Source organism: Streptomyces flaveolus (assembly GCF_014648815.1).
GTDB classification, from domain to species: Bacteria; Actinomycetota; Actinomycetes; order Streptomycetales; family Streptomycetaceae; genus Streptomyces; species Streptomyces flaveolus.
Window position 1 is genome coordinate 223,212 of record NZ_BMRV01000004.1, and the last position, 362,810, is coordinate 586,021.

Consider the following 362,810-nt stretch of genomic DNA (forward strand, 5'->3'; position numbering starts at 1 on the left):
TCGCCTCGGAGATCTCCTTGAAGCGCTCCTCCGCCTTGGCGTTGCCCTTGTTGGCGTCCGGGTGGAACTCGCGGGCGAGCTTCCGGTACGCCTTCTTGATCTCGGCCTCGGTGGCGTCCTTGGGGACGCCGAGGACCTTGTAGTAGTCCTTCTCGATGAAGTCCTTGGTGCTCATCCCCGACGTCCCTCCTCTCCTGCGTACGCGTACGTCGTGACGTCAGCCCTCCTCCGGGCCACCGTTCTCCTTGTCGTCGGCCGCCTCGGCCGGCTCCTCGGCCTTGACGGTCTGCGCACCCGGCTGCGGCTCGGCCACCGCCACCCGCGCGGGGCGGATGGTGCGCTCGCCGATCCGGTACCCCGGCTGCAGAATCGCCACGCAGGTCGTCTCGGTGACGTCCGGCGCGTACGAGTGCATCAGGGCCTCGTGGATCGTCGGGTCGAAGGGCTCGCCCTCCTTGCCGAACTGCTGGAGGCCCATCTTGGCCACGGTGGTCTCCAGCGACTCCGCGACGGACTTGAATCCGCCGACGAGTTCGCCGTGCTCCCGGGCGCGGCCGACGTCGTCGAGCACGGGCAGCAGCTCGGACAGGAGGTTCGCGATGGCGACCTCCTTGACCGCGACGCGGTCCCGCTCGACCCGACGGCGGTAGTTCTGGTACTCGGCCTGGAGGCGCTGGAGGTCCGCCGTGCGCTCGCCGAGCGCCGTGCGTGCCTGATCCAGCTGGGCCACCAGGCCCGCGTTCTCACTCGCGTCCCCGGCCGGGGCCGCCTCCTCCTCGGAGGCGGCCTTCGGTTCGGCGGCGTCAGGCGTGGCGCCAGAGGGGACGTCGGGCTTCTCGTCGAAGCCCGGGGTCTCCTCGGTCACGCCGCACCGTCCTTGCGCTCGTCGTCCACGATCTCGGCGTCGACGACGTCGTCGTCGGCGCCCTTGTCACCGGCAGCGGAGCCGGCACCCGGGGCCTCGCCGCCGGCGGCCTGCGCGCCCTGGGCGTCGGCGTACATCGCCTGGCCCAGCTTCTGCGAGACGGCGGCGACCTTCTCCGTGGCGGTGCGGATCTCGGCGGAGTCCTCGCCCTTGAGCTTCTCCTTCAGCTCGGCGACGGCCTCCTCGACCTCCGTCTTGATCTCGCCCGGGACCTTGTCCTCGTTGTCCTTGAGGAACTTCTCGGTCTGGTAGACGAGCTGCTCGCCCTGGTTGCGGGACTCGGCGGCCTCGCGGCGGCGGTGGTCCTCCTCCGCGTACTGCTCGGCCTCCTGGCGCATGCGGTCGACCTCGTCCTTCGGCAGCGAGGAGCCGCCGGTGACGGTCATCTTCTGCTCCTTGCCCGTGCCCAGGTCCTTCGCGGTCACGTGCATGATGCCGTTGGCGTCGATGTCGAAGGCGACCTCGATCTGCGGGACGCCGCGGGGCGCCGGCGGCAGACCGGTCAGCTCGAACATCCCGAGCTTCTTGTTGTACGCCGCGATCTCGCGCTCGCCCTGGTAGACCTGGATCTGCACGGAGGGCTGGTTGTCCTCGGCGGTGGTGAAGATCTCCGAGCGCTTCGTCGGGATCGTCGTGTTCCGCTCGATGAGCTTCGTCATGATGCCGCCCTTGGTCTCGATGCCGAGGGACAGCGGGGTGACGTCGAGGAGCAGGACGTCCTTGACCTCGCCCTTGAGGACACCGGCCTGCAGCGCGGCGCCGATGGCGACGACCTCGTCCGGGTTGACGCCCTTGTTGGCGTCCTTGCCGCCGGTCAGCTCCTTGACGAGCTCGGCGACGGCGGGCATACGGGTGGAGCCACCGACGAGGACGACGTGGTCGATCTCGGACAGCTGGATGCCGGCGTCCTTGATGACGTTGTGGAACGGCGTCTTGCAGCGCTCCAGCAGGTCGGCGGTCAGCTGCTGGAACTGGGCGCGGGTGAGCTTCTCGTCCAGGTGCAGCGGGCCCTCGGCGGAGGCCGTGATGTAGGGCAGGTTGATCGAGGTCTCGGTGGACGAGGACAGCTCGATCTTGGCCTTCTCGGCGGCCTCGCGGAGGCGCTGGAGGGCCATCTTGTCCTTGGACAGGTCCACGCCGTGGCCGGACTGGAACTGCTTGACCAGGTAGTCGACGACGCGCTGGTCCCAGTCGTCACCACCGAGGTGGTTGTCACCGTTGGTGGCCTTCACCTCGACGACGCCGTCACCGATCTCCAGCAGCGAGACGTCGAAGGTGCCGCCACCGAGGTCGAAGACGAGGATGATCTGCTCGTCCTTGTCGAGGCCGTACGCCAGCGCGGCGGCCGTCGGCTCGTTGACGATGCGCAGCACGTTGAGGCCCGCGATCTCACCGGCCTCCTTGGTGGCCTGGCGCTCGGCGTCGTTGAAGTACGCCGGGACGGTGATGACCGCGTCGGTCACCTTCTCGCCCAGGTAGGACTCGGCGTCCCGCTTCAGCTTCTGCAGCACGAAGGCGCTGATCTGCTGCGGGTTGAAGTCCTTGCCGTCCAGGTTGATCTTCCAGTCGGTGCCCATGTGGCGCTTGACCGACCGGATGGTCCTGTCGACGTTCGTGACCGCCTGACGCTTGGCCACCTCGCCGACCAGCACCTCACCGTTCTTGGCGAAGGCGACGACGGACGGCGTGGTCCTGGCGCCCTCGGCGTTGGTGATGACGGTGGGCTCGCCGCCCTCCAGAACGCTGACGACGGAGTTAGTCGTGCCCAGGTCGATGCCGACCGCACGTGCCATGGTGATTTCCTCCAGCTGACTTGAGTGGAACAGGCTCAAGTGTGCATGACGTCCACCGCTGGGTCAACAGACGTGAGTCGAGCAGACTCAACTCTTATCCGTTCCTTACACGCAATGACGCGCTGACCTGCGCTTCTTCAGGACCGGTGGCCTGACGAACCGGGAAATTCGCTCGCCGAGGGGAGGACCGGAGGGACAGTGGCGAGGTGCGCACCCCGGTCGCGGGCCGCGAGGGCGGCACCCGGCGACTCCCGCGAACGGCGGTGTCCGGGCCCGTCCGCCGCGGCTCGTACACCCGCACCCGCAGCAGTCCCAGCACCACGGCGACCGAGGCGCCCGCCACCCACAGCGCGGCCGTCTCCCCCACCCGGCCGATGTGCACGAGCACTCCCACGAGTACCCCGCAGAAGGCGGCCGCACCGAGCAGGACGACCACGCCCTGGGGCGTGACCCCCAGCCGCCGCAGCCGGTGGGCGAGGTGGTCGGGCCCGCCGCGCAACGGGGGCCGTCCGGCCAGCCGGCGCGACAGCAGGACGAGGACGGCGTCGGCGCTCACCAGCGCGGTCAGCGCGAACAGCACCCCCGCACCCGCATCCGGCGCCTGGCCCGCCCGGGTGAACACCGCCGACCCGGCGAGCAGGAAGCCGGCGAAGAGCGACCCGGAGGCGCCGAGCGCGATCCGGGCGGGATGCCAGTTGTGCAGCAGGAACCCGGCCAAGGCGGCGGCCAGCACGCTCAGCAGCACCGCGAGCCCGTCCATCAGCTCCGCCGCCGCGCAGACACCGATGCCGAAGGCGGTCACGACCCCCACGGCACCGGCCAGTCCGTCGGCGTGGTCCAGCCCCCGGAAGGCCGTGGCGACCAGCGCGATCCAGGCCACCGCCAGCGCCCCGGCCAGCGACCCCGTCCCGTCGTACGGCACCACGCACGCCGCCGCGACGGCCGTGCCGGCCAGCAGCCACCGCCGCCGCAGCCGCCAGAGGTCGGCGGCGAGGCCCAGCGCCCCGACGGCGCAACCGGCGACGAGCAGGCGCCCCACACCCGTACCGAGCGGCACGACGCCCGCCCACTGGCAGGCGCCCGCGGCCAGCCCGGTGACGAGGACGACGGCCACGCCGCCGAGCAGGGGCACCGGTCGCGCGCGGCGCCGGTCGACCAGGGCCAGACGCAGGGCCGGGGCCCTCAGCAGCGCGGTGAGCAGGGCGGCGAGGAGAAAAGACGCGGTGGCGGCAGCGATCCCGTAGAGCACGGACATAAACTAAGCCGAATATCACGATGTGCGACGAATGTCCTGTCCAGTCCGGCGTGGCGGGGACGGGCGACGGCTCCCGAGCGGTCAGGGTTGCCTCAGCGACGCAGATCACCGCGGTCCTGACTACAGTGCGGCTGGAGATACGGGTAGTCTCAGACGGACTGCATAAGTTACCGCTTAGTAATGTCGGGGTAGGTGAAGAACCCCGCCCCACCCCTCGCAGGCCCGAGGAGCCCCCAAATGCAACTCGCCGCGATCGTCGTGTCGCTGGTTCTGATTGTGGTCGGCGTGGCCCTGTTCGCCCGCGCCATCCTGCAGATCGTCAACTACATGCGGCTCGGCCAGAGCGTGCCCGCGGGCACCCGCACCGACGCACCCGGACAGCGCACCCTCACCGTGGTCAGGGAGTTCCTCGGCCACACCCGGATGAACCGCTGGGGCGTCGTCGGCGTCGCGCACTGGTTCGTGGCGGTGGGCTTCTTCTCCCTGCTGCTGACGATCGTCAACGCCATCGGACAGCTGTTCCAGGCCGACTGGCTGCTGCCGATCATCGGTGAATGGGCGCCGTACAACGTCTTCGTCGAGTTCATCGGCACGATGACGGTGCTCGGCATCCTGGCGCTGATCGTCATCCGGCAGCTGAGCCACCCGAGGAAGCCGGGCCGCAAGTCCCGCTTCGCGGGCTCCAACTTCGGCCAGGCGTACTTCGTCGAGGCCGTCATCCTCATCGTCGGCGTCTGCATCTTCATGCTGCACGCACTCGAGGGCGCCCAGCACCACGTGGACGGCTACGATGCCTCGTTCTTCATCTCGTACCCGGTGGTGTCGTGGCTGGAGGGCCTGGACGTCTCCACGCTCCAGAACCTCACCTACTTCTTCGCGGGCCTGAAGATCGCGACCTCCTTCATCTGGATGATCACGGTCGCCCTGAAGACCGACATGGGTGTGGCCTGGCACCGCTTCCTCGCCTTCCCGAACATCTGGTTCAAGCGCGACGCCAAGGGAGGCACCGCCCTCGGTCCGCTGCTGCCGATGACCTCGGGCGGCAAGCCGATCGACTTCACCGACCCGGGCGACGACGACGTCTTCGGCGTCTCCCAGGTCGAGCAGTTCTCGTGGAAGGGCCTGCTGGACTTCTCCACCTGCACCGAGTGCGGTCGCTGCCAGTCGCAGTGCCCCGCCTGGAACACCGGCAAGCCGCTCTCCCCCAAGCTCCTGATCATGTCCCTGCGCGACCACGCGCACGCCAAGGCCCCCTACCTGCTGGCCGGCGGCGGCAAGACGATGGAGGGCGAGGAGAAGGCCTCCGAGGAGCAGCTCAAGGACGTCCCCGCGGCGGCGCTGGCGGAGGCCGAGCGCCCGCTGATCGGCACGGCCGAGGAGAACGGCGTCATCGACCCGGACGTCCTGTGGTCCTGCACCACCTGCGGCGCCTGCGTCGAGCAGTGCCCGGTCGACATCGAGCACGTCGACCACATCGTCGACATGCGCCGCTACCAGGTGATGATCGAGTCCGCGTTCCCGTCCGAGGCGGGCACGATGCTCAAGAACCTGGAGAAGAAGGGCAACCCCTGGGGTCTGGCCAAGAAGCAGCGCCTGGAGTGGACCAAGGAGGTCGACTTCGAGGTCCCGGTCGTCGGCAAGGACATCGAGGACCTCACCGAGGTCGAGTACCTGTACTGGGTCGGCTGCGCCGGCGCCCTCGAGGACCGCGCCAAGAAGACCACCAAGGCCTTCGCCGAGCTGCTGCACATGGCGGGCGTGAAGTTCGCGATCATGGGCGGCGACGAGAAGTGCACCGGTGACTCCGCCCGCCGCCTCGGCAACGAGCCCCTGTTCCAGGAGCTCGGCATGGAGAACGTCATGTCCCTCAACGCCGCCTTCGGCGAGGAGATGGACGAGGACGGCAAGGTCGTGCCCGAGTCGGCGAAGCCCAAGTCGGCCAAGAAGATCGTCGCGACCTGCCCGCACTGCCTCAACACCCTCGGCAACGAGTACCCGCAGCTCGGCGGCGACTACGAGGTCATCCACCACACCCAGCTGCTCCAGCACCTGGTGGACGAGGGCAAGCTGGTCCCGGTGACCCCGGTCGAGGGCATCATCACCTACCACGACCCGTGCTACCTGGGCCGGCACAACAAGATCTACACGCCGCCGCGCGAGATCATCGCCGCCGTCCCGGGCGTCCGCAACGAGGAGATGCACCGCCACAAGGAGCGCGGCTTCTGCTGCGGCGCCGGCGGCGCGCGCATGTGGATGGAGGAGCGGATCGGCAAGCGCATCAACAACGAGCGCGTCGACGAGGCCCTCTCCGTCAACCCGGACATCGTCTCCACCGCCTGCCCGTTCTGCCTGGTCATGCTGACCGACTCGGTCAACGGCAAGAAGAACGACGGCAAGGCCAAGGAGTCGATCCAGGTCGTCGACGTCGCCCAGCTCCTGCTGGACTCCGTCAAGACCCCGGCCGACCCGGCCGGCGAGGCCGAGCAGGAGACCGAGCCGACGCCCGAGCCGGTGAAGTAGCCCCACGGCCACGACAGACCTGCCGACGCCCCCGGATCCGCCAGGATCGGGGGCGTCGCCGTTCCCGGGCTATCGCCGCCACTCGAACACGTGCATCATGACCGGGGCGTTGTTCGGTGATGTGTGATGCGGACGGGGTGAACGGTGCACGTGCGAAGAAGCGCGCGGCGGACGGCCGGAGGCGCGGTGGCCCTCGGCTCCCTGCTGCTGCTCGTCGCCTGCGGCCACGACCCCTCGCACACCACGGGCGCCGACGGAGCCACGGCCACCGGACACGCCCCCGTCCGCGCCGCCCAGGCCCCGGCCCCGCTGCCCGTCCCGCACGGCAAGGGCAGCAGGACCCCCGACGACTTCAACGGCGACGGGCACCGCGACCTCGTCCTGAACGACCTCGTCAAGGCCGAGAGCCACGCCGACGACGCCGGCATAGGCATCGTCTACGGCTCGTCGCACGGACTCGTGCCGGGCGCCCGGCAACTGCTCTCCCCGGCCACGCACGCGGCCCGTGTGCAGGGCCAGTTGCCGGCCGTCTTCGAGGCGGAGGCCGGCTGCGACCTCGACGGCGACGGCTTCACCGACCTCGTCGTCACCACCGACCCGCCCTACGACGGCCAGGGCCGCCCCCCGGTGCCCCTCCAGCTCCTCTTCGGCTCCCCGGACGGATTCACCGGCCGCGCGGTGGTCCTGACCGTGCCCGGCCGGGCCCGGCTCGGCAACGACTGGCCGGACCGGCCGGTCTGCGGCGACTTCGACGGCGACGGCGCCGAGGACCTGGTCCTGCACGCGTCGGCCGGCCACCTCACCTATCTGCGCGGCCCCTTCACCCGCGAGGGCGTCCCGCACGCGGCCGGCGCCCCGCTCGCCTCGCCGGGCGAGGCCCCCACGGGCCCCTCCGCCGACGTGGACCGCGACGGCTACGACGACCTGGTCGTCCGCGCCTCGGCGGGCACCGGCACCGCCGCCGTCGTCCTCGGCGGCCCGGCCGGCCCCGCCCGCACCGGCGCCACCCTCCCGTCCGGCGTCGACGTGGCCCTCGGCGCCTTCGGCCGGGGCGCGTCCCTGGACGCGGCCGTGGGTGCCCCGACCGGCACGGCCCTGCGCTTTGACCTCCCCGCCGCCGCCCGCGGCACCCTGGGCGCCCCCGGCTCGGTGCTCGACGCCGCCGACTTCGACGGCGACGGCCTCAGCGAGCTGGTCACCGGCGGCACCCGGGTACGCGTCCTGCCGGGCCGCGAGACGGGCCCCACCACCCGGGGCGCGGTCACCGTGACACCCGCCGCCCGGGGCACCGCACGGGTCCTGACCGCCGGCGACTTCGACGGCGACGGCCGCGCGGACCTGGTGGTGCGGACGTACGAAGGGGACACCGAGGACTCCGTCGAGGTCCACCGCGGGGCGGCGAAGGGGCTGGTGACGCAGCGGGCCGCGGTCACGTTCTCGACGTCCCAGTTCCTGAGCCCGTAGGAGCCCGTAGGGGCCGTGCGGCGACGGCCCAGGTGACGCGGGGGGAGCCCTCGGGGCCACCTCGGGGGCCTCCCGTAGGGGATGTCACAGCTCGGCCGCAAAGGGCCCCCCGAAAGCCCGGCCCCCGCACGTCACTCTCCGGGACCAGGTACGTTCGAAGGCGTGGCTGGATTCAGGATCGGACGCGGCCGGGACAACGGCGCTCCTCACGCGCGACCGCAACACCCTCCGTACGGGCAGCAGACGCCGCAGGGACCGTCGTACGGCGCTCCCGCGGCGCCTCGGCAGCCGTACCCGCAGCAGCCGTACGGGCCCGGCGGCCCCGGCGGCGGGCAGTGGCCGCAGCCGGACGGCGGCCACGGGGAGCCGGAGTACTTCGGCGACGGCGGCCACCCGCACGGCGGACAGCCCCCGTACGACCCGTACGCGGCCAACAACCCGGGCCACACCCAGGCGTTCGCGATCGGCGAGGACCCCTACACCCAGGGCGAGACCTACCGCGCCGGCTCGGCGGCACCGCCCCCCGGACCGGTCGGCCCGCGCCTGCACTGGAAGGCCCTGCTGAAGGGCATCGTCACGGCCCCCAACCAGACCTTCCTCCAGATGCGGGACTACACGATGTGGGGCCCCGCCCTCGTCGTGACCTTCCTCTACGGTCTGCTGGCGGTCTTCGGCTTCGACGGCGCCCGCCAGGACGCCATCAACGCGACCCTGTCGAACGCGGTCCCGATCGTCCTGACCACGGCCGTCGCGATGGTGCTGAGCGCCTTCGTGCTGGGCGTCGTCACCCACACCCTGGCCCGCCAGCTCGGCGGCGACGGCGCCTGGCAGCCCACCGTCGGCCTGTCCATGCTGATCATGTCGGTCACGGACGCGCCCCGGCTGGTCGTCGCCATGTTCGCCGGCGGCGACGCGCCCTTCGTGCAGATCCTGGGCTGGGTGACATGGGTCGCGGCCGGCGCCCTGCTGACCTCGATGGTCAGCCGCTCCCATGACCTGCCCTGGCCGAAGGCGCTCGGCGCGTCCGCGATCCAGCTGGTCGCGCTGCTGTCGATCGTCAAGCTGGGCACGTTCTGACATCCGGCGCACGAAAAAGGGGCCCCCGGCGCGGGGCCCCTTTTCCGTGCGTCCGAGGCTCGGCTCAGGCGTCGAGCACCTGACCGTCCCGCCGCACGACGGGCGGCTGAACGCTCCACGGGAAGTTGATCCAGTCGTCGGTGCGCTTCCACACGTACTCGCACTGGACGAGCGAGTGGGACTTCTCATAGATCACCGCACTGCGCACCTCGGCGACCGTGTCGAGGCAGAAGTCCCGCACCAGCTTGAGCGTCTTGCCGGTGTCGGCGACGTCGTCGGTGATGAGGACCTTCTTGCGGGAGAAGTCGATGACGTTGGGCACGGGCGCGAGCATGACCGGCATCTCGAGCGTGGTGCCGACCCCGGTGTAGAACTCGACGTTCACCAGGTGGATGTTCTTGCAGTCCAGCGCGTACGCCAGCCCGCCGGCCACGAAGACCCCGCCACGGGCGATGGAGAGCACTATGTCCGGCTCGTACCCGTCGTCGGCGACCGCCTGCGCGAGCTCGCGGACGGCGACGCCGAACTGCTCGTAGGTCAGGTTCTCCCGTACTTCACTCATGCGCGCGTCCTGCTCATACCTGGGTCCGATGGAAGTTGATGAAGGACCGGGAGGCGGTCGGCCCCCGCTGCCCCTGGTACCGCGACCCGTACCGCTCGCTGCCGTACGGATGGTCGGCCGGCGAGGTGAGCCGGAACATGCAGAGCTGCCCGATCTTCATCCCGGGCCACAGCTTGATCGGCAGGGTCGCGAGATTGCTGAGCTCGAGCGTCACGTGCCCGGAGAACCCGGGGTCGATGAACCCGGCGGTCGAGTGCGTGACCAGCCCGAGCCGCCCGAGCGAACTCTTCCCCTCCAGCCGGGAGGCCAGATCGTCGGGCAGCGAGACGACCTCGTACGTGCTGGCCAGCACGAACTCGCCCGGGTGCAGGATGAACGGCTCGTCCCCCTCCGGCTCCACGAGCCGGGTCAGATCCGCCTGCTCGACGGAGGGGTCGATGTGCGGGTACCGGTGATTCTCGAACACCCGGAAGTAGCGGTCGAGGCGCACGTCGATGCTCGACGGCTGCACCATGGAGTCGTCGAAGGGATCGATACGCACCCGCCCGGAATCGATCTCGGCCCGGATGTCCTTGTCTGAGAGAAGCACGCACCGAGGATACGCAAGGCGCGCGGAGCAGCGACAACCGCCGCCGCGCCGCGCGCCCGGTACTGCTGGGGTCTCCGTGCCCGGAGGCCGGCTACCGCTTCGCCGACACCACCGGCACGGCACTCCGCAGCCGCGCACACCGCGGACATCGGACGAGCCGGCCGGGCCCGAGCCGCTCGGCCTGCTGCATCGGGAACGAGGCGGCGGTGAACACGTGCCCATCGGCACAGCGGAGGACGGTGCGATCCATCAAGTCCTTCAAGTCCCTTCCCCAAGAGCCGCGTCTGGCGAACTACCCTGACGACGAAAGCCACATTACGGGATCAAAGGAACGACCCTCCAGGCGGCACTCCGCCCTCCCGGACACCCTCGGGAACGCCCCCACGGTACGCCCCAACTCCGGCCCCCCGCAGCCGCTTCCTCCCCCTGAAACGCCCTCAGGCCCCACGGCGGAAACACCGGGGGCCGACGATGAGGTATGGTGAGCGAGCGTCCAGCACCGACTCCGGTCGGCGGCTTACGCGGGTGTAGTTTAATGGTAGAACATCAGCTTCCCAAGCTGAGAGCGCGAGTTCGATTCTCGTCACCCGCTCCATGAAGAAGCCCCTGGTCAGTGACCAGGGGCTTGCTTGTTGTCCAGACCGGTCTGGACGTCTCGCTTCGTCCTGGCCGCCTCTCGACCACGCAGCAGGCGAGGCAGCGGGGTCGGCCGATGGCCAGGGCGAAATGAGCGAAGAGGGCATACGGTCAGCCTGCGGCCGGTCCGGGCCCGTAATCCGCCTTGGATCCGCCAAGACCGTCCGCGAGGTGGGCCAGCCAGCCGCTCGGGGTGTACGGCGAGGGCGGGTCGGTCTCCATGCCCAGCTCGGCCATCGCGAGGGCGTAGTCGGACTCCTCGAGGGCCAGGGCGAGCAGTTCGTGGAGCTCGCCGGTGAGGCGGGCGACCAGTTGGGGGTTCGTGGTGGCGGTGTAGTCGCGTACGGCCGCGTCGTGGTCAGGGAAGCGGGCATGCCACTCCCAGTGGGTACGGGGCACGGCGGGGGGCGGGACCACGCCCTCCTCGATCGACCGCTTCAGATGGTCCGCGATCATGAACAGCCAGTCCTGGACCGCCGATTCGGGCAGACCGACGTCCGGCACGGGGTAGAACTCGCCGAGGCTCAGGCGCAGTCGGCCCGGTGGGTTGCGGGCGTACTCGCGGATCTGCTGTTCGGCTGTGGCCAGGGCCCAGGGCGGGTGTGCCAGGTGTGGCGCAGGTAGGCCAGAAGGGCTTCGCTCGGCCTGTCGGGCTCGTCGTCGGCCGGCATACTGGTGTACGCGCTGATCACCTGGTCCAGCTCGCCGTAGCGACGGTCGAACTCGAAGGGCTTCATGGACACGGCGCTGGACCTCTACAGGTAGATCGGGACGGTGGTGAGCACGACGAAGCCGTGCGGGCTGTTCGACTCACGCCTGAGGACGACACGCGCCGCGCGCACATCGACGGGCTCGCGCCCGGCGAGCATCATCGCCTGCAGCAGTACGCGGCCGACCGGCGTCTCACGGGAGGGCCAGGCGGCCTCGATGGTGAGGCGAGCGCGGGTGCCCTGGGCGAGCCAGCGGTGAATCCTCTGCTCGTTTCCGGTCACCACCTGCTGGGTGGCCCATTGGGCGGTTTTCCGGTCGGGATAGGTTGCGGATCTGGTCAGCAACGGTTGTCACCTCTCATCGTGGATCGAAGGACCAGATCAGCCCGACTTCCTCGTCGGACACCCAGAGGAGCCCCAAGTCCCAGGCGTACCGACTGATCGGTGAGCAGCTCGAGATCTGCTGATAGAAGTCGAGGGACGCGCCGCCTCCCCAGGTGTTCGTGAAGAACCGGGTCCCGTCGGAAAAGCGCGTGAGAATCACCCTGGCGTGCTTCTCCATTTCAGCCCGCTGTGCGGGAGAACGGGGGTCCTTGGAGACATCGAGATCGATGGTGGCCAGCAGCACGAGAAGCCGCACCACCGCGGAACGCGGAATCTCCCTGAGCCGGCCTCGCCATTCCGCCGCACCCGCCTCGTCCACGGGCGGGACGACGAAGGGGTAGGCCGGGTCGTCCTCCCTCTCCTCCTCGCCCTCGTCGGGATCGATGGTCCGCCAGGCCCGGGGATCCGCCGTCTCGCCCCGCATGACCGAGGCAACATCGTGCAGCCAATCCTCCCGCGTACGGAGACCGGCGGCGACAAAGGTGTACCGACGGTCGTACATCTCCACCGCCGACCACCAGGAGTCGGCATCCAAGGGCGTCGGCGTCCCGTTCTCATCGGGCATCGTTCCGTAGACCATCCAGACCTCGCTCATACGGGCATCGAGGTGAACACCAGGTAGGGCGGATCGAGGCTCGGATCACGCATGAGCCGCAGGGACACGCCCTTGGTGTCGTGCACCTCCGAAAGCTTGCTGCCGTCGTAGGTGACCCCCCTGCCGGTCACGGCGTCACCGGCGAGAGGGCCTTGCAACGGTACGGAGTCGGTCGTGACGGTGATGGACATGTCCGGCGGGTCTCCTGCCAGCCACCGGTCGATGTCGTCGCTGTTGTCACGCAGGCAGTATTGCGTCGAGCTCGAACTCGAGCATGGCCAGTTTGCCCGCGGCATCGCCGAACGCCTCGTGATAGGCCCCGACCGCCGCGTCCATGGCCTCCCTGTCCATGTGGGACCGGAAGGTCAGGACGACTTCCGCGACCACGAGCCCGACCGCGAGCCTGGTGAGTTCGAAGGGGTCGAGGCCCGTGGTCAGGTCCTTCACCGTCTTGTCCGCGGCCTCTTTGGCCAGGCGCGTGGTGGTTTCCGTGGTCTTCTGGCCCACGTCGGCCAAGTCGTCGAAAAGCTTCTGAATGGTGTTCGCGCTCTTGTCGAGGACCTCGATGATGGGGCGCCTGGTGGCGGGGTCCATTTTCCCGTGGGTCTTCCAGCTCCGGGCACCCTTCTTGGGTGTCACCTCGGCCCGCTGGTCACGGACTTTCCCCATGCCGTGGTTCCCCAGATCGTCTGGCAGAAGGCATTCATCGCGGCCTGCCATTCACCGTTGCCTTTGGGGTCGGTGATGTAGGAGATCGCCTCCGTGAAGTCGTCCGCCGCCTTCTTCACGCCTTTGGATGCCTCCCGCCACGCCCCGGCGATGTCGCGGAACTCCTCTTCCTTGACGCCCGGCGTGATCTCGTGGACGCGGCCGAGCCTCAGCCCTTCGTCGACCACGGGCTTCATGATGAACATGAGGAAATCCGGAACCTCCCCGAGGATCCCGGATATCGCCCACGAGTCGTGGTATTCCCCCTCCCCCCGCCACGTCAGGTCGTTCGGCGGGCCGTACTCGGGTGCCGTGGTGATCACCGCTAGAGGCTGCTTCTCCTCCGGGGGCGCGCCCTTGCCCTTGCCGGCCGCCCAGTCCGCCAGCACGTAGTTGTTCGCGGTCTGCCTGAGACCCACCGCCACACCGCCCACCGACACCACGCTCTTCGCCCACAGTTCCAGGAACTTCCCGGCGACGATGCCGTACCGATCGGCGAAGGAGTCCGCGCCCCAGCCCATTTCCGCGGACTGGCTGTATTGACCAGCGTCTCCGTCAATGTCTTCGCCTGCTTGTCGTAGTCGAACTGACCGTCCCGAACGACGAGCGAGGTGAAGTAGAGGTGCTGGGGCTGCACGTCGAAGCGCCCCACACCTTTGTTGGGCGGCGCGGTCCTGGCCTGGTCCCGCTCCCGCTGCCGCTGCTTGTCGGAGGGCAGATCAGCCATCAGGCCGCACCCCAGCCCCGCAGTACCGCCCTGTGCGCCGCCGCATAGTTGATCTCTCCGTTGACCACGACGTCGTGCAGCCACGCCTGGGTCGCCTGAAGGTCCGCTGCGGACCGGTCCCACTCGTCCAACTTGTCGATGAACACCTCGCGGGCTTCGCCCTCCCAGGTGAGGACCACCTTCTCCGCTCGCCGGTAGAGCAGGATCGCGGGCCGGCGCCGGAGCGGCAGCGTGGTGGGTCAAGCCCGGTGCTCATGAGCACAGCACGCCGCTTCCACTCGACAAGGGAAAGCGCCGAGGCGACCGAGGTCTCCGAGCCACCCCGGCGCGTGGGAGTCAGTACGCTGAGTGCAGCGGGATCGGACCCCCCACACAGTGTCCGGGAGGCGTGTCATGACTGCCGAGATGGTGGCCCCGGCGTGGATGCACCAGCAGATCACGGCCGAGGAGTACGAGGCGTGGTCCGAGGAGCAGTGCGCCGGCATCGAGATCGTGGACGGAATGGTCGTCGTGAGCCCCAGCGCCTCCAAGCGGCACCATCGGCTGGCTCGACTCCTGGCGAACGCCCTGGACGCCGCAGCCGGCCCCGACTGGAACGCCGACACGGATTTCGACGTCCGGCTCCAGGACGTCCCGCTGACCAATCGCCGCCCCGACGTCGTCGTCTACCGTGCGGACACGATCGACATCACGCCCACCCGTCCGGAGCACGTACTGCTGGTGGCCGAGGTGGTGTCGCCGGGCTCGGAGACCACCGACCGGATCGTGAAGGTGGACCAGTACGCCAAGGCCGGGATCGGCTTCTACTGGCGGATCGAGCAGGCCGTGACAGGTACACCGCTGGTGTATACGTACCTGCTCGATCCCGCGACGAGGACGTACCGCGAAGGGGACGTGTTCGCCGGCGCCCTGAAGATCACCGCCCCCTTCGCAGCGGAGATCGACCTCGGCCAGATCTGAACCGGCCGCAGGGCAGGCAGAAGGGCTGCTCAGCCTGCAGCGGTGCGCCCGGCAGACTCCTGCGGGTCATGTGCGAAAGCAACCGAGGCTCCCTCGGGGGAGCAGAGCCCGGAGGCGTGGACCCCACGCGGACACCGCCGCACCTCCGGTCGGACGGCTTCACCGTGCCGTGCCCACCGCGTGCCCTTCAGAGCGGACAGCTACGGTCAACAGGAGCACGTACCGAAGACGCGCACCATCATTGTTGAGCGCGTATCCGCAGGTCAGCGCGAGGGCGACCGCCCGAGCGCCCTCGCTTCCCAAGCTGAGAGCGCGAGTTCGATTCTCGTCACCCGCTCCAACATGAACCCCCAGGTCATCGACCCGGGGGTTCTTTGCGGTCTGGAGCAGGGGTCCCCTCACAGCAAGATTGGCATCGCAACGCTCGCAGGAGCCTCGGCCGAGAGAACCGCCACCGGGACATGCGGATCGGCCAGCCGTTCGCACCCCACGACCCGCGCCACATCGGCTATATCCGGAAGTGGCCGCCGTCAGCTTGCGGCAACTGTTGCTCCAACTGCCATCAGCACGACCATTCACGGGGATTGAGACCGCAGGCGAGGGGGAGGCGGCAGCAGCAACGGACCAGACCACAGACGCCAAGATCGGTGAGGTGGCTCGGAACGGCGGAGCGGTCGTCAAGGTTGGGTGGCGAGCTTCTCGACCCGGCGGGTGAAGACGCCGGGAAGACGTGCGCTGGGCACGACCGGGATCAGGGCCTGCTCGGCGCGGCGACGGCGTCAGTCAACGCGTTCGCCCCGACCAGACGTCGCCGACCTGTCGTGTCCGGCGCTGCGGAAGACGTCGGCCTCAGCGGACATCAGCGCGTCGGCCGGCGTCCTGGCCGTCCGCCCAGCGGATCAGGACTGGCCGCGGCGGGTGAGAGTGCTGATCACCGGAGTCAGCGACCGGCGTACCACCGTTGGCGTCCTGCTGGGGCACGCCGCCGGCGGATCCTCCGCCAGCCCCTCACCACCCGAAATACGCACCTGTCAGGCGACAGAGGCACGTCAGACGACGTCGTGGATGTTGTGCTCGGTCAGGTCGGATGCGTGCCGGGCGACAGTGCTGTAGTCGGCATCGTCGTGGAGGACGGTCAAGCCGTGGTGGGCGGCAGTGGCTGCGATGACAAGGTCTACTGCCGAGGCACTGCGGTGCTCCCCGGCCTGAGCCATACGGTGTTGCACCGCGCTGACCCAACGCCCTGCGTTCTTCGGCACCGCCGCATCGGGATAGAGATCGGAAAACATTTCCGCGATCTCGTCGTACTCGCGGCGGTTACGGGCGTTGTACAGGAACTCGGTGCGTTGCACGTAGCAGGATGCGATGGCTCCGGCATCGATCGCGTCGTACCAGGCCGATTGCAGTTTCGGCTCGCGGAGCAGCCTGACCAGGCCGGACGTGTCGAGCAGGTACATCACCGGCTGTGCTTCTCCGCCTTGTGCAGACGCTCGGCATCCTCGACGGCACCCCACTCACCGGCACGCTTGAAGTGGCGGCTGATGCGCGCCGCACGCTCCTGCTGCTCAGCGTAGAAGTTCAGGGCGAGGTTGACCGCCTCCTTCTTCGTCCGAACGCGGGCCAGAGCCATGGCGCGCTCCAGGGCGTCGTCGTCGATGTCGATCTGGGTCACGGACATACCGCACCTCCCAGGCAATGTTGGTGATGTACATAGAAGAATACGTCACCAACATAGACCGGTCCACATGTCGGCTCCCCGCGTATGCGGCCCGACCTCTGGTCGCGCCCGTGCCCACAGCGTGCCCGTAAGAGTGGACAACAACGATCGACAGCGGTGCGACCAAGCACTCACGCTTACGGTCGCCAGAAGACCTCCTTGACCAGCTCTTGCGTCGCCTTCTGGAACGCCGCGGCCATGGACATCGCGGTGTCGTCGACGTAGTTCAGCGCGGCGGTCAGGGTCTTGCTGCCGTCGGGCGTGCTGTACATCAGTGCCGCGTGGCCCGCCATGCCGCCGTTGTGGGTGATGACGGTGCCGCCGTTCTCGCCCGCGTCCTGCACGAACACGCCCAGGCCGTAGCCGGCCTTGGGATGCGGCCTGCACATCTCGGCCAGCAGTGGGGCCGGCAGGAGCTTGCCGCCCATCAGCGCGGAGATGAACGTGTGGAGGTCCTGGGTGGTGGAGATCATGTCTCCGCCGGTGGAGATCCAGGAGGGGTTCTGGCGGGTGACGTCGACCGTCTTCGGCTCGCCGGCGTCTTCGTACCGGTAATAGGCGTGGGGGTGCGGTTCGGGGATCTCCGGGTCGGTGTCCGGCACCACGGTGTCCGCCAGCCCGAGCGGTCCCAGGATCAGCCGCTGCATCTCCTCGGCGAACGAGCGGCCGGTGACCTTCTCGATCAGCAGCCTGGCCAGCACGTAGTTGGTGTTGGAGTAGCTCCAGTCCGTCCCCGGTTCGAACCGTGCCGGCTTGGACAGGGCCAGTCGTACCAGTTCTTCCGGCCGGTAGGTCCTGAACCGGTTGTCCACCCACTCCCGGCCCGCGGTCGTGGCGGCGATACCCGGCGCGAACGTCCCGTCGTCGTAGTACTCGCCGGTGAAGTTGAACACGCCGCTGGTGTGCTGCAGCAGCATCCGCACCGTGATCCTCGGGTCCAGCCCGAATCCGGGCAGGTGGTCGGCCACCGGGGCGTCCAGTCCGACCGTGCCCTCGGCCACCAGCCGCAGCACCACGGCCGCGGTGAAGGTCTTGGTGTTGCTGCCTATCCGGACGTGCCCGTTCACCGGCGGCTTCGCGGTCTCGCCCAGCTTGCGCACCCCGGCGCTGCCGCTCCACCCGCCCCGCTCGTCGTGCACGCGCATCGTCACCCCGGTGAAGCCGGACTCGACCATCTCGTCGATGGCCTTCTGCAGCTCCGGGCGGTCCCGGTCGGCAGGAGTGCTGGACATGGTGGTGTGCCCCTTCGGAATGGTTGCGGGTTTCGGCTGAGCGGACGGGATCGCCGCGGGGTGCCCCTCTTACAGGCTGCGGGCGCTGATGTCGCCGTAGGCGGTGGTCGCGTGGATGGTCAGGGCGGCGTCGGCGCCGTCGGTGTTCTTGAGCGCGTTGTGGATCCGGCCGTAGGAGGTGCCGGCGTCCAGGGAGGCGGAGACTCCGCGGGCGACGCCGACCGAGATCTCGCCGGACTCGGTGCGCAGCGTGACCGTGCCACCCATGGCCTCGGCGATGCGGAGGTCGCCCTTCTGGGTGCTGATCTGTGCGGAGCCGCCCAGACGGCCGACCGAGATGTCACCGGACTGGAGGGCGAGACGGGCGCTCGCGGTCTCGTCGAGCTTGACCGAGCCCTGAGCGCTCTCGAAGGAGACGTCACCGAGCCGTCCGACGCCCCGGAACTCTGCGAGGGACGTCTTCGCCTCGACGCGGGAGCCGGCGGGCAGCTGGACGGTCACCTCGACGGATCCGGAAGCGCCGAGGACCTCGTTCTTCGCCTCCGGGGCCTTGATCCGCAGGACGCCGTCGCCGTAGGCGACCTCGGTCCGCTCCGCCGCCGTCACGTCACGGCTCTTGGAGGCGTTCGCGGGGAGGACCTCGACCACGGTGTCGGACCGGTCGGCGGCGATGAACCGGACGCGGCTGGCGGGGACGTCGAGGACGGCGGTCACCGGGGTGGAGGTGTCGAACTTCTGCATCGTGCTCTCCTTCGACTCGTTGTTTCCAACGAGAGAAAAGCTACGTTGCCTTTCCAAACGCGACAACGAGCATGCTGCCCAATCACCTTGTCTGCGCAGGTAGATGCAGCAAATTCGTTGCAACGACTGTGACATCTAACGCAACGACCCGCTCGCGTCCGTTGCAATGGGTTGGGATTGAACGCTATCTTGCAGACCACCACGGACCACGAAGGAGACCGCGATGCCGGGAGGCCGACTCACCCAGCAGGAACGCCAGCAGATCGCGCTGGGGCTGGCCGACGGACTCGCCTACGCGGAGATCGCCCGGCGCCTTCAGCGCCCGACCTCGACGGTCACGCGCGAGGTGATGCGCAACGGCGGCCCCACCGCCTACCGCGCCGACCTCGCCCACCGCGCCACCGAACACCGCGCCCACCGCCGCAGGAAGGCCGCCTCCCGGAAACCCGGCACGCCCCCGCAGGCCCACGGACGCGACGCCGGAGCCGTACGCGAGTACGAGGAGTTGTTCACCACGGTCTTCATGCAATCGGGCCTGCCCAGGATGACGGCCCGGGTGCTGGCCGGCCTCTACACCACCGACGCCGGCAGCCTCACCGCCTCCGAACTCGCCGAGAACCTCCGGATCAGCCCGGCGTCCGTCTCCAAGGCGGTCGCGTTCCTCGAGAGCCAGGGCCTCATCCGCCGGGAACGCGACGAACGCCGCCGCGAGCGCTACGTGGTCGACGACGACGTCATGTACCAGTCCACGATGGCCAGCGCCCGCTCCATCGCTCACCTCGGCGAGGTCGCCCGGCAGGGCATCGGCGTCCTCGGACCCGACACTCCGGCCGCCGCCCGCCTGGAGAACATCGCCCGCTTCGTCGACTTCGTCTCCGAGAGCATCGCCCGCGCCGCGGACCAGGCCCGCGAGATCCTCCACACGAAATCCGGAACGGCCTCGGACAGCACTATCTGAACCGCCTTCAGGTCCGGCGTCCCGGGACAACCGGTCATCCCTTCGGTGCCGGTGACCCACCGTCACGCCGCCTTTGCGGGGCGAGGAGTAGGCTGAGGGGACCGAGGCCATTCGAGCACGCCGGTGGCGGACCGGCTCCGGCCCGGGTGACCGACGGCGGCTCATCGCCCAGAGTGGGGCCCCGCGTCCGCTTCCTACATCCGCTCTCCGGGTTGCCTGCCGCAGTCGTACCGGCAGTCTCGCGGGCCCCGAAGGCCCGGTCGCTCTCCCCTCACCCTGAGGTTCCGGCACAGCCCGAGAGACACAGCGACCAGCGGCCACCGACGTACGACGGCCGGGCACGGCGTCCCGCCCGCCCGGCGGGCCGAGAACGCCGATGGCCGTGATCGCCTCGCACCTACCTCATCAGAGAGAACTCAAGTGATGACCACCGCCCCGGCCCCACCGGCCGTCCTCCCCCCAATTCGCCTGCGCCTGTCACCCCGCGGCGGACTGCCGCGCCGGATCGACGGAGTGTGGTGGCCGCACTCACGCGACCTTCTGGCGCAGCTCCCGCAGCTGCTCGCCGCGCTGCCGACCGCGTGGGGCGACATCGCCGCCGTCACCGTGAACGCCGCCGCCTGGTCAGCGGCACCAGGGCGGATGCTCGTCGCCAACCAGGTCGTCCGCCTGCACAAGGCAGCCGCACCGCACACCCCGGACACCATCGTTCTGCTCTCCCCCGGCCACGGCCGCCGGGACCTGCTGGTCGTGCCGCCGGACACGTCGGAGGAAGCCGGCACCCCTCTCATGGCCACGGCGCTGGACGGCCCCGCGCCGGATACCGAAGGAGGAGTCTGAGGACCGTATCCGACGCGGGCGACGGACCCACAGGCCCGAGTGGGACCCACCGGGCGGGGCACCCGTGCACTTCGGGAGCTTGTGCCGTAGCGGGCACGTCCGTGTACGTGCCCGGCCCCCACACCTCCCCCACAGGGCGTCCCGTGCCATCCGCCCACCTCGGAGAGAGCTTGGCCACCATGACCACTGTCACGGTCCCCGCCCCGCGTTCCGACCACCCCGGCAGCGACTTCGCCCGGTTGTCGAAGAAGATCGCGGATGCCGGACTGCTGGGGCGCCGCCCCGGCTACTACACGCTGCGGCTCACCGCGGTGACCGCGCTCTACGCCACCGGATGGGCCGCGTTCGTCGTCGTCGGCCCCTCGTGGTGGACACTGGCGGTCGCCGCCTTCATGGCTGTCCTCTACGGGCAAGTGGCCCTGGTCGCCCATGACATGGCCCACCGACAGGTGTTCCGCCGCCGTCGCGCCAGCGAGGTGTCCGGGCGGATCGCCGCGACCTGGATCGGGATGGGTTACGGCTGGTGGCAGGACAAGCACACCCGTCACCACGCCAACCCCAACACCGAGGACCTCGACCCCGACATCGACCCCGACGTGCTCGTCTGGTCCCAGGACCAGGCCCGCGCCGCCAGGGGGCTGCCGCGCCTGCTCGGACGCCGGCAGGCGTTCCTGTTCTTCCCGCTGCTCACGCTGGAGGGCTTCAACCTGCACGTGTCGAGCGGCAGGGCGATCGCCAACCGCTCACTCAAGCACCGGACACTCGACGGCACCCTGCTGTTCGCGCACTGCGCGGTGTACCTGACCGCACTGTTCTGGGTACTGCCTCCCGGTATGGCGTTCGCCTTCCTCGCCGTCCACCAGTGCCTGTTCGGTGTCTATCTCGGTTCCGTCTTCGCGCCCAACCACAAAGGCATGCCGATCCTGTCGCCCGACAACCGCCCCGACTTTCTCCGCCGCCAGGTGCTCACCTCGCGCAACGTGGACGGCGGCCGCTTCACGGACCTGGTGCTGGGCGGACTGAACCACCAGATCGAGCACCACCTGTTCCCGAGCATGCCGAGCCCCAATCTGCGCAAGGCCCGCACCATCGTCCGGAAGTACTGCCGGGAACTGGGCGTGGACTACACGGAGACGGGGCTGATCACCTCGTACCGGCTGGTGCTCGCCAGTCTCCACCACGCCGGCGCCCCGCTGCGAAAGGCCCCCGTCCGGTCCTGACGGCCGAGTGCCGGTCAGGGAAGGCCGGAGCCGATGAGGTCGACGGCCCGGACCAGGGAACGCGCCGGACGGCGCAGGCTCAGGACGGCTCCGGTTCGCGCGGTGGCCTCCGAGGCCGCGGGGAAGACGTTCAGCCCACTGACGTCACGGAGGAAGCGGACCGCCGTGAGGTCGACCTCGACGGTGGGGCTGAGGTGATCACAGCATGGGATCCGCAGTGCTGGTGCTGGACGCGGTTGCTCCGTCGAAGACACTCCGCAGGACGAGCGGGGCGGGGGTCACGCCGGCTTCTTGTGGGTACGGCGTCGAGGGCGCAGCCGCACCGGTCCGCCGTCACGGTGCTCCGGACGCTCGACGGCACCGCTCGCGGCGGCCCGGCGGCGTGACTCCGTCTGCCGGGCAGGGAATTCCTGATCCGGCGCGACCACGCCGTCGCGACGGTAGTGGAAGGCAGTGATCCGGCCGCCGTGCAGCGAGTTGAGCCGGTGAATGAGGAACGCACCCGCCGCGACCACCGCCAGCAGCGCGATCACCGTCACGAGAATCTCCATGACCTCACGTCCTCTCCGGCCGGTCCGTCGGCGCCGCGCCGGCCGCCGAGCGACCCTGCGGAGGGATGACGGCAGTCCCGGCCTCGTGTCCCCCTTCGGACTCCCAGACCGCCACGCCGTCCCGGTCGGCCCCGGCACTCGCCGCCAGCTGCGCGGCATCAGCCATCAGGCGGCTCGCGGTCTGCGCGCGGCGGGGGTCGCCCGCGGCCGCCATCAGCCAGGCGGCCGCGGCAGGAGGCGTCCGCGGGGGAACCACCAGCAGGTTCCAGCGGCCCACGTGGTAGGAGAGCAGCAACAGCTCGTGCGGGTCCTGCTCGAAGCGGAACCAGCCCACCTTCACCACATGCCCGGTGACGGACACCTTGCGCGGGACGACCGGCCACAGCGCCGGATTCACCGTGACCCGGGTGATCCGTCCCCACAGCGGATCGAGAACCGACGCCAGGGCGGGCAGTTCGGCGGTGAGGTCGCGCGAGCGTGGCCACCAAGCGCCGTCCAGCAGGCGCGGCGCGGAGCCGACGGGAGCGAGCGACAGACGTACGGGAGGCGCGGAACATCGGCCTTCGCTTGTCGACGGGCGGGAGATGGTCGCAGTCATGACGCGCGCCCTGCCCCCGGACCGGCCGGAGCCGGCCCGGCGTATTCGATCGCCGATAACGACACAGGCGCGAATGCCCGTGCTCGAAATGTCCTCGGTCTCTTGAGCGTACTCCTCACGGCGCCCGAGCGGGCCGTACGTACGACCGCCCCTGTCTTGAGCGGCGTGCCCTCTGGGGAGATGCGAGCCCCGGAAAGTGGGAGGAGGGTGGAGTGAGGGGTTGCCGGCCGCCGAGCCGGGGCGCGGGGGCGGCAGGGACGCGTCGGGGGCTGGGGCGGCGAAGCCGCGTGCGACCCGAGCAGCCTGATTCCGCTGACTGGACTTGAGGCCATTCATGGAAACCGAAACGAAAGCCACCCTGGCCGCAGCCCTCGCGGCCGGCTACGTGCTGGGCCGCACCAAAAAGGGCAAACTCGCGATCGGGGCCGCCTCCGTACTCGCCGGCCAGGGACTACTGAGTCCCAGAGAGTTGATCATCCGCGGATTGCGCAAGGCGTCCGAGAGCCCTCAGGCCGCACAGCTGCTGACTCAGCTCCGTGGGGAGCTGGTGGATTCTGCCCGTTCCGCGCTGTCCGCGACCGCCGACCGCCGCCTGGGAGCGCTGGCCGACTCGCTTGAGCAGCGCACCAGCTCTCTGGTGAAGAAGCCCGGCGACGAGGACGAGGAGCCGTCCGAGGACTCGGAACCGGACGACCAGGAACCGGACGACCAGGAACCGGACGACCAGGAACCGGACGACCAGGAACCGGACGACCAGGAACCGGACGACCAGGAACCGGACGACCAGGAACCGGACGACCAGGAACCGGACGACCAGGAACCGGACGACCAGGAACCGGACGACCAGGAACCGGACGACCAGGAACCGGACGACCAGGAACCGGACGACCAGGAACCGGACGACCAGGAACCGGACGACCAGGAACCGGACGACCAGGAACCGGACGACGAGGAACCGGACGACGAGGAAGAAGAGGCACCGCCCCCTCGGCGCCGGGCGAAGAAGGCCCCGGCCTCCCGGCCAGCAGGAAAGAAGGCTGCCGCCGGCGAGGCATCGCCCCAGCAGCCGTAGGAGGTAGCCATGGCCAAGACGGAGGAGGAGACCACTCCAGCCGGCACCTCCGGCATGGACCGGCTCAAGGAGCAGCTGGCCGCGTTCGCCACAGCGCAGGGCCAGCGACTGGCGGACAAGGCCGGAGGCAAGATCAGCGACGTCGCGCAGGGCCTGGGCGACGTCGGCGAGGGCAACAGCACCTTGCTCGACGTCGGCAAGCGCGTCCTGGGTGAGGGGCAGTCGCCGGTCAAGGCCTTCCTCGGCGAGAAGGCGGGAAATGTGAAGGACAAGGTGGCCGGCGCCGTCAAGGGCGCCTTCGGCGGCGGTGGCAAACCGGGGAGTGTGAAGGTGACGAACATCGTCGAGGTCATCGACGTCGGCAAGCCACTGCGCACCGTTTACGACCGCTGGACCCAGCTCGAGGAGTTCAGCTCCTTCACCAAGGGCGTCCAGAGCGTCTCTCAGTCGGATGAGGTCGAAAGTGACTGGAAGGCCAAGATCGCTTTCTCCAACCGCAGTTGGAAGGCCACCGTCCGGGAGCAGATTCCCGACGAGCGCATCGTCTGGAATTCCGAAGGGGGCAAGGGCACCACGCGCGGCGCCGTCAGCTTCCACGAGCTGACCCCGGACCTCACGCGCGTCGTCGCCGTGGTCGAGTACTACCCGTCCGGCTTCTTCGAGAAGACCGCCAACATCTGGCGGGCACAGGGACGTCGCCTACGCCTCGACCTCAAGCACTTCCTGCGGCACGTCACCCTCTCCGACGACGAAGACCTCGAGGGCTGGCGCGGCGAGATCCGCGACGGTGAAGTGGTCCGTTCGCACGAGGAAGGTCTTGAGGACGACGACCAGGACGACGGGGACCAGGACGACGAGCCCGAAGAGGACGACGACCAGGACGAACGGGACAGCCGGTACGAGGACGAGGACGAGGACGAAGAGGATCAGGACGAATACGAGGAGGAGGACGAGCACGAGGAGGGGGATGAAGAGGGTCGGTAGGCGATGCTCATGAACTCTGCGAGCCGGCCGACGTCCTCGATCCGCTGTGGGGACGGACCAACCACGGTGCCGCCAACCCCCGTCACCGGACAGCTGTCCGGTGCGGCACCGTCGTCGTCAACGACCACGAGGTGAGGGTCGACTGCTTCGCCCCGGACCACGGGACCTGCTCGTGGTACCACCACGGGCCGCCGCGCCGTCGGCGGCTCGGCTGACGGCCGCCGCAAGCGCCCCATGAACGTCTCAGGGGCCGAAGCCCCTGAGGGTCCGAACCCGGCGGCCTCCCTCACGCCGACCGCTTCCGCGGCGTACGCAGAGTGACCGCGATCCCGGCCGCCGCCAGCAGGGTGCCGGCGACGGCGGTGGCGAGGGTGCCGGCGGTCCTTGCCTTCCTGCGCGCGTGACCGACGTCGTCGGCGTACGACCCCCATGCCGAATTCCCTGTCTCTGTGCGCCGGTTGCATGGTCGACTGGGGCCGACATCGCCACCGCCGGCCTCATCGGAGCCCCTCTTGTCCTTCCGCATCACTGCCCTCACCGACCCCGAGCGCACCGCGTCCGGCTATCGCCTCGCCTGGCTGGCCGGCGGGGACGGCGGGGATCCCCTCGGCTCCGCCTTCCTGCGGGTGTTCACCCGGGAGGGACAGGAGCACCTGGCCGAACTGCAGGTGAACGTGCACACGGCGGAGCGCCGCCGGGGGGTCGGGGCGCGGCTCGTCGAGGCGGCGGTGGCCGCAGCGCGGGAGGCCGGCCGGAGGGCGGTGGTGGCGCAGGCCGACGCGGGAACACCGGGCGACCACTTCCTCGCCGCACTCGGCTTCCGCAAGGTGCTGACCCTGACGTACGCCCGGCTCGCGCTGGACGCGTGGGACAGCGGCAGGGCCCGCGAGATCGACGCGATCGTCCAGCGGCCGCACCCCGGCTACCGTCTCGTCTCCTGGCGCGGCACCGTCCCCGAGGAGCTGGCCGAGACCTTCGCCGACTCGCGCCGCGCCATGGACGACATGCCCATGGACGACACCGACTACGGAGTCGTGGCCTGGGACGTCGAGCGGGTGCTGGCCGTCGCCAAGGCCGTCGCCGACCGCGGGGAGCTGCTCACCACGGTGGCGGCCGTCGACGAGTCGGACGGCTCGATCGTCGGTTTCTCCGAACTCGTCGTGCCGGGCGACGGCAAGGGCGACGGGCTGCACTACGGCACCGGCGTTCTGCCCGGGCACCGCGGCCACGGCCTCGGCCGCTGGATGAAGGCCGAGTCGATCCGTCTCGCCCGCGCGGACCACCCCGGACTCGGCGGCCTGGTCACCGACACGGCGGACAGCAACACCCCCATGCGGGGCATCAACGACGCACTGGGGTACGTCCCCACGCACCAGGCCCTGGAGTACCAGCTCGACCTGTGAGGCCGGGTTGTCCCTGAACTCCCCCGGAATTGTCCGTGATCGGTAACGGACGCATCCCGGGGCCCACTTCCCTCGTCCTGCCAGGTGGACTCGAGATGACCGAGGCGGACAACGGCGGGGAAGCGGGGCGGACATGGCGCGGCACAGTGGCGGGCGGGGTTGGTACGGCAAGGTCGCCGGGGCGGCGCTCGGGGTGACGATGCTCGCCGTCGGTGCGTCGGTGTGGACCGCGCAGGCCGACTCCGTGGGGGGTTCGTCGTCGCCGGGGGCGTCCGCGTCGGCCACGCCGGGCAGTGACGTCGAGCAGGTCGCGGTGACCATCGCGCACGCCTCGGACGCGGGGGCGCGCGGCGTCAACATCACCATCGACGACGGTCCCGACCCGGCGTGGACCCCCCAAGTGCTCGACCTTCTGCGGGAGTACGGGGTGAAGGCCACGTTCTGCGTGACGGGCACGCAGGCGCAGGCCCACCCGGACCTCGTGAAGGACGTGGTCGCGGCGGGGCACCGGCTGTGCAACCACTCGGTCTCGCACGACACCGCCATGGACAAGAAGTCCGAGGCCTACCAGTCGAAGGAGATCCTCGACGCCGAGCGCATGATCATCGAGGCGTCCGGGGGCGTACGGCCGATGTACTACCGGGCCCCGGGCGGCGCCTTCACCCCCTACAGCCGCAAGCTGGCCGCCTCCCACGGCATGCGCCCGCTGGGCTGGAACGTGGACACCAAGGACTTCGAGCGGCCCGGCACGGACGCCATCGTCGCCACCGTGGAGCGGGAGCTGCCCAACGGGCCGACGCTCCTCTTCCACGACGCGGGAGGCGACCGCTCCCAGACAGTCGAAGCCCTGCGCCGCGTCCTCCCCTGGCTCGAGGAGCAGGGCTACTCCTTCGGCTTCCCGGTCCGCTGAGCCCACGGCCGTCGGCCACACGCGGGGCACCGAGGAGACAGCGGGACCGAGCACCCTCGGGCGGCGCCACGCGGCGTCCGGGAGGGCGCGGAAAAAACGACCCGTCGGCCCGGAACCGCCACGCACCAGGCAGACTCTGAGGTGTAGTTCCGTTGACGGAGGAGGACTCGCGCATGATCACGCTCACCAAGGAAGACGGCCCGGCGGACCTGGACGGAGTGACCCATCTGTCCATCGGCGTCTCCTGGGACCCGACCGCCGGAAGCAGCGGCGGAGTGATGGGCAAGCTGCGCCGCAAGAGCGGTACCGACCTGGACCTGATCGCCGTCGCCATGCAGGGCGGGGACCCGGTGCGGCTCGCCGGGATCGACTCGCTCGACCCGATGGGGAACGGGTCGCTGCTCCACAGCGGCGACAACCAGACGGGTCACGGGGAGGGTGACGACGAGACGGTGACCGTCGAGTTCGCGCGGCTCCCGCCCGTGATCACGTCCATCGTGTTCATCGCCGCCGCCTACAAGAAGGGCAGTTCCTTCCAGAAGGCCCGCAACGTCAGCTTCAAGGTCTACGACGCGACCGGCGGCAGCACGCAGCAGGTCGCCGACATCTGGCCCAGCCTGCTCAGCCAGGACAACGGCTGCGCCGTGGCCAAGGCCGTGCGGGTCGGCGGTACGTGGAAGCTGGAAGTGATCAACGAGACGGGGAAGATCAAGCAGGGGGACGAGCACGCTCTGATGCGTTTCGCCGTCAGCAAGTAACGCCGGAGCGGCGGATCGACGGCACGGCAGCCGTTGCCCGGGGGCGGGGTCGGGGTGCGGGGGGTCGGGGTGCGGGCTTGCGGAGAGCCTTCGTGCCGATGGCCGTTTTCCGCCTCCGCCCGTCCGCCCGTTCCCCGGGGGACCGGCCGATCGGCGACCTGATACCGGCCGGGCAGGCGTGCCGCCTCAGTCTTCTTCCGCGGCGCCCGCGTCGCCGAGCAGGTCGCGCAGCAGCCGTTCGCCGGCCGGGTCGAGGCCGGTCACGAAGCTCGCCAGCACCGCGCCGCGGCGGTCGAGCACACCGGCGACAACCTCACCGGCGAGGGCGAGGGTGACGACGAGACCGTCAAGGTGAACCTCGCCGCCGTCCCCGCGGACATCGAGCGAATCGTCTTCCCGGTCTCCATCCACGACGCGGCCAATCGCCGCCAGCCGGGTCGTCAACCAGGCGGGCAACCAGGAACTCGCCCGCTACGACCTCTCCGAGGACGCCGCCACCGAGACCGCGATGGTCTTCGGCGCGCTCTACCGCCACGGCACCGGGTGGAAGTTCCGCGCCGTCGGCCAGGTCTACGCCTCCGGACTGGCCGGCATCGCCGCCGGCCTCGGCGTCAACGTCTGACGCCGGATCCCGCTCCCGGCCGGACTGCACTCGGATCGAACGGGCATGCGTAAGGGCGAGATAAAACCACCCGAGGGGCACACATGGAGATTTCAGGCATCATCAGCGCCGTCGTGATCGGCATCGTCATCGGTGTCCTCGGCCGGCTCGTCGTCCCCGGACGTCAGCGCATCGGCATCCTGTGGACCATCGCGGTCGGCATCGTGGCCGCCCTCATCGGATCGGCCCTCGCCGCCGCGTTCGGCGTCGCCGACACCAACGGCGTCGACTGGGTCGAGTGGCTCATACAGATCGCCCTCGCGGCGCTCGGTGTGGTCGCCCTCGACCGGGCCAAGGCCCGCCACTGACGGGCGCCGACCCCCTCGCGGCCGGTGTGCTCCTTGTCTCGGCAGGGGGTGGCGGCGGCGTTCGCGGCGTCTCCCCTGCCGAGACGCGCACGGGCGCGCCGGAAAGCCGTCGGCGGAGGTCACGGCGCCGCGAGGGGTGCGGCCGCAGGCGGACCCTGCTGTCGGAGCAGGGCAATATCTGTGGCCATGAGAGGAGAATTCGGCGTCACGCGCCGGGAATATTCCCCTCACGGCCGCCGGAGGCGGGATTATTCCACGCGTCCGGGCGATCACGGCGTGCTAGTGTCGATGGAAGTTGCAGTAGTGGTTGCCTGAAGGTTTTTCCGACGGGGTGATCATCGCGGCGACCGGAGCTCGCACAGGGCGGGCTCCGAGCACCGTTCCGAAGGAGATTCAAATGGCTACCGGTACCGTGAAGTGGTTCAACTCCGAAAAGGGCTTCGGCTTCATCGAGCAGGACGGCGGCGGCCCCGACGTTTTCGCCCACTACTCGAACATCGCCACCCAGGGCTTCCGCGAGCTGCAGGAAGGCCAGAAGGTGTCGTTCGACGTGGCGCAGGGCCAGAAGGGCCCGACGGCCGAGAACATCGTTCCCGCCTGACGCTCACGCACACTTCGCAGCTGGGGCCCGCACCTCAAGGGGTGCGGGCCCCAGCTCGCCGCGTTTCAGGGCGCGATTCCGAATTCGCTCGGCTCTCTCAGCACCTGAATTCCGCAATCAGCTCCATTTTCTTCATTCCCCCGATTCACCCGATTCTCTCGGTCCGCACGGCTCACCTCGCCGAAGTCGACCGAGGCCGGCTCGTTCTTGCGATTCCCTGCGCTGCTCCTACGCTGCGGGACTCCCTTGATACGTGCCGTATCAAGGAAGGTTCCGCATGAACCGCACACGTACGAACAGCCGCTTCTCCCGCACCCGCAGCGGAGCCCCGAGCTCCGGCAAGGGCGGCGGCCGGTTCTCCGAAGGCTCCGGACGGTCCGGCGGTCCGCGCCGCTCCCAGGGCTCCGGGCGCCGCCCGGCCGCTCCCCAGGGCGAGTTCGCGCTGCCGAAGACGATCACTCCGGCGCTGCCCGCCGTGGAGGCGTTCGCCGACCTGGCCATGCCGCCGGCCCTGCTGGCCGCGCTCGGCCGCGAGGGCGTGACCGAGCCGTTCCCGATCCAGGCGGCGACCCTGCCCAACTCGCTGGCCGGCCGTGACGTGCTCGGCCGCGGCCGTACCGGTTCGGGCAAGACCCTGGCCTTCGGCCTCGCCCTGCTGGCCCGTACGGCGGGACGCCGTGCCGAGCCGCGTCAGCCGCTCGCGCTCGTCCTCGTCCCCACCCGCGAGCTCGCCCAGCAGGTCACCGACGCGCTCACCCCGTACTCCCGCGCCGTGGGACTGCGGTCGGCCACCGTCGTCGGCGGCATGTCGATCGGCAAGCAGGCCGGCGCCCTGCGTGCGGGGGCCGAGGTCCTCGTCGCGACACCCGGACGTCTCAAGGACCTCATCGACCGCGGCGACTGCCGACTGGACGACGTGGAGATCACCGTCCTCGACGAGGCCGACCAGATGACCGACATGGGCTTCATGCCCCAGGTCACCGCCCTGCTCGACCAGGTACGCCCCGACGGGCAGCGGCTGCTCTTCTCGGCCACCCTCGACCGCAACGTCGACCGGCTGGTGAAGCGCTACCTGACGGACCCCGTGGTCCACTCCGTCGACCCGTCGGCCGGTGCCGTCACCACGATGGAGCACCACGTGCTGCACGTGCACGACACGGACAAGCACCGCACCACCACCGAGATCGCGGCGCGGGACGGCCGGGTCATCATGTTCCTGGACACCAAGCACGCCGTGGACCGGCTGGTGAAGCACCTGCTGAACAGCGGCGTCCGCGCGGCCGGCCTGCACGGCGGCAAGTCCCAGCCGCAGCGCACGCGGACCCTCGCCCAGTTCAAGGACGGACACGTCACGGCGCTGGTGGCGACCAACGTCGCGGCCCGCGGCATCCACGTCGACAACCTCGACCTGGTCGTCAACGTGGACCCGCCCACCGACCACAAGGACTACCTGCACCGCGGCGGCCGTACGGCCCGCGCGGGCGAGTCCGGCAGCGTCGTCACGCTGGTCACCCCCGACCAGCGGCGTGACATCAGCCGGCTGATGGCCTCGGCCGGCATCACCCCGCAGATCACCCCGGTCCGCTCGGGTGAGGCGGAGCTGACCCGCATCACCGGCGCGCAGGCGCCGTCCGGTGTCCCCGTCGTCATCGCCGCGCCGGTCGTGGAGCGTCCCCGACGTGCCGCGTCCGGGGGTGCCTCGTCCCGTGGCCGCCGTGGTCGCGGCGGCGCCGCGGGCCGCACCGCGCAGGGCGGCGGCACCGGCCAGGGGCGTTCGGGACAGGCGCGTTCCGCACAGGGCAGGTCCGTGCAGGGTGGCTCCGCCCAGGGGCGGCCCACCGGGGAGGCTCCCCGGCGCAGGCCGCGCCGGCAGTCCACCGGCGACTCGGCGGCCTAGGCCGGCGCCTCGGCGGGGCTCCACCGAGGCCCCGTCGCCCGGGGCCCCTCCGCTGGGGCCCCTCACCCGGCCGAACGGCCATCACGAACGGCAAGCTCCTCGGAGTCCCCCTCCCTTCCCCCTGTGAGGCATCATGCGCTGCGTCATCGCCCGGTACCCGTTCGACCTGACCAAGGACGGGGTGCTCAGCTCGATGAAGGGCATCACGCCCGAGCCCATCACGGGTGAGTCCGTGACCATCGGCCGACGCCGTTACCCCGTCAAGCAGGTGGGCGCGGTCATCACCCGCCAGGACCGCCGCGACTTCACCGGCGGCGAGGTCACCCGGGCCATGGCCCGGCTCGGCTTCACCTGCCACCCCGACCCCGAGGCCGCACCCGCGCCGGAGCCCGCCGCCTCACCGGTGCAGACCGCGTCGGCGCTGCTCGGCGGCACCACGCCGCTGGACGGCTGAGGCCGCGTCGGAAACGCGGGACGGACGAGGGCCCCGGCGTCAGCCGGCGGCGGCCAGACCGCTCGCCCGGCCCTCGTCGTCCCACCGGACCTCCAGGATCCGCTCGACGGCGTCCCGGTCGACCGGACCGAACACGTGCGGGAACAGGGTGCCTTCGGCCACCCCGGGCGGCGGAGCGGGGGCTGCCGCCTCCCACACGCACGGCGCGGTGAGCCGCTTCTCGTCGACGACCAGGGCGAGCAGGGGCCGCGGAGCGGTGCGGTAGAAGGCGTCGGCGACGGCGAGGGTCGTCCCCTCGTCCGGTGAGCAGTGGACGAACCCGTCCTCGACGAGGGACGCGGGCGCGTACGGCCGGCCGGGGTCGGCTTCCCAGTCGGCGAGCGGTACGACGTGATAGATCATCGTCCGATTGTCCCAGCGGCCCGCCCGCGCGCCCTCACTCCGAGGGCGTCGCCGCGGTGCTCGGACGAGCCGTCGGCCCGGCTCCGGGCGGGGCCGAGGTCGCCGGTGACGGCGGGTCGCCGGCCGACGGCGTGCTCGGAGCGGCGGAGGATGTGACGGGGACGGACGTACTGGGGACCGCCTCCCGCTCGTCCGGCCCCTGGGACGGGGCGACGGACGGCGCGGGCTCGGACGGCGACGGAGCGGGCGCGGACGGCGACCGAGTGGGCTCGGACGGCAAGGGCGAGGGGACGGCCGGGGGCGGGGCCAGCGGAACGGCCGGGGGGGCCGGCGGGCCGGTGTTCGTCCACGGGACCGGCAGCGCGAGCAGGGCGACAGCGGCCGCGCAGGTCACGGCGGCCCCGGCGGCCGCGCGCAGCAGGCGGCGCCGGGACGCCGCCCGGCGGATCGCCTCGTAGCGGCCCGGCGGCGGGCCCAGGAAGTCCGCCCCCGGGCGAAGGACGACCAGCAGCGGGTCGTGCGGGTCGTCGTACGCCGCCTCCGGGCCGTCCGGATCGTCCTCAAAGCGTGTGGTCAAGGCTTCTCCTCAGATGGACGCGGAGCAGTTCGCGGGCCGCGTGCAGGTCGGCCTTGACGGTTCCTTCCTTGCGCCCGGTGAGCACGGACACCTCCCGGATCGGCATGTCAGCGTAGTAGTGGAGAAGGATCGGTACCCGCAGTCGCTCCGGCAGGGACTGCACCAGCAGCCGTACCGAGGGGTCGGCCTGCTGGGGATGCGGGCGGACGGCGACCTCCGCGGTGACCCGGCGCACGGCCCGGCGCTCGCGCTCCAGCTTGCGCCAGTGGTCCCGGACGAGGTTGGCGGCGGTGACGTAGAGGAAGCCGCGGGGCTCGTCCACGGACGTCCAGCGGGCCCAGAGCCGGGTGAAGGCCTCCGAGGCGATCTCGTGGGCCGTCTCGTCGTCGTCGACGAGCCGGCGGCACCAGCCGGCCAGGCGGGGGTAGAGGGCGGCGAACAGCTCGGACGCCGCCCTGTCACGGGACCGTTTCAACGCTCTCCATGGTCGGGTGGGGGGCAGAGGGAAGACGCCGGTGCGGGGGCGCGCGTTCCCGTGGTCACGACGGTGCGGAAGCCGTCGGCGCGCCGGCGGCCGCCGTGGTCGTGGCGGTCAGCTCGGCGAAGGCGATGACGTTGTCCCGGTAGCCGTCGCCGTCGTGCGGGCCGCCGCACGTGATGAGCCGCAACTCCGGGCGGTCCACGTCCCCGTAGACGTCCCGGGTCGGGAACGCGGCCTTCGCCACCGTGCGCACGGACGTGACGGTGAAGACCGCGACCGTGCCGCTCTCCAGGCGCGCCTCGATCCGGTCGCCGCGGTGCAGCCGCGCGAGGTGGCGGAAGACGCCGTCCCCGTGGGTGCCGACCGTGACGTGGCCGAGGACGACCGACGGTCCCACCTGGCCCGGCGTGGGCGAATGCCGGTACCAGCCCGCACGGTCGTGGTCCGTGACGGGCGGCACCTGCACCGTGCCGTCCGGTTCCAGTCCCAGCGGCATCACCGGGGTGTCGACCCCGATGGCCGGGATGCGCAGGCCGACCGGGACCGAACGACCGAGGGGCCGCGCCGGACCGTCGTGCGCCTGCGCGGACGGCGCCGTGCGGGCGGGCGGTGCGGTCGCGGCCTCCTCGGCCCCGTGCCCGCCGCCGCAGCCCACCAGCAGCGCGGCCAGGGCGAGTCCGGCCAGGGCGCGCCCGGAGAACGGGGTCATGCCCCGGTCGCCCGGCGGCGGCGTACGACGAAGGCGACCGCGCCGCCCGCGGCGAGCAGCGTGCCGACGCCCGCGCCGACGAGCCCGTCACTGTTCCCGGAGGACTTCGGGGTCGTCACCCCGGTGTCGGGCGCGCCCTCCGGCACGGCGGAGACCTGCCCGCCGACCGGGCGGCTGCTCGGCTCGGCGGCCGGGGCCGGGGAGCTGACGGACGGGGCCGGCGCCGGGGCCTGGCTCGGCTCGGTGGTGGGGCTCGGGGTGGCGGCGGACGGCGGGCTGCTGGGGGCCGCGGTCGGGTCGTCGGCGAACGCGGGGACGGTGCTCGCCAGTACGGCGGTGCAGGCGAGTGCCAGGGCACTGAGGATGGTCCGGCGCATCGGGTCGCTCTCTCTCGTCGGTCGGTCCGCCCGCCCGCCCGTGGTCGGTGGGCGGGGACGCGTGGTCGCGTGGGTCGCGGACCGAGCAGAGAGACGAGGGAGCGGCGGAGCGGGTTGTAAAGAGATGGCAAAGGAGAGTTGGCGAAGCCACCCGTCGTCCGTGCCCGTGCCGCTTCTTACGGACCCGTGACGTGCCGGGCCCGGCACCCGGCCCCGGTGCCCTCGCGGGCCTAGCGTGGCCGTATGCGTGTACTGGTCACCGGCGGTGCCGGGTTCATCGGGTCCCACGTCGTGGAGGCGCTGCGGGCACACGGGCACGACCCCGTCGGCTACGACGTCCGCGCGGACCCCCGCGCCGACGTGCGCGACCCGGCGGCCGTCGCCCGGGCGCTGGCCGGGGTGGACGCCGTGTGCCACCAGGCGGCGATGGTCGGGCTCGGCAACGGATTCGCCGACGCGGCGGAGTACGTCTCGCGCAACGACCTCGGCACCGCCGTCCTGCTCACGGCCATGGCGGAGGCGGGCGTACGGCGGCTGGTGCTCGCCGGGTCCATGGTCGTGTACGGGGAGGGGCGGTACGCGTGCCGCCGGCACGGGGTGGTGCGGCCCGGGCCGCGGGCCGTCGCCGAGCTGGACGCGGGCCGGTTCGAGCCCGCGTGCCCGGTCTGCGGCGCGGACCTGACGCCCGGCCTGGTCGGCGAGGACGCACCGGTCGACCCGCGCAACGTGTACGCCACGACCAAGCTGGCGCAGGAGCACCTGGCCGCCGCCTGGGCCCGGACGACCGGCGCGGCGGCGGTGTCGCTGCGCTACCACAACGTGTACGGACCCCGGATGCCCCGCGACACCCCGTACGCGGGCGTCGCGTCCTTCTTCCGCTCCGCGCTCGCCCGCGGCGAGGCACCGCGCGTCTTCGAGGACGGCCGCCAGCGCCGGGACTTCGTGCACGTGCGGGACGTGGCCACGGCGAACGTCGCGGCGCTGGAGGCCGGGACACCGGCCGGGACACTCGCGGTGTACAACACGGGCAGCGGTGACCCGCACACGGTGGGCGAGATGGCGACCGTCCTGTCCGCCGCGTACGGCGGACCCGGGCCCGTCGTCACCGGTGAGTACCGCCTCGGCGACGTACGCCACATCACCGCCGACTCCTCGCGGCTGCGGGCCGAGCTGGGGTGGCGGCCGCAGGTCGGATTCGCGGAGGGGATGCGGGAGTTCGCGCGGGCGGAGCTGCGCGGGGAGTGACCCCTCGGGCCCCCCTAAGCCTCAGGCGTCCGCCATGGGCAGGACCACCTCGAAGCGGCAGCCGCCGGGGATGTTGCGGACCGTGGCCCGGCCGCGGTGCGCCTCCACGATGCCGCGGACGATGGCGAGGCCCAGGCCCGCGCCGGCCGGGGGCGTACGGGCGTGGGTGCCGCGCCAGCCGGTGTCGAACACCCGGGGCAGGTCCTCCTCGGGGATGCCGCCGCAGCCGTCGGTGACGGAGAGCACCACGCCCTCCGGCGAGGGCTCGGCGGCGACCGCGACCGTGCCGTCGGCGGGGGTGCGGCGGATGGCGTTGACCAGCAGGTTGCCGAGGACGCGGCTCATCTCCTTGCCGTCCACCTCGACCGGCACGGCCTGCACCGCCTCGCCGACCAGCCGTACCCCGTGCTCGCGTGCCAGGGGGTCCGCGCCCGCGAGGGCGTCGCCGACCAGGTCGTAGAGCGAGATCCGGGCCGGGGCGAGGGGGAGGGTGCCGGCGTGGATGCGGGAGAGTTCGAAGAGGTCGCCGACCATGTCGTTGAGGCGTTCCACCTCGGTGCGGATCTGCCGCAGGTAGCGGTCGGGGTCGGCGGCGACGCCGTCCTCCAGGGCCTCGGACATGGCGCGCAGGCCGGCCAGCGGGGTGCGCAGGTCGTGCGAGATCCAGGCGACCAGTTCGCGCCGGGAGGTCTCCAGGGCTCTTTCCCGCTCCCGGGATTCGCGGAGCCGGGCACTGGTGGCGGCCAGCTCCCGGCTGAGCGCGTCCAGTTCGGCGGTCGCGGGCACCGTGGGCGCCGCGTAGCCGCCGTCGTCGCCGAACGACCGTGCGGCGGCGGTCAGTTCGCGGCTGCGGGCGACCACCCAGCGGCCCAGCAGCAGCGCCGTGGCCAGGGAGACGACGGCCGCCATCGCCACCACGGTCGTCACGACGGACAGGTCGTGCGGGGACAGGAACATCGCCCACGCGACGGCGAGCGTCCCCGCGAGCATCGCCAGGACGGCGACCGAGGCCACCACCGCGAGCGAGGCGGTCAGCGAGCGCCGCCGGATCACCCGCAGCACGCCCGCACCCGCCAGGCCGGTGGCGGCGGCGCCGGCGAAGGCGTAGAGGGCGATCAGGAGGGTGTCGCGCATGATCAGTCCCGCTCCTGTCCGCCGGGTTCCGTGGCCCGCCCGGCCGGGTCGAAGCGGTAGCCCACGCCCCACACGGTCTGGATCAGCCGGGGCCGGGCCGGATCGTCCTCGACCTTGCCGCGCAGCCGCCGGACGTGGACGGTGACGGTGGACAGGTCGCCGAAGTCCCAGCCCCACACCTCGCGCATCAGCTCCTCCCGGGCGAACGCCCGCCCCGGGTGCCGCAGGAAGAAGGCGAGCAGATCGAACTCCCGCAGGGTGAGCGCCAGTTCGGCGTCACCCTTGGTGGCCCGGCGGGCGGTGGGGTCGACGGTCAGCCCGGCCGCGGACAGGGGCCGGACCGCGATGGCGGGCCGGGTGCGGCGCAGGACGGACTCCACGCGCAGCACCAGCTCCCGCGGGCTGAAGGGCTTGGTCACGTAGTCGTCGGCGCCGACCTCCAGGCCGAGGATGCGGTCGTCCTCGTCGCCCCGGGCGGTCAGCATGACGACCGGCACCGGCCCGCCGCCGCGCAGCCGCCGGCAGACCTCCAGGCCGTCCATGCCGGGCAGCATCAGGTCCAGCACCACGAGGTCCGGCCGGTGCGTGGCGGCCCGGGCGAGCGCCGCCGGCCCGTCCTCCGCCCGGTCGACGACGTAACCGGCGCGGTCCAGGTAACCGGCCACGACCTCGGCGACGGTGGGGTCGTCGTCGACGACCAGGACCCGGGCGGGCCCGGCCGGGTCGCCGTCGGGGCGTCCGGCCGGGACCGCCGCCGCCGAAGCGGGCTCGTGGGGCTGCTGCATGCGCCCAGCCTCGCACCGCGTTCCGCCCGGCGTCGTCCCCGAAAGCGCCCACGGCCCGCGACGTCCGCGTTTCGTAAGGAGCGGACGTCCGTTTCGTCCGGTTCGGGTTCGTAGGGTGAAAGCCGTGACCACCTCGCCCGCTGCGGATGTCGACGTCGTACTGCCCTGCCTGAACGAGGCCGGGGCCCTCCCCTGGGTCCTCGCCCGGATCCCCGACGGCTGGCGCGCGCTCGTCGTCGACAACGGCTCCACCGACGGCTCGGCGGACCTCGCCCGCGCCCTCGGCGCCACGGTCGTGACCGAGCCGCGCCGCGGTTTCGGTGCCGCCTGCCACGCCGGGCTGACCGCCGCCACCGCCGACGTCGTCTGCTTCTGCGACTGCGACGCCTCCCTCGACCCGGGCCTGCTGACGCCCTTCGTGCGCGAGATCCGCGCGGGCACGGCCGACCTGGTGCTCGGCCGCCGGCGTCCGCAGGGCCGGGGCGCGTGGCCCGCGCACGCCCGCGCGGGCAACCTCGCCCTCGCCCGGATGCTGCGCCGTCGCACGGGCCTCGGCCTGCACGACCTCGGCCCGCTGCGCGCCGCCCGCCGCGAGCGGCTGCTCGCCCTCGGCCTCACCGACCGGCGCAGCGGCTATCCCCTCCAGATGGTGGTGCGTGCCGCCGACGCGGGCTGGCGGATCACCGAGCACGACGTCCCCTACCTGCCCCGCACCGGTGCCTCGAAGGTGACGGGGACCTGGCGCGGCACCTGGCAGGCGGTACGGGACATGCGCCGGGTCCTGTCCGAGGACCCGGCACCCCCGCTCCCGCGTGAGGCGGCCCGCGGGGGGAACTCATGGTGAGCATGGCGACCACCCTCCTCGTCATCGCCAAGGAGCCGCGACCCGGCCGGGTCAAGACCCGCCTCACCCCGCCCTTCACCCCGGCCCAGGCGGCGGCACTCGCCGAAGCGGCCCTCGCCGACACCCTGCGCGCCGTGGCCGCCACGCCCGCGCGGCGCCGGGTGCTGGTGCTCGACGGCGTCCCCGGCCGCTGGCTGCCGGCCGGCTTCGAGGTCGTACCGCAGTGCGCGGGCGGACTCGACGAACGGCTCGCGGACGCCTTCGCCGGGTGCGCCGGACCGGCCCTGCTGGTCGGCATGGACACGCCGCAGGTGACGCCGGAGCTGCTCACCGTGGATTTCGCCGGCTGCGACGCGTACTTCGGTCCGGCCGAGGACGGCGGCTTCTGGGCACTGGGCCTGGCCCGCCCCGACCCCGCGCTGCTGCGGGGCGTGCCCATGTCGACGCCGGTGACGGGGGCGGTGCAGCGCGAGCGGCTCGTCTCGGCCGGGCTGCGGGTGCGCGACCTGCCGCCCCTGCGCGACGTCGACACCGCCGCCGACGCACGGGCCGTCGCCGCACTGGCTCCGCACGGCCGCTTCGCCGCCCGGCTGGCCGCGTGCCCGGCGGTGCCGGACCGGCGGGTGGGCCGATGAGCGGCTCGGCGAACGGGTCGGCGAGCCGCACGAGGAGCGGCCGTCCGGGCGCCGCCCCGGTCCCGGTCCCCTGGGCCGCCTCCGACCCCTACGCCGCCGCCCTGCGCGCCGGCCGGGGGCCGCTGTTCCTGCGCCGCACGGACGGCTGGCTGCTCCCCCTGGAGGTGGAGCGCTGGTGCGAGCGGGCCGACGCGGTCGACCGGGAGGTGCTGGACCGGTGCGAGGGCGCCGTGCTCGACGTGGGCTGCGGGCCCGGCCGGCTGGTGGCGGAGCTCTCCGCCCGCGGCCGGACCGTCCTCGGCATCGACGTCAGCGAGGCCGCCGTCGCCCGCACCGTACGGCTCGGCGGCCAGTCGCTGCGGCGCTCCGTCTTCGATCCGCTGCCCGGCGAGGGACGCTGGGGCACCGTCCTCCTCATGGACGGCAACGTCGGCATCGGCGGCGACCCCCGTGCCCTGCTCGCCCGCGTGGCCGCCCTGCTCGCGCCCGGCGGCCTGCTGATCGCCGAGACGGCCGAGGCCGACGTCGACGAACGCGCCCAGGTGCAGGTGGTCGACGTCACCGCCCCCCGCACGGCGGGCGGTTCCTTCCCGTGGGCACGGCTCGGCACGCCCGCCCTGCTCCGCCACGCGGACGGCGCCGGCTGGCGGACCGCCGCTCAGTGGACGTCGGGTGCGCGCCGGTTCGTCGCGCTGCGCAGCGGCCGCAGCGCCAGGAGCAGTGCCGAGACGCCGAACAGCGCGGCCGTGATCAGCAGCCAGCGGGCCAGGAAGCCCTCCGCCGACAGCCCGGCGACCGACCGGTAGCGCCGGTCCACCCGGCCGCTGATCAGCGGGAACCACACGAGCAGCAGCAGCCCGGAGAACGCGGCCGGAACCCGCACGTACAGGACCCACGCACGGCGTCCGGCCGCGGCCGGACCTCGGACGACGGCCTGGTCGGCCGCCGCGTACAGCGGCAGCAGCACGAGGTCGTGCAGCAGCGCCGCCCCCACGAACCACAGGGCCACGCCCAGCCAGTCGCCGGCGAGCAGTCGCACGCCCGCGTAACCGGCGAGCGCGAAGGAGCACAGCAGCAGGAGGATCTGGAACGGGCTTCCGATCCTGGGCCGCGGCCCGGTCGCGCGGTCCCTCACCCGTTTCGTCACGGCCCTCATCCCAGGTCTCCGAACGTCATCCGCGTCACCCACTTGGTGTTCAGCACGCCGGGCGCGGCGGGCACGATGATCCGCGCCGGATATCCGTGGTCCAGGCTGAGCGTCTCCCCGTTGACGGACAGCGCGAGCAGGGAGCGCGCGTCGGCCACCTGGTTGGCGCGCAGCGCACCGCTGCGGAAGGGACCGTGCCGCTGAAGGGACTCGACGAACACGTCCGGCGGGTCGTCCTCGAAGCCCACGCGCGCGGCGAGGTCCCGCAGCCGTACCCCGCGCCACCACTGGTCGGACGTCGACCAGCCCTCGACGCAGGCGATGGGCAGCGCCGCGCTGTACTGCGCCATGTCCAGCAGGTCGGCCCGGCCGAGCCGGACGGTTCCCGTGCGCCCGGTGACGACGAGCCGCCAGGCGTCCTCGCGGGTCTCCGCCGGGTCGATGCCGACGTACGCGGCCGTCTTGTTGATCTGGAACCCGTTGGGGCCGTTTCCCGGCTCGGGTCCGCCGTGCGGCGAGAGCACGGCCGTCTCCCGCAGCGGCCCGTCGAAGCTGCGGCCGGCGTTGGTGACGAACATCAGCAGCGAGCCGCCGCCGACCAGCCACAGCGCCCCGCGCCGGGAGACGGTGGGCGGATCGGGCCGCGGGGCGGCCAAGTCGTCGTCGCGCTCGTCGCGCAGCGTCCTCAGGGCGCGCAGCGCGATCGGCATCTTGAGCGCGACGTGCACGACGAACGCGGCGAAGAACACCCAGGCCCCGTAGAAGTGCAACGGGTAGAAGGAGCCGGGGAAGAGGTAGTCCAGCTGGACGTTGAGCACCCCGGTCACGAACTGGAACAGCCCGCCGCCGACCAGCAGCAGCAGCGAGATCCGCTCCAGCCCGTGGGCGAGCGAGCGCACCGGCGGCAGCGTGAACAGCCGCGGCACGACCGACCACAGCTTGGCCAGCAGGACCGGGATCAGGGTGAGGCCCAGGGTGACGTGGACACCCTGGTTGAGTCGGTACAGCCAGGCCGGGCCGGCCGGCCACGCGAAGAGGTAGAAGCCGAGGATCCCCTTGTCCGGGGTCTTGTCGTTGACCGGGTCCAGGCCGGGGTTGTAGGCGGCGTAGGAGAGCAGGCCCGTCACGAACAGCACGGAGACGCCGACGAGCAGGACGAGGCCGAGCACCGCCGTGAACCGGCGGCCTCGCAGCGGGCTGCGCCAGAAGCCCGGAGAGGACGGTAGCCGTGAGGCGAGGTCGCGCATGTCCCGACCGTAGGCCGGACCCGGCCCCGAAGACGGGCCGCGACCCATGACGAAACGCTGACGTCCGCCGTGTGCACCGTCCCGCGGCCGATCGTCCCGCCTACGGTGCCCGTGTGACCCGCCCCCGCCCCGGCCTCCGCGACCTGTACGCCGTCGTGCCCGCCGTGCTCCTCGTGGTGGCGGCCGTACTGATCGGCCGCCACCTCCAGGCCACCGACCACTCGCTGCTGGTCGGCTGGCCGCCGCTGATCGGTCGCTGGGACCCGCACGTCGGTCCCGGCACGCCCGCGGCCGTGCTGCTGGCGGTGGCGACCGTGGCGTACGGCCCGTCCGTCGCCGCCCGTCTGCCGTGGCGCGCCCTGCTCGCCGCGTCCTGGGGCACGGCGACGGCCTGGATCTGGTCCCTCGCCCTGATCGACGGCTGGCACCGGGGCATCGCGGTCCGGCTCACCACCCGCTTCGAGTACCTCCAGGTCATCGACCGCTGGAACGACGTCCCGGCGACCCTGCGCGACTTCACCCGGCACATCCTGATCGACTCCCCCGACAACTGGCCCGCCCACGTCGCCGGTCACCCTCCGGCGGCCACGCTCACCTTCGTGCTGCTCGACCGGACCGGGCTGCGGGGCGGGGGCTGGGCCGGGGTCTGGTGCATCACCGTGGGCGCCACGGCGTGCGTGGCGGTGCTGGTGGCGGTGCGGGCGCTGGCCGGCGAGCGGCTCGCCCGGCGGGCGGCGCCCTTCCTGGTCATGGCGCCGGCCGCGGTGTGGATGGGCACGTCGGCCGACGGGTACTTCGCGGCGGTCGCGGCGTGGTCCGTGGCGCTGCTGGCCCTCGCGGTCACCGGACGCTCGCTGTGGTGGGCGGCGGGTTCGGGGCTGCTGTTCGGCCTGACCTGTTATCTGTCGTACGGGCTGACGCTGTTCGCGGTGATCGGCGCGGCGGTGCTGTGGCTGGGCCGGCGCGGGGTGCGGGAGCGACCGGTGCTGTTCGTGCCGCTGCTGGCGGGGGCGGCGGTGGTGCCGGTGGCGTTCACCGTGGCCGGGTTCGACTGGTGGGAGGCGTACCGCCTGCTGGTCGAGCGGTACTACCAGGGCGCGGCCGGCATCCGCCCCTACGGCTACTGGGTGTGGGCCAACCTCGCCTGCACGGTGCTCATCACGGGCCTGGCGACGGTGGCGGGACTGCGGCGGGCCGGGGGCGTGCTCCTCGCCGGACGGCGCGGCGGGGCCGTGGCCCCCGGGGACGGCCGGGCCGCGCTTCTCGTGACCGCCGGGCTGCTCGCCCTGCTGGCCGCGGACCTGTCCGGCATGAGCAAGGCGGAGACGGAACGCATCTGGCTCCCCTTCGCCCTGTGGCTGCTGCCGGCCTGCGCCTTCCTCGGCCGCCCGCGGGTGTGGCTGGCGGCGCAGGCCGTACTGGCGCTGCTCCTCAACCATCTGCTCGCGACCGGCTGGTGAGCGGACCGCCGGGCATCCACGGGGGTGCGGACACGGGCACGGACCGGGCACACGCAGGAGGGCCCGCACCTTGCGGTGCGGGCCCTCCTGTGCGGTTCGCGCGTGTTACGCGGGAACGATGTTCTCCGCCTGCGGGCCCTTCTGGCCCTGCGTGACGTCGAAGTTGACCCGCTGGCCCTCCTGGAGCTCACGGAAGCCCTGGGTGGCGATGTTCGAGTAGTGGGCGAAGACGTCGGCGCCGCCGCCGTCCTGCGCGATGAAACCGAAGCCCTTTTCGGCGTTGAACCACTTCACGGTACCGGAAGCCATGATTTTTTCTCCTAGGCAGTGCTGGAGACCCGCACCGTGCGGGTCCTCCCATCGCTGCGATGATCACCTGCCCGGAAAACCGGTAACGCAAATGGCAACCACAACTGCAACTGATGTCGAGCCTAGCACGAAATGCCCCGGCCGCCCGGGCAACAAATCACGGCGAAAATCACTGCGGGAATGGGAATGCGGATATCTTCTCGCTTACCCGCGAATATCTGTTTCGCCGGTGTCAGATTTTCACCCGCGGCCACGGCCGCTGCTCCCGGATCGCTCGGCCGTGCGGCGCAGTTCGTCGTTGATCCGCAGCGCCTCCTCCAGGTCGTCCTCGAGCCGGACGATGCGGCAGGCGGCCTCGATCGGCGTGCCCTGGTCGACCAGCTCGCGGGCCCGGGCGGCGCGGCGCAGCTGCTGCCGCGAGTACCGGCGGTGGCCGCCTTCCGAGCGCATGGGGCTGATCAGGTCGGCCTCGCCGAGCGCGCGGAGAAATCCGGGCGTGGCGCCGATCAGGGCGGCCGCCCTGCCCATGGTGTACGCCGGGTAATGATCGTCGTCGAGCCGGTCGGCGGCCGGCGTCCGGCCTTCGGCGTCCAGCCTGCTCTCCGAGGGCATGCATACCTTCCCGCGGACCGCCGAGGACACGGCCCGCCGCGGGGAATCCGGTTCCCCCACACCTGAACTCTAGTCGCGCCGGTCGGATACCTGCTGCGGCGAACACATATCCGACCCGCGCGGACCGGACCTCGACCGTGCCGAAAGGGCGAGCGGACCTGGTCCGCTCGCCCCGTGTCGTGCTGGGAGACGTCAGGTCACGACGCCACCGGCGCCGGTCCCACCAGTTCCGTCAGGACGTCCTCCATCGTCACGAAGCCCAGGACCGTGCCCGTCTCGCCGGTGACCGCGGCCAGGTGGCTGTCCTCGGCCCGCAGGGCGGTGAGGGTGTCGTCGAGGGGGGTGTCGATGCGGACCCGGGTGACCCGGTGCAGGGCACTGCGGGGAAAGGGACGGTCGCGCTCGGCGATGCCCAGGGTGTCCTTGATGTGCAGGTAGCCGAGCACGGTGCCGCCGGGGCCGGTGACCGGGAAGCGGGAGTAGCCCGCCTCGGCGGCCAGGCGTTCCAGTTCGGCCGGGGTGACGGTGTGCGGAGCGGTGCGCATCCTGGGGGTGGGCACGAGGATCTCGCCGACCGGGCGGGTGCCCAGTTCCAGCGCGTCGCGCAGGCGCTCGCCGTCGGCCGGGGTCAGCAGCCCGGCCTCGCTGGCGTCCACGACCATGCGGGCCAGCTGGTCGTCGGTGAAGACGGCCTCGACCTCGTTCTTCGGCTCCACCCGCAGCAGCCTGAGCAGCGTGTTGGCGAAGGCGTTGATGCCGAAGACGACCGGCTTCAGGGCCCGGGTGAGGGCCACCAGCGGCGGGCCGAGGATCAGCGCGGTGGTCGCCGGGGCGGCCAGCGCGATGTTCTTCGGGATCATCTCGCCGATCAGCATGTGCAGATAGGTCGCGAGGGCCAGGGCGATGGCGAAGGCCACCGGGTGGACCAGGGCGTGCGGCATGTGGACGGCCTCGAAGACCGGCTCCATCAGGTGCGCGATGGCCGGTTCCGCGACCGCGCCGAGCACCAGGGAGGAGACCGTGATGCCGAGCTGGGCCGTCGCCATCATGGCCGACAGGTGTTCCAGGCCCCACAGGGTCATCCGGGCCCGCTTGTCGCCCGCCTTGGCACGCGGCTCGATCTGGCTGCGGCGCACGGAGATCAGGGCGAACTCGCCGCCGACGAAGAACGCGTTGGTCAGCAGCGTCAGGGCGCCGATGAGGAGCTGTACGGCGGTCATCGGGCCACCTCCGGCTCCCGGTGGGACGACCGGCCGGAGGCCACCGGCTCCGCCGGCTCCCCGCGCGACTCCGCCCGTGCGGGGGCGGTGATGCGCAGGCGGTCGGCGCGGTGGTGGTCGATGTCGAGGACGTCCAGGCGCCAGCCGTCGAGGTCGATGACGTCGCCCTCGGCGGGGATGCGCGCCAGTTGGGTGGCGACGAGGCCGGCCAGCGTCTCGTAGGGGCCGTCCGGCGCGTTCAGGCCGATCCTCGCGAGCCGGTCCAGCCGGAGCGAGCCGTCGGCCTCCCAGGCCGCGCGGCCGTCCGCCCCGGCGGGGGCGGGCAGCAGGTCGGGCACCTCGACGGGGTCGTGCTCGTCGCGCACCTCGCCGACGACCTCCTCCACGATGTCCTCGACGGTCGCCACGCCCGCCGTGCCGCCGTACTCGTCGATGACGACGGCCATGGTGCGGGCCCGGCGCATGCGCTCCAGGAGGCGGTCGGCGGGCAGGCTGTCCGGCACCAGGAGCGGCGCGGTGGCCAGCTCGGTGACCGGGGTGGCCGCGCGTCGCCCGGGCTCCAGGGCCAGCACGTCGCGGATGTGGACGGTGCCGATGACCTCGTCCAGGCTGCCCCGGTAGACCGGGAAGCGGGACAGGCCGGTGGCGTGGGTGAGGTTGGCCGCGTCCGCGGCGGTGGCGTGGGCCTCCAGGGCCTTGACGTCCACGCGCGGGGTCATGACGTTCTCCGCGCTCAGCTCGCTCAGGTGCAGGGTGCGCACGAACAGCTCGGCGGAGTCCGCCTCCAGGGCGCCCTCGGCGGCCGAGTGCTGGGCGAGGGCGACCAGTTCCTCGGGGCTGCGGGCGGAGGCCAGCTCCTCGGCCGGTTCCAGGCCGAAGCGGCGGACGAAACGGTTCGCCGTGTTGTTCAGGTGCCGGATGAAGGGGCCGAACGCGGCGGTGAAGCCGCGCTGCGGTCCGGCGACGACCTTGGCGACCGCCAGCGGGCTGGAGATCGCCCAGTTCTTGGGGACCAGCTCGCCGACGACCATCAGGACGACGGTGGAGAGGGCCACGCCGAGGACGGTCGCCACCGTGGAGGCGGCGCCGCCCAGGCCGATCGCCGTCAGCGGGCCGCGCAGCAGCACCGCGAGCGACGGCTCGGCCAGCATGCCGATGACCAGCGAGGTCACGGTGATGCCGAGCTGGGCGCCGGAGAGCTGGAGGGTCAGACCGCGGACGGCCTTCAGGGCGCCGTCGGCGCCGCGCTCGCCGGACTCGGCGGCGCGCTCCAGGTCACCGCGCTCGACGGTGGTGAGCGAGAACTCGGCCGCGACGAAGAGCGCGCAGGCCAGGGTGAGGAGGAGGGCCAGCAGGAGCAGCAGGACCTCGGTCACCGTGCCACCCCGCTTCCCTCACGCGCATACAGGGGGGCTGGCGGGCCGTCCGTGGCACGGCCGGTACTGGGGGGCTCCATTACGGAACGGGACTCCTCAACAGGGTCGGCGGGGGCCGCTGCGGGCCGCCCGGAGTTTCCTCACATGGTAAAGGACGAGCAAAAAGATCGGGAGTCCTCGGACCCCTATGCTTCTACTCGCCTGTAGAGAACGGCCTGACGGTTCCGGTTGTTCCCGCACGCATGTCTTCCCGCACCCATGTTTCCCGCACCAAAGTGAAGGAGTGAACGCCTCGATGGTGTTCAAGCGGCTGCTCGGTTCCCTCGGCGTGGGCGGGCCCACGGTGGACACGGTCCTCGACCCGGGCGCGGCCCGGCCGGGCGGTGCGCTGACGGGCCGGGTCGATCTCGTCGGCGGCACCACCGGCTTCGACGTCGAGGTCGTCGCGCTGGAGCTGGTGGCCCGGGTGGAGGCCGAGCACGCGGACGGGGAGGGCGAGGGCGTCGTGGCCTTCGGCCGGTTCACCGTCGGCGGCGGCTTCCGGCTGGCCGCCGGGGAACGGCACAGCGTGCCCTTCTCGGTGACGCTGCCCTGGGAGACCCCGGTCACCGAGCTGTACGGGCAGCCGCTGGGCGTCGTCGTCGGCGTGCGCACCGAGCTGGCGGTCGCCGGGGCCCGGGACAAGGGCGACCTGGACCCGCTGGCCGTGACGCCGCTGCCCGCGCAGGAGGCCGTCCTGGAGGCGCTCGGGCAGCTCGGCTTCGGCTTCCGCTCGGCCGACCTGGAGTACGGCCGCATCGGCGGCACCGGGCAGCAGCTGCCCTTCTACCAGGAGGTCGAGCTCACGCCGGCGCCGCAGTACGCCCACCAGGTGGGCGAGATCGAGCTGACCTTCCTGGCCGCGCCCGGCGGGCTGGAGGTGATCCTGGAGGCGGACAAGCACGGGGGGCCGCTCGGGGGCGGCCATGACGCCCTGAGCCGTTTCACTGTGCCGCACGAGGGGGTCGCGGCGCAGGACTGGGGCAGCCTCGTCGACGGCTGGATCCGCGAGCTCGTCGAGCACCGGGCGTCCTGGGGCTCCCACGCCGTGTACGGACACGCGGGCGGACACGAGTCGGGGCGCCACTCCGGCCCCGGCGCCGGCACCGCCCTCGCGGCGGGCGCGGCCGGGCTCGCGGTGGGCGTCGCCGGCGGCATGGTGGCGGCCGAGGTCGTGGACGAGATCGGGGACTTCTTCGAGGACGACGAGGAGGCGGAGGGGGAAGAGGATGCGGAGGAGGGCTGAGCAGGCCGGCAGCTTCTACATGCCTGTAGATTCAAGTCGGTGGATCACCGCCCCGTCCTGCCGTAGATTCCGACCGGGCCCGGGTCACGGGTCCGGACCGCATGCCACCTGGGGAGCGCCGTGTTCGGACTGAGCGAGCTCGCGATCATTCTCGTCGTCGTCATAGCCGTCCTCGCCGCCAGGAAGCTCCCCGAGCTGGCCCGCTCGGCGGGCAAGTCGGCGCGCATCCTCAAGGCGGAGGCCCGGGCCGCGAAGGACGAGCAGGCACCGGCGGAGGTACCGGGGACGCCGCGCGTGATCCCCGGCGAGACGGTCCGGCGCGAGGACAGCTGACGGCCCGGCGGGACAGGTCTAGGACGGGTCGTCCGGTACGGCGGACAGCAGGCTGTGCACGATCGGGCCCGCGGAGCCGCTGCCGGTGACGCCCTCCTCGACGACGGCGGCGACGGCGACGTTGCCCCGGTGGGCGACGAGCCAGCCGTTGTTGTCCTGGTCGTCGGAGACCTCGGCGGTGCCGGTCTTCGCGCCGACCTCGCCGGGCAGGTCGCCGAGGACGTGCGCGGTGCCGTCGGTGACGGTGGCGCGCAGCATCCCGCGCAACTGGGTGACGACCTCGTCGGGGAGCGGCTCGGTGCGGGTCGCGTCCTCGTTCCCCGCGGTGACGGACGGCTGGTGGAACTCGCCGGAGACCGCGGTGGCGGTCACCGACGCCATGATCAGCGGGTTGGCCTGGACCCGGCCCTGCCCGATCATCGACGCGGCCTTCTCCGTCTCGTCCTTCGGCACCGGCACGGACCCGTCGTACGTCGGAATGCCCACGTGCCACTCCTGGCCGACCCCGAAGTAGGTGCGGGCGACCTCGCCCAGCTCCCCGTCGTCGAGCTTGCCGCGCAGGCTGATGAAGGCGGTGTTGCAGGACTCGGTGAAGTCCTTGCGGAAGGTGGCGCCGGGGTGCTCGGAGGTCTCGACGTTGTGGAACTCCTTGCCCACCGTCAGGTACTTGGGGCAGTCCACGACGTCGTCGGGTTTCACGGCGCCCTTGAGCAGCAGGGCACTGCTGGTGACGATCTTCCAGGTGGAGCCGGGCGCGTAGGTGCCGGAGGCGGCGCGGTTGAAGCCGCCGGCCGGGGAGTTGGCGAGGGCCAGGATCTCTCCGTTGTCGATGCGCAGGGCGACGAGGGCGGCGTTCTTGCCGTCGGCCTCGGCGAGGGCCTCCTCGGCGGCGGACTGCCAGCCGGCGTCCAGCGTGGTGCGGACGGGCCGGTCCGCGGTCGCCGGGTCGGGTTCCTTGCCGAACCTGGCCTCGGTGCGTTCGACCTGACCGGTGGCCCGGTCGATCAGCTCGACCGCGCCGCGCGGGCCACCGCCGGACGACCCGGCGATCCGGCCCAGCAGCGGGGCCAGGGAGGGGTGGTCGGCGCCCGTGAGGGAGGTTCCGGCGCGGTCGGTGACCTCGGGCGGGGACGTCTCCTCGCGCTCCAGCCGGAACTTCTCCGTGTCGCTCAGCCGGGGGTGGACCAGGGACAGCCGCCAGTCCACCTTCCAGCCGCCGTCCTGCTGCTCGCGCAGCGGCAGCCGCGACTCGTACGTCCAGGTGCCCAGGCCGGTGATCGGCATCCTGGCGGTGAACGGGACGGCCAGGGTGCCGTCCTCGGCCTCCTCCGCCTCCGGCGCCGCCGTCAGCACGGGCTCGGCGATGTCGAGCCCGGTGGTGAAGCTCTGCAGCACCTCCTGGGCCTTGTCGGGTCTGGTGGTGCGGCCGGCCGCGCTCGGCAGACGCCCGGCGGCCCAGTCGGCGAGGAAGGCGCGCGCCTGCTTCATCGCGGCGGGGTCGGGACCGTCGTCGCCGCGGGCGAAGGGGCCGAGCCCGGCGGCGTACGAGCCGCCCGCGGCGATCGCGAGCACCACCGCCACGGCGGTGACGGCCCGCACGCCGCCCCGCGGTCGGCGGCGGCCGGGAGGGGTGAGGCGGGGAGTGTCCGGCATCAGGCTTCCTGTTCTGTGGGACGGGACCGCGGCACCGGTCAGGCGGCGGCGAAGAAGTCGAGGACCGTGTCGGTGGCGTCCAGGGCCCTGCTGGTGGCGCCGAAACCCTGGGGCGGGGTGAGGGACGAGCCCGGCCAGGTGTGGCCGGCGTCGTGGACGACGAGGAGCTGGACCGTGGCCGCGGGATCACCGCCGAGGTGCCAGACGGTGCGGTCGTAGCCGCGCTCCCGTTCGGTGACCGGGCGGCCGGCGTGTCCCGCGGCGGCGAAGGCCTCCGCGCTGTCCCGGGCCGACCTGGTCGGCACGATCGGCTCCTCGGGGTCCGGCGGCGGGGAGGGCCAGCCCGCGAGGGGGCGTACGGGGTCGTCGGCGCCGTAGACGACCATGACGGGCACGGGGCCGGTGGGTTCCACCGCGGCGGCGCCCGAGGGCAGCTGGCCGGAGACCGAGGCCGCACCCGCCACCAGGCCGGGACGCTCGGCCGCGACGCGCAGCGCCATCGAGCCGCCGTTGGAGAACCCGGCGACGTAGACCCGCTCGGGATCGGCGTGCTCGGTGCGCACCAGGTGCTCGACCAGTGCCTCGGTGAACCGCACGTCGAGGCCGGGATCCGGGCGCTGCGCGGTCTTCTGCGTGCCCGCGCCCCAGCCCTGGCCGAGGCCCTCCGGGTAGGCGACGAGCATGCCGCGCGCCCCGGCGGCCTTCTCCAGCCGGCTCTGCTCCCGCAGTCCGGCGGCGTCCGAGCCCCGGCCGTGGAAGGCGACGACCAGCGGCCTGGGGCCGTCGCCGGCCACGGCCGGCCGGTGCAGGAGGTAGCCGCGGGTACGGCCGTCCACGCGCAGCTGTTCGCGGGCGTCCGGCGCCGCGGTCGCCGCGGCGCCGGCCGGGGTCGAGCTGCTCCCCGCCGGCTTCGCGGCGGGCCGTTCGGAGTCGGTGGCGCAGCCGGCCAACGGGAGCACGAGGGCGAGGGCCAGGGCGCCGGGCCACCGGCGGGGGATCGGGACGAGGTCACGGAGGGAGCGCATGTCCCGAGGAGAGCAAGGCCCTCCGGCCCCTGTCCAAGATTCATATGGATGTCGGATCGATCAATCCCCGATATGATTACTGGTCGTGGACCTGGTGCGGCACCTGGAGTGCTTCGTGGCTGTTGCAGAAGAGTCACACTTCGGGCGTGCCGCGGCCCGGCTGGGCATGGCGCAGCCGCCGCTGTCCCAGCGCATCCAGCGGCTGGAGCGCGAGCTGGGGGTGCGGCTCTTCGAACGCACCAGCCGGCACGTGACGATCACCGAGGCGGGCACGCTGCTGCTCACCGAGGCCCGTGAGCTCCTCGCCCGCTCCGATTCCTTCCTGGCCGCCGCGCGCCGCATCCGCGACGGCGAGACCGGGCTGCTGCGCGCCGCCCTGTCCCCCGACATCTCCGGCGAGACCGTCGCCGCGCTGCTGGCGGACTTCCGGCGCCGCCACGCCGGTCTGGAGCTGCAACTGCACGAACTGTCCACCGCGCAGCAGCTCGCCGCGTTCGCCGCGCACGAGCTGGACGTCGGCATCGTCCACCACCCGTGCGACGTCGCCGGCCTCGAACTGGGACCGCTGCTGCGCCGCGACCTGGGCGTGCTGCTGCCGCGCGGCGCGGCGGAGGCCGGGCTCGTCGAGGTGCCGCTCGCCGCGCTCAGCGGGTACGAGCTGGTCCTCTTCCCGCGCGAGAGCGCGCCCGCGGTCTACGACGACCTGCTCACGGCGTGCGCCCGGGGCGGCTACACCCCCGCCGCCGTGCGGCACGGCCAGGGCGTCAGCTTCGTGCGCGGGCTGGTGCTGTCCTCCGGGGCGGTGGCCCTGGGTCCCCGTGACACCCACCTGCTCGCCGCACCCGACGGCCGGGACCCGGACCTGGTCTGGCGCCCGCTCGCCGGGGCTCCGCTGGCCTGGCGGCACTCCGTCGCCTGGCCCGAGGGGCGGGGTGACGCCGCCGTCGGCGCCTTCGCGGACGCGGCCACGCACGCGCTCCGCACGACGGCCGGCGCACGCACCGACGCCCCCTCCCGGCCACTGCACCTGCGCCCGGCGTCGGAGTTCTGGCTGTGACCACCACCAAGACGGACCGCCCGCACCTCAGCCCCGCCGGCTCCGCCGTCCCGGCCACGACCGGAGCCCGACCCCGGCGCACGCCCGCCGGCTCCGCCGCGAGCGGGGCACGGCCCCACCCGCGCACCGGCTCCGCCGTCCAGGCCGCGAGCGGGGCACGGCCCCGGCGACCGCACACCGCCGCCCGCCCCGGCACGGCGGCACCGGCCGCGTGCGTCACCAGGCACCCGCGCGGAGCCGGAGCCCGGCCCCGCCACCCGCACCCGCCCGCCGCCGCGGACGCCGCCCGCACCGACACGGGAGCCCAGGCAGCCACCGGCACCGGCCGCTCGCACGCCGCCTCCGTCGTCCCGGCCACGACCGGAGCCCGACCCCGGCGACCGCACACCGCCGCCCGCCCCGGCACGGCGGCACCGGCACCGGCCGGCACCGGGCGCCCGTGGGGAGCCGGGGTACGGTCCCGCCCGCTCGCCGTCCTCATCACGCCACCCCCTCGCCCGGCACCGGAGCACTGGCTATGACCGAGACCGTCACCGGCCGTCTGCGCGCGGCCTTCGCCGAGGCCGGGGTCACCGGCTGGCTGCACGCCGTCGACATCGACTCCGGGGCGCAGATCGACGCCGGGGCCGACCAGCCGGTGTGCACGGCCAGCGTCCACAAGCTGTGCGTCCTCGTCGCACTGCACGAGCAGGCCGCGGCCGGGCTGCTGGACCTGACCGAGCGGATCGAGTGCCCGCCGGCCGGCCGCACCCCGGGGCCCACGGGCATCGCCGCCATGCTCGACCCCGTCGCGCTGTCCCTGCGCGACGCCGCGTTCCTGATGATGTCCGTCAGCGACAACACCGCCGCCGACCTGCTCCTGCACCGGGTCGGCCTGGACGCCGTCAACCGGACCACGGCCCGGCTCGGCCTCACCCGCACGCGGGCCGTGTCGTCCTTCGGCGAGATGCTCGCCGCGATGCGGGAGGACGCGGGACCGGACGGCGCCCGGGCGCTGACCGACCCGCACGTCATCACCCGGCTGCGCTCCCTGGACCCGGCCCGCGCCAACCACAGCACTCCCCGCGACATGACCCGTCTGCTCACCGCCGTCTGGCGGGACGAGGCCTGCCCGCCCGAGTACGGCGCCGCCATGCGCCGCATCCTGGGCCTCCAGGTCTGGCCGCACCGCCTGGCCTCGGGTTTCCCCTTCGACGACGTCCACGTGGCCGGCAAGACCGGCACCCTGCCGACCCTGCGCAACGAGGTCGGCGTCGTCGAATACCCCGACGGCGGCCGCTACGCCGTGGCCGTCTTCACCCGCACCGCCCACACCGCGGCCACCCTCCCGGCGGCGGACGCGGTGATCGGCACGGCGGCCCGGATCGCGGTGGACGCGCTGCGCGCGCCGTGACGCGCCCGTGCGGTCGCCCGGCGGTCGCGCTCAGCGGTCGTTGTCCCGCCACCGTCCCCCGCTCGGGGCGGAGTCGAAGCGGGTGGCCGCCGAGGCGTTGCCGCTGAAGTCGTTGCCGGAGACCCGGCCGCCGGTCCAGGTGGCCTCGTGCGCGATCCACAGGGCGTGCGTCTGGGTGCGGGGATGCCCGTCGTCCCGGACCCGGTTGCCGTGCACGTACGGGTGGGTCACGGCAGCCGCCGCGGTGAGGCCGGCGCGCGGTGCCGGGGGGTCCGGGAGGCGGTAGACGGAACCGGGGGCCGGGGCGCCGTCGGGCCAGGCCGTCGTGGCACCGGGGCGTTCGGGGGCGAGGGTGAGTTCGGTGGCGGTGTTGCCGGCCACCACGGCGGTGACCGCGGCGCTCCCGTCGCCGACCGTCAGCTCCTTGCCGCGGTGGCCGCCCGGGAGCCAGTCGGCGCCCTCGTCGGTCAGGGACAGCGGCCCGCAGCGCACACCCGCGCCGCCCCCTTCCGTCGCCGGCGCGGCGCGGCGGCCGTTGTCGTGGATCCGGTTGCCGAAGATCGCCGGCTCGTGCAGCGGGGCGTCGACGCGGATGCCGTCCAGGGCGTTGCCGCGGATGTCGTCGGACTCCAGGACGATGTCCGTGGTCGCCTCCTGGTCACCGCCGGCGAGATTGTGCTGCCAGTAGCCGTACCGGCCGTTGTCGCTGACGCGGTTGCCGCGGAAGGCGTAGGGGCCCGGGGTGTTGCCGAGCGCGATCCCGTCGCGCAGGTTGCCGTCGATCACGCACCCGGTGACGATGCCGCCCCGGCCGCCGACGGAGGTCGTGCCCTGCGAGGACACGTCGAACCCGGCCACGTGGTTGCCGAGCATCGTGCAGGAGGTGACCTGCAGCCCGTCGGCTCCCCAGTCGGAGATGCCGTAACGGTTGTCCTCGGTGTGGCAGGCGGTGACGCGGATGCCGCGGGGCGGGGTCCAGTGGTCCTGCTGGAGCTCGAAGAAGATGCCGTTGGTGCCGTTGCCGACGGCCGTGCAGTCGGTCACCGCCAGCCGCTCGACCGGCCCCCAGCCGCCGACCCCGATCCCGAGGCCCGCGCCGCCCATCTTCTCGCCGGGGTCCTGCCGTCCGCACCGCTCGGCCAGCACGCCCTCGACGACCGTGTCCTGGAGGAAGTCGCAGCCGAAGCCGGTGGCGGCGGTGTCGTGGATGTACAGGTCGGTGAAGCGCCCGCGCAGCACGTACTGCAGGCCGAGCCCCTTGGCCAGGACGTCGTACTCCTCCGTCTCCACCCCGGACCCGTCGATCTCGAAGTGCGCGAAGGTGACGTCGGCGATGTGGTGGTCCCGCCCGGCACCGTGCTGGGCGGTGGTGAACCAGGCCAGCGGGACCGGCTGTGCCGGTGCGCCCGGGTTGGCGAGGACGAAGCAGGTCGTCCCCCGCCCGGCGCCGACGAGCGAGACACCGCTGCGCCAGCGCACGGGCCGGTCCCGGATCAGGTGGCGCCCGGCGGGCACGTGGACCGTGCGGGGCCGACCGTCGGCGGCGACGGCGTCACCGAGCGCGTCCACCAGCTTCCGCAACGCCGGCCCGTCGTCGGTGGTGCCGTCCCCCGCCAGACCGTGTTCGTGGGCGTCGACCGTCAACGGCGCAGTCATAGGCGCGCTCCTTCCGCCAGGGACGCCACTCGCTGCGGACCGGGTACCAGCCCGCCGCCGTCCTCAATCACGGGGACATACCGGGCGCTTTATCTCAATCCGGGGTACATAATCAGAACATGAGTACGGCAACGTATGAACTGCTGGCCGCTTCGGACGCACTCAACCTGACGGCGGCCTTCATCGGCGGGCTGTTCGTCGCCGGCGTGCTGATCCTGGCCGTACGGCTCGGTATGAGGGCCATGGAGCAGGAATCGCCCCGCCCCCGCGCCGACGAACAGCCCCACCTGCCACCCACCGGTCCCGTCCACGAGGAACGGGAGATCCGGGAGCCGGACGAGATCCCGCTGAGCACCGACGGGAGCCCACGGCTGATGCCGTACCAGCTCCATCACGCGGGCAGCCGACGAGGAGCGGACCAGAGCCGGCGCCGTTGGCTGCCGGGGTCCAGCGGATCGTTCGGCAGCGGCAGCCCGGGACGCATCTGACCCCCCGGCACCGCCCGTCCTCGTTCGGACGAGCACCGGCGTGCGGTGCCGTGCCGGTGCGCCTTCACTGGAAGGGACCCCGCGTGTCCTCGCGGGAGCGGGTAGGCGCGAGGTCCCTGGAGGCGACATGGCCGGTCACCGGGCACGCGGGGCGGCGGCGGTGGTGACGGTGCTGGCGGCCGCCGTGCTGGCGGGCTGCTCCGACGACGGCGGTGACGGCGGCGGCACGCCCACGGCCCCCGCGAGCGAGGCGGTCAGCCGGGCCGCGTCGGCCGCGTCCTCGCTCGCCTCCGAGGGCTCGGACGCCCTGGCCTCGGCGACGGCGGAGGCCGGGCGGTGGCTGGAGGACATCACGTCGGGCGCCGACGTCACGGGTGACGTGAAGACGGGGACGCCGAGGACCGACGCCGACGGGCGCACCACGGTCGAGGTCACCGTCCACAACACCGCGGACACGACGAAGTCCTTCGCGGTGCAGACGAACCTCACCAGCCCCGACGGCACCCTGCTCGACACGGTCGTGGTCACCGTCGACGACGTGCCCGCCGGCCGGTCCGGCCGCGCCACCGCCCGCAGCAGCCACGACCTGTCCGGGGACGTGCGCGCGGTGGTGGCCCACGCGGTGCGCTACTGAGGCGGCGCGACCGAAGGGCCGTCACCGAGCGGGATCACGCGGGCCGCGGGGAGTGGAGCGGGCCGTGCGGCGGCCGGGCGGCCGCCGGCCCGCTCTCCCGCGACATGCCGCCGCTACCTCACCAGCCACGCCGTCGTGTCCGGCCCCAGCCTGCCGTCCTCCAGGGGCACGCTGGTCAGCACCACCTCGCCCGCCGGCAGGTCGACCGGCGTCTCCGAGAGGTTCGTGACGCAGCGCCAGCCGTCCGAGCGGTCGAACTGGAGCACGCCGGGCGGTACGTCGTCCGCCCAGGTCAGGGACTCGCCGTCGAGCAGCTTGCGGCGCAGGCGCAGGGCCGTCCGGTACAGCTCCAGGGTCGAGCCGGCCACCCCGTCCTGGGCCTGGACGGAGTACTCCGCGAAGCCGGGCGGCTGCGGCAGCCAGGCCGCGCCCGCGCCGAAGCCGTACGACGGTCCGCTCGTCGTCCACGGCAGCGGCACCCGGCATCCGTCGCGACCCTTGCGAACGTGCCCGGTCTGCTCCCAGATCGGGTCCTGGAGGACCTCGGTGGGCAGGTCGGCCACCTCGGGCAGGCCGAGCTCCTCGCCCTGGTAGACGTACGCCGAGCCGGGCAGCGCCAGCATCAGCAGCGTCGCCGCGCGGGCCCGGCGCAGGCCCGCCCGCTCGTCGACCGCCGGCGCCTTGCCGCCGGACAGCAGCCAGGCGTCCGTGTCGGTGCCGGGCGGCAGGACCAGCCGGGAGGCGTGGCGGACCACGTCGTGGTTGGACAGCACCCAGGTCGCGGAGGCGCCGGCGGCGTGGGCGTCGGCCAGCGAACCGGCGATGATCTCGCGCAGCTCCGCCGCGTCCCAGCGGCCCTGGAGATACTCGAAGTTGAAGGCCTGGCCCAGCTCGTCCGGGCGGGCGTACAGCGCGCGCCGGGCGCCCGGGACCCAGGCCTCGGCCACCGCCATCCTCGGCGGACTGTAGGCGTCGAGGATCTTGCGCCAGTCGCGGTAGACCTCGTGCACGTCGTCGCGGTCGTAGAAGGGGTGGGTGCCCGGGGCGAACTCCGCGAGTGCGGCCTCGCTGCTCAGCTCGGGGGAGCCGAGGTCGCGCAGCGGCTCGGTGAGGTCCTTGACCAGCGCGTGGGCCACGTCGACGCGGAAGCCGTCGACGCCGCGGTCGCACCAGAACTTCAGCGTGGTGCGGAAGTCGGCGCGGATCTGCTCGTTCTCCCAGTTCAGGTCGGGTTGCTGGGGTGCGAAGAGGTGCAGGTACCACTGGCCGTCCGGCACCCGCTGCCAGGCGCTGCCGCCGAAGACGGACTGCCAGTCGGTGGGCGGCAGCTCGCCGTGTTCGCCGCGGCCGTCCCGGAAGACGTAGCGGTCGCGGGCGGCCGAGCCGGGGCCGGCGGCCAGGGCCTCCCGGAACCAGGCGTGGCGGTGCGAGGTGTGGTTGGGGACGAGGTCGACGATCACCTTCAGGCCGAGCCGGTGGGCCTCGGCGGCCAGGGCGTCGAAGTCGTCCAGGGTGCCCAGGCGCGGGTCGACGTCGCGGTAGTCGTCGACGTCGTAGCCGCCGTCGGCCAGTTCGGACGGGTAGAACGGGCTGAGCCACAGGGCGTCGACGCCGAGGGCGGCCAGGTGGGTCAGGCGCTGGGTGATGCCGCGCAGGTCACCGAGCCCGTCGCCGTCGGCGTCGGCGAAGCTGCGGGGGTAGATCTGGTAGATGACGGCCTGCCGCCACCAGTTGGGGTCCTTGGACGACAGGTCGGGCGTGCTGGTGGTGCTGCGTACGGTCACGCGGTCTCCTTCGCGATGCGTGCGGGCGACACGAATAGATCTGTCCACATCACCCCAAAAGTGAACACAGGGGTGACGGGACGCGCCGGTGACCGTGGCCCGTCCTAGGTGTCCTCGCCGTCCTGGCGTTCGACCGCGGTCAGGTACAGGTCCACGTACCGGGCCACGTCGACGTCCAACGCCACGTCCACCAGCGGCTGTTCGCGCGTGCCCTCGTGGATCTCGGACTCGCCGGGGCGGACGCGGCGGTCGACGAGGGTCTGGCCGCGGGCCGGGCCGGGGGCGAGGCAGACCTCGACCGGCAGGCGGTGGGTGGTCAGCCCCTCCGGGTCGACGACCGCGCAGACCGCGCCCGCGTCGCCGAGGCCGCCGCCGGGGTCGGCCTCGTCGGTGGCGGGGCCCCGGTGGGCGAGCAGTTCACCGGCGAGGCGGGTGCCGGGCTCGGTGCTCGCGCGCAGGCGGCGCACGTCGGGGCCGGGGACGATCACGCGCTGGAAGACGTCCAGCCCGTACATGGTGATCGGCACCCCGGCGGTGAGCAGGATCGCGGCCGCCTCCGGGTCGTGCCAGACGTTGAACTCGGCGACCGGCGTCGCGTTCCCGGTGGCCACCGCGCCGCCCATGAACACGATCCGCTCGATGTTGCGGGTCACCTCCGGATGGGTGCGCAGCAGCAGGGCGATGTTGGTGGCGGGCGCGGTGGGGATCAGGGTGACCGGGCGCGGGGAGGCGAGGATCTCGCGGCGCAGCAGGGTCACCGCGTCCACGTCGACGGGGGTGCGGACGGGCGCGGGCAGCGCGAGGTCGCCCATGCCGTCGTGGCCGTGCACATGGCGTGCCGTGCGCACGGCCTCGATCAGCGGGCGTTCGGCGCCCCGGGCGACGGGGATGTCGGGGGCGCCGGCCTGCTCCAGCACGGTCAGGGTGTTGCGTACGACGCCGTCCACGTCGGTGTTCCCGGCGACGCAGGTGACCGCGCGCAGATCGAGCCCAGGGTGGCGGACCGCCAGCAGCAGGGCCAGGGCGTCGTCGATACCGGTGTCGCAGTCGATGATCACGGGGACGGGCGGGTGCGGGTACTGATCGGTCGGCACGGCATGGCTCCTTGTGCTGCGCGGGGGCCGGTGCGGCGACCCTACGCGTCCACGGGGTGTGGTTGCGGTGCCGGGCGGCGAGGACGGAGCCGCGCGGGCCGGCGCGACACCCCGACGCGGGCCGAGCGAGCCTTCCGCCCGGGGCGCGGCGGACCCGCACGGGCCGGAGACACCGGGCGCGCGTCGGAACGGTGGCCGCACGCCACCAGGCACCGCTCGGCACCGCCGCGCACGGCACGACACCCGAGGGTGGGCGGACCCGGGTGGGCCGGGAGGCCTGGCGCGCGGGTCGGAGCGGTGACCCGCCGCGGGCCCGACGGCCCCCGCACGAGGCCGCGGCCCGCCGGGAAGCGCGCCCGAGGGCGAGGCCTGGCCGCGCGGGCCCGTGCGGTGGCGGGGCCTCGGCCGGGTCACTCGGACGGGTCCGTGCGTTGGTGGTGCGGGCGGGGTGGTGGTGCCGTGGGCCCTGTGACCGATCGTGAAGGGCGCCGGCCGTCCCCGGGCTCCCGGAGGCGGCGCCCCGGCCTCGCCCCCGTGCTCGTGCTCCCGGCCGCCCTGGCCATGGCCGTGACCGCCTGCTCCCCCGCCGGCCAGGACGCCCACCGGTCGGCCGGCACCGGGCCCGCGACCCCGCAGTCACCGGCCGCAGTGCCGTCGGCTTCCCTCCCGTCGGCCGCCGCTCCGCCCGCGCTCACCCGGGCACAGGCGAGCGCGGCGTTGATCACGGAGGGCGACCTGGGGGATGCGTGGGGCCCGACGCTCGGTGCCGCGACCTGGCGGGACGCCCTCCTCAAGGCCACCGCCGCGGACCCGGACTGCCGGCGGCTGCTGGACGTCCTCTACACCGAGGAGCTCTTCGGCGCATCCCCGGCTCCCCGGGCGACGGCCGCCCTGGACGACCGGGCGGGCGAGGCCCAGCTGCACTACCGGATCACCTCCCACCGCGCGGCCGACATCGACCGGACGCTGGCCTGGCTGGCGACGCTGCCGGACACGTGCGGGCACTTCACCGCCGAGGCCCCCCGCGAGGCCGCCCGGGACGTCCGGGTCACCGGCGTGACGCTGCCCGAGGCGGGCGACGCCCGGCAGGGGCTGCGGGTGACGGTGACCGGCACGACCGCCGCTGCCGGGCCCGCCGTCCTCACCGTGGACCTCGTCGCCGTACGCGTCGGCGACGACGTGATCAGCCTGACCAACGGAAGCCTGGGCGAGGCGGCCGAGGACGCCACCCGGACGGCCGTGGAGGTCGGCGCGGGACGGCTGGCCGAGATCCGCCGGCAGGGACGGGCCCAGGTGTGACCCCGGCCGTCGGCCCGCCAGGCCGTGTACGGCCCAGGGCCCGTCGTGTGGATCACGCCGCGGACGCGGGGTCTGGCACGCCGGCGCTGACAGGCTCCGTCGCTTTCCTGCGACCTGATCCAGACGACCGGCCCTAGCCGTCGAGGTCGAAGCGCTGCCGGTGGGTGAGTACGTCGCGGGCGACGTCGTGGGCGGTGCGGCCCCGGGCGAAGGCGGCGCCGCGCAGCCGGGCCAGCGCCTCGTCGGCACCGACACCCAGCTGGGCCATGATCATGCCGACGGCCTGGTAGACCTCGTCGTGGCCGCCGCCCAGCCCGCTCAGCCAGGCGTCCACCCCGCCGCCGAAGTCGTACTCCTCCCCGCGCGGCAGCGCCATCAGGGCCGTGGTCATGATCCCGGCCAGGAGCCGGGCCGTGTTCAGCTGGGGCTCGGTGAGCCCGCCGGGGGTGTCGCGGTAGAGGTCGAACGTGCCGACGCACACCGTGTCGCTGCCCAGCGGCAGCGCGTAGACGGCGTTCACACCGACAGCCGTCGCCTGCTGGGCGAAGACGGGCCAGCGGTCGGCGTCGGCGCCGGACCGCAGATCGAGGGCGAGCACCGGGGCCCCCGTCTCGGCGGCACTGACACACGGCCCGTCGCCCAGGGTGGCCTGAATCTCCGCGAGGTACGAGGCCCGGTCGCTGCTGGCGCACAGCCGCACCGGAAGCCCGTCACCACCGCGCAGCGACGCGCTCGCGCCGGTCACCGGCAGCAGTTCGACCGCGATCGCGCAGAGGCGTTCCGGCACCACGCCGGGCGGCGTGCCGCCCTCGTCGTCGGCGGGGGGTCCCCCGTCCGGGGGCCATCGGGGATCGTCGCCGGCCCGCACGCCCACCGCCTCCTTCACTCACGCGGCCGGATGCCCGACTACCCGTGGCCGACCGGAGGAAACCGGGAGGTCGGGCCCTTACAGCGGAGGCTGCGCGGGCGCCGGGCCCAGCGTGGTCGTGCCGGGCGCCGTGCGGTGCCCCAGACCGGTGCGGTAGGCGTCCAGGGCCGCCTCCACCCGCCCGGTGCGGCGCAGCAGGTCGCCCAGCAGCCGGCACAGGTCGGCCAGGTCACCGGCCGCGCCCGCCCGCTCCAGCAGGCTGAGCGCGCGCACGTAGTGCTCCTCGGCGGCCTCGGTGTCGCCGGCGTCCTCGGCGATGATGCCCAGCAGCCGGTGCGCGCCCGCCGCGTGCACGGCACCGCGCTCGGAGGACAGGTCGTCCAGCACCCCGCGCAGCAGCCCGGCGGCCTCGGCGGACTTGCCGCGCCGGTGCAGTACGTCGGCCAGCTCGACGGCGACCTGACTGCTGTAGAGGGCGGCCCGGGTGACGGACAGCATCTCCAGGGCCTGCCGCATCTCCTCCTCGGCGCGGGCGAGTTCGCCGTTCTGCGCGCAGACGTAGCCGCGCATCCAGTGGCAGTTGGCCAGCTCGGTGCGCAGTTGCAGCGTGCGGTACAGCTCGGACGCCTTGGCCAGGGAGGCGTCCGCCTCGGCGAGGCGGCCCTCGGCGAGCAGCGTGCGGGCGACGGAGCGGTGCATGCGGGCCACCAGCGCCGGGTCGCCGGCCCGGGGCGCGAGGGCGAGGGCCAGTTCGGCGGCCTGGGCGGCCCGCGCGTGCGCGCCCATGTCCATGTACGGGCCGATGACGCTGGCGTAGAGCAGCAGCAGCGCGTCGGGGTCGTGCAGGCCGCCGCGGTTCAGCTCGTCGAGCGTGGACTCCAGGAGGTAGACGGCGTACCGCAGTTCACCGGCGAGGTAGTGGGTGAGGGCCCGTCCGCGCAGGGCCGGGACCCGGGCCGGCAGCGGCGCGTCGGCATCGGTCAGGCACTCCTCGGCCCGCTCGAAGTACCGGCGGCCGGACGCCAGCTCACCGGTCTCCACCGCGCACTCCCCGAGGCCGAGCAGCGCCGCGGCCCGCTCCTCGGGCAGCTCGTACGCCTCGGCCTCGGCGAGCAGCTCGCCGTACTGCTCGGCCGCCTGCTCGGCGCCGCCGGTGGCGAGCGTGCGCCGCGCCTCGGTGAGCCGCAGCCGCAGGTCGGTGGCGAGTCGTGCCGGACGGCCGGTGACCAGCTCCTCGTAGCCGACGCCGAGCCGCTCGGCGAGGTGCCGCAGCGCCTCGTCGGAGGGGCGGACGCGGCCGGCCTCCAGGGTGGAGATGTAGGCGGGCGTGTACGCCGGTTCGGCGAGCTGCCGCTGGGTCATCCCGCGCTCGGCCCGCAGCCGCTGCACCCGGCGCCCGATGGTCACACGGTCTTCACGGTCCCCCACGTGGTCCCCCACTGCCAACTCCCCCCGGGCCTCTTGCCGTTCGGCTGCGACGGCCCTAGGTTAAATTGCGGATTAAGCATGTTTAACAGCGCGCCTGACAGCCTCCCACACCTTCCCCCAGAGGACGCCGTGCCCGACCACACACACACCGCCCTGGGGGTACCCCCCAGGCCTTTCAGGCACTGGGGGAGGTACGCCAGGGGCGTCGCCGCCGCCGTCGCGGCCGTGGCCGCTCTGGTCCTGGCCGCCAACGCGGGCCCGGCCCAGTCGGCGGAGCGCCCCCCGGGAGGTGGGGCCGGCCGGGTGGGGGAGGTCAGCGGCTCGCTCGCGTCGGCCGTCCGGCCCGACGGAGACACCGGGGCGCCACGCCCCGGCCCGCGCTGAGTCCCGGGCGGACACGGCCGGGGCGCACGGAGCCCGCGCCACCGCTCAGTCCGGCAGCGCCTCCCGCAGCGCCTCGTCCAGGCGCTGCGCCAGTTCCGCGTCGCCCGGCGGGTCGTCGGCGAAGAGAGCGCCGAGCTGGGTCGTGAAGGTCTGGGTGAAGGCGCCGTACAGCGGGGTGCGGGGGCGGTGGACCGCCTGTTGCAGGGCCGGAAGCAGGGTGTGGCGGGCGTAGGCCGGGCGGCCCGCCGCGTCACGGGGCATGGTGTCGGCGCCCTCGCCGGTGGGGGCCGCCGACGGGGCCGCGGCGGGCACCGCGCAGGTCACGGTCTCGTCCACGTACGCCGAGGTGCGGGTGGCCGCGAAACCGGCGTCCAGCAGGCAGCGTTCGCTCTCCTTGCCGGTGAGGTACCTGATCAGGTCGGCCGCCTTGCCGGACCGCTGGGACGCCGAGGTCACGGCGAGGTTCTGGCCGCCGAGCACGGCCCGGCCCGGCAGCGCGGTCACGCCGAGCCGGTCGCCGGGGAACGTCTGGGAGAGGGTCGGGTAGGCGTACGGCCACTGCCGCAGGAACGTGGTGCGCCCGGCGGCGAAGTCGCCGAGGGAGGCCGCCTCGTCGGAGTGGGCGGCGTCCGGGAGGATGTACGGCGCCTCGGTGCGGCGGCGCAGCTCGGCGATGCCCTGCGTCAGCTCCTCGACGGCGGCGACGTAGTGGCCGTCCTCGTCGGTGAGCGTGACGTCGGACGCCGCCGACGCGAAGGCCTCGACGGCGTTGACCGTGCGGCCCTCGTACGCGGCCAGCTGGGTCGTCCAGCCCTTCTCGTAGCCGGCGGGCTTGTGGTCGTTGAGGGTCTCGATCAGTTTCCGCAGCCGCTTCCAGTCCACGCCGCCGCTCAGGTCGGTGTCCTGGACGCCGGCCTGCCGCAGGTGGTCGCGCCGGTAGTAGAGCAGGCCGACGTCGCTGTTGAAGGGCACGGCGTACACCTCGCCGTCCCAGCGGGCCGTGCTCGCCACCGGGGCGATGACGTCCTGGTCGAGCAAGGACGCCGGCAGCGGGCCGATCAGACGCGCCGCGGCGAACTCCGGGACCCAGGTGACGTCGAGGTTGACCACGTCGTAGGCGGCGCTGCCGGACTGGAGGGCGCCGAGGAGCTGGCTGCGCTGCTCGTCGGCGTTGCCGGGCAGTTCGACCAGCCGGGCGCGGTAGCCGGAACCGGCCTCCTCCTGCCGGGCGTTCCAGGCGTCGATGAGCCGCTGCCGGACGCCGTTCTTGCCGGTGACGTCCCGGCCGCTGGCGACCACGATGTCGCCGGGCACGTCGGCGGCCGGCGTCGCCCCGGAACCGCCGGCGGCGTCCCCGTCACCGCCGGTGCAGGCGGTCGGCAGGAGCAGGGCCAGCGCGACGGGCAGCGCCCACCGGGCCACCAGCCGTCGTCGTGAGAGCGGTCGCGGCATCAGTCCTCCCCCGTTCCGGTGCGCGCGACCTCGTCGTGCAGGGCGGCACCGAGGTCGTCGTCGGCGTCCAGGCACCGGCCGCCGCTCGCCTCCGAGATACGCGCGTCCGGCTTGCCCGGGTCGCAGCCCCCGCCGGTGAGCGAGACCATCGCGACCGGCACCCGCACCGCGCGCGCGAGGGAGAGGACGTCGTCGAGGCGCTCGCCGGTGAGCCGGGACGCGTCCTCGTCGTCGGTGACGTAGACGATCAGGCCGGGGCGCTCGTCGTCGGCGCCGCGCCGCTCCATGTCGTCGAGGGCGGCGCGCAGCGCCCGGTACGGGTCGGCCTGGGCGTCGCGGACCTCGGCCACCCGGTCGACGGTGCGCTCGGCGTCCTTGCGGGCGTGGCGGCCGAAGGGCAGCAGGGTGTCGTACGGGTCCCCGTCCTCGCCGTGCACCGCCCACACGCCGTACTCGTCCCGTGGGCCGAGCCCGCCGAGCGACTGCTTCAGCAGGCCGGGGCCGCCGCTGGGACCCTCCCAGCGGCCGGCCATCGAACCGGAGCTGTCGAGCAGGAACAGCACCCGGCCGGGCCCGCCCGCGCCCCGGTAGCCCTCCAGGGACGCCTCCATCGCGTCCCGGCCGGCCGACTCGGTCAGCGGCGACGGCGCCCGCAGCACCCCGTCGACGTCCTCGGTGGTGTCCAGCAGGGCGCGGCTGCCGGTGGCCGCCCGGAACCCGTCCCGGGCGAACGCCTCACGCCCGCGCTCCCCGGTGAGCCAGGTGCGGAAACGGCCGGCCACGTCGTCCCGGGCCGTCTCGTCGCGGTCGGCGCCCTGCCAGCGGACGCGGACGAAGACGGGCTCCAGGCCGGGCACGTCGCCGGGGTACTGGGCCATGCGCGGGGTGCGGCGGGCGCTGTCGCAGCCGACGCCGCTCTTCATCAGGAACTCGGGGACGAGGGCGGCGGTGCGGTCGTCCACGGCGTCGTCGTCGGGCAGCGTGCACAGCAGGTCGGCGGCGGTCGGGGAGGGCGGTCCCGGCTGGGCGACGCGGCTCTCGGCGCGACGGGGGTCGCCGGTGCCGGTGCCGGTGCCGGCGTGCAGGCCGACGGTGGCGAGCAGGCCGGTGTCGGTGAACTCCGGGTCGGGACGGCGCACTTCGGCGTCGCCACGCCGGGCGAGCAGGTCGTCGATCATCCGGTTGAGCGGAGGACCTGACCGCTCGTCCAGCGACTCCGCGGCGATGTCCTGCGGGACGGCGAGCACGATCGGGGAGTACGCGAACGCCTCGTCGTCCGCTTCCAGGACGGCCACGGCGTCGGTGTCCTGGCCCTCGGCCACGCGGGCGACGTCGGCGCGGGAGCCGGGGATCCAGACGTCCGGCTGGGGGCCGACGTCACGCTGCGGGTTGGTGTCGTCGTCGCGGGGCTCCTGCCACGCGCCGGTCCGCTTGCGCAAGGCGGTGACCGTGTCGGCGGCGCCCGCGCTGTAGACGGTGATGCCGCTGCGCCGGCAGCCGTCGCCGGTGGTGTTCTCCTCCGACGTCAGGTACGCGTCCGCGGCGGCCCGGACGGTCGACTCCAGGTCGGGGTCGGTCAGCACGCGCAGCTCCAGGGGCGGGGCGCAGGAGGCCGACGGGTCGCCGGCCGTCGCGACGAGCCGGTACGAGCCGATGCCGACGACGGCGAGGAACGCCAGCAGCAGCACGCCGCTCCCCACGCGCCCCGGCCACCGCAGCCACCGTGCCGCCCTGGGCCCTCCGCCACGCGTGTCCGGCCCCCCGTCCGAGCCGTCCTCTCGCCCCGGCAAGCCGTACGCCCGCCCCGCTCCGTCCCCTCCCGCCGAGCTGCCCCTTCGCCCCGGCCGGCCGTACGCCCGCCCCGGTCCGTGCCCTCGCCCCGAGCCGTTCCCGCCCTCCCGGCCCGCTTCCGGCCGACCGCCGGTCTCCGCGTCCCCGGCCGCGTCCGCCCGGCGCCCGGCCTGCGCGACCCTGCCCGCTTCCCCGCCGCCGGACTCCGCACCCCGGTTCGCGTCCGCTCCGCCGCTGGACTTCGCCGCCCGGCCCGCTTCCGTCCCGCGCCCGGACTCCGTGCCCCGGCCCGCTTCCGTCCCGCCGCCGGACTCCGTGGCCCGGCCCGCTTCCCCGCCGCCGCCGGACTCCGTGGCCCGGCTCCCGTCCGCCCCGCCCCCGGTCTCCGCGTCCCTCCCGGACCGTGGCCGTCCGCCGGGGCCGCCGCCCTGGCCGGGCGGTCGCTCTTCTCCCGCGTCGGACAGCGGCGGGCGCTCCTCACCCTCCTGCCGTCCGCCGCGCCCGGACGAGGCCGCCCCAGCCCCGCGCCTCCCAGCGCCCCCGGGCAGCGCCCCCGCACCGCCGCCGCTGCCCGGCCCGGCACCGGACTCGTCCCGCTGCCCGGACGGCGGCGGCACCTCGGTGCCCTCGGAGTCGCGCTTCCCCGGGTGCGTCCGGCCGGGCGCGGTTCCCCGGTGCCAGGGGAACCGGCCGTGCGCCCCACCGCCGGAGGCACCCGCCGCGAGCAGGACGTCCTCCTCCGGCTCGGTGCGGCTCTGCGGTTCCCACGGATCGCCGCGTACGGTCCGGTGGCCGTCGCCGGTCATCCGGGCGCGCACCGCGTCCGCGAGACCGCGGAACCACACCTCCTCGTCGCCGTTGTCCAGCAGCGCCACGAGTTCGTCGGTGAACGGCGTCGGCGTGCGCGGATCGCCCGCATCCGTGCGGTGGTTGGCCTGCACGCTCATCAGCAGCAGCACCCGCCGCTTGTCGCGGAACGTCTCCCAGATCCAGGCGGCGTTGCCCGCGAAGCAGCAGTCGAGGACGACCACGATCCGCCGCGCCTCACTGGCCGCGAGCACCGTCAGGACGGTGGTGAACATCTCCGCGCCCGGGAAGACCGCGTGTCCGCCCGCGACCACGCTCGCGTTGCGCATCTGCAGGAACAGCTCGTCGCCCGCGCTCGGTATCGCCCCGTGCCCGGCGAAGTACAGCAGCAGGACGCCCTCGGCCTCGTCGGCGGCGGTCCGCAGCGCCCGGCCGAAGTCGACCTGGTCCGGCGAGCGGCACACCGTGATCTCCCGCTCGCGGAACACCCGGCCGCGCCGCAGCGCGTCCCGCAGCCGGTTCAGGTTGTGCCGGACGGCGGGAAGGTCGCCGGGCACCCCGTACGGCGGCTCCGTGAGGTCGTACTCGGACACCCCGACCAGCAGCGCCCGGTTCGCCTGCCCCCGCGGGTCGTAACCGGTCACCGGCCGCCTACCTGTCGTCGAGGTTCACCGGCTCGACGCGCCCCTCGGGCGGCTCGCCGTCCTCCACCTCGCTGCGGTTGGAGCGCCAGGCCTCCACGGCCCCCTTGACCTGGTCCAGCACCTCCTGGACCACCACGGCCGCGCCGCCCCCGACGAACGCCACGACGATCTCCATGCCGATGCCCATCGGGGCGCCGGTCTCGTCCGCCCGGCGCCGTTCGTCGATGCGCAGCCGGCCGGCCCGGACCAGCTCGTCGAGCGGTTTCTCCCGTTCCAGCCATTTGTGCAGGGCGCCGATGTCGCTCTCGCTCGCGGTACCGTCCAGCCGGACCCGGATACCGCGCGTCACCACTCCATCCCCCTCAGCCATAACTCACCATCATGGCACCGCTGTTGTGCACAGGGGAGGGTTCGTACGCCTCCGTCGCGATGCGCACGCGGGCGCACGCACCGGGCGAGGGCTCGCGGGAGGGGCGTCAGCCCTGGGTCTGCAACCGGCTCAGCTCCCGCTGCACATGGTCCAGCGCGCCCTCGCGCCGCCCGGGGACGCGCCCGCGCAACGCGGCGAGCGCGGCGCCCAGTTCGCGGGCCCGCGCGGCGTCGCGGATCAGGCCCCACTGGTGGTGTGCCCGGTCCACGGCCGCCTCCACCGCGGGCGTGCCCGGTTCCTGTCCGGCCCGCAGACGGGCCTCGGCCACCGCCAGCCAGGCCCGGCAGCTGCGCACCGGGTCCCCGGCGAACATCGCCAGGTCGGCCCGGACCTCCGCCCAGTGCAACGCGTCCTCGGAGGCGGGCCCGAGGGCGAGGGCGGCGGCCCGCTCGTGACGCGCGGCGAGGGCGTCGGCGTCCCCGTGCCGCCCCGACCGCACGGCGGCGGCGATGACGGCGTGCGGGTCCCCCGCCACCGGCCCGGGTGCCGCCAGCAGCAGGTCCGCGCCGCTCGCGCCGCCGTCGGCCGCGCAGCGGGCCAGCGCCTGCTGGTGCAGCTGGTCCGGCGGCGGCCGGTGCCCGCTGCGCAGGATCGTCGCGACACCGCGCATGTACGCGGGGGCCGCCACGGTCCGCCGTGAGGGCGGCGGCGCGATGCGACCGTAAACCGCGTTGTTGCGCCCCGAGTCCAGCGGGTGGGCCCGCAGCCACTCCCAGGTCTCCTGGTCGGCGTGCAGATCCAGCAGCAGCGTCGTCGCCCCGCTCGGCCGCAGCCGCAGTTCCTCGCGGATCCAGTGCCAGGGCAGGGCGGTGTAGCGGACCGTGGAGGGCGTCGTACGGGCCAGCGCCAGATGGGGCAGGCGCTCGCGCCGGTCCAGCTGGAGCTGCCCGGTGACGTACACGGTCAGCGGGCCGGGGGCCGCCGCGGCCGCCCGGAGCCGGGTCAGGACGGCCTGCGGCTCGAGCGGGTCGGCGAGTTCGACGACGTTCGCGGTGTCCGTCCCGGCCAGCACGGCGGGCGGCACGGCGGCGAGCACGGGGAGCACGGAGGCCGCGTCCACCAGGCACCCCCGGCCCACGGGCGACGCCGCGAGCAGCAGCACGGTTCCGGGCATGTCCCCTCCCCCTGTCGATCACGTACGGCAGCACGGTAACCGCTGCGGCTGCAAAGCGGGCAGTCAGCCGTTCAGCCGCCGTACCGCGAACACGGTGGTGTCGTCGACCAGCCGCGCCCGGCTGTGCCGCAGCGTGCCGTCCCGGACGAGGGCCACCAGCCGCCGCGGCGCCGCGCTGCGCGGATCGGCGGCGACGGCGCGGGCCACGTCGTCGGCGGGCCGGTAGAAGCGTCCCGCGGCGTCGCGGGCCTCGGTCACCCCGTCGGTGACCAGCAACAGCGTCTCCTCCGGGGCGAGGGCCAGCCGGTGCACCGCCACCGGCGGTCCGGGGACGAGGTCGCTCATGCCCAGCGGCAGCCCGCCGACCGCCGGCAGGCGCCGCACGCCGCCGGGGCCGACCGCCAGCGGGGGCTCGTGACCGAAGACGACCGCGTCCACCGCGTCGGGCAGCTCGGGGGAGAACCCGATCAGCACGGCGGTGGCGAAGCGGTCGCCGTCCGCACGGCCGAGGGCCGCCGTGTGCTCGCGGTGGCGCCGTATGCGGGTCTCCAGGCGATCGGCGACCGTCGCGAGGTCCGGCTCGTGGTACCCGGCCTCACGGAAGGTGCCGAGCAGCGCGGCCGCCGTCTCCACCGCGCCCAGCCCCTTGCCCTGCACGTCGCCGATGAGGACGCGGGTGCCGTGCGGGCCGGGCTGGACGTCGTAGAAGTCGCCGCCGACGCGGGCCTCGGTGTCGGCGGCGAGGTAGACGGCGGCGTGCTCCAGCCCGCCGAAGCCCTCCGGCAGCGGACGCAGCACGGTGCGGCGGGTGGTGTCGGCGATGTCCCGCATGTGCAGCATGCGCTGCTCGCCGCCGACCCGGACCGCGGCGGCGCCCACGGCGATGAACCCGCCGAGGACGACGAGGACCAGGCCGGACGTCCCGGTCCGCTCGTGGTGCTGCCAGACGTTGTCGGCGAGGGCGTAGACGACGACCGCGAGCACCGCGAGGGCAGCCGTGCCCAGCATTCCGCAGACCGCCGCCGCGATACCGGGCACGAGAACGGTCCAGGAGATGATCTGGAACGCGCCGGTGCTGACGTCGGCCGCGGCGATGCCGAAGAGCAGGACCAGCGGGAAGAACCAGGCGACGCTGCGGCCGCGCACGCTCAGCAGTTCGTGCCGGGACACGGCGTCACCGCGCCCGGCGGCCCGGACGAGGCCCTCGAGCAGCCGCCACCGGCCGCGCGCCGGCCCGCCGGAACGACCTCTCGCGCGACCCCTCACCGGCCCAGCGAAACACGTGCCCCCACGGCCCGCATCCTGACTTGCCACCCGCCCCTGCCAGGTGTGCTCTGGTAGACGGGGGCGAGGAGAGAGGAGTGCTCTCATGGCTCACGCGGTACCCACGGGCAGGAAGCCCGCCGGCGCGATCCCCCGCGGCACGACACCCGACGTCTTCGGCCCGCGGACCCATCTGGTGGCGAAGTGGGCGGTGCCCGTCGTGGCCGGGCTGATCTACGGCTACTGGGCCGCGGCCAACCGGCGCTACGGCGGTCCCGTCACCGGCTGGAACCTGCTGTTCGGCTTCATGACCGCGCTCGCCTTCGTCGTCCTGTACGCCGTGGTCCGGGCGGTGGCGGCGCGGCTGCCGCGCGAGGGACACGCGGTGCTGTGGGGCGCGTTCGCGGGCAGCGCGCTGGGCTTCCTGTACGCGCAGAGCGGGGTGGCCATGTTCACGTGCATCCTCGCGTCCCTGCTGCTGGCGGGCGCGGTGACCGCCGCGTTGTTCTACGTCTTCTACTCCCGCGAGGACGCCACGGGCCACCGCATCCCCTGAACCGCGCGGCCCCCGGTCCCCGGCAACGGTGAGTGGGCCCCGGCCACCTGGCCGGGGCCCATCCGTCTGCCCGCCACCCGCCTGCGCGGCCGCGCCGGTCCGACCGCCCCTGCCTGCCGGTCCCGCCCGCCTGCCGGACCGAAGCGCGCCGGCCTGCCCGGCCGGTCCCCGCCCGACCCGGACGCCCCGTCGCGCGTTCGGCTCGTCCGGCGGGGCCATCTGCAGGCATCCCGGTCGCCCGGACCGGTCCGCGGGACTTGCCTGGAAGGGTGCCTTCACGTCTTCGGAGCGCCCTGTCGGCCCTCCTGATCGTCCTCGCCTGCCTGCTCGCACCGTGCGGCACGCTGGCGGCCTGGGCGGCGTACGGACTGGGCGACACCGGCCGGTACGTCGCCGCCATGGCGCCGCTCGCCGCCGACCCGCACGTGCGGGACGCGGTCGCGGACACGGTGGGCGACGGGGTCATGAACGAGGTGGGCGCCGGCCCCATGCGCACGACCGTGCGCCTCTACGTGCAGGACGCGGCCCGCTCCTTCACCCGGACCGAGGCCTTCCGCACGGGCTGGGACGCCGCCAACCGGGCCGTCCACGCCGCCGTGCTGCGCGCTCTGCGCGACGAAGGGGCCGCCGGGCGCCCCGTCACCGTCGACCTGGCCCCCGTCACCGCGCGGGTCCGCAACCGGCTCGTCCGGGACAACGTGCCGATGGCGCGGCGGATCCCCGTCCGGCACACCGAGGTCACCGTGCTCCCGGCCCACGAGGTGGACCGGCTCAGGAAGGGCTACCACGTGCTCGACGTCGCCGCCTTCTGGCTGCCGCTCGCGGCCGTCGTCTTCGCCGTCGCCGGCATCGCCCTGGCCGCCTGCCGGCGGCGCGCGCTCACGGCCACCGGCCTCGGCACGGCCGTCGGCGGGGTGCTGCTCGCCCTCGCCGTCCTCGTCGGCCGCCGGCTCACCCTGGCCGAGCTGCCCGGCGCGGTGGACGGCCCCGCCGCAGGCGCCGTCTACGACGCGCTCACCGCGACCCTGCGCACGGCCTCCTGGCTGCTGGTCGGCCTCGGTCTGACGGTCGCCGCGGCCTCCTGGGTCACCGGCCGGTACGGACATCTGCTGCGCCGCCGGCCCCCCGCGGGACCCGCCGTCGAGCCGGCCCCGTCCCGCTCGACACGGGCCCGGCTCTGAGGCCCGGAGCGCGGAAATCCCCTGGTCCGGGATCCGCCCCTACGGCTACCGTCGTCGATCATGCGACGCGAGACGACGACCCTGTGGCGGCCCACGGGCCCCGAGGAGCTGGCCCTCGTCGAGGCGTCCGGCTGGACGGCCTGGCCCCCGCGCCTGCCCGAGCAGCCGATCTTCTACCCGGTCCTCGACGAGGACTACGCCGTCCGCATCGCCCGCGACTGGAACGTGCCCGCCTCCGGATCGGGGTACGTCACCCGCTTCGAGGCGGACACCGCGTTCCTCGCGCGCTACCCGGTACGGCAGGCCGGCGGCAGGACGATCCTGGAACTGTGGGTCCCGGCGGAGGAGCTGGACGAGTTCAACCGGCACATCGTGGGCCGCATCGAGGTCGTGCGGGAGTTCCACGCGGACACCGCGGGCACGGCGGACACCACGGACGCGTAGCCGGAAGGCAACTTTCCGTCCGCGCGCGCCGTCCTTGAGGAAGCATGCGGACATCGCACCCGCGAGCGGAAGGCCGGTACGTGGACACCGACACGGCGAGGGGCGCGTGGACGGACACGCACGGCGGGCCGGCGGGCCGCCGGGCCGGGCGGCGCTTGGGGGCCTGGTGTGCCGGGCTGCTGTTCGCCGGGGTCAGCGCGGTCGTCGGCTGCCGGATCGCCGGCACCGACGGCATCACGCCGGTGCCGCAACTGCTCGCCTTCCTGCCCTGGCTGCTGGTGCCGACCGCTGCCGGGCTGCTGCTCACGCTGCTCGCCCGGTGGTGGACGGGAGCGGTGTGGGGCGTGGCGCTGCTCGGACTGCTGGCCTGGTTCATCGAGCCGTACGGCAAGACCGGCGAACCGGCCGGGCCGCCCGTCGCCGAACTGCGGGTGCTGACGTCGAACGTCGAGTTCGGGCAGGGCACCGACGCGCTGATCGGCGCGGTGCGCCGCGAGAAACCCGACCTGCTGTTCGTACAGGAGTGCGAGTACACGTGTGACGCGGCCCTGCGGCGGGAGCTCGGCGCCGAGTACCCGCACCGGCAGGCCGTCGAGGGCGGCGGCTCCGAGGGGTCGGTCATCCTGAGCCGCTTCCCGCTCGCACCCGCCCCCGGGATCCCCGCCACCATGGGCATGCCCGGCGCCGTCGCCGACGTGCGCGGCCACGGCGTACGCCTCCAGCTCGCCCACCCCATGCCGCCGCTGCCGGAGCAGCTCGGCCTGTGGCGCACCGAGCTGGGCCGGCTGCGCGACGCCGCCGCCGAGGCCGAGGGGACCCCCACCGTCCTCGCCGGCGACTTCAACGCCTCCCAGGACCACGCCGCCTTCCGGCGCATCCTCGACACCGGACTGCACGACGCGGCCCGCCTGGCCGGCCAGGACCGCACACCCAGCTGGCCGTCCCGGACGACCCCGGTGTTCGGCACGCAGATCGACCACGTGCTGGTGTCGCGGGACTTCGCCGCCCACCGCGCCCGCTTCCTGGACCTGGCCGACACCGACCACCGCGCGCTGGTCGTCGACCTCACGCTGCACGCGACGGACGGCTGACCCTCGTCGTACCGGGTGCTCAGACGCCGATGTCGCGGCCGTCCGCGCGCCACACCGCCACGACCGCCGGGCGCACGATCTTGCCGGGCCCGTCGGGCCAGGTGCTGGCCGGCTGCTCCACCGAGGCGCCGTCGACCTCGCCCGGGTGCTGCACGGCGACCAGCACCCGCCGGTCCTGGACGAGCGGGCCGCAGGTCTCCGCGCCGGTCGGCACGGTCAGGAACTGCTTCAGCTCACCGCGCCGGTCGCCCTTGGTCGCGACGCCGAAGAGACCGTCGTGGGTGCCGAGCGCGTTGCCGTCGGTGGAGATCCACAGGTTGCCGTGGCCGTCGAAGGCCACGTTGTCCGGGCAGGAGATCGGGCTGACGGCGTCCTTCGGGAAGCCCGCGAAGTACGTCGCCGGGTCCTCCGGGTCACCGGCCACCAGGAACAGCGACCAGGCGAACGTGGTGGCGTCGGCCCGGTTGCGGCGCTCGGTCAGCTCCAGGACGTGGCCGTGCTTGTTGCTGTTGCGCGGGTTGGCCTCGTCGGGGCCCGCGTAGCCGGTCTTGCCGCGGTTGGAGTTGTTGGTGAGCGCGACGTACACCTTGCCGGTCTGCGGGGAGGGCTCGATGTCCTCGGGCCGGTCCATCTTCGTCGCGCCGACCTTGTCGCCCGCGAGACGGGTGAAGACGCAGACCTCCTGAGCCGTCATGCCCTCGACGTGCGAGACGGCACCGTCGGCGGTGGCGGTGACCAGCGGGATCCAGCGGCCGCTGCCGTCGAACTCACCGTCGCGCGGCAGCTTCCCGGTGCCGTCGATGTCCTCGGCGGGGGAGTCGCCCGTGAGCTTGGCGACGTACAGGGTGCCCTCGTCGAGCAGCGTGAGGTTGTGCTCGCGCGCGCTGCGGCTGCTGCCGTGCCGCATCCGCTTGCTGCCGACGAACTTGTAGAAGTAGTCGAACCGCTCGTCGTCGCCGGTGTAGACGACCGGACGCCCGTCGGAGGTCAGCCGCACGGTCGCCGCCTCGTGCTTGAAGCGGCCGAGCGCGGTGTGCTTGCGGGGCGTGGAGTGCGGGTCGTACGGGTCGAGTTCGACGACGTACCCGAAGCGGTGCACCTCGTTGGGCTCCTGGGCGACGTCGAAGCGCTTGTCGAACCGCTCCCACTTGCGCTCGGTGGCGCCGGTGCCGATGCCGTAGCGCTTGTCGGTGGCGCGGCTGCCGTTGGCGAAGTACTGGTTGAAGTTCTCCTCGCCGTGCAGCGTCGTGCCCCACGGGGTGGTGCCGCCGGAGCAGTTGTTGAGGGTGCCGAGCACCGTGCGGCCGGTGCGGTCGGCGGAGGTCTTCACCAGGTCGGACCCGGCGGCCGGGCCGGTGAGCCGGAACTCGGTGGTGGCGGTGACGCGCCGGTTGAGGTGGTGCCGCGGCACCGGGGTCAGCCTGCCGCTCCTGCGGTCCTCCTCCACGACGACGGCGGACAGCCCGTGCGCGGCCCACGCGATCTCGACCTGCTCGCGGGTCGGGTTCTCGGGGTCGTAGCCCCGGAACATGAGGATCTCGTCGGTGTACTCGTGGTTGGCGACGAGCAGCTGCCGACCGCGCTCGCCCTTCAGCGGCAGCAGCGCGAGGAAGTCGTTGTTGTACCCGAACTGCCCGGCCTGCGCCTTCGCGGTCTGCTTCTCCGGGTCGAAGGCAGGCGCACCGCGCAGAATGGGCTCGCCCCACCGGATGACGATGCCCTGCCGGTACCCCTCCGGTACGACGACGGCGTCCTCGGTGTTGGGGGCCACGGGCGCGAACCGCAGCCCGCGCGCACCCTGTGGCTTCGGCTGCTGCCCGTGTCCCGCCCCGTGGCCCGTTCCGGCCGCCGGCGCGGCCTGCGCGGAGGGCGCCCCCGCCACACCCACGGCTCCGGCGCCCGCCGCGGCGACGGTGACGACGGCCGCGGCGCGCATCATGGAACGGCGGCTGAGCGCACCCGCGATGACGTCGCCGACGTACTCGTTGGAGCTGGTGTTGGGCACCTCGTGGAAGCAGGCGTCACCACACCGGAAACGGCACGTCATGGCGGACCGGCCGCCGGGATGCGAACCGGACGGCGTTCCGATCAACGGCAGCAGCTTGCGCACTTCGTTCTCCCCTGGGATGACCTGTGATGCTCTTGGTGTCAGCGCGACCGTAGGTGTGCATTTGTGCGGGAGACGGACGCCGGGGTGAACGCGGGGTGAACCCGCGGCAGCCGGACGGGAATTGCGGGCGGCCGGATCCGGCCCTTGACGCGCCGGTGGACCGCATGCCAAACCCTGCGCAAGATCACAAGACGGGGCCGCTAACCTTACGTGTCCGTCCTGGCCAGGGATTGACGGGCATCAACTCACGCGAAGGGTTGCGCACATGGGCATTCTCACTCTCCTGCGGAACGCGTTCGGCCGGTCACGCAAAGCACGGGCCGCCCAGGCGGAGGGTGCGGCGCAGGAGACGGCGGCACCGGCCGCCGCTCCGGAGCCGAAGCTCCCGTCCCAGCCCACCGCACCCGAGGAGCCGACCGAGGCGACCGCCCAGGTCCCGGAGCCCCGCACGGAAACCGACGAACACGAACTCGTCAAGGCCGCGTTCGCCAACATCACGGTCCCCAAACCGTCCCACTCCCCGGACGCCACCCTCCCGACCCCGGAAACCGACCCCCAACCCGAGCCCGGCGCCCAGCCCGAGGCCGAGGCCAAGTTCGAGGCAGAGCCGGACCCCAAGGCCAAGCCGGAGGCCGAGCCCACCCCTGAGCCCAAGGCCGAGCCGGAAGGCAAGCCCGAGGCCAAGGCCGAGCCGGAGCCGGAGACCGAGCCCACGTCTGAGCCCAAGGCCCAGACCGAGGTGGAGGGCGAGGCCGAGACCAAGCCCGAGCTTGAGGCCGAGCCGACCCCTGAGCCCGAGGCCGAGCCGGAGGCCGAGGCCGAGCCGGAGGCCGAGGCCGAGCCGGAGGCCGAGGCCGAGCCGGAGGCCGAGGCCGAGCCGAAGCCGGAGCCTGAGCCCGAGCCCGAGGCCGAGACTGAGCCGCAGGCCGCTACCCCCGAACCGGCAGCCGCCGACGGCGAGGACGCCCCACAGGGGCCACCCGCACCCGACAACGAAACCCGCACGGGTGGTGCGGGTGGGAACACCGAGGCCGAAGGCGAAGCCGAGGCCCCCGAACCCGCGGCCGCCGACGTCGAGGACACACCCGACACCCAGGCCGAGACCGAAACCGAGGCCGAAGCCGAGACCGAGACCGAGAAGGCCCCGCAGGGCCCCGCTCCCAAACCCGCCACCCCCGCGGCGCGCCTCCGCTCCCGCGCCCCCGCCCTCACCACCGCCTACAAGGCCGCCGGCACCGCCCTGAAGAAGCACACCCTCACCGGCACCCGCGCCAAGGTCTACCTCGTCCTCGACCGCTCCGCCTCCATGCGCCCGTACTACAAGGACGGCTCCGCCCAGGCCCTCGCCGAGCAGACCCTCGCCCTCGCCGCCCACCTCGACCCCGAGCCCACCCTCCACGTCACGTTCTTCTCCACGGAGGTCGACGGCACCGGCGAGCTGACCCTCACCGACCACGAGAACAAGATCGACGAGCTGCACGGCGCCCTCGGCCGCATGGGCCGTACCAGCTACCACGCCGCCGTCGAGGCCGTCCTCGCCCAGCACGACAAGGAGGCCCCGGGCACACCCGCCCTGGTCGTCTTCCAGACCGACGGCGCCCCGGACGCCAAGACCCCGGCCACCCAGGCCCTCACGGACGCGGCCGCGAACCACCCGAACGTCCACTTCTCCTTCGTCGCCTTCGGCGACCCGGAGAACAAGGCGTTCGACTACCTCCGCAAGCTCAAGACGCCGAACACCTCCCACTTCCTCGCCGGCGAGACCCCCAAGGAGCTCACCGACAAGGAGCTGTACGAGGGCGTGCTGGCCGACTGGCGCCCGTAACCGCCACGCGCCCCACGCGCGCACCCCACGCACGCACCCCACCGCACGGATCCACCGGGGGGTGGACCGGGAGAGCACCCGTCCACCCCCCGAAACACCTGTGAGCCGATCTCCGCGGGACCAGTAGGATTTCGACCATGGCGGCCACTGGAACCGAGAAGCAGGGTGGCAAGGCGTTCTACGTCAGCACCCCCATCTACTACGTAAACGACGCTCCTCACCTGGGCCACGCCTATACGACCGTCGCAGGCGACGTGCTCACCCGCTGGCACCGCCAGCGCGGCGAGAAGGTGTGGTACCTCACCGGCACGGACGAGCACGGTCAGAAGATCATGCGCACCGCGGAGGCGAACGGCGTCAGCCCGCAGCAGTGGGCCGACAAGCTCGTCACCGAGGCGTGGGAGCCTCTCTGGGAGCACCTGGAGATCGCGAACGACGACTTCATCCGCACCACGCAGAAGCGGCACACCGACCGCGTCCAGGAGTTCGTGCAGGACCTGTACGACAAGGGCGAGATCTACAAGGGCGGCTACGAGGGCCCGTACTGCGTGGGCTGCGAGGAGTACAAGCTCCCCGGCGAGCTGCTCGACGGCGAGGGCGAGTACGCGGGCCAGAAGCTGTGCCCGATCCACAAGAAGCCGGTGGAGATCCTCAGCGAGGAGAACTACTTCTTCAAGCTGAGCGAGTACAGCGAGAAGCTGCTCGCCCACTACGAGGCCAACCCGGGCTTCATCCAGCCCGAGTCCGCGCGCAACGAGGTCGTGAACTTCGTCCGCCAGGGCCTCCAGGACCTCTCCATCTCCCGCTCGACGTTCGACTGGGGCGTGCCGGTCCCCTGGGACGACAAGCACGTCATCTACGTGTGGGTCGACGCCCTGCTGAACTACGCCACGGCGGTCGGCTACAACGAGAACCCGGAGAAGTTCGAGTCGACGTTCCCCGCCGACGTGCACCTGGTCGGCAAGGACATCCTCCGCTTCCACGCGATCATCTGGCCGGCGATGCTGATGGCGCAGGGCCTCCCCCTGCCGGGGAAGATCGCCGCGAACGGCTGGCTGATGGTCGGCGGCGAGAAGATGTCGAAGTCCAACCTGACCGGCATCAAGCCGCAGGACCTGACCTCGCACTTCGGCGTGGACGCGTACCGCTGGTACTTCCTGCGCGCGATCGCGTTCGGCCAGGACGGCTCGTTCTCCTGGGAGGACTTCTCCGCCCGCTACACCAGCGAGCTGGCCAACGACTACGGCAACCTCGCCTCCCGCGTCGCGGCCATGGTCGGCAAGTACTTCGGCGGCACGCTGCCGGGGGCGACGGCCGACGGGGAGGCCGAGAAGGCGGTCCAGGACGGCCTGGCCAAGGCCGTCGCGCTCGCCGACCGGAAGATCGGCGAGGAGCTGGACTTCCAGGGCGGCATCCTGGCCGTCTTCGACTTCGTCAAGCAGGTCAACGGCTACATCACCGAGCAGGAGCCCTGGAAGGTCGCCAAGGACGACTCGCCGGAGGGCAAGGCCCGCCTGGCGACGATCCTCTACACGGCCGCGGAGTCCCTGCGCGCGGTGGCGGTCCTCCTCAACCCGGTCATGCCGGAGACGTCCCAGAAGCTGTGGGACTCCCTCGGCGCGGAGGCCTCCCTCGGCGGCCTCGCGGACCAGAAGGTCCAGGAGGCGGCGGACTGGGGCCGACTGCCGGCCGGTTCGACGGTCACCAAGGGCGCGGTGCTCTTCCCGCGTCTTGAGGAGAAGCCGACCGCGTAACGCGTGTGCCACAAGCGAGGGGCCGGGGAGGAAAGGATCTTCTCCCCGGCCCCTCGCTCTGCGAAGATCCCGTGAAGACGGCCGTCCGGCCGTCGCCACTCACGTGGGGGGATCCATCCATGGCACTGTTCGGCAACGCGCACAGCATCGACCCGGCCCAGGCGCAGCAGGAGTACGCGCGTCTGCTCGGCCAGGGGGAGCAGGTGCACGCCGCCTACCTGCTGATCCGCGACACCATCCTGTTCACGGACCGGCGCCTGATCCTGGTCGACAAGCAGGGCATCACCGGCAAGAAGACCGAGTACCACTCCATCCCGTACCGCAGCATCACCCACTTCGCGGTGGAGACGGCCGGCACCTTCGACCTCGACGCCGAGCTGAAGATCTGGCTCTCCGGCAGCGCGGCCCCGATCCAGAAGACCTTCACCAAGGGCGTCGACATCTACGAGGTCCAGGCGATCCTGACCCAGTTCGTGGCCCGGTAACGGCACACCGCAACAGCACAGGGGCCCGGCATCGGTGCGATGCCGGGCCCCTGTGGTGCGACCGTCTACTTCGGCTGCGGCTTGCGCACCGAGAGGTGCAGTTCGCGCAGGCGGGTCTCGTCCAGCTCGGTCGGGGCACCCATCATCAGGTCCTGGGCGTTGCCGTTGAGCGGGAAGGCGATCGTCTCGCGGATGTTCGGCTCGTCCGCGAGGAGCATCACGATGCGGTCGACGCCCGGGGCGATGCCGCCGTGCGGCGGGGCGCCGAAGCGGAACGCGCGCAGCATGCCGGCGAACTTGTCCTCGACCGTCTCACGGTCGTATCCCGCGATCTCGAACGCCTTGAGCATGATCTCCGGCTCGTGGTTCCGGATCGCGCCCGAGGACAGCTCGACGCCGTTGCAGACGATGTCGTACTGCCAGCCCAGGATGTCCAGCGGGTCCTGGGTCTCCAGGGCCTCCAGGCCGCCCTGCGGCATCGAGAACGGGTTGTGCGAGAAGTCGATCGCGCCGGTCTCCTCGTCCTTCTCGTACATCGGGAAGTCGACGATCCAGCAGAAGCGGAAGACGTCCTCCTCGAAGTGACCGGCGCGCTTGGCGGCCTCGACCCGCACCGCGCCCATGATCTTCGAGACCTCGTCGAACTCGCCCGCGCCGAAGAACACCGCGTGACCGGCGGCCAGCGACAGGCGCTTGGTCAGCTCGGCAACGTTCTCCTCGGTCAGGAACTTCGCGATCGGGCCGGACAGCGTGCCGTCCTCGCCGACGCGGACCCAGGCCAGGCCCTTGGCGCCCTGCGAGACGGCGTAGTCACCCAGCTGGTCGAAGAACTTGCGCGGCTGGCCGGAGACGTCCGGCACCGCCAGGGCCCGCACGTGCTTGCCGGCGAAGGCCTTGAACTCCGAGCCCTCGAAGATGTCGGTGATGTCGACGAGCTCCAGCTTGGCCCGCAGGTCCGGCTTGTCGGAGCCGTACTTCAGCATCGCCTCGCGGAACGGGATCCGCGGGAACGGCGACGTCACGTGCCGGCCGTTGCCGAACTCCTCGAACAGCTCGGTCATGAGCTTCTCGATCGGCTGGAAGACGTCCTCCTGCTCGACGAAGCTCATCTCCACGTCGAGCTGGTAGAACTCGCCCGGCGAGCGGTCCGCGCGGGCGTCCTCGTCGCGGAAGCAGGGCGCGATCTGGAAGTAGCGGTCGAAGCCGGAGATCATCAGCAGCTGCTTGAACTGCTGCGGGGCCTGCGGCAGCGCGTAGAACTTGCCGGGGTTCAGACGGGACGGGACCACGAAGTCACGGGCGCCCTCCGGGGAGGTGGCGCTCAGGATCGGCGTCGCCATCTCGTTGAAGCCCAGCGCCGTCATCTTGTGCCGGATCGCCGAGATGACCGCCGTGCGCAGCATGATGTTGCGGTGCATGCGCTCGCGGCGCAGGTCCAGGAAGCGGTACTCCAGGCGCCGCTCCTCGTTGACCCCGTCCTCGGTGTTGATGGTGAAGGGCAGCGGCTGGGCCGCGCCGAGCAGCTCGACCTCGCCCACCTCGACCTCGACCTCACCGGTGGGCAGGTCGGGGTTGATGTTCTCGGCACCGCGGGAGACGACCTTGCCGTCGACCCGGACGGTCGATTCCTTGGTCAGCTTGTCCAGCGCCTCGTACGCCTCCGTACCCGGACGGGCGACGAGCTGGGTGATGCCGTAGTGATCGCGCAGATCGATGAAGAGGATGCCGCCCAGGTCGCGCCGATTGTGCAGCCAGCCACTCAGTCGGACGTCGGTGCCGACGTCAGAGGAGCGGAGCTCGCCGCAGGTGTGGGACCTGTACCGATGCATCGTCGTTCATCCAGTCTTCGCGGATCGGGGGCTGTGTCCCACGGATCTCACGGGGCTCACCTGGTGTGGTCTCGCGGTCCGTGTTTCACGTGAAACAACCCCAGCGTACCGGGGACTCACGGCTCGGTTCCTCACCAATACCGCGGGAACGAGCGGTGGCAGCCTCCGATCACCTCTTCTTACAGTGGGGCAATGCGCACTGGCGAGCCCCTGCCCGAGGTGGGGGAGGTCCTCACCGCCCTCGCGACCGGCCTCTGGCACTGGGACACCGCCGCCGGAGAGGTCACGGTCGACGCGGAGGCCGCCCGGCTGCTCGGACTGCCGGCCCGGGGGGCCAGGCTCACCGAGGCCCAGGTGCGGGCCCGGCTGCACCCGGTGGACTGGAACGAGGTCACCGGCGTCGTCCAGCGGGCCGTCGCCGAGAACACGCTCGCCGAGGTCCGTATCCGGATCATGGACGAGCACGGCCGCAACGTCCGGGTGGTCCGCAGCCGCTCCAAACCGTCCTTCGACTCCGCGCGCAAGGCCTACGAGCTGATCGGCACGATCCAGGAGGTCGCCGAGCCGACGCCCGGCACACCCGCGGGACGCAGCGCGGTGACCGGCGACTGGCGCCGCTCGCGGGAGGCGTTCCTGCTGGACGCGGGCCGAGCGCTGGCGGAGGCGCGCTCCACCGCGGAGGTGCTGCGGGTGGCCGCGGGCCTGGCGATGCCCGGGTTCTCACCGGACGGGCTCGCGGTGTTCGGCGTGTCGGGCGACCACCTGACGGTCATCGGTCACCACGGCCAGCCGCAGAACGACATGAACCCGTTCGTGGACATGCCGCTGGAGACCGACTACCCGGCCGCCGAGGTGGTCCGCACCGGCCGTGCCGTGTACCTCTCCTCCCCCGGGCAGTACCGCGCCCGCTACCCGATCACCTGGCCGCTCGCCGAGCGCTTCGGCCGCCAGTCCTGGGCCTTCCTGCCGCTGGTCGCGGGGGGCCGCACCATGGGCGCCTGGATGGCCGCCTTCGCCTATCCCGTCGCCTTCACGCCGGACGAGCGGTCGGTGCTGACCACCGTGGCCCGGATGCTGGCGCAGGCGCTGTCGCGGGCGGGCGCCGCCGAGACCCAGCGGGAGCTGACCGACGGACTGCAGCGCACCATGCTGCCCGCGCTGGGACCGGAGATCCCCGGCATGAACATCGCCGCTCGCTACGTCCCCACCGGCGGCGGACTCCAGGTCGGCGGCGACTGGTACGACATGATCCCGCTGCCCCGGGGCCGCTTCGCCCTGGTCATCGGCGACGTCCAGGGACACGACGTACGGGCCGCCGGGCTGATGGGCCAGCTGCGCATCGCGCTGCGCGCCTACGCGTCGGAGGGCCACCGCCCCGACGCGGTGCTCTCCCGGGCCTCCCACTTCTTCCACAGCCTGGCCGACTCCGCCGAGGACCCCGCCGACCTGCGCTTCGCGACCTGCTTCTACGCGGAGGTGGACCCGGCCACCGGCATCGTGGAGAGCGCCCGGGCCGGCCACCTGGACCCCGTGGTGCGGATGGCCGACGGCACGGCGCTGATCCTCGCCACCGAGGGCGGGCTGCCGCTCGGTGTCGACCCGGACTCGGACTACCCGACCTCCCGGCTCGCCCTGGAGCCCGGCGACACCCTGATGCTCTGCACGGACGGGCTGGTCGAGACGGGCGGCCACGACCTCCAGACCGGCTGGCACCGCCTGCGGGTCGTCCTGGAGGAGCACCAGGGCGACCTGGAGGAGCTGGCCGACGCACTCGTCCAGGCGGTGCACGGGCCGTCCTCGCACCACACCACCGGCCCCCTGGCCGACCGGCGGGAGGACGACATCGCCCTGGTGCTGCTGTGCTGGCGGGACGAGAGCTGCGGCCAGGGCATGAGCACGGTCACCCGGCCCCCCGTACGGCGCACGATGCTGACGGTCGCGCAGGCCGAGCCCGAGCGGATCGCCGTCGCCCGGCAGCATCTGCGGGACCTGCTGCACGACTGGCCCGACGAGGAGCAGCGGGACGCGGCGGTCCTGCTGCTGTCCGAGGTGCTGACGAACGTCCTCGTCCACACCGACGCCAACGCGCTGCTGGTCGCCGAGGTCAGCGGGGTTGCGGGCGAGCGGCACATCCGGGTGGAGGTCACCGACAGCGGCGACGACCTGCCGCACAAGCGGCGCCCGGGGGAGATGGCGTCCTCCGGACGCGGCCTGATGCTGATCGAACTGCTCTCGGACGCCTGGGGCGTCGCCCCGCGCGGCGAGGGCAAGAGCATCTGGTTCGAGTTCTACGAATCCCCGGACGACGGGTCCGAAGACGGATCCGAGGACGGGCCGGGCGCGGCCTTCGGACTCGTGGACGTCTCCTCGGAGGCCGAGTAGCGGCCCTGGAGCTCGTGGACGATCCCGAACGCGGCGGCGGTGAGCGGAACGGCGAGGAGCATCCCCAGGATGCCCGCCACCGACGCCCCCGCGGTGAGCGCCAGCAGCACGACCGCCGGGTGCATCTGCACGGTCCGGCTCTGGACCATCGGCTGGAGCACGTGCCCCTCCAGCACCTGCACGGCCAGCACCACCCCCAGGGCCCACAGCGCGATGACGAACCCGCGGTCGGCGAGCGCGACCAGCACGGCGACGGCCCCGGAGATGAAGGCGCCGAGATAGGGGATGTAGGCGCCGACGAAGACCAGCGCGCCGAGCCCGACCGCGCCGGGCACGCGGAGCACCAGCAGCCCCACGGTGATGCAGACGGCGTCGATCAGGGCGATGAGGGTGGTGCCCCGCATGAACCCCTCGACGGCCCCGAAGGCCCGCCGCGCCATCGCCTCGGCCATGTCGGCGCTCCGCCCGGGAACGACGGAGCGCACCGTGCCGACGGCGCGGTCGGAGTCACGCAGGAAGAAGAAGACGAGCAGCAGCGCGAGGACCGCCATGGCCAGCATCTCGCCGGCCACGCTCACCCCGGTGATCACCCCGGAGGCGGCCGTACCGCCGAACTTGCCGAGCAACTCGCGCGAGTTGGAGGCGAGGTCGTCCAGGGAGGTCCCGGCCGCCCCGAAGTGATCGGCGACGCCTTGGGCCGCGTCCTTGAGCGAGGCGATGATCTGGTCGCCGGTGTCGATCAGCGCGGCGACCACGATGTACACGGCCCCGCCGACCACGGCCACGACGGCGACGCAGGTCAGCCCCGCGGCCAGGGACCGCTGCACATGCGCCTTCACCAGCCGCCGGTGCAGCGGTCTGAGCAGGGCGGTGCCGAGCAGCGCGAGCAGCGCCGGCGTCACCGCGGTGCGGAGCTCGACGCACAGCCGGATCGCGACGTAGACGACCCCGCTGGCGAGCAGGATGACGACGCACCAGGCGGCGAAACGGCGTACCGGACCGGGAAGCAGGTGCACCGCTCCAGCCGATCACGCACCGGGCGGGCTGTCCTGTGCGGACGGCCCGCCCGGGTGAGACCACGCGGCCGTACGGCCGTCAGGCGCCGGGGCCCTCGGCGGACATGCCGTGCACCGCGGGGACGGTGCCCAGCCGGCCCTTCTGGAAGTCCTCGAAGGCCTGCATCAGCTCGTCCTTGGTGTTCATGACGAACGGACCGTAGTGGGCCATGGGCTCGCGGATCGGCTGCCCGCCCAGGAGGACGACCTCGAGGTCGGGGGTGTGCGAGTCCTGCTTCTCGTCCGCGCGGACGGTCAGCGACCCTCCGGCCCCGAACACCGCCGTCTGGCCCAGGTGGATCGGACGCCGCTCGGCACCCACCGACCCGCGCCCGGCCAGCACGTACGCGAGGCCGTTGAAGTCCTCGCGCCAGGGCAGCGTGACCTCGGCGCCCGGCGCGAGCGTGGCGTGGACCATGGTGATCGGCGTGTGCGTGATGCCGGGACCCTCGTGGCCGTCCAGCTCGCCGGCGATGACGCGCAGCAGCGCGCCGCCGTCGGGGGAGGTGAGCAGCTGGACCGAGCCGCTGCGGATGTCCTGGTAGCGGGGGGCCATCATCTTGTCCTTGGCCGGGAGGTTCACCCACAGCTGGAGGCCGTGGAAGAGACCGCCGGACATGACCAGCTGCTCCGGCGGCGCCTCGATGTGCAGCAGGCCGGAGCCGGCCGTCATCCACTGGGTGTCGCCGTTGGTGATGGTGCCGCCACCGCCGTTGGAGTCCTGGTGGTCGAAGATCCCGTCGATGTACCTCCTCGGGTACGCCCACTTTAGTTGAGCGTTGAACTTCTTGCCACCCTGAACCAGGAAAACCCGGAGGGCATTCCCTCCGGGTTCCGCCGCACCCCGGCCGGACGAACGGGTCATCCGAGCGCGCGCACGACCGCCGCGGCCATCAGCCCGGCGCCCCAGGCGACCAGCGGCAGTCCGGGCACCAGCAGCAGCACCCCCGCCCCGGCGAACCAGCCCGCGGTGCCGCGTCCGACCTTGGTGGTGCGGGCCGGATCGCGCGGGTCGTAGAGGATGTCGACGCGCTCCGCGCCCCCGCCCGCGCCGGTGCGCGCGTGGCGGCGCCCCTCGGCATCGGTGTAGACGTACCGGTGGTGCCGGGTCGTCGCGCCGAACTCGTCGACGCTGACGTCCATCCCGCCCTCCAGCCGCCCCTCGGTCACGATCCCGCGCCGCCGCAGGACGTACGCCGTGCGGCCCACCCGCAGCCCGGCACCGGCCGCCTCCAGGCCGAGCCGGCCGACGACGGGGCCCAGCAGCCAGAACCAGTAGGAGGCGGCACCCGCGCCGCGGATCACGAAGAACACCAGGACGAGCACATAGCCGGCCGCCGCGACCCCCCACAGCCGGTTCCGCGGCACCGCCCACATGCTCCGGCGGCGTAAGGACAGGGACGGGGCCGTGCTCCTGCGGATCACGTCGGCACCATAAGGGCACCCCGTCGACGGAAGGAATCACTCCGCTCGTCGGCCGCCCGCGCGGCGACCGCGTCTAGCCGTACATCCGCCGCATCGCGAAATCGACCATCTGTTCGACCGCCTTGGCGTCGAAGACCATCCGGTGCTCGCCCTCCATGTCCAGGACGAAGCCGTAGCCGGTCGGCAGCAGGTCGATCACCTCCGCGCCGGTGATCACGAAGTACTTGGACTCCTTGCCCGCGTACCGGCGCAGCTCCTTGAGCGAGGTGAACATCGGGATCACCGGCTGCTGGGTGTTGTGCAGCGCCAGGAAGCCCGGGTTGTCGCCGCGCGGGCAGTAGACCTTCGAGGTGGCGAAGATCTGCTGGAAGTCCTCGGCGGCCATCTGCCCCGTGGTGAAGGCACGCACCGCGTCCGCGAGCGAGGGCGGCGACGGCTCGGGGTACAGCGGCGGCTGCTGCCCGTACCCGCCGGACATCGGCTGCTGCGGCGGCGCGTACTGCTGCTGCTGAGGACCCGCGGTCTGGTCGTAGCCGTACATGGCGCACAGCGTAACGAGTAACGAGTCACAGATGGGCGGTGCGGGGTTGCTTCTTATTACCGACGGGTAGCATCATCGGAGCTACTAGTTGGTACGTGTTTGAGTGTGCGAGGAGCCAGTGCCTCGCCGATCTATCGACGGAGCCGTCGCCATGGGGCACTACAAGCCGAATCTCCGGGACATCGAGTTCAACCTCTTCGAGGTGCTCGGCCGTGACAAGGTTTACGGCACGGGTCCGTTCGCGGAGATGGACACGGACACCGCCAAGAGCGTCCTCGAGGAGCTGACCCGCCTCTCGGAGAACGAGCTGGCGGAGTCGTTCGCGGACGCCGACCGCAACCCGCCGGTCTTCGACCCCGAGACCAACACCGCGCCGGTCCCCGCGTCCTTCAAGAAGAGCTACCAGGCCTTCATGGACTCCGAGTACTGGCGCCTCGGCCTGCCCGAGGAGATCGGCGGCACCACCTCGCCGCGCTCGCTCATCTGGGCCTACGCGGAGCTGATCCTCGGCGCCAACCCGGCCGTGTGGATGTACTCCTCCGGCCCGGCCTTCGCCGGCATCCTCTTCGAGGAGGGCAACGAGGTCCAGAAGCACATCGCCAAGATCGCCGTCGAGAAGCAGTGGGGCTCCACCATGGTGCTCACCGAGCCGGACGCCGGCTCGGACGTCGGCGCCGGCCGCACCAAGGCCGTGCAGCAGGAGGACGGCTCCTGGCACATCGAGGGCGTGAAGCGCTTCATCACGTCCGGCGAGCACGACATGTCGGAGAACATCCTCCACTACGTCCTCGCCCGCCCCGAGGGCGCCGGCCCCGGCACCAAGGGCCTGTCCCTCTTCCTCGTGCCGAAGTACGAGTTCGACTTCGAGACCGGCGAGCTGGGCGAGCGCAACGGCGTCTACGCCACCAACGTCGAGCACAAGATGGGCCTGAAGGCCTCCAACACCTGCGAGATGACCTTCGGCGACCGCCACCCCGCCAAGGGCTGGCTGATCGGCGACAAGCACGACGGCATCCGCCAGATGTTCCGCATCATCGAGTTCGCCCGCATGATGGTCGGCACGAAGGCGATCTCCACCCTCTCCACGGGCTACCTCAACGCCCTGGAGTACGCCAAGGAGCGCGTCCAGGGTCCCGACCTGGCGAACTTCATGGACAAGACGGCCCCCAAGGTCACCATCACGCACCACCCGGACGTCCGCCGCTCCCTGATGACGCAGAAGGCGTACGCCGAGGGCATGCGCGCGCTGGTGATGTACACCGCCTCCGTCCAGGACGAGATCCAGGTCAAGGAGGCGAACGGCGAGGACGCCTCGACCGAGCACGCCCTCAACGACCTGCTCCTGCCGATCGTCAAGGGCTACGGCTCGGAGAAGGCCTACGAGCAGCTCGCCCAGTCGCTCCAGACCTTCGGCGGCTCCGGGTTCCTCCAGGAGTACCCGATCGAGCAGTACATCCGCGACGCCAAGATCGACACCCTGTACGAGGGCACCACGGCGATCCAGGGCCAGGACTACTTCTTCCGGAAGATCGTCCGCAACCAGGGCGCCGCGCTGAACTCGGTCGCCGAGGACATCAAGAAGTTCCTGGCGCTCGCCACCGGTGGCGAGGAGCTGTCCGGCGCCCGCGAGCACCTGGCCAAGGCCGCCGTCGAGCTGGAGGCCATCGTCGGGCTGATGCTCACCGACCTCGCGGCCACCGAGCAGGACGTCAAGAACATCTACAAGGTGGGCCTCAACACCACCCGCCTGCTGCTCGCCTCCGGCGACGTGATCGTCGGCTACCTGCTTCTCAAGGGCGCCGCGATCGCCGCCGAGAAGCTGCCGACCGCGTCCGCCAAGGACAAGGCCTTCTACACCGGCAAGATCGCCGCGGCGAAGTTCTTCGCCGCCAACGTCCTGCCCGGCGTCACCCTGGCCCGCAAGGTCGCCCAGGGCGTCGAGCTGGACCTGATGGAGCTGGACGAGGCCGCCTTCTAAGGCCGTTCCGGACGCCCGCAAGGTTCCTTCCGGAGCCTTTCGGGCACTCTCCACAGTCCCCACACACCCTCACGAGGGCCCGCTCCCGGCAGACGGGGAGCGGGCCCTCGCACGTCGTTAAGGTGAACCCCATGAGCGCACCCTCCCGCTTCGACCGCGGCCACACCGACGACCTGATGTCCTTCCTGGCGGCCGGCCCGACGCCGTACCACGCCGTGGCGAACGCCGCCGAACGGCTGGAGAAGGCCGGTTTCCGGCAGGTCTCGGAGACGGACGCCTGGGAGGGGACGGCCGGCGGCAAGTACGTGCTGCGCGGCGGCGCGATCGTGGCCTGGTACGTCCCCGAGGGCGCCGAGCCGCACACGCCCTTCCGCATCATCGGCGCGCACACCGACTCCCCCAACCTGCGCGTGAAGCCGCGGCCCGACAGCGGTGCGCACGGCTGGCGCCAGATCGCCGTGGAGATCTACGGCGGGCCGCTGATGAACTCCTGGCTCGACCGCGACCTGGGGCTGGCCGGCCGCCTCTCCCTGCGGGACGGCTCGACCCGGCTGGTCAACGTCGACCGCCCGCTGCTGCGCGTCCCGCAGCTCGCCATCCACATGGACCGCAACGTGTCCACGGAGGGACTCAAGCTCGACAAGCAGCGCCACCTCCAGCCCGTCTGGGGCCTCGGCGACACCGTGCGCGACGGCGACCTCATCTCCTTCCTGGAGGAGGAGGCCGGTCTGGAGCCCGGCACGGTCACCGGCTGGGACCTGATGACCCACTCCGTGGAGCCCCCCGCGTACCTGGGGCGCGACCGGGAGCTGGTGGCCGGCCCCCGCATGGACAACCTGCTGTCCGTGCACGCCGGGACCGCCGCCCTGGCCGCCGTCGCCGCCTCGGGCACCGGCCTCTCCCACATCCCCGTGTTCGCCGCCTTCGACCACGAGGAGAACGGCTCCCAGTCGGACACCGGCGCGGACGGCCCGCTGCTCGGCGGCGTGCTGGAGCGCTCGGTGTTCGCGCGCGGCGGCTCGTACGAGGACCGGGCGCGGGCCTTCGCGGGCACCGTCTGTCTGTCCTCCGACACCGGCCACGCCGTCCACCCCAACTACGCGGAACGGCACGACCCGACGCACCACCCGCGCGTCAACGGCGGCCCCATCCTGAAGGTCAACGTCAACAACCGTTACGCCACGGACGGTTCGGGCCGCGCGGTCTTCGCCGCCGCCTGCGAGAAGGCGGACGTCCCCTTCCAGACCTTCGTCTCCAACAACTCCATGCCCTGCGGCACGACGATCGGCCCGATCACCGCGGCCCGGCACGGCATCCGCACGGTCGACATCGGCGTGGCCATCCTGTCGATGCACAGCGCCCGGGAGTTGTGCGGCGCCGACGACCCGCATCTGCTGGCGAACGCGCTGGTGGCGTTCCTGGAGGGCTGAGCCCGCCGTCGCGCCCCCGGCCGGAACACCCTTGTGCCGCATGGCTGTTCCAGCCGGGGGTACCCGAACGGAACCGGGTCGACCGGAAAGCCGGACCGACCGGATCTACAGGGAGGCGACACTCATGGGCCTCGGCGGGTGCATCATCCTCATCGCCGTGGGAGCCATCCTCACGTTCGCGACCGACTGGGACATGCAGGGGGTCAACCTCGACCTGGTCGGTGTCATCTTCATGATCGTCGGCCTGATCGGTGTCGCGACGTTCAGCAGCATCGCCCGGCGCCGCCGCGTCGTGATGCCGCCGACGACCCCGGTCGTCGAGGACCGGCCCCACCACCACACACGTGACGGCTACAGCGACGGCTACGGCGCCTGAGCGCGCCGGCGGCGGGCCGCGCTCAGCCTGTCGGCCTACCGTCCGCGTCCCGGAGCGTCCGGCGGGGAAGCGGTCAGTGCATGAGATTCCTCGTGTACGACCGGCTCCTCGGCTTCGGTGACGACTACTGGATCGAGGACGACAGCGGCAACAAGGTGTACCTCGTCGACGGCAAGGCCATGCGGTTGCGGGACACCTGGGAGCTGAAGGACGCCCAGGGGCGGGTGCTCATCGACATCCACCAGAAGATGTTCGCCCTGCGCGACACCATGGTGATCGAGCGGGCCGGCGAGCCGCTGGCGACCCTGAGGCGCAAACGGCTGTCGCTGCTGCGCAACCACTACCGGGTCTCCCTGGCCGACGGCACCGAACTGGATGTCAGCGGCAAGATCCTCGACCGCGAGTTCGCCATCGAGTACGACGGTGAGCTGCTGGCCGTCGTCTCCCGACGGTGGCTGACGCTCCGGGACACCTACGGCGTGGACGTGGTCCGCGACGACGCGGACCCCGCGCTGCTGATCGCGCTGACCGTGTGCGTGATCCACCTGGCGGAGAAGGAGAGGGAGAAGGGCGACGAGGGCGAGTGATCCCCCGTCCTCCCGTCACCGGCGCGGAGTCCGCAGGCCCAGCACCCGGTCCTTGAGGGCCGGGAACTGCTCCCGGGTCCGCGCCACCTTCGCCGGGTCGAACTCCACGGTGAGGACCTCCTCGTCCGCGCCGGCCTCCGCCAGCACCTCGCCCCAGGGGTCGACCACGATCGAGTGACCGGCCTGCGGCACCCCGGCGTGCGTCCCGGCCGTTCCGCAGGCGAGGACGAACGCCTGGTTCTCCACCGCCCGCGCCCGGGCCAGCAGCGTCCAGTGGGACCGCCGGCGCTCCGGCCAGCCCGCCGGAACGACGAGGGTCTCGGCACCGGCGTCGACGAGGCCGCGGAAGAGCTCGGGGAAGCGGAGGTCGTAGCAGGTCGCGACGCCCAGGGTCGTCTCCGGCAGACGGACCGTCACCAGCTCGCTCCCCGCACCCATCAGCACGGCCTCGCCCTTGTCGAAGCCGAAGCGGTGGATCTTGCGGTAGGCGGCGGCCAGGTCGCCGGCGGGGGAGAGGACGAGGGAGGTGTTGTAGAGCTCTCCGTCGGGGCCGCGCTCGGGGACGGACCCCGCGTGCAGCCACACCCCCGCGTCGCTCGCCGCCTTGGCCATCGCCTCGTACGTCGGCCCCTGGAGCGGCTCGGCCCGCGCGCCGAACTCCTCGAAGGCGAACGCACCCGTGGTCCACAGTTCCGGCAGCACGACGAGGTCGGCGCCCGCCTGGTCCCGGACCAGCGACGCCGCGCGCAGGCGGCGCGCTTCGACGGATTCGTCCTCGTTCACGGCGATTTGGATCAAAGAGGCGCGCACACTACCACCGTCCTGGCATTCGAGCCGTCCACTCGGGCCTACGATCGTCACACGAAAGCACTGCCGGGGTGCCGCACAGCAGCGTAACTTGGGGGTCCCCCTGGTTCGAGCGCAGCCGAGAACCGGGGGAGTTCCAAGACCGCCGACCGCAGCCACCTCCCACTGGCACCGCCGCCACAACCTGCCCGTGTACCGACCGCCGAGGGGTCCCGTTCCGTGAGTCTGCATCCCACCCTCCAGCCCTACGCCGACGCCTGGACTCACTCCATCGAGGCGATATCCGAGCTGGTCCAGCCGCTTGTGGAAGCAGAGTGGAACCGTCGCACCCCCTGCCCGGGCTGGTCGGTGCGGGACATCGTCTCGCACGTCATGGGCCTGGACTCCGAGATGCTGGGCGACCCGCGCCCCATTCACACGCTCCCGCGCGACCTGTTCCACGTCACCAACGACCAGCAGCGCTACATGGAGATGCAGGTCGACGTCCGCCGTCACCACACGGCGCCCGAGATCACCTCCGAGCTCGAGTACATGATCATCCGGCGCAACCGGCAGCTGCGGAACGAGTCGCGGGACCCGGGCACGAAGGTGCGCGGTCCGATGGGTTCCGAGCTGACGCTGGAGGAGTCCATGCGCCGGCACGCGTTCGCCGTGTGGGCGCACGAGCAGGACCTGCGCACGGCCCTCGGCCGTCCCGGCAACCTCGACTCCCCCGGCGCGCTCGTCGCCCGTGACGTGCTGCTCGCGGAGCTGCCGGGCGTCGTCGCCGAGCGCGCGGACGCGCCGCGCAGCTCGGCGGTCGTCTTCGACGTCCACGGCCCCGTCGAGTTCCTGCGCACGATCCGCGTCGACATCCAGGGCCGCGGCACCCTGGAGACGGCCCCCGCCCTCGGCCCGGCCGCCGCCCTCACCCTCGACTGGGAGACGTACGTCCGCCTGGCCTGCGGCCGGGTGACACCGGAGGCGGTCGCGGACCGCATCAAGACGGAGGGCGACCCGGACCTGACGACGGCGATCCTCAGGAACTTCACGGTGACGCAGTAACGCCGGTGCTGAGGCAGCGGGGGCCTGGGGGCGGCAGCCCCCAGCACGGCCCGCACCCACGCCGGGTGCCTACACCGGCACGTGCACCGTCTCCACCCGGCTGGCCACCAACCGCTCCCGCTCCCTGCGCGCCGCCCGCTTCCGCAACCGGAGGATCTGCGTGACACCCAGCGCCTGCAGCACGAAGACCGACGAGAACGCCACGGCGTAGTCGTCCCCGGTCGCGTCCAGCAGCACCCCGATCGCGAACAGCGTGGTCATCGACGCCACGAAGCCCCCCATGTTCGTGATCCCGGACGCCGTCCCCTGCCGCTCCGGCGGATTCGCCGGCCGCGCGAAGTCGAAGCCGATCATCGACGCCGGCCCGCACGCGCCGAGCACCGTGCACAGCACGACCAGCAGCCACATCGGCGCGTGCTCGGCCGGGTAGGCCAGCGTGGTCGCCCACAGGGCCGCCGTCGCGCCCACGGTGCCGAGCGCCAGCGGCAGCCGTGCCGCGTGGTGCCGGGCGATGATCTGGCCGTAGACCAGGCCGACCGTCATGTTGGACAGCACCACGAGGGTGAGCAGCCCGCCGGCCGTGCCCCGGGACAGCCCCTGGGCCTCCACGAGGAACGGCATGCCCCACAGCAGCAGGAACACCATCGCCGGGAACTGGGTGGTGAAGTGCACCCACAGCCCCAGCCGGGTGCCCGGCTCCCGCCAGGAGGCGGCGATCTGCCGTCGTACGTACGCGGCCCCCTGGTGCGGCACCGGAGCCGGCTCGTGACCCTCGGGGTGGTCCTTCAGGAAGAGCACCAGCAGGACGAGGACGACCACGCCGGCGAGCGCGCTGCCCGCGAAGGCCGCCGTCCAGCCGATGCCGTGCAGCAGGCGGGCCAGGACCAGCGTGGAGACCAGGTTGCCCGCCATGCCGACCAGTCCGGCGAGCTGGGCGACCATCGGCCCGCGCCGGGCCGGGAACCAGCGGGTGCCGAGCCGCAGCACGCTGATGAACGTCATCGCGTCGCCGCAGCCGAGCAGCGCCCGCGACGCCAGCGCGGTGCCGTACGTCGGTGAGAAGGCGAAGCCCAGCTGCCCCACCGTGAACAGGACGACGCCGATCCCGAGCACCCGCTTCGTGCCCAGCCGGTCGACCAGCAGGCCCACGGGTATCTGCATGCCGGCGTAGACCAGCAGCTGGAGGATGGAGAAGGTGGACAGGGCGGAGGCGTTGACGTGGAAGCGGTCGGCCGCGTCGAGGCCGGCCACGCCCAGGGACGTGCGGAAGATGACGGCGACGAAGTAGACGGCGACGCCGATGCTCCAGACGGCGATCGCGCGCCGCCCTCCGGGCGGGTCACCCGGCAGGGTGTTCTTGCCCAGTGCGGCGGAACTCATCGGACATCACCCCGCGCCAGGTGCGAGAACCAGCCCACGTGCCGGTGGACCACGCCGACGGCCGCCTCCGCGTCCCCGGCACGCAGCGCGTCGAGGATCTCCTCGTGCTCGGCGAGCGTCTTGGCGATCCGGTCGGGGTGGGAGTGCATGACGGCGACGCCCATGCGCAACTGGCGGTCACGGAGCTGGTCGTAGAGACGGGAGAGGATCTCGTTGCCGCCGCTGCGGACGATCTCGGCGTGGAAGCAGCGGTCGGTGACGGAGGCGGCGGCGAGATCGCCGGCGGCGGCCTGCTCGTGCTGGCGGGCGAGCAGTTCCTCCAGTCGCTCGATGAGTCCGGGCGGGGCGGGTACGGCCTTGCGCGCCGCGTGCTCCTCGACCAGCAGCCGGGTCTCCACCACGTCCGCGATCTCCTGGGCGGAGACCGGCAGGACCAGTGCGCCCTTCTTCGGGTAGAGCCGGATGAGCCCCTCGACCTCGAGCCGGAGCAGCGCCTCCCGCACCGGGGTGCGCGAGACGCCCACGGCCTCGGCGAGTTCGCCCTCGGTGAGCAGGGTCCCGCCCTCGTAGCGGCGCTCGAGGACGGCCTGCTTGACGTGGGCGTACACGCGGTCGGCGGCGGGGGGTTGCTTCACGGCCATGGTCATGCCCACAGGATAGATACAACAGGGACGCAAGAGGGGCCCCGTCCAGCATCCGGACGCGCATCCACCCATCAGGGGGAAGCTCCCGCATCCAGCACAACCGTCCGTGCTATTCACGTGTCCCACAGGCGCGGCCCATGCTGGACCGACCACAACTGGGCCACACCACTGGGGATTTCACAACAATCGGGGTATCTCACTTGATAAACGGCATTCAGGGCATCCGTCTCCGCCGAGCCGTCGCCGTCGCCATGACCGCCGGCGCCGTGCTCGCGTCCGGAGCCCTCACCACCGCACCCGCACAGGCCGCCGCGCCCGCACAGGCCGCGTCCGCCCCCGCGCGGGCCGTCGCCGTGCCCACGATCGCCGCCAAGGGCGGCTTCGTGATGAACGACGCGACCGGCACGGCCCTCTACACCAAGGCCGCGGACACCAAGCGCTCCACCGGGTCCACGACCAAGATCATGACCGCCAAGGTCGTGCTCTCCCAGCCGAATCTGAACCTGGACGCCAAGGTCACGATCCAGATGGCGTACAGCGACTACATCGTCTCGAAGAACGCCTCGTCCGCGCGCCTGATCGTCGGCGACAAGGTGACGGTCCGGCAGCTGCTGTACGGCCTGATGCTGCCGTCCGGCTGCGATGCCGCGTACGCCCTGGCCGACAAGTTCGGCACGGGCAGGACGCGGGCGGAGCGGGTCAAGTCGTTCATCGGCAAGATGAACTCCACCGCCAAGAGCCTCGGCCTGAAGAACACGCACTTCGACTCGTTCGACGGCATCGGCAACGGCACGAACTACTCGACGCCGCGCGACCTGACGAAGCTCGCGAGCAGCGCGATGAAGAACTCCACGTTCCGCACGATCGTCAAGACCAAGAAGTACACGGCGAAGACGACGACGAAGAGCGGCGGCACCCGCACGATGGCGGCGTGGACCAACACCAACACCCTGCTGAACAGTTACAGCGGCACGATCGGCGTGAAGACCGGCTCGGGTCCGGAGGCCAAGTACTGCCTGGTCTTCGCCGCGACCCGGAACGGCAGGACCATGATCGGCACGGTCCTGGCGTCCACGTCCTCGACGCAGCGCGCCACGGACGCCACGAAGCTCATGAACTACGGCTTCGCCAAGTAGGAACGACCTCCGGACAGACCGTCACCAAGGGCCCGCCGCCACCGCGGCGGGCCCTTTTCGCTGTGCCGATGAAAATAATGGTGATAGCTTTACTAGCACCATGCTGCTGAGTCTGGACAAGACCGACACCCGTCCCCTGCACGAGCAGGTCGCCGGCGCCGTCCGGCGCGCCATCGCCGAGGGGGAGTGCGGCCCCGGTGACCGCCTGCCCTCGGCGCGCGACCTCTCCGAGGCCCTGGACGTCAACGTCAACACCGTGCTGCGCGCGCTGCGCGGCCTGCGCGACGAGGGACTGCTGGAGTTCCGCCGGGGCCGGGGCGTGACCGTGGCCCCGGAGGCGCCCCGGAACGCGGATCTCCAAATCCGGGTGCGGGAGCTGGTCGCCGAGGCGGCCCGGCTGGGCTACAGCAAGGCCGATGTCATCGACATGATCAGGGGGATGCCGTGAGGGACACGAGGGTGGCGGTCAGGACGACTGCGGTGGTCTGGACGGCCGGTGTCACGGCCGTGCTCGCCGGGCTGCCGCTCCTGGCCCGGGACCGGCTGCCCGACCGGCTGGCGACCCACTGGGACCTGGACGCAGGAGCCCCGGACGGTTCGATGCCCCTGTGGGCGGCGTCCCTCTTCCCGGCGCTGCTCTGGCTGGTGACGGCGGCGTCCGCGGCCGTCCCGCTGCTGCGGAGCGGCCCGTCGGCGGCCCGTCCGTGGGCCGCCGCGGTCCTGCTGCCCCTCGGGGTGGTCCTGGGCGGCGCGCAGGCCGCCGTCGTACGGGCCAACCTGGACCGCGCCGACTGGCACGAGGCCCGGCAGCCGACCGCGTGGCTGCTCGCGCTCCTCGCCGCGGCCCTGCTCGCGTCCGTGGCGGGCTGGCTGGCCACCACCCGGCGGACGGCGGCCCGGGGGGACGGCGACGGGCGGGAGACGGACGCCCCGACGCTGGAGATCCCCGAGGGGCGTCGGCTCGTGTGGTTCTCCCGTACGGCCAACCCCTGGCTCCAACTGCTCGCGGCGGTGACCGGCCTCGTCGCCGTGGCCGCGCTCGTCGCCGTGATCGGCGGACTGGCTGCTGCGGGGGGCCTGTGGGCGCTGTTCGCGGGCTGCGCCGCCGCGTCCCTCGCCTGCGCCCTGTGCTCCTCGGTGCAGGCGCGCGTCTCGGAACGTGGTCTGGAGGTGTCCTTCGGCCCGCTCGCCTGGCCCAGACGCCGCTGGGCGCCCAGTGACATCGACACGGCTCGCGCCGAGGCCCGTCTCCCCTCCCAGGTCGGCGGCTGGGGATACCGCCTGAGCGGTCTCGGCACCACGGTGATGCTGCGTGCCGGGGACTGCCTGGTCGTACGGCCCCGGGGCCGCCGTACGGACTTCGCGGTGAGCGTCGACGACGCCGAGCGGGGTGCCGCACTGCTCAACGCGCTGCGGGCGGGCCGGCGGTAGGGACGTCCGCCATCGGCGGGGATGGACGGAACCGCGCGCCCGGTGGCGGGACGCGCGGTTCCGTCTCTCCTGCTCCTGGTGCCCTACGCCCAGGTGAGCAGCCGCTTCGGCTGTTCCAGGACCGCCGCCACGTCGGCGAGGACCTTGGAGCCCAGCTCCCCGTCGACCAGGCGGTGGTCGAAGCTCAGCGCCAGGGTCGTCACCTGGCGCGGCTTCACCTTGCCCTTGTGCACCCACGGCTGGAGCTTGATCGCGCCGACCGCGAGGATCGCGGACTCGCCGGGGTTGAGGATCGGCGTGCCGGTGTCGACGCCGAAGACGCCGACGTTGGTGATGGTCACCGTGCCGCCCTGCATGGCGGCCGGGGACGTCCTGCCCTCCCGGGCCGTCGACACCAGCTCGCCCAGCGACTCGGCCAGCTGCGGCAGGGTCTTGGCGTGGGCGTCCTTGATGTTCGGCACGATCAGGCCGCGCGGGGTCGCGGCCGCGATGCCCAGGTTCACGTAGTGCTTGACCACGATCTCCTGCGCCGCCTCGTCCCAGGAGGCGTTGATGTCCGGGTTGCGCCTGATCGCGACCAGCAGGGCCTTGGCGATCAGCAGGAGCGGGTTCACCCGCAGGCCCGTGAACTCCTTGTCCTGCTTCAGCTCCTCGACCAGCTTCATCGTCCGTGTCACGTCGACCGTCACGAACTCGGTGACGTGCGGCGCGGTGAACGCCGAGCCGACCATCGCCGCCGCGGTCGCCTTGCGCACGCCCTTGACCGGGACACGGGTCTCGCGCGCCGTGTCGTACGACACCGCGGGCGCCGGGGCCGCGGGCGCGGGCGTGGCGGCGGGTGCCGCCTCGGGCGCCTCGGCCGGTGCGGGTGCCACCGCCGCGTGCACGTCCTCGCGCGTGATGACGCCGTCCGGACCGGAGGGCACCACGGTCGCCAGGTCGACACCGAGGTCCTTGGCCAGCTTGCGCACCGGCGGCTTGGCCAGCGGGCGCTCGCGGGTGACCGGCCCGTGGCCGTTCATCTCGGCCTGGATCGCGGCCGACGCCTCCTGGGCCGGGGCCCCGGGGCTCTTGCGCGGGCGGCGGCGGGTCGAGGAGGTGGCGACTCCGTAGCCGACGAGAACCGGCTGGCGGCCCTGCGGCTTCTCCTCCTCGGCCGGTGCCGGTGCGTCCGCCACGGGCGCCTCGGCCGGTTCCGGTGCGGCCTCCTGTGCCGGAGCGGCGGCGGCCGCGCCGTCGCCGACCGCGACCGCGATGATCGACGTGCCCACGTCGACCGTGGTGCCCTCGGGGAAGTGCAGCTCGCGGACCACGCCGTCGTACGGGATGGGCAGTTCGACCGCGGCCTTGGCCGTCTCGACCTCGCACACGATCTGTCCGTCGGTGACCGTGTCACCGGGCTGGACGTACCACTTGAGAATCTCGGCCTCGGTGAGTCCCTCGCCCACGTCGGGCATCTTGAACTCGCGGACGGAACCTTCAGTCATCGTCGTCAACGCCCTCTCCTCAGTACGCCAGCGAGCGGTCGACGGCGTCCAGCACCCGGTCCAGGTCGGGCAGGTACTCCTCTTCCAGACGGGCCGGCGGGTACGGCGCGTGGTAGCCGCCGACCCGGAGCACCGGGGCCTCCAGGTGGTAGAAGCAGCGCTCGGTGATCCGCGCCGCGATCTCCGCGCCCGAGCCCAGGAACACCGGCGCCTCGTGGACCACGACCAGGCGGCGGGTCTTCTCCACCGACGCCTGGATCGTGTCGAAGTCCAGCGGGGAGATGGACCGCAGGTCCACCACCTCCAGGGACCGCCCCTCCTCGGCCGCCGCGTCGGCGACCTCCTGGCAGAGCTTCACCATCGGGCCGTAGGCGACCAGCGTGAGGTCGGTGCCCTCCCGGACGACCCGCGCCTTGTGCAGCGGGCCCGGGATCGCCTCGGTGTCGACCTCGGCCTTGTCCCAGTAGCGCCGCTTGGGCTCGAAGTAGATCACCGGGTCGTCGCTCTGGATGGCCTGCTGCATCATCCAGTACGCGTCCCCCGCGTTCGACGGGGAGACCACCTTCAGGCCCGCCACGTGCGCGAACAGCGCCTCGGGCGACTCGGAGTGGTGTTCGACCGCGCCGATGCCGCCGCCGTAGGGGATGCGGATGACGACCGGCATCTTGACCTTGCCCAGCGAGCGGGCGTGCATCTTCGCCAGCTGCGTGACGATCTGGTCGTAGGCCGGGAACACGAAGCCGTCGAACTGGATCTCCACCACCGGGCGGTAACCGCGCAGGGCCAGGCCGATGGCGGTGCCGACGATGCCGGACTCGGCCAGCGGGGTGTCGATGACCCGGTCCTCGCCGAAGTCCTTCTGCAGCCCGTCGGTGACGCGGAAGACGCCGCCGAGCTTGCCGACGTCCTCACCCATGATCAGGACCTTGGGGTCCGAGTCCAGCGCGCGACGCAGCGATTCGTTGATCGCCTTGGCCAGTGCCATCTTTTCCGTCGCCATGTCAGACCCCCTCGGCCTCTGCGAACGACGCCTGGTAGGCGGCGAACTGGGCGCGCTCCTCGTCGACGAGCGCGTGCCCGTCCGCGTACACGTTCTCGAAGACGGCGAACCGGTCCGGGTCCGGCATGGCACGGACCACTTCGCGCACTCGTTTGCCCAACGCCTCGCTCTCCGCCTCCAGTTCCCCGAAGAATCCCTCGTCCGCGTGGTGTGCGGACTCCAGGTAGCGGCGAAGGCGCAGGATCGGGTCCTTCGCCTCCCAGGCGGCCCGCTCGTCGTCGTGCCGGTAGCGGGAGGGGTCGTCCGAGGTGGTGTGGGCGCCCATGCGGTACGTGTACGCCTCGATCAGCGCCGGGCCCTCGCCGCGCCGTGCGCGTTCCAGGGCCCACCGGGTGACCGCCAGACAGGCCAGCACGTCGTTGCCGTCGACCCGGACGCCGGGGAAGCCGAAGCCCTGGGCGCGCTGGTACAGCGGCACGCGGGTCTGCTTCTCGTTGGACTCCGAGATCGCCCACTGGTTGTTCTGGCAGAAGAAGATCACCGGGGCGTTGTAGACCGCGGCGAAGTTGAACGCCTCGCTGACGTCGCCCTGGCTGGAGGCGCCGTCGCCGAAGTAGGCGATCACGCCGGAGTCGGCGCCGTCCTTGGCGATGCCCATCGCGTAGCCCGTGGCATGCAGCGCCTGGGAGCCGATGACGATGGTGTAGAGGTGGAAGTTGTTGCTGTTGGGGTCCCAGCCGCCGTTGTTCACGCCGCGGAACATGCCGAGCAGATTGGTCGGGTCCACTCCGCGGCACCACGCGACGCCGTGCTCGCGGTAGGTGGGGAAGACGTAGTCGTCCTCGCGGGTGGCGCGGCCGGAGCCGATCTGGGCGGCCTCCTGGCCCAGCAGCGAGGCCCACAGGCCCAGCTCGCCCTGACGCTGCAGTGCGGTGGCCTCGGCGTCGAAGCGCCGGGTGAGCACCATGTCGCGGTACAGACCGCGCAGCTCGTCGGGGGTGATGTCGGCGACGTACTCGGCGTACTCCGCGTAGGCCGCCTTCCTGACGCGCTTGCCCTCGGGCGTCAGCAGCTGCACGAGCTCCGTCCCGGAGCCCTTCCCGGCAGCGGTGCGGGTGGTGCGCTTGGCGCCGGTGGTGCCGGCCTCGGTGCCGGTGGTGCCGGCTGCCTTGCTTCCGGCGCTGCGTCGCGGCTTGCGCGCGGCAGTGCTCTCCACGGTCACGTGTGCTCCTCCGTCGGTCCGGCCCCCGGGTTCGCCGGGCGCCAGTGCGGCTCACCTGTGGCCCGTCGGTCGCACAGGGTGGGTGCGGCCCGGTCGGGGACAGGCGTGACAGGTGCCCCGGCGAGCGTCCCTGCAAAAGGCACGTTACCCAGTGCTCCACATTTCTGTGAAACACCTCCTGACCTGCGTTTTTACTCGGATTTCCAAGTAAATCGGCGAAGTGGGGAAGTTTTACTGGTCACAGCCTCGCAGGGGGCCGGAACAACGGCACGTTATCCCGGCCACCCCGGGCACGGGAAGAGCTCGTGTGTTTGACTGAGCGCGTGCGCGAAGACGGAAAAATACGGGTATTTCTCCTCGACGACCACGAGGTCGTCCGTCGGGGTGTGCACGATCTGCTGGCGGGCGAGGCCGACATCGAGGTCGTCGGCGAGGCCGGCACGGCGGCCGACGCGCTCGCCCGGGTCCCCGCCACCCGTCCGGACGTGGCGGTGCTCGACGTCCGGCTCCCGGACGGCAGCGGCGTCGAGGTGTGCCGCGAGATCCGCTCCCGCGACGAGTCCGTCCGGTGCCTCATGCTCACCTCCTTCGCCGACGACGAGGCCCTCTTCGACGCGATCATGGCGGGTGCCTCCGGCTACGTCCTCAAGGACATCCGGGGCGCCGAGCTGCTGTCCGCCGTGCGGGACGTCGCCGCCGGGAAGTCGCTGCTCGACCCGGCGGCCACCGCACGGGTGCTGGAACGGCTGCGCGACGGAGGCACCGGGGGCGACGACCGGCTCGCCCGCCTGACCGACCAGGAGCGCCGCATCCTGGAGCTGATCGGCGAGGGGCTCACCAACCGGGCGATCGGCGAACGGCTGCACCTGGCCGAAAAGACGATCAAGAACTACGTGTCGAGTCTGCTGGCCAAGCTCGGTATGCAGCGGCGTTCCCAGGCGGCCGCCTTCGTGGCCCGCCTGCAGGCGGAGAACCGCTGAGGACCCTCTGATCGGGACTTACGTCCCCTCACGGCGGGGCGGGCGACCCTGGTTCCCCCTGTCCCCCGCCCGCACAGTGAGTGCATGCCCTCCGACGCTCAGCTCGCCGTCGGCCTGCTCGGCCGCACCGCCTACGGCCGGGCCGCCACCAGCGTGCGCGCCCTGCCCTGCCTCGCCTTCGCGCGGCACATCGTGACCGCCGGCCGGGTCCTGCTGCGGATGCCCGCGAGCTGCGGCTTCCACCGGGCGTGCGCCGGGAGCGTCGTCGCCTACGGCTCCGACAACCTGGGCTCCGCCGCGCCCGGGGAGAGCCCCTGGACCGTGCAGGTCGTGGGCCGGTGCGAGCCCCACGTGCCGAGCGCCGCCGAGATCGAGCGGTTCGGGCCCGCGCCGCGGCACGTGGACGGTGAACCGTTCGAGCCGGCCTATCTGCGGATCGAGCCGCGGTTCGGTTCGGTGCACATGGCGGAGGGCTCCACCGGCCCTCTGTGACGTCCGGAAACGCGACGCGCGCGTGGCCCCGGACGGGGTCGCACGCGCGCGTGGGAGTGGCTCGGGTCAGCCGGCGTCCACGGGGCCGCCCGTGGCACCGGTGACGCTGCCGTTGGTACCGCCGTCGTCCGGCGGGGTCTCGCCGCCGCCCGGAGATTCGCCGCCGCCCGGGGACTCGCCGCCGCCCGGCGTCTCACCACCGCCCGGCGTCTCACCACCGTCAGTGGGCGTGGACGGCTCGGTCTGGTCGCCGGTCGGCTCGTCCGACGCGGTCTCCGACGGCGTGTAGGACGGCGTGTAGGGCTGTTCCCAGTCCCCGCCGGTGCCGCCACCGCCGTTGTGGTTCTCGTCCGTGTCCGGGTCGGAGGTCTCCTCGGTCGCCTCGTCGCTCGGCGACTCGCTGGTCTGATCGTCCTGGGTGCTCTGCGAGATCGTGGGCGTCGGGGAGGTCTTCGTACCGCCGCCCCCGCCGCCCCCGCCGGTGTTGTTGAGGGCCAGCGCGACGCCCGCGGCCACGGCGATCACCGCGAGGACGGCCAGGATCCACAGCTTGCCCCGGCCGCTGCCCTTGTTGCCGTGCCCCTCGAAGCCGCCGTCGTCGCCACCGCCGTAGCCGCCCGGCAGGATCTGCTGGGGGATCTGCGTGGTGCCCGAGCCGTGGTCGGGGTGCGGCAGCACCGTCGTGCCCGCCATCCCGGCCGCCGGGGTGTGCCGGCCCTCGTGCATGCCGACCGGGCCGGTGTTCCAGGTGCCGGTGTGGCCGCCCTGCTCGTAGAGCATCTGCAGCCCGTACTGGATCAGGCCGCGCATCTCCTCGGCGGTCTGGAAGCGGTCGTCGGGCTCCTTGGCCAGCGAGCGCATCACCAGGCCGTCCAGCTCCGGCGGGACCGCGTCGGAGACCTCGGACGGGGGCGTCGGGATGTCCTGGACGTGCTGGTAGACCACCGACAGCGGGGTCTCGCCGGTGAACGGCGGGCGCAGCGCGAGGAGTTCGTACAGCAGGCAGCCCGTCGCGTACAGGTCGGAGCGGTGGTCGACGGCCTTGCCGAGGGCCTGCTCCGGGGAGAGGTACTGCGGGGTGCCCATGACCATGCCGGTCTGCGTCATCGTCGTGGACGCGCCGTGCAGGGCGCGGGCGATGCCGAAGTCCATCACCTTCACCGCGCCGTTGTGCGTGATGATGACGTTGGCCGGCTTGATGTCGCGGTGCACGATGCCGTGCTGGTGTGAGTAGGCGAGCGCCTCCAGGACGCCCGAGACGATGATCAGCGCCTGCTCGGGGCCGGGCGCCTCGGCGTTGAGGAGAAGGTCGCGGATGGTGCGGCCCTCGACGATCTCCATCACGATGTAGGGCACGGACTGGCCGCCGACGAAGTCCTCGCCGGAGTCGTACACGGCCACGATGGCATGGTGGTTGAGCCCCGCCACCGACTGCGCCTCACGCGTGAAGCGCGCCTTGGAGACCGGGTCCTCGGCGAGGTCGGCGCGCAGCAGCTTGACCGCCACGGTGCGGCCGAGACGGACGTCCTCGGCCGCGAACACCTCGGCCATGCCGCCCCGCCCGAGTCTGCGGGTCAGCCGGTACCGGCCGTCGCCGACCAGGCCGCCGTTGCCCCAGGTCTCCGGTGCGTCAGACATACCGCCGCCAGTAGCCTCGGGTTCGGACGGGCCCTGGGCGCGCTGCTGCTGTGCCATCAGTCCTCGCCGTCGTTTCTGCCCGCGGTGCGCGCGGTGTTGTTACGGTCTCCGTCGGCCACGCTACAGCCTCCGCGCAAGCCTCCGGTCCGAGATGGGCGCCGGGACCGGCATCGAGACGGACCGGTCATGAAACCCTGGTTCCGTACTGTCGTGCAAATTCTGTGTACCGGCCGTACGCCCGCTGTAACGCTTGCGCGACGCTTCTTTCGCGTACGGTCACGGAACGGGCACCGCGCTTGACGTGTCACTGCCCTGGGGCAGACTTGGCCGGGAATAGCACTTTGGATCAACACGCGCTCGGGCCGCTGCCGCCGGCGCCTACGGGGGAAGCAGAGACATGAGCCAGGACGCCGGACAGGGCCGGTACGCGGGGCGGGCACTCGCCGGCGGCCGCTACCAGCTGCGCGACTTGCTCGGCGAGGGCGGCATGGCCTCGGTGCACCTGGCGTACGACTCGGTGCTGGACCGCCAGGTCGCCATCAAGACGCTGCACACCGAGCTGGGCCGGGAGCAGGCCTTCCGCGAGCGTTTCCGCCGCGAGGCCCAGGCCGTGGCCAAGCTCACGCACACCAACATCGTCTCGGTCTTCGACACCGGCGAGGACACGCTGACCGACGGCGCCTCCGGCGCGGGCGTCGGCGCGCCGATGCCGTACATCGTCATGGAGTACGTCGAGGGCCGGCCGCTCGGTTCGGTGCTCGACGAGGACGTCCGCCAGTTCGGCGCGATGCCCGCCGACAAGGCCCTGAAGATCACCGCGGATGTGCTGGCGGCTCTGGAGATCAGTCACGAGATGGGCCTGGTCCACCGGGACATCAAGCCGGGCAACGTGATGATGACCAAGCGCGGCGTGGTCAAGGTGATGGACTTCGGCATCGCCCGCGCCATGCAGTCCGGTGTCACGTCGATGACGCAGACCGGCATGGTCGTCGGCACCCCGCAGTACCTCTCGCCGGAACAGGCCCTCGGCCGCGGCGTGGACGCCCGCTCCGACCTGTACTCGGTCGGCATCATGCTGTTCCAACTGGTCACCGGGCGGCTGCCGTTCGACGCGGACTCGCCGCTGGCCATCGCCTACGCGCACGTGCAGGAGGAGCCGGTGGCTCCTTCGTCGGTCAACCGCGCCCTGCCGCCGGCCGTGGACGCGCTGGTGGCCCGCGCGCTGAAGAAGAACCCCAACGAGCGCTTCCCCAGCGCCGAGGCCATGCGCGACGAGTGCCTGCGGGTGGCGGCCTCCTTCCAGGCCGCCCCGCCGAGCATCGTCCCGGGGGCGCACACGCCGAGCGGCTCGGGTGTCGGCTCCGCGGTCTTCCCGCCGGTCGACCAGACCGGCCAGGCGCCCGCGGGCCACGTCCAGACCCCGTACCAGCCGACGCCCGCGCCGCACCCGTACGGCACCCCGGCCCCGGTGACGCCGTCCCCGGCGTACGGCTATCCGCAGCAGGGCGGCTACCCGACGCCGGCCGCGTCGGCGTACGCGCCGCAGCAGGGGGCGCAGACTCCGCCGCCTTACACCATCACGCCCCAGGCCCAGGGGTCCGGTTCCTCGGGCGGCGGCAAGAGCAACAAGCCGGTGATCATAGGTTCGGCGGTCGTCGCCGTCCTGGCGGTGGGCGGCCTGGTCGCGGCGCTGCTGATGAGCGGCGGCGACGACGATCCCGAGGCCGGCGGCGGCGGGAGCAGCGCCAGCGCCTCCGCGTCGGCGACCAAGGCGGAGGGGTACCGCGGGCCGGACACGACGAAGACGATCGAGAAGGACGAGTGCACGGAGCCCGAGGAGTCGTACAACGACCCCGACAAGGTCCGGGTGCCCGACTTCACCTTCAAGTACATCGGCTCGGTCAAGGAGTGCTTCCAGGCCGCCGGCTGGACGATGAAGATCGTGCAGGTCGACGAGAACACGTACGGCGAGGGCTCGATCAGGGACCAGTTCCCCGAGGCCGGCACGGACGTCGACCCGAAGAACATGCCGGAGATCCAGCTCAAGGTGTCGACGGGCAACCCCCCGACGTCCTGACCCCGCGCGTACGGGCGAAGGGCCCGGCAGCCGATGCTGCCGGGCCCTTCGCCGTGTCCTGGACGTCTTACAGGTAGGGGCCGCCGGAGCGGGGGCCCGGGTGCGGCTCGTCGCCGTCATGGCCGGCGCCCGGCGGGAGGGCGCGGCGCATCTGCTCCAGCTGCGCCCGCGCGGCCATCTGCTGGGCGAACAGCGTGGTCTGGATCCCGTGGAACAGGCCCTCCAGCCAGCCGACCAGCTGGGCCTGGGCGATACGCAGTTCCGCGTCGGTGGGCGTCACGTCGTCCGTGAAGGGCAGGGAGAGGCGCTCCAGCTCCTCGACCAGTTCCGGGGCGAGGCCGTCCTCGAGTTCCTTCACCGAACTGGCGTGGATCTCCTTGAGCCGGGCCCGGCTCGCCTCGTCCAGGGGAGCGACGCGCACCTCCTCCAGCAGCTGCTTGATCATGCTGCCGATCCTCATGACCTTCGCAGGCTGCTCCACCTGCTCCGTCACCGGGATCTCACGGGGCTCCCCGTCCCCGTCACCGCCCCCGCTCAGTGCCATTCCGTCCTGGCCGACGACCAGGATCTGGGGATTCTCCGGCGACCTGTCGTTCCTCGGCATCTCCATACCGCCATTCTCTCGCACCGCTGTGCCGCATCCGTGTGGTGCCCCCGGGGAAGCGTGATCCACCGCGTACGGCGGAGTCCGGAATGCCGCGAAAGCGGGTAGGTGTGAGGCTTGTTCCGTCGATTTCGACGTGTCGGTCTCGGCAGCCCCGATGCCGGCGCCGCCGATGTCGGCAACCGTTGGTTTTGGCGACTGCTCACCGGGAGGGGGTCACCGACGTGACTCCATGGCTGCGGACCGTGCGCGCGACGGGGCTGGCGGGGGTGCTGGGGGTGGGCGCGCTGATGTCGCCGTGCGCGGCGGGGGTGGCACAGGGCGCCGGGTTCACGGCGTCGGAGGGCGTGGTGACGGGGGCCACGGCGACCGGGCCCGTGAAGTCGGGGCACTTCGCGTCCAGGCACTTGGTGTCCCCGTCCGCCTCGGTGCCCGCCGCGGGCCGGGCGGCGGGGTCCGGCCCGGACGGCCCGGGTGCCCCGGACCGCCCCGGTCTCACCGAGCACCTGGAACGCCCGGCCGGGCCCCGCCGCTCGGACGGACCGCGCCATCCGGACGGCCCCGGCACCCGCCCCTCGTCCGCCGCCTCCGCGACCGCCCACGCGTCCCGCCCCCCAGAGGACCGCCCGACGTCCCGCCCCGGGTCCGGCGCCGGTCATCGGTCCGCGACTCCCCCTCCCGCCTCATCGAAACCGGCCCCATCCGCCTCCGCGCCGGACGGCGAGCCCTCCCGGGCGGGCAGCAGGGCGGGCGAGGGCCGGCAGCGGCCGGGTCGGCCGGACGCGGAGAAGGCGGAGGAGAACGGTACGAAGGGCCACGCCGACCAGGAGGGTGCCGGCAGCAGGGGTCTTCCCGACCGTCTTCCCGACCGCCCCGACAGACCGGCCGCCGCCGTCCCGACCGGGGCGACCGCCCCGCCGGCCACGGCGCCCGCGCCCCGGTCCGAACCGACGTCCGCCGCCCGGACCGAGGGGGCCGCCGGACCCGTCCTGAAGGTCCTGCCGCTAGGCAGCGGACTGGTCCTCGTCGGCCTCGGGCTGGCCCTGGCCTTCGTCGGCCTCCGCCTGCGCCGGGGCGGGGCCTAGGACGGAGGGCGTACGGCTACGGCGCCGCGACCAGCAGCACCTTGCCGACGTGACCGCTCTCCTCCACGACCCGGTGCGCGGCGGCCGCGTCCCTCATCGGGAGTTCACGGTCGACGATCGGACGGACGTGGCCCCCGGCGAGCAGCGGCCAGACGTGTTCGCGCACGGCCGCCACGATGGCCGCCTTCTCCGCCGCCGGGCGGGCCCGCAGCGAGGTCGCGCTGACGGCCGCGCGCTTGGCGAGAAGCATGCCGATGTTCAGCTCGCCCTTCCGGCCGCCCTGCATGCCGATGATCGCGAGCCGCCCGTTGACGGCCAGGGCCTGGACGTTGCGGTCCAGGTACTTGGCGCCCATGTTGTCCAGGATGACGTCGGCGCCCGTGCCGCCGGTGGCCTCCTTCACCTCGGCGACGAAGTCCTGCTCCCGGTAGTTGATCAGGATGTCGGCGCCCAGCTCGGCGCAGCGCTCCAGCTTCTCCTTGGTGCCGGCCGTCACGGCGACCTTCGCACCGACGGCCTTGCCGAGCTGGATCGCCATGGTGCCGATGCCGCTGGAGCCGCCGTGCACGAGCAGCGTCTCGCCCGGACGGAGGTGGGCGACCATGAAGACGTTCGACCAGACCGTGCAGACCACCTCGGGCAGGGCCGCGGCCTGCTTGAGGTCGACGCCCTCGGGGATCGGCAGCAGCTGGCCGGCCGGTACGACGACCTTCTCGGCGTAGCCGCCGCCGGCGAGCAGCGCGCACACCTCGTCGCCGACGGACCAGCCCGACACCCCCGACCCGATCGCGGCGATGCGGCCGGAACACTCCAGGCCGGGGTAGGGGGAGGCGCCGGGCGGCGGGTCGTAGAAGCCCTGGCGTTGCATGATGTCGGCCCGGTTGACGGCGCCGGCCGTCACCTCGACCAGGACCTCGCCCTCGCCGGGCACCGGGTCCGGGACCTCTGTCCAGACCAGCGCTTCGGGGCCTCCGGGTTCGGAAATCGTGATCGCATGCATGAGGGTGACGCTACTCCTCGGTCCCCGGCCGGGCCCCTCGTCCTGCGTCCACGGTCGGACCCGCGTCCGTCTTCGGGCCCGACCGCCCGAAAAGCCCGTGCGGGACCGATGAGTTTGCGCGACGGTAAAGGTCCTCCCATGCGTAGCCCAAGAACGCGGAAGGACCACCACGTATGAGTACGCACACGTCGGGCCTGGCGATCGAGACCGCGGGCCTGGTGAAGACGTTCGGCGAGACCCGGGCCGTGGACGGGGTGGACCTCGCGGTGCCCGCCGGCACGGTGTACGGCGTCCTCGGGCCCAACGGCGCCGGCAAGACCACGACGGTGAAGATGCTCGCCACCCTGCTGCGGCCCGACGGCGGCCAGGCCCACGTCTTCGGTCACGACGTGGTGCGCGAGGCCGACGAGGTACGCGGCCGGGTGAGCCTCACCGGTCAGTACGCGTCCGTCGACGAGGACCTCACCGGCACCGAGAACCTGATCCTGCTGGGCCGCCTCCTCGGGCACGGCAAGAAGGCCGCCCGCGAGCGGGGCGACCGGCTGCTGGAGGCCTTCGGGCTGACGGACGCGGCCGCGAAGCAGGTCAAGCACTACTCCGGTGGCATGCGGCGCCGCATCGACATCGCCGCGTCCATCCTCAACACCCCCGACCTGCTCTTCCTCGACGAGCCCACGACCGGGCTCGACCCGCGCAGCCGCAACCAGGTGTGGGACATCGTCCGCGCGGTCGTCGCGCAGGGCACCACCGTGCTGCTGACCACGCAGTACCTGGACGAGGCCGACCAGCTGGCGTCACGGATCGCCGTCATCGACAAGGGCCGGGTGATCGCCGAGGGCACCAAGGGCGAACTGAAGGCGTCCGTCGGCGCCGGGTCCGTCCACGTGCGGCTGCGGGACGCCGGCCGGCGGCCCGAGGCCGAGCGGGTGCTGCGGGACCTGCTGTCCGCCGAGGTGCAGCGGGAACCCGACCCGGTGGCACTGACCGCCCGCCTCGGTGCGGCGAGCGGCGACACGGCGGCGGACCAGGCCGCGAAGGCGCTGGGCGAGCTGGCCCGGAGCGGCATCACGGTGGACACCTTCTCCCTGGGGCAGCCCAGCCTCGACGAGGTGTTCCTGGCCCTGACCGGCCACGACACCGGCCACAGCGACGATGCCGGGAACGGCGGCGACACGAAGGACGAGGTGGCGGCATGAGCACGGCCACGAGCACCCAGAGCACGGACCTCGCCCCGGTCAGCACCGAGTCGCTGGCGACCCTGCTGGTCACCAGGGAGCGCCCGCCGCGGCCCAGCTCCCTGTCGACGTCCCTGACCTTCGGCTGGCGCGCGATCCTCAAGATCAAGCACGTGCCGGAGCAGCTCTTCGACGTCACGGCCTTCCCGATCATGAACCTGTTGATGTTCACGTACCTCTTCGGCGGTGCGCTGGCGGGTTCGCCGAGTGACTACATCCAGTTCGTGCTGCCGGGCATCCTGGTGATGTCGGTCGTGATGATCACGATGTACACCGGGGTCTCGGTGAACATCGACATCGAGAAGGGCGTCTTCGACCGCTTCCGCTCGTTGCCGATCTGGCGGCCGTCGGCGATGGTCGGCTATCTGCTCGGGGACGCGCTGCGCTACACGATCGCATCGGTCGTGATGCTCGCCGTGGGCCTGCTCCTCGGCTACCGGCCGGACGGCGGCTTCGTCGGCGTGGTCGCCGGTGTCGCGCTGCTGCTGGTGTTCTCGTTCGCCTTCTCGTGGATCTGGACGATGTTCGGGCTGCTGCTGCGGACCGAGAAGTCGGTGATGAGCGTCAGCATGATGGTGATCTTCCCGCTCACCTTCCTGTCCAACGTCTTCGTCGACCCGAAGACCATGCCGGGCTGGCTCCAGGCGTTCGTCAACAACAGCCCCATCACGCATCTCGCCTCCGCGGTGCGGGAGCTGATGGCGGGTGAGTGGCCCGGCGGCGAGATCGGCTGGACGCTGGGCTGGGCGGCCCTGTTCCTGCTCGTCTTCGGGCCGGTCACCATGCGGCTGTACAACCGCAAGTAGGCGGCCCCGCGGGCCGGCACGACGTACACTGTGTTCCCGTCGGCCGGCCCGTCGCCGTCGTCAGTCGCGAGGCAGTGGACGGGTGTCCGGGGCCACCTGGGAGCCCGGCGTCGCACGGATGATGGTGATCAGTCGGTCCGTCAACTCCAGGCCGCCCACGGCCGGGTCGTCGTACCCGAGCACCCGGTGTCCGCGCAGGACGCTCACCACCAGGTCGTCCGTCTCGCGCGGGCTCTTGCCCACCTCCGCCTTTATGACGGGGCGTTCGACGAGGTCGAGCCCGCTGCCCTGACTGATCAGGTCCTCCATCACCATGCCTGCCGCGGGGCTGAGCACGGAGAGGCCGAGCAGGCGGCCCGCGGCGCTGGCACTGGTGATCACGGCGTCCGCACCGGACTGCTTGAGCAGCGGGGCGTTCTCCTCCTCCCGCACCGCGACCACGATCTTCGCGGAGCGGTTGAGCTGGCGGGCCGTCAGCGTCACCAGGACCGCCGTGTCGTCGCGCTGGGTGGCGATGATGATCTGCTTCGCCCGGTAGACCTCGGCCCGGTTCAGCACGTCGCTGCGCGTCGCGTCGCCGACCACTCCCGCGAACCCGTGGGCCGTCGCGGCGTCGATCGCCTTGCCGCTGGGATCGACCACGACGACCTGCTCCTTGCGCAGGCCCGTCGCACACACGGTCTGGATCGCCGACCGCCCCTTCGTGCCGAAGCCGACGACGACGGTGTGATCGCGCAAGGTGGACCTCCAGCGGTTCAGGCGCCACTCCTCCCGAGTGCGCTCGGTGAGGGCTTCCAGCGTGGTGCCGACCAGGATGATCAGGAACAGCACGCGCAGGGGCGTGATGACGAAGATGTTGGTCAGCCGGGCGGCGTCGCTGACCGGGGTGATGTCGCCGTACCCGGTGGTGGAGAGGGTGACGGTGGCGTAGTAGAAGGCGTCGAGGAGATCGACGGAACCGTCCGAGTTGTCGGTGTAACCGTCGTGATCGGCATAGACGATCAGCGCGGTCGCCAGGAGGACCACCAGGGCCAGGGACAGCCGCTTGCCGACCTGCCGGATCGGGTGTTCCACCAGCTTCTTCGGGAGCTTCACCCGATGGGTCACGAGGTGCTCGTCCGCCTGGCGGGCGATCGCGTCCTGGCCCGGAAGTTTCACGTGAAACACACTCCGATTCCGCCGGTTGCCCAGGGCAGGTCGAGCAACTCCGTCTCCTCTCCCGGCCGCACACCGCCGGGGGGCACGACGGCCAGGGCGTCGGCGGCCGCGATGCCGCGCAGCATCGCCGGCCCGTTGTAGTGCAGCGGCACGGCGCCCTCGCCCCGCAGGACGACGGGAACCAGCCGGGTGTCGTACGGGTGCCCGTGGACCGCGTCCCGCAGCGGCAGCGTGTACGGCTCCGGCGCCGGGCGGGCCGCGAGGGTGCGCAGCAGCGGCTCGGCGAGCGTGAGCAGCCCGGAGACGGCGGCGAGGGGATTGCCCGGCAGGCCGACGAGGTGCCGTCCCTCCGCGATGCGGGCCAGCAGCATGGGGTGGCCGGGACGCACCTTCACCCCGTCCACGAGGAGTTCGGCGCCGATGCGGCGCAGGATCGGGTGGACGTGGTCGACGGGGCCGGCGGCGGTGCCGCCGGTCGTCACGATCAGGTCGGCCTCGGACGTCGTGACGGCCCGGTGCAGGGCGTCGGCGTCGTCGCCGATCCGCCGGACCCTGCAGACCTCGGCGCCCAGGGCCCGCAGCCAGGGCGGCAGCATGGGGCCGAGCGCGTCGCGGATGAGGCCGTCGTGCGGCAGGCCCGCGGTGAGCAGTTCGTCGCCGAGCACCAGGACGTCGACGCGGGGGCGGGGAACGGTGGTCAGCGTGTCGTATCCGGCGGCCGCCGCGAGGCCCAGGACGGCCGGGGTCACCAGGGTGCCGACGGCCAGCAGCTGGTCGCCGCTGCGGCACTCCTGGCCGCGCGGCCGGATGTCCTGGCCGTGGACGACCTCGCGGGTGGGGTGCAGGCGGTCCCGTTCGTCGGTGCGGCCGTGCTCGGTGCGCAGGACCGCGGTGGTGTCCAGGGGGACGCGGGCACCGGTGGCGATGCGGACGGCCTCGCCGTCGGTGAGCGGCGCGGGCTCGGCGTGCCCGGCCAGGGCGCCCTCGTCGCGCACGGTCCAGGGGCCGGGGCCGGCGACCGCCCAGCCGTCCATCGCGGAGGTGTCGAAGGAGGGCAGGTCGGTGAGGGCGGTGAGGGGCGCGGCCAGGGTGAGCCCGAGCGCGGCGTCGAGCGGCACGGAGGCCGGGCCGGCGCCCGCGCGGGCGCCGGCCCGGCCGGCCCGCTCGGCGGCCGACCGGGCCTCGGGCCAGGGGGTCGCACGGTGCCGGGACTCCGCCGGCTGGTGCGGGGCGGCGCGGTGACCGGGGTGGGCGTCGCCGCCGGGGCGTGCTTCGTGCCCTTGGTGCGGGTCGTGGCCGGGGTGCGCGTCATCACCGTGGTTCACGCCGTGACCGGGGCGGGCGCCGGGTGCGGGCTGCGTGCCGGATCCAGGCGGCGTGCCGTGTGCGGGGGTCCGGTCGCCGGGCGGCGGGCCGGGGTTCTCCCGTACGAGCGCGAGCGCCTCCTCGACGTCGAGGTCTTCCGCCTCCTCGCCGGCCCGTGTGCCGGGGGAGGTCATCAGGCGTCCGGGCGGGTGTCGGGGGTGGCGTCGGGGGCCACGTCCGGCTTGCCCGCTGCGGGGGCGGTCCCGGTGCCGGCGGCCTCCTCCGCCCAGCGCTGGGCGAGGGCGACGGCCTTGCGCGCGGCCTCGGCGACGGCCTCGGGGCCTCCCCCGGCCCGCGCTGCGGCGTAGCCGACGAGGAAGGTGGTCAGCGGAGCCGCGGGCCGGGCCACCCCGTGGGCGGCGTCCCGGGCGAGGTCGAGCAGGACGCGGGTGTCGACGTCCAGGTCGATGCCCAGTTCGTCCTTGGCTGCGGAAATCCATTCATCCAACACGTGCCCATGCTCCCTGATGCGTGCCCTGGCGGTGGCGATGTCGTCCCAGGTGTCGCAGTCGAACGAGGCGACGGCGTCGGGGACTCGGGTGAGACGCAGACCGTCGGTCAGCCGGCGCAGCGGCAGCCCGGTGAGATCCGCCCGGTCGCCGGCGACCGCGGCGAGTCCACGGCGCAGCGCCGAGGCCCGGTACGCGGCGACGAGGGGCTGGTCGCGGCCGTCGGCGTCGGTGAGCAGCACGCCGTCGGCATCGCTCGCGGCGAGGGCCGCCGTCAGTCGCCGGACGGTCGGTGCGGCGAGGAACGGCAGGTCGGCCGAGACCACCACGACGTGTTCCGCCGTGGTGTGCCGCAGCCCGGCGGCGAGCGCGGCGAGGGGTCCGCCGCCGGGCGGTTCCTCGCGGGCCCAGGTCACCGGCCGCGCGGTGGGCCGGGGGTCGGCGACGACGACGGTGCCGCGGGCCCCGGCGCAGGCGGCGAGCACCCGGTCGAGCAGGGCACGTCCGCCCACGCGCAGGCCGGGCTTGTCCGCGCCGCCGAGCCTGCGGGCGGCCCCGCCGGCGAGCACGACGGCGTCGTACACGGCAGGGGCCGTCCCCGGCGCGGGGTCGGTGCCTGCGCCGGGCTCGCCCGGGGGTTCGTACGCGGTCACCCCCCGAGTATGCGTGCCCGTGCGATCACAGGGAACGCGGGGGAGCCCGCACGATCAGAGTGTGCGCGGGCACTTGGGTCACAGGGTGCGCAGCAGCACCGCCGGCTGTTCCACGCAGTCCGCCACGTACCGCAGGAAACCGCCCGCCGTGCCGCCGTCGCACACCCGGTGGTCGAAGGTGAGCGACAGCTGGACGACCTGACGGACCGCCAGTTCGCCCTGGTGGACCCAGGGCTTGGGGACGATGCGGCCGACGCCGAGCATGGCCGCCTCGGGGTGGTTGATGATCGGCGTGGAGCCGTCGACGCCGAACACGCCGTAGTTGTTCAGCGTGAAGGTGCCGCCGGTCAGCTCGCCGGGGGTCAGCCGGCCGGCCCGGGCCGCCTCGGTCAGCCGGGCGAACTCGGCCGTGAGGCCCTCGGCGTTGCGCGCGTGCGCGTCCCGTACGACCGGCACGACCAGGCCCCGGTCCGTCTGGGCGGCGAAGCCGAGGTGGACGTGGCCGAACCGGACGATCTCCCGGGCCTCCGTGTCGACGGTGGCGTTCAGCTCGGGGAAGCGGGCGAGCGCGGCGGTGCAGATCCGGGCCAGCAGGGCGACGAGGGAGATCTTCGGACCGCCCGCCCCGTTCATGGCGGCGCGGGCCCGCATCAGCTCCGTCGCGTCCGCGTCCACCCAGCAGGTCGCGTCCGGTATCTCGCGCCTGCTGCGGGAGAGCTTGTCGGCGACGGCGCCCCGGACGCCCTTCAGGGGAGTGCGGACCTCGGCCGGCGCCCCTCCCAGGAGGGCGGGTGCCGTCGCCTGGGGCTTGCCGGCCCGGTGCGGGACGGTGTCGGGCTCCGGGGCCGCCGGACGGCCGCCCCGCGCCGCGGCGGCACGCAGCGCGTACTCCACGTCCGCGCGCAGGATCAGCCCGTCGGGGCCGGAGCCGGTCAGCTCGCGCAGGTCCAGGTCGTTCTGCCGGGCCAGCCTGCGCACGAGGGGGGAGATCACGGGGACCGGCCCGTCCACCGGCTCGGCGGCACGGACCCGGCCGTTCGCCCCTCCGGACGCGGGGGACGCCGTGACGGCCCGGCCGTCCGCCCGTACCCGGCGGCGCCGCGCGGGCGCCTCGGAGGTGCCGTAGCCGACCAGGACGTTGCCCGACCCCTCGGCGCGCTCACCCTTGGGCTGCCGGACCGAGGGCTCCCCGGCACTCTCACCCCCGGTGCCCGAGTCGCGCCCGCTCCCGCCGGCGGCGTCCTCGCCCACCGCCACCGTCAGGAGCGGCGCCCCGACGGGCAGCTCCGCCCCCTCCTCGCCGAAGCGGGCGGTGACCACACCGCCGTACGGGCAGGGCACCTCGACCATCGCCTTGGCCGTCTCGACCTCGACGACCGGCTGGTCGACGGCGACCACGTCACCGACGTCGACCATCCAGCGCACGATCTCCGCCTCGGTGAGCCCCTCACCGAGGTCGGGGAGCTTGAACTCCAGCACCTGTGCCATCAGCTTTCGGCCTCCCACTGCAGGCGCCCCACGGCGTCCAGGATCCGGTCCACACCGGGCAGGTGGTGACGCTCCAGCATCGGCGGCGGATACGGGACGTCAAACCCGGCCACACGGAGCACCGGTGCCTCCAGATGGTGGAAGCAGCGCTCCGTGACCCGGGCCGCGATCTCCCCGCCCGGGCCTCCGAAGGAGCCCGACTCGTGGACGACGACCGCGCGTCCCGTCCGCCGCACCGAGGCGCACACCGTCTCGTCGTCGAACGGCACCAGGGAGCGCAGATCGACGACCTCGAGGTCCCAGCCCTCGGCCCGGGCCGCCTCGGCGGCCTCCATGCAGACGACCACCGACGGCCCGTACGTGATGAGCGTGGCGCTCCGGCCCGAGCGCCGCACCACCGCGCGGCCTATGGGCTCAACGGGCGCCGGCTCCTCCGGGTTCCAGGAGTCCTTCGACCAGTACAGCCGCTTGGGCTCGAGGAAGACCACCGGGTCGTCGGAGGCGATGGCCTCGCGCAGCAGTCCGTAGGCGTCGGCGACGGTCGCGGGCGTGACGACATGGAGCCCCGGAGTCGCCATGTAGTACGCCTCGGACGAGTCGCTGTGGTGCTCGACGCCGCCGATGCCGCCGCCGTAGGGGACGCGGATGGTCAGCGGCAGGGGCATCCGGCCGCGGGTGCGGTTGCGCATCTTGGCGACATGGCTGACGACCTGCTCGAACGCCGGGTAGGCGAAGGCGTCGAACTGCATCTCCACGACCGGGCGCAGCCCGTACATCGCCATGCCGACCGCGGTGCCGAGGATGCCGGCCTCGGCCAGCGGGGTGTCCGTGCAGCGGTCCTCGCCGAACTCCTCGGCGAGCCCGTCGGTGACCCGGAAGACACCGCCGAGGGTGCCCACGTCCTCACCCATGACGTGCACGGCCGGGTCGGCGGCCATCGCATCGCGCAGCGCCCGTGTGAGGGCCTGCGCCATGGTGGCCGGCTTGACGGCGACGGTGGTCATCGGTGCGTCCCTTCCGGCCCGGCCTCGGCCTCCGCCGCCAGCTCCGCCCGCAGCAGGTCCCGCTGCTCGCGCAGCTGCGGGGTGGGCTCGGCGTACACGTGCGCGAAGAGGTCCATCGGGTCGAGCTCCGCGTCCTGGTTCATGCGTGCCCGCAGGTCGGCGGCCATCGTCTCGGCGTCCTCGCGGGCGGCCGAGATGCCCTGCTCGTCGAGCAGGCCGCGCTCGGTCAGCTCCCGCTCCAGCAGCTCGATCGGGTCGTGCCGGCGCCACGTCTCGACCTCGGCGTCGCCGCGGTAGCGCGTGGCGTCGTCGGCGTTGGTGTGCGCGTCGACGCGGTACGTCACCGCCTCCACCAGCGTGGGTCCGCCGCCCGCGCGCGCACGGCGCACGGCGTCGGTGAGGACCTCGTGGACGGCGGCGGCGTCGTTGCCGTCGACCAGGCGGCCGGGCATCCCGTAGCCGACGGCCTTGTGGGCCAGCGACGGGGCCGCGGTCTGCTTGGCGAGCGGGACGGAGATCGCGAAGCCGTTGTTCTGCACGAGGAAGACGACCGGGGCCTGCCAGACGGCGGCGAAGTTCAGCGCCTCGTGGAAGTCGCCCTCGCTGGTGCCGCCGTCGCCGACCATGGCCAGCGCGACCACGTCGTCGCCCTTGAGCCGCGCGGCGTGCGCGAGGCCCACGGCGTGCGGCAGCTGGGTGGCGAGCGGGGTGGACAGGGGCGCCACCCGGTGTTCGTAGGGGTCGTAGCCGGTGTGCCAGTCACCGCGCAGCAGGGTGAGGGCCTCGACGGGGTCGACTCCGCGGGCGACGACGGCGAGCGTGTCGCGGTAGCTGGGGAAGAGCCAGTCGCGCTCCTCCAGCGCCAGCGCGGCGGCGACCTCGCAGGCCTCCTGGCCGGTGCTGGACGGGTAGACCGCGAGCCTGCCCTGCTTGGTCAGCGCGGTGGCCTGCGCGTTGTACCGCCGGCCGCTCACCAGCCGGGCGTACAGCGTGCGCAGCAGCTCGGGGTCCGTCCGCTCGGCGGCCTTCGTGCCGAGGACGCGGTACGGCTCCGCGTCCGGCAGCAGCGGCGCGGGGTCGGTGCGGGGCTGCCAGGCGGGCGGCGGTGTGGGCCGGTACGCGCCCCGCTGCTCCATGACCGTCATGACGGCACCTCCTCGTGGGAGCGGCTTCGGGCCCGGCACGGGTGTGACGGGCCTCACCTACCGATTGTTCGGTCGTCGGCACATTTTGGCTACAGGCACCCCCAGGCTGTGGACAAACGGTTCTCCACAACCTGAGATGGACGCAGTACGTCCATGGTAGGAAGGCGGGGGCACATGGCATCTGAACAAATGGCCGAACGCCCGGGAGAGGCCGGCGGCCCGGACGACGCCGGCGCCCCACCGCCCCCGCGCCCGCTGGACGCGATCGATCAGGACATCCTGCGCATGCTCCAGGCGGACGGCCGCGCCTCGATACGGTCGGTCGCCGAGCGGGTGCACGTCTCGCGGGCGAACGCCTACGCGCGGATCAACCGGCTCGTCGAGGACGGCGTCATACGCGGCTTCGGCGCCCGCGTCGACCACGAACGCGCGGGGCACGGCACCTCGGCGTACATCACGCTGAAGATCGTCCAGAACTCCTGGCGCACGGTCCGCGCACAGCTCAGGCAGCTGCCCGGCGCCTCCCACATCGCCCTGCTGGGCGGCGACTTCGACGTGCTGCTCCTGGTGCACACGCCCGACAACCGGGCCCTGCGGGAGCTGGTCCTCACCCGCCTCCAGGCCATCCCGGAGGTGCTCAGCACGCGCACGCTGCTGGTGTTCGAGACGGAGGACCTGGAACCCCAGGGCTGAACGCGGGAGCCCGGCCCGGCGCTCAGGAGGCCCCGCGCGGCGGCCGGCTCAGGGGGTCCCGCGCAGCCCCGCGAACACCAACCGCGCCACCGCGTCGACCACTTCGCGCTCGCCCGCGCCGCTCCGGCCGTCGGGACCGTCGGGGCGGTACCACTCGACGATCGAGTTGATCATGCCGAAGACCAGCCGCGTCGCGAGCCGCACCTCGACGTCCGCGCGGACGTCGCCCTCGGCCGCCGCCGCCTTGAGCAGCTCGGCGACCCGGTGGTCGAACTCGCGCCGCCGCTCCAGCGCCCAGCGCTCGGTGCCGGTGTTGCCGCGCACCCGCAGCAGCAGCGTCACGTAGGGCAGTTCGGCCATGAGCACCTCGACCATGCGCCGCACGACGTACTCCAGCCGGCCGGCGGCCGGCCCCACGCGCGCGTGCTCCTCGTCGAGGATGCCGAACAGCTCGTCCAGGGCCCGGCTCACGGCCCGGCGCAGCAGTTCCTCCTTGCCCGTGACGTGGTGGTAGATCGACGACTTGGAGATGCCGGCCGCCTTGGAGAGGTGCTCCATGGAGGTGCCGTCGTAGCCGCGCTCGATGAAGACCTGCACGGCGACGGACAGCAGTGTCTCGGGCGTGTACGTGTCGCGCTTCGCGGTGGTCATGAGGAACTGCCCTCCTGCTTGCCGGAGGCGTACGCGTGGCGGTAGAGCGCCAGGGAGGGCGCGTACCGGCCCGTGGGCGCGCACTCGTGCAGGTTGTCGAGGACCGCGCAGGCCCAGTCGCCGCCGAGGCGGCGGCTCCACTCCAGCGGACCCAGCGGGTAGTTGACGCCGAGCCGCATCGCGGTGTCGATGTCCTCCGCGGTGGCCACGCCCTTGGCGACCGCCTCGACCGCCAGGTCGATGATCCGCGCCACCGTGCGGGCGACGATCATGCCCGGGACGTCGCCGATGACGCTGACCTTCTTGCCGAGCGCCTGGAACAGTCCGGTGGCCTGGGCGAGGGTGCGCGGGGAGGTCGACTGCGCGGCGGACAGGGCGATGCGGGACGCCTTGCGGTAGTCCAGCGCGAGGTCGAAGTAGACGACGTCCCGGAACTCCACCGAGGTCTGGCCGTCGGCGAGCACGAGCTGACCGCCGCTGGGCAGGACGAGCCGCGAGCCGTTGTCCTCGCCCTCCTGGCGGACCTCGATGCCCGCCTCGCGGATCATCGCGACCAGCTCGGCGGCCGGCGCCAGATCGCCCTCGACCACGACGTACGCGGGCGGGTCGGCCGGCTCGGCGGTGTGCGGCTCGGGCCGCTCGGCGCCGTCGCGGTAGTCGTACCAGCCCTGTCCGCTCTTGCGGCCGAGGCGGCCGGACTCGACCAGGCGGCGCTGGGCGAGCGACGGGGTGAAGCGCACGTCCTGGAAGAACGCCTGCCACACGGAGTGCGTGACGGACTCGTTGACGTCCTGCCCGATGAGGTCGGTCAGCTCGAAGGCGCCCATCCTGAAGCCGCCCGACTCGCGCAGCACGGCGTCGATGGTGGCCGGGTCCGCGCCCTGGTCCTCGTGGACGGCGAAGGCCTCGGCGTAGAAGGGCCGGGCGATGCGGTTGACGAGGAAACCGGGGGTGTCCGCGCAGGCGACCGGGGTCTTGCCCCAGGCGCGGGCCGTCTCGTACGCGCGCGTGGCCGACGTGACGTCGGTGGCGAACCCGGAGACGACCTCCACCAGCGGCAGCAGCGGGGCCGGGTTGAAGAAGTGCAGTCCGACGAAGCGGCCGGGGACGCGCAGCGCGCCGCCGATGGCGGTGACGGACAGGGAGGAGGTGTTGGTGGCGAGCAGACAGTCGTCGGCGACGACGTCCTCCAGCGCGCGGAACAGCTCCTGCTTGACGTCCAGCCGCTCCACGACCGCCTCGGCGACCAGCGCGCAGCCGGCCAGCTCGGCGAGGGTCTCGGCGGGCTGCAGCCGGGCGCGGGCCGCGTCGCGGTCGGCGGCGCTGAGGCGTTCCTTCTCGACGAGCCGGTCGAGCCGGGCGCCGATCGCGTCGGCCGCGTCACGGGCGCGCCCGGGTCCGGCGTCGTACAGCCGTACGGGGTGGCCCGCGACCAGCGCCACCTGGGCGATGCCCTGGCCCATGGTGCCGGTGCCGACGACGGCCACGGGGCTGCTGAGGTCGAGTGCTGTCATGTGCGCGATCCTCCCGCACGGCGTTTTCCACAGATGCGGCGGTCCCCCTTGTCCCGACCGATCGTTCGGTTACTCTAGCCGTGTCCGCCTGTTTCTGCCCAGGTTTCCCCCGAGGTCACGACTCGACGGAGAGCTCGTGAGACGAGGAGTTGGTCCCGCATGGCCGCCGAACTCACCGCGCACCAGCTGATCGACCGGCACCGGCCGACATTGGACCAGGCGCTGGAGACGATCCGCACGCGCGCGTACTGGTCCCCGCACCCGGAGCACCCCAAGGCCTACGGGGAGAACGGCAGCCTGGACATGGCCGCGGGCAAGGCCGCCTTCGACGCGCTGCTCGGCACCCGCCTCGACCTCGGCCAGCCCGGCACCGACGGCTGGACCGGCGGCGAGGTCTCCCCGTACGGCATCGAGCTGGGCGTGGAGTACCCGCACGCGGACCTCGACGTGCTGCTGCCCGCCATGAAGGCCGGCCAGAAGGCGTGGCGGGACGCGGGCGCGGAGCTGCGCGCGACGGTCTGCCTGGAGATCCTGAAGCGGATCGCCGACCGGACGATGGAGTTCGCGCAGGCGGTCATGCACACCTCCGGACAGGCCTTCATGATGGCCTTCCAGGCGGGCGGCCCGCACGCGCAGGACCGCGGCCTGGAGGCGGTGGCCTACGCGTACGTGGAGCAGGTCCGCACCCCCGACACGGCGGAGTGGACCAAGCCGCAGGGCAAGCGCGACCCGCTGGCGCTGACCAAGCAGTTCACGCCGGTCCCACGCGGCATCGGCCTGGTCATCGGCTGCAACACCTTCCCCACGTGGAACGGCTACCCGGGCCTGTTCGCCTCCCTCGCCACCGGCAACGCGGTCCTGGTCAAGCCCCACCCGCGCGCGGTGCTGCCGCTCGCCCTCACCGTCCAGGTCGCCCGCGACGTCCTCGCCGAGGCCGGCTTCGACCCGAACCTGGTCGCGCTGGCCGCCGAGCGCCCCGGCGAGGGCATCGCCAAGACCCTGGCGACCCGCCCCGAGATCCGGATCATCGACTACACCGGCTCGACCTCCTTCGGCGACTGGCTGGAGGCCAACGCCCGCCAGGCCCAGGTCTTCACCGAGAAGGCCGGCGTCAACACGGTGGTCATCGAGTCGACCGACGACTACAAGGGCATGCTGGCCAACCTGGCGTTCTCGCTGTCCCTCTACAGCGGCCAGATGTGCACCACCCCGCAGAACCTGCTGATCCCCCGCGACGGCATCCGCACCGACCAGGGCGACAAGTCCTACGACGAGGTGACCGCCGACCTGGCCCGCGCCGTCGACGGCCTCCTCGGCGACGACGCCCGCGCGAACGCCCTGCTCGGCGCGATCGTCAATCCGGACGTCAAGGCCCGCCTGGAGGCCGCCGCCGGTCTGGGCGAGGTCGCCCTCGCCTCCCGCGAGGTGACCAACCCGGACTTCCCGGACGCGGTCGTGCGCACCCCGGTCATCGTCAAGCTGGACGGCGCCAAGCCCGACGACGAGGCCGCCTGGACCAGCGAGTGCTTCGGCCCCGTCTCCTTCGCCGTCGCCGTCGACTCCGCCGCGCACGCCATGGACCTGCTGCGCCACAGCATCCGGGAGAAGGGCGCGATGACCGTCGGCGCCTACACGACCGACCCGGAGGTCGAGCAGGCCGTGCAGGAGGTCTGCCTGGAGGAGGCGGCCCAGCTGTCCCTCAACCTCACCGGCGGGGTGTACGTCAACCAGACGGCCGCCTTCTCCGACTTCCACGGCTCGGGCGGCAACCCGGCGGCCAACGCCGCCCTGTGCGACGGCGCGTTCGTCGCGAACCGCTTCCGGGTGGTGGAGGTCCGGCGCCAGGCCTGACCTAGCGGGCCGCGGGCGACGCGCCGCCGGTGGCGCTCCAGTGGTACAGCGTCATGGCCACGCTGGTCGCGAGGTTGTAGCTGGAGACCTGAGGGCGCATCGGCAGCGCCACCAGGTGGTCGGCCCGCGCGCGCAGCTCGCCGGACAGCCCGCTGCGCTCCGAGCCGAACGCGAGCAGCGCGTCGTCGGGCAGCTTCAGCCCGCGGATGTCCTCGCCCTCCGGGTCCAGCGCGAACACGGGTCCGGGCGGGAGCTGCGCCACGTCCAGGCGCTCCACGGCGGTCGCGAAGTGCAGCCCCGCCCCGCCGCGCACCACCGTGGGGTGCCACGGGTCGAGCGGGCCTGTGGTGACCACGCCGGTCGCGCCGAACCCGGCGGCCAGCCGGATCACCGCCCCCGCGTTGCCGAGGTTGCGCGGCTGGTCGAGGACCACGACGGGGCTGGTGCGGGGCGTGTGCGCGAGCGTCCGCAGTGCGGCCTCGCGCGAGGGGCGTACGGCCAGGGCGGCCACCGCGGTCGGGTGCGGGCGCGGGACGAGGGAGGTGTACGCCGCGTGCGGCACCTCGGTCAGCAGACCGTCCAGCGCCTCCCTCACGTCCGGGGCCAGTTCGTCGGCGAGGGCGAGGACGCCCGCGCGGTCGCTGGTGACGGCCACCGGGACGCCGGCGCCGAAACGCAGCGCGTGCTTGAGGGCGTGGAAGCCGTCGAGCAGCACACACGCGTCGGCGTGCCCGCGCCAGACGGAAAGGGCGTCGGGGCGGGGCCCGGGGGCGGGGTCGGTCATGCCGTGAAGCCTACGTGCGCCTGCCCGGCGTCCTCCTGGGCGGCACGGGGCGCCGGCACCTTCCCCGGGCCGCCCCCGCGCCGCACCAGGGGGCCCCGCGCGCGTGCCGCCCACCCGCCCAGGCGGCGCAGGAACGAGGTCGGCAGGAAGACCGCGTCGGCGGCGATCATCGCCAGCGAGAAGAACGGCAGCCCGAGCACCACGGCGATCACCGCGTGCTCGGTGATCATGGCGGCCAGCAGGACGTTCTTGACCCGCCGGTTGAACAGGGTGAACGGGAAGGCGACCTGTACGGCGACCGTGCCGTACGTGATGAGCATGACCATCGTGCCGTTGGCGGCCAGCGCGTCGGACAGGCCGGGCCAGGGCGAGAAGTACTCCAGGTGGAGGGGGTAGTGGACCGCGGTGCCGTCCTGCCAGCGCGAGCCCTGGATCTTGTACCAGCCGGCGGTCGCGTAGATCAGGCAGGCCTCCGCCATGATCACCAGCAGGGCGCCGTTGTGCACGATGTCGGCGACGACGTCGAGCAGGATCCGCGGCTGGCCGCTCCTGGCCCACCGCCCCACGCTCCACCACAGGCCCTGCGCCGACCACACCGCCCACAGCAGCGCCGGGACGAACCAGTCGCCGTCGAGCCGGCCGGCCAGCGTCACCACGAGCAGCGCGAATCCGAGCACCGTCCACAGGGCGGGCCCGGTCCGGTCCACGACGCGCTCCCCCCGCGCGCGTGCCTCGCCGGCGCGCCGTGCCCTGCGCGCGTCCAGCGACCACACCGAGCCGCAGCGGGTGAGGACCAGGTAGATGCTCATCAGGTGCAGGACGTTGTCGCCGCCGTCCCCCATGAAGATGCTGCGGTTCTGCAGCGAGAGCACGCCGACCATGAAGAGCACCGAGGCGGTCCGCGTGCGCCACCCCAGCAGCAACAGCAGGCTGCTCAGCACGGACAGCGCGTAGACGGCCTCGAACCAGGCCGCTCCGTCCCACCACATCAGCGCCGTGAACGCGCCGTTGTCCGAGATGAGCTGCTCGGCGAGGTCGTGGCTCCACGGCCCGTCCGGGCCGTACAGCTCGTGGCGGTGGGGGAACTCGCGGAGCAGGAAGAGCAGCCAGGTCGCACTGAAGCCGATGCGGATCACCGCGGTCTGGTACGGGCCGAGCGCGGACCCGGTGACGCGGGCGATACCGCGCGAGACCGACAGGGCGAGGCCGTTCACGCGACGCCTCCTTCCGCCTCGTCGGCGGGCACCCGCCACCAGGGCAGCTCCCGGTACACCGGCCGGTCGGAGACCTTCTCACCGCTCCAGTCGGGCGGCGGCACATCGGTCGTGCGGGAGCGGTACTGGACGCGCTGGACGGCGCCGTCCGGTTCCGCGGCGTCGTTGCGGTCCAGCCGCAGGACCGCGACCCGGCGCAGATAGGCCTCGGACAGGGTGCCCCGCAGGCCCACCGGGCGGTTGTCGGAGTCGTGGGTGGCGACGAAGAAGTCCCAGGCCCGGCGCAGCTCGTTCTGCTGGGTGTGGCTCGGCAGCGGGTTGCCGTCGATGGCCCGGCCGTCCTCGGCGGACAGGTCGTACCAGCCGGTGGTCCGTATCCCGCCGTCCGACGTGCTCACCTCGGCGCGGACCTGGACGGAGATGTTCTGCTGGAGCGGGTTGGGCGCGAAGAGCTTCCAGTTCTGCTCGAACTCCGGGTAGATCCACTCGTCGACCACGGAGCCGTGCTGCTTGGACAGGGTGTTCGGCGGGGCGACGTGCAGGAACGTCAGTCCGATGTGGGCACAGACGGCGGCCGCGACGACGGCGAGCGCGAGCACGGCACCGACCTGGTAGCGCGGGGAGAGGGCGGCGACCCCGGTACGGGGAGGCCCGGTGCCCGCCGCACCGGCGACGGCCTGCGGCATCGGCGGCCCGTCGGGCGCGGCGGCGGGGGGCGGTCCCGCAGACGGTCCGGTACGCGTGGCGGACGGCTCGGCGGGTCGGTCCGGCTCGTCCGGCCCCCGCCGCGCGTCCGAGCCTGTGTCGTGCGCGTCCATTCCGCCCCGTTCCCCGGTCCGTCTCTCCGCCCGCCCTGCCGCGGGAGCGCCGCGTGACACCACCGGTGCGGATGGCCCACGACGCTCGAACGGGAACGGTACTCAGGACGGCCCGTCGGCACAGCCCCCGGCGGACCGGCCGCACCGTGGCCGTCACCACACCGCGCCGCGGCCGTGGACCGCGACCAGCGCGGGGATCGTCAGAGGACGTACCCCGGCTCGCCCTTCGCGTCCACGACGGGCCGGCCGGCGGCGGCCCACACCTGCATGCCGCCGTCGACGTTCACGGCGTCGACGCCCTGCTGGACCAGATACATGGTGACCTGGGCCGAGCGTCCGCCGGAGCGGCAGATCACGTGGACCCGGCCGTCCTCGGGTGCCGCCTCGGTCAGCTCGCCGTAGCGGGCGACGAACTCGCTGATGGGAATGTGCAGCGCCCCGGCGGCGTGGCCGGCCTGCCACTCGTCGTCCTCGCGGACGTCCAGCAGGAAGTCGCCGTCCTTGAGGTCCGTGACCTCGACCGTGGGCACACCAGCTCCAAAACTCATGTCCCCGACGCTACCCGACACGGCGGACCGCCCGACCGGCCGACGGCGCCCGTGGCGTCGCCGGCGCCCTCGCCCCTCGGACCCGGGTCCGGCTCAGCCGGAAGACGGCCACCGTCAGGGCGACCGGATGACGGCGCCCACACCGTGGCGGGCCGCGTCGCCCTGCCGCGGCCGCCGACGGCGACGCCGGCGGTGCTACCGACCGAGCAGCTCCGCCAGCTCGGCCTCCCGCTCGGCCACCTGGGCCGCCAGCTGCTCGGCGATCTCCTCCAGCAGGCGGTCGGGGTCGTCCGGGGCCAGGCGGAGCATGGCGCCTATCGCGCTCTCCTCCAGCTCCTTGGCGAGCACGGTGAGCATTTCCTTGCGCCGGTCGAGCCATTCGAGGCGCACGTACAGCTCCTCGCCGCGGCTGGGCCGCCGCTCGGGCGCCGGACCCGCGGCCCACTCCTCGGCCAGCGCCCGCAGCTCGGTCTCGTCGCCGCGGGCGTAGGCGGCGTTGACGCGGGTGATGAACTCCTCGCGCCGGGTCCGCTCGCCCTCCTCCTGCGCCAGGTCGGGGTGGGCCTTGCGGGCCAGCTCGCGGTAGAGCCTGCGGGCCTCCTCGCCCGGCCGGACCCGCTTCGGCGGACGTACCGCCTGGTCCGTGAGCATCGCCGTGGCCTCCGGGAACAGTCCGTCCCCGTCCATCCAGCCGTGCAGCAGCTCCTCGACCCCGGGGATCGGCATGAGCCGGGCCCGGGCCTCGTCGGCACGGCGGCGGTCCTCGGGATCGTCGCTGCGGGCGGCCCGGGCCTCCAGGATCTGCGCCTCCAGCTCCTCGAGCCGCGCGTACACCGGGCCGAGCCGCTGTTCGTGCAGCCGTGAGAAGTTCTCGACCTCCACGCGGAAGGTCTCCAGGGCGATCTCGTACTCGATGAGCGCCTGCTCGGCGGCCCGTACGGCCCGCTCCAGCCGCTCCTCGGGCCGCGGCGCACCGCCCTGCTCGGGCTCAGCTTCCGGGGTCGTCACCCGACCAGCCTAGGGCACGGACCGCCGGTGCCGTCCGGCCTGCCGCCGGGCACCCTCACACCCCCGTCTCCGCCGCGATCCGACCCGACCGCACCGCGGTGAGCAGCGCGGCGTGGTCCGCCTCGGTGCGGTCGGCGTAGGCCAGGGCGAAGGCGGCCATCGCCTCGTCCAGCTCCTCGTTCTTGCCGCAGTAGCCGGCGACCAGGCGCGGGTCGACGCTGTGCGCATGGGCGCGGGCCAGCAGGGCACCGGTCATCCGGCCGTAGTCGTCGAGCTGGTCGGCGGCCAGGGCCGCGGGGTCGACGCTGCCCTTGCGGTTGCGGAACTGCCGCACCTGGAAGGGCCGCCCTTCGACCGAGGTCCAGCCGAGCAGAATGTCGCTGACCACCTGCATGCGCTTCTGCCCGAGCACCACCCGGCGGCCCTCGTGCGCGACCTCGGGAACGTCGAATCCGGCCGTCGCCAGATGGGGCCCCAGCGCGGAGGGCCGGGCCTCCTTCACCTGGAGCACGAGCGGCTCGCCCCGGTGGTCCAGGAGCAGCACGACGTACGACCGCGTGCCCACGCTGCCCGTACCGACGACGCGGAAGGCGACGTCGTGCACCGCGTACCGGGCCAGCAGCGGCAGCCGGTCCTCGGACAGGGTCGCCAGGTAGGGCTCCAGGGAGGCCGCGACCGCCGCCGCCTCCCGGTCCGGCACCCGGCGCAGCACCGGTGGCGCGTCCACGAAGCGGCGCCCGCCGTCCTCGGTGGCCTCGGTCGACCTGGCCGCGAACCGGCCGCTGGTGTTGGCCCGCGCCTTCTCGCTCACCCGCTCCAGCGTGCCGAGCAGGTCGTGGGCGTCGGTGTGGGAGACGAGTTCCTCGTCGGCGATGGCGTTCCAGGCGTCCAGCGCGGGCAGCCGGGCCAGCAGCCGCATGGTCCGCCGGTAGGCGCCGGCCGCGTCGTGGGCGGCCGCCCGGCAGGTGTCCTCGTCGGCGCCGGCCTCCCGGCCCGCGAGCACCAGGGAGGCGGCGAGCCGCTTGAGGTCCCACTCCCAGGGGCCGTGGACCGTCTCGTCGAAGTCGTTCAGGTCGATGACCAGGCCGCCGCGGGCGTCCCCGTACAGCCCGAAGTTGGCCGCGTGCGCGTCGCCGCAGATCTGGGCGCCGATGCCCGTCATCGGCGTGCGCGCCAGGTCGTACGCCATCAGGCCCGCCGACCCGCGCAGGAAGGAGAACGGCGTGGCCGCCATCCGCCCGGTCCGTATCGGGGTGAGCCCGGGTATCCGGCCCCGGTGGGACTCCTCGACCGCGCTCACCGCGTCCGGCCGGGCCCCGTCCGGGTCGAGGGCGGCGTGCGCGGAACGCGGGACGCGCCCGCGCAGCGCCTTGCCCTCCGCCTTCGGCGACCCGCCTGCGGGCCACCGCGCGAACCCCGGCACCTCCGGCATCCGCCCCGCCCGGGCTCCCGCCTCGATGTCTTCCGTCACCCCGGCGGCAGCCACATCCGCAGCCACCTCAGTCGCCTCGGCCATCCGACCGCCCTCCCCGACTCCCGTACTCGACCCACGCACCCGCCCCGGCGCACCACGGCGAACCCGCCCCGCGCACCACGCGGCCCGTACTCCCCGCCCACCGCGCCCGCCGCCGCCCGCACTCACCGGGCACCACCGGCCGCCGTCATGAACGCGCCACGACCGTACAGCCGCCCGCACCGCCCGTACACGGCATCCGGCGTCACCTCCCCATAACGCCGGGCAGGGGGCACAACGGGAGGTCCCCGCGGCCCGCCGGCGCGGCTTACGGTTTCGGCGGTCACCACGGGAGCGCGTCCCCCGGCGCACTCAGCCTGCCCCGCGCCCGGGGGACGCGCTCCGTGTCATGCACATCCCGCCCCTCTTCCCCAGGGGCTGCCCCCCACCGAGGAGCCCGAGGAGCCCGCCATGACACCCACCACCCCCGACGATCACGGCGCCGAGCCCGGCATCAGCCGCAAGACCCTGCTCAGGGCGGCCGTCGCCGCAGGCGCCGCCGTCCCGCTGCTCGCCACCGGCGCCGTCGCCCTCGCCCGGGACTCCGCCCGCGCACCGGGCACGACCCTGGCACCGACCCCGTTCTGCGACGACGGCGACGACCCCACGCCCGACCAGATGGAGGGCCCCTACTTCAAGCCGAACTCCCCGCTGCGCACCGACCTGGTCACCCCGGGCACCGCCGGCACCCGGCTGACCGTCAGCGGCTACGTCTTCGGCCGCAACTGCGTCCCTCTGCCCGGCGTCCTGCTCGACTTCTGGCAGGCCGACACCGCGGGCGCCTACGACATGGCCGGATACACGTTCCGCGGCCACCAGTTCACCGACTCCACCGGTGCGTTCACCCTGCGCACGATCGTCCCCGGCCTCTACCCGGGCCGCACCCGGCACATCCACGTCAAGGCCCAGGCACCCGGCGAACCCGTGCTGACCACCCAGCTGTACTTCCCCGGCGAACCGCGCAACAGCACGGACACGATCTTCGATCCGGCGCTGCTCATGAACATCCGCGACGCGGGCGGCGGCAAGCAGGGCACCTTCGACTTCGTGCTGAACGTGGACGGCGACCCCGGTCCGGGCACCCCCACCGACCCGCCCACCGACCCGCCCGGCGGCACCTGGGCCCCCGGCCGCACCTACGCCGCCGGCGACCGCGTGACGTACGGCTCCGGCGCCTACCGCTGCCTGCAGGCCCACACGTCGATGACCGGCTGGGAGCCGCCCAACGTGCCCGCCCTGTGGCGCCGGGAATGACCCCACCGCCGTGAGACCTTCCTCACAGCGGCCCGTGACGGACAACGCGAAAGCCCCCCAGGTCCGAGACCTGGGGGGCTTTCGCTCTGTGCGCGAGGGGGGAGTTGAACCCCCACGCCCTTGCGGGCACTGGAACCTGAATCCAGCGCGTCTGCCTATTCCGCCACCCGCGCATTGGGTGTGTCCTCAGGCTCCGTTCCTTGCGGCCCGGCGCCTTCCGACACCCAGAACATTAGCACGCTGTACGGGCTCGATTCACATCCCTTGTTCGCCGGTGGAAGGGCCCCCCGGGCCGGGCCGGGCACTCGTACCGGCCCGAACCCGTTCACGTATCAACCTCGTACCGGTCCCGCCCGTCTCCCCAGGAGCAGGTAGGGGTCCACAGTCAGGTGCGGGACACTGGTCCACGGCCGCCTCTACGATCCTGGGCATGAGGACCTGCGGGAGCAGCTTCGAACGGCCCGGAGAGTTCGAAGAGGAGCTCCAGCGGGAACTCCGAGAGGCGTCGACACCCGTCGACGGGGCCGACAGGGGGAACCAGCCGATCGACCGGCGCGTGGATACGATCAGTAAGCAGTACCAGGTGGACAGTGCCCGGACACGCGGCACGACGAGCAGTACGCAAGGCAGCGGACAGGACGGCAGCGACGGAGGAGGTGCCCCATGGGAGTCCTGAAGAAGTTCGAGCAGCGTCTCGAAGGTCTGGTCAACGGCACCTTCGCGAAGGTGTTCAAGTCCGAGGTGCAGCCCGTGGAGATCGCGGGAGCGCTCCAGCGCGAATGCGACAACAACGCGACCATCTGGAACCGCGACCGCACCGTCGTACCCAATGACTTCATCGTCGAGCTGAGCACGCCCGACTTCGAGCGCCTCAGCCCCTACTCCGGCCAGCTCGGCGACGAGCTCGCCGGCATGGTGCGCGACTACGCCAAGCAGCAGCGCTACACCTTCATGGGACCGATCAAGGTCCACCTGGAGAAGGCGGACGACCTCGACACCGGCCTGTACCGGGTCCGCAGCCGCACGCTCGCCTCCTCCAGCAGCCAGCAGGGCGGCCCGGGCCCCTCGGGACCCGCCGCGCCCCCCGCTCCCTCCGGACGGCCCGGCGCACCGGGCGGCGGCTACGGCTACCCGCCCGCCGGCCCCGCCGGCGCCCCGCCCATGCCCGCCGCTCCGCCGCCCGGCGGACGCCCCGGCGGCTACGGCTACCCGCAGCCCGCGGGCGGCCAGCACCCCCCGGCCGCACCCGCGCCCGGCACCCGCACCCGCCACTGGATCGAGATCAACGGCACCCGCCATCAGATCTCCCGCGCGACCCTCGTCCTCGGACGCAGCACCGAGGCCGACGTGCGGATCGACGACCCCGGCGTCTCCCGCCGGCACTGCGAGATCCGGACCGGAACGCCCTCGACGATCCAGGATCTCGGGTCCACCAACGGCATCGTGGTGGACGGGCAGCACACCACCCGCGCTACGCTCCGCGACGGCTCGCGGATCGTCGTGGGCAGCACCACCGTTATCTATAGGCAAGCCGAAGGGTGATCCGGGGGCAATGTCAGAGCTGACCCTCACGGTCATGCGGCTGGGTTTTCTCGCCGTACTGTGGCTGTTCGTGATCGTGGCCGTGCAGGTCATCCGCAGCGACCTGTTCGGTACGCGGGTCACCCAGCGCGGAGCGCGGCGCGACGCCGCACGACCGCAGCAGGCCACGCGCCAGGGCCAGGCGCCTCCACCGCAGCGCCAGCAGCCGAGCGGCGGCCGGGGCCGCCGCAACGCGCCCACCAAACTCGTGGTGACGGAAGGCACCCTCACCGGCACCACCGTCGCCCTCCAGGGCCAGACCATCACGCTCGGCCGGGCACACGACTCGACGATCGTGCTGGACGACGACTACGCCTCCAGCCGCCATGCCAGGATCTACCCGGACCGCGACGGGCAGTGGATCGTCGAGGACCTGGGCTCCACCAACGGCACCTACCTGGACCGGTCCCGGCTGACGTCCCCCACACCCATCGGCCCGGGGGCGCCGATCCGCATCGGCAAGACCGTCATCGAGCTGCGGAAGTAGTGCTACACCAATGAATGAGCGCGAGCGGAGCGAGCACGCAGCGGCGGCCGGCACCCCGGGCCACGGCGCGCTCCCGACCGGAGGGTGGGCAGTGTGGCTCGACACGACCGGCTGCAGTCGGAGCCGACGGGCGAGGTGCGCATGAGTCTGTCACTGCGCTTCGCCGCCGGATCGCACAAGGGCATGATCCGGGAGGGCAACGAGGACTCCGGATACGCCGGTCCGCGCCTGCTCGCCATCGCCGACGGCATGGGCGGCCAGGCCGCCGGAGAGGTCGCCTCCTCCGAGGTGATCTCCACCATCGTCGCCCTCGACGACGACGTGCCCGGCTCCGACATCCTCACCTCCCTCGGCACCGCCGTGCAGCGCGCCAACGACCAGCTGCGGCACATGGTCGAGGAGGACCCCGCCCTCGAAGGCATGGGCACCACCCTCACCGCCCTGCTCTGGACCGGCCAGCGCCTCGGCCTCGTCCACGTCGGCGACTCCCGCGCCTACCTGCTGCGCGACGGCGTGCTCACCCAGATCACCCAGGACCACACCTGGGTGCAGCGCCTCGTCGACGAGGGACGCATCACCGAGGAGGAGGCCGGCACCCACCCCCAGCGCTCCCTGCTGATGCGCGCCCTCGGCAGCGGCGACCACGTCGAACCGGACCTGTCCATCCGCGAGGTACGGGCCGGCGACCGCTACCTCATCTGCTCGGACGGACTCTCCGGCGTCGTCTCCCACCAGACCCTCGAGGACACCCTCGCCAGCTACCAGGGCCCCCAGGAGACCGTGCAGGAGCTGATCCAGCTCGCCCTGCGCGGCGGCGGCCCCGACAACATCACCGTCATCGTCGCCGACGTCCTCGACCTCGACACCGGCGACACCCTCGCCGGCCAGCTCTCCGACACGCCCGTCGTCGTCGGCGCCGTCGCCGAGAACCAGGCCCAGTTCGGCGACAACGGCATCATGCAGACCCCGGCCGGCCGCGCCGCCGGCCTCGGCCGCCAGGGCGGCGGCCGGCACGGGGGAGGCGGCGAATTCGGCCCGCCCGGCAGCGGCGACACCACCGGCTACATCCCCGCCGGCGGCTTCGGCGACTACGGCGACGACGACTTCGTCAAACCCCGCAAGAACCACAAGTGGCTCAAACGGTCCCTCTACACCGTGCTCGCCCTCGGCGTCATCGGCGGCGGCCTCTACGGCGGCTGGCGCTGGACCCAGACCCAGTACTACGTCGGCACCAACAACGACCACGTCGCCCTCTACCGGGGCATCAGCCAGGACCTCGCCTGGGTCTCGCTCTCCAAGGTCCAGAAGGACCACCCCGAGATCGAACTCAAGTACCTGCCGCCCTACCAGCAGAAACTCGTCGAGTCGACCATCGCCGAGGGCGACCTGAACGACGCCCGGGCAAAGATCGAAGAGCTGTCGGTACAGGCCTCCGCCTGCAAGAAGCAGGCCGAACGGCGTGCCGCGGACAGCGAGAACGCGAAGACGGGCGAAGGCGAGGCCGGAGGCACCACGGGAACCACACCCGCCTCCTTCACGTCCAAGGCCACACCGACACCGACCGCGTCGGAGTCACCGAAGACGCCCGAATCGTCCCCGTCCCCGTCCACGACCGCACCCACTACCAGCCCCGGCCCCAGCCTCTCGGAGGAGGAGCAGAAGGTCGTCTCGCTGTGCGGTAAGCAGTAGGCAAGCCGTGAGAGGCCCCGTCACACGATGAGCAGTACTTCCAACTCGCCGACGCACCACACGTCCACGATCGGCTCCATCGGCGCGCCCAGCCGCCGCAACACCGAGCTGGCCCTGCTGGTGTTCGCCGTCGTCATCCCGGTCTTCGCCTACGCCAACGTGGGCCTGGCCCTCAACGACGAGGTACCCGCAGGACTGCTGAGCTACGGCCTCGGACTCGGCCTGCTGGCCGGCGTCGGCCACCTGGTCGTCCGCAAGTTCGCGCCCTACGCGGACCCCCTGCTGCTGCCGCTGGCCACCCTGCTCAACGGCCTCGGACTCGTCGCCATCTGGCGCCTGGACCAGTCCGAACTGCTCCAGGACATCAAGCAGGCCGGCACCGCCGCGCCCCGCCAGCTGATGTACACCGCGATGGGCATCGCCCTGTTCGTCGCCGTGATGATCTTCCTCAAGGACCACCGGGTCCTGCAGCGCTACACCTACATCTCCATGGTCGGCGCCCTGTTCCTGCTGCTGCTCCCGCTGGTCCCGGGCCTCGGCAAGAACATCTACGGCGCCAAGATCTGGATCCAGGTCGGCTCGTTCTCCATCCAGCCCGGTGAGTTCGCCAAGATCGTCCTGGCGATCTTCTTCGCCGGCTACCTGATGGTGAAGCGGGACGCGCTGGCCCTCGCCAGCCGCCGCTTCATGGGCCTCTACCTGCCGCGCGGCCGTGACCTCGGCCCGATCCTCGTGGTGTGGATGGTCTCGATCCTCATCCTGGTCTTCGAGACCGACCTCGGCACCTCGCTGCTCTTCTTCGGCATGTTCGTGATCATGCTGTACGTCGCCACGGAGCGGACCAGCTGGATCGTCTTCGGTCTGCTGATGTCCGCGGTCGGCGCCGTCGGCGTCGCCAGCTTCGAGCCGCACATCCAGCAGCGTGTGGACGCCTGGCTCGACCCGATGAAGGAGTACACGCTCTCCCGCGCCGGCGTCGGCGGTCACTCCGAGCAGGCCATGCAGGCCCTGTGGGCCTTCGGCTCCGGCGGCACCCTCGGCACCGGCTGGGGCCAGGGCCACTCCGAGCTGATCCGCTTCGCCGCCAACTCCGACTTCATCCTCGCCACCTTCGGCGAGGAGCTCGGCCTGGCCGGCCTCATGGCCCTGCTCCTGCTCTACGCACTCATCGTGGAGCGCGGCGTGCGCACCGCCCTCGCCGCCCGCGACCCGTTCGGCAAGCTCCTCGCCATCGGCCTGTCCGGCGCCTTCGCGCTCCAGGTGTTCGTCGTGGCGGGCGGTGTGATGGGCCTCATCCCGCTCACCGGTATGACGATGCCCTTCCTGGCCTACGGCGGATCCTCCGTCATCGCCAACTGGGCCCTCATCGGCATCCTGCTGCGGATCAGCGACACCGCCCGCAGGCCCGCCCCCGCGCCCGCCGCCAACCCCGACGCCGAGATGACCCAGGTGGTCCGACCGTGAACAAGCCCCTGCGCCGCATCGCGATCTTCTGCGGACTCCTGGTCCTCACCCTGCTCATCCGCGACAACTGGCTCCAGTACGTCCAGGCCGACGAACTGAAGAACGACGAGGCCAACCGCCGCGTCGCCATCGAGCGCTACGCCACCCCCCGCGGCGACATCATCGTCGACGGCAAAGCCATCACCGGACACGCCACCACCAAGGGCGACTTCAAGTACAAGCGCACCTACAAGGACGGCGCCATGTGGGCGCCCGTCACCGGCTACGTGTCCCAGGCCTACGGCGCCACCCAGCTCGAGAACATCGACGACGGCATCCTCACCGGCAACGACGACCGGCTGTTCTTCCGCAACACCCTCGACATGCTCACCGGCAAGAAGCGCGAGGGCGGCAACGTCGTCACCACGCTCAGCTCCGCCGCGCAGAAGGCGGCCTACGAGGGCCTGAAGAAGCAGGGCGGCAAGGGCGCCGTCGCCGCCATCGAGCCCTCCACCGGCAAGATCCTCGCCCTGGCCTCGTACCCCTCGTACGACCCCTCGACGATCGCCGGAGGCGGCGAGGCGGACGGCAAGGCCTGGAACAAGATCATCGAGAAGAACAACCCCGACAAGCCGATGCTCAACCGCGCCCTGCGCGAGGTCTACCCGCCCGGTTCGACCTTCAAGGTCGTCACCGCCGCGGCGGCACTGGAGCACGGCAAGTACACCTCGGCCGACGAGAAGACCGACTCCCCGCTGCCGTGGACCATGCCCGGCACCACCACGCCCCTGCCGAACGAGGGCGACCTCCCCTGCGAGAACGCCACCCTCCGCGAGGCACTGCGCGTCTCCTGCAACACCGTCTTCGGCAAGATCGGCTACGACCTCGGCAACGACAAGATGCTCGAGACGGCCAAGAAGTTCGGCTTCACCGAGGAGCAGTTCGTCCCCGTCCGTTCCAGCGCCTCGGTCTTCTCCGAGGACATGAACGACTCGCAGGTCGCGCTCTCCTCCATCGGCCAGTTCAACACCGCCGCCACCCCGCTGCAGATGGCCATGGTCACCTCGGCCATCGCCAACAACGGCACCCTGATGAAGCCGTACATGGTCGACGAGCTCCAGGCCCCGAACCTCGACACCATCGAGAAGACGGACCCGCAGGAGATGAGCAAGCCGCTCTCCCCGGAGAACGCCCAGATCCTGCAGTCGATGATGGAGACCGTCGTCAAGGACGGCACGGGAACCAACGCGCAGATCGACGGCGTCACCGTAGGCGGCAAGACCGGTACCGCACAGCACGGTGTCGAGAACAGCGAGAACCCGTACGCCTGGTTCATCTCGTACGCCAAGACCGACGGCGGCTCACCGGTCGCCGTGGCCGTGGTGATCGAGGACGAGAACGCCAGCCGTGACGACATCTCCGGCGGCGGCCTCGCGGCACCGATCGCGAAGAGCGTGATGGAGGCCGTCATCAACAGCAAGAAGTGACCAAGCGCTGGACGGGACGTGACTCCGCTCACGTCCCCTTCACATCGACGCACGTTGCGATACCGGTCCTGTATCGGGTACCGGGCTTGGCCAGGTCACACAGAGCGAGCCGGGTACGGTAGGCCGGACGGCAGCCTCCGACCGTACAAGCATGCCGGTCGGGACCGACGGAGAGGGCTGGTAGGTAACCATGGAAGAGCCGCGTCGCCTCGGCGGCCGGTACGAGCTGGGCCAGGTGCTCGGCCGTGGTGGCATGGCGGAGGTCTACCTCGCGCACGACACCCGGCTCGGTCGCACCGTGGCGGTGAAGACGCTCCGCGCGGACCTCGCGCGCGACCCGTCCTTCCAGGCCCGGTTCCGCCGGGAGGCCCAGTCGGCCGCCTCGCTCAACCATCCCGCGATCGTCGCGGTCTACGACACGGGCGAGGACTACATCGACAACGTGTCGATCCCGTACATCGTCATGGAGTACGTCGACGGCTCCACGCTCCGTGAGCTCCTCCACTCCGGCCGCAAGCTGCTGCCCGAGCGGACGCTGGAGATGACCATCGGCATCCTCCAGGCCCTGGAGTACTCCCACCGCGCCGGCATCGTCCACCGCGACATCAAGCCCGCCAACGTCATGCTGACGCGCAACGGGCAGGTCAAGGTCATGGACTTCGGCATCGCCCGCGCCATGGGCGACTCCGGCATGACGATGACCCAGACCTCGGCCGTCATCGGCACCGCCCAGTACCTCTCCCCGGAGCAGGCCAAGGGCGAACAGGTCGACGCGCGCTCCGACCTGTACTCCACCGGCTGCCTGCTCTACGAGCTCCTCACGGTCCGGCCGCCCTTCGTCGGCGACTCCCCGGTCGCGGTGGCCTACCAGCACGTCCGCGAAGAACCGCAGGCACCCAGCGTCTTCGACCCCGAGATCACGCCCGAGATGGACGCGATCGTCCTGAAGGCCCTGGTCAAGGACCCCGACTACCGCTACCAGTCGGCCGACGAGATGCGCGCCGACATCGAGGCCTGCCTGGACGGCCAGCCGGTCGCCGCCACCGCCGCGATGGGCGTCATGGCAGCCGGAGGCTACGGCGGCTACCCCGACGAGCAGCCGACCACCGCCCTGCGCTCGGACTCCGGCATGGGCGCGGGCGCCACGACCATGCTGCCGCCGATGAACCCCGACGACGGCGGGTACGGCTACGACGACCGCCCCGGCCGGCGCCGTCAGCAGAAGAAGTCCCACACCTCCACGATCCTCCTGGTCCTGGCCGGCATCCTCGTCCTCGTCGGCGCCATCCTGATCGGCAAGTACGCCATCGGCGGCGGCGGCGTCGGCAACGACAACGTCCCCGTACCGAACTTCGTGGGCCTCACCAAGCAGCAGGCCGGCAACCAGGCGACCAACGCCGACCTGGAACTGGCGTTCACCCAGAAGCCCTGCGAGGACCAGGCCAAGGGCCACATCTGCTCGCAGGACCAGAAGCCGGACACCGAGGTCAAGAAGAACTCCACCATCAACCTCGTCGTCTCGACCGGGGCACCCAAGGTCGAGGTCCCGGACGTCGAGGGCCAGACCTTCGACGACGCCCAGCGGGCCCTGGAGGAGAAGGGCTTCGAGGTCGAGAAGGAGACCAAGGAGTCGACGGAGACCCCGGACACGGTGCTCTCCCAGGACCCCGAGGGCGGCACCTCGCGCGAGAAGGGTTCGACCGTCACGCTCACCGTCGCCCGGGAGACCTCCCAGGTGACCGTGCCGAGTCTGCTGGGCCTGAGCCCGGCGGACGCCGAGCAGCGCCTGAAGGAGAAGGGCCTCGTCCTCGGCTCCCAGACGGAGGAGGAGTCCACCGCGCAGCCGGAGGGCACCATCTTCGAGCAGAGCTTCCAGCCGGGCACCGACGTGGACCGCGGCAGCACGGTCACGGTGAAGATCGCCAAGGCGCCGGCGGCGAAGACCAAGGTCCCGGAGGTCCGCACGAAGACCCTCGCGGAGGCCCGGCAGATCCTGCAGCAGAGCGGCTTCACGAACGTCCAGGTCACCCCCGGCTCTCCGGGTGAGGACAACGCGCTGGTCATCGGCCTCAACCCGCAGCCCGGCACCGAGGTCGACGACCCGGCCGCAACCCCGATCATGCTCCAGACCGCCGGCGGCAACAACGGCAACAACGGCGGTGGCGGCGGCGGCTTCATCGGCGGCCTCGGCAACGACGACTGACCCCACCGGAACGGAACGAACGGAGCCCCGGCCCTCTGGTGAGGGCCGGGGCTCCGTCGTCGCCCGCTGGGTGGCCGACCCGGCAAGGAGACCGGTCAGCCCAGCTCCTTCGGCGGGGTCCGCTCGCCGTCCACCTTCTCCGTGCGGACCAGCTCGCCCCACACCACGTACCGGTACCGGCTCGTGTACACCGGCGTGCAGGTCGTCAGCGTGATGTAGTGCCCCGCCTTGGTCTTCCCGGACTCCTTGGGGATTCCCCCGAGCACCTTCACGTTGTACTTCGAGGTCTCCGGGAGGATGCCGTAGACCTTGTACACGTACCAGGTGTCCTTCGTCTCGAAGACGATCGGGTCACCCTTCTCGATCTTGTCGATGTTGTGGAACTTCGCACCGTGCCCGTCGCGGTGGGCCGCCAGCGCGAAGTTGCCCTCCTTGCCCGACGTCGGGAGCTCGGACTTCACCGGATCGGTGTAGTAGCCGGCCACGCCGTCGTTGAGGATCTCCATCGACGTGCCCTTCTCCACCAGGATGTCGCCGTTCCCCATCGCCGGCACGTGCAGGAAGCCGATGCCCGCCTTGGTGTCCAGCGCCCCCGGACCCTGCGGACCGACCCTGTCCTGGGCCCAGTTGTCCCGCACCTTGTCGGCCTGCTTGTCGGCCGCGCGGTCGGCGACGACGTTCGTCCACCACAGCGAGTAGACGACGAACAGGCCGAGCACCAGGCCCGCCGTGATGAGGAGTTCGCCGAGGACACTGACGACCAGGGCGATGCCCCGCCCCGGGCCGCGACGGCGGCGTGCCGTGGACGGCGGCCGGCCGGACGCGTCGGTGTGCTCTTCGTGATCCGTGTCGGTGGTCGCTGCCACTGGTCATCTGCCCTTAATTGACGAGCGCATCCGGCTTGCCCTTGCTGCGCGGCCGTTCCTCGACCATCTTGCCCCAGACGATCATCCGGTACTTACTGGTGAACTCCGGGGTGCACGTGGTCAGCGTGATGTAGCGCCCCGGCCCCGTGAACCCCGACTGCCGGGGCACCGGATCGAGGACGCTGGTGTTGCTCGGCGGCGTCACCGGCAGGATCGACGACATCTTGTAGACGAAGTACTCGTCCTGGGTCTCCACGACGATCGGATCGCCCGGCTCCAGCTTGTTGATGTACCGGAACGGCTCACCGTGCGTGTTGCGGTGCCCGGCCAGCCCGAAGTTGCCGCTCTTCGCCTCGGGCATCGCCGTCGTGAGCGGGTCCTCCGCATAGTGCCCCACCATCCCCCGGTCCAGCACCTTCTTGCTGTTGACGCCCTCGGCGATCGGCACCACCACGTCCAGCTTCGGGATGTGCAGGATGGCGAAACCCTGCCCCGGCTCGAAGGCCCCCGGGTTCCGCTTGCCACTCGCCCAGTCGTCCTGGAGGCTGCTCGCCGCCTTGTCGGCCTGCGCGTGCGCCCGCACATTCGTCCACCACAACTGGTAGGTGACGAACAGCAGCATCAGCACACCGGTCGTGATAAAGATTTCGCCTATCGCCCGGCTCGCGATCACCGCGGGCCCCGGCTTGCGCGCCCGGGCCTGCCGACGGGCCTCCACACGCGACAGCGGGGCTTTCGGCGCCTCGGCGGACTCCTGTGCCCCCGACGGCCGTTGAGCGCCTCCATGGCGTCCGTGGCGCCGTCTGGCGGCCTTCCTGCGGGCCGCGCGGCCACCACCCGGCGGTCCGGCCGCTACGGAAGGAGAAACGTCCCCCGTACGCACCGGAGGGGGTTCCGGAACCCGCAGCGCGACCGTCTCGTCGTCGGGGACCGGCGCGTACGTCTCCTCGTACGCCCCCTCGCCCGAGACGCGCCCCTCGTACCAGCCGCCCCGGCCCGCACCGTCCCCGAACGCACCAGAACTCCCGTACGACTGCCCGTACGCGGCCTCCCGGTCACCGGCCGCGCCGGACTCACGCTCGGGGCGCAGCGCGGTCACGCCGTGGCCCTGCCCACCACCGGGGCGAGCCCCGCCGACCTCGCCACCGCGCCCTGGTCACCGCACTCCACCAGCCAGTTGGCCAGCATCCTGTGCCCGTGCTCGGTCAGCACCGACTCCGGATGGAACTGCACACCCTCGACGGGCAGTTCCCGATGCCGCAGCCCCATCACGATCCCGTCGTGCGTACGGGCCGTCACCTCCAGCTCGGCCGGCACCGTCCCCGGCTCGGCGGCCAGCGAGTGGTACCGCGTCGCCGTGAACGGCGACGGAAGGCCCGCGAACACGCCCTGGCCCCCGTGCTCCACCGGCGACGTCTTCCCGTGCAGCAACTCGGGTGCCCGGCCCACCACACCGCCGTACGCCACCTGCATCGACTGCATGCCGAGACAGACACCGAAGACCGGCACCCCGGTCGCCGCACAGTGCCGCACCATCTCGACGCACACGCCCGCCTGCTCCGGCGCACCCGGCCCCGGCGACAGCAGCACCCCGTCGAACCCGTCCTGGGCGTGCCCCGTGGACACCTCGTCGTTGCGCAGCACCTCGCACTCGGCACCCAGCTGGTACAGGTACTGGACCAGGTTGAAGACGAAGCTGTCGTAGTTGTCGACGACGAGGATGCGCGCACTCACTGGTTGTCCACCGTCACATCGTTGAAGGGAAGCAGCGGCTCGGCCCACGGGAAGACGTACTGGAACAGGACGTAGACCACGGCCACCACGAGCACCAGCGAGAGCAGCGCCCTCACCCACACGTTCCCCGGCAGATGCCGCCAGATCCAGCCGTACATGCCGTCCCTTCCGTCGCACCACGGCACCAGACTCACGCCGTACGGCACCAGACTAACGGCGCGGAGCCCCCGGGAACGGCGTCACTCGACAGGCTGGGCGTAGTGCAGGTCCACGGCGCCCGAGTAACCCGGCAGCGTCGCCGTCCCCTCGTCGTCGACCTTCCAGCCGAGCCCGTACACGTTGACGTACACCATGTAGTTCTGGATCGCCGGCGACTCGGCCAGGGCCTTCTTCAGCCGCTCCGGGTCCCCGACCGCCTGGATCTTGTACGGCGGCGAGTAGACGCGTCCCTGGAGGATCAGGGTGTTGCCCACGCACCGCACCGCGCTGGTGGAGATCAGCCGCTGGTCCATGACCTTGATGCCCTCGGCGCCGCCCTGCCACAGCGCGTTGACCACCGCCTGCAGATCCTGCTGGTGGATCACCAGGTAGTCGGGCTGCGGCTCGGGATACCCGGGAAGCTTGGCGGTGGCATCCGGCGGGGCGTCGTCCAGCGTGACCGAGATCGATTCGCCCTTCAGCTCCTGCGTGCCGGTCTTCTCCTCCAGCGCCGCGAGCTTGGCGTCCTCCGCCTTCGTACTTCCGTCGTCGCGCTCGGCGAGGCTTTCGATGTCGTCCCGCAGGGCCGCGTTGGACTCGTCCAGCTCACCGTTCTTACGGCTGCGTTCCTGGATGAGATCGGACAACTTCAGCAAAGAGGCGTCCGTGCGGATATTGGTGCCCTTGGCGGTATTGAAGCTGGTGAAGAAAATGAGACCCGCGAGAGCGAAGACGGCCGCCGTGAGCACCCGCACCGGCCGGAATCGGCGTCCGCGGGCAGGGCTGGATCCCGTCCCGGGGGAGTCGGCAGAATTGCTCAACGTACCCTTATCTCCTTAAGCGCCACGGAAGCACTACGCTAACGGACGCCCGGGGGAGCGCTCAGAGTCCCCTTGTACGCCGCCCCGAGCCCGAACCGTTCCCTGCGCGGCCACGCAGCGCATCGACAGGAGAGACCCTCGTGCCGAAGTCACGTATCCGCAAGAAGGCCGACTACACGCCGCCGCCCGCGAAGCAGGCGGCCGCCATCAAGCTGACCAACCGCGGTTGGGTCGCACCGGTCATGCTCGCCATGTTCGTCATCGGTCTCGCCTGGATCGTCGTCTTCTATGTCACCGACGGGTCGCTGCCGATCGACGCGCTGGGCAACTGGAACATCGTGGTGGGCTTCGGTTTCATCGCCGCCGGATTCGGCGTCTCCACGCAGTGGAAGTAGCTCTCCCCAGGGCTATCCACCGAGTTATCCACAGACCTTGTCCACACGGTGGGGACAAAGAAACGACGATCTGTGGATAACTCGCCGGGCATTGACGCCGGTGTGACGGAAGTACCAGCAACCGAAAACCTGTTCGCCCCCTGCCTGACCTGCGGAAACACGGTTCAGTGACAGGGGGCACACCTGTTCCCGCACGCTTTGCACAGGGTCCGCCACCGGCTGTGGACAACGAGCCGCTCAGGTGAGCTGGGCGGTTCTCAACAGGGTCAGTCCGACGACGGCCACGAGGACCAGCGCACAGGTGCCGTACTGCACGAGCGTCCGCCGTTCACGCGGGGCGTGGAGCATGGCGTAGCCGATGACGGCACCGGCGACGAGGCCGCCGATGTGGGCCTGCCAGGCGATGTCGGCCCAGGTGAAGGTGAAGACCAGGTTGATCGCCAGGAGGACGACGACCGGCCGCATGTCGGCGTTGAGGCGTCGGACCAGCGCGGCGGTGGCGCCGAAGAGGCCGAAGATCGCACCGGAGGCGCCGAGTGAGGGCTGGTTCGGTGCGGCGATCAGATAGCTGAGGGCGCTGCCGGCCAGTCCGGAGCAGAAGTAGAGGGCCAGGTAGCGGGCGCGGCCCAGAGCCCCTTCCAGCGGTCCGCCGAGCCACCAGAGGCTGAGCATGTTGAACAGGATGTGCATGTAGCTGCCGTGCAGGAACATCGCGGTCAGCAGCCGGTACCACTGGCCCTCGGCCACGCCCTCGACGGGTCCGGGGAACGAGATGTAGGCCTGGCCGAGCATCTGGAACTGGTTGGTGAAGCGGTCACCGACGGAGAGCTGGACCAGGAAGAGGGCCAGGTTGACACCGATCAGCAGCTTGGTGACGAGCCGGGGATCACCGGCGATGGTGCCGCCGGCGAGCGTGCGCGGCCGGGAGGCGGCGGGGGCGGGTCCGGTGCCGCCGCGGGCGCAGTCGGGGCAGTGGAAGCCGACGGAGGCGTTGACCATGCAGTCGGGGCAGATGGGACGTTCGCAGCGGGTGCACCGGATGCCGGTCTCGCGGTCGGGGTGGCGATAGCAGCCGGGCAGGCTGTGGGCGGGCGGGGGTGCCTGGCCGTCCGGGCCCTGCGGGCCGTTCGATGACTGGTCCATGGGATCCCCTCCCTTGTCCGTCCGTGTCCGAGAGGCACGCGGCCCCGCCCTTCCTTACGGACGAGCGGGGCATTTGGTTCCCTTGGGACGCGCCGGCGAGGGCGGCCGGGGAGCCGCGGTGATCAGCTCTGACGGGTCTCGACGACGACCGACTCGATGACCACGTCCTTGAGGGGACGGTCGGTGCGGGGGTTCGTCTCCGTGGCGGCGATGGCGTCGACGACCTTCTGGCTGGCCGGGTCGGTGACCTCGCCGAAGATCGTGTGCTTGCGGGTCAGCCACGTGGTCGGGGAGACGGTGATGAAGAACTGCGAGCCGTTGGTGCCCGGGCCGGCGTTGGCCATGGCCAGGAGGTAGGGCTTGTCGAAGGCGAGGTCGGGGTGGAACTCGTCCTCGAACTTGTAGCCGGGGCCGCCGGTGCCGTTGCCCAGCGGGTCTCCGCCCTGGATCATGAAGCCGCTGATCACCCGGTGGAAGACGGTGCCGTCGTAGAGCCTGTCCGTGGACGTCTGCCCGGTCTCGGGGTTGGTCCACTCACGCTCGCCCTGGGCGAGCTCGACGAAGTTCCGGACCGTCTTGGGGGCGTGGTTCGGCAGGAGCCGGACGTCGATGTCGCCGTGGTTGGTCTTCAGGGTGGCGTAGAGCTGCTCGGCCACGATGTGCCTTCCGTCGTCTTGTTGTGCTCCCCGATCCTCGCACGGCCCGTGGTGTACGTCGCCCGGCTGTCGGTCCGGGCCGCGGACGGGTGGGGGCGCTTGAGGGAATCCGGGTGGGTACCCATGGGTTGCGAGCGCGGCGCGCCGATCCGTGGCATTGTCGTCGACAGGCTCCTGTTGCCCTGTATTCATCCGTTATTGCCGTTGATCGTCCTTTGATCGCATCTCCGGCACCGCGTGCCCCAGGGGGCCCGGCGTCATCGCCCGTGACCCGGATGCCCGTCCGCGCATGCCTGGCTGTGTGTCGGCAGGCATGATCCGTAAAAGGGTGGAAAGTCGAATTACCGTACGCCACCGAGGAGGAGGAACCCGTGACCCGCATCGACAGCGTGCGCGCCGCGACCGGTTCGGCGAAGGACAGCGTGCTGCACGCCGCGGAAGTGGTGGCGCCCTACGCCGACACGGCCAAGGACAGGGCCGCTCACTACGCACAGGAGGCGCGCGTACGGCTGGCGCCCAAGGTTTCGCAGGCCGCGTGCCAGGCCCGGCTCCAGTACGGCGCGCATGTCGCGCCTCGGCTGGAGCAGGCCCGTACGCATGTGCCGCCGAAGATGGACCAGGCCGCTCATGAGGCCGCGGTCCGTACGCGTCTGGCCGCCCGGCAGGCGGCCGACTACTCCCGTCCGGTGATCGAGCAGGCGGTTGCCGCTGCCGGGCCCGTCAGGGACGAGGCCGCCGCCCGCGGTGCCGCGGCACTGGCCGCGCTGCGGGGTCAGGTCTCGGCCAAGGAGATCCAGAAGCTGACCCGCAGGCACGAGCGGCGGGCGAGGGCCGGGCGCATCGCCAAGGTCCTGGTGGTGGTGGGCGCCGTCGCGGGCGGTGCCTTCGCGGCCTGGAAGTGGTGGGACAAGCAGGCCAACCCGGACTGGCTGGTCGAGCCGCCCGAGGCGACGGAGGTTCCCGAGAGCGGGCGGCTGACGTCGGTGGACGGTACCGGTGGGGCGGTCCTGGACCCCGAGGTGCAGGCCAAGCAGGCCGAGGACGAGGCCGCCGACGGCGGTGACGAGCCGCGCTGACGGCTTCCGGGGCGGATCGGTACGCCACCACCTCTGTACATCGCCGCGGGGCGGGAGACATCCGGGTCTCCCGCCCCGCGGCGATGTTTCACGTGGAACGTCGGGCGTTCAGCGGCCGTAGCGGCGTTCGCGCAGGGAGTAGGAGCGCAGGGCGCGCAGGAAGTCGATCTCCCGGAAGTCCGGCCAGTAGGTCTCGCAGAAGTACATCTCGGCGTACGCGGACTGCCACAGGAGGAAGCCGGACAGCCGCTGCTCCCCGGAGGTGCGGATGATGAGGTCGGATTCGGACCGCGCCTTGGAGTACAGGTGCTTGGAGATGTGCTCCATGGTGAAGGTCTCGATGAACTCGTCGATGTCCCCGCCCTGGGCGCTGTGCTCGGTGAGGGCGGAGCGGACGGCGTCGACGATCTCCCGGCGGCCTCCGTATCCCACCGCGACGTCCACCTTGGTCCCGCCCTGTCGCCCCTGGGTGGCGGCGGTGGCGGTCTTGAGCCGGCTCGCGGACTCGGCAGGGAGGAGGTCGAGAGCTCCGACGACCTCGACGCGCCAGGGGTTGCCGGGCGCGGCCAGCCGCTCCACCACCTCGGCGATGATGTCGATCAGGGGGGTGAGCTGGTCCTCGGGCCGGTGCAGGTTGTCGTCGGAGAGCATGTAGAGGGTGACGTGCTCGATCTCGGCGGAGTCGCACCAGTGCAGGAAGTCCAGCACCTTCGCACCGCCGGCCCGGTAGCCCTCCCGCGGGTCCTCGATGCCCGATTCCTTGGCCCAGCGGCGGTTGCCGTCCAGCATGATGCCGATGTGCTGGGGGCGTGGGCGGCCCTCCAGCTCCCTGACGAGACGCTTCATGTACAGCGCATCGAGTGCGGCTCGTACCTTGGCCCGCATGCTCTGCCCCTTTCATCTCGTCGGCAGCGACCGGACGGCTCCGGCGGCGGTGTGCCGCTTGGCACCGCCCCGCAGGGGTGTGGCGCTGGTGCCCTCTGGGGTGACGATATCAAGAGCAGACAGCGCTGCTCCGGTGCCGAGCGGTGGCCTCGCGCACACCCGTTCCCACCCGGCCATGGTGGGCCGGCGATCCCTGACGTCTCGTCAACTGCCGCGCCGCCGAGCGTCGTTGGCGATCATCCCCGCGTCGCGGCCGAGCGCGGGTGTTACTGCCGGGACTGCCCGCCGGGGCGGCCATGGGCGGGAGGTCCAGTCCCTGGGGGTCGCGCTGAGCGCCGGCCGGAGAGCCGCTGCGCACGCTGGGTGACGACGACGCGAAGAACCCGCCCGGCCTGGCGTTTGCGCAGGTCGGACGGGCTCTTGGAGTGTGGAGCCTAGGGGAGTCGAACCCCTGACATCTGCCATGCAAAGACAGCGCTCTACCAACTGAGCTAAGGCCCCGGAGGAGACGTCCGGCCGGAGGATCCTCATACCGGCGGTCGCCGCAGACAAGAGTACCGGGTCGCCCCCCGTATCTCACAAATGATGGGGACTCCCGGGGAAACACCACGCTCCGTAAGATGCTCGGCGTGGTTCGCTGAAGCGAACTGCGGTTTTGGGGAAGCGATGGGGAGACGCAATGGACGCCGCACAGCAGGAAGCCACCGCGAGAGCGCGGGAACTGCAGCGGAACTGGTACGGGGAGCCGCTGGGGGCGCTCTTCCGTAGGCTCATCGACGATCTTGGTCTCAACCAGGCTCGTCTGGCGGGGGTGCTGGGGCTGTCCGCGCCGATGCTGTCGCAGCTGATGAGCGGGCAGCGGGCGAAGATCGGGAACCCCGCGGTGGTGCAGCGGGTGCAGCTGCTTCAGGACCTGGCGGGGCAGGTCGCGGACGGCAGCGTGAGCGCGGCCGAGGCCACCGAGCGCATGGACGAGATCAAGAAGTCGCAGGGGGGCTCGGTGCTCAACAACACCACGCAGACGACGAACAGTTCGGGAGCGCCCACGGTCAAGCGGGTGGTCCGTGAGATCCAGTCGCTGCTGCGTTCGGTGGCGGCCGCCGGCGACATAATCGACGCCGCGGACGCCCTCTCCCCGTCCCACCCGGAGCTGGCGGAGTTCCTGCGGGTGTACGGCGCCGGCCGTACCTCCGACGCGGTCGCGCACTACCAGTCCCACCAGAACTGACCCCCGGGGTCCGGCCGTCGACGGATTCGGCGGCCGGACCCGCGGGGAGTGGCGCGAGGGGGAGGAGCGGCACACAGCCATGGGTGAGGTCTTCGCCGGCCGGTACGAGCTGGTCGATCCGATCGGCCGTGGAGGGGTGGGTGCCGTCTGGCGTGCCTGGGACCACCGCCGTCGGCGCTATGTGGCCGCCAAGGTGCTGCAGCAGAGGGACGCCCACTCGCTGCTGCGCTTCGTGCGTGAGCAGGCGCTGCGGATCGACCATCCCCATGTGCTGGCTCCGGCCAGCTGGGCCGCCGACGACGACCAGGTCCTGTTCACCATGGACCTGGTCACGGGCGGTTCACTCGTCCACCTGGTCGGGGACTACGGCCCGCTGCCGCCGGCTTTCGTGTGCACCCTGCTGGACCAGCTCCTGGCGGGCCTGGCGGCGGTGCACGCGGAGGGTGTCGTGCACCGCGACGTCAAGCCGGCCAACGTGCTGCTCGAAGCCACCGGCACGGGGCGGCCCCGGCTCCGGCTGTCCGACTTCGGCATCGCGATGCGGCTGGGCGAGCCCCGGCTGACGGAGACCAACCTGGTGGTGGGGACGCCCGGTTATCTCGCGCCGGAGCAGATGATGGGCGCGGAACCGGACTTCGCCGCGGACCTGTTCGCCGTGGCACTGGTCGCCCTGTACCTGCTGGAGGGCGCCAAGCCGGATACCAAGGCGCTCGTGCAGTACTTCGCGGAGCACGGGACGCCGCCGGCTCCGCAGGGCATTCCCGAGCCGTTGTGGCAGGTCGTGGCCACGTTGCTGCAGCCGGACCCGGAGGCAAGGTTCCGTACGGCCACGGGGGCGCGCAAGGCGCTGGCCGCGGCGGCGGAGCTGCTGCCGGAGCCGGGTCCCGACGACGAGCTGATCGAGGTCTTCGACCACATAGGCCCACTGCCCCCGGGGTTCGGGCCCGGCGGACCGCTCAAGCGGGCCACGGGAGTGGACGACGTACCGACGGACCCGCGACAGCCCTCCGCCCCGGCGCAAGCCCCGCCGCACGCCCCGGACAGCACGCCATCACCACCGCAGCCACCCCCCTCACCCGAATCCCATCCTGCCCACGCCCCCGCCCCCGTTCGGCCGTCCGCCATGTCGGACACCGGGAGCTTTCCCCTGCCGCCCCCGCAGGTCACCGCCACGTCCGCCCCCGCGCCCGGCACGCCGCAGTCGCCCGTACACACACCGAACCCGTCCGCACAGCCGCAGGCGCCGGGATTCCCTGCCCCCCGGCACCAGACCTCGTACGCACCCCCGCACCCTTCTCAGACCCCCGCACCGCAGCCGTGGCAGCGCGCCGACGTGCCCACCGCCGCGTACACCGCGCAGGCGGCTCAGGACCCACACGTCCCGCAGGCCGCGCAGGCCCCGCAGACTCCCCCGCCCGCTCCGGCCCACCCCCAGCATCGCGCGGCTCGGCGCCGCCGTGCCGGTCCCCCGGCCCGCGTGGCGGTACCGCTGCTGCTGCTCGCCCTGGCCTGCTACGCCGTGGGCTTCTGGGCCCTGGCCCGCATCTGAGGCGCGGGCCCGCCGGGGCTCGTCAGACGGCCCGGCGTCGGGCCACCGCCGTCCACACGCCGAGCCCCGCCAGCAGGACGCTGCCGGCGCCGATCCCGCCCACGGCGAGCACCGTCATGGCGACGCCGCCGGCCCGGTCCGCTCCGTCCGCCGACGCCGCCTGCCGGTCGTGGGCCGACACCTCGAAGACGCCGTCGGGCACGGACTGCCCCGCGTACCCGGGCCCGGCCTGCGCCGTCCCCTCGAGCCGCAGGCGCAGGACCAGCGGGAAGGGGCCCTCTCCGAAGTCGTCGGCCACCTGGGCCGCGAGGTGCACCACGAGGTAGTAGTCGCCGGCGAACCGCATGCCGCTGACCCGGTCGTCGGTGGCGTAGCGGTTGGCGTACGCCACCGGTGGCGCGGGAGCGAGGGCGGCCGTGGCCCGACGGCCGGTGTACCCCTTGGCGGCGTCGACGACCTCGCCGCGCACGGGGTTGTGCAGGGCGAGGCGCAGCGCACCGGTCGCGTAGCCGGAACCGCTGTCGGTGCTGCCGAGTTCGGCGGCCGCGTACAGTTGCCGGCCCCAGTCGACGGGCACCTTGTAGAAGAGCGTCTGTCCGGGCCGGATGTCGTCGCGCCAGGCTCCCTGGCCGACGGGCGTGGCCCGGGCGAAGCCGCTGCCGCCCCGGCGGCGTTCGGGCTCGCCCGTGAGCGGACCGGGCGAGGCGGAGTTCCATGCCTCGGGTGCCTGTGTGGCGCCGGTGTGCGCAGGGCGTGATTCGGTGACGGCGGTGAGCTCCAGGCCCCAGGGGTCCGGTGGGGAGTCCTGCGGCCGGGACCGCTCGACGGTGACGTAGTAGGTGCCGGGGTCCTGGCATCGCGTCCCGCCGGGGGAGAGCGCGCGCACGCCCCAGGCCGTGACCGGGCGGGGGCTGCGGGCGGCACCGAAACTCGCGCTGTCCAAGGAGCAGGTGCCGCCGTCGGCGTCCTGTACGGACAGCCGGATGCCGTCGACGGCGGTGAGCTCGTCGCCCTCGCCGGGGACTGCGGTGGCGGAGACGTACGTGTCCGAGGCCGCGTCGAGTTCGAGGCGGTAGTGCAGCGTTCCGCTCCTCGGCAGGGAGCTGCGGTACGTCGTGCCGGGTTCGAGCAGCGGGGCGCCCGCGGTACCGCTCGCGCCCTCGACCCGCTGGGCGTTCTCGGCGAAGGCGTAACCGCCCGGCGTCCCGGCCGCCAGGGCCGTCCCGCCCGGCAGGACGGAGGTGGTGGCCAGCACCGCGGTGACGACGGCCAGACGCACCGGCCCCGGTGGGCGGCCACGTCCTGACCCGCCTCGCCACCGAGCCGTACACCACCGCACCATCAGCCGCCACCCCTCGCGCTCACCGTCGCACGGACCGTGGCCCATCCTGCCGCGCGCCCGGTGGTCTCCGCGCCCGGTCCGGACAACACAAAACCCCGACCGCGATGACGGCCGGGGTCTGCTCAGGACCGGATGTCGGTCGTACTCACGAACCCGTGGGCACGGAGTCAGTCGCCTCCGTCCACAGATCCTGCTCGGCGCGATCCGCCTGGATCTGGCGGTACACGAGGAGCCCGCCGATGGCGGCCAGTGCGACCAGGAGAAGCTTCTTCACCGCGCGACCTCGTCTTTCCTTGACGTAGGGGACCTCTGGCGCCCGACTATACACACCGGCCGATACCGATCGGTGATCTGAGTCGGCCCTCAACTGCCCGTCGGTGGAACCCAGTAGATACGGACCGAACCGTTCCGATCGGAGGGTGATCACACCTCCACGGACGGTGACTTTCGCCCAGACTTCTCCCTGATTCGAGCCTTTTCGGCCTCTTTGAGGCCAAACGGGTGGTGTTCATCTGAACATCGCGGCGCCACGGGCCCGGGTCCACCACTTCGCGGCCCACATACACATCATGAGGAAAGTACGCAAATCGCCCGACCCGAAAGTGAGGGGCCATGGCCCGGAACAAGGTCATGAAGCTGTGGACCGCCATCGTCACCGCCTTCCTCGCGCTGTGCACGGCGCTCGGATTCGTCACGACGACCGCCGCGGCGGCCGTACCGCAGACCGAGACGCACAGCAACACGGAGACCGCGCCCGCGTCGGCGGAACCGGCGGCGGCAGCACCCTGGTCCTGGTCCCGAGCAGGGGCCCTGCCCCCCACGATGAAACAGCGCATCCACGCCGAGGCCCACGGCAAGGCCCCCAGCTGCCGGCACCGTCCGCTCGCGGACACCGCGTCGGCCGTCACGACCCTGCCGGCCGCCGGCACCCAGTGCGACACCGCCGAGTCCCCGGCTCAGCAGCACACCGTCCCGCTCCAGCGCTGAGCGGCCCGGCGCACCGCGCCCCCGCCATCCGACCCTGACGTCACGGCGTATTGCGTACGCACCGCACGCGAGAAACGGCCCGGCCGCTCGACAGAGCAGCCGGGCCGTCGCCGTGCGGGCGGTCGGTTCAGAAGATCGGCGTCTGCGATTGGATGTCGGCGAGACCTTCTTCCATGGTCAGCGACGGCAGCACACGGACGCGGTTCCAGTGGGGGAGGCGAGCCTCCACCAGAAAGCGGTCGACATTCTCGGCCTTGTCGGCCTGCACCACCACGACGATCGTGTGCTCACGGTTCACGAAGGGACCGGCCACGATGTCGACGCCTGCCTTCTGGGCGAGGTTCGGCATGTCGGGAGCGGTCTTGAGCATCAGATCACGCGTTGTCGCGTTGGCGGTCGGACAGACTTCCGGATCGTGGGTCGCGAGCAGGACAAAGTGCATGTCACGGCTCCCTTTTCACTCGAGCCCCTACATTTCAGGCTAGGTCGTCCGGGAGTGACCCGCGAGTGCAGTGAAGAGGAGCCGTGAACGTCAAAGACCCCCAGTCGGTATCGACTGGGGGTCTTCTCGCTGGTGGGGCTAACAGGATTTGAACCTGTGGCCTCATCCTTATCAGGGATGCGCTCTAACCAACTGAGCTATAGCCCCGCCGCGCTCTGCGGTGTGTGTCCCGCGCGCTGACTCCTGAAGATTAGCGCACGAGGCGGGCAGTCCCAAAATCGGTTGTCGTGGGACCGCCCGCGCGGATCACTCGTCCTCGGCGAGCGTCAGCTCGACACCGCCGACGAAGCCGGCGGAGAGGTTGTAGATGAAGGCGCCGAGCGTGGCGAGAGCCGTCGCGAGGACGACGTCGATGACCGCGATGATCGTCGTGAACATCAGCACGTTGGGCAGCGACAGGAAGGACTGCAGGTCGAAGCCGTTTGACTCGTTCGAGCCGGTGGCCTCGGAGATCGTGCCGCCGACCGTCGAGAAGACGCCCATGGCGTCCATGACCATCCACAGCACCGCGGAGGCCACGATCGTGCAGATGCCGAGCGCGATGGAGAGAAGGAAGCTGACCTTCATCACCGACCACGGGTCGGCCTTGGCCACGCGCAGGCGTGCCTTGCGGACGCGGGGCGTGGTGCGCGCCCCGGTGCGCGGGCGGCGCGCGGCGGCCGCGGACGGGTTGCCGCCCTGGGTCTGGTAGGCCTGCGGCGGGTGGTACGGCCCGCCGGGCTGCTGGGGCTGCCGCTCCCCGGGCAGCGGCGAGGCCGACTGCCGGGTCTGCGGGCCTCTGGTGTCCGTCACAGTTCCCCCCTGGGATCCATGAGTGTCAGGCGCGTGCGAGCCGGTCGCGCCGTCGTCGATCTTGCGCAGCTGAGTCGTGTGCGGATCCGTCGCACGCGCGGCGGAGCCACGGCCGCCGTCCGTCTCCGTACCTCTCGGGGTACTGGCCGATCCGGCGCCCGTGGCTCCGCTCACGATGACTCTCTCCTCGTGCTACTCGGCCGAGGGCGCCTCACCCTCGTCCGTGCCGGTGGTCGCGGCACCCTCGGCGGCCTCGTCGACGACGACATCGCCGTCGACCTCCTCCGCCTCGCGTCCCGCCTCGGCGTTGCGCGCGATACCCACGACGGCATCGCGCTTGCCCAGATTGATCAGTTGGACGCCCATGGTGTCACGGCCCGTCTCCCTGACTTCGCTGACTCGCGTACGAATCACACCGCCCGAGAGTGTGATGGCGAGGATCTCGTCGTTCTCCTCGACCACCAGCGCGCCCACGAGCGTCCCGCGGTCCTCGACGATCTTGGCGGCCTTGATGCCGAGGCCGCCGCGACCCTGGACGCGGTACTCGTCGACGGAGGTCCGCTTCGCGTACCCGCCGTCGGTGGCAGTGAACACGAACGTACCGGCTCGAACAACATTCATCGAGAGCAGCTCGTCCCCGTCGCGGAAACTCATGCCCTTGACGCCCGAGGTGGCACGGCCCATGGGACGCAGAGTGTCGTCCGAAGCGGTGAACCTGATCGACTGCGCCTTCTTGCTGATCAGCAGCAGATCGTCCTCGGCCGAGACGAGCTCGGCTCCGATCAGCTCGTCGTCGGAACCGTCCGCCTGCTCGCGCAGGTTGATGGCGATCACGCCGCCCGAGCGCGGGGAGTCGTAGTCCTTCAGCGGCGTCTTCTTCACCAGGCCGGCCTTGGTGGCCAGGACCAGGTAGGGCACCGCCTCGTAGTCGCGGATCGCGCGGATCTGGGCGATCGTCTCGTCCGGCTGGAAGGCCAGCAGGTTCGCCACGTGCTGGCCGCGCGCGTCCCGGCCGGCGTCGGGCAGCTCGTACGCCTTGACCCGGTAGACACGGCCCTTGTTGGTGAAGAACAGCAGCCAGTGGTGGGTGGTGGACACGAAGAAGTGGTTGACGATGTCGTCTTCCTTGAGCTTCGTGCCGCGCACGCCCTTGCCGCCGCGCTTCTGGGCCCGGTAGTCGTCGGTCTTGGTGCGCTTGATGTAGCCGCCGCGCGTGACGGTGACGACGATGTCCTCTTCGGCGATCAGGTCCTCGATGGACATGTCGCCCTCGTAGGGGATCAGCTTGGTCTTGCGGTCGTCGCCGTACTTCTCGACGAGCGCCGCCAGCTCCGCGCTGACGATCCCGCGCTGACGGACCGGCGAGGCGAGGATCTCGTTGTACTCGTTGATCTTCGCCTGGAGTTCGTCGTGCTCCTGGACGATCTTCTGCCGCTCCAGGGCCGCCAGTCGCCGCAGCTGCATCTCGAGGATGGCGTTGGCCTGGATCTCGTCGATCTCCAGGAGGTCCATCAGGCCGCCGCGCGCGATCTCGACGGTGTCACTGCGCCGGATCAGGGCGATGACCTCGTCGATGGCGTCCAGGGCCTTGAGCAGACCGCGCAGGATGTGGGCGCGCTCCTCGGCCTTGCGCAGGCGGAACTTCGTCCGCCGGACGATGACCTCGATCTGGTGGTTCACCCAGTGCCGGATGAACGCGTCCAGGGAGAGGGTGCGCGGCACACCGTCGACCAGGGCCAGCATGTTGGCGCCGAAGTTCGACTGCAGGTCGGTGTGCTTGTACAGGTTGTTCAGGACGACCTTGGCGACCGCGTCCCGCTTGAGCACGATGACCAGGCGCTGGCCGGTGCGCGAGGACGTCTCGTCGCGGACGTCCGCGATGCCGCCGATCTTGCCGTCCTTCACCAGGTCGGCGATCTTCTGCGCGAGGTTGTCGGGGTTGGTCTGGTACGGCAGCTCCGTGACCACCAGGCACTGGCGGTTCTGGATCTCCTCGACCTCGACCACCGCGCGCATGGTGATCGAGCCGCGCCCGGTGCGGTAGGCCTCCTCGATGCCCTTGCGGCCCACCACCAGGGCGCCGGTCGGGAAGTCGGGGCCCTTGATGCGCTCGAGCAGCGCGTCCAGCAGCTCCTCGTGCGAGGCCTCGTAGTTCTCCAGGTACCACTGGGCGCCGGCCGCGACCTCGCGCAGGTTGTGCGGCGGGATGTTGGTCGCCATGCCGACCGCGATACCGGCCGAGCCGTTGATCAGCAGGTTCGGGAAGCGGGCGGGCAGGACGGTCGGCTCCTGGGAGCGGCCGTCGTAGTTGTCCGTGAAGTCGACGGTCTCCTCGTCGATGTCGCGGACCATCTCCATCGACAGCGGCGCCATCTTGCACTCGGTGTACCGCATGGCCGCCGCCGGGTCGTTGCCCGGCGAGCCGAAGTTGCCGTTGGAGTCGACGAGCGGCATCCGCATCGACCAGGGCTGGGCGAGGCGGACCAGGGCGTCGTAGATGGAGCTGTCGCCGTGGGGGTGGTAGTTGCCCATGACGTCGCCGACGACGCGGGCGCACTTGTAGAAGCCGCGCTCGGGCCGGTAGCCGCCGTCGTACATGGCGTACAGCACCCGGCGGTGGACGGGCTTGAGGCCGTCACGGACGTCGGGCAGCGCACGCGAGACGATGACGGACATCGCGTAGTCGAGGTAGGAGCGCTGCATCTCCGTCTCGAGCCCGACGGGCTCGACACGCATCGCCAGGGCGTCGCCCTCGGACGTCGTCACAGGGGTGTTCTCGTCGGTCATTGCTGGTGAAGGTCCTTCCTGGTGCGGTCAGCTGAGACCGACTCAGATGTCGAGGAAGCGGACGTCCTTGGCGTTGCGCTGGATGAACGCGCGGCGGGCCTCGACGTCCTCGCCCATCAGCACCGAGAACAGGTCGTCGGCCTGCGCGGCGTCGTCGAGCGTGACCTGGCCGAGCACGCGGTGCTCCTGGTCCATGGTCGTGATGCGCAGTTCCTCGGCGTTCATCTCACCGAGACCCTTGAAGCGCTGCACGGAGTCCTCGCGGATGCGCTTGCCGGCCTGGCGGCCCATCTCGATCAGCGCGTCGCGCTCGCGGTCCGAGTACGCGTACTCGAAGTCGTCCCGGCCCCACTTGATCTTGTAGAGCGGCGGACGCGACAGGTACACGTGCCCGGCCTCGACCAGCGGCCGCATGAAGCGGAACAGGAAGGTCAGCAGCAGGGTGTTGATGTGCTGGCCGTCGACGTCGGCGTCCGCCATCAGGATGATCTTGTGATAGCGGAGCTTCTCGATGTCGAAGTCCTCGTGCACGCCGGTGCCGAACGCGGAGATCATCGCCTGGATCTCCTGGTTCTGCAGGATCCGGTCGATGCGCGCCTTCTCCACGTTGAGGATCTTGCCTCGGATCGGGAGGATCGCCTGGTACTGCGGGTTGCGGCCGGACTTGGCCGAACCGCCGGCGGAGTCACCCTCGACGATGAAGATCTCGCACTTGGTCGGGTCGTTCGACTGGCAGTCGGACAGCTTGCCCGGCAGCGACGCCGACTCCAGCAGGCCTTTGCGGCGGGTCAGGTCACGCGCCTTGCGGGCCGCCACGCGCGCGGTGGCCGCCTGGATGCCCTTGCGGATGATGTCCGCGGCCTCGTTCGGGTTGCGGTCGAGCCAGTCGGCCAGGTGCTCGTAGACGACCTTCTGGACGAAGGTCTTCACCTCGGTGTTGCCCAGCTTCGTCTTGGTCTGGCCCTCGAACTGGGGCTCGCTCAGCTTCACCGAGATGATCGCCGTCAGACCCTCGCGGATGTCGTCACCCGTGAGGTTGTCGTCCTTCTCGCGCAGCAGCTTCTTGTCGCGCGCGTACTTGTTGATCAGCGAGGTGAGCGCCGCACGGAAGCCCTCCTCGTGCGTACCGCCCTCGTGCGTGTGGATGATGTTGGCGAAGGAGTACACGCCCTCGGTGTAGCCGCCGTTCCACTGCATCGCGACCTCGAGGGACAGGTTCTTGTCCTTGTCCTCGGCCTCGAGGTCGATCACGCTCGGGTGCACCAGCTCTCCCTTGCGGGAGTTGAGGTACTTCACGAAGTCGACGATGCCGCCCTCGTAGTGGTACGAGACGGTCTTGACCTCGTGCTTCTCGTCCTCGCCCGCCTCGTCCGCGCCGGCGGTGGCCTTCGCCGACTCGCGCTCGTCGGTGAGGTTGATCTTCAGGCCCTTGTTGAGGAAGGCCATCTCCTGGAAACGCCGGGAGAGCGTCTCGAAGGAGTAGTCGGTGCTCTCGAAGATGTCGCCGTCGGCCCAGAAGGTGACCGACGTGCCGGTCTCCTCGGTGGCCTCGTGCCGAGCGAGCGGTGCCGTGGGCACACCCAGCTTGTAGTCCTGCGTCCAGCGGTAGCCGTCGGTCTTGACCTCCACGGCGACCTTCGTGGAGAGGGCGTTGACGACGGAGACACCCACGCCGTGCAGACCACCGGAGACCGCGTAACCGCCGCCGCCGAACTTGCCGCCCGCGTGCAGCACGGTCAGCACGACCTCGACGGCGGGCTTGCCCTCGGACGGGACGATGCCCACCGGGATGCCACGGCCGTTGTCGACGACCCGGACACCGCCGTCGGCGAGGATCGTCACGTCGATGGTGTCCGCGTGACCGGCCAGCGCCTCGTCGACGGAGTTGTCCACGACCTCCTGCACCAGGTGGTGCAGGCCCCGCTCACCGGTCGAGCCGATGTACATGCCGGGTCGCTTGCGGACCGCGTCCAGACCCTCGAGGACGGTGATGGCACTGGCGTCGTACGAGGCGGGAGCTTCGCCGTCGGCGGTGCTCACCGGGTCGTTCACGCCGGTGTCGGTGGACGGGTTGTTCTCGTTGGGGTTGCCGGAATCGGCCACGAAGCGCCCTTTCTGGCACAGCACGAGCCGGGCTCGTCGGCGGGTTGCCGGAGCGGCTGCGGCATGTTGCGTTGGTAAGCCTTGATCAGCGTTGCTCAGCTTGTCCCGGACGGTCCCCACGTTCGGGGCGGGATTGTCTTCCATTCTACCGGTAGCACTGACACTGATGGGGGTTTGCCGGTGCCTGAGTTCGCATGTGCCGCCCTGAACGAGGCTCTCCCGACTCCCGATATGCGGAAGGGGTCCTCAAGAGGCTCACGACGGCACTCAGCGCTTCGAGGCGTCAACCCTTGGCTACTTGGGAGTCAGATCGGGATTCGCAACCGTGTGCGGTGGGACGCCGCACCGGGCACCGACGGTCCGCACCGACCTTCGACGCCTGTGAATGTGATGTACCTCACCAACCCGCAGGGCGGGCGGACGGGTCACCCGTAGGTGTCCCCGGGGCCCTTGCTGCCCGGCGCGCGCAAAGGACCGTAACGCCGGGCGGAACCACCCGGACCGTGCACCTTGATCACCCGCACCGAGCCGTGCCCGAGGTCCTCGTTGAGCCGGGCCACCAGCGTCGGCGCCAGCAGCCGCAGATTCGTCGCCCAGGCCGTCGAGTCGCACCGGACGACCAGCACCCGCTCGTCCTCGTCGTACCGCTCCGGCACACAGTGCTTGGCCACGTCCTCACCCACGATCTGCGGCCAGCGGCCCATCACACCGCCCACCGCGGCCGGCGTCTCCCACCCGCGCTCCGTGATCAGCCGGTTGATCGCCGAACCCAGCGCCATCGGATCACGACCGTCCGCGCGCGCACCGGAACGCAGCCCACCGCGCCGCGCCTGACGCTTCTGCTGCGCCGCGTCCCCCCGCGCGCGCGCCGCCTCCCGCGCCGCCCTCAGCGCCACCCGTGCCAGATCCACACCCGACGGCTCGGCGGCCCCGCCGCCCTTGCCCCGCTCGCCCTCGGAGTTCCCGGGGACCGGTCCGTCCGCGCTCATACGCGCTCCACCGTCCCCTCCGCCACGGAGTACCGCGCCCCCGCCAGCACGTGCGGCACGTCGTCGTCCACCGCGGCGGTCACCAGCACCTGCTCACCGGGCGCCACCAGTTCGGCCAGCCGCTCCCGGCGCCGCGCGTCCAGCTCGGCGAACACGTCGTCGAGCACCAGCACCGGCTCGTTGCCCTCGGCCCGCAACAGGTCGAACGACGCCAGCCGCAACGCCAGCGCGTACGACCACGACTCACCGTGGGAGGCGTACCCCTTGGCGGGCAGCTGGCCGAGTTTCAGCACCAGGTCGTCCCGGTGCGGGCCGACCAGCGTGACGCCCCGCTCGATCTCCTGCTTCCGGGCCTCGCCGAGCGCGGCCATCAGCTGCTCGTACAGGTCCTCGCGCGTGTGCGCCTCGCCGGGCGCCGACGGCTTGTACTCCAGCGCCACCGGTCCACCGCCGGGCGCCAGCTGCTCGTACGCCTTGTCGGCCAGCGGCTGCACTGCGGCGATCAGGTCCAGACGCTGCGCCAGCAGCTCGGCACCCACCCGGGACAGGTGCTGGTCCCAGACGTCGAGCGTGGACAGATCCATCGTGCGGCCCCCGTGCCGGCGGGCGAGCGCGGCCGACTTCAGCAGGGTGTTGCGCTGCTTGAGGACCCGGTCGTAGTCCGAGCGCACCCCGGCCATGCGCGGGGAACGGGCGGTGATCAGCTCGTCGAGGAAACGGCGCCGCTCACCGGGGTCCCCCTTGACCAGCGCGAGATCCTCGGGCGCGAACAGCACGGTCCGCACGATGCCCAGCACGTCACGCGGCCTGACCTGCGACGACCTGTTGATCCGGGCACGGTTGGCCTTGCCCGGGTTCAGCTCCAGCTCGATCAGCTGCTGCCGCTCGCCCTGCCGCACCTGCGCCCGGATCACCGCCCGGTCGGCACCCATGCGCACCAGGGGCGCGTCCGAGGAGACCCGGTGGCTGCCGAGGGTGGCCAGATAGCCGACCGCCTCGACGAGATTCGTCTTCCCCTGCCCGTTCGGGCCGACGAAGGCGGTGACGCCCGGGTCCAGCGGGACCTCGACCCGGGCGTACGAGCGGAAGTCGGCCAGCGACAGATGCGTGACGTGCATGGTCGTTCGCCGACCTCCCCAACCTTCGGGTGTTGCTTACTTCTTCTCCACCGCGTGACCGCCGAACTGGTTGCGCAGCGCGGCGATCATCTTCATCTGCGGCGAGTCGTCCTGCCGGGACGCGAACCGCGCGAACAGCGACGCCGTGATCGCCGGCAGCGGCACCGCGTTGTCGATCGCGGCCTCCACGGTCCAGCGTCCCTCACCGGAGTCCTGTGCGTAACCGCGCAGCTCGTCCAGGTGCTCGTCCTCGTCGAGCGCGTTGACGGCCAGGTCCAGCAGCCAGGAACGGATGACCGTGCCCTCCTGCCAGGACCGGAAGACCTCGCGGACGTTCTCCACGGAGTCGACCTTCTCCAGCAGCTCCCAGCCCTCGGCGTAGGCCTGCATCATCGCGTACTCGATGCCGTTGTGGACCATCTTCGCGAAGTGGCCCGCGCCCACCTTGCCGGCGTGCACGGCACCGAAGTCACCCTCCGGCTTGAGGGCGTCGAAGACCGGCTGCACCTTGGCGACGTTCTCCGCGTCGCCGCCGTACATCAGCGCGTAGCCGTTCTCCAGACCCCAGACACCGCCGGAGACACCGCAGTCCACGAAGCCGATGCCCTTGGCGGCCAGCTCCTCGGCGTGCTTCTCGTCGTCCGTCCAGCGGGAGTTCCCGCCGTCCACGACGACGTCGCCGGGCTCCAGCAGCTCCCCCAGCTGGTCGACGGTGGCCTGGGTGGGCTCACCGGCCGGGACCATCACCCAGACCACGCGGGGGGCGCTGAGCTTGCCCACAAGCTCTTCGAGGCTGTGGACATCCGCGAGATCCGGATTGCGGTCGTATCCGACGACGGTGTGGCCCGCGCGGCGGATCCGCTCGCGCATGTTGCCGCCCATCTTGCCGAGGCCGACGAGACCGAGCTCCATCAGTTGCGTTCCTTAGGTCTGCGAGGTGGCGTGGCGGCACGTCCGCACCCGGCGGATGCGTGCCGCGGCACTTTCGTACCCGCGTACGAGCCTAAACCCGCAACCCCGTGCACAGCTGTGGGCATACGCGCTCATGCGTATGCCCCCACCTGGGGCTTTGCCCTCAGCCTGTGGACAACCCGAACGGCCTCAACCGCTCAGCCGCTCAGCCGCACCGGCATGATCAGGTACTTGTAGGCCTCGTCCGCCTCGGCGTCCACCGCGGGCCTGCCGCTGAGCAGCGCCGGCTTCGTGGACGTCGTGAAGGACAGCTGGGCCACCGGCGAGTCGATCGCGCTCAGGCCGTCCAGCAGGAACGTCGGGTTGAAGGCGATCGAGATGTCGTCGCCCTCGAGCTGCGCGTCGACCCTTTCCACAGCCTGTGCGTCGTCGCTGGAGCCGGCCTCCAGGATGAGCACGCCCTGCTCGAAGCTGAGCCGCACCGGGGTGTTGCGCTCGGCGACCAGGGCCACCCGCTTGACGGCCTCCACGAAGGGGGCGGTCTCGATCACGGCGACGCTGTTGAACTCCGTCGGGAACAGCGTCTTGTACTTCGGGAGGTCGCCCTCCAGCAGACGCGTCGTCGTCCGGCGGCCCGCGCCCTCGAAACCGATCAGGCCCTCACCCGCACCCGACCCGGACAGCGCCAGGATCACCTGGTCGCCGCTGGTCAGCGCCTTGGCGGTGTCCAGGAGCGTCTTGGCGGGCACCAGCGCGACCGCGGAGGTCTCCGGGTTCTCCGGCTTCCACAGGAACTCGCGGACGGCGAACCGGTAACGGTCCGTGGAGGCCAGCGTCACCGTGTCGCCCTCGATCTCGATGCGCACACCGGTGAGGACGGGCAGCGTGTCGTCACGGCCGGCGGCGATGGCGACCTGCTGCACGGCCGCGGAGAAGACCTCGCCGGGGACGGTGCCCGTGGCGTTCGGCATCTGCGGCAGGGCCGGGTACTCCTCCACCGGCAGGGTGTGGAGGGTGAAGCGCGAGGAGCCGCAGACCACCGTCGCCCGTACACCGTCTGTGGAAATCTCCACCGGACGGTTGGGCAGGGCGCGGGAGATGTCGGCGAGCAGCCGGCCGGAGACGAGGACCGTGCCCTCCTCCTCGACCTCCGCCTCCACCGACACCCTCGCGGAGACCTCGTAGTCGAAGCTGGACAGGCTCAGCTGCCCCTCCTCGGCCTTCAGCAGCAGGCCCGCGAGGACCGGCGCCGGCGGACGGGCCGGGAGGCTGCGAGCCGCCCAGGCCACTGCCTCCGCGAGTACGTCGCGTTCCACCCGGATCTTCACTGTTGCCGCCTCCTGCTGTTGCCGGCGCTTCTCGCCCTGCTTCGCCTTCGTCGTCTGACCCGGTGTCGCCGGCCCCGTCGAGGGGCAGAACACCGGGGACCAGTCTGACGCACCGCACTGACAGTAGGTGCCCTTCGGGGTCAAGTCGCGACGAGGCGCGGTCGGGGTCGAGACAGCGAGTTGTGCACAGGCCCCGCTTCGAAACGATTCCCGCTCTCTCTCTAGTCGGGAGTAGTAGTAGGGCCTGTGGATACCGTGGATAACCCTGTTTCCGCAGGTCAGAGCAGGAATTTTGTCCACGGGGCCTGTGGGCGGAGCCGGTGGACAACCGGGCGTCTCTGTGGAGAACAGAAAGTTCTGCACACGCCGTGCACAGGGAGGGGCGACTTCTCCCCAGCGCCGTCCCCAGGTTTACCCACCTTTCCCACAGCCCAATCAGGCACCTTGGTGTGACGCCTTTCACTCGGGGCGGTGAGAAGCCGCGTCGGGTTGCCGAACAGTGGACAGCCATGTGGAGAAGCCGGTGATCGCTGGGGACAACCGGCTCCAGCCTGTGGGTTGCCGGTGGACAACTTGACGCGCGGGCTGGGGGCCTTTCCGTTGTCCACAGCCTGTGGAGATCTTTTGTCCACGGATCCACAAGGGGCTGACCTGCCCTGATCATTCCTCAACACCCCAGCCTGTGGACAGGATCGGGACAACTTCCCGGTCCCCAAGCTGTGGAGGGGAAAAAGTCGCCGAATCTGTGGAGAGAGGCCGTAACCCGGCACGTATTCGAACAGCGGAGGTCCGGGGCGGAGCCGGCGCGGGGAGCTGTCCGGCGCTTCGGAGGGCTCTCCGGGCAGCGTTTGGGGCTCCCGTGCGCGGCGTCCGAGGCTCGTCTGCGCCGGTTCCGAGGTGCACCTGGGCCGGTTCCCGAGGCTCACCTGCGCCGGCTCCGGAGCTTCCCGCATCGGGTTCGGGAGCTTCCTCGCGCGTGTTTGGGGGGTCCCCCGCGCCGGCTCCGGGGCACGGAAAAGGCGCCCCCAGGGCTCTCCAGAGGGCGCCTCCAGGACGCGTTCCGGCGCTTGCCGGCGGCCGTCAGCCGTTCTTGATGCGGTTGGTCAGCTCCGTCACCTGGTTGTAGATGGAGCGCCGCTCGGCCATCAGATTGCGGATCTTGCGGTCGGCGTGCATCACCGTGGTGTGGTCCCGGCCGCCGAACAGCGCGCCGATCTTCGGCAGCGAGAGGTCCGTCAGCTCGCGGCAGAGATACATGGCGATCTGGCGCGCCGTCACCAGGGCGCGCCCGCGGGAGGTGCCGCACAGGTCCTCGACGGTGAGGCCGAAGTAGTCGGCGGTGGCGCCCATGATGGCCGTGGACGTGATCTCGGGGGCCGAGTCCTCGCCGCCGGGGATCAGGTCCTTGAGGACGATCTCGGTCAGGCCCAGGTCGACCGGCTGCCGGTTGAGCGACGCGAACGCGGTGACCCGGATCAGCGCGCCCTCCAGCTCGCGGATGTTGCGCGAGATGCGGGAGGCGATGAACTCCAGCACCTCCGGCGGGGCGTTGAGCTGTTCCTGTACCGCCTTCTTGCGCAGGATCGCGATGCGCGTCTCCAGTTCGGGCGGCTGGACGTCGGTGGTCAGGCCCCACTCGAAACGGTTCCGCAGCCGGTCCTCGAGCGTCACCAGCTGCCTGGGCGGCCGGTCGGAGGACAGGACGATCTGCTTGTTGGCGTTGTGGAGCGTGTTGAAGGTGTGGAAGAACTCCTCCTGCGTCGACTCCTTGTCCGCCAGGAACTGGATGTCGTCGACGAGCAGGATGTCCATCTCTCGGTAGCGCTTGCGGAAGCTGTCGCCCTTGCCGTCGCGGATGGAGTTGATGAACTCGTTGGTGAACTCCTCCGAGCTCACGTACCGCACGCGCGTGCCGGGGTAGAGGCTGCGCGCGTAGTGCCCGATCGCGTGGAGCAGGTGCGTCTTGCCGAGCCCGGACTCTCCGTAGATGAAGAGGGGGTTGTACGCCTTGGCGGGTGCTTCGGCGACGGCCACGGCCGCCGCGTGGGCGAAGCGGTTGGAGGCGCCGATGACGAAGGTGTCGAAGAGGTACTTCGGGTTGAGGCGCGCGGTGGGTTCGCCGGGGCCGGTCGCCGGTGCGGGCTGCGCGGCCAGCGGGCCCGGGGCGCCGGTTGCGGGACCGGGGCCGACGGGACCGCCGCGGTGGACATGGCCGGAGCCGGGCGGCGGCTCGGGAAGGTCGCGCCGGGCGCCGCGCTGGTCGTAGTCGCCGCGGGGCTGGTCGTAGTCGGTGCGCTGGGGGTCGTACGGGGGGCGCTCCGGCGGCTGCGGGCGGCGGTCCTGGGCACGCCGGTCCTGCGGGTACGCGTCCTGGGGGTACGGCTCCTGGCCGTAGGAGTCCTGGGGGTAGGAGTCCTGCGGGTAACCGTCCTGGGAGGGCGGACCGTAGGAGTCCTGCTGCGGCGAGGCGTAGGGATCCCGCTCCGGGAAGCCGAGGCGCTGCTGCTGCCAGCCGTAGTCGTCCTGCTGGGAAGGGCGGGGCCAGGAGCCGGGCTCGGGACGCTGGTATTCCTGCGGGTAGGCCGGGCGGGCGGTGGGGAGCTGGTCGGCGCGGTGGCGGCCGTATCCCTCGTAGTCGTCGCGGTTGTGGGTTCCCTGGCCGCTCTGGCCCGCTCCGCTTCCTCCCTGGCCGGGGGACGGGAGCTCGGGCTCCTCGTAGCGCGGCTGGGGGCGGGCGGGCGGTGCCGGCGGCGCTGGGGGTTCGCCCGCGGTGTCGTCGACGGTGATCGCGATGCGGATGGGGCGGCCGCACTCCCGGCTCAGCGTCTCGCTGACGACGGGGGCGAGCCGGCCCTCGAGCACGCCCTTCGCGAACTCGTTGGGTACGGCGAGGAGGGCGGTGTCGGCGACCAGTGCCAGGGGCTGGCAGCGGCGGATCCAGTGCTCGTCCTTCGATTCGACCCCTTGCCCGCGGCCCTCTCCCAGGAGCTGCTCCAGTACGCGTGGCCACACTGCGGCAAGATCGGCAGGTACGTCAGCCACAGGGCACGCTCTCTCACGAGTCCCTCGAAGGTGTGATTCGGGGACGGGTCGGGATGAAACTCGGGTGGGGCAGGGATAAGGGAACGAATCGGAGTTCAGTCACGGTAGTCAGCGCGACGGGTAGGGTTCAAGTCGTTGTCCCCAGCCTGTGGACAAGTGTGCCTCGGTCACCTCTGGTTTGACCGAATGGCGCAGTCTCACGTACCGTAACCAGGTCGAGTTGTCGATGGCTGCTGCCGCCTGCCTCCGATGGGCACAGGTCACGTCCAAGGTGATCGAAAAAGCGGTGCACTCGGGCGTGACGAGAGCTACTCGTGGGCGCACGGTGACAGCCAGGACGGCACCCCGCCAACCCCGATTCTTTCTGGAGCCCCCGAGTGAGCAAGCGCACCTTCCAGCCGAACAACCGTCGTCGCGCCAAGACCCACGGCTTCCGGCTGCGTATGCGCACCCGTGCCGGCCGCGCGATTCTCGCGACCCGCCGCAGCAAGGGTCGCGCCCGTCTGTCCGCCTGATCCCGGTCAGGTCATGACATCGTGCTGCCCACCGAGAACCGGCTGAGGCGGCGCGAGGACTTCGCGACCGCGGTACGACGAGGCCGCCGGGCCGGCCGCCCGGCTCTCGTCGTCCACCTTCGAAGCGGTGCCACGGACCCGCACGCGCCTGGGGAGAGCGCTCCCCCGACACGTGCGGGTTTCGTCGTGAGCAAAGCCGTGGGTGGCGCGGTGGTGCGCAACAAGGTGAAGCGCAGGCTTCGCCATCTGATGCGCGACCGGGTCGACCTGTTTCCCCCCGGTAGCCTGGTAGTCGTACGAGCGCTGCCCGGTGCGGGTGACGCCGACCATGCACAGCTGGCCCAAGACCTGGACGCCGCCCTGAAGCGGCTACTGGGAGGGGGCGCGCGATGAAGTACCCGCTGCTGGCTCTGATCAAGCTCTACCAGTGGACGATCAGTCCTCTGCTCGGGCCGGTCTGCAAGTACTACCCGTCGTGCTCCCACTACGGCTACACGGCCATCGACCGGCACGGTGCCATCAAGGGAACGGCACTCACCGCCTGGCGCATCCTGCGGTGCAATCCGTGGTCGCTGGGCGGGGTGGACCATGTTCCGCCGCGCAAGCGCCCGCGGTGGCACGAAATGCTGCGTGACGCCTGGCGTGCACGCAGGGGCGGGCCCTCCGCCGCCGAACCGGCCATCGAGGGACAGACTTCTCCCACGAGTCCGTCCAGTCCTTCGAGCCCGGCCGCAGAGACCCAGTCCCATGCCCAAGGAGCATGATTAGTGGACACGATTGCCAGCCTCTTCAGCTTCATCACGACACCTGTCTCCTGGGTCATCGTCCAGTTCCACAGCGTGTACGGCGCCATTTTCGGCCCTGACACGGGATGGGCCTGGGGCCTGTCCATCGTGTCCCTGGTGATTCTGATCCGCATCTGCCTGATCCCGCTCTTCGTGAAGCAGATCAAGTCGACGCGTGCGATGCAGACGCTCCAGCCGGAGATGAAGAAGATCCAGGAGCGCTACAAGAACGACAAGCAGCGTCAGTCCGAAGAGATGATGAAGCTGTACAAGGAGACGGGCACCAACCCGCTCTCCTCGTGCCTTCCCATCCTGGCGCAGTCCCCGTTCTTCTTCGCCCTGTATCACGTGCTCAACGGCATCGCGACGGGCGACACCATCGGCGTGATCAACGAGCGCCTGCTGGAGAGCGCGCAGAAGGCCCACATCTTCGGTGCTCCGCTGGCGGCGAAGTTCACCGACGGTGCGTCGAAGGTGGAGGCTCTCGGGTCCTCCATCACCGACGTCCGCGTCGTCACCGCCATCATGATCGTCCTGATGTCGGCGTCGCAGTTCTTCACCCAGCGCCAGCTGATGACCAAGAACGTCGACACGACGGTGAAGACGCCGTTCATGCAGCAGCAGAAGATGCTGATGTACGTCTTCCCGGTCATGTTCGCCGTCTTCGGCATCAACTTCCCGGTCGGTGTCCTCGTCTACTGGCTCACCACCAACGTGTGGACCATGGGCCAGCAGATGTACGTCATCCGCAACAACCCGACCCCGGGTTCCAAGGCCCAGGCCGCCTACCTGGAGCGCCTGCACAAGCACGTCACCGAGCACGGCAAGACGCGTGGCCGCGGACAGAAGGCCATCGTGAAGGCGATCGTCGCCAAGGGCCGGGACCGCAACGAGTTCGAGCGCAAGTTCATCAACGGTCTGAACAAGGCGGGTCTGGCGGCCCAGCCCGACGGCACCGTGGTGAAGAGCGATGCACCCGTCGCCGTGCAGACCGAGGACGGTGCTCCCGTCGCGACGGGCACGCCGAAGCGTCAGCAGCCCAAGCGGCAGAGCAAGTCCCAGCGGCAGTCCACGAAGGCGGCCGGCGAGGCCGAGCCGAAGACCTCGCTCACCAAGTCCGACGAGCCGGAGGACGCCAAGCCGGGCACCCAGCCCGCCGCCAAGAAGTCCGCTCAGAAGCCCGGCGGCGGTGGCCGCAGCAAGGCCCAGTCCGGACAGCGCAAGGGCCCGCAGCGGCCCAAGTCCCCGTCGAAGAAGTAAGAAGGAGTCCATCCCGTGACGGAAGGCACCACCTCCGCCGCTGCCGAGGGTGCAGACACCCTGACTCGCCTCGAGCAGGAGGGCGAGATCGCGGCGGACTACCTGGAGGGTCTGCTCGACATCGCCGACCTGGACGGCGACATCGACATGGACGTCGAGGCCGACCGTGCCTCTGTCTCGATCATCAGCGACACGAACAGCCGTGATCTGCAGAAGCTGGTCGGCCGGGACGGTGAGGTGCTGGAGGCTCTGCAGGAGCTCACGCGCCTGGCCGTGCACCGGGAGACCGGGGACCGCAGCCGGCTGATGCTCGACATCGCGGGTTACCGGGCCAGGAAGCGCGCCGAGCTCTCCGAGCTGGGGGCGAAGGCCGCGGCAGAGGCCAAGAGCAGCGGCGAGGCCGTGCGGCTGCAGCCGATGACGCCGTTCGAGCGCAAGGTCGTGCACGACGCGGTCAAGTCCGCGGGACTGCGCAGCGAGTCCGAGGGCGAGGAGCCGCAGCGCTTCGTCGTCGTGCTTCCCGCCTGATCGGTTCCCACGTTCTCCGGCCCCGTCTGTTGCGCAGGCGGGGCCGAATTTTGTCAGCCTGATAGTTCTGGTGGTTCTGGCATCGGCGCCTGGGCGCGGATGCGGTACGGAAGGACGGTCCCCCCGTGACGGAGGCAGCGGAGCTTCCCCCTGTGCCCGAGCAGGCACGTGAGGTGTTCGGTGATCGCTACGCGGATGCGGTCCGCTATGCGGAGCTGCTCGCCGAGGCGGGAGTGCAGCGAGGCCTGATCGGTCCCCGTGAGGTCCCGCGCCTGTGGGAGCGGCACCTGCTGAACTGTGCGGTGCTCTCGGAGGTCGTGCCCGAGGGGGTGACGGTGTGCGATGTCGGCTCGGGCGCCGGGCTGCCAGGCATTCCGCTGGCGCTCGTCCGCGACGACCTCAAGATCACGCTCCTTGAGCCGCTGCTGCGGCGCACCAACTTCCTGACCGAGGTGGTGGAGCTGCTGGGCCTGGACCATGTGACCGTTGTGCGTGGCCGGGCCGAGGAGGTCATGGGCAAGGTCCCGCCGGTGCACGTGGTGACGGCCCGTGCTGTCGCGCCGCTGGACCGCCTGGCCACCTGGGGTATTCCGCTGCTGCGCCCCTACGGAGAGATGCTCGCCCTCAAGGGCGACACGGCCGAGGAGGAGCTCAAGGCCGCGGCCACGGCGCTCAGCAAGCTGGGTGCAGTGGAGACGTCGATCCTGCATGTGGGTGAAGGCGTCGTGGATCCCCAGTCCACTGTGGTGCGCGTCGAGGTCGGGGAGAGCCCCGGAGGTGTGCGCTTCGCCGCCAAGCGGGCCAAGGCGGCCCGGACCGGACGGGCACGCCGACGACGCGGATGAGCGTGCGGCGGCGCTGATCCGTCCCGACGTCCCCGTCCTGACGAGACGGCGTACTCCACACAAGCCTCCCCGCCTACGCATGCCGGAGTGTCGCGGCGGTTCGCCCTCGGGTGCTGTGCATCGTGTTTCACGTGAAACGTCGCTCACTGCTGCACGGCATCATCAGTCGCGGTCGCACCGCGGCCGAACCTCGCGACCGGAGGCCCCTCGGTTCTCTTGCTGAGGAACCGGACTCTCCCGAGGATTCGACCCTCTTGCGGGGTACGGAGTTGTCCACAGAGGTGGATTTCTCCACAGAACGTCAGGCCTCACTGGTTCACGACCCCGCAGGCATGGGAGGCTCTGTTCATTGCGAGCCTGAAGTCGAGGAGAGTGAATCCTTGCGGTCCGACGCCAACATCGCGGGACCGATGACCGATCCGGTCCCCGGTCCCCGCACCGAGTCGATGGGGGCGGATGTTTCACGTGAAACGCCGCCTCCGATGGACGACACTCCGATCGGTCGAGCTGCCCAACTGGCGGTGGAGGCTCTCGGGCGAGCCGGCGAGGGCCTGCCACGGCCCGAGCAGACCCGCGTGATCGTGGTCGCCAACCAGAAGGGCGGCGTCGGCAAGACGACGACGACCGTCAATCTCGCCGCGTCGCTGGCGCTGCACGGGGCCCGCGTTCTGGTCGTCGACCTCGACCCGCAGGGCAATGCGTCCACCGCGCTGGGGATCGACCACCACGCCGAGGTGCCGTCCATCTACGACGTGCTGGTCGAGAGCCGGCCGCTCTCCGAGGTCGTTCAGCCGGTTCCCGATGTCGAGGGCCTCTTCTGCGCGCCCGCCACCATCGACCTGGCGGGTGCGGAGATCGAGCTGGTCTCCCTGGTGGCACGGGAAAGCCGGCTGGAGCGGGCGATCCAGGCGTACGAGCAGCCGCTGGACTACATCCTCATCGACTGCCCGCCCTCCCTCGGCCTGCTGACGGTCAACGCACTCGTCGCGGGCCAGGAGGTGCTGATCCCGATCCAGTGCGAGTACTACGCGCTGGAGGGACTGGGCCAGCTGCTGCGGAACGTCGACCTGGTGCGGGGGCATCTCAACCCCACCCTGCATGTATCGACGATCCTGCTCACCATGTACGACGGCCGGACGCGGCTGGCGTCGCAGGTCGCGGACGAGGTGCGCAGCCACTTCGGAGAAGAGGTGCTGCGGACGAGCATCCCGCGCTCGGTCCGTATCTCCGAGGCCCCGAGTTATGGGCAGACCGTCCTGACCTACGATCCAGGATCGAGTGGAGCCCTCTCCTACCTGGAGGCGGCACGCGAGATCGCGCTCAGGGGTGTCGGGGTCAATTACGACCCGGCTCAGGCACACCTCGGCGCACAGAACGACCCGAACATGGTGGAGGGGATCCAGTGAGTGAGCGACGAAGGGGGTTGGGCCGTGGTCTCGGCGCACTGATTCCCGCAGCCCCGACCGAGAAGTCGGTGGCCTCGGCAGCCCTGGGGAATGCGACGTCCGCTTCCCCGTCGGCGGCGCCCGTGCTGCCCAGCGACCGGGGAGTCGCGGCGGCGAAGCTGGCCACGCTGACCTCTGTTTCACGTGAAACAGGGGAGTCGGCATCGGCGGGCATGCCCGCGCCTCCCCTGGGGGCCCACTTCGCGGAAGTGCCCCTGGACTCGATCACTCCGAACCCGCGGCAGCCCCGCAAGGTCTTCGATGAGGACGCCCTCGCCGAGCTGGTGACCTCCATCAAGGAGGTCGGTCTCCTTCAGCCGGTCGTCGTCCGGCAGACGGGTCCCGGGCGCTACGAGCTCATCATGGGTGAGCGTCGTCTCCGGGCCAGCCGCGAAGCGGGGCTGGAGGCCATCCCGGCGATCGTGCGGGCCACGGAGGACGAGCAGCTCCTCCTGGACGCTCTGCTGGAGAACCTGCACCGCGCCCAGCTGAATCCGCTGGAGGAGGCCTTCGCCTACGACCAGCTACTGAAGGACTTCAACTGCACGCACGACCAGCTGGCGGACCGCATCGGCCGGTCCCGTCCGCAGGTGTCCAACACGTTGCGTCTGCTGAAGCTGTCCCCGAAGGTGCAGAACCGCGTGGCCGCCGGAGTGCTCTCCGCCGGGCATGCTCGGGCGTTGCTCTCCGTCGAGGACTCGGAGGAGCAGGAACGGCTGGCTCACCGCATCGTGGCCGAGGGGCTCTCGGTACGGGCGGTCGAGGAGATCGTGACGCTGATGGGCTCCCGGCCGCAGAAGCCGCAGCGGGCCAAGGGGCCGCGTGCCGGTGCTCTCGTCTCTCCGGCGCTGTCCGAACTGGCGACCCGGCTGTCGGACCGCTTTGAGACGCGAGTGAAGGTCGACCTGGGGCAGAAGAAGGGGAAGATCACCGTGGAGTTCGCCTCCATGGAAGATCTGGAACGGATTCTTGGAAGCCTCGCTCCCGGCGAGGGCCCCGTCCTGCAGAAGGGCCTCGGGGCCGAGGAGGACGAGGAAACCGAGTCCTGATCTTCGGGCAGGTGGATCACTTGACGGTGCTCCGGTTGCCGAGGGGCGGGCTGTGTCCGGTGCCTACCGGAACACGGCCCGCCCTTTGCCTTTCGCCGGTGCCCACTCCCTCGCATGTGGATACGATGCGAGGGAGATGGCGCAATCACCCGGCAGCACCTCTGAGAGGCAGGCAGGGGCCATGCGAAGGATGAGCCGCACCGGACTGGTGAGCGCGGGATTGGGGCTGGGCGCGGTCGGTGGGTTCATCGGCAGCCTGCTCAGGGAACGGAGTGCTCTCACAGCCGCCCGCGACGCGACGGGCGAAGGAAGCGAGGATCAGCCTTCATGGGGCGTCGGCTCGTACCGCTCACGCTGGACAACCTTCAGGACCTTCCCCAGCGCTGTCGCTCGTGCGTCTTCTGGGAGCTGGACCCCGTCAGCGGCGAAGCCGCGGTAACAGCGGGGACGTCCGCCACGGAGAAGGAGGCCTGGATCTCCGCTGTCCTGCTGGACTGGGGGTCCTGCGGGCGGGTGGTCTACGTCGACGACGTACCGGTGGGCTTCATGCTCTACGCCCCTCCTGCCTACGTTCCGCGCTCGGCGGCGTTTCCCACCAGTCCCGTCGCTCCCGACGCGGTGCAGTTGATGACGGCCTTCGTGATGCCGGGCTATCAGGGTCAGGGGCTGGGTCGGGTGATGGTGCAGACGGTCGCCAAGGATCTGTTGCGGCGGGGCTTCAAGGCGATCGAGGCCTTCGGGGATGCCCGCTGGAAGGAGCCCGCCTGTGTGCTGCCGGCGGATCATCTGCTGGCCGTGGGCTTCAAGACGGTCCGGCCCCATCCCTACCATCCGCGGCTGAGGCTGGAGCTGCGGTCCACGCTGTCGTGGAAGGAAGACGTGGAGATGGCCCTGGACCGGCTGCTCGGAGCCGTTCAGAAGGAGCCGGTGCTGCGGCCACTGTGACCTGACGGGTCCCACCGCGGACTGCAAGACGAAGGGGCCGGCCCAGATGGGCCGGCCCCTTCGTGTTTCACGTGGAACGTCAGTCGGCGATGAAGTCCTGGAGGTCGCGGACGATCGCGGCCTTGGGCTTGGCGCCGACGATGGTCTTGGCGACCTCGCCGCCCTGGTACACGTTCAGCGTCGGGATGGACATGACGCCGTACTTGGCGGCCGTACCCGGGTTCTCGTCGATGTTCAGCTTGACGATCTCGATCTTGTCGCCGTACTCGGCGGCGATCGCCTCGAGGGACGGCGCGATCTGGCGGCACGGTCCGCACCAGGCGGCCCAGAAGTCCACCAGGACGGGCTTGTCGCTCTTGAGGACGTCCTGCTCGAAGGAGTCGTCGGTCACTTGCTTCAGGGTGCCGGCCACGGCGGGCTCCTTAACTGGTTGGTGCGCGGGGCGGATGGGGGTCAGACAGCGGTCTTCTCGGGCTCGGCCTTGTCCTCGTCGGTGAGCGCGGCGAGGAAGCGCTCGGCGTCGAGGGCGGCGGAGCAGCCTGTGCCGGCGGCGGTGATCGCCTGCCGGTAGGTGTGGTCGACCACGTCACCGGCGCCGAAGACGCCGGTCAGGTTGGTGCGGGTCGAGGGGGCCTCGACCTTCAGGTAGCCCTCCGGGTCCAGGTCGAGCTGGCCCTTGAAGAGCTCGGTGCGCGGGTCGTGACCGATGGCGATGAACAGGCCGGTCACCGCCAGGTCCGAGAGCTCGCCGGTCTTGAGGTTGCGCAGCTTCAGGCCCGACAGCTTCTGGTCACCCTGGATCTCGGCGACCTCGCTGTCCCAGACGAACGAGATCTTCGGGTCGGCGAAGGCACGCTCCTGCATCGCCTTGGAGGCGCGCAGGGTGTCGCGGCGGTGGACGATCGTCACGGACTTGGCGAACCGGGAGAGGAACGTGGCCTCCTCCATCGCGGTGTCACCGCCGCCGATCACGGCGATGTCCTGGTCCTTGAAGAAGAAGCCGTCGCAGGTCGCGCACCAGGAGACGCCACGGCCGGACAGGGCGTCCTCGTTCGGCAGACCGAGCTTGCGGTGCTGGGAGCCGGTGGTGACGATGACGGCCTTCGCCCGGTGGACGGTGCCCGCGGTGTCGGTGACGGTCTTGATCTCACCGCTGAGGTCGACGGCGACGACATCGTCCGGGACGAGCTCGGCGCCGAAACGCTCGGCCTGGGCGCGCATGTTGTCCATGAGCTCGGGGCCCATGATGCCGTCCTGGAAGCCCGGGAAGTTCTCCACCTCGGTGGTGTTCATCAGTGCACCTCCGGCGGTGACGGCGCCCTCGAACACCAGCGGCTTCAGCGACGCGCGCGCGGTGTAGAGCGCCGCCGTGTAGCCGGCGGGCCCGGAGCCGATGATGATCACGTTTCGGACGTCGCTCACGGCTTCATTCCTCGTCTCTGGACAGCGTCTTCAGGGCCGGGTGGAGCTTCTCTCGGAACTCTCACCCCACCCAACGGATCCTAAGGGGCGCGCATTCCCGCTGTGTCCGGGCACACGGCGGGCGAGCAGACCGCGCGCACTCAGGGACGCGTGTAGGAGTGCTGCAGAAGCACCGTGGCCTTGCCGACGGCGGGCTGGTCCACGCAGGCCGAATCGACGATGTAGGCGGTGACGCGACTGTCGTTGAGGGTGTCGGGCAGTACCACGAGCAGTGCTTCCTTGCCCTTGTACACGCCCTCCTCCGTGGCGAGCGCCGCGTCGTCGCGGCCGATGGCCTTCTGGACGCACTCGGGGACAACCGTCGGTTGCGTGAGGACGTGGTTCTCCGTCTCGGGCTCCGTGCCGAAGCTGTGCGGCGTCCGAGGGCCGCTCCGTGTGCCCTCCCCGTCGCCGATGAGTTCGGTGACCTGCTTCTGCAGCTTGGTCTCGGAGAAGGTGTCCACGGGTGCGGTCTGCTGCCCGTGGGCCGTGTCGTCAGGTGGGCTGCCTCCCGTGACGGACGACACGATCACGGAGCCGATCCCCAGGGCGGCCACGGCGGCCACGGCACCCATGACGGCGATCCTGCGCCGTCCGATCCGCCTGCGGTCCTTGCGGCCGGGACCCGTGGTGGAGGTCCGGGCGCGCCCGGAAGGACGGTGGGCCGCCGATGTTTCACGTGAAACGTGCGTGCCGTCGCTGCTCTCGTCCTCGTCGGCTGCCGACGCTGCCGAGGCTGCCGGGGATGCCGGCGCTGTCGCACTCAGCAGTGCTTCGGCGGCGAGGGCGGCGTCGATGCGACCCGCCACGTCATCGGGCATCCGCTGCGGTCCCGGCAACGTCCCGAGCAGTCCCTGGATCTCCTCCAGCGACGCGTAGACGTCCGCGCAGAGCTCGCAGGTCTCCAGGTGCCGTCGTACGTCCGTGGTCCGCGAGGGCGGAAGCAGGCCTTCGGCGAGGTCGGAGATCTCCGCGACGTCGGGATGCCCGGCCATGTCTGTCGTCGACGACGTCACGCTCGTCCACCTCCGCCCTTCACTGCGGCTGAATCGCTCTGGCCCGCTTCCGTCGGACCCGCCCGGCGCGGTCCCGCTGCGGGTGGGACGGATGCGCCCTGCGTCCGGTTCCGCTCGGGGTCGGGCTTCTCGCCATCACCGTTGCCGTCCGGACGCAGGTGGGTGAGCAGCGGCAGAAGTCTGGCTCTGCCACGGGCGCACCGGCTCTTGATCGTTCCGACCGGCACGTCGAGGATCCGTGCCGCCTCGGCGACGGGGTAACCCTGCATGTCGACGAGGACGAGAGCCGCCCGCTGATCGGCCGGCAGCGTTCCCAGAGCCTCGACGAGCTGGCGGTGCAGGTCGTTGCGCTCGGCGGGGGCCGATGCCGACTCGTGCGGTTCCAGCAGCTGTTCCAGGCGCTCGGCGTCGTCGACCGGAGCGGTCTTGCGGGAAGCGGCCTTGCGGGCACGGTCCAGGCAGGCGTTCACGGTGATCCTGTGCAGCCACGTCGTGACGGCCGCCTGTCCTCGGAAGGTGTGCGCGGCCCGGTAGGCGGAGACGAGCGCGTCCTGGACCGCGTCAGCGGCCTCCTCGCGGTCCCCCAGGGTGCGCAGGGCAACCGCCCAGAGCCGGTCGCGATGACGGCGGACGAGCTCACCGAAGGCGTCGGGATCACCCTCGACGTGGCGGACGAGCAACTCGTGATCGGTCAGGTCCTCACCACTCGTGCCGTCCGCCATCACACCCTCTCCTCGCGGCAGATGCCGTCAGCTGCTCACCTTGACGTCCGCCAGCCTGCCGCGCCACTCCCCGGTGTCCGCCTGTTTCGGCAGATCGGTGAGCCACACCAGCAGGTACCGGCTCCGGAGAGCCTTCTCGGGCTTGAGCTCCACCGTCGTTCCGGAGCCCTCGGCGACCTTGCCGTAGTCGTCGAACGAGGTCGGCTCCGCGGCGGCGTCCGCATCGGCGCTGCGCAGTTCGACGGACGTACTCCCGACGAAGGTGACCGTCACCTTTCCGACCTGCTGGACCTTGCCGAGGTCCACGATGACGCCGACCCCAGACTTGAGGCGGCCGAAGTCGGAACTCAGGTAGTAGTCCGTCTGCCAGTACGTGGAGGGGCTGCCGTCGTAGACGTTCTCTATCTCGGACGGCTTCTCGGACTGGTCGCCGAAGGGGTCGAAGTCCCGGGCACTGCTGATGGCGATCGGCTTGCCGGCCACCGGAATCTTCGGGCTCTTGTCGTCGCCGTCCGTCGTCTGCGTCTGGTTCTGGTCGTCGGCCTTGCCGCCCCGCTCCATGAGGGCGTCCGCCAGCTGCCAGCTGCCGAGGCCGAGGGCGGCGATCAGCAGGGCGGAGACGGTCCACTTCAGTGCCTTGCCGGTACGGCTCTGCAGCGGGGGCGGTGGCGTCGGTACCGGCTGGGTGACGCCGGGGTGCGGTGCCGGGCGGCCGTACGTGCCCTTCTGGTAGGACGTGCGCTGGTAGGCGGGCGGCGCGGTGTAGGTCGGCTCCGGGGGCCGGATGCGGGGCATCTCGCCGATCGCCTTGACCAGTTCCTCCGGCGTGGTGCACGGGGACTCGTGGCGCGAAGCGGTGGCGCCGTCGTTGACGAGCGCCCGCATGGCGAGCTCGGACAGGCCGCGGTGGACACCCGCGCGCACCTGGTCCGGCGGGATCAGACCGAGGTCCTTGGGCAGGCCCGCCATGCCGTAGGCGTCGCTCTCGTACGGCCAGCGCTGGGTGAGCGTGGCGTACAGCAGGGCGCCGATGGCCTCGGTGTCGGTGCGCTGCGGGGTGTCGGAACTGATGCCGCGCAGTGCGGCGCTGACGGCCAGTCCGCGGATCTTCCACTGGCCCGTCGACGTACGCAGCACGGCGTTGGGGTTCAGGCGCAGGTGGGCGAGGCCCTCGCGGTGTGCCGCGGCCATCGCGGAGGCGACCTGGCTCACCATCTGGTAGGCGTCGTACGCGTCGAGCGGGCCGGCGGCGAGGAGCGCGGTCAGTTCGGTTGCGTCGGGGAGCCATTCGTGGACGACGTAGACGAGGTCGTTGTCCTCGACGGCGTCGAGGACCTGGACGAAACGCGGATCGCCGAGCAGCGCGGCGGAGCGTGCGGCGGCCAGCACGGAACGGGCCCGCGTGTGGTCCGCCGGCAGGACGTGGACTCCGACGGCGCGGCGGAGTTTCTCGTCGACGGCCCGCCAGCTGCTGAAGCCGTCCAGACGGGTGACGCATTCCTCGAGGCGGTAACGTCTGGCGAGCTTGTGCCCGCTGTGCAGTTCGGGAGGCGAGGCCTTGCCGGAATCCTCGCTCGTGGGGTTTCCCTGTGCCTCGTCGCTGTCCGTGTCCCGCTCCCGGTTGTTGGCCACCCCGTCGGCCGTGGACTGGTCCGCCTGTGCGGTCAGCGGCTTCTCACCGCTGTTGTCTGCCACGTCGACGGCAGCTGTGCTCCGTTCCGCCACCGTCGTTCCTGCCTCCCCATTCGATGCACGCCGGCCGACTCCCGATGCGCGCAGCCCGACGCCGAACCCAATTGTGCCCACAGTCCGCCGCTATGCACGACACACGGGGGTGGACGATGGTTGTGCGCCTACCCCCGGTCTCAGCGTCCCAGGCGTCCGCGCACCATACCGACCAGTGAGTTGACCTCCTCGATCCGCATCCTGCGGGCGGCGACGAAGAAGACACCGAACAGGACCGCCGCGCCGGCCAGCAGGGCGGCGAGGGAGCCCACGACGCCCTGGCCGAGCGTGTGGCCGATCCCGTAGCAGGCGGCGCCGCTGAGCAGGGCGGCCGGGACGGAGGCGATGCACAGCCGGGCGTACGTCCGCAGCACCCGGGCACCGTCCAGGTCCCCGCCGAGCCGCTTGCGCAGCCTGCGCCAGGCGACGCCGACACCGATCGCGTAGGCCAGTCCGTAGGCGGCGGCCATGCCGACCACGGCCCAGCGGGCGGGCAGCAGGAAGTAACACAGGGCGGACGCCGCGGCGTTGAACGCGGCCACGATGACCGTGTTGTAGAAGGGCGTCCGGGTGTCCTCGTAGGCGTAGAAGGCGCGCAGGACGACGTACTGCACGGAGTAGGGGATGAGGCCGAGGCCGAAGGCCATCAGCATGTAGCCCATGTTGGTGGCTTCGCTGGTGCCCGACGAGCCGAACATCAGCGTGCACATCGGGATGCCGAGCGAGACGAATCCGAAGGAGATGGGCACGATGGCGACGGCCGTCGTGCGCAGGCCCTGGGAGATGTCGTCGCGGACCGCGCCACCGTCGTCCTCGGACGCCGAGCGCGAGATGCGCGGCAGCAGGGCGGCCATCAGGGAGACCGTGATGATGGCCTGCGGCAGGCCCCAGATCAGCTGGGCGTTGGCATAGGCGGCGAAGCCGGTGCCGTCGACGGGGGACGCTGTGCCCGCGGCCGTGGAGAGCTGGATGACGATCATGGCGCCCGCCTGGTTGGCGAGCACGAACAGGACCGTCCACTTGGCGAGGGTGACGGCCTTGCCGAGTCCGTGGCCCCGCCAGTCGAAGCGCAGCCGCAGCCGGAAGCCCGTCTCGCGCAGGTACGGGATCATCGCCAGGGACTGCACGACGAGGCCCAGCAGCACGCCGATGCCGAGCAGGCGCTGGCCCTCCGGCGGAATGCTGGTGACCTTCATGCCGGAGGTCTCGGCGGTCCCGTAGACCCAGATGAACATGCCCAGCGTGACGATGATGACGATGTTGTTCAGGACCGGGGTCCACATCATCGCGCCGAACCGGCCGCGGGCGTTGAGGATCTGCCCCATCACCACGTGCAGGCCCATGAAGAAGATCGAGGGCAGGAAGTAGCGGACGAAGGTGATGCCGACCTCGTTCGCGGCCGGGTTGCTGGCGACGGGGTTGGACAGGGCCCGGATCAGGAGGGGGGCGGCGAAGACGGTGATCGCGGTGAGTGCGCCGAGCGCCACCATGACCAGCGTCAGCAGGCGGTTGGCGAAGGCCTCGCCGCCGTCCTCGTCGTCCTTCATGGCCCGCACCAGCTGCGGTACGAAGACCGAGTTGAGGCCGCCGCCGACGGTCAGGATGTAGATCATGGTAGGCAGCTGGTAGGCGACCTGGAACGTGTCGCCGAGCAGGCCCACGCCGAGCGCCGAGACGATCAGCGCCGAGCGGATGAACCCGGTCAGCCGGGAGACCATCGTGCCCGCCGCCATCACGGCGCTGGACTTCAGCAGACCGCCCGCACGGCCGCCCTTCTTGGGGGCGGCGGCAGGCGCGGCGGGTTCGGCTTCCTGGACGGGCGCCTCGGCCGCTTCCGGAGTGGGAGCCGCCGCGTACTGGCCCGGCGCGGGTGCCGCGTACGGGCCGGGGCCCGGAGCGGTGCCGCCGTATTGGCCGGGGGCCGGGGTGTTCGCGTACGGGCCGGTGCCCTGGGCGCCGCGGTACTGGTCAGGTCCCGGGACCGCGCCGTACTGGCCAGGAGCGGGCGCGGGGGAGGGAACGGGCGCCTGGTCGTCGTAGGACGGGTGGCCGCCACCCTGCTGCTGGTCCCGGAACAGGTGGGCGAAGGCGTCGGGCTCGTGACGCTGCTCGCCGGCCTGCGTGACCAGGTCGTCGACGCCGACGAACTGGGTCGTGCGCGGGTCGTCGCCGTACGGCAGGTACTGGGTGGGGCCGTCCGGCTCGGGTGCCGGAGTCTGCGCCCAGACGCGCGGGTCGGGCGCGTACGGCGACTGGGACGGCGTGCCGTACAGCGGCTGCTGCGGCGGGTAAGTGCCCGGGGGCGGCGGGGGGTGCGCGGCGCGGTCGTAGAGCGCCTCGGAGACTGGGTCCTGGGCGGAGAGGTCCTGCGCCCGGTAGGGATCCTGGTCGTAGGCGTCCTGGAGGTACATGTCCGCGGGCGGCTGCGGCGGCGTCTGGCCGTGGTCGGGCACCGGACCCTCGGGGTGGCCCGAGCCGTCCACGGCCTGACCGCGGTCACCGTCGTACGGCGCGTTCATGGTTACCCCACCTCATCGTCCCGGGCCGACCGGCCACGACATCTCAACGGTCCACTCTCTCACCCGTGCCGGACGGGTCGGCGTTTTCCGCTGCGGTGTCCGGCGCCGGGTCACTCGGCTGCTCCGGGTCGCCTGCCCGGGAGCCTTCCTCGGACTCCGTGAGACGCGCCTCCGGGGCACCGGGGTTCTCCGGGGCATCGGGGTTCTCAGGACCGTCCTCGCCGCCGTCGGTTTCCTGGTCCTCGCCGGAATCGCCCTGGTCGGCCGCACGGGCGGCGGCCCGCTTGCGCTGCGTGTACATCCGAAAACCGGCGAGGACGAGGAGCAGGACACCGCCGCCGATGACCAGCATGACCGTGGCCGTGATCTCGGTGACCTTCACGTCGAACGTGACCGCCTTGCCGTACGGCCGTCCGTCCATCGTGTACAGCTGGGCGATCACCGTGGCCCGGCCGTTGGCGTTGGCGGACGTGGTGAACTTCACCGACTGGCTGTGGCCCCCGGAGACGGATACCGGCTGCTCCTGATAGGCCGCGCCGTCGATCTCCAGGCGCGTCGGGTTCGTCGAGGTGAGCCGCAGCACCAGGGGGCCGACATCCTGCACCAGGTTGTTCTGCACCGTCACGGGAATCGTGGCGCTGCGGCCGGACAGCTTCGTCTCCGACTTGTCGATCAGTCTGACCCGGCCGGTCAGCCCGTCGAGGTACGAGCGCACGCCGGCGCGGAACGATTCCGCCTCGGTGGCCCGGCCCCGCCAGGACGCGGACATCTCCCGGTTCAGGGCCCGCCCGAAGGGCGTCACCACCCGGGACGGGTCCGACAGGACGACCTTGAAGTTGTCGAGCTTGTCCTGGGTCTGCGCGATCTCCGTGAACGCCGACCGGGGCAGTTCCTTCTTGCGCAGCGCCGAGGGATACGAGGAGGCACCCGGCACCTTGGTGGTGGCGTCGGGGTCGGGCTTGGCCGCAGCGGCGTCCGTCAGCTTCTGGGACTGCGACCAGGTGCCGTCCTGGAGTGCCCTCAGCGCCTCGGCCATCGCACGGGCCTGACTGCCGGAGGGAGTGCGCTGCGGGGCGACGACGATGCTGCGCTGCTTGCCGGTCTGAAGGCCCAGCGTCAGGCTCTGGGCGAGGAACCGCTGCACCGCGAGCGTGGACGAGGACGCCTTCGCGAGGTCGCCCTCGAACGCCGTGGACAGCCGGGCGTCCGCGACGACGGCGGTGATCCCGCCGCCGATGGGACGCGCGGCCGACGGGGTGTACGACAGGCCGTTGGTCTCCTGGAGGCTGTCACTGCGGGCGATCACCTTGTCGGCGCCCGCCGAGGTGGCGACCTTGACGATCGACCGGTCGACTGCGCCCTCCACGGGCCAGGCGAAGTCCGTGTTCGGTTTCACGTGGAGGATCGGAGGGACCGTGTTGTCGACGACGTCCGTGGCTTCCTTCAGTTGGCTCAGCGAACCGGCGGTGTCCGTGCCGTTGTGGGCCAGGGAGGCCAGGTCGGGGTCGGCGAAGGGCAGGGCGACGACTTCCTTGTCGGTCACCGCGTCCTGGAGGTCGGCGAGCCACTGCTTGGCGACCTCCTGATGGGTGCCGCGTACGGTGTCGTCCCCGTTGCGGACCCGGTAGCTGCCCGTCATCGCGTCGACGGAGGCGAGCAGATCCGGGTCGACCACCCAGGTGACGTCGAGGTCCTTGCCCAGCGCGACCATCTGGTTCAGGCGGCCTCCGGGAGAGATCTCCTTGGCCAGGTCGTCGTTGAGGAAGACCGGCGTCTGCTCCTCGTTCGGCCCCGTCTCGGCGGCCATGTGGGTGGTCGAGACGAGGGGCCAGAGATACGTCGTCTTGGTCTTCGGGTCGGCCGCCTCGGGCTTCCAGGGCAGGAAGGTGCGCTGGATGCCGAGGACCTGCTCCCACGGCTCTGCCGAGGTCTGCCCGGAGAGCGAGACGGCGAATTCGTAGACGCCGTCCTCGCCGAGGTCCAGGTCGCCGACCGGGACGGAGATGTTGAAGTGCTCGGCGACGCCGGGGGCGAGCTGGGAGAACTTCGCCGTGTACTTGTCGTCGATCTCCGGAGGGACGGATCCCGACAGGTCGGTGCCGTCCTTGGCGACGGCGTCGACGGACGAGCGGGTATTGATCTCGGAGCCCACACGCAGTCCGACATGGGCCTTGGTGACCGGCTGCTTGCCGTTGTTGGTCACGGTGCCGGACACCGTCACCGTGTCCCCCGCGGTCGGGGCTGACGGGGTGAGCGAGTCGACGGCGACGGCCACCGTGCCGGAGTCCGAGTCGGCCTTCGCGGTCGCCTGCCCGTCGGCGTACGCGGAGCCGGAGGGCAGCTGAACCAGGCCGGTCAGCAGGGGCGCACCGGCGAGCAGTGCCGCGGTGCGCCGGAGCCACCGGCGGGCAGGTGAGGGACTGGTCCCCTGGAAGTCTGCCGCCTCGGCCACGCGCTTGCCCGTCCCTCGTCGTGTCAGTGGTCGTCGGAATGTGCGTCCACGCATGGTAACGATGCGCGCCGAGGGGAAGTGCCGCGGAGTACGCCACAAGATCCGTCGCGACGCGGGCCGCCCCGTATGTGCGCCTATATAGAGGAGCGGGCCGACAAAGGCGGGCGGCCGGGTGCACGGACAACGGAGGCGACCGGGTCCGCCCGGGCCACGTACCCTGTTCTGTTGTGCCGAACGCCAACGAAGTCAACCCCAGTGCCATGAGTCAGGCGCAGCCTCGCGCGGTGAGTGAACCGCTGCGGGTAGCGCCTGTCGCCGACGACCTCGCCCGCCGTTTCCAGGAAGCCGGGTTCTCTCTCGCCCTGGTCGGCGGCTCGGTCCGGGACGCGTTGCTCGGCCGGCTCGGCAACGACCTGGACTTCACGACCGATGCCCGGCCTCAGGACGTACTCAAGATCGTGCGGCCGTGGGCGGACGCCGTCTGGGAGGTCGGGATCGCGTTCGGCACGGTCGGGGCGCAGAAGGACGGTTTCCAGATCGAGGTGACCACCTATCGGTCGGAGGCGTACGACCGCACGTCGCGCAAGCCGGAGGTGTCGTACGGCGACTCCATCGAGGAGGATCTCGTCCGGCGGGACTTCACGGTGAACGCCATGGCCGTCGCGCTGCCGGAGAAGAAGTTCATCGACCCGCACGGCGGACTCGACGACCTCGCGGCCCGTGTGCTGCGCACTCCCGGCACGCCCGAGGAGTCGTTCTCGGACGATCCGCTCCGGATGATGCGGGCCGCGCGCTTCGCCGCCCAGCTGGACTTCACGGTGGCCCCCGAGGTCGTCGCGGCCATGAAGGACATGGCCGGGCGGATCGACATCGTCTCCGCCGAGCGGGTCCGGGACGAGCTGAACAAGCTGATCCTCTCCGCTCACCCGCGCAAGGGACTGACCCTGCTCGTGGACAGCGGCATCGCCGAGCGTGTCCTGCCCGAGCTGCCCGCCCTGCGTCTGGAGAGGGACGAGCACCACCGGCACAAGGACGTCTACGACCACACGCTCATCGTCCTGGAGCAGGCGATGGCCCTGGAGACCGAAGGCCCCGACCTGGTCCTCCGGCTCGCCGCCCTGCTGCACGACATCGGCAAGCCGCGCACGCGCCGGTTCGAGAAGGACGGCCGGGTCTCGTTCCACCACCACGAGGTGGTGGGGGCCAAGATGACGAAGAAGCGCATGACCGCGCTCAAGTACTCCAACGACCTGGTGAAGGACGTCTCGCGCCTGGTCGAGCTGCACCTGCGCTTCCACGGTTACGGCACGGGCGAGTGGACGGACTCGGCGGTCCGCCGCTATGTCCGGGACGCCGGCCCGTTGCTCGACCGTCTCCACAAGCTGACGCGCTCGGACTGCACGACCCGCAACAAGCGCAAGGCTGCCGCGCTCTCGCGGGCGTACGACGGGCTGGAGGAGCGGATCGAGAAGCTCCAGGAGCAGGAGGAGCTGGACGCCATCCGCCCGGATCTGGACGGCAACCAGGTCATGGAGATCCTGGGTGTCCGGCCGGGGCCGGTTGTCGGTCAGGCGTACAAGTACCTGCTGGAGCTCCGCCTGGAGAACGGGCCCATGGGGCACGAGGCCGCGGTCGCGGCGCTCAAGAAGTGGTGGGCCGACCAGGAGTCGTGAGCCGTGGAACCACGTCACGTTTCACGTGAAACATGACCTGGGCAGACGAAGGGGCGGTGTTTCACGTGAAACACCGCCCCTCACGGCATATGAGGCGTCTGCCTTACTTCTTGTAGTCCTTCAGGCAGAGCAGGAAGTCCTTGCCGTCACCGCTCTCGGTGTAGACGTACTGGAAGTCCTTGGCCTCGGCCTCACACTTGCTCTGGGCCATCGTGTCGGTGAGGAACGAGCCCTCGATCTTGGCCAGCACCTCGTACTGGGCCTTCGCGTCCGCGCAGTCGACGACCTCGAGGTCCGGGTCGTTGTCATTGGTGCTGCCGCGGTGCATGCAGTCCCCGACCGCCGCCGTGTTGGCGTCGTCGCGGCTGGCCAGGTAACCGCCGACGGCCACGCCGACGACGATCACGGCGATGACGATGTTCTTGATCGTCTTGAAGCTGACCTTGCGCTGGGCCGGCTGCGGGGGAACCGGCGCGTACGGTGCACCCTGCTGGGGGAAGCCGGGCTGACCGGGCTGCTGCGGGAAGCCCGGCTGCCCCTGCGCGAAGGGGTTCTGCCCCTGGGGCTGCTGCGGGGCCTGCGGCTGGCCCTGCGCGAATGGGTTGCCTTGGGGCGGCGGAGTAGACACTGGGGGTCCCCCTAAACATGGGTGCATGACGCGAACATGGCGCGAGTAAGACGCACGTAAGTTACCGGGCCCCACCGACATCTCTGTAGCCCGGTGGGGCTCTGTGGCATTGATGTGACACTTACTGGCCGTCAAACCGGGCCATAGCGACCGCAACCGCTCCGTAGACAGCGGCGACGGTGGCGACCAGCGGCACCGACCGGCCGTCCGGCGGCAGCATCAGCGCGGCCACCCCCGCGGCGCCGACGAAGGCGACGTTGAACAGCACGTCGTAAACGGAGAAGATCCGGCCACGGAAGGCGTCGTCGACCGACGACTGCACGATCGTGTCGGTCGCGATCTTCGAACCCTGGGTCGTCAGTCCCAGCACGAACGCCGCGGCGAGCAGGGGCGCGGTGGCGAACGGCAGCCCGAGAGCCGGGACCAGCACCGCGGCGATCCCCGCGCACACGGCCATCCAGCGGCCGGGACCGAGCCGCCCGGCCGCCCAGGGGGTGATCACCGCCGCGGCGAAGAAGCCGGCGCCGGAGACCCCCAGGGCCAGACCCAGCAGTGCGAGCCCCTCGTCCGTGTCCGACGTCAGGGCGTACCGGCACAGCATCAGCAGGAGGACGAGCAGGGCGCCGTAGCAGAACCGCATCAGCGTCATGCCGGCGAGCGCCCAGGCCGCTCCCCGGCGCGCGGGCGCGAGGAGATGGCGTACTCCGGCTACCAGGTCCCGGGCCGTGCCGGCGAGCGCCGACGCGAGATGCGGCCGCACCAGTGCCCGGTCGGGTCCCAGCAGTTCCGCCGCCATCCGCAGCGACGCGAGCGCACCGCACAGGTACAGGGTGGCCCCGAGCAGCACCACGGCGGCGTCGGAGTCCGCGACCACGAGGCGCACGACGAAGGCCAGACCGCCGCCGGCCGTCGCCGCGAGGGTGCCCGCCGTCGGGGAGAGCGAGTTCGCGATCACCAAGCGTTCCGCGTCGACTACGCGTGGCAGCGACGCGGACAGGCCCGCGAGGACGAAGCGGTTGACGGCGGTGACGCACAGGGCGGAGACGTAGAAGAGCCAGTCCGGGACGGAGGCGACCATCAGCACCGCGGTCACCGAGGCGAGCAGGGCGCGCAGCAGATTGCCGTACAGAAAGACCTGGCGGCGGCGCCAGCGGTCCAGCAGGACGCCGGCGAAGGGACCCACCAGCGAGTACGGGAGCAGCAGGACCGCCATCGCGGAGGCGATCGCGGCGGCCGAGGTCTGCTTCTCCGGTGAGAAGACGACGTAGGTGGCGAGCGCGACCTGGTAGACGCCGTCGGCGCCCTGAGAGAGCAGGCGTACGACGAGCAGGCGCCGGAACCCCTTCAGGCGCAGCAGGACGCGCAGGTCACGGACGACGGCCATGGGGCACAGCCTCACATACGCGAAGGTCCCCGGGTCGTCCGACCCAGGGACCTTCAGCGGACTTCAGCCGGGCGCGCTCAGCGCTCGACCTCGCCCTTGATGAACTTCTCGACGTTCTCGCGGGCCTGGTCGTCGAAGTACTGGACCGGCGGGGACTTCATGAAGTAGCTCGACGCCGACAGGATCGGGCCGCCGATGCCGCGGTCCTTGGCGATCTTCGCGGCGCGCAGGGCGTCGATGATGACGCCGGCCGAGTTCGGGGAGTCCCAGACCTCGAGCTTGTACTCCAGGTTCAGCGGGACGTCGCCGAACGCGCGGCCCTCGAGGCGGACGTAGGCCCACTTGCGGTCGTCCAGCCAGGCCACGTAGTCGGACGGGCCGATGTGGACGTTCTTCTCGCCCATGTCCCGGTCGGGGATCTGGGACGTGACGGCCTGCGTCTTGGAGATCTTCTTGGACTCGAGGCGGTCACGCTCGAGCATGTTCTTGAAGTCCATGTTGCCGCCGACGTTCAGCTGCATCGTGCGGTCCAGGATGACGCCCCGGTCCTCGAACAGCTTCGCCATCACGCGGTGCGTGATGGTGGCGCCGACCTGCGACTTGATGTCGTCACCGACGATCGGCACACCGGCCTCGGTGAACTTGTCCGCCCACTCCTTGGTACCGGCGATGAAGACCGGGAGGGCGTTGACGAAGGCGACCTTGGCGTCGATGGCGCACTGGGCGTAGTACTTCGCCGCGTCCTCGGAGCCGACGGGCAGGTAGCAGACGAGGACGTCGACCTGCTTGTCCTTGAGGACCTGGACGACGTCGACCGGGGCCTCGGCGGACTCCTCGATGGTCTCCCGGTAGTACTTGCCGAGACCGTCGAGCGTGTGGCCGCGCTGGACCTGGACGCCGCTGTTCGGCACGTCGCAGATCTTGATGGTGTTGTTCTCGGAGGCGCCGATGGCGTCCGCGAGGTCCAGGCCGACCTTCTTGGCGTCCACGTCGAAGGCGGCGACGAACTCGATGTCACGGACGTGGTAGTCGCCGAACTGGACGTGCATCAGGCCCGGGACCTTGGCCGCCGGGTCGGCGTCCTTGTAGTACTCGACGCCCTGCACCAGCGATGCGGCGCAGTTGCCCACACCGACGATGGCTACGCGAACCGAACCCATTCCGGTTGCTCCCTGTGTGTACGAGTGAGGCCCTGACTGGGCGCTCACGTGGCGGTGTCGCCGGGCGTATCCGGCCGGGGGTCGTCCCCCGGCCGGGGCAGGCCGCCCGTCGCTCCAGATGTCGTGTCCTGTTGAGCGGTCCCCTCGGCGGCGGAACCTCGCAGGTCCCGCCCCGCCCGCTCGCTCTCGATGAGCTCGTTCAGCCAGCGCACTTCGCGCTCCACGGACTCCATTCCGTGGCGCTGGAGCTCAAGCGTGTAGTCGTCGAGGCGCTCCCGGGTGCGGGCCAGGGAGGCCCCCATCTTCTCCAGGCGCTCCTCGAGCCGGCTGCGCCGGCCTTCGAGCACGCGCATGCGCACGTCACGCGACGTCTGCCCGAAGAACGCGAAGCGAGCGGCGAAGGTCTCGTCCTCGTACGCGTCGGGGCCGGTCTGCGAGAGGAGCTGCTCGAAGTGATCCTTACCGTCGGCCGTCAACCGGTAGACGATCTTGGCGCGCCGCCCGGTGAGAGAGGCGGCGGTTTCGTCGACGTTCCCCGGCTCTTCGATCAACCAGCCGTTGGCGACCAGCGTCTTGAGGCAGGGGTACAGCGTCCCGTAGCTGAACGCCCGGAACACACCGAGTGACGTGTTGAGCCGCTTGCGCAGCTCGTAGCCGTGCATCGGGGATTCGCGGAGCAGGCCGAGTACGGCGAACTCGAGGATGCCGGAACGCCGGCTCATCGTCGCCTCCTCTCGTCCTTATGCCGCGCTGATGTATCGGCTCGATACATCACGACGATAGAACGACCTTCCGCATGCGACAAGGGGTGCGGTGGTGAACGGGATCACATCCACGTTTCCTCGTGAGCAAGTTGCCTGATTTGAGGTGAACTTCGGACCTCGGGGGTTTTGGGGATGCGTAGTCTGTGCGCCATGCAAACTGCCGGGAACCGTGTGACGCGTGGGGGCGTCCTCGTCCCCGGTGCAGTACGGGTGAATGCGGTAGGGGCCGCATCCGTACTTCGGGGGGACCGGAAACCAGCCGCCTTTTCCAGGCGCGCAAAGGTGCGCCTGCCCGAGGAGTAGTCGTTCGATGAGCGAGCACCGTCGCAAACCGCCGCAGCCGCAGGGAGGCGGACGTGCCGCGGCCCGACGCGGCCAGTCCGGCTCGTCCTCCGGCCGCCGTGCGGCACCGCGAGGCGCCACAGGGTCTCCGTCCGGCTCGTACGGTCCGGAGGACGAGGAGCGCCCCTACGGGGGCCGTGCCGAGGCACGGCGCGCGGCACAACGCAGTGGAGGCGGTCGCCGCAGGGCGGCCGAGCCGGCCCGTGGCGGCCGGCGGGCAGGTGGCGCCGCCGCCGCGAGCGGCCCCGGCCGGGGCCGGGCGGCGGCTTCCGGGAAGAAGCGGATGATCGACTATCCGCGGGGCGACCGCGATGGCTGGCAGCGCTGGGTGCCGTCCTGGAAGCTCGTCTCGGGTCTGTGCATCGCGTTCTTCGGCGGCCTGGTGGCCGCCGCCGGCATCGCGTACGCCATGGTGGGCATCCCCGACGTGGCCAAGACCGCGACCGCGCAGAACAACGTGTACTACTGGGCCAACGGCGACGTGATGGTCGCCACCGGCGGTGAGCGCAACCGACAGATGGTCAAGCTCTCCTCGATCCCCAAGGCGATGCAGAACGCCGTCATCTCCCAGGAGAACAAGACGTTCTACTCCGACAGCGGCATCGACCCGAAGGGCATCGCCCGCGCCGTGTTCAACATGGCCCGGGGCGGCGAGACGCAGGGTGGTTCCACCATCACCCAGCAGTACGTCAAGAACGCGATGCTGGAGGACCAGTCGCAGACGGTCTCCCGGAAGGTCAAGGAGATCCTCGTCTCGGTCAAGGTGGGCGCCGAGGTCGACAAGGACAAGATCCTCGAGGGCTACCTGAACTCCGCCTACTACGGCCGCGGGGCCTACGGCATCCAGGCCGCGGCGCGGGCGTACTTCAACAAGGACGCCGTGGACCTGAACCCCGGCGAATGCGCTCTTCTCTCGGCCGTTCTCAAGGGTGCGACCTACTACGACCCCGCGGGTGCCACGTCGATCGACCCGGCCGCCACCCCGGAGGCCAACAGGAAGCGTGCCCTGAGGCAGATGCAGGACACCCTCGACAAGATGGTCGAGTACGGGCATCTGAACCAGGCGGAGCGGGCCAAGTACACCGAGCTCCCCACGGTGCAGAACCCCCGCTCGAACACCCAGCTGGGCGGCCAGATCGGCTACCTCGTCGACCTCGCAAGGGCGTCCGTGATCAAGGATGACATCGCGACGCGGGACCAGCTGGACCAGGGCGGATACGAGATCCACACGACGTTCGACCAGAAGAAGGTCGAGGCGCTCGAAACCGCGGTCACCAAGGTCTACAAGGCGAACATCAAGCCTGATGTACGTCCCAAGACCGACACTCACGTCCAGTTCGGCGGGGCGTCCGTGAACCCCGAGACGGGCGCCATCGAGGCCATCTACGGCGGCGCTGACGCGACCAAGCACTTCACCAACAACGCCGATGTGACCGGCGCCCAGGTCGGTTCGACGTTCAAGCCGTTCGTGCTCGCGGCGGCCATGAAGTGGGGCGTACGCGACCCCGAGGGTCTCGAGGACCAGCCCCAGGACGAGCGCACTGTGGTCTCTCCGAAGAGCCTGTACAGCGGCGAGAACGACCTCAAGATCAAGAATTACGACGGGTCGATCTGGATGAACGAGAAGGGCGAGCAGTGGCGGCAGGAGAACGACGGTAAGGATTCGGTCGGTGATCCGCCGGACTACAAGATCGACCTGCGCGAGGCCATGCGGGAATCGGTGAACTCCGCCTACGTGCAGCTCGGCATGGACGTCGGTCTGGACAAGGTGAAGGAGGCCGCGGTCGCCGCGGGCCTCAAGCAGGAGAGCCTGACGGGCACGAACTACCCGTCGTTCTCCATCGGTGTCTCGGATCCCAGCGCGATCCGTATGGCGGGCTCGTACGCCACCTTCGCGGCCAGCGGGAAGCAGCGTGAGCCCTTCTCCGTCACGAAGGTGGTGCACGAAGGCAAGACGATCCGCGCGCACAACGTCACGACCAAGCAGGCCTTCACCGCGAAGGTCGCGGACAACGTCACGGACGTCCTGAAGACCGTCGTCGAGGACGGTACGGGTTCCAACGCCCAGCTGCCGGGCCGTGAGGTGGCGGGCAAGACCGGTACCACGGACGGCAACAAGTCCGCCTGGTTCGTCGGGTACACCCCGCAGCTGTCGACCGCGATCAGCATGTTCCGCTACCCGGACGACGAGTCCATCAAGAACCGCACGTTCCTGGAGATGTACGGAACGGGTGACCAGGACAAGATCCACGGTGCGTCGTTCCCGTCGGAGATCTGGCACGACTACATGGAGCAGGCCCTGAAGGGTCAGCCGGCGGAGAAGTTCCCGACCCCGGAACCCATCGGTGAGGTCATCAACGACACCCCGCCGCCGAGCCCGACACCCACGCCTTCCAAGACGGAGGAGTCGAGCCCGTCACCGAGCCCGACGCCCAGCCAGACCCCGACCAGTCCCTCGCCCTCACCGACCGCCACCTGCGGTGTCTTCGACTGGGAATGCGAGAACGGGGACAACAGCGGCAACCAGAACGGCGGCAATGACACCGCCGGCGGGGACGGAACGCAGTCTCCCTCACCCTCGGCCAGTGAGACGGACGGCGAGGGCGACAGCAGCGGCAGCGGAAACGGCAACGGAAACGGGCCAGGAGGCACCATCTGGGGTTCGAGCGGATAGTCGCCGACATGCCCGGCGTGCGCGTTTCACGTGAAACACCCGCTTGTTCCACGTGAAACAGGGGCCGCCGCACCCATCAGGGCGCGGCGGCCCCGTCGTGTTCCCAGACACGTACGGCAGGATGTGCCCCATGCCCAGTGCAGAATCGACGCCAGCGAGCGTGCACGAACCGGATCGGGTTCCCCCGAGCAGGGAGGACGCGGTCGCAGCAGCAGGCAGCGAGCTGATCGGCGGTCCTCTCGGCCGGCGTGCCCTGCTCGGGACGTCCTGGTGGACGCCGGTGCGGGTGATCGCGCTCGTGGCGATCAGTGTGTTCGCCCTCGGCCTGGTCCAGAAGGCGCCCTGCTACAACGGTGCGTGGTTCTTCGGTGCCAGCTCCCAGTACACGCATGCCTGCTACTCGGACATCCCGCACCTCTACCAGGCCCGGGGGTTCGTCGACGGGCTCGTGCCCTACTTCGACAAGCTCCCCGGCGACATGGAGTACCTCGAGTACCCGGTGCTGACCGGCTTGTTCATGGAGGTGGCGTCCTGGCTCACGCCGGGCAGCGGCACCATCCAGGACCAGGAACAGTGGTACTGGATGGTCAATGCCGGGATGCTCATGGTGTGCGCGGCCGTCATTGCCGTCTGCGTCACCCGCATGCACACCAGGCGCCCCTGGGACGGCCTGCTGGTCGCGCTGGCACCCGCCTTCGCGCTGACCGCGACCGTCAACTGGGACTTGCTGGCGGTCGCCCTGACGATCGCGGCGATCCTGATGTGGTCGCGGGGGCGCGCACTGGCCTTCGGCGTGCTGCTGGGACTGGCCACGGCCGCCAAGCTCTACCCCTTCCTCATCCTCGGCCCGTTGTTCGTGCTGTGCTGGCGTGCGGGCAAGTGGCGGGAGTTCGGAAAGGCCCTGGGGGGCGCGGCCGTCGCCTGGCTCGTGGTGAACCTGCCGGTGATGCTCTTCGCCTTCGACGGCTGGTCGAAGTTCTATACGTTCAGCCAGGAACGCGGCGTCGACTTCGGTTCCTTCTGGCTGATCATCGTCCGGAACACGGACGACCCGCCCAGCACCGAGACCGTCAACACGCTCGCCACGCTCCTGATGCTGCTGTGCTGCGGCGCCATCGCGGCACTCGCGCTGACGGCCCCGCGGCGTCCGCGGTTCATCCAGCTCGCCTTCCTCATCGTCGCGGCGTTCATCCTCACCAACAAGGTCTACTCACCGCAGTACGTCCTGTGGCTGGTGCCGCTCGCCGCGCTGGCCCGGCCGAAGTGGCGGGACTTCCTGATCTGGCAGGTGTGCGAGGTGGCCTACTTCCTGGGCATCTGGATGTACCTCGCCTACACCACCAGCGGAGACGCCCACAAGGGCCTGCCGACGGACGGCTACCACTGGGCCATCGGCCTCCACCTGCTGGGGACGCTGTACCTGTGCGTCATGGTCGTCCGCGACATCCTCATGCCGGACCGGGACCCGGTCCGGCGGACCGGTGACGACGACCCCTCGGGCGGAGTGCTCGACGGCGCCGACGATGTCTTCGTCCTCGGTCCCGCCGCTCGTCCGCCGCGGTACGCGGCTCACCTCGAAGGCCCCCGGGTGGAGTGGGGCGCCGGACGGCAGCCCGGTGGCTCGCTCTGAGCGAATCGGCGTCGGCGAGCAGCCCGCCAACAGCCCTCCGGACACCGGACCGTGAAAAGGGCCGTACACGGGTAACCGTGTACGGCCCTTTTCACGGTCTCGGGGCTCTCGCTCCGCGCGTGAACCTCAGCGGTCGACGATGCGGTCGAACTGCGTGGTGGTGTGCCGCAGATGTGCCACCAGCTCGTCTCCGACCGTCGGCTCCGGCGCGTCGGAGGGCACGAACAGGATCGACACCTGCATGTGCGGCGGTTCCGCGAACCAGCGCTGCTTGCCGCCCCAGACGAACGGCGACAGGTTCCGGTTGACCGTGGCCAGGCCCGCCCGGGCGACGCCCTTGGCGCGCGGCATGACACCGTGCAACGCCTTCGGGGCCTCCAGACCCACGCCGTGGGACGTACCGCCGGCCACGACCACCAGGAAACCGTCCGAGGCCGCCTTCTGCTGCCGGTAGCCGAAGCGCTCCCCCTTGGCCACCCGGGTGACGTCCAGCACGGCGCCGCGGTACTCGGTGGCCTCGTGGTCCCCCAGCCACAGCCGCGTCCCGATGCGCGCGCGGAACCTGGTCTGCGGGAACTGCTGCTGGAGGCGGGCGAGTTCGTCGGCCTTGAGGTGGCTGACGAACATCGTGTGCAGCGGCAGACGGGCCGCACGCAGCCGGTCCATCCACCCGATGACCTCCTCGACGGCGTCCGAGCCGTCGGTGCGGTCCAGCGGCAGATGGATGGCGAAGCCCTCCAGCCGGACGTTCTCTATGGCGGCGTGCAGCTGCGGCAGGTCCTGTTCGCTGATGCCGTGCCGCTTCATCGAGGACATCACCTCGATGACCACCCGCGCGCCGACCAGGCCGTACACGCCGTCGATGGAGGACACGGAGCGCACGACCCGGTCCGGCAGCGGCACCGGCTCCTCACCGCGCCGGTACGGCGTCAGCACCAGCAGATCGCCGCCGAAGAAGTCCTTGATCCGGGCGGCCTCGTAGGTCGTGCCCACGGCGAGGACGTCGGAACCGAGGCGCGTGGCCTCCTCCGCCAGCCGCTCGTGTCCGAAGCCGTAGCCGTTGCCCTTGCAGACCGGGACGAGCCCGGGGAACTGCTCCTGCACGTGCTTGTGGTGCGCCCGCCAGCGCGCGGTGTCGACGTAGAGCGTGAGCGCCATGGCCGGACCTGGAACCTTTCTCGTGGCTGCGGTGTGTCAGAGGTGAGGAAAACTCGTCGGAGCTGTGGAAGCCCTCCCGACGCTACTGGAGCGGGGAGCGTGGGTCAGCGGCGCGACATGTAGATGTCGAGCGCCTTGTGCAGCAGCTTGTTCAGCGGGAAGTCCCACTCCCCGAGGTACTCGGCCGCCTGCCCGCCCGTGCCGACCTTGAACTGGATCAGACCGAAGAGGTGGTCGCTCTCGTCCAAGGAGTCGGAGATGCCGCGCAGGTCGTAGACGGTGGCCCCGAGGGCGTAGGCGTCGCGCAGCATCGCCCACTGCATCGCGTTCGAGGGCCGGACCTCGCGGCCGATGTTGTCGGAGGCGCCGTAGGAGTACCAGACGTGCCCGCCGACGACCAGCATCGTCGCCGCCGACAGGTTCACCCCGTTGTGCCGGGCGAAGTACAGCCGCATGCGGTTGGGGTCCTCGTTGTTGAGGGCCGCCCACATGCGCTGGAAGTAGGACAGCGGCCGCGGCCGGAAGTGGTCGCGCACCGCCGTGATCTCGTACAGGCGCTGCCACTCCTCGAGGTCGTGGTAGCCGCCTTGGACGACCTCGACGCCGGCCTTCTCGGCCTTCTTGATGTTGCGGCGCCACAGCTGGTTGAAGTTCTTGTGGACCTCTTCCAGGGACCGGTTGGCCAGCGGCACCTGGAAGACGTAGCGGGGCTGCACGTCGCCGAAGCCGGCGCCGCCGTCCTCACCCTGCTGCCAGCCCATGCGGCGCAGCTTGTCGGCCACCTCGAAGGCGCGCGGCTCGATGTGGTCGGCCTCTATGTCGCGCAGCCGCTTGACGTCGGGGTCCTGGATGCCCTTCTTGATCGACGCGGCGTCCCAGCGCCGGATGATCACCGGCGGGCCCATCTTCACCGAGAAGGCGCCCTGCTGCTTCAGGTGCGCCAGCATGGGCTCCATCCACTCCTGGAGATTCGGCGCGAACCAGTTGATGACCGGGCCCTCGGGGAGGTACGCGAGGTAACGCTTGATCTTGGGCAGCTGCCGGTACAGCACGAGGCCCGCACCGACCAGCTGACCGGTCCGGTCGTCGAACCAACCGAGGTTCTCCGAGCGCCATTCCGCCTTTACGTCCGCCCAGGCCGGCACCTGCATGTGACTCGCCGCCGGCAGGCTCTGGATGTAGGCCAGATGCTGCTCGCGGCTGATGGTCCTCAGGGTCAGGCTCATTCGGGGCGCTCCTCGGGCTGGTGTGTCCCCATGGGTACAGGGGCTCCGGCTCTCGCGCGAAGCCTACTGCGCCCTGTGAGCGCCCCGTCCGGCGTACCGGCGGGACCGCGCCGTCCCGAGGGCCGGCGCGGTCCGTGGTCAGCCGCCGACGAACCCCCCGAAGGAGCCGAACAGTCCGCCGTGGGCCATGCCGAAGTAGAGGCCGACCGCGGAGGCGCCGATCCCCAGCACCAGGCCGAAACGCTCTCGCGTCGTCTCGGAGATGAACTGGCCATATCCACCGATCAGGACGCCGGCCAGCCCGGCCCAGGAGGTCAGGAGGTGGAGCCCCGGGAAGCCCGCGGTCACGAGGGAGAGCACTCCGAGCACCAGGCTCACGGCCATCAGCGTGTCCTGGAGCGGGTGCGGTTTGCCGTCGGTGGCCAGCAGGCCGGTCCTGGGTTTGGCGGGTCGCATGATCTGTGCCATGGAGAACCTCCAGCCGAAGGCAGTCTGTCTTCGCCCTGCACTTCCGATGTGTACAGATTGCGTCCCCCCACGGGCGGATTTCAACCGCAAGCCGCCGGGCGGGTACTCTGTACCTTCTGCACTGGTGTCTGCTGCCGGCCCCCGGCCGGGCCACCTCCTCGGAGGAGACCCGATTGTCAGTGGGTCCTGCTTTACTCGCTGATGCCGGTGCACAACGCATCGCAACCCTCCTGCCACGGAACGACCGTGGCCGTTGAGTCCAAAGGAGGTGGGTTCCACATGCGTCACTACGAGGTGATGGTCATCCTCGACCCCGATCTCGAGGAGCGCGCTGTCTCCCCGCTGATCGAGAACTTCCTCTCTGTCGTCCGTGACGGCGGCGGAAAGGTCGAGAAGGTCGACACCTGGGGCCGTCGTCGTCTCTCGTACGAGATCAAGAAGAAGCCCGAGGGCATCTACTCGGTCATCGACCTGCAGGCCGAGCCTGCGGTCGTCAAGGAGCTCGACCGCCAGATGAACCTGAACGAGTCGGTCCTCCGGACCAAGGTCCTCCGTCCCGAGACCCGCTGAGCCCTTCCGCTCAGCAGATCCCGGGATTCGAGTAGCAGCACAAGCAGCCAGCAGCAAACCCGCCGAGAGGTTCCCCCATGGCAGGCGAGACCGTCATCACGGTCATCGGCAATCTTGTCGACGACCCCGAGCTGCGCTTCACCCCGTCCGGTGCGGCCGTCGCGAAGTTCCGTGTCGCGTCGACCCCCCGCACCTTCGACCGCCAGACGAACGAGTGGAAGGACGGCGAAAGCCTGTTCCTGACCTGCTCGGTCTGGCGCCAGGCGGCGGAGAACGTCGCCGAGTCGCTCCAGCGAGGCATGCGCGTCATCGTGCAGGGCCGGCTGAAGCAGCGGTCCTACGAGGACCGTGAGGGCGTCAAGCGCACGGTCTACGAGCTGGACGTCGACGAAGTCGGTGCCAGCCTCCGCAGCGCCACGGCCAAGGTCACCAAGACCTCGGGCCAGGGTCGCGGCGGCCAGGGCGGTTACGGCGGCGGTGGCGGCCAGGGTGGCGGCGGCTGGGGCGGCGGCCCCGGTGGCGGCCAGCAGGGCGGCGGCGCGCCCGCCGACGACCCCTGGGCCACGGGCGCTCCCGCAGGTGGCAACCAGGGCGGCGGCGGTGGCGGCGGCTGGGGCGGTGGCTCCGGCAGCGGCGGCGGCTACTCGGACGAGCCCCCCTTCTAGGCGGGCTCTACCCACACTTCTTGATCACACAGGAGAAACATCATGGCTAAGCCGCCTGTGCGCAAGCCGAAGAAGAAGGTCTGCGCATTCTGCAAGGACAAGGTCACGTACGTGGACTACAAGGACACGAACATGCTGCGGAAGTTCATTTCCGACCGCGGCAAGATCCGTGCCCGCCGCGTGACCGGCAACTGCACGCAGCACCAGCGTGACGTCGCCACGGCCGTCAAGAACAGCCGTGAGATGGCGCTGCTGCCCTACACGTCCACCGCGCGATAAGGGAAGGGTGACCGACTAATGAAGATCATCCTCACCCACGAGGTCTCCGGCCTCGGCGCCGCGGGCGACGTCGTCGACGTCAAGGACGGCTACGCTCGCAACTACCTGATCCCGCGGAAGTTCGCGATCCGTTGGACCAAGGGTGGCGAGAAGGACGTCGAGCAGATCCGTCGTGCTCGCAAGATCCACGAGATCCAGACCATCGAGCAGGCCAACCAGGTGAAGGCCCAGCTCGAGGGCGTGAAGGTCCGTCTGGCCGTCCGCTCCGGCGACGCCGGTCGTCTCTTCGGTTCCGTCACCCCGGCCGACGTCGCCTCGGCGATCAAGGCTGCCGGTGGCCCCGAGGTCGACAAGCGCCGCATCGAGCTGGGCTCGCCGATCAAGACCCTGGGCGCCCATGCGACGTCCGTGCGTCTGCACCCCGAGGTTGCCGCCACGGTCAACATCGAGGTTGTTTCCGCCTGAGCCTGGCTCTCGCTGAAGCGATGAGATGGGGCCGCACTCCCGGTCGGGAGTGCGGCCCCATTGTCATGGCAGCCGATGTGCTGGGCTGGTCGGACCCATGTTTCACGTGAAACGGCGTGTTTCACGTGAAACGGTCAGCGCGTCGCACCGGTCACGACCCAACGGCCCGAGCGCGTACGCCACCACAGCGTCAGCATGCGCATCGTCATCATCAACGTCATGGCCCCCCACAGTGCAGTGAGCCCGCCGCCGAGCGTCGGGACGAGAAGCGCAGCGGGAGTGAAGACCGCAAGGGTGAGCAGCATCGCCCAGGCGAGGTACGGACCGTCCCCCGCGCCCATCAGCACGCCGTCCAGGACGAAGACCACACCGCAGATCGGCTGGGAGAGGGCCACGATCACCAGAGCCGGCAGGGCAGCGTCCTTGACGGAGGAGTCACCGGTGAACAGGGGCAGGAACGCCGGCCGGGCCAGCACCACGAGCAGGCCAAGGAGGACTCCGACCGCGATGCCCCACTCGACCATCCTGCGGCAGGCTTCCCGGGCGCCGCGTGTGTCACCGGCCCCCAGGTAGCGCCCGATGATGGCCTGTCCGGCGATGGCGATCGCGTCGAGGGCGAAGGCCAGCAGGCTCCACAAGGACAGGATGATCTGATGGGCCGCGATGTCGGCGTCCCCGAGACGAGCCGCCACGGCGGTGGCGATCATGAGGATCGCCCGCAGGGAGAGGGTGCGGACGAGCAGCGGCACTCCGGCCTGTGCCGAGGCCCTGATGCCGGCGGCGTCCGGACGCAGGGACGCACCGTGTCGGCGTGCTCCGCGGATGACCACCCAGAGGTACACCGCGGCCATGCCGAGCTGGGCGATGACGGTGCCCCAGGCGGAGCCCGCGATGCCCAGGCCGGCGCCATAGACGAGCCCGACATTGAGAACGGCGTTGGCGACGAAACCCGCGACGGCCACGTAGAGCGGGGTGCGGGTGTCCTGCAGCCCCCGCAGGACGCCGGTCGAGGCGAGTACGACGAGCATGGCCGGGATGCCGAGCGAGGATATCCGCAGATAGGTGACGGCGTACGGGGCGGCAGTGTCGGAGGCGCCGAAGAGGTCGACCAGGGACGGGGCCGTGGGCAGGACGACGGCGATGACGGCGGCGCCGAGCAGCAGGGCCAGCCAGATGCCGTCCATGCCCTGCCGGATGGCGGACTGCAGATCGCCCGCCCCGACGCGCCGGGCGACGGCCGCGGTGGTGGCGTAGGCGAGGAAGACGAAGACGCTGACGGCTGTCGTCAGCAGGGCCGAGGCGATGCCGAGTCCGGCGAGTTGTGCCGTACCGAGATGGCCGACGATGGCGCTGTCGGCCATGACGAAGAGGGGCTCGGCGACGAGCGCGCCGAAGGCCGGGACGGCCAGCGCGACGATCTCTCGGTCGTGCCGGCGCCGGGCAGTGCGGGAGCGCGCGGGGGCCTGTGTCATGAGCACCAATCTAATCGTCCACAGGTAAGAGATGCAAAGCTTTAGTACCCCTTACTTGTGCTCTCGTCCGGTGTGCTCTTGTGTGCGGTTGGAAGTGATCTTGATCCGACTGGGAAAGTTTTTCTTCTGCACAGCCCGTGGATGGTGAATGCGCTGGTCAGAAGGGTGCTTCCGGTCACAGGGAGGGCTTGTTCACAGGGCTGTCCACCGGGTCGTGCACAGCTTTCGAGGAGTTGTCCACAGCATCTGGCCAGTCGTCCACATGGCCTGTGGATAACCAGATTGGCTGACGGTGCCCGCGGGCCTACGGTGGTCCGGCGCCTGCTCCGTCCGGCGGCTTGTGAACGCTCACAAACCCGACGCTTCAGAACCGGAGTTGGGCGTCTTATTTGTCAGTGCCGTGCCGTAGAAATGACGGGCACGGCGAGGTCCGCTCGGCGGACGGGAGGAGGTGGCTCGGTGAGCATTTCCGAGCCCTTGGACGACCCGTGGGCCGACAGCGGTCCCAGCGATCGTCTGCCCGCTTCCCGCCGTCGCGGTGACAGTCCCAGGAGCCGTGACGACCAGCACGAGCGCGGCCGGGACAACGGTGCGTGGGACGGTGCGGGACCGTCCGCGTTCGAGCGGGTGCCTCCGCAGGACCTGGAGGCCGAGCAGTCCGTCCTCGGCGGCATGCTGCTGTCCAAGGACGCCATCGCGGACGTCGTCGAGATCCTCAAGGGCCACGACTTCTACAAGCCGGCCCACGAGACGATCTACCAGGCGATCCTCGACATCTATGCCAAGGGTGAGCCGGCCGACCCCATCACGATCGCCGCCGAGCTCACGAAGCGCGGGGAGATCAACAAGGTCGGCGGTGCCTCGTATCTGCACACGCTCGTCCAGACCGTGCCCACGGCCGCGAACGCCGCCTACTACGCGGAGATCGTGCACGAGCGTGCCGTACTGCGCCGCCTGGTGGAGGCCGGTACCCGGATCACGCAAATGGGGTACGCGGCCGACGACGACGTGGACGAGATCGTCAACCGTGCCCAGGCCGAGATCTACGCCGTCACCGAGCAGCGCACCAGCGAGGACTACCTGCCGCTCGGCGACATCATGGAGGGCGCGCTCGACGAGATCGAGGCGATCGGCTCCCGCAGCGGCGAGATGACCGGCGTGCCCACGGGATTCACCGACTTCGACTCGCTCACCAACGGCCTGCACCCGGGGCAGATGATCGTCATCGCCGCCCGTCCCGCGATGGGAAAGTCGACGCTCGCGCTGGACTTCGCCCGGGCCGCCTCTATCAAGAACAATCTGCCGAGCGTCATCTTCTCGCTCGAAATGGGCCGCAACGAGATCGCGATGCGTCTGCTGTCCGCCGAGGCCCGTGTCGCTCTGCACCACATGCGCTCCGGCACGATGACGGACGACGACTGGACCCGTCTGGCGCGCCGGATGCCGGACGTCTCGGCCGCGCCGCTCTACATCGACGACTCCCCGAACCTGTCGATGATGGAGATCCGTGCCAAGTGCCGCAGGCTCAAGCAGCGAAACGATCTGAAGCTGGTGGTCATCGACTACCTCCAGCTGATGCAGTCGGGCGGGTCCAAGCGTGCGGAGAGCCGTCAGCAGGAGGTGTCCGACATGTCCCGTAACCTCAAGCTCCTGGCCAAGGAGCTGGAGATCCCCGTCATCGCGCTCTCCCAGCTGAACCGTGGTCCCGAACAGCGCACCGACAAGAAGCCGATGGTGTCCGACCTGCGTGAGTCCGGCTCCATCGAGCAGGACGCCGACATGGTGATCCTGCTGCACCGCGAGGACGCCTACGAGAAGGAATCGCCGCGCGCGGGCGAGGCGGACCTGATCGTGGCCAAGCACCGAAACGGCCCGACGGCGACCATCACGGTCGCCTTCCAGGGTCACTACTCGCGGTTCGTGGACATGGCACAGACCTGACCCACCGGTCAGGGGAAAACGGCTCGACGCGGAGTACGCGGCCCGGTGGACTGGGGGCATGACGACACCCCAGGAAGAGCTGCTCCCCGCCACCCGCCGCGCGCTGCTGCACCGGATCGCCGTCGCCCAGGCCGAAGGGCGTACACCGTCGCTCGTCGCTGCGGTGGTGCGGGACGGACGGACCGTGTGGCACGGGGCGCGGACGTCGGTCGACGGGCACGGGCCGGACGAGAACGTGCAGTACCGGATCGGCTCGATCACCAAGACCTTCACCGCCGTTCTGGTCCTGCGGCTGCGCGACGAGGGCGTGCTCGACCTCGGAGACCGGCTGGAGCAGCACCTGCCGGGCACGGGAGCGGGTGAGGCCACCATCGCCGGACTCCTCGCGCACACCGGTGGGCTGGCCGCCGAGTCTCCTGCGCCGTGGTGGGAACGGACTCCCGGCTCCCTGCGCCCCGAGCTGGCCGATGTGCTGGGCAAGCAGCCTCTCCTGCATCCGGTGGGCCGCCGGCACCACTACTCGAACCCCGGTTACACCCTGCTCGGCGCGCTGGTCGAGCGACTGCGCGGAGCGGCGTGGGAGGACGTGCTGCGGCGGGAGGTGCTGGAGCCGCTGGGCCTGGACCGTACGACCACGTGCCCGCAGGCACCTCACGCCGGCGGCTGGGCGGTGCATCCGTGGGCCGACGTGATGCTGCCGGAACCCGTCGAGGACCTGGGGCGGATGGCTCCGGCCGGTCAGCTCTGGTCCACCACCGGTGACCTGGCACGGTTCGCCGCCTTCCTGGCGAAGGGCGACGACAAGGTTCTGAGCGCCGAGACGGTACAGGAGATGCGGACGCCGGCGGCGCCGGCCGAGGCCGCGGATGTCGCGGACGGTGTGACGTACGGACTGGGCCTGCAGATCCAGTACCGGGACGGACGGCTGCTCGTCGGCCACTCCGGCTCCCTGCCGGGCTTTCTGGCCAACCTCACCATCGGCGTCGAGGACGACGTGGCGGCGGTCGTGCTGACCAACTGCACCTCCGGGCCGTTGACGTCCGGGGTGGGTGCCGACCTCGTACGGATCGTCGCGGAGGCCGAGCCGCGGATCCCCGAGCCGTGGCGGCCGCTCCCGGACGTCGACGCCTCCGTGCTGGAGCTGGCCGGGCCCTGGTACTGGGGGACCCAAGCCTTCGCGCTGCGGCTGACACCCGCTGGCGGAGTCTCGCTGGAACCGCTGTCGGGACAGGGCCGCCGCTCGCGCTTCCGGGCGAACGACGACGGCACCTGGACGGGGCTGGAGGGCTACTACGCCGGTGAACTGCTGCGGGCCGTGCGGCGCCCGGACGGGACCGTGAGTCATCTGGACCTCGGATCGTTCGTCTTCACGCGTCGGCCCTACGACGAAGAGGGCTCCGTGCCGGGAGGCGTGGACCCGGAAGGGTGGCGCGGCATCGGCTAGACGCCACCGACGGCCTCGGCGCGCTGTTTCACGTGAAACAGCGCGCCGACCCCGGGTACACCACGTCAGAGCTCGAGCTTGAAGCCCGTGTGCGAGGCCGAGAAGCCGAGGCGTTCGTAAAAGCGGTGGGCGTCCGCGCGGGTCTTGTCGGAGGTGAGCTGGACCAGGTGGCATCCCTGCCGACGGGACTCGGCGACGGCCCATTCGATGAGCTGGGTGCCCAGGCCGCTGCCGCGCTCGTCGGCGTGGATGCGTACGCCTTCGATGATCGAGCGTGTCGCACCGCGCCGGGAGAGTCCCGGGACGATGGTCAGCTGGAGCGTGCCCACGACACGGCCCTCGCGGACGGCGACGACCAGGTGCTGGTGGGGATCGCTACGGAGCCGTTCGAAGGCGGCGAGGTAGGGACTCAGGTCATCAGGTGACTCGCGCCGGGCACCCAGCGGGTCGTCGGCGAGCATCGCGACGACCGCGGGGATGTCGCCCTCGGTGGTGCGACGTATTTCAAGATCTCCCATGCCCGCACCTTACGCAGGGAGAGCCGGCGCGAACACGGTCCGCGCCGGCTTCGGCCCTGCGGGCACCGGTGGCTCGAGCGTCTCCACCGCCCGGACCAGCGGACCCAGTGCGTGGAGGTCAGCCCGCCGCCACGGTCAAGGGAGCGAACCGCCGGTTCGGATCTCCGGGCAGCTCCGTGATCCCGTACGTCATGACCGCGTTCGTGGCGAGCGAGGCGAGGCCGCGCTCCTTCGCCCAGGCCAGCAGCTCTTCGTGCCGCACGTCGATGTCGGTGCGCAGGGGCCGGTCGGTGCGGGCCGCGAGAGAGGTGACGAGTGCCTTGGCCGTCTCGGTGTCGCGGGCGATCAGCGGGCCCACCACGTGGGTGTCCATGTTGGGCCAGGCGGCGGCGTAGCCGATGAGCCGGCCCGCCTCCTCGGCCACGCGCAGCTGGTCGGCGAAGGCGGGCAGGCGCGTGATGATGTGGGTGCGGTCGGCGCCGAAAACCTCCTCGTCGAGCCGGAGGATGGCGGGGAGGTCGTCCGCGGTGGCCGCCCGTGTGGCGATCCCCGGCTCGGACCCACCCGGGGTGAAGCGCCCCCGCACCATCTCCGCCCGGCCCGTGCACTTGAAGCCGAGTTCCTCGTAGAGCGGGCGGCCGTTGGCGGTCGCGTGCAGCGTCAGCGGGGTGGTGCCCTGCGCCGAGAGCACGTGGCGCATCAGCCGGCGTCCCACGCCCTGGCGGGCGTGTCGCTCGGCGACCAGCACCATGCCGATGCCCGCGAGGGACGGCCGCTCGGCCGGGCCGTACTCGGTGACGGTGCAGGCGCTGACGAGACCGCCACCGGGGTCGTCGATGCCGTAGCCCTGCCCAGCGGTGAGAAGGAAGCCCCACTTGTGTTCTTCGCGCAGCCACCCCCGGTCCTCGGACAAGTCGGCGCACGCGGTGAGATCGCGGAGCGTCAGACGGCGGATCGGCAGAGAGGAGAGGGAAGGAGTCACCACGCAGGTCAGGCTGGCCGACAGGAGCCGTCCGCGTCCACCTCTTTGCGGTGGGACGCATGACCTTTTGGCCATGTCATGGCAGTGCGTACAGTGCCGCGGCACCCGGTGGGCGTCTCGCGTTCGGCGGGCCGGTGCGGTGGGCGTCAGCCGAGATCGGGGGCGTGCATCGCGCGCACCCCTTCGATGTTGCCGTCCAGATAGTGGCGCAACGACAGCGGTACGAGGTGGACGGAGGCGATGCCGACCCGGGTGAACGGCACCCGGACGATCTCGTACTCGCCGGCGGGCTCGTCGATCTCGGGTCCGTGCCGCAGCGCCGGATCCATGGATTCCAGGTGGCAGACGAAGAAGTGCTGCACCTTCACACCGGTCGACCCACCGTCCTCACCGATGTGCTCCACGGTGTCCACGAAGCAGGGGACCACGTCGGTGATCTTGGCACCCAGCTCCTCGTACACCTCGCGGTGCAGGGCGTCGACCACCGTCGTGTCCTCCGGCTCGACCCCGCCTCCGGGAGTGACCCAGTAGGGATCGACACCGGGCTTGGTGCGCTTGATCAGAATCAGGTCGTCGCCGTCCAGGAGGACGGCGCGGGCGGTGCGCTTGACCACGGGTCGGACGGTCATGGGAGAAATGTGGCCCGGCTGGTTCCACGTGAAACATCGTGACGAGCCCTGTTGCTCAGTTCCAGCTCCCCGCCGCGCGCAGCAGCCACTCATGGGCCCGGGCGATGTGCGGCATCGCCAGGGTGCCGGTGCGCACCACCAGGAAGTACGTCCTCAGCGGTGGCACCGCCGGCTCGTGCAGGGCGACGACGTCCCCGCGTGCCAGAGCATCGGCGCACAGGTAGCGGGGCAGCACCGCGAGCCCGGCGCCCGCGATCACACAGGTGAGCACCGCGCGCAGGTCGGGAACGACCACGGTGCCCGGCGCGGCCGGGCAGGTGTCGAAGACGGAGGCCCAGTACCGGGTGACGAAGGGCAGCGACTCGTGCACCTCGACGACGGGCACGTGCGCCAGGTCCGGCGCCGAGGTGCGGCGAGGCTCCCCGGCGCCGGTCTGCGCGGCCCAACGGGGCGCGGCGACCAGGACGTGCTCCTCGTCGCAGAGCGGAGTCGCCGTGAGCAGGGCGCCGCGCGGCCGGGCGGTGCCGATGGCCAGATCATGATGTCCGGCGGCCAGTCCCTCCAGCGCCTCCTCGGCATTCCCGAAGGTGGCGCGCAGCGCGAAGCCCTGTCCGTCCTTGCCGGTGAGTTCCGTGAGCGCGGGCAACGCCCGCTCGGCGGTGAACTCGGGCGGCCCGGCGAGATGCAGGGTCCGTACCGGGGACTCGTCGTCGACCCCGGTCTCGGCGATCTCCACCAGGGCGTCGAGGTGCGGGGCGGCCTTGTGGGCGAGCTCGTCGCCGATGGTCGTCGGGGTCACGCCACGGGCCTGCCGCAGGAACAACGGCCGGCCGAGCTGCCGCTCCAGGGTCCGGATCTGCGAGGTGACGGCAGGCTGGGAGAGGCCGAGCAGGGCGGCGGCGCGAGTGAAGGAACCGGCCCGGTGCACGGTCACGAACGTGCGCAGCAAGGCCAGATCCACGGAAGACCTCCCCCTTCTCTGCCGTTCCCGACGCCCCCGGCCGCACTCAACTATAAATATGTCGATAGGTCGCTGTCGCTACTGTGATTGGACACTGACACTGAGTCAACTAGCCTTGGTCGCGCGGTTCTTCGCGCGCAGAACCGAAAGGACGGTCCGAGCCACGAGGGGGGAGGCTCGGACCGTCCGTCGTGTCCGGCCGGACACCGTCCGGCGGCTGTGCGGCGGCTGTGCGGCGCGGCTCAGTCCGCCGACCGCTCCAGCGCGCGCAGCAGATCCGCCACCAGGTCCTCGGGATCCTCGGCACCGACCGAGAGGCGGATGAAGCCCTCCGGTACCGCGTCGCCGCCCCAGCGTCCGCGCCGCTCGGCCGTGGACCGCACCCCGCCGAAGCTCGTCGCGTCGTCCACGAGCCGCAGGGCGTCGAGAAAACGATCGGCACGCTCGCGCGAGGGCAGCGTGAAGGAGACGACGCACCCGTAGCGCCGCATCTGCCGCGAGGCGACCTCGTGCGAGGGGTCGTCGCGCAGCCCCGGATACCGCAGACCGGTCACCTCGGGCCGCTCCCGCAGGGCTTCGGCCACCTTCAGCGCGGTGGCGTTCTGCCGGTCGACGCGCAGCTGGAGGGTGGCGATCGAACGGTGCGCGAGCCAGGCCTCCATGGGCCCGGGGACCGCGCCGACGATTTTGCGCCAGCGTCGTACGGCGGCCATGGCCTCGGCGTCGCGGCCGGTGACGTATCCCAGCAGGATGTCGCCGTGGCCGGTCAGCTGCTTGGTCCCACTGGCCACGGAGAAGTCGGCGCCGAGCTCCAGCGGGCGCTGGCCGAGCGGCGTGGCGAGCGTGTTGTCGACGGCGACCAGGGCGCCGCGCGCGTGTGCCGCCTCGACGAGCCGCCGGACGTCGCACACGTCGAGGCCGGGGTTCGAGGGCGTCTCGATCCACAGCAGCCTGGCCCCGTCCAGGAGGCCCAGCTGGGCGTCGCCGCCGGTCGGCGCGGTGCGCACCTCGATGCCGTACGTCTCCAGCTGGGCACGGACCAGCGGCAGCGCCTGATAGCCGTCGTCGGGCAGCACGGCCACGTCCCCGGCGCGCAGCTGGGAGAAGAGCACCGAGGAGATCGCGGCCATGCCCGAGGCGAACACGACCGTCTCGGTGTCGTCCTGCCCGGGTGCCTCCAGCTCACCGATGGCGCGCTCGAGGTGGCTCCAGGTGGGGTTCTCGTCGCGGCCGTAGGTGTACGGGCCGGTGGGGTCGCCCGGCAGGTGGAAGTGCGCGGCGAACACGGGGCCGGGCAGGGTCGGCTCGTGCTTCACCGGTTCGGGCAGTCCGGCGCGCACCGCGCGCGTGCCGTCACCGGCGGACGTGCCCGCGCCCGGTGCTCCCCCGTGTTCGACAGCGGAATCGTTCATGCCGCCCGTCCCTTCATGTGCTCACGTACCGCGGCGAGCAGTCCGTTGCTCGCCGCCTCCACCATCTCAAGGCATTCCTCGAAGCCGTCCGCACCCCCGTAATAGGGATCCGGTACGTCGAGGTCCCCGCCGTCGGCAGCGGGGTCGTACGACCGCAGCAGCCGTACCTTGGCCGCGTCCCCCTCCGTGGGCGCGAGCCGCCGCAGCACCCTGAGGTGGCCCGCGTCGAGGGCGACGACGAGGTCGAGATGTGCGAACCAGGACGGCTGGAACCGGCGGGCCGTGTGGTCGAGGCCGTAGCCGTTGTCCGCCAGGACGGCCACGGTGCGCGGGTCGGCGCCCTCGCCCTCGTGCCATCCGTCGGTTCCGGCGCTGTCGACCTCGACGAGGCCCTCGAGCCCGGCCTCCGTCACGCGCGCGTGGAAGACGGCTTCGGCCATCGGGGAGCGGCAGATGTTTCCCGTGCACACGAAGCAGACGCGGTAGGTCACGGGGCTCAGTCCCTGTCGGGCAGGAAGGCGTTGAGGGCCCAGGACACGACCGAGATGATCAGGCCGCCCAGGACGGCGGTCCAGAAGCCTTCGACGTGGAAGCTCAGGTCGAGCTTGTCGGCCACCCACGAGGTGAGCAACAGCATGAGCGCGTTGACCACCAGCGTGAACAGGCCGAGGGTGAGGATGAACAGCGGGAAGGTCAGCACCTGCACGATCGGCTTCACCAGCATGTTCACCAGCCCGAACACCAGGGCGACCACGATCAGCGTGGCGGCCTTCTCGCCGGTGCTGCCCCCGGTCAGGGTGATCTTGTCGAGCAGCCACACGGCGACGGCCAGGGCGCCCGCGTTGGCGACCGTCTTGACTGTGAAATTCTTCATGTGTCTGATCGTGGCAGACGCGATCGGAAACGAACGGTGAGGCAGGGGCGGACGAGGCGATGAAGGCATTCCGGCTGGCCGAACTGGAGGCGGAGCGCGCCGCCAACGACGGTGCCTATCTGCAGTTTCTGCGCGAGCGGAACATGTCGGTCGGTCTGTACGCGCTCGACGCGGGCACGGCGGACCCGCAGAAACCGCACGAGCAGGACGAGGTGTACTTCGTGGTCAGTGGCCGCGCCTCGATCACCGTCGGCCTGGAGACCACCCAGGTCGCCCGCGGCAGCGTGGTGTACGTGCCGGCCGGCGTCGCCCACAAGTTCCACCACATCAGCGAGGACCTCAGGGTGCTCGTGGTGTTCTCTCCGCCCGAGAGCTGAGTCGCGACCCCGGGGTTCCCTAGGGGATCGGTCAGGGGGAGACAAGGGGTACGAGGGCCCTGCCGGGGCCCTCACGGCCCTAGCATCGAGTGCAGGACATCAGGAGATTCCCAGCGGGATCCCGGGGCCACCCAAGGACCCGGCACTCGAACGGGCGGAAAGGCAAGGACGAGGGCGATGCGAGAGATCTTCACGGGACTGCCGTGGTGGGTGAAGTGGATCGCGGTGCCGGTCATCGCCCTGGTCGTGTTCGGCGGGCTGATCGCCAGTGTGGTCGGCTTCGTGATCGGACTGCTGTTCAAGCTGCTGCTCTTCGTGGCGCTCGTCGGCGGACTGATCTACGTCGTACGCAAGTTCATGACGAGTTCCTCGTCCCGCAGCGACTGGTGAGAGCCGGGGGACACCGGTGGCGGTAACAGGAATCACCGGTTCCCTCGCGCGAGGGAAGTTTCCCGGACGGGCCGTCGGCACGCGGTGACCGGCGGTTAGAGTCCGGAACTCCACGCGGGGGCGACCCCGCGAGCGGCGTACACCCCACCCGTGTTTCCCCGCACGGGCTGCCCCCCTCGCGTTCCGGGAGTGACCCTTGGCCACGGCTGACACCGCATTCGTACCGCCGCACGCACTGCCCGTGCAGCCCCGTTCGGCACCCCGGACACCCCCCACCCCCGCCGCACCGCCGTCCACGGACCCGCCCGCGGTGACCCTCATCGGGTCGGTACAGCGCGCGATGCGCCTTCTGGAGTGCGTCGCGGAGCACGCGTACGGGGCTCCCGCCAAGCAGCTGGCCCGTGAGACGAAACTGGCGCTGCCCACGGCCTACCACCTGCTGCGCACGCTCGTGCACGAGGGATATCTGCGCCGCGACAAGGGTTTGTTCTTCCTCGGGGAGGCGGCCGAGCGGCTGGGCAGCAGCGGGGCCGAGCAGAAACGTCGCAGCACAGTCGTCGACGCGCTGGCACGCTGGCGCGACGCGATCGGCGTTCCCGTCTACTACGCCATGTACCGCGACGGCGAGATCGAGATCATGTGCGTCTCCGACACCCCGGGCAATCCCGCCGTGGAGGAGTGGGCGGACTTCCGCGAGACCGGGCACGCGCACGCCATCGGCCAGTGCCTGCTGTCGCAGCTGGACGAGGAAGCCCGCCGCGACCACCTCGACCGCTATCCGGTGAGCCCCGTGACGCCGTACACGGTGCGTGACGGAGTCAGTCTGATGAAACGACTGGAACGTACGCGACGGATGACGCCGGTGACCGAACGCCAGGAGTACGCCCTGGGGACGGTCTGTGCGGCGATCCCGATCACCATCGGCACCACGGCCGCGACGATGGCCCTCTCTCTGCCCGCACACCAGGCCGACCGGCTGCTGCCCGCGGCGCAGCGTCTGCAGAACGAAATGGGCCGGCTCCTGGGGTCACTAGCGATCTCTATCAGTATCTGAAAACTCACTCCTTGTGATCTGGTGTGTACGTTAAGCAAGATGCCACCAGTGTTAGAGGTTTGATTCCCGGACAGTCGACGGCGAATGACGGGGTAGGCGATGGGCGAGTCCGTACAGGCAGAGGTCATGATGAGCTTTCTCGTGTCCGAGGAGCTCTCTTTCCGCATCCCGGTGGAGCTGCGCTACCAGACCTGTGATCCCTACGCGGTGCGGCTGACCTTCCATCTGCCTGGCGATGCCCCGGTGACCTGGGCCTTCGGCCGGGAGCTGCTGGTCGACGGGGTGGGCACGCCGTGCGGTGACGGTGATGTGCGCATCGCGCCCGTCGACCCGGGGCCGCTGGCCGAGGTGCTGATCCGTCTCCAGGTCGGCAGCGACCAGGCGCTGTTCCGTTCCTCGGCGGCGCCGCTCGTGGCGTTCCTCGACCGGACCGACAAGCTCGTGCCGCTGGGTCAGGAAGGCGCGCTCGCCGACTTCGACGCACACCTCGACGAGGCGCTGGACCGCATCCTGGCCGAGGAGCAGAGCGCGGGCTGAACCGTTACGGCGGTCATGGGCGGTGGCGTAACGCTTCGTCAGGTTGCCCACCTCTGCAGGAACGATTCTGCACAGGGGGGCCCGCCGTGCCGTGAGGGCGCCCGGGCGGGTCAGCGCTTGCGGCGGCGGCCCCGCCCACCACGCGCCGGCGCCGGCCCGGCACCCGGCGCCGCACCGGCGTCCCGCGCGGCCGGACGGTCGGCCGAGACGACCAGGGCCGCCAGGGCGGTGGTGACCGGCACGGATGCGACCAGGCCGATCGAGCCCACCAGCGTGCGCACGATCTCCTCCGCGACCAGCTCGCTGTTGGCGACCGTCCCCACGCTGCTCTGGGCGATCGAGAACAGCAGCAGCAGCGGCAGCGCGGCGCCCGCGTAGGCGAGGACGAGCGTGTTGACGACGGAGGCGATGTGGTCACGGCCGATGCGGATACCCGCGCGGTACAGGCCGCGCCAGCCCATCGTCGGATTGGCCTCGTGCAACTCCCAGACCGCAGACGTCTGGGTGACCGTCACGTCGTCGAGGACACCGAGCGAACCGATGATGACCCCGGCGAGCAGCAGACCGCTCATGTCGATCGACGGATACAAGCCGTGGATCAGGCCGGTGTTGTCGTCGGTGTTGCCCGTGAGCGCGGCCCAGTCGATGAACAGCGACCCCAGAACGCCGATCAGCAGCAGCGAGACCAGGGTTCCGAGCACCGCCACGGAGGTCCGCGCCGACAGTCCGTGGCACAGATACAGCGCGATCAGCATGATGGCGCTGGACCCGATCACCGCCACGAGCAGCGGGTTCGAGCCCTGCAGGATGGCGGGCAGGATGAAGAAGTTCAGCAGCAGGAAGCTGATGGCCAGCGAGACCAGGGCCATCAGACCCCGCAGCCGGCCGACGACCACGACGGCGACCGCGAAGATGCCGGCGAGCAGGGCCATCGGGAAACCGCGGTCGATGTCGGTCACCGAGTACTGCAGGTCCTTCGGCGCGGAGGGCTCGTAGGCGACCACCACCTTCTGGCCCTCGTGCAACTGACGTGTCTGGTCCGGCTGCACGATCTCGGTGAAGGTGCGGCCCTTGTCCTTGCCGGTGTCGACGCGGATCGTCGCCCGCTTGCAGTCGCCGTTCTCCTGCTGCACCGCGGAGGAGCCCTCGGCGGTGGAGGTGTCGCCGGTGGGGGGAACGCCGGAGGCGTTGACGGACTTGCAGCTCAGTCTGTCCACGTTGGTGACGGTGGCCTGTTGCGTCTGCCGGTCGAAGCCGACGCCGGTGCGCTCGTGCGGTGGCGCGCCGCCCGGCCAGAGCACGGCGAGCCCGACCAGGACCGCCACGCCGAACGGGATGAGGACCGCCGCGATGACCTTCCGCAGATGCCGTGAAACGGGCGCCGCGGGCCCGTGGCCGTGTCCGTGCGAGTGTCCGTGCCCACCACCGCCACCGTGTCCGCCGCTGCCGGTGTGGTCACCGCCGGCTCCGTGCGCCGTCTCGCCCCCCGGCCCGTAGCGGGGGCCGTGGCCGCCGACGCCAGAGGCGTGTCCGTGACCCGCTTCACGTCTCCCGCCCCCGTAGGGGCCTCCGGTGGCATGGCCTTCCGCACGCCCGTCGCCTGCTTGCGCGCCCGGGCCGCGGCGAGGTTCGTGCGGCGGGTAGGGAGGGTGCTGGGTCGTGGTCACCGACCGATCATCGCAAGAACGAGGGGGGCCCTCTGTTCACCGCGCCCGAATTGACGCTAGCGTGGGGGCACCTTTGTACACGCGGGAGCTCGGAGCACCGGGCTGAGAGGGCGCTGACCTCCGTCCCAGCGACGTTTCACGGGAAACATCACCGCCATCGAGTGATGTTGACCACGAGGCGTCGTCAGACGGAAACGGCTGCGTCGACCGCTGAACCTGTTACCGGGTAATGCCGGCGTAGGGAGTAGGTCTCATGACCATCAAGGACGCACGCACGCCTGCCTCCGCCCACCACTCCGTCGAGGCGGAGTCCGCGGAGGCCGGGAAGTCCATCGGCTGGCACAAGGCGTACGTCGAGGGCTCGCGCCCCGACCTGCGGGTGCCGGTCCGTCAGGTGCACCTCACCAACGGGCAGTCGGTCACGCTCTACGACACCTCGGGCCCGTACACCGATCTACTCGTCGACACCGACGTCCGCAGGGGGCTGCCGCCGCTGCGGGAGAACTGGGTCATCGCCCGCGGCGACACGGAGGAGTACGCGGGCCGTCCCGTCCGTCCGGAGGACGACGGGATCAAGCACACCTCACCGCGCGGTGGCCTGCGCAACCTGGACGCCGTCTTCCCCGGACGCCCGCGTCAGCCGCGCCGCGGCCGGGACGGCGCGGCGGTGACGCAGCTCGCCTATGCGCGCCGGGGCGAGATCACGCCCGAGATGGAGTACGTGGCCCTCCGGGAGAACGTCTCGCCGGAGGTGGTCCGCGAGGAGATCGCCGCCGGCCGGGCCGTGCTGCCGGCCAACGTCAATCACCCGGAGATCGAGCCGATGATCATCGGCAAGCGGTTCCTGGTGAAGGTGAACGCCAACATCGGCAACTCGGCGGTGACGTCCTCCATCGAGGAGGAGGTCGAGAAGATGACCTGGGCGACCCGTTGGGGCGCCGACACGGTCATGGACCTGTCCACCGGCCGCAACATCCACACCACCCGCGAGTGGGTGCTCCGCAACTCCCCCGTTCCCATCGGCACCGTGCCGCTCTACCAGGCCCTGGAGAAGGTCGACGGACGGGCCGAGGAGCTGACCTGGGAGATCTACAAGGACACGGTGATCGAGCAGGCCGAGCAGGGCGTGGACTACATGACGGTCCACGCGGGCGTCCGCCTGGCCTACGTACCGCTCACCGCGAACCGCAAGACGGGCATCGTCTCGCGCGGCGGCTCGATCATGGCCGCGTGGTGCCTCGCGCACCACAAGGAGTCGTTCCTGTACGAGAACTTCGAGGAGCTCTGCGAGATCCTCGCCGCGTACGACGTCACGTACTCCCTCGGCGACGGCCTGCGGCCGGGATCGATCGCGGACGCCAACGACGAGGCGCAGTTCGCCGAGTTGCGCACGCTCGGGGAACTCAACCGGATCGCCAAGCGTTTCCACGTACAGACCATGATCGAAGGCCCGGGACACGTCCCGATGCACAAGATCAAGGAGAACATCGACCTTCAGCAGGAGATCTGCGATGAAGCTCCGTTCTATACGCTCGGCCCGCTGACGACGGACGTCGCGCCGGCGTACGACCACATCACCTCCGGCATCGGTGCCGCGATGATCGCCTGGTGGGGCACGGCCATGCTCTGCTACGTCACGCCCAAGGAACACCTGGGCCTGCCCAACCGTGACGACGTCAAGACCGGCGTCATCACCTACAAGATCGCCGCCCATGCCGCCGATCTCGCCAAGGGTCACCCGGGTGCGCAGGAGTGGGACGACGCGCTGTCGGACGCCCGTTTCGAGTTCCGGTGGGAGGACCAGTTCAACCTGGCTCTCGACCCGGACACGGCACGGGAGTTCCACGACGAGACGCTGCCGGCCGAGCCCGCCAAGACGGCCCACTTCTGCTCGATGTGCGGGCCGAAGTTCTGCTCGATGAAGATCAGCCAGAGCATCAACGAGCGGTTCGGCGGTGCGGTCGCCGAGGGGGCGTCTCCCGACGAGATCGCCGAGGGCATGCTGCAGAAGTCGAAGGAGTTCGCCGCCGGCGGGAACCGGGTGTATCTCCCGCTGGCCGACTGAAACCCCGCTTCCGGCCGCACGCCGGGCGGTCCCCCCGCCGGGACCGCCCGGCGTCAGCGGGGTGCCGGGGCCGTCTCGGGCGGACCCGCCACTCCGAACGGGTTGTCGATGGCGTAGCGCCAGTATCCGTCCGGCCCGCGGCGGGCCACGTCCGTCGCGGTGCCCTCGATGTGCACCTGGCCGCCGTGGGCAGCGACGCCGTCGATGACGAAGTCGACGAGCAGCAGGGCCAGGTCACCGACGACGTAGGTGTGCCGGGGCGTCACCCGGATCGGGACGCGCAGCCGGAGGAAGTCGTCGTTGGCCCGTTTCCGGTCCGGACCGGCGACCAGCCGGCCCGGCTCGGGGACGAAGCCGGCACCGGGCTCGTAGACCTGGTCCAGGGCGCGCGGATCGAAGGTGTTGAAGGCTCGCGCGAAGACGTACGGATGCTCGGCCGCGCTGGTGGCCAGCGGCACACTGAGGGGATGCGTCATGTGGCAAGCGAACAGCCCGCCGGCACAGGTCACCTAACGGAAACCCACGGCTGGGACGAGGAGTTGGTGCCCGACGCGCGGGGCCGCACCCGCCGTCCGGAGGCCGGCTGCCCCGTGGAGACCGCCCTCGCCGCGGTCTCCGGCCGGTGGACCACCCTGGTGCTCCGCGAACTGATGGGCGGCCCCCGCGGATTCACGGAGCTGCGGACGCTGCTCCCCGAGCTGTCGGCGAAGGTGCTCAGCGAGCGCCTCACGGCACTGCGGGAGAGGGGCCTGGTGACATGCGAACAGCTGCGGGGCTTTCCCGTACGCACCCGCTACGACCTGACGGAGGCGGGCCGGTCCCTGCGGCCGCTGCTGGTCGCCCTGTACGCGACCGGTGCCGAGCTGCAGCGCCTGACCCCCGGCGCAGTCCCGGGGGAGCGGGAGGAGGGACAGGCCACCGGGCCTGCCCTCTCCCCTCGGGGGCGCCGCCTCGGCAGACTGGGCCCATGACAGCCTCATCCCTGAGCAAGGGCGCCAATCTCGCCGTCGACTCCCCCGCGGTGCGTGTCGCACTCAGCTGGTCCGCCGGGCCGGGCGTGCCTGAGGTCGACGCCTCGGCGCTGTTGCTCACCCCGGCCGGACGCGTACGGGACGACGGCGACTTCGTCTTCTACAACCAGCCCCGGCACGCGTCCGGCGCGGTGCGGCACCTGGGGAAGCAGACCGGATCCGGGCCTGCGCCCGGAGTCACGACCGACACCGTCGAGGTGGACCTGCACGCGCTGGAACCGGGCGTCGAGCGCATCGCCCTGTGCGCCTCCTCCGACGGCGGAACCTTCGGCCAGGTGCCGGGGCTGTCGCTGCGGCTGCTGGACGCGGCCACCCGGACCGAGCTGGCCCGCTTCGACATGGCGGCCGGCACCGAGACCGCCATGGTCGGCGGCGAGCTGTACCTGCGCCAGGGGAAGTGGAAGTTCCGTGCGGTGGGACAGGGCTACGCCAGCGGACTCGCGGGTCTGGCCACCGACTTCGGCATCACGGTCGACGACGCTCCGACCGCCGCGGCCCCGTCCACCCCGGCGCCTTCCGCGCCGCCCGCCCGGCCCCCGCAGCCTGCTTCTCCGGTGCCGCCGAGCCCTTCCGTGCCGCCCGCACCGTCGGCTGCGCCGGCCGCGGCGCCCGGCCCCCGGCTCACCAAGGGCGAGGAGCGCCTCCCCGTCGACATGCGCAAGCGACTGTCCCTGCGCAAGGAACAGGTCGCGGTCAGCCTGCGCAAACACGGCGCGGCCGGTGTCACCGCGCGCGTCGTCCTGGTCCTCGACGCCTCGGGGTCCATGTCCTTCCTGTACTCCAAGGGCGTGGTGGCCGACGTGGTGGAACGCATGGCCGCCGTGGCCGCTCAGCTGGACGACGACGGCGAGATGCAGGCCTGGACCTTCGCGTCGAACCCGGCGCGGCTGCCCGACCTGCGGCTGGGCGACCTCCCCGAGTGGCTGCGGCTGCACGTGCGGATGGGGGAGGTGGGACTCTTCCGCCGGGGAAGGAAGAAGGGGCTGCACGCCGATCAGGTCGACATGCGGGACGTCGGCATCCAGAACGAGGAGCAGAAGGTGATCGCCGAGGTCCGGGCCTTCGTCCGGGACAACCCGGCGCAGGCACCGACCCTGGTGCTGTTCTTCTCCGACGGCGGTGTCTACCGCAACAGCGAGATCGAGCGGGAGCTGCGGGACGCGGTGGAGGAGCCGGTCTTCTGGCAGTTCGTGGGCCTCGGCCGGTCCGACTACGGGGTGCTCGAACGGTTCGACACGCTGCCCGGCCGCCGCGTGGACAACGTCGGCTTCTTCGCCGTCGACGACATCGGCACCGTCCCCGACCAGGAGCTGTACGACCGCCTGCTGTCCGAGTTCCCGTCCTGGATCACCGCCGCCGGCCGGGCGGGCATTCTCTGACGTGCCCGCCCCGGCCGGTGGCTATTCCGGTCGGTGTTCCGGGCCACCGAAGTCCGGGCTGCTGTAGTCCGGGCTCGAGTAGCTCGGGCGCGGTCCCTCCCGGCCGTCGTCGGGGCTCGTGAACCCCGGGCGGTCGTAGCCCAAATGCGGCATCCGGCTGGCCGGCGCCGGTCCCGTCGGGTGCAGCGCGACCGCCGCGTCCGGATCGGTGAGCGCCTCCCGCAGGAACGGCAGGATGCCGCGCTCGAGCAGGGCGTCGTGCCAGGCTTGCCTGGCCCGGGCCACCTCCCCGTCGAGTTCGCCGTAGCGGCCGGACTCGGCGGAGGGCCCGTTGCGCAGCGCGGTGAGCAGCAGCCCCACGCCCGCGACGAGGATGGCGACGGCGGCCACACCGCCGAACACCCAGCCCGTGGTGAGCATGGTCTGCGCGAACGCCTGCCCCGGGTCGAGCATCCTCAGGATGTAGCCGACGAGCAGGAAGATCGCCGCGGCGGTGCCGGCCAGGACGGGTGCCAGGACGGCGACGACCGCGACCGCGCCCGCCCCGGCCTCGGCGGCCTCCCCCACTGTGGCGGCGAGACCCACCGCGCCCGTGCTCGGCTCGTCGGAGCCGGAGTCGCGCGCGGACGACGAGGCGGTCGGCGCCGGATGACGCAGTTCCTCGCGGACCTTCACGTAGTGCTGGTACTCCGTGGTGGCCGCCGCCGTGATCAGGGCGGTGGCGTTGAGTGCCATGGTGCGCAGTTGTTCGGCGTTGAGCCGCTGTCCGACAGCGGCCATTTCCGGGCGGTGTGGTGCGGAGCGCAGCGCCTCGTCGAGGACCCGCTCGTACTCCTGACGGTCCTCGTTCGACAGATGCTGCGGAACGCTGTTCATGTGCATCCCCCGATGCTCCGTAGGGCTTGGGGCTCGCATGCCAACGAGCCGTCGGGCAGAAACGGAGGGGAGCCTGCTACGGATAAGCCGATGGTAGAGCGGCGACGGCGCGCGGTGACAGGGGGTTTCCAGAAATTGGGTGCCGACCTGTAGGGCCCCCGCGGAGGAAAGGGCGGCCCGTCGAAGGGTCAGGCGTCCAGCGGGAGTTGCTGGACCAGCAGCTTTCCGGCCATGGTCACGCCACCGTCCATCGCGATGGCCAGTCCGTCCGCGTAGACGTGGGGTCCCTCGACCGCGGTGCGGGTGTCGTCCTCGCCGTCCTCGGAGCCGACCTCGCCCAGGAGGTAGGGGATGGGGCTGTGGCCGTGGACGATACGGGTGCCGCCGTACGTGTCCAGCAGCGTCCGCACGGCGTCGGCGCCGCCCTCGTCGCGGAAGGAGAAACGCTTGGTGAGCTTGCGGAACAGGTCCCACACCTCTTCCGCGTCGTTGCGCGTGAGCGTCTCGCGGACGGTGTCGTTGACCTCCTCGATGGATCGGCCGTAGTCGAGGTAGGTGGTGGTGTCGGAGTGGACGAGGAGATGCCCGTCGACCTCTTCGAGAGCGTCGAGGCGGGCCATCCACTGCAGGTGATGGTCCTGGAGGCGGTCCATGTCGGTCTTCTGGCCACCGTTGAGCAGCCAGGCCGCCTGGAAGGTGGCGGTGCCGGCGCCGGAGTTGACGGGGGTGTCACCGAACCGCTTGGCACCGAGCAGCAGCAGCTCGTGGTTGCCCATGAGCGCCTTGCAGTAACCGCCGGCCGCGGCGGCCTCGGCGGACAGCCGCATCACCAGGTCGATGACGCCGATGCCGTCCGGGCCGCGGTCGGTGAAGTCGCCGAGGAACCACAGGCGGGAGGTGCCCGCGCACCACTGGCCGGCGGCGTCGATCAGGCCCTTCTCCTGGAGGGCGGCGACCAGCTGGTCCAGGTAGCCGTGCACGTCGCCGACGACGAACAGGGGCCCCTGGCCCGTGGCGGCCTGTGCTGCCGGGGCCGGCTCGGGGTCGACGGTCACCTGCACCGTGTCACCCCTACGGATGACGGGCAGATCGCGCTGGGTGGGCGTGTACCCCTCCGGATAGGCCTCCTCGTACCCCTCCTCGGAGGGGGGCGCGGCCTCGCCGGCGTGCGTGCCGAGGGGTGCGTACGGAGCGGCCTCGTGGACGTACGCGGGCACCCGGAAGTCGCGCACCGTCGCCGTCCGCTCCACCTCGGGTCCCTGACCGGCCCCCTGAGTCATCGACCCCTCCACCATCGCGCCGCATCTGCACCGCTTCGGACTGCCTGGTCGCAGCGGCCCGCGGTGTGTGGGCCCATCATAGGAATGCGGATCGCTCTGTGTGATGACCCAGGGGTGGTGAATCAGAGCAGGACTCCGCTTCACCGCGGCTTTCGCCCCGATTGGGACGGGCTTCGCCCGTCCGTGACGTCGGCGTGATCTTCACCGTACGGGGCCTGTCCGGTGTGATTTCCCTCCGGTCGGGGCCCGCGCTCCGGCCGATCCGGCCCCTACTCGTGCTCGGGTGACCGCGGCGGGCTGACCGTCGTCCGCGGCGGACGGCGCTGCGAGGACGTCCGCACGATCAGTTCCGTCGGTATGACCTGCTCGACCGTCTGCTCGGAGTCGAGCCCCTCGATGGCGTCGATGAGGAGCTGGATCACCGCCGTGCCGATGCGGCGGGGCTTCAGCGACAGGGTGGTGATGGGCGGCTCGGTGCTGGCGTACACCGTGGACTCGCTGCAGCAGACCAGCAGCAGGTCCTCAGGGACGCGCAGACCGTAGCGGCGGGCGGCGGCGAGCAGGTCGGTGCCGTTCGGGTCGAACAGGCCGTACACGGCGTCGGGCCGGTCGGGCCGGGCGAGCAGCCGGTCGGCGGCCACCGCCCCCGCGCACGGGTCGTGTGCCGGGTAGGCCTCGTACACCGGGTCCTGGCCGACGCGCTCGCACCAGTGCAGGTAGGCGGTGGTCGACAGGTGGGTGTACGTGTCGGTCGTGGTGCCGGTGAGCAGGCCGATCCGGCGGGCGCCGGCGGCGGCCAGGTGGTCGAGGATGCCGAGCACGGCGGCCTCGTGGTCGTTGTCGACCCAGGCGGTGACGGGGAGCGCGCCGGCCGGGCGGCCGTCGGAGACGACCGGTAAGCCCTGCCGGACCAGTTCGCTGACGACCGGGTCCTGGTCGGAGGGGTCGATGACGACCGTGCCGTCCAGGGCGACGTTGGACCACACGTCGTGGCGGGAGGTCGCCGGGAGGATCACGAGGGCGTAGCCGCGGGCGAGCGCGGCGGAGGTGGCGGCGCGCGCCATCTCGGCGAAGTACGCGAACTCGGTGAAGGTGAAAGGTTCATTCCCGTACGTCGTCACGGTCAGGCCGATGAGTCCCGACTTGCCGGTGCGGAGCGTACGGGCGGCGGCCGAGGGCCGGTAGCCCAGCCGGTCGGCGACCTCGCGCACATGGCGCCGGGTGGCATCCGGGAGTCGGCCCTTGCCGTTGAGGGCGTCGGAGACGGTCGTGATGGATACTCCGGCGGCGGCGGCCACGTCTCTGATACCGGCCCGGCCCGGCCGGCTGCCTCGACGTGAGGTTTCCGCGCGGCTCACCTGATGCTTCCCTGCTGCTGTCATGGCGAGCCGATAGTAGGGCTCATGCGGCGGGGTAGGGCGGACGCATATGCACGCGTTGACAGGCACGTTTCTGCATGATCATGAGACACTAACAGCCTTGGAAACCAAGGAAGTTGAGGGTTCGCGTCCCAGTACCTGTCGTGTCGGCGAGCAGGGGCCTGCCGACTGGCCGATGTTGCGAAGAGGTCTCAACTCACCTGCACGAGGGATGCGCGCCACGGCGCGAGCCACCGGCGCGTAGATATATGTGCAGCGCGCCCCCCGAATCGTGCGCCTTCGTGTGCCGATGCCCCTGATGCGGATGTGACGGAGGAGGTCCGACCGCCCCTATACGCAGCGGCGCCGAATCCTCATAAGGTGAGAAGTATTCGATGCCGGTGGTGGTCACGAGGAGGACTGCGGTGAGCGAGACGAGCCCCAAGCTGCGCGCCGAGCTGGAGGGAATTCCCACCTACAAGCCGGGCAAGCCCGCCGCGGCGGACGGGCCGGTGGCCTACAAGCTGTCCTCCAACGAGAACCCGTACCCGCCGCTGCCGGGGGTGATGGAGACGGTCGCGGCCGCGGCCTCGTCCTTCAACCGGTACCCGGACATGGCCTGCACGGCCCTGATGAACGAGCTGTCGGAACGGTTCGGCGTCCCGCTCTCCCACCTGGCCACCGGTACCGGGTCGGTCGGTGTGGCGCAGCAGCTGATCCAGGCGACCTCCGGCCCCGGCGACGAGGTGATCTACGCCTGGCGTTCCTTCGAGGCGTACCCGATCATCACGCAGATCAGCGGTGCGACGTCCGTGAAGGTGCCGCTGACGCCGGGCGATGTGCACGATCTGGACGCCATGGCCGCCGCGATCACCGACCGGACGCGGCTGATCTTCGTCTGCAACCCCAACAACCCGACGGGCACGGTGGTGCGGCGGGCCGAGCTGGAGCGCTTCCTCGACCGGGTGCCGCGTGACGTGCTCGTCGTCCTCGACGAGGCGTACCGCGAGTTCATCCGCGACCCCGAGGTGCCGGACGGCGTCGAGCTCTACCGGGAGCGGCCCAACGTCTGTGTGCTGCGGACCTTCTCCAAGGCGTACGGCCTCGCCGGCCTGCGGGTCGGCTTCGCGATCGCCCATGAGCCGGTGGCAGCCGCGTTGCGCAAGACGGCCGTGCCCTTCGGCGTGAGCCAGATCGCCCAGGAGGCGGCGATCGCCTCGCTGCGGGCCGAGGACGAGCTGGTCGGCCGGGTCGGCTCGCTGGTCTGCGAGCGCATCCGTGTGGTCGACGGCCTGCGCTCCCAGGGCTGGACGGTGCCGGAGTCCCAGGCCAACTTCGTGTGGCTGCGCCTGGGGGAGCGCACGGTCGCCTTCGCGGAGGCGTGCGAGCGGGCCGGCGTGGTCGTACGGCCGTTCCCGGGCGAGGGTGTGCGGGTGACGGTCGGGGAGAGCGAGGCGAACGACATCTTCCTGAAGGTGTCGGAAGCGTTCCGCAAGGAGATCTGACGGGGCGGTAGGCGTCAGGCGTCCGGCGAGGCGGTGGGTGTCAGGCGTCCACCGCCTCGACGCGTATCGGGTCGCCGTCGCGCACCGTCGCCAGCAGACGGGGGTCACCGTCGAGGCGGCCGAGGACGTTGCACGGGCTCGCGAGGCGGCACTCGTCGCCTCGTGAGATCGGCGTGGGGCCGTACGGGAGGGCCAGCGCGTCGCCGTCGGTCCAGAAGGCGACGGTGCCGGGCTCGACGACCTGCCGGGCGTCCGTTTCACGTGAAACCGGCACCCCTGTGTCGAAGTACACCTCCTCGCCCCAGGTGTGGGCGGAGGCGGTGAGCGGCAGGGCCTTGAGAAGGGCCTGCGTGGTGGGGGTGTCCCCGAGGGTCGCGGTGAGGTGACCCGCGGGCCATGAGATGCGTATCCGTGCGTACTGCTCCTGCTTCTCCGTGGTGTTCATGCCGCGGATTCAACAAGATGTTGAAGTTCTTGCCAAGGGGTTGACGTCACAGGGGACCCCCCTTCCGGCGTCGAAAAGCTGTAGGTCATAATTGCTTGTGAATGTGAACGCGTTCACAAGCGTGTCGGGTTGCTCCCGCAATAGGTGGCACATACACGCACAAACTGCCGGAACCACGGCGATGCAAGGAGGCCGACGACGTGGACATGGCTTTGGCGCCGGAGACGCTGGCGCGATGGCAGTTCGGCATCACGACCGTCTACCACTTCCTCTTCGTGCCGCTGACGATCTCGCTGGCCGCCCTCACGGCCGGGCTGCAGACCGCCTGGGTGCGCACGGAGAAGGAGAAGTACCTCAGGGCGACGAAGTTCTGGGGCAAGCTCTTCCTGATCAACATCGCCATGGGTGTCGTCACCGGCATCGTGCAGGAGTTCCAGTTCGGCATGAACTGGTCCGACTACTCCCGCTTCGTCGGTGACATCTTCGGCGCACCGCTCGCGTTCGAGGCGCTGATCGCCTTCTTCTTCGAGTCGACCTTCATCGGCCTGTGGATCTTCGGCTGGGACAAGCTGCCGAAGAAGGTCCACCTGGCCTGTATATGGATGGTCTCGATCGGCACGCTGCTGTCGGCGTACTTCATCCTCGCCGCCAACTCCTGGATGCAGCACCCCGTCGGCTACCGGATCAACGAGGAGAAGGGCCGCGCCGAACTCACCGACTTCTGGCAGGTCCTCACCCAGAACACCGCGCTCAACCAGGTCTTCCACAGCTTCTCGGCGGCCTTCCTGACGGGCGGCGCCTTCATGGTGGGCATCGCCGCCTTCCACCTGATGCGCAAGAAGCACATCCCCGTGATGCGGACCTCGCTGCGGCTCGGCCTGGTCACCCTGGCCGTCGGCGGCCTGCTCACCGCCATCAGCGGCGACACCCTCGGCAAGGTCATGTACGAGCAGCAGCCGATGAAGATGGCCGCCGCCGAGGCCCTGTGGGACGGCGAGCAGCCGGCGCCCTTCTCCGTCTTCGCCTACGGCGATGTCGACAAGGGCCACAACAAGGTGGCCCTGGAGATCCCCGGCCTGCTGTCCTTCCTGGCCCACAGTGACTTCGACTCGTACGTGCCCGGGATCAACGACACCAACAAGGCCGAGCAGCAGAAGTTCGGGCCCGGTGACTACAAGCCCATCGTCCCCGTCGCCTACTGGGGCTTCCGGTGGATGATCGGCTTCGGCATGGCTTCCTTCTCGCTCGGCCTGGTGGGGCTGTGGCTGACCAGGAAGAAGTTCATGTTGCCGGCGGCCTGGCGGACCGGTGACGACGAGGTGCCCCACCTGGTGGTGCTGAAGAAGCCGCTCGGGTCGAGGCTCTCCCGGCTGTACTGGCTGCTGGCGGTCTGGACGATGGCCTTCCCGCTGATCGCCAACTCCTGGGGCTGGATCTTCACCGAGATGGGCCGTCAGCCCTGGGTCGTCTACGGCCTGTTCCAGACCCGCGACGCGGTCTCCCCCGGTGTCTCCACGGCCGAGGTCCTCACCTCGATGATCGCCTTCACCCTGCTCTACGCCGTCCTGGCCGTCATCGAGGTCAGGTTGCTGGTGAAGTACGTCAAGGCCGGTCCGCCCGAGCTCACCGAGGCCGACCTCAACCCGCCCACGAAGATCGGCGGCGACGCCCGTGACGCCGACAAGCCGATGGCCTTCTCGTACTAGGCCGAGGGAGCTGCACAGTCATGGAACTTCACGACGTCTGGTTCGTCCTGATCGCCGTCCTGTGGACCGGCTACTTCTTCCTGGAGGGCTTCGACTTCGGGGTCGGCGTGCTCACCCGGCTGCTCGCCCGTGACCGGGCCGAGAAGCGGGTGCTGATCAACACGATCGGCCCCGTCTGGGACGGCAACGAGGTGTGGCTGCTGACGGCCGGCGGGGCGACCTTCGCCGCCTTCCCGGAGTGGTACGCCACCCTCTTCTCCGGCTTCTACCTGCCCCTGCTGGTCATCCTGCTCTGCCTGATCGTCCGGGGCGTCGCCTTCGAGTACCGGGTGAAGCGGCCCGAGGAGCGCTGGCAGCGCAACTGGGAGACCGCGATCTTCTGGACCTCGCTGATCCCGGCGTTCCTGTGGGGCGTCGCCTTCGGCAACATCGTCCACGGAGTGAAGATCGACCGGGACCTGGAGTACGTCGGCACCGTCTGGGACCTGCTGAACCCGTACGCCCTCCTCGGCGGCCTGGTCACCCTGACCCTGTTCACCTTCCACGGGACGGTGTTCACCGCGCTCAAGACCGTGGGTGAGATCCGCGAACGGGCACGGACGCTGGCGCTGCGGGTGGGCCTCGTCGCCGCCGTGCTGGCCCTCGCCTTCCTGCTGTGGACGCAGGCCGACAACGGCGACGGCAAGAGCCTGGCCGCGCTGGTGGTGGCCGTCGCCGCCCTGGTCGTCGCGCTGGCGGCGAACCAGGCGGGCCGTGAGGGATGGGCGTTCGCGCTGTCCGGTGTCACCATCGTGGCCGCCGTGGCGATGCTCTTCCTGACGCTCTTTCCGAACGTCATGCCGTCCACGCTCGACGCGGACTGGAGCCTCACCGTCACCAACGCCTCGTCCAGCCCGTACACCCTGAAGATCATGACCTGGCTGGCCGTGATCGCCATGCCGGTCGTCCTCCTCTACCAGGGATGGACGTACTGGGTGTTCCGCAAGCGGATCGGCACCCAGCACATCGCCGAAGCCGCGCACTGATTCCGGCGGGGTGTGTTTCACGTGAAACCGATCGATCCACGGCTGCTGCGGTACGCCCGCGCCACCCGGCTCTTCCTGGCGGCGGTCGTCGTCCTGGGCGCCGTCGGGGCCGGTCTGGTCGTCGCCCAGGCGATGCTCATCGCCGAGGCGGTGGTGGGCGCCTTCCAGCACGGCATGACGGCCGCCGAACTCCGCACCCCGCTGGCGCTGCTGGTGGCCGTCGCCTGCGGCCGGGCTCTGGTCGGCTGGCTGACCGAGCTGGCCGCGCACCGGGCCAGTGCGGCCGTGAAGTCGGAGCTGCGGCGCCGACTGCTGGAACGGGCGACGGCGCTGGGCCCCGGCTGGCTGAGCGGACAGCGCACCGGGTCGCTCGTCGCCCTGGCCACCCGCGGCGTCGACGCCCTCGACGACTACTTCTCGCGCTACCTGCCGCAGTTGGGGCTCGCGGTGGTCGTGCCGGTGGCGGTGCTGGCCCGGATCGTCACCGAGGACTGGGTGTCGGCGGCCATCATCGTCGCCACCCTGCCGCTCATCCCGGTCTTCATGATGCTGATCGGCTGGGCCACGCAGGCGCGGATGGACCGGCAGTGGCGGCTGCTGTCCCGGCTGTCCGGGCACTTCCTGGACGTGGTCGCGGGCCTGCCGACGCTGAAGGTGTTCGGCCGGGCCAAGGCGCAGGCCGAGTCGATCAGACGCATCACCGGCGAGTACCGGCAGGCGACCATGCGGACCCTGCGGATCGCCTTCCTGTCGTCCTTCGCTCTGGAGCTGCTCGCCACCCTCTCGGTGGCGCTCGTCGCCGTGACCATCGGCATGCGGCTCGTCCACGGCGACATGGCCCTGTACGACGGCCTGGTCGTGCTCGTGCTCGCACCCGAGGCCTATCTGCCGCTGCGGCAGGTGGGCGCCCAGTACCACGCGGCAGCCGAGGGGCTCGCCGCCGCCGAGGAGATCTTCTCGGTGCTGGAGACGCCCGCGCCGGCGTCGGGGAACGGGCCGGTGCCGAGGGACGGCGCCCTGTCCTTCGAGGGCGTGACCGTGCGCTACCCGGGGCGCACCGCGGACGCCGTGTCGGACGTGGACCTCGTCGTGGAGCCGGGCGAGACGGTCGCGCTCGTCGGGCCGAGCGGGGCCGGCAAGTCGACGCTTCTGCACGCCCTCCTCGGCTTTGTCCGACCGTCCCACGGGCGGATCAGGATCGGCGGGGCCGATCTCGCCGGCCTCGACCCGGCGCAGTGGCACGCCCGCGTCGCCTGGGTGCCGCAGCGTCCGCAGCTGTTCGCGGGCACCGTCGCCGAGAACGTACGGCTGGCCCGTCCCGACGCGGACGACGCGGCCGTGCGACGGGCGCTGCGCGACGCCGGGGCGCTGGAGTTCGTGGACGCGCTGCCCGAGGGAACGGGCACCGTGCTCGGCGAGGACGGTGCCGGACTGTCCGCCGGGCAGCGGCAACGGCTTGCCCTGGCCCGGGCGTTCCTCGCGGACCGGCCGGTGCTGCTGCTCGACGAGCCGACGGCCGCCCTGGACGGGGCCACCGAGGCCGAGATCGTGGCCGCCGTGCGCAGACTGGCGGCCGGACGGACCGTGCTGCTGGTGGTGCACCGGCCGGCCCTGCTGGAGGTGGCCGACCGCGTGGTGCGCCTGGACGAACCGGTCGCCGCTCCCGCGGCCGCCGGTGTCCCGAGGCCCACGGTGGACCACTCGGCCGGGGAGGCGCCGGGTGCCACTGCCCCGGATCCGGACGGCGGTCCGGGCTCAAGAGATCCGGAGCACGGCTCCCCGGCCGGGGTCCTCGCCCGGGTTCGCGCCATGTCCGCCGCCCGGCGCGGACGGCTCGGCCTCGCGCTGCTCCTCGGGAGCCTCGCCCTCGGCAGTGCCGTGGGACTCATGGCCACCTCGGGGTGGCTCATCTCCCGGGCCTCGCAGCAGCCGCCGGTGCTGTATCTGATGGTGGCCGTGACGGCGACCCGTGCCTTCGGTATCGGGCGGGCCGTGTTCCGCTACGCCGAGCGGCTCGTCTCGCACGACGCCGTGCTGCGGATGCTGGCCGACACCCGGGTCGCCGTCTACCGGCGGCTGGAGCGGCTGGCGCCCGCCGGTCTGCGCCGCAGCCGGCGCGGTGACCTGCTGTCCCGGCTGGTCACCGACGTGGACGCGTTGCAGGACTACTGGCTGCGCTGGCTGCTGCCGGCCGGTACCGCGGTGGTCGTCTGCGCCGCGTCGGTCGGCTTCACGGCCTGGCTGCTGCCGGAGGCCGGTGCCGTGCTCGCCGCCGGGCTGCTCGCGGCCGGAGTCGGCGTCCCGCTGATCACCGGGGCCGTGGCACGGCGGGCCGAGCACAGGCTGGCCCCCGCTCGCGGTGTGCTGGCCACCCAGGTGACCGACCTGCTCACCGGCACCGCCGAACTGACCGTCGCCGGGGCCCTGCCCGGGCGGACCACCGAGGCGCGACGGGCCGACGGCACGCTCACCCGGATCGCCTCGCGGGCGGCCACGGCCACCGCGCTGGGCGACGGCCTCGTCGCCCTGATCTCCGGTCTGACCGTCGCGGGTGCCGCGCTCACCGGCGTCCAGGCGGCGGCGGACGGCCGCCTCGCCGGGGTGGCCGTGGCCGTCGTGATCCTGACCCCGTTGGCCGCGTTCGAAGCGGTCCTCGGCCTGCCGCTGGCCGTGCAGTACCGCCAGCGCGTGCGCAGGAGCGCCGAGCGGGTGTACGAGGTGCTCGACGCGCCCGAGCCCGTACGTGAGCCCGAGCGGCCACGGGAGGCGCCCGCGTCACCGTTCCCGGTCGTCCTCGAAGGACTGGCCGCGCGTCACCCGGGGCAGCAACGGGACGCCCTCGCGGGGCTCGATCTGACGTTGGCGGAGGGCCGCCGTATCGCCGTGGTCGGACCGTCCGGCTCCGGCAAGACCACGGTGGCCCAGGTGCTGCTGCGGTTCCTGGACCCCGACGCGGGCTCCTACACCCTGGCCGGCACGGACGCCGGTGCCCTGGCCGGCGACGACGTACGGCGGCTCGTCGGGCTGTGTGCGCAGGACGCGCATCTCTTCGACAGCTCGGTGCGCGAGAACCTGCTCCTGGCCAGGAAGGACGCCACGGAGTCCGACCTGCGCGCCGCGCTGGCGCGGGCCCGCCTCCTGGACTGGGCCGACAGCCTGCCCGACGGCCTGGACACGCTGGTCGGCGAACACGGGGCCAGGTTGTCCGGCGGTCAGCGGCAGCGGCTGGCCCTGGCCAGGGCGCTGCTCGCCGACTTCCCCGTTCTGGTGCTCGACGAGCCGGCCGAGCACCTCGACCTGCCGACCGCCGACGCGCTCACCGCCGATCTGCTGGCCGCCACCGAGGGCCGTACGACCCTGCTCATCACGCACCGGCTGGCGGGACTGGAGGCGGTGGACGAGGTGATCGTGCTGGACGAGGGGCGGGTCGTGCAGCGGGGCACGTACGCGGAGCTGGCGGCCGTGGAGGGGCCGCTGCGGACGATGGCCGAGCGGGAGGCGGCGTCGGAGCTGCTGGTGGGAGCCCGGTGACCGCGGGACGGGGGACGGGCGCCGGCCCGTCCCGGACGTTTCGGCGGCCGTAGCCGCGCACAATGCAGCCGTAGCCGCGACAATGCATAGGATTCCGACTTTCCTGAACAAAACCGTCTGATTAGGCTCGGTCCATGCCCGCAGCCCCGCCCCCCGGCCGACCGTCGCCCCGCGACGGGGTCTCGGCCGAGCTCTTGGCGCGGGTGCCGAAGCTGCTGGAGGCGATGCGGTCGGTCGGCGCCGGGCTGGAGCTGCACTCCACGCTGAACCGGATCTGTGAGACCGCGGCCGATCTCGCGGACGCCCGGTACGCGGCCATCGGCGTCGTCGCCGAGGACGGTGAGGGTCTCGCCGACTTCGTCCACCACGGCATCGACGAGGCGACCGCCCGGCGGATCGGGCACCTGCCCGACGGCCGCAAGGGACTGCTGGGCGCCCTCATCAGCGATCCGGAGCCGGTCCGGCTCGCGGACCTGACCGGCGACCCCCGCTCCTGCGGCTTTCCCGAACACCACCCGCCGATGCGCAGCTTCCTCGGGATGCCCATCCGCGTGCAGGGGGAGATCTTCGGAAACCTCTATGTGACCGACAAGCGGGACGGCGAGTCGTTCGACGACTACGACCTCGCCATGGTCCGTGTCCTCGCCACGGAGGCCGGCATCGCCATCGGCAACGCGCGGCTGTACGAGTCGGCGCAGCAGCGGGAGCGCTGGATCGACGGGTCGGTCGCCGTCACCACAGCGCTGCTGTCGGGCGGAGACACCGACGACGCCCTTCAGGTCGTCGCGGAACAGGCCCGCCGGCTCTCCGGAGCGGCCGCCGGAATCGTGCTGCTGACCGCCGACGGGGGAGGCATGGAGATCGCCGCCGTCGCGGCGCCCCGTACCACGGACGCGCTGGGCACGGTCATCCCGCCGGACAACGGCGTGGTCGCGGAACTTCTCGCCGGGCGAGCCGTGTTCGTCGACGACGCGGCCGGCGACCCGCGTCTGGACACCGGGCCGGTGCGCGCCTACGGGCCGATCATGCTGCTGCCGCTGTGCAACGACGGGCAGGTCCTCGGCAGCCTGGTCATGCCCCGGGCGCGGGGCGGGCACCCGTTCACGCGGACGGAGCGGGCGCTCGGCGGCCAGTTCGCGGCGCAGGCCGCGCTGGCGCTGGTGATGGCCGACGCGCAGCGTGACCGGGAACGGCTCGCCGTGTACGAGGACCGCGACCGCATCGCCCGGGACCTGCACGACCTGGTCATCCAGCGGCTGTTCGCCACGGGCATGATGCTGGAGAGCGCCCGACGCGGACCGCTCGTGCCCGAGGTGCGCGACGGAGTGGGCAGGGCTGTCGACGAACTCGACGTGACCATCCAGGAGATCCGCTCGGCGATCTTCGCGCTGCGGCAGCCCGCCGAGGCGCCCGCCGGGCTGCGCGCCCGGGTGCTGCGCGAGATCACCATGGCTGCCGTGCCGTTGGGCTTCACCCCCTCGCACCGCTTCGTGGGCCCGGTCGACGGCGCGGTCGGCGACCTGACCGGCAAGAACCTCATCGCCGCCCTGCGCGAGGCCCTGTCCAACGCCTTCCGGCACGCCCGGGCCACCCGGATCGACGTGGTCGTCGACGCGGAGGCGACCCTGCCGGGCGGGCGGCCGGGCGTCCGGCTGACCGTCGCGGACGACGGCGTCGGCATTCCCGAGGGCGGCCGGCGCAGTGGCCTGCACAATCTCGAACGCCGCGCGGAGACGCTCGGCGGCGTCAGCCGCGTCGGCCCCGGCATCGGCGCGGACGGCAGCGGGACGACGGTGCTGTGGGAGGCGCCGTACTGAGGCAGCGTCAGGAGGGCGCGCCCACTGAGGCGGCGTCAGCGGTGTGTTGCCCCATGTGCAGCAACCGCGCTGGGCCGTGTGCAGCAACGGGTCCCCCGCCCGTACGACGTGAACAGGACCGTGGGCGGTTTCCGGGCCACGATCGCTGCCATGCGCTCATCTCGCCGCCATTCGCTGCTCGTTCCGGTGGTGCTGTGCGCACTCGCCGTACTCGCCGCCCGCCCCACCGGGGCCACCGACAGGGACGGCGGCTCCGGCACCGCCGTCGGCACGCGGGTGGCACAGCTGTACGAGGAGGCGGCCAAGGCCACCGAGCAGTACGAGCGAGGCCGGCGCGAGGCCGAGGCACAGCGGTCGAAGGCCCAGCACTACGAGGAACTGCTCGACGAGCAGCGGCAGGAGATCGCCGCCATGCACGAGGACCTGGGCAGCATCGCCCGCGCCCAGTACCGCGACGGAGGCGGCCTTCCGCTCACCGCGCGGATGATCCTCGCCGACGACCCCGACGAGCTGATGCGTGGCCAGCACGCGCTGCGCCGGGCCGATCTGGCCGTCGACAGGGCGATCGGACGGAGCCTGCGGGCCGAGGCCCGGCTCGCCGCCGACGAGGCCCGGGCGACCGCGGCCTGGCAGGCGCTGGAGAAACGGAACGGTGAGCTCGCGGACCTCAAGGCGGAGATCGAGGGCAAGCTGCTGGCGGCGCGGGCCCGGCTGGAAGGGCAGGCGGACGCCTCGGTGGCCGCCGGCTCCTGCCCGGGCGCGGTCCGCCTGGACCAGCCGGAGACACGCTCCTCACCGGCGTGGGTCACACCGGTGGAGACGTACGAGCTGTCGGCGTCCTTCGGGAGCGGCGGGGCGCGGTGGGCGAACCGCCACACCGGGCAGGACTTCGCGGTGCCGGTCGGGACACCGGTGCGGTCGGTCGGCGAGGGCCGGGTGGTGAAGGTGTCGTGCGGGGGCGCCTTCGGTATCCAGGTCGTTCTCCGGCACCCGGGCGGCTACTACACGCAGTACGCCCATCTCGCCGCCGTCGCCGTGGACCAGGGGGAGCGGGTCGAAGCTGGGCAGTGGATCGGACAGTCGGGCAGCACCGGCAATTCCACCGGGCCGCACCTGCACTTCGAGGTGCGGGTCACCCCGGAGATGGGCTCGGCCCTGGATCCGGTGCCGTGGCTGAGACAGCGCGGGGCGCGGCTCTGACCGGGCACAGCGCCGGACCCGCTCCTACGCCCTCTCCGCCAGGAGGCGCTCGATCACGACCGCGACCCCGTCGTCGTTGTTGGCGACCGTCCGCCCCGACGCGGCGGCGATCACGTCCGGGTGCGCGTTGCCCATGGCGTAGGACTGCCCCGCCCAGGTGAGCATCTCGACGTCGTTCGGCATGTCACCGAAGGCGACGACCTCCTCGTGCGAGATCCCGCGCTCGGCACAGCACAGGGCCAGGGTGCTGGCCTTGGAGACCTCCGGGCCGCTGATCTCCAGCAGGGCGCTGGGACTGGACCGGGTGACGTTGGCGCGGTCGCCGATGGCGATGCGGGCCAGCGTGAGGAAGGCGTCGGGCTCCAGGTCGGGGTGGAAGGCCAGGATCTTGAGGACCGGCTCGGCGGCGGCACGCCCGTCCGGTGACAGCAGCTCCTCGGCGGACGCGAGGGTGTCGGGCACCTCGATGTGCATCCTCGGGTACTCCGGCTCCTGGTGGAAGCCGAAGGTCTGCTCCACCGCGTACAGCGTGCCGGGTGCCGCGTCGCGCAGCAGCCGCACGGCGTCCAGGGCGTTCTCGCGGGCCAGCTCCCGGACCTTCACGAAGCGGTGGGCGCCGGGGCCGCCGTGCAGGTCGACCACGGCGGCGCCGTTGCCGCAGATGGCGAGGCCGTGCCCGTGGACGTGCTCGCTGACGACGTCCATCCAGCGGGCGGGGCGGCCGGTGACGAAGAAGACCTCGATCCCCGCCTTCTCGGCGGCCGCCAGGGCGGCGACCGTGCGCGGTGAGACCGATTTGTCGTCGCGCAGCAGCGTGCCGTCCAGGTCGGTGGCGATCAGTCGCGGGCGCACGGCGGCGGCCGGGGTCTCGGGCTGTCGGGTCGCTGAGGTCACCCGGCCATTGTCACGCATATGCCCGCACGCCCGTGCGGGAGTCCGCACATCTGTGAGCTACGGCTCTCATCGGTGCCGTCCCCTCTCCGGCTGCGGCGGGACGGGTCGACCGCATCGGTCACCGCAGCTGGGCCGGTGCCTCCATGGCGATCTTCTCGAAGACCTTCTCGTCCGTCGCGAAGTCGGAACCGGGGATCGGCCAGTGGACGACGAGCTCGGTGAAGCCCAGGTCCCGGTGGCGCCCCGCGAAGTCCACGAACGCGTCCACGGACTCCAGCGGCCGGCCGCGGTCCGGCGTGAATCCGGTGAGCAGGACCTTGTCGAGCTCGCCTACGTCGCGGCCGATCTCGGCGCAGGCGTCGGCCAGCTTGTCGGCCTGCCCGCGCAGGGCCCGCACCGACTGCTCCGGGGTGCCGTTCTCGTACAGCTTGGGGTCGCCCGTGGTCACCCATGCCTGGCCGTACCGCGCGGCGAGCCGCAGCCCGCGCGGGCCGGTGGCGGCCACCGCGAACGGCAGCCGGGGCCGCTGTACGCAACCAGGGATGTTGCGTGCCTCGTGCGCCGCGTAGAAGTCGCCCTGGTACGACACCGCCTCCTCCGTGAGCAGCCGGTCGAGCAGTTGGAGGAACTCGGCGAACCGGTCGGCCCGCTCGCGCGGCGTCCACGACTCCTGCCCGAGCGCCGTGGCGTCGAAGCCGGTTCCGCCCGCTCCTATGCCCAGGGTGACCCGGCCGCCGGAGATGTCGTCGAGGGAGATCAGCTCCTTGGCGAGCGTCACCGGGTGCCGGAAGTTCGGCGAGGTCACCAGGGTGCCCAGACGCATCCGCTCGGTGACTGCCGCGGCGGCCGTCAGCGTCGGCACGGCTCCGAACCACGGGCCGTCCCGGAAGCTCCGCCAGGACAGGTGGTCGTAGGTGTACGCACTGTGGAAACCGAGCTGCTCGGCACGGGTCCAGGTCGAACGGCCGCCGTCGTGCCAGCGGCGGTACGGGAGGATCACGGTGCTCAGACGCAGGCTCATGCCACCGAGCCTAAGCGGACGAGCAGGTTTCACGTGAAACGGCCAGGCGGGTTTCACGTGAAACGGCCACGGTCGTCGTCGCATGTGCCGACACGGAGGATCAGTGCGTGCCGGGGAAGCGCAGATAGCGTGGAGGGACGGCCTTGGTCAGCCAGACCCCGTTCGCGCTGACGTGGAAGACATGGCCGTCGCGGTGCATGGCGGCGGCGTCCACCGACAGCACGACCGGCCGGCCGCGGCGGGCACCGACCCGGGTGGCGGTCTCCCGGTCCGGGGAGAGGTGCACGTCGTGCCGGTTCATGGGGCGCAGGCCCTCGGTACGGATCGCGTCGAGGGCGGCGGCCACGGTCCCGTGGTACAGGTACGCGGGCGGGACCGCAGCGGGCAGCCCGAGTTCCACGTCGATGCTGTGGCCCTGGCTGGCCCGGATGCGGGAGCCCTCGACGGCGAAGCGCCGTTTGTCGTTGGTGGCGACCACGTGGTCCAGCTCTTGCCGGGTGAAGCGGAAGCCGTGCGCGGCCGCCGCGGCGATCAGTGTGTCGATCTCGACCCAGCCGGCCTCGTCGAGCGTGAGCCCGATCCGGTCCGGCTGGTGCCGCAGATGCTTCGACAGGTACTTGGACACCTTCACGGTGAGTCTGTCGTCCATCTGTTCTCTGTCCATACGACCAGCGTGCCGATAGGGACACCCATCACGCGATCGATTTTGCCGCCGAGGTTTGATCCACAACCGGATGAGGTTGTCCACAGGCCTCCGGGGCGTACCTGTGGAAACTACAGCGGCGGAGACACCCGGGCGAGCCTGCGCAGCGCCCTCGGCAGGAAGCGGGACAGGAGGTGGGCGCCGCGTGCCTCGGGCGTCACGGGGACGACGGCCCGATCGTGCACCACGGCCTCCAGGATCGCGTCGGCGACCTTCTCCGGCGGGTAGTTGCGCTTCCCGTACAGCCGGGCGCTGCGCTGCTGTCGGCGCTTCTCCTCGTCGGCGTCGACCCCGGCGAAGCGCGCCGTCGAGGTGATGTTGGTGTTGACGATGCCGGGGCAGATCGCCGTGACGCCGATCCCCTGCCCGGCCAGTTCGGCGCGCAGGCACTCGCTGAGCATCAGCACGGCCGCCTTGGAGGTGCTGTAGGCGGGCAGCGCCCTGGAGGGCAGGAAGGCGGCCGCCGACGCGGTGTTCACGATGTGGCCGCCCTGCCCCCGCTCGGCCATCTGCCGGCCGAAGAGGCGGCAACCGTGGATCACGCCCCACAGATTGACGTCGAGGACCTTCTTCCAGTCCTCCGGCGTCGTCTCGAAGAAGGAGCCCGACAAGCCGATCCCGGCGTTGTTCACGAGGACGTCCACCACGCCGTACTCCGCGGCGACCTTGGCCGCGAGCTTCTCCATGGACTGTTCGTCGGAGACGTCGGCGGTCTCCGCCCAGGCCTGCCGGGCGCCGATCAGCCGGGACAGCTCCGCGGTGCGGGCCGCGGACTCGGCGTCCCGGTCGACGGCCACCACGCGCGCGCCGGCCTCGGCGAACGCGACCGCCGTCGCCCGTCCGATGCCGCTGCCGGCCCCGGTGACCAGGACCAGCTGACCGCCGAAGCGGTCGGCGTGCCGGCCGCTCGCCGCCACCTCGGTCCGCCCGCCCTCGACGGTGGTGACGAACTCCGTGATCCAGTCCGCCAGCCGGTCCGGCCGGGTGCGCGGCACCCAGTGCTTGGCGGGCAGGGTGCGGCGGGTGAGCCGCGGCGCCCACTGCTCCAGCCCGTCGTAGAGCCGCTCCGACAGGAACGCGTCACCGAGGGGGGTGACGAGCTGGACGGGCACGTGGGCGTAGGCGTCGTCGCGCGGGTGCCGCAGCCGGGGCCGGACGTTGTCCCGGTAGAGCCAGGCTCCGTGCGCGGCGTCCGCGGGCAGGGACGTGGTCGGGTAGTCGCCGCCGGGCACCTTCTCCACGCGCCGCAGGATTCCCGGCCAGCGCTTGCCGAGCGGGCCGCGCCAGGCCAGTTCGGGCAGCACCGGCGTGTGCAGCAGGTAGACGTACCAGGACTTGGCGCCCTGGCCGAGGAGCTGGCCCACCCGGCGGGGGGTGGGCCGCTTGATCCGCCGGTTGATCCAGTGGCCGAAGTGGTCGAGCGAGGGCCCCGACATCGAGGTGAAGGAGGCGATCCGGCCCTCGGTGCGCTCGACCGTGACGAACTCCCACGACTGCACGGAGCCCCAGTCGTGACCCACCAGGTGCACGGGCCGGCCGGGGCTGACCGCGTCCGCGACGGCCAGGAAGTCGTCCGTCAGCTTCTCCAGCGTGAACCCGCCGCGCAGCGGGCTCGGCGCGCTGGACCGGCCGTGGCCCCGGACGTCGTAGAGCACCACGTGGAACCGGTCGGCGAGGCGGGCGGCCACCTCGGACCAGACCTCCTTGCTGTCCGGGTAACCGTGCACCAGGACGACCGTCGGCTGTCGCGGGTCACCCAGCTCGGCCACGCACAGCTCCACCTCGCCCGAGCGCACCCAGCGCTCCCGCGCACCGTCCAGCACCGTCATCTCTCCTCCGTCCAGCGCCGCACTCCCCCCACGCTCGACGGAACGAGCGCGGGGGAACCCCCACGGCAGATCGTCGTCCAGCCAGAAGGCGCTCTCCGCGCCACCCGTCCCGGCCGCCCCCGCCGACCGCCCTGCTCGCTCGTCCCGTGACGCCGTCGAATCTCCCAGTTGTTAGACCGAGCGTCAATAGGGCGTCACCGCGCGGCCCCGGAGTCCGCGCCGTGTCCCTCGGGGACGGCATCCCCTACGGGCCCGTACTACTCGAGTCTGACCCCAAGACGGCTCTCCGGTCTGACGACCCGAGTGGCGGGCGTCACTACTGTCGTGGACGTGACTGTGATCGCGACCGAAAGCCTGAGCAAGCGGTTCCCCCGGGTGACCGCGCTCGACCGGCTCTCCGTGGACATCGGACCCGGTGTGACCGGACTCGTGGGTGCCAACGGCGCCGGCAAGTCCACCCTGATCAAGATCCTGCTGGGTCTGTCTCCCGCCACCGAGGGCCGGGCCGAAGTGCTCGGTCTCGACGTCGCCACCAAGGGCGCCGACATCCGCGAGCGGGTCGGCTACATGCCGGAACACGACTGCCTGCCACCCGACGTCTCGGCCACCGAGTTCGTCGTCCACATGGCACGCATGTCCGGCCTGCCGCCGACCGCCGCCCGCGAACGGACCGCCGACACACTGCGCCACGTAGGCCTGTACGAGGAGCGCTACCGCCCCATCGGCGGCTACTCGACCGGCATGAAGCAGCGCGTGAAGCTCGCCCAGGCCCTCGTCCACGACCCGCAACTGGTCTTCCTGGACGAGCCGACCAACGGCCTCGACCCGGTCGGGCGCGACGAGATGCTCGGCCTCATCCGCCGCGTCCACACCGACTTCGGCATCTCGGTCCTCGTCACCTCCCACCTGCTCGGCGAACTGGAACGCACCTGCGACCACGTGGTCGTCGTCGACGGCGGCAAGCTGCTGCGCTCCAGCTCCACCACCGACTTCACCCAGACCACGACGACCCTCGCGATCGAGGTCACCGACACCGACGAGCACCCCGACGGCACCCGCGCGGTGCGCGACGCGCTCCAGGCGCGCGGGGTGACCACCGAGGACGGCAGCGGCCTGCCCGGCGCAGGCCACGTCCTGCTGCTCAGCGCGTCGGGCGACGAGACGTACGACCTCGTCCGGGACGTCATCGCGGACCTCGGCCTCGGCCTGGTGCGCATGGAGCAGCGCAGGCACCACATCTCGGAGGTCTTCCAGGACAGCGACGCAGCACGGAAGGAGGCGGTCGGCCATGGCAACTGAACAGCCCCTGCCCGCACCGGCCACGATGCCGGGCGACCAGACCCGCATCCACAACATCGGCTACCGCGGCTACGACGGCCCCCGCCTCGGCCGCGCCTACGCCCGCCGGTCCCTGTACTCGCAGTCCCTGCGCGGCGCCTACGGCCTCGGCCGCTCGGCCAAGTCCAAGGTGCTGCCGATGCTGTTGTTCGTGGTGATGTGCCTGCCCGCCGGCATCATGGTGGCCGTCGCCGTCGCCACCAAGGCCGACGACCTGCCCTTGGACTACACGCGCTACGCGATCGTCCTCCAGGCCGTCATCAGCCTCTACGTCGCCTCCCAGGCGCCCCAGTCCGTCTCGCGCGACCTGCGCTTCAAGACCGTGCCGCTCTACTTCTCGCGGCCCATCGAGACCGCCGACTACGTCCGCGCCAAGTACGCGGCACTGGCCTCGGCCCTGTTCATCCTCACCGCCGCGCCCCTGCTGGTGCTCTACGTGGGCGCCCTGCTCGCCAAACTCGACTTCGCGGACCAGACCAAGGGATTCGCACAGGGACTCGTCTCCGTGGCACTGCTCTCGCTGCTCTTCGCCGGCCTCGGCCTGGTCGTCGCCTCGGTCACCCCGCGCCGCGGCTTCGGCATCGCCGCCGTCATCGCCGTCCTGACCATCACCTACGGCGCCGTCTCCACGCTCCAGGCCATCGCGGACGTCCAGGACAGCTCCGGCGCCATCGCCTGGATCGGCCTGTTCTCACCGATCACCCTCATCGACGGCGTGCAGTCCGCCTTCCTGGGCGCCACGTCCTCCTTCCCCGGCGGAAGCGGGCCGAGCACCGCGGAGGGCGCGGTGTACGTCCTCGTCACCCTGGGCCTGATCGCCGGCGCCTACGGCCTCCTGACGCGCCGCTACAAGAAGGTGGGACTGTGACCACGCTCAACATCGACCACGTCAGTCGCTGGTTCGGCAACGTGGTCGCCGTCAACGACATCACCATGACGATCGGCCCCGGCGTCACCGGCCTCCTCGGCCCGAACGGTGCCGGAAAGTCCACGCTCATCAACATGATGGGCGGCTTCCTCGCCCCCTCCACCGGCACCGTCACCCTCGACGGACAGCAGGTCTGGCGCAACGAGGCCATCTACCGGCACATCGGCGTCGTCCCCGAACGGGAGGCGATGTACGACTTCCTCACCGGCCGCGAGTTCGTCCTCGCCAACGCCGAACTGCACGGTCTCGGCGCCAAGGCGGCCGACCAGGCGCTCGCCACGGTCGAGATGGCCTACGCGCAGGACCGCAAGATCGCCACGTACTCCAAGGGCATGCGGCAGCGCGTCAAGATGGCCTCCGCCCTCGTCCACCAGCCCTCGCTGCTCCTGCTCGACGAGCCGTTCAACGGCATGGACCCGCGTCAGCGCATGCAGCTGATGAGCCTGCTGCGCCGCATGGGCGACGAGGGCCGCACCGTGCTGTTCTCCTCGCACATCCTCGAAGAGGTCGAGCAGCTCGCCTGGCACATCGAGGTCATCGTCGCCGGACGCCACGCGGCCAGCGGTGACTTCCGCAAGATCCGCCGTCTGATGACCGACCGGCCGCACCGCTACCTGGTGCGCTCCAGTGACGACCGGGCCCTCGCCGCGGCACTGATCGCCGACCCGTCGACATCCGGCATCGAGGTCGACCTCGCCGAGGGCGCACTGCGCATCCAGGCCGTCGACTTCCCCCGGTTCACGGCCCTGCTGCCCAAGGTCGCCCGCGACCACGGCATCCGGCTGCTCACGGTCTCGCCGTCCGACGAGTCCCTCGAGTCCGTCTTCTCGTATCTCGTCGCGGCGTAGGAGGCCGAAGAATGTACGACCCCACAGTCGCCCGGCTCACCTACCGGGCCCTGCTCGGCCGCCGCCGGGCCCTCATCCTCGGCGCACTCCCCCTGCTGCTGCTCGTCATCGCCGTGGCGGTGCGGGCCCTCACCGGAGCCGACGACCAGACGGCGTCCGACGTGCTCGGCGGGTTCGCGCTCGCCACCATGGTGCCGATCATCGGCGTCATCGCCGGGACCGGCGCCATCGGCCCCGAGATCGACGACGGCTCGGTCGTGTACCTGCTGTCCAAGCCCATCAAGCGGCCGACGATCATCTTCACCAAGCTGATCGTCGCCATCGCCGTGACCATGGCCTTCTCCGCCGTGCCCACGCTGCTCGCCGGCCTGATCCTCAACGGCAACGGCCAGCAGGTCGCCGTCGCCTACACGATCGCCGCGCTGGTCGCCTCCATCGCCTACGCCGCGCTCTTCCTGCTGCTGGGCACGGTGTCCCGGCACGCGGTGGTCTTCGGACTCGTCTACGCCCTCGTCTGGGAGGCCCTGTTCGGCTCCCTGGTGCCCGGCGCCCGCACGCTGAGTGTCCAGCAGTGGTCGCTGGCCGTGGCCCAGAAGGTCGCCGACGGCAACCTGGTGACCTCCGACGTGGGTCTGCCGACCGCGACGGTGCTGCTGGTCGTGGTCACCGTGCTCGCGACCTGGTACGCAGGCCAGAAGCTGCGGTCGCTGACGCTCGCCGGGGAGGAGTGACCCGGCCCCGGACCTGACGGGGACCGGGGCGGTAAGGCGTCGTACGTCCGCTGTTAATCGGTGGCACCCGGCTTGCCGTACCGGCACTGTGGGAGATGCACGAAGCCGGACGGCGCCGGCGAATCGGCGGCCGCTTCGAGCACGCGAGACGCCTCGCGTGGGCCGACCGACGGGGACGCCGGCGCCGTCCGGACCGTGGCCGCGAAGCCGCGGTCCCAGGGGGCCGCGGTCCCGGAAGTCCGGGCCGGCCGTCGGGCCGCCGTCAGAGCGACAACCGCTCCAGCACCACGGCGATCCCGTCCTCGTCGTTCGAGGACGTCACCTCGTCGGCCACGGCCTTCAGCTCCTCGTGCGCGTTGGCCATCGCCACGCCCCGGGCCGCCCAGCCGAACATCGGGATGTCGTTGGGCATGTCGCCGAAGGCGATCGTGTCCGCCGCCTTCAGCCCGAGGCGGCGGGCCGCCAGGGACAGGCCCGTCGCCTTGGACAGGCCCAGCGGAAGAAGCTCGACGACACCGGCACCGGCCATGACGACCGTGACGAAACCGCCCGCGGCCTGCCGGGCGGCCTCCGCCAGTTCGTCGTCCGACAGCGTCGGATGCTGGATGTAGATCTTGTTCAGCGGAGCGGACCACAGGTCCGACGCGTCGGTGAACGGAACCGCCGGCAGGTGACCGCCGACCGCGTAGCCCGGCCCGACCAGGACGTCGCCCTCCAGGCCGTCGCGGCTGGCCGCCAGGTACAGCGGACCGGTCTCCGCCTCGATCTTGGCCAGCGCCACCCCGGCCAGCTGGCGGTCCAGCGTCACCGAGGTCAGCAGCCGGTGCTCCCCGGCGTGGTACACCTGCGCGCCCTGACCGCAGACGGCGAGACCGTCGTAGCCCAGGTCATCCAGTATGTGCCGGGTCCACGGCACCGCACGCCCGGTGACCACGATGTGGGCCGCGCCCGCCGCGGTGGCCGCGGCGAGCGCCTCACGGGTGCGCGACGAGACCGTGTCGTCACTGCGCAGCAGCGTGCCGTCGAGGTCGGTGGCGATCAGGCGGTACGGGAACCCCCCGGCGGAACCGGCGTCGGGCCCGGTGGCGGAACCGGTGTCACTCACTTGGCCACCGGCTCCAGGACCTCCCGGCCGCCCAGGTACGGACGCAGCACCTCGGGCACGCGCACCGAGCCGTCGGCCTGCTGGTGGTTCTCCAGGATCGCCACGATCGTGCGCGGTACGGCGCACAGCGTGCCGTTGAGCGTCGCCAGCGGGCGGACCTTCTTGTCCTCGCGGACGCGGATCGACAGGCGGCGGGACTGGAACTCGGTGCAGTCCGAGGTCGAGGTCAGCTCGCGGTACTTGCCCTGGGTCGGGATCCACGCCTCGCAGTCGTACTTGCGCGAGGCCGAGGCACCCAGGTCGGCGGAGGCGACGTCGATCACCCGGAACGGCAGCTCGAGCGACGTCAGCCACTGCTTCTCCCACTCCAGCAGGCGCTGGTGCTCGGCCTGCGAGTCCTCGGGGAGGACGTAGGAGAACATCTCGACCTTGTCGAACTGGTGCACGCGGAAGATGCCGCGGGTGTCCTTGCCGTGCGAGCCCGCCTCGCGGCGGAAGCAGGGCGAGAAGCCGGCGTAGCGCAGCGGCAGGCGCTCGGCGTCCAGGATCTCGTCCATGTGGTACGCGGCGAGCGGCACCTCGGACGTGCCGACCAGGTACAGGTCGTCCTTGTCGAGGTGGTAGACGTCCTGGGCGGCCTGGCCGAGGAAGCCGGTGCCGGCCATCGACTGCGGGCGCACCAGCGCCGGGGTCAGCATCGGCGTGAAGCCGGCCGCCGTGGCCTGGGCGATCGCCGCGTTGACGAGGGCGAGCTCCAGGAGCGCGCCGACGCCGGTCAGGAAGTAGAAGCGCGAGCCGGAGACCTTGGCGCCGCGCTCGACGTCGATGGCGCCGAGCAGCTGGCCCAGCTCCAGGTGGTCGCGGGGCTCGAAGCCCTCGGCCGCGAAGTCGCGGTGCGTGCCGTGCGTCTCCAGCGTGACGAAGTCCTCCTCGCCGCCGACGGGCACGTCGGGGTGGACGAGGTTGCCGAGCCGCTGGAGCAGCTCCTGGGTCTCGGCGTCGGCGGCGTCGCGCTCGGCGTCGGCGGCCTTGACGTCGGCGGCGAGCTGGCTCGCGCGCTTCAGCAGCTCGGCCTTCTCGTCCCCGGAGGCCTTGCCGATGAGCTTGCCGAGGCCCTTCTGCTCGGCGCGCAGCTCGTCGAAGCGGACGCCGGACGACCTGCGCCGCTCGTCGGCAGACAGGAGAGAGTCGACGAGCGCGACGTCCTCTCCACGGGCGCGCTGCGACGCGCGCACACGGTCGGGGTCCTCACGGAGCAGGCGAAGGTCAATCACGCGGTCAAGGCTACCGGTGCGCGGTGACGGCTCACGACTCACTATTGCCGTCCGCGTTCCGCGCGCTCCGCTATGGGGGATATGGCGCCTTGTGTTCCCGCCTGTCGGGCCTGTCGATAAAAGGCGTCTCATTCCCTGGAACGATGCAGGCGGCCGGCCCCGGGTTGAATGGACTTCCTTGCGTGGCACGGGACTTGGGGATCGCCTGTCCACAGGCTGCGCGGCTCGGGAAAAGTTATCCACAGGCTGTGCGAAAGGTCTGTGGACTCCGGAAGTGATCATTCCTAATCGGGCGCACGAGGGCATGCCGGACGAGGAATTCCTGTGTCAAACCCCCTGCAGGCTCACTTTCGAGTGGAAACGGGTCACTCCGGAGGATGGAGGGCAAGAAACAGGTGGACGAAGGGTGACCTGGTCCCCTGTGGACGAAGTGGGTGCCCGTGGGGTGATTTGTCGACCGAAGGGCGTTTCGTTGTCGACTTGTCCCCAGGTCGAGAAGCTGACCTGTGGATAACTTCTGTGGATAACGAATATCGGCAGGTACGACCGGTCAGAAGCGGCCGTCCTGGCACCGCGCCACCCAGTCGGCCGCCGCGGTGAACTCCTCGTCCGAGGTCCCCCGCTGCAGAGGCGCCACGTCCGACGGAGCGACCTCCGCGCGCGGATACGACCCCAGATAGCGCACCTGGAGACAGATCCGCTTCAGACCCATCAGGGCCTCGGCCACCCGCCGGTCGGAGATGTGCCCCTCGGCGTCGATGCAGAAGCAGTAGTTGCCGATGCCTGCGCCGGTGGGCCGGGACTGGAGCAGCATCAGGTTGATGCCCCGGGTGGCGAACTCGCCCAGCAGGTCGCGCAGCCCGCCGGGGTGGTCGTCGCGCTGCCAGAGCACGACGGACGTCTTGTCCGCGCCGGTGGGTGCCGCGGGCCGGGCGGGGCGGCCCACGAGCACGAACCGTGTCTGGGCGTTCTCCGCGTCGTGGATCTCGGACTCGAGGACCTCCAGGCCGTACCGTTCCGCGGCGAACTCGCCGGCGAACGCGGCGTCGTACCGGCCCTCCTGCACGAGACGCGCGCCGTCGGCGTTGGAGGCGGCCGATTCCCAGGCCACGTGGGGCAGGTGCGCCTTGAGCCAGTTGCGCACCTGGGGTTGGGCGGCGGGGTGGGCGGTGACCGTCTTGATGTCCGACAGCTTGGTGCCGGGGCGGACCAGCAGCGCGAAGGTGATGGACAGCAGCACTTCGCGGTAGATCATCAGGGGCTGGCCGGCGACCAGTTCGTCGAGGGTGGTGGTGATGCCGCCCTCGACGGAGTTCTCGATCGGCACGAACGCGGCCTCCGCCTCGCCTCCGCGCACGGCGTCGAGCGCGGACTGGACGGAGACGTAGGGGACCAGTTCCCGGGTGGCCGCCTCGGGAAGTGTGCGCAGGGCGACTTCGGTGAACGTGCCTTCGGGACCGAGATACGCGTAACTGGCGGGCATGAGCCTCACCTTAATGGCCTTGCCGGAGGCGGAACACGCTTCCCCGGCCCGCCACCCCAGGGGGCGGCGCGTCGAGGCGACGGGTCATCCCTCCAGCAGCCGCTGCCCGACGTACTCGCCCTTCGCGGCCCCGCCCGGCACGGCGAACAGGCCGCTGGCCTCGTGCCGGATGAACTGCGACAGCGCGTCCCCGCGGTCCAGCTTGCGCTGCACCGGGACGAAGCCGCGCAGGGGGTCGGCCTGCCAGCAGACGAAGAGGAGACCGGCGTCGGGGACACCGTCGGTGTCGAAGCCGTCGTGGTACGAGAAGGGGCGGCGGAGCATGGCGGCCCCGCCGTTCTGGTCGGGGCGGGTGATGCGGGCGTGTGCGTTGATGGGGACGACCAGATTTCCGGCCGCGTCCGTCTTCTCCAGGTCCATCTCGGTCGTCTCGGTGCCCCCGGACAGGGGGGCGCCGTCGGACTTGCGGCGCCCGATGACCTCCTCCTGGGCCGTGCCGGAGAGCTTCTCCCAGTCGTCCAGGAGCATGCGGATCCGGCGTACGACGGCATAGGAGCCGTTCGCCATCCACGCGGGCTCGCCCTTCTCGGGCACGAAGATCCGCTTGTCGAAGTCGGTGTCGGCCGGCTTGGGGTTGCGGGTGCCGTCGATCTGCCCCATGAGGTTCCGCGCGGTCATGGGGTGGGCGGTGGCGCCCGGGGAGCGGTTGAAGCCGTTCATCTGCCAGCGGATGCGGGCGGCCGACCCGGCGTCCCGCTGGATCGCGCGCAGCGCGTGGAAGGCGACCAGGGCGTCGTCGGCGCCGATCTGCACCCACAGGTCACCGTTGCTGCGGGCCTTGTCGAGGTGGTCGGAGGAGAAGTCGGGCAGGGGGTCGAGGGCCCCCGGGCGCTGCCGGCCCAGTCCGGTGCGGCCGAAGAAGCTGTGGCCGAAGCCGAAGGTGACGGTCAGGGAGGAGGGCCCCGCGTCCCGTGCGACGTCCGTGTCACCGGTTCCGGCCGGTTCGCCCGCCATCAACCGCCGGGCGGTGTCGGACCAGCGGCGCAGCAGTGCGGCGGCCTCCTTGCGCCCGGCGCCCGGCTTCAGGTCGAAGGCGACGAGGTGCCCGCGGGCCTGCATCGCGGTGGTGATGCCGGGCTGATGTTTCCCGTGAAACATCACCTGCTCGCTGCCCACCGAGGTGAGCGGCGTGGCCGCGGAGGAGGGTGCGGCGGCGTACCCCACGGCGCCGCCCGCCGCGCCGAGCACCAGCCCGGTGGCACCGGCGGTGCCGAGGAGCCGGCGCCGTGAGATGCCCCCGCGGGGGGCGGCGTCGCCGGCGTCGTGCGGGCCGGGCCCGGTGGGTGTCCCGGGCGTCGTCTCCGGGGTGCGGGTCTCCGGGATGGACTGGTCAGCCATGGTGCGGTTCAGCCGATCTGCGCGTTCTTGGAGAGGGTCACCTGGTCGATGTCGGAGGTGCGTACGGTGACGGCGACCTTCCAGTCGCCGGCCATCGGAAGCTGCACTCCGCTCGCCGACCAGTGTCCGGTGGTGATGTGGTCGGGGACGACGGGCAGGGGGCCGAGGTTCTTGGCCTCCAGCGTGAAGGCGATCTTGACCTCGGGGATGTCGAAGGAACGGCCGTCCGCGTCCTCGACATAGAGGTGCAGGTCGTTGTCGCCGACCCGTGCGGGGTCGAGCTCGACCCGTACGACTCCCTTGCCGTTCGCGCTGCCGGTGTCGAAGGGCATGTCCAGGGTCACGGCTCCGGACGCGGCGCTGGACGAGGAAGCGGCGGACCGGCCGGCGGCCTGGGCTTCCTGCTCGGTGCGTCCGGGTTCGGTCTGGGTCAGCACGGTGGTGACGGCGAGCAGGACGACGGCGATGCCCGCCTCGGCGAGGACGGACCGGCGCAGCCCGAGGCGGTGGGGGTCGGCGTCCCTCAGTCGCTTCTGCCGGGCGCTGTCCATGGCGGCCCGCTGCCGGGCGAGCTGGGCGGCACGCCGGGAATCGCCGGAGCCCTTCGACGCCCCGGACGTCGGCGGCGTCCCGGAGCCGCCCGTCGTCTTCTCACGGCCGCCGCCCACGCCGACCTGCTCCTTCTCCCGCTGCGGGACGACGGCGGACGCCGTCCGGGCCAGCTGCGCCGTCCAGCGCCGCGAGAGGTAGGCGACGCCGACCATCACCGCCACGAGAGCGATTTTGACGAGGAGCAGTTGCCCGTAGCGGGTGTCGGTGAAGGCGGACCAGGAGCCGAGCTGGCGCCAGGACTGGTAGACGCCGGTCACCACGAGCGCGACCACGCTGCCGAAGGCGATGCGGGAGAAGCGGCGCACGGCGGAGGCGGGGACGGGTGTCTCGGCTGGTGCCCGGTACAGGGCGACGATCAGGGCGGTGAGTCCGCCGAGCCAGCCGGCGACGGCCAGCAGGTGGACGACGTCGACCGGCATGGCGAGGCCGGCCTGGAGACCGACGGAGGCGTGCTCGGACAGCGCCCAGGTCGCCGCGAGCCCGGCGGCCACGACGGTCCCGCCGGCCGCGAGCCCGAAGGCGAGGTCCCTCTTCTCCTCGTCCTCGCGCTTGTCGTAGGCGCCGAAGAGGACGGCGATGAACAGCGCCGCCGCGGCGAGCAGCAGCAGCCGCGAGACCAGTGAGGCGCCGCTCTTGGTCCCCAGGACCTGGCCGAGCAGGCTCAGGTCGAAGACGTCACCGACCTTTCCGGACCCGGTGTAGGAGCCGCGCAGCAGGAGCAGCAGCAGGGTGGCGGCGGTCAGCGCGAGCCACCCGGAGACGACGAGCCGTTGCAGGGGCCGTACTCCGGAGCCGAGCGGCCAGCAAACGAGGACGAAGGCGGCGCCGCCGGCCAGGACGACGAACCCGGCGTAGGACACGTACCGTCCGATGCCGTACAGCAGGCCGACGAGGCCGCCGCCCGCTTCCTGGTCGCCGACCGAGACGGAGGTCCGGGAGGGGGCGCCGATGGAGAAGGTGTAGGCGCCGGAGACCGGGTGGCTGTCGGCGGAGACGACCTGGTAGGCCACCGTGTAGGTGCCGTCGGGCAGGCCCGCGTGCAGCTTGACGGCGTACGTGGTGCCGCCCGCGCCGGCGGGCCGGCCGTCGTCGACGCGTTGGCCCTTGGGGTCGAGGACGCGCAGGGAGTCGTCGTCCAGGGAGACCGTCTCGGAGAAGGTGAGCGACACCTGGGCCGGGGCCTCGTCGACCACCGCCCCCTGCCGGGGGTCGCTGCCGGTCAGCGCGGCGTGCGCGGAGGCCGGGCCGGCGGCGGTGAGCAGCAGGCAGGCCGCGGCCAGGAGCAGCAGCACCAGGGTCCGCACGCGCGGGGCGGTGGTCCGGGTCAACGTGGTCCCTCCCTCAGTGTCCGGTGTGTCCGGCGGTGGGCCGGTACGTGGCCGGTTTCACCGGCATCTCGACCGTGACGGGGTCGGAGTGGCTGAAGTGGAGCTCGATGGAGACCGTCTCACCCTGTTCGGGCCGGTGCTTCAGCTTTTCGAACATCAGGTGGTTGCCGCCGCTCTCCAGCACGAGTTCGCCGTGCGCGGGCACGGGCAGGCGGTCGACCTGCTTCATCGTGCCGCCGGCGGTCTCGTGGACGGTGACCTCGCCGGCCGCGCTGGTGACGGACGTCAGCGCGTCCTCGGCGTCGCCCTTGTTGGTGATGGTGAGGAAGCCGGCGGCCATGGTGTCGGAGACCGGCTGCGGTATGTAGGCGGCGTCGACGGAGAGTTCGGCGGCCGAGGACCCGTCGGATCCGGAGTCGCCGCAGCCCGCGAGGACCAGGGCGCCGATCACCGCCGTGGCGGCCAGGGCGGGGCGGCCCCTCACGGGTTCTCCCCCTTGAGCAGCTTGGGGAGGTCCTCGGTGTAGTCGTCGACGGTGGCGTCCTCGCCGTAGAGGACGTAGCCGCCGTCGGTCTTCGGGGAGAAGGCGATGACCTGGGTGCCGTGGGTCGAGACGACGTTGCCGTCCTTGTCCTTGGCCGGCGGGTCGATGGAGATGCCGAGGGTGCGGGCGCCGGCCTGGATGGTGTCGAAGTCGCCGGTCAGGCCGACGATCTGGGGGTCGATGCCCTGGAGCCACTTGCCGAGCGCGGCGGGGGTGTCCCGCTCGGGGTCGGTGGTGACGAACACGACGCGCAGCTTGTCCTGCTCGGCCCGGGACAACTGCTTCTTGGCCACGGCGATGTTGCTCATGGTCAGCGGGCACACGTCGGGGCAGTGGGTGTAGCCGAAGTAGACCAGGGTGGGCTTGCCGGCGGTCTGCTCGCGGAGGTCGTACTGCTTGCCCCGGGTGTCGGTGAGGACCAGGTCCGGCTTCTCGAACGGCTTGTCGAGGACGGTGGCTGCCTGCTGGCTGGTGTCCTCGGAGACCACGGTGACGGGCTTGTCGCCGTCACCGCCGCTGCCGCAGGCGGAGAGGGTCAGGGTGGCGGCGGCGAGCAGCGCCGCCGCGGCGAAAGTCTTCTTGCGCATGGAGAAATGTCCCAGATGTGATGTGCCCCGGTGTGCGCCGGGGTCCGCGAACGGAGCCCCGGCGCACACCGGCGGGGGTGCGGTTACGCCGACGCGCCGGTGTCCCGGCGGCGGCCGGCGAGGACGCCGTACGCGACGCCCGCCGCGCCGACGACGATGCCGACGATGCCGAGCACGCGGGCGGTGGTGTCGCTGCTGTCGCCGGAGTCGGCGGAGCTGCCGGCCGCGGTGTGCTGGGCGGTGGACTCGGCGTCGGCGCCGGCCTTCGCGCCCGCCGCGCCGTGGGCGTCGCCCTCGGCGGCGGTCAGTTCGAGCACGGGCGCCGGGTTGTCGGGCTCCTCCTGGCCCTCCTGCGGCACCTCGATCCAGCGCACGACCTCCTTGTTGGAGTACGTCTGGATCGCCTTGAAGACCAGTTCGTCGGTGTCCTCGGGCAGCGCGCCGATGGAGACGGGGAACTTCTGGAAGTAGCCGGGCTCGACACCCTTGCCCTCGGCGGTCCAGGTCACCTTGGTGACGACCTCGGTGATCTGCTTGCCGTGCGACTCCAGCGGCTTGGCCGGCTTGCCCTTGGTGACCTCGGCCTTCCAGCCGGGGATCGGCTGCGGCATGACGGACGCCAGCGGGTGGTCCGTGGGGAAGGTGACCTCCAGCCTGGTGGTGGAGGCGTTGTCACGCTCGTTGGGGACCTTGAAGTCGACGACCGCGTAGCCGCCCTTGGCGGCCGCGCCCTCCGGCTGCACGCTGACGTGCGCGAAGGCGGGGGCGGACAGGGCGAGGACGGCGATGCCGGCCGCGGAGCCGGCGGCGGCGATACGGGAAATCTTCATGAACGGAGTACTCCGCTTCGTGTGCTGACCGGCCAGGAGCCGGGTCAGGAGTGACGGGAGGGATGCGCGCACACGCGCGCGTGCCGCACGACGGCGGCACCTCCTCCGTCACTCCGGCCGGAAGGCGGAAGCGGGTCGGTGGTCGCGTCGTGTCAGGCGGCGAGGGCGAGGGCGCTGGGCGGACCGCGCCTGATCACCGTGTGCTGGAGAGCGGCGGTGTGCGGTCGCGCCGGCACGAGCAGGGCGGTGCGCGGCGGGCGCGGGCCCGTGCGGGGAGCGCCGGCGAGCCCGCGGTGCAGGGCGCGCACCAGTGCGAGCGCGGCGCGCAGGGCACGCACGAGCGCTGCCTCGGCCATCGACTGGGCCGAATGCGCCGACAGTGCGACGAGCCGTGCCACGGCCAGGTCCCCGCGTCGCAGCAGCCAGCCGGCGGCGAGTGCCGCGAGGACGTGGCCGAGCAGCATCGGCAGGGACGGCAGCAGCGAGGCGGAGGAGCCGGCGGCGGTGGACAGGGCGTCCGCCGGGTGATGTGCCGCGCCGGTGTGGGCGCCGGAACCCGGTGCGAGCCGCGCGTCGGTGAGGATCCGCTGGGCCTGGGCCGGGCTGATCGCCGCGGCGGTGGTCCCGCAGACCAGGCGTGCGGCCTGCTGGACCAGTGAGGCGTCGGACAGCGGGCCCGCCCCGCCGGGGGACGCCGCCGTGGTGACCGCCGTGGCCCCGTGCTGGCCGAGCCCGAACACCGTGTGCAGGGCGGTCTGGCCGACCGCGAGCAGCACCGCGATCCCGGGCAGCGAACGTTCGCGCCCGGCGAGGGGCGCGGCGACCAGGACCGCCCCGAGGAATCCCGCGCCCAGCGACCACAGGGGGACGGTGGCGCAGGAGGCGAAGGTGTGCCCCGCCGCGGCCAGCACGACGCAGACCGCGGCGAACACCGCGGCCCGCAGAATCCGGAGGTCGTTCCCGGAGCGCGCCGAAGGCGGGTGGGGGGCAGTCATGGCGGGCTCATCATCGCACTGGCGGCCCCCGCGCCGTACGGCAGGTCCGCAAGATGCCGTACGACCGGATGGTCGCCCTTGGGAGGAGCCGCCCCACATACACCGGTCGCGGGGCCGGTCGCATCCGCCGTCCGGGCGGTCCGATGCGCACACTGCGCTTACGCCCGGGCACAAGGGGCAATACGTAACGGTATGTCGAGCCGCGGCCGGGAGGCTGGAGCATGAGCATCTGGTGGTCACTCCATTTGCGGCGCGAGGCTGCGAGCGTGCCCCTGGCCCGCCGCCTGCTGCTCGGCACGATGGAGACCGCGGGCGTCGACCCCGACGTCTCCTTCGACCTCTCCGTCGCCCTCAGCGAGGCCTGCGCCAACGCCGTGGAGCACGGCGGGGACGACGAACCTGGCAGCCCCTCGGACGCGTACCGCGTCACGGCCTACCTCGACGGCGAGCGGTGCCGCATCGAGGTCGCCGACACGGGCCCCGGCTTCGACGCGGGTGCCTCCGGCCGACCGGGCGGGCCGGCGCGGACGGCGCCCGCCGACGCCGAGCACGGACGCGGCCTGTGTCTCATCCGGGAGCTCGCCGACCACGTCCACATCGGCGGCACGCCGGGCCGGACGGGGGCGGTGGTGAGCTTCGACAAGATCCTCAAGTGGCGGGAGGACGCCCCCCTGATGGCGGTGTGACGCGCTCGGCCGCCGGGGCGGATCGCCGGCTCCCCTCAGCGCACCCCGTCCAGGACCCGCCCCAGGGCCTCCAGCGCCTCGGGGTACGCCCGTTCCCGGGGCGTTCCGTATCCCACCACCAGCCCCTGCGGCCGGCCGGAGCCGACTGCCGGCGGCGACTGCCAGTGGTCCCCGAGCCGTCCGACGGCGAGACCCGCCGACTCCGCCCGCCGCACGGCCTCCGTCTCGTCGTCGACGTCCACCAGCGCGTGCAGCCGGTCGCACCGCTGCCCGCGCCCGCCGACAAGGCCTTCGCCGCCTTCGCCGTGCCCCGCGAGATGCCGAGCTCGTCCGCCAGCCGCCGGGTCGCCGGCAGCCGCGCCCCCGGGGCGAGCCGTCCGTCCCGGACGGCGCCGCGCAGCGCCCGCTCGAGCCCGCTCCGGCGCCCTTCCCCGGAGTCCGGCTCGAGATGCAGGTCCACGCCGACGGCGGACCGGAAGTCGTCCACGGAAATCCTCCCCCTGGGCGCGCCGAGGCGCCTCACCGACCCAGGGCGCGACCCGTCCGCGGGAACCCCCTGGGCACGTCGATGGCCGGGTACCCGGTGCGGTACCCGGCCATCTGTCGCGAAGGTCAGCCCTTCAGCGAAGCCATCCACGCCTCGACCTCGTCCGACCGGCGCGGCAGGCCGGCGGACAGGTTCCGGTTGCCGTCCTCGGTGACGAGGATGTCGTCCTCGATGCGGACGCCGATGCCCCGGTACTCCTCGGGCACGGTCAGGTCGTCGGCCTGGAAGTACAGACCGGGCTCGACGGTGAGGACCATGCCGGGCTCCAGGGTGCCGTCGACGTAGGACTCCACGCGCGCGGCGGCGCAGTCGTGGACGTCCAGGCCGAGCATGTGGCCGGTGCCGTGCAGCGTCCAGCGGCGCTGCAGCCCCAGCTCCAGCACCCGCTCGACCGGGCCCTCGACCAGGCCCCACTCGACGAGCCGCTCGGCCAGCACCCGCTGGGCGGCGTCGTGGAAGTCGCGGTACTTGGCGCCCGGCTTCACGGCCGCGATGCCGGCCTCCTGGGCGTCGTACACGGCGTCGTAGATCTTCTTCTGCAGCTCGCTGTACGTGCCGTTGACCGGCAGCGTGCGCGTGACGTCCGCCGTGTAGTACGTGTGCGTCTCCACACCCGCGTCGAGCAGCAGCAGGTCGCCGGAGCGGACCGGGCCGTCGTTGCGGACCCAGTGCAGGGTGCAGGCGTGCGGGCCGGCGGCGGCGATGGTGCCGTAGCCGACGTCGTTGCCCTCGACGCGGGCGCGGAGGAAGAAGGTGCCCTCGATGTAGCGCTCGCTGGTCGCCTCGGCCTTGTCGAGGACCTTCACGACGTCCTCGAAGCCGCGGACGGTGGAGTCGACGGCCTTCTGCAGCTCGCCGATCTCGAACTCGTCCTTGACGAGGCGGGCCTCGGAGAGGAAGACGCGCAGCTCCTCGTCGCGCTCGGCGGTGACCTTGTCGGTCAGCGCCGCCTCGATGCCGGCGTCGTGGCCGCGCACGACGCGCACCGGGCCGGTGGCCTCGCGCAGCGCGCCGGCGAGCTCGCGCACGTCGGAGGCGGGGATGCCGTACAGCTTCTCGGCCTCGGTGAGGGAGTGGCGGCGGCCGACCCACAGCTCGCCCTGGCCGTCGAGCCAGAACTCGCCGTTCTCGCGGTCGGAGCGCGGCAGGAGGTAGATCGTCGCGGTGTGGCCGTCGCCCTCGGGCTCCAGGACCAGGACGCCGTCCTCGGTCTGGTTGCCGGTCAGGTAGGCGTACTCGACCGAGGCGCGGAAGGCGTACTCGGTGTCGTTCGAGCGGGTCTTCAGGTTGCCCGCGGGGATCACCAGGCGCTCGCCCGGGAAGCGGGCGGAGAGCGCGGCGCGGCGGGCGGCGGTCTCGGCGGCCTGGGGGATCGGCCGCAGGTCGTGCAGCTCGGTGTCGGCCCAGCCCGACTTCATGTTCTCGGCGAGCTCGTCGGACACGCCCGGGTACAGGCCGTTCTTCCGCTGCTTGATCGGCTCCTCGGACTCGTTCTCCGGGGTCTCCGGGGTGAGCTCCTCCGCCACGGTCATCCTCCTTGATACGGCACTGGACCACCCCCATCGTACGGTCGTACGGAAGGGGGCCCAGGGCCGAAGGACCTGTTACACCGTGCGGCGGCGCGTCACTGGTCGAAGCGGACCGCCAGCAGCACCACGTCCTCCTCGGAGTCCGCCTCGTCCGCGCCGTCCGGCAGCACCGTGCGCAGCACGTGGTCGGCGACGGCGTCCGGGTCGTGGCGCTTGGTCCGCGGGACGCCGGCCGCCGCGGCGTGCAGGCGGGCGAAGGCGCGGTCGGTCGGGTCGCCGGTGCGGTGCAGCAGACCGTCGGTGTACAGCAGGACCGTCTCTCCGGGTGCGGCCTGGAGCTCCACGCTCGGGGCCTCCCAGCAGGCGAGCATGCCCAGCGGCGCGGAGACGGAGGTCTCCACGAACTCGGTGCGCCGCTCGCCGATCAGCAGCGGCGGGCTGTGTCCGGCGCCGGCCAGGGTGATCCGGCGCAGCGCGGGCTCGCAGTAGCCGAACAGGGCGGTGGCCGAGCGGGCGGGTTCGGTGAGCCGCAGCAGCAGCTCCAGGTCGGACAGGACCGCGACCGGGTCCTCGCCCTCCATCACGGCGTACGCCCGCAGGGACGCGCGCAGCCGTCCGGTGGCGGCCACCGCGCTGGGGCCGCAGCCGGTGACGGAGCCGACGGCCAGGCCGAGCGCGGCGTCCGGCAGCGGCAGGGCGTCGTACCAGTCGCCACCGCCGCGCGGGCCGGTGCGGCGGCGGGCGGCGAGCCGCACGCCGGGCACCCGGGGCAGGCGCGAGGGCAGCAGTTCCTCGGCCATGGTCGCCATGCGGGTGCGCGTGCGCTCGGTCTCCAGGAGCCGGGCCAGGTGTTCGGTGGCGTACCGGGCGTACAGCCCGACGAGGTGCCGCTGCCGCTCGCGCGGTTCGGCGGGCTCGTCGTAGAGCCACACGGCCGCCCCGAGGCGTCCGGCGCGCTCGGTGGACAGGGGGAGGGCGTAGCTGGCGGCGTAGCCGAGGCGGGCGGCGACCTCGCGGTGGCGCGGGTCGAGGCCCTCCTCGGCGAAGAGATCGGGTTCGGCGATGCCGCCCTCGGCGACGGGCAGACCCTCCAGGATCCGTCCGTACGACAGCGAGCTGCGCGGCACCGTCTCGATGTGGCCGAGGTCGGCGCGGGCCAGTCCGAGGCCGATGGTGCTGTCCGGGCCGAGCCCGTCGGCCGGTTCCAGGACGACGAGACCGCGCCGGGCACCCACCAGGGCGGCGCCGGCGCGCAGCAGTTCCTGGAGCGCTTCGGCGAGGGAGTCCGTGCGGGCGAGGCGCTCGGTCAGCTCGTGCAGGGTCGTCAGGTCCGACACCCAGCCGGCGAGCCGGTCCTGGAGCAGGGCGCCCGGCGCACCCGGCGTGCCCGGGTCGTTCGGCGGGGCGGCCGGAGAGGGGCCCGCGGCGGCGGACGCGACAGTGTGTGCGGGGGACGGCACAGTTGAATCGATTCCAGCCACTTTCGCAGGGTGCGGGGCGTTCATGGCGTCCGGCTTTCCGACCGGTGCTTACTGCTCAAAAGCATCGCAAACCCCCATGTCATTCTGCGCCGCTAGCAGTGTCTCCACATGTACACGCACTCGTAAGGAGATGTCCAGCATTGTCCTGCTGGGATTCCTGGTGTCCGTGGGGTGCGAGGGGTCTGTTGTCCGAACCCCTTGCGGAAAAGCAAAGTTGGCTTGAAACTGCCCCAGAGGATGTCTTGTTGCGGTCTTCTGGGGGTGCTCCACGGAGCGTCACAGCGGTCGTGATGGGTACGTACTCGGTGAAGGCCAGGGGTGGCTGGGGGCCACCCGGAACCTGGCGGCGGACCCGGGCGTCCTATCCACCGACGACCGTGCCCCATCCTCCCGTGGCGGAGGCGGAGAGAAATACGCGGGACGGCAAACGCCAGACTTCGCCACCCCCGCGCCACGCCCATGCTTTTGATGGACGCAGTATGGACGGAACCGCCGCGGACGCAGTCTGAACCAGGACCACAGGGGTTCCCCTTGCCCGCGGCAGGGGTGTGATGCGCCACCAGCTACGCACAGCGAAGTGATCGACACATGGTGTGAGACGACCACGGTGTTGCCAGGCGTGCAACGGAAAGGAACGAGCGCTCATGCGCGAGATCCTCGGAAGGCGACGCAGGCTCCTGTCCCGGCGAGGCGACGGACGGCCTGAGCTGATCGGCGCGGCCCTGACCTACGCGACGCAGTGGCGGTGGCCCGTACTCCCGGGCGTGGCGCCGGACCCGCAGGCGCGCTCGCGCTGCGGCTGCCCCGACCCCGAGTGCACGGTGCCCGGCGCGCACCCCTTCGACCCCGGCCTCCTCGCCGCCACCACCGACGAGCGGATGGTGCGCTGGTGGTGGACCAACCGGCCGACGGCGCCGATCGTCCTGGCCACCGGCGGCAGCGCCCCGTGCGCGGTCTCCCTGCCCGCCCTGCCGGCCGCCCGCGCCCTGACCGCGCTCGACCGCGCCGGACTGCGGCTCGGCCCGGTCGTCGCCTCGTCCACCCGCTGGTCGCTGCTGGTCCGGCCGTACTCCATGGAGCAGCTGGGCGAACTGCTCTACGCCAAGGACTTCGTACCCGGCTCCCTGCGCTTCCACGGCGAGGGCGGCTACCTCGCCCTGCCCCCGTCCGAGACCGGCCCGGGTGCCGTCCGCTGGGAGCGGGCACCGCTGCCCGGGTCCGCCTCGCCCTGGCTGCCCGACGTGGAGGCCGTGGTGGACGCGGTGGTCGACGCCCTCACCCGTACGGGTGTGAGCGCACCCGAGTTGTAGGGGTGTCGGGCGCGCGCGGAAGTCGGCGCCCGTCCGGGGTCGTTATCGTCCGCTCCATGCCGCTTCATGCTGGGGAGCACCGCGCCGCGAGGCCGCGCCGCGCGGGACTGCACCGCCGCCGCCCGGCCGGCCGGTTTCGCCTGTACGGCCTCGCCGGTGTCGTGGTGTGCGCGGTCGTGCTGCCGTTCGCCGTGGCGTCCGCCGGGCCCGTGCACAACGGGGAGAAGGACGGCCTGGTGCTGGGTGCGCGCCTGCTTCCGCGCGAGGGTGACGGCAAGGCACCCGGGCGGACCGTCGATGACGCCACGTCGTCCGACGCCGGGCCCGCCCCCACCGCGCTGCCGCTCGGCCTGGCCACCGCCGTGCGCTGCGGCCCCGAACTCACCTCGCCCGAAGGGGTCGAGGCGCAGACCTGTGTGCTGACGCAGGGGGCCGGGACCTGGGCGCGGACCTACTACCGCAACGCGACCGGCGGAGCGCTGGAGACCGTGCTGAGCCTCATGGGGCCCGACGGCCGCAGCGTGCGGATGCGCTGTGCGGTGGGCGCCGAGGACGCGCCGGGTATGTGCGAGACGCCCCGGGAGCGGATGCGGGGCGAGCCGGCCGAGTACACCGCGGTCGCGGAGTTCGCGGGCCGGGCAGGCTACGGACCGCTGCTGCTGCGCATCGGCAGCAACTCGCCCACGGAAAAGGGACGTTGACGCAACGGTCACGGCCGCGTGCGCGCCGGGGGCATGGAAAGACCCGGTTGCTGGCGACGGGGGATGCACCAGCAACCGGGCTACTCGAACGGTAACAAGAGATCGGCGGTTAGCAAATTCGATCTCCTGTTTTCCGGTCACCGACTGGCGTGTCTTTGCCGGGAGTTGTGACTGGAGTCACCCCTTCCGGACCCGGTGTCCCGGCTGACCGGTCGGTCAGCCGGGCCGGGCACCGCCGCCGTACGCCGGTCGCGGCTCAGCTGAGGGTGACCTGCCGGTTGGTCAGGCCGCCGCGCGCCCGGCGCTCGTCGGGCGTGAGCGGCGCGTCCGTGGCCAGTGCCTCGGTGAGGCGCTCGGCGAACTCGGCCGCCGGCTTCTCCACGTCCTCGGCGGTGACCCCGCTCGGCAGGTCCCAGACCGGGACGGTGAGCCCGTGAGCACGGAAGGAACCCACGAGCCGGGTGCCTTCGCCGAGACTCGACCGGCCCGCCGCGTGCAGTCGGGCCAGAGCGTCCAGAAGCCGCTCCTCCTCGTGCGGCATGACCCACCGCAGGTGGTTCTTCTCCGGCGTCTCGCACCAGTAGGCGGCGTCCACGCCCTGGAGCCGGACGGTGGGGATGGCCGCGGCGTTGGCCCGCTCCAGGGAGGCGGTCACCTCCGGCGTGGCGTTCTCCGCGTCCGGGACCCAGAACTCGAAGCCCTCGTGCACGACCGGCTCGAAAGCCCCCTCGGGCGCGAGCAGGTCCTGCAGCCGCGGACCGTCGGCCGGCGCGCGACGTCCCTGCACGGGCGTGCCCGGCGCGGCGCTCAGGGCCCGCTGGAGGGTGTCCGCGAGGTCGCGGCTGATGTCGCCCGACGCCGTGTCGTTCTGCAGGCCGAGCAGCACCGAGCCGTCGTCGCGGCGCAGGGCCGGCCAGGCCATCGGCAGCACCGTGGCCAGCGTGACCGACGGAACGTCCTCGGGCAGGCCGTCCTTCAGCGTCAGCCCGACCGTGGCCGCCGGCACCAGCTCGCGCAGCGCCACCCAGTCGCACTCGCCGGGCAGCCCTTCGAACGGGCGCTGCACCAGCGCGGTCGTGGCCTGCGCGGCGGCCCGGCCGTGGCAGGCCTTGTAGCGGCGGCCGCTGCCGCAGGGGCAGGGCTCGCGGGCACCGACGACCGGGACCTCTCCGTCGGTGAGCTCGGGCCGCTTGGCCTTCGTCTGGGGTCGCTTCTTGGCCATCGTGGGTGTCTCCCGGTTACGGCTCTACTCGTACGGGCGCGAGCCTAGCCGCTCACGCCCCGGCCGACGGGAACCCTGTGGACGACGGGCCGCGTGCGGACAACTCCCCGGCGTTCGCCCGGGGAGCGTTCCGCACGGGGGCGAGCCGCACCTCCCGCGCGGCCCGGCCCTGGTCAGCCCAGATCGTCGAATGCGTCCGCGAAGTCCAGTCCGGGGATCTCCGACACCGCCGGGGCCGCGACCCGCGTGGCGAAGTCGTCGCGCCGGTGTCCCGCGTCCGGGTCGTGCACGTCGTCGTGGACGACGACCCAGACCGTGACGTCTCCGCACGCCTCGTCCCGTACGCCCCAGTCGTCGGCGAGCGCGGTGATGATGTTCAGCCCGCGGCCGCCGTGCGCGGTGACCGACGGGGTCGCCGGGGCGGGGCGGGTCGGACCGCCGCCGTCCGTGACCTCCACGAGGAGCCGGCCTCCCGCGTCCACCTGCCATGCGGCGCGGACGTCACCGTCCCCGGCCAGAGCGTCGCCCAGCGGACGGCCGTGCTTGCACGCGTTGCTGAGAAGTTCGGAAAGGACCAGTACGGCGTCGTCGATGACCGATTCCGCCACACCGCCTCTGCGCAGCTGCTCCCGCATCCGGTGCCGTGCTTTCCCCACGCCCGCAGGGCCATGGGGAACGGCCATGCTCGACGACGTGGGCACCTCCTGTGCCACCACCAACGCCACCCCCGAGACCTCCTTCGCCCCACGCCACGGTGTGGATGCCCTTCTGGCCTGAACCGGAAACCGGCCCGTCCCCGCCCAGTGACGCATTCGACACGGTCGAACACGCACCGAACGCGCCGGAGCACTCCCCGTAATCATGTGGCTGGATTTCGTCGGTGTGGCCGAGACCGGAGAATGGGGCAGACGGCCCGCCGGGTCAAGGGTTCCGGACGAATCAGCGGCCGAGATGCTCCAGGACCGCGCGTGGCCGGTTGGTGATGACGGCGTCGACGCCCAGGTCGGCGCAGAGATCCACGTCGGCGGTCTCGTTCACGGTCCACACGTGCACCTGGTGCCCGGCCGCCTTCAGCCGCTCGATGTAGCCGGGGTGGTTCCGCACGATACGGATCGAGGGGCCCGCGATCCGGACACCGGCCGGCAGCCGTCCGTCGCGCAGCCGGGGCGAGACGAACTGCATCAGATAGACCGTCGGCAGCGTCGGCGACGCGGCCCGCACCCGGTGCAGCGAGCGGGCCGAGAAGCTCATCACCCGCACCGGCGACTCGGCGGCCGAGGCGGGCGCGTCGAGACCGAACCGCTTCAGGAGCACCAGCAGCCGCTCCTCCACCTGTCCCGCCCAGCGCGTGGGGTGCTTGGTCTCGATGGCCAGCTCCACCCGCCGCCCCGCGTCCGACACCAGCTCGAGGAGCCGCTCCAGGGTGAGGACGGAGGTCTCCTCCCGGTCCTCGGGCCGGTGCTCCCATTCGGGCTGCTCGTCGCGGGTGCGCCAGAACTCCCGGGTCCTGCGGGCGCCGAAGTCCAGGGCCGCCAGGTCGGCCAGCTCCAGCGCCGAGACCGCGCCCCGGCCGTTGGACGTACGGTCGACGCGCCAGTCGTGGACGCAGACGAGGTGGCCGTCGGCGGTCAGGCGCACATCGCACTCCAGGGCGTCCGCCCCGTCCTCGATCGCCTTCCGGTACGCGGCCAGCGTGTGTTCGGGGGCCTCCTCGGAGGCCCCGCGGTGGGCGACGACCTGAATCGGGTGCTGTCGTACGTGGGTCACCGCGTCATGGTGCCACCGTGCGCGGGTAGACGTGCCGTCGGAGTCATCGCCCTGGTGCCCGTTTAGCCTTGGATGACCTGTATAAGGGACAACCGTGACCCACAGCATCCGCTTATGGTGCTCTGACGGCTCGTGGGAAAAGCTGATGGCCTACACAAACATGCACCACCACATGCGCAGCCGCGTCGCGCCGGTCCGTGGAGCAGCGCGCGTGAGCGTGGCTGAGCGCGACCAGTGCGCCCGAGCGGCAGTCGTGGATCGAGGAGAGAAGCTGTGAGCACCGAGAACGAGGGCACCGCGGTACCCCCGGCCCCGTCCGCACCTCCCGTGCCGGTGGCATCTCCCGCAGCCTCCGAGCCGGCCCCGCCGCCCCATCCGGGCCAGCCGCCCGCGGGCGCGGAGCCGCACGGCGGTTTCCCGGCGCCCCCGGCGTCCGCACACACCTCCCACCAGGCCGCTGCCGCGGGGTCCTCGGCTCCCGACGCGTCCTGGCCGCCGCCCCCGCCGCCGGCCGGTCCGTCCTACGGCGGCGGAGGCGGGGAGGGTTCCGGCGACGGCTGGGGCGCCTCGTACCAGCCGCCGGCCCCGAAATCCGGCCGCGGCGGCATGGTCGCCGCGCTCCTGATCGCCGCGCTGGTCGCGGGCGGTCTGGGCGGCGGCCTCGGCTACACCCTGGCCAAGAACAACGACGAGACGGGCTCCACGACGGTCTCCGCCTCGGACACCGGCGGCTCGGTCAAGCGCGACGCGGGCACGGTCGCGGGCGTGGCCGCCAAGGCGCTGCCCAGCACGGTCACCATCCAGGCCGAGGGCAGCAACGGCGAGGGCGGTACCGGCACGGGGTTCGTCTTCGACAAGCAGGGCCACATCGTCACCAACAACCACGTGGTGGCGGAGGCGGTCGACGGCGGCAAGCTCAGCGCGACCTTCCCCGACGGCAAGAAGTACGACGCCGAGGTGGTCGGTCACGCCCAGGGCTACGACGTGGCGGTCATCAAGCTCGAGAACGCCCCGTCGGACCTGAACCCGCTGCCCCTCGGCGACTCGGACAAGGTGGCCGTCGGCGACTCGACGATCGCCATCGGCGCCCCCTTCGGTCTGTCCAACACGGTGACCACGGGCATCATCAGCGCCAAGAACCGCCCCGTGGCCTCCAGCGACGGCAGCGCGAGCAGCAAGGCGTCCTACATGAGCGCCCTGCAGACCGACGCCTCGATCAACCCGGGCAACTCCGGCGGCCCGCTGCTGGACGCGCAGGGCAACGTCATCGGGATCAACTCCGCGATCCAGTCCACGAGCAGCGGCGGCTTCGGCGGCGCCGGCCAGGCGGGCTCGATCGGCCTGGGCTTCGCCATCCCCATCAACCAGGCGGAGTTCGTCGCCAAGCAGCTGATCAAGACCGGCAAGCCGGTGTACGCGAAGATCGGCGCCTCCGTCTCGCTGGAGGAGACGACGAACGGCGCGAAGATCACCGAGCAGGGCGTCAGCGGCTCCGAGCCCGTCGAGCCGGGCGGCCCCGCCGCCGCCGCGGGCCTCAAGCCGGGCGACGTCATCACCGAGCTCGACGACACGGTGATCGACAGCGGTCCGACCCTGATCGGCGAGATCTGGACCCACAAGCCCGGCGACAAGGTCACGGTCACCTACGAGCGCGGCGGCAAGCAGCACACCACCGAACTCACCCTCGGCTCCAAGACCGGCGACGACTGACCCACCCGCCCCCGCACGGACCCGCTACCCTGGTCCCGCGCGGCCGATCACGGCCGGCGCGGGGTGGGTTGCCCGAGCGGCCTAAGGGAACGGTCTTGAAAACCGTCGTGGCGCAAGTCACCGTGGGTTCAAATCCCACACCCACCGCGGTGTTCGACGGCCCCTGACCGCGTTCGACGGTCGGGGGCCGTCGTCGTGCGCGCTGACTTCCCGGGAGGCCGGCCGTCGCTGGTACTCGGATGGAGCTGAGTACTTTCGCTCTGGTCGGCCGGGGGGCGTGCGGGGACGCTCGGGGTATGGAACTTGGACGACCGAAGACTGTCGCGCCGCTGGTGCCGGGGCTCGTGCTCGCCGCGACGGCGGCGGCGCTGTGGGCCGCCTGGCTGGGGTGGGACCAGCAGCGTGATGTGCACCCCGACGGTTCGACGACCGGGCCGTACGAGGCCTGGCAGGTGATCGGGCTCGTGCTGACGCTGCTGGTGCCGGTGTGCTGGGCGGTGTTCCGGGACCATGGCGCGGGCGTCGTGCCCGGGGTCACCGCCGGTCTGACCGTCTCCGCCGCCTACGACTGGTCGGACGACGCCAGCGGGCTCTTCGTCGTCGGCGCCGGGATGGTCATGGTCGGGAGCTTCGTCGTGACCGCCGGGCTCGTCGCCGTGATCACCGCGGTGAGGCGGAGGGGCGGGCCTGTGACAGGGCTGTGACCGGAACTGTGGCTTCCGTCACGGTCGGTGCGGTGCGGGGTGGTCCGGGGCCGGTGGGATGAGGCGATGCGGACCCTCCCGCTCCGCTTCGGTCAGGGGTGGTGGCCCGTCATGCGGGCCGCCGACGCGATGGTCGTGCGGGCCTCGCGCTCGGTCAGACCGGTCTCCCGGGCCGCCTCGACCAGGGGACCCACGAGGGCCGCCCCGATGCCGTCCTCGTAGGCGCGGCAGGCCGCCCAGAACAGGCGGGTGTTGCGCTGGCCCTCGTGCGCGGCGAGGACGAACTGGACGAGACCCCGGCCGTGCGCGTCGGTCGTGGCGGAGGCGTGCCGGTGCGCGCGGGGCGGCGGGAGCAGGAGGCGCAGCAGCGCCGGCGGGCAGGCGGCGGGCGCGAGGTGGGCGGTGCCGGGTGCGGCGGCGTAGGCGCCGTACCGGGTGCGCGAGCCGGGACCGACGAGGTAGCCGCCGGCGCCGCGGATGTCGATGCCGGGGGCGAGGCGGCCGGCCGAGTTGGGGACGACGGCGTCGGGCGGGCCGGTCAGCCACAGGTGGCGGCCTCCGCTGGGGGTCACGACGACCACCGTGGGCGGGATCGTGAACAGGTGGCGCAGGGCCAGCTCGCGCAGGGCGGCCGAGGAGTCCGTGTCCCCTTTGGTGTCCAGGTCCACGCCGATCAGGTGGTGCGGCGGCAGCCCGCAGGCGATGCCGTAGCCCGCGGCCCAGGGCGCCGCGGCGAAGAGGGCGCGGATGCGGGCCGGGTCGGTGGAGGCGTCATGGACACCGTGCCCGAAGCGGCCGCACTCGCCGTGGCAGCGGGAGGGCGCGGGGTCGTCGCGGTGGGGGGAGCGCAGGGCCGGGAGCTTCGTCCGGGACAGGGGGAAGACCGCCAGTCCGCGCTCGGCGGCGGACAGGGCGTGCGCGAGGGCCAGCGTCGTGGCCTGCCGGTCGGTGGTGGCCATGGCTCCATGTTCGTATGCATGTTCGAAAAAGGGAAGGGTGCCCGCGTGCGACGCGCCGGGGGCGGAATGGCGGGCGGGGAAAGTGGCGGAACGCTTCACCTCTTGTGGTGCTTGAGGTGGAGGTGTCCGGTACTGCCCGTGGTGCGGCATAGGAGAAGGCAAAGGGGTTTATCGACTTGTCCTCACGCTTGAGGGCGAATCAGGGATTCCGGGGTGGTTCGCCGGGGTCCGGTGGGCAACTCTGATCACGCGACGTCGTGCACAGCGTCGAGGCGGTCGGCCAACTGCCCCGGCGTCCAGGCTGGTTCACAAGTGCAGGTACTTCTCGCGTGGTCGGCAGGAAGCCGGTGCGCACCTTCTGGAGGAACTACATGGCAAGCATCCGTACCGCTCGCGTCATCGCCGCCGTCGCCGCGCTCCCGCTGGCCGTCGCCCTCTTCGGCGGGGTCGCGACCGCGGACGACGGCAACTCGTCCACCGCGCAGCAGGCGGTCGGCGCGGGTGCCTCGAACCAGAGCAACACCGCACAGCTGGAGGAGTCCGCGTTCACGGCCGTCAACCAGGGCAACGAGAACGTGGCCGTCAGTTTCTCCCCGCTGTGGTGGTGAGCTGAGGGGCCGGTGGGGGCGCTCCGGCGCCGGCGCCCGGTCTCCGTGCGGGTGTGCTTCATGGGGTCGTACGGCGTCTGGGCGGTGGTACTCCGGTACCGCCGCCCAGGCGTTCGTCCCTACCGGGTACCGCCGGGGCCGGGCGGCCCTCAGGGGCGAACCCCCAGTACCCCTCGTCCTCTCCTCCACCCAGAGGAGGTTCAGCCGGCTCCACCCCTACAACCTGAGGCGGACCCCGCTTCGGGACCTGCGGCCGATCCGCGGCGCACCCCTTCGCTCATAGCGTTGAGTCATGACCGCACCTGTCTGCACCAGCGCTTCGAACGCCGCCACAGCAATGACGCAGACCTTCCCGTACCCGTCGTTCTCGTCGTACGTGAAGGCCCGCCAGCCGGTGCTGCTGCGTACCGCCCGGTCGCTGACCGCGAACCCGAGCGACGCGGAGGACCTGCTGCAGACCGCGCTCACCAAGACGTACGTGGCCTGGGAGCGCATCGAGGACCATCGCGCCCTGGACGGCTACGTGCGCCGGGCGCTGGTGAACACGCGGACGTCGCAGTGGCGCAAGCGCAAGGTCGACGAGTTCGCGTGCGACGAGATGCCCGAGCCGGAGCCCGTTCCCGGCGCGGACGACCCGGCGGACCGGCAGGCGCTGCGCGACGCGATGTGGCGGGCCGTCATGAAGCTGCCGGCCCGGCAGCGGGCGATGGTCGTCCTGCGGTACTACGAGGACCTCAGCGAAGCCCGGACGGCCGAAGTCCTCGGGGTTTCCGTGGGCACGGTGAAGTCGGCCGTGTCCCGCGCGCTCGGCAAGCTCCGTGAGGACCCTGAGCTGGGGATTGTTCGGTGATGGGTGGCTTTGTGGCCGCTCGGCGGGCGGATCTGTCGGGGGCCGCGCACTGATCGATCACCGGGGAGTAGTGACATACCGCGCGGTATGTGCGCAGAATCAGCGCAACCCTTACCGCCGCGTAGGCAATGTCGCCCCGGGAGGACACCGTGCTGAGCACGATGCAGGACGTACCGCTGCTGATATCGAGGATCCTGACCCACGGGTCGACGATCCACGGCAGCTCGCAGGTGACCACCTGGACCGGTGAGGACGAGCCGCACCGCCGCTCCTTCGCCGACGTCGGCGCCCGCGCCGCCCAGTTGGCGCACGCCCTGCGCGAGGACCTCGCCGTCGGCGACGACGAGCGCGTGGCAACCCTCATGTGGAACAACGCCGAGCACGTCGAGGCCTACTTCGCGATCCCCTCCATGGGTGCGATCCTCCACACCCTCAATCTCCGCCTCCCGGCCGAGCAGCTGGCCTGGATCGTGAACCACGCCGCCGACCGGGTCGTGATCGCCAACGGTTCGCTGCTGCCGCTGCTCGCCCCGCTGCTGCCGCACCTGAAGACGGTCGAGCACGTCGTCGTCAGCGGCCCGGGCGACCGCTCGCTGCTGGACGGGGCGGCCGTCCAGGTGCACGAGTACGAGGACCTGATCGCCGGGAAGCCGACCGCGTACGACTGGCCCGAGCTGGACGAGCGGGCCGCCGCCGCCATGTGCTACACCTCGGGCACCACCGGCGACCCCAAGGGCGTGGTCTACAGCCACCGCTCCATCTACCTGCACTCCATGCAGGTCAACATGGCCCAGTCGATGGGCCTGACCGACGAGGACACCTCGCTGGTCGTGGTCCCCCAGTTCCACGTCAACGCCTGGGGGCTGCCGCACGCCACCTTCATGACCGGCGTCAACATGCTGATGCCGGACCGATTCCTGCAGCCCGCGCCGCTCGCCGCGATGATCGAGGGCCAGCGGCCGACGCACGCCGCCGCCGTCCCCACCATCTGGCAGGGCCTGCTCGCCGAGCTGACCGCGCGGCCCCGGGACGTCTCCTCGCTCACCCAGGTCACCATCGGCGGCTCCGCGTGTCCGCCGTCCCTGATGGAGGCGTTCGACAAGCTCGGCATGCGGGTCTGCCACGCCTGGGGCATGACGGAGACCTCGCCGCTCGGCACGGTCGCCCGGCCGCCGGCCCACGCGGTCGGCACGCCGGAGGAGTTCGCGTACCGCCTCACCCAGGGCCGTTTCCCGGCCGGCGTCGAGGCCCGCCTCACCGGTCCCGGCGGCGAGCGCCTGCCCTGGGACGGCGAGTCCGCCGGAGAACTGGAGGTCCGCGGCAACTGGATCGCCGGCGCCTACTACAACGGCCCGGGCACCGAGCCGCTGCGCCCCGCCGACAAGTTCAGCGAGGACGGCTGGCTGAAGACGGGCGACGTCGGCACCATCTCCCCCGACGGCTTCCTCACCCTCACCGACCGCGCCAAGGACGTCATCAAGTCCGGCGGCGAGTGGATCTCCTCGGTCGAGCTGGAGAACGCCCTGATGTCCCACCCGGACGTCGCCGAGGCCGCGGTCGTCGCCGTCCCCGACGACAAGTGGGGCGAGCGCCCGCTGGCCACCGTGGTCCTCAAGGAAGGCGCGAGCGTCGGCTTCGAGGAGCTGCGCACCTTCCTCGCCGAGGACGGCAAGATCGCCAAGTGGCAGCTCCCGGAGCGCTGGACGGTCATCGAGGCGGTGCCGAAGACGAGCGTCGGCAAGTTCGACAAGAAGGTGCTGCGCAGGCAGTACGCCGAGGGCGGACTGGACATCACCCGGCTCTGACGGCCAGGCACGGTCAGGCACACAGGCACACAGGCACACAGGCGCGGAGGCCGGGCGGCACCCACCGCCCGGCCTCCTCGCCTGCCCGGCTCGCCCCGCTCACCGCTTCCGTACGGACGTCGCCGCCCACCCCAGGGCCAGCCACGCCCCCGCCACCGCGCAGACCCCGCCCCAGCCCCAGTGGCCGAACGCGGGCCCCGCGAGGGCCGAGGCCAGCGCGCCGCCCGCGAAGCCGGCCACGACGTACGCCGTGTTGGCGGTGGCCGGGGCGGACGTGGTGGTCAGGGCGAGGGTCTGGTTGGCGACGTGGGACGCGACCAGGGCGGCGTGCACCAGCACCGCCGCCGCGCACAGGGCCGCCATCCGCTGCCCGCCCAGCCAGAACAGCGGCACCGACAGGGCGGCGAGCAGGTACGCGGACCGTACGACCTTGGCGGCGCCGAACCGGTCGACCAGGCCCCCGGCGAGCGGCGCGACGACGCTCGCCGCCAGCCCGAACAGGCCGAACAGCCCGGCCGCGGCGGTGGTGAATCCGTAGCCGTCGTCCTCCGTGAGGAGCAGAGCCAGCGAGGTCCACAGGGCGCTCCAGGCGCCGTACATCCCCGCCTGGCGCACGCACGCCCGCCACAGGTCCGGCGAGCTGCGCACCACCGCGGGCAGCGCGGCGAGCCCGGAGAACAGCGAGCCCTGCCGCTTGCGCCGCTCGGCGGGCAGTACGTACGCGGTGGCCAGGCCGAGGACGGCGGTCAGGACGGCCGCCCCCACGAACACCGCGCGCCAGCCGAAGGCCTGCCCGGCCAGGGCGCCGAGCACCCGGGCCGCCACGATGCCGGTGAACAGACCCGCGATGACGGCCGCGACATGACGTGCCCTGCGGTCGGCGGGGGCGCGCGCGGCGACCAGCGGGACCAGGAGCTGCGGGACGACGGTCGCGGCCGAGGCGACCAGGACGGCGGCCGCGAGCGCGCCGGTGCCGGACGACACCGCGCCGACGACCAGCGAGGCCGCCGCGACCAGCGCGAGGACGGCGACCAGGCGCCGCCGATTCACGCTGTCCCCGAGCGGGGCGAAGAAGAGCAGGCCCGCCGCGTATCCGAACTGCGCGACCGAGGCGAGCCAGGCCACCGCCGACGGGGTGGAGCCGAAGTCGTGGGCGATGAGGGGGAGCAGCGGCGCCGCGAGGTAGATGTTGGCGGCCGTCACGGCGGTGCAGACGGCGATCAGGGGGAGGAAGAAGCGGGAGGGTGCGGACCTCTCCTGTGGTGCGTTGCGGGCCCGCTCCGGTGCGGTCCGGGCGGGCGCTGACGGTGACGACATGAGCGGAGCGACTCCTTCGAGCGCGCTGACAACTAACTGGTTGGTTGTAAGGAACTCCCGGAGTCTGCTCGGAATTCCCGGACCCTGTCAACCAAACAGTTGGTTACCGTGCCCGCACCGCTACCCTGTCCCCATGGCAGCAAGGGACCCCGAGGCCACCAAGGCCCGGATCTTCGAGGCGGCGGTCGCCGAGTTCGCCCGCCACGGCATCGCCGGCGCCCGCATCGACCGCATCGCGGCCGAGGCCAAGGCCAACAAGCAGCTCATCTACGCCTACTACGGCAGCAAGGGCGAGCTGTTCGCGTCGGTCCTCGAGAAGAAGATGCTCGACCTCGCGATCTCCGTCCCCGTCGACCCGGACGACGTCGAGGGCTGGATCGACCGCCTGCTGGACTACCACGCCGCCCACCCCGAGCTGCTGCGCCTCCTCTTCTGGGAGGGCATGGAGTACGGCACCGCCGAGCTGCCGCACGAGGCCGAACGCCAGGAGCACTACGCCCGCAAGGTCGCCGCCGTACGGGACGGCCAGGAGCGCGGTGTGGTCACCGACGCCATCCCGGCCCCCGACCTGCTGTTCCTGCTGGTCGCCATGGCCAACTGGGCATCCGTCATGCCCCAGATGAAACGCATACTGGTCGGCGGCGACGACACGGACGCCGACCGGCTGCGCGCCTCGATCAAGCAGGCGGCGCGCAGGATCGTCGCCGGCTAGCGCGCCGTCAGTTGGTCCCGATCCGCGCGAGCAGCTCGACGATCCGGGACTGGACCTCACCGCTGGTGGACCGCTCCGCGAGGAACAGCACGGTCTCGCCGGACGCCAGCCGTGGCAGGTCGGCCTGGTCGACGGCGGCGGTGTAGACGACGAGCGGGGTGCGGTTGAGCTGCCCGTTCGCGCGCAGCCAGTCGACGATCCCGGCGTGTCCCTCCTGCCACCGCTCGATCTGCATCAGGTCCATCACGACCAGGTTCGGCCGGAACTGTCCCGCCAGCGTCACCGCGTCGGCGTCGCTCGCCGCCCGCGCCACCTGCATCCCCCGCCGCTCCAGCGTCGAGGTCAGCGCCAGCGCGATCTCCGCGTGCTCCTCGATCAGCAGGACGCGCGGCGGGTGCTGCTCGCTGTCCCGGGGCGCGAGCGCCTTCAGCAGGACGGCGGGGTCGGCGCCGTAGGCGGCGTCGCGCGAGGCCTGCCCGAGCCCGGCCGTCACCAGCACCGGCACCTCGGCCGCGACGGCCGCCTGCCGCAGCGACTGCAGCGCCGTACGCGTGATCGGCCCCGTCAGCGGGTCCACGAAGAGCGCGGCGGGGAACGCCGCCATCTGCGCGTCGACCTCCTCGCGCGAGTGCACGATCACCGGTCGGTAGCCGCGGTCGCTGAGCGCCTGCTGCGTGGAGACGTCCGGCGCGGGCCACACCAGCAGCCGGCGAGGGTTGTCCAGCGGCTCCGGGGGCAGCTCGTCGTCCATCGGCTGCGGACGCGGCGGGTCCGCGACCTCCACGGCGCCGCCGGGACCGTCCAGCGGCTCGGGTCCCTCGGCGGCGTTCCGGTCCGGCGCCCCTATGGCGTACGACCGTCCCGCGCCCTCGGTCATCGGCGCGAGCCGCGGCTGACCGCCCGTCAGGGACGGCTGCTCCTGCCCCTGGGGGGAGGACGGTGCCTTCGGCTGTGCGGGCGCGGTCGGCTGTTCCGCCGTCGGATGCGGACGGGCCGCCTGCTCCGGGCGCGCGGTGGCCGCCGGGTCGGGCGGGGTGCCCAGCTTGCGGCGCCGGCCGGAGCCGCCCGGCTGATGCGGCGGTGGGGTGGCCGACGGCTGCTGCACCTGGAGCGCCTGCCGGTTGAACGGCACGCCCTGGCCGAGGGTGCGCACGCTGATCGCCCGGCCCTGGGTGGAGTTCGGGTCGACCGGAGCGGAGGCTTCCGCGGGCAGGGGCTGGGCCACGCGCGGCGTGTTCTCCGGCGGCAGCGGGGTGCCCCGGCTCGGGGTGGTGGCGGGAACGTTCCGCGGGGTCGCCGGGGCGGCTGCCGCGCCGGGCGCGGCGGGGCCCGGGGACGCCGCACCGCCGGGCGGCACAGGGGTGCCGGCGCCCGGGGTCTGGGCGGCGGCGGGCCACGGCTGCGGGGCCGGCGCCGGGGCGGCCGGGGCCTGCGCGCCGACAGCGGGCCCGACGGCCTCGGCGGCGGCAGGCGCGGGGGCCTCGGTGCCCTCAACGGGGGAGGGCTGGGCGGGGTACGCCGGTCCGGTGGGCTGGGTGAGTCCGGCAGGCTGAGCAGGACCGGCAGGGTGCGCGGGTTCGGTGGGCTGTGCGGGGCCGGCGGGGTGCGCCGGTCCGGTGGGCTGGGTGAGTCCGGCAGGCTGAGCAGGACCGGCAGGGTGCGCGGGTTCGGTGGGTTGTGCGGGGCCGGCGGGGTGAGCCGGTCCGGTGGGCTGGGCGAGTCCGGCAGGCTGAGCAGGACCGGCAGGGTGCGCGGGTTCGGTGGGTTGTGCGGGGCCGGCGGGGTGAGCCGGTCCGGTGGGCTGGGTGAGTCCGGCAGGCTGAGCAGGACCGGCAGGGTGCGCCGGTCCGGTGGGCTGTGCGGGGCCAGCGGGGTGAGCCGGTCCAGCGGGCTGCGCCGGTCCGGCGGGCGCGGTGGGCTCCTGTGCCGGTACGCCCTGACCGGCGCCGCCCTGCGGGGGCACGACGGCACCCCGCTGCGGCCCGGGCGCCCCCTGCACCGGACCCGCCTGGGCGGGGATGCCGTGGCCCTGAGCCGCCTGTGCCTGCGGGGCGGCGACGGCCCGGCGTCGGCGTCCCGTCGGCGCCTCGGCGGGGTGCGGCTGCGGCGGGGTGTGGTCGTCGGCCTGGTCGTGCGGCACGGCGTCGTGCCGGCCGTCGTCGACCAGGACGTCGCCGGAGGCAGCCGGGCCGGGCACCTGGACCTGGCCCTCGGCCCCCAAGGCGCTCGCCCCCACCGCACCGTCGGACGGCCGGTCGGCCTCCGCGGGCGGCAGCGCGAAGACCTGACGCGGCGCCGCCTCCTGGGCGGCGGCACGCTCGTTCGCGGAGGCCAGGGCACGCCGCCGGCGCCCGGTCGGCCGCGACGCGTCGTCCGGATCCGACTCGCCGGCCTGCGCGGGCAGCGCCGCGGGCAGCGCGTGCTGCTCGTCCCCGGCCCGCCGGGCACGCCGCCCGGTGGGCGCGGGCAGGGCCTGCGGAGAGGAAGGGGCGCCCTGCGGGGAGGCGGGCACGCCCTGCGGCGGTACGGTCCCGCCCAGGCCGGTGTTGGAGGCCGCGGCGCCCGCGGCATGCTCGGCGGCCATGACGACGGCACCCTCGGAGACACCCGCGGCCCCCGCTTCGGGCTGGGCCGCGCCCTCCGCGGGCCGTCCCCGCCGGCGCCCGGTACCGCCGGACCCCTCGGCGGAGGACGCCTGCGCCGGCACCGGAAGGGCGGCCGGCGCCGGCTCCTGGGCCGCACGGCGCCTGCGACGCCCGGTCGGCGTGCCGCGCTCCGCGTCGGGACCGGGCCCGCCGTCGGCGTCCTCGGCGGACGGACCCTCGAGATCGCTCTCCAGGAAGGCGTCGACGGACGCCCGCCGGGCCCGGCGCCGCCCGCCACCGGCGGGATCCTGAGCCGGGACCTCCTGGCTGCCCTCCGCGTCGGAGGGCGGGGCCACGGCCGCGACGGCGCCCGCCCCACCGCCGATCGGCACCTCCAGGACGTACGCGCTGCCGCTCATGCCCGGCACCTCGTGCGTCTGCAGCACGCCGCCGTGCGCCCGGACGATCCCGCGCACGATCGGCTCGTGCACCGGGTCGCCCCCGGCGTACGGCCCGCGTACCTCGATCCGTACGACCTCGCCGCGCTGCGCCGCCGCCACGACGACGGTGTTGTCCAGGTAACCGCCCGCCGACACCGGTGTGTTGCCGGTCGCGTCGACGCCCGCGACGTCCGCGACGAGGTGCGCCAGCGCGGTGGCCAGCAGCCGGGGGTCGACCTCGGCCTCGATGGGCGGCGCGTGCACGGCGAACTGCACCCGCCCCGGCCCGATCAGCTCGACGGCCCCGTCGACACCGGAGGCGACGACGGCGTCCAGCATCACCTTCGTGCGGGAGACGTTCTCGCTCCCGACGTCGAGGCGCTGGTAGCCGAGGACGTTGTCGATGAGGGTGGTGATCCGCGTGTACCCGGCCGACAGGTGGTGGAGCACCTGGTTGGCCTCGGGCCACAGCTGCCCGGCGTCGTCGGCGGCCAGCGCGGCCAGCTCCTGGCGCAGCTCCTCCAGCGGCCCCCGCAGGGAGGTCCCGAGGAGGGTGAGCAGCTGTTCGTGCCGGGCGGCGAGCGCCTCGTACCGGTCCTTCTCCCGCTCACCGAGCGCGGCGTAGCGGTCCTCGTTCGCGGCCAGCTCCTCCGCGTGCTTCTCGCGCAGTTCCTCCAGCTCGGTCACGTGCTGCTGGCGCAGCGCGGTCAGCTCGGAGCCGTGCTCCTCGGACAGCCGCTCCAGCTCCTCGGCGTGCCGCTTCTCCGCCTCCTCGTGCTCCGTGACGAGGGCGTCGTACGGCCGCCGGTCGGTGAAGGTCATCACCGCGCCGACGAGCTGGTCGCCGTCGCGCACGGGCGCGGTCGTCAGGTCGACCGGCAGCTTGTCGCCGCTCTTGGAGTACAGCACCTGCCCGCGCACCCGGTGCTTGCGCCCGGAACGCAGGGTGTCGGCGAGCGGGGACTCGTCGTACGGGAAGGGGGAGCCGTCGGCGCGCGAGTGCAGGACGAGGGTGTGCAGCTCACGGCCGCCGAGATCGCTGGCCCGGTAGCCGAGGATCTGCGCGGCGGCCGGGTTGACGAGGACGATGCGCCCGTCGGTGTCCGTGCCCACGACGCCCTCGGAGGCGGCCCGCAGGATCATCTCGGTCTGCCGCTGCGAACGCGCCAGCTCGGCCTCGGTGTCGACGGTGCCGGACAGATCGCGGACCACGAGCATCAGCAGCTCGTCGCCGGTGTAGCCGTAGCCGTCGTAGGCCTGTTGCCCGTTCTCCAGGTTGGCGCTGGCGACCTCGACGGGGAACTCGGTGCCGTCCGTGCGCCGGGCGACCATCCGCGTCGGCTTGGTGCGCACCCGCGGGTCGATGTGGTCCGGCCGCCGCATGGACCCGGGGATGAGCCGCGAGTCGAACTGCGGCAGCAGATCCAGCAGCCCGCGTCCGACCAGCGCGGTGCCCGGCGCCTCGAAGGCCTCCAGCGCGATGGAATTCGCGTTGACGACGGTGCCGTTCGCGTTGACCAGGACCAACGCGTCGGGCAGGGCGTCCAGTATGGCTGCGAGGCGAGCAGCGCCTCGGGATGGCCTGCTGCTCACGAGACGCTTCCCTCCTGTTACCGCACTTGCCGACCGCCTGGGCCATCTTGCCAACCGGCCCGCAGCGTGTCACGCGAGGGAGTCTAAGCGCTGGGGCCCGGTCGGCGGCGCGGGATGGGAGGGAGGTCGCACGAGGAAGTGACGTAGAACGTGTGACCGGGTGCCGCCCCGGTCCGGAACCGGCGTCCGGAACCGGCGGCTCCGGCCCTGTGCCGGACCGGTCCCGCCTACGCCTCCGCCCTACGCCCCTTTTGGTGCCCGCAGATCGGGCAGCAACGGCACCATGCGGTCCCAGCGGGAGACCTGGCAGCCGTCGCTCCGGTCGTAGCGCGCGTCGACCGGGCGGCCGGCCCAGGTGCCGGTGACGTGCGCGGTGGCCGGTCCGCCGTACTGCATGGTGCAGACGCTGCCCTCCGGGACCGGCGCGAAGGTGTCCTGACCCCAGCGCATGTCCTGGTCGAGCACGGCGCAGGCGCCTGCCGGGTCGGGGTGGCTGCCGCCGTCCGGGTGGCAGTACAGCTCGTACGTGCCGTCCGCGCCCGGGCCGGCGTCCCGGACGGTGACCGTCAGGTGACCACCGGCGCGGTCCTCGTCGCGGATCGGCGGCGGCATCAGCGCATCGGTGCCCGTACCGGCGCGGGAGCCGGTGTCGGCGTGCGCGGCCGCGGGCACCGCGGCCAGGGAGACGAGGGTGGCGAGGGAGGCGGCGGCCGCGCCGAGAAGGCGGGCGGCGTCGAGGCGGGAGATCAGCAGCATGACCTGACTAACGCCCCGTCCGGCCGGACGTTGCGCGACCACGCCGTTAGGGCTTTGCCCTGCGACCCGCCTGCCTAGTACCGTGGGGGTCGATTGGTGACAGCACGCTCAACTGTGTCATCATCGGCACGCGCCACTCGCGCTCGCACGCGAGAGGTGATGTTGTCTGGAGGCGTCGCCTAGTCCGGTCTATGGCGCCGCACTGCTAATGCGGTTTGGGTCTTAAAGCCCATCGAGGGTTCAAATCCCTCCGCCTCCGCACATGATCGACGAAGCCCCGGCCCTGCGGCCGGGGCTTCGTCGTTGTCCGGGGTCCCATTGACGCCCCGCTGGGCGCCCTGGCGGCGTTTCCGCAGGTCACAAGGGGTGTGGCAATCGGATTTCACATGACGGCGGCAGTCATGTAATGTTCTTCCTGTCGCCGCGAGCGGGCCGAAAGGACCGGGAGCGGCGGGAAAACAGAACAAGACAAGCACTCGTAGCTTAACGGATAGAGCATCTGACTACGGATCAGAAGGTTGCAGGTTCGAATCCTGCCGAGTGCACATGAGTGAGAGGCCCGGACGAGAGTCCGGGCCTCTCGCGTTTCCATGACGAGCGGGCGGTCGTCGGCCGCCGGCATCCCGGAAGCGGGCCCTCGGTCCGCCGCGGTCCGGCTTCTCACAGGGGCGCGTCGCCAGACGGTCAGGTTGCGACAGCATCAGGCAATTGCCGGCCACACTCCAAGGTGTACTTCGGCACCCTGGCCGCCGGCACCGCCGGCAACCGGCGCGTCATCGGTGAGGCGACGGACCGCCTCGGACACGACGCGGCGTGGTGGTGGCTGCGGCGACACGATGCGGAGGGCATGACGCGTCTGATGCCGGCGGTCCTCGCGCTCGGCCTCGACGGCTCGCCCCGGGCCCGGACCAAGTTCTGCACAACGGTGGACGAGCGGTCCGGCGATGCGCTCCGCACGCGGCTGACCAGGCTGTCGGCATGGCCGGCCGGAAGGCCGACGGCCTCCCGGCGGACCTGACCCGGCTGGCCCGGTCCCTGGCCCACGGCGCGCCGGAGGAGGGGCCGCCGGGGGCCGGGGAACCCGGGCCGAACCCGTTCCACTGGGCGGCGGCCGAGCTGAACCGCGAGGCGCTGGACCCGCTGACCCTCTACGCGTCGGCGGCGATTGTGGACCGGGCGGGCGGCGCGGAGAGCTGATCGACGGCCGGCTCCCCGTCCGTCACCTGCCGCTTCACCGCGAGCACGACGCTGACCGCCCCGGCCCACACCAGGGCGGAACCGAACAGGTGCAGGATGACCGCCACCGCGGGCAGGGAGGTGAGCGACTGGAACAGCCCGACGGCGCCCTGGGCCACGAAGACGGCGAGGAACACCCCGGTGCGCCGGCGAGCCGGGGAACCGGCGGGCAGAGCGGTCAGCAGCAGGCCGCCCACGACGAGGCAGCCCGCGGCGATCACCCCGTGCACGACGGTGACGCCCGCCCAGTCGAACGGCATCCGGCTCACGTCGGACGAGTCGCCCGCGTGCGGTCCGGAGCCGGTGACCGCGGTGCCCACCACGAGCAGGACGAAGGTCCCCGCCGGCAGAAGACGGCTCAGGGCCAATGCACGCCCGGGCCGGGGCATCGGCGCGGGCACCTCGTGCTCCTGTCGGCGCACGCCTTCCCAGGTGACGACCGCCGTGGCCAGCAGCAGCGCCGCGGCGAGGAAGTGCGCGGCGACGATGTACGGGCTGAGCCGCATCCACACCGTGACGCCTCCGACGACGGCGTTGAGGACGACGACCCAGAACTGGGCCCACGCCCCGCGCAGCACGTCGCGCGACGGATCGCGCTGCAGCCGTGCGGCGATGATGAGCCAGCCGACCACCGCGCACAGGACACCGGTCAGCAGCCTGTTGCCGAACTCGATCGCGCCGTGCATGCCCATCTCGGCCGTGGGCGCCAGGCTCTCCCCGGTGCACGACGGCCACTCGGGGCAGCCGAGCCCCGATCCGGTGACCCGCACCACGCCACCGGTGACGATGATCCCGACGGCTGCCACCACCGACGCCACTGCCGCGCTGTGCAGGCTCCGAGGCCCCCACGTGTACCGACCGGCTAGCCAGGAGAGCGGTGTCCGCACGATGACCCCTCACTGATGACGCGCGTGTCCCCCCGCGCTCATCCTAGTGGCGCCGTTGCAGGGCACTGCTTCTGTGGTGCGGTTCAGGACAGCGCGCGGTGTCGGCCGACCGGGCCTTGTCAGTGGTGGCTCGTACGCTCGTGGGTGATGGCACAGGCATGGAAGTGCGCGGGGCTGCGGTGGGTGGCGGGCGGCCCCGTGCTGACGTGGGTCGGTGGGCGGCGCAGCGCGCTGACCAGGGGGAAGCGGGTGGCCTTCGGGGTCGCGGCAGGGGATGTGCGGACGTGTGTCGGGGCGCGGGGGCACGCGTGTCCGGCCGGGGTGGCCGTGCCGGGGCGGAGTACGGGGGCTCGGTGCGAGGAGTGCGCGCGGCTGGATCGGGCGCACTCGGTGGCCGCGGACACGATCGCCGACGATCCGCGGCCGTACCGGGTGTACTTGGCGTGGTTCGGGCCGGGTCTCGTCAAGGTGGGGATCACCGGGGTCGAGAGGGGGTCGGCTCGGCTGCTGGAGCAGGGGGCGGTGTGTTTCAGCTGGCTGGGGACCGGGCCGTTGATGGCCGCCCGGCGGACCGAGGAACTGCTGCGGGCTGCGTTGCGCGTGCCCGACCGCATTCCGTACGCCCAGAAGCGGGCGGTGCGGGCCGTGCTGCCCGCGACGGAGGAGCAGCGGGCGGCCGAGATCGCCGCACTGCACGAGCGGGCGGCGGCGCTCGGCGGCTGGCCGGAGTCGCTGACGCCGGAGCCGTTCCGGGCGGTGGATCACGTGCGGGCGTTCGGGCTCGCGGAGGGGGAGCGGGGGGACCGGGGGCCGGGAGCCGTGGGGGAGGTGGTCGAGCTGGTGGCGGGGGGTGCGGTCGGGGGCGAGCTGGTGGCGGTCGCCGGACCGGATCTGCACCTGTCCACGGAGCGGGGAGTCGTCGTGCTCGACACGCGGCTGATGACGGGGTGGGAGCTGCTGGCCGCCGAGGGGGACCGGTGCGCCGTTCCCGTACGGGAGTTCAAGGGGGCCGGCGGAATCCAGGACGGGCTTTTCTGAGCCGGCGTCTTCTTCGGCCGGGAGGTGGACCCCGTCCGGCTCTCGGGGAGATCGTGGGCCACATGAGTGATCACCGCATCGCGCCGGGGGCCGGTCCCGAGGAGATCGGGCACGTCCGTGGCTTCTGGGAGGAACTCGGGCTGCCCGGCCTCGTCGACGTCCACACGCACTTCATGCCCGAGCGGGTGCTGCGCAAGGTCTGGGGGTACTTCGACGCACTCGGCCCGCTGACCGGCGGGGTGGAGTGGCCGATCACCTACCGCAGGGAGGAAGAGGAACGGACGGCGCTGCTCCGCGAGTTCGGGGTACGGGCCTTCACCGCCATGCTGTACCCGCACAAGCCGGGCATGGCGCAGTGGCTGAACGACTGGGCGGTGGACTTCGCCCGCCGGACACCCGACTGCCTGCACACCTCCACCCTCTTCCCGGAGCCCGGCGTCGAGGCGTACGTCGGCCGGGCCGTCGAGGCGGGGGCGCGGGTCTTCAAGGCACATGTGCAGGTGGGCGCGTACGACCCGGCCGACGCGCTGCTCGACGGGGCCTGGGGACTGCTCGCCGACGCGGGGGTCCCGGTGGTGATCCACTGCGGTTCCGGGCCCGCGCCGGGCAAGCACACCGGGCCCGAGCCGATCGCGCGGATGCTGGCGAGGCACCCCCGGCTGCGGCTGATCGTCGCGCACCTCGGGATGCCGGAGTACGAGGAGTTCCTGGACCTCGCCGAGCGCTACGGCGAGGTGCGGCTGGACACGACCATGGCGTTCACCGACTTCAGCGAGCGCCTCGCCCCCTTCCCCCGGCGGGCCCTGCCCCGGCTGGCCGGCCTCGGCGACCGCGTCCTGCTCGGGTCCGACTTCCCCAACATCCCGTATCCCTACCTGCATCAGCTGCACGCGCTGGAGCGGCTGGAGCTGGGTGACGCGTGGCTGCGGGCTGTCTGCCACGACAACGCGGCCCGGCTGTTCGGGTTGCCGGAGGACTGACCGGGGCTGACCGGTGGCGCGCCCAAGAGATTCCTGTAAGGCCCCTGTGCGTTTCTCAGAGAAATCACAGCCTGGAGAAAGGGTGTTCTCAGAGCACCCCGACATCGTGTCCGGTATGACCACGACCTCGCCCCAGGGGCGCACCGAACTGCTGAGGCCGGACGGGAGCCCCGTCCGGGTGCTTGTGGTGGACGACGAGCTGTCCATCACCGAACTGCTGTCCATGGCCCTGCGCTACGAGGGCTGGCAGATCCGCAGCGCGGGTGACGGGCACGGTGCCGTCCAGGCCGCGCGCGAGTTCCGGCCCGACGCCGTCGTCCTGGACATGATGCTGCCCGACATGGACGGGCTCAGCGTGCTGGGGCGGCTGCGCCGCGACCTGCCGGACGTGCCGGTGCTGTTCCTGACCGCGAAGGACGCGGTGGAGGACCGCATCGCCGGGCTGACCGCGGGCGGGGACGACTACGTCACCAAGCCCTTCAGCCTGGAGGAGGTCGTCGCCCGGCTGCGCGGCCTGATCCGCCGCTCGGGCGCCGCCGACCGGCGCTCCGACTCCGTCCTCGTCGTCGGCGACCTCACCCTCGACGAGGACAGCCACGAGGTCACCCGCGGCGGCGACGGCATCCACCTCACCGCCACCGAGTTCGAGCTGCTGCGCTTCCTGATGCGCAATCCGCGGCGCGTCCTCAGCAAGGCGCAGATCCTGGACCGCGTGTGGTCCTACGACTTCGGCGGCCAGGCCAACGTCGTCGAGCTGTACATCTCCTACCTGCGCCGGAAGATCGACGCCGGTCGCGAGCCGATGATCCACACCCGGCGCGGCGCCGGTTACCTGATCAAGCCCGCGGTGTCATGAGCCGACGGCGGCGCCCGCGCCCGCGGACCCTGCGGACGCGGCTCGTTGTCGCGTCGGTGGCTCTGATCGCCGTCGTGTGCGCGGTGATCGGCACGGTGACGACACTGGCGCTGCGCTCGCACCTGTACGAGCAGCTGGACGGGCAGGTGCACGAGGTCGCGATGCGGGTGTCCGGATTCGGGCCGCCGGGTGATCCCCAGGCCGGCGGCGGTGTGCCGCAGCGGATGGACCTCGACGAGTTCGTCCGGCACGGACCGCAGCCGCGCGGCACGATCGTCGCCGAGGTGCGGGGCGCCACCGTCACCGACGCCAAGTACGGCAAGGAGGACAAGGAGAGCACCGACCTCAGCCGCACGGCGGCGGTCTCTCTGGACGAGTCCCAGCGCGCCGCGCTCGCCACCGTCTCCCGGGACGGCAAGGCGCACACCGTGGAGGTCCCCGGCCTCGGCGACTACCGCGTGGAGTACCACGACGGCTACTACGCCGCCCTCCCCACCGCGGACGTCACCGGCACCATCAGCACGCTGATCCTCGTGGAGGCCAGTGTCACCGCCGCCGGTCTCATCGCCGCCTCCCTCGCCGGGACGGTCATCGTCGGCGTCGCCACCCGCCCCCTGCGCAGGGTCGCCGCCACCGCCACCCGCGTCTCCGAACTCCCCCTGCACGCGGGCGAGGTGAACCTCGACGAACGCGTCCCGGAGTCCGAGTGCGACCCGCACACCGAGGTCGGCCGGGTCGGCTCCGCGCTCAACCGCATGCTGAACCACGTGCACGGAGCCCTGCACGCACGGCAGGAGAGCGAGACGCGGGTACGGCAGTTCGTCGCGGACGCCAGCCACGAGCTGCGCACGCCGCTCGCCTCCATCCGCGGGTACGCCGAACTCACCCGCCGGGGACGCGAACAGGTCGGCCCCGACACCCGGCACGCGCTGGGCCGCATCGAGTCCGAGGCAGGGCGCATGACCCTGCTGGTCGAGGATCTGCTGCTGCTCGCCCGCCTGGACGCCGGGCGCCCGCTGGAGTTCGGGCAGACCGACCTCGTCCCGCTCGTCGTGGACACCGTCAGCGACGCCCGCGCGGCCGGCCTCGACCACGTCTGGCGGCTCGACCTGCCCGACGAACCGGCGCCGGTGTCGGCGGACGCCGCCCGGCTCCAGCAGGTCCTGGTCAATCTGCTGGCCAACGCCCGCAACCACACCCCGCCCGGTACGACGGTCACCGCGCGGGTGCGGCACAGCGGGCCCTGGCTGTGCGTGGACGTCGAGGACAACGGGCAGGGCATCCCGCCCGCACTGCTGCCGCACGTCTTCGAGCGCTTCGCCCGCGGCGACTCGGCGCGGTCCCGGGCGACCGGCTCGACCGGCCTCGGGCTCGCCATCGTGCAGGCCGTGACGACCGCGCACGGCGGTGGGGTGAGTGTCGACAGCGTGCCGGGGCGGACGGTCTTCACCGTGCACCTGCCCGCAGCGCCCGCGCTGCCCGCGCAGGACAGCGCGCGACCGTACTCACAGGTACAGCACAGCCTCACCACACGGGTGCGACAGGGGAGTTGAGAAGAGTCGGTCCCATGCGAACCGACTCTTCTCCCGGCTCCCTGCCGGCGCGGGAGCACCTCCCGGCCGCAGGAGCCGGTACGCCTGTCCTGGACGTAGTGATCCCCGTCTACAACGAGGAGAAGGACCTGCGGCCGTGCGTCCTGAGACTGCACGAGCACCTCACCCGCACCTTCCCGTACGCGTTCCGCATCACGGTCGCGGACAACGCCTCCACGGACGCCACCCCGCAGGTGGCGGCGCGGCTGGCGGCGGAACTCGCGGAGGTCAGGTCCGCCCGGCTGGAGCAGAAGGGTCGGGGCCGGGCCCTCAGGACCGTCTGGTCGGCCTCCGACGCCCCGGTCCTCGCCTACATGGACGTCGACCTGTCCACCGACCTCAACGCGCTGCTGCCGCTGGTCGCCCCGCTGATCTCCGGCCACTCGGACCTGGCGATCGGCTCGCGGCTCGCCCGCAACTCGCGGGTCGTGCGCGGCGCCAAGCGGGAGTTCATCTCCCGCACCTACAACCTCATCCTGCGCGGCTCCCTCCAGGCCCGCTTCTCCGACGCCCAGTGCGGTTTCAAGGCGATCCGCCGGGACGTGGCCCAGGTGCTGCTGCCGCTGGTGGAGGACACCGGCTGGTTCTTCGACACCGAGCTGCTGGTGCTCGCCGAGCGGGCCGGGCTGCGGATCCACGAGGTGCCGGTCGACTGGATCGACGACCCGGACTCCACCGTGCACATCGTGCGGACGGCGACCGACGACCTCAGGGGCGTGTGGCGGGTCGGCAAGGCCCTGGCCACGGGTTCGCTGCCGCTGGACCGGCTGGCCCGGCCGTTCGGCGACGACCCGCGCGACCGGGACATCGAGGACGTACCGCAGGGCCTGGCCCGGCAGCTCGTCGGCTTCTGCGTCGTCGGAGTCCTGTCCACCCTCTTCTACTTGGTGCTCTACAGCGGCTTCCGGGTCTTCGCCGGGTCCCAGCCCGCCAACGCGCTCGCCCTGCTGGTGTCGGCGGTCGCCAACACCGCCGCCAACCGGCGGCTGACCTTCGGGGTGCGCGGCCGGGGCGGCGCGGTGCGCCATCAGGCACAGGGGCTGGTCGTCTTCGGCATCGGCCTGGCCCTCACCAGCGGTTCGCTCGCCGCCCTGAGCGCGGCGACGGCCGACCCGGCCCACTCCACCGAGCTGGCGGTGCTGATCGCCGCCAATCTCGCCGCCACCGTGCTGCGCTTCCTGCTCTTCCGGGCCTGGGTGTTCCCGGAAGCGCCGCCCGCCGTCCCGCAGGCGCCGCCCGCCCCGGACCCGCGCCCGTACGCGGCGGCACCGTACGGAGCGACCCCGCACGAGGCGGCACCGTACGCCACGCCCGCCTGCCCGACGACCTCGTTCCGCGCCGGTGACGTCGCGGACCACCCCCGGGGCGACGCCACCGTGCGACTGGCGCCGGTACGCCCCGCCGACACCGACCCGAGGGACGGACGATGACGACGCACTACGACCGGACGACGTACGAGGGGGATGCGCGTCCCGCCGACAGCGGCGCCCCGCCCCCGGCACAGCCTCCCCGGCCACCCGCCCAGGCGCTGCCGCGCAGACTGTGGCGGGGCCGCCCCGAGGACCCGAACTGGGTGCGCCCGGCCTTCCTCGGCCTGCTGCTGGCCACCGCGCTGCTCTACCTCTACGACCTGAGCGCCTCCGGCTACGCCAACTCCTTCTACTCGGCGGCCGTGCAGGCGGGCAGCCAGTCCTGGAAGGCGTTCTTCTTCGGCTCGCTCGACGCGGGCAACGCCATCACCGTCGACAAGCCCCCGGCCGCGCTGTGGCCGATGGCGCTGGCGGTGCGGATCTTCGGGCTGAGCTCCTGGTCGATCCTCGTCCCCGAGGTGCTGATGGGCGTCGCGACGGTCGCCGTCGTGTACGCGGCCGTGCGCCGCCGCTTCGGCCCGGCCGCCGGACTGATCGCCGGCGTGGTGCTGGCGCTCACGCCCGTCGCCGCGCTGATGTTCCGGTTCAACAACCCGGACGCGCTGCTGGCGCTGCTGATGTCCGTGGCCTGCTATCTCGTCGTGCGCGCGCTGGAGGACGGCCGGACCAAGTGGCTGATGTGGGCCGGTGCCGCGATCGGTTTCGCGTTCCTGGCGAAGACCCTCCAGGCCTTCCTGATCCTGCCCGCACTCGCCCTGGTCTACGGCGTCTGCGCCCCGGTCGGGCTGAGGAAGCGGCTGGGCCAGCTGGCACTGGCGACCGCCGCGATCGTCGTCTCCGGCGGCTGGTGGGTCGCGGTCGTCGAGCTGTGGCCCGCGTCGTCGCGGCCGTACATCGGCGGCTCGCAGAACAACAGCTTCCTGGAGCTGACCTTCGGCTACAACGGCCTCGGCCGGCTCAACGGCGAGGAGACCGGCAGCGTCGGCGGCGGGGGCGGCCCGGGCGGCGGGGCCGGCGGGCAGTGGGGCGAGACCGGCTGGGACCGGATGTTCAACGCGGAGATCGGCGGGCAGATCTCCTGGCTGCTGCCGGCCGCGCTGATCCTGCTCGTCGCGGGCCTGATCGCTACCCGCGGGCGCGGCCGCACCGACGCCACGAGGGCGTCCTTCCTGGTGTGGGGCGGCTCGCTGCTGATGACCATGGCGGTCTTCAGCTACATGGCGGGCATCTTCCACCAGTACTACACGGTGGCTCTCGCCCCCTACCTGGCGGCCGTGGTCGGCATGGGCGCGGCGGCCCTGTGGGAGCGGCGCGAGCGGATCTGGGTGTCCCTGGCGCTCGCCGCCGCCGTCACGGCGACCGCCGCCTGGGGGTACGTCCTGCTGAACCGCACACCGGACTACCTGCCGTGGCTGCGGTGGCTGGTGCTCGTCGGCGGCCTGGTCGCCGCGCTCGGGCTCGTCTTCGTCGGGCGGCTGGGGCGGCGGCTCGCCCTCGTGGTGGCGGGGCTGGGCGTCGTGGCGGCGCTGGCCGGGCCGACCGCGTACACGCTCAGCACCGTGCAGGAGGGCCACAGCGGCTCCATCGTCACGGCCGGTCCGGCCGGCGCGAGCACGATGGGCGGCCCGGGCGGTGGCGGCCGGGGCGGCGGCTTCCCGGACGGCGGAAACGCGCCGGGTCAGGGCCAGGGTCAAGGTCAGGCCCAGGGAGGTCCGGGCAACGGCACCGGCGGCTTCCCGGGCGGTGCCCCGGGCCAGAACCAGCCGGGCAACGGCTTCCCCGGCGGGGGCCAGAACGGCCAGACGGCCCCGAACGGCCGGAACGGCGCCACCGGCGAGGGCGGCCGCGCGGGCGGCATGGGCGGCCTGCTCAACGGCGCCCAGGTCGGCGCCGAGGCGAAGAAGCTGCTGGAGACCGACGCCGACCGGTACACCTGGGTCGCGGCGGCGATCGGCTCGCAGAACGCCGCGAGCTACCAGCTCGGCACCGGCGACCCGGTGATGGCGATCGGCGGCTTCAACGGCACCGACCCCTCACCCACGCCGGCCCAGTTCAAGAAGTACGTGGCGGACGGCAGGATCCACTACTTCGTCTCCGGCGGCGGCATGGGCGGCGGCACGGGCGGTGACTCCGGCAGCTCGTCGCAGATCACCTCGTGGGTCGAGGCCAACTTCAAGGAGGTCACGGCGGGTTCGGCCACGTTCTACGACCTCACGCAGCCGGTCAGCGGCAGCTGAACGGCAGACCCCGGACAGCGGCAGGGGCTCCCGCACGGTGTTGTACGCCGTAAAGGAGCCCCTATACGCTGTAAGGCATGACGATGTCCTCGCAGGAACAGGCGCCGGCCGGCACCGGGGTCCGGGCCCACCCGCAGCGCTGGCTGATCCTCGGTGTCATCAGCCTCGCCCAGCTGACCGTGGTGCTGGACAACACCGTGCTGAACGTGGCCATCCCCTCGCTCACCGGCGAGCTCGGGGCCGCGACGTCCGACATCCAGTGGATGATCAACGCCTACTCGCTGGTGCAGTCCGGCCTGCTGCTCACCGCCGGCAGCGCGGCCGACCGCTACGGCCGCAAGAAGATGCTCACCGCGGGCCTGGCCCTGTTCGGCCTGGGCTCGCTCGCGGCCGGCCTCGCGGACACCACCGGTCAGCTGATCGCCGCCCGGGCCGGCATGGGCGTCGGCGGCGCGCTGCTGCTCACCACCACGCTCGCCGTGGTCATGCAGATCTTCACGCCCGAGGAGCACCCGAAGGCGATCGGCATCTGGAGCGCGGTCAGCGCACTCGGTTTCGCGAGCGGGCCGCTGATCGGCGGCTTCGTGCTGGACCACTTCTGGTGGGGCGCCATCTTCCTGATCAATCTGCCGGTCGTGGCGCTGGGCCTCGTCGCGGTCGTGGTTCTGGTCCCCGAGTCGAAGAACCGGCGGGGCGACCGCCCCGACCTGCTCGGCGCCGTCCTCTCCACGATCGGCATGGCCGCCCTGGTCTACGCGATCATCTCCGGCCCCGAACACGGCTGGACGTCCGGCAGGGTGCTCGCCACGGCAGCCGTCGCCGTGGTGGTCCTCACGCTCTTCGCGTACTGGGAGAGCCGTATCCCGTATCCCATGCTCGACCTGCACTTCTTCCGCGACCAGCGGTTCACCGGCGCGGTCACCGGTGCCGTGCTGGTCACCTTCGGCATGGGTGGCGCGCTCTTCCTGCTCACCCAGCACCTGCAGTTCGTGCTCGGCTACGGCGCCCTGGAGGCGGGCCTGCGGACCGCTCCGCTGGCCCTGACCGTGGTGCTGCTGAACTTCACCGGGGTGACCGCGAAGTGGCTGGCCCGGCTGGGCGCGCCGAAGTCGGTGCTGCTGGGCATGGTGCTGATGTCCGCCGGTCTGGTGGCCATCTCCACCCTGACCGCCCAGGGCTACGCCGGCACGCTGCTGGGCCTGCTGCTGGTCGGCGCGGGATGCGCGGTGGCCAACCCCGCCATGGCACACGCGATCATGAGCGCGATACCGCCGGCCAAGGCGGGGATCGGCGCGGGCATCAACGGTACGTTGGCGGAGTTCGGCAACGGTCTGGGCGTGGCCGTGCTGGGCGCGGTGCTGACCTCCCGGTTCGCCGCGCTGGCGCCGGTGGCGGCGGCGTCGTTGCCGGCCGCGCTGGCCACGGCGCGGGGGGAGGGGGAGCGGGCTCGGGTGATCGACGCGTTCTCCTCCGGAGTGGAGAGCAGTCAGCTGGTGGGGGCGGTGGCCGTGCTGCTCGGTGGGGTGGTCGCGGCGGCCTTGTTGCGCAGGGCGGAGAAAGGGGAAGCGGAGAGGGCGGTCGCCTAGGAGCTCGGGTGGCGTGCGCCGTCACGCGAGTGCGGGTAAGTCGTGGCTGGTCGCGCAGTTCCCCGCGCCCCTTTCAGGGGCACTTAGCATGACCGGCAACCGAGAGATCGAGGCGAGTGCGCATGGCGAAGGCAGGGCGGCAGGGGCCGAAGGCCAGTGTCTGGCTCGGGGGCGGTGCTCGCCGCGGCGGACGGGGCGGCGGGCAGCCGTCCGGGCTCGACCGGGAACGGATCACCGAGGTCACCGTCCGGCTGCTGGACGCCGAGGGCCTGGCCAAGTTCTCCATGCGCCGCCTGGCCGCCGAGCTGAACGTGACGGCGATGTCCGTCTACTGGTACGTCGACACCAAGGACGAACTGCTGGAACTCGCCCTGGACGCCGCTTTCGGCGAGCTGCGGGTGCCCGACCCGGAGGCCGAGGACTGGCGCGACCAGCTGCGCACGCTGGCCGGGGAGAACCGTGCGCTGCTGGTGCGCCACCCCTGGCTGTCCCAGCTGATCGGCACCTACCTCAACATCGGCCCCAACTCGCTGGCCTTCTCCCGGGCGGTGCAGCGCGTCATCCGCCGCACCGGCCTGCCCGCCCACCGGGTGACCGGTGCCATCTCGGCCGTCTTCCAGTTCGTCTACGGCTACGGCACGATCGAGGGCCACTTCTTCGGCCGGGCGGCGGACACCGGCCTGAGCCCGGACGAGTACTTCCAGCACTCGATGAGCGCGGTGAACGAGTCGCCGGACACCGCGGGCGTCATCCGGGAGTCCCGGGACATCATGGCGGCCCGCGGCGGCGACACCGTGGCGGAGATGCTGGAGCGGGACTTCGACTTCGCCCTGGAACTGCTCATCGCGGGCATCGAGGCGATGGTGGAGCGCGCCTAGGGCCTGTCAGCCGTCCTTCGCCGGCCGCGCCGGGAAGCCGCCCGTCGCCACCGGCCCCCACTTCTCGGGTGTCACCCGGATGATCGACTTGCCCTGCTCGACCATGGCCCGCCGGTACTCGTCCCAGTCGGGGTGCTCGCCGGCGATGTTGCGGTAGTACTCCACGAGCGGCTCCACGGAGTCGGGTGTGTCGATGACCTCCGCCGTGCCGTCGACCTGGACCCAGGGCCCGTTCCACTCGTCGCTGAGCACGATGAGGCTGACCCGCTCGTCCCGCCGGGCGTTGCGCGTCTTGGCCCGTTCCGGGTAGGTGGAGACCACGATCCGGCCCGAGTCGTCGACCCCGCAGGTCAGCGGCGACCCCTGCGGGCTGCCGTCGGCCCGCCGGGTCAGCAGGACGGCGCGGTGCCGGGGGCGTACGAAGTCCAGCAACTCGTCGAGGGACACGCGGGTGTTGGTCGCGATGTTCGGTGCCATGCCGCCAGCCTAGGCCGAAGGCCCGCCACCGGCCCGCAGTGCCTCCGCGAGGTTGTCGTGGACCGGCACGTCGCGGCGCAGGCCCGTCAGCTCCAGGATCCGGCTCGGCGCGCTCCTCGGGGCCGCCACCACCCGCAGCACGGTCCGGCCGCTCAGCCGGTGGCGTACCTCGTCGAGAAGGCGGACGCCCTGGGAGTCCATGAAGTGGGTCGCGGTCAGGTCCAGGACGAGGAGGCGCAGCCCGGCGGAGTGATGGTCCACCGCGGCCATGATCATCGGCAGCAGTCCCGCGGCGTTGCAGAAGTCGATCTCCGGCGGCAGCGGCAGCACGGCGCAGCCGGGCGGATCGCACGGCTCGCATGGTTGGGGAAGGAAGGTCACGTCACTCACCTGACAGACGTCCGTCCGGTTTCCGGCAAGGCCGCTTCCTGACCCGGGCCCCATTCCATCACGCGGGGGGCAGGCCACGGAAGGCGCCCTCCCGCTCCGTCGGCCGGGCGTCACCGGCGCGCAACCGAGCGGCTAAAGTGCTGTAGTCCTGTGCTCGCAGTCGGGAATGTGCTGCGGAGCTCTCCTGCGCACGGTCGGATGGCCGTGCATGCCGAAGAGGTTCGTGGTGGCTGCGTCCGAATTTACTGATTTGCCGCGTTTGCCGGTGGGTTTCGAGCTGGCCGAGGCTCTGACCACGGCCGCCCGGCAGCTGCACGAGACGGGCACCGCGGACAACACCCTGCGCACCGCGGTCGAGCTGGCCGTGCACCTGATGCCCGGCGCCGAGCACGCCGGCATCTCGGAGATCGAGCGCGGCAGCGGGCGCCGCACGCTGGCCTGGACCGACGAGGTCGTGCGCTCCGCCGACGTCCGGCACTCGGGCGCTGAACCGCACCCGGACTGGGAGCGGCTGTGGACCACGTCCGTGGTGCGGATAGAGGACACCGAGGCCGACGGCGGCGGCAACGCCCTGTCCGGCCTCGGCCTCCGCTCGGCGCTGTCCCTGCGGCTGCGGGCCGACCGGCGCCGCCTGACCGTGCTGACGGCCTACGCACGCAGGCCGCGTGCCTTCGACGAGGACGCCACCCGCGTCGGCCGCCTGTTCACCGCGCACGTCAGCCTCGCCCTGGACTCGGCGACCGTGCGCGAGCAGCTCACCGAGGCGATGCGCACCCGGGACCTGATCGGCCAGGCCACCGGCATCCTCATGGAGCGCATGACCATGGACGCGGCCGGTGCCTTCGACTCCCTGGTCAAGGCCTCGCAGCGGGAGAACGTCAAGCTGCGCGACCTGGCCCGCCGCATCGTCGACGCGAACAACACGTCCGGGTGAGGAGGCGTCGTCGGGCCTTGACGGGATATCCGTAGGGCCATGACCGCACAGAGCCCCGAGAGCCCCGAGACGCTGGACCGCGCGCTGGCGCGCAGCCAGGGACTCGACACCCTGCTGCGCGATCTGACCGACCGCGCGGTGCGCGAGGTGCCCGGCGCCGTCGCCTGCTCGATCACGGTGCGCCGGGCCGACCGGCTGATGACCCTGGCGGGCAGCTCGGGCCTCCCCAGCGGCCTGGACCTGCGCCAGTACGAGAACGGATCGGGCCCGTGCGTGGACGCCGCCGAGACCGGCAGCCCCCGCTACTCCCCCGACCTGGCCGAGGAGACCCGCTGGCCCGCGTACACGGAGTACGCGCTGGCCACCGGGGTGCGCTGTGTGCTGGCGCTGCCGCTGGCCGTCGAGGGCGAGACGGGCGCCGCGCTCAACTTCTACGGCGTCGAACCGGGCTCGCTGGGTGAGGGACGCGAAGCGGCCCGCACCTTCGCGGTGCGGGCCGCCGACGCGGTCGACGAGGCCCTGCGCATCGAGCGGCAGCGTTCCTCGGCGGCCGACGTGCGCACCGCCCTGCTCTCCCGCAGCGTCATCGACCAGGCGGTCGGCATCCTCATGGCCCGCGAGCGCATCGACGCCCACCGGGCCATGGAACGGCTGCGCCGGGCCTCGCAGCACACGAACATCAAGCTCCGGGACCTGTGCGACGAGCTGGTGGCCCGGGCGTCCGGCGGCGCCTCACGCGGCCGGCAGTGACTCCCCCTGGACCGCCTGGATGTCCAGCTCGACCCTGAGGGTCGTGCCGATGGCGGCGATGCCCGCCTGGAGGACCTGGTTGTAGTTCATGGCGAAGTCCTCGCGCCGCAGTTCCGTGGTCGCGCGGAACGCCGCCCGGGTGCCGCCCCACGGGTCGGCGCCGGTGCCGAGGTAGGCCAGGTCCAGGTCGACCGGGCGGACGACGCCGTGCAGGCCCAGCTCCCCGTGGACGGTCCAGCGGTCGGAGCCGGCCTGGGTCACCCCGGTGGACCGGAAGGTGATCTCCGGGTGCTGCTCGACGTCCAGGAAGTCCGCGGAGCGCAGGTGGGTGTCGCGCATGCCGTTGCCGGTGTCGATGGAGGTCGCCTTGATCACCGCCTCCACCCGGGACTTGGTGACGTCGTCCGGCGCGATCTCGACCGTGCCGGCGAAGTCGGTGAAGCGGCCGTGCACGCTGGAGATGCCCAGGTGCTGGGCGACCGCGGCCACGCTGGAGTGTGCCGGGTCGATGGTCCACGGCCCGGGCGGCGGCAGTTCGGTGCCTCCCTGGCGGGCGAGCGTCACGGTGCCGACCTCGGCCCGGCCGCTCGCGGTGACGATGGCGCTGGAGGCGGCGGGCGCGTAGCCGACGGCCGTGACGATGACGGTGTACGCCCCCGGCGCCAGCTCGGTCGTGTCCCGCACGGCGCCCTCGGCGTCCGCCTCGGCGCGCAGCACCTGGGTGCCGGTCATGTCGGTCACCGTGACGACCGCGTGCGACACGGCCCATCCGTCCCGCGTACGGATCCTCGCGGTCAGTCCCATCCCGTTGTCCCCTGTTCTCCCCAAAAGCGGGCCCATAGGTCTGCACAGGCCCGAGAAGCCTTATATATCGGTCATAAAGAGACCGGCCCGTGGCAGCGGCGCGCCTCCGCTCGGAGCGCGCGGGCCGCCACGGGCCGGGGTATCGCTACTCGCCGGGGTGGGCGAGCTCGATGTCGTGGTCGTCGACGCCCTGGCCGGCGACCGTGAGGGCCGTCGCCACCGGCGGGTAGCCGGTCGCGATGACGGTGTACTCACCGGCGTCCAGGTCGGTGAAGGCGTACGCCCCGTCCGAACCGGTGGTGGCCGTGCCGACCACGTTGCCGGCCGCGTCGACCAGGGTCACGCGGGCGTCGGCCAGCGGACCGTGCGGAGCCCGCACGACACCCTGGACCTCGGCGCCGGCCTGCAGGTCGACCTCGACGCGGGTGACACCGGTGCCGCCCACCTCGACGGGCAGGGCGCGCGGCCGGTACCCGGCGGCGTTCACCGCGACGGTCACCGTGCCCGGCACCAGCTCGGCGAAGGCGAACTCGCCCGCCTCACCGGTGGCGGCGGTGGCCAGCAGATCACCGCGCACGTCGGTGACGATCACCATCGCGTCCTTGACCGGCTGCCCGCTCTCCACGGCACGGACCAGGCCGGTGAGCCCGCTGGTGCCGCTGAGCAGGATGTCGTAGGCGACCGGTTCGTCGTTGACGACGATCGTGGACGCCTGCGGCTGGAAGCCGTCGGCGGAGGCGATCAGGACGTACGATCCCGCGCTCGGCGCGTCGACCGCGTAGGAGCCGTCGCCCTGGGCGACCGAACGTCCCAGCTGACGGCCCGCCAGCGAGATCAGCGTGACGGCGGCCTGCGGGACCGGCGCGGACTCGGCGCCGCGGACGAAGCCGCGGACCGGGATGCCGCCGGAGACGGGAGCCTGCGGGCTCGCGGCCGTGGCGACGGCGGCGAGCCGCTGCGTGGCCGCGGGCTGGACGGCGGTGTCGGCGTCCTGCGCGGCGGCGACCGCACCGGCCGGGACCGGCTCGGCGACCCGGGTGGCCTCGGCCGGAGCCGGGGCGGCCGGGGAGGCGGTCTCGGCGGCGGACTCCGCGGCCTGGGCCAGGGCACCGGTGGTGCGCAGCGGGACCTCCTTGATGAACAGGGTCACCAGGAAGGCGAGCAGGGCGATCGGCGCGACGTACAGGAAGATGTCGGCGATGCCGTGCCCGTAGGCGCTCTCGAGCCAGGTGCGGATGCCCGGGGGCAGCAGGTCCATGTCGGGGATCGCGCCGCTGCCCGAGGACTTCGCGGCCGCCGCCTGCTCCTGCGGGCTGAGCGTCCCGATGGTGTCCGAGGCGTAGTGGCTGATCCGGGAGGACATCACGGAGCCGAGCACGGAGACGCCGACCGCACCGCCGAGGGAGCGGAAGAAGGTCACCGTGGAGGACGCGGCACCCAGGTCGCCCGGGGCCACCTGGTTCTGCGTGCAGAGCACCAGGTTCTGCATCATCATGCCGACACCGAGGCCCATCAGCGCCATGAAGATCGCGATGCGCCAGTAGGGGGTGTCGTACCGCATGGTGCCCAGCAGGCCGAGGCCCGCCGTCAGCAGCACGCCGCCGGCCAGCAGCCAGCCCTTCCACTTGCCGGTCTTGGTGATGATCTGACCGGAGACCGTCGACGACACGAAGAGGCCGCCGATCATCGGGATCGTCATGACGCCCGACATGGTCGGGGACTTGTCCCGGGCCAGCTGGAAGTACTGGCTGAAGTAGACGGTGCCCGCGAACATCGCGATACCGACGAACAGCGAGGCGATCGACGCCAGCGTGATGGTGCGGTTCCTGAACAGGCGCAGCGGGATGATCGGCTCGCTGGCCCTGGTCTCGACGAAGCAGAAGATCAGCGTCAGGACGATCGCGCCGCCGACCATGACACCCGTCTGCCACGACATCCAGGAGTACTTGTCGTCGGCGAAGGTGACCCAGATGAGCAGCAGGCAGACGGCCGCGGTGACGAAGAAGGCACCGGCCCAGTCGACCTTGACCTTGCGCTTGAGCACCGGCAGGTGCAGCGTCTTCTGGAGCACGACCAGCGCGATGATCGCGAAGGGCACACCGACGTAGAGGCACCAGCGCCAGCCGAGCCAGCTGGTGTCGGTGATGACGCCGCCGAGCAGCGGACCGCCCACGGTGGCGACGGCGAAGGTCGCGCCGAGGTAGCCGGAGTACCGGCCGCGCTCACGCGGGGAGATCATCGCGGCCATGATGATCTGGGCCAGGGCGGACAGACCGCCGGCGCCCAGACCCTGGATGACACGCGCGCCGATCAGCATCGCCGGGTTCTGCGCCAGACCGGCCACGACGGAGCCGAGGACGTAGACGCAGAGGGCTATCTGGACCAGGGCCTTCTTGCTGACCAGGTCCGCGAGCTTGCCCCACAGGGGGGTGGAGGCGGTCATCGCCAGCAGCGAGGCGGTGACGACCCAGGTGTAGGCGCTCTGGCCGCCGCCGAGGTCACCGATGATCTCGGGCAGGGCGTTGGTGACGATGGTCGAGGACAGAATGGCGGCGAACATGCCGAGCAGCAGCCCGGACAGCGCCTCCATGATCTGCCGGTGCGTCATCGGAGCGTCTCCGGAGGAGCCTCCCCCGTGCTTGGCATGAGCCCGCACACCGGCTGGTGTGGTCGTTGCCATGGACTTCCTTTGCTTACGTGGTGACTGCGGGTGTACGGGTGGTCTGTTCGACCGCGGGTGGTACGGCGGGCCGGCCCACGGAGGACCGGCAGTCGTCGAAGCTCGCCCTGAGCCTGGCCATCAGCCGGGTGAGCTGGCCGACCTCCTCGTCGGTCCAGTCGCTCAGGCGGTGGGCCAGCAGCTGGGTCGTCCGTTCGGACAGGTCGTCCAGCTGCGCCTGGCCCTCGGGCGTCAGGCGCAGGATGCGCGAGCGCTTGTCCGCCGGGTCCGGGGAGCGTTCGATCCAGCCCCGCTCGGCGATGTGGGCCACATGGCGGCTGGTCACCGACATGTCCACGGCGAGCAGCTCCGCGAGCTTGCTCATGCGCATGTCGCCGTGGCGGCCCAGCAGCGTCAGTACGGCGGCCGAGCCGCCGGGGCAGTGGGCGGGCAGGATCCGGCCCATCTCCCGTTTCACGGCGCCGAAGGCGCTGAACTGGCGGATCAGCTCCTCGTACTGCGCCCTCTCGGCCATGCGCACCTCCCGCATTCGTTGCTTAGGGCAACCATAGGAGCGGTTGGTTGCTACAGGCAAATAAAAACGGGGTCCGGCCCATAAAAAGTTGGCAAAGGCAAGTATTGCGATAGTAAACACCCAGGTGGATGGCGGTGACCTGGGACAACGGGTCTCCGGAGCCCCGCACTTGGGCCCCACCCCGCGGATTCGCTAGTGTCTCGGCCCATGGCTAACAACCAGGGCCCCCAGGGCAATTACGACCCCGCAGGCAGCACCCAGATGTTCCGCGCGTTCGTCGACGAGGGCGCCCCCCAGTCCCGGCAGGCGGACCCCGTCGCCTCCTCGGGTCCCCGCATCGGCCTGATCGTCGGCATCGTGGCCGCCGTGGTGGTCGTCGCGGCCGTGGCCTGGCTGGCGCTGAAGTAGCACGGGGCGCGGACCCACGTACGACGCGACCGCCGCGGCCCCTCAGGGGGTGCCGCGGCGGTCGCCTTGCTGTCGTGGAGCCCCTGGGGGTGGAGCGGGCTCAGTCCGAGATGAGGCCCTCGCGCAGCTGCGACAGGGTGCGGGTGAGCAGCCGGGAGACGTGCATCTGCGAGATGCCGACCTCCTCGCCGATCTGCGACTGGGTCATGTTGGCGAAGAAGCGCAGCATGATGATCCGCCGCTCCCGCGGCGGCAGCTTGGCGAGCAGTGGCTTGAGGGACTCGCGGTACTCCACGCCCTCCAGCGCCGTGTCCTCGTAACCGAGCCGGTCCGCCAGCGAGCCCTCGCCGCCGTCGTCCTCCGGGGCGGGAGAGTCCAGCGAGGAGGCGGTGTAGGCGTTGCCCACCGCGAGGCCGTCGACGACGTCCTCCTCGGACACGCCCAGCACGGCGGCCAGCTCGCCGACCGTCGGGGAGCGGTCCAGCTTCTGGGAGAGCTCGTCACTGGCCTTGGTCAGCGCCAGGCGCAGCTCCTGGAGCCGGCGCGGGACGCGCACGGACCACGAGGTGTCCCGGAAGAACCGCTTGATCTCGCCCACGACCGTCGGCATCGCGAAGGTCGGGAACTCCACGCCCCGCTCGCAGTCGAAGCGGTCGATCGCCTTGATCAAACCGATGGTGCCGACCTGGACGATGTCCTCCATCGGCTCGTTGCGCGAGCGGAAGCGCGCGGCGGCGTAGCGCACCAGCGGGAGGTTGAGCTCGATCAGGGTGTCCCGGACGTACGCGCGCTCCGGGCTGTCCTGGTCGAGTGCGGCGAGCCGCAGGAACAGGGAGCGGGACAGGGTGCGGGTGTCGATGTTCGTCGAGGCCGCCAGGGCGGGGGCTTCGGCTGCCGGGAGGGCCTGAGCCGGCACGGCGTCGAGGGTCGGGACGTCATCGATGGAGCCGAGCGCCTGGAGCGCGTCGGGCGCGGTCTCGCTCTCCGCGAGCGCGAGCACCTTCGAGCTGCCCTGGTCTACGGACATGCCACCCCCTTTGGGTCGCGGGACGGTCACGGCGGACGCTCCCACGGTGGGAACGCAGCCTTCACCTGAATACCGGAGCCGAAGCCCCGGCAAACGCGTCTCCGGCAGAATGTCACATGTCGGCAACGCGCTGTAGTGACATGTCGACATCCGAGACGCGAAAACCCCCTGGAAAGAGGGGGTCTGACGGTCTGTCGGCCGTAATCCGCCCGCAACGGCCCTGGTGAGCGATTCGCTCGCACCGGTGACCACTCGGCCATGCTTTCGGATGTGCGCCGGGTTGCGCCTTCAGGTTATGCGTCGATCCGGTTGGCGGACCTCAATCGCTGGAAACTCCGCGCGAGCAGCCGCGAGACGTGCATCTGCGAGACGCCGAGTTCCGCGCTGATCTGCGACTGGGTGAGGTTGCTGTAGTAGCGCAGCAGCAGGATGCGCTGCTCCCGCTCCGGGAGCTGGACGAGCAGATGACGGACGAGGTCGCGGTGCTCGACGCCGTCCAGCGCGGGGTCCTCGTAGCCGAGCCGGTCGAGCAGCCCGGGCAGCCCGTCGCCCTCCTGCGCGGCCTCCAGCGAGGTGGCGTGGTACGACCGTCCCGCCTCGATGCAGGAGAGCACCTCGTCCTCGCCGATGCGCAGCCGCTCGGCGATCTCGGCGGTGGTCGGGGAGCGCCCGAAGGCGGTCGTCAGGTCCTCGGTCGCGCTGTTGACCTGCACCCACAGCTCGTGCAGCCGGCGCGGTACGTGCACGGTGCGCACGTTGTCGCGGAAGTAGCGCTTGATCTCGCCGACCACCGTGGGCATGGCGAAGGTCGGGAACTGCACGCCGCGGTCCGGGTCGAAGCGGTCGATGGCGTTGATGAGCCCGATGGTGCCGACCTGGACCACGTCCTCCATCGGCTCGTTGCGCGAACGGAAGCGCCCGGCGGCGTAGCGGACCAGCGGGAGGTTGGCCTCGATGAGCGCCGCGCGTACGCGGTCGTGCTCCGGCGTACCCGGCTCGAGTCCCTTGAGCTCCCCGAAGAGCACCTGGGTCAGGGCCCGGGTGTCGGCGCCGCGGCTGCGCTGCGGCGCGGGGGGCCGCGCGGGCGCCTCCTGGGCCTGTGCGGGGGGTGCGGGCGGTGCCTGAGGCGCAGTACTGGCCGGCACGGTCAACTCCACCTCGTGATCCGTCAACTCATCCGTCAACTCTCCGTCAAAAGCGGTCATAGCATCACAAGACATGCGCACGGTGTGCAAGCACCCCATAGCGCCGTGTTGAGGGCGTTCAGGGCATGCACGAGGCGGCCGTCCCCGCACACGGACCAGCCCCCCGACGTTTCCGGCGGGGGGCTGGGGGTGCGCGGTGCCTCAGAACTCGTAGTCGGCGATCACCCAGGTGGCGAACTCGCGCCACAGCGCGACGCCCGCCTGGTGCGCCGGGTGGTCCACGTAACGCCGCAGGGCGTCGGTGTCGTCCACGGCGGAGTTGATGGCGAAGTCGTAGGCGATGGGGCGGTCGCTGATGTTCCAGGCGCACTCCCAGAAGCGCAGCTCCTCGATCTGGTCGCCCAGGGCCCGGAAGGCCTCGACGCCCTTCACGACGCGCGGGTCGTCCCGCTCGACGCCCTCGTTCAGCTTGAACAGCACCAGGTGACGGATCATCACTTTCCTCCGTTGGCGGCCCAGGTCATGAAGTCTCCGACGGCTCCCGCGGCGTCGGATATGCCCTGGAACCCGATCTGGACATAGTCGGCGGCCTTGGCCGGGTCCGTGATGATCACGTACAGCACGAAGACCACGAGCACGTAGACGGCGATCTTCTTCGCGTTCACCGCCACCGCGGCCTCCCCCTGGGACTTCCTCGGACTCTGCGCTACCGGCGGTGAGTGTAACTGTCCGCTCCCGTGTGCGATCAATGCCTCGATCCGGTGACCGGCCTCGCCGCCGCCCCGGACGAGACGGGCCGCCGTCCCGGAAAAGGCGAAGGGCCCAGTCCTCGGACTGGGCCCTTCTGCTGCGGTAGCGGAGGGATTTGAACCCTCGGTGACTTGCGCCACACTCGCTTTCGAGGCGAGCTCCTTCGGCCGCTCGGACACGCTACCGAGAGAGACCTTACAACACAGTGCGGCATGGTTCGAAATCGGTATCCGGCGGTTCCCCCGGCGGGTGTCAGCGGTCGCGGAAGAAGTCCGTGAGCAGCAGGGCGCACTCCTCGGCGAGCACGCCCTCGATCACCTCGGGCCGGTGGTTGAGCCGCCGGTCGCGGACGACGTCCCACAGGGAGCCGGCCGCGCCCGCCTTGTCGTCGCGGGCGCCGTAGACGACGCGGTCCACCCGGGACTGCACCAGCGCGCCCGCGCACATCGTGCACGGCTCCAGGGTGACGACGAGCGTGCAGCCGGTCAGCCGCCACCGGTCGCCGAGCCGCGTGGCGGCCCGCCGGATCGCCAGCACCTCCGCGTGGGCCGTCGGGTCGCCGGTGGCCTCGCGTTCGTTGTGCCCGGCCGCCAGCACGGTGCTGCCGTCCGGGGCCAGCACGACGGCGCCGACGGGCACGTCCCCGCGCAGGGCGGCCTGCCCGGCCTCGGCCAGGGCGAGCCGCATCGCGGGCCGCCACCGGTCGCGCACCGGGTCGGGCGCGGCCGGGTCCCGGTCCGGGCCCGGTGGCACCCGTCCCGGGCCTCCGTCGATCGGTGCGGTCAGCGGACCGCCTCCAGCATCTCGGAGGCGCCCAGCGCCTCGGCGATCTCACCGACCGCGTCGCCGGACATCGACCGCAGTTCCTTCTCGCTCACGCCGAGGTCGTCGAGGAGTCCCGCGTCGCCGACCGGGCCGTGCGGCACGGAGGACTCCCCGGCGTCCGCGTCGTCGTCGTCGCCGTCGTCGGCGTCGTCGGGCTCACCGTCCTCCGTGCCGTCGAGGTCGAGGGCGTCGAGGTCGGCGACGTCGTCACCGGGATCCCGGCCGAGCAGTTCGTCGGTGAGCAGGATCTCCCCGTAGCTGCTGCGGGCGGCCGCGGCGGCGTCCGAGACGTAGATGCGGGGATCCTCCTCGCCGTCCACGCGGACGACTCCGAACCACGCGTCCTCCTGCTCGATCAGCACGAGCACCGTGTCCTCGTCGGGAGAGGCTTCCCGTGCCAGGTCGGTCAGATCCGACAGGGTCTCCACATCGTCGAGCTCCGTGTCGCTCGCTTCCCACCCGTCTTCGGTGCGCGCGAGCAGTGCGGTGAAGTACACCGTGACTCTCCCACTGGTCGTAGGCGTGCCGGTTGGGGTTCCCCCCGGCGGAGGTCGTGGGCGGGGCAAGCGGTCCTCCGAGCCCCACCCACTCGGAATCGTGGCAGAAACGAGGCCTTGGGGGGACGTCTTCGGCGCCCTGTGTCCCGCTGTTTCGATCGCGGGTCCGTGCGTGTGTCTCCGAGCCGGACCCGGCGGCGCAGTCCTTGCCGCCACTCGCGGATCGTACGCGGCTTTTCCCCGGGGCCGTGCACACCCGTTCCCGTGCCGTCGGCGCGGCGCGCGATCTTCCCCCGACGGGCTCTGGGAACGGAGCCCGCGCTACCAGCGGAACGTGCGCATGCGCATCGCGTGGCGCAGCCGGGCGGCCTTGGCGCGGCGCGGCTGGACGCGGTCCCGTAGCTCCCGGGCCTCCGCGAGATCGCGCAGGAACTGGGCCCGGCGCCGGCGGCGCTCGGACTCCACCTCCGGCCCCGACCTGCGCTGCGTCCCCGTCCTCCGACGCGTCCCCGGCTCCTCGCTCGGGGACGACGTGTCGTGAATGTCCCGGTCAGGCACAGTCTCACCACCCAGCGTCCGTCCCTCCCACCTTCCCCCGGACGGACGGTTTGACTCCAGTGGGCGGGTGAAGCGGCTGCCGTGGGCTCGCCCGCCCGCGGGACGCCGGTGCCACGGGGCCCGGTTACTGTGGTGGACATGCGTCTCCACGTCGTCGACCACCCCCTGGTCGCCCACAAGCTCACCACGCTGCGCGACCAGCGCACGGACTCCGCGACCTTCCGCCGTCTCGCCGACGAGCTGGTCACCCTGCTCGCCTACGAGGCCACGCGCGACGTGCGCACCGAACAGGTCGACATCCGGACGCCGGTCACGCAGACCACCGGCGTCAAGCTCTCCCATCCGCGCCCGCTGGTGGTGCCGATCCTGCGCGCCGGTCTCGGCATGCTCGACGGCATGGTCCGGCTGCTGCCGACCGCCGAGGTGGGCTTCCTCGGCATGGTGCGCAACGAGGAGACGCTGCAGGCCTCCACGTACGCCACCCGCATGCCCGACGACCTCTCCGGGCGCCAGGTCTACGTCCTGGACCCGATGCTGGCCACCGGCGGCACGCTGGTCGCCGCCATCCAGGAGCTGATCAAGCGCGGCGCCGACGACGTCACGGCCGTGGTGCTGCTGGCGGCCCCCGAGGGTGTCGAGGTGATGGAGCGCGAGCTGGCCGGCACTCCGGTGACGGTCGTGACGGCCTCGGTCGACGAGCGCCTCAACGACCAGGGCTACATCGTGCCGGGCCTCGGCGACGCGGGCGACCGGATGTACGGAGCGGCCGAGTAGCCGCCCACGGCGTATCCCTACGGCTGCTCAGCAGTCCTTCTTCTCCGCGGCGGACGTCGGCTGCGGCGCGGCCAGCTCGGCCAGCGCCGCGTCGGCGTCCGCTCGCTGCGCCAGGCCCTTGAAGCCGTTGCCGATGATCAGGTCCAGGGTGGTGCCCTTGCGGGCCGCGTCGGTGCGGCGCTCGGCGGCCGGCAGCTGGGTGCCGAGCACGGGCAGCGAGCCCTTCAGGGCCGCGGCGGGCCCGAGCAGCACGCCCGAGCCGTCGACCTTCTTGTCGAACTCCGCGGGCGCGTTGGTCACCTCGCCGATGCGGAAGCCGCGCTTCTTCAGCTCGTCGGCGGTCTGCTGGGCGAGGCCCTTGCGGGTGGTGGCGTTCAGCACGTTGACGGTGACCTCGGCCGGCTTCGGTACGGCCACCGCGGCGGGCGAGGCGCTCGCGCGGGCCGGGGCGGTCCGGCAGGCCGCGGCGCCGGCCGCCGACGCCTCGTCGCCGCCGGTGAAGACGTCGATGAGCTGCAGCGTGCCCCAGCCGAGGACCCCGAGGACGGTGGCGCAGGCGGCGCCGGCGAGCGCGAGCCTGCCGCGTCGCCGGGCCGGGCGCATCCGCGGGTACTTGCCCCCCGTGATCTTGTACTGGCCGCCCATGCCAGGGGGAGTCAGCATGCTCATGGGCGCAGCGTAGTGCGCTTGGGCGGCGATGCCTATTAGATGATCAGTCGGTGTTCCGCGGTTCGGCGCAATGCCACCCGAAAGGGTCAAGGCGCGGTGTCGCGGAGGCCGGTGCGGACCTCGTCGCGGGTCCGGTCAGTCGAGTTCGAGGACGCGCGCGTGCAGTACCTGACGCTGCTGCAGCGCCGCGCGGACCGCGCGGTGGAGGCCGTCCTCCAGGTACAGGTCACCCTGCCACTTCACGACGTGCGCGAAGAGGTCGCCGTAGAACGTGGAGTCCTCGGCGAGGAGGGTCTCCAGGTCCAGTTGACCCTTGGTCGTCACGAGCTGATCGAGGCGGACCGGGCGCGGCGCGACGTCCGCCCACTGCCGGGTGCTCTCCCGGCCGTGGTCGGGGTACGGCCGGCCGTTTCCGATGCGCTTGAAGATCACACGGAAAGCCTACCGGCCCGGGCGTCGCGGGCGCAGCCATGGCGGCGCAGTGTGGCGCCGGAAAAGACGCCGTAAACGAGGGCAAACGGGAAGGGGGCCCCGGTGGGACGGCCGTGCGGACGTCCCACCGGGCGCGGTGACCGCGGATTTCCCGGTCAGTCACGCCTCTTGTCCCGTGCGGGCGGCCGCCGTTCGCGCGGGGCCTCCGGCCCGGCCTCGGATTTGGCGGGGGCGCGGCGGGCGGCTTCGGCGCGCAGAAGGGCGCGCAGGACGGCATAGGGGTCGTTGAGCATGGCTGTGCTCCTGATGACGCGTTCGGTGGGCGGGCTGGGGGACCGGTGGGGCCGGTCCGGTCAGCAGCGCAGGACCACGGAGCGCGTGCCGCGCGGTGAGAGCGGCGCAGCGGGCGGTGCCGGGTGCCCGTCGGGGCGGGCGTGCCCGGTGGCGGCGGGCAGGGTGGCCCACCGGGGCGGTGCCGGGCGCCGGGCGATCCGGGCCGGTGCCCTCGGGGCGGTGTCGAGGTGGTCGTACTCCGCGGCCTGGCCGTTCGGCCCGCCGCTCTCACCGGCCACCACGGCCGGGGGCGGCACCGCCAGGGCCGGTGCGTGTGAGCAGGGCACGAGCAGGGCGAGCAGCAGGACCAGGGCCCGCACCCAGGTGCCGCGGCGTCCGGCGCGGACGGCGCGGTCCGTGGTGGTGTGCGCTGCGGGCCTCACCCGGGTCGTGTCCCCGCCCGGCGTACGCCGTTCAGCACACCCCGGGCGGAAACCGCTCGCTCGGCCTACGGGCGGGGGGCGGCGGCGTACGCCGTTCACACCGTGCGCGGGACCTTGCGGGCCCGGCTCCGGATGCTCAGGGACGTGACGATCTCGACCACGCCGACGACGACGAGCCACCAGCCGCCGAGCACCGTGAGGACGGCGACCGACTCGACGGGCGAGTCGATCAGGACGATGCCGGCGAGCACCGTGACGATGCCGAGGAAGATGTGCCAGCCGCGCGCGGGCATCGCCGGGTCGTGGGCGGCGGCCACGGTCTGGGTGATGCCGCGGAACAGCCAGCCGATGCCGATCCACAGCGCGAGCAGCAGGACGGACTGGAGCGGGCCGCGGAAGCAGAACAGGCCCAGCAGGATCGACACGGCCCCGCTGATGAACGCGAGGACCCGCAGCGAGGTCCTGCTGTGCGTGCCGAAGGCGGACGCGAGTTGCAGGACGCCGCTGACGAGGAGGTAGAGGCCGAACAGCACACCGGCGGCACGCAGGGAGGCGCCCGGCCAGACCAGGACCAGCACGCCGAGGACCAGCGAGGCGATCCCGGTGAGCAGGACCGTCTGCCAGGCGGTGCGGGACAGGACGTGCAGGGGCCTTCGACGGGCGGCTCGGGCTCGTGCCCGCCTGGGGCGGCCCGGGTGTGCGTCCCGTGCCGGGCGTGGACCCCGCGGTCGTCGTACGGCGGGCCCCCGGGGGAGCTGTTCGGTGGCTCGGTCATGGTCCATGCTGGGAGCGGCCGTGGACCGGCCGCCACCTGGAGTGGTCCACCGGGCTGACGTCGCGGGCGGGCGCGGGCGGTGCCGGCCTCGTGGCCCCCGGACCGGACCGTGGGCGCCCCGGCTACTTGCCGGCGGCCTTCGCGGCCTTCGCCGCCGCCTTCATCTCCTGCTTGTGCGCGCGGACCTTGGTCAGCGACTCGGGACCGGTGATGTCGGCGACCGAGCGGAAGGACCTGGGCTCGCCGTAGTCGCCCGCCGCCTCCCGCCAGCCCTCGGGCCGGACGCCGAGCTGCTTGCCCAGCAGGGCCAGGAAGATCTGCGCCTTCTGCTTGCCGAAGCCCGGCAGCTCCTGGAGCCGCTTCAGCAGCTCCTTGCCCGTGCCGACGCCCCGCCAGACGGCCTCGGCGTCACCGTCGTAGGTCTCGACGAGATACCGGCACAGCTGCTGGATGCGGCCCGCCATGGAGCCGGGGTAGCGGTGCACGGCGGGCTTCTCGGACAGCAGGGCCGCGAATCCCTCGGGGTCGTACGCGGCGATGTCGTGGGCGTCCAGGTCCTCGGCGTTCATGCGCCGGGCGATGGTCGACGGGCCCTTGAACGCCCACTCCATGGGGACTTGCTGGTCCAGCAGCATGCCGACCAGCGCGGCGAGCGGACTGCGGCCGAGGAGTTCGTCGGCCTCGGGGTCCTGGGCGAGGTGAAGAGTGACGTCCATGTCCTGATGATCGCGCGTGCGCGCTCAGGTCGCGCGCCAGTACCCCAGCGCGTTCACCCGGTGCTTCGGCACACCCAGGTCCTTGCGGACGTGGGCGCCCAGGGTCCGGGTCGTGGCCGTGTCGCAGGCGATCCAGACGTACGGCTCGGTGGTGTCGCGGAGCAGTCCGGGCAGCGCTTCCTTCACCTTGGCGACCAGGTGGGCGCCCGCGTCGCGGCGCGGGACGGTGCGGATCTCGTGCCGGGCCGGGTCGGTGCGCAGGGGGAGGCCCTCGGTCTCGCCCTCGAACCAGATGGTCGCCGGGACCGAGTCCAGCGCGTCGAGGAGCGAGTTCAGGGCAGGCACGGACGCCGGGTCGGCGACGGCGAAGAGGCGGGAGGGCGCCGGGTCGGGGTGCTGGAAGCCGGTGCCCTGGACCGTCGCCTCGATGGTGTCACCGGGCTTCGCGGCCCGCGCCCAGTCGCTGGCGCACCCCTCGTGCAGGGCGAACTCCAGGCCGAAGGTGCCGGTCGCCGGGTCCGGGTCGACCAGCGTGTAGGCCCGCTGGTGCGGCTTGCCCGCGTTGTCGAACCAGAGCCGCACCCACATCGTGGGGTGGACGCCGGTCGCCGCCAGCAGGCCGCCGTCGGACAGGCGCAGCCGCCGGAAGTCCGGGGTGACGTCCTCGGCGTCCGTCACGGTGAACTCGAAGTCCTTCGCACGCATCAGCCTGAGGACCGCGCCCTCCCAGCCCCGCCCCTGCCTCATCGGTTGTTCACCTTTCACGTACCATTCCGCCACGACGTAAGACTTAGGTGAGCCTAACCTAAAGGAAAGTAGGGGCACAGGGGTGAGCGCCGAGATATACCGCGACGCCTGGGGGATTCCGCACCTGCGCGCGGACAGCGCGGAGGGACTCGCCCGCGCCCAGGGCCGGGTGACCGCCCGTGACCGGGCCTGGCAGCTGGAGGTCGAGCGCCACCGCGCCCTGGGCACCTCGGCGTCCTTCCTCGGCGCCCAGGCCCTGCCCTGGGACCGGTTCGCCCGCCGGGCCCTGCTCGCCGACACCGCCCGCCGCTGCTTCGCGGCCCTGGAGGAACGGGACCCGGAGACGGCCGCGTGGGTGCGGGCGTACGTCGACGGCGTGAACGAGTCGCTGGCGCGGGACGCGCCCGCCCCCGAGTTCGCGCGCACCGGCCTCGCGCCCGGCCGCTGGGAGCCCTGGACCCCGCTCGCCGTCTGGCTGGCCACGCACATCCTCTTCGCCGGTTTCCCCGCCAAGCTCTGGCGCGAGCACATCACCGGGCACCTCGGCCCGGACGCCGTCGCCCTGTTCGCCACCGACGGGCCCGGCACCGCGGGCAGCAACGGCTGGCTGGTGAGCGGCGAGCGGACCGTGACCGGGCAGGCGGTCATCGCCGGCGACCCGCACCGCTACATCGAGGACCCCGGCGTCTACCAGCAGATCCACCTGTCCTGCCCGGAGTTCGACGTCGTCGGCCTCGCCGTGCCCGGCGTTCCCGGCATCGCCCACTTCGGCCACACCGGCACGGTCGCCTGGGCGATCACCAACGCCATGGCCGACTACCAGGACCTGTACCGCGAACGGCTGCGCCGCACCGGCGCCGGCGTCGAGGCGCTCGGCCCGGACGGCGCCTGGCACCGGGCGGCCCGGCACACCGAGCTGATCCGGGTCGCGGGGGAGGAGAGCGTCGAGGTCGAGGTCATCGAGACCGACCGGGGCCCGGTGATCGTCGGCGGGCCCGAGGGCCTGGACGACGGCACCCCCCTCGCCCTGAGCCTGCGCCACCCGCCCCGCGTCACCGCCGACCTGGGCTTCTCCGCCCTGCTGCCGCTGCTGCGGGCCCGCCGGGCCGCCGACGTGGACCGGGCCCTGGAAGCGTGGGCCGAACCGGTCAACGTCGTGCAGGCCGCCGACACCGGGGGCGGGCTGCTGCACCGGGTCGCGGGCCGGGTGCCGGTGCGGGCCGCCGCCAACGGCCTGGGCCCGGTGCCCGCGTGGGAACCCGGCCACGAGTGGCGGGGCTGGCACGAGACGCCCCGCGCCGGGCTCACCGACGGGGTCGCCGTGATGGCCAACCAGCGCGGCCCGGCCGGCCCCCTCGGCGTCGAGTTCGCCCCGCCGCACCGCGCCGAGCGCATCGCCGCCCTGCTCGCCGCCAAGGACCGCTGGTCGGCCGCCGACATGCCCGCGATCCACACCGACACCCACCTCGCCTCCGCCGCACCGCTCCTCGACCACCTGGCGGCCCTGGAGGACCTGACCCCCGAGGCCGGCGCCCTGCGTGACCGCCTCCTCGCCTGGGACCGCCGCATGGACGCCGGCAGCACCGACGCGGCGGCCTACGCGGCCGTGCGCGGCGCGGTCGTACGGCACCTGGCGGCGCACCCGGCGCTCGCCGCGGCCGCCGTCCCGCCCGCGTACCCGGAGGTGCTCCTGCCGTGGCTCGCGCTCGTGCCGCGCGTCGCCTACGCCCTCGAACACCTGCTGCGGGCCGAGGACCTGTACGGCATCGACCGTGCCGGGGCCGTCCGCGCGGCCCTGGAGGAGGTGGCCGCGCGAGAGCCCTCGGGCACCTGGGGCGACACCCACCGCCTCGCCCCCTGGCGGGCACTGCCGGACACCACCCGGGAGGAACCCGGCCTGTCCGGCGACCACGACTGCGTGCTGTGCACCTCCGCCGTCCCCGGCCTCACCGACCGCGCCGCACGCGGCCCCGCCGCCCGGTACGTCTGGGACCTGGCCGACCGGCAGGACAGCCGCTGGGTGGTCCCCCACGGCGCTTCGGGCGTCCCCGGCTCGCCCCACCACCGCGACCAGCAGCCCCTGTGGCTCGCCGGGGAACTCGCCCCGGTGGTCACCGACTTCGACCGGCTCGTGAAGGAGACCGATGTCTGACCCCTATCTCTCCCGGACCCCCGTCCACGAGCAGGCGCTCGACGGCTTCGGCACCGTCCGGATCCTGCCCCTCGACCCGGCCGCGGACGCCGAGGTCATCCACCGCTGGGTGAGCGAGGAGCGGGCCGCGTTCTGGGGCATGAACGGCCTCACGCGGGATCAGGTCGCCGGGATCTACGCCCACATGGCCGGCCTCGACACCCACCACGCGTTCCTGGTGGTCGAGGACGGCGAGCCCGTCGCGCTGTTCCAGACCTACGAACCCGAGGCCGACCGGGTGAGCGAGTGCTACGACGTCGAACCCGGCGACATCGGCGTGCACCTGCTGCTCGCCCCCGCCGGGAAGGACGGCGCGCGGCCCGGCTGGACCGCCGCGCTGTCGGGGGCCCTCGTCGCGTACGTCCTGCTGGGTCTGGACCGGAAGCGGATCGTGGTCGACCCGGACGTGCGCAACGACAAGGCCGTCGCCCGCTTCCTCAAGCAGGGCTTCACCGCCGGACCTCGGGTCGTGCTGCCGGAGGTCGACCTGCCGGACGTGTACCTGCCCGAGAAGAAGGCACAACTCGCCTTCCTGCGCCGGGAGGTAGCCTTCCCGGGGTGACCCCGGTGACCCCTGAGGAACTCGTCGCGCACTACGGGCTGGAGCCGATTCCGCGCGAGGGCGGCCTGTTCCGGCGTACCTGGGCCGGCCCGCAGCGCCCGGACGGACGCCCCGCGGGCTCCGCCATCGTCGCCCTGCTGACCGCCCGCCCGGGCGACTTCTCCGCCCTGCACCGCCTGCCCGCCGACGAGGTCTGGCACTTCTACCTCGGTGATCCGCTGGAGCTGCTGCTCCTCGGCCCGGACGGCGGCGCCCGTACGGTGGTGCTCGGCCCGGACGTCCTGGGCGGGCAGCACGTGCAGTTCACCGTCCCCGCCGGGACCTGGATGGGCGGCCGGGTGGCGGCGGGCGGCGCGTGGACGCTGTTCGGCTGCACGATGGCGCCCGGATTCACCTACGGGGATTACGAGCACGGCGACGCGGCCGCCCTCACGGCGCGCTATCCGGCCGAGGCCGCACGGATCGTGGAACTGTCCCGGCCATGACTCTCCTCGACGGTCAGGTCGCCCTGGTCACGGGCGCGGGCGGCGGCATCGGCCGGGGCATCGCGCTGCGGTTCGCCGAGGAGGGCGCGGCGGTCGCGGTGCACTGCCGTACGGGCGTGCGGGCGGCGCGGGAGGTGGCCGGGCGGATCCGGGACCACGGCGGGCGGACGGTGGTGCTGCGGGCCGACCTCACCGACGAGGACGCCTGCCGCCGCCTGGTGGAGGAGGCCGCCGACTGGGGCGGCGGACGGCTGACGGCACTGGTCAACAACGCGGGCGTGCAACCGGTGCGGGAGCTGGCCGGGATGACGGCCGCCGAGTGGCGGGCGGTGGTGGACACCAACCTCACCGGCGTCTTCGCCTGCACCCAGGCCGCGGCCGGGCTCATGCGGACCCAGGACGGCGGCGGCACGGTCACCCACATCGCCTCCATCGAGGCCGGCGCCCCCGCTGCCGGCCACGCGCACTACGGCGCCTCCAAGGCGGCGGTCGTGATGCACGCCCGTTCGGCGGCCCTGGAGTACGGCCCGTGGGGCGTCAGGGTCAACTCCGTCTCGCCCGGCCTCGTCGACCGGGAAGGACTCGAGGAGGCCTGGCCGGACGGCGTACGGCGGTGGCGGCGGGCGGCGCCCACCGGACGGCTGGGACGCCCGGAGGACGTGGGCGACGCGTGCGTGTTCCTCGCCTCGCGGCTGGCGTCCTGGATCACGGGCCACGACCTGGTCGTGGACGGCGGGGTCACGGCACGCCCGACGTGGTGAGGGCGGGCCCGGCCCCGCGGTGAGCGCGACGGCCCCCGCGTCCGTACGTATCCCCGAAGCGGCGAGTCCCGGCGACGGAGAGGTGACGTGAGGCGAGGCGATGCGGGTACGGGCCCGGACTCCCGGATCCCCCGGGGGCGCCGGCCCCTGCGGGGGGCGGTGCTGCTGGGGGCCGTACTGGTCCTGCTCGTCCTCGGTGGCGCGGGACCGGCGTCCGCCCACGCCGCGCTCCGCTCCACCGACCCCGGCGACGGCACCGTCCTCCAGCGGGCCCCCCGCGCCGTCACCCTGACCTTCACCGAGTCCGTCGGCCTGCGCGACGACTCCTTCCGCGTCCTCGACCCCGGCGGCCACCGCCTGCGCACCGAGGACGCCGGGCACGCGGACGGCCGCTCCGACACGGCCCGCGTCACCCTGCCGGACACGCTCGGCGAAGGCACCTACACCGTGGCCTGGCGGGTGGTGTCGGCCGACAGCCACCCCGTCTCCGGCGCCTTCACCTTCTCCGTCGGCAAGCCCTCCGCGACGACCGCCGCGGTCGCCGCCGGCCCCACCGAGGACCCCCTCACCGCCGTCCTCCACAGGATCGCCCGCTACCTCTCCTACTTCGCCGCCGCCCTGCTCGTCGGCACGGCTGCCTTCGTCGCACTGTGCCGCCCGCCGGACCCCGCCCCGCTGCGCCGGTCCCTGGTGGCCGGCTGGTGGACCCTGCTGGCGGCCACCGCGGCGCTGCTGGTGCTGCGTGCCCCGTACGAGGCGGGGACCGGCCCCGCGACGGCCCTGGACGCCTCGGCCTTCGGCGACACCCTGACGAGCCGTCCCGGCGTCCTGCTGCTGACCCGGCTGGCGCTGCTCGTGCCGACGGCGCTCTTCCTCGCCCGGGCGTCCCGCCGCCGCGAGCGCGGCCCCCTCACCACCGCGGCGGGCGCCGCCCTGGCCGTCGGACTGGCCCTGACCTGGGCCGCCGCCGAGCACGCCGTCGCCGGCCCCCAGGTGCCCCTGGCGGTGACGTCGTCGGTACTCCACCTGCTGGCCACGGCCGTCTGGCTCGGCGGCCTCGTGGCCCTGCTCACCACGCTGCGCGGATCCGCGGACGCCCCCACGGTCGCCCGCTTCTCCCGCGTCGCCCTCGCCTGCGTGACCGTCCTGGCCGCCACCGGCGCCTACCAGTCCTGGCGCGGCCTCGGCTCCTGGCCGGCGCTCACCGGGACGACGTACGGGCGGCTGCTGCTCGCCAAGCTGGCCGGGGTGTGCGTGCTGCTGGCGCTGGCGGCGGTGTCACGGCGGTGGACGGGCGCGCTGGCCGGGCGGGCTCCCGTACCGGAGGGGGAACGGGAGCGGGCGACGGAGGCTCCCGTACCGGTGGGTGCCTCGCCGCGGACCGCCTCGCCCCTGCCGCCGTCGGCTGCCTCCTCGGCCGGACCCGGGGCGATGCCCACCGGGCCGGTCCCCGGGGACGAGCCCGCCCACGAGGTCGCCGCCCACCGCCGGGGCCTGCGCCGCTCCGTCCTGGCCGAGGCCGTCGTCGCGGCCGTCGTTCTCGTCCTGACGACCCTGCTCACCAGCACCCTGCCGGGCCGGGCGGCGACCGAGGCGGCACGCTCCGCGCCGGCGGGCGGGGTGCTGCCCGCGTCCGTCACCACGATCCCCTTCGACGCGGGCGCCGCCGGCGGCCGGGGCATGGTCCAGATCACCCTGGACCCCGGCCGGACCGGCGACAACGCGGTGCAGGCCGTCGTCTTCGGCCCCGACGGGAGCCTGGCCGCCGTTCCCGAACTGCGCCTCTCCTTCACCCTCCCCGACCGGGAGATCGGTCCGATCGCCGCCGAACTCGTCGACCGGGGCGGCTACTGGAGCGCCAACTCCCTCACCCTTCCCCTCCCCGGCACCTGGACCATGAAGGCGACGGTCCGGGTGACGGAGGTGGACCAGGTGAGCGAGACCAGGCGGATCCGGATCCTGCCCTGAACAGGGGTGGCGCGGGGCGGGCGCCGCTCAGACCGTCCGCAGCCCGGCGTCGGCGGACCGCAGCCGTTCCCGCACGGCCGCGGCCTTCTCCCTGCTGTCGCTCAGGGAGTACGCGTTCCTCAGCCCGCTCCAGGCGCGACCCAGCGCGGAGGAACCCGCCGCGACCAGCCGGACCTCGCGGCTGTCCGTCCGGTCCGTGACGTGGATCTGGACCAGCCAGCCCCCGAGGAGGGTCTTGAGCGAGGCGTAGGCCTGGAAGTCGGCGTTGCCGACGAAGGGGTCGTCGCTCCCCGGGACGGTGCCGAACTCGACCTTCCGGGAGAGCTGGAGCGTCGAGCCGAAGATCTCCTTGATCGCCTCGACGCTGAGAGTGGTGTGCAGGGCAGCGTGGGCACGCGGTGGCCGGCGCAGGGCCCGCGGACGGAGGACGACCGCTCGGCCGCCAGAAGTCAGCCGGTTCGCGCCCGCCCGTGACGGCCGAGGGCTCTTTTGTGGCGTACGGCACGTACGGAGACGACCGGCGCAGCGACGGTGTCGGACAACGTCGAAGGGCCCCCTGTTTCCAGGGGGCCCTTCGACGTTAGTGCCCGGTGAGGCACTGGCGGAGGATACGAGATTCGAACTCGTGAGGGGTTGCCCCCAACACGCTTTCCAACTGTCCGCATGGCCGTCCAGGGGCGTCCACACGCGTTCAGAGGCCAGGTCAGACGGGGAGCGCGTACGACGGTGAACGGCGGCGATCGTTGGCGCACTGGACAAAGACCAAGACAACGAGCGGCTCAGTGTCAGTGGCCCTTCCTAGGATCAACGCCAGACCAGGTGATGGAGGGGGCTCATGACCACTACAGGGCTGTCGGATGCCAGCATCGTTCGGCGCGTCGTCCAGGAGTACGACGACGAGGGGCGGGACGCCTTCCTGGACAGGCACAGGTTCGAGCGCGCCACTCAGTACTACCTTCAGGTGGGTGGTCGGCTGTACGACGCCAAGGCCATCGCCAACGTGGCGTACCGCTACGAGCACCAGGACCCTGACGCGCGCGTGATCAGCGGTGGAAGGGATCACAGCAACCGCCTGCTGGAGCGCCTCGGTTTCACGGTGGTCGACGGCCGTCCCACCACGGTGGAGGGTGAGCGTGCCTGGCGTCTCGCAGTCTGGTCGCACCTACAGCTCACCGAAGACGTCAGCCAGGTTCCGCCGGGTGCCCTCCGTGCATTCGGTGTCTATGGCGGAGGCCAGGGCATTTGGATGGACAAAGCCAGAACAGAGGCCGTCCATGAGGGCGGCATCACTATGGGAGTACTCCACACTGGTGCGCACTACCCGGACGAGATCAGCGACAACGATGTGATCTACCACTACCCGACTACTGGCCGGGGCCCCGGCCGTGATGAGTCGGAGGTCGCCGCGACCAAGGCAGCAGCAGCCCTCAAGCTGCCCATCTTCGTCATCGCGAAGCCGACTCCTCGGTCCGGTGTCCGCATCGTGCGTCTGGCATGGGTGGAGGGCTGGGAAGAGCGGTCCAGGATCTTCCTGATCAACTTCGGAGACAGCAGGCCGGAGCGTCTCCTGACCGAGGACCAATCAGACGATCTGCCTTTTTCTCTGACGGGTAGCCGCAGCCGGAGCAGCCAGCGGAACGTTCGCGAACGCCCTGGACAGCGCCGTTTCAAGCTGCGGGTCTTCCAGCGCTACGGACCTCGCTGTCCCCTCTCGGGAATAGCAGTGCCCGAGATGATCGAGGCAGCTCACCTGAGGCCCGACGCCGAGGACGGCACAGACGATCCTCGCAACGGCTTGCCGCTCAACGCAGCGCTCCACCGTGCCTACGATGCACACCTGTTCGCCATTGAACCCGAGACCCTCAACGTAGTGACCCGCCCTCAGGGCCCAACTATTGAGGAGCTCGGTATCGTCACGCCGCATCTTCGCGAGCTACCACGGCGCCCACACGCCGAGGCGTTGCGCTGGCGGTACAGGGAATGGCAGTCGCGTACTGGCCGGCAGGGATAACGCGATCGGGCGGATTCCGAAACCGCCCGATCAACACTCCACGCTCACTGGAGCTGGTGCGTTCATTTGCGGACCTACGGCCCGACGGTCTGACCGGAGAGGTTGGCCGCCTACCCCCAAAAGCGTTTCACTGGTGTGCTCCCGTGCGGCTCTGGCTCCATCGTTCGCCGCTAGGCCAGACCTTAAGGGCCGTCGCAGCAAGTTCCTGTTGCCGCTCAACGATCCCTTCTACACGCCACGATGCTGCAACAGGGTCCCAGATTCTGTCGACTGCCGTATCGGAAGTGATAAGCAGTGAAGAAGTAGCATAGAGAAAGGCTTTATCTGGATAGGCAAGATTGGCCACTGTTGGATTTTTCCTTCCACTCAGCAAGGTCAAGTTTCCAATTCTGCCAACCCATGAATCATGTTCTTCAAGACGTAGTTCCTTTTCAGGCTTTTGGGGATATACATTTTCGACGTACAGCTTCCCGTCACCCGAGAGCGTTACATCCTCGTCAATGCCTGCCTCAGACCGCATGTACTCCTCAATCTTGCTGAGTAGGTAGCGTGCCTGGGATGTTTTCTGAATGGATGCTCGCTCGAAATCCGATTTGAAAGTATCGTCATCAGGAATCCAACCGCAGATACGACGTGTCGCTGTATCAATCCCGGCACCACCGGAGATCTCTTTGGCTACTTCGAACAGGTTCTCTTCTAGGTGGGTAGATTCCTTATTGGCGACCACTGTCCATCGGACGTAATAACTCAGCATCGCGCCAATGAGATTGTGGAGCTTGTCGTAATCTGCTCGTTCAGATGCGGCGAGAAGGAGCGGATAGAGCGCATCAGCTCCGAGCGCTTTCACCTCTTTAAGTGAGGCGTCGATCTCATCGTAGCCAGTACTACTAGTGATTAGATCAGCGTATCGAATGGAGGCTGATTCAAGGTCAGCTGCGAAGGCCCCAACCCCATACTTTTGTGGACGCTTATCGAATTCTTTGCTTAGATTCTTCCGGATGACAGTGTAGAGGCCGTACGACTTGACATCTCCATACTTCGCGACCCAATAGTGACGAAGAAATTTCTCGATGTCCTCTCGTCTGTCGAAATCATCCAAGAGAACTCGCCATGCGTCATTCACGCGCTCCTTCTCGTGTGGGCCGGTGCTTTTTTCCATAAGGAAGTTACGTACCAGATCCACGGTGGACAGGTCCTTGCCTCGCGAATTGATCGTCTCAAATACCTCGTTTGCGTCACTCGCAGACGGAGTCTGAATCTCAACAAACACCAACCCGTTGATGAGGCATTCGCGCATTCCGTCAAGCCAATCCAATCGCTCCTCTTCGTCAGGATATGGCGCGAGCTCGACAGCCACTTTGGCTTCAAAAGCCGCGTATGCGTCAAGAATCAGTCGGTGGGATGGCCGCTTGTCCTTTTCAGGTGTAAGGCATTCTCCTTGCGCCTCATCCCAATCTTGGATGTTGCTACGGAAAAAGCTACGATCAAAGAGGGAAAGCTCTAGGAAATATTCTGTTGGGGTGCGCCTTCCGGTTTTGCGGGCGATGTAATCTCGATGGATATTGAGGGCGAGTGCGGTGGCCTCGGGTGAGTGCATCCGGTGCAGGATGTCACGAATTACGGCAAGAAGAATGGTGGATGTGGTCAGTCGCTGTTGCCCATCAAGGAGGGCGCGACTCTTTACCGCCTTCTCCGTGATCGTTACTACCGGACCAATAAAGTACTCCGAGGCGGATTCCTTGCCGCTCTCCCGGGCCTTCTTGAATTTTTGAATGTCAGCCCAAAATACATCTACTTCCTTACGTGTCCACGCGTACTGGCGCTGGCTGTCATCCGGAACGGTAACAATGGGATTGTTGGCCCCGATGAGCTGTCCGAGCGTCTGCCGCTGCGCCTGCTTGATGATTGCCATGTAAGACCCTTCCCATCTCTGCGGTTGCTCGCGTATGCTAGCGCGCCAAGACGTAGCGTTGCCTATGGATGGACAAATCCTGCCGCTTGTTAGCGGAACAACCCTCCAGCGGGCTCGTCGACTGGTAGATTGTGCAGACACAGAAGTCTGTCATGAGAGGGGGGACCGTGGGTTTCACTAGCGAAAACACCGCGGCACATCACTTGCACGCCATTCTGTCACGCATCCACGGTTCTAACGCGACGTCCTATGCGGCTGGTTGGGCGACTGCTCTAGGCGCAGAGTGGGGGAGCCTGGAGTTCTCCAGAAAGCACGCAGAGATTGTTAACCTTTTGACTGTGACTGTGCAGCAGCTTGATGCACTGCCAGAACGGTCCAGGAATCGGTATTTGCGCTACGTTCCCAGTTGGTGGTCTTCTGTCATTCAGCCACTTGCTAATTGGACAGATGTTAATCGGCCAGCGGTTCAAATCATTAAGCAAGATGCACTGGATCATCTAGAATCCGCGGCAGACATCATTGCCGGTACCCTCGCAGGTTCGGATGCGGCGCCCCGCAGCGCTGACCTTCTCGAGATGAAACAGCAATGTGGCGAATGGCTCGACCTGCTGAATGGTATGAGTGATCTCGAAATCAGTGGCCCTGTGCGGGATCAACTGATAGCTCAGATTGAGCATCTGGTCTGGCTGATCGACAATGTTGAGATGTTCGGAGGAGCAAGAGTCGCTGGGGAAGCAAGCCGAGTAGTGGGCGCGCTCGCTCAGGCCGGAGCGACGCTCACGACATCCGACCCTAATACTGCCAGTCGCTGGCAGAAGGCATGGTTCGCCCTGATTGGTATCTGCTTGGTATTCAACACGGGGGCCCCCGTAGTTCAGGAGTCCCTCGCCTCAGGCGGTGAGCTGTTTAAGGAAATTACGGCCACAGTCCAGAGCCTTAATGCAGAGTGATCAGCCGCGCCGTCCGTCGGGTGCCTTGGTCTGTTGATGGATCAGGTCCGGCGGACCTCTGTGCCAGTCGGTCGGTTGCTTGGGCGATAACTTAAGCGACGTTTCCCGTCCGGCGCTCGCTGCTGCTAGCTGCGGGATCAGCTTTCCGTGCCGGGCGGGACTCCATCGGACGTTCGCCGGCCTCCCAGCTAGACCCGGTGCGGCGCCCCATCGGACAGTTGCATGGGGCGTGGAAAACTTGAATCTGTTGGGCGCCCACCGGGACGCCGCCGATGTCGAAGGGGAGGCCACGTGCCGCAGGCCAGTCCGCGCGGAACCTACCTAGTCATCGCAGAGGCTCTGCGAGCCGAGATTCAGGGGCGGGAAGGCACCGGCGCCCTGCCGTCGGAAGCCGACATGATGCGTTCGCACGGGGTCGGCCGCAACACGATCCGCCGCGCTCTCAAGGTCCTCGAAGCTGACGGCCTTGTCGAGTCAGTGCCCGGGGTCGGGTGGCGCCCTGCACGGGGCGGCGACCGGCGGTCCCTTGCCGAACGCATGACTGATGTGATCGCGGAAGAGTCCCTGTCCGTAGGCGACGTGTACCCGTCGGAGGCCAAGCTGTGTGAGAGGTTCGGCGCGTCGCGGACCGCTGTACGGCGCGTATTGGCACAGATGGAGGGGAACGGCCTGCTCACCACGGTTCATGGCAAGGGGCGCACGGTGCGCGCCCTCCCGACGCCGACCACGCGGCCGTAGGCTTGGTCGCCATGGGACTGACTGAGTGGGCGTACTCGCTGTCCGAAGCGATGCTGTCCGAACCGTTGCCGCGCCGCTGGGCACACTCGCTCGGGGTGGCCAAGTGCGCTCGCTCCCTGAGCTCCATCCTGGGCGACGACGCGGAACTTCTGGAAGCCGCTGCCGTGCTGCACGACGTCGGGTACTCGCCGGCCATTGCTGCCACCGGCTTCCATCCACTGGACGGCGCGAGATTCCTCCGAGACCAGGAAGCGGCGGACGAACGCGTCGTACGTCTGGTCGCGCATCACTCCTGCGCCCTCTTGGAAGCCGAGGAGCGCGGGATGAGGAAGGAACTTGAGAACGAGTTCCAGCTTGAGCATCCGGACCTAGTCGACGCATTGATCTACTGCGATATGACGACGACGCCGGACGGGACGCGGACCACGCCGGGCGAACGACTGGACGAGATCGTGAAGCGATACGGCCCGGAAACGATCGTGGGCCGATTCATCCAGCGTGCCGCACCCGAGATCCATGCAGCCGCAAGGCGCGTAGAGGAACGTGTGGCGCAGGTCTCCGCAGGCAGTCAGCCGATGTAGGGTTCTCGCCGCGCTTCATCCAGGCCGTGCTGAATCCGCAACATCATCGACGGATGGATGTCCAATCGGTCGAGGTCCGCTGGGTCGACCCAGCGGACCTCTTTCGATTCGCTGCTCGTACGCAGGGCGCCGCCGACGGGGTGGGCGCGGAAGCAGATGGAGAACTGCTGTCGGACCTCTCCGTCGTCGTACGCCAACACGTGCTCGGGGTCGGTGTAGAGCCCGACAATGCTGTCAACCGCCACCTGAATCCCCGTCTCTTCCGAGACCTCCCGAACGACGGTGTCGCCGATGCGCTCGCCTATGTCGTGGCCTCCGCCGGGCAGCGCCCATAGGTTGTTGTCGGTCTTGTGGATGAGCAGGAGTCGTCCCGCGTCGTCCTGGACAACTGCTGTGACCGAGGGCACCACCGAGTTGGCCGCCGGCGCGTTCGGGTCGCGGAAGTAGTCGATACGGGTCATCGCTGCGGGCCTTCCCAGTCGGCGGGCGAGGAGATCGGGCGGGCAGTTTCCCAGACCCTCTCAACGCTTTCAGCGTAGGCGTCGAAGAGTTCGCCACCGGGCACCCGCCGCAAGTGCAGCACTGGTGCCATGTAGGCGCCTACACCGTAGAGGTGGCCGTTCGCCAGTAACTCGTCATCGGCTCGGTAGAGGGAGTTGTACAGGGTGGTCCCGTGCAGCCGGAACTCAACGCCGGGCAGGCCGAAGAGGGGGCCATAGTTGATGAGGGCGTTGCGGATCTTGCCCGCCATCGCGGTGCCGATCCCCTCGTCTTCTCCGCGTACGGATACGGCTGCTGACGTGGGCTCTCCCAGCATGAAACGGATGGGTACGCCGTCGGCAGACTTCTCCTTCACGATGCGATGGAAAGCCGCATCTTCCGTGAGCCAGAACCCGGAGTACACCAGCACATCGAACTGACGCGTCGCCTTCGAGTAGAGGCTGGTCCACAGCGATGGCGCCACGACCGACCGGTGTGGATACATCCGCACCAACTCTGCGTTGCCGGACGCCGTGACCTCAGCAGACGTTCGTTCGTCGGGCCACAGGTACGACACCTCGCACTTGAGCAGTGAGGCAGTCGCGTACTGGAAGCGACGGTAGGGCTTCCGCTCGGGATCATTGATCCAACGTTCGACCGTCTTCGTAGCGACCCCAAGCCTTTCGGCGACCTCGTCAAGTGTTAGGCCCAGGTCAACGATCGCTCCTCGCAGTCGCTCGTTCGGCACGCCAACCTCCGTCTACCGGGGACGACTTGGTACGACTTCACGCTAGCCAAGAACGACCCAAGTCGTACAGGTGCGGAGTCGAGCGTCGCCGTCGCCGGCGCGAGTCTGTAGGTACGTCGCGGTGAGGGGATCGCCGAACTCCGCAAAGTCGCAGGGCTTGACGGGGCGAACCGCTCTCTGCATGATGAGGAACACGTATTACATGTTCCTCATGCAGTGTCCGGATGGCTTGGCCCGGGTTCCGCACTGCGAAGAACTCAACAGAGTGCCGACCCAGCCGCATGAACACGTGCGGTCGATGGGTGCGGGTCACCACCCCGACCACCCATGTCGGGCCGGGTGAACCGCCCAGATCCGCCCCCGCCGGGGCGGTGAATGGCATTGCGTGATCTGAATCCGCAGAACCTTCGCGGCATCTGCCGCGCTTCGAACCTCAGCCCTTCCGCCGTGCTGGTCGCGGCGGCCGGTTGCCTCCGCTGCACGTCTCGTACGTGCAGTGCTGAGGGGAGCCGGGTGTTCCGACTTCAACGGCGCGCGCCCCCGGAGTTGCAGCTCCGGGGGCGCTGTTCGGGCCGTTCCCACCTGTGAGAGGACCACGACCCAATGGACCACATCGTCACTGCTCAGGACGCTGTTACGGCGTTCGCCGACTTCATGGAGCCGACGGCCGCGGAGCTGGACGCGATCGAGCGGGAGATGCCCGTCATCCTGGCGGACGTCGACCTGCTGGACGCGCACATCGTCACCCTGGACCGCACGCCGACCGAGCTGGACGAGCGCCGCATCCGCCGGGCCCGCCGCCGCGCGCTCGCCGCCCGCGTCGCGCTCCTCAACCGCGCGGCCGGCGCGAGCCTGCCCGGGGGTGCCGCGTGAGTGCCACCGACCGGAACCTGACCGCCGCGCACGCCGAGGTGAAGGCGGAGATCGCGCGGACGGACACGAAGACGGCGCTGCTGCTGGCGTTCGTCGGCGCGGTCCTCGCCGGAAGCTGGTCGGTCGCCCGCGATCTGCCGCTGAACCTCCCCGCCTACACCGCGGGCGGCATGGGCCTGGCGCTGCTGGTCGGTGCGGCCGGTCTGCTGCTGCGGTCGGTGCGTCCGAACCTGGGCGGCCGGCACGGCTTCCCCCTGTGGGCCACCCTCACCGCCGAACAGATCGGCGACGCCGTCACCTCGGACCTGGCCGCCGACATCGCCGGACTCTCCCGGCTCGCGGTCGCCAAGTTCGCCTGTCTGCGCCGCGCGGTCGACCTGACCATGGTCGGTGGCGCGCTGCTCATCCTGGCCGCCCTGCTCACCGCGGGGGGTGCCCGATGACCGGGGCGAAGCTGACCCGCGTACAGGTCGGGGTGCTGACGGCCGCGTTCGTGCCGATGCTGGCCACCGGGGTGTTCGGTGGTATCGGTACGTACAGCAACATCGGTCACGCCTACGGCAGGGGCACCGCGCTCGGTGCGCTCGCCGCCGGTGAGGGCGCAACTGCGGTGCTCGCCCTGGTGCTGCTCGGGCTAACCATGCTGGGCCAGTCCTCCCCGCGCATCGTCCGGCTCGGGCTGTGGGCGCTGCCGGCCGCCGCCGCCGGCATGGGCGCGATGGCCGCCCCTGATCCGGGCCGCACGGTGATCTACGCGCTGACCCCGATGGGGATGTCCGTCTCGGCCGAGGGCATGGCGTTTTTGGCCCGCAGGATCGTGGTGCACACCGACGGCCGCGACGCGGAGAACGAACGCCGCACCGCCGACCTGGTGCAGGCCCTCGCCTACCACCGGGCCCGCGCCACCCAGCACCCCATCGACCGGGTGCGCAAGCGGTCGGACCGGGCGTCGTGGCGGCTGGCCCGCAAGGTCGGGGTCGGGGACGTGGCACTCGGATCGAGGCTGCTGGACGTGCAGCGCGACCGCGTCACCGCCGGCGCGGACGCCGCCCTCGCCGCGATGTTCGGCTCCACCACCCCCACCCCCACCCTCGACCCCACTCCGGACACGAATGCGGAGGAATCCACCGAGACACCCGCGAAACGGTCTATGGCTGACCTCGCGGTATCGACCCCGGACCCGGTGGTGACCCTGACCCGGCTGACCCTGCCCGATCCGGTCGCCGTCGACCTGGGCAAGTCGACTCTCCCCACCAAGCCGCTCCCTTCGATCGCCCCGGCCCCGGTCAAGCCGATCGAGCGGCGCGCGGTGGCCGCGGAATCGACCCGGCCACGCCGCGCCACCGGCCGCGTGCCGGACGCCGCCAAGCCGCGTCGACCGAAGCGCACCCCGGCCGAGCTGCTGGCCGAGGCGCGCGCGGTGACGGCGGACTGGCCGGACGCGAGGGTGACCGCGGAGGGCATCCGCCGGGTGGTGCGTACGTCGCCGGCGAACGCGCGGATGCTGCGGGACACGCTGCTCGCCGAGCGGGCCGGGGCGGGGGTGGCCGGGTGAGTACACCGGTGTTAGTCCTGCTCGCGGTCGGTGTGGCGCTGGTGTGGGGTGTCCACGGGTGGTGGATGTCCCGGCGTCTGCGGACCGCTCGCCGTGACCCGTTGACCGGGCTGTGGACGCGGGAGGCGTTCACCCGCCGGGCCCGCCGCCTGCTGCGCAACCCGCACGCGGTGGTGGTGCTGGCGGACGTGGACCGCTTCAAGCAGGTCAACGACACCCACGGGCACGCGGCCGGTGACGCCCTGCTGGCCGCCACGGCCGGCCGGCTCGCCCACGCCGTGGGCCGCGCCGGCGCGGTCGGCAGGCTCGGGGGCGACGAGTTCGCCGCCGTACTCATCGACCGCGAGAACGCCGCCGCCGACCGGTTCGCCGTCCTCTCCCGCGTCCTGGCCCGTCCCGTCGATGCGGCGCCCGAGGTGCACACCACGGTGTCGCTGGGCTGGGTGCGGCGCGGTGACTATCCGGCAGAGGACCTGTCGGGGCTGCTGCGGCGGGCGGATGAGGCCATGTACGCGGCCAAGCGCGGCCCCGGCCGCGTCCGCCGTGCCGGTCTCGGGCGCCTGCTCGCCGGCGTTGCCGGACGGCGCCCCGGACGCCGGGGCGCCGCATGACCACCCTGCCCACCTACCGCTGGCGCCTGGCCCCCGACGGCTACGCCACCCGCCGCCAACTGCGCGCCCGCGGGCTGCGGCCCGGTGGTCAGGACGTGGCCGCGCAGCTCGAACGGCCTCGCCGCCGGCGCCCGCCGCTGGTCGCGTACCTGTACCGCGTCGACCTGGCCAAGCCGGTCCGGCTCATGACGGACGCGAAGCGGGCGGCGCTGGCCAAGGCCAACGCCGCCCGCCGCACCTGCCCCGTCTGTCGCCGCGATGCCGGATACGTCATCCCCGCCTCGCTCGGCATGTGTGTGACCTGCGCCTATCCCGAACCTTCCGACTCTCCGAGGAGTGCCTGAGCATGCGTAACGCCGACATCCGCCGTCTGGACCGCGAGATCCAGGCGACCACGAAGAAGCTGGAAGCCGTACGGCGGGGCGAGTGGTGGCCGCTGAACGGCAGCGAGCGCCGGGCGATGGCCCGCGCCCTGGCCGGCGGTGCCTACAAGGTGGCCCGGGGCCGCAGCGCCGGCCGTGAAGAGCAGCGCATGGACGCCACCGGCAACAGCGCGGAGATGCGCCTGAACGCGGAACTGACCGCCCTGCACGCCGAGCGGCAGCGGCTGCTCACCGAGGCCGCCCGCAACAAGGACGCGAAGAAGTCGTCCGGTTGGTTCTGACCAGCCAACCCTTGCACCAGGGTGGCCGCGCTTTCCACGGCCCCGGCCACCCCGGCTTCCCCTTGCTCCCGCCCCTGTCGGGGCAGTCAGGAGAACTCCCAGCATGTCTGAGAACGTCGTTCACCTCCACAAGCCCACCGACCCCCCGACCCCCGACACGGCCCCCACGGTGCTCACGGTCGTGCCCGACGCGCCGCCCCCGCGGCCAGTGCCGCTGTGGGTCCGCTCCGGCCGCGCCGTGAAGAGCGCTGCCACGCACGAGCGGACGAAGACGGTCGTCCGGGCCACGGCCCGGCACGGCCTCTACACCGTCAACGGCGGGCGGATCGTGGCCCGTCGCGCGTGGGACGGCCGGACCGGCGCCCGCTACGAGCGGATGATCCGCGCGGCAGAGGCGGCGGGGAATCTGGAGGCGGCCGAGGAGTGGGAGGAGCGGCTGACGCGCTTCCGCGCCGCCCGCCACCACCGCCGCATGGACCTGCTGCACTCCCCGGTCGACGCGGCCAAGGGCGTCGCCGTCGGCGCCGGCATGAGCGTCGGCGTGCTGGTCGCCCTCGGCATCGTGATGGCCATCAACACGGGCCAGGCCGGGGACGTCATCACGCCGCTGTCGGCGACGATCGACTTCATCGCCCTGCTCATCCGCATCGTGCAGATCGTCTGGGGGCCGCTGATCTCGATCGGCCCGTTCCTCGCGCTGCTGGCCCTGTGGGGCGTCGGCCGGCACCAGCAGGCTGCACCCAACTGGGCGCTGCCGGCGAACGTGCGCAACGGCGAGGGGGAGCCGATCACGCCGTCCATCGTGGTCAAGGCCCTGCGCGACCTCGGAGTACCGGCGCTGCGCAACGCCATCAAGGAGATGGGCGACGCCGGCGCCTCGATGCTCGGGCCGATCCGGATCGCCGGATGCGGCGTGGAAGTCGACGTGACCCTTCCTTCCGGGGTGTCGACCGATGAGGTGCAGAAGCGGCGCAAGAAGCTCGCGGAGAACCTGACCCGCCACGAGCACGAGGTGTTCATCACCATCCCGCAGGCCGCGCGGACGGTGCGGCTGTGGATCGCCGACTCCGGTGCGCTGGACGAGCCGATCGGCCCGTCCCCGCTGGTCACCGACGAGACGCTGACCGCCGACTACGCCAAGGGCAAGGCGCCGTGGGGGCAGGACCTGCGCGGCGACGCCGCCGCACTCAGTCTGTACCAGCGGCACCTGTTGATCACGGGTCTGTCTAACCAGGGCAAGACGGCCGCGCTGCGGGCGCTGGCCCTGTGGGCCTGCCTGGACCGCCGGGTGGAATTCCGGATCGCCGACCTCAAGGGCGCCGGCGACTGGGCCATGTTCGACGGCCTCGCCACCGTCCTCATCCAGGGCCCGGCCGATGAGCAGGTGATCGAGGCCACCGAGATGGTGGAGGGTCTGGTGGATGAGATGAACCGCCGGATCGAGATCCGCCGGACCGACCCGCAGGCGGTATTCGCCCCGCTGATCGGGATCGTGGACGAAGCGCAGGTGGCGTTCATGTGCCCGGTCAAGGACGAAGAGGGCCGCCCTTACGGCGGGTCCAAGGCCGTCTCCCGCTACTTCATGGCGGTGCGCAAGGTCCACAACCAGGGCCGGGTGGTCGACGTGCTGCTGTGGGAGGGCACGCAGGACCCCACCGACCAGAACCTTCCCAAGCTGGTCCGCGAGGGCGCCCACACCCGCGCCGCCCTCGCCCTGGGCACCGAATCGCAGGCTGAGATGGCACTCGGGGCCAAGGCCGTCAAGGCCGGCGCCGCGCCGCACCTGCTGCGCCAGGGACTGGACAAGGGCACCCTCGTCGTCGCGTCGGACGGCATCGACATCCCGGCCGGCCAGCCGTCCATCACCGTGCGCACGCACTACATCGATGACGAGCAGGCCACCGCCATCACCGACCGGGCCAAGGCCCTGCGCGGCAGCGTCGCCACCGTGCACGCCATCGACCGCGGCGAGGAACGCGACCCGCTCGCCGACATCGCCACCGTCATCGGCAACGACGCCCGGGTGCGCACACAGGAGGTCATCACCCGACTCGCTGCGCTCAACGCGGACGCCTACGCCAGCTGGTCGTTCATCGACCTCAAGCGCGTCCTGGACGCCGCCGGCGCTGAGCCCTACAAGTCCGACGGTCGCATGGTCGTCGGCCGCGACCGCGTCGCCCGGGCCCTCGCCGACCGCGACGCGAACGGTTCCGCTTCCGCCGAATGACGGCAGGGAGCCGACCGCCCCCGGGGCAGGGAGGCAGGGAGAACTCCCTGACTGCCTCCCTGCCCCCCCTCCCTGACCCTGACCTGCGCAAATGATCGTTCAGGGAGCCAGGGAGGCACGCAGGTCAGACCCCCGAAACACCCCTTCACAGCACCCCCGACAGGGGGTGCCTCTGCCTCCCTGACCAACTGCCGGAAGGGATTCCGCATGCACCCCGACAACCCCCGCCCCGTGCCCGCACAGCGGGCCGTGGAAGTCCACCACCCGACCCCGCTGCCGCCCGCCACCGTCGCCCCGGCCCCGCCCGTGGCGGTGCAACCCGGCAGCGTTCCGGCGGTGGCGAGCATCGTCCTGCCCGACGGCCGCGTCGTCACCGGCTACGCCATCAACCACGCCCACCCCGAGCCGGCCGCCGCGGAGCCGGCCGTCTCGCGGACGGCGGTGAACGTCGCCCTTGGGGGCGTCGGGTTCCTCGCGGTGTGCGGCGGGCTGCTGCTGCTCACCTCGTTCATCGCCGCGCTTACCGCGTTCATCACCCAACTGATCACCCTTGCGGCCGTGATCTTCGGCGGATGGATCGCCGTGCAGCTCTTCAGCGCGAGCGGCCACCAGGGCGGCACGACCGTGAACATCCGCAAGGCCACGTTCAAGCGCAATCACTTCCACGGCTGACAGGAGAACCCCGCGTGTTCGACGACGAGTACTGCGACGAGTGCGGCGACTACGGATGCCCCGGTCACGAGATGTGCGACGAGTGCTCGGGCGACATCTGCAACGAGTGCGGCGGCTGTGACTGCTCCGACTCGCCCTGCCCCGGCTACATCGCCCACTACACCGGCACCGACCTCTAGCTACGCCAAGGGCGGCCCCCTCTTCCGCCAAGAACACGGGGCCGCCCTTGCCAACCAGCACCCCTTCGAGGAACTGGAGATACCCCAGCATGACGCAACCCACCGTCATCCGGCGAGTGCCGGACATCCTCCCCTCGCCCGCGGGAGGCAGCGCGAGCGCGACACCGCCGCCCCTGCGCACCGCGCTGAGCCTCGCCGCGGCCGGCGTCCCGGTGCTGCCCCTGCGCCAGGGCAAAGTGCCGTTCGGCAACTGCCCCGCGTGCACGGGCAACGCGTGCGGCGGCCGGCCGAACATGAAGACCCCGGGCCCGTGCCGCTGCCCCGGCGTCTGCCACGCGTGGGCTGCCGCCACCACCGACCCTGCCGTCATCGTCTCGCCCGCGTGGGCGGCGGCGTGGCGGCGGGCGGTATGCGTGGGCTACCACCCCGGCGGCGCCGGGCTGACCGTGGTCGACCTGGACGACGCGGACGCCATCGCCTGGGCCCGCACCGCCCTGCCCGCCACGCGGACCGTGCCGACGACGCGCGGCCAGCACTGGATCTACCGGGGCGCCATGCGCTCCGTGAACGCGGTGCGCCCCGGCGTCGACATCAAGTCGACCATGGCCTACGCCCGCTACCTCGGCCCCGGCACCGGCACCATGGCCGACCTGCCGGACGCCGTGCGCGCGCTGGCCGTCAAGGAGCCCTCCCCGGCCCGCCCGGCGCCGAAGGCCGTCACCGTGCCCACCGGTGCCGGGGGCGGGGAGTGCCCTCACCGCACGCCCGCCTACCTGGACCGTGGCCTCGCCATGGCGGAGCAGCGCATCACCGAGGCGTCCAGCGGAGTCCACGCGACCGTGTACCGGACGTTCCTGGCCGTGTTGTCCACGCATGGCCGGTGCGGCTGCCTCACAGACGCCCACGTCGCCCGTCTGTTCGCCGCCGCGCAGGGCAAGGGCGAGACGGCCCGGCACTGCACGGACGCGTGGACCAACGCCCGCATCACGTTGGGGCTGTGACCATGTCCGAGGACGAGAAGACTCCCGCCCGCGAGATCATCACCGACTACGCGCAATCCCACTTCCGGTACTTCCGCACCGCGGATGGGACCGTGTACGCGCAGCGCAACGGCCACCCTGTGGCCCGCCCGATCCGCTCGCAGGGCACGACGGGAAGCCATCGGCAGGAACTCATGGTCGGACTGTTCAGGGACGGCATCGGCGTGTTCAACGGCACCGCGATGAAGGAAGCGCTCGACCTGATCGAAGCGTTGGCGCTGACCGAGGACGTGCAGCCCGTGCACATCCGCGTCGCCCCCGGCTACGACGGGGCGACGTGGCTGGACCTGGGACGGGCCGACGGGCAGTCCGTGCGTATCCACCCCACGGGCTGGGACATTCGCACCCCGGACCCGCGGGAAGTCTGCTGGCGGCGTACCCAGCTCACGGGGGAGCTGCCGTTGCCGGTCAAGGACACCGACGGCAAGGGCATCGATCTGCTGATGCGGCTATGCAACTTCGCCACCGCGGAGACCGAGTGCCTGGCCATCGCCTGGCTCATCGGCTGCCTCGCACCGTCGGTGCCCGTTCCGGCCCCGTTCCTCACCGGCCCGCAGGGCGCCGGCAAGTCCACCGGCGGCCGGATGCTCGTGCGGATCATCGAGGGCATGACCGGGGACCTGCGCCGGGCCCCGAAGGATGAGGAGAACCTGATCACGGCGGTGGCGGCCGGATGGGTCACCGCCCTGGACAACCTCTCCCACATGACCCCGGAACTGTCCGATGCGATGTGCTGCATCGTCACCGGGGCCGAGAACGTCAAGCGGGCCCTGTTCACCGACGGTGATGTCTTCCGCATCGGCTACCGCCGCCCCCTGCTCCTGACCGGCATCGACGTCGGCGTGATCCGGCCCGACCTCGCCGAACGGCTCCTGCCGCTGCGGCTGGAGAGGCCCAAGGTGCGGCGCACCGAGGCGGAACTGTGGTCCGACTTCGCCGAGGTGCTGCCCGTCATCCTCGGCTCGCTCCTGGACCTGACCGTGCAGGTGCGGGCGGCGCAGGCGGACATCCCGACCGACCTGCGCATGGCGGACTTCGCGCACCTGTGCGCGCAGCTCGACGCGGCCACCGGTCTGGGGGCGCTGGCCGCCTACCGGGCCAGCCTGGACGACCTCAACGACGACGTCATCGAGGGCGACCTGCTGGCACAGACCGTGCTCAAACACGCCGCCACCGTTGAGCCGGGCACCGAGCAGCGGATGACATCTGCCGAATGGCTGCACTGCCTCACCGGCCTCTACACGGGCGAGGACTTCCGCCCCCTCCCCAAGGGGTGGCCGACCACCGGCAAGGTGCTCTCCGACCGGCTCAAGCGCCTACAGCCCACCCTCGCCGCCCGGGGCGTCCTCATCGACTGGGGACGCACCAACACGTCCCGGTACATCGAGATCGCGCGGCCGGCCGCCGCGGCGCCCCCGTCCGAACAGGAAGCAGCCTTCTGACCGCGCGGCACCACGCCCGCCCGAACAGCAAGAAGAGCACCCGGGCCCGCGTGCTCCTCTTGCTGTTCGGCGGCGGCGCCGCCCTGCAAAGGTCGCGCCGCGAAGCGGCTCCTTCTTCACGTCCTGAGCCGCGCACCACAACAGACAGCACCCTCTCTTTGTCCGAAGTAGAGAGACGCTGCGTCACCTGCGTCACCCGCACCCCGAGAACGGCCGGTGACCTGCCCAAAGACGGGTGACGCAGACCGCCGATTCCTGCGTCACCCCGCGTCACCTGCGTCACCCGATGACGGATGCCCGCATCACCGGTGACGCACCCCCACAGTCCTACGTCACCGCAAAACCGCAGGTCAAAGCGGTGAATGACGCAGATGACGCAGGTGACGCAGAAATCCGAACCTCGGACACACGCGAACTCCCGACGGACAGTTCCAGAGGAGACCGTTCCATGAGCATCGCCCCCGTGGACATCGCTCCACCCGCTGAGGCTGGCGCCCTGGCCCCCGTGCTGTTGACCGTCGAAGAGGCTGCCCGCTGCCTCCGCATCGGCCGCACCACCTGCTACGCCCTCATCCGCACCGGAGAACTGGAGTCCCTGACCATCGGCGGACTCCGACGCGTCCCCGCCGACGCCCCGGCCGCCTACCTCGCCCGCCGCCGCGCCGAACAGCGCGCCGCCTGATCTCGCCATCCCGGAGCGCCGCCCAGCATGTAGGCGGGGCTCCGGTCTGTCTACCTCGTACCGACCGGAGGAACTGCCAATGGCAGAGGAGAAAAAGCGCACACGCCGAGCCAACGGTGAGTCGGCCATCTACCTGGGCAAGGACGGACGCTGGCACGCCCGTGTGCCCATGGGCTACAAGGACGACGGAACGCCCTATCGCCGACACCTGACGCGCCCCACACGCAAAGAACTGGTGGACGAGGTCCGGCGCCTGGAGAAGCAGCGCGATGAAGGGTCCGCGCGCCAGCCCGGCAAGCCGTGGACGGTGGCGAAGTGGCTTGAGCACTGGGTCGAGAACATCGCTAAGCCGGTTGTGAGCGAGAACACGTACGCCGGTTACGAGGTGGCGGTGCGGGTGCACCTGGTGCCGGGCATTGGCCGGCACCGCATCGATCGCCTGGAGCCCGAACACCTGGAGAGCCTGTACCGCCGGATGCAGAGCGCTGGCAGCAAGGCGGGTACCGCACACCAGGCTCATCGGACGGCTCGTACGGCACTGGGCGAAGCGGTCCGGCGCGGTCACGCGGCGAAGAATGCTGCCGCGTTGGCGAAGCCTCCCCGGCTGGAAGAAGACGAGACGGAGGTGGAGCCTTACTCGGTCGATGAGGTGCAGAGTCTCTTGCTCGAAGTGAACAAGCGCCGCAACAGTGCCCGCTGGATGCTGGCCCTGGCGCTCGGTCTGCGGCAGGGCGAGACGCTCGGTCTGCGATGGTCCGACGTGGATCTGGACAACGAGTACCTGAAGCTGCGCCGGAACCGGCTGCGGCCGAAGTACGAGCACGGGTGCGGCGAGGCTGCGCCTTGCGGGCGGAAGGCTGGCTACTGCCCGGCCCGGGTGCAGGTGCGACGCGAGACGAAGAACACGAAATCGCGGGCCGGCCGCCGCGCCGTGCCCCTCCCGGGCCCACTGGTCGTGATGCTCCGCTCCCACAGGGAGGCGCAGGCCCGGGAGCGCGCGACAGCTGGGAGCCTGTGGACCGAGTCCGAGTACGTGTTCACCAAGCCGTTGGGCGGCCCGCTCAGCCCGAACACCGACTACCACGACTGGAAGCGGCTGCTGGAAGACGCCGGCGTCCGGAACGGTCGGCTGCACGACGCCCGGCACACCGCGGGCACCGTCCTGATGCTGCTCGGAGTCCCGGATCGGGTCATCGACCAGATCATGGGATGGGAGCCGGGCGGTGCGGCCCGGATGCGGGCGCGGTACCTGCACGTGACCGATCCCATGCTCAAGGAAGCGGCCCGGAAGATCGAGCGTGCCATCTGGGGAGCCCCCGAAAACCTCGCTGTGGACAAAGACCAGGACAACGAGGCGTAGGGACTACGTCGAAGGGCCCCCTGTTTCCAGGGGGCCCTTCGACGTAGTGCCCGGTGAGGCACTGGCGGAGGATACGAGATTCGAACTCGTGAGGGGTTGCCCCCAACACGCTTTCCAAGCGTGCGCCCTAGGCCTCTAGGCGAATCCTCCGCGGCAAACATTACATGACGTCGGAGAGTGCTTGCGAACTCGTTCTCGGGGCCCCGGATCGGGTAACGTGTGGCGCAGCCCCTCACGCGGCGCTATCTGACTGAACTCCCCCAGGGCCGGAAGGCAGCAAGGGTAGGTCGGCTCTGGCGGGTGCGTGGGGGGCGCTTGCGTTCGCGGGGCGGTCCGGTTGTCGGTGGGCGCCTATAACCTCGTATGCGTGTCGTCTCTCGCGCTCTACCGCCGTTACCGCCCGGAGTCCTTTGCCGAGGTCATCGGGCAGGGGCATGTCACCGACCCGCTGCAGCAGGCGCTGCGGAACAACCGGGTCAACCACGCGTACCTGTTCAGCGGTCCGCGCGGGTGCGGCAAGACGACCAGCGCGCGCATCCTGGCGCGGTGCCTGAACTGCGAGCAGGGCCCCACGCCGACGCCGTGCGGCGAGTGCCAGTCCTGCCGCGACCTGGCGAGGAACGGGCCGGGTTCGATCGACGTCATCGAGATCGACGCCGCCTCGCACGGTGGTGTGGACGACGCCCGTGACCTGCGAGAGAAGGCGTTCTTCGGGCCCGCCCACAGCCGGTACAAGATCTACATCATCGACGAGGCCCACATGGTCTCCCCGCAGGGCTTCAACGCCCTGCTGAAGGTCGTCGAGGAGCCCCCGGAGCATCTGAAGTTCATCTTCGCGACCACCGAGCCCGAGAAGGTCATCGGGACCATCCGGTCGCGGACCCATCACTACCCGTTCCGGCTCGTGCCGCCCGGCACCCTGCGCGACTATCTCGCCGAGGTGTGCGGCAAGGAGGACATCCCCGTCGAGGACGGCGTGCTGCCGCTGGTGGTGCGGGCGGGCGCCGGTTCCGTGCGGGACTCCATGTCCGTCATGGACCAGCTCCTCGCCGGCGCCGGACCCGACGGTGTGACGTACGACATGACGACGTCCCTCCTCGGCTACACGGACGGCTCGCTGCTCGACTCCGTCGTCGAGGCGTTCGCCTCGGGTGAGGGGTCGGCCGCCTTCGAGGTCGTGGACCGGGTGATCGAGGGCGGCAACGACCCGCGGCGCTTCGTCACCGACCTGCTGGAGCGGCTCCGCGACCTCGTCATCCTCGCCGCCGTGCCCGACGCCGCGGAGAAGGGGCTCATCGACGCCCCCGCCGACGTCATCGAGCGGATGCAGGCCCAGGCGCGGTCCTTCGGCGCGGCCGAGCTGAGCCGCGCCGCCGACCTCGTCAACGAGGGCCTGACCGAGATGCGCGGCGCCCACTCGCCCCGTCTCCAGCTGGAGCTGATCTGCGCGCGCGTGCTGCTGCCAGCCGCGTACGGCGACGAGCGGTCGGTGATGGCCCGGCTGGACCGGATCGAGCGCGGGGTGCAGTTCTCGGCGGGTGCCGGGGCGCCCGCCATGGGGTACGTGCCCGGGCCCGAGGCGCATGCCGGTGCCGCCGGTGCGGTGAGCCCCGCGGCTGCCGCGCCCGTTCCGCCGGGCGGCGGTCCGGCCGCGGCCCGGGCGGCGGTCCGTGGGCCGGGTGCCGGGGAGGGTGCGCCCTCGGTGCCGGGCGCCGGCCCCGCTCCTGCGCCCGCACCAGTGCCCACGCCCGCTCCCGCACCCACGCCCGCTCCCGCACCCACGCCCGCTCCCGCGGCCGGCCCCGGTGTCGTCGGTGGCGGAGGCGGACAGTCCCCGGCACCCACCGCGCCCGCGCCCGGCGCCTGGCCCACCGCGGCTCCGGCGGGCGGCGGGCGGCGGCCCGGAGGATGGCCCACGGCAGCGCCGGCGGGCGGCGGACAGCCCCAGGCGCCGGCCGCCCCGGCCCAGGCTCCGCCCGCGGCGTCCGCCCCGGCCCCGGCGCCGTCCGCCGCCCCGGCGCAGGCTGCCCCGGCGCAGGCTCCCAGCGGCGGCCCCGACCCGCGCTCGCTCTGGCCCAACATCCTGGAGGCGGTCAAGAACCGCCGCCGGTTCACCTGGATCCTGCTCAGCCAGAACGCCCAGGTGACCGGCTTCGACGGCACGACCCTCCAGATCGGCTTCGTCAACGCCGGAGCCCGCGACAACTTCCTGAGCAGCGGCAGCGAGGACGTGCTGCGGCAGGCCCTCGCCGAGCAGTTCAACGTGCAGTGGAAGGTCGACGCGGTCGTCGACCCCTCCGGCGGCTCGGCGCCCCCGCCCTCCGCCGGCCCGTCCGGCGGTCACGGCGGCGGTGGCTTCGGCGGCCCCGGCGGTGGCTACGGGGGGCCGGCCGGCGGCGCGCCCGCGCAGCGTCCGGCGGCGCCGGCACCCGTCGGCCCGTCGTCCCAGGGCGCCGGGCCGTCCGCGGCGTCCCCCGCGCACGGCCCGGCGGCACAGGCGTCCGCCCCGGCGGCCGACCCCGCTCCCCGGCCCGCGGCCCCCGAGCCGCCGCCCCCGGTCTCCCCGGAGGACGACATCCCGGAGGACGACGACCCCGACCTCGACGAATCGGCGCTCTCCGGCAAGGACCTGCTCGTACGGGAGCTGGGGGCGACGGTGGTGGAGGAGATCGCGCACGAGTAGGCGCCGCCCGCCGCCCCTGCGCCGGGGGCCGACGCACCCGGCCGTACTGGAGGAACGCACAAGCGCTCTCCGCCCGCCCCTTCGGAAGCCCGCACAAACCGGCCGAGCCCGTGCCCATTAGGCTGGCCCCCGTGAAGGTCCTTGTCATCGGCGGCGGCGCCCGCGAACACGCCCTGTGCCGTTCCCTGTCCCTCGACCCCGACGTCACCGCGCTGCACTGCGCCCCCGGCAACGCCGGTATCGCCGAGGTCGCCGAACTGCACCAGGTCGACGCCCTCGACGGCGCGGCCGTGACGGCGCTGGCCACCGAGCTCGGCGCCGACCTGGTCGTGGTCGGGCCCGAGGCGCCCCTCGTCGCCGGGGTCGCCGACGCCGTGCGCGAGGCGGGCATCCCGGTCTTCGGCCCCTCCGGGGAGGCCGCCCGGCTCGAGGGCTCCAAGGCCTTCGCGAAGGACGTGATGGCCGGCGCCGGGGTACCCACGGCCCGTTCGTACGTCTGCACCACCCCGGCCGAGGTCGACGCGGCCCTCGGCGCCTTCGGCGCCCCGTACGTCGTCAAGGACGACGGGCTCGCCGCCGGCAAGGGCGTCGTCGTCACCGACGACATCGAGGCGGCCCGGGCGCACGCGAACGCCTGCGAGCGCGTGGTCATCGAGGAGTACCTCGACGGCCCCGAGGTGTCCCTCTTCGCCGTCACCGACGGCGAGAACGTGCGCCCGCTCCAGCCCGCCCAGGACTTCAAGCGCGCCCTCGACGGCGACGAGGGCCCGAACACCGGCGGCATGGGCGCGTACTCGCCGCTGCCGTGGGCCGACCCCAAGCTCGTCGACGAGGTCGTGGAGAGCGTGCTCCAGCCGACCGTCGACGAGATGCGCCGCCGCGGCACCCCGTTCTCCGGTCTGCTGTACGCCGGTCTCGCGATCACCTCGCGCGGCGTCCGCGTGATCGAGTTCAACGCCCGCTTCGGCGACCCCGAGACCCAGGTCGTGCTGGCTCGCCTCCAGACCCCGCTCGCCGGTCTGCTGATGGCCGCCGCCACCGGCAACCTCGCCGACCTCGAGCCCCTGCGCTGGAGCGAGGACGCGGCCGTCACCGTGGTCGTCGCCTCCCACAACTACCCCGGCACCCCGCGCACCGGCGACCCGATCACCGGCCTCGACGAGGTGGCCGCCGAGGACGCCCCGCACGCCTACGTCCTGCACGCCGGCACCAAGCGCGAGGGCGACGCCGTCGTCAGCGCCGGCGGTCGCGTCCTGTCCGTCACGGCCACGGGCGCGCACCTCACCGAGGCCCGCGACCGTGCCTACCGGGCCGTCGCCCGCATCGGCCTCGACGGTTCCCAGCACCGTACGGACATCGCGGCCAAGGCCGCGGCGGACGCGGCGACGGAGGGCACGACGGGGGCCTGACCGCCCCGGGGAGCGCCCGCTCCGACAGGCCCCGGCTCCGTCTCAGGAGCCGGGGCCTGATCCTTGCTGTCCGTCATCCACCTTTCCCCAAAGCCATTCCATCGAGTGACCGATGCGCCATACGGCTGACGGGCGCGAAGGCCCCAACTAGGGTGCCGCGCAAGCGTTCCGGCACTTGGCCCACCGGCATTGCGATGTCAGTGGCGGGTGCCACAGTGGGGGAGTGAGCAACAGCGGGAGCGCGGTCCCAGGGCGGCAAGGAGGGGGTGAGGTCCGGTCATGACCGGTATCGGTGGAGTGGAGATGGGCGCGCAGGCCGCGCGCTCCCGGGCGCTGGCCGTGCTGCGCATCCGCAGCCGGGCGCTGGCCGTGGCCCTGCTGCCCGCTGCCGCCGCCGTGATCCTGCTCGTGGGCGGTTCCACCGGCCTCCTCGTGGGCGCGGGCTGGGACGCCGCCCGCTGGACCGTGTCCGCGCTCGCGCTCCTCGTCCTGGTGGCCGCCGCGGGGGTCGCCCTGGTCGTCGCCCGGGCCCGGCCCGCCATGACCCCGACGGTCCCGGTCGCCGAGGAGTCGGCGCCGGACCTCTACCGGCTGGTGCGCGACCTCGCCGACCGGCTCGAGGTGCCCGCCCCGTCCGCGATAGCGCTCACGCCGGACTGCGACAGCTGGCTGGAGGACCGCACCCACCCCGCCCACGGCCCGCCGCCCGAGGAGCGGCACGACGAGGTGGCCGGTTCGGGCGGATCCGCCCACCGCCGCGGTCCCGCCGCGCCCGTCCTCGTCATCGGCTCGCCCTTCCTGTGGTGGATGCGCGTGGGCGAGCTGCGCGCGGTCCTCGCCCCGGTCGTCGCCGGCACGGGACCGTCGGCGCACCCCGACATAGCCGCCGCCCGGCGCTTCATACGCGGCCTGGACGCCGCGGTGGCGGTGGCCACGGCGCGGGACCGCTGCCTGTTGTCCCGTACGGTGTGCGCCGGCCTCGGCCAGGTGTCCCGGCTGCTGCTGCGCGGTTGCCGCGTCCACGCCGCCGAGATGGAGCGGGGGGTCGCGGCGGCCGCCGCCGAGCGCGCCCAGGCCGTGGACTACGGGCTGCGGATCGTCGCCCAGGAGCAGGTCGGGCTGGCGTACGCGGGCTGGGACCGGCTGCTGACCCGGGTGGCGCTGCCCGCCTGGCGGATGGGCCGCTGGCCCGCCCGGCTGGACGTGGGCGTCGTCGCGGCGCTGACGGAGCTGTCCCGCCGCGACCGCCTGGCCGAGGGCTTCGCCTCACGCCTGGGCGAGCGTCCCGCCTGCGACCTGCTGGAGGAGCCCGGGCTGATCGACGAGTCGGTCTCCCTGCTCGCCGCGCGCCTCTTCCACGGGGGACCGGCGGAGACCGGTCCGGACTGGGCGCCGGTGGGCTGGGACGAGTATCCGGAGGAGGTCGTCGACCGGACCTGGCGCGCGGACGCGGCCCGCCTCCACCGCGTCCTCGACACCCTGGGCGTCCGCCGCACCGCCGAGGACACCGCTCCGGGCGCCGACGGCCCCACCCTGGCCCGCGTCCTGGACCATCTCACGGACCGCCCCGCCCCGACGACGCCCGGCCCGCCGGCAGACCGTGACGGACACGAGGCCGGCACCCGGCCCGAGGCGGAGACGGGAGCCCGCACGGAGACCGGTGACGGCACCGGCACCCCTGCCGAGACCGTGTCAGACGTTCACACCCCCACGCCCCCCGCCGACCACCACCAGCCCCCCGCGCCCGGCACCCCGGCCCCCGGCGACGACGATGACGACCTCGCCGACACCACCCCCCGGGGCGCCGCGCTGGCCGCCGGGCTCAGCGCGCAGCTGGCCCGCGAGGGGGCCGGGGCCCCGTCCCCCGCGTCCGGAGCGACCACGGCACAGGCAGGCCCCGACAGCGCCCTCTGGGACGACCGCGCGCTGCCCCTCCTCCCGCTCCAGCCCCCGCGCACCGGCCGCGAGGTCCTCACCGACCACATCACGGCGATGGTGTGCTGCGCCGCGATGGACACCGCGGGAGCCGCTCCCGGTCTCGACTGGCTCGACGGCCCGTCCCTCCTGGTCAACGGCGTCCGCGCCGCGGACCTGGCCCCCCGCGTCCGCAGCCTCGTCGAGACCGGCGACCCGGCCCCCCTGCGCGCCTGGCTGACCGAGCTCGGCATACGCGCGGAGAAGCCGGTACGCCTGGTCTGAGGCTGCGACTCCCGGAACCGGACCCTTGAAATCCACTTTCGGTCACTTCGCAACGAACAGTGACAGCACGCGCGCTAAATGTGATGTGCTGGGACCGATCGCGCACATGGCAAAGGCGTTCGTCATACGCACGACCACGGGGGCACGAGGGAGGGGGCAGTCCCATGGGGCCCGAGCACATCCGCCGCTGGGAGTCGGGAGCACTCGCGCACGCCGTCACGGATCCCTTCGGCCAGGGACCCGTCCCCTGGCTGCGCGGCGGTGAGACCTACTTCAGCGACACCGGTCAGGTCGTCCCCTGGTACGTGGACCCGGACCCCGACCTGGACCCGGCCGGGACCGGATCGCGGACCGGGACGGGCCGGCGGGGCCCCGAGCGGCGCTCCACCACCGGCGGTCCCCGCGCCGCCGACGACGTCCGCCGCCAGATCAAGGGCTTCACCGCCACCGGAGCCGCCGCCCCCGGCGAGGCCATCGACTTCCACATCACCGTCGACCCGCCGCAGGAGTTCAGCGTCGACGTCTACCGGATCGGCCACTACGGGGGAGACGGCGCCGCCAAGATCACCACCAGCCCCCGCCTGTCCGGCATCGTCCAGCCCCCGCCGCTCACCGCCGACCGCACGGTCTCCTGCCACCACTGGTGGCTGTCCTGGCGGCTGCAGATCCCGTCGTACTGGAACATCGGCGCGTACGTCGCCGTCCTCACCACCGCCGACGGCTACCGCTCGCACGTCCCCTTCACGGTCCGCCACGACCACCCGGCCGACCTCCTGCTGCTCCTGCCGGACATCACCTGGCAGGCGTACAACCTCTACCCGGAGGACGGCCGCACGGGTGCCAGCCTCTACCACGCCTGGGACGAGGAGGGCCGGCTGCTCGGCGAGGCGGACGCCGCGACGACCGTCTCCTTCGACCGCCCCTACGCGGGCGCCGGCCTGCCCCTGCACGTCGGCCACGCCTACGACTTCATCCGCTTCGCCGAGCGCTACGGCTACGACATCGCCTACGCCGACGCCCGCGACCTGCACTCCGGCCGCGTCGACCCGACCCGCTACCGGGGCCTGGTCTTCCCCGGCCACGACGAGTACTGGTCCGCGGCCATGCGCCGCACCACCGAGCTGGCCCGCGAGCACGGCACGTCCCTGGTCTTCCTCTCCGCCAACACCATGTACTGGCAGGTGGAGCTGGCCCCCTCCCCCTCCGGCGTCCCCGACCGCCTGCTCACCTGCCGCAAGCGCCAGGGCCCCGGCCGGCCCGTGCTGTGGCGGGAGATCGACCGCGCCGAGCAGCAGCTGCTCGGCATCCAGTACGCCGGGCGCGTCCCCGAACCGCACCCGATGATCGTCCGCAACGCCGGCCACTGGCTCTGGGAGGCCACCGGCGCCCAGGAGGGCGACGAGATCGAGGACCTGGTCGCCGGCGAGGCCGACCGCTACTTCCCGCGCACCCCGCTCCCCGAGCACGACGAGCGCGTTCTGCTCGCCCACTCCCCGTACACCGACGTCCACGGCGCCCGGCGCCACCAGGAGACGTCCCTGTACCGGGCGCCGTCCGGCGCCTGGGTCTTCGCGTCCGGGACGTTCGCCTGGTCCCCGGCCCTGGACCGCCCCGGCCACGTCGACCCGCGGGTGCAGCGGGCCACCGCCAACCTCCTGGACCGCATCTGCAAACGCGACTGACCAGGTCCGCGGCCACCCCGCACGGAGATCGGTCGCCGCATACGGGAGAATCGACGTACTTGGACAGAACCACGGGGAGGAACCGTGTCCGGATTCGTCGAAAAGCCCGAGCCGCTTGAGGTTCCGGGTCTGGTGCATCTGCACACCGGCAAGGTGCGCGACCTGTACCAGAACGAGGCGGGCGACCTCGTGATGGTCGCCAGCGACCGCATGTCCGCCTACGACTGGGTGCTGCCCACCGAGATCCCCGACAAGGGACGGGTGCTCACCCAGCTCTCCCTGTGGTGGTTCGACCAGCTCGCCGACCTGGTCCCGGGGCACGTCCTGAGCACCGCGCTGCCCGAGGGCGCCCCCGCCGACTGGCAGGGCCGCACCCTGGTCTGCAAGTCGCTGCGGATGGTCCCCGTGGAGTGCGTGGCCCGCGGCTACCTCACCGGCTCGGGCCTGGCCGAGTACAACGAGACCCGTACGGTCTGCGGCCTCGCCCTCCCCGAGGGCCTTGTCGACGGCTCGGAGCTGCCCGCCCCGATCTTCACCCCGGCCACCAAGGCCGAGGTCGGCGAGCACGACGAGAACGTCTCCTACGAGGAGGTCGCCCGCCAGACCGGCGCGGACACCGCGGCCCGCCTGCGCCAGGCCACCCTGGCCGTCTACTCCCGCGCCCGGGACATCGCCCGCGAGCGGGGGATCATCCTGGCCGACACCAAGTTCGAGTTCGGCTTCGAGGGCGACGAGCTCATCCTCGCCGACGAGGTCCTCACCCCGGACTCCTCCCGCTTCTGGCCCGCCGACCAGTGGCAGCCGGGTCGCGCGCAGGCGTCGTACGACAAGCAGTTCGTGCGGGACTGGCTGACCTCGGCGGAGTCCGGCTGGGACCGGAAGAGCGAGCAGCCCCCGCCGGCGCTGCCGCAGCAGGTCGTGGACGCGACCCGCGCCAAGTACGTCGAGGCCTACGAGCGCCTGACGGGCGTGCGCTGGTAGGACGCGGAGACACGAAGAAGCCCCCGGCCTGGACCGGGGGCTTCCTCATGTGGAGCGAACGACGAGGTTCGAACTCGCGACCTCAACCTTGGCAAGGTTGCGCTCTACCAACTGAGCTACGTTCGCCTGCGCCGCGGGCTTCGCCGTGGTGCGTGAGCCACTATACCCAACCCCGCTCCCGTGCGAGCCGCACTGCCGCGTGCCGGTTCTCCGCGCCGAGCTTCGTGGCGGCCGACGACAGGTAGTTCCGCACGGTCCCCTCGGCGAGCGCGGCCCGCTCGGCGATCTCCGCGACGGGCGCCCCGTCGGCCGCGTGCTCCAGCACCTCGGCCTCCCGCGCGGTCAGCGGCGAGTCCCCGGCGGAGATCGCGTCCGCGGCCAACTCCGGGTCGACGTAGCGGTTTCCGGCATGGACGGTGCGGATCAGCTCGGCGAGCCGCTGGGCGCTGACCGTCTTGGGGACGAACCCGCGCACACCCGCCGCGAGCGCCCGCTTCAGATGCCCGGGCCGTCCGTGGCCGGTCACGATCAGCACCCGGCAGCCGGGCAGCTCGGTGCGCAGCGATGTGGCGACCTTCACACCGTCCGCACCGGGCATCTGGAGATCCAGTACGGCCACGTCCGGTGCGTGCGCCCGCGCCATCGCCAGGGCCTCCGGGCCGGTGGCCGCCTCGGCGACCACCATGAGGTCGTCCTCCAGGGAGAGCAGGGCGGCCAGCGCGCCGCGGATCAGGTGTTCGTCGTCGGCGAGCAGAACGCGCACGGGGTCCGTCACGACGCGACCTCCAGCACGGTGCCGGCGGCCAGGGGCAGCGGCACCTCGGCCGTGAGCCGGAACACGCCGTTGCCGACGGGCCCGGCCTCCAGCGTGCCGTCCACGGCGGACAGCCGCTCCCGCAACCCGGCGAGTCCGGAGCCGGCAGCGCCGCCCGGGGCACCGGGGGAACCCGTCCCGGGCGCCTCCGTCACTCCGTCGTTCTCCACCGTCAGCACCACACGCCCCTCCGACATCCGCACCACCACGGCACATGTCCCCGCGTCCCCGTGCCGCAGCACGTTCGTGGTCGCCTCCCGCACCACCCAGCCGAGCGCCGACTGCACCCCGGCGGGCAGCCCGGCCGTGTCGCCCCGTACCTCGCAGTCGATCCCGGCCGCCCCCAGCACGCCCCGGGCACCGGCGAGTTCGGCCTCCAGGTCGGCCTCCCGGTAGCCGCGGACGACGTCGCGGACCTCCCGCTGCGACTCCTGTGCGATGCGCTGCACCTCGATCATCTGCTCCACCGCCTCGGGCCGTCCGCGCCGGGACAGCTGTACGGCCAGCTCGCTCTTGAGCGCGATCACGGCCAGGTTCCGTCCCATCACGTCGTGCAGGTCGCGGCCGAACCGCAGCCGTTCCTCGGCGACGGCGAGCCGGGCCCGCGTCTCCCTGGCCTCGTCGAGCGTGTAGACCGCGTTGAGCAGCCAGACGGAGAAGATCGAGGTGAAGGCGAGGAATCCGCCGCCCAGCAGCACGAGGCAGGCCACCACGAGGGAGGCGAGGCTCGGCATGCCCAGCGGGAAGGACACGACGCCGGCGCCGAATGCGAAGCCGCTGACGACGGCGACCACCCGGCGCCGGTTGTGCACGCCGAGCGTGATCATGCCGGCGCCGAAGCACAGCACACCCCCGAAGATCCCCCACGCCGCGGAGTCCACGTCCGGGCCGCCCGGTCCGCGCTCGGCGAGACCGATCGCGCCGACGGCGATCGTCGCGGTGAGCGCGGCGAGCGCCCACAGCAGCCGGACGGGCTGCGCACGCCGGCCGCGCGTCCAGTCCAGTGCCCGCGACGCGACCAGCATGCAGAGCGCGGCGTGCACGACGATCAGCAGGCACAGCACGGTCGCGAGCCGCGGCCCGACCTCGCGGAAGTTCGACACCCCCAGCGCGAGGACCTCGATGAGCCCGAAGAAGTGGAACGACCACCGTGTGTACGTCTCCACCTTCGCCGGTGTGCTCTTCCGCCGCCACCAGTGCTGTGGCCTGCGCATGTCCCCGCTCAACCCGCCCTCCCCGGTCCCGGCCCGCCCGGCCGTCAGCGTCGCGGTTCCCAGCGGAACCACCGCCGTACAGCAAACACCGCGACCACCGTCCAGGCCACCGCCGTGGCGAGCGCGCCCAGGGCCTCGAACGCCGACAGGTCGCCGGTCCAGCCGCCGCGCACCAGGGTGACGACGGGCGTCAGCGGCAGCAGCTCGCAGACGGAGGCCAGCCGGTCGGGCATCAGCTCCAGCGGAACGACCATGCCGGAGGCGATCATCGAGACGATCATCAGCGGCATCGGCGTGACCTGCGCGCTCTCGCCGGTCCGGGTGAAGCCCGCGGTGACCGCCGCGAGACAGGCGCACATGACGAGGCCCAGCAACACGCCGGCGACGGCCAGATGCGGGGCGGGCGGCGCGGGCAGGTCCAGCAGGACCGCGCAGCCCGCCGTCAGCAGCAGGCACTGCGCGAACCCGATGACGGTGGCCGGCAGCGCGGCGCCGCCCAGGATCTCGGCGTCCCGCAGCTCGCCGGTGCGCAGCCGCTTGAGGACGAGTTCCTCGCGCCGGACGACGAAGACGCCGACGAGGGCCGAGTAGACGGCGAACAGCAGGGAGAAGCCGATCGCGGCGGGCAGGACGACGGTGCCCACCGTCAGCCCGGCCCCGGCGAGGTCCATCTCCTTGGCCGCCGACCGCACGCTGAGCGGCAGCACCAGCGGCACGAACAGGGCGGCGACCAGTGTGCCCCTGCTCCGTCCCAGCAGCGTCAGTTCGGCGCGGGCGAGCGCGGTCATCCGGCCCAGCGGGGTGGTGCCGGCGGCCGTGCCGGTCCGCGCGGTGCGTTCCTCGGTACCGGTGCCGCTCATGCCGCGTACTCCTTCGTCGCCGTGGTTCCCGCGGACGCGTCCTTCGCGATCCGCAGGAACGCCTCCTCCAGGGACGCGGACCGTACGTCCAGCCCGCGCAGTTCCACGCCGGCCCGTTCGGCCCACACCAGCAGCGCGGTGGCCGCCCGCTGCAGCTCCCGGGTGCGCAGCCGGACGACCCGGCCGTCGACCCGGTGGTCGCTCACGCCCAGCTCGCCGAGCGGCGGCAGGTCGCCCACGAAGTAGCCGTCGGGCAGCTCGAAGGAGATCCGGGAGGGCTGGGTGGCGGTCACCTCGGCCGGGGTCCCGGTGGCGGCGATGCGGCCCTCGTGCAGGATCGCGAGCCGGTCGGCGAGGTCCTCGGCCTCCTCCAGGTAGTGCGTGGTCAGCAGCACCGTCGTCCCCCCGTCGCGCAGCGAGCGCACCAACTCCCAGGTGTCGCGGCGGCCTTCGGCGTCCAGTCCGGTGGTGGGCTCGTCGAGGAAGAGCACCTCGGGCTCGCCGAGCAGTGCGAGCGCCAGGTCCAGGCGGCGCCGCTCACCGCCGGAGAGCTGTTTGACGCGGGTGCCCCTCTTGTCCGCCAGTCCGACCAGTGCCAGCACCTCCGCCTCGGGCCGGGCCCCGCTCACACAGCCCGCCCACATCCGCGCGGTCTCGGCGACGGTCAGCTCGGACGGGAAGCCGCCCTCCTGCAGCATGACCCCGGTGCGGGGACGTACGGCGGCCCGCTCGGTGTACGGGTCGTGCCCGAGGACGCGCACCCGGCCGCCGGCCGGGGCGGCGAGGCCCTCGAGGAGTTCGACCGTCGAGGTCTTGCCGGCTCCGTTGGTGCCCAGCAGCGCGAAGATCTCGCCGCGGCGCACGGAGAAGTCGATCCCGCGCACCGCCTCGAACCCGCCCCCGTACACACGTCGCAGGTCGGTGACCTCAATCACGTGTTCGTGTCCGTTTGCTTGCATGCTCCAAGCATCCCGGGGCGGCGGGCCGCGCGGCAGTGCGGGCCGTCATCGCTCGGCATGACAAATGTCAGACGCCGGTCCGGTCCCTCGCGCCATCCCGGGCACACGAAAAGACCCCGGTCCGTGGAGGACCGGGGTCTGATTCCCGAGCGGACGACGAGGCTCGAACTCGCGACCTCAACCTTGGCAAGGTTGCGCTCTACCAACTGAGCTACGTCCGCATTGCCCCCGACCGGCGTTCACCGATCGGTGCGAGCACCAGCCTACCTGATCCAATCGAGTGGCCGGTACGGCGATGCAGAGCGGGTGACAGGAATTGCACACTGCGCCTTCCCCCTGGAAGGGGGATGTTCTACTACTGAACTACACCCGCATGTTCCGTGAGCTGGGCCTTTCGGCCTCGCCCCTCGGCGTGCTCCAGACTTTAGCTGATCACCCGGGGTGCTGCGCAAGTCGGTGGCCGCGAGGGGCGGCTGAGCGGCCGTCGGCGTTCCCGCGCCGGAGTGCCGGCCGCCGGACCGTCGGGGTGGCCGCCGGGCGGGACCGCTCACTGCGCCTCGGCGAACGCCTCGTAGACCTTCTTCGGGATCCGGCCGCGCGCGGGCACGTCCATCTTGTTGGCCTGGGCCCAGGCCCGGACAGCCGCCGGATCGGGGGCGACCTCCGTCTGCCGGTACGCCTTGCCGGACCGCGACCGCTTCCGGCCCGCCGACACGTAGGGCTCGAGAGCCTTGCGCAGTTTCCGGGCATTGGCTTCGTTCAGGTCGATCTCGTACATCCGGCCGTCGACTCCGAAGGCGATCGTCTCCGCCGCTTCCGAGCCGTCGATGTCGTCAAAGAGAGTGACCACGACACGCTGCGCCACGAATATCGGTCCCTTCGTGCGGCATCTCCGCGATGACGTGCCAGGACACCGCGATGATGCCGACTGTTCGCCTGTAATTGGGCAAAGTATCGGCTAATGACATTTCATTTGTACAGTGCCCGGCATTGCAATGGGAAGCCCGACTAAATCTCTCCGCGTGTCTGCCGCGCAATAGGCATCCGTGGTGGATCCGGGATCTTTCCCGAAGCTTTTCGTGCGGGTCCCCTCCCGATGCCGAATCGTGACAGGGGTCACGTAGTTTCCTCCAAGGCTACGCGCGTAGAAATTTTGTACGGGTAGTCTGAAGGGACCTGCTCAGCACCACACACCGGGAGTGCCAGTGGCACGCGTCGTAGTCGACGTCATGCTCAAGCCGGAGATCCTCGACCCCCAGGGCCAGGCGGTGCAGCGCGCACTGCCGCGACTGGGTTTCGAAGGGATCTCGGACGTCCGCCAGGGAAAGCGTTTCGAACTGGAAGTTGACGGGCCGGTCGACGAGGCCGCCCTCGCCCGCATCCATGATCTTGCGGAATCCTTCCTCGCCAACACCGTGATCGAGGACTTCACCGTCAAGGTCGAGTCCGAGGATGTAGTCGCGGAGGCTGTGAAGTGACCGCTCGTATTGGCGTCGTCACTTTCCCCGGCAGCCTCGACGACCGGGACACGCAGCGCGCGATCCGCGTGGCCGGCGCCGAACCCGTGGCGCTCTGGCACAAGGACAAGGACCTCAAGCAGGTCGACGCCGTGGTGCTCTGCGGCGGTTTCTCTTACGGCGACTATCTGCGCGCCGGCGCCATCGCGCGCTTCTCGCCGGTGATGGACACGGTCATCGACCAGGCGAAGGCCGGTCTCCCGGTGCTCGGCATCTGCAACGGCTTCCAGATCCTCACGGAGGCCCACCTGCTGCCCGGCGGGATGCTCGGCAACGACCACCTACACTTCATCTGCCGTGACCAGAAGCTGCGCGTGGAGAACGCGGACACCTCCTGGACCAGCGACTACAGCGCCGGCCAGGAGATCCACATCCCGTTGAAGAACATGGACGGGCGTTACGTGGCCGACCGGCGGACGCTGGACGAGCTGGAGGCGGAGGGCCGCGTGGCGTTCCGCTACGTCGACTTCAACCCGAACGGCTCGCTCAACGACATCGCCGGCATCACCAACGCGGCGGGCAACGTCGTCGGCCTGATGCCGCACCCCGAGCACGCCGTCGAGCCGCTGATCGGCACCGGCCGCACCGACGGCCTCCCGTTCTTCACCTCGATCCTCAAGAAGCTGGTCAACGCATGAGCCGGACGCCTCTGGACACGGTCGAGCACGCGGCCGCGACCCCCGACGTCGAGCTGCCCTGGGCCGAACTGGGCCTGAAGAAGGACGAGTACGAGAGGGTCGTGGAGATCCTCGGCCGTCGGCCCACCGGTGCCGAACTCGCCATGTACTCGGTGATGTGGTCCGAGCACTGCTCGTACAAGTCCTCCAAGGTCCACCTCCGCCAGTTCGGCGAGAAGGCCCCGCAGAACGACGCGATGCTCGTCGGCATCGGCGAGAACGCCGGTGTGGTCGACGTCGGCCAGGGCTACGCGGTCACCTTCAAGGTCGAGTCGCACAACCACCCGTCGTACGTGGAGCCCTACCAGGGCGCGGCCACGGGTGTCGGCGGCATCGTCCGCGACATCATCGCCATGGGCGCCCGCCCGGTCGCCGTGGTGGACCCCCTGCGCTTCGGCGCCGCGGACCACCCGGACACCAAGCGCGTGCTGCCCGGCGTGGTCGCCGGCATCGGCGGCTACGGCAACTGCCTGGGCCTGCCCAACATCGGCGGCGAGGTCGTCTTCGACGCCTGCTACCAGGGCAACCCGCTGGTCAACGCCGGTGCCATCGGCGTCATGCGGCACGAGGACATCCACCTCGCCAAGGCGTCCGGCGCGGGCAACAAGGTCATCCTCTACGGTGCCCGCACCGGCGGCGACGGCATCGGCGGCGCCTCGATCCTGGCCTCGGAGACCTTCGACGACGCCAAGCCGTCGAAGCGCCCGGCGGTGCAGGTCGGCGACCCCTTCCAGGAGAAGCTCCTCATCGAGTGCACCCTGGAGGCCTTCAAGGAGAAGCTCGTCGTCGGCATCCAGGACCTGGGCGCCGCGGGCCTGTCCTGCGCGACCAGCGAGCTGGCGTCGAACGGCTCCGGCGGCATGCGCATCACGCTGGACGACGTCCCGCTGCGCGACTCCACGCTCTCGCCCGAGGAGATCCTCATGAGCGAGTCGCAGGAGCGCATGTGCGCGGTCGTCGAGCCGGAGAAGGTCGACCGCTTCCTCGAGATCTGCGACAAGTGGGACGTCATCGCCACCGTCATCGGTGAGGTGACCGACGGCGACCGTCTGGAGATCTTCTGGCACGGCGGCAAGATCGTCGACGTCGACCCGCGCACGGTCGCCCACGACGGCCCGGTCTACGAGCGCCCCTACGCCCGCCCGGAGTGGCAGGACGCGCTCCAGGCCGACGACGCGGGCAAGCTGCCCCGGCCGCAGACCGGTGAGGAGCTGAAGGACCAGGTCCTGAAGCTGGTGTCCTCCCCCAACCAGGCGTCCAAGCAGTGGATCACCCAGCAGTACGACCACTTCGTGCAGGGCAACACCGTCCTCGCCCAGCCCGAGGACTCGGGCATGATCCGCGTGGACGAGGAGAGCGGCCTCGGCGTCGCGATCGCCACGGACGGCAACGGCCGGTACGCCAAGCTCGACCCGTACACGGGCGCGCAGCTGGCCCTGGCGGAGGCGTACCGCAACGTCGCCACCACCGGTGCGAAGCCCCTCGCGGTCTCCGACTGCCTGAACTTCGGCTCGCCGGAGGACCCGGCGGTCATGTGGCAGTTCGCGGAGGCCGTGCGCGGCCTGGCCGACGGCTGTCTCCAGCTCGGCACCCCGGTGACCGGCGGCAACGTCTCGCTCTACAACCAGACGGGCGAGGCGGCCATCCACCCGACGCCGGTCGTCGCGGTCCTCGGCGTCATCGACGACGTGGCCCGCCGCACGCCGGTCGCCTTCCAGGAGGACGGCCAGCTGCTGTACCTCCTCGGCGACACGCGTGAGGAGTTCGGCGGCTCGGCCTGGTCCCAGGTGATCCACGACCACCTCGGCGGCCTGCCCCCGAAGGTCGACCTGGAGCGCGAGCGGCTGCTCGGCGAGATCCTGATCTCCGCCTCCCGCGACGGCATGATCGACTCCGCGCACGACCTGTCCGACGGCGGTCTGATCCAGGCGGTCGTCGAGTCGGCGCTGCTCGGCGGCAAGGGCGCGCGTCTGGTCGTTCCCGACGGCCTGGACGCCTTCACCTTCCTGTTCTCGGAGTCGGCGGGCCGCGCGGTCGTCGCCGTCCCGCGTTCGGAGGAGCTCCGCTTCAACGACATGTGCGGCGCGCGCGGCCTGCCCGCCACCCGCATCGGTGTCGTGGACGGGGACACGGTGGAGGTCCAGGGCGAGTTCGCCCTGCCCCTGGCCGAGCTCCGTGAGGCCCACGAGGGCACCATCCCGGCGCTGCTGGCGTAACCGCCGGCACACGGCAACGGCGAGGCCCCGCCCGGATCCGTCCGGGCGGGGCCTCGCCGTTGCCTCCCGCTCCGGGTCACGGACCCGGTATTTCCCGGGAGCGCGGCCTCCCGCGCCCACTAGGCTCACCGCCATGCCGCCCGCCAGGAAACGCGCCCGCACCTACGACCCCGCCCGCACCCGTGCCGCCGTGTTCGCCCAGTTCGGGCACGTACGCGCGGCCGTGCGCACCCTCACGCCCGAGCAGCTCGCGCTGCCGACGCGGCTGGGGGACTGGACCGTACGGGAACTGGTGGCGCACATCGGGATGGCCCTGACCGCCCTGCACCGCGCCGTGGACCGGCCCGCCCCGCCCCGGCAGGACGTCCAGGTCGTCGAGTGGCCCTTCGCCACCGCAGGCAACTCCGCCGCGATCGCCGATTTCACCAGGAGGCTCGCCGCGGACCATCCCGACCTCGACGCCCACCTCGCCCGCATCGAGGAGCGCCTGCGCGCGCTGCTCGCAGAGCACCCCGGCAGCCGGCTCCTGGAGACCAACGCGGGCGCGCTGCCGCTGGACGACTACCTCGTCACCCGCACCGTAGAACTCGTCGTGCACGCCGACGACCTCAACGCCGCCGTGCCCGGCCTCGGCATCCCGTACGACCGGCAGGCCCTGGCCGCGGCGACCCGGTTGCTCGCCGACGCGCTCGCCGTGAAGGCGCCCGGCGGGTCGACGGAGGTGCGGGTGCCGCCGTACGCCGTCGTGCAGTGCGTCGAGGGCCCCCGGCACACCCGCGGCACCCCGCCCAACGTCGTCGAGACCGACCCGCTGACCTGGGTCCGGCTCGCGGCCGGACGGCTGACCTGGCAGGACGCCGTGGCGGAGGCCAAGGTGAGCGCGAGCGGCGAGCGGGCCGACCTCGCAGGGCTGCTGCCGCTGCTGAGCTGAGGGGAACCAGACCCTCCGCGCCTCCGTCGAATCGGCATGTACAGGCAGAAGCAGCAGCGCAGCATGACCCTGACCATGGCAGTCGTCGCCGTGCTCGTCCCGCTCGCGGCGGCCTGCGGCAGCGAGAAGGCCGACGGCGGCAGCGGCTCCGTGGGCGCGGACCGGCCGTTCACCGGCGTGAGGTGGAGCATCGACAGCGTCACCGTCGACGGCACCACCCACCGGGCGCCGGACACGGCACGGGTCCGGATCGACGACAGCGGTGAGGCGGCGGGCAGCACCGGCTGCAACACCTTCACCGCCCGCGCCGACGTCGACGGCGAGCGCGTCCGGCTCAGGGACGCCGCGTTCACCGAGATGGCCTGCGAGAAGACGCCCCAGGACTTCGAGAAGTCCCTCGGCCGCGTCCTCACCGACGGCCCCCTCACCGCCGACACGGCGAGCGACCGACTGACCCTCACCACCCCCGCCGGCGACACCGTACGGCTGAGCAGGCCCGAGGACGCGTCCCTGTACGGCACGACCTGGACCGTCACGGCACCCGGCGGGCAGGGCCGCGCCCACCTCACCTTCGACCAGGAGGCGGGCACCGTATCCGGCCGCCTTCCCTGCAACCACGTCAACGCCCGGGCCACCGTCCGCGACGGACATATCACCCTGGGCGCTCCGGCCACCACCCGAATGATGTGCGAAGGCTCACTCATGAACGCCGAGAAGCAGATGCTCCGCTTCTTCGAGGGCCGGGTCGACTACCGGATCGATCACGAAACCCTGACGCTGACCAGCGAAGACGGCACCGTCGTCCGCGCCGTGGCCGACGAGTGATCCGCAGGTGAGCCGGGATCCCCAATTCGGACCAGTGGTCGATCTCGCCTACACTCGGGAACGTGCCACGTGGTGACGGTCGACTCAATCACGATCTACTTCCCGGCGAGAAGGGCCCCCAGGACGCTTGCGGCGTCTTCGGTGTCTGGGCCCCGGGCGAAGAGGTCGCAAAGCTCACGTACTTCGGGCTCTACGCCCTCCAGCATCGGGGCCAGGAATCCGCGGGAATCGCGGTCAGCAACGGCTCCCAGATCCTCGTCTTCAAGGACATGGGCCTCGTGTCCCAGGTCTTCGACGAGACCTCGCTCGGTTCGCTCCAGGGTCACATCGCGGTCGGTCACGCCCGCTACTCGACCACCGGTGCGTCCGTGTGGGAGAACGCCCAGCCAACCTTCCGGGCCACCGCGCAGGGCTCCATCGCGCTCGGCCACAACGGCAACCTCGTCAACACCGCCCAGCTCGCCGAGATGGTCGCCGACCTGCCCAAGCAGGAAGGCCGCTCCACTCGCGTCGCGGCGACCAACGACACCGACCTGCTGACCGCGCTCCTCGCGGCCCAGGTCGACGAGGACGGCAAGCCGCTGACCATCGAAGAGGCCGCTCACAGCGTCCTCCCGCAGGTCATGGGCGCCTTCAGCCTCGTCTTCATGGACGAGCACACCCTCTACGCCGCCCGCGACCCGCAGGGCATCCGCCCGCTGGTCCTCGGCCGCCTCGAGCGCGGCTGGGTCGTCGCCTCCGAGTCCGCCGCCCTCGACATCTGCGGCGCCTCCTACGTCCGCGAGATCGAGCCGGGCGAGTTCGTCGCCATCGACGAGAACGGCCTGCGCACGTCGCGATTCGCAGAAGCGAAGCCCAAGGGCTGTGTCTTCGAGTACGTGTACCTGGCCCGCCCGGACACCGACATCGCCGGCCGCAACGTCTACCTCTCGCGCGTCGAGATGGGCCGCAAGCTGGCCAAGGAGGCCCCCGCCGAGGCCGACCTCGTCATAGCGACCCCGGAGTCCGGCACCCCCGCCGCGATCGGGTACGCCGAGGCCTCCGGCATCCCCTTCGGCAACGGTCTGGTGAAGAACGCCTATGTGGGCCGTACCTTCATCCAGCCCTCGCAGACCATCCGCCAGCTCGGCATCCGCCTGAAGCTGAATCCCCTGAAGGAAGTCATCAAGGGCAAGCGGCTGGTCGTCGTGGACGACTCCATCGTCCGCGGCAACACGCAGCGGGCCCTGGTCCGCATGCTCCGCGAGGCCGGCGCCGCCGAGGTCCACATCCGGATCTCCTCCCCGCCCGTGAAGTGGCCCTGCTTCTTCGGCATCGACTTCGCCACCCGCGCCGAGCTCATCGCCAACGGCATGAGCATCGACGAGATCGGCACCTCGCTCGGCGCCGACTCCCTGGCGTACATCTCCATCGACGGCATGATCGAGGCGACCACCATCGCCAAGCCGAACCTCTGCCGCGCCTGCTTCGACGGCGAGTACCCGATGGAGCTCCCCGACCCCGAGCTGCTCGGCAAGCAGCTCCTGGAGACCGAGCTGGCCGCCGGGCCCGCCGGTACGGCCGCCGCCGACGCCATCCGTCGCCCGTAGCCGTCCGTCCGCAATACCTGCCGTACGACACAAAGGTTCTCATCGTCATGCCTGACACAACTGGTGCCAGCTACGCAGCCGCGGGCGTCGACATCGAGGCGGGCGACCGCGCCGTCGAGCTCATGAAGGAATGGGTCAAGAAGACGCAGCGCCCCGAGGTCCTCGGCGGCCTCGGCGGTTTCGCCGGCCTCTTCGACGCCTCCGCACTCAAGAACTACGACCGCCCCCTGCTGGCCTCGGCCACGGACGGTGTCGGCACCAAGGTCGACATCGCCCGGCAGCTGGGCGTCTACGACACCATCGGCCACGACCTGGTCGCGATGGTCATGGACGACATCGTGGTGTGCGGCGCCGAGCCGCTGTTCATGACCGACTACATCTGCGTGGGCAAGGTCCACCCCGAGCGTGTCGCCGCCATCGTCAAGGGCATCGCCGAGGGCTGTGTGCTGGCCGGCTGCGCCCTGGTGGGCGGCGAGACGGCCGAGCACCCCGGCCTGCTCGGCGAGGACGACTTCGACGTCGCCGGCGCCGGTACGGGCGTCGTGGAGGCCGACCGGCTGCTCGGTCCGGACCGCATCCGCGAGGGCGACGCGGTCGTCGCGATGGCCGCCTCCGGCCTTCACTCGAACGGGTACTCACTCGTCCGCCACGTCCTGCTGAACGAGGCCGGCCTGGCCCTGGACGCGCACGTGGACGACCTCGGCCGCACCCTCGGCGAGGAGCTCCTGGAGCCGACGAAGATCTACTCGCTGGACTGCCTGGCCCTGATGCGCACCACCGAGGTGCACGCCTTCAGCCACGTCACCGGCGGCGGCCTCGCGGCCAACCTGGCCCGCGTGATCCCCGACGGCCTGCACGCGACCGTCGACCGCTCCACCTGGACGCCGGCCCCGGTCTTCGACCTCGTCGGACGAACGGGTCAGGTCGAGCGCCTGGAGCTGGAGAAGACCCTGAACATGGGCGTCGGCATGATCGCCGTCGTGCCCCAGGAGTCCGCCGACGTGGCGCTGACGACCCTCGCCGACCGCGGCGTCGACGCTTGGGTGGCAGGCGAGATCACCGCCCGCGGCGACCACGGCACGGGCGCCACCATGACCGGTGACTACGCCCGCTGAGCCGAGCCCGGCACGGCGATGCGGGTAGCACAGAACCCGGTCGGTGACGGAAGTCACCGACCGGGTGAGTGTTCAGTGCAGGGTCAAGCGCCGCGACGATGCTGCGGGGACTGGCCGTCCTCGTCCTCGTCGTCCTCGTAGAGGTCGGCGTACTTTGCGTACAGCTCGTCGTCCTGCTCATCGTCCTCGAACCGCTCGCCGTTAGGCGGTTGCGGACTCGACGTCGATGCGCCCAGCTCCTCGGCCAGGCGGGAGAGATCAGTCCCACCGCTGTTGTACTTCAGCTGGCGGGCGACCTTCGTCTGCTTGGCCTTGGCCCGGCCGCGCCCCATGGCTCGACCCCCTCAACGACGGGGCTCGACGGCCCCAGAGTCTTGACACGCGTTCATGGTCCGGAACGGGCTCTCCGTGGAGAGACCGGTCCGTAGGGCTTCCACGGTACCTGAGCCCACGCCCATACGGTACGTCGCCCGCAGGACGTGGCTACGCCCAGGACCTTCGAGGCGCCCTGTCCTCGCTGGTCAAAGGCGATTTTAACCACGTTTCGACGGTCGACCCGCCGGGAGAAGTGAGAGTTCTCTCCAACTGCCCGCCGGCGGGTACCGCTCAAACCTTCGAATACCGCCTCCGGATCACCCTCCGGAGCGTACGGAGCGCGGTCTCCGGTCAGCGCCGCGCGCGTGCCTCCGACATCCGCTGCTCGGCGATCCGGTCGGCCGCGGCGGCCGGCGGAATACCGTCCTCCTTCGCACGTGCGAATATGGCCAGCGTGGTGTCGTAGATCTTCGCGGCCTTCGCCTTGCACCGGTCGAAGTCGAAGCCGTGCAGCTCGTCGGCGACCTGGATGACACCGCCGGCGTTCACCACGTAGTCGGGCGCGTAGAGGATCCCGCGGTCGGCGAGGTCCTTCTCGACGCCCGGGTGGGCGAGCTGGTTGTTGGCCGCGCCGCACACCACCTTCGCGGTCAGCACCGGCACGGTGTCGTCGTTCAGCGCGCCGCCGAGCGCGCAGGGGGCGTAGATGTCCAGGTTCTCGACCCGGATCAGCGCGTCCGTGTCGGCGACGGCGATCACCGACGGGTGCCGCTCGGTGAGCGCCCGTACGACGTCCTTGCGCACGTCCGTGACGACCACGTGCGCGCCCTCGGCGAGCAGGTGCTCGACCAGGTGGTGACCGACCTTGCCGACGCCGGCGATGCCGACCGTGCGGTCGCGCAGCGTCGGGTCGCCCCACAGGTGCTGGGCGGCGGCCCGCATGCCCTGGTAGACGCCGAAGGAGGTGAGCACGGACGAGTCGCCCGCGCCGCCGTTCTCGGGGGAGCGTCCGGTCGTCCACCGGCACTCGCGCGCCACGACGTCCATGTCGGCCACGTAGGTGCCCACGTCGCAGGCGGTGACGTAGCGGCCGCCGAGCGAGGCGACGAACCGGCCGTAGGCGAGCAGCAGCTCCTCGCTCTTGATCTGCTCCGGGTCGCCGATGATCACGGCCTTGCCGCCGCCGTGGTCGAGACCGGCCATGGCGTTCTTGTACGACATCCCGCGCGCGAGGTTCAGCGCGTCGGCGACGGCCTCCGCCTCACTCGCGTACGGGTAGAAACGCGTACCGCCGAGCGCGGGGCCCAGGGCGGTGGAGTGGAGGGCGATGACGGCCTTAAGGCCGCTGGCACGGTCCTGGCAGAGCACGACTTGCTCATGACCCCCCTGCTCCGAGTGGAACAGGGTGTGCAGTACATCAGCAGGTGCGCCGGTTACGTCGGTCACGGTGGTGACTCCTGTGTAGGTGCGGCGGGTGGTGACGGGTCCCCGTGCGGGTGGCGGGGACTGTGGCATGAGATTAGAGCCTGACGGGGTCCACCCGCCGCACAGTGCCGAGGATCACCTCCGCACGGAGTACAGGCGTGCGACGATTTGCAGAGATTCCCGCGCGTTTGTGATCGGCTCCCGCAGGTTTTCGAGACGGTGCGCGGGGGAGGGAGCAGGCGTGCCCAAGGTGTCCTCGGTGATCGTCCCCTACGCGGCCTACCTGCGCGTGTACGAACCGCTGGCCGCCTTCCCCGAGCCGGAGCGCGGCCACTGGGGCCGCTACGCCCGCCGCACCGACCTGCCCTCCTACCAGGACGAACTACGCCGTTCCCTGGCCGACCTGCTGCCCACGCCGCCCGTGCCGGTACCGGTGCACGAGAGCGGCGACGCCTTCGTGACCGAGGTCGACGGGGTGGTCTGCGTGTGCCCCTGGCGGACCCGGCTGCGCGGCTGGCAGGCGCTCGGGGAGCTGGCCGAGGACTTCCCCGAGCCCGTCCTGGACGCCCTGCTCCCTCCGGTCGTACGCCGCCAGACCACCCAGGACTACGAACGCTGGCTGGAGTGCAACCCCGACGCCCGCCCCTGGATCCGCACGGCCACCTGGCAGGTGCCGATCAACTGGTTCGTGCTGGTCTCCGACGAGGAGCGGGAGTACGACAAGGGCGGCGACGATGCCGGGTCGGTGCCGCCGGTGCTGCGCTACCGGACGCCGATGGTGCAGGCGCGGCGGCGGGTGGCCCGGGGGCTGCGGGCGCTGAAGGAGGCCATGGACCGGGGGCCGCTGATCGACGGCCTGGTGGACGTGGGGCGCTGGCTCGAGGAGTTCCACCCGCGGTCACTGGTGGAGCTGGACTACGGCGGACTGGTGCACGCCCTGCCGGCCGGAGAGCTGGAGGCCGACCACTCGGCGGCGGACGTGGCCGAGGGCATCGAGGCGCTGCGCCGGGGGGACGGGACGACGGCGGGTGCCGCGTACGGGCGGCTGGTGGAGCGGTGGCGGTCGGTGCGGGACCGGCGGTCGGCGAACTGACGTTTGACGTACCGCCCGATTTGGGGTTTCGTCTCTCGCTCAGACACCTGTTCGGTGTGACCTGATACTTCGTCACCAGGGGACGGAAGTCCCGATCCGGGCGTATGTGTCAAGCGTGACGGACCGCACGTACGCCACTCTTGCGCCCCTTCCCCCTCCTCATGCCAAAATAGGACAAGGAGTCCGGGGAGGGCTCCATCCGTCCTGCTGTGGTGCACTGTGGGCGGAATCTCAGCATTGCACGCTTTGGGGGGTCTGGTGACTCCTGATCGCTCTGTGACTGATCGTCACAGTGGCGTGACTGTCCGCTATGGCATGGTCCATCGGCATCCGTCGCTGATGAACACCTGGGAGGGCAATTCCATCGGTTTGGCCGACGCGGCTGGACAGATGGTGTAGTTGTAGTGCCGAGGACAAGCCGTTCGTCCTATAACCGACTCGACTCGCGTCCGCCATTTCGGGCAACGCGGGTCAAGGTGCAGAATTTAGAGGAAAGAACCGAGAAGGTTCGGTTCTCCCGAGGAGGCCGCTCATGACCGCTCGCACCCCTGATGCCGAGCCGCTGCTGACCCCGGCTGAGGTCGCCACCATGTTCCGCGTCGACCCGAAGACGGTCACGCGCTGGGCGAAGGCCGGCAAGCTCACGTCGATCCGCACGCTCGGCGGGCATCGCCGCTACCGCGAGGCCGAGGTCCGCGCTCTGCTCGCGGGCATTCCGCAGCAGCGCAGCGAGGCCTGAACAACCGCATAACCGGGCAGAACGGCAGGTCCCCCAACCTGTCGAGCCGCCTGTCACCACAGCTCCAACCGACGCGGGTCCTGCCCCAACAGGCCCCACGCCCAAGCCGTTCGAACATGTCGGACGACCGGCCGGGTACGTCGTGGATCGCGCTGGACTCCGCCGGGTCCAGCGCGATTTTTTTGTGCCGGGTGACGGTCCGCTGAGAGCGGCCTTGTCGGAGTCTGGGGGAGGCTGTCGGATCCGCTGTGGGCGGGCCGTGGGGGAACGTGCGGAAGCACCCTGCGGGAGGGTGCAATTGCACATATTAAATCGACCAGTTGTAGGAGAGGCGTAAGTGCCACCGTTTCAAAAACTCATGCGGTGACACCCGTCACACGTGCTGGCGCTTGTTGGCTCTGGCATATGTGCGCTAGAGGAGCCGCCGGTTCCACCAGCCCGGCAGGGCACGGGCGTTGGGGCCGACGGGGGTTCACGTGGCGGCGGCGCTCTCGCCCTCGACGGCCTCTTGACGGCCCGTCGGTGACGGAGACGGGGGCGGAGACGGCGGCGCAGGCGGGGACGGGGGCTGCGCCGGCGGAGCGGCGGAGTCCCACGCCAGTCGCAGCAGCCGGTGGCAGATCGGACAGTGGCGCGTCAGATGGCGGTACGACGACGCGGCCGACAGATGCGCGCGGAGCAGTGCCCGCGTCTCGTGCCTGACCGATGCCGCCATACGCCACCTCCAGGGACCGCACGGAGAACGTGCCCTGCCTTTGGAGTACCTAGCGAATGTGACGTCGTCAAGGCCGCGAGAGAGGCGCTGAGGGCTTCCGGGGCGTTCGGGCGCACCCCGACCTGCGGACGGCACGCAGAAGGCCCGCACCGATCGGTGCGGGCCTTCTTACTGCGGTCCTGACGGGATTTGAACCCGCGGCCTCCACCTTGACAGGGTGGCGAGCACTCCAAACTGCTCCACAGGACCAGGCTTTGCGGCGCCCACGCGACGGAGTCGCTTATGGATTCTGCTGCGTTGCGCTGCGAGAAGAGACTCTACAGGAGGGTGGGCCCAGGGTCGAACTCACCCTCCGTGCGCTCCTCGTCACGGCCTCGCCGCTACGGCGCCAGCGCGTCGATCGCCTTCACGATCCGCTTGTCGGAGATCGGGTACGCCGTCCCCAGCGCGTGGGCGAAGTAGCTGACCCGCAGCTCCTCGATCATCCAGCGGACGTCCAGGACCTGCCGCGGGACCGGCCGCCCCTGGGGCATCTGCTCCAGCAGCCACGCGTACTCGTCCCGCATCTCGTGGACCTTCTCCATCCGGGTCGTGTCCCGCTGGACGTTGGCCGGCATCTGCTGCAGGCGCCGGTCGGCGGCGACCAGATAGCGCATCAGGTCGGGCAGCCGCCCGATGCCGGCCTCCGTCACGAAGCCGGGCTTCACCAGGCCGTCCAGCTGCGTCCGCACGTCCTGGAGGTTCGGCAGCAGCGCGGGGCTCCGCACGGCCTTCAGACGGCGCTCACAGGCCTGCCAGGCGGCCAGCACCTGCTGCACCTGCCCCACCGTACGGACGGTCGTGTCGACGATCTCCGCGCGGACCTTGTCGTAGAGCTTCCGGTACGACTCCTCGTCCCACGCCGGCCCGCCGAAGTCCGCGATCAGCCGATCCGCCGCCGCCGTCGCGCAGTCGTCGAACAGGGCCTGGACGGACCCGTGCGGATTCGCGGACAGGCCCAGCTTCTGCTGGTTGGTCAGTTTCTCGGACGCGAACTTCGCCGGGTTGACCGGGATGTTGCGCAGGATCAGCCGGCGCGTGCCCTTCCACATGGCCTGTGCCTGCTCGGCCTCGGTGTCGAAGAGGCGCACGGACACCGTGTCCCCGTCGTCGACCAGCGCCGGGTAGGCCTTCACCGGCTGACCGGCCCGGCGCGTCTCGAAGACCCGGGACAGGGTGCCGATCGTCCAGTCCGTCAGGCCGGCGCGCTCCAGGGACTCGCCGCCGCTGCGCTCGGCGGTGGCCGCCGCGGCCTGCGACAGCGCCTTGCGCGCCTTCGGCTTCAGCCGGAGCTTCAGGGCCTCCAGGTCCTTGTCCTCGGCCAGCTTGCGGCGCCGCTCGTCGACGATCCGGAACGTGATCTTCAAATGGTCGGGGACCTTGGCCCAGTCGAAGTCCTCCGCGTCGAACGGCACCCCCACCATGCGCTTGAGCTCCCGCGCCATGGTCACCGTCAGCGGCTCCTGAAGGGGCACGGCCCGCTCCAGGAACGCCTGCGCGTAGTTCGGCGCCGGGACGTAGTTGCGGCGGATCGGCTTGGGCAGGGACCGGATCAGCTCCGTGACGACCTGCTCCCTCAGGCCCGGGATCTGCCACTCGAAGCCCTCGTCCGTGACCTGGTTGAGCACCTGGAGCGGAATGTGGACGGTCACACCGTCCGCGTCCGCCCCCGGCTCGAACTGGTAGGTCACACGGAACTTCAGCGGCCCCTGACGCCAGGAGTCCGGATAGTCGTCCTTGGTGACCGCCCCCGCCTTCTCGTTGATGAGCATCTCGCGCTCGAAGTCGAGGAAGTCGGGCTGCTCGTGCCGCTTGTGCTTCCACCACGAGTCGAAGTGCGCACCGGAGACGACGTGTTCGGGCACCCGCTGGTCGTAGAAGTCGTAGAGCGTCTCGTCGTCGACCAGGATGTCCCGGCGCCGCGCACGGTGCTCCAGCTCCTCGACCTCGGTCAGCAGCCGGCGGTTGTCCGCGAAGAACTTGTGGTGCGTACGCCAGTCGCCCTCCACCAGGGCGTTGCGGATGAACAGCTCGCGGCTGACCTCCGGATCGATCCGCCCGTAGTTCACCTTGCGCTGCGCCACGATCGGCACGCCGTACAGCGTCACCTTCTCGTACGCCATCACCGCCGCCTGGTCCTTCTCCCAGTGCGGCTCGCTGTAGGTGCGCTTGAGGAGGTGCCCGGCGAGCGGCTCCACCCACTCGGGCTCGATCTTCGCGTTGACCCGGGCCCAGAGCCGGGAGGTCTCCACCAGCTCCGCGGACATCACGAACCGCGGCGGCTTCTTGAACAGCGCCGAGCCGGGGAAGATCGCGAACTTGGCGTTGCGCGCACCCAGGTACTCGTTCTTCGCGCCCTCCTTCACGTCCTTCATGCCCACGTGCGAGAGGAGCCCGGCCAGCAGCGACACGTGCACGCGGTCGTCGGGCGCGGCGTGGTCGGCGTCGTTGAGCTGGATGCCCATCTGCTTGGCGACCGTGCGCAGCTGCGTGTAGATGTCCTGCCACTCCCGGATCCGCAGGAAGTTGAGGTACTCCTGCTTGCACATCCGGCGGAAGGACGATGAGCCGCGCTCCTTCTGCTGCTCGCGCACGTACCGCCAGAGGTTGAGGAACGCGAGGAAGTCGCTGGTCTCGTCCTTGAACCGGGCATGCTGCTGGTCGGCCTGCGCCTGCTTGTCCGCCGGGCGCTCCCGGGGGTCCTGGATGGACAGGGCCGCCGCTATGACCATGACCTCGCGGACACAGCCGTTCTTGTCGGCCTCCAGCACCATCCGGGCCAGGCGCGGGTCGACGGGCAGCTGCGCCAGCTTGCGGCCGGTGTCGGTCAGCCGCTTGCGTACGTCCTTCTGCGCCGGGTCGAGCGCGCCCAGCTCCTGGAGGAGCTGCACGCCGTCGCGGATGTTGCGGTGGTCCGGCGGGTCGATGAACGGGAACTTCTCGATGTCGCCGAGGCCGGCCGCCGTCATCTGGAGGATGACGGAGGCGAGGTTCGTCCGCAGGATCTCCGCGTCCGTGAACTCCGGGCGCGCGTTGAAGTCGTCCTCGGAGTACAGCCGGATGCAGATACCGTCGCTGGTCCGTCCGCAGCGGCCCTTGCGCTGGTTGGCGCTGGCCTGCGAGATCGGCTCGATCGGCAGCCGCTGCACCTTGGTGCGGTGGCTGTAGCGGGAGATGCGGGCGAAACCGGGGTCGATGACGTACTTGATGCCCGGCACCGTCAGCGAGGTCTCGGCGACGTTCGTGGCCAGGACGATCCTGCGCCCGGTGTGCTGCTGGAACACCCGGTGCTGCTCGGCATGGGAGAGGCGGGCGTACAGCGGCAGGATCTCGGTGAATCTGTACTTCTTCTTCTCCAGGGCGTCGGCGGTGTCCCGGATCTCCCGCTCACCGGAGAGGAAGACGAGGATGTCGCCCTTCCCCTCGCCCATCAGCTCCTCGACCGCGTCGGTGATAGCGGTGATCTGGTCGCGGTCGGCGTCCTCGCCGTCCTCCTCGAGGAGCGGGCGGTACCGCACCTCCACCGGGTACGTCCGGCCGCTGACCTCGATGATCGGCGCGTCGCCGAAGTGCCGGGAGAAGCGCTCGGGGTCGATCGTCGCCGAGGTGATGACGACCTTCAGATCCGGCCGCTTCGGCAGCAGCTGGGCCAGATAACCCAGCAGGAAGTCGATGTTGAGGGACCGCTCGTGGGCCTCGTCGATGATGATCGTGTCGTAGGCGCGCAGCTCGCGGTCGGTCTGGATCTCGGCGAGCAGGATGCCGTCCGTCATCAGCTTGATGAACGTGGCGTCCGGATTCACCTGGTCGGTGAACCTGACCTTCCAGCCGACGGCCTCACCGAGAGGCGTGTCCAGCTCGTCCGCCACCCGCTCGGCGACGGTGCGCGCGGCGATCCGGCGGGGCTGGGTGTGCCCGATCATGCCGCGCACACCGCGGCCGAGCTCCACACAGATCTTCGGGATCTGCGTGGTCTTTCCGGATCCGGTCTCACCGGCGACGATGACGACCTGGTGATCACGGATGGCCTCCGCGATCACGTCCTTCTTCTGGCTGACCGGAAGCTGCTCGGGGTAGCTGACGACGGGCACACGGGCCCGGCGCTCACCGATGCGCTGCTCGGCCTTGGCCACCTCCGCCTCGATCTCGGCGAGAACGGCGGCACGGGCCTCCGGTTTACGGATCTTCCGCGCACCCTCGAGCCTCCGGCCGAGCCGGTGCGCGTCGCGCAGGGACAGCTCGGTCAGGCGGGGAGCGAGGGCGCCGAGGGCGGGGGCGGGGTGCGTAGACATACGGGTTCCAGGATCGCATCCCCGAGAAATTCCTGGCGAACGCTTTTGCCCCGGGGTCCGGCGAGGTGCGGGCCGGCGGGACCGGCGGCACCGGAAACAACAAGGCCCCGATCCGAAGATCGGGGCCTTACTGTGGCTGGGGCCGGGGTCGAACCGGCGACCTATCGCTTTTCAGGCGATCGCTCGTACCAACTGAGCTACCCAGCCGCGAGGTTTCACGTGAAACCTCAGCGGTCCTGACGGGATTTGAACCCGCGGCCTCCACCTTGACAGGGTGGCGAGCACTCCAAACTGCTCCACAGGACCAAGCTTCGTACGACAGTGTCGCACATGTACTGCGTGCCCCCAACGGGATTCGAACCCGTGCTACCGCCTTGAAAGGGCGGCGTCCTAGGCCGCTAGACGATGAGGGCTATCGGCCCGCCTGGGCGCTTCTCAGCGCGTCGGGGACGTGAGAAGCATATGGGATGGCGGGAGGTATCGCCAAAACGGTTTACGGAGTGCCGGGAGACGGGCTGCTCGGCGTGCCGGTGGTGTCCGTCGGGGACGGGCCCGTGCCGGTCGGGGACGGTGTCGCGCCCGGCTGGTTCTCCTTCGGCAGATGACGGCTGACCTCGGCCGTCGTGAGGCCCAGTCCGCCGAGCTTGATCTCGTCCCAGGCCTGGAGGCGCCGGCTGTCCCGGTCGAAGTAGAGGATCGACGCCTGGACCGGGTCGGGGTGCTTGCCCTCCACGGCGCGCAGGCCGCTGCCGCCGGTGGAGCCCTCGATGCGCAGCCGGGTGCCGTACTTCATGACCTCCATGTCCTCGTGGTGGACATGGCCCGCCAGCACCAGCGGGACGGTCCCGTCGACCTCGCGGGCCGCCGACGGCTCGTGGGCGATGGCGACGTCCACGGGGGTGCCGGCCCTGGTCTGGTCGCGCAGGGCGGAGGCCAGGCGGGCGCCGGCGAGTTCCTGGGAGGCCTCGGCGCCGGGCTTCGTCGAGCGGTCCGGGGTGTACTGCGGGTCGCCGATGCCGGCGAAGCGCAGGCCGGCGATCGTGCGGGCCCGGCCGTCGTCCAGGACGTGCACGTTCTTGAGGCCCTTCAAGTAGTCCTGGGTGACGCGGGAGTCGTGGTTGCCGCGCACCCAGACGTAGGGCGCGCCGAGGTCCTCGATGGGGTCCAGGAAGCCGTTCTCCGCCGCCGTGCCGTGATCCATGGTGTCGCCCGAGTCGACGATCACGTTCACCCGGTACTGCTCCACCAGTGAGGCGATGATCTTCCAGCTCGCGGGGTTCAGGTGGATGTCCGACACGTGCAGGACGCGGATCGTCGTCGGGTCGGGCTGGTAGGCGGGGAGCGTGGACGTGACGTCGTAGAGCTTGGTCACGTTCGTCACCAGGCGGGCCAGTTCCTTCTGGTAGACGTCGAACTCGGTGACGATGCTGCGCGCGTTGCCGACCAGGGACGGCGCGGAGGAGAGCAGGCCGGAGAACTTCGGCTCCAGGACCGAGTCGGGGTTCCAGGTCGCGTACGCGGTGCCGCCGGAGGCGACCAGGAGGGTGAGGGCGAGTCCGCCGGCCGCCAGGGCGCGGCGCGGGCGGCGGTAGACGGCGAGGCCGAGGGCGGTGGCGCCGGTGACGACGGCGACGCAGGAGCGGGCGGCCAGGTCGAGTGTTCCGTGCTGGACGTCCTTCGCGACCTCGTCCTGGAGGCCGGAGAGGCGTTCGGGGTGGTCGACGAGGGCCTGGGCGCGGTCCGGGTCGAGCTGGTCGACGTTGACGTCGAGGCGTACGGGGGCGGTGTGGCTGTCGAGCTGGAGCGCGCCCAGCGGGGAGACGTTGATCTTCGTGCCGCCGGTCAGGGACGGGCGCAGGGTCATCGTCGTGTTCATGGGGCCGACCGGGACGCGCACGTTGCCGACGATCAGCAGGCCGAGCCAGGCCCCGAGCAGGACGACGGCGACGAGGCCGAGGGCGCGGGTCCAGGGGCGGGAACGGGGGGTGAGCTCCCCCGTCGGGGGCGCCGGGCGGGCGCGGCGGCGGCGGGTGAGGGCGCGCGGGGCGCTGCGGATGCGGTTCATCTCCTCGGCCAGGACGTGCAGGACTGCGGCGGGGACGCGGGCCATTGGTCCCGTATGCCCATGTCCCCGGGCGGATATGCGAGGGGTGAGAGGTCGGGGGCGGCGGTGTCGTACCTGATGTGTCGTACCCGACAATGGGCCTGTGCTGGAGATGACGCGCGAGGAGTTCGAGGAACTGGTCGCCGAGGCGCTGGACCGGATCCCGCCGGAGCTGACGCGGCTGATGGACAACGTCGCGGTGTTCGTCGAGGACGAACCGCCGGCGGACGATCCCGAGCTGCTCGGGCTGTACGAGGGGACTCCGCTGACCGAGCGCGGGGAGTGGTACGCCGGGGTGCTGCCGGACCGGATCACCATCTACCGGGGGCCGACGCTGCGGTTCTGCGACACCCGTGAGGACGTGGTCGCGGAGACCGAGGTGACGGTGGTGCACGAGATCGCGCATCACTTCGGGATCGACGACGCGCGCCTGCACGCCCTCGGGTACGGGTGAGGGACTCGGCCCACGGCTCGGTGTCCGTGATCCGGGTGACGGTCCGCGGCGCGGGGCGCGTGTCCTCTTGCGGGTGACGGGAGTTGGGCACGGCGACTCCTGACCCCCGGAGGTGGCCGCCCGTGCGCCCCTTGTACGTACCCGTCCGTCTGGCCGCCACGGTGGTGGCCGTCGCCGCTGCCGCCGGCTGCATGAGCGTCGGCGACGAGTCCGGCGGTGAGGCCAGGCCGTCGCACTCGGCCGGGGAGCGAGGTGGCGAGGCCCCGGGCGGCGGGCCCGCGGTGTCGGGCGGCGCGGCCGGGTACGGCCCGGCGGCGGCCGACGAGGGGCGTGGCCACGGCAAGGGGAGGAAAGGCGAGGACGACCGCGGCGAGGGGAAGGGCAAGGGCCGCGGCAAGGACGGTGCGGACAAGGGCACGGCCCCCTCGGGCTCGCCGTCCGCGCACCCGACCGGTTCCGCCCCGGCGCAGGGCGGACCGGCCGAGCCGACGCCCCCGCGGACGGTGGACCCCGAGCCCCCGCGGACGGTGGACCCGGAGCCGACCCCGCCCCCGGAGCCGCCCGCCTCCCCGACGCCGGAGCCGACACCCGAGCCGTCCTCGTCGGCGCACGAGCCGCCGGGGACGCAGCTGGCACAGCGGGAGCCTGCACCGGAGGCCGGGGTGCCGGTGTAGGCCGGACGGTGGAGGGCGCGCGCCGGGAAACAGGGGCCTGAACGGGCGCCGGACGCGGGGCGAAGGACCGGCTGAGCTGGGCATGTGCTACCCGGTTTGCCTTCAGGGGTGGTGGGTGCGTATGGTGGTAGATCGTTTGATCCCATTTGCCCGGCGCCACCGCAGAGCGCGCCGTGTGGCGCGTACTCTCCCTTGCCGTGATGGACCGCATCGAGGCGGTCGTATTGCGAATCGCGATTCACGGAGTTGACGGGCGCGTGCCGACTGAGAGACTCCGAGAGGTTTCGCATTCGCATGTCCATCATCAGTACTGATCACGTCGTCGTGCCCGAGAACGCCGAGGGCGTTTCCGAGGGCCTGGAGGCTCCCGAGGTCGTCGAGACCTCCGAGTCCGCCGACACCCCCGAGACCACCTTCGCCGACCTCGGCCTGCCCGAGGGCATCGTGCGCAAGCTCGCACAGAACGGCGTGACCACCCCCTTCCCGATCCAGGCCGCGACCATCCCGGACGCGCTGGAGGGCAAGGACATCCTCGGCCGGGGCCGCACCGGCTCCGGCAAGACCCTCTCCTTCGGTCTGCCCACCCTGGCCACGCTGGCCGGCGGCCGCACCGAGAAGCACAAGCCGCGCGCCGTCATCCTGACGCCGACCCGTGAGCTGGCCATGCAGGTGGCCGACGCCCTCCAGCCCTACGGCGACGTCCTCGGGCTGAAGATGAAGGTCGTGTGCGGCGGCACCTCCATGGGCAACCAGATCTACGCCCTGGAGCGAGGCGTCGACATCCTCGTCGCCACCCCGGGCCGCCTGCGCGACATCATCAACCGCGGCGCCTGCTCCCTGGAGAACGTGCAGATCGCCGTTCTCGACGAGGCCGACCAGATGTCGGACCTGGGCTTCCTGCCCGAGGTCACCGAGCTGCTCGACCAGGTCCCGGCGGGCGGCCAGCGCATGCTCTTCTCGGCCACGATGGAGAACGAGATCTCCACGCTGGTCAAGCGCTACCTGACCGACCCGGTCACGCACGAGGTCGACAGCGCTCAGGGCAACGTGACGACCATGTCGCATCACATCCTCGTCGTGAAGCCCAAGGACAAGGCGCCGGTCACCGCGGCGATCGCCTCGCGCAAGGGCCGCACGATCATCTTCGTCCGCACCCAGCTCGGCGCCGACCGTATCGCCGAGCAGCTCTGCGACGCCGGTGTGAAGGCCGACGCGCTGCACGGCGGGATGACGCAGGGCGCGCGTACCCGGGTGCTGGAGGACTTCAAGAAGGGCTACGTCAACGCGCTCGTCGCCACCGACGTCGCCGCCCGCGGCATCCACGTCGACGGCATCGACCTGGTGCTGAACGTCGACCCGGCCGGCGACCACAAGGACTACCTGCACCGCGCCGGCCGTACGGCCCGCGCCGGCCGCACCGGCACGGTCGTCTCCCTGTCCCTGCCGCACCAGCGCCGCCAGATCTTCCGGCTGATGGAGGACGCGGGCGTCGACGCCACGCGCCACATCATCCAGGGCGGCGCGGCCTTCGAGCCGGAGGTCGCCGAGATCACCGGTGCCCGGTCGATGACCGAGGTCCAGGCCGAGTCCGCGGCCAACGTGGCGGAGCAGGCCGAGCGTGAGGTCGCCCAGCTCACCAAGGAGCTGGAGCGCGCCCAGCGCCGTGCCACGGAGCTGCGCGAGGAGGCGGACCGGCTGGTCGCCAGGGTCGCGCGGGAGCGGGGCGAGGACCCGGAGACGGTGCTGGCCGAGGTGGCCACTGCCGCCGCCGAGGCCGAGATCTCGCTGCCGGCGCAGTCGTCGGGCCCGCGTGAGGCGGAGAACACCGAGCGGACCGGGAACGGCCGTGACCGTTCCGTCGAGCGTCGTGACGACCGCGGTGGTCGTTCGTTCGAGCGCCGTGACGACCGTGGCGGGTTCCGCCGCGACGACCGTCGTGACGACCGGGGCGACCGTGGTGGCTTCCGT

General features: G+C 71.6%; 332 protein-coding genes, 16 tRNA genes, 1 other RNA gene and 5 pseudogenes (1 of these 354 only partly in view). 166 read left to right on the top strand and 188 right to left on the bottom strand.

The window, feature by feature from the left end; translation table 11 throughout:
* From dnaJ to IEZ05_RS11970, 4 genes are all read right to left on the bottom strand, one after another.
* A protein-coding gene (dnaJ, locus tag IEZ05_RS11955; RefSeq protein ID WP_189230037.1) for a molecular chaperone DnaJ crosses the window boundary here: on the bottom strand, positions 1-175 show its 5' portion. Its footprint begins 1,016 nt before the window's first position; the window shows 175 of its 1,191 coding nt (coding positions 1-175); it begins with the start codon at positions 173-175; the stop codon falls past the left edge of the window.
* 42 nt (positions 176-217) lie between these two features.
* On the bottom strand, positions 218-865 hold the full coding sequence (gene grpE, locus IEZ05_RS11960) for a nucleotide exchange factor GrpE (protein WP_189230038.1): 648 nt from the start codon (positions 863-865) through the stop codon (positions 218-220).
* A complete protein-coding gene (gene dnaK, locus IEZ05_RS11965) occupies positions 862-2,718 on the bottom strand; it encodes a molecular chaperone DnaK (protein WP_189230039.1) in 1,857 nt (618 codons plus the stop codon). The genes grpE and dnaK overlap by 4 nt, the downstream gene beginning before the upstream one ends.
* Before the next feature lie 94 nt (positions 2,719-2,812).
* A complete protein-coding gene (locus tag IEZ05_RS11970; RefSeq protein WP_189230040.1) occupies positions 2,813-3,967 on the bottom strand; it encodes an MraY family glycosyltransferase in 1,155 nt (384 codons plus the stop codon).
* Between the two features lie 243 nt (positions 3,968-4,210).
* On the opposite strand from IEZ05_RS11970, the gene IEZ05_RS11975 reads away from it, so the two are divergent.
* The 3 genes from IEZ05_RS11975 (at position 4,211) to IEZ05_RS11985 (ending at position 9,034) form a co-directional block, all read left to right on the top strand.
* A complete protein-coding gene (locus tag IEZ05_RS11975) occupies positions 4,211-6,493 on the top strand; it encodes a (Fe-S)-binding protein (protein WP_189230041.1) in 2,283 nt (760 codons plus the stop codon).
* Between the two features lie 144 nt (positions 6,494-6,637).
* Positions 6,638-7,957, top strand: coding sequence for an FG-GAP repeat domain-containing protein (locus IEZ05_RS11980; protein WP_189230042.1), 1,320 nt, complete (start codon positions 6,638-6,640; stop codon positions 7,955-7,957).
* Between the two features lie 81 nt (positions 7,958-8,038).
* Positions 8,039-9,034, top strand: a complete 996-nt coding sequence (locus tag IEZ05_RS11985) for a Yip1 family protein (RefSeq protein WP_189230043.1) — start codon at positions 8,039-8,041, stop codon at positions 9,032-9,034.
* Between the two features lie 64 nt (positions 9,035-9,098).
* Here IEZ05_RS11985 and IEZ05_RS11990 read toward each other — a convergent pair whose 3' ends face one another.
* Together IEZ05_RS11990 and dcd are read right to left on the bottom strand one after the other, a co-directional pair.
* Positions 9,099-9,596, bottom strand: a complete 498-nt coding sequence (locus IEZ05_RS11990) for a phosphoribosyltransferase (RefSeq protein ID WP_189230044.1) — start codon at positions 9,594-9,596, stop codon at positions 9,099-9,101.
* Positions 9,597-9,609: 13 nt separating this feature from the next.
* Positions 9,610-10,185, bottom strand: coding sequence for a dCTP deaminase (gene dcd, locus IEZ05_RS11995; protein ID WP_189230045.1), 576 nt, complete (start codon positions 10,183-10,185; stop codon positions 9,610-9,612).
* Positions 10,186-10,706: 521 nt separating this feature from the next.
* Here dcd and IEZ05_RS12000 point away from each other — a divergent pair.
* A tRNA-Gly gene (locus IEZ05_RS12000) sits at positions 10,707-10,780 on the top strand.
* A 152-nt stretch (positions 10,781-10,932) separates the two neighbouring features.
* On the opposite strand, the pseudogene IEZ05_RS12005 reads toward IEZ05_RS12000, so the two are convergent.
* The 7 genes and pseudogenes from IEZ05_RS12005 to IEZ05_RS12035 all read right to left on the bottom strand — a co-directional run.
* Positions 10,933-11,564 (bottom strand): annotated as a pseudogene (locus IEZ05_RS12005) (contact-dependent growth inhibition system immunity protein).
* Between the two features lie 12 nt (positions 11,565-11,576).
* Positions 11,577-11,876, bottom strand: a complete 300-nt coding sequence (locus IEZ05_RS12010) for an RNase A-like domain-containing protein (RefSeq protein WP_189230046.1) — start codon at positions 11,874-11,876, stop codon at positions 11,577-11,579.
* A gap of 13 nt (positions 11,877-11,889) precedes the next feature.
* A complete protein-coding gene (locus IEZ05_RS12015) occupies positions 11,890-12,510 on the bottom strand; it encodes a hypothetical protein (protein WP_229869686.1) in 621 nt (206 codons plus the stop codon).
* Positions 12,507-12,701, bottom strand: coding sequence for a hypothetical protein (locus IEZ05_RS12020; RefSeq protein WP_373298757.1), 195 nt, complete (start codon positions 12,699-12,701; stop codon positions 12,507-12,509). Before IEZ05_RS12020 ends, IEZ05_RS12015 begins: the two co-directional genes overlap by 4 nt.
* A 46-nt stretch (positions 12,702-12,747) precedes the next feature.
* Positions 12,748-13,179: a hypothetical protein gene (locus IEZ05_RS12025; protein WP_189230048.1), complete on the bottom strand. Its 432-nt coding sequence runs from the start codon at positions 13,177-13,179 to the stop codon at positions 12,748-12,750.
* On the bottom strand, positions 13,146-13,739 hold the full coding sequence (locus IEZ05_RS12030; protein WP_189230049.1) for a hypothetical protein: 594 nt from the start codon (positions 13,737-13,739) through the stop codon (positions 13,146-13,148). Before IEZ05_RS12030 ends, IEZ05_RS12025 begins: the two co-directional genes overlap by 34 nt.
* Positions 13,740-13,944: 205 nt before the next feature.
* Positions 13,945-14,145, bottom strand: a pseudogene (locus tag IEZ05_RS12035) (WXG100 family type VII secretion target); the annotation flags it as partial.
* 193 nt (positions 14,146-14,338) lie between these two features.
* Here IEZ05_RS12035 and IEZ05_RS12040 point away from each other — a divergent pair.
* Complete coding sequence (locus IEZ05_RS12040) at positions 14,339-14,905, top strand: Uma2 family endonuclease (protein ID WP_189230050.1); 567 nt, start codon at positions 14,339-14,341, stop codon at positions 14,903-14,905.
* Positions 14,906-15,954: 1,049 nt separating this feature from the next.
* Here the strand turns inward: IEZ05_RS12040 and IEZ05_RS12045 are convergent.
* The 4 genes from IEZ05_RS12045 to IEZ05_RS12060 form a co-directional block, all read right to left on the bottom strand.
* Entirely contained in the window at positions 15,955-16,365 is a 411-nt protein-coding gene (locus IEZ05_RS12045; RefSeq protein WP_189230051.1) for a PIN domain-containing protein, read from the bottom strand.
* Positions 16,362-16,583, bottom strand: coding sequence for a type II toxin-antitoxin system VapB family antitoxin (locus IEZ05_RS12050; protein WP_189230052.1), 222 nt, complete (start codon positions 16,581-16,583; stop codon positions 16,362-16,364). The genes IEZ05_RS12045 and IEZ05_RS12050 overlap by 4 nt, the downstream gene beginning before the upstream one ends.
* Before the next feature lie 176 nt (positions 16,584-16,759).
* Positions 16,760-17,854 (bottom strand): serine hydrolase domain-containing protein, encoded by a 1,095-nt coding sequence (locus IEZ05_RS12055; protein ID WP_189230053.1) that lies wholly within the window; start codon positions 17,852-17,854, stop codon positions 16,760-16,762.
* A 69-nt stretch (positions 17,855-17,923) separates the two neighbouring features.
* Positions 17,924-18,730, bottom strand: a complete 807-nt coding sequence (locus IEZ05_RS12060; RefSeq protein ID WP_373298758.1) for a DUF4097 family beta strand repeat-containing protein — start codon at positions 18,728-18,730, stop codon at positions 17,924-17,926.
* A gap of 88 nt (positions 18,731-18,818) precedes the next feature.
* On the opposite strand from IEZ05_RS12060, the gene IEZ05_RS12065 reads away from it, so the two are divergent.
* The 3 genes from IEZ05_RS12065 to IEZ05_RS12075 all read left to right on the top strand — a co-directional run bounded on the left by IEZ05_RS12065 (position 18,819) and on the right by IEZ05_RS12075 (position 21,613).
* Positions 18,819-19,553 carry a GbsR/MarR family transcriptional regulator gene (locus IEZ05_RS12065; protein ID WP_189230055.1) on the top strand — a complete coding sequence of 245 codons (735 nt, stop codon included), beginning with the start codon at positions 18,819-18,821 and terminating at the stop codon, positions 19,551-19,553.
* Positions 19,554-19,976: 423 nt separating this feature from the next.
* Entirely contained in the window at positions 19,977-20,393 is a 417-nt protein-coding gene (locus tag IEZ05_RS12070; protein ID WP_229869687.1) for a DUF5994 family protein, read from the top strand.
* 179 nt (positions 20,394-20,572) lie between these two features.
* On the top strand, positions 20,573-21,613 hold the full coding sequence (locus tag IEZ05_RS12075; RefSeq protein ID WP_189230056.1) for a fatty acid desaturase family protein: 1,041 nt from the start codon (positions 20,573-20,575) through the stop codon (positions 21,611-21,613).
* A gap of 278 nt (positions 21,614-21,891) precedes the next feature.
* Here the strand turns inward: IEZ05_RS12075 and IEZ05_RS12080 are convergent, their stop codons facing one another.
* Positions 21,892-22,152, bottom strand: coding sequence for a hypothetical protein (locus IEZ05_RS12080; RefSeq protein WP_229869688.1), 261 nt, complete (start codon positions 22,150-22,152; stop codon positions 21,892-21,894).
* A gap of 16 nt (positions 22,153-22,168) precedes the next feature.
* Complete coding sequence (locus IEZ05_RS12085; RefSeq protein WP_189230058.1) at positions 22,169-22,762, bottom strand: DUF5994 family protein; 594 nt, start codon at positions 22,760-22,762, stop codon at positions 22,169-22,171.
* 334 nt (positions 22,763-23,096) lie between these two features.
* On the opposite strand from IEZ05_RS12085, the gene IEZ05_RS12090 reads away from it, so the two are divergent.
* The 10 genes and pseudogenes from IEZ05_RS12090 to IEZ05_RS12140 all read left to right on the top strand — a co-directional run bounded on the left by IEZ05_RS12090 (position 23,097) and on the right by IEZ05_RS12140 (position 31,810).
* Positions 23,097-23,834, top strand: a complete 738-nt coding sequence (locus IEZ05_RS12090; RefSeq protein ID WP_189230059.1) for a hypothetical protein — start codon at positions 23,097-23,099, stop codon at positions 23,832-23,834.
* A gap of 9 nt (positions 23,835-23,843) precedes the next feature.
* Positions 23,844-24,818 (top strand): SRPBCC family protein, encoded by a 975-nt coding sequence (locus IEZ05_RS12095; RefSeq protein WP_189230060.1) that lies wholly within the window; start codon positions 23,844-23,846, stop codon positions 24,816-24,818.
* A gap of 512 nt (positions 24,819-25,330) precedes the next feature.
* On the top strand, positions 25,331-26,221 hold the full coding sequence (locus tag IEZ05_RS12100) for a GNAT family N-acetyltransferase (protein WP_229869689.1): 891 nt from the start codon (positions 25,331-25,333) through the stop codon (positions 26,219-26,221).
* Between the two features lie 133 nt (positions 26,222-26,354).
* Positions 26,355-27,131, top strand: coding sequence for a polysaccharide deacetylase family protein (locus IEZ05_RS12105; RefSeq protein ID WP_189230062.1), 777 nt, complete (start codon positions 26,355-26,357; stop codon positions 27,129-27,131).
* 173 nt (positions 27,132-27,304) lie between these two features.
* Complete coding sequence (locus IEZ05_RS12110) at positions 27,305-27,889, top strand: TerD family protein (RefSeq protein WP_189230063.1); 585 nt, start codon at positions 27,305-27,307, stop codon at positions 27,887-27,889.
* Positions 27,890-28,177: 288 nt separating this feature from the next.
* Positions 28,178-28,511, top strand: a pseudogene (locus IEZ05_RS12120) (TerD family protein); the annotation flags it as partial.
* 83 nt (positions 28,512-28,594) lie between these two features.
* Positions 28,595-28,858, top strand: coding sequence for a GlsB/YeaQ/YmgE family stress response membrane protein (locus IEZ05_RS12125; protein ID WP_189230064.1), 264 nt, complete (start codon positions 28,595-28,597; stop codon positions 28,856-28,858).
* A 397-nt stretch (positions 28,859-29,255) separates the two neighbouring features.
* Entirely contained in the window at positions 29,256-29,459 is a 204-nt protein-coding gene (locus IEZ05_RS12130; protein ID WP_189230065.1) for a cold-shock protein, read from the top strand.
* 277 nt (positions 29,460-29,736) lie between these two features.
* On the top strand, positions 29,737-31,356 hold the full coding sequence (locus IEZ05_RS12135) for a DEAD/DEAH box helicase (RefSeq protein ID WP_189230066.1): 1,620 nt from the start codon (positions 29,737-29,739) through the stop codon (positions 31,354-31,356).
* 133 nt (positions 31,357-31,489) lie between these two features.
* Entirely contained in the window at positions 31,490-31,810 is a 321-nt protein-coding gene (locus IEZ05_RS12140) for an SCO5918 family protein (protein WP_189230067.1), read from the top strand.
* Between the two features lie 39 nt (positions 31,811-31,849).
* On the opposite strand, the gene IEZ05_RS12145 is transcribed toward IEZ05_RS12140, so the two are convergent.
* The 5 genes from IEZ05_RS12145 to IEZ05_RS12165 all read right to left on the bottom strand — a co-directional run bounded on the left by IEZ05_RS12145 (position 31,850) and on the right by IEZ05_RS12165 (position 34,356).
* Positions 31,850-32,212 carry a DUF952 domain-containing protein gene (locus IEZ05_RS12145; RefSeq protein WP_189230068.1) on the bottom strand — a complete coding sequence of 121 codons (363 nt, stop codon included), beginning with the start codon at positions 32,210-32,212 and terminating at the stop codon, positions 31,850-31,852.
* A gap of 34 nt (positions 32,213-32,246) precedes the next feature.
* Positions 32,247-32,789, bottom strand: a complete 543-nt coding sequence (locus IEZ05_RS12150) for a hypothetical protein (protein ID WP_189230069.1) — start codon at positions 32,787-32,789, stop codon at positions 32,247-32,249.
* Positions 32,773-33,264, bottom strand: a complete 492-nt coding sequence (locus tag IEZ05_RS12155) for an RNA polymerase sigma factor (protein ID WP_189230070.1) — start codon at positions 33,262-33,264, stop codon at positions 32,773-32,775. The genes IEZ05_RS12150 and IEZ05_RS12155 overlap by 17 nt, the downstream gene beginning before the upstream one ends.
* A 64-nt stretch (positions 33,265-33,328) precedes the next feature.
* Positions 33,329-33,979: a class F sortase gene (locus IEZ05_RS12160; protein ID WP_189230071.1), complete on the bottom strand. Its 651-nt coding sequence runs from the start codon at positions 33,977-33,979 to the stop codon at positions 33,329-33,331.
* Entirely contained in the window at positions 33,976-34,356 is a 381-nt protein-coding gene (locus IEZ05_RS12165) for a RodZ family helix-turn-helix domain-containing protein (protein WP_189230072.1), read from the bottom strand. Before IEZ05_RS12165 ends, IEZ05_RS12160 begins: the two co-directional genes overlap by 4 nt.
* Positions 34,357-34,599: 243 nt before the next feature.
* On the opposite strand from IEZ05_RS12165, the gene IEZ05_RS12170 reads away from it, so the two are divergent.
* A complete protein-coding gene (locus IEZ05_RS12170) occupies positions 34,600-35,601 on the top strand; it encodes an NAD-dependent epimerase/dehydratase family protein (RefSeq protein ID WP_189230073.1) in 1,002 nt (333 codons plus the stop codon).
* A gap of 21 nt (positions 35,602-35,622) precedes the next feature.
* Here IEZ05_RS12170 and IEZ05_RS12175 read toward each other — a convergent pair whose 3' ends face one another.
* Both IEZ05_RS12175 and IEZ05_RS12180 read right to left on the bottom strand, forming a co-directional pair.
* Positions 35,623-36,735 carry a sensor histidine kinase gene (locus tag IEZ05_RS12175; protein WP_189230074.1) on the bottom strand — a complete coding sequence of 371 codons (1,113 nt, stop codon included), beginning with the start codon at positions 36,733-36,735 and terminating at the stop codon, positions 35,623-35,625.
* Between the two features lie 2 nt (positions 36,736-36,737).
* Positions 36,738-37,520: a response regulator transcription factor gene (locus tag IEZ05_RS12180; RefSeq protein WP_189230075.1), complete on the bottom strand. Its 783-nt coding sequence runs from the start codon at positions 37,518-37,520 to the stop codon at positions 36,738-36,740.
* 115 nt (positions 37,521-37,635) lie between these two features.
* On the opposite strand from IEZ05_RS12180, the gene IEZ05_RS12185 reads away from it, so the two are divergent.
* The 3 genes from IEZ05_RS12185 to IEZ05_RS12195 are packed head-to-tail and all read left to right on the top strand — an operon-like array spanning position 37,636 to position 39,805.
* Entirely contained in the window at positions 37,636-38,364 is a 729-nt protein-coding gene (locus IEZ05_RS12185; RefSeq protein WP_189230076.1) for a glycosyltransferase family 2 protein, read from the top strand.
* Positions 38,365-38,366: 2 nt separating this feature from the next.
* A complete protein-coding gene (locus tag IEZ05_RS12190; protein ID WP_189230077.1) occupies positions 38,367-38,999 on the top strand; it encodes a TIGR04282 family arsenosugar biosynthesis glycosyltransferase in 633 nt (210 codons plus the stop codon).
* The gene (locus IEZ05_RS12195; protein WP_189230078.1) at positions 38,996-39,805 is read left to right on the top strand and encodes a class I SAM-dependent methyltransferase; all 810 of its coding nucleotides are present in this window, start codon (positions 38,996-38,998) and stop codon (positions 39,803-39,805) included. The genes IEZ05_RS12190 and IEZ05_RS12195 overlap by 4 nt, the downstream gene beginning before the upstream one ends.
* A 346-nt stretch (positions 39,806-40,151) precedes the next feature.
* On the opposite strand, the gene IEZ05_RS12205 is transcribed toward IEZ05_RS12195, so the two are convergent.
* On the bottom strand, positions 40,152-41,393 hold the full coding sequence (locus IEZ05_RS12205; RefSeq protein ID WP_189230079.1) for a molybdopterin-dependent oxidoreductase: 1,242 nt from the start codon (positions 41,391-41,393) through the stop codon (positions 40,152-40,154).
* Between the two features lie 113 nt (positions 41,394-41,506).
* Here IEZ05_RS12205 and IEZ05_RS12210 point away from each other — a divergent pair, with 113 nt between their 5' ends.
* Positions 41,507-42,853, top strand: a complete 1,347-nt coding sequence (locus tag IEZ05_RS12210; RefSeq protein WP_189230080.1) for a hypothetical protein — start codon at positions 41,507-41,509, stop codon at positions 42,851-42,853.
* A gap of 105 nt (positions 42,854-42,958) precedes the next feature.
* Here IEZ05_RS12210 and IEZ05_RS12215 read toward each other — a convergent pair whose 3' ends face one another.
* The 4 genes from IEZ05_RS12215 to IEZ05_RS12230 all read right to left on the bottom strand — a co-directional run bounded on the left by IEZ05_RS12215 (position 42,959) and on the right by IEZ05_RS12230 (position 46,370).
* Positions 42,959-43,162: a cold-shock protein gene (locus IEZ05_RS12215; RefSeq protein ID WP_003975194.1), complete on the bottom strand. Its 204-nt coding sequence runs from the start codon at positions 43,160-43,162 to the stop codon at positions 42,959-42,961.
* A gap of 240 nt (positions 43,163-43,402) precedes the next feature.
* Positions 43,403-43,774 carry a MerR family transcriptional regulator gene (locus IEZ05_RS12220; protein ID WP_189230081.1) on the bottom strand — a complete coding sequence of 124 codons (372 nt, stop codon included), beginning with the start codon at positions 43,772-43,774 and terminating at the stop codon, positions 43,403-43,405.
* Positions 43,775-43,971: 197 nt separating this feature from the next.
* Positions 43,972-44,994: a hemolysin family protein gene (locus IEZ05_RS12225; RefSeq protein WP_189230082.1), complete on the bottom strand. Its 1,023-nt coding sequence runs from the start codon at positions 44,992-44,994 to the stop codon at positions 43,972-43,974.
* The gene (locus IEZ05_RS12230) at positions 44,991-46,370 is read right to left on the bottom strand and encodes a hemolysin family protein (RefSeq protein WP_189230083.1); all 1,380 of its coding nucleotides are present in this window, start codon (positions 46,368-46,370) and stop codon (positions 44,991-44,993) included. Before IEZ05_RS12230 ends, IEZ05_RS12225 begins: the two co-directional genes overlap by 4 nt.
* Positions 46,371-46,665: 295 nt before the next feature.
* Between IEZ05_RS12230 and IEZ05_RS12235 the strand changes: the two genes are divergently transcribed.
* The gene (locus IEZ05_RS12235; protein ID WP_189230343.1) at positions 46,666-47,655 is read left to right on the top strand and encodes a sporulation protein; all 990 of its coding nucleotides are present in this window, start codon (positions 46,666-46,668) and stop codon (positions 47,653-47,655) included.
* Between the two features lie 120 nt (positions 47,656-47,775).
* Positions 47,776-47,988 carry a twin-arginine translocase TatA/TatE family subunit gene (locus tag IEZ05_RS12240; RefSeq protein ID WP_189230084.1) on the top strand — a complete coding sequence of 71 codons (213 nt, stop codon included), beginning with the start codon at positions 47,776-47,778 and terminating at the stop codon, positions 47,986-47,988.
* An 18-nt stretch (positions 47,989-48,006) separates the two neighbouring features.
* On the opposite strand, the gene IEZ05_RS12245 is transcribed toward IEZ05_RS12240, so the two are convergent.
* Complete coding sequence (locus IEZ05_RS12245) at positions 48,007-49,641, bottom strand: penicillin-binding transpeptidase domain-containing protein (RefSeq protein WP_189230085.1); 1,635 nt, start codon at positions 49,639-49,641, stop codon at positions 48,007-48,009.
* A 38-nt stretch (positions 49,642-49,679) separates the two neighbouring features.
* Complete coding sequence (locus IEZ05_RS12250; RefSeq protein ID WP_189230086.1) at positions 49,680-50,666, bottom strand: CE1 family esterase; 987 nt, start codon at positions 50,664-50,666, stop codon at positions 49,680-49,682.
* 115 nt (positions 50,667-50,781) lie between these two features.
* Here IEZ05_RS12250 and IEZ05_RS12255 point away from each other — a divergent pair, with 115 nt between their 5' ends.
* Both IEZ05_RS12255 and IEZ05_RS12260 read left to right on the top strand, forming a co-directional pair.
* Positions 50,782-51,723 carry a LysR family transcriptional regulator gene (locus IEZ05_RS12255; RefSeq protein WP_308426926.1) on the top strand — a complete coding sequence of 314 codons (942 nt, stop codon included), beginning with the start codon at positions 50,782-50,784 and terminating at the stop codon, positions 51,721-51,723.
* Positions 51,724-52,240: 517 nt separating this feature from the next.
* The gene (locus IEZ05_RS12260) at positions 52,241-53,116 is read left to right on the top strand and encodes a serine hydrolase (protein WP_189230088.1); all 876 of its coding nucleotides are present in this window, start codon (positions 52,241-52,243) and stop codon (positions 53,114-53,116) included.
* A 30-nt stretch (positions 53,117-53,146) separates the two neighbouring features.
* Here IEZ05_RS12260 and IEZ05_RS12265 read toward each other — a convergent pair whose 3' ends face one another.
* The gene (locus IEZ05_RS12265) at positions 53,147-54,772 is read right to left on the bottom strand and encodes a right-handed parallel beta-helix repeat-containing protein (protein ID WP_189230089.1); all 1,626 of its coding nucleotides are present in this window, start codon (positions 54,770-54,772) and stop codon (positions 53,147-53,149) included.
* A 119-nt stretch (positions 54,773-54,891) separates the two neighbouring features.
* Here IEZ05_RS12265 and IEZ05_RS12270 point away from each other — a divergent pair, with 119 nt between their 5' ends.
* Together IEZ05_RS12270 and IEZ05_RS12275 are read left to right on the top strand one after the other, a co-directional pair.
* A complete protein-coding gene (locus tag IEZ05_RS12270; protein ID WP_189230090.1) occupies positions 54,892-55,260 on the top strand; it encodes a DUF6479 family protein in 369 nt (122 codons plus the stop codon).
* Positions 55,261-55,387: 127 nt separating this feature from the next.
* On the top strand, positions 55,388-55,894 hold the full coding sequence (locus IEZ05_RS12275) for a hypothetical protein (protein ID WP_189230091.1): 507 nt from the start codon (positions 55,388-55,390) through the stop codon (positions 55,892-55,894).
* 113 nt (positions 55,895-56,007) lie between these two features.
* Here IEZ05_RS12275 and IEZ05_RS12280 read toward each other — a convergent pair whose 3' ends face one another.
* The gene (locus tag IEZ05_RS12280; RefSeq protein ID WP_189230092.1) at positions 56,008-57,678 is read right to left on the bottom strand and encodes a glycoside hydrolase family 13 protein; all 1,671 of its coding nucleotides are present in this window, start codon (positions 57,676-57,678) and stop codon (positions 56,008-56,010) included.
* Positions 57,679-57,782: 104 nt separating this feature from the next.
* Positions 57,783-58,772, bottom strand: coding sequence for a nucleoside hydrolase (locus tag IEZ05_RS12285; protein WP_189230093.1), 990 nt, complete (start codon positions 58,770-58,772; stop codon positions 57,783-57,785).
* 534 nt (positions 58,773-59,306) lie between these two features.
* Between IEZ05_RS12285 and IEZ05_RS12290 the strand changes: the two genes are divergently transcribed.
* Positions 59,307-60,071 carry a hypothetical protein gene (locus IEZ05_RS12290; RefSeq protein ID WP_229869692.1) on the top strand — a complete coding sequence of 255 codons (765 nt, stop codon included), beginning with the start codon at positions 59,307-59,309 and terminating at the stop codon, positions 60,069-60,071.
* A 133-nt stretch (positions 60,072-60,204) separates the two neighbouring features.
* Here the strand turns inward: IEZ05_RS12290 and IEZ05_RS12295 are convergent, their stop codons facing one another.
* The 7 genes from IEZ05_RS12295 to IEZ05_RS12325 all read right to left on the bottom strand — a co-directional run bounded on the left by IEZ05_RS12295 (position 60,205) and on the right by IEZ05_RS12325 (position 70,201).
* Positions 60,205-60,945 carry a GAF and ANTAR domain-containing protein gene (locus IEZ05_RS12295; protein ID WP_373298762.1) on the bottom strand — a complete coding sequence of 247 codons (741 nt, stop codon included), beginning with the start codon at positions 60,943-60,945 and terminating at the stop codon, positions 60,205-60,207.
* 72 nt (positions 60,946-61,017) lie between these two features.
* Positions 61,018-62,367, bottom strand: coding sequence for a helix-turn-helix domain-containing protein (locus tag IEZ05_RS12300; RefSeq protein ID WP_189230095.1), 1,350 nt, complete (start codon positions 62,365-62,367; stop codon positions 61,018-61,020).
* Between the two features lie 429 nt (positions 62,368-62,796).
* Positions 62,797-64,203, bottom strand: coding sequence for an extracellular solute-binding protein (locus IEZ05_RS12305; RefSeq protein WP_189230096.1), 1,407 nt, complete (start codon positions 64,201-64,203; stop codon positions 62,797-62,799).
* A complete protein-coding gene (locus IEZ05_RS12310; protein ID WP_229869693.1) occupies positions 64,203-67,445 on the bottom strand; it encodes a caspase family protein in 3,243 nt (1,080 codons plus the stop codon). The genes IEZ05_RS12305 and IEZ05_RS12310 overlap by 1 nt, the downstream gene beginning before the upstream one ends.
* A gap of 7 nt (positions 67,446-67,452) precedes the next feature.
* Positions 67,453-67,815 (bottom strand): hypothetical protein, encoded by a 363-nt coding sequence (locus IEZ05_RS12315; protein WP_189230097.1) that lies wholly within the window; start codon positions 67,813-67,815, stop codon positions 67,453-67,455.
* A gap of 106 nt (positions 67,816-67,921) precedes the next feature.
* Positions 67,922-68,989, bottom strand: a complete 1,068-nt coding sequence (locus IEZ05_RS12320; protein WP_189230098.1) for a serine/threonine-protein kinase — start codon at positions 68,987-68,989, stop codon at positions 67,922-67,924.
* A gap of 63 nt (positions 68,990-69,052) precedes the next feature.
* Positions 69,053-70,201, bottom strand: a complete 1,149-nt coding sequence (locus tag IEZ05_RS12325; RefSeq protein WP_189230346.1) for a PP2C family protein-serine/threonine phosphatase — start codon at positions 70,199-70,201, stop codon at positions 69,053-69,055.
* 157 nt (positions 70,202-70,358) lie between these two features.
* Here IEZ05_RS12325 and IEZ05_RS12330 point away from each other — a divergent pair, with 157 nt between their 5' ends.
* The 4 genes from IEZ05_RS12330 (at position 70,359) to IEZ05_RS12345 (ending at position 73,524) form a co-directional block, all read left to right on the top strand.
* Entirely contained in the window at positions 70,359-70,808 is a 450-nt protein-coding gene (locus tag IEZ05_RS12330; protein ID WP_189230099.1) for a hypothetical protein, read from the top strand.
* A gap of 269 nt (positions 70,809-71,077) precedes the next feature.
* On the top strand, positions 71,078-71,989 hold the full coding sequence (locus IEZ05_RS12335; RefSeq protein ID WP_189230100.1) for a hypothetical protein: 912 nt from the start codon (positions 71,078-71,080) through the stop codon (positions 71,987-71,989).
* Between the two features lie 60 nt (positions 71,990-72,049).
* Positions 72,050-72,433: an ADP-ribosylation/crystallin J1 gene (locus IEZ05_RS12340; protein WP_189230101.1), complete on the top strand. Its 384-nt coding sequence runs from the start codon at positions 72,050-72,052 to the stop codon at positions 72,431-72,433.
* A gap of 44 nt (positions 72,434-72,477) precedes the next feature.
* Positions 72,478-73,524 (top strand): endonuclease/exonuclease/phosphatase family protein, encoded by a 1,047-nt coding sequence (locus tag IEZ05_RS12345; protein ID WP_189230102.1) that lies wholly within the window; start codon positions 72,478-72,480, stop codon positions 73,522-73,524.
* 19 nt (positions 73,525-73,543) lie between these two features.
* Here the strand turns inward: IEZ05_RS12345 and IEZ05_RS12350 are convergent, their stop codons facing one another.
* The gene (locus IEZ05_RS12350; RefSeq protein WP_189230103.1) at positions 73,544-75,634 is read right to left on the bottom strand and encodes a PhoX family protein; all 2,091 of its coding nucleotides are present in this window, start codon (positions 75,632-75,634) and stop codon (positions 73,544-73,546) included.
* A 265-nt stretch (positions 75,635-75,899) separates the two neighbouring features.
* Between IEZ05_RS12350 and IEZ05_RS12355 the strand changes: the two genes are divergently transcribed.
* The 3 genes from IEZ05_RS12355 to IEZ05_RS12365 all read left to right on the top strand — a co-directional run bounded on the left by IEZ05_RS12355 (position 75,900) and on the right by IEZ05_RS12365 (position 79,698).
* Complete coding sequence (locus tag IEZ05_RS12355) at positions 75,900-77,459, top strand: VWA domain-containing protein (protein WP_189230104.1); 1,560 nt, start codon at positions 75,900-75,902, stop codon at positions 77,457-77,459.
* 137 nt (positions 77,460-77,596) lie between these two features.
* Entirely contained in the window at positions 77,597-79,213 is a 1,617-nt protein-coding gene (gene metG, locus IEZ05_RS12360) for a methionine--tRNA ligase (protein WP_189230105.1), read from the top strand.
* A 119-nt stretch (positions 79,214-79,332) separates the two neighbouring features.
* Positions 79,333-79,698: a PH domain-containing protein gene (locus tag IEZ05_RS12365; RefSeq protein ID WP_189230106.1), complete on the top strand. Its 366-nt coding sequence runs from the start codon at positions 79,333-79,335 to the stop codon at positions 79,696-79,698.
* Positions 79,699-79,763: 65 nt separating this feature from the next.
* Here the strand turns inward: IEZ05_RS12365 and aspS are convergent, their stop codons facing one another.
* Positions 79,764-81,527, bottom strand: a complete 1,764-nt coding sequence (aspS, locus tag IEZ05_RS12370) for an aspartate--tRNA ligase (protein WP_189230107.1) — start codon at positions 81,525-81,527, stop codon at positions 79,764-79,766.
* Positions 81,528-81,719: 192 nt separating this feature from the next.
* Here aspS and IEZ05_RS12375 point away from each other — a divergent pair, with 192 nt between their 5' ends.
* The gene (locus IEZ05_RS12375) at positions 81,720-83,909 is read left to right on the top strand and encodes a SpoIIE family protein phosphatase (protein ID WP_189230108.1); all 2,190 of its coding nucleotides are present in this window, start codon (positions 81,720-81,722) and stop codon (positions 83,907-83,909) included.
* Here IEZ05_RS12375 and IEZ05_RS12380 read toward each other — a convergent pair.
* The 4 genes from IEZ05_RS12380 to IEZ05_RS12395 all read right to left on the bottom strand — a co-directional run bounded on the left by IEZ05_RS12380 (position 83,816) and on the right by IEZ05_RS12395 (position 86,930).
* Positions 83,816-84,925 (bottom strand): AI-2E family transporter, encoded by a 1,110-nt coding sequence (locus IEZ05_RS12380; protein WP_189230109.1) that lies wholly within the window; start codon positions 84,923-84,925, stop codon positions 83,816-83,818. The two genes, IEZ05_RS12375 and IEZ05_RS12380, sit on opposite strands and share 94 nt — an antisense overlap.
* A gap of 79 nt (positions 84,926-85,004) precedes the next feature.
* Entirely contained in the window at positions 85,005-85,829 is an 825-nt protein-coding gene (locus IEZ05_RS12385; protein ID WP_229869695.1) for a pirin family protein, read from the bottom strand.
* Positions 85,826-86,332: a hypothetical protein gene (locus IEZ05_RS12390; RefSeq protein ID WP_189230110.1), complete on the bottom strand. Its 507-nt coding sequence runs from the start codon at positions 86,330-86,332 to the stop codon at positions 85,826-85,828. Before IEZ05_RS12390 ends, IEZ05_RS12385 begins: the two co-directional genes overlap by 4 nt.
* 130 nt (positions 86,333-86,462) lie before the next feature.
* Positions 86,463-86,930, bottom strand: a complete 468-nt coding sequence (locus IEZ05_RS12395) for an SseB family protein (protein ID WP_189230111.1) — start codon at positions 86,928-86,930, stop codon at positions 86,463-86,465.
* A gap of 151 nt (positions 86,931-87,081) precedes the next feature.
* Here IEZ05_RS12395 and IEZ05_RS12400 point away from each other — a divergent pair, with 151 nt between their 5' ends.
* The 4 genes from IEZ05_RS12400 (at position 87,082) to IEZ05_RS12415 (ending at position 91,301) form a co-directional block, all read left to right on the top strand.
* Positions 87,082-88,908: an acyl-CoA dehydrogenase gene (locus IEZ05_RS12400; RefSeq protein WP_189230112.1), complete on the top strand. Its 1,827-nt coding sequence runs from the start codon at positions 87,082-87,084 to the stop codon at positions 88,906-88,908.
* Positions 88,909-89,039: 131 nt separating this feature from the next.
* Positions 89,040-90,338, top strand: coding sequence for a M18 family aminopeptidase (locus tag IEZ05_RS12405; protein ID WP_189230113.1), 1,299 nt, complete (start codon positions 89,040-89,042; stop codon positions 90,336-90,338).
* 124 nt (positions 90,339-90,462) lie between these two features.
* A complete protein-coding gene (locus tag IEZ05_RS12410) occupies positions 90,463-90,714 on the top strand; it encodes a DUF6458 family protein (RefSeq protein WP_189230114.1) in 252 nt (83 codons plus the stop codon).
* 80 nt (positions 90,715-90,794) lie between these two features.
* The gene (locus tag IEZ05_RS12415; protein WP_189230115.1) at positions 90,795-91,301 is read left to right on the top strand and encodes an LURP-one-related/scramblase family protein; all 507 of its coding nucleotides are present in this window, start codon (positions 90,795-90,797) and stop codon (positions 91,299-91,301) included.
* A gap of 15 nt (positions 91,302-91,316) precedes the next feature.
* Here the strand turns inward: IEZ05_RS12415 and IEZ05_RS12420 are convergent, their stop codons facing one another.
* A complete protein-coding gene (locus IEZ05_RS12420) occupies positions 91,317-92,111 on the bottom strand; it encodes a carbon-nitrogen family hydrolase (protein WP_189230116.1) in 795 nt (264 codons plus the stop codon).
* Between the two features lie 216 nt (positions 92,112-92,327).
* On the opposite strand from IEZ05_RS12420, the gene IEZ05_RS12425 reads away from it, so the two are divergent.
* On the top strand, positions 92,328-93,152 hold the full coding sequence (locus tag IEZ05_RS12425; RefSeq protein ID WP_189230117.1) for a maleylpyruvate isomerase family mycothiol-dependent enzyme: 825 nt from the start codon (positions 92,328-92,330) through the stop codon (positions 93,150-93,152).
* A gap of 69 nt (positions 93,153-93,221) precedes the next feature.
* Here IEZ05_RS12425 and IEZ05_RS12430 read toward each other — a convergent pair whose 3' ends face one another.
* Together IEZ05_RS12430 and IEZ05_RS12435 are read right to left on the bottom strand one after the other, a co-directional pair.
* Positions 93,222-94,532 carry an MFS transporter gene (locus IEZ05_RS12430; RefSeq protein ID WP_189230118.1) on the bottom strand — a complete coding sequence of 437 codons (1,311 nt, stop codon included), beginning with the start codon at positions 94,530-94,532 and terminating at the stop codon, positions 93,222-93,224.
* Positions 94,529-95,179: a GntR family transcriptional regulator gene (locus IEZ05_RS12435; RefSeq protein ID WP_189230119.1), complete on the bottom strand. Its 651-nt coding sequence runs from the start codon at positions 95,177-95,179 to the stop codon at positions 94,529-94,531. The genes IEZ05_RS12430 and IEZ05_RS12435 overlap by 4 nt, the downstream gene beginning before the upstream one ends.
* 197 nt (positions 95,180-95,376) lie before the next feature.
* On the opposite strand from IEZ05_RS12435, the gene IEZ05_RS12440 reads away from it, so the two are divergent.
* The 3 genes from IEZ05_RS12440 (at position 95,377) to IEZ05_RS12450 (ending at position 97,743) form a co-directional block, all read left to right on the top strand.
* Entirely contained in the window at positions 95,377-96,312 is a 936-nt protein-coding gene (locus IEZ05_RS12440) for a D-alanyl-D-alanine carboxypeptidase family protein (protein WP_189230120.1), read from the top strand.
* Between the two features lie 100 nt (positions 96,313-96,412).
* On the top strand, positions 96,413-96,760 hold the full coding sequence (locus IEZ05_RS12445) for a GntR family transcriptional regulator (RefSeq protein ID WP_189230121.1): 348 nt from the start codon (positions 96,413-96,415) through the stop codon (positions 96,758-96,760).
* On the top strand, positions 96,757-97,743 hold the full coding sequence (locus IEZ05_RS12450; protein WP_189230122.1) for a DUF1648 domain-containing protein: 987 nt from the start codon (positions 96,757-96,759) through the stop codon (positions 97,741-97,743). Before IEZ05_RS12445 ends, IEZ05_RS12450 begins: the two co-directional genes overlap by 4 nt.
* An 83-nt stretch (positions 97,744-97,826) precedes the next feature.
* Here the strand turns inward: IEZ05_RS12450 and IEZ05_RS12455 are convergent, their stop codons facing one another.
* From IEZ05_RS12455 to pdhA (IEZ05_RS12465), 3 genes are read right to left on the bottom strand one after another with little or no spacing between them, the layout of a single operon-like run.
* Positions 97,827-99,239 carry a dihydrolipoamide acetyltransferase family protein gene (locus IEZ05_RS12455; protein WP_189230123.1) on the bottom strand — a complete coding sequence of 471 codons (1,413 nt, stop codon included), beginning with the start codon at positions 99,237-99,239 and terminating at the stop codon, positions 97,827-97,829.
* 10 nt (positions 99,240-99,249) lie between these two features.
* Entirely contained in the window at positions 99,250-100,215 is a 966-nt protein-coding gene (locus IEZ05_RS12460; RefSeq protein WP_189230347.1) for an alpha-ketoacid dehydrogenase subunit beta, read from the bottom strand.
* 16 nt (positions 100,216-100,231) lie between these two features.
* Positions 100,232-101,452, bottom strand: a complete 1,221-nt coding sequence (pdhA, locus tag IEZ05_RS12465) for a pyruvate dehydrogenase (acetyl-transferring) E1 component subunit alpha (RefSeq protein WP_189230124.1) — start codon at positions 101,450-101,452, stop codon at positions 100,232-100,234.
* Between the two features lie 323 nt (positions 101,453-101,775).
* Between pdhA (IEZ05_RS12465) and IEZ05_RS12470 the strand changes: the two genes are divergently transcribed.
* Both IEZ05_RS12470 and IEZ05_RS12475 read left to right on the top strand, forming a co-directional pair.
* Entirely contained in the window at positions 101,776-102,432 is a 657-nt protein-coding gene (locus tag IEZ05_RS12470; protein WP_189230125.1) for a response regulator, read from the top strand.
* Between the two features lie 84 nt (positions 102,433-102,516).
* Entirely contained in the window at positions 102,517-102,924 is a 408-nt protein-coding gene (locus IEZ05_RS12475; protein WP_189230126.1) for a pyridoxamine 5'-phosphate oxidase family protein, read from the top strand.
* A gap of 66 nt (positions 102,925-102,990) precedes the next feature.
* Here the strand turns inward: IEZ05_RS12475 and IEZ05_RS12480 are convergent, their stop codons facing one another.
* Positions 102,991-104,619 carry a protein kinase domain-containing protein gene (locus IEZ05_RS12480; RefSeq protein ID WP_189230127.1) on the bottom strand — a complete coding sequence of 543 codons (1,629 nt, stop codon included), beginning with the start codon at positions 104,617-104,619 and terminating at the stop codon, positions 102,991-102,993.
* A gap of 340 nt (positions 104,620-104,959) precedes the next feature.
* Here IEZ05_RS12480 and IEZ05_RS12485 point away from each other — a divergent pair, with 340 nt between their 5' ends.
* The gene (locus IEZ05_RS12485; RefSeq protein ID WP_189230128.1) at positions 104,960-106,639 is read left to right on the top strand and encodes a protein kinase domain-containing protein; all 1,680 of its coding nucleotides are present in this window, start codon (positions 104,960-104,962) and stop codon (positions 106,637-106,639) included.
* Positions 106,640-106,706: 67 nt separating this feature from the next.
* On the opposite strand, the gene IEZ05_RS12490 is transcribed toward IEZ05_RS12485, so the two are convergent.
* Entirely contained in the window at positions 106,707-107,249 is a 543-nt protein-coding gene (locus IEZ05_RS12490; protein ID WP_189230129.1) for a bacterial proteasome activator family protein, read from the bottom strand.
* Between the two features lie 218 nt (positions 107,250-107,467).
* Between IEZ05_RS12490 and IEZ05_RS12495 the strand changes: the two genes are divergently transcribed.
* Complete coding sequence (locus IEZ05_RS12495; RefSeq protein WP_189230130.1) at positions 107,468-108,328, top strand: hypothetical protein; 861 nt, start codon at positions 107,468-107,470, stop codon at positions 108,326-108,328.
* A gap of 16 nt (positions 108,329-108,344) precedes the next feature.
* On the opposite strand, the gene IEZ05_RS12500 is transcribed toward IEZ05_RS12495, so the two are convergent.
* Positions 108,345-109,328, bottom strand: a complete 984-nt coding sequence (locus IEZ05_RS12500) for an NAD(P)H-quinone oxidoreductase (RefSeq protein ID WP_189230131.1) — start codon at positions 109,326-109,328, stop codon at positions 108,345-108,347.
* A 173-nt stretch (positions 109,329-109,501) separates the two neighbouring features.
* Here IEZ05_RS12500 and IEZ05_RS12505 point away from each other — a divergent pair, with 173 nt between their 5' ends.
* Positions 109,502-110,524, top strand: coding sequence for an ATP-binding cassette domain-containing protein (locus IEZ05_RS12505; RefSeq protein WP_189230132.1), 1,023 nt, complete (start codon positions 109,502-109,504; stop codon positions 110,522-110,524).
* The gene (locus tag IEZ05_RS12510; RefSeq protein ID WP_189230133.1) at positions 110,521-111,369 is read left to right on the top strand and encodes an ABC transporter permease; all 849 of its coding nucleotides are present in this window, start codon (positions 110,521-110,523) and stop codon (positions 111,367-111,369) included. Before IEZ05_RS12505 ends, IEZ05_RS12510 begins: the two co-directional genes overlap by 4 nt.
* A 60-nt stretch (positions 111,370-111,429) precedes the next feature.
* Here IEZ05_RS12510 and IEZ05_RS12515 read toward each other — a convergent pair whose 3' ends face one another.
* The 6 genes from IEZ05_RS12515 to pdhA (IEZ05_RS12540) all read right to left on the bottom strand — a co-directional run bounded on the left by IEZ05_RS12515 (position 111,430) and on the right by pdhA (IEZ05_RS12540) (position 118,631).
* On the bottom strand, positions 111,430-112,527 hold the full coding sequence (locus IEZ05_RS12515) for a potassium channel family protein (protein ID WP_189230134.1): 1,098 nt from the start codon (positions 112,525-112,527) through the stop codon (positions 111,430-111,432).
* Entirely contained in the window at positions 112,524-114,026 is a 1,503-nt protein-coding gene (locus IEZ05_RS12520) for a molybdopterin molybdotransferase MoeA (RefSeq protein ID WP_189230135.1), read from the bottom strand. Before IEZ05_RS12520 ends, IEZ05_RS12515 begins: the two co-directional genes overlap by 4 nt.
* Positions 114,026-114,994 carry an NTP transferase domain-containing protein gene (locus tag IEZ05_RS12525; protein ID WP_189230136.1) on the bottom strand — a complete coding sequence of 323 codons (969 nt, stop codon included), beginning with the start codon at positions 114,992-114,994 and terminating at the stop codon, positions 114,026-114,028. Before IEZ05_RS12525 ends, IEZ05_RS12520 begins: the two co-directional genes overlap by 1 nt.
* A 78-nt stretch (positions 114,995-115,072) precedes the next feature.
* Positions 115,073-116,482, bottom strand: coding sequence for a dihydrolipoamide acetyltransferase family protein (locus tag IEZ05_RS12530; protein ID WP_189230137.1), 1,410 nt, complete (start codon positions 116,480-116,482; stop codon positions 115,073-115,075).
* Positions 116,482-117,486, bottom strand: a complete 1,005-nt coding sequence (locus IEZ05_RS12535) for an alpha-ketoacid dehydrogenase subunit beta (RefSeq protein WP_189230138.1) — start codon at positions 117,484-117,486, stop codon at positions 116,482-116,484. Before IEZ05_RS12535 ends, IEZ05_RS12530 begins: the two co-directional genes overlap by 1 nt.
* A complete protein-coding gene (pdhA, locus tag IEZ05_RS12540; protein WP_189230139.1) occupies positions 117,483-118,631 on the bottom strand; it encodes a pyruvate dehydrogenase (acetyl-transferring) E1 component subunit alpha in 1,149 nt (382 codons plus the stop codon). The genes IEZ05_RS12535 and pdhA (IEZ05_RS12540) overlap by 4 nt, the downstream gene beginning before the upstream one ends.
* 189 nt (positions 118,632-118,820) lie before the next feature.
* Between pdhA (IEZ05_RS12540) and IEZ05_RS12545 the strand changes: the two genes are divergently transcribed.
* On the top strand, positions 118,821-119,324 hold the full coding sequence (locus IEZ05_RS12545; RefSeq protein ID WP_189230348.1) for an Lrp/AsnC family transcriptional regulator: 504 nt from the start codon (positions 118,821-118,823) through the stop codon (positions 119,322-119,324).
* Positions 119,325-119,372: 48 nt separating this feature from the next.
* Here the strand turns inward: IEZ05_RS12545 and IEZ05_RS12550 are convergent, their stop codons facing one another.
* Together IEZ05_RS12550 and IEZ05_RS12555 are read right to left on the bottom strand one after the other, a co-directional pair.
* Positions 119,373-119,975 carry a TetR/AcrR family transcriptional regulator gene (locus IEZ05_RS12550; protein WP_189230140.1) on the bottom strand — a complete coding sequence of 201 codons (603 nt, stop codon included), beginning with the start codon at positions 119,973-119,975 and terminating at the stop codon, positions 119,373-119,375.
* On the bottom strand, positions 119,972-121,489 hold the full coding sequence (locus tag IEZ05_RS12555; protein WP_189230141.1) for a 3-hydroxyacyl-CoA dehydrogenase: 1,518 nt from the start codon (positions 121,487-121,489) through the stop codon (positions 119,972-119,974). The genes IEZ05_RS12550 and IEZ05_RS12555 overlap by 4 nt, the downstream gene beginning before the upstream one ends.
* Positions 121,490-121,648: 159 nt before the next feature.
* On the opposite strand from IEZ05_RS12555, the gene paaN reads away from it, so the two are divergent.
* A complete protein-coding gene (paaN, locus tag IEZ05_RS12560) occupies positions 121,649-123,340 on the top strand; it encodes a phenylacetic acid degradation protein PaaN (RefSeq protein WP_189230142.1) in 1,692 nt (563 codons plus the stop codon).
* Position 123,341: 1 nt separating this feature from the next.
* Here the strand turns inward: paaN and IEZ05_RS12565 are convergent, their stop codons facing one another.
* The 6 genes from IEZ05_RS12565 to IEZ05_RS12590 form a co-directional block, all read right to left on the bottom strand.
* Positions 123,342-124,124 (bottom strand): TrmH family RNA methyltransferase, encoded by a 783-nt coding sequence (locus IEZ05_RS12565; protein ID WP_189230143.1) that lies wholly within the window; start codon positions 124,122-124,124, stop codon positions 123,342-123,344.
* Positions 124,121-125,338 (bottom strand): HTTM domain-containing protein, encoded by a 1,218-nt coding sequence (locus IEZ05_RS12570; RefSeq protein WP_189230144.1) that lies wholly within the window; start codon positions 125,336-125,338, stop codon positions 124,121-124,123. The genes IEZ05_RS12565 and IEZ05_RS12570 overlap by 4 nt, the downstream gene beginning before the upstream one ends.
* Positions 125,335-126,156 carry a DUF5819 family protein gene (locus IEZ05_RS12575; RefSeq protein ID WP_189230145.1) on the bottom strand — a complete coding sequence of 274 codons (822 nt, stop codon included), beginning with the start codon at positions 126,154-126,156 and terminating at the stop codon, positions 125,335-125,337. The genes IEZ05_RS12570 and IEZ05_RS12575 overlap by 4 nt, the downstream gene beginning before the upstream one ends.
* 200 nt (positions 126,157-126,356) lie before the next feature.
* A complete protein-coding gene (locus tag IEZ05_RS12580; RefSeq protein ID WP_189230349.1) occupies positions 126,357-126,686 on the bottom strand; it encodes a rhodanese-like domain-containing protein in 330 nt (109 codons plus the stop codon).
* 213 nt (positions 126,687-126,899) lie between these two features.
* A complete protein-coding gene (locus IEZ05_RS12585) occupies positions 126,900-127,712 on the bottom strand; it encodes a hypothetical protein (protein ID WP_189230146.1) in 813 nt (270 codons plus the stop codon).
* Between the two features lie 55 nt (positions 127,713-127,767).
* Positions 127,768-129,228, bottom strand: coding sequence for a DUF2252 domain-containing protein (locus IEZ05_RS12590; RefSeq protein WP_189230147.1), 1,461 nt, complete (start codon positions 129,226-129,228; stop codon positions 127,768-127,770).
* A gap of 408 nt (positions 129,229-129,636) precedes the next feature.
* Between IEZ05_RS12590 and IEZ05_RS12595 the strand changes: the two genes are divergently transcribed.
* Positions 129,637-130,479, top strand: coding sequence for a dioxygenase family protein (locus IEZ05_RS12595; RefSeq protein ID WP_189230148.1), 843 nt, complete (start codon positions 129,637-129,639; stop codon positions 130,477-130,479).
* 89 nt (positions 130,480-130,568) lie between these two features.
* Here IEZ05_RS12595 and IEZ05_RS12600 read toward each other — a convergent pair.
* A tRNA-Leu gene (locus tag IEZ05_RS12600) sits at positions 130,569-130,652 on the bottom strand.
* A 490-nt stretch (positions 130,653-131,142) separates the two neighbouring features.
* Between IEZ05_RS12600 and fhaA the strand changes: the two genes are divergently transcribed.
* From fhaA to pknB, 6 genes are all read left to right on the top strand, one after another.
* Positions 131,143-132,021 carry an antibiotic biosynthesis regulator FhaA gene (gene fhaA / locus IEZ05_RS12605; protein ID WP_189230149.1) on the top strand — a complete coding sequence of 293 codons (879 nt, stop codon included), beginning with the start codon at positions 131,143-131,145 and terminating at the stop codon, positions 132,019-132,021.
* Between the two features lie 10 nt (positions 132,022-132,031).
* Complete coding sequence (fhaB, locus tag IEZ05_RS12610; RefSeq protein ID WP_189230150.1) at positions 132,032-132,547, top strand: antibiotic biosynthesis regulator FhaB; 516 nt, start codon at positions 132,032-132,034, stop codon at positions 132,545-132,547.
* Positions 132,548-132,688: 141 nt separating this feature from the next.
* The gene (locus IEZ05_RS12615) at positions 132,689-134,236 is read left to right on the top strand and encodes a Stp1/IreP family PP2C-type Ser/Thr phosphatase (RefSeq protein ID WP_189230151.1); all 1,548 of its coding nucleotides are present in this window, start codon (positions 132,689-132,691) and stop codon (positions 134,234-134,236) included.
* Between the two features lie 27 nt (positions 134,237-134,263).
* On the top strand, positions 134,264-135,700 hold the full coding sequence (locus tag IEZ05_RS12620; protein WP_189230152.1) for an FtsW/RodA/SpoVE family cell cycle protein: 1,437 nt from the start codon (positions 134,264-134,266) through the stop codon (positions 135,698-135,700).
* On the top strand, positions 135,697-137,166 hold the full coding sequence (locus tag IEZ05_RS12625) for a peptidoglycan D,D-transpeptidase FtsI family protein (RefSeq protein WP_189230153.1): 1,470 nt from the start codon (positions 135,697-135,699) through the stop codon (positions 137,164-137,166). Before IEZ05_RS12620 ends, IEZ05_RS12625 begins: the two co-directional genes overlap by 4 nt.
* A 190-nt stretch (positions 137,167-137,356) precedes the next feature.
* Positions 137,357-139,369: a Stk1 family PASTA domain-containing Ser/Thr kinase gene (pknB, locus tag IEZ05_RS12630; RefSeq protein ID WP_189230154.1), complete on the top strand. Its 2,013-nt coding sequence runs from the start codon at positions 137,357-137,359 to the stop codon at positions 139,367-139,369.
* 95 nt (positions 139,370-139,464) lie between these two features.
* On the opposite strand, the gene IEZ05_RS12635 is transcribed toward pknB, so the two are convergent.
* Genes IEZ05_RS12635 through IEZ05_RS12655 form a run of 5 tightly spaced genes read right to left on the bottom strand, consistent with a single transcriptional unit; the run spans position 139,465 to position 142,988 of the window.
* A complete protein-coding gene (locus IEZ05_RS12635; protein ID WP_189230155.1) occupies positions 139,465-140,235 on the bottom strand; it encodes a class E sortase in 771 nt (256 codons plus the stop codon).
* Between the two features lie 13 nt (positions 140,236-140,248).
* Positions 140,249-141,334 (bottom strand): class E sortase, encoded by a 1,086-nt coding sequence (locus IEZ05_RS12640; protein ID WP_189230156.1) that lies wholly within the window; start codon positions 141,332-141,334, stop codon positions 140,249-140,251.
* On the bottom strand, positions 141,331-141,969 hold the full coding sequence (locus IEZ05_RS12645; protein WP_189230157.1) for an aminodeoxychorismate/anthranilate synthase component II: 639 nt from the start codon (positions 141,967-141,969) through the stop codon (positions 141,331-141,333). Before IEZ05_RS12645 ends, IEZ05_RS12640 begins: the two co-directional genes overlap by 4 nt.
* Positions 141,966-142,163, bottom strand: a complete 198-nt coding sequence (locus IEZ05_RS12650) for a hypothetical protein (RefSeq protein ID WP_189230365.1) — start codon at positions 142,161-142,163, stop codon at positions 141,966-141,968. Before IEZ05_RS12650 ends, IEZ05_RS12645 begins: the two co-directional genes overlap by 4 nt.
* 45 nt (positions 142,164-142,208) lie before the next feature.
* Positions 142,209-142,988, bottom strand: a complete 780-nt coding sequence (locus IEZ05_RS12655) for a DUF881 domain-containing protein (RefSeq protein WP_189230158.1) — start codon at positions 142,986-142,988, stop codon at positions 142,209-142,211.
* Between the two features lie 140 nt (positions 142,989-143,128).
* On the opposite strand from IEZ05_RS12655, the gene crgA reads away from it, so the two are divergent.
* Positions 143,129-143,383, top strand: coding sequence for a cell division protein CrgA (gene crgA / locus IEZ05_RS12660; protein WP_189230159.1), 255 nt, complete (start codon positions 143,129-143,131; stop codon positions 143,381-143,383).
* A gap of 237 nt (positions 143,384-143,620) precedes the next feature.
* Here crgA and IEZ05_RS12665 read toward each other — a convergent pair whose 3' ends face one another.
* Both IEZ05_RS12665 and IEZ05_RS12670 read right to left on the bottom strand, forming a co-directional pair.
* Positions 143,621-144,526, bottom strand: coding sequence for a rhomboid family intramembrane serine protease (locus tag IEZ05_RS12665; RefSeq protein ID WP_189230160.1), 906 nt, complete (start codon positions 144,524-144,526; stop codon positions 143,621-143,623).
* A gap of 122 nt (positions 144,527-144,648) precedes the next feature.
* Complete coding sequence (locus IEZ05_RS12670; RefSeq protein ID WP_189230161.1) at positions 144,649-145,182, bottom strand: peptidylprolyl isomerase; 534 nt, start codon at positions 145,180-145,182, stop codon at positions 144,649-144,651.
* Positions 145,183-145,553: 371 nt separating this feature from the next.
* On the opposite strand from IEZ05_RS12670, the gene IEZ05_RS12675 reads away from it, so the two are divergent.
* Positions 145,554-146,258, top strand: coding sequence for a DUF5324 family protein (locus IEZ05_RS12675; RefSeq protein ID WP_189230162.1), 705 nt, complete (start codon positions 145,554-145,556; stop codon positions 146,256-146,258).
* A 108-nt stretch (positions 146,259-146,366) separates the two neighbouring features.
* Here the strand turns inward: IEZ05_RS12675 and IEZ05_RS12680 are convergent, their stop codons facing one another.
* Positions 146,367-147,143 carry an isoprenyl transferase gene (locus IEZ05_RS12680; RefSeq protein ID WP_189230163.1) on the bottom strand — a complete coding sequence of 259 codons (777 nt, stop codon included), beginning with the start codon at positions 147,141-147,143 and terminating at the stop codon, positions 146,367-146,369.
* A gap of 428 nt (positions 147,144-147,571) precedes the next feature.
* Positions 147,572-147,644, bottom strand: a tRNA-Ala gene (locus IEZ05_RS12685).
* Positions 147,645-147,822: 178 nt separating this feature from the next.
* Here IEZ05_RS12685 and IEZ05_RS12690 point away from each other — a divergent pair.
* Positions 147,823-148,371: a helix-turn-helix domain-containing protein gene (locus IEZ05_RS12690; RefSeq protein ID WP_189230164.1), complete on the top strand. Its 549-nt coding sequence runs from the start codon at positions 147,823-147,825 to the stop codon at positions 148,369-148,371.
* Positions 148,372-148,450: 79 nt separating this feature from the next.
* The gene (locus tag IEZ05_RS12695; RefSeq protein WP_189230165.1) at positions 148,451-149,920 is read left to right on the top strand and encodes a serine/threonine-protein kinase; all 1,470 of its coding nucleotides are present in this window, start codon (positions 148,451-148,453) and stop codon (positions 149,918-149,920) included.
* Between the two features lie 22 nt (positions 149,921-149,942).
* Here IEZ05_RS12695 and IEZ05_RS12700 read toward each other — a convergent pair whose 3' ends face one another.
* Both IEZ05_RS12700 and IEZ05_RS36325 read right to left on the bottom strand, forming a co-directional pair.
* The gene (locus tag IEZ05_RS12700; protein ID WP_189230350.1) at positions 149,943-151,262 is read right to left on the bottom strand and encodes a hypothetical protein; all 1,320 of its coding nucleotides are present in this window, start codon (positions 151,260-151,262) and stop codon (positions 149,943-149,945) included.
* Positions 151,263-151,407: 145 nt separating this feature from the next.
* A complete protein-coding gene (locus IEZ05_RS36325; protein ID WP_003999697.1) occupies positions 151,408-151,536 on the bottom strand; it encodes a DLW-39 family protein in 129 nt (42 codons plus the stop codon).
* A 338-nt stretch (positions 151,537-151,874) separates the two neighbouring features.
* On the opposite strand from IEZ05_RS36325, the gene IEZ05_RS12710 reads away from it, so the two are divergent.
* A complete protein-coding gene (locus tag IEZ05_RS12710) occupies positions 151,875-152,249 on the top strand; it encodes a DUF6344 domain-containing protein (protein ID WP_189230166.1) in 375 nt (124 codons plus the stop codon).
* A gap of 127 nt (positions 152,250-152,376) precedes the next feature.
* Here the strand turns inward: IEZ05_RS12710 and IEZ05_RS12715 are convergent, their stop codons facing one another.
* From IEZ05_RS12715 to dnaA, 10 genes are all read right to left on the bottom strand, one after another.
* On the bottom strand, positions 152,377-152,691 hold the full coding sequence (locus IEZ05_RS12715; RefSeq protein ID WP_229869696.1) for a hypothetical protein: 315 nt from the start codon (positions 152,689-152,691) through the stop codon (positions 152,377-152,379).
* A 130-nt stretch (positions 152,692-152,821) separates the two neighbouring features.
* A tRNA-Ile gene (locus IEZ05_RS12720) sits at positions 152,822-152,898 on the bottom strand.
* A 99-nt stretch (positions 152,899-152,997) separates the two neighbouring features.
* Positions 152,998-153,717, bottom strand: coding sequence for a DUF3566 domain-containing protein (locus tag IEZ05_RS12725; protein WP_189230167.1), 720 nt, complete (start codon positions 153,715-153,717; stop codon positions 152,998-153,000).
* Between the two features lie 18 nt (positions 153,718-153,735).
* Positions 153,736-156,330, bottom strand: a complete 2,595-nt coding sequence (gene gyrA, locus IEZ05_RS12730; protein WP_189230168.1) for a DNA gyrase subunit A — start codon at positions 156,328-156,330, stop codon at positions 153,736-153,738.
* A 42-nt stretch (positions 156,331-156,372) separates the two neighbouring features.
* Positions 156,373-158,433 (bottom strand): DNA topoisomerase (ATP-hydrolyzing) subunit B, encoded by a 2,061-nt coding sequence (gyrB, locus tag IEZ05_RS12735; RefSeq protein WP_189230169.1) that lies wholly within the window; start codon positions 158,431-158,433, stop codon positions 156,373-156,375.
* A 425-nt stretch (positions 158,434-158,858) separates the two neighbouring features.
* On the bottom strand, positions 158,859-159,422 hold the full coding sequence (locus tag IEZ05_RS12740) for a DUF721 domain-containing protein (protein ID WP_189230170.1): 564 nt from the start codon (positions 159,420-159,422) through the stop codon (positions 158,859-158,861).
* The gene (gene recF / locus IEZ05_RS12745) at positions 159,419-160,540 is read right to left on the bottom strand and encodes a DNA replication/repair protein RecF (RefSeq protein WP_189230171.1); all 1,122 of its coding nucleotides are present in this window, start codon (positions 160,538-160,540) and stop codon (positions 159,419-159,421) included. Before recF ends, IEZ05_RS12740 begins: the two co-directional genes overlap by 4 nt.
* Positions 160,541-160,576: 36 nt before the next feature.
* Positions 160,577-161,452, bottom strand: a complete 876-nt coding sequence (gene gnd / locus IEZ05_RS12750; RefSeq protein WP_189230172.1) for a phosphogluconate dehydrogenase (NAD(+)-dependent, decarboxylating) — start codon at positions 161,450-161,452, stop codon at positions 160,577-160,579.
* A 197-nt stretch (positions 161,453-161,649) separates the two neighbouring features.
* Positions 161,650-162,780 carry a DNA polymerase III subunit beta gene (dnaN, locus tag IEZ05_RS12755; RefSeq protein WP_161163705.1) on the bottom strand — a complete coding sequence of 377 codons (1,131 nt, stop codon included), beginning with the start codon at positions 162,778-162,780 and terminating at the stop codon, positions 161,650-161,652.
* A gap of 1,080 nt (positions 162,781-163,860) precedes the next feature.
* On the bottom strand, positions 163,861-165,822 hold the full coding sequence (gene dnaA, locus IEZ05_RS12760; protein ID WP_189230173.1) for a chromosomal replication initiator protein DnaA: 1,962 nt from the start codon (positions 165,820-165,822) through the stop codon (positions 163,861-163,863).
* 377 nt (positions 165,823-166,199) lie between these two features.
* On the opposite strand from dnaA, the gene rpmH reads away from it, so the two are divergent.
* The 9 genes from rpmH (at position 166,200) to IEZ05_RS12805 (ending at position 173,194) form a co-directional block, all read left to right on the top strand.
* The gene (gene rpmH / locus IEZ05_RS12765) at positions 166,200-166,337 is read left to right on the top strand and encodes a 50S ribosomal protein L34 (RefSeq protein WP_003975051.1); all 138 of its coding nucleotides are present in this window, start codon (positions 166,200-166,202) and stop codon (positions 166,335-166,337) included.
* A gap of 21 nt (positions 166,338-166,358) precedes the next feature.
* Entirely contained in the window at positions 166,359-166,730 is a 372-nt protein-coding gene (gene rnpA / locus IEZ05_RS12770; protein WP_189230174.1) for a ribonuclease P protein component, read from the top strand.
* Positions 166,727-167,101 carry a membrane protein insertion efficiency factor YidD gene (gene yidD / locus IEZ05_RS12775; RefSeq protein ID WP_161166775.1) on the top strand — a complete coding sequence of 125 codons (375 nt, stop codon included), beginning with the start codon at positions 166,727-166,729 and terminating at the stop codon, positions 167,099-167,101. The genes rnpA and yidD overlap by 4 nt, the downstream gene beginning before the upstream one ends.
* Positions 167,102-167,104: 3 nt before the next feature.
* Positions 167,105-168,382, top strand: a complete 1,278-nt coding sequence (gene yidC, locus IEZ05_RS12780; protein ID WP_189230175.1) for a membrane protein insertase YidC — start codon at positions 167,105-167,107, stop codon at positions 168,380-168,382.
* A gap of 15 nt (positions 168,383-168,397) precedes the next feature.
* On the top strand, positions 168,398-168,910 hold the full coding sequence (locus IEZ05_RS12785; protein ID WP_189230176.1) for a Jag family protein: 513 nt from the start codon (positions 168,398-168,400) through the stop codon (positions 168,908-168,910).
* 125 nt (positions 168,911-169,035) lie between these two features.
* Positions 169,036-169,755 (top strand): 16S rRNA (guanine(527)-N(7))-methyltransferase RsmG, encoded by a 720-nt coding sequence (rsmG, locus tag IEZ05_RS12790; RefSeq protein ID WP_189230177.1) that lies wholly within the window; start codon positions 169,036-169,038, stop codon positions 169,753-169,755.
* A gap of 332 nt (positions 169,756-170,087) precedes the next feature.
* A complete protein-coding gene (locus IEZ05_RS12795) occupies positions 170,088-171,161 on the top strand; it encodes a ParA family protein (RefSeq protein ID WP_189230178.1) in 1,074 nt (357 codons plus the stop codon).
* Positions 171,158-172,249 (top strand): ParB/RepB/Spo0J family partition protein, encoded by a 1,092-nt coding sequence (locus IEZ05_RS12800; RefSeq protein ID WP_189230179.1) that lies wholly within the window; start codon positions 171,158-171,160, stop codon positions 172,247-172,249. Before IEZ05_RS12795 ends, IEZ05_RS12800 begins: the two co-directional genes overlap by 4 nt.
* Positions 172,250-172,576: 327 nt before the next feature.
* Complete coding sequence (locus tag IEZ05_RS12805; protein ID WP_189230180.1) at positions 172,577-173,194, top strand: GNAT family N-acetyltransferase; 618 nt, start codon at positions 172,577-172,579, stop codon at positions 173,192-173,194.
* Between the two features lie 79 nt (positions 173,195-173,273).
* On the opposite strand, the gene trxA is transcribed toward IEZ05_RS12805, so the two are convergent.
* The 7 genes from trxA to IEZ05_RS12840 all read right to left on the bottom strand — a co-directional run bounded on the left by trxA (position 173,274) and on the right by IEZ05_RS12840 (position 183,089).
* Positions 173,274-173,606: a thioredoxin gene (trxA, locus tag IEZ05_RS12810; protein WP_189230181.1), complete on the bottom strand. Its 333-nt coding sequence runs from the start codon at positions 173,604-173,606 to the stop codon at positions 173,274-173,276.
* Between the two features lie 41 nt (positions 173,607-173,647).
* Positions 173,648-174,616: a thioredoxin-disulfide reductase gene (gene trxB / locus IEZ05_RS12815; protein WP_189230182.1), complete on the bottom strand. Its 969-nt coding sequence runs from the start codon at positions 174,614-174,616 to the stop codon at positions 173,648-173,650.
* A 140-nt stretch (positions 174,617-174,756) separates the two neighbouring features.
* Positions 174,757-175,650 (bottom strand): anti-sigma factor family protein, encoded by an 894-nt coding sequence (locus tag IEZ05_RS12820; protein ID WP_189230352.1) that lies wholly within the window; start codon positions 175,648-175,650, stop codon positions 174,757-174,759.
* 17 nt (positions 175,651-175,667) lie between these two features.
* On the bottom strand, positions 175,668-176,393 hold the full coding sequence (gene sigM / locus IEZ05_RS12825) for an RNA polymerase sigma factor SigM (protein ID WP_189230183.1): 726 nt from the start codon (positions 176,391-176,393) through the stop codon (positions 175,668-175,670).
* Positions 176,394-176,420: 27 nt separating this feature from the next.
* Positions 176,421-178,118 carry a protein kinase family protein gene (locus tag IEZ05_RS12830; protein ID WP_189230184.1) on the bottom strand — a complete coding sequence of 566 codons (1,698 nt, stop codon included), beginning with the start codon at positions 178,116-178,118 and terminating at the stop codon, positions 176,421-176,423.
* 140 nt (positions 178,119-178,258) lie between these two features.
* Positions 178,259-180,637 carry a murein biosynthesis integral membrane protein MurJ gene (gene murJ, locus IEZ05_RS12835; protein ID WP_189230185.1) on the bottom strand — a complete coding sequence of 793 codons (2,379 nt, stop codon included), beginning with the start codon at positions 180,635-180,637 and terminating at the stop codon, positions 178,259-178,261.
* Positions 180,638-180,680: 43 nt separating this feature from the next.
* On the bottom strand, positions 180,681-183,089 hold the full coding sequence (locus IEZ05_RS12840) for a DUF6049 family protein (protein WP_189230186.1): 2,409 nt from the start codon (positions 183,087-183,089) through the stop codon (positions 180,681-180,683).
* Positions 183,090-183,316: 227 nt separating this feature from the next.
* On the opposite strand from IEZ05_RS12840, the gene IEZ05_RS12845 reads away from it, so the two are divergent.
* Positions 183,317-184,762, top strand: coding sequence for a CCA tRNA nucleotidyltransferase (locus IEZ05_RS12845; RefSeq protein WP_189230187.1), 1,446 nt, complete (start codon positions 183,317-183,319; stop codon positions 184,760-184,762).
* Between the two features lie 103 nt (positions 184,763-184,865).
* Here the strand turns inward: IEZ05_RS12845 and IEZ05_RS12850 are convergent, their stop codons facing one another.
* The 4 genes from IEZ05_RS12850 to IEZ05_RS12865 all read right to left on the bottom strand — a co-directional run bounded on the left by IEZ05_RS12850 (position 184,866) and on the right by IEZ05_RS12865 (position 188,656).
* On the bottom strand, positions 184,866-185,390 hold the full coding sequence (locus IEZ05_RS12850; RefSeq protein WP_189230188.1) for an LppU/SCO3897 family protein: 525 nt from the start codon (positions 185,388-185,390) through the stop codon (positions 184,866-184,868).
* 121 nt (positions 185,391-185,511) lie between these two features.
* Complete coding sequence (locus IEZ05_RS12855) at positions 185,512-186,774, bottom strand: MFS transporter (protein WP_189230189.1); 1,263 nt, start codon at positions 186,772-186,774, stop codon at positions 185,512-185,514.
* Positions 186,775-186,851: 77 nt separating this feature from the next.
* Positions 186,852-187,934 carry an inositol-3-phosphate synthase gene (locus IEZ05_RS12860; RefSeq protein WP_189230190.1) on the bottom strand — a complete coding sequence of 361 codons (1,083 nt, stop codon included), beginning with the start codon at positions 187,932-187,934 and terminating at the stop codon, positions 186,852-186,854.
* A gap of 44 nt (positions 187,935-187,978) precedes the next feature.
* On the bottom strand, positions 187,979-188,656 hold the full coding sequence (locus IEZ05_RS12865) for a PadR family transcriptional regulator (RefSeq protein WP_189230191.1): 678 nt from the start codon (positions 188,654-188,656) through the stop codon (positions 187,979-187,981).
* A 352-nt stretch (positions 188,657-189,008) separates the two neighbouring features.
* On the opposite strand from IEZ05_RS12865, the gene IEZ05_RS12870 reads away from it, so the two are divergent.
* Together IEZ05_RS12870 and IEZ05_RS12875 are read left to right on the top strand one after the other, a co-directional pair.
* Positions 189,009-191,714 (top strand): transglycosylase domain-containing protein, encoded by a 2,706-nt coding sequence (locus IEZ05_RS12870; RefSeq protein WP_189230192.1) that lies wholly within the window; start codon positions 189,009-189,011, stop codon positions 191,712-191,714.
* A gap of 130 nt (positions 191,715-191,844) precedes the next feature.
* Positions 191,845-193,344 (top strand): glycosyltransferase family 87 protein, encoded by a 1,500-nt coding sequence (locus tag IEZ05_RS12875; protein ID WP_189230193.1) that lies wholly within the window; start codon positions 191,845-191,847, stop codon positions 193,342-193,344.
* A gap of 126 nt (positions 193,345-193,470) precedes the next feature.
* Here IEZ05_RS12875 and IEZ05_RS12880 read toward each other — a convergent pair whose 3' ends face one another.
* The 3 genes from IEZ05_RS12880 to IEZ05_RS12890 all read right to left on the bottom strand — a co-directional run bounded on the left by IEZ05_RS12880 (position 193,471) and on the right by IEZ05_RS12890 (position 196,196).
* Positions 193,471-194,502, bottom strand: coding sequence for an alanine racemase (locus IEZ05_RS12880; protein ID WP_161166484.1), 1,032 nt, complete (start codon positions 194,500-194,502; stop codon positions 193,471-193,473).
* A gap of 104 nt (positions 194,503-194,606) precedes the next feature.
* Positions 194,607-195,728, bottom strand: coding sequence for a peptidoglycan bridge formation glycyltransferase FemX (femX, locus tag IEZ05_RS12885; RefSeq protein ID WP_189230194.1), 1,122 nt, complete (start codon positions 195,726-195,728; stop codon positions 194,607-194,609).
* Between the two features lie 138 nt (positions 195,729-195,866).
* Positions 195,867-196,196 carry a hypothetical protein gene (locus tag IEZ05_RS12890; RefSeq protein WP_189230195.1) on the bottom strand — a complete coding sequence of 110 codons (330 nt, stop codon included), beginning with the start codon at positions 196,194-196,196 and terminating at the stop codon, positions 195,867-195,869.
* A 279-nt stretch (positions 196,197-196,475) separates the two neighbouring features.
* Here IEZ05_RS12890 and rpsF point away from each other — a divergent pair, with 279 nt between their 5' ends.
* The 4 genes from rpsF (at position 196,476) to rplI (ending at position 198,175) form a co-directional block, all read left to right on the top strand.
* Complete coding sequence (gene rpsF / locus IEZ05_RS12895) at positions 196,476-196,766, top strand: 30S ribosomal protein S6 (RefSeq protein WP_189230196.1); 291 nt, start codon at positions 196,476-196,478, stop codon at positions 196,764-196,766.
* A 77-nt stretch (positions 196,767-196,843) separates the two neighbouring features.
* The gene (locus tag IEZ05_RS12900) at positions 196,844-197,431 is read left to right on the top strand and encodes a single-stranded DNA-binding protein (RefSeq protein WP_189230197.1); all 588 of its coding nucleotides are present in this window, start codon (positions 196,844-196,846) and stop codon (positions 197,429-197,431) included.
* A 42-nt stretch (positions 197,432-197,473) separates the two neighbouring features.
* Entirely contained in the window at positions 197,474-197,710 is a 237-nt protein-coding gene (rpsR, locus tag IEZ05_RS12905) for a 30S ribosomal protein S18 (RefSeq protein WP_003949403.1), read from the top strand.
* Between the two features lie 18 nt (positions 197,711-197,728).
* A complete protein-coding gene (gene rplI / locus IEZ05_RS12910; RefSeq protein WP_189230198.1) occupies positions 197,729-198,175 on the top strand; it encodes a 50S ribosomal protein L9 in 447 nt (148 codons plus the stop codon).
* Positions 198,176-198,309: 134 nt separating this feature from the next.
* On the opposite strand, the gene IEZ05_RS12915 is transcribed toward rplI, so the two are convergent.
* Positions 198,310-199,647 (bottom strand): MATE family efflux transporter, encoded by a 1,338-nt coding sequence (locus IEZ05_RS12915; RefSeq protein WP_189230199.1) that lies wholly within the window; start codon positions 199,645-199,647, stop codon positions 198,310-198,312.
* 459 nt (positions 199,648-200,106) lie between these two features.
* Here IEZ05_RS12915 and dnaB point away from each other — a divergent pair, with 459 nt between their 5' ends.
* Both dnaB and IEZ05_RS12925 read left to right on the top strand, forming a co-directional pair.
* Positions 200,107-201,588, top strand: a complete 1,482-nt coding sequence (dnaB, locus tag IEZ05_RS12920) for a replicative DNA helicase (RefSeq protein ID WP_189230200.1) — start codon at positions 200,107-200,109, stop codon at positions 201,586-201,588.
* Positions 201,589-201,646: 58 nt separating this feature from the next.
* Positions 201,647-203,032 carry a serine hydrolase domain-containing protein gene (locus tag IEZ05_RS12925; RefSeq protein WP_189230201.1) on the top strand — a complete coding sequence of 462 codons (1,386 nt, stop codon included), beginning with the start codon at positions 201,647-201,649 and terminating at the stop codon, positions 203,030-203,032.
* 65 nt (positions 203,033-203,097) lie between these two features.
* Here IEZ05_RS12925 and IEZ05_RS12930 read toward each other — a convergent pair whose 3' ends face one another.
* From IEZ05_RS12930 to IEZ05_RS12960, 7 genes are all read right to left on the bottom strand, one after another.
* On the bottom strand, positions 203,098-203,550 hold the full coding sequence (locus tag IEZ05_RS12930; protein ID WP_189230202.1) for a GNAT family N-acetyltransferase: 453 nt from the start codon (positions 203,548-203,550) through the stop codon (positions 203,098-203,100).
* Positions 203,551-203,668: 118 nt separating this feature from the next.
* Positions 203,669-204,535, bottom strand: a complete 867-nt coding sequence (locus IEZ05_RS12935; RefSeq protein ID WP_189230203.1) for a GNAT family N-acetyltransferase — start codon at positions 204,533-204,535, stop codon at positions 203,669-203,671.
* Between the two features lie 143 nt (positions 204,536-204,678).
* Complete coding sequence (locus tag IEZ05_RS12940; protein WP_189230204.1) at positions 204,679-205,161, bottom strand: NUDIX domain-containing protein; 483 nt, start codon at positions 205,159-205,161, stop codon at positions 204,679-204,681.
* Between the two features lie 55 nt (positions 205,162-205,216).
* Complete coding sequence (locus tag IEZ05_RS12945) at positions 205,217-206,122, bottom strand: LysR family transcriptional regulator (RefSeq protein ID WP_189230205.1); 906 nt, start codon at positions 206,120-206,122, stop codon at positions 205,217-205,219.
* A 242-nt stretch (positions 206,123-206,364) separates the two neighbouring features.
* Positions 206,365-207,534, bottom strand: coding sequence for a cystathionine gamma-lyase (locus IEZ05_RS12950; RefSeq protein ID WP_189230206.1), 1,170 nt, complete (start codon positions 207,532-207,534; stop codon positions 206,365-206,367).
* A complete protein-coding gene (locus IEZ05_RS12955) occupies positions 207,531-208,025 on the bottom strand; it encodes a low molecular weight protein-tyrosine-phosphatase (RefSeq protein WP_189230207.1) in 495 nt (164 codons plus the stop codon). The genes IEZ05_RS12950 and IEZ05_RS12955 overlap by 4 nt, the downstream gene beginning before the upstream one ends.
* Positions 208,026-208,030: 5 nt before the next feature.
* On the bottom strand, positions 208,031-208,408 hold the full coding sequence (locus tag IEZ05_RS12960) for a phage holin family protein (protein ID WP_189230208.1): 378 nt from the start codon (positions 208,406-208,408) through the stop codon (positions 208,031-208,033).
* Positions 208,409-208,467: 59 nt separating this feature from the next.
* On the opposite strand from IEZ05_RS12960, the gene IEZ05_RS12965 reads away from it, so the two are divergent.
* From IEZ05_RS12965 to IEZ05_RS12980, 4 genes are all read left to right on the top strand, one after another.
* A complete protein-coding gene (locus IEZ05_RS12965) occupies positions 208,468-208,785 on the top strand; it encodes a cupin domain-containing protein (protein WP_189230209.1) in 318 nt (105 codons plus the stop codon).
* A gap of 177 nt (positions 208,786-208,962) precedes the next feature.
* Positions 208,963-209,175, top strand: a complete 213-nt coding sequence (locus IEZ05_RS12970) for a DUF5326 family protein (protein ID WP_189230210.1) — start codon at positions 208,963-208,965, stop codon at positions 209,173-209,175.
* A 310-nt stretch (positions 209,176-209,485) separates the two neighbouring features.
* The gene (locus IEZ05_RS12975) at positions 209,486-210,229 is read left to right on the top strand and encodes an IclR family transcriptional regulator (RefSeq protein ID WP_229869699.1); all 744 of its coding nucleotides are present in this window, start codon (positions 209,486-209,488) and stop codon (positions 210,227-210,229) included.
* A gap of 99 nt (positions 210,230-210,328) precedes the next feature.
* Positions 210,329-210,766 (top strand): SsgA family sporulation/cell division regulator, encoded by a 438-nt coding sequence (locus IEZ05_RS12980; RefSeq protein WP_189230211.1) that lies wholly within the window; start codon positions 210,329-210,331, stop codon positions 210,764-210,766.
* Between the two features lie 110 nt (positions 210,767-210,876).
* Here IEZ05_RS12980 and IEZ05_RS12985 read toward each other — a convergent pair whose 3' ends face one another.
* Positions 210,877-212,433, bottom strand: a complete 1,557-nt coding sequence (locus IEZ05_RS12985) for a YibE/F family protein (RefSeq protein WP_189230212.1) — start codon at positions 212,431-212,433, stop codon at positions 210,877-210,879.
* A gap of 253 nt (positions 212,434-212,686) precedes the next feature.
* On the opposite strand from IEZ05_RS12985, the gene thiC reads away from it, so the two are divergent.
* Positions 212,687-214,498 carry a phosphomethylpyrimidine synthase ThiC gene (gene thiC, locus IEZ05_RS12990; protein ID WP_229869700.1) on the top strand — a complete coding sequence of 604 codons (1,812 nt, stop codon included), beginning with the start codon at positions 212,687-212,689 and terminating at the stop codon, positions 214,496-214,498.
* 53 nt (positions 214,499-214,551) lie between these two features.
* Here the strand turns inward: thiC and IEZ05_RS12995 are convergent, their stop codons facing one another.
* Positions 214,552-214,974, bottom strand: a complete 423-nt coding sequence (locus tag IEZ05_RS12995) for a YybH family protein (RefSeq protein ID WP_189230213.1) — start codon at positions 214,972-214,974, stop codon at positions 214,552-214,554.
* Here IEZ05_RS12995 and IEZ05_RS13000 point away from each other — a divergent pair.
* Together IEZ05_RS13000 and IEZ05_RS13005 are read left to right on the top strand one after the other, a co-directional pair.
* Positions 214,966-215,469 carry a winged helix-turn-helix transcriptional regulator gene (locus IEZ05_RS13000; RefSeq protein WP_189230214.1) on the top strand — a complete coding sequence of 168 codons (504 nt, stop codon included), beginning with the start codon at positions 214,966-214,968 and terminating at the stop codon, positions 215,467-215,469. The genes IEZ05_RS12995 and IEZ05_RS13000 overlap by 9 nt on opposite strands.
* The gene (locus IEZ05_RS13005) at positions 215,466-216,908 is read left to right on the top strand and encodes a VWA domain-containing protein (RefSeq protein WP_189230215.1); all 1,443 of its coding nucleotides are present in this window, start codon (positions 215,466-215,468) and stop codon (positions 216,906-216,908) included. The genes IEZ05_RS13000 and IEZ05_RS13005 overlap by 4 nt, the downstream gene beginning before the upstream one ends.
* A 21-nt stretch (positions 216,909-216,929) precedes the next feature.
* Here the strand turns inward: IEZ05_RS13005 and IEZ05_RS13010 are convergent, their stop codons facing one another.
* From IEZ05_RS13010 to IEZ05_RS13020, 3 genes are all read right to left on the bottom strand, one after another.
* Positions 216,930-217,790 (bottom strand): hypothetical protein, encoded by an 861-nt coding sequence (locus tag IEZ05_RS13010; RefSeq protein WP_189230216.1) that lies wholly within the window; start codon positions 217,788-217,790, stop codon positions 216,930-216,932.
* 182 nt (positions 217,791-217,972) lie between these two features.
* Positions 217,973-219,079: a metallophosphoesterase gene (locus tag IEZ05_RS13015; protein ID WP_268255192.1), complete on the bottom strand. Its 1,107-nt coding sequence runs from the start codon at positions 219,077-219,079 to the stop codon at positions 217,973-217,975.
* Positions 219,080-219,333: 254 nt separating this feature from the next.
* Positions 219,334-220,446 carry a LacI family DNA-binding transcriptional regulator gene (locus IEZ05_RS13020; RefSeq protein WP_189230218.1) on the bottom strand — a complete coding sequence of 371 codons (1,113 nt, stop codon included), beginning with the start codon at positions 220,444-220,446 and terminating at the stop codon, positions 219,334-219,336.
* Positions 220,447-220,847: 401 nt separating this feature from the next.
* On the opposite strand from IEZ05_RS13020, the gene hisC reads away from it, so the two are divergent.
* Positions 220,848-221,927, top strand: a complete 1,080-nt coding sequence (hisC, locus tag IEZ05_RS13025) for a histidinol-phosphate transaminase (protein WP_189230219.1) — start codon at positions 220,848-220,850, stop codon at positions 221,925-221,927.
* 40 nt (positions 221,928-221,967) lie between these two features.
* On the opposite strand, the gene IEZ05_RS13030 is transcribed toward hisC, so the two are convergent.
* On the bottom strand, positions 221,968-222,372 hold the full coding sequence (locus IEZ05_RS13030; RefSeq protein WP_189230220.1) for a cyclophilin-like fold protein: 405 nt from the start codon (positions 222,370-222,372) through the stop codon (positions 221,968-221,970).
* 200 nt (positions 222,373-222,572) lie between these two features.
* Here IEZ05_RS13030 and IEZ05_RS13035 point away from each other — a divergent pair, with 200 nt between their 5' ends.
* From IEZ05_RS13035 to IEZ05_RS13055, 5 genes are all read left to right on the top strand, one after another.
* Positions 222,573-224,078, top strand: a complete 1,506-nt coding sequence (locus IEZ05_RS13035; RefSeq protein WP_189230221.1) for a cytochrome ubiquinol oxidase subunit I — start codon at positions 222,573-222,575, stop codon at positions 224,076-224,078.
* Between the two features lie 20 nt (positions 224,079-224,098).
* Positions 224,099-225,103 carry a cytochrome d ubiquinol oxidase subunit II gene (gene cydB / locus IEZ05_RS13040; RefSeq protein WP_189230222.1) on the top strand — a complete coding sequence of 335 codons (1,005 nt, stop codon included), beginning with the start codon at positions 224,099-224,101 and terminating at the stop codon, positions 225,101-225,103.
* Between the two features lie 21 nt (positions 225,104-225,124).
* Complete coding sequence (gene cydD / locus IEZ05_RS13045) at positions 225,125-228,634, top strand: thiol reductant ABC exporter subunit CydD (RefSeq protein ID WP_189230223.1); 3,510 nt, start codon at positions 225,125-225,127, stop codon at positions 228,632-228,634.
* Positions 228,635-228,768: 134 nt separating this feature from the next.
* Entirely contained in the window at positions 228,769-230,451 is a 1,683-nt protein-coding gene (locus tag IEZ05_RS13050; RefSeq protein ID WP_189230224.1) for a GAF domain-containing sensor histidine kinase, read from the top strand.
* A gap of 150 nt (positions 230,452-230,601) precedes the next feature.
* On the top strand, positions 230,602-231,651 hold the full coding sequence (locus IEZ05_RS13055; protein WP_189230225.1) for a peptidoglycan DD-metalloendopeptidase family protein: 1,050 nt from the start codon (positions 230,602-230,604) through the stop codon (positions 231,649-231,651).
* A 24-nt stretch (positions 231,652-231,675) separates the two neighbouring features.
* Here IEZ05_RS13055 and IEZ05_RS13060 read toward each other — a convergent pair whose 3' ends face one another.
* From IEZ05_RS13060 to IEZ05_RS13075, 4 genes are all read right to left on the bottom strand, one after another.
* Positions 231,676-232,563, bottom strand: coding sequence for an HAD hydrolase family protein (locus IEZ05_RS13060; protein WP_189230226.1), 888 nt, complete (start codon positions 232,561-232,563; stop codon positions 231,676-231,678).
* A gap of 100 nt (positions 232,564-232,663) precedes the next feature.
* Positions 232,664-233,566, bottom strand: a complete 903-nt coding sequence (locus IEZ05_RS13065; RefSeq protein ID WP_189230227.1) for an LLM class flavin-dependent oxidoreductase — start codon at positions 233,564-233,566, stop codon at positions 232,664-232,666.
* A 100-nt stretch (positions 233,567-233,666) separates the two neighbouring features.
* Positions 233,667-234,215 carry an RNA 2'-phosphotransferase gene (locus IEZ05_RS13070; RefSeq protein WP_189230355.1) on the bottom strand — a complete coding sequence of 183 codons (549 nt, stop codon included), beginning with the start codon at positions 234,213-234,215 and terminating at the stop codon, positions 233,667-233,669.
* Between the two features lie 125 nt (positions 234,216-234,340).
* A complete protein-coding gene (locus IEZ05_RS13075) occupies positions 234,341-236,098 on the bottom strand; it encodes an SDR family oxidoreductase (protein WP_189230228.1) in 1,758 nt (585 codons plus the stop codon).
* A 336-nt stretch (positions 236,099-236,434) separates the two neighbouring features.
* Between IEZ05_RS13075 and IEZ05_RS13080 the strand changes: the two genes are divergently transcribed.
* Genes IEZ05_RS13080 through IEZ05_RS13095 form a run of 4 tightly spaced genes read left to right on the top strand, consistent with a single transcriptional unit; the run spans position 236,435 to position 239,943 of the window.
* On the top strand, positions 236,435-237,397 hold the full coding sequence (locus IEZ05_RS13080) for an ABC transporter ATP-binding protein (RefSeq protein ID WP_229869709.1): 963 nt from the start codon (positions 236,435-236,437) through the stop codon (positions 237,395-237,397).
* Positions 237,387-238,304 (top strand): ABC transporter permease, encoded by a 918-nt coding sequence (locus IEZ05_RS13085; RefSeq protein WP_189230229.1) that lies wholly within the window; start codon positions 237,387-237,389, stop codon positions 238,302-238,304. The genes IEZ05_RS13080 and IEZ05_RS13085 overlap by 11 nt, the downstream gene beginning before the upstream one ends.
* Positions 238,301-239,212, top strand: coding sequence for an ABC transporter ATP-binding protein (locus tag IEZ05_RS13090; RefSeq protein WP_189230230.1), 912 nt, complete (start codon positions 238,301-238,303; stop codon positions 239,210-239,212). Before IEZ05_RS13085 ends, IEZ05_RS13090 begins: the two co-directional genes overlap by 4 nt.
* An 11-nt stretch (positions 239,213-239,223) precedes the next feature.
* Entirely contained in the window at positions 239,224-239,943 is a 720-nt protein-coding gene (locus tag IEZ05_RS13095; protein WP_189230231.1) for an ABC transporter permease, read from the top strand.
* A 262-nt stretch (positions 239,944-240,205) separates the two neighbouring features.
* Here IEZ05_RS13095 and IEZ05_RS13100 read toward each other — a convergent pair whose 3' ends face one another.
* The 9 genes from IEZ05_RS13100 to IEZ05_RS13140 form a co-directional block, all read right to left on the bottom strand.
* Complete coding sequence (locus IEZ05_RS13100) at positions 240,206-241,048, bottom strand: HAD family hydrolase (protein ID WP_189230232.1); 843 nt, start codon at positions 241,046-241,048, stop codon at positions 240,206-240,208.
* Complete coding sequence (gene serS, locus IEZ05_RS13105) at positions 241,045-242,322, bottom strand: serine--tRNA ligase (protein WP_189230233.1); 1,278 nt, start codon at positions 242,320-242,322, stop codon at positions 241,045-241,047. Before serS ends, IEZ05_RS13100 begins: the two co-directional genes overlap by 4 nt.
* A gap of 550 nt (positions 242,323-242,872) precedes the next feature.
* Positions 242,873-243,805 carry a prephenate dehydratase gene (gene pheA / locus IEZ05_RS13110; RefSeq protein WP_189230234.1) on the bottom strand — a complete coding sequence of 311 codons (933 nt, stop codon included), beginning with the start codon at positions 243,803-243,805 and terminating at the stop codon, positions 242,873-242,875.
* An 84-nt stretch (positions 243,806-243,889) separates the two neighbouring features.
* Complete coding sequence (gene efeB / locus IEZ05_RS13115; RefSeq protein WP_189230235.1) at positions 243,890-245,203, bottom strand: iron uptake transporter deferrochelatase/peroxidase subunit; 1,314 nt, start codon at positions 245,201-245,203, stop codon at positions 243,890-243,892.
* A gap of 8 nt (positions 245,204-245,211) precedes the next feature.
* Positions 245,212-247,143, bottom strand: coding sequence for a copper resistance CopC/CopD family protein (locus tag IEZ05_RS13120; protein WP_189230236.1), 1,932 nt, complete (start codon positions 247,141-247,143; stop codon positions 245,212-245,214).
* A 13-nt stretch (positions 247,144-247,156) separates the two neighbouring features.
* Positions 247,157-247,627 carry a copper chaperone PCu(A)C gene (locus IEZ05_RS13125; RefSeq protein ID WP_189230237.1) on the bottom strand — a complete coding sequence of 157 codons (471 nt, stop codon included), beginning with the start codon at positions 247,625-247,627 and terminating at the stop codon, positions 247,157-247,159.
* Entirely contained in the window at positions 247,624-248,274 is a 651-nt protein-coding gene (locus IEZ05_RS13130) for an SCO family protein (protein WP_189230238.1), read from the bottom strand. The genes IEZ05_RS13125 and IEZ05_RS13130 overlap by 4 nt, the downstream gene beginning before the upstream one ends.
* Positions 248,275-248,357: 83 nt before the next feature.
* Positions 248,358-249,104: a YcnI family copper-binding membrane protein gene (locus tag IEZ05_RS13135; protein WP_189230239.1), complete on the bottom strand. Its 747-nt coding sequence runs from the start codon at positions 249,102-249,104 to the stop codon at positions 248,358-248,360.
* 152 nt (positions 249,105-249,256) lie between these two features.
* The gene (locus tag IEZ05_RS13140; RefSeq protein WP_189230240.1) at positions 249,257-250,099 is read right to left on the bottom strand and encodes a hypothetical protein; all 843 of its coding nucleotides are present in this window, start codon (positions 250,097-250,099) and stop codon (positions 249,257-249,259) included.
* A gap of 221 nt (positions 250,100-250,320) precedes the next feature.
* Between IEZ05_RS13140 and IEZ05_RS13145 the strand changes: the two genes are divergently transcribed.
* Entirely contained in the window at positions 250,321-250,785 is a 465-nt protein-coding gene (locus tag IEZ05_RS13145; protein ID WP_189230241.1) for an ATP-binding protein, read from the top strand.
* A gap of 35 nt (positions 250,786-250,820) precedes the next feature.
* Here the strand turns inward: IEZ05_RS13145 and IEZ05_RS13150 are convergent, their stop codons facing one another.
* The 4 genes and pseudogenes from IEZ05_RS13150 to IEZ05_RS13165 all read right to left on the bottom strand — a co-directional run bounded on the left by IEZ05_RS13150 (position 250,821) and on the right by IEZ05_RS13165 (position 254,366).
* Positions 250,821-251,027 (bottom strand): hypothetical protein, encoded by a 207-nt coding sequence (locus tag IEZ05_RS13150; protein WP_229869711.1) that lies wholly within the window; start codon positions 251,025-251,027, stop codon positions 250,821-250,823.
* Between the two features lie 50 nt (positions 251,028-251,077).
* Positions 251,078-251,272 (bottom strand): annotated as a pseudogene (locus IEZ05_RS13155) (GntR family transcriptional regulator); the annotation flags it as partial.
* Positions 251,273-251,397: 125 nt separating this feature from the next.
* Positions 251,398-252,858 carry an aminopeptidase P family protein gene (locus IEZ05_RS13160; RefSeq protein ID WP_189230242.1) on the bottom strand — a complete coding sequence of 487 codons (1,461 nt, stop codon included), beginning with the start codon at positions 252,856-252,858 and terminating at the stop codon, positions 251,398-251,400.
* Positions 252,859-252,956: 98 nt separating this feature from the next.
* On the bottom strand, positions 252,957-254,366 hold the full coding sequence (locus IEZ05_RS13165; RefSeq protein ID WP_189230243.1) for a PP2C family protein-serine/threonine phosphatase: 1,410 nt from the start codon (positions 254,364-254,366) through the stop codon (positions 252,957-252,959).
* Positions 254,367-254,986: 620 nt separating this feature from the next.
* On the opposite strand from IEZ05_RS13165, the gene IEZ05_RS13170 reads away from it, so the two are divergent.
* The gene (locus IEZ05_RS13170) at positions 254,987-255,652 is read left to right on the top strand and encodes a bifunctional DNA primase/polymerase (RefSeq protein ID WP_189230244.1); all 666 of its coding nucleotides are present in this window, start codon (positions 254,987-254,989) and stop codon (positions 255,650-255,652) included.
* A 56-nt stretch (positions 255,653-255,708) separates the two neighbouring features.
* The gene (locus tag IEZ05_RS13175; protein WP_229869701.1) at positions 255,709-256,353 is read left to right on the top strand and encodes a hypothetical protein; all 645 of its coding nucleotides are present in this window, start codon (positions 255,709-255,711) and stop codon (positions 256,351-256,353) included.
* 256 nt (positions 256,354-256,609) lie between these two features.
* On the opposite strand, the gene IEZ05_RS13180 is transcribed toward IEZ05_RS13175, so the two are convergent.
* From IEZ05_RS13180 to IEZ05_RS13190, 3 genes are all read right to left on the bottom strand, one after another.
* On the bottom strand, positions 256,610-257,575 hold the full coding sequence (locus IEZ05_RS13180; protein ID WP_189230245.1) for a DUF5926 family protein: 966 nt from the start codon (positions 257,573-257,575) through the stop codon (positions 256,610-256,612).
* A gap of 173 nt (positions 257,576-257,748) precedes the next feature.
* Positions 257,749-258,300 carry an ATP-binding protein gene (locus tag IEZ05_RS13185; RefSeq protein ID WP_225634670.1) on the bottom strand — a complete coding sequence of 184 codons (552 nt, stop codon included), beginning with the start codon at positions 258,298-258,300 and terminating at the stop codon, positions 257,749-257,751.
* 214 nt (positions 258,301-258,514) lie between these two features.
* Positions 258,515-259,342: a glycerophosphodiester phosphodiesterase gene (locus IEZ05_RS13190; protein WP_189230247.1), complete on the bottom strand. Its 828-nt coding sequence runs from the start codon at positions 259,340-259,342 to the stop codon at positions 258,515-258,517.
* Between the two features lie 273 nt (positions 259,343-259,615).
* Here IEZ05_RS13190 and IEZ05_RS13195 point away from each other — a divergent pair, with 273 nt between their 5' ends.
* The 3 genes from IEZ05_RS13195 (at position 259,616) to IEZ05_RS13205 (ending at position 261,756) form a co-directional block, all read left to right on the top strand.
* Positions 259,616-261,052, top strand: coding sequence for a S1C family serine protease (locus IEZ05_RS13195; protein ID WP_189230248.1), 1,437 nt, complete (start codon positions 259,616-259,618; stop codon positions 261,050-261,052).
* Positions 261,053-261,114: 62 nt separating this feature from the next.
* Positions 261,115-261,199: transfer RNA gene (locus IEZ05_RS13200), tRNA-Ser, on the top strand.
* 149 nt (positions 261,200-261,348) lie between these two features.
* Positions 261,349-261,756, top strand: coding sequence for a hypothetical protein (locus IEZ05_RS13205; RefSeq protein ID WP_189230249.1), 408 nt, complete (start codon positions 261,349-261,351; stop codon positions 261,754-261,756).
* 92 nt (positions 261,757-261,848) lie between these two features.
* Here IEZ05_RS13205 and IEZ05_RS13210 read toward each other — a convergent pair whose 3' ends face one another.
* Positions 261,849-262,715: a bifunctional DNA primase/polymerase gene (locus IEZ05_RS13210; protein ID WP_189230250.1), complete on the bottom strand. Its 867-nt coding sequence runs from the start codon at positions 262,713-262,715 to the stop codon at positions 261,849-261,851.
* Positions 262,716-263,086: 371 nt separating this feature from the next.
* On the opposite strand from IEZ05_RS13210, the gene IEZ05_RS13215 reads away from it, so the two are divergent.
* The 3 genes from IEZ05_RS13215 (at position 263,087) to IEZ05_RS13225 (ending at position 265,978) form a co-directional block, all read left to right on the top strand.
* Entirely contained in the window at positions 263,087-263,323 is a 237-nt protein-coding gene (locus tag IEZ05_RS13215) for a hypothetical protein (protein ID WP_189230251.1), read from the top strand.
* Positions 263,324-263,615: 292 nt separating this feature from the next.
* Positions 263,616-264,173, top strand: a complete 558-nt coding sequence (locus IEZ05_RS13220) for a SigE family RNA polymerase sigma factor (RefSeq protein ID WP_189230252.1) — start codon at positions 263,616-263,618, stop codon at positions 264,171-264,173.
* Between the two features lie 128 nt (positions 264,174-264,301).
* Complete coding sequence (locus tag IEZ05_RS13225) at positions 264,302-265,978, top strand: long-chain fatty acid--CoA ligase (protein WP_189230253.1); 1,677 nt, start codon at positions 264,302-264,304, stop codon at positions 265,976-265,978.
* A 99-nt stretch (positions 265,979-266,077) separates the two neighbouring features.
* On the opposite strand, the gene IEZ05_RS13230 is transcribed toward IEZ05_RS13225, so the two are convergent.
* Entirely contained in the window at positions 266,078-267,295 is a 1,218-nt protein-coding gene (locus IEZ05_RS13230; protein ID WP_189230254.1) for an MFS transporter, read from the bottom strand.
* 133 nt (positions 267,296-267,428) lie between these two features.
* Between IEZ05_RS13230 and IEZ05_RS13235 the strand changes: the two genes are divergently transcribed.
* On the top strand, positions 267,429-268,007 hold the full coding sequence (locus IEZ05_RS13235; RefSeq protein WP_189230255.1) for a TetR family transcriptional regulator: 579 nt from the start codon (positions 267,429-267,431) through the stop codon (positions 268,005-268,007).
* Positions 268,008-268,014: 7 nt separating this feature from the next.
* Here the strand turns inward: IEZ05_RS13235 and IEZ05_RS13240 are convergent, their stop codons facing one another.
* Positions 268,015-272,625 carry a hybrid sensor histidine kinase/response regulator gene (locus IEZ05_RS13240; protein ID WP_189230256.1) on the bottom strand — a complete coding sequence of 1,537 codons (4,611 nt, stop codon included), beginning with the start codon at positions 272,623-272,625 and terminating at the stop codon, positions 268,015-268,017.
* 240 nt (positions 272,626-272,865) lie between these two features.
* Positions 272,866-273,381, bottom strand: a complete 516-nt coding sequence (locus IEZ05_RS13245; protein WP_189230257.1) for an SSI family serine proteinase inhibitor — start codon at positions 273,379-273,381, stop codon at positions 272,866-272,868.
* A 168-nt stretch (positions 273,382-273,549) separates the two neighbouring features.
* Here IEZ05_RS13245 and IEZ05_RS13250 point away from each other — a divergent pair.
* The 3 genes from IEZ05_RS13250 (at position 273,550) to IEZ05_RS13260 (ending at position 274,578) form a co-directional block, all read left to right on the top strand.
* Positions 273,550-273,640 (top strand) — tRNA-Ser (locus tag IEZ05_RS13250).
* A gap of 213 nt (positions 273,641-273,853) precedes the next feature.
* Positions 273,854-273,926: transfer RNA gene (locus IEZ05_RS13255), tRNA-Arg, on the top strand.
* Positions 273,927-274,359: 433 nt separating this feature from the next.
* Positions 274,360-274,578, top strand: coding sequence for a hypothetical protein (locus tag IEZ05_RS13260; RefSeq protein WP_189230258.1), 219 nt, complete (start codon positions 274,360-274,362; stop codon positions 274,576-274,578).
* Here the strand turns inward: IEZ05_RS13260 and IEZ05_RS13265 are convergent.
* Complete coding sequence (locus IEZ05_RS13265; RefSeq protein WP_189230259.1) at positions 274,530-275,423, bottom strand: COX15/CtaA family protein; 894 nt, start codon at positions 275,421-275,423, stop codon at positions 274,530-274,532. The genes IEZ05_RS13260 and IEZ05_RS13265 overlap by 49 nt on opposite strands.
* 228 nt (positions 275,424-275,651) lie before the next feature.
* Between IEZ05_RS13265 and IEZ05_RS13270 the strand changes: the two genes are divergently transcribed.
* The 8 genes from IEZ05_RS13270 (at position 275,652) to IEZ05_RS13305 (ending at position 286,041) form a co-directional block, all read left to right on the top strand.
* Entirely contained in the window at positions 275,652-276,542 is an 891-nt protein-coding gene (locus IEZ05_RS13270) for a DUF2797 domain-containing protein (protein ID WP_189230260.1), read from the top strand.
* A gap of 62 nt (positions 276,543-276,604) precedes the next feature.
* Positions 276,605-277,522, top strand: coding sequence for an amidohydrolase family protein (locus IEZ05_RS13275; RefSeq protein WP_189230261.1), 918 nt, complete (start codon positions 276,605-276,607; stop codon positions 277,520-277,522).
* Between the two features lie 115 nt (positions 277,523-277,637).
* Entirely contained in the window at positions 277,638-278,378 is a 741-nt protein-coding gene (locus tag IEZ05_RS13280; protein WP_030188895.1) for a response regulator transcription factor, read from the top strand.
* Positions 278,375-279,931 carry a sensor histidine kinase gene (locus IEZ05_RS13285; RefSeq protein ID WP_189230262.1) on the top strand — a complete coding sequence of 519 codons (1,557 nt, stop codon included), beginning with the start codon at positions 278,375-278,377 and terminating at the stop codon, positions 279,929-279,931. The genes IEZ05_RS13280 and IEZ05_RS13285 overlap by 4 nt, the downstream gene beginning before the upstream one ends.
* A gap of 14 nt (positions 279,932-279,945) precedes the next feature.
* Positions 279,946-281,400, top strand: a complete 1,455-nt coding sequence (locus tag IEZ05_RS13290) for a bifunctional glycosyltransferase family 2/GtrA family protein (protein WP_189230263.1) — start codon at positions 279,946-279,948, stop codon at positions 281,398-281,400.
* On the top strand, positions 281,397-283,577 hold the full coding sequence (locus IEZ05_RS13295; protein WP_189230264.1) for a glycosyltransferase family 39 protein: 2,181 nt from the start codon (positions 281,397-281,399) through the stop codon (positions 283,575-283,577). Before IEZ05_RS13290 ends, IEZ05_RS13295 begins: the two co-directional genes overlap by 4 nt.
* 77 nt (positions 283,578-283,654) lie before the next feature.
* Positions 283,655-285,163, top strand: coding sequence for an MFS transporter (locus IEZ05_RS13300; RefSeq protein ID WP_189230265.1), 1,509 nt, complete (start codon positions 283,655-283,657; stop codon positions 285,161-285,163).
* A gap of 122 nt (positions 285,164-285,285) precedes the next feature.
* Positions 285,286-286,041 carry a TetR/AcrR family transcriptional regulator gene (locus tag IEZ05_RS13305; RefSeq protein ID WP_189230266.1) on the top strand — a complete coding sequence of 252 codons (756 nt, stop codon included), beginning with the start codon at positions 285,286-285,288 and terminating at the stop codon, positions 286,039-286,041.
* Positions 286,042-286,047: 6 nt separating this feature from the next.
* Here IEZ05_RS13305 and IEZ05_RS13310 read toward each other — a convergent pair whose 3' ends face one another.
* Positions 286,048-286,518: a PPOX class F420-dependent oxidoreductase gene (locus IEZ05_RS13310; protein WP_189230267.1), complete on the bottom strand. Its 471-nt coding sequence runs from the start codon at positions 286,516-286,518 to the stop codon at positions 286,048-286,050.
* A gap of 9 nt (positions 286,519-286,527) precedes the next feature.
* Positions 286,528-286,899 carry an STAS domain-containing protein gene (locus IEZ05_RS13315; protein ID WP_189230268.1) on the bottom strand — a complete coding sequence of 124 codons (372 nt, stop codon included), beginning with the start codon at positions 286,897-286,899 and terminating at the stop codon, positions 286,528-286,530.
* 217 nt (positions 286,900-287,116) lie between these two features.
* On the opposite strand from IEZ05_RS13315, the gene IEZ05_RS13320 reads away from it, so the two are divergent.
* Entirely contained in the window at positions 287,117-287,842 is a 726-nt protein-coding gene (locus IEZ05_RS13320; RefSeq protein ID WP_189230269.1) for an ANTAR domain-containing protein, read from the top strand.
* 39 nt (positions 287,843-287,881) lie between these two features.
* Entirely contained in the window at positions 287,882-288,592 is a 711-nt protein-coding gene (locus IEZ05_RS13325; RefSeq protein WP_189230270.1) for a GAF and ANTAR domain-containing protein, read from the top strand.
* On the opposite strand, the gene IEZ05_RS13330 is transcribed toward IEZ05_RS13325, so the two are convergent.
* The 3 genes from IEZ05_RS13330 to IEZ05_RS13340 form a co-directional block, all read right to left on the bottom strand.
* Positions 288,575-289,396, bottom strand: a complete 822-nt coding sequence (locus IEZ05_RS13330; protein WP_189230271.1) for a YceI family protein — start codon at positions 289,394-289,396, stop codon at positions 288,575-288,577. The two genes, IEZ05_RS13325 and IEZ05_RS13330, sit on opposite strands and share 18 nt — an antisense overlap.
* Positions 289,397-289,541: 145 nt before the next feature.
* Positions 289,542-292,076 (bottom strand): MFS transporter, encoded by a 2,535-nt coding sequence (locus tag IEZ05_RS13335; RefSeq protein WP_189230272.1) that lies wholly within the window; start codon positions 292,074-292,076, stop codon positions 289,542-289,544.
* Positions 292,077-292,089: 13 nt separating this feature from the next.
* Positions 292,090-292,590: a MarR family winged helix-turn-helix transcriptional regulator gene (locus IEZ05_RS13340; RefSeq protein ID WP_189230273.1), complete on the bottom strand. Its 501-nt coding sequence runs from the start codon at positions 292,588-292,590 to the stop codon at positions 292,090-292,092.
* A gap of 207 nt (positions 292,591-292,797) precedes the next feature.
* Between IEZ05_RS13340 and IEZ05_RS13345 the strand changes: the two genes are divergently transcribed.
* Positions 292,798-292,998, top strand: a complete 201-nt coding sequence (locus IEZ05_RS13345; RefSeq protein ID WP_189230274.1) for a hypothetical protein — start codon at positions 292,798-292,800, stop codon at positions 292,996-292,998.
* Positions 292,999-293,098: 100 nt separating this feature from the next.
* Here the strand turns inward: IEZ05_RS13345 and IEZ05_RS13350 are convergent, their stop codons facing one another.
* The 8 genes from IEZ05_RS13350 to IEZ05_RS36330 form a co-directional block, all read right to left on the bottom strand.
* Positions 293,099-294,025 (bottom strand): RNA polymerase sigma factor SigF, encoded by a 927-nt coding sequence (locus IEZ05_RS13350; RefSeq protein ID WP_189230275.1) that lies wholly within the window; start codon positions 294,023-294,025, stop codon positions 293,099-293,101.
* Positions 294,026-294,318: 293 nt separating this feature from the next.
* Positions 294,319-295,230, bottom strand: a complete 912-nt coding sequence (locus IEZ05_RS13355; protein WP_189230276.1) for an RNA polymerase sigma factor SigF — start codon at positions 295,228-295,230, stop codon at positions 294,319-294,321.
* A 141-nt stretch (positions 295,231-295,371) separates the two neighbouring features.
* Positions 295,372-295,665 (bottom strand): Dabb family protein, encoded by a 294-nt coding sequence (locus tag IEZ05_RS13360; RefSeq protein ID WP_189230277.1) that lies wholly within the window; start codon positions 295,663-295,665, stop codon positions 295,372-295,374.
* On the bottom strand, positions 295,665-295,841 hold the full coding sequence (locus IEZ05_RS13365) for a hypothetical protein (protein WP_077801305.1): 177 nt from the start codon (positions 295,839-295,841) through the stop codon (positions 295,665-295,667). The genes IEZ05_RS13360 and IEZ05_RS13365 overlap by 1 nt, the downstream gene beginning before the upstream one ends.
* Positions 295,842-296,020: 179 nt before the next feature.
* Positions 296,021-296,105: transfer RNA gene (locus tag IEZ05_RS13370), tRNA-Ser, on the bottom strand.
* 67 nt (positions 296,106-296,172) lie between these two features.
* Entirely contained in the window at positions 296,173-296,607 is a 435-nt protein-coding gene (gene tadA, locus IEZ05_RS13375; protein WP_229869710.1) for a tRNA adenosine(34) deaminase TadA, read from the bottom strand.
* Positions 296,608-296,702: 95 nt separating this feature from the next.
* Entirely contained in the window at positions 296,703-297,242 is a 540-nt protein-coding gene (locus IEZ05_RS13380) for a tRNA adenosine deaminase-associated protein (protein ID WP_189230278.1), read from the bottom strand.
* Between the two features lie 321 nt (positions 297,243-297,563).
* Entirely contained in the window at positions 297,564-297,800 is a 237-nt protein-coding gene (locus IEZ05_RS36330; RefSeq protein WP_225638447.1) for a hypothetical protein, read from the bottom strand.
* A 138-nt stretch (positions 297,801-297,938) separates the two neighbouring features.
* On the opposite strand from IEZ05_RS36330, the gene upp reads away from it, so the two are divergent.
* Positions 297,939-298,574: a uracil phosphoribosyltransferase gene (upp, locus tag IEZ05_RS13390; RefSeq protein ID WP_189230280.1), complete on the top strand. Its 636-nt coding sequence runs from the start codon at positions 297,939-297,941 to the stop codon at positions 298,572-298,574.
* A 27-nt stretch (positions 298,575-298,601) separates the two neighbouring features.
* Here upp and IEZ05_RS13395 read toward each other — a convergent pair whose 3' ends face one another.
* The 7 genes and pseudogenes from IEZ05_RS13395 to IEZ05_RS13425 all read right to left on the bottom strand — a co-directional run bounded on the left by IEZ05_RS13395 (position 298,602) and on the right by IEZ05_RS13425 (position 302,629).
* Positions 298,602-299,219, bottom strand: a complete 618-nt coding sequence (locus IEZ05_RS13395; RefSeq protein WP_189230359.1) for a LytR C-terminal domain-containing protein — start codon at positions 299,217-299,219, stop codon at positions 298,602-298,604.
* A gap of 159 nt (positions 299,220-299,378) precedes the next feature.
* Entirely contained in the window at positions 299,379-299,675 is a 297-nt protein-coding gene (locus IEZ05_RS13400) for a type II toxin-antitoxin system VapB family antitoxin (protein WP_003999914.1), read from the bottom strand.
* A 155-nt stretch (positions 299,676-299,830) separates the two neighbouring features.
* Positions 299,831-299,968 (bottom strand): hypothetical protein, encoded by a 138-nt coding sequence (locus IEZ05_RS13405; RefSeq protein ID WP_189230281.1) that lies wholly within the window; start codon positions 299,966-299,968, stop codon positions 299,831-299,833.
* A 60-nt stretch (positions 299,969-300,028) separates the two neighbouring features.
* Positions 300,029-300,391 carry a hypothetical protein gene (locus IEZ05_RS13410; RefSeq protein WP_189230282.1) on the bottom strand — a complete coding sequence of 121 codons (363 nt, stop codon included), beginning with the start codon at positions 300,389-300,391 and terminating at the stop codon, positions 300,029-300,031.
* A 95-nt stretch (positions 300,392-300,486) separates the two neighbouring features.
* Positions 300,487-301,166, bottom strand: a pseudogene (locus IEZ05_RS13415) (HdeD family acid-resistance protein).
* A gap of 122 nt (positions 301,167-301,288) precedes the next feature.
* A complete protein-coding gene (locus IEZ05_RS13420) occupies positions 301,289-301,882 on the bottom strand; it encodes an HhH-GPD-type base excision DNA repair protein (RefSeq protein WP_189230283.1) in 594 nt (197 codons plus the stop codon).
* A gap of 24 nt (positions 301,883-301,906) precedes the next feature.
* Positions 301,907-302,629 carry a siderophore-interacting protein gene (locus IEZ05_RS13425; RefSeq protein ID WP_189230284.1) on the bottom strand — a complete coding sequence of 241 codons (723 nt, stop codon included), beginning with the start codon at positions 302,627-302,629 and terminating at the stop codon, positions 301,907-301,909.
* Positions 302,630-302,711: 82 nt separating this feature from the next.
* On the opposite strand from IEZ05_RS13425, the gene IEZ05_RS13430 reads away from it, so the two are divergent.
* From IEZ05_RS13430 to IEZ05_RS13455, 6 genes are all read left to right on the top strand, one after another.
* Positions 302,712-304,781, top strand: a complete 2,070-nt coding sequence (locus IEZ05_RS13430) for a penicillin acylase family protein (RefSeq protein WP_189230285.1) — start codon at positions 302,712-302,714, stop codon at positions 304,779-304,781.
* A complete protein-coding gene (locus IEZ05_RS13435; RefSeq protein WP_189230286.1) occupies positions 304,774-305,382 on the top strand; it encodes a GNAT family N-acetyltransferase in 609 nt (202 codons plus the stop codon). Before IEZ05_RS13430 ends, IEZ05_RS13435 begins: the two co-directional genes overlap by 8 nt.
* Positions 305,383-305,387: 5 nt before the next feature.
* Positions 305,388-305,867 carry a cupin domain-containing protein gene (locus IEZ05_RS13440; protein WP_189230360.1) on the top strand — a complete coding sequence of 160 codons (480 nt, stop codon included), beginning with the start codon at positions 305,388-305,390 and terminating at the stop codon, positions 305,865-305,867.
* Positions 305,864-306,628: an SDR family NAD(P)-dependent oxidoreductase gene (locus tag IEZ05_RS13445; protein ID WP_189230287.1), complete on the top strand. Its 765-nt coding sequence runs from the start codon at positions 305,864-305,866 to the stop codon at positions 306,626-306,628. The genes IEZ05_RS13440 and IEZ05_RS13445 overlap by 4 nt, the downstream gene beginning before the upstream one ends.
* 159 nt (positions 306,629-306,787) lie before the next feature.
* The gene (locus IEZ05_RS13450; RefSeq protein WP_189230361.1) at positions 306,788-308,596 is read left to right on the top strand and encodes a copper resistance protein CopC; all 1,809 of its coding nucleotides are present in this window, start codon (positions 306,788-306,790) and stop codon (positions 308,594-308,596) included.
* An 835-nt stretch (positions 308,597-309,431) separates the two neighbouring features.
* A complete protein-coding gene (locus IEZ05_RS13455) occupies positions 309,432-310,607 on the top strand; it encodes an HNH endonuclease (protein ID WP_229869702.1) in 1,176 nt (391 codons plus the stop codon).
* Between the two features lie 127 nt (positions 310,608-310,734).
* Here the strand turns inward: IEZ05_RS13455 and IEZ05_RS13460 are convergent, their stop codons facing one another.
* A complete protein-coding gene (locus IEZ05_RS13460; protein ID WP_189230288.1) occupies positions 310,735-312,519 on the bottom strand; it encodes a DUF262 domain-containing protein in 1,785 nt (594 codons plus the stop codon).
* 338 nt (positions 312,520-312,857) lie between these two features.
* Here IEZ05_RS13460 and IEZ05_RS13465 point away from each other — a divergent pair, with 338 nt between their 5' ends.
* From IEZ05_RS13465 to IEZ05_RS13475, 3 genes are all read left to right on the top strand, one after another.
* Positions 312,858-313,469: a hypothetical protein gene (locus tag IEZ05_RS13465; protein WP_189230289.1), complete on the top strand. Its 612-nt coding sequence runs from the start codon at positions 312,858-312,860 to the stop codon at positions 313,467-313,469.
* Positions 313,470-313,760: 291 nt separating this feature from the next.
* Positions 313,761-314,207, top strand: a complete 447-nt coding sequence (locus IEZ05_RS13470; protein WP_189230290.1) for a GntR family transcriptional regulator — start codon at positions 313,761-313,763, stop codon at positions 314,205-314,207.
* Between the two features lie 11 nt (positions 314,208-314,218).
* Entirely contained in the window at positions 314,219-314,788 is a 570-nt protein-coding gene (locus IEZ05_RS13475; RefSeq protein ID WP_189230291.1) for an HD domain-containing protein, read from the top strand.
* On the opposite strand, the gene IEZ05_RS13480 is transcribed toward IEZ05_RS13475, so the two are convergent.
* Positions 314,776-315,249 carry an NUDIX domain-containing protein gene (locus IEZ05_RS13480; RefSeq protein WP_189230292.1) on the bottom strand — a complete coding sequence of 158 codons (474 nt, stop codon included), beginning with the start codon at positions 315,247-315,249 and terminating at the stop codon, positions 314,776-314,778. The genes IEZ05_RS13475 and IEZ05_RS13480 overlap by 13 nt on opposite strands.
* The gene (locus IEZ05_RS13485; RefSeq protein ID WP_189230293.1) at positions 315,246-316,016 is read right to left on the bottom strand and encodes a helix-turn-helix domain-containing protein; all 771 of its coding nucleotides are present in this window, start codon (positions 316,014-316,016) and stop codon (positions 315,246-315,248) included. The genes IEZ05_RS13480 and IEZ05_RS13485 overlap by 4 nt, the downstream gene beginning before the upstream one ends.
* 603 nt (positions 316,017-316,619) lie before the next feature.
* On the opposite strand from IEZ05_RS13485, the gene IEZ05_RS13490 reads away from it, so the two are divergent.
* From IEZ05_RS13490 to IEZ05_RS13550, 13 genes are all read left to right on the top strand, one after another.
* Positions 316,620-316,889, top strand: coding sequence for a DUF6284 family protein (locus IEZ05_RS13490; protein ID WP_189230294.1), 270 nt, complete (start codon positions 316,620-316,622; stop codon positions 316,887-316,889).
* Positions 316,886-317,332 carry a Pycsar system effector family protein gene (locus tag IEZ05_RS13495; protein WP_189230295.1) on the top strand — a complete coding sequence of 149 codons (447 nt, stop codon included), beginning with the start codon at positions 316,886-316,888 and terminating at the stop codon, positions 317,330-317,332. The genes IEZ05_RS13490 and IEZ05_RS13495 overlap by 4 nt, the downstream gene beginning before the upstream one ends.
* Complete coding sequence (locus tag IEZ05_RS13500; protein WP_189230296.1) at positions 317,329-318,444, top strand: conjugal transfer protein; 1,116 nt, start codon at positions 317,329-317,331, stop codon at positions 318,442-318,444. The genes IEZ05_RS13495 and IEZ05_RS13500 overlap by 4 nt, the downstream gene beginning before the upstream one ends.
* Positions 318,441-319,055: a GGDEF domain-containing protein gene (locus tag IEZ05_RS13505; RefSeq protein ID WP_189230297.1), complete on the top strand. Its 615-nt coding sequence runs from the start codon at positions 318,441-318,443 to the stop codon at positions 319,053-319,055. The genes IEZ05_RS13500 and IEZ05_RS13505 overlap by 4 nt, the downstream gene beginning before the upstream one ends.
* Positions 319,052-319,399, top strand: coding sequence for an RRQRL motif-containing zinc-binding protein (locus IEZ05_RS13510; protein WP_189230298.1), 348 nt, complete (start codon positions 319,052-319,054; stop codon positions 319,397-319,399). The genes IEZ05_RS13505 and IEZ05_RS13510 overlap by 4 nt, the downstream gene beginning before the upstream one ends.
* Positions 319,400-319,401: 2 nt before the next feature.
* Positions 319,402-319,719 (top strand): hypothetical protein, encoded by a 318-nt coding sequence (locus tag IEZ05_RS13515; protein ID WP_189230299.1) that lies wholly within the window; start codon positions 319,402-319,404, stop codon positions 319,717-319,719.
* A 103-nt stretch (positions 319,720-319,822) separates the two neighbouring features.
* Positions 319,823-321,946, top strand: coding sequence for an FtsK/SpoIIIE domain-containing protein (locus tag IEZ05_RS13520; protein WP_189230300.1), 2,124 nt, complete (start codon positions 319,823-319,825; stop codon positions 321,944-321,946).
* A 207-nt stretch (positions 321,947-322,153) separates the two neighbouring features.
* Entirely contained in the window at positions 322,154-322,618 is a 465-nt protein-coding gene (locus IEZ05_RS13525; protein WP_189230301.1) for a hypothetical protein, read from the top strand.
* 14 nt (positions 322,619-322,632) lie between these two features.
* The gene (locus IEZ05_RS13530) at positions 322,633-322,797 is read left to right on the top strand and encodes a hypothetical protein (RefSeq protein WP_189230302.1); all 165 of its coding nucleotides are present in this window, start codon (positions 322,633-322,635) and stop codon (positions 322,795-322,797) included.
* Positions 322,798-322,886: 89 nt separating this feature from the next.
* On the top strand, positions 322,887-323,798 hold the full coding sequence (locus IEZ05_RS13535) for a bifunctional DNA primase/polymerase (RefSeq protein ID WP_229869703.1): 912 nt from the start codon (positions 322,887-322,889) through the stop codon (positions 323,796-323,798).
* 2 nt (positions 323,799-323,800) lie between these two features.
* On the top strand, positions 323,801-325,279 hold the full coding sequence (locus IEZ05_RS13540; RefSeq protein ID WP_189230364.1) for an ATP-binding protein: 1,479 nt from the start codon (positions 323,801-323,803) through the stop codon (positions 325,277-325,279).
* A 448-nt stretch (positions 325,280-325,727) separates the two neighbouring features.
* Positions 325,728-325,961: a helix-turn-helix domain-containing protein gene (locus tag IEZ05_RS13545; RefSeq protein ID WP_189230303.1), complete on the top strand. Its 234-nt coding sequence runs from the start codon at positions 325,728-325,730 to the stop codon at positions 325,959-325,961.
* A gap of 79 nt (positions 325,962-326,040) precedes the next feature.
* Entirely contained in the window at positions 326,041-327,321 is a 1,281-nt protein-coding gene (locus IEZ05_RS13550) for a tyrosine-type recombinase/integrase (RefSeq protein WP_189230304.1), read from the top strand.
* 62 nt (positions 327,322-327,383) lie between these two features.
* On the opposite strand, the gene IEZ05_RS13555 is transcribed toward IEZ05_RS13550, so the two are convergent.
* Positions 327,384-327,471: transfer RNA gene (locus IEZ05_RS13555), tRNA-Ser, on the bottom strand.
* A 73-nt stretch (positions 327,472-327,544) separates the two neighbouring features.
* On the opposite strand from IEZ05_RS13555, the gene ffs reads away from it, so the two are divergent.
* From ffs to IEZ05_RS13585, 6 genes are all read left to right on the top strand, one after another.
* An RNA gene (gene ffs, locus IEZ05_RS13560) (signal recognition particle sRNA small type) lies at positions 327,545-327,643 on the top strand.
* Between the two features lie 45 nt (positions 327,644-327,688).
* Positions 327,689-330,004: a DNA polymerase III subunit gamma and tau gene (locus tag IEZ05_RS13565; RefSeq protein ID WP_189230305.1), complete on the top strand. Its 2,316-nt coding sequence runs from the start codon at positions 327,689-327,691 to the stop codon at positions 330,002-330,004.
* Between the two features lie 131 nt (positions 330,005-330,135).
* The gene (gene purD, locus IEZ05_RS13570) at positions 330,136-331,413 is read left to right on the top strand and encodes a phosphoribosylamine--glycine ligase (protein ID WP_189230306.1); all 1,278 of its coding nucleotides are present in this window, start codon (positions 330,136-330,138) and stop codon (positions 331,411-331,413) included.
* Between the two features lie 279 nt (positions 331,414-331,692).
* On the top strand, positions 331,693-333,612 hold the full coding sequence (locus IEZ05_RS13575) for a M48 family metalloprotease (protein ID WP_189230307.1): 1,920 nt from the start codon (positions 331,693-331,695) through the stop codon (positions 333,610-333,612).
* A 164-nt stretch (positions 333,613-333,776) separates the two neighbouring features.
* Positions 333,777-335,294, top strand: a complete 1,518-nt coding sequence (locus tag IEZ05_RS13580) for a N,N-dimethylformamidase beta subunit family domain-containing protein (protein WP_189230308.1) — start codon at positions 333,777-333,779, stop codon at positions 335,292-335,294.
* A gap of 84 nt (positions 335,295-335,378) precedes the next feature.
* Positions 335,379-336,275: a phosphoribosylaminoimidazolesuccinocarboxamide synthase gene (locus IEZ05_RS13585; protein WP_189230309.1), complete on the top strand. Its 897-nt coding sequence runs from the start codon at positions 335,379-335,381 to the stop codon at positions 336,273-336,275.
* 50 nt (positions 336,276-336,325) lie between these two features.
* On the opposite strand, the gene IEZ05_RS13590 is transcribed toward IEZ05_RS13585, so the two are convergent.
* The 8 genes from IEZ05_RS13590 to IEZ05_RS13625 form a co-directional block, all read right to left on the bottom strand.
* Positions 336,326-336,401: transfer RNA gene (locus IEZ05_RS13590), tRNA-Gly, on the bottom strand.
* Between the two features lie 34 nt (positions 336,402-336,435).
* Positions 336,436-337,050 (bottom strand): response regulator transcription factor, encoded by a 615-nt coding sequence (locus tag IEZ05_RS13595; protein ID WP_189230310.1) that lies wholly within the window; start codon positions 337,048-337,050, stop codon positions 336,436-336,438.
* On the bottom strand, positions 337,047-338,303 hold the full coding sequence (locus IEZ05_RS13600) for a sensor histidine kinase (RefSeq protein WP_189230311.1): 1,257 nt from the start codon (positions 338,301-338,303) through the stop codon (positions 337,047-337,049). The genes IEZ05_RS13595 and IEZ05_RS13600 overlap by 4 nt, the downstream gene beginning before the upstream one ends.
* A 44-nt stretch (positions 338,304-338,347) precedes the next feature.
* Positions 338,348-339,163, bottom strand: a complete 816-nt coding sequence (locus IEZ05_RS13605; protein WP_189230312.1) for an ABC transporter permease — start codon at positions 339,161-339,163, stop codon at positions 338,348-338,350.
* Positions 339,160-340,122 (bottom strand): ABC transporter ATP-binding protein, encoded by a 963-nt coding sequence (locus IEZ05_RS13610; RefSeq protein WP_189230313.1) that lies wholly within the window; start codon positions 340,120-340,122, stop codon positions 339,160-339,162. Before IEZ05_RS13610 ends, IEZ05_RS13605 begins: the two co-directional genes overlap by 4 nt.
* Positions 340,123-340,270: 148 nt before the next feature.
* Positions 340,271-340,343, bottom strand: a tRNA-Gly gene (locus tag IEZ05_RS13615).
* 80 nt (positions 340,344-340,423) lie between these two features.
* Positions 340,424-340,495, bottom strand: a tRNA-Gly gene (locus IEZ05_RS13620).
* A 174-nt stretch (positions 340,496-340,669) separates the two neighbouring features.
* Entirely contained in the window at positions 340,670-340,987 is a 318-nt protein-coding gene (locus IEZ05_RS13625; RefSeq protein ID WP_055421997.1) for a histone-like nucleoid-structuring protein Lsr2, read from the bottom strand.
* Between the two features lie 340 nt (positions 340,988-341,327).
* Between IEZ05_RS13625 and purS the strand changes: the two genes are divergently transcribed.
* The 7 genes from purS (at position 341,328) to purM (ending at position 348,992) form a co-directional block, all read left to right on the top strand.
* Positions 341,328-341,600, top strand: a complete 273-nt coding sequence (purS, locus tag IEZ05_RS13630) for a phosphoribosylformylglycinamidine synthase subunit PurS (RefSeq protein ID WP_161165708.1) — start codon at positions 341,328-341,330, stop codon at positions 341,598-341,600.
* Positions 341,597-342,277, top strand: coding sequence for a phosphoribosylformylglycinamidine synthase subunit PurQ (gene purQ / locus IEZ05_RS13635; protein ID WP_077800307.1), 681 nt, complete (start codon positions 341,597-341,599; stop codon positions 342,275-342,277). Before purS ends, purQ begins: the two co-directional genes overlap by 4 nt.
* Complete coding sequence (purL, locus tag IEZ05_RS13640; RefSeq protein WP_189230314.1) at positions 342,274-344,532, top strand: phosphoribosylformylglycinamidine synthase subunit PurL; 2,259 nt, start codon at positions 342,274-342,276, stop codon at positions 344,530-344,532. Before purQ ends, purL begins: the two co-directional genes overlap by 4 nt.
* A gap of 133 nt (positions 344,533-344,665) precedes the next feature.
* Complete coding sequence (locus IEZ05_RS13645; protein ID WP_189230315.1) at positions 344,666-345,463, top strand: maleylpyruvate isomerase family mycothiol-dependent enzyme; 798 nt, start codon at positions 344,666-344,668, stop codon at positions 345,461-345,463.
* A 36-nt stretch (positions 345,464-345,499) separates the two neighbouring features.
* The gene (locus IEZ05_RS13650) at positions 345,500-346,288 is read left to right on the top strand and encodes an META domain-containing protein (RefSeq protein WP_189230316.1); all 789 of its coding nucleotides are present in this window, start codon (positions 345,500-345,502) and stop codon (positions 346,286-346,288) included.
* A 62-nt stretch (positions 346,289-346,350) separates the two neighbouring features.
* Positions 346,351-347,877 (top strand): amidophosphoribosyltransferase, encoded by a 1,527-nt coding sequence (purF, locus tag IEZ05_RS13655; protein WP_189230317.1) that lies wholly within the window; start codon positions 346,351-346,353, stop codon positions 347,875-347,877.
* Between the two features lie 47 nt (positions 347,878-347,924).
* Positions 347,925-348,992, top strand: coding sequence for a phosphoribosylformylglycinamidine cyclo-ligase (gene purM, locus IEZ05_RS13660; RefSeq protein WP_189230318.1), 1,068 nt, complete (start codon positions 347,925-347,927; stop codon positions 348,990-348,992).
* 83 nt (positions 348,993-349,075) lie between these two features.
* On the opposite strand, the gene IEZ05_RS13665 is transcribed toward purM, so the two are convergent.
* Positions 349,076-349,324, bottom strand: a complete 249-nt coding sequence (locus IEZ05_RS13665) for a DUF3073 domain-containing protein (protein WP_161165701.1) — start codon at positions 349,322-349,324, stop codon at positions 349,076-349,078.
* A gap of 334 nt (positions 349,325-349,658) precedes the next feature.
* Positions 349,659-350,753 (bottom strand): Leu/Phe/Val dehydrogenase, encoded by a 1,095-nt coding sequence (locus IEZ05_RS13670; protein ID WP_189230319.1) that lies wholly within the window; start codon positions 350,751-350,753, stop codon positions 349,659-349,661.
* Between the two features lie 220 nt (positions 350,754-350,973).
* Here IEZ05_RS13670 and IEZ05_RS13675 point away from each other — a divergent pair, with 220 nt between their 5' ends.
* Positions 350,974-351,825, top strand: coding sequence for a hypothetical protein (locus IEZ05_RS13675; protein ID WP_189230320.1), 852 nt, complete (start codon positions 350,974-350,976; stop codon positions 351,823-351,825).
* Positions 351,826-352,357: 532 nt separating this feature from the next.
* A complete protein-coding gene (gene bldC, locus IEZ05_RS13680; protein ID WP_003949541.1) occupies positions 352,358-352,564 on the top strand; it encodes a developmental transcriptional regulator BldC in 207 nt (68 codons plus the stop codon).
* A 472-nt stretch (positions 352,565-353,036) separates the two neighbouring features.
* Here the strand turns inward: bldC and IEZ05_RS36335 are convergent, their stop codons facing one another.
* The 7 genes from IEZ05_RS36335 to IEZ05_RS13710 all read right to left on the bottom strand — a co-directional run bounded on the left by IEZ05_RS36335 (position 353,037) and on the right by IEZ05_RS13710 (position 359,720).
* Positions 353,037-353,279: a DUF6274 family protein gene (locus tag IEZ05_RS36335; protein ID WP_229869704.1), complete on the bottom strand. Its 243-nt coding sequence runs from the start codon at positions 353,277-353,279 to the stop codon at positions 353,037-353,039.
* 174 nt (positions 353,280-353,453) lie between these two features.
* A tRNA-Asp gene (locus IEZ05_RS13685) sits at positions 353,454-353,528 on the bottom strand.
* A gap of 131 nt (positions 353,529-353,659) precedes the next feature.
* Positions 353,660-357,610, bottom strand: a complete 3,951-nt coding sequence (gene hrpA, locus IEZ05_RS13690; protein WP_189230321.1) for an ATP-dependent RNA helicase HrpA — start codon at positions 357,608-357,610, stop codon at positions 353,660-353,662.
* A 133-nt stretch (positions 357,611-357,743) separates the two neighbouring features.
* Positions 357,744-357,817, bottom strand: a tRNA-Phe gene (locus tag IEZ05_RS13695).
* 24 nt (positions 357,818-357,841) lie between these two features.
* Positions 357,842-357,916, bottom strand: a tRNA-Asp gene (locus tag IEZ05_RS13700).
* Between the two features lie 34 nt (positions 357,917-357,950).
* Positions 357,951-358,023, bottom strand: a tRNA-Glu gene (locus IEZ05_RS13705).
* A gap of 80 nt (positions 358,024-358,103) precedes the next feature.
* Entirely contained in the window at positions 358,104-359,720 is a 1,617-nt protein-coding gene (locus IEZ05_RS13710) for a metallophosphoesterase family protein (protein ID WP_189230322.1), read from the bottom strand.
* Between the two features lie 97 nt (positions 359,721-359,817).
* Between IEZ05_RS13710 and IEZ05_RS13715 the strand changes: the two genes are divergently transcribed.
* The 3 genes from IEZ05_RS13715 to IEZ05_RS13725 form a co-directional block, all read left to right on the top strand.
* Positions 359,818-360,168, top strand: a complete 351-nt coding sequence (locus IEZ05_RS13715) for a metallopeptidase family protein (protein WP_161165491.1) — start codon at positions 359,818-359,820, stop codon at positions 360,166-360,168.
* 122 nt (positions 360,169-360,290) lie between these two features.
* Positions 360,291-360,842 carry a hypothetical protein gene (locus tag IEZ05_RS13720; RefSeq protein ID WP_189230323.1) on the top strand — a complete coding sequence of 184 codons (552 nt, stop codon included), beginning with the start codon at positions 360,291-360,293 and terminating at the stop codon, positions 360,840-360,842.
* Positions 360,843-361,136: 294 nt separating this feature from the next.
* Positions 361,137-362,810 (top strand): DEAD/DEAH box helicase (locus tag IEZ05_RS13725; protein WP_189230324.1); only part of this gene is annotated, 1,674 nt, incomplete at its 3' end.

What these genes read in the sequence shown, in the direction of transcription:
- IEZ05_RS12475 (WP_189230126.1), top strand. Translation starts at nt 102,517, where the DNA reads ATGCCCTCCGACGCTCAGCTCGCCGTCGGCCTGCTCGGCCGCACCGCC.
- IEZ05_RS13645 (WP_189230315.1), top strand. Translation starts at nt 344,666, where the DNA reads ATGCCGCCCGCCAGGAAACGCGCCCGCACCTACGACCCCGCCCGCACC.
- purL (WP_189230314.1), top strand. Translation starts at nt 342,274, where the DNA reads ATGAGCCGGACGCCTCTGGACACGGTCGAGCACGCGGCCGCGACCCCC.
- IEZ05_RS12535 (WP_189230138.1), bottom strand. Translation starts at nt 117,486, where the DNA reads ATGACCACCGTCGCCGTCAAGCCGGCCACCATGGCGCAGGCCCTCACA.
- IEZ05_RS12205 (WP_189230079.1), bottom strand. Translation starts at nt 41,393, where the DNA reads ATGCGCGACCTCGCCTCACGGCTACCGTCCTCTCCGGGCTTCTGGCGC.
- IEZ05_RS13525 (WP_189230301.1), top strand. Translation starts at nt 322,154, where the DNA reads ATGCACCCCGACAACCCCCGCCCCGTGCCCGCACAGCGGGCCGTGGAA.
- IEZ05_RS12500 (WP_189230131.1), bottom strand. Translation starts at nt 109,328, where the DNA reads ATGCATGCGATCACGATTTCCGAACCCGGAGGCCCCGAAGCGCTGGTC.
- IEZ05_RS12195 (WP_189230078.1), top strand. Translation starts at nt 38,996, where the DNA reads ATGAGCGGCTCGGCGAACGGGTCGGCGAGCCGCACGAGGAGCGGCCGT.
- IEZ05_RS13490 (WP_189230294.1), top strand. Translation starts at nt 316,620, where the DNA reads ATGGACCACATCGTCACTGCTCAGGACGCTGTTACGGCGTTCGCCGAC.
- murJ (WP_189230185.1), bottom strand. Translation starts at nt 180,637, where the DNA reads ATGAACGCGCCGTACGACGGTGACCGCGGTCAGGCCGTGGACGGCTCG.
- IEZ05_RS12575 (WP_189230145.1), bottom strand. Translation starts at nt 126,156, where the DNA reads ATGGACGCGCACGACACAGGCTCGGACGCGCGGCGGGGGCCGGACGAG.
- IEZ05_RS13405 (WP_189230281.1), bottom strand. Translation starts at nt 299,968, where the DNA reads ATGCTCAACGACCCCTATGCCGTCCTGCGCGCCCTTCTGCGCGCCGAA.
- IEZ05_RS12565 (WP_189230143.1), bottom strand. Translation starts at nt 124,124, where the DNA reads ATGACCGACCCCGCCCCCGGGCCCCGCCCCGACGCCCTTTCCGTCTGG.
- IEZ05_RS12145 (WP_189230068.1), bottom strand. Translation starts at nt 32,212, where the DNA reads ATGATCTATCACGTCGTACCGCTCGCCGACTGGGAAGCCGACCCCGGC.
- IEZ05_RS13605 (WP_189230312.1), bottom strand. Translation starts at nt 339,163, where the DNA reads ATGAGCGGCACCGGTACCGAGGAACGCACCGCGCGGACCGGCACGGCC.
- IEZ05_RS12345 (WP_189230102.1), top strand. Translation starts at nt 72,478, where the DNA reads ATGCGGACATCGCACCCGCGAGCGGAAGGCCGGTACGTGGACACCGAC.
- IEZ05_RS12105 (WP_189230062.1), top strand. Translation starts at nt 26,355, where the DNA reads ATGGCGCGGCACAGTGGCGGGCGGGGTTGGTACGGCAAGGTCGCCGGG.
- IEZ05_RS13065 (WP_189230227.1), bottom strand. Translation starts at nt 233,566, where the DNA reads ATGAGCCTGCGTCTGAGCACCGTGATCCTCCCGTACCGCCGCTGGCAC.
- IEZ05_RS12520 (WP_189230135.1), bottom strand. Translation starts at nt 114,026, where the DNA reads ATGACCTCCCCCGGCACACGGGCCGGCGAGGAGGCGGAAGACCTCGAC.
- rpsR (WP_003949403.1), top strand. Translation starts at nt 197,474, where the DNA reads ATGGCTAAGCCGCCTGTGCGCAAGCCGAAGAAGAAGGTCTGCGCATTC.
- IEZ05_RS12400 (WP_189230112.1), top strand. Translation starts at nt 87,082, where the DNA reads ATGGGGCACTACAAGCCGAATCTCCGGGACATCGAGTTCAACCTCTTC.
- IEZ05_RS13205 (WP_189230249.1), top strand. Translation starts at nt 261,349, where the DNA reads ATGGAACTTGGACGACCGAAGACTGTCGCGCCGCTGGTGCCGGGGCTC.
- IEZ05_RS13140 (WP_189230240.1), bottom strand. Translation starts at nt 250,099, where the DNA reads ATGACTGCCCCCCACCCGCCTTCGGCGCGCTCCGGGAACGACCTCCGG.
- IEZ05_RS13270 (WP_189230260.1), top strand. Translation starts at nt 275,652, where the DNA reads ATGGCACAGGCATGGAAGTGCGCGGGGCTGCGGTGGGTGGCGGGCGGC.
- IEZ05_RS12860 (WP_189230190.1), bottom strand. Translation starts at nt 187,934, where the DNA reads ATGGGTTCGGTTCGCGTAGCCATCGTCGGTGTGGGCAACTGCGCCGCA.
- IEZ05_RS12040 (WP_189230050.1), top strand. Translation starts at nt 14,339, where the DNA reads ATGACTGCCGAGATGGTGGCCCCGGCGTGGATGCACCAGCAGATCACG.
- IEZ05_RS13015 (WP_268255192.1), bottom strand. Translation starts at nt 219,079, where the DNA reads ATGGTGGAGGGGTCGATGACTCAGGGGGCCGGTCAGGGACCCGAGGTG.
- IEZ05_RS12070 (WP_229869687.1), top strand. Translation starts at nt 19,977, where the DNA reads ATGACCACCGCCCCGGCCCCACCGGCCGTCCTCCCCCCAATTCGCCTG.
- IEZ05_RS12665 (WP_189230160.1), bottom strand. Translation starts at nt 144,526, where the DNA reads ATGGACCAGTCATCGAACGGCCCGCAGGGCCCGGACGGCCAGGCACCC.
- IEZ05_RS12620 (WP_189230152.1), top strand. Translation starts at nt 134,264, where the DNA reads ATGAGCAGTACTTCCAACTCGCCGACGCACCACACGTCCACGATCGGC.
- IEZ05_RS12095 (WP_189230060.1), top strand. Translation starts at nt 23,844, where the DNA reads ATGGCCAAGACGGAGGAGGAGACCACTCCAGCCGGCACCTCCGGCATG.
- IEZ05_RS12880 (WP_161166484.1), bottom strand. Translation starts at nt 194,502, where the DNA reads ATGGCGCTCACGCTCTACGTCGACACCGCGCGCTGGCGGGCGCACCAC.
- hrpA (WP_189230321.1), bottom strand. Translation starts at nt 357,610, where the DNA reads ATGTCTACGCACCCCGCCCCCGCCCTCGGCGCCCTCGCTCCCCGCCTG.
- IEZ05_RS12060 (WP_373298758.1), bottom strand. Translation starts at nt 18,730, where the DNA reads ATGTCACAGTCGTTGCAACGAATTTGCTGCATCTACCTGCGCAGACAA.
- IEZ05_RS13010 (WP_189230216.1), bottom strand. Translation starts at nt 217,790, where the DNA reads ATGCACATGAACAGCGTTCCGCAGCATCTGTCGAACGAGGACCGTCAG.
- IEZ05_RS13355 (WP_189230276.1), bottom strand. Translation starts at nt 295,230, where the DNA reads ATGACCGCTTTTGACGGAGAGTTGACGGATGAGTTGACGGATCACGAG.
- IEZ05_RS12330 (WP_189230099.1), top strand. Translation starts at nt 70,359, where the DNA reads ATGGCTCACGCGGTACCCACGGGCAGGAAGCCCGCCGGCGCGATCCCC.
- IEZ05_RS12410 (WP_189230114.1), top strand. Translation starts at nt 90,463, where the DNA reads ATGGGCCTCGGCGGGTGCATCATCCTCATCGCCGTGGGAGCCATCCTC.
- IEZ05_RS13325 (WP_189230270.1), top strand. Translation starts at nt 287,882, where the DNA reads ATGACCGCACAGAGCCCCGAGAGCCCCGAGACGCTGGACCGCGCGCTG.
- purM (WP_189230318.1), top strand. Translation starts at nt 347,925, where the DNA reads ATGCCTGACACAACTGGTGCCAGCTACGCAGCCGCGGGCGTCGACATC.
- IEZ05_RS12050 (WP_189230052.1), bottom strand. Translation starts at nt 16,583, where the DNA reads ATGTCCGTGACCCAGATCGACATCGACGACGACGCCCTGGAGCGCGCC.
- IEZ05_RS13070 (WP_189230355.1), bottom strand. Translation starts at nt 234,215, where the DNA reads ATGGACGACAGACTCACCGTGAAGGTGTCCAAGTACCTGTCGAAGCAT.
- IEZ05_RS12960 (WP_189230208.1), bottom strand. Translation starts at nt 208,408, where the DNA reads ATGAAGAATTTCACAGTCAAGACGGTCGCCAACGCGGGCGCCCTGGCC.
- IEZ05_RS13515 (WP_189230299.1), top strand. Translation starts at nt 319,402, where the DNA reads ATGCGTAACGCCGACATCCGCCGTCTGGACCGCGAGATCCAGGCGACC.
- IEZ05_RS13290 (WP_189230263.1), top strand. Translation starts at nt 279,946, where the DNA reads ATGCGAACCGACTCTTCTCCCGGCTCCCTGCCGGCGCGGGAGCACCTC.
- IEZ05_RS12545 (WP_189230348.1), top strand. Translation starts at nt 118,821, where the DNA reads ATGGCCGAACGCCCGGGAGAGGCCGGCGGCCCGGACGACGCCGGCGCC.
- IEZ05_RS12235 (WP_189230343.1), top strand. Translation starts at nt 46,666, where the DNA reads ATGGTGTTCAAGCGGCTGCTCGGTTCCCTCGGCGTGGGCGGGCCCACG.
- IEZ05_RS13175 (WP_229869701.1), top strand. Translation starts at nt 255,709, where the DNA reads ATGCCGCTTCATGCTGGGGAGCACCGCGCCGCGAGGCCGCGCCGCGCG.
- IEZ05_RS12980 (WP_189230211.1), top strand. Translation starts at nt 210,329, where the DNA reads ATGGGCGAGTCCGTACAGGCAGAGGTCATGATGAGCTTTCTCGTGTCC.
- IEZ05_RS12435 (WP_189230119.1), bottom strand. Translation starts at nt 95,179, where the DNA reads ATGACCATGGCCGTGAAGCAACCCCCCGCCGCCGACCGCGTGTACGCC.
- IEZ05_RS13665 (WP_161165701.1), bottom strand. Translation starts at nt 349,324, where the DNA reads ATGGGGCGCGGCCGGGCCAAGGCCAAGCAGACGAAGGTCGCCCGCCAG.
- sigM (WP_189230183.1), bottom strand. Translation starts at nt 176,393, where the DNA reads ATGGCGGACGGCACGAGTGGTGAGGACCTGACCGATCACGAGTTGCTC.
- IEZ05_RS12365 (WP_189230106.1), top strand. Translation starts at nt 79,333, where the DNA reads ATGGCACTGTTCGGCAACGCGCACAGCATCGACCCGGCCCAGGCGCAG.
- IEZ05_RS13330 (WP_189230271.1), bottom strand. Translation starts at nt 289,396, where the DNA reads ATGGGACTGACCGCGAGGATCCGTACGCGGGACGGATGGGCCGTGTCG.
- IEZ05_RS11990 (WP_189230044.1), bottom strand. Translation starts at nt 9,596, where the DNA reads ATGAGTGAAGTACGGGAGAACCTGACCTACGAGCAGTTCGGCGTCGCC.
- IEZ05_RS12130 (WP_189230065.1), top strand. Translation starts at nt 29,256, where the DNA reads ATGGCTACCGGTACCGTGAAGTGGTTCAACTCCGAAAAGGGCTTCGGC.
- IEZ05_RS12220 (WP_189230081.1), bottom strand. Translation starts at nt 43,774, where the DNA reads ATGCCCTCGGAGAGCAGGCTGGACGCCGAAGGCCGGACGCCGGCCGCC.
- IEZ05_RS12595 (WP_189230148.1), top strand. Translation starts at nt 129,637, where the DNA reads ATGACACCCACCACCCCCGACGATCACGGCGCCGAGCCCGGCATCAGC.
- IEZ05_RS13360 (WP_189230277.1), bottom strand. Translation starts at nt 295,665, where the DNA reads ATGATCCGTCACCTGGTGCTGTTCAAGCTGAACGAGGGCGTCGAGCGG.
- IEZ05_RS13475 (WP_189230291.1), top strand. Translation starts at nt 314,219, where the DNA reads ATGGGACTGACTGAGTGGGCGTACTCGCTGTCCGAAGCGATGCTGTCC.
- yidD (WP_161166775.1), top strand. Translation starts at nt 166,727, where the DNA reads ATGAAGTACCCGCTGCTGGCTCTGATCAAGCTCTACCAGTGGACGATC.
- IEZ05_RS13050 (WP_189230224.1), top strand. Translation starts at nt 228,769, where the DNA reads ATGCCCGCAGCCCCGCCCCCCGGCCGACCGTCGCCCCGCGACGGGGTC.
- IEZ05_RS12260 (WP_189230088.1), top strand. Translation starts at nt 52,241, where the DNA reads ATGACCGAGACCGTCACCGGCCGTCTGCGCGCGGCCTTCGCCGAGGCC.
- IEZ05_RS12795 (WP_189230178.1), top strand. Translation starts at nt 170,088, where the DNA reads ATGGGAGGCTCTGTTCATTGCGAGCCTGAAGTCGAGGAGAGTGAATCC.
- IEZ05_RS12395 (WP_189230111.1), bottom strand. Translation starts at nt 86,930, where the DNA reads ATGTACGGCTACGACCAGACCGCGGGTCCTCAGCAGCAGCAGTACGCG.
- IEZ05_RS12805 (WP_189230180.1), top strand. Translation starts at nt 172,577, where the DNA reads ATGGGGCGTCGGCTCGTACCGCTCACGCTGGACAACCTTCAGGACCTT.
- IEZ05_RS13215 (WP_189230251.1), top strand. Translation starts at nt 263,087, where the DNA reads ATGGCAAGCATCCGTACCGCTCGCGTCATCGCCGCCGTCGCCGCGCTC.
- IEZ05_RS12925 (WP_189230201.1), top strand. Translation starts at nt 201,647, where the DNA reads ATGACGACACCCCAGGAAGAGCTGCTCCCCGCCACCCGCCGCGCGCTG.
- IEZ05_RS12275 (WP_189230091.1), top strand. Translation starts at nt 55,388, where the DNA reads ATGGCCGGTCACCGGGCACGCGGGGCGGCGGCGGTGGTGACGGTGCTG.
- IEZ05_RS12690 (WP_189230164.1), top strand. Translation starts at nt 147,823, where the DNA reads ATGGACGCCGCACAGCAGGAAGCCACCGCGAGAGCGCGGGAACTGCAG.
- IEZ05_RS12190 (WP_189230077.1), top strand. Translation starts at nt 38,367, where the DNA reads ATGGCGACCACCCTCCTCGTCATCGCCAAGGAGCCGCGACCCGGCCGG.
- IEZ05_RS12165 (WP_189230072.1), bottom strand. Translation starts at nt 34,356, where the DNA reads ATGCGCCGGACCATCCTCAGTGCCCTGGCACTCGCCTGCACCGCCGTA.
- cydB (WP_189230222.1), top strand. Translation starts at nt 224,099, where the DNA reads ATGGAACTTCACGACGTCTGGTTCGTCCTGATCGCCGTCCTGTGGACC.
- IEZ05_RS12225 (WP_189230082.1), bottom strand. Translation starts at nt 44,994, where the DNA reads ATGACCGCCGTACAGCTCCTCATCGGCGCCCTGACGCTGCTGACCAAC.
- IEZ05_RS12305 (WP_189230096.1), bottom strand. Translation starts at nt 64,203, where the DNA reads ATGCCGCGACCGCTCTCACGACGACGGCTGGTGGCCCGGTGGGCGCTG.
- pheA (WP_189230234.1), bottom strand. Translation starts at nt 243,805, where the DNA reads ATGCCCGCCAGTTACGCGTATCTCGGTCCCGAAGGCACGTTCACCGAA.
- IEZ05_RS12110 (WP_189230063.1), top strand. Translation starts at nt 27,305, where the DNA reads ATGATCACGCTCACCAAGGAAGACGGCCCGGCGGACCTGGACGGAGTG.
- IEZ05_RS13520 (WP_189230300.1), top strand. Translation starts at nt 319,823, where the DNA reads ATGTCTGAGAACGTCGTTCACCTCCACAAGCCCACCGACCCCCCGACC.
- IEZ05_RS13445 (WP_189230287.1), top strand. Translation starts at nt 305,864, where the DNA reads ATGACTCTCCTCGACGGTCAGGTCGCCCTGGTCACGGGCGCGGGCGGC.
- IEZ05_RS13435 (WP_189230286.1), top strand. Translation starts at nt 304,774, where the DNA reads ATGTCTGACCCCTATCTCTCCCGGACCCCCGTCCACGAGCAGGCGCTC.
- IEZ05_RS13145 (WP_189230241.1), top strand. Translation starts at nt 250,321, where the DNA reads ATGAGCATCTGGTGGTCACTCCATTTGCGGCGCGAGGCTGCGAGCGTG.
- IEZ05_RS12900 (WP_189230197.1), top strand. Translation starts at nt 196,844, where the DNA reads ATGGCAGGCGAGACCGTCATCACGGTCATCGGCAATCTTGTCGACGAC.
- IEZ05_RS12820 (WP_189230352.1), bottom strand. Translation starts at nt 175,650, where the DNA reads ATGGCCGGGCATCCCGACGTCGCGGAGATCTCCGACCTCGCCGAAGGC.
- IEZ05_RS13540 (WP_189230364.1), top strand. Translation starts at nt 323,801, where the DNA reads ATGTCCGAGGACGAGAAGACTCCCGCCCGCGAGATCATCACCGACTAC.
- gnd (WP_189230172.1), bottom strand. Translation starts at nt 161,452, where the DNA reads ATGGAGCTCGGTCTCGTCGGCCTCGGCAAGATGGGCGGCAACATGCGC.
- IEZ05_RS12135 (WP_189230066.1), top strand. Translation starts at nt 29,737, where the DNA reads ATGAACCGCACACGTACGAACAGCCGCTTCTCCCGCACCCGCAGCGGA.
- IEZ05_RS12315 (WP_189230097.1), bottom strand. Translation starts at nt 67,815, where the DNA reads ATGGCTGAGGGGGATGGAGTGGTGACGCGCGGTATCCGGGTCCGGCTG.
- IEZ05_RS12015 (WP_229869686.1), bottom strand. Translation starts at nt 12,510, where the DNA reads ATGAGCGAGGTCTGGATGGTCTACGGAACGATGCCCGATGAGAACGGG.
- IEZ05_RS12740 (WP_189230170.1), bottom strand. Translation starts at nt 159,422, where the DNA reads ATGAGCGCGGACGGACCGGTCCCCGGGAACTCCGAGGGCGAGCGGGGC.
- IEZ05_RS13230 (WP_189230254.1), bottom strand. Translation starts at nt 267,295, where the DNA reads ATGTCGTCACCGTCAGCGCCCGCCCGGACCGCACCGGAGCGGGCCCGC.
- IEZ05_RS13165 (WP_189230243.1), bottom strand. Translation starts at nt 254,366, where the DNA reads ATGAACGCCCCGCACCCTGCGAAAGTGGCTGGAATCGATTCAACTGTG.
- IEZ05_RS12250 (WP_189230086.1), bottom strand. Translation starts at nt 50,666, where the DNA reads ATGCGCTCCCTCCGTGACCTCGTCCCGATCCCCCGCCGGTGGCCCGGC.
- IEZ05_RS13420 (WP_189230283.1), bottom strand. Translation starts at nt 301,882, where the DNA reads ATGGACGTCACTCTTCACCTCGCCCAGGACCCCGAGGCCGACGAACTC.
- IEZ05_RS12405 (WP_189230113.1), top strand. Translation starts at nt 89,040, where the DNA reads ATGAGCGCACCCTCCCGCTTCGACCGCGGCCACACCGACGACCTGATG.
- IEZ05_RS13060 (WP_189230226.1), bottom strand. Translation starts at nt 232,563, where the DNA reads ATGCGTGACAATGGCCGGGTGACCTCAGCGACCCGACAGCCCGAGACC.
- IEZ05_RS12590 (WP_189230147.1), bottom strand. Translation starts at nt 129,228, where the DNA reads ATGGCCGAGGCGACTGAGGTGGCTGCGGATGTGGCTGCCGCCGGGGTG.
- IEZ05_RS12175 (WP_189230074.1), bottom strand. Translation starts at nt 36,735, where the DNA reads ATGCGCGACACCCTCCTGATCGCCCTCTACGCCTTCGCCGGCGCCGCC.
- thiC (WP_229869700.1), top strand. Translation starts at nt 212,687, where the DNA reads ATGACCATCAAGGACGCACGCACGCCTGCCTCCGCCCACCACTCCGTC.
- IEZ05_RS13335 (WP_189230272.1), bottom strand. Translation starts at nt 292,076, where the DNA reads ATGGCAACGACCACACCAGCCGGTGTGCGGGCTCATGCCAAGCACGGG.
- tadA (WP_229869710.1), bottom strand. Translation starts at nt 296,607, where the DNA reads ATGCGGCTCGCCCTGGCCGAGGCCGGGCAGGCCGCCCTGCGCGGGGAC.
- IEZ05_RS13580 (WP_189230308.1), top strand. Translation starts at nt 333,777, where the DNA reads ATGGGGCCCGAGCACATCCGCCGCTGGGAGTCGGGAGCACTCGCGCAC.
- IEZ05_RS13055 (WP_189230225.1), top strand. Translation starts at nt 230,602, where the DNA reads ATGCGCTCATCTCGCCGCCATTCGCTGCTCGTTCCGGTGGTGCTGTGC.
- IEZ05_RS13030 (WP_189230220.1), bottom strand. Translation starts at nt 222,372, where the DNA reads ATGAACACCACGGAGAAGCAGGAGCAGTACGCACGGATACGCATCTCA.
- IEZ05_RS12485 (WP_189230128.1), top strand. Translation starts at nt 104,960, where the DNA reads ATGAGCCAGGACGCCGGACAGGGCCGGTACGCGGGGCGGGCACTCGCC.
- IEZ05_RS12700 (WP_189230350.1), bottom strand. Translation starts at nt 151,262, where the DNA reads ATGGTGCGGTGGTGTACGGCTCGGTGGCGAGGCGGGTCAGGACGTGGC.
- IEZ05_RS13295 (WP_189230264.1), top strand. Translation starts at nt 281,397, where the DNA reads ATGACGACGCACTACGACCGGACGACGTACGAGGGGGATGCGCGTCCC.
- IEZ05_RS13000 (WP_189230214.1), top strand. Translation starts at nt 214,966, where the DNA reads ATGCGTCATGTGGCAAGCGAACAGCCCGCCGGCACAGGTCACCTAACG.
- IEZ05_RS13135 (WP_189230239.1), bottom strand. Translation starts at nt 249,104, where the DNA reads ATGAAGATTTCCCGTATCGCCGCCGCCGGCTCCGCGGCCGGCATCGCC.
- IEZ05_RS12245 (WP_189230085.1), bottom strand. Translation starts at nt 49,641, where the DNA reads ATGCCGGACACTCCCCGCCTCACCCCTCCCGGCCGCCGCCGACCGCGG.
- IEZ05_RS12385 (WP_229869695.1), bottom strand. Translation starts at nt 85,829, where the DNA reads ATGACCCGTTCGTCCGGCCGGGGTGCGGCGGAACCCGGAGGGAATGCC.
- IEZ05_RS12340 (WP_189230101.1), top strand. Translation starts at nt 72,050, where the DNA reads ATGCGACGCGAGACGACGACCCTGTGGCGGCCCACGGGCCCCGAGGAG.
- IEZ05_RS13575 (WP_189230307.1), top strand. Translation starts at nt 331,693, where the DNA reads ATGACCGGTATCGGTGGAGTGGAGATGGGCGCGCAGGCCGCGCGCTCC.
- aspS (WP_189230107.1), bottom strand. Translation starts at nt 81,527, where the DNA reads ATGCATCGGTACAGGTCCCACACCTGCGGCGAGCTCCGCTCCTCTGAC.
- IEZ05_RS36335 (WP_229869704.1), bottom strand. Translation starts at nt 353,279, where the DNA reads ATGGCGGCATCGGTCAGGCACGAGACGCGGGCACTGCTCCGCGCGCAT.
- IEZ05_RS12695 (WP_189230165.1), top strand. Translation starts at nt 148,451, where the DNA reads ATGGGTGAGGTCTTCGCCGGCCGGTACGAGCTGGTCGATCCGATCGGC.
- IEZ05_RS13350 (WP_189230275.1), bottom strand. Translation starts at nt 294,025, where the DNA reads ATGTCCGTAGACCAGGGCAGCTCGAAGGTGCTCGCGCTCGCGGAGAGC.
- IEZ05_RS11975 (WP_189230041.1), top strand. Translation starts at nt 4,211, where the DNA reads ATGCAACTCGCCGCGATCGTCGTGTCGCTGGTTCTGATTGTGGTCGGC.
- IEZ05_RS12265 (WP_189230089.1), bottom strand. Translation starts at nt 54,772, where the DNA reads ATGACTGCGCCGTTGACGGTCGACGCCCACGAACACGGTCTGGCGGGG.
- IEZ05_RS12085 (WP_189230058.1), bottom strand. Translation starts at nt 22,762, where the DNA reads ATGACTGCGACCATCTCCCGCCCGTCGACAAGCGAAGGCCGATGTTCC.
- IEZ05_RS12030 (WP_189230049.1), bottom strand. Translation starts at nt 13,739, where the DNA reads ATGGGCTGGGGCGCGGACTCCTTCGCCGATCGGTACGGCATCGTCGCC.
- IEZ05_RS13345 (WP_189230274.1), top strand. Translation starts at nt 292,798, where the DNA reads ATGGCTAACAACCAGGGCCCCCAGGGCAATTACGACCCCGCAGGCAGC.
- IEZ05_RS12950 (WP_189230206.1), bottom strand. Translation starts at nt 207,534, where the DNA reads ATGAACGATTCCGCTGTCGAACACGGGGGAGCACCGGGCGCGGGCACG.
- IEZ05_RS13075 (WP_189230228.1), bottom strand. Translation starts at nt 236,098, where the DNA reads ATGACGGTGCTGGACGGTGCGCGGGAGCGCTGGGTGCGCTCGGGCGAG.
- metG (WP_189230105.1), top strand. Translation starts at nt 77,597, where the DNA reads ATGGCGGCCACTGGAACCGAGAAGCAGGGTGGCAAGGCGTTCTACGTC.
- IEZ05_RS12415 (WP_189230115.1), top strand. Translation starts at nt 90,795, where the DNA reads ATGAGATTCCTCGTGTACGACCGGCTCCTCGGCTTCGGTGACGACTAC.
- IEZ05_RS13545 (WP_189230303.1), top strand. Translation starts at nt 325,728, where the DNA reads ATGAGCATCGCCCCCGTGGACATCGCTCCACCCGCTGAGGCTGGCGCC.
- IEZ05_RS13260 (WP_189230258.1), top strand. Translation starts at nt 274,360, where the DNA reads ATGGCCGGCCGGAAGGCCGACGGCCTCCCGGCGGACCTGACCCGGCTG.
- IEZ05_RS12550 (WP_189230140.1), bottom strand. Translation starts at nt 119,975, where the DNA reads ATGACCACCGCGAAGCGCGACACGTACACGCCCGAGACACTGCTGTCC.
- IEZ05_RS12020 (WP_373298757.1), bottom strand. Translation starts at nt 12,701, where the DNA reads ATGTCCATCACCGTCACGACCGACTCCGTACCGTTGCAAGGCCCTCTC.
- IEZ05_RS12530 (WP_189230137.1), bottom strand. Translation starts at nt 116,482, where the DNA reads ATGGCACAGGTGCTGGAGTTCAAGCTCCCCGACCTCGGTGAGGGGCTC.
- IEZ05_RS13280 (WP_030188895.1), top strand. Translation starts at nt 277,638, where the DNA reads ATGACCACGACCTCGCCCCAGGGGCGCACCGAACTGCTGAGGCCGGAC.
- IEZ05_RS13650 (WP_189230316.1), top strand. Translation starts at nt 345,500, where the DNA reads ATGTACAGGCAGAAGCAGCAGCGCAGCATGACCCTGACCATGGCAGTC.
- rpsF (WP_189230196.1), top strand. Translation starts at nt 196,476, where the DNA reads ATGCGTCACTACGAGGTGATGGTCATCCTCGACCCCGATCTCGAGGAG.
- IEZ05_RS13320 (WP_189230269.1), top strand. Translation starts at nt 287,117, where the DNA reads ATGCCGAAGAGGTTCGTGGTGGCTGCGTCCGAATTTACTGATTTGCCG.
- IEZ05_RS13550 (WP_189230304.1), top strand. Translation starts at nt 326,041, where the DNA reads ATGGCAGAGGAGAAAAAGCGCACACGCCGAGCCAACGGTGAGTCGGCC.
- IEZ05_RS13610 (WP_189230313.1), bottom strand. Translation starts at nt 340,122, where the DNA reads ATGCAAGCAAACGGACACGAACACGTGATTGAGGTCACCGACCTGCGA.
- IEZ05_RS12075 (WP_189230056.1), top strand. Translation starts at nt 20,573, where the DNA reads ATGACCACTGTCACGGTCCCCGCCCCGCGTTCCGACCACCCCGGCAGC.
- IEZ05_RS12965 (WP_189230209.1), top strand. Translation starts at nt 208,468, where the DNA reads ATGAAGGCATTCCGGCTGGCCGAACTGGAGGCGGAGCGCGCCGCCAAC.
- femX (WP_189230194.1), bottom strand. Translation starts at nt 195,728, where the DNA reads ATGAGCCTGACCCTGAGGACCATCAGCCGCGAGCAGCATCTGGCCTAC.
- IEZ05_RS13300 (WP_189230265.1), top strand. Translation starts at nt 283,655, where the DNA reads ATGACGATGTCCTCGCAGGAACAGGCGCCGGCCGGCACCGGGGTCCGG.
- IEZ05_RS12170 (WP_189230073.1), top strand. Translation starts at nt 34,600, where the DNA reads ATGCGTGTACTGGTCACCGGCGGTGCCGGGTTCATCGGGTCCCACGTC.
- IEZ05_RS12320 (WP_189230098.1), bottom strand. Translation starts at nt 68,989, where the DNA reads ATGCCCGGAACCGTGCTGCTGCTCGCGGCGTCGCCCGTGGGCCGGGGG.
- IEZ05_RS13210 (WP_189230250.1), bottom strand. Translation starts at nt 262,715, where the DNA reads ATGGCCACCACCGACCGGCAGGCCACGACGCTGGCCCTCGCGCACGCC.
- IEZ05_RS13710 (WP_189230322.1), bottom strand. Translation starts at nt 359,720, where the DNA reads ATGGCCCGCGTCCCCGCCGCAGTCCTGCACGTCCTGGCCGAGGAGATG.
- fhaA (WP_189230149.1), top strand. Translation starts at nt 131,143, where the DNA reads ATGGGAGTCCTGAAGAAGTTCGAGCAGCGTCTCGAAGGTCTGGTCAAC.
- IEZ05_RS13480 (WP_189230292.1), bottom strand. Translation starts at nt 315,249, where the DNA reads ATGACCCGTATCGACTACTTCCGCGACCCGAACGCGCCGGCGGCCAAC.
- IEZ05_RS12855 (WP_189230189.1), bottom strand. Translation starts at nt 186,774, where the DNA reads ATGGCCGTCGTCCGTGACCTGCGCGTCCTGCTGCGCCTGAAGGGGTTC.
- IEZ05_RS13340 (WP_189230273.1), bottom strand. Translation starts at nt 292,590, where the DNA reads ATGGCCGAGAGGGCGCAGTACGAGGAGCTGATCCGCCAGTTCAGCGCC.
- pknB (WP_189230154.1), top strand. Translation starts at nt 137,357, where the DNA reads ATGGAAGAGCCGCGTCGCCTCGGCGGCCGGTACGAGCTGGGCCAGGTG.
- IEZ05_RS13395 (WP_189230359.1), bottom strand. Translation starts at nt 299,219, where the DNA reads ATGGGCGGCCAGTACAAGATCACGGGGGGCAAGTACCCGCGGATGCGC.
- IEZ05_RS13180 (WP_189230245.1), bottom strand. Translation starts at nt 257,575, where the DNA reads ATGGCCAAGAAGCGACCCCAGACGAAGGCCAAGCGGCCCGAGCTCACC.
- IEZ05_RS12065 (WP_189230055.1), top strand. Translation starts at nt 18,819, where the DNA reads ATGCCGGGAGGCCGACTCACCCAGCAGGAACGCCAGCAGATCGCGCTG.
- IEZ05_RS13085 (WP_189230229.1), top strand. Translation starts at nt 237,387, where the DNA reads ATGGCAACTGAACAGCCCCTGCCCGCACCGGCCACGATGCCGGGCGAC.
- IEZ05_RS12480 (WP_189230127.1), bottom strand. Translation starts at nt 104,619, where the DNA reads ATGGCACAGCAGCAGCGCGCCCAGGGCCCGTCCGAACCCGAGGCTACT.
- IEZ05_RS13225 (WP_189230253.1), top strand. Translation starts at nt 264,302, where the DNA reads ATGTCGCCCCGGGAGGACACCGTGCTGAGCACGATGCAGGACGTACCG.
- IEZ05_RS13600 (WP_189230311.1), bottom strand. Translation starts at nt 338,303, where the DNA reads ATGCGCAGGCCACAGCACTGGTGGCGGCGGAAGAGCACACCGGCGAAG.
- IEZ05_RS13095 (WP_189230231.1), top strand. Translation starts at nt 239,224, where the DNA reads ATGTACGACCCCACAGTCGCCCGGCTCACCTACCGGGCCCTGCTCGGC.
- IEZ05_RS12430 (WP_189230118.1), bottom strand. Translation starts at nt 94,532, where the DNA reads ATGAGTTCCGCCGCACTGGGCAAGAACACCCTGCCGGGTGACCCGCCC.
- IEZ05_RS13130 (WP_189230238.1), bottom strand. Translation starts at nt 248,274, where the DNA reads ATGCGCAAGAAGACTTTCGCCGCGGCGGCGCTGCTCGCCGCCGCCACC.
- IEZ05_RS12090 (WP_189230059.1), top strand. Translation starts at nt 23,097, where the DNA reads ATGGAAACCGAAACGAAAGCCACCCTGGCCGCAGCCCTCGCGGCCGGC.
- pdhA (WP_189230139.1), bottom strand. Translation starts at nt 118,631, where the DNA reads ATGACGGTCATGGAGCAGCGGGGCGCGTACCGGCCCACACCGCCGCCC.
- rplI (WP_189230198.1), top strand. Translation starts at nt 197,729, where the DNA reads ATGAAGATCATCCTCACCCACGAGGTCTCCGGCCTCGGCGCCGCGGGC.
- IEZ05_RS13245 (WP_189230257.1), bottom strand. Translation starts at nt 273,381, where the DNA reads ATGCTGCTGATCTCCCGCCTCGACGCCGCCCGCCTTCTCGGCGCGGCC.
- IEZ05_RS13235 (WP_189230255.1), top strand. Translation starts at nt 267,429, where the DNA reads ATGGCAGCAAGGGACCCCGAGGCCACCAAGGCCCGGATCTTCGAGGCG.
- IEZ05_RS12680 (WP_189230163.1), bottom strand. Translation starts at nt 147,143, where the DNA reads ATGCGGGCCAAGGTACGAGCCGCACTCGATGCGCTGTACATGAAGCGT.
- IEZ05_RS13275 (WP_189230261.1), top strand. Translation starts at nt 276,605, where the DNA reads ATGAGTGATCACCGCATCGCGCCGGGGGCCGGTCCCGAGGAGATCGGG.
- IEZ05_RS12875 (WP_189230193.1), top strand. Translation starts at nt 191,845, where the DNA reads ATGCCCAGTGCAGAATCGACGCCAGCGAGCGTGCACGAACCGGATCGG.
- IEZ05_RS12710 (WP_189230166.1), top strand. Translation starts at nt 151,875, where the DNA reads ATGGCCCGGAACAAGGTCATGAAGCTGTGGACCGCCATCGTCACCGCC.
- IEZ05_RS12490 (WP_189230129.1), bottom strand. Translation starts at nt 107,249, where the DNA reads ATGGAGATGCCGAGGAACGACAGGTCGCCGGAGAATCCCCAGATCCTG.
- IEZ05_RS13285 (WP_189230262.1), top strand. Translation starts at nt 278,375, where the DNA reads ATGAGCCGACGGCGGCGCCCGCGCCCGCGGACCCTGCGGACGCGGCTC.
- IEZ05_RS12125 (WP_189230064.1), top strand. Translation starts at nt 28,595, where the DNA reads ATGGAGATTTCAGGCATCATCAGCGCCGTCGTGATCGGCATCGTCATC.
- IEZ05_RS12865 (WP_189230191.1), bottom strand. Translation starts at nt 188,656, where the DNA reads ATGAGCCGGCGTTCCGGCATCCTCGAGTTCGCCGTACTCGGCCTGCTC.
- IEZ05_RS12890 (WP_189230195.1), bottom strand. Translation starts at nt 196,196, where the DNA reads ATGGCACAGATCATGCGACCCGCCAAACCCAGGACCGGCCTGCTGGCC.
- IEZ05_RS13305 (WP_189230266.1), top strand. Translation starts at nt 285,286, where the DNA reads ATGGCGAAGGCAGGGCGGCAGGGGCCGAAGGCCAGTGTCTGGCTCGGG.
- IEZ05_RS12445 (WP_189230121.1), top strand. Translation starts at nt 96,413, where the DNA reads ATGCTGCTGAGTCTGGACAAGACCGACACCCGTCCCCTGCACGAGCAG.
- upp (WP_189230280.1), top strand. Translation starts at nt 297,939, where the DNA reads ATGCGTCTCCACGTCGTCGACCACCCCCTGGTCGCCCACAAGCTCACC.
- IEZ05_RS12555 (WP_189230141.1), bottom strand. Translation starts at nt 121,489, where the DNA reads ATGACAGCACTCGACCTCAGCAGCCCCGTGGCCGTCGTCGGCACCGGC.
- IEZ05_RS12025 (WP_189230048.1), bottom strand. Translation starts at nt 13,179, where the DNA reads ATGGGGAAAGTCCGTGACCAGCGGGCCGAGGTGACACCCAAGAAGGGT.
- IEZ05_RS12615 (WP_189230151.1), top strand. Translation starts at nt 132,689, where the DNA reads ATGAGTCTGTCACTGCGCTTCGCCGCCGGATCGCACAAGGGCATGATC.
- dnaK (WP_189230039.1), bottom strand. Translation starts at nt 2,718, where the DNA reads ATGGCACGTGCGGTCGGCATCGACCTGGGCACGACTAACTCCGTCGTC.
- IEZ05_RS13020 (WP_189230218.1), bottom strand. Translation starts at nt 220,446, where the DNA reads ATGACAGCAGCAGGGAAGCATCAGGTGAGCCGCGCGGAAACCTCACGT.
- IEZ05_RS12180 (WP_189230075.1), bottom strand. Translation starts at nt 37,520, where the DNA reads ATGCAGCAGCCCCACGAGCCCGCTTCGGCGGCGGCGGTCCCGGCCGGA.
- IEZ05_RS12375 (WP_189230108.1), top strand. Translation starts at nt 81,720, where the DNA reads ATGCGCACTGGCGAGCCCCTGCCCGAGGTGGGGGAGGTCCTCACCGCC.
- IEZ05_RS12870 (WP_189230192.1), top strand. Translation starts at nt 189,009, where the DNA reads ATGAGCGAGCACCGTCGCAAACCGCCGCAGCCGCAGGGAGGCGGACGT.
- IEZ05_RS13310 (WP_189230267.1), bottom strand. Translation starts at nt 286,518, where the DNA reads ATGGCACCGAACATCGCGACCAACACCCGCGTGTCCCTCGACGAGTTG.
- IEZ05_RS12215 (WP_003975194.1), bottom strand. Translation starts at nt 43,162, where the DNA reads ATGGCTTCCGGTACCGTGAAGTGGTTCAACGCCGAAAAGGGCTTCGGT.
- IEZ05_RS13500 (WP_189230296.1), top strand. Translation starts at nt 317,329, where the DNA reads ATGACCGGGGCGAAGCTGACCCGCGTACAGGTCGGGGTGCTGACGGCC.
- paaN (WP_189230142.1), top strand. Translation starts at nt 121,649, where the DNA reads ATGGCCGCCGAACTCACCGCGCACCAGCTGATCGACCGGCACCGGCCG.
- IEZ05_RS12715 (WP_229869696.1), bottom strand. Translation starts at nt 152,691, where the DNA reads ATGCACTTTGTCCTGCTCGCGACCCACGATCCGGAAGTCTGTCCGACC.
- efeB (WP_189230235.1), bottom strand. Translation starts at nt 245,203, where the DNA reads ATGGCTGACCAGTCCATCCCGGAGACCCGCACCCCGGAGACGACGCCC.
- recF (WP_189230171.1), bottom strand. Translation starts at nt 160,540, where the DNA reads ATGCACGTCACGCATCTGTCGCTGGCCGACTTCCGCTCGTACGCCCGG.
- IEZ05_RS12970 (WP_189230210.1), top strand. Translation starts at nt 208,963, where the DNA reads ATGCGAGAGATCTTCACGGGACTGCCGTGGTGGGTGAAGTGGATCGCG.
- IEZ05_RS12940 (WP_189230204.1), bottom strand. Translation starts at nt 205,161, where the DNA reads ATGACCGTCCGACCCGTGGTCAAGCGCACCGCCCGCGCCGTCCTCCTG.
- fhaB (WP_189230150.1), top strand. Translation starts at nt 132,032, where the DNA reads ATGTCAGAGCTGACCCTCACGGTCATGCGGCTGGGTTTTCTCGCCGTA.
- IEZ05_RS13535 (WP_229869703.1), top strand. Translation starts at nt 322,887, where the DNA reads ATGACGCAACCCACCGTCATCCGGCGAGTGCCGGACATCCTCCCCTCG.
- IEZ05_RS13170 (WP_189230244.1), top strand. Translation starts at nt 254,987, where the DNA reads ATGCGCGAGATCCTCGGAAGGCGACGCAGGCTCCTGTCCCGGCGAGGC.
- IEZ05_RS12355 (WP_189230104.1), top strand. Translation starts at nt 75,900, where the DNA reads ATGGGCATTCTCACTCTCCTGCGGAACGCGTTCGGCCGGTCACGCAAA.
- IEZ05_RS12270 (WP_189230090.1), top strand. Translation starts at nt 54,892, where the DNA reads ATGAGTACGGCAACGTATGAACTGCTGGCCGCTTCGGACGCACTCAAC.
- IEZ05_RS12505 (WP_189230132.1), top strand. Translation starts at nt 109,502, where the DNA reads ATGAGTACGCACACGTCGGGCCTGGCGATCGAGACCGCGGGCCTGGTG.
- IEZ05_RS12915 (WP_189230199.1), bottom strand. Translation starts at nt 199,647, where the DNA reads ATGACACAGGCCCCCGCGCGCTCCCGCACTGCCCGGCGCCGGCACGAC.
- IEZ05_RS12995 (WP_189230213.1), bottom strand. Translation starts at nt 214,974, where the DNA reads ATGACGCATCCCCTCAGTGTGCCGCTGGCCACCAGCGCGGCCGAGCAT.
- IEZ05_RS13425 (WP_189230284.1), bottom strand. Translation starts at nt 302,629, where the DNA reads ATGAGGCAGGGGCGGGGCTGGGAGGGCGCGGTCCTCAGGCTGATGCGT.
- IEZ05_RS13005 (WP_189230215.1), top strand. Translation starts at nt 215,466, where the DNA reads ATGACAGCCTCATCCCTGAGCAAGGGCGCCAATCTCGCCGTCGACTCC.
- IEZ05_RS13220 (WP_189230252.1), top strand. Translation starts at nt 263,616, where the DNA reads ATGACCGCACCTGTCTGCACCAGCGCTTCGAACGCCGCCACAGCAATG.
- IEZ05_RS12055 (WP_189230053.1), bottom strand. Translation starts at nt 17,854, where the DNA reads ATGTCCAGCACTCCTGCCGACCGGGACCGCCCGGAGCTGCAGAAGGCC.
- IEZ05_RS12140 (WP_189230067.1), top strand. Translation starts at nt 31,490, where the DNA reads ATGCGCTGCGTCATCGCCCGGTACCCGTTCGACCTGACCAAGGACGGG.
- IEZ05_RS13460 (WP_189230288.1), bottom strand. Translation starts at nt 312,519, where the DNA reads ATGGCAATCATCAAGCAGGCGCAGCGGCAGACGCTCGGACAGCTCATC.
- IEZ05_RS12460 (WP_189230347.1), bottom strand. Translation starts at nt 100,215, where the DNA reads ATGGCACTGGCCAAGGCGATCAACGAATCGCTGCGTCGCGCGCTGGAC.
- IEZ05_RS11985 (WP_189230043.1), top strand. Translation starts at nt 8,039, where the DNA reads ATGTCACAGCTCGGCCGCAAAGGGCCCCCCGAAAGCCCGGCCCCCGCA.
- IEZ05_RS12510 (WP_189230133.1), top strand. Translation starts at nt 110,521, where the DNA reads ATGAGCACGGCCACGAGCACCCAGAGCACGGACCTCGCCCCGGTCAGC.
- IEZ05_RS13510 (WP_189230298.1), top strand. Translation starts at nt 319,052, where the DNA reads ATGACCACCCTGCCCACCTACCGCTGGCGCCTGGCCCCCGACGGCTAC.
- IEZ05_RS12930 (WP_189230202.1), bottom strand. Translation starts at nt 203,550, where the DNA reads ATGGGAGATCTTGAAATACGTCGCACCACCGAGGGCGACATCCCCGCG.
- IEZ05_RS12160 (WP_189230071.1), bottom strand. Translation starts at nt 33,979, where the DNA reads ATGACCCCGTTCTCCGGGCGCGCCCTGGCCGGACTCGCCCTGGCCGCG.
- bldC (WP_003949541.1), top strand. Translation starts at nt 352,358, where the DNA reads ATGACCGCTCGCACCCCTGATGCCGAGCCGCTGCTGACCCCGGCTGAG.
- IEZ05_RS13455 (WP_229869702.1), top strand. Translation starts at nt 309,432, where the DNA reads ATGACCACTACAGGGCTGTCGGATGCCAGCATCGTTCGGCGCGTCGTC.
- gyrA (WP_189230168.1), bottom strand. Translation starts at nt 156,330, where the DNA reads ATGACCGACGAGAACACCCCTGTGACGACGTCCGAGGGCGACGCCCTG.